Consider the following 455,304-nt stretch of genomic DNA (forward strand, 5'->3'; position numbering starts at 1 on the left):
ATGCTGGCTTTCGGCGCCATGAGCGCGACGCTCGCTTTCGCAATGTACGGCGCGTGGCGCGGCCGCGCGCTGCGCGAGCCGCTGCCGTTCGGCCCCTGGCTGGGGATGGGCGCCGTGGCGAGTGCGCTGTGGGGCGAGTCGTTTCTAGAGCGTGTTATGAACCTGTGTGAATGAGATCGAAGATTTTCGGCAGCATCAAACAGACGAAGGCGAAGAAATGAAGTCCTGCGAGCGTTTGAGCCAGACGTTCATAGTCGCGAGCCAAGCGCCGAAAGCGTGCCGCCCGAGCGAAGCTGCGCTCGACCACCCAACGACGGGGCAGCAGCACAAATCCGCGTTTGGCCTCGGTGTGCTTGACCACCTCCAACTCGATACCGTGCGCCTGGGCAGCCTGTTGCGCCGCTTCGCCCGTGTAGTCTTGATCGACATACGCCAGCTTCACGCTCTGGCCGGTCAACTCCTGTACCGAGCGGGCCAACTGCTCAACCTGGGCTCGATCCTGCTCATTGGCGGGCGTGACATGCAATGCCAGCAACTGCCCCATCGTGTCGACTGCAAGGTGCGACTGTCCAGGATCATCGCTCTGGGCTTGGCGGCGCGGCCATCGCAAACACGCAGCAGCTCCCGCAGATCATGCACCATCGCCTCGAAGCAACCCGCCCGAATCCAGCGCTACGTCTGCTGATAAACGGCCTCCCACGGCGGCAAATCGTTCGGCAGCATGCGCCACGGTGCGCCGCTGTGGATCAGCCAGCGCAGCCCGTTAAACACTTCGCGCAAATCATGGCGGCGTTGTTCGCTGTCCTCTCGGACCAGGGCCAGATAAGGCACAACGAACGACCATTCTTCGTCGCTTACATTACTTGGATAGGGCTTGCGGGTAGTCATCCACGCATCTTGCCCTATCCTGGACAAAGTTCATAACACGCTCTAGTCTTTTTCCTGTGGTGTCAGTGTTTATACTCGCTGCGCACGTCCAAGAGACTGCTTTCGTACAACACTCGCTCGACATCGAGACACGACGGCATTTCCTCGTCATAACCAATGCCGCTGACCTGAACCGCCCCGGGAATCGTGGAGGCTGGTTGGTTTAAGTTAATGCGGGTTCAGCGGCAGCTGTTTCAAGTTGCCGATAGTAGTTTGCCTCAGCTTCGGCGGGCGGGATATAGCCGAGGGGTTCCATCAATCGATGGTGATTGAACCAGGCGACCCACTCCAGCGTTGCCAGTTCAACGGATTCCCGCGTTTTCCAGGTGCGGCGATGAATCAGTTCAGCCTTGTACAAGCCGTTAATCGTTTCAGCCAAGGCGTTGTCATAGCTGTCGCCCCGGCTGCCGACCGACGGTTCGTTGCCCGCTTCGGCCAGCCGTTCGCTGTAGCGAATGCTGACGTATTGGGGTCCTCTGTCCGAATGGTGTATCAACGTTCCCTCGTCGCCCGGGCGTCGCGCGTAAAGCGCCTGTTCAAGAGTTGGAGCCTCCACAAAATCCGGGGCGGTTCATCCTGCTTGCCAGTGCTATGACCGGTCGGCCTCGCCCAAGATCCGGTCCATGAGTGCCTCCTCGCCTCGCTTGCGCAAGAGTTCTCGAGTAAGTTCTCCATAGACCGCCAACTGCTGTGTCTTCATGAGGTTGACACCGACCTGCGCCTGCGTCTCGTGGTCTTCCGGCAGCCCGAGACTGGCTAGCCGCGCCGCCACCTCCCGGTCGTAACTGGGGAGCATGTCCTGCAATTTTTGATGCGCGCGCTCGACTCCCTCGGGATTCAGTCGGGCCAGCACCTGCTGCCAAGGCTCCCATTCGACCAGGAAGTACTGGGGAAACTCCTCCCGCTCTCGGGAGAGAACCTCCTGCTCGGCGCTCTCCAGATCCTGTGGTGTTACCCTGGAATAATTGAAATAATGCATGTTCGCGATATCGGTGGGTAAGTGCAGCTGATCGCGCAGTTTGACTTGGTAGGCCAAGTACACTTCGATTTCGTGGTTTCGCCGTACCGCCAGGGCTTTCTTGCGAGCAATCTTCTCCAGGGCGTCCAGACGGAATGCCCCTCGTCCGCGCTCGACGATCTCAACGATCCTGTTGTCGTAATCGCCACGGCTCACGGCATGCGCATGACTGAGTTTGGTGAGATCGTTATACGTCAGTGCAACGCGATCCTCGCAGGCCTCAGTGGCCCCTTGGACGGCCCGGAAGGTCAACCGGCGAAGTTCTCCATCCTGGGAGAGTTTGGTTAACCACTTGGCAACCCCCGCCTTGAACTCGGCATTATCGTTGACGTCCGCTTTCAAACGGATCAGAAAACGTGCGAACACAGCGGCATGTGCTTCCTCGCTGTGCGCCTGCCAACGGCGTATCTGGGTTTGTTCGTCATTGCTCAACCAGTCCCGAACTGCTCCGTCTACAAGGCGAAACGCCTTGGAGAAGCGAATCTGAGGCCCGTTATACCCTGGCGCCAACATCACCGTATGCGCCTGTTTCAGAAACTCGGGCAAAAATGAGTTGTCTTCGGCATTTACGTGACCCTCGTACGGCATACTGAATACACTTGGCGGCAGGTGGGCCAGTCGATTGGACGGAACATGAAGCGTTGTCAGACTTGCAGGCAACGTCGGCAACACGGTCAACTGACTACTATCCGCCCAGAGCTTCTTGAGGCCCGCGGGCAATTCGGGCAGTTGAGCCAACTGGTTGCCTGATACGTCGAGCTCCTCGAGGCCTGCAGGCAACGCCGGCAGGTGGGTCAGACGGGTGTAGCTTACGTCAAGCGTCGTAAGGCCGGCGGGCAACGCTGGCCAGTGGGTCAGACGATTGCAGCTTACGTCAAGCGTCTTGATACTCTCGGGCAACGCTGGCAACTCGGATAGTCGGTTGGCATATACATTAAGCACCGCGAGGCCTGTAGGTAACATCGGTAGCTCAAATAGACGATTCCAATCTGCGACTAGCGTCTTTAGGCCCGCAGGCAACGCCGGCAACTTGCATAGTCGTCGGTTGCAGCCTACGTCAAGCGTCGTAAGGTCCGCAGGCAATTCCGGAAGGTGAATCAACCCGTTGTCGCGTACGTCAAGCCTCGTGAGACCCGCGGGCAATTCCGGCAGGTGAATCAGCTCGTTGCGGCGTGCGTCAAGCCTCGCGAGACCCGCAGGCAATTCCGGCAGGCTGCCCAGTCGTAATCCGTCCAAGCCCAATTCGCCACCCACCATGTTGAGAATCCTGTCCTTCGCGATCGCACGGTGTTCCCTCTTAACCCCCCACGGCGCGAACGCCACCCATGCGGTCAGGGAGTACCGATAGAGCTCATCGATGCCACTGCCATCTCCTGCCTGCCCTGCGGGAAAGTCCGCGATCATTTCTCTCAAGAGTTGACCCGCGTTCACGCGAGTCTCCAGCGTGGCGAGCACATCACGGGCGAGTTTCACATGAGCTGGCGACGGTTCACGGGACCGGCCGCCGCGTGCATTTTCGAGGCCAAGGTTCGCGAGTGCATCGACCAAGGCCTCGACGTCTACGCCTTCGCGGCATGAGCGCTCCAGGTGCTGCGTCACAGCCTGGTACACCGACTCGATGTCGGCACCGCCCGTTTGGCTGGACTGGCGATGGGTCCAGGCGAGCGCGGCCAATAGCGCGGCGCAGCGCCGCTCGTAGTCCGGATCGTCCCGCTGGCCCGCATACTCGAGCATTAATCCTCTTTCTTCATCGACTTGCGGGGACGAGCAAGGGCACGCGCACAGCAGTTGAGTCAGCTCGGACAGTAAATGTGATTCAGTAGAAGTGATCGGCATGGATGAACAGTCGGTGGAGGATGGCATCGCACCCGGGGAGGCAACGGTTCCGCTTGAGTCAGGTCACCCTGGCATCGTTTCCACGTTGCCGGCGCTCGGCTTGGTTTGCGCGTTGAGTTGCCTGCGTACACCGCCGCCAGTTGGAGAGTGGATAGGCGCATGCTGGACGATGAACCGTATGAGCGGCTATAAGAAAACGAGCATCGGGACGGCATTACGCTGGAAGCAGGACCCGTCTGCGCGTATGCGAACTTTTAACGACACCTCACTGGCATGAGCTCGCGTCTCAGTTGTAGACGTGGCAGGAGCCACCGTTGGGCCGATCGCTGCATTGTTCCCATCAAGCGTCAATGTCGACGCGTGGCTCAATCCGTCACTGGAATGGCCAGAAAACGAGTCCGAGCCCACCAAGTACTGGCTATCGACCTTGCCCTCGGACACGCCGTTCGAGCGCCTCGAGCATGTTGCCAAAATGCGTTGGCGCATCGAGCGTGACTACCAGGATCTGAAGCAGGGATTTGGTCTTGGACACTTCGAGGGGCGTGGCTGGCGCGGCTTTCATCACCATGCGTCGCTATGCATTGCCGCTTACGGGTTTCTTGTCGCGCAGCGTCTGACTCACGAGGACAGTAAAAAAACGCGATCCGCGACGTGTTTACCTTATCCGCGGATTACGTGCCACGTGGCTCCCCAGCGCGCTCAGCGCCACGTGGCTGACTCAATTGCGACACTGCGGTGGCACATCGCTGCGTCTATCGCGCGCCGGATACATCGATGTCCGTTTTGCTTTGTTCCATCAAGCCATTTAGTGACGCAGTAATACTAGACCTGTGGCTGCGCGCGGGCGACTAACACCGGCGACGCGGCATGGGCGCCCTCGTGCGGCGCGACGTTGGCTGCGTTCGCGGTGGCCGGCGCGCGGCCCAGCATCAGATCGGCCGCCTTCTCTCCGATCATCATCGACGGCGCATTCGTGTTGCCGCCGATGAGCGTCGGCATGATCGACGCATCCACCACGCGCAAGCCTTCGACACCCCGCACCCGCAGCGACGGATCGACGACCGACGCCGCGTCGCTGCCCATGCGGCATGTGCCGACCGGATGATAGATCGTGTCGGCGCGCGCACGAATCAGCGCCGTGAGCGCCTCGTCCGAGTCCACGCCGCGCGTATGCAACTCTTCACCGCCGAACTTCGCGAGCGACGGCGCGGCGAGAATCCTGCGAATCACGCGCGCGCCGCGCAGCAACGTGTCGACGTCTTCTTGCGCGTTCAGGAACGCGGGGTCGATGAGCGGCGCGTCACGCATGTCGCTGGAGGCAAGCGTCACGCGTCCGCGGCTTTTCGGCCGCAACACGCATGCGTGCAGCGAGAGTCCACGCCGCAGATGCAGGCGGCGATTGTGGTTGTCGCAGATGCCGACGAGAAAGTGCATCTGCAGATCGGGCCGCGCGAGCGATGGATCGCTCTTCAGGAAGCCGCCCGCCTCGGCCACGTTGCTCGCAAGGAGGCCGCGCCGCTCGCGCAGATAGGTCAGGCTCTGTGCCAGCAAATGCCACAGCCCCGGCGGCGTGTAGCCGACCAGTTCGCGATGCGCGACGTACTTGTTGACGATGAAGTCGATGTGGTCCTGCAGATTTTCGCCGACGCCCGGCGCGTCGACGCGCACTTCCACGCCGTGAGCGCGCAGATGTTGCGCCGGTCCGATGCCCGAGCACATGAGCAGTTGCGGCGAGTTGAAGGCGCCCGCGCTCAACACGACTTCCGCGCGCGCCCGCAGGGTTTCGAGCGCGCCGCGCCGTTGCAGGCGCACACCCGTCGCGCGCTTGCCGTCGAAGACGATGCGCTGCACCAGTGCGTCCGTGACGACGTGCAGATTCGCGCGCGTCTTGCCGTGCAGGTAGGCGCGCGCGGCGTTCCAGCGCTGGCCGTCCTTCTGCGTCACCTGATAGATGCCCGCGCCTTCCTGCTGCGCGCCGTTGAAGTCGTCGCTCACGGGAAATCCGGCTTCGCGCGCGGCGTCGACGTAATGCCGCGAGAACGGATTGACGGTGCGCAGATCCGCGACGTTGAGCGGCCCGCCGGTGCCATGCCATGCGTCGGCGCCGCGCTCGTTGTGCTCGTTGCGACGGAAATAGGGCAGCACGTCGTCCCAGCTCCAGCCGGCGCAGCCCGCCTGCGCCCAGTCGTTGTAGTCGCCCGGATGGCCGCGCGTGTAGATCATCGCGTTGATCGAGCTCGAGCCGCCGAGCCCGCGTCCGCGTGGCTGATAACCCCGACGCCCGCCCAGACCCGGTTGCGGTGTCGTGCGATAGCCGTAGTTGCGGCGTGAGCGGAACGGCACGAGCGCGGCCAGCCCCAGCGGCAGTCTCACGAGGAAGCTGTCGTCCGGCGGACCCGCTTCGACGAGCGCCACCGTGCGATCCGGCGCACCGTCGGCCAGACGTGCGGCCAGCGCGCAACCGGCCGAGCCGCCGCCGACAATGACGTAGTCATAGTCCATGTGCTGTCATCCTCCCTTGGATGGCCCTGCATTCACTGCGCGGCTTCACGTGTTCCCGGCGGCTTTTGCTTATCGTTCTATGTGCATGCGCTTTCGTGGGCCATCGTGTGCGCCATCCCGATGATCGGGAGATCGAGCGGGCGACGCCACGCGGTGGCACTCATTGTAGGCAGAGAACCTGTGTGCCCGGCGACGAAGTGAAGCATTCCTCTAATTTTCGCGAGCGCGCGAGCCTAGCCGCTATGATGAAAGATCGCGGGTGTCCTGACAGGACGCACAGATACGGAGACAGGGATGACGCAAGCTTGGCAGACCCACGACGTCACCAATCAGGTGCCGCCGCTCACCGACTACAACCTTTATGCCACCGATACGGCGCTGCAAGCGGCCGTGGCGGCGTTCGACGCCGACTGGCACGCGAAGGAACTGCATCGCCAGGGCGCGCGCCTGGGCGAGGCCGAAGTGCAACAGTGGGCGGAGCTGGCCAATCGCCACGAACCCGAGTTGCAGACCTTCGACGCGCGCGGCAATCGCGTCGATCGCGTCGAGTTTCATCCGGCCTGGCATGCGCTCATGGGCTTGTTGCGCGGCGCGCAGCTGCAGTCGATGCCGTGGGCGCATCCGCGCGGCGGGGTGATGGCGGCGCGCACGGCGTCGTACTTCCTGCATGCACAGAACGAGGCGGGCGCGTTGTGTCCCACGACCATGACGTTCGCGAGCATTCCGGTGTTGGCGAAGGAGCCGTCGCTGTTTCCCTCGATCAAGGACAAGCTCTTCGCGCCGCAGCACGATCCGCGCGACGTGCCGCTCGCGCAAAAGCACGCGATGCTCGTGGGCATGGGCATGACGGAGAAGCAGGGCGGCTCCGACGTGCGCACCAACACCACCACGGCCACCGCGAACGGTGACGGCGGCGTGTCGATCGTCGGTCATAAGTGGTTCTTCTCCGCACCGCAGTGCGATGCGCATCTGGTGCTGGCGCGCGAGCGCGACACCGACGCGATCTCCTGCTTCTTCGTACCGCGCTTCACGCCGGACGGTCGCAAGAACGCGGTGCAGATCCAGCGTCTCAAGGACAAGCTCGGCAACCGTTCCAATGCGAGCAGCGAAGTCGAGTTCCTGGGCGCGTACGGCACGCGCGTCGGCGCGCCGGGGCGCGGCGTGCCGACCATCATCGAGATGGCGACGTACACGCGGCTCGATTGCGTGATCGGCAGCGCGGCCATGATGCGCACGGGCGTCGTGCAGGCCATTCATCATGCGCGGCATCGCACGGCGTTCGGCGCGAAGCTCGTCGATCAGGATCTGATGACGACGGTGCTCGCCGATCTCGCACTGGAGTCCGAGGCCGCGACGTGGCTGGCGATGCGTCTGGCGCAGGCGTTCGATGCGAGTGCGTCGGACGACGATTCGCCGGTGCAGCGCGCGTGGCGGCGCATCGTGCTGCCGGCGGCGAAATTCTGGGTGTGCAAGCGTGCGCTCGAACTCGCGGGCGAATGCATGGAAGTGTGGGGGGGCAACGGCTACGTCGAGACCGGGCCGCTCGCACGTCTGTACCGCGAGGCGCCCGTCAACTCGATCTGGGAAGGCTCGGGCAATGTGATGTGCCTCGACGTGCTGCGTGCCATGAGCCGCGAGCCGGAGGTCGCGCGGGCGTGGTTCGGCTGGCTCGTGGAGCGCACCGGAGCGCATGCGCCGCTGCGCGCCGCGCTCGCGCAGTTGCATGGCTGGCTCGCCGCGGACCCGGCCACGCACGCGGTACGCGCACGCGCCATCGCACAACAGATCGTGCTGCTGGCACAGGCGGCGCTGCTGCTCGAACATGCGCCTGCGCAACTGGCGCATGGCTTCATCGAAAGCCGCTTCTCGACGACGGGAGGACGCGTCTACGGCGTGATGCCCGACACGCTCGCCGTAGGCGTGCAACGCGCCTGGCTCGACCGGGCGTTTCTCGCATGATCGGCCGCGTAGCGGCATAGGCCGGACTGCTATCGGGCATCAGCAGCGCAACGTCGCAATACGAGAACGCACAACGACACGACGGCGACGCTCGCGAATTCCACGGGCGATCGCAGGGAGGAAGACGGCATGGGACACAACTACGAGCCCGGCGGTTTGCACGACGCCACGGCAAGCGATGCATCGTCGGCCGCTCCATCGGGAGACGACGTCGCGCGCGCACGGCTGCTGCCGTGCTTCGACGCCATGCGCCGCGCACACGATGCCTCGCCATTCGTCGATTGGCCAACGCGCAGGCGCCATCTGGAGGCGCTGCGGGCGATGCTGCACAAGTATCGCGGTGCATTTGCCAAGGCCATCGACGAAGACTTCGGCGGACGCTCGGCGCAGGAGACCGACCTCCTCGAACTGTTTCCGGCGGTCGGCAACCTCAAGCACGCGCTCGCGCATACGCGCCGCTGGATGCGCGGCACTCATGGCTGGGCCAACCTGTGGCTGTTGCCCGCGCGTCGCGCGGTCGTGCCGCAGCCGCTCGGCGTGGTGGGCGTGATCGCGCCGTGGAACTACCCGATTCTGCTCGCCGTCGGCCCGCTCACCGATGCGCTGGCCGCCGGCAACCGCGTGATGATCAAGATGTCGGAAGTCACACCGCGCGTCGCCGAAGTGTTCGCGGCCGCGGTGGCAGAGACGTTCGCGCCGGAATGGGTGAGCGTCGTCACTGGGGATGCGCAGATCGCAAGCGCGTTCTCGACGCTGCCGTTCGACCATCTGCTCTTCACCGGCTCGACGTCCGTCGGCTATCACGTGATGCGGGCCGCCAGCGGGAACCTCACGCCGGTGACGCTGGAACTGGGCGGCAAGTCGCCCGCGATCGTCGGTCCGGGCGCGCGTTGGGACCATGCGGTCGAGCGCATCATGTACGGCAAGCTGGTGAACGCCGGGCAGACCTGTGTGGCGCCCGACTACGTGCTCGTGCCGCGCGAGAAACTCGAAGCGTTCGTCGCGACCGCCAGACAGACGGCGCAGCGCCTGTATCCCGATGCGGTGGCCAATCCCCAATACACGAGCATCGTCTCGCCGCGCCATTTCGAGCGGCTGACGGGTCTCGCGGGCGAGGCGGTGGCGCAGGGAGCGAGCGCGCACGCGATGTTCGACACCCCGCCCCAGGCCGAGAGGCGGCGCCTGCCGCCCGTGCTGCTTACCGGCGTGCACGACGGGATGCGCGTGATGCGCGAGGAAATCTTCGGACCCCTGCTGCCCGTGGTGCCCTATGACGACCTCGACGCGGCCATCGCGTACGTGAACGAGCGCCCGCGCCCACTCGCGCTGTACGTGTTCGATGCGGACGACGCCCGCGTGAACCAGGTGCTCACGCAGACGATCTCCGGCGGCGTGACCGTCAACGACACGCTGCTGCATGTCGCGGAGCATATGCTGCCGTTCAGCGGCGTGGGGCCGTCGGGCATGGGCGGCTATCACGGCGAGGCGGGTTTCCGGACGTTCTCGAAGGAGAAGCCCATCTTCCGGCAGGCGCGCTGGAACGGTATGGGCCTGCTCACTCCGCCGTACGGCAAACTGTTCGCGGCGATGATCCGCCAACTACTGCGCTGAGGCGCCGAACGCGCGTCGGCTGCACGCCCGTCCCCAAAAGCAAACCCCCGCCGGGGCATCCCGGACGGGGGTTTTGTCTGGTGGCCACCATTCGGTGGCCACCGCAGGCGAGAGGCGAGGGCTCGATCAGGCCACGGCGCGCAGGCCGGCGTCGGCCAGCAGGGCGTCGGCGCGATCCGTGGCTTCCCACGAGAATTCCGGCTCTTCGCGGCCGAAGTGGCCGTAAGCGGCGGTCTTCTCATAGATCGGACGCAGCAGATCGAGCATCTGGATGATGCCCTTCGGACGCAGGTCGAAATGCTTCTCGACCAGTTCGGCGATGCGCTGATCGCTGATCTTGCCCGTGCCGAAGGTGTTGACCATGACCGACGTCGGACGCGCCACGCCGATGGCGTACGAGACCTGGATCACGCACTTCGAGGCCAGACCGGCGGCCACGATGTTCTTCGCGACGTAACGGCCGGCATAGGCCGCCGAGCGGTCGACCTTCGACGGATCCTTGCCCGAGAAGGCACCGCCGCCGTGCGGTGCGGCGCCGCCGTACGTGTCGACGATGATCTTGCGGCCCGTGAGGCCGGCGTCACCCTGCGGGCCACCGATCACGAAACGGCCGGTCGGGTTCACCAGGAACTTGATGTCGCCCTTGATCAGCTCGGTCGGCAGCACCGGCTTGATGACTTCCTCGATCACGGCTTCGCGCAGCACTTCCAGGCCGATGTCCGGATGGTGCTGCGTCGAGAGCACGACCGTGTCGATGCTGTGCGGACGCCCGTTTTCGTACTTGATGGTGACCTGCGACTTGGCGTCGGGGCGCAGCCAGGGCAGACGGCCGTCGCGGCGCACCTGCGACTGGCGCTCGACCAGGCGGTGCGACAGGTGGATCGGCAGCGGCATGAGTTCCGGCGTCTCGTCGCAGGCGTAGCCGAACATCAGGCCCTGGTCGCCCGCGCCCTGGTCGAGGTTGTCGTCGTGCGCACGGTCCACGCCCTGGGCGATGTCCGGCGACTGGCGATCGTAGGCGACCAGCACGGCGCAGCCCTTGTAGTCGATGCCGTAGTCGGTGTTATCGTAGCCGATGCGGCGAATGGTGTCGCGCGCAACCTGCTGATAGTCGACCGTGGCGGTCGTGGTGATTTCGCCTGCGAGCACAACCAGACCGGTGTTGCACAGCGTTTCCGCGGCAACGCGGGCATACTTGTCCTGCGTCAGGATGGCATCGAGAACGGCGTCGGAAATCTGGTCGGCGACCTTGTCCGGGTGACCTTCGGAGACCGATTCGGAGGTAAAGAGATAGTCGTTCGCCACTTCTGGCTCCTCTAAGCAAATTAGGCGACTCACGTTGCCGTCATCGGAGGGGAAGCGGCGACGCTTTAGCGGAAAATTGGTCGAACGCGCTGCCCGGAAAGGGTGGCTCATTCGAATCGCCCCGCAAGTTGTCAGTTAACTCGGCGATGTCGCTTATTATACGCCCCTGAAGAAATCTTGCTTGCGACATGGCTACCACCACCAAGAAATCCCTCGGGTACTACCTCAGCGTCGGCTTGCTGCGCGGGTTGAACCTGCTGCCCTACAGCTGGGTGGCCCGCTTCGGCGCGGGTCTCGGCCACGTGCTTTACGCCATCCCGAGCTCGCGCAAACGCGTGGTGCATACCAACCTGCGCCTGTGTTTCCCTCATTGGGACGAGGCGACGCGAGAGCGCGTGGCCAAGGCGTCGTTCGTGCATGCCATTCGCAGCTACGCCGAGCGCAGCGTGCAATGGTTCGCCGACGGCAAGAAGCTGGAGCGCCTCATCGAGCTCGATTCGGCCGTCGATCTGACCGACCCCGACATGCCGCCCACGATTCTGCTCGGCTTTCACTTCGTGGGCATCGAGGCGGCGTCGGTGTTTATCAATTACTCGCTGAAACGGCCGTGCGCGTCGCTCTACACGCCGATGTCGAATCCGGCCTTCGACGAGATGGCGCGCGAGCAGCGCGGCCGGTTCGACGCCGAAATGATGCCCCGCGGCGACAGCGCCCGCGACGTGCTGCGCATGTTCCGCAAGCGCAAGCCGGTGATGCTGGCCGCCGACATGGACTACGGCGCGCGCAATTCGACCTTCGTGCCGTTCTTCGGGGTCGAGGCCTGCACGCTGACCTCGGTCTCGCGACTGGCCGAAGTCGGCCGCGCCCAGATCCTGCCGTTCATCGGCGAAGTGCTGCCGAACTACAAGGGCTACCGTCTGAAAGTGTTCCCGATCTGGGAGAACTACCCCAGCGGCGATCCGGTTGCCGACGCGCGTCGCATGAACGCCTTCCTGGAAGAACAGATCCTCAAGATGCCGGAGCAGTACTACTGGGTGCACAAGCGCTTCAAGACGCGCCCCGAGGGCCAGCCGAGCGTGTATTGACGGCACCGGATGGGCGTCGACCTTCTCCACTACAATAGCGGCATGAAGCTCAAATTCACCAAGATGCAAGGCGCCGGGAACGACTTCGTCGTGATCGACGGCATCTCGCAGACCATCGATTTCACGCCGGGGCAGTGGCGTGCGCTCGCCGACCGCCATTTTGGCGTGGGCGCCGACCAGCTCCTGCTCGTCGAGCGCTCGGCCCTGCCGGGCGTGGACTTCCGCTACCGGATCTTCAACGCCGATGGCGGCGAGGTGGAGCATTGCGGCAACGGCGCGCGCTGCTTCGTGAAGTTCGTGCGCGACACCGGGCTTACCGACAAGCGCTCGGTGCGCGTGGAGGTGCAACAGGGCGTGATCACGCTCACCATGCGCGACGATGGTCAGGTCAGTGTGGATATGGGCGCCCCGATTCTCACGCCGTCGGACGTGCCGTTCGACGCGAGCGGCCTGCAAGGCCGTACGGAAGGCGGCGACACGCTCTGGCCGCTCGATGTGGCGGGCCGCACGACGTGGATTTCCGTGGTTTCGATGGGCAACCCGCATGCCGTGCAGGTGGTGGACGACGTCGATGCCGCGCCGGTCGAGACCGACGGCCCGCTGATCGAGCGCCATGCGCGCTTCCCGCGTCGCGTGAACGCCGGTTTCCTGCAGGTGGTGGACAAGCATCGGGGGCGGTTGCGCGTGTACGAGCGTGGCGCGGGCGAGACGCTCGCCTGCGGCACCGGCGCCTGCGCTGCAGCGGTGGCGGGCATCCGCCGCGGCTTGCTGACCTCGCCCGTGGCGCTCGAGACGCATGGCGGCACGCTGACCATCGAGTGGGACGGCGCCACCGGTCCGGTGATCATGACCGGGCCTGCCGCCACGGTCTTCGAGGGCACCATCGAGATCTGACGCGTATGCGCCGGTCCCGATAACCGCCCCCCGGCGGCAGCACGGCACCATCGATTTGGTTTCAGACGGATTCTGATTGAGCGACCCAGGCGGCCGCACGCGATCCTTGTACTTCGGGGAGGGCGGGCGGCAGTTGACGAACGGCAGACGGACACCCATGAACGACCGAGATATTGCGGAATACCTGATTGCGCATCCCGACTTCTTCGAGCGCCATGCCGAGTTGCTGGCCGGCGTGCGGCTCACCAGCCCCCACGGCCAGCGGGCGGTATCGCTGCAGGAGCGTCAGATCGAGATGCAGCGCGAGAAGACCAAGCAGATCGAGCGACGCCTTGCCGAGCTGCTGCGCTACGGCCACGAGAACGACGACATTTCGGGCAAGCTTCACCGCTGGACGCTGGGTCTGCTCGGCGAGCGCGACCCGCATGCGCTGCCCGACGCCATCGCCCGTGGCCTGCGCGACGTCTTCGATGTGCCGTTCGCGGCGGTGCGCTTGTGGAACGTCGCGGCCCCGTACCAACCGGCCGAGTTCGCGCGCAGCGTGAGCGAGGAGGTGAAGATCTTCGCCGCCAGTCTGGTGACACCGTATTGCGGCGCGAACACCGGCTTCGAGGCCGTGACATGGCTGGGCGCACCGAGCGATCCGGCGTCGGTGGCGCTGCTCGCGCTGCGCGATCCCGAAGTGCCGGAAGCGCCGGTGTTCGGCCTGCTGGTGATGGGCTCGGACGACGCGCGCCGCTTCCACGAAGGCATGGCGACCGACTTCCTGACGCAAATCGGCGAACTCGCCGGCGCGGCGCTCGGCAAGCTGCGCGCCGACGATTGATCCCGCCGACGGCGGCCTGACGACCCTGACGACGCCAACGACAGTCACTCCCCGCGATACCTCATGGTCACGCCGCCCCGCTCCCCGCGTGCTTCCCTGCGTTCCGAGCAGCCGTCGCGCAAGGCCGGGACCGGCCGCAAATCCGCTGCACGCGCGGCCGCGCCTGCGGCGGCCTCGGACGATGACACCCCGCTCGAACCGGGCATCCGCACCTACCTGACCTCGCTCGCGAGCGAGCGCAAACTCGCCGGCCTTACGCTGGAAAACTACACGCGCGACCTGCGCCAATTGCAGCGCATGGCGCAAGGCCGTCCGCTCGAATCGCTCCAGCACGGCGACATTCGCCGCTTCGTCATGCAAATGCACAGCGAGGGCCTGGTCGGACGTTCGATCGCTCGCAAGCTCTCGGCCTGGCGCGGCTATTTCGCCTGGCTCGCGCAGCGCACCGCGCTGGCGGCGAACCCCGTCGAAGGCGTGCGCGCGCCGAAACAACCCAAGCCGCTGCCCAAGGCGCTGTCGCCCGATCAGGCGTCGGCGCTGGTCGAATTCGAGTCGGGAACCTCCGCCGAGGCCGTCCGCAACCGGGCGATGTTCGAGCTGCTGTATTCGTCCGGCCTGCGCCTGTCGGAGCTCACGGGCCTCGATCATCGCTACGTCGAGGCCGACGGCTACCGCTCGGCGAGCTGGCTCGACCTGGCTGAGCGCGAGGTAGTGGTCACCGGCAAGGGAAACAAGCGTCGCCGCGTGCCGGTGGGGGCGAAGGCGGTGCGGGCGCTCGCGCAGTGGCTGGAGGTGCGCGCTCCGCTCGCCACGGCCGAGCCGCACGCGCTTTTTCTGTCGGCACGGGGCAAGCGCATCGGCGCGCGCGCGGTGCAGCAGGGGCTGGCCCGTCACGCGCTTTCGGCGGGCTTGCCGACGCACGTCCATCCGCACATGCTGCGTCACTCGTTCGCCACGCACGTATTGCAGTCGTCGGGCGATCTGCGCGCGGTGCAGGAAATGCTCGGCCACAGCAATATTTCGACGACGCAGATCTACACCAAGCTCGACTTCCAGCATCTCGCCAAGGTCTACGATCAGGCGCATCCGCGCTCGCGCAAGAAAACCTGAGCCGCCGAACGTCCGAATGTGCCTGTACGCGGGCGCGCCAGCCTGCCCGTTGGGCAACTCGGTGTAGAATCGCGTCCTTCCCAGCAGGTCCCGCCCGCCATCCGGCCATGCCGCGCCGCGAGGTCTGCCGCCCTTCCGAATGCAACCGTTGGTCCGCTCCGCATGAACACCTTGACCCTCAAGCCCGGCAAAGAAAAGTCGTTGCTGCGCCGCCACCCCTGGATTTACGCCACCGCCGTGGCGCGTGTGGACGGCAAACCGGCTTCCGGCGCCACGGTCGTGGTGCGCGCGGCGGACGGCCGCTTCCTCGCGCGCGCCGCATTCAGTCCGGTCTCGGCCATTCGCGCCCGCGTGTGGACGTTCGACGAAAACGAGCCGGTCGATCATGCGTTCTTCAAGCGTCGCGTCACGGCTGCACTGACCTATCGCGAGCAGATGGTGCACGACACGGGCGCCACGCGTCTGATTTTCGGCGAGGCCGACGGCCTGCCCGGACTGATCGTCGACCGCTACCAGTCCGCACCGGGCCAGCCGGCGGGCGACCAGCTCGTCTGTCAGTTCATGGCGGCAGGAGTGGAGGCGTGGAAGGACGCCATCGTCAAGGCGCTCGTCGGTGCGACCGGCTGCCCGAATGTCTACGAGCGTTCGGACGCCGCCGTGCGCGAGCGCGAAGGCCTGCCGAGCATCACCGGCGTGCTGACCGGGGCGGAACCGCCTGAGGCGCCCGAGTCGCTGACCACGCACGAGTGCGGTGTGAAGTACTACGTCGATGTGCGCAACGGCCACAAGACGGGCTTCTACGTCGATCAGCGCGACAACCGCCTGCTCGTCCAGCAGCAGGCCAGGGGCCGCGACGTGCTGAACTGCTTCTGCTACACCGGCGGCTTCTCGCTGGCAGCGCTCGCGGGCGGTGCACAAAGCGTGCTGTCGATCGACTCGTCGGGCGAGGCGCTGGCCATCGGCGCGCGCAATGTCGAACTGAACGGTTTCGACGCGGCGCGCGCCGAGTGGCGCGACGCCGACGTGTTCAAGACGTTGCGCGCTCTGCGCGAGGAAGGTCGCACGTTCGACATGATCGTGCTCGATCCGCCGAAGTTCGCGCCGTCGGCCCACCACGTGGACCGCGCCGCGCGAGCGTACAAGGACATCAACATGGCGGGCTTCAAGCTGCTGCGTCCGGGCGGTCAGTTGCTGACCTACTCGTGCTCGGGGGCCATCGATGCCGACCTGTTCCAGAAGATCGTGGCCGGCGCCGCGGTCGATGCGGGCGTGGACGCTCGCATTCTGCGCCGCCTCTCGGCGGGCATGGATCACCCGATGCTCACGCAATTTCCCGAGGGCGAGTACCTCAAGGGGCTCTGGCTGCAACGCATCTGAGCGACAAGGGCGTCTGGCGTCTGCCTGGCGCCCGGGGCGGGACGTCGGCGATCAACCCAGCGTCAGCGCCACCACGCCCAGCGCGATCAACACGGCGCCGCCCACACGGCGGTGCATCTCGCCCTCGCCCAGCAGCCGCACGCCGAGCAGCGCGGCGACCATCATCGACATCTCCCGCGCCGGTGCGACGTGCGAGACCGGCGCGTACTTGAGCGCGCTCAGAATCAGGAAGTAGGACATCGGCGAGATCAGCGAAATCAGCATGATCTTGCGCCAGTTCGCCTGCCAGAGCATGACCATGCGCGCCGGTCGGGCGCACGCCATCGGCGCCGAGAGCACCACCCGCAACACATTCTCCAGGTAGTAGTAGACGAGCGGGGCGAGCAGCAGCGTGCGAATGGCGTAAGCGTCGGCGAGCGTATAAGCGGCGATGAACCCGCCGGTGAGCACGCCCCAGCCCGCGCCCGCGTGCAGGCTGCCGCGCCGGAACAGGCGCTCGCCGCCGGCGATGATCAGCACCCCGGCGACCACCAGCCCGATCCCGACGAGGGCCAGCCACCCCGGACGCTCGCCGAGCAGGACGATGGCGCCCACCGAGGACAGCAGCGGCCCGGTGCCCCGTGCGAGCGGGTAGACGACCGACAGGTCGCCCACACGGTAGCCGCGCTGCAACACCAGCGTGTAGCCGTAATGCAGCAGGGCGCTTGCGGCGATCACGAGCCAGGCGCGGGCGTCCGGCCAGGCGGCATGCGAGCCGACAAGGAAGTACAGCGCCAGCGGCGTGTACAGCACGACCGTCAGCAGCGCATAAAGGAAGACGAGCTGCGGACCACCCCCTTCGCTGGTGTCGATGCGTTTGGCGAGGAAATTCCAGCTGGCATGCAGAAAAGCAGCCGTAATGACGAGAACGAGGGCGGTGAGCGACATGATTGGAGGGTTTTTGTGTCAATTGTATGACGTATTTCGCGTGCACTCCCCGGCACCCTTCAACGTGGGGCCTCGTGGTGTCCCCCGCCGTACGATCCGTCCCCGGTTTTGTCCCTCGTCAATCCCCTTCTTGCAACTCGGTTGCAGCGCCGTCGGGCCTGTGCTTAAATCGATTTCATGAGCCTTACTCAACTTCAACCGTATCTGGAAGCCGCCCGCGCGAGCTTGCAGGAGCAATCGGGCCGGGTGACTTCCGGACGCGTACGCGTGCTGGCGCTGCTGCTCAAGGCCGGCCGCCCCCTCACCCATCAGGAAGTGCTGGCCGATCTGGCCACCGACGCCGACCCGCTCGACCGCGTCACGGCCTACCGGGTGCTCGACTGGCTGGTCGCGCAGGGCTGGGCCATCAAGCAGGCCGGCGACGATCGCATCTTCCGCTTCGTCATGGCCGAGCACGTCGACCCGCAACGGGCCGCGTCGCCCCGTCCGCATACGCAGCACGGTCATTTCCGCTGTGTACGCTGTCATCGAACCTTCTGCCTTGACGACTGGCCCCAGCATCCCCAGCTAAGTGAGCGCGAACTCAGGCGTCTGCCCAAGGGATTCGTGGGTGAGCAGGTCGAACTGCTGATTCACGGCACCTGCGCGCAGTGCGCGGGCGCTCCCAACTGACGCGTCCCGAGCCGTCTTTCGCCACCTCGGGTACAGTGGACGACATTCCGGCGGCCGCTGGCCCGCCGCTTCACTACAGGACATTGCATTCATGACACCCGTCACCATCCTGACCGGTTTTCTCGGCAGCGGGAAAACCACGCTGCTCAAGCGCATCCTGACCGAAGCGCATGGCATGAAGATTGCCGTCATCGAGAACGAATTCGGCGAAGAGAACATCGACAACGACATCCTCGTGCAGGACAACGCCGAGCAGATCGTGCAGATGAGCAACGGTTGCATCTGCTGCACGATTCGCGGCGATCTGGTGCAGGCGCTCTCCGATCTGAACAGCCAGCGCGACGCGGGCAAGATCCAGTTCGACCGCGTGGTCATCGAGACGACCGGGCTGGCCAACCCCGGCCCTGTGGCGCAGACCTTCTTCATCGACGATGAAGTTGCCGACACCTATCGCCTGGACGCCATCATCACACTGGTCGACGCAAAGCACGGCCAGCAGCAGCTCGATCAGCACGAAGTGGTGCAGCGTCAGGTCGGTTTCGCGGACCGCCTGTTCATCACCAAGGCGGATCTGGTCACGCCCGAGGCGCTCGACGACCTCAAGCACCGTCTGGCGCACATGAACCCGCGCGCCCCGCAGCAGGTGGTGGACTTCGGCCGCGCGGACCTGGGCCAGATCTTCGACATCCACGGCTTCAATCTGAACGACAAGCTCGACATCGACCCGGACTTCCTCGCGGCGGACGATCACGACCACCACGACCACTCGCATTGCGATCACGATCACGGCAAGTGCGAGCACGAAGGACACGAGCATGGCCATGGACACGACCACGGACATCACCACCACGCCCATCACGACGACGCCATCAAGTCGTTCGTCTTCCGTAGCGAACGGCAATTCGACCCGGCCAAGCTGGAGGACTTCCTCGGGAGCATCCTACAGGTGTACGGCGAACGCTTATTGCGTTATAAAGGCGTATTAAACATGCGCGGCATCGACCGCCGGGTCGTGTTCCAGGGCGTCCATCAGATGATGGGCAGCGACGTGGGCGCGAAATGGCAGCCAGGGGAGACGCCGAACACCAAGATGGTGTTCATTGGCGCTGAGCTGCCGAAAGACATCATCCTGCAAGGGCTGGAACGCTGTCTGGTCTGAGCGGGACCGCCGAATCGGGCAACGGGAAAGCCCTTAACCAGGGCTTCCGGGCGATTCGGTTACAATACCTGCCCACCGGGGCTGCCGCCAGCGAGCTGACGCGGCATTCCGGAGGGTAGGCAGGGAGCACCGTCATGGCCACCGCCTCTCGCAAGACTGCCACCGCAAGCCCCACGCGCCGGTCGGAACCGGCGACGGACGTGGTCGCCAAACGTGCTCCAGCAGGCAAATCGAAGACGGGCGAGAAGGCCGCCGCCAAGAAGGGGCCACCCAAATCGTCCGGTAGGACCGTAACCCAAGAAGCCGCCCGCGGCATTGCCGGTAAGCAGGACACCCCGCCCGCAGGGGCATCGCCGGACCATCCGAAAGAGACGCCACAGAAACCCATGAGCAAGCAACGACTTTTGACCGAGGACGAAATTCTGAAGATGTCCGACAAGGACTATATGAACGAGGCGCAACTCGCCTTCTTCAAGAATCGTCTGGAAGCGCTGCAATCGGAAATTCTGAAAAACGCCGATCAAACGACCGAAAATCTGCGGGAAACCATTCTGGTCCCGGATCCGGCCGACCGTGCCACGATCGAGGAAGAGCATGCGCTCGAGCTGCGCACCCGCGACCGTGAGCGCAAGCTGCTCAAGAAGGTGCAGCAATCGCTGGCCCGCATCGAATCGGGCGAATACGGCTGGTGCGAAGAGACCGGCGAGCCGATCGGCGTCCCCCGTCTGCTCGCCCGCCCGACGGCCACCCTGTCGCTCGAAGCGCAGGAGCGCCGTGAACTGCGTCAGAAGCTGTTCGGCGACTGATCGCATTGCAGTCCCAGGCCCGGCGCCGCGCGGTGGCGGCACCCAGGGCCCCTCGGTTTGCGGAAGGCATGTCTTCATGACATGCCTTTTTTATTGGCGATGGATGTTCTCCGCTTCCCGACCCTTGGCGCCCGTCGGACCAGCGGCGGTCAGCGCCCGCCACTGTCGTTTGCGCGCAACGCCAGCAAAGCCTCGCGGGCATGGGAACTTTATGGCAAAATTGCAACTCAGTTGCAATTACGTCGACCCATGCGATCCACTGACTCCGTTTTCCGCCGATGGCGTGCGCAAACGCGCGCGCCGGCTGGCCGTGGGCGCAGCGTGTGGATGGCGTGGCTCATTGTGGCGCTGCTTTGCGTGCAGGTCTGGGGGCTGCAGCACGAGATCCTGCATGCTCGCTTGCTGTCGCACGTGGCGGCGGCCGCCGACGCCGCGGGCGGCGATGCCTCGTACGACGCCGACGACCCGGACGATGCTGCCCACGCGGTAACGACAGCCGTCGCCGTCGTTGCGCCGAAGGCGGGCGCGCATGCTGCGCCGCTCGACTTCGACGTACATCATCACCATTGCCATCTGTTCGAAGGGGCGACGCTTGCGGCCACCATGGCCACGGCGGCCTGGCACTGGGGCAGCGATGCTGTCGCCCATGACACACCGCCGCGCGCCACCGGCCGCGCGCATGCCAGTGCAACGCGTCTGCCTTTCGAGTCTCGCGCCCCGCCTGTCACGGTGTGACATCACGCGCTCCTCGCGCGAATCCCGTTGCTGAATCCATGTGCCTCGCCGCCTGCGGGCGGGCGACGGCCGTGTGTTGTCCGTGCGTCACGCGCGCGGACCGGGATTCGTTCACGCCGACTCACGGGGAAACCGGAGGACGTCCGAGGGACGACGTTTTCCGCCCAGACCAACAGAACTCGAACCGACATGGCAATCTCTTCAACCCACGCCGCCCAGGCACCTATCGGCGAACACGCGTCGTCTTCGGCGCTTTCCACCACCCGCACCACTCGCGTCGCTCGCACTCCCCGCCCAGCCTTCCTGCGCCCCGCACCGCTGCCGTTGGCCACGGCGATGACCTTCGCCGCGCTGGCGACGGCGAGCCTGTGCGCGCAGGCACAGGACGCCGCGACTCCGGCACCCGCCGCCGTGGCCGACACCGCCCCGCCCATCACACTGCCGGGCACGTTCGTCACCGGCAATCCGCTCGGACGCGCCGCCGCCGAGCTGACCGTGCCCGTCACCGAACTCGACGGTCGCGCGCTCGCGCTGCGCCGCGCGACCACGCTCGGCGAGACGCTCGACGGTCTGCCGGGCGTCTCGGCCACGTCGTACGGACCGAACGTGAGCCGTCCGATCATTCGCGGCCTGGACGGCGACCGCATCCGCGTGCTGCAGAACGGCACCGCCGCGCTCGACGCCTCGTCGCTTTCCTACGATCATGCGGTGGCGCAGGACCCGCTCACCATCGAGCGCGTGGAGATCGTGCGCGGTCCGGCGGCGCTGCTCTACGGCGGCAACGCCGTGGGCGGCGTCGTCAACACCATCGACAACCGCATTCCGAAAGCGCCCATCGAAGGGATTTCGGGGGCGACGGATTTCAGCTACGGTGGCGCGAATCGCGAGCGGGCCGGTGCGGCGCTGCTCGAATTCGGCGCCGGCCAGTTCGCCTTCCACGTGGATGGTTTCGCGCGCAAGAGTGCCGATCTGCGCATTCCGGGCTTCGCTCATTCGGCGCGCCAGCGTGCGCTCGACGGCGACGACGCACCGCAAGCCTCGGGCACGCTACCCAACAGCAATGGACAGGCGAGCGGCGCCGCGGTCGGTGCGTCGTGGACGTGGGCGAACGGCTACACCGGTCTGTCCTACTCCGGCTACGACACCGACTACGGCACGGTGGCCGAGGCCGACACGCGCATCCGTCTGCGCCAGCAGCGTCTCGCGCTCGCGAGCGAGGTGCGCGAGCTGAGCGGGCCGTTCACCGCGCTCAAGTTCAATTTTGGCTACACCGATTACGAACACAAGGAAATCGAGAACGGCCAGACGGGGACGACATTCAAGAACCACGGCTACGAGGGCCGCATCGAAGCGCGTCACGCGAAGATCGGCCCGCTCGAAGGGGCGGTCGGCGTGCAGTTCTCGCAGAACACGTTCTCCGCGCTGGGGGAGGAAGCGTTCGTGCCGAAGAGCGACACGACCAACGTCGCGCTGTTCGCGCTGGAAGAGTGGGCGGTGAATCAGGCGGTGAAGCTCTCGTTCGGCGCGCGCATCGAACATTCGCGCGTGAAGCCGTCGGCCGGCGGCAACGAACGTTTCGACAACCTGCCCACGCGCAACTTCACGCCGGGCAGCCTGTCGGCGGGCGCCGTCTTCGCGCTGGCGCCGAAGTGGTCGGTGGCGCTCAACACGTCGTACACCGAGCGCGCGCCCACGTTCTACGAGCTTTACGCGAACGGCCCGCACCTCGCGACCGGCGTATGGGAAATCGGCAGCCCGCAGGCCAGCCTCGAAAAGGCCTTCTCGACGGACGTCTCGCTGCGTTACGAGAATGGCCCGAACAAGGGCAGCGTCGGGCTGTTCTACAGCCGTTTCTCCAACTTCATCGCACTGGAGAACACCGGCCTCACGCGCGAGTTGGACGATCGCAACCTGCCGGTCTATCAATACGCGGGCGTGCCCGCCGAGCTGTACGGCGTGGAAGCCGAGGGTCGCGCGCGTGTCTGGCAGGGCTACGGCAATCTCGACGTGGAACTGCGCGGCGACTACACCATCGGCCGCAATCGCGACACGGGCGAGCCGCTGCCGCGCATCGCGCCGTTGCGCCTGACGGCGGCGCTCGTCTACGGTCTGGGCCATTGGGGCGCGCGCCTGGAAATGGTGCACGCGAGCAACCAGGCCCGCGTGCCCGTCAACGACCTGCCGACCGACGGCTACACCACGCTGGGCGCCGCGCTTACCTATCAGTTCAAGGCGGGCGGCGCGCAGTGGCTGGCCTATCTGAAGGGCGAGAACCTGACGAACCAGCAAGTGCGGCTGGCCAGCTCGGTGCTGCGCGACATCGCGCCGCAGGGCGGGCGCTCGGTTCGCGTCGGTTTGCGTACCACTTTCTAAGCACCAACCCACCGCAAAATCGAGGCAATTTCCGAGAAATTACCTCGTATCATCGGAGTCGCGCGGCGTCATGCCGCGCGAACGCCACGATCCATGCCGCATTGCACGGCATCGGCCGATGTCGCGGGGCGGCGCCTGTCCGCCCCCGTCGACGCCTCTTGATATTCTTTTGATTGCCCTAAACTACAGTGACGTCTCGCCCGGTCGGGCGCGTCGTCTCCGTCGTGGGACGCGCGAGACGTCCGGGCCAATCGTTACGGGGCGCACCGCCCCCGGAAAAGGAACAGGCATGGAGCAATATCACGGCACCACCATCGTCTCCGTTCGGCGTGGCGAGCAGGTCGCGCTCGGCGGCGACGGACAGGTTACGCTCGGCAACATCGTGATGAAGGGCACCGCGCGCAAGGTGCGCACGATTTACGACGGCAAGGTCATGGTCGGCTTCGCCGGCGCCACGGCCGACGCGTTCTCGCTGCTCGACCGCTTCGAGGCGAAACTGCAGAAGCATCAGGGCCATCTGACGCGCTCGGCCGTGGAACTCGCCAAGGACTGGCGTACCGACCGCATGCTGCGCCGGCTCGAGGCGATGATGATCGTCGCCGACGCCGAGACCACGCTGGTCATCACCGGCAACGGTGACGTGCTCGATCCGGAAGGCGGCGTCGCGGCCATCGGTTCGGGCGGTTCGTATGCGCAGGCGGCGGCGCGTGCCCTCGTCGAGAACACGGACCTCACGCCGGCCGAGATCGTGAAGAAGGCCCTCTCGATCGCGGGCGAAATGTGCATTTACACGAACGGCAACCACATCATCGAATCGCTGCCGCCGAAGGCGGCGAAGTGACGACGGACGACGCGCGCGCCGCGGCGGGTGGACTCCTGCGGCGCGACCTGCCGGCCGGTGCATGACCGGCCGGGCGTCCCCTTCCTTGCGAACCGAACCCCTAATCTGGCTAACGTCATGACCCATATGACCCCCTCCGAGATCGTTTCCGAGCTCGACAAGCACATCATCGGCCAGCACAAGGCCAAGAAGGCCGTTGCGGTGGCATTGCGCAATCGCTGGCGCCGTCAGCAGGTGGCCGAGCCCCTGCGTCAGGAAATTACGCCGAAGAACATTCTGATGATCGGTCCGACCGGCGTCGGCAAGACCGAGATCGCGCGCCGTCTGGCCAAGCTGGCCGACGCGCCGTTCATCAAGGTCGAGGCGACCAAGTTCACCGAAGTCGGCTACGTGGGCCGCGACGTGGACAGTATCGTGCGCGACCTCGCGGAGATCGCGATCAAGCAAACGCGTGAAGCCGAAATGAAGAAGGTGCGCACCAAGGCCGAGGACCGCGCCGAGGATCGCATTCTCGATCTGCTGCTGCCGACCGGACGCGAATCGCCGCGCGACATCCGTTTCGGCTCGGCCGCGCATGACAGCGACGCCGGCACGGAAGACAACGCCACGCGCCAGACCTTCCGCAAGCGTCTGCGCGAAGGTCAGCTCGACGACAAGGAAATCGAGCTCGAAGTGGAAATCCCGGTGCAGGGCATGGAAATCATGGGCCCGCCCGGAATGGAAGAAATGACCGAGCAGATCAAGGGCATGTTCGCGAATCTGGGCAACCAGAAGAAGAAGCGTCAGAAGCTCAAGATCAAGGAGGCGCTCAAGATCCTGACCGACGAAGAAGCGTCGAAAATGCTCAACGACGAAGAGGTCAAGCAACTGGCGTTGCGCAACGTCGAGCAGAACGGCATCGTGTTCCTCGACGAGATCGACAAGATCGCCACGCGCAGCGAAGTGGGCGGCAGCGACGTGTCGCGTCAGGGCGTGCAGCGCGACCTGCTGCCGCTCGTCGAAGGCACGACCGTGAGCACCAAGTTCGGCATGATCAAGACGGACCACATCCTGTTCATCGCGAGCGGGGCGTTCCATCTGGCCAAGCCGAGCGATCTGATTCCGGAACTGCAAGGCCGCTTCCCGATTCGTGTCGAACTCGAATCGCTGTCGGTCGAGGACTTCGAAGCCATCCTGACGCAAACGGACGCGAGCCTCGTGAAGCAATATCAGGCGCTGCTCGCCACCGAAGACGTGAAGCTCGAATTCGCGCAGGACGGTATCAAGCGCCTGGCGGAGATCGCGTTCTCGGTCAACGAGAAGACGGAGAACATCGGTGCACGCCGCCTGTACACCGTCATCGAGAAGCTGCTCGAGGACATCTCGTACAACGCGGGTAAGCAGTCGAACGAAGTGGTGACGATCGACGCCGACTATGTCAATCGCTTCCTCGGCGAAGTGGCGCAGAACGAGGATCTGTCGCGCTACGTGTTGTAAGCCATCGGTGGTGGACGTGAAAAAAGGCCCTTCGGGGCCTTTTTTCGTCTGGCGTTCACCGTTCGCTGTCGTTGCCGGCTCACTGCTTGACCGGCCGCTTGAGCAGCTTGCGCTGGAGCGTGCGGCGATGCATGTTCAGCGCGCGCGCCGTGGCGGAGATGTTGCCGTTGTGCTCCGCGAGCACGCGCTGGATATGCTCCCATTCGAGCCGCGCAACGGAGAGCGGCGACGGGTTTTCGATCGCTTCGTCGGCCTGCGTCTCGCTCGCGTCGCTGCGCAGCGATGCGAGGATGGTATCGGCGTTGGCCGGCTTGGCGAGGTAGTTGTCCGCGCCGTCCTTGACCGCTTGCACGGCGGTGGCGATGCTCGCATAGCCGGTCAGTACGAGCATGCGTGCTTTCGGCTGCAGGGCGCGCAGCGGCGCGATGAGCGGCAGCCCCGAGTCGTGGCCCAGGTGCAGGTCGACCGAGATCAGGTCGAACTGGCGCGTGCGTGCCGCCAGCAGTGCCGCTGCGCTGTCGCCGGCGATCTGCACGTCGTAGCCGCGCCGCGTCAATGCGCGGGCGAGCGTTTCGGCGAAGACGACATCGTCGTCGATGAGAAGGAAGTGGGAGGCGTTCATGTCTGGCTCCGCGAACCGAAGAAGAAGGTGGCCATCGGCAGGCGCAACTCGGCGCGCGTGCCCGTCGGCGTGTTGGGGGTGAGGTCGATGTCGCCGCCGAGCCGCTGTGCGCTGGCGAAAGCCAGATACAACCCCATGCCGTGCCCGCCGTGCGTGCTCATGACAGGCGAGGTACCCAGCCGCGTGCGCAGCTCGGCGCTCATGCCGGGACCTTCGTCGCACACCGTGAAACGCACGTCGTCCGGCGTGACGGCGACCTCCAGCGTGACCGACGACGGGCTGAAGTACGCCGCGTTGTCCAGCAGGATCGTGAGGACCTGGCCGACTTGCACGGTGTCCTCGATGCGCGCGGTCAAGTGCGGCGGCACGTGCAACTGGAACTGCACCTGCGGATGGCGCAGACGCCACTGCGTCGTGAAGGCCGGCAACCATTCGGCCAGCGGCTGACGCACCGGCGCGGCCGCGCGCGTCTGCACGTGACCGATGGCGCTCTTGCACAGTGCGATCTGCTGCTCGAGTGTCTGGAGATCCGGCTCGAAGGGTTTCAGCGCGGTGTTGCCCCGACTCTCGCTGCGCAACTCGCCGACGACCACCGCCATGGTCGAGAGCGGCGTGCCCAGTTCGTGCGCCACGCTCGCGGCCTGGGCGCCGAGCGCGGCCATGCGTTCGTCGCGCAGCAGCCGTTGTTCGGCGCGGGCGAGCTGGGCATCCCGGGCGCGCAGCGCACGCGACATCCGCGAGACGAACCATGCGATCACGAGCACGCTCACCACGAAGTTCACCCACATGCCCGCCAGATGCAGACGCAGCAGATTGCCCGGATCGGCCAGATCGAGCGGCACGTACTGGAAGTTCAGTGCGCCGTAGGCGACCAGCGAGAGCAGGGCGAGTTGCGACGCGTTGCGCCACGGCAGCACGGCGGCGGCGATCGCGAGCCCCGGCAGGAAGAGCGAGACGAAGGGATTGGTCGCGCCGCCGGAAAAGAAGAGCAGCGCCGTGAGCGCGGCCAGATCGACGAGCAGTTGTCCCATCAGATCGAGATCCGTGCGACGCTTGGCCCGCTCCACACCGCTGCGTGCACGCACCCACGTGAGCACGTTGAACAGCACTTCGAGCGCGACGATGGTGAGCATCGGCTCGAGCGGCAGACGTACGCCGAGCCAGAGCTGCGCCACGCCGATGGTCGCCAACTGGCCGACGATGGCCAGGCAACGCAGCCAGAAAAGCTGGACGACGTTGGTTCGCTCGATAGGGAAATGAGTCATCCGACAAGTGTACCAAGTCCGGGTCACGCGCCATCCGGCCGCGCCCGTCGCTGCGACACTCTGCCGCATGGCGCAATGCCGGGCATGATGGTGACGCGCGCACACGGCGCGCGGCGCAAGACTACAATGGTTGTCCACGTCGCGCGCGACCGGCGTCGCGCAGTGGCTCACGTGAGCGCGGCATCGTGTCGCGCGACGACTCATGCGATACATGGCGGACGTCCGTTCGCCGACAACGACAAGGAGTTTGCATGAAGCACAAGCTATGGATGGCCGCTGCGCTCAGTCTCGGCATGGCCTCGGCGTTCGCGCAGACCGGGCCGGTGGATGTCTCCGACGCCTGGGCGCGCGGCACGGTTCCGGGCCAGAGCGCGACGGGCGTCTTCATGACATTGCAGGCGCACCAGGCGACCACGCTCGTCGGTGTGAGCACGCCCGCGGCGGCCAACGCCGAAGTGCACGAGATGAAGCTCGAGGGCACATTGATGAAGATGCGCGCGCTGCCCAACGGGCTGCCGCTGCCGGCGAACCAGCCGGTGCAGCTCAAGCCGGGCGGTTATCACATCATGCTCACCGACCTGAAGGCGCCGCTCAAGAAGGGCGACAACGTGGCGCTCACGCTGCGTTTCGAAACCGCCGATCACAAGAAGACCGAGCAACAGGTGCAGGTGCCGGTGCGCGACCTGACGGCCGGTGCGCCCGCCGGCGGCGGCATGGCAGGCATGGCGCACGGTGCACACGGCGAGCACGGTAACAAGTAGGCGTCAGGCGCGAGGCCCCCATGGCCAACAAGTCCCTCGGTACACGGCAGAAGATGATGTTTCGCGGCGCGTCCGGCAATCGGGGCGCGGCAGGCGTTCCGGGCATGCCGGGCGGTCGCGCCGCGTCGCGCTACGCCGGGGGACGCACCCGAGCGCCGGCGCCCGTCGGCCGGCCACCCTCAGGCGGAGCGGTCGGCGGTACCGCCAGCGATAGCTCGGGCGGGGTCGGCGGCGGTGCCGTCGATGACCACACCGGCATCGAGCAACGCCGTACGAAGACAGGCCGGACATAGGCACGCGAGGGCGCCCGTGCGCACGGCCACCGGAAGATGCGGCCAGTCCAGGCACCAGCAGCGCACTTCGCCCACGTCCGCCCCCACGTCCGCCCCCACGTCCGCCCCCACGTCCGCCCCCACATCCGCATTCGGCGACGACACCGCACCGCACGTCACGACCGCGCCACAGCGCGGGCAGTGCGATGGCTCGCCGGCCGCATCGGCAATGCCGCCCATCTTCCGGAGTGCGCCCGTATCAGTCATCGCGGTGCTCCGGTCGCGACGATCGCATCGGCCTTCGCGCCGCCCCGCGCCCCAATTTCCATCCTGTGAGAGCGACGTTGCCGCGTTCGCCGGCCAGCGAGTTGCACAAGTGCAACAGCGCGCGACGGGGCATCGACCGGATATGTACGGGCGTTCACGGGGGCAAAAATGGCGACGCGGTAAAAATCGGCCACTGAGGGGCGTCTGTTAACAAGTGAAAGGGGTGATACGCACCTGCGATCATGTGCCGCTGACGGGGCGGGAATTGCCGCTTTCGCGGTGACTCCTCAGCGTGTGACGAAGGGTAGTGAAGGGCGGCGTCCGATGCAAGCCCCGGCGTACTCCGAAACCCGTCGAAGCCCCGCACGCACGGGCTTCTTGGCTGTACAATGCGCCGTGTTTCCGGTCCACCTGCAAAAAACCTTCCCGCCATGTCCGATCTGCCACTGAATTCCATCGACGACATCGCACCCGCTCTCAAGGCCGAGATCCTGGCCGAGGCGATGCCGTACATCCGCAAATATCACGGCAAGACCGTGGTGATCAAGTACGGCGGCAACGCAATGACCGAAGAGCGTCTGAAGCGGGGCTTCGCACGCGACGTCATTCTGCTCAAGCTGGTCGGCATCAACCCGGTGGTGGTGCACGGTGGCGGCCCGCAGATCGATCAGGCGCTCAAGAAGATCGGCAAGCAGGGCACGTTCGTGCAGGGCATGCGCGTGACCGATGAAGAGACGATGGAAGTGGTCGAGTGGGTGCTCGGCGGCGAAGTCCAGCAGGACATCGTGATGCTGATCAACCAGTACGGCGGTCAGGCCGTGGGGCTGACCGGCAAGGACGGCGGGCTCATCAATGCTCGCAAGATGATGATGCCGGATCGCGAAAACGCGGGCCAGTTCCTCGATATCGGCTACGTCGGCGAAGTCGACTCGATCAACCCGGCCGTGGTGCGCGCCCTGCAGGACGACGCCTTCATCCCGGTGATCTCGCCGATCGGCGTGGGCGAAGACGGCCAGGCGTACAACATCAACGCCGATCTCGTGGCCGGCAAGCTCGCCACGGTGCTCGGCGCCGAGAAGCTGGTGATGATGACCAACATCCCGGGCGTGATGGACAAGGACGGCAACCTGCTGACCGATCTGTCGGCACGCGAAATCGACGAACTGTTCGCAGACGGCACGATCTCGGGCGGCATGCTGCCGAAGATCTCCTCGGCGCTCGACGCGGCGAAGAGCGGCGTGAAGTCGGTGCACATCGTGGACGGCCGCATCGAGCACTCGGTGCTGCTCGAAATCCTGACCGAGCAACCGTTCGGCACGATGATCCGCTCGCACTGAGCGCGGCATCGCGCGGGGCCGGCGCATGACAACCCCTGCCTTCTTTTCGTGGAGCGGCGGCAAGGACTCCTGCCTTGCCCTGCATCATGCGTTGTCGTGCGACGCGAGTGGCGCGCCGCATTACGATGTACGTCGCCTGCTCGCGATGTTCGACGAGACCGGCGACAGCTCACGCTCGCACGGCCTGCCGCGTGAACTGATGCAGGCGCAGGCCGACGCGCTGGGCATTGCGCTCGATATCGGTCAAGCGGGCTGGCAGACGTATGAAGCCGCGTTCGTCGCGCGGTTGCAGACCCTGCGCGCGCAAGGCATCACGCACGGTTTGTTCGGCGACATCGATCTGCAACCGCATCGCGACTGGGAAGACAAGGTGTGCGCGGCGGCCGGCATGACGGCAGTGCTGCCGCTCTGGCAGCGCGAACGTCTGACGCTCGCGCACGAGTTCATCTCGCTCGGCTATCGCGCCGTGATCGTGTGCGTGGACGGGCGCCATCTCGGGCCCGAGTTCGTCGGTCGCGAATACGACGCTTCGCTGCTGGACGATCTCCCCGCCAGCGTCGACGCCTGCGGCGAAAACGGCGAGTTTCACACGTTCGCCTATGACGGGCCGCGCTTCACGCGAGCCGTGCCGTGGCGCATCGAACGTGTCGAGACGATTCACGGCCCGAAGGAATATGGCGGCACGCCTTACCATCGTGCGCACATCGTCTCGGTGACAGGCTGACGCCCCACGCGTTGCGCGCACGTACGTAACCTCGACCCGCACCCAATCCTTTACCCCAATCCCGCGCCTCAGCCCGGTGCCGTCAACTGACGCAACTCGTCGAGCAGCTTGGCGGCGGGGCTGGGCAGAATGCCCTGGCGGCGCCGAAACGCGGTAAGCGTGCGGGTTGCGCGCACCGTCGGAATCGGCAGTGTGTCCATCACGCGCGCGCGGGCTTCGACGTCGTACATCGGCTCGGCCATCCACGTCAGAAAGCCGCAGCGCGCGACCATGCTTTTGAGGACCGGCACGGAGCGCGTCTCGACCACGATGTTGGGCAAGCCGAGCCCGTGCGCGGCGAACACCCCCTGCATGTGCGCATAAGGCGCGGTGCCGCGTGGCGGGATCGCCCAGCGCTCGTGCATCGTGTCGGCAAGCACGAGCGATTTGCGGCGTCGCAGCGGGTGATCGCAGGCGGCGACCACGAAGCTGTCGTCTTCCCAATGGCAGTCGGTGATGGCGACGATGTCGTCCGTGTCCGGCGCGACGGTCGAGAGCGCCAGATCGATCTCGTGCCGCATGAGCCCTTGGGCGAGCCGGTCCCACACACCTTCGATGATCTCCACGCGCAGGTTCGGCCAGCGGTTGAGCACACGGTCGACGGCCAGCGGCAGCACGCGACTCGCGATGGCGCCGACCGCACCGACCTTGATCGTGCCCTTGGCCAGTCCGCGTAGCGCATCGATTTCCTCACGCGCGTGCTCGGCTTCGCGCTCGAGCAGCATGGCGTGCGGCAGCAGCGCCTGCCCGAACGCGGTCAATTCCATCCCCTTGCTGTGACGCTCGAACAGCGGCGCGCCCAGATCGGTCTCGAGCCGCTTGATCGTGCGGCTCAGCGCCGGCTGGGTGAGATGCAGCTCGGCGGCGGCGCGCCCGAGACTGCCGGTCGCGACGATGGTCGTGAAGGCGCGCAACTGCTGGAGATTGAGGCTCATGGCGGACGCGGGAACTCCCGGGAGGCGGACGAAATCGGTGCAGGGAATGGCCACGCGCAGCCGCATCGCCAAGCCATGCAAAAGCGTAATGACTTCGGCACGTAAAAGCAATTCCAGGGCATATATCGGCTGCCTATACTCACTCGGCTCAGTCGACATTTTTCGAATCGCATCCATGAAAGACAGCCGAGAACTTCGCGCCGCGCAACCCGTCGGCACCTTCCCCGCCCTGACGGTTCGCGAGGTGGTCATCGACCTGATGCGTCGTCACGGCATGACCAAGATCTTCGCCAACCCCGGCTCGACGGAACTGCCATTGTTCCGCGACTTTCCGCCCGACTTCGACTACGTGCTGGGTCTGCAGGAAGCGGTCGTCGTGGGCATGGCCGACGGCTACGCGCAGGCGAGTGGCAATGCGGCGTTCATCAACCTGCATTCGGCCGCCGGTGTGGGCAACGCCATGGGCAATATCTTCACCGCCTACAAGAACCAGACGCCGCTCATCGTGACGGCCGGTCAGCAGGCGCGTTCGATTCTGCCGTTCGACCCTTTCCTCGCGTCGGTGCGCGCCACCGAACTTCCGCAGCCGTACGTCAAGTTCAGCCTCGAGCCCGCACGCGCGCAAGACGTGCCGCTCGCGCTGGCGCGTGCTTACCACATCGCGATGCAGGAGCCGAAGGGCCCGGCGTTCGTCTCCATCCCGGTGGACGACTGGGATCGACCCGCCGAGGCGCTGCCGCCGCGCCAGGTGAGCACGCGCGTGCAGCCCGACCCGCTCGCGCTGGCGCAGCTCGCGGCGGCGCTCGACGCATGCGAGCGCCCGGCATTCGTCGTCGGCTCGTCCATCGATCGCGCGGGGGCTTTCGACGCCGTGGTGGCATTGGCCGAGCGTCACCACGCACGCGTTTTCACCGCACCGATGTGTGCGCGTTGCGCGTTCCCGGAGGATCACCGCCTGTTCGCCGGGTTCCTGCCGCCGATGCGCGAGAAGATCGTCGGCATGCTCGGTGGCCACGACCTCATCCTGGTGATCGGTGCACCGGCGTTCACCTATCACGTGGAAGGCGCCGGCCCGCACGTGCCGGAGGGCGCGGCCCTGTTCCAGTTGGTCGAAGATCCGGACGTGGCGGCATGGACGCCGGTCGGCGCTTCCGTCGTCGGCAACGTACGCCTTGGCGTGGAATCGCTGCTTGCGCGCGATGTGCCGGGCGAGCGCGCGCTGCCGCCCGCCCGTGCCGTGCCGCCGGTCGCGCAAGCCAACGCACCGGGTGAGTCGATGTCGACGGCCTTCGCCTTGCAGACGCTCGCGCAAGTGCGCGATGCGCATGACATCGTCGTCGAGGAAGCGCCGAGCGCGCGTCCGGTCATGCAGCAATACCTGCCGTTTACGCAGGCCGGCACGTTCTACACGATGAACAGCGGCGGGTTGGGTTACTCCATGCCCGCCGCCGTGGGCGTGGCGATGGCCAACGCGGGGCGTCGCGTCATCGGCCTGATCGGCGACGGCTCCGCCATGTACTCGATCCAGGCGCTGTGGAGCGCCGCGCAGGCGAAGCTGCCCATTACGTTCGTTATCCTGAATAACCGGCGCTACGCCGCGTTGCAGGACTTCGCGCCATCGTTCGGCTTCGGCCTGAAAGACCCCGTGCAGGGCACCGACCTTCCCGATCTCGATTTCGTGCAACTGGCGCGGGGCATGGGCGTGCGCGGGCAACGCGTCGAACAAGGCCGTGAACTGCGCGACGTCTTGTCGCAGGCATTTGCGAGCGGCGAGACGCGTCTCGTCGAAATCGTGGTGGCATGATGCACGGCGATTGCCGGCGGCACGCGAGACGAAAGGTGCGTAAGCCGGCCCCGTGACGAATAACCGAGCAAGGAGACGAAAGCCATGCAAACTCGACAAGACCCCCACGCGCTCACGATGCTGATCGGCGGCAAGCGCGTCGGCGCCCGGAACGGTGCGACGTTCGAACGGCGCAATCCGCTCGATGGCGAAGTGGCGTCGCGCGCCCCCGCTGCGACCGTCGACGACGCGCGCGCCGCCGTGCACGCCGCGTGGGCCGCATTTCCCGCATGGTCGAACACTGGCCCTGGCGAACGGCGCGCTTTGCTGACGAAGGCGGCCGACCGGCTCGAAGCGAAAGTCGAACAGTTTCAGGCGGCGATGGCCGTCGAGACGGGAGCGTCCGGACTGTGGGCTGGTTTCAACGTGCATCTCGCCGCGCAGGGACTGCGCGAAGCGGCCGCGATGACGACGCAGATCGCAGGCGAGATCATTCCATCGGATGTGCCGGGTAGCCTCGCCATGGGCGTGCGCCAGGCCGCCGGCGTGGTGCTCGGCATCGCGCCGTGGAACGCGCCCGTGATTCTCGGTGTGCGCTCGCTCGCGTTGCCGCTGGCCTGCGGCAATACGGTTGTCTTCAAGGGATCGGAGCTGTGCCCGGCCACGCACGGCCTGATCGCCGATGCGCTCGACGAGGCGGGCCTGCCGCCGGGCGTCGTGAACTTCGTGACCAACGCACCGCAGGATGCAGCGGCCATCGTCGATGCCCTGATCGCCGAGCCCGCCGTGCGACGCGTGAACTTCACCGGTTCGACGCGCGTGGGCCGCATCATCGGCGAGCGTTGTGCGCAACACCTCAAGCCGGCGGTGCTGGAACTCGGCGGCAAGGCGCCGTGCCTCGTGCTCGACGACGCCGATCTCGACGCCGCCGTGAACGGCGTGGCGTTCGGCGCATTCGCAAACTCCGGACAGATCTGCATGTCGACCGAGCGCATCGTCGTGGCCGAGGCGATTGCCGATGCGTTCGTCGAAAAGCTCGCCGCCAAGGCGCGCTCGTTGCCGTTGGGCGATCCGCGCGAAGGGCCGGTCGTGCTCGGCTCGGTCATCGACATGACGACGGTCACGCGCTGCAATGCGCTGATCGACGACGCGCTTGCCAAGGGCGCGACGCTGCTGTGCGGCGGCCGTGCCGAGACCACGCTCATGCCGGCCACGCTGCTCGATCGCGTCACGCCCGACATGCTGATTTACCGCGAGGAGTCGTTCGGCCCGGTCAAGGGCATCGTGCGCGTGAAGGATGACGAAGCGGCCATCGCCTGCGCGAACGACAACGCGTATGGCCTGTCGGCCGCGGTATTCAGTCGCGACATCGCGCGTGCGATGGGCGTGGCGCGGCGAATCGAGTCGGGCATCTGCCATATCAACGGTCCCACGGTGCACGACGAAGCGCAAATGCCGTTCGGCGGCGTGAAGGCCAGCGGCTGGGGACGCTTCGGCGGCAAGGCGGGCGTGCACGAATTCACCGACCTGCGCTGGATGACGGTGCAGACCACCCCGCGTCACTACCCGTTCTGAGCCGGCGCGCAGCACGGCGGACGCATCCCGACGCAACACCACCATACCGCCGCAGCCGGGGCACCGGAACAGACGGCCGGAGGAGACAACCGTGTCACAACAGTACGAAACCGCTCCTGCGGGGGCCGGTGCGGCGCCCAAGGCCGCCGAGAGTCATCGCAACGAGGCCGGCAACGGCGCTGCCGCGGGCTACGGCCGCGTGGTCGCGGCCAGTTGCTTCGGTACCGCCATCGAGTGGTACGACTTTTTCGTCTACGGCTTTCTTGCGCCCATCGTGTTCGACCGGCTGTTTTTCCCGCAGCTCGACCCGATGGCCGGCATGATCGCCGTGTTCGCGACGTTCGCCGTCGGCTTCCTCGCAAGGCCCATCGGCGGCATCGTCTTCGGTCACTATGGCGATCGCATCGGGCGCAAGTCGATCCTGCTCTTCACGCTGATCCTGATGGGCGTGGCCACGACCCTCATCGGTCTGTTGCCGACCTACGACACGATCGGTATGTGGGCGCCGATCCTGCTCGTGACGCTGCGCTTCGTGCAAGGCTTCGCGCTCGGCGGCGAATCGGTCGGTGGCTTGCTGATGACGGTCGAGGGCGCGCCGGCGCACCTGCGCGGCCTCTTCGGCGGCTTGATCCAGGCGGCCGGACCGACGTCGATCGTGGGGGCGTCGCTGGCCATCGTGCTGATCACGCGCCTGCCCGAAGACGACCTGCTCACATGGGGCTGGCGTCTGCCGTTCCTCGTGAGTCTGCTGCTCGTGGCGCTCGGCACGTATGTGCGGCTGAAGGTGGAGGAGTCGCCGACGTTCAAGGCGGCCGAGCAGCATCGCGAAATCGCGAAGGTGCCGGTGGCCGAGGTGATCACGAAGTACTGGCGGCCGACGCTCGTCACGTTCTTCATCTGCCTGGCCGAGACGAGCTTCTTCTATCTGGTGGCGATCTTCTCGCTGTCGTATGGCACCAAGACGCTCGGGCTGCCGCGCAGCATGATGGCCGATGGCGTGCTGTACGCGAACATCCTCGCCATGCTCACGATTCCCGCGTTCGGCATGCTCTCGGACAAGCTCGGCCGGCGGCCGATGTTCCTGATGGGACTGGCGGCCACGGCGATTTTCATCTACCCGTTCTTCCTGATGATGGGCAGCAAGGAGGCGGCGCTCGTGATGTCGGCCATCGTGATCGGCGCCGGCGTGATCCACCCGATGATGTTCGGCCCCGAGGGCAGTTTCTTCTCGGAGCTGTTCGACACGCGTGTGCGTTTCTCGGGTGTGTCGCTGGGCAAGCAGATCGGCACCGTGCTCGGTGGCGGCCTCGCGCCGATGATCGCGGCGAGCCTGCTCGCATGGAGCCAGGGGCATATCTGGCCGGTGATCGCCTACTTCCTCGTGCTCGCCGCCATGGCGCTCGTTTCCACCTTGCTCGTGCGCGAGACAAAGGACCGCGTGCTTTGAGTCTCGCTTGAGGCTGATTGGGGCTGCCGTGAACTGTCGAACAGCCCTGCTCGAGACGCGAAGCGGGGCTGTTCGTTGGTGGAGACGGGCAGACGTGGCGGGCTACAAGTCGAGCACCAGCATGGGCGATTTGCTGCGCGAGCAGCACGGCAGGATCTGGTCGTTGGCCGCGCGCTCTTCGTCGGTCAGGTACACGTCGCGATGATCGGGCGTGCCGTCGATCACGCGCGTGAGGCAGGTGCCGCACACGCCTTGCTCGCACGACGTCTGCAGTTCCACGCCCTGCGCGGCGAGTGCGGCGACGATGGTCTCGCCGGCCTTCACGTCGACCACGCGGCCGCTCGAATGAAGCTTCACCTGGAACGGCCGGTCGTCATCGGTATCCGTCTGTGCGGGTGCGGCGAAGTATTCGCGGTGCACGTTGCCTTCGGGCCACTGGGCCGCTTCGGCGCGCGCGAGCACCGCTTCGATGAAACCGGTGGGGCCACATACGTACAGATGCTTGCCACTGGAGGGCTGCGCGAGAATCGCATCGAGGTCGGCGCGCTCGCCTTCGCTGTCGAAATAGAGACGCGTCCTTGCCGCGAGATCGTCCTGCGCGAAGCGATCGCGAAACGCGGTGCGCGCCGGTTCGCGCGTGCAGTAGTGCACCTCGAACGATGCTTCGCTTGCGGCGAGCGCCTGTGCCATGCAGAGAATCGGGGTTATGCCGATGCCGCCCGCGAGGAGGATGCTGTGCGTCGCCTGCGCCGAGAGCGGGAAGTGATTGCGCGGCTCGCTGATCTCGACTTCGGCGCCGGCGGCGAGCGCATGCATCGCCACGGAGCCGCCGCGCGAGGCCGGGTCGCGCAGTACGCCAACGCAATAGCGGTGCGTCTCGCCCGGCGCATTGCACAGCGAGTACTGCCGCACGAGTCCGCCGCCGAGCTGCACGTCGATGTGGGCCCCGGCCGTGAATGCCGGCAGCGGGCCGCCGTCGGCGCTCACGAACTCGAATTCGCAGATGTCGGTCGCGATATCGCGTCTGTTCGCCAGCCTGACTTTCATGCCGCGCTCTCCACGGTCGGCTTCGACGCGGCGCGCTCGGCCTCGATCAGACGATCGAGCACCTTGCGCGACTGCACGCCGCCGGCATCGATGTTGAGCTTGAGTATCTTCTTCTCCGGATATGCCGAGAGGTTGCGCTGCTGCGCTTCGAGCACTTCCTGGTCTTCGGCGAAGATACCGCCCTGGCCGCGCTTGATCGCGGCGGTCAGTTCGGCGTCCTGCGGCTTGAAGTTGCGCGCCATGCCCCAGAAGTACCAGATCGATTCTTCAGTTTCGGGCGTGATGAAGTCGACGACGATGCTGCCTGCCTTCTTGTCGGCGGGGGCCTCGTAACCGCCATGGCCCGCGTGCGCGACGCCCACTTCGATCATCACGTGGCTCGGCGGCGTGAAGCGGCAGATCTGCCAGCGGTCGCACGGCACCTGATCGTCCAGACCGTTCGCGCGCAGCGCGCTTGCCCAGAACGGCGGCGCCTTGATGTTCTCCATGTGGCGCGCGGTGATCACCATGTCGCCCTCGACGGTCGTCTTCGGCGGCGCCTCCTCGATCTCTTCCTGGCCGATGCTCGTCGCGTGCACGTAAGTCTCGTGCGTGAGATCCATCAGGTTGTCGATCATCAGACGGTAATCGCACTTGATGTGGTACAGACCGCCGCCATAGGCCCACTGATCGCTCACCGCCCATTCCAGGTGCGGGATCTCGTCGGGGTTGGCGAGCGAGGCGTCGCCCGGCCAGACCCACACGAAACCGTAGCGCTCCACGCAGGGGTAGGCGCGCGTCTTCGGAAAGCCGCCCACGCGCTGGCCGACCATCCTGGTGCACTTGCCGCCGCCGTCCACCGTCAGGCCGTGATAACCGCACACGAGGTGGCCGTCCTTCACGAAGCCCAGCGACAGGGCCGCGCCGCGGTGCGGGCAGAAGTCTTCGAGCGCGGCGACGTTGCCGTTCGCCTCGCGGAAGAAGACCATCGCTTCATTGCAGATCTTGCGGCCGAGCGGCTTGTCGGCGAACTCGTCCGGCGTGCAGGCCACGTACCAGGTGTTCTTGAGAAACATGATCGGTTGTCTCCTTGGCGCGCCTTCACGCGGCGCGCTCTCGTGTCGATGAGGGTGGAAAGTGATGAAAAACGGCCAATCGGTGGGGCGCGCCGACGCCTAGAGCAACTGCGCGCCCATGCTGTGCTCCTGTGTGACGATGTGCTCGCGGCACATGAACTCGGCCCGGTCGGGCTGGCGCGCCGCGATGGCCTCGACAATGGCGTGATGCTGACGGTGCGCGTACGCGATGATGTCCACGTACTGGCGTCGGTCCTCATGCCCGAACGCCACCGTGCGAGGCGCCACGAACGGCACGAGGTTGCAGCGCGCGATGAAGCCTTCGAGCAACGGATTACGCGCGCCGGTCACGAGCAGATCGTGAAAGCGCGCATTGAGCGACGCGTAACCGATCTGCACTTCGGGCGTCATGGTGTGGCCGGCGAGCAGCGCGTCGCCCTCGGCCAGCAACTCGCGCAACTGCCGCAGCAACTCGGCGCCGGCGCCCTTCTCGGCGAGCAGTCGCGCGGCATAACCCTCGAGCGCGCCGCGCAGATGCAGCGCCTCGACGCTCTCTTCGCGCGTGTGCGCCCGGACCGCGTAGCCGCGCTGCCCGGCGCGCACGACCAGTCCTTCTTCCGCGAGCACCGGCAGCGCCTGGCGCACCGGCATGCGCGACACACCCAACTGCTCGGCGAGCTTGGCCTCGGCCAGCCGCTCGCCCGGCGCGAGCTCACCCTTGAGGATCATCTCGCGCAATTGAACCGTCGTCGGCGTGGGGTGCAGCATGCGTTTCCTTTCGTTCGATGGGGGCCTGCCGGTCACGTCCGTCCCGGCTCTTTTTCATTATGGGATCCCGTAATGGCAAAACGCATCAGTAAATACCCTGCTTTATGCACATATGGGATCCCGGATAGACTCGGCGCTGCATAAATGCGGGTGCTTTCATCCCTTGCACCCGGGCATCACAAGACAAGAGACGGAGACGAAAGCGTGGCAAAGATCATTGGGGGGATCGGGACATCGCACGTGCCGACCATCGGCGTGGCGTACGACAAGGGCAAACAGCAGGATCCCGCGTGGGCGCCGCTGTTCCAGGGCTATGAGCCGGTGGCGAAGTGGCTGGCCGAGAAGCAGGCCGATGTGCTGGTTTTTTTCTACAACGACCATGCCACCACGTTCTTTTTCGACATGTACCCGACCTTCGCGCTGGGCGTGGGCGAGTCGTTCCCGATCGCCGACGAGGGCGCGGGGCTGCGTCCGCTGCCACCGATCCGGGGCGACGTGGCGCTGCAGGCGCATATCGCCGAGTCGCTCGTGAACGACGAGTTCGACATCACCGTGTTTCAGGACAAGCCGATCGATCACGGCTGCGCTTCGCCGCTGCCGCTGCTCTGGCCGCACAAGCCGGACTGGCCGGGTACCGTGGTGCCGATCGCGATCAACGTGCTGCAGTATCCGCTGCCGACCGGCCGCCGTTGCTATCGACTGGGGCAGGCCGTGCGACGCGCCATCGAGTCGTATCCGGAGGATCTGCGAGTGGTCGTTGTCGGCACGGGCGGACTGTCGCATCAGATCCACGGCGAACGCGCGGGTTACAACGACGAGGCCTGGGATCGCGAATTCCTGGAACTGCTCGAACATCAACCCGAGACGCTCGCCGAACTCAGGCATGTGGACTACGTGGAGCGCGGCGGCGCCGAGAGCGTCGAGCAGATCATGTGGCTGTCGATGCGTGGTGCGCTCGGCGCGCGCATCCGTCGCATCCACCTGAACTATTACCTGGCGACGACCACGGCGATGACCGTCGCGCTGTACGAGGAGGAGGCCGCATGAATCCGCAACTCGAAGGCATCGAGGCGATCACCGGCACGTATGCGTTCGATTTGCGCATCAGCAATCGCACGCTCAAGCTCAATCGCTTCTTCTGGCACATGATTCGCGCCGAGCACCGCGCGACGTACCTCGCCGATCCCGTCGCGGCCATGACCCAAGCCGGCCTCACTTCCGAAGAGCAGGCGATGGTGCAGGCGCAGGACTGGCTCGGGCTCGTGCGTCACGGCGTGAACTTCTTCGTGCTGGAGAAGTTCGCCCGCGTGGTGCGCAAGACCAATCTCGAGGTGTACGCGCTCATGCGCGGAGAAACGCTCGACGCGTTCATGGCGACCCGGCGCGTGCCGACGATGCGTTAAGCGCTCCAGAGCCCCACTCGCATGTCGGTCGACACCAGCATCAGTCTCACCACCGCGTCAGCGCCATCGTCCGCTCCGTCCGCTTCGTCGGCGATGTCGGCATCGGCGAGCGCGCGGCTCGGTTGCCACGAGCGCGGCACGTGGAGCCGCGCGCCAGAGAACAACGACGCCACGCTGCTGTACCGCAAGCTGCGCGGCCTGCGCGCCATGGTCGCGGTGCTCGAATGCGATTCGGTCGCGCGCGCGGCGCGCATGCTGCATCTCTCGCAGTCGGCGGTTGCGCGCTCGATCACCGACATCGAGACGGAGCTCGGCTTCCCGCTCTTTCACCGCAGCGGTCGTGGCCTGATTCCGAATGCGGCCGGCCAACGCCTGGGCGTGCGTGCGACGCGTGCGCTCGCCGAGTTGGCCAACGGATACCGCGAAGCGTTTGCCGCCACGGCGTCGCACGCCGACGGCGGCGCCCGGGCGGCGAGCCGCTTTGCCGCCGTCGTCGCACCGCAGCAGCTCACCAGCTTCATCGCGGTGGCGGAGCTTGGCAGCGGCCCGCTCGCGGCAAGCCGTCTGCAATGCTCGCAGCCGACGATTCAGCGCAACCTCGATCAACTCGAAGACCTCATCGGCATCAAGCTGTTCCGGCGCACGCCGCGCGGCACGCGCCTGACCGACGAGGCGCTGGCGTTGCTCGGTCCCGTCAAGCGCGCACTCGCCGAACTGGCGATCGCCGAGGACGAGCTCGCCCCATTCGGCGGACGTCAGCAGGGCACGGTGATCGTGGCGGCGCTGCCGCTCTCGAGCGGCTTTCTCCTGCCCAAGGCGATCGACAGCCTGCTGCACAAGTCGCCGTATCTCACGGTCACGGTTGTCGACGGCACGTACGAGGCGCTCGTTCGCCAGTTGCGTCAGGCGGACGTGGACATGATCGTCGGTGCCCTGCGCGCCAACGACGTGCCGCCGGACATGCGGCAGGAGGCACTGTTCGAAGACCATCTGTCGGTCGTGGCGCGCGCGGATCACCCGTGTCTGTCGCTGGGCCGCTCGCCCACGCTCGCCGAGCTGGCGCAGTACGGCTGGGTGAGTCCGCTGCCGTGCACGCCTGCGCGCGGCGTGTTCGAGCGCGTCTTTCAGGCGGAAGGTCTGTCGTTGCCGCAAACCCAGGTGCAAGCGAGCAGTTCTCCGGTGGTGCGCGGTTTGCTGTCGTCGAGCGACCGGCTCGCGCTGCTCTCGCCGGTGCAGATCACTTCGGAGTTGCGCACGGGCGAACTGGCGGTGGTGCCGGTGACGCTGCAGCATGCGCGCCGCGCCATCGGCGTGGCCACGCGTCGCGATGGCCTGCTCTCGCCGGCCGCGGAGCAATTGCTCGACGAGTTGCGCGCGCTCGCACCGACGATGCAGCACCCGACGTAAATCCCGCGTCACGGGCGCGACGAGCGCGGCGAAAATCGCCGGATTCGCCATGAGTTGCATGACGCTCCGCATGGCGTCGCGCGAGTTTTTCCCGGCGCGCGACGCGTTCTGACGACCTCCCGCCCGGCCTTGTGCGACGGGCGTTTCGGCGCGGGAACGAAAGGCGTCCCGCTACGCGAAATTTCGCTCACAAGGCGCGTCACATTACGTAGGGGAAATCTCGGGGATATACGAAAAACGCAACGCTCGACGCGGGACTTTCATTCGACGTCGCCATTTCGGCTGCCTAAGCTGTTCCGGACATCATCGAGAAGGCTCGCCACCCCCCGGCGCGCCTCATCGGAAAAACGGAGCGGCGCGCGACGCCGACGAGGAGACGACACCATGATGAAGCGCCACCTGTGGCTCGCTGTGGCACTCGCGAGCGTTTGCCAATTCACCGCCGTTCCCATCATTTCGGCGGCCCGTGCCGAAGAGGTCAAGATCGGCGTGCTGGGACTGTTTTCCGGTTCGGCCTCATGGTGGGGCACCGAGTACCGCCGCGGCCTCAACCTGTGGATGGAGCAGAACAAGGGCAAGGTCGGTGACGACACGCTCGTGCTGCTCGAGCGCGACGAAGGCGGCGTGAACCCGCAACGCACGCGTCAGCTCGCCCAGGAACTCGTGGTGCGGGACCAGGTGCAGTACCTGTTCGGCGGCTCGTACACCCCGAACGTGCTGGCGATGGCCGACGTGGCCAACCAGACCAGGACGCCGCTCGTGATCGGCAACTCGGGCACGTCGAGCGTCACGCTCAAGTCGCCATACTTCGTGCGCACCGGCTTCACGCAGTGGACCGTGAGCGTGCCACTCGTCCAGTACGCCGCGAGCAAGGGCGTCAAGAACGCGGCCATCGTGGTCGCCGACTTCGCCACGGGCTACGACGCCATCGACGCCTACTCGGAGACCTTCAAGAAGGCCGGCGGCACGATCAGCGCCGAAGTGAAGGTGCCGCTGGGCACCACGGACTTCTCCAGCTACCTGCAGCGCGTGCGCGACGCCAAGCCGCAGGCCGTCTTCATGTTCATGCCCGTCGGTCCGATGTCGGCAGGCTTCGTCAAGGCGTTCAAGGAGCGCGAACTCGACAAGGCGGGCATTCAGCTCTTCGCCACGACGGAGACGATGGAGTCGGATCTGCCCGCCATCGGCGACAGCGCGCTGGGCACCATCACCGCGTTGCACTACTCGCCGTTCCTCGACACGCCGGAGAACAACACGTTCCTGAAGGCCTACAAGGCCAAGTACGGTGCGGGTGCGCTGCCGTCGATCGCTTCGGTGGCGGCCTACGATTCGATGACGCTCATCGCTCAGATGATCAAGGCGACCAAGGGCAAGAAGGACGCGGACAAGGCGATCGCCGCCGTGAAGAGCTACAGCTGGACGAGCCCCCGCGGTCCGGTGTCGATCGATCCGAAGACGCGCGAGATCGTCCAGAACGTGTACATCCGCCGCGTGGAGACCATTGACGGCAAGCTCGGCAACAAGCCCGTCGAGACCTACAAGTCGGTGGCGGAGCCGTGGCATCAGAGCCACCCGCAGGTGGCCGCCAAGTAAGGCGGGCGACGTCGTTCAGTTCGTTCGGTAATTCCTCATGACGCAATCGCTTGCCACTTTCCTGTCATTGTCGATCGACGGCGTGGCCTACGGGATGCTGCTGTTTCTCATCTCCGTGGGTCTCACGGTCACGCTGGGCGTGATGCGCGTGGTCAATCTCGCGCACTCCGCCTTCGCCATGATCGGCGGCTATTTCACGCTTTGGGCCATGCAGCGCGCCGGCCTCGATTTCTTCGTCGCGCTGCTCGTCGGCGTCGCGGGCACCATGGTGCTCGGGGCGATTCTGGAGCGCACGCTGTATCGCTGGGTCTACACGGCCAACGGTCTGGGGCAGTTGCTCATGACGATCGGCCTCGCGTTCATCATCTGCGCGATTGCCAAACATCTCGCCGGTACCGAATTGCAGACGATTCCGGTGCCGCAGGGGCTGCGCGGCACGTGGGATTTCGGCGCCTTCTCGGTGTCGGTGTATCGCATCTTCGCGCTGGTGTGCAGCGCGGTCGTGGCCCTCGGTATCTGGTGGGGGCTCGAGCGCACGCCGTTCGGCGCGAAGCTGCGCGCGGCCGTCGACAATCCGCGCATGGCGCGCTGCGTCGGCATCGACGTGCCGCTCGTGTTCTCGATCACGTTCGCCATCGGTTGCGGTCTGTCGGGTCTTGGCGGCGCGCTGTCGAGCCAGATCCTGCCGCTCGAACCGTACTACGGCCTGAAGTACCTGGTGCTCGTGCTGATCGTGGTCGCCGCGGGCGGTCTGGGCAGCCTGCGCGGCTCGCTCTATGCGGGGCTGCTGCTGGGGCTCATCGACACGCTCGGCCGCTACTACGTGCCGGCGCTCGGCGCCTTCATGATCTACCTGGCCGTGCTGGCCATTCTGCTGATCCGCCCGCAAGGGTTGGTCGGTCGCGCCTGAGCGGAGGGTGACGATGTCTCATACGAATCCTTCGCAAGCGGCCGCGGGTGTCGCGCAGGTCGCGCCCGCGCTGCGCCGCAAGCGCCTCGGCGTGCTCGACGCGCTGCTGCTTCTCGCCGCCGTCGCCACGTACTTCTTCGCCGATCTGTATCTCGCGCTCGCCACGAGCGTGGTGATCATGATCGTCTTCGCGCTCTCGCTCGACCTCGTGCAGGGCTACTGCGGCATCGAGACGCTCGGCCACGCGGCGTTCTTCGGCAGCGGCGCCTACGCGGCGGGTCTCTTTGCGCTGCACGTGTCGCCCAACCCGCTGCTCGGGCTCGCGGCCGGCGCGGTGGTCGCGGCGGTCGTCGGTCTGGTCACGGGCATCGTGGTGCTGCGCGTGAGCGGCCTTACGCAGATCATGCTCACGCTGGCGTGCGCCACGCTGCTCTACGAGGCGGGCAACGTCGCCAAGTCGATCACGATGGGCGACGACGGCCTGACCGGCTACGCCATCGCACCCGTGCTTGGCCTGTTCGAGTTCGACATCTATGGCCACACGGCGTACGTCTATGCGCTCGTGGTGCTGGTCGTCGTCTACCTGTTCACGCAGTTCCTCGTGAACTCGCCGTTCGGTCTGACCGTGCAGGGCATTCGCGAGAACGCCATGCGCATGTCGCTGCTCGGCGTGCGCGTCGGTCTGCGTCGTCTGATGCTGTACACCATCGCGGCGTCCGTGGCCGGGGTGGCGGGCGCGCTCTCGGCGCAGGTGAACAACATCGTGGCGCTCGACACGCTGTCGTTCACGCTCTCGGCCAACGTGCTCGTGATGCTCGCGCTCGGCGGCACGGGACGCCTCTATGGCGCCGTGCTCGGGGCCGTCGTCTTCATGGTGCTCTCCGATCGCATCGCCGCCATCGATCCGACCAACTGGCTCGCCGCGCTCGGCGTGCTGCTGATCGTGGTCGTGCGTTTCGCGCCGAATGGTCTGATCGGTCTCGTCGATCGCTTCACCGCACGCCTGCGTCGCACGCGTCAGGCCGCGCCCGAGGCGCCGGCGCAGGCGCCCGCGACGACCCCGGACAAGGAGGTGACGCCGTGAGCGCCGCACTCGAAATCCAAGGGTTGTCCAAGCGTTTCGGCCAGCTCGATGTCACGCGCAACGTCAGCCTTTCGCTGCCCGTGGGTGCGCGCCACGCGCTGATCGGGCCGAACGGCGCCGGCAAGAGCACGTTGATGAACCTGCTCACGGGCGTGCTCAAGCCGAACGCCGGCGTCGTGCGCGTGGACGGCACCGACGTGACGACGATGCCGTCGCACAAGCGCGTGAAGCTCGGCCTTGCCCGCACGTTCCAGCTCAACACGCTGTTCGACACACTGACCGTGGCCGAGAACGTGGCCATGGCGCTCACCTCGCGACGCGGGCTCGACGGGCACATCGGCAGACCGTTGGCGGCTCGTCCAGCCGTGATCGAAGAGGCCGCGGAGCGCCTGCGCGCGCTCGGCATGCTCGAACTCGCAGGCAAACGCATCAACGAACTGGCCTACGGTCAACGTCGCCAGGTGGAGATCGCGCTGGGCCTCGCGCTCGATCCGAAAGTGCTGCTGCTCGACGAGCCGGTTGCCGGCGTGCCGTCGGGGCAGGGCCGCAAGCTGTTCGACCTGCTCGAACGCCTGCCCGAGGACGTGGCGGTGATGGTCATCGAACATGACATGGATCTGGTCTTCCGCTTTGCGCGCCGGATCACGGTGCTCGTCGAAGGCGCCGTGCTGATGGAAGGCGAGAAGGACGAAGTGCGCGGCGATCCGCGCGTGCGCGATATCTATCTGGGGCGTCGCCATCATGACTGACATCCTGCTCGAAGCCGGCGGGTTGTGCGCCGGCTATGGCGAAACCATCGTGCTCGAAGATCTGAGCCTGCGCGTCGGCGCCGGCGAGGCGGTGGCCATTCTCGGCCGCAACGGCGTGGGCAAGAGCACGTTGCTGCTCAGTCTGCTCGGCCTCACGACGCGCCACGGCGGCGTGGTGCGCTATCGCGGCGACGACGTCTCCTCGTGGCCCGCCTACAGGCGGGCGCGCGCCGGGCTCGCGCTGGTGCCGCAGGAGCGCGAGATTTTCAAGTCGCTCTCGGTCGAAGAGAACCTGCAGGTCTCGGCGATGGGCGCGTCCGACGACGCCTGGACGCTCGATCGCGTCTATGACCTTTTCCCCCGGCTGCACGAGCGGCGTCGCAACCTCGGCAACCAGCTCTCCGGTGGCGAACAGCAGATGCTTGCCATCGGCCGCGCGCTGATCGGCAATCCACGCGTGGTGCTGTTCGACGAGCCGTTCGAAGGACTGGCGCCCGTGATCGTCGATCAACTGGTCGACGCGTTCTGGAAGCTGCGCGCGGACGGCGGCATGGGCGTGGTGCTCGTGGAGCAGCACGCGGAGCTGGGACTCGAGCTGACCGATCGCGCACTGGTGCTCGACCGGGGCCGCGAAGTCTGGGCCGGCCACAGCCGCGATCTGGCCGCATCGCCCGAACTGCTCGGCACGCTGGTCGGGCTCGAGAGCGCGTAAGCATTGGCAATACCGATGGATGAAAAACCCATGAGCACATCACAGAACACGCAAACTCCCGGCCGCGCAGGCCTCGTCGTCAGCGCGCACTCGGCGGATTTCGTCTGGCGCGCTGCCGGCACCATCGCCACGCACGTCGCGCAGGGCTATCGCATGAAGGTCGTGTGCCTGTCGTTCGGCGAGCGTGGCGAATCGGCCAAGCTCTGGCGCAAGGGCGCGGAGATGACCGAAGCGAAGGTCAAGGCGGCACGTCGCGAAGAAGCGCAGCGCGCGGCCGACATTCTCGGCGCGGAGATCGAATTCCTCGACATCGGCGACTACCCGATGCGTGTGTCGGACGACACGCTGTTCAAGCTCGTCGACATCTACCGCGAGCTGCAACCGTCGTTCGTGCTGAGCCATTCGGAGAAGGATCCGTACAACTTCGATCACCCGCTCGCGATGCACGTCACGCAGGAAGCGCGCGTGATCGCCCAGGCCGAAGGCCACAAACCGGGCGAGAAGATCATCGGCGCACCCACCGTGCTGGCGTTCGAGCCGCACCAGACCGAGCAGTGCGAGTGGATCCCCAACACGTTCGTCGACATCACGCCGGTGTGGGACAGGAAGCGTGCCGCCATCGAATGCATGGCCGGGCAGGAACACCTGTGGGACTACTACACGCGCGTGGCGTTGCAGCGCGGCGTGCAGGCCAAGCGCAACATCGGCATCACCGCCGCGCGCGACATCAAGTATGCGGAAGGGCTGATGCGCCTTACGCCCACCGTCACGGAGCAATTGTCATGATTCGCGGCGTCGTCGTTCGTCAGATTCCCCGCGTCGATGCCGCCACGCTCGACATCCTGCGCAACGCCGGCAGCGCGACCGTGCACGAGGCGCAAAGTCGTCTCGGGCTGATGGCCACGTACCTGCGTCCGATCTACGCGGGCGCGTGCGTGGCGGGCAGCGCCGTGACGGTGCTCGCGCCGCCGTCCGACAACTGGATGCTGCACGTCGCGGTGGAGCAGGCGCAGGCGGGCGACATCGTCGTCGTGGGCGTGACGTCGCCGTGCGACGACGGCTACTTCGGCGATCTGCTCGCCACGTCGATGAAGGCGCGCGGCGTGGCCGGGCTGATCATCGACGCCGGCTGCCGCGACGTCGGCACGCTTACCGGGATGCGGTTCCCGGTATGGTCCAAGGCGATCTCGTCGCAGGGCACGGTGAAGGAAACGCTCGGCTCGGTCAACGTGCCGGTGGTGTGCGCGAACCAGATCGTGCACCCGGGCGACGTGATCGTCGCCGACGACGACGGCGTGGTCGTGGTGCCGCACGCCACGGCGCAAACCGTGGCGAAAGCGGCGGCCGCGCGCGGTGCCGATGAGGCCTACAAGCGCAGTGTGCTGGCAGGCGGCACGCTGGGGCTCGATTACTACAAGATGCGCGAGCGTCTCGCCGAGAAAGGTCTGCGCTACGTCGACTCGCTCGACGAGCTGCGGGGCCGGTGACGACCGCATGGGCGCCATGAACGACATCAGACATTCACAGACGCGCATTCCGGCCGCCGTCCTGCGCGGCGGCACCTCGAAGGGGCTGTATTTTCTCGCCGAGGATCTGCCTGCGGATGCGGCGACGCGCGACGCCGTGCTGCTCGCCGCGATGGGCTCGCCCGACGCGCGCCAGATCGACGGCATGGGCGGCGCGAACCCGCTCACGAGCAAGGTGGCGATCGTCTCGCGTGCGACGCGGCCCGATGCTGACGTCGACTATCTCTTTGCCCAGGTCATGGTAGACGAGGCGCGCGTGGACTACGGACAGAACTGCGGCAACCTGCTCGCAGGCGTGGGGCCGTTTGCGATCGAGCGGGGGCTCGTCGCGATGGCGGGCGACGTGACCGACGTCGTCATTCACATGGTCAACACGGGGCAGGTGGCGGTCGCCACGGTGCAGACCCCCGGTGGCCAGGTGAGGTACGACGGCGACGTGGCCATCGACGGCGTGCCGGGCACGGCCGCACCGATCCCCTTGATGTTTCGCGACACCGCGGGTTCGACCTGCGGCGCGCTGTTTCCGACGGGACGGCGTCAGGACGTGGTCGAAGGCGTCGCCGTGACGTGCATCGACAACGGCATGCCGCTCGTGCTCATGCGCGCGGCGGATGTGGGATGCATCGGCACGGAGCCATGGCAGGAACTGGACGCGAGCGCCGATTTCCAGACGATGCGCGACCGGATCGAGGCGATCCGTCTGGCGCTCGGCGAACGTATGAATCTTGGCGACGTGCGATCGCGCACGGTGCCCAAGATGTGTCTCGTCGCCCCGCCGCAAGCGGGCGGGGCGCTCGCGACGCGGTGTTTCATTCCCCACCGCTGCCACTCGTCCATCGGCGTGCTGGCGGCCGTGAGCGTGGCGAGCGCCGCGGCGTTGCCGGGGACGGTCTGTCATGAGATGGCGGTGGTGCCGGAAGGAGACGCGCCGTTGCTCGCCATCGAGCATCCGACCGGCGAATTCACGGTCCGCCTGGCGCTCGGGACGAACGCCGCGGGCGAGCTCGAAGTCACTGGCGCGGGCCTGCTTCGCACGGCGCGCTGGCTCTTCGACGGTCAGGTGTGTGTACCGCGTAACGTCTGGACGGTCCGGACGCAGGGAGGGAAGTCATGAGCACCGAACGTCCCCCGTTGCTCATGCTTCCCGGCTTGCTCTGCGACCAGGTCGCCTGGGCCGCCACGGCGGCATGGCTGCCGCGGTTCGACTGCCGCGTGCCGTCGTGGGGCGCGCTCGATACCATCGGCGCGATGGCGGAACACGTGCTGGCCACGGTGGCCGAGCCGCGGTTCGCGCTCGCCGGCCACTCGATGGGCGGACGCGTCGCGCTCGAAGTCGTACGCCGAGCGCCGCAGCGCGTGACCCATCTCGCACTGCTCGACACCGGTTACCAGGCGCTGCCCGAGGGGGAGGCCGCCGAGAAGGAACGGGCCGGGCGCGCCGCGCTGCTCGCACGGGCGCGCGCCGAGGGCATGCGCGCGATGGGCCAGGCGTGGGCGACCGGCATGGTGCATCCCGACCAGATCGCGACGCCGCTTTTCGAATCGATTCTCGACATGATCGAGCGCAGCAACCCCGCGCAGTTCGCGGCGCAGATTCATGCTCTGCTGGGCCGGCCCGACGCGACCGGGCTGCTGGGCGAACTGCGTTGCCCCACGCTCGTGCTGTGCGGACGGCAGGACACCTGGAGCCCGCTCGCGCGGCACGAAATCATGGCCAGCCTGATTCCGGACGCGGTGCTGCGCGTCGTCGAACACAGCGGTCACATGTGTCCGATGGAGCGCCCGCGGGAAGTGGCCGACGCGATGCGCGAATGGCTGGCGCGGCCCGCGCCGAATGCCGGGACGATGCAAGGGGGCAAGGCATGACACAAGTCCTTCACCAAACGGCGTCCGGCGTCGACGGCCACACACTCGATGCGGTGCTCGCGAAGCAGGCTTGTTACGACCTCGTGATGCGCTTCGTCGCGTGCAATGACCGGCGCGACCCGCGGGGGCTCGCGGCGCTCTTCGCGGAAACGGGCGTGCTCGTGCGCCCGAACGGCGACACGCTCGTCGGCCCGGCCGCGATTGCGGCGGCCTATGCGGATCGCCCGGCGGACCGGCTCACGCGGCATCTCGTGGGCAACGTACTGATCGACGTGACGTCGGCGACGAGCGCGGTCGGCAGCAGCACCGTACTGCTATGGAGCGGCTCGGCGCGGGACACGCCGGGGCCGTTCGGACGCCCGGCGCAGGGGCGTCAGGTGATGGGCGAGTTCGAGGACACGTTCGTGCGCACCGCACAGGGCTGGCGTATTGCCCGTCGCGAGGCGCGCTTCACATTCGTGCGCGAGGCGTGAAGAAAAATCAGCGCTTCACGCCGCGCGAAGAGATATCGGTGTGTTCGGCCGACGGGCAGTCGTATCGCCCAGGAGGCGGCAGGACACACCGGTAATGCTGCGAAGTTGCCGAATGACAGGGCAGTAGGCAACAGAGGCAACAGGCAGCGCAAGCGCAGTAACCGAAGTTGCAGTGCCGCAGTAAAACCGGCTGGGCAGGCGACATTGCCCCCGGTCCGGCGTTTGACTCATGGGGGTGAGCAGACCCTCGAAGCTGTGTATTCAAAAACAAGGGGACAGAAGTGAAAATGAAACACGCATTGGCCGCAGGCCTGCTGCTGGGTGCGGGACTGGCTCACGCACAAAGCAACGTGACGCTGTACGGGATCATCGATACCGGCATCGCGTATTACAACAACGCCGCCAACGGCGGCAGCTTCATCGGCGAGCCGACCCTCACGGGCAAGGTGCCGTCGCGCTTCGGCCTCAAGGGCGTCGAGGATCTGGGGGGCGGTCTGAAGGCCGTCTTCACGTTGGAAAACGGCTTCCAGCCGGGCACCGGGGGCCTGAACTACGGCAATCGTCTGTTCGGTCGTCAGGCGAACGTCGGTCTGTCGGGCGCCTGGGGGACGTTCCTCATCGGCCGCCAGAACAACATGACGTTCTACGTGACCGGCAACGCGGACGTGATCGGACCGTCGATCTTCTCGCTCGCGAGTATCGACCCGTACATCGCCAACGCACGTAGCGACAGTGCCGTCGGCTACATGGGCAAGTTCTCCGGCGTGACCGTCGGCGCGACGTACAGCTTCGGGCGCGACGGCTCGTCCGCCGGCGGTCCGTCGGCCACGAACTGCGCGGGCAACGTGGCCGGCAACTACCAGGCGTGCAAGCAATTCACCGGCCTGATCGGCTACGACTACCAGAACTTCGGGATCGCGGCCTCGTACGACCAGATGCGCGGCAACACCGGCGCCGCCGCACCGCTGACGAACTCGAACTACACCGACTCGCACTCGGTCATCAATGCGTACTACAAGTGGTCCACCGGCCGCGTGGGCGGTGGCTGGATTCACCGCAACGTGAGCGCGGACGCCGCATCGCTGCGCTCGGACATCTACTTCATCGGCGTCACCTATCTGCCGACGATCACCTGGGCGTTCGACGCGCAGGCCATTCGTTACCAGTTGAAGAGCAAAGCCAACGCGACGATGCTCATCGGCCGTGCCACGTATTCGCTGTCTAAGCGCACGTCGCTGTACGGCATGGCGGGCTGGGTGGCCAACAGCAAGAACGGCAACGTGGCGATCGCCGCGGGCGGTTCGGTCGTCACCGGCGGCAATCAGTTCGGCACGATGCTGGGCATCCAGCACACGTTCTGATCGCCGGCAAGCAAAACGCGGCGCGGCGCGCTCCAGCGGCATGAGACGTCCGGGGGGACGACTCATGCCGGCGCCGTGCGGCGTCACTCCCGATGCGCGGTATACGACGTGGTGGCGGTGCCGCGCGCCACGAGAGAGTGATCCGGCAGACGTCGCGCGGCAGCACCGTGTGCCGCCGTACATTCCCCGAGCTGCACCATCGCGCGCGATTTTCCTGCCCGGCCCGGGACCAGAGGCTTGTCACATCTGCGGAACTTCCCCGGGCCGTATTTTTTCTTCGTTGGCGGCGCAAGTCCGCCGGGCGGATTTGTCAAAGCACGCCACGCACGCTAGCATCGTGCTTTCGTCGCGGCTGCCCCGCGTTCGATACCCCGACTCCGGCTGAAACCGCCCATCGGGGCGCCATGCGGAGCACGACTCCGGCCTGCGCGGCGGGAGACGCCTTCAGGGCGGACGGCAGCCGATCCCCCTACGCATCCACTTGCGCTTTTTCTGTGGCTTCTATTCACGTCCTGAGCCGGCGTCGCCGGGCGCATCGCGCCCGCAGCGAGCACGGCACGCGCGGCTCGGTCTGGTTGTTCGATCTGGACAACACGTTGCACCGTGCGTCGCATGCGATCTTCCCGCGCATCAATCGCGCGATGACGGCCTATATCGTCGAGAAGCTGGGGCTGCCGCAGGACGAGGCCAATCGCCTGCGCTCCGACTACACCGAGCGATATGGCGCGGTGCTGCTCGGCCTGATCCGGCATCACGCCATCGATCCCCACGAATTCCTTCAACGCGTCCATGAACTGCCGCCGCTGGCCGAAGTGCTGCGCGCGGAGCGGGGCATCGCCCGCCTGTTCGCCGGGCTGCCGGGACGCAAGATCCTGTTGACCAACGCGCCGGCGCACTACGCGCTGCCGATCGTCGAGGCGTTGGGCATTCGCCGTCATTTCGAGCGCTGCGTGAGTATCGAGGACATGGCCGACCGGCGCGGCTGGCGCGCCAAGCCCGATGCGACCATGCTGCGCCGGCTGCTCGCGCGCGAGCGGCTCGCGCCGCATCGCACGTGGCTGGTGGAGGACACGCGCTCGCATCTGAAACACCTGCGGCATTTCGGCATCAAGACCGTCTGGATCACGGGACACTTGCCTGTCAGAAACAGTCTTGGCGACGCAATGCCGCGCAGTGGGCGCCCACACTATGTGGATATCAAAGTACAATCTCTGCGCGAGTTACGGGCGCGCCTTGCGACCGGGGCCGGAGCCCAGGCCGCCCGACAATCAAATCCCTACCGATAACGACCAGACGATGCAGCAGGAAAACTCTTCGAGCGGCGCCGGCTACGGCGCTGCCGATGCGCTGGAGGCCGCACCCGCGCCGGTAAAGACAAGCCGCCCCAAGCCGGGCGAGCGCCGCGTGCAGGTGTTGCAGACCCTCGCAGCCATGCTCGAGACGCCCAAGGGCGAGAAGATCACCACGGCGGCGCTTGCCGCACGGCTCGATGTCTCGGAGGCGGCGCTCTATCGCCACTTCGCGAGCAAGGCCCAGATGTTCGAAGGACTCATCGAGTTCATCGAGCAGACCATTTTCGGCTTGATCAACCAGATCTCCGCGCAGGATCAGGACGGCGTGTCGCAGGCGCGCGCCATCGTGCTGATGCTGCTCGGTTTCGCCGAGAAGAACCCCGGCATGACGCGCGTGCTGACCGGCGAAGCGCTCGTCGGCGAGAACGAGCGCCTGCAGGAGCGCATGAATCAGTTGCTCGACCGCATCGAGGCGTCGCTGCGCCAGGTACTGCGCCTGGCGGCGGCCAACGGCACGCTGCCCGAGACCTTCGACGCCAACTCGCGCGCCAACCTGCTCGTGTCCTACGTGCTGGGCCGCTGGCACCGTTTCGCCAAGAGCGGCTTCAAGCGCTCGCCGGCCGAGGGGGCCGAACCGCAGGTCGCCGCGCTTCTGCGCTGAGGCGGGCCTCGTCTGCGCTGCCTGCGCGGATTACGTTATACTTTTGCAGCACGCGACAGGATTGCCGGCCATTCGAGCGGTCCTGTCGCCACGATTGGCGCGCCGATTTGGTGACTCGCTTGCGGGCGCGCGAATGACTCTGCCGGGGTTCCCGGGCGAGGCCATTCATTACAAATGCGGCTAAAGAGGTCGTTCGCGCACCCCGCCGTCTTTTCATCGACCCCTTTTCCCGCATAGAACGCCTGAGGACGCTGTCCGTCGACGCTCGTCGAGCGGGACGCCGCCCCAGCATGTTTCGGACAGGGGTTTATGGAAACTTCAATCGGAATCGTCACGCCGCAGCGGATGCATTTCGCTGAGCCGCTGGCATTGCAGAACGGCAGCACGCTCGCGGGCTACGACCTGATGGTCGAGACCTACGGCGAGCTCAACGCCGACCGGAGCAATGCCGTACTGGTCTGCCATGCGCTCAACGCCTCGCACCACGTGGCAGGCATCGCCGCCGACAATCCCAAGAACGTCGGCTGGTGGGACAACATGGTCGGGCCCGGCAAGCCGCTCGACACCAACCGCTTCTTCGTCATCGGGGTGAACAACCTCGGCTCGTGCTTCGGCTCGACCGGGCCGATGAGTATTGACGACGCCACGGGCAGCCCCTACGGCGCGCGCTTTCCCGTCATCACCGTCGAGGACTGGGTCAACGCACAGGCGCGCGTGGCCGACGCCTTGGGCATTCGCCGGTTCGCCGCCGTCATGGGCGGCAGTCTCGGCGGCATGCAGGCGCTCGCGTGGAGCATCATGTATCCCGAGCGGGTGGGGCACTGTCTCGTCATCGCGTCCACGCCGAAGCTGTCGGCCCAAAATATCGCGTTCAATGAAGTGGCCCGCTCGGCCATTCTTTCCGACCCGGACTTCCACGGCGGCGACTATTACGCGCATGGCGTGGTGCCGCGGCGCGGCTTGCGCGTGGCGCGCATGATCGGCCACATCACGTATCTGTCCGATGAAGACATGGCGACCAAGTTCGGCCGTGCGCTGCGTCGCGCCGAGGCGCTGGTCGATGGCGTGGCGAACGGCGACGCGACTGCCGGCGCGGGCGACGGCTATCGGTTCAGTTTCGACGTGGAATTCGAAGTGGAGTCGTATCTGCGTCACCAGGGCGACAAGTTCGCCGAGTACTTCGACGCCAACACGTATCTGCTCATCACGCGCGCGCTCGACTACTTCGATCCGGCGCGCACGGTCGGCGGCGATCTGGCGAAGGCGCTCGCACACACCACGGCGAAGTATCTGATCGTGTCGTTTACCACCGACTGGCGTTTCGCGCCGACGCGCTCGCGCGAGATCGTCAAGGCGCTGCTCGACACGCGTCGCACCGTGAGCTACGCCGAGATCGACGCACCGCACGGGCACGACGCCTTCCTGCTCACCGATGCGCGTTATCACAATCTGGTGCGCGCCTACTACGAACGTATCGCCGAGGAGGTCGGAGTATGAGTCAGTCAACAGTCCCGGCAAACGGCGCGCAGGCGACCACGCTGGCGGCATCGCGCAATCGCATTTCGGCGTCGCTGGCCGAGCGTCCGGACTTTCGCGTCATCGCGCGCTGGATCGAACCGTCGTCGCAGGTGCTCGACCTCGGCTGCAGCGACGGCTCGCTGCTGCGCCTGCTCATCGACGAGCTCGACGTGAGCGGCTACGGCGTGGAGATCGACGACGCGGGTGTGCTCGCCTCGGCGCAACGCGGCATCAACGTCCTTCAGCAGAACATGGAAGACGGGTTGAAGCTGTTCGAGGATCAGAGCTTCGATACGGTCATCCTCTCGCAGACGCTGCAGACCCTCCACCGTACGGCGGACATTCTGCGCGAGACGGTGCGCGTCGGGCGCGAGGCGATCGTGTCGTTCCCGAACTTCGGTTACTGGCCGCACCGGCTGTCGGTGTTGCGGGGCCGCATGCCGGTGTCGAAGACCCTGCCGTTCCAGTGGCACAACACGCCGAACGTGCGCGTGCTCACGATCCGGGACTTCGAGGCGCTGGCGCCGGAAGTCGGCGTGCAGATCCTGGATCGCGCCGTATTGCACAACGGGGGACTCGTGTCGGTGGGGGCCAACTGGCGTGGTAGTCTTGCAGTCTATCGCGTCAAGCGTTCCTGAACCGACGGCAATTCGCGGGGGCAGCGGGCGCCGCGCTCCCTGACGGGTGAAGGCAGAGGGGCCGGTGTCGTGCACCGCGGGCGGCTGGCCCCAACTGCCTTTTCCATGACCGATTCGCTGCCGCCCGACGACGGGCGAGTCTTCCACCCCACGCGGATGCTCATCTGCGTGATTCTCGGCTTCACGTCCGGTTTGCCGCTTTTCATCCTGCTCAATCTCGTGCAGGCGTGGCTGCGCAGCGAGCATGTGGACCTCAAGGCGATCGGCCTGTTCGCGCTGATCCAGTTTCCCTACACGTGGAAGTTCCTGTGGGCGCCGCTCATGGACCGCTTCGCGCCCAATTTGCTGGGCTGGAAACCCGGGCGGCGGCGCGGCTGGATGTTCGTCACCCAATTGCTCGTGGCCGGCGCCGTCGCCCTCATGGGCACCTATTCTCCACAGCGCGACCTGAGCACCATCGCCGCGCTCGCGGCCGCGTTGGCGTTCTTCAGCGCCAGCCTGGACATCTGTCTCGACGCCTATCGCCGGGAACTGCTCTCCGACCGCGAGCAGGGGCTGGGCACGGCCATGCATGTGAACGCCTACAAGGTGGCCGGCCTCGTGCCGGGTTCGCTTGCGCTGATCATGGCCGATCATCTGCCGTGGGCCGAGGTGTTCTTCGCGACGGCCGCGTTCATGCTGCCGGGCATCGTGATGACGCTCGTCGTCAAGGAGCCGGCGATTCGCGGCACGCCGCCGAAGACGCTGCGCGAAGCCGTGGTCGAGCCGTTCCATGAGTTCGTCACGCGCGGCGGCTGGTCGCAGGCGCTGCTGGTGCTGGCTTTCATCTTTCTCTACAAGCTGGGCGACTCGATGGCAACGTCGCTCGCGACATCGTTCTATCTCGATCTCGGTTTCACGAAGACGCAAATCGGCGTTGTGGCCAAGGCGACGAGCCTGTGGGCGAGCGTCGCGGGCGGCATCATCGGTGGGGTCTGGCTGATCAAGCTCGGCATCAATCGCGGCCTGTGGGTCTTCGGCGTGCTGCAGCTCGTGTCGGTGCTCGGCTTCGCGTGGCTCGCGCAGGCCGGCGCCGTCGTGGCGGGACTGGGCGTGGTGATCGCGTTCGAAGCGTTTACCGCGGGGCTCGGCACGGCGGCGTTTACCGCGTACATCGCCCGTACCACGGACCCGCGCTACACGGCCACGCAATTCGCACTGTTCACGAGCCTGGCGTCGGTGCCGCGCACGTTCGCCAATGCCGGGACGGGCTACATCGTGGATGGCGTCGGCTGGCTGACCTTCTTCTTCATCTGCACGGCGCTCGCCCTGCCGGGGATGCTGCTGTTGCCGAAGGTCGCCCCCTGGGGAGCGGACGATGATGGCGGCGACGGTGTTCCCGTGTCCAGCGCACGTTGAGGGAAACCGCGAGCGACGGCCGCGGCTCTCGCGGCTCGCGGTGGGTGCGATGGGATGCGGTAGGGTGCGGTAGGGTGCAACAGGGCGCAGGGAAGGACGGCACTGCCTGAGCGCCGTTCAGGCGCCGCGATAGGCCACCTTCTGCCGTTGGACGACTTGTGTCGCGAAGTCCGCGTCGTCGGGGATCGGTTCCCAGAAGAAGTCCCACTGGAAGATCGGGATCACGTTGAACCTGCGCGAGCGGAAGATGCCCCGATTGCGCTTGAACTCGCTGTACCGGTCGCCCTTGAACTCGCGGTTCACCGACGTAAACGGCAGCAGGCGCTCGGCGATGTCGGCGAAGTCCAGATCGGGGTGCTCGTCCCGGAAAGTCTCCAGGGCGTCGAACTGATCGCGACAGATGACCTGGATCGCGGTTTCCGGCATCGCGTAACGCTGCGCCCACATCACGTGCCATCCGGCGTCGGCGCCGTTGATGAAGTCGGCGAGCGATTTGCTCAATATATAGGCATCCGATTCGAGATGCACGATCTTGTCCGCATCGATGGCGCGAGCGATCGTGATCGAATGCAGGAAGCTGCGCCACCATCCCGGGTAGAGGCTCATGCTCTGGCGGCCCAGATTCGTGTCGAAGCGCACGATGGCGTGCGTGCTGTCGTGGGCCGCCAGGTCACTGTCCGCCGAAATCGTGGGGATGAGATCTTCGGACGGCAGCCAGGGCGAGCCGTCGTCGATCATGAGTAGCCTGTCGGCCTTGATCGGTCCGTTGCGATAGTAGTCAAGCCAGCGGTGGTACCGTTGTCGCCAGGCGTCGGCGTCACGGATATAGCTGGTGCAGAATACGAGGGTCTTCATGCGAAACGCTGTTACAGCGCGTGATCGTAATCCACGGTTAGGGGCGCGTGGTCGCTGAACTTGATGTCGCGAAACACCGACGTGGCCTTGGCCTTGCCCGCGATGCCCGGCGTGGCGATCTGGTAGTCGATGCGCCAACCGACGTTCTTCGCATAGGCCTGCCCGCGATTGCTCCACCACGTGTACTGTTCGGGGCGCGCATCGAGCGTGCGAAAGACATCGACGTAGCCATGATCGTCGAACAACTGGGTGAGCCACGCGCGCTCCTCCGGCAGAAAGCCGGAGTTCTTCAGATTGCCCTTCCAGTTCTTGATGTCGATTTCCTTGTGCGCGATGTTGACGTCGCCGCACAGCACGACCTCGCGACCGGCTGCCTTGAGCGAGAGCAGGTGCGGCATGAAGTCTGCCATGAAGCGGAACTTCGCCGCCTGGCGCTCTTCGCCGCTCGAGCCCGACGGGATGTAGACGGAGATCACCGACAGGTTGCCGTAGCGCACTTCGACGTAGCGACCTTCCGCATCGAATTCTTCGTTGCCCCAGCCGATGAGGATGTCGTCGGGCTCGCGTCGCACGTACACGCCGGCGCCGCTGTAGCCTTTTTTCTGCGCGTAGTGGAAATAGCCCTGGTAGTCGTGCGGCTTGAGGAAGTCCGGTGTCATGTCCGGCAACTGCGCCTTGATCTCCTGCACGCACAGGATGTCGGCTTCCTGATTGCCGAACCACTCGAAAAAGCCCTTCTTGGCGGCCGATCGCACGCCGTTCAGATTCGCGGTAATGATGCGCATGGATGTCGATGCGCCGCGCTCGCGCGGCAGGGGGAAAATGTCAGCGGCAAGGATACCGCAATCGCCGCCGACCGGCGGCGCGCGTGCCATGTCGTGTTGCGCTTCGCATTCACGGCGGCTTCAACTGCGGCGCGCGCCCCCGGCGATGGCCGCCTGGGCTTCGCCGTCGCCGCCAGGTCCGAGAATATCGCGTGCGAGCGCCAGCCAGCGCCGGGCGGCGTGAGAGAGGTAGGAGTCCCGCCGCCATGCCATCGCCAGATCCCACGGTATCTCGGGGTCGCGGACATCCGCGATCACGAAGCGCCTGGGATCGAGCCGCGCGCAGAACGGCTCGGGCAGCAGGGCGACGCCCACGCCGTTGTCGACCATCGACGCGATGAAGTCCCACTGGCTGGAGCGCCCGGCGATCTTCGGCGTGAAGCCCGCCCTGCGGCACGCGGCATTCACGAGCTCCGAGAGCGCGAAGCCTTCGCCGTAGAAGACGAACGGCTCGTCGCGCAGCTCGGCCAGTCCCACGGAGGCGCGGCCTTCCCAGCGCGACTCGCGCGGCGCGATCAGCCGCAACGGGTAGTGGCACACGGGCAGCACGTCGAGAATGGTGGGGTCGACGGGCAGCAGCACGGCGCCCAGTTCGATGTCTCCCGCGAGCAGCGCTTGTTCGATGGCGCGCGAGCCGGTCTCGAACAGCTTCATCTCGATGTCGGGATAGTGCTGATGAAACGCGCCGATCACCGGAATGAACAGATCGCCGCCGAGCGGCGGAATGCCGATCGACAACTCGCCGCGCGCCACCGTCTCCAGATCGGCAAGCTCGTGCTGCAGCCGGGCGTAGGCGGCGAGCACGTCCTGTCCGCGCTCGAAGACGACCCGCCCGGCATCGGTCAACTGCAGACGTCGCCCCATGCCGCGCTCTTCGCGCAGCATCAGCGGCGTGCCAAGCTCGTCCTCGAGCGCCTTGACCATCTTGCTCACCGTGGGCTGCGTCACAAACAGCGCTTCGGCTGCCGCCGTGAAGCTCTGCTGTCGCACAACTTCCACAAAACCTCGTAACGCGCGCAGTTCCATCTTGGTTCTCTCGTTGGCACCCGTGTGGTGCGATTTGCCGAAAAGCCCCGCCCCGTAAGGCATTGGCATGCACCATTAGGGTTAATACTTAAATTATTCCAATTTGGAATTGATTTGATAATACTAATTCATTTTATTTATGTTGCGGTGCTTCCTATACTCCGTTCCATATTGATGCGAAAGCCCGGGAGTCCGCCATGACCAAGATGATCGCCAGCCGTCTGTACAGCCGCAGCAAGCGCGTGGTGGATGTGGTGTGGCAGATTGCGCTGCTCACGGGCATCTATCTGGTGGCCGATGCTGCATCGCGTCATTTTCATTTGCCGCTGCCGGGCGGCGTGCTGGGTCTGCTGACCGTGGTCGCGCTGCTCATGAGCGGCGTGCTCAAGACCGAAAAGATCAAGCGCGGCGCCGACTGGTTCCTGGCCGAGATGATCCTGTTCTTCGTGCCGATGGTCGCCGCCGTCATGCAATACACGGATCTGTTGCGCCACGAAGGCCTGCAACTGCTGGCCGTCATCGGGGTGGGCACGGTGCTCGTGATGGTCTCGACCGCGCTGGCCGTCGACCTCGCGTGCCGCGCCGAGCGCCGCTTCAAGCGAGCCCTCGTCCGCGTCCCCGCGCGCCGGGCACATGAGGCCCGTTGACTTGATGTGCGCGCTCGCTGCCGCATCTTCCAACGCCACCTCGTTCGCCATTCCCCATAACGCCTGCCGGGTCTTGCCATGAATCATACGGCGCTCCTGCTGCTCGTTCTCACGGTCGTGTTCTATTACGTGTCGAAGCGTCTCTATGCGCGCTTCGGCAAGGTATGGCTCGGCCCGGCGATTCTGGCCCCGGTGCTGCTCATTGCGGTGATGGTCGGCGGCGGCATCTCCTATACGACATACATCTCCGATTCGCGCTGGCTCGTGTGGCTGCTCGGTCCCACGACCATCGCGTTCGCGGTGCCGATCTACGAGCACCGCGACATCATTCGACGTCATGCTTTCGCGTTGAGCGTCGGGGTGCTCGTGGCGATGGTCGTGGCCGTGGGCAGTTCGTACCTGCTCGCCAGGCTGTTCGAATTGCCGCCCGAGATGGCGCGCAGCCTGCTGGCGCGCTCGATCTCCACGCCGTTCGCGCTCGCCGTGTCGGACCAGGTCGGCGGCTCGCGCGATCTGGTCGGCCTGTTCGTCATCATCACCGGCTTCATCGGCATGCTGCTCGGCGAGGCGTTGCTGTCCTGGCTGCCGCTGCGCACCCGCATGGCGCGCGGCGCGCCGTTCGGCGCGGGGGCTCATGGCTTCGGCACCGCCAAGGCGCGCCAGATCGGCAGCGAGGAAGGCGTGGTCGCCAGCCTCGTCATGATGATCAACGGCATTCTCATGGTGTTCGCGGCACCGCTGCTCACGCACTTGCCGTTCTGACGGCGGCGCGCTCGCACAAAATAACCCTTCGCGCGTCGCCTCCTGCGCCGACGCAGCGCCCGAGTTTTGCTACAATGCCGGGGTCTTGAGGAGCGTTGCGACAGCCGAAGTGCTGCCAGGCTCAAGATCCTTCCCATTGGCCCCGCCGGCCGCCGGTTCACTCCCGGAGCGTCAGGCGCGTGGGCCGCAAGAACGGCGCTCACGTCCCAACTATCTAGACTTTAGAGAAAGGAGGCGTGATGAACGCCGTAGTCGATTCGAAATTCTCCGATTTTCACGTAGCCGATATCAACCTCGCCGGCTGGGGCCGTAAAGAGCTGACCATCGCCGAGAGCGAAATGCCGGGTCTGATGGCCACGCGCGAGGAATTCAAGGCAAGCCAGCCGCTCAAGGGCGCGCGCATCGCCGGCTCGCTGCACATGACCATCCAGACCGGCGTGCTCATCGAGACGCTCGTCGCGCTGGGCGCCGAAGTGCGCTGGGCCTCGTGCAACATCTTCTCCACGCAGGATCATGCCGCGGCCGCCATCGCCGCCGCCGGCATTCCGGTGTTCGCATTCAAGGGCGAATCGCTCGACGAATACTGGGAATACAGCCATCGCATCTTCGAATGGCCGAACGGCGAATTCGCCAACATGATCCTCGACGACGGCGGCGACGCCACGCTGCTGCTGATTCTCGGCAGCAAGGCAGAGAAGGACATCTCGGTCGTCGGCAACCCGACCAACGAGGAAGAAGTTGCGTTGTACGCGTCGATCAAGCGTCACCTCGAAGTCGATCCGCGGTGGTACAGCAAGCGTCTGTCGCAGATCAAGGGCGTGACCGAAGAGACCACCACGGGCGTGCACCGTCTGTACCAGATGGAAAAGGACGGCACGCTGCCGTTCCCGGCCATCAACGTGAACGACTCGGTCACCAAGTCGAAGTTCGACAACCTGTACGGCTGCCGCGAGTCGCTCGTCGACGGCATCAAGCGCGCCACTGACGTCATGATCGCGGGTAAGATCGCCCTGGTGGCCGGCTACGGCGACGTGGGCAAGGGCTGCGCACAGAGCCTGCGCGGCCTGGGCGCCACGGTGTGGGTCACGGAAATCGATCCGATCTGCGCCCTGCAGGCCGCCATGGAAGGCTACCGCGTGGTGACGATGGAATACGCCGCCGACAAGGCCGACATCTTCGTGACGGCTACGGGCAACTTCCACGTGATCGATCACGACCACATGGCCGCGATGAAGCATCAGGCGATCGTGTGCAACATCGGTCACTTCGACTCGGAAATCAACGTGGCGTCGACCCGCAAGTACCAGTGGGAGAACATCAAGCCGCAGGTCGATCACATCATCTTCCCGGACGGCAAGCGCATCATTCTGCTGGCCGAAGGCCGTCTCGTGAACCTGGGCTGCGCCACGGGCCACCCGTCGTTCGTGATGAGCAACTCGTTCACCAACCAGACGCTCGCGCAGATCGAATTGTTCGTGCACGGCGCCAAGTACAAGAACAGCGTGTATGTGCTGCCGAAGCATCTGGATGAAAAGGTCGCGCGTCTGCACCTGGGCCGCATCGGTGCCGAGCTGACCGTGCTCACCGACGATCAGGCGAAGTACATCAGCGTCGACAAGAATGGCCCGTTCAAGCCGGCGCACTACCGCTACTGATCCGCCCGCCGCTCCCGGCCGGGACTTCGCACGGAGGGGTGCGACGTGCCGGCAAGGGACGGCGTGACGGCATGGCCGCGCGGTGTCGTCAGTTGCCGCCGCGCGCGCCATGCGTGATTTCCCCACCACCGGTGCCGGGACATTCGTCCCGCACCGGCTTGTTTATCGGAGCTTGCCATGCGTCTGCTGCTGATTTGGCTCATCAATGCCATCGCGCTTCTCGTCCTGCCGTACATCGTGTCCGGCGTCCAGCTCAAGAGCATCGGGACGGCGCTGATCGTTGCGGTCGTGCTTGGTCTGATCAACGCCTTCCTGCGCCCGCTGCTTGTCGTGCTCACGCTGCCGGTCACGGTGCTCACGCTCGGGCTGTTCATCTTCGTGATCAACGCCTTGCTGTTCTGGCTGGCCGCGAACGTGGTGAAGGGCTTCGAAGTCTCGGGCTTCTGGGCGGCGCTGTTCGGCTCGCTCCTGTACAGCCTGATCTCGTGGATTCTGTCGGCGCTGGTGTTCGGCGAGCGTGCCACCAACAACGTGTAGTTTCGACGCGCATCCGCGCATGCCGTCGATCGCTCTTCGCAGGACCTTCGCAGGAATTCCGTAGTCATGTCGCAAGCGCTTCGCGCCGACCAGGCGCTCGTATCGAGAGGATTGGCCGCTTCGCGCACCGCCGCGCAGCGTCTGATCGACGCCGGGCGCGTGTATTACGCCGGCACCGAAACGGCGCTGAAGAAAGCCAGCCAGATGGTGGCGGACGACGAGCGCATCGAAGTGCGCGCGGCGGCCGACGGCCTGCCCGGCGAAGACCGCTATGTATCGCGCGGCGGCCTGAAGCTGGCCGGCGCGCTGGCCGGCACGGGACTCGACGCGTCCGGGCGCGTGGCGCTCGACGTCGGTCTGTCGACCGGCGGCTTTGCCGATTGTCTGCTGCAGGCGGGCGCGGCCCAGGTGCTCGGCGTCGACGTCGGCCATGGGCAACTGCATCGGCGTCTGGCCGGCGAGGCGCGGCTCGTGTCGCTCGAAGGCGTCAATGCGCGACATCTCTCGCGCGAGATGCTCGACGAGCGCTTGACCGGCCTGGCGGCGGCCGCGGGAGAAGGGGCGCAAGCGATGAAGGCCGTGCCGGAAGCCGGCTTCGACCTGATCGTGGGCGACGTGTCGTTCATCTCGCTCACACTCGTGCTCCCCGCGCTCGCACCGCTGCTGGCGGCGAGCGGCGACCTGCTGATGCTGGTCAAGCCGCAGTTCGAAGTGGGCCGCGAACACATCGGCCGAGGTGGCCTCGTGCGGGATGCCGCGCAATATGCGCTAGTAGAGACAAAGATCCGCACCGCCTGCGAAGGCCTGGGACTGACGGTGGCCGCATGGCTCGACAGCCCCATCGCCGGCGGCGACGGCAACCGGGAGTTCTTCGTGCACGCCAGGCGTGCGGCATGAGCGCTCCCCAGAAAGGCAAACGATCATGACGCAACCTTCCTTCAGTTTCGAATTCTTCCCGCCCAAGACCGCCGAGGGCGCGGAGAAGCTGCGCGCCACGCGTCAGCAACTGTTCCCGCTCGGCCCGAAGTTCGTCTCGGTGACGTTCGGCGCGGGCGGCTCGACCCAGCAGGGCACGCTCGACACCGTTGTCGAAATCCAGCGCGAAGGCGTGGAAGCGGCGCCGCACCTGTCGTGCGTGGGCTCGACCCGCGAGAACATCCGCCAGATTCTGGCGACATACAGGCAGCACGGCATTCGCCACATCGTGGCGCTGCGCGGCGACCTGCCCTCGGGCATGGGCGAGATCGGCGAATTCCGCTACGCGTCAGAGCTCGTCGAGTTCATCCGCGCGGAGACAGGCGATTGGTTTCACATCGAAGTGGCGGCCTACCCGGAATACCATCCGCAGGCGAAGTCGCCGCGTCTTGACCTGGAGCACTTCGCCAACAAGGTGAAGGCCGGCGCGAACGCCGCGATCACGCAGTATTTCTTCAACGCGGACGCCTATTTCCGTTTCGTCGACGACGCCAGCCGCCTTGGCGTGGACGTACCCATCGTGCCCGGCATCATGCCGATCACGAACTACTCGCAGATGATGCGGTTTTCGGAGATGTGCGGAGCCGAAGTGCCGCGCTGGATCGCCAAGCGTCTCGAAGGCTTCGGCGACGACCGCGAGTCGATTCGCGCCTTCGGCCTGGACGTGGTGACGGCGCTGTGCGAACGCCTGCTCGCCGACGGCGCGCCGGGGCTGCATTTCTATACGCTCAACGCGGCATCGGCGACCAAGGCCATGTGGCAGCGCCTCGGCCTGTAAGGGCGCCGCGCAATCGTTTGCCAACGATAGGGGGCTTCGGAAGTCAATCCTGATAAAAATTAAGTGGTTTCCTAACCAAAAACACTACAAATAGTCGGATTGCTAGGGATTTGGCGTGTTGTTGCGCCGGGGAAGCTTCAGTAATATCCCCCTGGGCTCGGCGACGGACCGTTGCCGGGCGTCACATAAGATCCCGAGGAGCCTATGAAACGAACCCACACCCTGCGTTTGCTTTTGGCTGCAACCCTGCTGACCGGCGCGGCAGCGATCCCGCCCGCCGTAGCGGCTGAGCTCCCCAACAAGACCCTCGTGTATTGTTCCGAGGGTAGCCCCGCCGGTTTCGATCCGGGGCAACTGACGACCGGTACGGACTTCGATCCGGCGGACGCGATCTATAACCGTCTCGTCGCCTTCATCCCCGGCGAGACTGGCGTGATACCGTCGCTCGCGGAGAAATGGGACATCTCGCCGGACAGCAAGGTCTACACGTTCCACCTGCGCCGCGGCGTGAAGTTCCACACGACCGAGTACTTCAAGCCGACGCGCGACTTCAACGCCGAGGACGTGAAGTTCACCTTCGATCGCATGGGCGATCGCGAAATGCCGTTCCGCAAGGCCTATCCGGCCGAATTTCCGTACTTCGTCGACATGGGCCTGCAGGCCGACATCGAGCGTATCGAGATCGTCGATCCGTACACCGTGCGCTTCGTGCTCAAGAAGGTCGACGCACCGTTGATCCAGAACCTGGCCATGTCGTTCGCGTCGATCCTGTCGAAGGAATACGCGGACAAGCTGCTCGCGGCGAACAACCCGCGCGACATCGCGCTCAAGCCGGTCGGCACGGGTCCGTTCATCTTCCGCAGCTACACGAAGGACGCCACGCTGCGCCTGGATGGCAACAAGGAGTACTGGAACACGCAGTTGCCGCCGAAGGTGGGCAAGCTGATCTTCGCGATCACGACCGACGCCAACGTCCGTATCCAGAAGCTCAAGCGCAACGAATGCCAGGTCGCGACCTACCCGCGCCCGGCGGACGTCGATACCCTCAAGGCCGAAATCAAGGCGCAGGGCAGCGCATCGAAGCTGAAGATGCCGGATCAGGTCGGCTTCAACCTCGGCTACGTGGCATACAACGTGCAGAAGAAGCCGCTCGATCGCGTGGAGGTTCGTCAGGCACTCGACATGGCGATCAACAAGAAGGCCATCCTCGAATCGGTCTACGGCTCGGCCGGACAACTGTCGAACGGCGCGCCGATGCCGCCCACGCAGTGGTCCTACGACAAGAACATCAAGCCGGCCGGCTACGATCCGGAAAAGGCCAAGGCGCTGCTCGAGAAGGCCGGTGCGAAGAACGTCGAACTGACGCTGTGGGCCATGCCGGTGCAACGCCCGTACAACCCCAACGGCAAGCTCATGGCCGAGATGATCCAGGCCGACTGGGCGAAGATCGGCGTGAAGGCCAACATCGTCACGTATGAATGGGGCGAGTACATCAAGCGCGCGAAGGCGGGCGAGCACGACGCCCTGCTCATCGGCTGGACGGGCGACAACGGTGACCCCGACAACTGGCTCGGCGTGCTGCTCGGTTGCGATTCGATCAACGGCAACAACTTCTCGAAGTGGTGCTACAAGCCGTTCGACGACCTGGTGAAGCAGGCGCGCCAGACCACCGACGTGGCGGCGCGCACCAAGCTCTACACGCAGGCGCAGGAAATCTTCGCGCAGCAACTGCCGTTCTCGCCCATCGCGCACTCCACTCAATACAAGCCGATGGCGAAGAACGTGCAGGGCTTCAAGCTCAGCCCGTTCAGCCGTAACAGCTTCGCCGGCGTGTCGCTGGACTGAGCGCCGCGGTCGAACGGTGCCGGCGGTCCAAACCGGCGCACCATGCCGCCGGACGTGGCCGCCGCGCTCGCGTCCGGCGACGACAACAAGACGGCATACCGCCTGCGACTGATTAACGCGGCACAGCGCCCCCCGTTCTCCCGCCGGGGACGGGGCGGCGCACGCAGCTCCCACGGAACCCTCCTATGCTGAGATTCGTCCTGAGACGGCTGGGCATGGTGATCCCGACCTTCATCGGCATCACCGTCCTGGCGTTCGCGCTCATTCACCTCATTCCCGGCGATCCGATCGAAGTGCTGGTGGGCGAGCGCAATCTCGATCCCGTCATGCACGCCGAAGCGATGAAGCGGCTGGGACTCGATCAACCGCTCACCACGCAGTATTTCGTCTACCTGAAGCGCGCTGCGCAGGGCGACCTCGGACGCTCCATCGTCACCAACGAAGGCGTGCTGCACGAGTTCTTCTCGCGCTTTCCCGCCACGCTGGAACTGGCCCTGTGCGCGATGATCTTCGCGCTCGCGGTCGGCCTGCCCGCGGGCGTGGCCGCATCGCTGCGACGCGGCAGGATGCTCGACCACACCACCATGGGCGCCGCCCTCACCGGCTACTCGATGCCCATCTTCTGGTGGGGGCTGCTGCTCATCATGCTGTTCTCGGTCGACCTGCAATGGACGCCCGTCTCCGGGCGCATCGGCGTGGAGTACGACGTGCCGGGCGTGACCGGCTTCATGCTCATCGACACGCTGCTCTCGGGCGACGAGGGCGCGTTCGCGTCCGCCGTGAGCCACCTGATCCTGCCGACCATCGTGCTTGGCACGGTGCCGCTCGCGGTGATCGCCCGCATGACGCGCTCGGCCATGCTCGAGGTGCTGCGCGAGGACTACATCCGCACCGCGCGAGCGAAAGGGCTCTCGCCCTGGCGCGTGATCGTCGTGCACGCGCTGCGCAACGCGCTCATTCCGGTCATTACCGTCATCGGCTTGCAGGTGGGCACGCTGCTCGCTGGTGCCGTGCTCACCGAGAACGTGTTCTCCTGGCCCGGCATCGGCAAGTGGCTGATCGACGCCATTCTGCGACGCGACTATCCGGTGGTGCAGGGCGGCATCCTGCTCATCGCGACGGGCGTGATTCTGGTCAACCTGCTGGTCGACGTGCTCTACGGCGTCGTCAACCCGCGCATACGGCACTGAAGGAGGTCACCCATGAGTGATACGCCTGCAACGCTGCCGCCTCCCGCCGCCGTCACGGCCACGCCGCGTGCGCGCCTGATGCGGGAGTTCCTGCGCAGCTTCACCGCCAACCGTGGTGCCACGGCGGCGGCCATCGTGCTGTTGCTGATGTTCGCGGCGGCGATCTTCGCGCCGCTCATCGCGCCGCACAACCCCATCGAGCAATACCGCGACTACGTGAAGGTGCCGCCCGCCTGGTTCGAAGGCGGCAACCGGCAATTCCTGCTCGGCACCGACGAGGCCGGCCGCGACATCCTTTCGCGGTTGATTCACGGCGCGCGCCTGTCGTTCTGGATCGGTCTGTCGTCGGTCGTGCTTTCGCTCATTCCGGGCATTCTGCTCGGCCTGCTCGCGGCGTTCTTCCCGCGCTGGCTCGACACCCCGATCATGCGCCTGATGGACATGATGATGGCGCTGCCGTCGCTGCTGCTCGCCGTGGCCGTGGTCGCGGTGATCGGCCCGGGTCTCGCCAATACGACCATCGCGATCGCCATCGTGACGCTGCCGGCGTATGTGCGCCTCACGCGTGCGGCCGCCATCGGCGAATTGCAACGCGAGTACGTGATCGCTTCGCGCATGGCCGGCGCGGGCACGTTGCGTCTGATGTTCTCGACGGTGCTGCCGAACTGCGCGGCGCCGCTCATCGTGCAGGCCACGCTGAGTTTTTCGGTGGCGATTCTCGACGCGGCGGCGCTCGGCTTCCTCGGTCTGGGCGTGCAGCCGCCGCTCGCCGAGTGGGGCTCGATGCTCGCGTCGGCGCGCGACTACATGGAAAGTGCCTGGTGGATCGTGACGCTGCCGGGACTTGCGATCGTCATCTCGGTGCTTGCGATCAATCTGGTTGGCGATGGCCTGCGCGACGCACTCGACCCCAAACTGAAACGAATCGCATGAGTCTGCTCTCCATTCGCAATCTATCGGTCGACTTCGACGGCGCGCGCGCGGTCGAAGCCATCGACCTCGACGTCGGCCAGGGCGAGATTCTCGGCGTGGTCGGCGAATCCGGTTCCGGCAAGAGCGTGACGATGCTCGCGCTCATGGGACTCATCGACGCGCCGGGGCGCGTGCGTGCGGACGAAGTCCGGTTCGACGGACGCGATTTGCTGCATGCGAGCGCTCGCGAGCGACGCGGCATCGTCGGACGCGACGTCTCGATGATCTTCCAGGACGCGCTCACGAGCCTGAACCCGAGCTACACCATCGGCTACCAGATCGGCGAGGTGTTGCGCCGCCACATGGGGCTGCGTGGACGGGCGCTGCGCGATCGCATCGTGGAACTGCTCGAACAGGTCGAGATCCCCGACGCAGCCAACCGGCTCGGCGCGTATCCGCACCAGCTCTCCGGCGGCATGAACCAGCGCGTGATGATCGCGATGGCGATTGCCTGCCGCCCGAAGCTGCTGATTGCCGACGAGCCGACCACCGCGCTCGACGTCACCATCCAGGCGCAGATCATGGCGCTGCTGCTGCAGTTGCAGAAGGAGCACGGCATGGCGCTGGTGCTGATTTCGCACGATCTCGCGGTCGTGGCCGAAGTCGCGCATCGGGTGGCGGTCATGTACGCCGGGCAGGTGATCGAGGTCCAGCAGGTGCCCGCGCTGTTCGATGCGCCGCATCATCCCTACACGGAAGCCCTGCTTTCGGCGATTCCGGAGCACAACCGCGGTGTGCGCCGACTGCGCACGCTGCCCGGCGTGGTGCCGGGGCGCGACGACCGTCCCGCCGGTTGCCTGCTCTCGCCCCGCTGCCCCTATGCAGACGACCATTGCCGCACGGTGCAGCCGTCGCTCGATCCCTATACGGGGCCGACGGCGACGGGCGCACCGCTGGTGCGGTGCTTCAAGCCGCTGCCGCATGTCGCAGCGGATCATCAGTCGATGGGAGGGGCGCAATGAGTGAAACCGTTTTCGCAACGCCCCCGGCCGCGCCGCAAGGCCCCGATGCCGGCGAGGCGGCGCGCGACGCCAGTCGCATCGTGCTGGCCGCACAGGATCTGAAGCGTTTTTACACGGTGAATCGCGGGTTGTGGCGCGGGCAGGCGAGCGTCAGGGCGTTGAACGGCGTGTCGTTCGAGCTGGCCGCGGGGCGCACGCTCGCGGTGGTCGGCGAGTCGGGGTGCGGCAAATCGACGCTGGCCCGGGTGCTGACGTTGATCGAGCCGCCGACGTCCGGCAAACTCGCCATCGACGCGACCGAGACGACGGCGGCTTCGGTGGGCGATCTGGCGCCGCTGCGCACGCGCATCCAGATGGTGTTCCAGAACCCGTACGCGTCGCTCAATCCGCGCAAGACCGTGGGGCAGGCGCTCGACGAGCCGCTGGCGATCAACACGTCGCTCGGCCGCGTCGAGCGGGGCGAGAAGATCGAGGCGATGATGCGCACCGTCGGTCTGCGCCCCGAGCACGTTGCACGCTATCCGCACATGTTCTCGGGCGGGCAGCGTCAACGTGTGGCGATTGCCCGGGCGATGATCCTGTCGCCGGCGATCGTGGTGGCCGACGAGCCGGTTTCTGCCCTGGATGTCTCAATTCAGGCACAGATCCTGAATCTTTTCATGGATTTGCAGGACCGGTACGCGACGAGTTACGTATTCGTGTCGCATAATCTCGCCGTGGTCGAGCATGTGGCGGACGACGTCATGGTGATGTACCTCGGCCGCGCGGTCGAACACGGTCCCAAGGCCGCCGTGTTCGGCAAGCCGCTGCATCCGTACACCAAGGCGCTGATGTCGGCCACGCCGGCCATCAAGGCGTCGGAGCGGCGCGTGAAGATCCCGCTGATCGGCGAGTTGCCCTCGCCGCTGCGGCCGCCGCCGGGGTGTGCGTTTGCGCCGCGCTGCCCATATGCCGTCGACCGGTGTCGTGAGGAAGTGCCGCAACTGCGCAAGCTCGAGGGACGTCTGGTGGCGTGCCATCGGGTGGAAGACATTGAGGGATGACAAGATTGGGTGGACCACCACGCGCGACGCATCTGCGCCGGGGCGTTGCATTGACCGGCTGGCTGCTCGGCTGCCTGTTGATGACGTTGGCCGTCACGCTGGACGCGGCATCGACCGTGACCCCGCGTGCCATCGCGCCGCGCGCGTTGCCGTTGGTGGTCCCCGAGCCCGGCGAATCGCCGCCGGGCGCCAATCTCCCGTTCTATGAAGCCCGCAAGGGCGACATGACCATCTACGTCATGGGCACGCTCCACGTGGGCAAGCCCGACGACTATCCGTTCCGCAAGGTCGTGGTCGATGCGCTGCGCGTGTCGAAGACGGTGGCGTTCGAGCTCTCGCCGGACGATCTGACGATGTCGCAGGACGACGTCCAGAAGTACGGCATGTGTACGCGGGCGTGCCTGCCGCGGCTGATCCCGGCGCCGCTATGGCGCAAGCTGCGTGATCGACTCAAGGGCAATCCGGCGATGCTGGCCGAGATTCGTCACATGCGGCCGTGGCTGGCGGCGCTGCTCGTCGAGACGCTCGATTCGATGGGCGCCGACCTGCAGACGGAATACGGCACCGAGAATCAGCTGGAGAACATCTACCGGGGCCGCATCGTCGGTCTGGAGTCGCTGGCCGAGCAGATGGACGCCTTCACCGGCCTGAGCGCGGCGCAGCAGAACGAGCTGCTGGCACAGGAGCTCGTGCTGAGCCCGAAGACGGCGACGGCGCAGGTCGAAGAATTGCACCGCCTGTGGCGCGCGGGCGATGCGGAGCTGGTGTTCGACTGGTCGCAGGGCAAGGCGGCACAGGTGCGGCGCAACGCGGCGCTGGCCGACGCGATCGACGAGCGCATCCTGTATTCGCGCAATCGACGCTTCCTCGCGCGGATGCTCTTCCTGGCCGATCCGGGCCAACCGGTCTTCGTCGCCGTCGGCACATTGCACCTCGGCGGCCCGCATGGGGTGCTGCAACTGCTGCGCGAGCATGGGTTTTCGGTGGCGCAGCGCTAACGGAGTAGGAGCGGCGGAAGAACCGATTAGGAATCGCCCGAGATTCGCGCCCACTACGTTGACTCCCCTGTCCCTGGCGATTAATTTGGCATCACTCGCGTGAGTGGCCCCCCGCCCAAATATCGCCAGGAATCACGATGCCAGTTGCCGCCCACAGTCCCGATCAATACGCGCGCCACCCGTCAGCACCTATCCACCCGCCGCCCCGTGCTCCGCGCGGTGTTCACGAGGAAGCACAACTGCTTTACGAAGCCACCGTTCGCGGCCTTGCCGACGTCGCATCGGGTCGTAAAAGGCCCAGCGAAGTCGTGAAGACGGGATGCTCGATCGACCTCGACGAAGCGTACTTCGAGTTCCCGCACGATCCCGACGAGATCCATGCCGAAGACTTTATTGGAATCGTCATGGGACTCCGGGATGTCGACGCAGGGCGTACCGTCCCGGACGAAGTCGTCAGCGCGCAGTTCGCCGAATATAGCCGGAGGTTGATGGAAAAGTCGTGACTGTGACAATTCGCTGGTCGGAATATGCGCTGCGTGAACGCGTCATCATCTGGAACCAATTGTCGAATGTCAGTCCCAGCGCAGCGTTAAGCCTGAACAGATCGGTGGAGCGTGCACTCAGAAATCTGCGCGCGTTTCCGGCGATGGGACGCCCGCACAGGATCGGTAACACCCGAGTGCTGGTGCCCCACAGGCATTACAGAATGATCTACCAATTCAAGGAGAGCGCAGTCACCATCCTGTCGTTACACAACGTCAATCGTCGCTGGCCTCCCGGCGGCTATCCGTTCAACGATTGACGCATTCCGGCTCGGCGGCTCAGCACCTCCTCAAGCCAACATCCCCCGCGCCTCGATAAAGCCGATGATCTCCTGAAGGCCCTTGCCTTCCTTCATGTTCCCCATGACGAACGGCCGCATTCCGCGCATCTTCTGCGTGTCGGATCGCATGATATCGAGCGATGCGCCAACGTAAGGCGCCAGATCGGTCTTGTTGATCACGAGCAGATCGGACTTGGTGATGCCCGGGCCGCCTTTGCGCGGGATCTTCTCGCCACCGGCGACATCGATCACGTAGATCGTCAGATCCGACAGCTCAGGGCTGAACGTGGCCGCGAGGTTGTCGCCGCCGGATTCGATGAAGACCACGTCGGCATCGGGAAAGCGATCCAGCATGCGCTCGACGGCCTCGAGGTTGATCGACGCATCTTCGCGAATCGCCGTGTGTGGGCATCCACCGGTTTCGACACCGAGAATGCGCTCCGGCTCCAGTGCGCCGGCCACGGTGAGCAATCGCTGGTCCTCCTTCGTGTAGATGTCGTTGGTGATGACGACGAGGTCGTACCGGTCCCGCATGGCCTTGCAGAGCATTTCGGTCAGGGTCGTCTTGCCGGAGCCGACCGGGCCGCCGATCCCGACACGCAGCGGCGGATTCTTCTTGGTACGACGGGCGTTGGTGGTTGTCGTCATGGCAAATGTCGTAGTGGCGATGAATTGACGAAGTCGAGGCGCGATGCAGCGGCGTCCTACGAGCGGAACAGACGTGAGTACTGCGTTTCGTGACGCGACGCGAGAATGGCGAGCGCCGGCGAAAACGTATTGAACTGGTCGTCGCGCAGTGAGGCCGCGCGATAGGCGGCGTCGACGACGCGTGTGCGCAACGCGACGATCACACGCTGCGCGGCCAACTGGCCCAGCGGCACGGCCTTGAGCGCGCCAGCCACTTGATTTTCGAGCCAACTGAACGCGTAGGCGACAAGCGTATCGGCCAGCGCGGCGCCATGCGCGAGTGCAGCGAAGGCGAAGGCCGTCGGCAATGCGATGGGACGCAGCGAGGACAGCAGCACACGTTGCCGCGAGTCTCCCCATTCGAGCGAGAGGGCAAGCTGTGTGAGCGACCAACCCATCTGTTCGGTTTCGGCGCGAAGCTCGGCGGCTTCCCGCGTGGCGAGCAGCCAGTCGTTCACCTGCGAGAGTGCCGTCGCATCGCTGGCTTGCCAGTGGCGCCATTGTCTGGCGAGCAGCGCCAGCTCACCGGTGGTGAAGACGCCGTCCAGTTGGCTGGCAATCCAGCGTTCGGCGCTTGGGGCGTTGTGAATGATGCCGTGCTCGACGGCCGCTTCGAGCCCTTGCGAGTAGCTGAAGGCGCCGATGGGCAGTGCGGGCGACGCAAGGTGCAGCAGCGCAGCAAGCGACTGCAGCGACGCCGTTGCGACCGGCTCAGCGAGAGGACTGGCCAGGCTTGCTGTCATCGGGCGAATTTGCCGGAGGGTGCGCATTCGCGCCTGCGGCGTCGACTTGCGACGGCGAATGATCGTGTGTGCAGTCAGCACCGTGGACGTGTGCGTGACCCGTGCCCGCGTCATGTAAATGATCATGGGCGCAGTGCTGGCCGTGGGCGTGCATGTGGCCATCGTTCCCGTCATGCACGTGCGAGCATTCGGCGCCGTGCACATGACCATGGGTATGATCGTGCCCACATCCGGGACCGTGCTCATGCACATGGTGATGTCCGTGCCCGGACGCATGGTCGTGCCCGTGATGTTCATGGAACACCCGCTGCGCGAGCGCGAAGTCTTCGGTAAAGGTGGCGTCGTGGCCGTGTTTGTGCCCGCCACCGTAGGCGCCGGCTTCGGGCTCGAAAGGCATGAGGGCTTCGGCAACGTCGACGTCGAGCCGCAGCAGCATATCGCGCAGCACCGGATCGTACTCGAGCTTGAGGTAGCCGTCGCCCACTTCCACCGGCGTGTGCCGGTTGCCGAGATGGTAGGCGGCACGCGTCAGCGCGAGCGGTGAGGCCGCGCTCACGAGCAGCACCGTCTCCGGTGCGGCTTCCACGCGGATGAGGCCGCCATCGTCGGCCACCAGCACGTCGCCGCCGCGCAGCACGGTGCCGCGCGGCAGAAACAGCGCCACCTCCTCGCCGGTGGCGAGCGTGGCACGCAGGCGGCTTTTGCTGCGAGCGTCGAAGGGCAGCACGAGTGCAGGGGAGCGACGCACCAGCGGCGCCGCGAGGGTGCCGGCATCGAGGCGTTTCTCGACGCGGCGCAGCGTCGCCGACGATGGCGGGGCCGTGGACGAACCGGAGGATTCGGAGACTTGCGACATGATTCAGAACAGGAAGTAGCGTTGGGCCATCGGCAACACGGTTGCGGGCTCGCACGTGAGCCATTGACCGTCCGCGATGACCTGATAGGTCTCGGGGTCGACGCTGATGTGCGGCAGCCAGTCGTTATGGATCATGTTGGCCTTGGTCACCTGCCGGATATCGCGCACCGGCACAATGCGCTTGGACAGCCCATAGCGGCCGGCCACGTCGCCATCGTACGCCGCTTGCGACACGAACGTCAGCGATGTACGCGCCAGGGCGCCGGCGCGTGCACCGAACATCTCGCGATAGTGCACCGGCTGGGGCGTCGGAATCGAGGCGTTCGGATCTCCCATGAGTGCTGTCGTGATCATGCCGCCCTTGAGAATCATCGACGGCTTCACGCCGAAGAACGCCGGCTCCCACAGCACCAGATCGGCCCACTTGCCCACTTCGACGGAGCCGATTTCGTGGGCCATGCCATGAGTGATCGCCGGGTTGATGGTGTACTTCGCCACGTAGCGCTTGACGCGGAAATTGTCGGCCTGCGCCGTGTCGGTGCCGAGCGCGCCGCGCTGCACCTTCATCTTGTGCGCGGTCTGCCAGGTGCGCATGACGACTTCGCCGACCCGGCCCATCGCCTGCGAATCCGACGAGATCATCGACAGCGCGCCGAGATCGTGCAGGATGTCCTCGGCCGCGATCGTCTCGCGCCGGATCCGTGACTCCGCGAAGGCGATGTCCTCCGCAATGGCCGGATCGAGGTGATGACAGACCATCAGCATGTCGAGGTGCTCGTCGAGCGTGTTGACGGTGTACGGTCGCGTCGGATTGGTGGACGACGGCAGCACGTTTGCCTCGCCGCACACCTTCAGGATGTCCGGTGCGTGGCCGCCGCCGGCGCCCTCGGTGTGATAGGTGTGGATCGTGCGGCCCTTGATGGCCGCCACCGTGGCTTCCACGAAGCCGCCTTCGTTGAGTGTGTCGGTGTGGATGGCGACCTGCGTATCGGTCGCGTCGGCCACTGTCAGACAGGCGTCGATGGCGGCGGGCGTCGAGCCCCAGTCTTCATGCAGCTTCAGGCCGATGGCGCCGGCTTCGATCTGTTCGGTGAGCGGCGCGAGCTGGCTGACGTTGCCCTTGCCGAGAAAGCCCAGATTGATCGGCCAGCCGTCGGCGGCCTGCAGCATGCGCTCCAGATGCCAGGGACCGGGCGTGCAAGTGGTGGCGTTCGTCCCCGTCGCGGGGCCGGTACCCCCGCCGAGCAGCGTGGTCACGCCGGACGACAACGCCTCCTCGATCTGCTGCGGACAGATGAAATGGATGTGCGAATCGATGCCGCCGGCGGTGACGATCATGCCTTCGCCGGCGATGACTTCCGTCGCGCCGCCGAGCGGAATGGTGACGCCGGGTTGAATGTCCGGGTTGCCGGCTTTGCCGATGCCCCAGATGCGTCCGTCCTTGAGGCCGATGTCCGCCTTGACGATGCCCCAGTGGTCGACGATCACGGCGTTGGTGATGACGGTGTCGACCACGTCGGCGCGCGTGCGCTGCGACTGCCCCATGCCGTCGCGGATCACCTTGCCGCCGCCGAACTTCACTTCCTCGCCGTAGATCGTGTAATCGCGTTCGATCTCGATGATCAGTTCTGTATCGGCGAGTCGCAGCCGGTCGCCCGCGGTCGGGCCGAACATTTCCGCGTAAGCGCGGCGTGAGATCTTCATAGTGCCCCCATCACACGGCCGGCGAAACCGTAGACACGGCGGTCTCCCGCCAACGCGACCAGTTCGACGGTGCGCTGCTGCCCCGGCTCGAAGCGCACGGCGGTGCCGGCGGCGATGTTCAGCCGAAAGCCGCGCGCGGCCTCGCGGTCGAATTGCAGGGCGTCGTTGACCTCATGGAAATGAAAGTGCGAGCCGACCTGAATCGGCCGATCACCCGTGTTGGCGACCGTCACGCTGATCGTCGGGCGCCCCGCGTTGAGCGTGATCTCACCTGGGGCCGGCAACAGTTCTCCGGGAATCATGAATGTCTCCTGTGCGCGACGGTTCGCAACGACGGATTGTTTGTCATGGCGCCCGCCGCTCACGTCGCCACGGCCAATAACGACACGCCGTAAGCCAGCACGCCGGCGCCCAGCGCACGCGGCACCCAGGCCGTGCGGTGCCGCAGCGCGATGCCGGCGGCGATGCCCAGCCCGTGCAGCATGCCCGTCGCGAGCAGAAAGCCGGCCATGTAATGCATGGCGCTCGCCTCGTCCGGCAGTTCGGCGCCGTGCGCAAAGCCATGGAAGACCGCAAACGCGCCCACGACGGCGGCGCCCGCCCAGCCGGGCAGCGTCGCGCGCGTGGCCAGCATCAGGCCGAGCACGAGCAACGAGACGGCGATCATCGGTTCCACGCCGGGCAGTGCGAAACCGTGCGACATGCCGAGCAGGCCACCGGCGGCGAGCATGGCGACGAAGGCGATCGGCGCGAGCCAGACCCGGCGCGACGTCAGTGCGCTCCACAAGCCGACGACGATCATCGCGCACAGATGATCCACGCCGGTGAGCGGGTGGAAGAAGCCGGCCGCGAAGCTGCCGGCGGCGTCATGTCCCGGATGTCCGGGGTGCGCGAGCGCGACGCCGGAGGCCGCCAACAGCGCGATGCCCGCGGCCGCGCGCACCAGGCGACGCGAGGCGACGGACGCACCGGAAGCGGGGGACATGGCACAAGGTGCGGAGGATGCCGACGAAGACACGGCAATTTCACATGCGTTCGGGGGGCGGTTTGCTGACATGAGACGTCCTTGATTTGTTGTTGTCGACGACAAATGAAACGGCGCTGGGTACGGATAGATCACTTCGGCATTACGGCATTACGGCATTACGGCATTACGACGGACGACGCCGAAGCGACCACCGCCGTGCGCACGGCGCCTTCACGGTATCGGGTGATGCACGGTGACGAGCTTGGTGCCATCGGGAAACGTGGCCTCCACCTGGATGTCGGGAATCATTTCGGGCACGCCTTCCATGACGTCGTCGCGCGTGAGCAGGGTGGTGCCGTAGTGCATGAGGTCGGCGACCGTGCGGCCATCGCGAGCGGCTTCCATGAGCGCGGCGCTGATGAAGGCCACGGCCTCGGGGTAGTTCAGCTTCAGGCCGCGAGCGCGGCGCCGTTCGGCGAGCAGCGCGGCGGTGAAGATGAGCAGCTTGTCTTTTTCGCGTGGAGTGAGTTTCATCGTAGGGGGCGAATGTCAGGACAAATGGGGCTTCAGGTGTGCGCCACTACCGCTTGGCATCCGGCGTCATCGATGCCACGGAAACCGGCGTGTCGCGATGCACCGCGCTGGATCGTCATCATTGACAGATGAACCGCTGCAGTTCCGGCGTCGCCGGCTGCGTGAAGAGCTGTTCCGGCTCGCCGGATTCCCAGATCCTGCCCTGATGCATGAACACCACCCGGTCGGATACATGGCGTGCAAAGCGCATCTCGTGCGTGACGAGGATCAGCGTCATGCCTTCCGCCGCGAGGTCCTCCAGCACCTTGAGCACTTCCGCGACCAGTTCGGGGTCGAGCGCCGAGGTGATCTCGTCGCACAGCAGCACGGCCGGGTTCATCGCGAGCGAACGCGCAATCGCCACACGTTGCTGTTGACCGCCGGAGAGCTGCGACGGATAGCTGTCGAACTTGTCGCCGAGTCCCACCTTGGCGAGCATGGCGCGCGCCGTCTCGCGGGCCTCGGCGGCCGGGGTCTTCTTCACCACCTTCTGTGCGAGCATCACGTTCTCGCCGGCCGACAGATGCGGAAACAGGTTGTATTGCTGGAACACCATGCCGACCTTGAGGCGCAGCGCGCGCAGATCGGTGTCGCGCGCACCGACGTGGACGCCGTCGACCGCCACGCTGCCCGCGTCGAAGCGCTCCAGACCATTGAGCGTTCGCAGCAACGTGCTCTTGCCCGAGCCGCTCTTGCCGATGATCGACACGACCTGACCGCGCTCGACGTCCATGTCGATGCCCTTGAGCACCGGGTTCTCGCCGAAGCGCTTTTGCATGTCCCTGACTTCAATGAGCGACATGGAGTTTCCTTTCGAGATGACGCGCCCAGAGCGACAGCGGATAGCAGGCAGCGAAGTAGAACAGGGCGACGAGGCCATACACCGTGAATGGCTGGAACGTCGCGTTGGTGAGCATGGTGCCGGTCTTGGTGAGTTCGTCGAAGCCGATGATCGAGGCGAGTGCCGTGCTCTTGACCACCTGGACCGAGAAACCGACCGTGGGCGCGATGGCGATGCGCAGCGCCTGCGGCAGAATCACGTGGCGCAACTGTTCGCCGTAACGCATGGCCAGGCTCGACGACGCCTCCCACTGACCGTGTGGAATGGCGTCGACGCAGCCTCGCCAGATTTCCGTCAGATAGGCGCTCGTGTACAGCGTGAGGCATACGGCGGCGGCCACCCATGGCGAGACTTCGAATCCAAGCAACGGCAGGCCGAAGAAGACCAGGAACAGCTGCATGAGCAGCGGCGTTCCCTGGAATACCTCGATGTAGAGAGCGACGGCGCGCGCCGCCCATTGCACGCGCCCGACGCGCACAACGAGCAGCGCCAACGCCACCAGTCCGCCGCAGACGAAGGCGATGGCCGACAGAGCCAGCGTCCAGCGTCCGGCGAGCAGCAGCCCGCGCAGCATGTCCCAGATCGAGAACTCGATCATCGTGCGCCTCCCTTGACCATGCCGCGAAAGAGGCGTCGCGCGCCGCGCGTCAGCACGCGGCGCAGGGCAATCGCCAGCACCAGATAAAGCGCGGTCACGATCAGATAGCTTTCGAAAGCCCGGAACGTGCGCGACTGCACGAAGTTGGCGGCATACGACAGATCGGGTACGGAGATCTGCGAGACGACGGCCGAGCCGAGCATCACGATCACGATCTGGCTGGCGAGCGCCGGGAACACCTTGGCGAAAGCCTGCGGCAGGATGATGTGGCGCAGAATCTGCGCGCGCGTCATCGCTAGCGACTGCCCGGCTTCGGACAGGCCGCGCGGCACGGCGCGCATGCCCGCGCGGAGGATCTCCGTCGCGTAGGCGCCGAGGTTCACGCTCATGGCGACGACGGCGGCCGTCGTCTCGTCGATGTGGACGCCGAGGCTGGGAAGACCGAAGAAGATGAAGAACAGCTGAACGATGAAAGGCGTGTTGCGAATGAGCTCGACGTAAAGCCCCGCGATGGCCTTCAGCCACGCCGGGCCTTCCTCGCGCGCGATGGCGCACAGCGCCCCGACGAGCACGCCGACGACCGTGGACACGGCCGTGAGTGCGATCGTGAGCGCGGCGCCTCGCGCGAAGAGCGTCACGTATTGCCGCAGATCGGCGAAGTCGAGAACGTAGTGCATCGGAAGCAGGCCGTGGATCGAAAGGTGCCTGAGCGAATGGCGATGCTCAGAGATCGGCCGGCAGTGGCATGCCGAGCCACTTCTGCGACACCTTGCCGAGCGAGCCGTCCTTTTTCGATGCGGTGAGGATCTCGTTGACCTTGGCAAGCAGGCGCGGCTCGTTCTTGTTCAGTCCCACGAAGCACGGCGAGTTCTTGATGAGGAACTTCGGCTCGGGCAGCTTGGGCGGATGTTTCGCCACAATCGCGGCGGCGACCACGTTGCCGGTGGCGACGAGCTGCACCTGCCCCGACAGGAAGGCGGAAATCGTACCGTTGTTGTCCTCGAAGCGCTTGATGGTCACATCGGCCGGCGCGATTTTCGAGAGTTCCAGGTCCTCCACCGCGCCGCGCGTCACGCCGATGGTCTTGCCCGACAGGTCGGCCGGCTTGGTCACGGCCAGGTCTTTCGGCCCGAACACCCCGTTGTAGAACGGCGCATAGGCTTCCGAGAAGTCGATGACCTTCTCGCGCTCGGCGTTCTTGCCCAGGCTGGAGATCACGAGATCGGCCTTGTTGGTCGTGAGGTACGGGACGCGGTTGGCGCTGGTCACGGGCACGAGTTCGAGCTTCACGCCCATGCCCTTGGCGAGCAACGCGGCGGTATCGATGTCGTAGCCCGCCGGCTTCATGTCGGGGCCGATCGAGCCGAACGGCGGGAAGTCCTGCGGCACGGCGACACGAAGCGTGCCGCGCTTGACGATGTCGTCGAGGCTGTCGGCGTGAGCCGTGCGCGGCATTGCCATGGCGAAAGCGGCGACCGCGCTCGCGGCGAGCATCAGCGCGGTGAAGGCGCGACGGGCGCGAGCGCGCGCGCCCAGCACGGCGGCAACGGCTTCGCGCGGGACGGCGGTGCGGGGGAACGACAGCATGGCGGCAACCTCGATAGCGGATGGATGGACGAAGCAATTTCGACGACTGACATCTGGTCAGACCGGTCGATACAGTGAGGTAGCAGGAACCATGCCCGGCACCGCCGCTGTGCGTCGACGCTTGACGCGGCGCGCCAGCCGCCGGATGTCGGACGGCCGCCCATCTCCGCACGCGTCGGCGTATTGCCCCGAGTTGGTGCGAGATTCGCCGAAAGACGATGAACCACAGTGGCCTTTGTCACCAGAGTGGTGCAAAGAAAACGGCGCCCGAAGGAGCCCGAGAAAGACGACGCGCACGTTGCAGGCCCGTGGCCGAAGATGTCGTTGATGACAAAGAGGGCGATGGCGGCGACGCCGGGAATAGTCGGGCCCTAGGTCGCCCAGATCCGCAGCGGCTCGGCCGGCACGTCATGGACGATCGGGCGCAGCGTGAGCCAGTGAGCGACCAGCAGTTGGCGCACGGCTTCCATGTCGCGCCCCAGCACGCGAAGCACCAGCACGTTGCCGGGCAGGCACGTGATGCCCGCGCGCAAGTCGTCGTTGAACGGCAGGCCTTCGGCAAGCGATTCGGCGAGCTCGCGCGTGCAGGCGTCGCCCACCGCCCACAGCGTGGCAAAGACGGGGAATCCGGCGAGCCCGGTAGCGCCGGTGCGCTGCGCGTCGTCGGCGCCCAGCACCGCCTGTTCGGCCCACAGCAGACGATCGTTCGCGTCGCGCAACTCGAAGGTCGAGCGCCACCGGCCGTGCGTCCATTGCTCGCCGGCCGCTTGCCGTCCGAGCAGTGTGGCGTCCCATCCGATGATCGTCGACCCCGCCCCGAGCCGCACGGCGATGCGCTGCTGCGCGTCGGCATCTTCGAACACGATGTTCTCCAGCGGCAGCCAGTCGAGCTTTGCCCCGTCGCGGACGGTGAGCGAGACGGTTTGCGTGCCGCTGCGGCCCTGCGACTTGTACCACTTGGTTGCGCCGGGCGTCGTGAGGACGGCATGGGCGGTGTCGCCGACGTCGACGTCGATGGCGAGGCTGTCGCCGCCCGCGATGCCGCCCGGCGGATGCACGACTACCGCGTGGCAGATGCCTGGACCTTCGGGATGCAGCGACTTCTGCACGACGAGCGGTCCCTGGTGGCGACGCGTGGCGAGCACGGTGCGGGCGTCGCGCCGTGCGAAGCCCAGCGTCAGTTCGGCGTGCCAGCCCGCAACGGCGGCGTGAGGAGGGTTCATGACGATCGGTACGCGTTGGATGTCTGTGAATCTAACACGCACCACCCACCCCATCCCGCTTCGGCATCGTTACACGGCCACCATGTGGCGCACGCCGTCGTCTTCCATGTCCTTGCCGAGACCGCTTGCCACGATGGCGCCACGGCTCATCACGCGATAGTGATCCGCGAGCGCGAGGGCGAAGTCGTAATACTGCTCGACGAGCAGCACCGTCATGCCGCGCTCGTCGACCAGACGTCGCAGCGTCGCGCCGATGTCCTTGATGATCGACGGCTGAATGCCCTCGGTCGGCTCGTCGAGAATCAGCAGCTGCGGGTCGCTCATCAGCGCGCGGCCGATGGCGAGTTGCTGCTGTTGTCCGCCGGACAGATCGCCGCCGCGCCGCTGTTTCATGTCGCGCAGCACCGGAAACAGTTCGTAGATGTGCGCCGGCACGCCACGTTTGGCCTCACGTGACGGACGGCTCGCCGCACCGATCAGCAGGTTTTCCTCGACGGTGAGACGCGGGAAGATCTCGCGCCCTTGCGGCACATAAGCCAGACCGCTGGCGACGCGCGCGTATGGCGGCGCGGCGGTGATCGTCGTGCCGCGCCACGCGATGCTGCCCGACTTCACGGGCACCACGCCCATCAGGCATTTGAGCAGCGTGGTCTTGCCCACGCCGTTGCGCCCGAGCAGCACGGTGAGTTGCGCGTCGGGCACGGTGAACTCCACGTTGCGCAGGATATGGCTGCCGCTGTAGTACTGATTGAGTGCGCGAATTTCGAGCATGGTCAGCGTCCCAGATACGATTCGATCACGCGCTCGTCGCGCTGCACGGCGTCGAGTGTCCCTTCGGCGAGCACCCGCCCTTCGGCCATCACCGTGACGGTGCCGGCCTCGCCCGCGAGGGCGGCGACGAACGCCATGTCGTGCTCCACGACCATCATCGAGCATTGCCCGCGCAGCCGGTTGAGCAACTCGGCGAGCTGCGCCGTTTCCTCGTCGGTCATGCCGGCGGCCGGTTCGTCGAGCAGCAGCAGTTGCGGTCGCTGCATGAGCAGCATGCCGATCTCGAGGCGCTGCTTCTGGCCGTGCGACAACTGACCGGCGCGCACGTGCGCCTGGGGGCCGAGGTGCGTGAGCGCCAGCACTTCCTCGATGCGCTCGCGCATGGCCGACGTGAGCACCGCCCACAGCGCATGAAACCAGCGTTTGTCGCCGGCGCACGCGAGTTCGAGGTTCTCCCAGACGCTGTGATGCTCGAATACCGTCGGCTTCTGGAATTTACGTCCCACGCCGGCCTGTGCGATGGCGGGTTCGTCCAGACGCGCGAGGTCGAGTGTCTGACCGAGAAAGGCGCGTCCCGCGTCGGGACGCGTCTTGCCCGTGACCACGTCCATCATGGTGGTCTTGCCTGCGCCGTTGGGGCCGATGATGCAGCGCAGTTCGTTGGTGCGGATCGACAGCGACAGATCGTTGAGCGCACGAAAGCCGTCGAACGAGACGGAGATGTTCTCCAGGTACAGGATCAGACCGTGCGACGTATCGATCTCGCCCGGCACGACCAGATGCGACATGCCCGTGGCGTCGCCGCTGACGGTCATCGAAGTGTCGGGGGCGTCGGCTTTCTGCCAACCGATGTCGGTCATGTATTGATTCATGCGCGATCTCCGGTGGCGGGGTGAGGCGCGTCGCCTTCGGCGGCGGCAGGCGCGTGTCGGGAGCGCCTGCGCGAGTACTGCGTCACGAGTCCGATCACCCCCTGCGGCAACAGCAGCGGCACGAGCACGAACATCGCGCCGAGGAAGAACAGCCAGTACTCGGCGAAGTACGCGGTGAAGAAGCTCTTCGCGCCATTGACGAGGAAGGCCCCGGCGATGGCGCCGACGAGCGAGCCGCGTCCGCCGATGGCCACCCAGATCGCCATCTCGATGGAGTTCACCGGCGCCATCTCGCTCGGGTTGATGATGCCGACCTGCGGCACGTACAGCGCGCCGGCGATGCCGCACAGCATGGCGGACAGCGTCCACACGAAGAGCTTGTAGCCGAGCGGCCGGTAGCCGAGGAACATGGCGCGCGATTCGCCGTCGCGAATGGCGGTGACCACGCGGCCGAACTTCGAGACGACCAGCGCGCGGCACAGCATGAAGGCGCCCACGAGCACGGCAAACGTCACGAGGAAGAGCACGGTGCGGGTATTCGCGGAAGTGACCGAATAGCCGAGAATGCGCTTGAAGTCGGTGAAGCCGTTGTTGCCGCCGAAGCCGGTTTCGTTGCGGTAGAACAGCAGCATGGCCGCGAACGTGAGCGCCTGCGTGATGATCGACAGATACACGCCCTTCACGCGCGAGCGGAAGGCCAGATACCCGAAGAGCCACGCCACGGCGCCGGGTAGCGCAACGACGAGGAACATCGCCCAGGCGAAGTGCTCGGTGCCGGTCCAGTACCAGGGCAGCGACTTCCAGTCGAGAAACACCATGAAGTCGGGCAGGTCGCTGTGATACACGCCGTCGCGGCCGATGGCGCGCATCAGGTACATCCCCATCGCGTAGCCGCCGAGCGCGAAGAAGAGCCCGTGGCCGAGGCTGAGAATGCCGCAATAGCCCCACACCAGATCGAGCGCGAGCGCCGCGATGGCGTAGCACATGATCTTGCCGACGAGCGTCATCGCGTAGGCCGACAGATGCAGCGGGTGCGACGGCGGCAGCACCAGCGCGCACACCGGCACGAGAATCAGCACGGCCAGCACGAAGACGAGCAGCGCAGGCGCCACGTGCTTCGGCAGCAGACGCGCGCGTGCGGGGACGTCGTGCGTCGTTGCGGCCGAACCCGCGGGCAAAAAGTCTGGCATTTTCATTCAGGCCTCCGCGCTGCGCCCTTTGAGCGCGAACATGCCCTGCGGGCGTTTCTGGATGAACAGCACGATCAGGATCAGCACGGCGATCTTCGCGAGCACGGCGCCCCACACTGGTTCGAGCAGCTTGTTGGCGATGCCCAGGCCAAACGCGCCGACGATCGTCCCCGCCAGTTGTCCCACGCCGCCGAGCACCACGGCCATGAACGAATCGATGATGTAGCTCTGGCCCAGATCGGGGCCGACGTTGCCGATCTGCGAGAGCGCGCAGCCCCCCAGCCCGGCGATGCCGGCGCCGAAGGCGAACGCGTAGCTGTCGACGCGGCCCGTCTTCACGCCGACGCAGGCGGCCATCGACCGGTTCTGCGTGACGGCGCGAATGAACAGGCCGAGACGCGTGAGGTTGAGCACCGACCACGTGAGCGCCACGACGACCAGTGCGAACACGAGAATCACGATGCGGTTGTAAGGCAGCATCAGGTTCGGCAACACGGCAATGCCGCCGCTCATCCACGACGGGTTGACGACCTCGACGTTCTGCGCGCCGAACAGCGTGCGCACCGCCTGAATCAGCAGAAGGCTGATGCCGAAGGTCGTCAACAGCGTCTCGAGTGGACGGCCGTAGAGGTGTTTGATGACGGTGCGCTCGAGCACGATGCCGAGCGCGGCGGCCACGAGGAACGCGGCGGGCACGGCCGCCACGAGATACCAGTCGAAGGCGCCGGGCAGGAAGCGCTGGAACAACGTCTGCACGACGTAGGTGGCATACGCGCCCACCATCAGGAATTCGCCGTGCGCCATGTTGATCACGCCGATCAGACCGTACGTGATGGCCAGCCCCAACGCCGCGAGCAACAGCACGCTGCCGAGCGACAGGCCGGCGAACACCGTGCCGAAGAACTCGCTGCGACGCTGCGCCGAAGCCAGTTTCGTCAAGGCGATGTCGGCGGCGCTGCGCACGCTGGCGTCGGGTTCGGCGTACGTGCCGTCGGCCTGCTTCGCAACGATCGGCAGCAGCAGGTCGCGCATTTGCGGATCGCCGGCCGCCGCGATGAGCTCGACGGCCTCACGGCGTTTCGCTGGATCGGTGTCGTGCAGTGCGGTTTGCGCCCAGAGTTGATCGAGACGCGACTTGAGCGCCGGGTCGGTTTCCTTCGCACGCGCCTTCTCGACGAGCGCCTTGAACGCGGGCGAGGGATTTTGCAGCATCGTGTCGATGGCTTGCGCGCGAGCGTCGCGATCCGGCGAGAGCAGTGCGCCCGCGGCGGCGGCCGTGGCGACCTTGGCGCGCAGCACGTTGTTGAGCGTGAGCGAGCCGGCGTCGTCGGCCTTGAGCGTCGCACCGGTGATCGGGTCGACGTACCGGTCGCCATTCGGAATCGCGATGCGTTCGCCCACGGTCACGGCCGAATCGTCGGCCAGTGCCTTGAGCAGCGCGGCGGCCTGCGGCGAGGCGTCGGCCGCGAGATGGTCGATGGCCTGCGCCTTGGCGTCGAAGTCGTCGCCCGCGAGGGCGGTGAGATCGGCGTCGGTAAAACCGGCAATGGAGCCGGTCGTGGAAGCCGTGGCCGCCATGGCCGTGGTAGGCGAAATGAGCGCAGCGCCCAGCGAAAGCAGGACAAGGGCGGCAGCGGTCCAGCGTCTTATCGTTATCATCGAAACCTCTGCGGGCGCCGGAGATCGTCTCGGCGACTCCGGCGCCATGGGGGGAAAGGGCGGTCAGACCTTGTCGGGCTTGCCTTCATTGCCCGCAATGAACGGGCTCCACGGTTGTGCGCGCACGGTCGCCTTGGTCTTCCACACCACGTTGAACTGACCGTCGGGGCGGATTTCGCCGATCATCACCGGCTTGTGCAGGTGGTGGTTGCCGTCCATGACCATGTCGAAGCCGTCCGGCGATTTGAAGCTCTGACCGATCATGGCGGTGCGCACCTTGTCGACGTCCACGCTGCCGGCCTTTTCCACGGCCTGCTTCCACATGTGCATGCCGACGTAGGTGGCTTCCATCGGATCGTTCGTCACGCGCTTGTCGCCGCCCGGCAGGCTCTTGGCCTTGACGTAGGTGAACCACTGCTTCTTGAACGAGTCGTTGGTCGGGTTCTTGACCGACATGAAGTAGTTCCATGCGGCGAGGTGGCCCACGAGCGGTTTCGTGTCGATGCCGCGCAACTCCTCTTCGCCCACGGAGAACGCCACGACGGGCACGTCGGTGGCTTTCAGGCCCTGGTTGCCCAGTTCCTTGTAGAACGGCACGTTCGAGTCGCCGTTGATGGTCGAGACCACGGCCGTCTTGCCGCCTTGCGCGAACTGTTTGATGTTGGCGACGATGGTCTGATAGTCGCTGTGGCCGAACGGCGTGTAGACCTCCTGGATGTCCTTGTCGTCCACGCCCTTCGAATGCAGGAACGCGCGCAGGATCTTGTTGGTCGTGCGCGGATAGACGTAATCGGTGCCGAGCAGGAAGAAACGCTTGGCGCCGCCGCCTTCCTTGCCCATCAGGTATTCCACGGCGGGGATGGCTTGCTGGTTCGGCGCGGCGCCGGTGTAGAAGACGTTCTTCGACATCTCCTCGCCTTCGTACTGCACCGGGTAATAGAGCAGGCCGTTGAGTTCTTCGAAGACGGGCAGGACCGACTTGCGCGAGACGGAGGTCCAGCAGCCGAATACGGCGGCGACCTTGTCCTTGGTGAGCAACTGGCGCGCCTTCTCGGCAAAGAGCGGCCAGTTCGACGCGGGGTCGACCACCACGGCTTCGAGCGGGCGCCCCATCACGCCGCCGCGGGCGTTGATGTCGGCGATGGTCATGAGCGCCACGTCCTTGAGCGACGTCTCCGAGATGGCCATCGTGCCCGAGAGCGAATGCAGGATACCGACCTTGATGGGCTGCTTGCTCTGCGCGAACAAGTTGGGCGCCATGCCCGTTAGCGATGCGGCGCCCGAAAGGGCTGCCATCTGGAGTAGCGTGCGTCGTTTCATGGTGCGTCTTCCCCTTTTCTGGTTAGACCGGTCAATCCGGTACCGGGTAGTTGACGCAAAGGGCGTGCCAGCCCCGCAGAGGGCGCGACGCGACAGGTCTCCCCGTTCTGCGCAGAAGTCGAGGGCGGGGGCGCCGGCAGCTCAGTGGGCGAGACGCCATCGAGTGTCCAAGGCGCTTTCCTCGCTCCGGACAGCGACCGTTCCCGTGGACAGTGGCATCCGCCGTTCGGACGAGCGGCGATCGACCCGCGAAGCACGTTGGTGCGAACGCGCGCGGAGTTGGTGCGCACCGAGTTGGCGCGTTGGCGGTGGTGCACGGCGTGGCACTTTTTGATGCATGATTGGCATTCGTGCCAACGTGGCCGACGGCAAGATGAGGCCTTCCGACGAATCCCTCACTTGTTCCCAGACACTTCCATGACCGATGCCATCGCCGGGCGCGCCGCGCCCCCTTCCGAACCGGGACACGTGCGCAAGCTGGGCCGCCGTTACGCGGCAGTGCTCGCGGCCTGTCAGGCGCTCTACACCGCCGCGCTGTCCGTCGATCTCACGCTGACCGGGCTGGTCGGCTACATGCTGGCGTCCGACAAGGGGTACGCCACGCTGCCGTTCTCGCTGATCACGGTGGCGTCGGCGATCACGACGATCTTCGCGTCGATGCTGATCCAGCGCATGGGGCAGCGCTTCGGCTTCGCGCTGGGGGCGGGGTTCGGCACGCTCGGCGGTCTGGTGTCCGTGATGGCGATCTACCAGGGGCACTTCGCGATGTTCTGCGCCGGTACGGCGTGCGTCGGCGTGTTTCAGGCGTTTGCGCGTTACTACCGTCTGGCCGCGGCGGATGTCGTACCGCTCGAAGACAAGCCGCGCGCGATCTCGGTGGTGCTCACGGGCGGCGTGCTGGCCGCGGTGATCGGCCCGGCGTTGGCGGCGGGCAGCAAGGACTGGCTGGCGCCGGTGACGTTCGCGGGATCGTATCTCGTCGTTACGCTGCTCTCGGGCGTCTCGCTCGTGTTGCTCGTGGGCTTTCTGCGCGATCTGCCGGTGCATGCGGCCGGTGGTCCGGCGGGAGACGCCGGGGCGCTGCCGGCGAGGCCCCTCGGCGAGATCATGCGTCAACCGATCTACATGGCGGCGCTCGCCAACAACCTGATCGGCTTCATGGTGATGATGTTCGTGATGACGGCAACGCCAATCGCCGCCGTCGCATGCGGGCACAGCATCGACGACGGTGCGCACATCATCGAATGGCATCTGGTCGGGATGTATGCGCCGTCGTTCTTCTCGGGGCATCTGGTCAAGCGCTGGGGTGTGGTGCCGGTGTTGCTCGCAGGCATTGCGATGAGCGCGCTGTGCGGCGTGCTGGCGCTCGCGTCGACGAGCCTGCCGTATTTCTACGCGGCGCTCGCGTTCCTCGGCGTCGGCTGGAACTTCATGTTCGTGGGCGGCACGACGCTGCTCACGATGTCGTATCGTCCGGCCGAGCGTGCGCGCGCGCAGGCGGCCAACGAGTTCATCACCTTTGCCGGGACGGCGCTCGCGAGTCTCTTTGCCGGGCAACTGCTGGCGCGCTTCGGCTGGGCGACCATCAACCAGGCGACCTTCCCGCTGCTCGCGCTCGCGGCGCTCGCGACGGTGTGGTACGCCGTCGATGCGAAGCGTCGCGAAACGCCGGTGACGGCATGATCCACGCGTACACAATGCCATGACACAACCTCGTCTCGTCGCTTTCCTCATCGTGCCGCCGTTCGTGCTGCTGGATCTGGCCGGGCCGCTCGACGCGTTCCATGCCGTCAACCGCAATTTCACGGAGCAGGGGCTCGGCACGCCATATCGCACCGTGGTGGTGTCGGAGCATGGCGGGCCGGTGGAGACGGGGTCGGGCATCACGCTGCACACCGAGCCGATGCGCGCGCTCGAGGCGATGCACGTCGACACGTTGATCGCGGTGGGCGGCGCGGTGGCGCATCGCCCGGCGGTGCCGGGGCCGGTCGGCGAGTGGCTGCGCGGCTATGCACCGCGCGTGCGACGCGTGTGTTCGGTGTGCGTGGGCGCGTTCATCCTGGGCTCGGCGGGGTTGCTCGACGGCCGTCGAGCCACGACGCATTGGCTCGATACGGCGATGTTGCAGACGTGCTTTCCGAATGCACGGGTCGAGTCCGATCCGATTTATGTACGCGAGGGCCCGGTGTGGACCTCGGCGGGGATCACGGCGGGCATCGATCTCGGGCTGGCGTTGGTGGAGGACGACTGTGGCGTCGATGTGGCGTTGCAGGCGGCGCGCCGGCTCGTGGTGTTTCTGAAGCGCGCGGGCGGGCAGTCGCAGTTCAGCCCGCCGTTGCAGGAGCAGGTGGCGGCAGGCGCGCCGTTCAGCGAACTGCATGCATGGATGGCGGAGCGGCTCGATGGGGATCTGTCGGTGGCGCGCCTTGCCGAGCAGGCGAACATGAGTCCGCGCACGTTTGCGCGCAGCTACCTTGCCCGGACGGGTTCGACGCCGGCGAAGGCGGTCGAACGCATGCGTCTGGAGGCGGCGCGCTTCGCGTTGCTGGACTCCGATGCGTCGCTCAAGCGCATTGCCGCGCGCGTGGGCTTCGGCGATGAACAGAACCTGCGCCGCGCGTTCCAGCGTCAGTACGGCGTGACGCCGGCAGCGTACCGGGAGCGGTTCGGGATGACGCAGGGTTCGTCGCCGGGGGCGTCGTCGGGTTCGTCGCTGGATGCGACGGACGGCGCAACCATGCGGCACTCGGCCTTCGCTTAGATCAGGATCTCCAGATAGGCATCTTCGTCGAATGCCGCGCGTCGTGCCCGAGTGACGAACGGGAGCAGTGTCTCGGGATCGTACGACAGCGCGGAAGCCACGCGCGTTTCGGCAAGCGGCAGTTGCAGCAGCTTGTCCTCCAGATAGACCTTGAACCCCCGCTCCGTGGCCGGATCGGCGATTTCGCCGACGTGCAGATCGCTGGTCACCAGATCGATCAGCAAGCCCACATTACGTCGTTCGACCGTGAGCAGGCGCGGCCCTGACGCCGTCAGACAATATACCGGCGTGACATCGAGGTGAATCGTGGCCCGCTCGCGATCGATGCGCCAGGGGCTCCCGGCCCATCCCCTGCGCGTGCCGGCCGATGCGCTTTGGGGGGTGATTTGTATTCGCCATGGCAGCCTGGCTTCCGACCGGGACCAAAGGCTTGTCAGCGCGCGGAAAATGGCGAAATCGGCACCGAGGCGTTCGAACATGCTTCGCAGATCGTCCGTGACGCCAAGCCGACTGTCCGACGGCGAGCTTACGAAATTGGCGTGCAACCGATCCGGAAAATCGAACATACCGAGTGCGTCGACGAATCGCGTGAGATCCTGGACGGTGTGCCGGTTGGCGACGGGTTCGCCGTCCACGTGAGTCTGCGCCGTGATGCCGAACTCCTTGCGCATATATCGATCGATCAGCATGTCTTCATCGTGCATCCAGCGCGTTGCCTCGAGACGGTGTTGCAGGAGAATCTCGGGTCGGAGGGCGCCGTTGGAATCGAATGCGCGATACGCGACACGCTCTTCCCAGGTTCTACCGGCTTGATGGCCGATTCGATCGGTAAGGTAGACGATCGGACCGCGTTGCCCGGCGGCGGTGGCGTCGCCGAGCGACGTCAAGCCGTGCAGAAGTTCGTGCAGTGCCGCCTGCTCGGTCGTGAAGCGTCGCTTTCCCGTCGGCGACTCGTATTGGTAGCGCGATGTCAGTTGCGACTCCGGCGGCAATATCAGGGCGTCCATGCCCGGCGCAAAGCGGGGCGACTCGCCGTCGACGATGTGCACATCCCAAGGCCCCAGGCCGGCATCCAGCGCGCGCTCGACGAGCGCTTGCAGAATTCGGGAACGACTGCAGAGGTCATCGAGCGAGTCGATGATGGCGGCGCCCTCGGCGGACTTCGGGTTCAGCAGCGATCGCACGGAGATGACCTCGCCTTCATTCATGGGCATTGCACAGTACAACGCACGCCCCACACCGTGAATGACGTTCGTCAACGAGCCACGGCGCCTGTCGGGCAGAAATCGCATCATTCCGATGACGGTTTCGCGTTGTCGCAACAATTCGTCGCGCGCTGCCGTCATGCCGGACGACGGCAGGAAATCGTCGTCGGCGCCCAACCGAGGCAAGCTTGCAACGCTGCGGCGCCGCGCCAACTCGAATTGATCGGCAGTCAATGGCTCCATGGAGGGCGAGCTGGCAACGCGACGAGGCAGTGGCATCTCCCGATATGACCTCGGCACCACGGTGACGTCGGAAATGGCATCGTAGGGATCGAGTTGAATGTGCTCGTGTCGCAGAGAATCGAGCGCTTGCATTTCGAAAGCCTCGAATTCCGGCCCGATTCGCGAAAGCGTGGCCGAGGCTGCCCGCTCGAAAGGCGGCATGCGCATTTGCTCGACCGCGACCCGTAACGAATTCTGGAGCGAGCGCTCGGCCACGCCACCCAACCAAACGAACAGGGCGTCCACGCCGAAACGGATGGCGCCATTGAGCGCTCTCGTACTGTTGCCCGTGCGCAAACCTTCCTCGATCTCGTAGGCGGGCATGATGAAGGGCGCCATATCGAGCACCGCCCGAACGTCGCCTCGGGATGCGGCGTCGACGACATGGGAAATCGGCCGGCTGATGATCAGCTCTTCAAGAAGATCGTGTGTGATGGCCAGCTTTTCATCGGTGTTCAGTGACTGAGGGTGGCTTGCCGCGGATAATCGCGCCCATTCGTCACGCAGTGCACCGGCCAACTCGCGAAGCTTGTCGTCATCGGGCGACGAGTGAGACAGGCGCATCAATTCTTCGGCTTTGACGAGAGCCATGGCGGCAGGGTCGCCGGTGGCGACGCGGGGTGACGCCTGCGAGGGCCGGCGGCGTTTGGTAACCATACCGATGAACCGTGTTCGTACGGTCCGGCTACCGAGCGACAGGAATGCAGACTGCCGGGTGCTCGCCGGCAAGTTGTCGGCATCCTGCGCTGTGCCGGTTGCCTCGTGCGACGGCGGCGGGGGCCATGGCGCGTAGGCCATGAGACGTCGGGCGAACGCGACAACGTCAGGCGCGCCATGCGATCGCACCGCGCGGCCTGGCGACAGCGGCGCGTTTGCGGCTCGACTGCTTTGCTCGAGATGAGCGGCCGCAACGTGCATCGGATCGATCGGATAGCGCGGCTTGGCCAGCCAGGCTCGGCGAAGCGCCACAAACGCCTGCAACACCTGCGCCGGTGTCTCCATTGGAACGGGCGGCAGGTCATGATAGGCCCCGAGCCTGAGTACGGTGGTCGCCGCCGACTGCAGGGGTGTGCCGAATCGAAACTCGCTGCTCTCCGCCAACTCGCGAAGATAGGTACGCAACGCGACGTTGATGTCGAGCGCGGAGGTGGTGACGTTCGGCGCTATCTTGCCGCTGGCCGGTGCGACGAGCGGTCTGCCGCGACATGCCGTGCCGCTGTCGCCAATGAGCATCGCAGGCGTGGGGAAATTGTCGGTACGCGCCCGCAACGCGGTGGCGAGGGTGTCGATGGACATACCGGCCGTGCCGCGCAAGGCCATACCGTCGAACCAGATGCCATGGGAGCCGTTCACTGGCGGCCGGGTCGGTATCAGGTGGGCGGCGAGTTGCAAATGGGCAAGTTCATCGCCCAGCAGGCGTTCGTAGCAGGCCGAGATGTGGCGGAAATTCGCATTGCCGTCGACGTCGTGCCAATGTGGCGTGCTGAGCCGATGGATGGCGGCGGCCTCGTCGAACGAGTCGTCGGAAAGCTGGCCGCGCCAAGTGTAATCGGGGCGGACGGCAGCATCGAGGGAGCGGCCATGCCGATATTGCACGATGCGCAGGATATCGAGCGGGGACGCCTTTTGCGCCGCGAGGCGGGTCACGTTGACGGGCAGGTTGGCGCCCTCGAGACCGAACTTCGAAAGCACGTCGTGCAGCGAGGGTGGTTGCAGCAAAGCGAGGCGCGCCAACGTCTCGGCGATGGCGCAGGTGTCGGCCGGGGATGTGAACCAGTCGGCGTCGTTCAGCGTCATGCGTTGCACGAACCGGCATATGGCGGTGCCGCGCTCGAGCACGTGGGACGCGACGAGCCTGCGCATCAGGCGAAGTTGTGCCAATTCACTGGCGACACTGGCGTTCGACATTGCGGCGAAGGTCGCGGCCATTTCGCCGATCGAGGGGGCTCGCGAGGCGGGATCGAGCGGGGCGGACGGCCACATGAGGTGCAACGAGCGAAGCATGGTGGCTCGCGTGGCGACGTCATGTTCGCTCCAAGGTGGGGCCGGTTGACTGCACGCCGCGGGCCGGGCGCAGGCAAGGGCCGGGACGGCCGGGGTGTCCGCCGCGCTACGCGTCAGGGTGACCTGAATGCCCAGGAAGGCCAATAGAAACAGCGCGCGCTTGTCGACTTCGGACGATGCCTTGCCGGCACGGCGCGTCGACGTGCCGGTCGGGTGGGGCGAGTGGAGCGAGTGGGGTGGGTGCACGCAAGTTGCTGGCACAGACGTGTCGCGCAGACCGTTGCGTAGGCGGGCGACGTCGCGGGCTATCGTGGCTCGCCGGCGTTGCGTGTCGCGTGCCGGCTCGGCAGACGGCCTGAACGTGGCAGTCGGCCGCCAAGTCACGCGAGGGTGGTGATAAGGCACGCGGGTCCTCCCGGTTGGCGTACCGATACACACGCACCTGCGAATGACGGTGCCGGTACGCGTGACGAAGGAGGAGAAGCGTACTGCTGCGATGCCGGCGCTGCGAACCCGTTCGACGTGAATTAGGACAATTCACTGGGATCGAGAGGAACAACCGGCCGTTGTCATCGGCTTTTCGGTCGCTGCGCGATCCAGAAAACGGAACAGACGCGCGTCGTCCGAATACGCGACGTTGAAGCGGAACCAGTGGCAAGGATCGTTGTGCGGCAGGAAGAACTCGCCCGGCGCGAGCATGATGCTCTCGAGCAGCGCGGCTTCGGCCAGTTCGCGCGCCGGGAGCGCCGTCTCCGGCAAGCTGCCGCACACGAACATGCCGCCCTCGGGCTGCGCCAGCAACGTTACCCCATGCGACTGCAATTGCGTGATGAGGCGTGCGCGCGAGCGCGTCAGCCGGTCCGACAGGCGCTCGATGTGCTTGCGGTGGCGCCCCTCGGTCAGGATCGCATGCACGATGCGCTCGTTGATTTCGGACGACGTCAGCCCCGCCACCATCTTGCTGCGCGCAATCTCGTGCGCCAGCTCGCGCGAACACGCCAGGTAGCCCACGCGCACCGACGGCGAAATCGTCTTCGAGAAACTCGATACGTAGATCACGCGTGACAGCCCGTCCATCGCGGCGAGCGACGGCGTACCCGCCGGCGCCAGCTCGCGGTAGATGTCGTCCTCGACGATCCAGAAGCCATGCTGCTCGGCACATTGCAGGACACGATGCGCGAGCGCCGGCGTGAGCGACGTCCCCAACGGATTCTGCAACGCCGGATTGACGAAGAGCGCTCGCGGACGGTGCGTCTGCGCCGCCTGTTCCAGCGCGGCGAGATCCAGACCCGCCTCGGTGCGGGCGATGCCCACGACGTTCAGTCCCGCCAGCCGCAACACCGCCAGCAGATTGCAGTACGCCGGCGCCTCGACCAGCACGGTGTCGCCCGGCTTGAGCAGCGTACGCACGACGAGATCGAGCGCCTGCGTCGCGCCGTGCGTGAGCACGATCTGTTCGGGCGGTGCGTCGATGGACAGCTCGCCGAGCCGGCGCGTGAGCCACTGCCGCAGCAGGCCATAGCCGTGCGGATGACCGTAATGCGCGAAGTGGGCGCCCGGCCCCTTCGACAGCGAACGCAGCGCACCGTGCAACCCGTCTTCGTCGAGCCAGCTGTCCGGCAGCCAGCCGCAACCGCTCTTCACCGCGATGGAGTCGTCCGCGAAGATTTCCGAGAGCAGCCATGCATTCGTCACTTCGCTCGCCGACGCACCCGTCGCCAGCGAGCCGCCCCGGCCCGGTGCCCCCGTCTCGTGCGCGTCGGCCGCGCCGGCGACGAAGAAGCCAGCCCCGCGGCGCGCCACCAGCGTGCCGCGCGCGACGAGCCGGTCGTACGCTTCCACCACGGTGAATGTGCTGATGCCGTGCGCCTTCGCCAGGGAGCGGATCGACGGCATGCGCATGCCCGCGTGCAACGTCTGGCGCTGCAGTGCACGTTCGACCTCGCGCACGATCTGGTCGACCAGCGCTTCCGGCTGGGCGCGGTTCAGGGAAAAGGCGAGCGGCTGGACCATGACAGTGAGACCCGAAGCGGACAGCGAAAGAAACCCAAAAGGAGGGATCGCCCGGCACGCGGCAGGAAGGCGGACAGCCCCGCCTGCCAGTCGGGCACGCCACGGGCAATGGTGCACCGCGGCGTACACGTCCAATGCGCTGTTGCCAATACAGTCGAGGCGATTGACCGATACAGAATATACATTTTCCGAATGACTGTACATGTCTGTACCGGTTCGGCTCTCGTAGGATCGCTCCATCCACCCATGGGCGCGAGCCGTGGGAATCCTGATCGAGCCAAGACCTGGGGAGACCCCGCGATGAACATGAAAGACCTGAATCTCGACATGACGGCGTTCTGGATGCCGTTCACCAACAACCGCCAGTTCAAAAGCTCGCCGCGCCTGCTGGTCAAGGCCGAGGGCATGTACTACACGTCGTCGGACAATCGCCGCATCCTCGACGGCACGGCCGGCCTCTGGTGCGTGAACGCCGGTCACTGCCGCACCGAGATCGTGGAAGCGATCCGCCAGCAGGCCGGTGAGATGGACTTCGCACCGACGTTCCAGATGGGGCACCCGAAGGCGTTCGAAGCCGCGAGCAAGATCGCCGCGATCACGCCGCAGGGCCTCGATCGCGTCTTCTTCACGAACTCGGGTTCGGAGTCGGTCGACACGGCGCTCAAGATCGCGTTGGCTTACCATCGCGCCCGCGGCGAAGGGCAGCGCACGCGCCTCATCGGCCGCGAGCGCGGCTATCACGGTGTGGGCTTCGGCGGCATCTCGGTCGGCGGCATCTCGCCGAACCGCAAGGCGTATTCGGGTCAGTTGCTGCCGGCCGTCGATCACCTGCCGCACACCCTCAACATCAAGGAAGCCGCCTTCACGAAGGGCCAGCCGACGTGGGGCGCTCATCTGGCTGACGAGCTCGAGCGCATCGTCGCGCTGCATGACGCATCGACCATCGCGGCCGTGATCGTCGAGCCGCTCGCCGGCTCCACGGGCGTGCTGGTGCCGCCCCAAGGCTATCTGCAGAAGCTGCGCGAAATCTGCGACAGGCATGGCATCCTGCTGATCTTCGACGAAGTGATTACCGGCCTGGGCCGTCTGGGCAAGCCGTTCGCCGCGCAGTATTTCGGCGTGACGCCGGACATCATGACGATGGCCAAGGGCGTGAACAACGCGGCCGTGCCGATGGGCGCCGTCACCGTGAAGACAAGCGTGCACGACACCATCGTCGACGCGGGCAACGCGGGCGCCATCGAGTTCTTCCACGGCTACACGTACTCCGGTCATCCGCTGGCGGCGGCTGCTGCCTGCGCGGCCCTCGATCTGTACAGGAACGAAGGCCTGTTCGAGCGTGCCGCGACCCTTGCGCCGCACTTCGAGAAGGCCATTCACGGTCTGCGCGATCTGCCGAACGTCATCGACATTCGCAACCTCGGCATGGTCGGCGGTATCGAACTGGCCACGCGCGACGGCAAGCCGGGCGCGCGTGCGCACGAGATCTTCGTCAAATGCTTCGAGAAGGGTGCGTTGATCCGTTACACGGGCGACATCCTCGCGTTTTCGCCGCCGCTCATCGTGAGCGAAGCCCAGATCGACGAATTGTTCGGCATCGTCGGCGAAGCCATCCGCGAGACGGCTTAAGGGGCGGCATGCGCGACGGCACAGGGCCGTCGACTTTCTCAATCATCACCATCACATGACGGCGAGGTCGGGGCCTGTCCCCGTATCGCCGTCGGACAGCAGCGTCTGTCCTCGACATCGTCTTTACGGAAATCGACATGAATCAACGAGTGAGCACCGAGCGTATCGAGCACTGGATTGGCGGCGCGAGCGTCGCCTCGGGCGAAGCGGAACTGCGTTTCGGCGAAGTGACGAACCCCGCCACCGGCGAAGTGATCCGCCAGGTCGCGCTGGGCGGCGCGGCCGACGTTGCAAAGGCCGTGGCCGCCGCGCGCGCGGCGCTGCCGGCATGGCGCGCCACGCCGCCGATGAAGCGTGCCCGCGTCATGATGAAGTACCGCGAACTGCTCGAAGCGAATCGCGAAGCCCTCGTGCAACTGATCACGCAGGAGCACGGCAAGACGATGGACGACGCACGCGGCGAAGTCACGCGCGGCATCGAGGTGGTCGAGTTCGCCATCGGCATTCCGCATCTGCTCAAGGGCGAGATCGCGCCGCAGGTCGGCACGGGCGTCGATACGTACTCGCTTCATCAACCGGTCGGCGTGTGCGCCGGCATCACGCCGTTCAACTTCCCGTCCATGGTGCCGCTGTGGATGTTCCCGATGGCGGTCGCCTGCGGCAACACGTTCGTCCTCAAGCCGTCGGAGAAGGTGCCGTCGGCGGCGCTGCTGCTCGCACGTCTGGCCAAGGACGCCGGCCTGCCCGATGGCGTGCTCAACGTCGTGAACGGCGACAAGGCCGCCGTGGACGCGCTGCTCACCCATCCCGACGTGAACGCGGTCTCCTTCGTGGGCTCGACGCCCATCGCGCAGTACATCTACAGCACGGCGTCGGCGCACGGCAAGCGCGTGCAGGCGCTTGGCGGCGCGAAGAACCACGGCGTGGTCATGCCCGACGCCGACCTCGACTTCACCGTGGACGCGCTGATCGGTGCGGCCTACGGCTCCGCCGGCGAGCGTTGCATGGCGATCTCGGTGGCCGTGGCGGTGGGCGATGTGGCCGATCGACTGGTGGGCCGACTGGCCGAGGCTGCGAAGGCGCTGCCGGTCGGCGACGGCACCGATCCCGTCGCGCAGATGGGGCCGCTGATCACGCGCGCGCATTGCGACAAGGTGCGCGGTTTCGTCGACGCCGGTGTCGACGAAGGCGCCAGGCTCGTGGTCGACGGCCGCGACCTGAAGGTGGCGCAGCGCGAGGAGGGATTCTTCATCGGCCCGTGCCTGTTCGATAACGTGACGCCGGAGATGTCCATCTATCGCAATGAAATCTTCGGGCCGGTGCTTTCGGTCGTGCGCGTGAACACGCTCGAGGAGGCGATTGCGCTGATCAATCGCAATCCGTACGCCAACGGTACGGCGGTCTTCACGACGTCGGGCGGCGCGGCACGTCGTTTCGAAGACGAAATCGAAGTGGGCATGGTCGGTGTGAACGTACCGATCCCAGTGCCGGTGTCGTACTTCTCGTTCGGCGGCTGGCGCAATTCGCTGTTCGGCGATCAGCACATCTACGGGCCGGAGTCGGTGCGTTTCTACACCCGTTCGAAGGTGGTCACGCGTCGTTGGTCGGAGGGGCGTCCGGCGAACGCAACGTCGTCGCTCGTCATGCCGACGCTCGGCCAGTAAGTGCCGCGCAGGCGGCCGTATCGGCTGCCGTCCCAAAGCAAACGCCGTCCGGAGTGATCCCTCGGACGGCGTTTTTCAACGTCTGCTGCGTGTGCAGCGCCGCAACGATCAACGCACCGGCGCGATCTCGATGCCCTCGCCGATCAGGAAGCCGCGAATGCGCCGCGCGAATTCCAGCGCGTGCTCGCCGTCCCCATGCAGGCAGACCGTCTGCGCCTGAATCGGCACCAGCGAACCGTCGATGGCGCGCACGCGCTGCTCGCGCACCATCATGAGCGTTTGCGCCAGTGCGTCTTCTTCCCGCTCGATCAGGGCGCCGGGAGTGCCGCGTTTGACGAGCGAGCCATCCGGGTTGTAGCCGCGATCGGCGAAGACCTCCTCGACGGCATGCATGCCTGCCGCGCGGGCGGCCTTGACGAGTTCGCCGCCCGCCAGTCCGAAGATCGCGAGATCGGTGTCGAAGGCGCGTATCGCTTCGACCAGCGTCTCGGCGAGCGCCGGGTCGCGCGCGGCCTGGTTGTAGAGCGCGCCGTGCGGCTTGACGTGCGAGAGCCAGCCGCCTTGCGCGCGCACCATCGCGGCGAGCGCGCCGATCTGGTACAGCATGCCCGCGCGAATCTCGTCGAGCGGGAGCGTCATCTCCGTTCGACCGAAATTCTCGCGGTCGGGGAAGCTCGGGTGCGCGCCGACGGCCACGTCGTTCTCCAGCGCCCAGCGCACGACTTGTTGCATCGTGCCGGCGTCGCCGGCGTGCCAGCCACATGCAACGTTGGCGGAGCTGACCAGGGCGAGCAAGGCCTCGTCGAAGTTGCAGCCTTCGCCGAGGTCGACGTTCAGATCGATCTTCATGTTCCGTATTTCTCCTGCGGGGGGCTCACGTCAGCGTTTGCGCGAGAGGGCGGGCATGCGCGGCGCCTTCAGAATGCCGCGATCGTGCCATGCGAGCGCGCGCTCGATCTGCGCAAGATAACGCAACTGCTCGCGCCACGCTTCGCGGGCTTCGGTCACCGTGCATTCCGAGAAGTACAGCGTGCTGCCCAGACGCGCCTGGCCGAGACGCCACAGATCCGCGCTGATCACCGTGCCGATCTTCGGATAGCCGCCGGTGGTCTGGGCGTCGGCCAGCAGAATGATCGGCTGACCCGACGGCGGTACCTGAATCACGCCCGGCAGCACGCCGTGCGAGAGCAGATCGTTCATGCGGTTCTTCTTGCGGGCGAGCGGCTCCGGGCCCGCCAACCGGTAGCCCATGCGATTGCTGTTGGGCGTCACCTGCCACGGATTTTCCCAAAACTGCTTGTGGGTGGCGGCGGTGAAGTCGTCGTATTCGGGGCCGGGCAGCACGCGCACGCGATGCGCCAGCGGGTCCGACAACCACAGCGGTGGACGCACGCCCAGGGCCGCGGCTTTGCGCGCTTCGGCACTGGCATGACCGATGGCGATGCGGTCACCGTCGCGCAATGCGCGCCCTCCGAAGCCACCGAACCCCGCCGCGAGGTCGGTGCTGCGCGAGCCGAGCGTCTCGGGCACGTCGATGCCGCCGGCGACCGCCAGGTAGGTGCGCATGCCGAAGCGCGAGGGACGCAGCGTCAACGTCTGGCCGCGCGCGACGGGGAAGCGCCACCACGACCACACGGGCGTGCCGTCGAGCTCGGCATGGCAGTCGGCGCCCGTCAGCGCCACCAGCGTGGACGACGTGAAGCGCAGCGTGCACGCCCCCATCGTGATTTCCAGGGTGGCGGCGTTCAGTTCGTTGCCGGCCAGGCGGTTCGCCACGGCGCAGGCGAGCGGATCGACCGCGCCGCCGCTTGCGACGCCGAATTCACGCTGTCCGGTTCGGCCCAGATCCTGCACCGTTGTGAGGAGGCCAGCACGCAGGATGTCGATCACAGGTCGAGGCTCGCGATGGTGAAGCGCACACGATCGCCCGGCGCCAGCAGGGCGGGCGGGCTCGCGGCGGGGTCGAACAGAGGACGCGTGGTATGGCCGATGATTTGCCAGCCACCCGGCGACGAGAGCGGATAGACGCCGGTCTGGTTGCCGCCGATGCCCACCGAGCCGGCCGGCACCGAAAGGCGCGGTTCCGCGCGGCGCGGCGTGGCGATCGAATCGTCGAGGCCGCCCAGGTAGGCGAAGCCCGGCTGAAAGCCCACGAAATAGACGATGTACTCCGGCGACGTGTGGCGCTGCACGACCGTCTTCGGTTGCAGGCGTGCGTGTCGTGCGACGTCGGCAAGATCGGGGCCGTGTTTGCCGCCGTAATGCACGGGGATTTCGATGTCGCGTCCGATCTCGCCGCCCACGGGCGGCGTCTGCCAGGCTTCGCGCAGCCGCTCGTCGAGCGCTTCGATATCGGTGGCGAGCGGATCGAACAGCAGCGTGAGGTTGTTCATGCCGGGCACCACTTCGCGCACGTCGGGCCAGTCGCGAGCGAGCGCGGCCACGTGCCACACGCGCCGCTGCGTGGCGAGCGTAGGCGTGGCGCCCGCTTCGCACACGAGCGCGCTGTCGCCCAGCGGCAGGATTTTGAGCGTTGTCATGGATTAGCGATCGTTGCCGCGCGCTCGCGCGAAGGTGGCCGATTCGGTCACGATGGCGTCGAGCGCCAGATCGTGGGCTTCGGCCTCGAGATGGTCGATTTCGAGCGCATCGTAGGCGATGCCGAGTGTTTGCGGCGCGGGGGTCATCGAATGGAGGGTGCGGTCGTAGAAGCCGCCACCGTAGCCGAGCCGCAGGCCGTTGCGCGTGAAGCCCACGCATGGTACGAGCAGCAGGTCGGGCACGAGCACCTCGGTGTCGTGCGGCACGGGAATGCGGTAGCGTCCTTCCGTCATGGGGGTGTCGGGCGTCCAGCGATGGAAGACGAGCGGGGTCGCGGGCGCGGTGACGACGGGCAGGGCGGCGAGATGCAGCCCCCCGGCCGGCGCGCTCGCCAGCCAGGCCGAGACGGCCTCGCGCGCGTCGAATTCGCCCTGGATCGGCCAGTAAAAACCCACGCATCGCGGCGCGCGGCGGGCCAGTTCGTCAGTGAGCCTGGCGGCGAGCGCGGCGTCGCGCGCCTCGCGTCCGTCAAGGTGGTTGCGCGCCGCCAGCAAAGCCCGGCGCAATTGGGCTTTGCCGGACGTCTGGGCCGCCGTTTGGGCGGGGTCCCGTGCTATGCTTGAACTCACTTTTTACCCGACGCTCCTCGAAGATGTCCGAACGTTTGACCCGAGTATATCGCGCCGCCGCGCTTGCCCTGAGCGCTGCGGCGCTCGTCGCATGCAGTACGACCCAGGCGACCGGTCGTCCCAAGGCGCCGGCGGCGGCCACCCGACCCGCACCCTCGGCCGACGTGCTCTCGCAACGCTCGCCCGACGACATCTTCGTGCAGTTGCGTGAAGCGGCGCGCACCAACGACGCCGCGCGCGCCACGGCGCTCGCCGCCATGCTCACCGACTACGACGTGCCGTCGTACGTCCAGTACTTCCAGATCAAGCCGCGCATGTTCGACCGCTCGGGCAAGGCGCTGCTCGACACGCCGGACGACGAAATCCGCGCCTTCCTGCGCACCTACGAAGGTCAGGCGATTGCCGACCGCATGCGCAACGACTGGCTGCTGGTGCTCGGCAAGCGCCATGACTGGCAGACATTCGACGCCGAATATCCGAAGTTCGTGCTCGACGACGACACGCAGGTCAAGTGCTACGCGCTCATGTCGCGGGCCGCGCGCGGCGAGAACGTCACGCAGGCGGCCACCGATCTGCTGACCACGCCGAAGCATTACGGCGAGGGTTGCGTCGACATGATCAATACGCTGGCCGCCAACGGCCAGTTGCCGCGCAAGGAGGTCTGGCATCAGATCCGCCTGGCCTACGAGGAAAACTACACCTCGCTCGGCAAGCAGATCGCCGATGCGCTCGGCAGCGTGCGCCCCGACGACAGCCTGCTCGATATGGCGGCCTCGCGCCCGGCGCAGCTTCTCTCGCGTGGCGTGGACGGCTCGGAGGTGTCGCGCCAACTCGCGCTGCTCGCGACCGTGCGCATGGCGCGCAGCGACGCAATGCTCGCGGCGAGCAACTTCTCGAGCATTGCGGGCAACCTGTCGCAGGACGAGCGCGCCATCGGCTGGGGCGCCATCGGCATGCGGGGCGCGCTCGCGCAGACCCCGATGGCCATCAACTGGTACCGCCAGGCGGGCAACGCCAAGCTCTCGAACACCGCGCAGGAATGGAAGATCCGCGCCGCGCTGCGTGCCGGCGACTGGAATCTCGTGCGCACGGGCATCGAGGCGATGCCGCAGTCGCTGCGCGACGACGGCGTGTGGACCTATTGGTACGGCCGCGCGCTGCGCGAAGCCGGACAGGGCGACGCCGCCCGCGCGCAATTCCAGAAGATCGCCTCGCAGCCGAATTTCTACGGTCAGCTGGCCAACGAAGAGCTGGGCAACAAGACGGCGCTGCCGCCGCGCACGACCGTCACCAGGGCAGAGATCGATGCCAACAGCGTGAATCCCGGTTTCCGTCGCGCCGCGAAGTTCTACGACCTGGGGCTGCGCTTCGAAGGCAACCGCGAGTGGAACTGGGAACTGCGCAACATGACGGATCGTCAGTTGCTCGCCGCCGCCCAATACGCCAACAGGATCGAACTGTTCGATCGCGCCGTGAACACGGCGGATCGCACCAAGGTCGAGCACGACTTCACGCTGCGCTACCTGATGCCGTTCCGCGACAAGGTCGAGCCGCGCGCGGCGGCTGTCGATCTGGATGAAGCCTGGGCGTATGGCTTGATCCGTCAGGAGTCGCGCTTCATCATCAACGCGCGCTCGTCGGCGGGCGCCGGCGGCCTGATGCAGATCATGCCGGCGACCGCGAAGATGGTCGCCAAGCAGATCGGCATGGATTACCAGCCGGCCATGATGCACGACATCGACACCAATATCCGTCTGGGCACACGCTATCTGGCGGACATCTACAACAAGTTCGACGGCTCGGCCGTGCTGGCGTCGGCGGGTTACAACGCCGGGCCGGGACGTCCGCGCACGTGGCGCTCCACGCTGGACCGTCCGGTCGAAGGCGCCATCTTCGCGGAGACGATCCCGTTCAACGAGACGCGCCAATATGTCGAGAACGTGCTGTCGAACACCGCGTACTACGCGACCCTGATCACGGGCCGCCCGCAATCGCTCAAGGAGCGGCTCGGCATCATTCTGCCCCAGTGACGGGCAGGGCTTGCGAGCCGCGAACCCACAGTCCTGATGCGGAGGTGACGCATGCGCTATAACGTCTGTGTCGTGGGTGGCACCGGTTTCATCGGCAGCCATCTGACAGCCCGGCTGGTGACGATGGGACACGTCGTTCGCGTGCCGACGCGGCGTGCCGAGGCGGCCAAGGCACTCGCCGTGCTGCCGGGCGTGGAACTCGTCGAATGCGATGTCCACGACCCGCGTGCACTCGAGCGTGCGATCGCCGGTTGCGACGCCGTCATCAATCTCGTCGGCGTGCTGCACAGCGACCGGGGCGCGCCTTACGGCCATGCGTTCGCGAACGCGCATGTGGAACTGCCGCGCAAGATTGCGCAGGCATGCAGCAACCGCGGCATCGACCGGATCCTGCACATGAGCGCGCTCGGCGCCGATTCGAACGGCCCGAGCATGTACCAGCGCTCGAAGGGCGACGGCGAGGTGGCGATTCGCGAGACGGGCATTCCCGCAACGATCTTCCGTCCCTCGGTGGTGTTCGGCCCGGGCGACAAATTCCTGAATACGTTTGCGAAGCTCCAGCGGCGTCTGCCCATCGTCCCGCTCGCCTGCGCCAAGGCGCGCTTCCAGCCGGTTTACGTCATCGACGTGGCGCAGGCGTTCGCGGGGGCGCTCGACAACGACGCCACGTTCGGCAAGACGTACGAACTGGGCGGGCCGGCGGTGTACACGCTCGAGGCGCTGGTGCGCTTTGCCGGCGCCGTGTGCGGATGCGAACGGCCGATCGTGCCGCTGCCCGACGGCGCGGCGCGCCTGCAGGCCATGATCTTCGAGAAGTTGCCGGGCGAGCCGATCGTCACGCGCGACAACCTCGACTCCATGCGCGTGGACAACGTGATGACCGGCCCGCTCGCCCCCGAGCTCGGCTTGACGCCGAATGGACTGGAGATCGCCGTCGACTATCTCGATGGCGATAGCTGGGAGCGCCGGCTGGCGGCTTACCGCCGTGTCGCGGGGCGCTGAGCACGCCAGTGTATTTCAATCGAGCGCGCCCGCCCGCACACACGAAGCGCGCGCAAGGAAGATCCTCATGCAACTGATCGTCGCCAACAAGAAATACTCGTCCTGGTCGATGCGCCCGTGGGTGCTGCTCAGGCACTTCGGCATCGCGTTCGAAGAGCGCAACGTGTGGCTCGCGCAGCCCGATACGCGCGAGCAGATTCTGCGCTATTCGCCCAACGGCAAGGTGCCGTGCCTGATCGACAACGGCATCACGGTGTGGGACTCGCTCGCGATCTGCGAGTATCTCGCCGAGAGCTATCCGCATCTGCCGCTGTGGCCGCAATCGCGCGAGGCGCGCGCGCATGCGCGCAGTATCTGTGCGGAGATGCACAGCGGCTTCACGGCGCTACGCACGAACATGTGGATGAATGTCGGCGCCCATTGGCCGGGCGCGGGCGCCAGCCCCGAAGTGCTCGCCGACATTCGCCGCATCGAGGCGATCTGGGAAGCGTGTCTCGCGCGCTACCAAGGGCCTTTTCTGTTCGGTGATTTCACGATTGCCGACGCTTTTTACGCGCCCGTGGTGATGCGCTTCGCAACCTTCGAGCCGGCCCTTTCCGAGCGCGCGCAGGCTTACGCCGACCGCATTCGCGAGGTGCCTGCCGTGCAGGCCTGGGTGGCGGCGGGGCGGGGCGAGACCCAGAGCATCGCTTACTACGAAGTGCGCCCATGAAGATTTACGCGGTCGGCGGCGCGATTCGCGACGCCATGCTGGGTCTGCCGGTCAAGGATCGCGACTACGTCGTCGTAGGCGCGACGCCCGAAGAGATGGTGCGACGCGGTTACAAACCGGTCGGGCGGGACTTCCCGGTGTTTCTCCATCCCACGACGCGCGCCGAGTACGCGCTCGCCCGTACCGAGCGCAAGACCGCGCGCGGCTATCACGGCTTCTCGTTCTACTTCGCGCCCGAAGTCACGCTGGAAGAGGATCTCGTGCGGCGCGACTTCACGATCAACGCGATGGCGCGTGAAGTGCTCCCCGACGACAGCCTCTCCGACGAACTGATCGACCCCTACGGCGGCAAGCGCGATCTGGAGGCGAGGCTGTTCCGGCACGTCGGCCCGGCGTTCGCGGAGGATCCTGTGCGGATCCTGCGTTGCGCACGCTTTGCCGCGCGTTTCACCGAGTTCTCCGTCGCGCCGGAAACGCTTTCGCTCATGCGGGAGATGACGGCCAACGGCGAGGTCGATGCGCTGGTGGCCGAGCGCGTCTGGCAGGAGATCTCGCGGGGGCTGATGGCGCATCGTCCGTCGCGCATGTTCGACGTCTTGCGCGAGGCCGGCGCGCTCGTGCGCGTGCTGCCGGAGATCGATCGCCTGTGGGGCGTGCCGCAGCGTGCCGACTACCATCCCGAAGTGGATACCGGTGTGCACGTGATGATGGTGCTCGACTACGCCGCGGCACAGGGTTTTTCGTTGCCGGTGCGCTTCGCCGCGCTTACGCATGACCTCGGCAAGGGGACGACGCCGGAGGACGTCTTGCCGCGTCACATCGGCCATGAAGGTCGCAGCGTCGGGCTGCTCGGGCCGCTGTGTGCGCGTTTGCGCGTGCCGGTCGAATGCCGCGAGTTGGCGCAGGTCGTCGCGCGCGAGCATGGCAACATCCATGCGAGTGGGAAGTTCGGGGCGCAGGCGCTGGTGCGTCTGCTGGAGCGGTGCGATGCGCTGCGCAAGCCCGAGCGGTTCGTGGAAGTCCTGCAGGCTTGCGAGGCGGATGCCCGTGGGCGTGGCGGCGACTTCGCCGTGGCGCCTTATGCGCAGCGGGACCGGCTGATGGCGGCGCTCGACGCGGCGCGCAGCATCGATGCGGGCGCGGTGGCGCGTCTGTACGCCGACAATCCCACGAAGATTCGCGAGGCCGTCCAGGCCGCAAGAATCGAAGCCGTCGAAGCGGCCGGTCTCGGCGGGACGCAGAGCGGAGCGCCGACATGACGCTTGCCGACAATGGGCTGTTCCGACGGATTACTCGGATTCCGCCGACGACAGGAAATCATGCTCGAAGGACGGCACTTGCAAGGTCCTGTCGCCGCCGCCGGCGGCAAGTGCTCGCCCCGCGGTCTTGACTCTGGCCATCTCGATCGACACGCTGTATGTCCGTTCGTTACGGGAAAAGGTGAGGCCGCGTTGACGACGCGTCAGCCGCGAAATCGTTGCCGACCGTTCGGGGTGCCCTTCGAGATGGCGACGCTCGTAGTCGGCAAGTCGGCGTGACGACTGGGTATGTTTCATCAGCGAGGGTGGCACAATGGCGTCGCATTCTTCGCTCGACGCATAGCCTTTGCTCAGCATGTCGGCAAATTCACCCGATCGAAGTCGGTCATGCAATGCTTCGAACGCTTCGGCGTCGCGGAACATGGCTTTGCAGTTTTGCAGACTGAACATCGCGCAATCCACAGGGCTTTGCTGTGCGTGTGTTTCGAGAAACAGCAAATGCCTTTCCAGTCCATTCGGAACGATGCGCGCTTCGTGCCTCTCAAGCGCAAATCTTAATCGCATCAGTAGCCCGGCTGGGCCTTGAGCGTTGAGCGTGCCGCTTTCGACCGCAATCAGAGAGGGCTGGGCGTCGCGAACCAACAAGTCGATGGCGACGCAGTGCCCTTCGTCAGCGCTCCACTCGACGAGACACTGCTCCCGATGATGGGTTTTTGCCCGGCACAGCTCGCCGACATGCGCCATGAACGCGTGTGGACTATCGTGATGACTGATCTTAAGGCCGGGACAATGCGACATTTCCGCTTGGATGAGCGACGGAATCGCATTGACGTCGGACCAGTAAATATCGTTACTTTGACGATTCGCCTTCAAAAACGAGACGGCGAAGTTGTAGTAGCTGATCGGGCCTGACGGCGGATCCAGCGTATCGGGGTCACGCGGTGGCACGTTCCCTGCAAATTGCAGCGATGCGGCAAATACTTCGCCGGACAGGCTGGGACGAGAGGGGACGCTGGAGACCACGCGACGTCTCGCATGTTCGGTGTCTGCGGGGGGACTTACGCGGATTATGGGGAACATGAGGGGATCAAAAAGCCGTCATGATGACGGCCTTTGCTCCCCGCTGATGTTGCCTGTTGCCAGCCTTTACCGCTTTTGCGCAGGAATGTGCGGCGTCACTTTCCGATCACTCGAAGGCCTTGTCGTTAGGATTCGCGTAAAGCTGCTTGAGCTGGTCGCTCATCGGGAAGTTGAAGCTGGTGTGCTTCGGCGGCACGGGCGATTCGAACCACTTCCTGTACATCGTGTTGATTTCGCCGCTTTTCATCACACCGGCAAGCGTGTCGTCGACGAGCTTTTTGAACTCCGTGTCGCCGTGCTTCATCATGAAGCCATACGCCTCGAACGATTGCGGCGTGCCAGTAACGATCCAGTCGTCGGGATTGCGGCCCATCGTGCGTGCGCCGGCGAGCAGCACATCGTCCATCATGAATGCCTGAACGCGACCGCCCTGGAGCATGGTGAACGACTCACCATAGTCCTTGCCCGAGATGACATTCATGTTCATCTTCTTGTCGTTGTTCATCTTGTTCAGGATGCGCTCCGATGTCGTGCCGGCATTGGTCACGACCGTCTTTCCCGCCAGATCGGGGAAATCCTTGATGCCCGAGGTCCTGTTCACGAGCAGGCGCGTGCCGGCGATGAAGAACGTGTTCGAGAAGTCGACCTGCGCCTGACGCGCCTTCAGGTTGGTTGTCACACCGCATTCGATGTCGACCGTGCCGTTCTGCACCAGCGCGATGCGGTTCTGCGAGGTCACGGGGATGAAGCGCACCTGCAGGTCCGGCTTCTTCAGACGCGTCTTCACGCTGTCGACGATCTTGTTGCACAGATCCTGCGAGTACCCGATGACGTTGTGATTGTTGTCGTAGTACGAAAACGGAATCGACGACTCGCGATGGCCGATCGAGATGGCGCCGCTGCTCTCGATCTTCTGCAGCGTTTCCGATGCGGGTTGAGCCATCGCGGTCCCCGCCGCGATACACATCGCTACGCCCAGCACTACCCCGGTCAATCGCATCCTGGTCATGTCCTGCTCCTGAAATGGTTTCACGCCGATTCGAATTGAATCATTTGTTGCATACTAATTTTTTTGCAACAAATGATCAAATAGACGTTAACCCTAGCGACGACAGGGCTTTGCGCGGGCGAGGAGGGTGGACGTGTCGCGGCGCGCCGGAATGCGGTACCGCGACACATCGGGAGGGATGAGGTGGGGAGATTGCGCTCCGCGAGGCGGGACGAACGTGCTGCAACAGGTGTTGCGAGCGTGTCCGATGCGTTACAGGATGCGGATCAGCAGGTTGAAGGCGAGCGAGAGCAGGACGGTCGACGCGAATGGAAAGACCACCTCGCGCCCGCGCCAGCGTATGCGTAGATCGCCGGGCAAGCGGCCGATGCCGATCTTCGCCAGCCACGGCGAGGCTGCCGACAGGATGCATATCGCGAAGAAGATCGTGAACATCCAGCGAAACATCGGCGAGGCCTCTCGAGGAAAGGGGATTGGGCGGGTGACGTCAGAGTGCGTGGCTGCGGTCGCCTGTGGCGAAGCCGATCAGCCCGGCCCATTCGTCCATGCCGCGACCGAACGCGATGACCTTGAAGAGTTCGCCCATCTCCGCTTCCGAGAGCAGTTTCTGCGCGGCGGCAGCGGCCGGCAGGAACGTCTTCGGATCGCTCGGGTCGAGCGCGCTCATCAACTCGACGATGCCGGCATTCATCAGGAATCGCGCCTGCGACGTGAAGCCGAGCAGATCGAGTCCGGCTTCCACGCCGGCGTCGGCAATGCCGGAAAACTCCACATGCGCCGTAATGTCCTGCAAGCCCGGGTAATAGAACGGATCGTCGTGCGCGTGATGGCGATAGTGGCACATCAGCGTGCCGTGCGCGCGCTGAGGGTGATAGTACTCGCGCGCGGGGAAGCCATAGTCGATGAGCAGCAATACGCCGCGGGCCAGCAGCGGAGCGATGCTGCGCACGAACGCCGACGCGGCTTCATGCGTCTCGGTCAGATATTCCTGTGTCGGCGGCAAGTCCGCGAGCGGCGCGAGTGCCTCGGGCAACGTACCCTCGTAGCGGCGTTCCTCCCAGGCGAAGCCGTCCGGCGCACCCGGCATGCGGACGACGCCGCGCTCGAACCAGACCGGTTGGGGCTGGTCGTTCTGTCCGTTCGCATGCGGGCGGCGCGCCCACAGACGCACGGGCATGGCGTCGAGCACTTCGTTGCCGAGCATGACGCCGTGAAAGGCGTCGGGCAGACGATCGAGCCACGTCACGCGATCGAGCAGGTGGGGCGCCGCGCGGGCGATGGTGTCGCGCTGGCGGGCGCGCAGCTCGCCGGAGAGCTCCATGATCGAGTACCGGTCGCACGGCGAGCCTTCGGCTTCGAGCGCGAGCAGCAGGTCGGCGGCGAGCCGCCCGGATCCCGCACCGAATTCGAGCACCTGCGCGTCGCCCGTCTGTTCGAAGATTTCGCCGAACTGACGCGCGAGCGTGCGCGCGAAGAGCGGCGTGAGTTCCGGTGCGGTGACGAAGTCGCTGCCATCGGCGGCGAGACGCCCGAACTTGGCGGCGCCCGCGGCGTAGTAGCCGAGACCGGGAGCGTACAGGGCCAGCTCCATGAAGCGGTCGAACGGGAGCCAGCCGCCGGCGGTGTCGATGGCGTCGAGGAGATAAGCCGAGAGCCGGCGCGAGTGTTCGAGCGCGTCCGGCTCCGGAACGGGTAAACTATGGGGTTTCGGTGCGACCTGATTCATGCGGGCATTGTAACGGAGTCGGTGCCGACTGGCTGCCGGCGTCGACGATGTTCCGAACGCGGCTGCTTTCGGTGGAATTTCTTGTGATTTCCGTCGTTTTCGGAGCGTTTTTGCCGGTTTTGTGACGATTTGCGCGATGCGGGCCATTCCCGGTCGCCGCGTGCCGGAGGCCCGTCGGCTCTGGTGCGTGGCGTGCAGGGAGGGTCGCCGTCAGGACCATCGTCGCGCCGTGACCGTTTGAAGTTTCATCCGCTTACCCACCCACTGACAGGAATTCGCCGCATGACCGTTGCATCGACGCCACGCTCCACGCCTGCCGCAAGCGATCCCGCGCGCACGTCCGACGTGCCGCGCGTGGCGCTCGTGACGGGCGGTGCGCGCCGCATCGGCCGCGCCATTGCGTTGCGGCTGGCGGCGCTGGGCTGGGACGTCGCCGTTCATTACGAGCGCTCGCACGACGAGGCGCTCGAGACGGTGACCGCCATCGAAGCGCTGGGCCGCCGCGCGGTGGCGTTGCAGGCGTCGCTCGCCGACGAGAGCGCCACCGCCGGGCTGATCGCGCGCTGCGCGCAATCGCTCGGCGTGCCGGCATGCCTGGTGAACAACGCCTCGCGCTTCGAGTACGACTGCGCGGACGACTTCGGCTACCAGGCGCTCGAGCGCCATATGCGCGTGAATGCCGGGGCGCCGCTGGTGCTGGCGCGCGAAATGCACAAGGCGCTCGGCGATGCCGGGCGCGGCGTCGTCGTCAATCTGCTCGATCAGAAGCTGGCGAATCCGAACCCGGACTATCTGTCGTACACGCTGTCGAAGGCGGCGTTGGACGTGGCGACGACATTGCTGGCACAGGCGTTTGCGCCCCGGCTGCGTGTCGTCGGCGTCGCGCCGGGCGTGACGCTGCTGTCCGTGGACCAGACGCCGGCCGGTTTCGCGGCGGCGCATGCTTCCACGCCGCTGGGCGCGTCGTCCACGCCCGAGGACATCGCGCAGGCCGTGGCCTATCTGGCCGATGCACCGGCCGTGACCGGCACGGTGCTGTATGTCGACGGCGGGCAACACCTCGCGAGTTCGTCGCGCGACGTGAAATTTCTGACCGAGCCGGCCGACGCCGACCGGTCTCGTTGATAGTCACTACGAGTTTTCAAAATGCATAGCGCTCTTTCCCACCCTCGCCTGATGGACTGCCGTCGCATGTTCCTGCGCGACTATGAAGTGTTCATCAACATCGGCGTGCACGATCACGAGAAGCGTGGCGAGCAGCGCGTGCTGATCAACGTCCAGTTGTTCGTGCCGCTGGCCGAGAGCACGCCCGTGGCGGACAAGCTCGAGGAAGTCGTCGACTACGACTTCATGCGCCTGACGATCGCCAAGCGCGTGAGCCAGGGACATATTCATTTGCAGGAGACCCTTTGCGACGACGTCGCGCGTGCGCTGCTGGCGCATCCGCGCGTGCGCGCGGTGGGCGTGTCGACCGAGAAACCCGACGTCTATCCCGATTGCCACTCGGTGGGCATCGAAGTGTTCATGATGAAGGATGCCTGACATGAGTGCCGTCATGCCCGAGACCGGCGCGCCCCTTGCCGCGACCGGAAACGCTGCCGCCGACAGCGTGAAGAAGGCGCAGAAGCTCGCTTTCGAGAACAACAAGCTGGAAAAGCGCCTGTGCCGTCTGACGGGGCAGGCCATCGGCGACTACAACATGATCGAGCAGGGCGATCGCGTCATGGTGTGCATGTCCGGTGGCAAGGACAGCTACGCCATGCTCGACATTCTGCTCAAGCTGCGCGAGCGCGCGCCGATCGACTTCTCCATCGTCGCCGTCAATCTCGATCAGAAGCAGCCTGGCTTCCCGGAGCATGTGCTGCCCGACTACTTCCGGTCCATCGGCGTGGATTTCCACATCGAAAATCAGGATACGTATTCGATCGTCAAGCGCGTGGTCCCCGAAGGCAAGACGACGTGCTCGCTGTGCTCGCGTCTGCGTCGCGGCATTCTCTACCGCGTGGCGGGCGAGCTCGGCGCGACCAAGATCGCGCTGGGTCATCACCGCGACGACATCATCGAGACGGTATTCCTGAATCTGTTCTACGGCGGCAAGCTCAAGGGCATGCCGCCCAAGCTCCAGTCGGACGACGGCAGGAACGTGGTGATCCGTCCGCTCGCCTACGTGCGCGAATCGGACCTGGAGCGCTACGCAGAATACAAGCAGTTCCCGATCATCCCGTGCACGCTGTGCGGCAGTCAGCCGAATCTCAAGCGCACCGAGATGAAGGCGCTTATCCGCCAGTGGGAAAAGCAGCACCCGGGGCGTATCAAGTCGATTTTCAGTGCGCTTTCGAACGTGATTCCCTCGCATCTGATGGACACCAATCTCCACGACTTCAAGAATCTTCGTGCGACGGGACAGCCCGATCCGCTCGGCGATATCGCGTTCGACGAAGCGCCGTGCGGCGACGAGAACGACGCGGGCATCATCCGCATCACCCAATTCGACGACTGATCGCCGACCGATCTGATTCCCGACAACCGCATTCCCGATTTCGAATCGTCACGACGCCATGAATATTGTGATTCTCGCCGCCGGTATGGGTAAGCGCATGAGCTCCAAGCTGCCCAAGGTGCTGCAGCCGCTCGCCGGCCGACCGCTTCTGTCGCATGTGATCGCCACGGCCCGCAAGCTCGCGCCGCAGCAGCTTATCGTGGTGATCGGGCACGGTGGCGACGCCGTGCGCGAGGCGGTCGCCGGCGACGGCGTTCAATTCGCCGAGCAGGCGCAACAACTTGGTACCGGCCACGCCGTGCAGCAGGCCGTGCCGTTGCTCGACGAGTCGGTGCCCACGCTGGTGCTGTATGGCGACGTGCCGCTCACGCGCTCCGAGACGCTGCAGGCGCTGCTCGAGGCCGCTGGTCGCGACAAGCTCGGTGTGCTGACCGTGGACCTGGAGAATCCGTCGGGCTATGGCCGTATCGTGCGCGACGCGGCGGGCAACGTGCAGCGCATCGTCGAACAGAAGGATGCCAACGAGGCGGAGCGCGCCATTCGCGAGATCAATACCGGCATTCTCGTGGCGCCGACGCGCGCGCTCAAGCGCTGGTTGGGCGGCTTGAAGAACCAGAACGCGCAGGGCGAGTACTACCTCACCGACGTGATCGCCTGCGCGGTCGCCGACGGTGTGCCGGTCGTCACCACGCAACCGGCTTTCGCCTGGGAGCCGAACGGCGTGAACGACAAGGCGCAGCTCGCCGAGCTCGAGCGCGACTACCAGCGCAACGCGGCCGGCGCGCTGCTGGCGGCGGGCGTGACCCTCGTCGATCCGGCGCGTTTCGACCTGCGCGGTGAGCTCGCCTGCGGCACGGACGTCACCATCGATGTCAATTGCGTGTTCGAAGGGAACGTGACGATCGGCGATGGCGCGTTCATCGGCGCGAACTGCGTGATCCGCAGCAGCGCCATTGGGGCGGGCACGCGGATCGAGGCGTTCAGCCATCTGGACGGTGCGGTGGTCGGATGCGACGTGCACGTGGGGCCGTATGCGCGTTTGCGCCCCGGCGCCGAACTGGGCGATGAGGTGCACATCGGCAACTTTGTCGAAGTGAAGAATGCCTCGCTCGCAAAGGGTTCGAAGGCCAATCATCTGGCCTATGTCGGCGATTCGACCGTGGGCGAGCGCGTGAATATCGGCGCCGGCACCATCACCTGCAATTACGATGGCGCGAACAAGCACCGCACGATCATCGAGGACGATGTCTTCATCGGCTCGGACACTCAGCTCGTGGCGCCGGTGACGGTGCGTCGCGGCACGACCATCGCGGCGGGGACGACGGTATGGAAGGACACGCCGGAAAATGCCCTGGTGCTCAACGGCAAGACCCAGGTGGCGAAGGAGGGCTACGTCCGTCCCGCCAAGCAGAAGCGGTAAAATCGGCAGTCATGTGCCGGGGCGAGAGCAAGTATGCGCACCGGTGAATCCAATACGAAACCAATCGAACGAGCCAGGGCCTCTGGCGTAAAGGGAAGCGAATATGTGCGGCATTGTCGGCGCGGTGGCGCGACGTAATGTGGTACCGGTGTTGGTCGAAGGGCTGCGTCGCCTGGAGTATCGCGGCTATGACTCGTGCGGCGTGGCCGTGTTGAAGGATGGGGTGCCGCAGCGCGCACGCAGCGTGTCGCGCGTGGCGGACCTCGACGAGCAACTCGCGCAAACCCATCTGGCCGGCGAGACCGGCATCGCCCACACGCGCTGGGCCACGCATGGCGCGCCGATCACGGACAACGCGCATCCGATCTTCTCGCGCGACGAAGTGGCGCTGGTGCACAACGGCATCATCGAGAACCACGAGAGCCTGCGCGAAGAGCTGCGCGGCCTCGGTTACGCGTTCGTGTCGCAGACCGACACCGAGGTGATTGCTCACCTGGTTCATCACCTCCTCACGAACGGCGCCGCCGGGGATCTGTACCACGCGGTGCGCCTGGCCACGCGTCGCCTGCACGGTGCCTACGCCATCGCCGTATTCCGCAAGCAGGAGCCGCACCGTGTGGTCGGCGCGCGTGCGGGTTCGCCGCTCGTCGTGGGCGTGGGCGAAGGCGAGAACTTCCTCGCTTCCGACGCGCTGGCGCTCGCCGGCACCACGGACCAGTTCATCTACCTGGAAGAGGGCGACGTCGTCGAGCTCACGCTCGATGGCGTGAAGATCGTCGATCGCAACGATGCCGCCGTGCAGCGCGAGGTTCGCACGGTGCAGGCGTATTCGGGGGCGGTGGAGCTGGGTCCGTATCGCCACTACATGCAGAAGGAAATCTTCGAGCAGCCGCGTGCCATCGGCGACACGATGGAAGGCGTGGAGGGCATTTCGCCGACGCTCTTCGGCGATAACGCCGAGGCCACGTTGAGCGGCGTCGACTCGATCCTGATTCTTGCGTGCGGCACCAGCTACTACTCGGGCATGACGGCGAAGTACTGGCTGGAGTCGCTTGCGCAGATTCCGACGCAGGTCGAAGTGGCGAGCGAATACCGCTATCGCGACAGCGTGCCGAATCCGAAGACGCTGGTGGTGACGATTTCGCAGTCGGGCGAGACGGCCGACACGATGGCGGCGCTGCAGCACGCGCAGTCGCTCGGCATGACGAACACGCTCGCGATCTGCAACGTGGGTACGAGCGCGATGGTGCGTCAGACGGCGCTGCACTACCTCACACGCGCGGGCACGGAAATCGGCGTGGCGTCGACGAAGGCGTTCACGACGCAGCTCACCGCGCTGTTCCTTCTGACGCTGACGCTGGCGAAGCTGCGCGGGCGTCTGTCCGCGACGCAGGAAGCTGACTACCTCACGCAACTGCGTCACCTGCCGGCGGCGCTCAACAGCGTGCTGGCGCTCGAGCCGCAGATCATTGCGTGGGCGGAAGAGTTTGCCCGTCGCGAGAACGCGCTGTTCCTGGGACGTGGTCTGCACTACCCGATCGCGCTCGAAGGGGCGCTCAAACTCAAGGAAATCTCGTACATCCATGCCGAGGCATATCCGGCCGGTGAGTTGAAGCACGGCCCGCTGGCGCTGGTGACCGATCAGATGCCGGTGGTCACGGTGGCGCCGCGCGACGCGCTGGTCGAGAAGCTGAAGTCGAACATGCAGGAAGTGCGCGCGCGGGGTGGCCAGTTGTACGTCTTTGCCGACTCGGACACGGAAATTGCGAACGCCGAGGGCGTCCACGTCATTCGCATGCCGGAGCACTACGGCCAGCTCTCGCCGATTCTGCACGTCGTACCGCTGCAACTGCTCGCGTACCACACCGCGTGCGCACGCGGCACCGACGTCGACAAGCCGCGCAACCTCGCGAAATCGGTGACGGTGGAGTAACGCGGGATCGCGTGAAACCAGGCCGGAGATGCCATCAGCGTCCCGGCCTTTTTCTTGCGCGGCGAACGGCCGAAATACCCCCGTCAATCACGCCAATTTCTCCCGGTTTCCCGTCTCATCCCGAGATGCATCCCGCTGCTTCGAATTTCGGAAGCGCTTTTCGCGGGCAAAAAAAGCGCCTACGAAAAGCAGGCGCAAAACCGTCCCATCCGGGGGTATGGAACGGGGGATATCTGAAGGACGACGGGTCAGAACAGTCCGGGCAGGACTCGGTAGCGGACCTTTGCGCGGTACTCGCCATAGGCCGGATCGGAGGCCAGGAAACGTTCCTCCTGGAGAATGCGGATGACCTGCAGCGCGAGGAGTCCCCCGTACACCGTGACGTTCCACGCGCCGAAGTTGGTCAGCAGGAACCCCATGTCCGCAATCACGTACCCGAGATAGATCGGGTGGCGAACCCATCGATAGGCGCCACTGGAAACGATGCCGCGATTGGCCGGAACGATGCCGAATGAGCGTCTCAACGATGCCTTGGCGTACAACTGCCACAGGATTCCCACGCCGCACACGAACGCACCGACGTTCTCCGGAATCAACCGCATGCCGGGCTCGAGTCGGACGGCCAGGAAGTAGAATGTGCCGCACACCGACACGACGACCGGCACCAGTCGCCAATCGCGCTTGGCCGGTACGCGTGTGAAGAGCGCCAGTCCGACCGTGAGCGACGACGTGGCGACCAGCAGCAGCAAGGTGATGCGCTCCGGCGCCGCGCTCCACTGCAGCCACGCGACGAAGGCAAACGCCCCCAGCGCGAGCCCGCCCGCCAGGCGCACGGAGACTTCCACGGCCATCTCTCGCAGACTGCGGCGATCCGGCAACGAAGGGACCGCCAGGGGCGGAACTATCGGCGCGGCGACGTAAGCGTCGGGGAGCCAGCCTTCGATCGACGATGCGTCGAACTTTTTTTCGCTATGCATGATCAAGGTCCTTCCGAGGTTAGAGCGAACCCGACAGCGTCGGCAGCAGTACGCGGTAAATCTGGATCAAAGCCGGCCCGAGCAGCACCAGCAACAGCGTCGGGAAAATGAAGAACACCAGCGGAAACAGCAGCTTCAGTGCGATCCTGGCCGCGCGCTCCTCGGCCCGCAGGCGCCGCTTGGTCCGCAGCATCTCGGACAGCACTCGCAGCGACGCGCCAACGCTGGTGCCAAAACGCTCCGCCTGGATCAACATTGAGACAAAGGTGTCGATGTCCTCGACGCCCGTGCGCAGGCTCAGGTTGCGCAGCGCCTGCTCCTTGGAGAAGCCTGAACGCAACTCCAGCAGAAGCAGTTCGAACTCGTCGGACAGCAGCGGACTGCGGACGTGAATCTCGCCGGCCACGCGCATGAGCGCGGCATCGAGGCTCAGACCTGCTTCGACGCACACGGTCATGAGGTCGAGCGCGTCGGGAAAGTCCTCGAAGATCACACCCTGGCGCCATGCGATGCGGCGCGAAAGGACCATGTTCGGCAGGTAGTAGCCGATGGCGCCGAGCAGTACCAGCAGCCCCATCAGCAAATCGCGATGCGTGGCCGCGTAATGCGGACTCGCGACCTCGAAGCCGATGAACGGCAGGGCCAGTGCCAATAATGTCTTGGCCGCGAAATACAACGCCGGGGCCGAGGCGTCGCGCCAGCCGGCGTTGATGAACCGGGTGCGCAGCGTCGACGACTCCCAGCCCTCTTTGGGCAGGGACAGTTTCGAAATGGGCTTCGACCATTTCGCGAGACGCTCGACCCAGGGGTTGTCACCCGAATCGCCAGTCGCACTCGGCGAACCGCGGCCCCCGATTCCCCCAAAGCCCTCGATGCTCTCAACGCGTCCACGCGCGCGCTGCGGCGCGAGCAGCAGCACGAGTCCGAGCACGACGCTGAACGTCACCAGGAATACTCCCGCCAGCATCGCGATATGTCCTTCGTTCCAAGGCAACATGGCGCCCTCCCCGAATGGTTTGTCTGGTCCAGCCGCCCGCGTGCGGGCTCACACGTGGATGCGCACGATCCGGCGCATCCAGAGCATGCCCACCGCCATCAATGCCAGCGCCGTCGCGCTGATCTTGATGCCCGCCGGGTCCTTCCACAGCACCTCGAGGAAGGTCGGGTTGACGATCAACAGCAGCCCGGCCACACCAAACGGCAGGACCTCGAGAATGATCGCCGAGAGCCGGCCCTCGGCCGAAAGCACTCTCACCTTCTGGAGCAGTTTGAGTCGCTCGCGCGTGAGCTCGGCAATGTTCGTCATGATTTCGGCGAGATTGCCGCCGCTCTCGCGCTGGATCATCACGGCGATGATGAAGTAACGCAGGTCGTCGATCGGCACGCGCGTGGCGAGGTTGCGCAGGGCGTCGTTGATGCCCACGCCGTAGTTGATCTCGTCGAACATGATGCGGAACTCCCCGCCGATAGGATCCGCCATTTCGTTGCCGATCATTTCGATGGCGCCGGAGAACGCATGGCCGGCACGCAGGGCGCGCGCGATGGTGTCGGCTGCCTCCGGCAACTGTCGTTCGAGCAGTTCGAGCCGCTTGCCGCGCCGGTGACTGACGTATAGCGCCGGCAGGCTCGCGCCGATGAGTCCCACCGGCACGGCCAGGCGCCAGGTCAGTGGCAGCAGCAGGACGACCATGGCGAACCCCAGGCCGTGCAGCAGCATCCACGCGAGCAGGCGAGCGACGGACCACGACAGGCCCGATTGCTCGATGAACAGGTCGAGCGCGTGCACGCGCGGTATGCGCAGGAGCAGGCGCTCGACACCCGGCGAGCCGCCGAGCAAGCGCGACTTGAGGATCGAGATGTGCTCGCGGTCGACGTTTCCGCCCGCCGACAGGGCGCGAATGCGCGCCTCGATGCGCTTGGCCGCGGCGCTGTGCTGGTTGCTCCACCAGTAGTAGATGCCCTCGACGGCAAGCACCACCGCCAGGAACAGCATGACGGCAAAGATGTAGAAAGGTGTATTACCCATGACGATTTCCCCCGATTGCTCCCCGTGACTGCCGGAATCCGCTGCGCTCGCCGTCACACCTCATAGCGGTGCGACGGATCGTAGATGGCGTCGGGCAAGGCCATACCGTAGGTCTGCAGCCGTTCGGCGAACCTCGGCCGCACGCCGCTCGCGCAGAAGTAGCCGCGCACCGCGCCGTCGCGCTCCACGCCGGTACGCTTGAAGGTGAAGAGCTCCTGCATGGTGATGATCTCGCCCTCCATGCCGGTGATCTCCTGCAGGCTCGTCAGTCGCCGCCGTCCGTCGGTCAGGCGCGCGGTCTGCACGATCACGGTGATCGCCGAGGCAATCTGCTGGCGTATCGCGCGCGACGGCAGCGGCATGCCCGCCATGCTCACCATGTTCTCGAGCCGCGTGAGCGCATCGCGCGGGGCGTTGGCGTGGATCGTGGCGAGCGACCCCTCGTGGCCGGTGTTCATGGCGTTAAGCATGTCGAGCGCTTCGGCGCCGCGCACTTCGCCAAGGATGATGCGGTCCGGGCGCATGCGCAGGGCGTTGCGCACGAGGGTGCGCTGGGTGATCTCACCCTTGCCTTCGATGTTGGGCGGGCGCGTCTCGAGCCGCAGCACGTGGTGCTGGTTGAGTTGCAGTTCGGCGGCGTCCTCGATGGTGACGACGCGCTCGGCATCCGGAATCGAGGCCGACAGGATATTGAGCAGCGTGGTCTTGCCGCTGCCGGTGCCGCCCGAAATCAGAATGTTGACCTTGGCCGCGACAAGCGCGGTCAGTACCTGCGCCATCGGCTCGATCAGGGTGCCCAGGCGCAGGATGTCGGCCATCTGCAGCGGCGTGGCGCCGAAGCGGCGGATCGACAGGAGCGGGCCGTCGATCGCCGAGGGCGGGATGATGGCGTTCACGCGCGAGCCGTCGGGCAGGCGCGCGTCGACCATGGGACTCGATTCGTCGATGCGGCGGCCCACGCGCGAGACGATCTTCTCGATGATCTTCATCAGATGCGCGTCGTCGTAGAACGTGACATCGGTCGATTCGAGGCGGCCGAAGCGCTCGACGAAGGTGCGCCGATGGGTGTTGACGAGGATGTCGGAGATGGTCGCATCGCGCAGCAGCGGTTCGAGCGGCCCCAGGCCGAACATCTCGTCGTAGATGTCGCTGCCGAGCTGACGCCGTTCGGCGTCGTTGACGAGCACGTTCTGCTCGCCCACGACGCGGTCGATGAGCTGCGCGAGTTCGGTCTTGACCTGGAATTCGGTCAGACGCGCCAGTTTCTCGAGTTCGACGCGCTCGAGCACCATCTCGTGCATGCGGCGCTTGAGTTCGGCGTAGTGCGGGCCGACGCTCGGGCTCAGGCTGCCCGCGCGTGCCGTCGTCCGCTCGGCGGGCGTCAACGGCAGGGTTTGTGTGATGGCTGGCATGAGAGGCTCCCGGGTAGGCTGGATTCGATGGGGTAATCCGGTGGTTCGATCTGTCGGTTCGTCGATGCGGTTCAAACCAGCGTCGGTGGCGCGGCGCGTTCGGTTCTGTCGGCCTTGCGCCATAACCGCCCGAACGGCGATTCGCCGCCGGGCGGGACAAGGCGCGGCGTGCCGGCGCGCGCGGCCTGGCGCACGACGAGCGCTGCAAGCGCCCGGGCGATCGCGCTGCGCTTGGCCACCCGCGCGACAGGCACGCCCTGGCTCATGGCGGCGGCCGCGGCGGCGCTGTCCTCGGGCAGAACAGCCAGCGCCGGCATGCCGAGCGCACGCTCGAGCTCCTTGTGCGCCACGCCGTCGTGCCGGTTCGACCGGTTGATGAGGTAGCCGACCCTGTCCATCGGTACGCCGAGCCGGCGCAGCAGATCGAACAGGCGGCAGGCGGCGCGCAGGAACGGCATGCTCGCGCGCAGCACCACATACACGCGCTCGCTGCGTTGCAAAGCCCAGGTCACGCGTACGTCGACGGTGCGGCCCGCGTCGAACACGACGAGGTCGTAGTGCTGCGTGGCGGCGGCAAGAATGCGTTTGAGACTCGCCTCGGTCACGTCGAGGCTGCCCATGGGATCGCCCGCGCCGGCCAGGGCGTCGAAGCCGTCTTCGACACGGGTGACGCAGCTCTCGAGGAACGAGGCGTCGATGCGCTCGGCTTGCGCGCAGACCTGGGGCAGCGTGGCTGGCGGCGTCTTGTCGGTGACGAGGAACGCGGCGTCGCCGAAATCGGGATCGAGGTCGACAAGCAGTACGCGCTCACCGGTGTGCGCGGCGTGCTCGCGCGCGAAGTTGGCGGCGAGAAAACTCGTGCCGGCCCCGCCCTTGCATGACATGAACGCGATCGACGGCAGCGGGCGGGGCGCGTCCTGCCCGTGCTGCGACTGCACGCGGTCGAGCGCATCGTCCAGGGCGTGCTGCTCGAGTGGCCAGGGCAGCACGTCGCGCGCGCCGGCGCGCATCGCGGCAATGAGCAGCGCTGGCGTGGCCTCGTGCGTCACCAGGATGCATACGAGCTTCGGCCATTGCTGGCACATGACCTGCACGTCGTACAGTTCGCCGTGCTGGGTGCCGGGCAGATCGACCACGGCGGCGTCGAATTCGTCCAGCCGTGCGCCGGCGTTGAGCAGTTGCGCGGGGGCCGCGGCCAGCGTCGTGACATCGTATTCGGGATGATCGCGCACGAGCCTGGCCAGCAATGCGAGGCGCTCGGGTGCGTGGGAGGCAAGCAGGACTTTCAACATGATGGCCTCTGGGTTCGTTGTCGATTGGGTTGTGGATATGGCCGTTCAGTTGCAAACGTTGTCGCCCGTCGCACTGGAGAGGCTCTCGCGCGGCAGCGTCGTGGCGAACGCCGGCAGCGTCAGGCTCAGGGGCACGAAGGGAACGAAGGTCTTGAAGGTCAGTCCCGTGTAGCTCACGGTCACCAGCGTGCAGGACGTGACGTCGCAGCCGGCCGGTGCGTAGCTGACCTGGATATTCGCGTTCGCGAGCTGCGGCATGAGGCTCGTCATGTGGTCCTTGACCGCCGCGGCGTTCACGTCGCACACGATCGCCACGCGTGCCCCGAGGCGTGCCGCCTCGACGGCCGTGTTCCAGTAGAACAGGATGCGCGCGAACTCCATGATGCCGATCAGCAGCGTGATGAACAGCGCCGCCACCAGCGCGAACTCGACCGCGGCCGCACCGCGCTGGCGATGGAGATGACGTCCGGCACCTGTGCGATGGAAATCGGCGGGTTTCATAGCACTTGCCTCATGACGGTCGCGATGTCGCCGAACACCAGTCCGGCGAAGTTCAGGATCCCCTGGATCGGCGTGTACTGGTAGTTGACGATCTTTACCGCGACGAGGTTGATGGTGCCGACCGAGCTGCCGGCACCCGCGTTGTTGTCGGTGGTGTCGTATACCGTGTAGTTGCCATACGCGAGGTCCTGGCAGTTGGCGTCCGTCGGGTTGCTGCGGTCGCAGATCACGACGTTGGCGGTACTCAGGTCCGGCGCCAGGGCCGCGCCCGAACAGTCCGTGGTGCCGGACACCGCCAGGCACTTGGCGGCGGCGATCGGATATGTCGGGTCCGAGGGCGAATACTCCGAGAGGTAGCGCGTGGCATTGCGCGACGCCTTGGTCAGCGTGTCGTATTCGTAGAGCGCATGCCCCATCTCGACCATGCCGCCGAACAGGATCAGGAGCACCGGCAGCAGCAGCCCGAACTCGACCGCCACGGCGCCGGTCTGTGGGCGAAGGGAGCGACGGGGGCGGCGAGAGGTGTGGCGCGCTTGCGCGGGGCGGATCATGATGGCCTCCGGTCCTATTGCACGAGCACCGGCACGAGCGGCCCGACTGACGTCGTCGGCCCCGGCGTGCCCTGCGTCGCGCACGGGCTGCCCGGGTCGTTGGCCAGGCCGCGGTACTCGAGATGGATCGCGTCGATGTCGCCGCCTTGCTGCATCGGGTCGAGCATCAGCACGCAGGCCCACTTGGTGACAGGCGCCCCGGTGGACGATGCGACCTTGCCGCAGTCGACCATCGGCGCGATCGGCAGGCGGCGGTCGGCGCCGCTCCTGTAGACCGAGCCGGCCGCCGCGGTGCCGCTGAGCTTCATGCCGGGGATGTTCTGGTACGGCGTGTAGCTCTTGCGCTGGTTGACGAAATCGCTGTAGGCGTTGGCGCCCGTCGTCCAGGTCGAACTCGTGTATGCGTAGCCCGTGAAATCGGTCACCGAGGTGCCGTCGTTGGGTGGCGTGCCTTTCTTGTAGATCCCGAAGCGCGTGTTGTAGGCATCGTCGAGCGACGACTTGTTGCCGGGCGTGCCGATGTTGGTGCCGATCGCGGGTAGATTGCACTGGCCGCTGCCGGTCAATTGCCCGGCCAGATTCGGCGTGCCGTTGCCGGTGCCGTTCAGGTTGGCCCAGCCGAAGTCGCCCTGGTTGTAGGTGCCGGTGCGGCTGTCGCCCTTGCCCAGCAGCCACTGGCCCTGCGTGTAGCTGGCCGCCGGCGAGAACTTCGATGGGTCGCAGATGAACACGGGAATGGCGCAGGAGGTCTGCGCGGAGGTAGTGCTCGCCACGGCCCGCGCCGAGACCGAGCTCGGGCCGATGTCGATGCCCGGCAAGACGTTGAGCACGCTGATGAGCCACGGCACGATGCCGCTCATCGAGGTGGTGCACTGTACGTACTTGATCGTACTGATGTTGCCGGTCACGTTGTCCTTGGTCTGGAACGGGCCGCTCGACGAGGTGCTGTAGGTGACACTGCTGTTGACGGTCATGCTGACGTTGGTCGACTGGAACAGGCTGCGGTTGACGTGGCCCGCGCCGATGCCGGCGGCCTCGGAGACCGACAGCGGCGTGGCGCCCGTGAGGTCACGCGCGGCGGACAGTGCACAGGCGTCGGCACTGTTCTGCAGTTCGCTGCGCGTGACGTAGAGCTTGCCCAGGTCGAGCGCCAGACCGGCGAAGCCGATCAGCACCGCCAGGACGAACGCGACCACGATGGCGATCGCGCCGTCTTCGCGCCGTGGCATGGCGGCGCGCGAGCGATAGGGGTTCTTAGCGTTACGCATCGCGGTTTGCCTCCTTGAGTCGGAGCCTGTCAACGCACTATTGATTCGTGCCCGGGCCGTTGCTCGGTGCAAGCGATGCACCACCCTGGCTGACGCCGATCACATACGGGTTGGAACTCGGGGCGGGCGAGCGCAGTGCCTTGTCGTAGCTGTTCAGCGCCGAGACGGCCGCCTTGCCGTCGGTGCTCATGGGCCCGGCGTCGGCCGGCGGGCCGGGATGAATGATCTGTGCCTGCATGACCTTGTGCACGGCCTCGCCCATGTGGGCGTCCCAGATCGGCGACGAACTCATGCAGGCCGTCAGCGGCAGGCAAGCTGCGCACAGCGACACCAGGGCGCCGGCGCGGGACAGGGTAGCGGTAAGCGTTTTCATGGCAGTTCCCTCGAAGCACGAGAATCAATGGAGATAGGGCGAGCTCGCATCGGCGAACACGGGCGAGGACGGCGCCTGGGTGTGCGCTTCACTACGCGCCGGGCGGAGCGCTGCCGGTGCCGTTGCAGAGGGTGTACCTGCCGCAGCACCGGTCGATGACGTGGGTGCGTTGGCCGGGTTGGGCGTGCTCGACGGCGCTGACGGTGCTGACGACGAGGGGCGCATCGGTTGCGGGCCGGGCGTCGCGGCGGGTTGCGGCGCGGGCGCGTTGGGGTCTGACGGCGAGGACTTCTGGCCGCGGCCTTCCATGTTGCCCGTGGCGTAGATGTCGATGACGTTGGGCCTGGTGAAGCTGTCGGTTGGCATCGGCACTTCCGAGGCGGCCGTCTGCAGTGGCTTGACCAGGTGCGGGGTGATGATGAACACAAGCTCCGTCAGATCGTTCTGGAACGACGTGCTGCGCATGAGCGTGCCGAGCACCGGCACTTCGCCCAGGCCTGGGAATGCCTTGAGCGCGCCGGCGACGTTGTTCTTGACCAGTCCACCGATGGCGAAAGTCTCGCCGTCGCGCATCTGCACCGTGGTCGAGGCGCGCCGCGTGGTGATCAGCGGCAGGATGTTCACGCCGCTGATGTTGGTCGCCGTGAGCGTGACACCGGTGGGCGAGAGTTCCGAGACCTCGGGCGCGACGCGCAGATTGATGCGTCCGCCGTCGAGCACGGTCGGCAGGAACTTGAGCGCGACGCCGAACTCCTCCTGCTGCAGCGTGATGACCGTGGTCGAACCATTGGATTGCGGCACCGGGATGAAGATCTTGCCGCCCGAGAGGAAGCTCGCCTCCTGCCCCGAGAGCGTGACGAGGTTCGGCTCGGCGAGAATTTTCACGAGGTTGTCGGACTTCTGCGCGTCGAGCGAGAACTGCAGCGGCAGCCGGTTCGCCTTGGACGCCGTCAGCGCCGTGGCCGCGCCCGAGAGCAGGTTGCTGACCAGCGCGCCGGTCCACGTGCCGAAGCCGCCCTGCAGGTTCAGCGCCGAGCCGAGTTGGTTGATCAGTGTCTTGGACACTTCGGCGACCTTGACCTCGAGCATGACCTGCTGCGGGGTGTCGACCGACATCATGTTGAGCACCGTGCCGTCGGCATTGCCGCGCTTGGCATACGCCTTGGCGATCTCCACGGCCTGCTGTGCGGCCACCGCGTTCGACACGCGCCCGGCCAGAACGAGGTTGGCGCCCGCACTCGTCACGCGAATATCGCGTTCCTCGGGCATGAGTTGCGCAAGGGAGGCCTGCACGCCGCCGGCGTCGCCGTTGACCACCACGTTCACGACCTCGCAAGCACCGCTGCGGCCCTGCACGATCATATTGGTGGTGCCCACCGACAGGCCGAGCAGGTACATGGCGCGCGGCGAGACCATGGCGGCCTGCGCCACCGACGGATCGCCCAGGGTACGGTTGCGCACGGGCTCGTCGAGCTGCAGCACGGTGGACTTGCCGATCGGCACGACGACCGTGCGCTCGTTGCGCAACTCACCCGTGCAGTTCGGTCCGCGCACATTGGCCTGCGCGGACGCCGCGGCGGCGCTGGCCGGCGGCGCGGAGGGCGTCATGCTGATGGTCATCTGCATCGGCGCGCCGCCGCTTGCGGCCGCGGCGCCCGGCTTGCCCGACGCCCCCTTGGCAACGGCGCCGTATCCGACGGCGGTTTGCGCTCCGGCCGGCGCGGTCGCGGCCAGCATGCCGCACGCGGCCACGGCCAGCGCGGCCAGCGTGAAGGCGGGAGTTTTACTCGATTGACGTGTCCTGTTCATGGCGTTTCCCCGGCTGATCCTGTTCGTTCCGGCCGCGAGGCCCGGTTGCTGCGCAACCACCTTGCGGCGTCTCATCGACGACTTGCTGTCGTGCCCTGGCTGTTGTTCGTTTCGCGCGATGTGTTCAGAAGCACTCGACGCCACCGTGCGCACCGGTCAACACGCCAACACAATCCCCCTGGCGTGTCGCCACGTGCGGCGCGGGCTTGCGTACCACGACGCTCTTGACGACCGGCGCGACCGGTGCCGGTGCCGGGCTTGCCGGCACGTTGAGCAGCGTGTTCTTGGTGGCGCCGAGCGTGGCGAACTGTGCGCCGTCGATCTGGTTGCGCAGTACGAGCGAGAGCGTGCCCACACTGCGTGCGAGGTCGAGTTTCTCGGCCTGCTCGGGCGTGACTTCGAGCGTCACCGCGTTGACGACCTTCGGCTGGGTGTCGTCCCGACTGACCTGTTGGGCCACGGCGAGCACGAGAATCTTCTCGAGCACGATCTTCGAGATGCTCTGCTCCGCGCCCTTCTTCTCGGCATCGGTGGTGTTGACGATCACGTCGACGTAGTTGCCCGGCAAGGCAAAGCCGGCCACGCCGACGACGTCGTTCACGCGTACCGTGATCGCGCGCTTTCCTTCGCCGATGACGGCCGACAGCCCGCCCTTGGTGCCTTGCGGCGCGAGCTTCGACTCGAGGATCGGCTCGCCGCGCAGCAGCCCCACGCGCGCCACGCGGCCCTGGAGAAGCTGCGGGTCGGCAAACGCGCCGGGAGGAATGCTCTCGGCCGGCCAGTTGACCATCTTCACGAATTCGGAGGTCAGCGGCTGGCCCAGATTGACGTCGCTGGCGGCCACGGCCACGGTAGTCACCGAGGCCGAGGACTGGCGCGAGAGCCATTGCGCGGCAAAGACCACCGACGCCAGTCCGGCCACCAGGGCCAACAGCAGCATCGAGATTGCCTTCGGGTTTTTCATGATGTGCTCCTCAGTGACGATCGAACGGTGTGGCGTGGGCTGTGCCTTCGGCGCCTGTGCGCGGGCCCGGATCCGGCGGGATGCGTCGTGGGCGGTGAGTCATGTCGAAATAGCGCCGCCATGCCTCGTCGAGCAGGTCGGCCGTGACGACTTTTGGATAATCCTGGTAGCGGCACTCGGCATCGACCAGCACCAGCAGGTCGCGCGGGTAGCAGGCCAGAAGCGGCGTGGCCGATAGGCTGTGCAGCGTGGACGCCAGGTAGTCGAAGGCGTCCGCTTCGGTCGACATCCCGAAGCGATGGCATTCGGCATCGAAGATGCGGCGATACGCGGCAACGTCCACCGGGCCGACGAAGAGCTTGCAGCCCAGGCGGCGCAGGAACGCTTCGTCGCAGGCTTGCCAGGGATTGAAATTCGACGAGAACACGGTCCAGACGTCGAACGGCACGGTAAAGCGTCGCCCGGTATGCAGCGTGTAGACGTCGACGTTGCGATCGAGCGGCATGATCCAGCGGTTGGCCAGCGCCTGCGGCGGTGCCAACTGGCGGCCGAAGTCGTCGATGACGTAGATGCCGCCGTTGGCCTTCAGGTGCGGTGGCGCCTGGTAAAAACCGGCGGCCGCGTCGAAGGACACTTCGAGCATGTCGAGCGTGAGTTCGCCGCCGGTAACCACGACCGGGCGCTTGCACCACTGCCAGCGGCGGTCGCGCACGCTGGGGGCCTGCGCGACATCGAGCCCGGCGCGCGGGTGCGTGGTTTCAAGACCGTTTGGATGAGCGTTCTGACGAGCGACCGGGTGTCCGTTCATGCCGGTGCACACGGTGGCCAGTGGCTCGCCCTCGAGCGTCTCGTGGATCAGCGGGTCGAACACCTGGATGATCTCGCTGTCGACACAGATCGCGAACGGCACGGGCACGGGCCCTTGGAGCAGCAGTCCGAGGCGCTCGGCCAGGTAGGTCTTGCCACCGCCGGACGGGCCGAACAGCATGAGAGGACGCCCGGCGTTGAGCGACGAGGCGACCTCGTCGAGCAGGCGGGTGTCGAGTGTGGTGCCGTGAAAAATGTCCTTCACGAAAGCGTGATTGACATGCTGATGCCGCACGGACGCCGCGTGCACGGCCTGTACGTAATCCTCGAGCGTGACCGGGGCGGGCCCCACGTAGCTGCAGCGCGCCATCGACTCGCGTGCACGGGCGGTGCCGGCGTCGGTCAGGCGCAGAGACACGTCGGCGTCGAGCGCGCCGCGATGCGTGATTTCCATCAGGCGCTCGCGCACCGCGAACGCCACGACCTCGTCGAGCACGCCGAGCGGCAGCTTGAGCACCGCCATCAGGCCGAGCATGCAGGTCGAGCCGCGCTGCAGGCTCACCTTGCCGACCAGATCGACGAGCAGCGCCAGCGGAATCCCGGTGTCGGCCACCGAGCGAATCGACTGCACGCCGGCGCCATCGCCCGCGTGGCTCGCGCCGTGGTTCCACGGCGTGGTGGCCGCCGCGCTTGCCGAGTTCGTTTGCATACCTGTCATGGTCAGTCCCCGTGTGAGCGCAATGGTGTGAATGGATATGAGAACGAGCGTCCGAAATCAGGCCTGCGCGAACAACACACCGATCGTGCCGAGCGCGATGGCCACGCCATACGGCAGAGTGCCGATCGGGCTGCGGACGGTCGCGGCGTCGGCCGCTGCGATGAACGTTGTGGCATTCGATTCGGTAGCCGATGCACCGGCCTGCCCGGCGCCGCCGGCATGCGGCGTCCGCCGTGCCTGGCCGCACACGACGGTGCAGGCGCTCGCCAGCAGGTCGCGCGTCCGGCCCCGGTACATGGCAAGCGCTACGCTGCCGACGCCGCCAAGCACGAACGTCGCAAGCCCTGCGTCGAACGCCAGCGATGTGCCGAGCCAGGCGCCCGCGGCGGCCATCAGCTTGACGTCGCCGGCGGCCATGCCGCGCAGCAGATAGAACGGCAGCAGCATCGCGAATCCGGTCAGCCACCCGGCCAGCCAGGTCAGTGCACCGGCCGCCGCGCCATGCGCGGCACACTGCGCGGGCAATGCCGCGAGCCAGCCGGCCAGCACCAGGCGGTTCGGGATGCGGCGCGCGCGCACGTCGCATACGGCCGCGGCCACGACCAGCGTTACGGCGCCGATGGCGATGTAGTTCGGCGCGACGACTGCGCTTGCATTCATCTCTGTGTCTCCCCGTGACCGTTCATCCCGCGTGGCCGCTGCCTGAAAAGCAGTGACCCCTCGAATCGTCGCCGGAGGGCAACGCGACTGCCGCTGCCCCCGGGTCTTGCCTGTCGACAGCGAACCGACCAGGCCGGCCCGCCATCGCCAGGTGAAACCGACCGCACGCTCAGGCGTTGGCCGAAGTCAAAGCCGACCCGATCTTGCTGAACGTGGTGTTCAACTGCGTGCCGACCGTGGTCACGGCGGTGATGATCACCACAGCGATCAATGCCGCGATCAGGCCGTACTCGACCGCGGTGACACCGCTTTCGTCCCGAAAAAAACGCTTACCGAAAGTGAGAATGGCTTGCATGACACACTCCTTCATGAGATTGCAGGGGCTATCTGCCGCGGGAGGCGGCAGATTCGGGATGCGACGAGGCGGCGCCACTGGCGCGCCGCGACGCAAAGATGGGCTGGCCGCGGTGCGCGCACCACAACGCATGGCGGGCCGGTGCTGCGCGAGACGGCGTGAAGCGGAAGGGGATGGCGGCGGCTCGCGCGGCGCGATGGCGCGCGGCACCGGCAATGCCATGGAGAGGTTGCGTCGGGAACGCATGTCCGGCTGCACTGCGTCGTGCGTTCCCGGCGTACCTGGTCTGCGAATGTCTTGGTGTCGACATTTCAATTCCCCGGTTGGCCCGCCGTGCTCCTGTCGGATGCCGTGGCTGAGCCGTGTGGCCGTTCGATCGCGCGAAACCCTCGTTTCGCCCGGACGGATCGAATGCGCGTGGCGCAGTGTTGTTCTCGACCCGTCCGCCCCGTGACTTGGCGGCACGCTCAGGGTCGTGCAAGAGGCGGGCCAGCCTCATGTGAAAAGCCGTAGTCATGCGGGTTTTGACGCACCAGCCTTCCCCGTCGGCAACGGCCGACCCGCTCGGACGCGGCAAAGTGTTTCAAAAATGAAACGTCAGGCCGCGCGACAGGCAATTTCAATCGATCCATGTATTGCCGCGGATATGCGGGGGAATGGATTCAAATTAAAAGTTGATTTCCAATTTCCGTTTTTATTAGGGAAAAGCCGCACTTTTGATTTAAAGTATTACCCTTGAGCGGCACACGCGCCGCCACGGGTTTTCGCTGACAGGGAATGCGCCGATATCGCCTTCGTCTCCTTCGCTCATCGCGCCGGACAGGGTGGTCTGAAGCCCCGTCCGACAATGACTTTCGGTGTGCAAAGAAGATTGATGGAGGGCCCTTGTCGCCTAACTTGGATATTCAGGAAGTATTGCGTGCGAGCGTAAAAAATCGCCGCGTCAAAAAACAATTGAATCCGTAACATTTCTGAAACGCCAAAAATCATGGCGAAGAAAAAGTCGATTAATTACAGATAAACACCTAGTTGTATTTTTAAAAAGGTGTACCAACAATGCTCTGCATGAGGTGCCGCCATGCAACGCGTCTGTACGCGTCGGTGCACCGAGACCGCCCCAGGGGATCGCGCCCGATCGCGATGGAACATCGAGGCGGAAGCCACGACAACGATTCGGGGACCGGGACATGAAGACGAGCGACACGGGCGGCGTCGTGCACGCGCGCCAACCGTCGGGGAACGAACCGCGTCCACAGACAGCGCACTGGCTCACGCTCGAGCGTGTACGCCTGTATGCCGCCGTCGCGCTCGTGTGCCAGGTTATCGTCGGCATCTGCTGGATCGCGCACATTCACTTCGACACGACGGGCAAGCTCGATCCGCTCGCACTGGATTTCCTGCCGTTCTGGAGCGCGGCATGGATGGCCCTGCAGGGCCACGCCACCGACGCCTACAACGTGGTCGCGCTGACTCGGGTCGAGATCATGGCCGAGCCCGCCATGGCACAGGTCGACGGCATCATGCCCTGGCTTTATCCGCCCACGGTGCTGCTGTTCATACTGCCGCTCGCCTGGGTGCCGCTACGCGTGGCCTATCTATGCTTCGCGCTCGCCGGCCTGAGCCTGTTCGCATACGCTGCGCGCCGCATCGCACCGTGGCCGCAGGCCGTGCTGCCGATCGTTGCGTTCCCGGCCGTGGGACTCGTGATCGCCGCGGGTCAGGCCGCCCTGTCGACGGCCGGTCTCGCCGGCCTCGTGCTCGTGTTGTTGCGTCGGCGTCCCGCGCTGGCCGGTATCTGCGCCGGGCTGCTTTTCATGAAGCCACATCTGGCGCTGCTCTTTCCCCTGGCTTTCCTGTGCAGCCGCGCCTGGACGGCGCTGGCCGCGTGCCTGGCGACGGTCGTGCTCAGCGTGACCGCCAGCGTGGTGGTGTTCGGCCCCGAGACGGTGACGGCGTTCCTGCACGGCGTGCAAGGTGCGCAGGCTGCCGTGATCGCGGGGCGGGCGCAACTCTTTCGCATGCCGTCGGTTTTCATCATGGCGCATATGATGCACGCGCCGCTGTGGCTCGCGTGGACCCTGCACGGCGCCGTCGCCCTGTGGGCCGCCGCGCTGGTGGCCGACGCATGGCTGCGATGCGGCGCCTACGCGCTGCGCGCGGCGATCCTGCTCTCGGCCTCGCTGCTGATGAGTCCCTATGTCTACGACTACGATCTGGCATGGTTTGGAATCCTGATCGCCTGGCTGTGCGTGCATGGTCAGGCGCATGGCTGGCGCACCGGCGAGCGCGAATGGCTGGTGCTGCTTTGGCTCACGCCGCTGGCGGGACTGTTGATCGTTTCGTTCGTCGGCTTCCAGTTCATGCCGTTCATCACGATCGCCACCCTGGCCGGGGTGCGGCGCAGGCTACGTCTCGACAGCCCCCCCGGCGCTGCCTGCGTCATGGCCTCTGCGGCCACCCCGGAGGGTGACGGCATGCATGCGGTGTCGCCATGAACTGGCTGCGGATCAATCTGGCCACGGTGGCGCTCGCCGCCCTGGCGCTCGGCTGGCTCCGCATGAGCGTCGCGCCGGCGAGCCTCGCCATGCCGGGACTCGCCTGCCTGGCGCTGGCGTGCCTGTGGGCCGTCTACACGTGGCGCCGGCCCGATGCACGCATCGGCGCCGCAGCAGGCCACGTCATCGGCCTCGTCATCTTCACGCACGCCGCCGCCGCGCTCGACTACGCCGTGGTCGCCATCGGCGCGCCGCTTGTCGATCCTGTGCTGGCCGCCCTGGACGGGCATCTCGGATTCGACTGGACGGCATGGCACGCCATCGTGCGCGGCTCGCACACGTTCTCGCTCGTGCTGCAACTCGCCTATGACAGCGGCATGCCGCAGATCGCGCTGGTAGTTCTGCTGCTGTCGTTCACCGGACGCTTCGCCGACCTGCGCCGGTTCGCCAATGCAATGGCCGGCGCGTGTCTGGCGACCATCGCCATCTCGGGGCTCATCCCCGCGGCCGGCGCCTTCGTCCATTTCGGGGGCTCGCCGGGCGAACTGGCCGCGCTGTCGCATTTTGCGCCGCTGCGTGCCCACACCCTGACCGTGGTCGACCTGTCGGCCTTGCAGGGCCTGATCTCGATGCCGTCGTTCCATGCCGTCATGGCCGTGCTGCTCGCCTATGCGGTGCGCCGCTGCCGGGCGGCATTCGCCGTGCTCGCACCGCTCAATGCGCTGGTATTGCTCTCGACGCTCAGCGAAGGCGGCCACTATCTCGTCGACGTGCTCGCCGGGGTCGCCCTGGCTGCCGTCGCCATCCGACTGGCGTACCCGGCCGAGCCCGTGCATGAGCGCGGACGGGCTGCCACACGCCAGATTTCCGGGGAAACATCATGAACAGATCCATCTCCATCAAGCGCTTGTCCCTCGTGGTGCCGTGCTTCAACGAAAGCGAGTCGCTCGACGTCTTCTTCGCCACTGTCGTGCCGATTCTCGAGGCGCTGCCCGACACGCGCTTCGAGATCGTGTGCGTGAACGACGGCAGCACCGACGACACGCTCGCGCGCCTCATTGCGCACCGCCGCCGCGACGCGCGCATCCGCGTGCTCGACCTCACGCGCAATTTCGGCAAGGAAGCCGCGCTCACGGCCGGCATCGACGAGGCGCGCGGCGACGCAGTGATCCCCGTGGACGCCGACCTGCAGGATCCGCCGCAGTTGATCCCGCGCATGGTCGAGCTCTGGCGTGACGGCGCCGAAGTCGTCCTCGCGCAGCGCAGTAGCCGCGCCTGCGACTCGTGGGCCAAGCGCGTCGCGGCGGGCCTTTACTATCGCGTGCACAATCGACTCTCCGACGTGAAGCTGCCGGAGAACGTGGGCGACTACCGCCTCATGGACCGGCGCGTGGTCGAGGCGCTCAAGCGCCTGCCCGAGCGGCACCGCTTCATGAAGGGGTTGTTCGCCTGGGTCGGCTACCGCACCGCCGTGCTGCGCTACGAGCGACAGCCGCGTTGCGCGGGGAAGTCCAAGTTCTCCGGCTGGCGCCTGTGGAACTTCGCGCTCGAAGGCATCACGAGCTTCAGCTCGCTGCCGTTGCGCTGCTGGACCTACATCGGCCTGTCGATCGCGTTCGTGGCTTTCCTCTATGGCTCGTTCATCATCGGGCGCACGCTCGTGCTCGGCATCGACGTGCCCGGCTACGCCTCGCTGCTGAGCGTGCTGCTCTTTTTCGGCGGCCTCCAGCTCATCGGCATCGGTGTGGTCGGCGAATATGTCGGACGCATCTACGACGAGTCGAAGGGGCGGCCCGTCTACCTCTTGCGGCGCCGGTACGAGGACAGCGACAAGGTCAGCCAGTTGCCGCTCCAGTCGCTGCAACCCGGCACACGGCGTGCCGAGAAGCTTCACAGGGTGCTGAGCAGATAGGAACCGTTCGTGCCCACGCGGAAGGTGATCGCATTGGCCAGCGCCGGATTGACAATGCTCGCGGCGAGCATGGCGGCCACGCTTACTTGCACGCCGGTGGGCACGAACTCCACCACGCCAAAGCGCCGCACCTTCGTGCGCGGCTGGCCCACGAGGGTGGCGACCGATGTCTCCATCGTCCCCATCGTCCCCATCGCAACGACTGTCCGCTAATCGTGCGCGCGCATCGCGGCGAGCAGTGACACGCCGAAAGGTAGATCGGTGTGCGGCACGATCCAGCGCTCCGCGGCGAAGATATGGAACAGCGCCGCATTGAGCCAGTCGGCCGGCACGGCCGTGCCCGAGGCCGTGGACGCGTGCAGCCAACGATCCTTCATGCGTGCCAGCACGGCCAGCGGGAACAGCGCCGCGTTGAAGTACGTCAGGCGTTCCACGCACAGGCCGGCCGCGTTGGCCGCCTCGCGCAGCGTACGCGGACTGTAGCGACGGCGGTGATGCAGCATCACGTCGTGGGCGCTCCACAGCCACATGTGCGCAGGCACCGTGATCAGCGCCGTGCCCCCCGGCGCCAGGCTCTCGCGCACATATTGCAGCGAGGCCACGTCCGGGCCGATGTGCTCCAGGCAGTCGAACATGCAAACCAGATCGAAATGCTGGCCCGCGAACGGCATGTCGTCCGGGCAGCGCCCCAGGCGCACGTCGAAGCGCGCACCGGTCTTGCGGCGCGCCATGCTGCAGGCCACGACATCCATCTCCACCGCGTGCACGCGGCCGTGCGCGGCCAGCATGTCGAGATTGCCGCCGGTGCCGGCGCCGATCTCCAGGATGTTCGCGTCTTTGGGCAGCGAGAGGCTGGCGATGAATGCGTCGAGAATATTGCGCCGGCCCCTGAACCACCAATGGCGGTCCTCGGTGCGGGCCATGTCGAGATAGGCTTCCGGTGACATATGGCCCCCGTTGTATCGGACTTCGAATCTGCCTCGTGAGCGACATCGCAAACTGTCGCGATGCGCTGTCTTTGCTAACGAGTATAGGCAGGCCACCGTGCCGCCGACAGGCAAGCTCGGGTATCTCCTATCCTCGTGAAAACACCGAGGCGTCGGAACTCCACGTGGCGTTGCCCTGTAATGCGGAATGCCCGATGCAGTGCATCGGGCATTCCCGGGCAGCTTCCGCTGCCGACCCGTTTCTGGACTTGACGCGAAGACCTGCCTCAGCTGGCGCGCAGTTCTACGCGCTTGATGTCCTTGACGATGACCAGGTAGCAGAACACCGTCAGCAGTGCGTTGAAGCCGACGAAAGCCAGGGCGCCATTGAAGGAGCCGCCGGATTGCGCCACGAGGTAGCCGATTACGATCGGCGTCACGATGCCGGCCGCGTTGCCGCACATGTTGAACATGGCGCCGGACAGGCCAATCGCTTCCTTGGGCGACGTGTCGGCAACCACTGCCCAACCCAGCGCGCCGATGCCTTTGCCGAAGAAGGCGAGCGACATCAGCGCGACGACGATCCAATCGGTGTTGACGTAGTTGCATCCGACGATGCAGCACGACAGCAGCATGCCGCTCACGATGGGGATTTTCCGTGCCATGGTCAGTGAGTGACCCCGACGGATGAGTGCGTCCGACAGCACACCGCCGAGCACACCGCCCGCGAAGCCGCAAATGGCCGGCAGCGACGCGACAAGTCCAGCCTGAAGAATCGTCATGTGCCGGGCCTGGACCAGATAGACGGGAAACCAGGTGAGGAAGAAGTACGTGAGCACGTTGATGCAGAACTGCGCGACATACACGCCCACGAGCATCCGGGTGCCGAGCAGTTGGCGAACCACGCGCCAGGCCGCGTCGTTGCGCGCCGCGCCGGCCTTCGCGGATTTCTGGCCGCGAATGAAGCCGCCACCCTGCTCGATGTATTCGAGTTCCTGTTGGTTGACGCCCGGATGATCGATCGGGTTCTTCATCGACTTGAGCCATACCAGGGCGGTGACAAGGCCGACAACGCCCATCACGACATACACTTCGTGCCAGCCGAACGCGTGCGTAATCCAGGCCATCAATGGTGTGAAGACGACCGCGGCGAAGTACTGCGCCGAATTGAAGATGGCGGATGCGGTGCCGCGCTCCTTGGTCGGAAACCAGCTCGCGACCACCTTCGCGTTGGCGGGAAACGCAGGCGCTTCCGCGGCGCCCATGGCAAAGCGCAGGATGAACAGCGCGGTGACGGCGGCCGTTGCGCTGCCGGCCCAGCCGACAGTGCTCTGAAGCAGGGTGAAGAGCGACCAGAGCAGGATACTCGCCGCATAGACGCGACGAGCGCCAAAACGATCGAGCAGCCATCCGGCTGGAACCTGACACAGGACATACGACCAACTGAATGCGGAGAAGATGTACCCCATCTCGATCGCGCTGAAGCCGAATTCGCCCCGCATCGTGGCGCCGGTGACGGAGAGTGTTGCGCGGTCAGCGTAGTTCAGTGTCGTGATGAAGAAGACGAGCGCCAGAATGGCGTAGCGGACTTTGGTGCGCGGGAGCGCGTCCGCGGGGCTCGCGGTACGGCTGATTGCCATGTCGATCTTCCTCTGTTTCATGCTAGCGCGGCGGCCTCTCCCGCTTCCACCCGGTGGCAGCGGTCGTGCGCCTCGCTTGTCTCCTCAAGGGCGTCCATGGTGCGCCGAGCTTCGGGCCGATGCATTGGATCGGCTCAGCCCATCTTCATTGCGACTTCATCCACAGTACGCGCGCCGAGTCAGCCATACGCCAACTCTTGTCATGCGTCATCGTATGACAATGATCGTTGTGGCGCAAGATTGGCTGAATAATTGCTGATTTATTTGAGGGTAAACACGTAAATCGATATGGTTGTCTGTTGTAGGATGATTTGGTGGATCCGCTCGTTCGCTCCAAGCCGATTTCGGTCGGCGCGGGGGAAACCGGTGGGCCGATTCGGGCCACCTAGGGCAGTCGTCAGGAGGGTCATTCGCCGGCGGGCCGGCGCGCACACGGTCAGCAGGATGTGGAAGACGTGCGCGCGCAATCGAGTATCAATGCAGCGGCGGCACCGTTCCCGCCTTTTCGGCCAGCATCCGCTCATACACGCCGAAGTGGAGATCGACTTCGCTCTGTGTGACGACGGTGACATTCATTTGGACGGCATCGGGCGGCAACGCAAAAATGGAGGCGAGCGCAACGCAAATCTGCGGCACCACATTGACGTCGGCATCGACTGTGGTCCCCGCTTCCACGCGGAGCGTTCCGTCGCGCGCGAACACGATTTCAACGATGCGGGCGCGCGCACTCATATTGTTCTCGATGGCCAGCACGATGACGTTGGCCATCTTTCTCATTCCCTCCGTCGGAAAGCCACGCTCGGCACGCAAGCGCAGACGGTGGACGCCGATCGTCAGCCAATCCCATTCGAAATCCATTTTGCACCTCTGGATGTGGTCAACCGTGCCGTCAAATTGAGGGACACATTTTCGATTTCAAGACCCCTTGAAATCCGGCGGAAGCGATCTATCTTAGTTTTCCGTCAGTGTCCGCTGGCGCAAGGTTTGATGACCGCGTGTCATCGTATTTTCGTTATCGACTCCGCTGCGGCGATTGCGCGGAATTATTAGGAGAATGCGATCATGAGCGAGTTTGACCTGAACACAGGGATATTTGGAGAACTGGACCGCCTCCACCGGGAGATGACGAGTCTCTTTTCAGGCTTCCCGACCAGCATTCGGTCCTCACGCCCGGGAGCTTTTCCTCCCATCAATATCGGCACCACCGACGACTCGGTTGAGATCGTCGCCTTCGCACCTGGCATGGACGCCAAAGCGTTCGACGTCACCATCGACAAGGGGCTGCTGACCATCTCGGGCGAGCGCCGGCGCGCCAACCAGGAGGAGCGCGACGCGCGCTCGTACGTGCAAGAGCGATTCACCGGCACGTTCCGCCGGGCGATCGAATTGCCGACCCACGTCGACCCGAACGACGTCAAGGCGCGCTACGCCAACGGATGCCTGAGCATCAGCATCGGCAAGCGCGAATCGTCCAAGCCGCGTGCAATTTCCGTGCAATGAGGAGGGCATCATGAACGCGAATTCGCAACTCACGACGACTTCCCAGGGACAAGTGGGATCGCGTCCGACGGCGCAGGAGCCGCGACACCTTACGATCTCTCCGGCGGTCGACATTTTCGAGGACGAGCATGGCGTGACGCTGTGGGCAGACCTTCCCGGCGTGTCGAAGGACAAGCTCAATATCCGCGTGCAGGACGGAACGCTGTCCATCGAGGGCGAAGCGCTGGTTCCCGCGCCGCAGAATCTTCGCCTGCAGCACGCCGAATTGAAGGAACCGCGTTTTTCCCGTTCCTTCATGCTGAGCGCCGATTTCGACACGTCCAGGATCGAGGCGCAGCTCAGGGATGGCGTGTTGAGACTGACGGTGCCGCGTCGGGAAGAAGCGCGCCCGCGGAAGATCGAAGTGCAGGTGGCGTGACCCCACGGCCTGCAACTTTCGATGCGGGTTGATTCTTACGGTTCGCGCCTGCGGGCGTAGGCTCGCGGGCGCATCTTCACACAGGCGAGAACGACATGAGACTGCGCTGGCCGAAGAGCGACGAGCCGCACGTAAAGACAAGAGTATTCGCGGTGCAGGCCAATCTCGACGAGACGGTGGCGCTGATTCGAAGGTTTGCGCATGACGAGTTCGCGCGAGCCATCGGTACGGAAACACCCTCGGACCAGGACATCCGGGGATTCATCCTCGATCGACTGCGATGCATGAAGCTCGACGCGGCCGAGGCCTGGACGGAACCGACCGTGCAGCGCGTGTTCGGCAGCGTATACGTCATGCCGATGTTCACGAAGATCGAGGGCATGCGAGCCATCGAGGCGCGCCTCGTCGTGATGCCGGACGCGAGATACACACCCAGAACCTATATCCCGATATCAAGCTAGTCGCGCCGCGTTGCGGTGCGTCGGCCGATAAAAAAGGGGAGTCCCTTGCAGGACTCCCCTTAAAACTGGAGAACTCAAACCAACGGTTGAAACGTCTCGCGAAGACGTTGGTTTAGAACTTGTGGCGCAGGCCCGAGATCACGGCGGCTTGGGTCTTGGTACTCGATGCACCGCCAGCGCCGTTGATCGAAGCCGCTGCGGCGTCGCCCGCCGCCTTTTGATAGATGCCGACCAGGTACACGTCCGTGCGCTTCGAGAGCAGATAGTCGACGGCGGCGTTGATCTGGTGGTACTTCGGGCTCAGGTTGGCGAGCGTGGCGCTGCGGGTGCTGGCGTCCGTGTACGTGTACGACAGGCCGAGCAGCAGCGACGGCGACAGGTTGTAGGTGCCGTTCAGTTCATAGTTCGACACACGTGCACCCGTACCGCTCACGTACTTGAGCTGCGTGTTGCTATACACGAAGCCGACGGCCGCCGGGCCGAAGCTGTAGCTGCCGCCCGTGGCGAACACGCGCTGCTTGTCCACGCCGACGGTCGTCGTGCCGATGCGGGCCGAGTAGAAATCGCCGCTATAGTCGCCGGCAACGGCGCCGCTCGTGTTCGCGCTGTTCGGCGAGCTCACTTCGAGGTAACCGATGCCGAACTTGACCGGACCGTTGGCATAGCTCGCCCCCACGCTGTAGGCGCGGTTGTTGGCGAAGCCCGAGCCGCCGGTGCCGCTGCTGGCCTGGTTCGAGAAGCCGTACAGGCCGCCGAACGTGAAGCCGGCGTAGTTCGCGCTCGTGTACTTGATCGAGTTGTTGATGCGGAACGAGTTGTACAGGTTGTCCACGTCGCCCACGTGCGCACCGAGCTTGGTGGCGAACTGCTTCGCGGAAGTCAGGCCGCTCACGAAGTCGACCACGGAGTCGTACTGACGGCCGATGGTCAGGCTGCCAAACGACTTGCTCGACAGACCGACGAACGCCTGGCGGCCGAATTCACGGCTGCCTTGACCCAGGCCGCCGTTCGTGAGGTTAAAGCCGTTCTCCAGGGTGAAGATGGCCGACAGACCGCCGCCGAGATCTTCCGAACCCTTCAGGCCCCAGCGGTTGCCAGACTGCAGACCATCGGCGGTGGTGAAGTTCTTGCTGCCGCCGACATTGCTCACGTACGACAGGCCCCCGTCCAGAACACCGTACAGGGTGACGTTGCTTTGCGCTTGCGCTGCGCCCGCGGCGCACACTGCGAGAACACCACACAGCGCGGCAGCCAATTGCGTCTTTTTCATCGGTCTATTCCTTTTCGATAACTTTGAATTGATGCGAACCCGTCGCTCGTGGAGGAGCGCCCCGTGGGTTCGGGCCGAACTATATCGAACGAACAGGGTATTCCATAGGTGTATTAACGAAATTCCAGGCGAGGTGTCTTGCCGTTGCAACGCAGGGCAATTTGTCGACGCGAAGTTTCGAAATTTCATTTTGATGACACATGCGGTTCGTATAAAACGCTGTGGGCAAGCTCTGCAGACACGACGCGCGCAGACCATCGCCGCAATCCGTTCCCCGCGCACTTTCCGAACATCCTTCCGCACCGACCTCGACCGTACCGCTCACTCAGCGGGTGGGCAGACAAACTCACAGACGATACAATTCGTCGATAAATTAGTCATTTCGTTATATAAAAGATATTTATCGACGATTTGACGCTACATTTCATCCGACCCTCTCCATAGAATTGAGGCAGGGCACATGCACGATCGAATGTGCCCGAAAGGCGGCGTGCCGCATCGACCGTTGCTTCTGTTGAGGGAAAGAACATGAAAAAGATCGCCTTGCTTGGCGCAGGACATATCGGCCAGACCATCGCGCGCTTGCTGTACGACAGCGGCGATTACCGGGTGACGGTGTTCGACAGGAATCCGCAGTCGCTCGTGTTCGTGCGAGACCATGCCCACACCCTCGTCGAAATCACCAGTGAGGACACGGGCGCGCTGCAGCGTGCAATCTCTGGACACGACGCCGTGATCAACGCGCTGCCGTACACGATGGCGACGAGCGCCGCGACGGCTGCCGTCGCGGCCGGATGTCACTACTTCGATCTCACCGAGGACGTTGCCGCGACCCACGCGATCGCACAGCTTGCCGAAGGCGCGCCGACAGCGCTCATGCCGCAATGCGGGCTTGCGCCGGGCTTCATCTCCATTGCGGCGCATCATCTCGCGGCAGCGTTCGATCGGATCGATTCGGTAAAGATGCGCGTCGGCGCGCTGCCCGCGTTTCCGACGAACTCGCTCAAATACAACCTGACGTGGAGCGTCGACGGGCTGATCAACGAGTATTGCCAGCCGTGCGAGGCGATCCGCGACGGTGCGTCGCTGACCGTGCAGCCGCTCGAAGATCTGGAGCATTTCTCGCTCGACGGTGTGGAGTATGAAGCGTTCAACACATCCGGTGGATTGGGAACGCTATGCGAGACGCTGGGCGGGCGCGTTCGCAACCTCGACTACAAATCGGTGCGCTACCCGGGACACGGCGCATTGATGAAAGTGCTGCTCAACGAACTCCGGCTCAAGGACGATCAGGAGACGATCAAGGCGATCCTGAAGCGTTCGATTCCGAGCACGCTGCAGGACGTGGTGCTCATCTTCGTGGTGGTAAGCGGTTTGCGCGCCGACGTGCTCACGCAGGAAGTGTTCGCGAGAAAGATCTTCGCCGAGCGGAATAACGGGCATAGCGCCAGCGCCATTCAGATCACCACGGCCTCGGCCGTCTGCGCGGCCGTCGACATGTTCTTCGCCCGACAACTGCCGCAACGCGGTTTTGTGCGTCAGGAGCAAATCGCGCTACCGGACTTTCTGGCCAATCGCTTCGGCCACGTCTACGCTCGCTCGACGCATATCGAGTCCCTCTCGTAGCGCCCAAAGCATTCTGTCGCGATAGGGTGTGTTTGGTCCGCGTTCGAGAAAGTGCTACGTCGCCGAGGACCGTCCCGCGTGGACAAGCGCGGGCGAACCGCGCCGCACATCGCTTGCAACGCATTCCGACGAAGTGTCCGAATGCGCTCAATCCACTACTGGAAAATCGAAATAGGTGTCGGGGTAAGGTTCCTTGGCAAGGGTGAAATGCCACCATTCGGTATCCAGTGGCCTGAAACCCGCCTGTACCATCAGACTTTGCAATAGCAGGCGGTTGGCCCTCTGCTGCGGAGAAACTCCCTGCGAATCGGGGTGCGAAAGTGGGCTGAAACAATCGAAGCCGGTCCCGAAGTCCATGCTGTTGTCCGGCGCGCGTTGCGACGCGGGCGAGGTGCAACTGACCTGTTCGCGCTTCGCGTCATACGCGGGAATCTGGCTATCCGCCGGAACAATGGTCAGGTCCACGGTACTGCCACGGCTGTGCCCCGACCGGTAAGCGATGTAACCATCACTGAAGAGTCGGCTTTTTTCGACTTCGGGATAGAACTCGGTGCGCATTTCCGTGCTACTGAGATTCTTCGCCCACCTGGCAAAGTCGTCGACGGCACTCTGCGGGCGGTAACAGTCGTAGACTTTCAGCGTAAGCCCCATTGGGAGCAATCGCTCTTGAACGGATTTGAGCGCCTGTGCGGCCTGATGCGTCAGCAGACAAACCGGGGCGTCATAATTCTCGATCCTTCGGCCTACGAAGTTGTGTTCGGTAAAGTACCGCAAATCGTACTGAATCTCCGGTGCGATCGTCCTCAGGTTCACAAAGTCCTTGGGTCGCTGGTGAAGATCGTCGGCTGTGCAAACTGCTGGAATGCAAGCAAGCAGGGCCCATAACAGTTTCATGTCTTCTCCCATTTCGAGGCCGATACCGGCGCTCGGCAATTATCAGCGAGTTTGAGATGTCCAGACAGGAGGCCGGGCCGTGGTTCACATTGGCAGCATGTCGGCCTTGCGGAGTCGGTCCTGGCCTTGCTGGGTCAGCGTGCCGTCCGCATGAAGGTAATTTCTCAATGCCGCAGAGGAGACGTCGTTTTGTCTGGCCAGACCCTTGAGCCCACCCGCGGCCTCGATCCCCACTTGGCCGAGGGCCGCCCACCGTCGCAACATGTCGTCGGTGATCTTCGCTTTCTTTTTCGGGTTCAGCCGCTCTTCGCCGAGTTGGGTCAGGCTGCCGTCTACACGAAGGTAATTTCTCAATGCCGCAAATGAGACGTTGTACCGCCTGGCCAGACCTTCGAGTCCGCCCATGTCCTGGATCCACGCCGGGCCGAGGGCCGCCCACTGTCGCAACAAGTCGCCGGTGATCTCCCCTTTCCCGTCCGGGTTGAGCCGGTCTCTCCCGTACGGGCTCAGCGCGCCGTTCACACGAAGGTATTTTCTCACTGCCCCGGCTGAGACGTTGTTCTGCTTGGCCAGACCGTCGAGTCCACCCGCTGCCTCAATCCCCGCCCGGCCGAGGGCAGCCCACTGCCGCAACATGTCGTCGGAGATCTCCCCTTTCCTGCCCGGGTTGAGTCGGTCCTGGCCTTGCCAGGTCGGCGTACCGTCTACACGAAGGTCATTTCTCAGTGCGGCAAATGAGACGTTGTTCTGCTTGGCCAGACCTTCGAGCCCGCCCGCGGCCTCAATCCCCGCCCGGCCAAGGTCCTTCCACGCCTGCAACATGGCGTCGGTGGTCTCCACTTTCCCGCTCGGGTTGAGCCGGTCCCGGCCTTGCCGGGTCAGCGTACCGTCCGCACGAAGGTAATTTTTCAGTGCAGCAAATGAGACGTTTTCCCGCTTGGCCAGACCGTCGAGTCCGCCCGCGGCCTCAATCCCTGCCCGGCCGAGGTCCTTCCACGCCTGCAACATGGCGTCGGTGATCTTCATTCTCCCGTCCGGGTGGAGTCGGCTTTCGCCGAGCGGGGTCAGGTTGCCGTTCGCACGAAGGTAATGTCTCAGGGTATCGGGTGAGACGTTGTCTCGGCTGGCCAGACCGTCGAGCCCGCCCGCGTTCTGGATCCCCGTCGGGCCGAGGGCCGCCCACCGTTGCAACGTGGCGACGGTGATCTTCGCGTACCCCTTCGACGTGCCAATCTTCTGTCGAGGAATTTTGGCCGGAGGCGGCATTAAAACAGCATCGTCCCTACTGTTTGCGTCCTGCGGTGCCGAACGCTTTTCCGCCCCGCTGTTCGAGGTGATTTCCAGTGTTGCAAGGGGGGGCGGTTGCTGGGTCGAGCCCGACGGCATGCCGGGATCCCACGTGCCTTTCAGCGCCTGTCGAATGACGGGCGGTGTTTCTGGAGGTGGCGGTCGCTGGGTCGAATTCGACGGCATACCGGGCTCCCATGCACCTTGCAGCGCCTGTCGAATGACGGGGGGTGTTTCTGGTGGGAGCGGTCGGTGGGCCGAATTCGGTGGCATGCCGGGCTCCCATGCGCCTTGCAGCACTTGTCGAATGACGGGGGGTGTTTCTGGAGGCGGCGGTCGGTGGGCCGGATTCGACGGCATGCCGCATTGATAGTCCAGAATCCCATCGAGTATCTGCGGTGTTTCGGAAGGCGACGGTCGTTGGGTCGGGCTCAATGGCATGCCGGCCAACGCTTCGGTATTGATATCAGGTGCAAGTGCGCCGCATTGATAGTCCAGAATCCCATCGAGTATCTGCGGTGTTTCGGAAGGCGACGGTCGTTGGGCCGGGCTCGATGGCATGCCGGCCAACGCTTCGGCATTGGTATCAGGTGCAAGTGCGCCGCATTGATAGTCCAGAATGCCATCGAGTATTTGCGGTGTTTCGGGAGGCGACGATCGTTGGGCCTGGCTCGATGGCATGCTGGTCAACGCTTCGGCGTTGGTATCAGGTGCAAGTGCGCTGCATTGATAGTCCAGAATCCCATCGAGTATTTGCGGTGTTTCGGGAGGCGACGGTCGTTGGGCCTGGCTCGATGGCATACGGGACCATCCTTCAGCTTGGCGCACCTCGTGCACGTTGGCCTCAAAGGCAGACGACTGCGTTGAGGTTGATGGAGTAGGTTGCGCCGACGCGGAGGTCGTCACGGGAGGCTGGGAGCACGTAGCCTCAGCGCCGGAAACGGGATACATGGATTTTTCTCGCGGAAGCTCTTTTTGTTCGCGGCGTGCTCATCATTGTCAACTGCACACCGCGTGCCTTTTTATTGTCATGGAGGCGGCACCATTTGCACTTGCACAAATCGCTCTTTTGGTGGGGCGGAAAATTGCTCAGCGGAGGACGCCTGTTGTCCTTTGGGGCAGCGCAACTGCCCCTTGCGAATCATGTGCATGGTCTCGACGCCGGCGAGGATCTTGGCTGCCGAACGAAGGTCTTGAGTGTGACGCGCGAGTTGCACCTGCTCAATTGGCCCTCCACCAACGTGTTCGCACCCTCGCCATCGTGCGCGAAATCGCGCGTATGCACTGCGCCAAGGTGTCGTTGGACGATGCGCCCACCGATAGACTCGACGTCATGGTCCGATTCCCGGTCAGCGATAGTGCACGAGGGAGTGGTGGATTAATTTTTCTTAAAAAACCTATATTCAGGAAATTATTTCCTGTAAAACCCCATTCGGCAGGTGATTCCGCAAGCCTTTTCTCGAATGCCCCGCGTACGATCGATGTACTTTTTTTGCTCGAGGCCGATCATGCGCGATAAGGAAACGCTCCACTACTTCGACTACGCCGCAACCACGCCGGTGGACGCCGTCGTCATTGCGGCCATGTCCGATTGTCTCGGCGTCGACGGAGTGTTCGGCAATCCGGCGTCGAACTCGCATGCGGCAGGGGTGAGTGCACGACGTCTCGTGGAACGCTCGCGCGCCCAGGTCGCGGCACTCATCGGAGCGCAGCCGGCCGAGATTGTCTGGACCTCGGGCGCTACCGAGTCGAACAACCTCGCTTTGAAGGGATACTCGGAGCTGGGGCTGGCGCGTCCTCATCTGATCACGAGCGTGCTCGAGCACAAGGCGATCCTCGACACGATGGCCAGCCTGGAGGTGCGTGGCGTTCCGGTGACTTACGTCGCGCCGTCGGTAACGGGCGAGATCACGGTGGACGCCGTAGCCGCTGCCCTGCGCCCCGACACCGGATTGGTATCGCTCATGCTCGTCAACAACGAACTTGGCACGTTGACCGACGTGGCCGCGATCTCGAAGATCGTGCACGCCGCCGGTGCGTTGCTGCATGTGGACGCGGCGCAGGCGCTCGGCAAGACGCCCATCGACGTCAATGCGATGGGGATCGACATGCTTTCGATGTCGGCGCACAAGGTGTACGGCCCGAAGGGCATCGGTGCGCTCTACGTGAACAAGGACGTCATATCGCGAATCGCGCCGCAAATGCATGGCGGCGGACATGAACGCGGTCTGCGCTCGGGCACGCTCGCAACGCACCAGATCGTCGGCATGGGTACGGCGTGTGAACTGGCGATGCAGAGCATGAGCCTGGACAACGAACGCATCGCGCAGTTGAGCCGTCGCCTGCTCGATGGTGTGCTCGCGCTCGAAGGCGTCACGCACAACGCAGCGAGCGCACCGCGCATTCCCCATACGCTCAGCCTGTCCGTCGGCCACCCGGGTTTCGCGACCTTCATGCTCAATGCCAATCTGGCGGTGTCGTCGACGTCGGCCTGCAATTCGGCCTCCGGCCAGCCGTCGCATGTGCTGACCAGTATTGGCGTGGACCGCGAAGCCGCCAGCCGCACCGTGCGCGTGAGCCTCGGGCGGTTCACGACGCCGGCGTCGGTCGATTTCGCCATCGCTTGCTTCGAACGCGCGGTCCGTCAGTGTCGCGTGCTCGCAGCCTGATCGGCGGAGGTTTCTTCCGGCGATTGGCCTGTCGCCGGACAAGGCGCCGTTGGGCTGTGCGTTCGCGTATAACGACGCGCTGCATCATCGCATCGTCTCCAACTTGCCTCAGTTGCCGGTGAAGCGCCAGGAGGGACGGGGCACATCACCACGGCGTCAGTTGTGGGAGCGGGTGCGGCAGGCGACTGCCCTCTGCGCGGAGCGGTTCGAACGCCTTGGCATCCAGCCGCGCGATACCATCGAGAATGGCCCGCGCGGTAGGTGTCGCGCGCATCAGTTCTCGTGCGGCATCGTCGAGAGACGTAATGATGTCGTCTATGGAGAGTCCTGTCTCGCGCAGCGCCCGGGCGGGGTCATAACTCCCCATGAGCTTCAGCAACTCGGTCGCGTGCTCGCGGAAGATTGCGTCGAATAGCGCCTGCGTTTCGAAGAGCATCGCTTCCAGCGCAGGCGCGACGATCTCGACATCGAACGCCTGCGGAGCGCAGGACATCAACAATATGTCCTCAATCAACGAGTATTGATCGCCGATGAGGTCTTCGTCAGTGGTCTGGGCATTGCGGATCAATAAGGCTGGTATCGCGTGACGCATTATCACGTCCTGTGTGCAGTCGATGTCGTTGATTTGTCCCCGGCTCACGAAGAAGCGGGAGGACGTCGAAATTTCGGTGGGCAACCACGCGCACAGTAGCTTGAAACTCTCGCGCGACGTGCAGACGATGCAGCGTTTCTTCATGCTCGTGTCTCCTCGGAACTCTCCTCGCCGAATTGGTTGCCAAACTCAAGGCAGGCTTCGTACTTCTGCAATAGTCGACCGCAAAAATCCTGTCGTCGAATACAAACGTCAATGTCCGCCCCATTCCAGCAGAGAATGGTCGCCGGCTTGACGAAGCGCACCAGCGCTCTCGCCGCCGTGGTGTAATCGCCGCTGGTGAACATGCAGCCGATCAGCGTGGGCGGGCGGCGCATCAGTTGCGCGTGCAGTTTTGCGATAGGGGTGAAGTTGAGATTTTTCTTCACTCGTTCGCGGCGATCCGAGTAGTCTTTGCACTCGATCATCGCCGCGAGATTCCCGACATAAACCATGCCATCGATTTGCTCCGCGTTCGATGTGCCCAGCAACGCCACGGTATACGGCCACCGCACCCTCGCGCCGCTCAACTCGAATCCCTTGAGCACGAGATACTCGAGCGCTTTTCCCGCATCCCATTCCGGTGTCGAGCAGTGGGCGATGGCTTCCCACAGCCGGGCGACGTCGCGCCAGCCGTAGTGTCTTACCCGTTCGATGTAGTCCCTGTCGGCCGTCATGGGGAATGCGTTGTGTGAACCGGATTCCGATTCTAGGCGGGGTGGCGGGGCGCGAACGCAGAAGGGCCGATTTATCGGAATGCGCCGATCGGGTTCGGCATTTCGGCACAAGAAACGTCACGCATTGCGAGGGGCCGCGCTTCCTGATTCAGCACACCGCTCGCCGGCGCCATCTTCGGCAAAGCCCTATTCACGATCGTCACACTCGGCTCCGGCTTCAAGGGCGGGGAGGTCACACCGCTGTTCTACATTGGTGCAACACCCGGCAATGCGCTCTCGCACATCCTGACGCTGCCCGCCGGTATCGGCTTCGTTGCGGTGTTCGCAGGCGCGGCAGATCGTCGTGTCACCCCATTGTGCGTGCGAGGCCAGCGATCGCTCGCTGGAAGGCGGCGGCATTCTTCATGCCCTGATCTTCGTGGTTCGTGTTGAAGAGCACGTGGGTGTCGTCGGCGAGTGCGGCGATACGCTGCACTCGCGCCGAAATGTCGATCAGCTCGCTCGCACTGTATTCGTAGACGAACCGCCCCGACGAGGCTGTGATATCGCGCCGGTGCCATGCCGCCGCATTGCGGCCGTGCAGACGTACGACGCATAGGTCGTCGCGCGTCGCGGCCCACACCGCCGGCACCGTATTGTCGAACCCGGTCGGGCTGTCGACGATGGTATGCGCCGCCCCGGTCTCTCGCAGCATTGCCAGCGTGGCGGCCTCGCGCGACGGCGTATCGAACCAGCTCCGGTGACGAAATTCGATAGCGTGTCGCTCGCCCTCCAGGCGTCGTGCCGTCTCGAAGACCAGTGCCCGCCCGGCGTGGTCGTTGCGCACACGCGGCGAAAACTGGAAGTGAATCGCCGTCAGTTGCCCGCTCTGACGCAACGGCTCGATGGCTTCGAAATAGCGGCGCCAGAGTTCATCGGTCAACTCGGCGGGAATGTCGGCGGGCGCGATCTCTACATTCCCGCGCGCCGACCTTGCCGTGGGCACTCCGAGCGCGCCCGCGATATCCGACGGAAGCGCGGCCAACGGCGTCATATGCCCGGTGAATGCGCGAAACGCCTTGATGTGGAAGCGAAACGACGGCGGTGTGCGTTGCGTCCAGCGCCACGCGATGGCGGCATCCGGCAGGCGGTAATAGCTGCTGTCCACTTCGACCAGATCGAATCGCGACGCGTAGTGACGCAGTCGAGCTTCCGGCGTGTCGACGCCCGCCGGATAGAACCGCCCGCACGCGATGAGCGTTGGGTCGGTCCAGGACGAGGTGCCGGTGCGAATGGTCATGATGTCGAGGTGGACCGCGCGGCGTGCCGGTGCGGCGGCGAGCGGAAAGCGGCGGAAGAAATGGTGGAAGAAGCGATAGAAGAAGCGGTGAAACCCGGATGAGACTCGATGCGCGTCGAACCCATCGTTATAATGTATGAATATACAGTATTCGAAGTGCGGATCCGCGTCCGCGTGCCTCGTGGGTCGAGGTTCGCACTCCGCCGTCCGTACCCGTTCGTACCCGTTTCTCATCGGTGTCCCCGCCGTTTTTCCCGATGCTTCGCATGTCAGAACAGCCGACAGCAACCGCCCGCGACCCGTGGGCCGAACTCAACGATCGCCAGCGCGAGGCGGTCGACCATGGCGTGGGCGACGATGGCTCGGCCGGCGGGCCGTTGCTCGTCATCGCGGGGGCGGGATCGGGCAAGACGAGCACGCTGGCGCACCGCGTGGCGAACCTCATCGTGCGCGGTGCGGATCCCAATCGCATCCTGCTGCTGACGTTCTCCCGCCGCGCGGCCGCCGAAATGGAACGACGCGTGGGGGCGGTGCTGCAGAAGGTGCTGGGATTGGCCTCTTCGCAGCCCCCGGGGCTACCGTGGGCGGGCACGTTTCACGCCATCGGCGCGCGCCTGCTGCGGGACTTCGCCGCGCGCATCGGCCTCTCGGAAGCCTTCACGATCCACGACCGCAGCGATGCGGAAGATCTGCTCGGCCTGGCGCGCCACGAGTTCGGCTTTTCGAACACGCAGTCGCGGTTTCCGCTCAAGGGCACCTGTCTGTCGATCTATTCGCGCGTGGTGAACAGTCAGGCGCCGCTGGCCGAAGTACTCGCCAAGCACTTCCCGTGGTGCGCCCAATGGGAGGCGCAGCTCAAGACGCTGTTCGGCGCGTACGTCGATGCGAAGCAGGCGCAGCAAGTGCTCGACTACGACGACCTGCTGCTGTACTGGGCGGAAATGATGCGTGCACCGGAACTCGCGCGCGAGCTCGGTGCGCGTTTCGATCATGTGCTCGTCGACGAATATCAGGACACCAATCGCCTGCAGGCGCAGATCCTGCTCGCGATGAAGCCGGATGGCCGCGGCCTGACCGTGGTCGGCGACGATGCGCAGTCGATCTACGCCTTCCGGGCCGCCACGATCCGCAATATCCTCGACTTCCCAGGCCAGTTCGCCGAACCGGCGCACGTGGTCACGCTGGAGCGCAACTACCGCTCGACGCAGCCGATTCTCGATGCGTCGAACGCCGTCATCGCCGAATCGAGCGAGCGCTACGCAAAGGCGCTGTGGACCGATCGCCAGTCGACGCGTCTGCCGCAGCTCGTCAATGTGAGCGACGAATCGGGGCAGGCGCGCTGGGTGGCCGATCAGGTGCTGGCGCAACGGGAGACAGGCATCCGGCTGATACAGCAGGCCGTACTGTTTCGCACCGGCAGCCACAGCGCGGCGCTCGAGCTCGAACTCACGCGACGCAACATCCCGTTCGTGAAGTTCGGTGGATTGAAGTTTCTCGAAGCCGCGCACGTGAAGGACATGTTGTCGATACTGCGCTGGGCACACAATCCGGCGAGCCGGCTGTCGGGGTTTCGCGTGGCCCAACTCGTTCCCGGCATCGGGCCGGTGAGCGCCACGCGATTGCTCGACGCCATGGCGCAGTCCGCCACGCCCGCGCAGGTGCTGGCCGAATTCAAGCCGCCGTCGGCCGCCGCGAGCGATTGGCGCGGTTTCGTGGATGTCTTCATGGCGTTGCACGACACGCGTCTCGCCTGGCCCGCCGACGTCGATCTGGCGCTGCGCTGGTATGCGCCGCTGCTCACGCAGCGCTTCGACGACGCGGTGGTGCGTCAGGCCGACCTGGAGCAGCTCGCGCGCATCGCGGGCACCTACGGTTCGCGCGAGCAGTTCCTGACCGAGCTGACACTCGACCCGCCCGATGCGACCAGCGCGCAATCCGGCGCGCCCCTGCTCGACGAGGACTACCTGATCCTGTCGACGATCCACAGCGCCAAGGGGCAGGAATGGCGCGCCGTGTATGTGCTGAACGTCGTCGACGGCTGCATTCCGTCGGACATGAGTACGGGCGACGATGAAGACACCGAGGAAGAGCGGCGGTTGCTGTACGTGGCGATGACGCGGGCCAAGGAGTCGCTGCAACTCGTCGTGCCGCAACGCTTCTACGTTCACCAGCAGACCGGGTTGGGCGATCGTCACGTGTACGGCACGCGCAGCCGCTTCGTCTCGGACGCCATGTTGCCGTTGTACGAGACGCTGCCGAAGCCGCGCGAGGGAGACGCGCTGCGCGGGCCGGTCGGCGACGTGACGGTACACATCGACGTGGCGCGCAGGCTTCGCAATGCGTGGTCCTGAGATCGTGTTGCGGCCGGCGCTTGCGACGGACATCGATGCGCTGACGTCGCTGCTCATGCAGACCTATCGCACGACGTGGGCGCCCATGCTGCGTCCCGAGGTTGCGGCGACGTTCGCGTCCGGCGAGCGCACGCGCGCTTACGTGCAAGCGCAATGGTCCGCGTTCACGGTGGCCGTGCCCAGGGACGACACAGCGCAAGTCGTCGGCATGGTGCACGTGATGGGCGATTTCATCGACGCACTGCATGTCGCGCCGGACTGTCAACGGCAAGGGATCGGCGCATTGCTGCTCGCGCACGCGGAAGCGGGGATGCAGGCGAACGGCCACGCGCTGGCGAGGCTGGAGACCGATACGTTCAACACGCAAAGCCGCGCGTTCTATGCCCGGCACGGCTATGCGGAAGTCGCCACCTATCCCGACGAGGCGTGGGACAGCGGCTTCACGACGGTGCTGCTGACGAAGTCTCTCGCGCCCGGCGAGGCCCGCTGATTCTTTCGCTGCGTTTCCGTTGTCAGGCGCCGAAATTTCCCGGAAGTTGCCGTCTTCCGTGCATCAGGTATAGTCGCCGCATCGGCGGCGGCGCTCGTCTGGCGCCGCCCACGAACGCGTGATAACGACAGAACAGGGAAAACCGGAATGCGCTGGCTGGTCGATGAAATGACATTGATGCCGACGGGCGTGTTGCTCGTCAGCGTGGCGCTTGCCACGGCGTTGCTTGCCATCGGTGTGGCGTGGCTCGCACGCGTCTTCCTCTTCGATCGTCTCGCGCACCCGTCCGAAGTCCGCGGTACGGTGGCCGACGTCGTGCACGGCAGCCTGCTCGCTTTCATCGTCTTCGTGCTCGCGCATGTCCTGGGCGACGTACGTGCCAATCTCGGCCATGCCGACGATCAGGCGCTGCGCGAGGCGTCGGTGGTGCGGCGTCTGGATCGCGAGCTCAAGGCCGTGGGCGATGCCGATGCGCAAGCGGCGCGCGCCATGCTGCGCGACTACGTGAGGTCGGCCGTCACCGACGAGTGGCAGACGCTGAGCACGGCCGACCCGGACCTGTCGCCGCGTACCGAGGAAGCGCTGACCGCCTTTGTCGGGGTAACGCGCCGCGTCATCGCCAGGCACGAAGACAGCGCCAGTTCCATCCGCACCTTGCTCGACCGTCTGGAAGAGGCGCGCCAAGGCCGTTTCGAGAACTCGACCAAGACCGTGCCCGGCGTGTTCTGGTGGGTCATCTCGCTCTTCATGCTGGCCGCGATGGCGATGAACGGGCGGTATCCGGCGACGTGGAAGAGCAACTTCATCGTCGCCATGCACATGGGCGCGATCGGCATGGTGATCGCGTTGATCGTCAACCTCGACGAGCCGTTTCGTGGCGTGTCGGGCATCTCGCCGGCGCCGCTGGCGAAGTCGGTGGGTATCGTCGTGCCGCGCTGAACGCGCGGCGTTGTACAGATTTGTGCTGCGGATCCGCAGGGGTCGGCATGCCTGCGGGAGAAGAGAAGGATGACTACGAACGTGACTGCGCCGTCGGCGGAATCGACGCCGGAAATCGAGGCGTTTCGCCCCGGCGTCTACCGGCACTACAAGGGCAATTGCTACCTCGCATTGGGCGTTGCTCGCGCCGACGAAACCAATGAACCGGTGGTTGTCTACACGCGGCTTTATCCGCGTGAAGGGCTGCCGATGAGCACACGTCTGCTGCGCATCTGGAACGAACCCGTGACGACGGACGACGGCCCGGTCGCGCGCTTCACCTACATCGGTCACACGACTCCGGCCGTCTGATGCCGGCCCCCCCTTTCCAGGACATTTTCATGACTTCGCCATCCAGGATGCGCCGCAAGGCCGCCGCCGTTTCAAGCGCCGATACTTTGCCGACAGGCTCGCGTGGCGGCCACCCGCGGGGTATTGCCGACGCCGATGACGCGAGACGGGCGGTCTCGAAGCCTGCCCCGCGCAATCTGCGCCGTTGGTGGGCGCTGTTTGCGATTCTGCCGTTCGTGATGTCGGCCTCGGGGTGCGGGCTGATGGCCGCGCCTTGCCGTGTGGCGTCGGCGGGACTGAAGATTGTTCCGGGTGTCGGCGACGTGCTGGCGGCGCCGACGGATACCTGTGCGGCGGTGATCGATTGACGGACGCGGTGGACGCCGGGGAGGAGGACTGAACGGTACCCCTGTGGCAGGAAATCAAATGCAGAAAAAAAGAAAGCCCGCGCGTTGCGGGCTTTAATCCATATCAGGAGGAGACATGGAGGAGACGAGTTCAGTATAGGGCAGCGTGCTGCGATGCACCATATGTATTTTTGCGTAATTGCCCACATGTTGCAGATTCGCAACACCGGATAAGCTTCATGAAATCATGGGCTTACCCGTCCTCCAAAAAACATCTCTCCCGCATCCTCTCCTCAAAATTCCGAAGACTTCCTCTAGTTATTGTGCGCGTGCACGTTTCTCCGTCGCCATCAGCTTGAGCACGAACGGCACCGAGTCGCGCAGGGACGGGTTGAGCGTCGCGTCGTGATCGAGCCCGGCGTACACGCGGACCAGCGTGGCGGTGCCCGCTTCGGTGACATCGCGCGCAAAAGCCTGCTGCATCATGAGCGGCACGTCGATGTCCTCCGAGCCCATGCCGATGAATACCGGATGCCGGATGCGAAGCGTGGGAAAGCGCAGCGACGGCATCTGGTCGTGCAACAGTTTCTGGATGTTCGGCTGCAGGCTGTTGCCCGCGTTCAGTCCGGCCGCCGTCGAGCGATCCGTGAGTTCGCCGATGCATAGCTTGTGCGCCGCTTCCAGCACGGGCAGCGCATCCGCCGAGAAGTACCGCGCCGCCTGCAGCGACGGGTTGCGGTCGGCGGCGGACAGGAACAGGTACATCGCGTAGGGAATCTTGGGATCGGGGGCGCCCGGGTCGGGCTGACCGGCGAACAGCATGGCGGCCGACGTCTTCGCATTGAAGTAGGGTGTGCCGGTCAGCACGGTGGCGATCACCTTGACGTCCGGCGCATAGGTCGGCTGATAGCCCGCCGCCGCGAACGCCGCATGCGCCCCTTGCGACTGACCGACGAGAACCACGCGGTTGCGCAGCGGGAATGCGCTGCGCGCCGCGAGCAGGCTGTCGAGCACGCTGTAGGCTTGCGCGCGAGCGTCCAGATAATGGTGAAGTCCTTGCGAGCCGAGACCGGCGTAGTCGGGCGCCACGACGGCGAAGCCGAGCGAGAGCCAGGTGCCGAGATACTGGATGTCGCGCTGGCTGCGCACGTTGAGCGACGGCGCGCAGCCGCTTGCGACGCCGACCGTTCCGTGCGCCCACAGGACCACCGGCCAGCCGCCGGGCGGCGTCGGTCCTTTGGGCAGGAAAACCGCGCCGGTATCCTCACGCGCCTCGATGCCACCGACACCGTCGATGGAACTGTAGCGGATGCGGAACTGCTCGCCGGCCTCTGGCAAACCGTGGTCGGCGTCGAGCGGCAGGCGCTCCACGATCGCGCCGTGCGGGATGGTGGCGGGCGCGGCCTCGGGCGTGATCGCGTGGGCGGCACGTCCAATGACCAGGCTGGCGAACATGGCGGCGCTCGCATAGCGCCACAGGCGGTTGAACATGCTGGACTGTCCTCGTCGTGGGTTGCGCTGAAGCTGGCGTGCGGCGTGGAATGCACCGTCCGAATGCCTGCTGTGCCGTCTCGTCAGTATAAAAGACGTTGTCGCGTCACCTCACATGAGGACTCGCCCGTATGCCTTGCGTGATGCCGGTCAGCCGTGCGAGGCCTGGCCGCCCTGTGACTGTGCGGCGGCCTGCTGCGCGGCTTCACGCCACGCGCGCCGGGAGCGGCGCATGCGGCGCAGCGCGAGCGACGACATCGTGATCCAGCCGAACGGCCGCGGATCGACCAGCATGCTCACCGCGCGTGCGTAATCGAGCACCAGGCCGGGCGTCCACGCCATCGTCTTGGCGCGTTTGCGCAGTTGTGCCGCGACCCACAGTTCGGGCGTGAGCCACAGTCGCACGAACGTCCACCAGCCGGCATCGGCGCCGTTTGCCAGTTGACCGACGCGCCCCTCGATCGCCGCTTCCAGCGCTTTGGCCACGCTGCTCGAACAGTTGCGGTGCGTGAGGTTGTAGGTGGTGTTCCGCCGGTACGTTTCCCAGAACGCGCCCAACTGTTGCGGACTGTAGTTGCGGATGCGCACCTTGACCGTCGACGGGCACCACGTCTTCGATTCGGTCGCATAGTCCGGCTGGAATGTGCCGGGTACATCGTTCTCGCGCGTCGCTCGCAGCAGTTGTCCGAACTGATCGGGCGAGCGGTCGATTTCCTGCGCCGGGTAGAGGCTCACATACACGCCTTCGTGACTCTCCAGCGCCGCGTGGCCGGTCGAGATCACCCCGTTGCGATCGACGGCGGCGATGTAGCGATCGATCACGGGGTGACGCCGTGCCGGCGCCTTCGACGATCCGGACGGCGTCCAGACGTGAACCGTCAATGCCGGCTCGGTTTCCGACGGTGGGCCTTCCCAGCGAGGGGCGCGGGGACGTTGCGTCCACAGGTCGCGCTTCTCCTGCGGGCTGCCGAGAATCTGCTCCACCCGGAAGTCGCGACGCATGCGCCGGGCGCGCATGGCGAGCACCAGCATGTTCCAGCCGGTGAAGGCGAGGCCCAGGCCGATGGCATAAGGTAGCGTGCCCTTGTAATGCGTCGGATACGGCTGATAGAAGAAGATCGCCACCGCGATTTCCAGCAAACCGCCCGCCATGGCCCACGCCCAGCGCGGATAGCGCACGACGTAGGCGGCTGCGCATTGCAGCATGCCGTCCGCGAGAAACAGGGTGCCGAAGAGCATCGACAGCCAGAAGTTGCCGTGGCGTTCGGGGAACATCAGCACCAGCAACGCGGCAATGGTGAACGTGCCGCCCTTGATGCCGCGCACGATGCGCTGGCCGCCCACGCCGATGCCGACGATGGCCAGCGTGGCAAGCCCCTCGAGCAGCAGCATCCAGGCGAAGATCTTGATCGGGAAGTGCACCACCCCGTCGAGCGCGTCGACGATCAGCGCCAGCCCGAAGGCGAAAAACAGCGCCCCGATCCATATCAGGGCGCGGGCCCGCCGGCGCAGATAATCGACGCCGAGCAACAGCAGTATCAGACGTACCAACGTTAGGTCTCCATCGCATGCTGCCTCGTCCCGAGGGCCGGGCATCCGCGAGCACTTCCGTGCCGTGGGGATTTTTGGGAAACAGCCTATTTGCTGCTATGTTAGCGCGTGATCGATGACAGACCAAAAACAAAGGCGGCGCGCTCCTTTCGGGGCGCGCCGCCTGTTGCGGCAGACGATACGGTACCGCCCGCGGGCGATACCGTCAGCCGGGTTCAGTCCTTCTTGCTTTCGAGCTGCGGCAGGGCGTCGTCGCTCGATGCGGTGAGCAGACCGGCCTTGGCGTAGGTCATCAGCTTCTCGCGCGTGTCGACGATGTCGAGCGTGCGCATGGTCAGTTGACCGATACGGTCGAGCGGGGTGAAGACCGACTCGCCCTTTTCCATCGTCAGGCGCTCGGGTTTGTATGTCAGGTTCGACGAGGTGGTGTTGAGCAGCGAGTAATCGTTGCCGCGGCGCAGTTCGATGGTCACCTCGCCGGTCACGGCGCGCGCCACCCAGCGTTGCGCCGTTTCGCGCAGCATGATCGCCTGCGGGTCGAACCAACGGCCCTGGTACAGCAGACGGCCCAGGCGGCGGCCGTTCTCGCGGTATTGCTCGATGGTGTCTTCGTTGTGGATGCCGGTCACCAGGCGTTCGTAAGCGATGAACAGCAGCGCGAGGCCCGGGGCTTCGTAGATGCCGCGGCTCTTGGCTTCGATGATGCGGTTCTCGATCTGGTCGCTCATACCCAGACCATGACGACCGCCGATGCGGTTGGCTTCCTCGAAGAGTTCGACGGCGTTGGCGAACGTCTTGCCGTTGAGCGCCACCGGCTGGCCTTCCTCGAAGCGCACGGTGACCTCTTCGGCCTTGATCGCGCAATCGTCGCGCCAGAACGGCACGCCCATGATCGGCTGCACGATCTTGATGCCCGAATCCAGGTGCTCCAGATCCTTGGCCTCGTGGGTGGCGCCGAGCATGTTCGAGTCCGTCGAATAGGCTTTCTCGACCGACATCTTGTAGTCGAAGCCGTTCGCGATCAGGAATTCCGACATTTCCTTGCGGCCGCCCAGCTCGTCGATGAACGTCTGGTCGAGCCACGGCTTGTAGATCTGCAGGCCAGGGTTGGTCAAGAGACCGTAGCGGTAGAAGCGCTCGATGTCATTGCCTTTGAACGTGCTGCCATCACCCCAGATATTGACGCCATCTTCCTTCATGGCGGCAACCAGCATCGTGCCCGTGACGGCGCGGCCGATCGGCGTGGTGTTGAAGTACGTGACACCGGCGGTCGAGATGTGGAACGCGCCCGATTGCAGGGCGGCGATACCTTCGGCCACGAGTTGTGCGCGGCAGTCGATCAGGCGGGCATTCTCGGCGCCATAAGCCATGGCGCGGCGCGGGATGTCTTCGTAGTCAGGTTCGTCCGGCTGACCCAGATTGGCCGTATAGGCGTAGGGAATGGCGCCTTTCTTGCGCATCCAAAGCAGCGCAGCGCTGGTGTCGAGACCGCCCGAAAAGGCGATGCCGACCCGTTGTCCCGTGGGGATGTGTTGCAGAATCGTGGTCATCGGCGTGGAAAAGCTGGGTTTTTAACCTGTCAAGTATCCCCGTCCGGGCTATGGATGGTCAAGTCTGACGGCCAATTCCCGCGCGATGGCGCGCGTGCCGTCCCACGAACTTCCGCCTATATTTTCAGCAGATCGATTACCACTGAGCCCCTGCCACGCCGCACGCCGCCGCCAGAAAGTCGGTGAACGCCCGAATGACGAGCGATGCCTGACGATGCTGCGGGTAGACGACATGAATAGCCGTGGCTGGCGCGGAGAATGCGTCGAGCACCGTGACGAGACGCCCGTTGAGCAACGCGGGGGCGACGATGAACACCGGCAGCAGGGTGATGCCGAGGCCCGCCACGGCGGCGTCGCGCGCGAGCTCGCCGTTGTTCACGCGCAGACGGCCCGACACCGGGATTTCGAGCGGATGGCCGTCGCGGTGGTACGTCCAGTTCACGCGCTGGCTATGGCCGTAGGGCAGCAGGGCGTGCTCGCGCAGCGCCTCCGGGGTCTCGGGCGTGCCATGCGTCTCCAGATAGCGCGGGCTGGCGCACGTCACCATGCGCATGGGCGCGATGTTGCGGGCGATCAGCGACGAGTCGGCCAGCGCCCCGATGCGCACCGCCACGTCGTACCCCTCGCCGATGATGTCCACCGTGCGGTCGTTGAGCTCCAGTTCGATGGTGACGTCCGGGTAGGTCGAGAGAAACGACGGAATCACCGATCCCAGGAACATCGTGCCGAACGACATCGGCGCCGAGACCCGCAGATTGCCGCGCGGCCGCTCGCCCTGACTGCTCACGGCGAGGTTGGCGGCTTCCACGTCTTCGAGAATCCGTCGGGCGCGCTCGTAATAGATGCGTCCGAGGTCGGTCACGGCGAGCCGCCGCGTCGTGCGCAGCAGCAAACGCGCACCGAGCGACTGCTCCAGCGACGAGATGCGGCGGCTCACGAATTGCTTCGAGAGCCCGAGTTTCGTGGCGGCGCCGGTGAAGCTCATCGCATCCACGGCGTTGACGAAGATGCGCATGTCGTCGAGCAGATCCATCGTCCAACGTCCTGTCGTAAGAGGTTTTGGTGACAACGGGAGGTTATGCCTCACCATTGTCACCTGACAAACGACAATCTTAGCTGGAATGCACCGACGCCAGGCCGCCGCGTGCGCGATCAGCGCAGCGCCAGCCGCAGCCCGAGCAGGATGGCTGCCGTTCCCGCCACCGCGAGCGCCGTTGGCCGATGGCCAAAGATGCCCCAGTCGAGCAGGGCGGTGACAACCGGCACCAGATAGAACAGGCTGGTGACGGTGACGAGGTTGCCCGTCGCGATCATCCGGTAGAGCAGCAACGTCGCGCCGACCGAAATCACGAGGCCCATGTACAGCAATGGCAGCCAGAAACCGATGGACGCGTCGAAGTGCCACGGCTGCGTCGGCATGACGACGAGCGCCAGCGCGAGCCCGACCGCGTATTGCAGCGGCAGCACGTCGAGCGGCGCCTGGCGCGAGCCTTTCTGCGCGAGCGTGCCGAGCGTCATGCAGGCGAGTGCGGTGAGCGCCCAGGCCGAGCCTGTGATGGAGAACTGCGCCGACAGCAGGCTTTGCGCCACGACGAGCGCCAGTCCACCGAGGGCAAGCGCGAGCCCCGCCAGACGCCGGCCGCTATGCGCGCGTTCGAGCGCGACGAGCGTCAGAATCGGCTGAACGCCCATCACGGTCGCGAGCGCGCCCGGCGTGATGCCGTAGGCGAGCGACAGCAGATACGCCGTCTGATAGCCGCCGACGAGCAGCACACCGGTGCCCGCCACCTGCCAGCGCGTGCCCGATGCCGGCCACCATTGCCGCCGGGTGAGCGCGATGAGCGTGAGCGCCGCAAACGCCACGCCGAGCCGGATCACCAGAAACGCAAAGGCCGAGGCGTGCGTCAGCCCCCACTTGGCGGCCAGCGCGCCGCCGCTCCACATCAGAACGAACAACAGCGTTACGCCGTGACGGCGCCACGCAAGTGCGTCAACTTGCATCGATCTTCCCCTGAAGAGGATGGTCGGTCCTGCGGTGCGTCGATGGCCGTCGAGGCGGCCATCGGCTGCGTGCGTCATCGCCGCTGCCGTGTCCGCCGCGTCGCCCATCGGGCAACGGCGACTCGCAACGAGCGCGGCAAACCGCAACCGATACCGGCGCACAGGACGGCGGACTGCACAGGTTGCCCATGTCGCATGCGTGAGTCATGCGAGAACAACGCGTGCACCCTCTGCAACGCAGGCCGAACAACAATTCGAATGAAAACGTGTCGAGACGGGTGACGTGCACCCGGCGACGTCGGAGGTGGCGTCAGGCCACTGCGACGATTGCGACGTCGGCCACCACGGCGGGTGGCGCCACGCCAGCGGGCGGGGGATGAGCGACGGTGACGAGGCGGGCGCGCAACCGCGGGCCGGCACCGCGTTCCAGCGGCGATGCGGCAAATCGGACGGATGCGCGTGCAGTCATGAATCGATCAGGTCGATAAGGAGGATAACGCGCCTGTCACTCGACAGGCGTGTACACACTGTACACGGAGCCCATTCGCGCGGCAAGCGGTCCGCGCGATGACATCAGGCCACCGGCCACATGCCTGTGCGCTCGAGCGTGGGCGACGCCTCGCCATCGCGCCACGCTGCCGGCAGGGCACCTCGTACGCGCCGCACTTCACGCACCTGCAGGCGCACGAGTCGCTGCGCGCCTTCGAAGCCGCTTTCCGATTCGTCCTGCCACAGGATTTCAGCCTCGCCCGCCACGTGCAGAAAGTCGCCCGTCGCAAAGTCGACGAAGACGAGGCCTGCGCGCGGGTTCGCATGCAGATTGCCGAGCGTGTTGAAGTAGGCGTTGCCGCGAAAGTCCGGCCATGTCAGCGTGTTCGCGTCGTCCACGCGTACGAAGCCGGGCTTGCCGCCGCGATGCGATACGTCCGCGCCGCCACTGCGCTCGCTCGCGCCTTCGCCCGCGTAGTGCGTCGCGATGAAGAACGTATCGCTGCTCGCGATCTGCCATTGGGCGTCGTCGTCGAGCGAGGTCTGCGGCGACTCGGCCTGGGGCGGCATGTCGTGCCGCTCCGGTGTGATTTCGCGTTTGCGGATGTATTGCGGACAGTTGCCGAAGCTTTGTGCAACGCGAATCGCGAAGCCCTCGGCATCCGCCTCGACGATTCGCCCGTTGACGCGGTTGCGTCGCCGCGTCGAAGGCTCCAGCCCGAGCATGCCGACGGGCGCACCGGTTATCAGTGCCCCATGCAACGGATCGGTGACAGGCGGCAGGGCGTTCACGCGCAACAGCGTCGGATCGGGCGAGCGGGCGAACCCCGGCGAGCCGCTCACGAGCGTGGCCCACGGCTGACCTTGCGCGTCGAGCGCGCCGACGATCAGAAACGGCAGTTGCGCGAAGAACGTCCGGTGCTGATCCGGCATCGCGGTGCGAATCACGCGCGCGCCGACCTCCGCCATGGCGTCGAGCGAACCCGCGCGTTGCTGCACGGCGAGCTCGCCGACGTGGAACGGCGAGGGCGATGGCGCAGCGGGAGCGCCGGCCGAGGCATCGATACGGGGGACGGGCGCGGGCGTGTTCATGATGGCCTCACGCAGCCTTGTCGGCGTTAAGACCGCACGCAGTCGACGCCATCGGCAGAAAGCGCGGCAAGCTCGCCACGCGATCGAGCCACGCACGCACGGCGGGATACGGTTCGAGCGAAACGTTGCCTTCCGGTGCATGCGCAAGATACGCATAGCATGCGACGTCGGCGATCGTCGGCGCGTCGCCCGCGAGGAACGGCGACGCGCCCGGCGACGACAGATGCGCCTGCATGCGCGTGAGCAGCAGGTGGGCGCGCTCGATCATTGCCGACGTCTCCATGTCGCGCTTGAACAGCACCACGACGCGTGCCGCGGCGGGGCCGAACGCCAGGTCGCCCGCCGCCACCGACAACCAGCGCTGCACCTTCGCGGCGTTCACGGGATCGCGCGGCAACCATGTACCGCTCGCGTCGTAGCGACTCGCAAGGTAGACGAGGATGGCGTTCGAATCGGCGAGCACCACGCCGTCGTCGTCGATCGCGGGCACCTGGCCGAACGGGTTGATGGCGAGAAACGCCGGTTGCTTGTGTTCGCCCGTCGCGAAATCGATGTCCACCGTCTCGTAGGGCAGATCGAGCAGATGCAGCATCCACTCCACGCGATGGCAGTGCCCCGAAAGCGCATGGCGGTACAGCCGGATCGGGCGGGCGGGGCGAGGCGATGAGGTTTGCGTAGAGCGATTCATGAGACGTCTCCGGTAGTGGGATAGCCGCAGGCCCGGTGTCGAACCTGTCGGACGATGGACGTATTCTCTATCCCGCCGATTTTCGGATAAATGCTGAGAAGTTGATTTGACTACTCCGATATTCGGAGTAATGATGCGCGACATGGACAAACTTCGCGCAATGCAGACGTTCGTCGCCATCGTCGATCAGGGCAGCCTGAGCGCGGCGGCGCGCGTGCTCGAGTCTTCTCTTCCGGCGGTGGTGCGCACGTTGGCGGCGCTCGAGACGTCGCTCGACGTCCGGCTGCTCAATCGGACCACGCGTCGCATCGCGCTCACGGAGGAGGGCCGAGCCTATCTCGAGACGTGCCGGCAAATCCTCAGCGAACTGCAGGAGGCCGAGGCCAGGCTCGCAGCGCGGCACGAAGCGCCGAGCGGCACGCTCGTGGTCACGGCGCCCGTGCTGTTCGGCCAGTTGCATGTGGCGCCTGCGCTGCATCGTTTCCTGCGCGCGCATCCGGCGGTCAAGTGCCGGCTGCTGCTCAACGATCGCGTGGTGAATCTGTGGGAGGAGGGCATCGACGTCGGCATTCGCATCTCGCCGCTGGACGATTCCACGCTCGTCGCGCAGGGCATCGGCGCCATTCGACGTGTCGTGGTCGCGAGTCCCGCGTGTCTGGCGGAGCAAGGCGAAGTCGCACATCCGCGCGACCTGATCGGCAAGAACTGCATCCGCTCGCACGGTGGCGGCTATGGACAGTGGCGATTCTGGGAGGCGGGGCGCGAGTTCGTCGTGCCGGTGGACGGCAATCTCGAAATCAACCATGGCCTGACGGCCGTCGAGGCATGTGTGGCTGGCATGGGCTACGGCTGCTTCCTGTCGTATCAGGTCGCCGCCTCGGTGGCGGACGGGCGGCTCGTGCGTGTGCTCAAGGATTTCGAAGGCCCGGCCCGGCCGGTGAACATCGTTTATCCGCACGCGCGGCTGCTGCCATCGCGTACGCGTGCGTTCGTGGAGTGGATGAAGCGGGAACTGCGCGATGTGCCGGTGGTGTGAGCGCGGGGGCGGCGTCAGATAAAAGAACGCGGAAAGCGACAGGGCCGCTTCCCGCTTAAAAAGCCCGCCGACGCCAACCGGCGGGCCGCTTCGTTCTTCATGCGATCAGTCGTCGCGATCCCGGCGCCAGCCGCGATGCCAGCCACGGTCGTGGCGGTCTTCCCAGCGGCGTTCGCGCCAGTCGCCCCAGCGATCGCGCCCGTAATACACGACCGGGCGCGGTGCCTCGTAGATGGGTTGCGGTTGCACGTACACCGGCTGCGGCGCGACGTACACGGGCGGCGCCGAGACGACCGGTGCCGGCACGCCGAGATAGAGGCCGACGTCCACGTGGGCCGAAGCGGCGCCCGAGGCGAGTGCGGCGGCGGCGCCGAGTGCAGCGATGACGAGAATGCGTTTCATGATGTCCTCCGTTGCGCTCGCCGGTCGATGCATTCGTTGGCGATGACACCGCGTGCGCATGGAATAGTGATGCGGGTGATTCGGGGCGATGGGCGCGGACGAGAACGCTTGGGAGAGCGAAGGCGTCTGTCGTCGAATCGTTGCTGTCAGTGTAGGGGCTGCGGCGCGCGTCAGGTGCTACGAGTTTGTCGGGTGTGTGTCGTTTTGTAACGCGAGTGGAAAAAACAAAAGGCGTTACGCGAAAACGCGCAACGCCTTGTGCTTTGATTCGTTGGTAGGCTCGATTGGACTCGAACCAACGACCCCCACCATGTCAAGGTGGTGCTCTAACCAGCTGAGCTACGAGCCTAGAAAGACCGCGAGTATAGGGTCAATTTTCGAAGCTGGCAAGTCTTTCGCGAGAAAACCCGGAAAAATTTCTCGACGGCGTCACTCGTCTCGCTTGGCCGTGCCGCGACGCGGCTTGAGTCGCACCCAGATGCCCTTGTTGCCGCCGCTGCCCGCGCGTTGCTCGACGTCGAACAGACCGATGGTGGCGACCAGATCGCTCAGCTTGCCGAAACCGTAGTTGCGCGAATCGAAGTCGGGGGCCTGCTTGGCGATGTGACTGCCGATGGCGCCCAGGCTCGCCCAGCCGTCCTCGTCGGACACGCCGGTCACGGCATTGCGCAGCAGGCGCACCAGCCGCGCATCGCGTTTGAGCTCCGATGCGCTGCGGCGCTTGCGTGGCACCGGCGCCTCGTCGTCGTCGGGTTCGTCCTCCTGGCGCAGCAGTTCGGTGTAGATGAACTTGTCGCAGGCGGTGACGAACGGCTGCGGCGTCTTGCGCTCGCCGAAGCCGTACACGATGAGTCCTTGTTCGCGAATGCGCGAGGCGAGGCGCGTGAAGTCGCTGTCGCTCGATACGAGGCAGAAGCCGTCGAAGCGTCCCGTGTAGAGCAGATCCATCGCGTCGATGATCATGGCGCTGTCGGTGGCGTTCTTGCCGACGGTGTAGCGGAACTGCTGGATCGGCTGGATCGAGTATTCGAGCAGGCACTTCTTCCAGCCATCGAGATTGGGCTTGGTCCAGTCGCCGTAGATACGCTTCACGCTCGCCACGCCGTACTTGGCCACCTCGGTGAGGAGCCCCTCCACGATGGCGGGCGCGGCGTTATCGGCGTCGATGAGTACGACGAGCGTGGGGCCCTGGGCGGCCACCGGCGTTGTGACGGGCATGACGAGGCTCCTTGAGCTTGAGCGTGAATGCGCGAGTTCGGGCGAATCGGCGAATGCGAAATGGCGATATGGAACGATATCGAACGGTATCGCATTATGGCCCGGAACCTCACGTATGCCATGATCGCGATCAGCTCGCGCGATGTCGCCCCAGCGATGCGAACCACAATATGGCGATGCCCGCGAGCGGACTCGTGGCGACGAACATCGGCCAGGCAGTAAGCGAGTGCCGACCACGACCGATCAGGTCGACTGCCGGCGCGCGGCCTGTCCGATGAGATCGATCACGCGTTGCGGATCGTCGATCTCCCGGGCCAGCAACAGTGCAATCTTTGCGAGCAGCAACTCGCGTTTGTCTTCCGGCGCGTTGTCGATGGCCAGCGCGAGGGTGTCGTAGATATCCTCGAGTCCGGCAATGGCGGTTTGTGCGTTTGTCATGACGGGGTCTCCTGCAGGGCGAGCGAGCGGTTCATGTGTGGGCCGTCGCCTGCGCCAGCGCGTTGGCCAGACGCACGGCATCGAGCCGTTGCCAGCGTGCGCAAATATGATGGTCCGGGCGCAGCAAGTAAGCCGTGCCGTTCGTCGCGCCGTACTTGCCGGCGGCGTGGCCGGTCGGATCGGGCAGCGTGAGGTCGGAGCCCGCGATCGAACCGCGCGCCTGCGGGAATGCGATCACCTTCACTGGAATGTCGTGTTCGCGCCAGGCCACGACCTCGCGCTGCAGCGCTTCGTCGAGCGACGTGTCGCCGAACGTCAGCAGATGGAACGCAGCGCCGAGATGGTCGTACAGGTAGTCGTTATCGCCGAGCTTCACGTTGGGCGCCGGGGCGCCCACGCAGGGGCCGGCGCTCATGCGCGCGTTGTCGTCGGTCGGGCTGTTGAGCGGCGAGTCGCGATAGTCGTGCGCGCGAGACGTGCGCCAGTGGAACAGCGGCCGCACGAATTCGTGATCGAGCGAGAGATCGAGCACCGCGTCGCGCAACACGCGAAAGCCGTGCGTGGGCGGCGTCATGAAGCGGGTGCTCTTGCCGGCTTCGGCGATGATCTCGCGGGCGGCGCCCACTCGGTCATGCGTGTACGACGCGAGCAGTTGCGCGGGCGCCGCGCCCTTGGCGACGGTTGCGAGTTTCCACGACAGATCGATGGCGTCCTGGAAGCCGGTGTTCGCGCCGCGCACGCCGAAGATCGGCAGCAGATGCGCTGCGTCGCCGGCGAACAGCACGCGGCCGTGCACGTAGTCGGGCAGCGTGAGCGCGCGTGCCGAGTACACCGAGCACCAGTCGAGTTCCCACGGCTTGCCGCCGAAGCCCATCATGTCGAGCTGCGCATCGATACGCTCGCGAATCGTCTCGGGCCGCAACGCGTGTTCGGACGTCTCGGTCGCCGGCAGTTGATAGTCGACGCGCCAGATGCCGTCCGGTTCGCGATGCATCAGCACCGTGTTGCCGGGATTCCAGTCGGGAGCAAAGTAGGCCAGCCGTTCGGTCGGCAAGTCGAGATCGATGCGGATGTCGGCAATGACGAATCGGCCTTCGTAGCTCGCGCCTTCGAAGCGAAGGCCGAGCACGGAGCGCACTGTCGAGCGCGCGCCGTCGGCGGCGACGAGCCACTGCGTGCGTTGCGCATATTCGCCCTCGGGGGTGTCGATCCGCAGCGCGACGTGATCGTCATGCTGCGCCAGCCCAACGAGCTTGTTGCCCCAGCGCATCTCGACGAGCGGCTCGCGCTCGATGGCATCGACCAGATAGCTCTCGAGCACGTTCTGCTGCAGGTTGATGAGCGGCGCGAAGCGATCGTCTTCATCGACCGGCGATTCCATGCGGAACACGCGCTGGCCGCGGTAATACGAGTTGCCGCTGGTCCACGGCAAGCCTTTCGCGACGACGGCGTCGGCGACACCGACCGCCTGCAGAATCTCCTGCGAGCGTCGCGTGAAGACGATGGCGCGGCTGCCCTCCGACACCTGCTGCTCGGCTTGCAGCACGATGCAGCGCACACCGTGACGCGCGAGCGCAAGTGCCGTGACCATGCCGATGGGGCCGCCGCCGACGATGGCGACGGCCACCTGCGCGGGATCGTTGGGCGCGCCAGGCGGGTAAGAATGAGGATGAACGCGGTATGCGTGGTAAAGCGATGCGCGCGGAGTGGTCTCCGGTCGATGCATGATGCGACACCCATAAGGATGCTCGGCGCTATGTGCATCGGTCTCGTGTCAGCGGGGAGACGCCGAATGCACATCGCGCGAATGACGAGAAAACGTCATCGAGCATTTGGTTGCTAACGCAACAATTCTAGTGTGCTAATGTTGCGCTCGCAACAAAATTACGACCCATTTCGTCTAGGGGAAAACACGGAAATGCGGCCAGCCCACAAGACCCTCGATCAGTTCCTGACTTACAAGATGCACCGTCTGATGAAGCAGCACGACAAGCGCATTGCGCAGTCGTATGCGGAGGGCGCGCAACTGAGTCTGGCGGAGTCGCGTGTGCTCGCGGCCGTGGGCACGGTGGGGGCGTTGTCGAATTCGGAGTTGGCGCGTCGCGCGAATCTCGACAAGAGCCAGGCGAGCCGTGGCGCCGACGGGCTGGTGTCGCGCGGGCTGGTGCGACGCGCACCCGACGAGCACGATGGTCGCGCCGTCAAGGTCACGCTCACGCCCGAGGGCGAGCGCGTGTGGCGCGTGGTGATCGGTGCGGCGCGCACGCACTACGACCGTTTGTTCGAGGCGCTGACGGACGACGAAATGCGCGTGTACGAGCGCTTGCTCGACAAGCTGCTGCTGCGCTCGGACGAACTCGACGGACAGGCCGACTGAACGCGAAGCGAAACCGGGCGTCGCAGGCGCCCGATGTTTCCGAACGATAAAAGCAAAAGGCGCCTGCAAGGCGCTTTCAGATCGCGTGTTGCCCCTATGTTGAAGATGTCATTCAGACATGGCGGGTTGTCGATGCCGATCGCAAGTTTCCCCTTCAGCTTTCCAATCAAGCACGCCCCCCGTTGTCGATAGAAGCGACGACGTTTCAGGGCGTCGTTCGCTTCACACCGATCACAACATCGATTTCGCCGGGAATCACCACAGGAATGACCTGCATGGCGACGTCCTGATTCCCCACTCTCCTTCATTTGCTCGAGACCCTGTTTCAGGGCTGCTGTCGCTTGTTGACATCGACAGCGTTGAGGGGGGCGAGTGTTTGCACACACGCAGGATGGAATCCCACGAGCAACGCCGACATCAGGCGCCGATGATCAAGTTATGAATTTTTTAAGAATCTCGAATTCGATGATGAATTTATGAAAAGTGGTGGCTATGGGGAAAATCGTTAATGAATGTACCTATTATTTGGCGTACGAAGTTTGTAACGATGAAACATAAATCAAAACATATCCCCATGTAGTCGTAAAACGAATCCATGAAAACAAAAGAGACAAACGAGAAGCGGCGTGCGCGGTGCGCGCTCAAGGGAGGAGGCCGCGCGGATGCCGGATTCCTGCGTGCCATGGTGCGAGCGCTCGTTCTGGCTCAGGTCATCGCGCCGCTGTCCTTGCGCGCGCAGGTCGTCGCGGCCCCAGGCAGCCATGCTCCCACCGTGGTGCAAACGGCCAACGGCATTGCCCAGGTCAACATCACCGCCCCGACGGCGGCTGGCGTATCGAAGAACGTCTATTCGCAGTTCGACGTGCCGCGCCAGGGCGTCATCCTCAACAACTCACCGACGGTCGTGAACACGCAGCAAGCGGGGTACGTCACCGGCAACCCCAACCTTGCGCGCGACCAGGCCGCTCGCGTCATTCTCAACCAGGTCAACAGCAACTCCCCGAGCCAGCTGCGCGGCTATCTCGAAGTGGCGGGCAAGGCGGCGCAGGTCGTGGTCGCCAACAGCGCGGGCATCATGGTCGATGGCGGAGGCTTCATCAACACCACCCGGGCCGTGCTGACCACGGGGACTCCCATCCTCGGGGCGGATGGCAGCCTCGCTGGCTACCAGGTCAACGGCGGGCGCCTGTCGATCCAGGGCGAGGGGCTGAACGCCGCCAACGTCGACCAAGTCGATCTCATTGCCCGCGCCGTGCAGGTCAATGCGGCGTTGCACGCCAAAAAGCTCAACGTGGTGACGGGCACGAACCGAGTCGATCACGAGAGCCTGGCGCTCGAGAAGCTGGCGAGTGATGGGACGACATCGGGGGCGACACCCGATGTCGCCATCGACGTGGGTCAACTGGGCGGCATGTATGCACAGCGCATTTTCCTGATCGGCACGGAAAACGGCGTGGGCGTATCCAACAAGGGCGTCATCGCCGCACAGGCCGGCGATCTGACGCTCACGACCGAAGGCAAGCTCGTCTCGAGCGGCACGACCGAGACGAGCGGCCATCTCGCGGTCACGGCGCGCGGCGGGATCGAAAACCGGGGCAGCGTGTATGCAGAGGGCGGCGCCGATTTGCGCACCGACGCGGCGCTGGAGAACCACGGCGTGTTGGGTGCGGCCGGCGATCTTGCCGCGAGGGCGGCGAGCGTCGCGTCCGACGGTACGTTGGGCGCGGGTATCGATGCGAATGGCCAGGCAACACTGGCGGGCAATCTGTCGGTCACGGCCACCGGCAAGGTCTCGGCAACGGGCAGCAATGTCGCCCGAGGCGATCTGAACATTGCGGGTGGCGCGGTGGACCTGAGCGGCAGCCGCACCGATGCGAGCGGCAGCCTCTCGCTCACTTCCACGGCGGCCGACGTCGACCTCCAAAAGGCCATTGCCACGGCGTCGAACGCGCTGAAGATCCAATCGGCGCAACATGTGCTCAACGCCGGGGGCTCACTCGGCGCCGACACGATTACGCTCGCCGCGAGGGGGAACATCGACAACCGCGACGCCCAGTCGGTGGCGACGACGCGACTCGATGTGAGCGGCACCGGCATCGACAACCAGGGCGGTCTGCTCCAATCGGGCGCGGCGCTCACGGTCAAGGGCGCGACGCTGGACAACACGGCAGGCCGTGTCGTCTCACTCGCCGGCGACGATGCGTCGGTCGATATGGCGGGGGAGCTGCGCAATGCGGGCGGCACCACGGCCCACGGCAAGACGGGCGGGGTGATTGGCGCGAACGGCGATCTTCGGGTGCATGCCGATTCGCTGGTCAATGCGTCGCAGATCGTGGCCGGCAAGGCGCTTGACGTTGCCGCGACCCAGTTGAACAACGCCGGCGGGGAAGTCATCGGGGGCGGCGACGTCACGCTCGGTGTGGACGGCACCCTCGACAATACCGGCGGACGCTTGTTCGGTGGGGCGTCGCTGGCCACGACGAAGGGGAGCACCCGGGTCGTCAACGCGAACGGCACGATCGAGAGCGCGGGCGACGTGGCGCTGCAGGTGGCGTCGCTCGATAACGCCGCGGGCGCGATCCGCTCGAATCAGGATGTGGGCGTGGGCGGCGCGATGAGCGGCGCGGGCGAGATGACGGCGGGACGCAACCTGACGGTGGCCGCGGTGGGCGACTACCAGAACTCGGCGACTAACCGTTTGCGTGCGGACGGTGTGCTCAAACTGAGCTCGACGGGACGCCTGACCAACGACGGTGCGCTCGATGCGCCCGGCACGCTCGACGTCCAGGCGGCAGAAATCGTCAACACGGCCAGTGGCGGTTTCAATGCCGCAACCACGCATTTGAGCGCGGGGGGACTGTTTTCCAACGCGGGCAGTATCGGTGGCGATACCGTGCGCCTCCAGGCGGGCCACTTCGTCAATACGAACGCCGTGTTGGGCAAGGACGTACAGGTCAACGCGAACGACATCGAAAACAATGGGGCGGCCGCCGTCATGGGCGGCGCGAAGCGGCTCGCGTTGTACGCGCCGAATTCGGTGTCGAACGTCGACGGTGCGTTGCTCTACAGCACCGGCGACATCGAGATTGCGCGCGACGGCACGCGCGATGGTTCGGGACTGCTCGCCAACCAGATGGCGACGCTGAACAACCGTTCGGCCAATATCATCGCGGACGGCAATCTGGACATCGCCGCGCACGTGGTGAACAACACGCGCACGAGCATCGTGACGCAACCCGGCACGCCGGAGAGCAGTACGAAGACCTACCGCCTGTACACCGCGGGGCTGACCATCGGGGACGAGACCCTGGGGCACACCAGCCTGACGTTCCCGGAGTGGAGGTGGGGGGCGGGCAGAGCGCCGGTGTCGTCGATGCTGCTCGAGCGTCTGGCCAAGCCGATCACCGTCGAGGTGCCGAAGTCCCAGGTGACGAACCTGGACGCGACATCCAAAACGTTCAGTTTGACCAAGCCGCTCGAAGAGTCGTACCAGGATGCCACGACGGCTGGCAGGGGCCCGTGCGACGACCACGGACAGTGCGCGTCGACCACGAAGACGCGCGAAGTGGGCAAGAACCCCACGCAGTACTACAACAACATCGTCGACAACGGCGCGACGTATCGCATCACGTTCTGGCCGGACTGGGATCCGAACACGATGATCCGCCCGGACCAGGCCATCTCTCGCGGCGATCTGGGCATCGATCAGCGCGACTACAACGAGATCGCGCGGCATATCACGACCACCCGCACACGCGACGAACTCGTCAGTGCGTCCCCGGAAGCCAAGTTGCAGGCGCAGGGGTCGATCCGGATCAATGCCGATGGGGGCGCCATCAACAACCAGTCGTCGACGATGACGGCCGGCCGCGATCTCATCCGGCGCGCGCAGGGCGGCACGATCAACGACACGGGCATCGTCTTGCAGGAGAAGGTCGCACAGACGCAGACGTCGACCTTCTACTGGCACCAGAAGTCGGGCGGCGACAGCGAGCAACTGGACGTGGCGTACCCGGTCACGCCGCTGCCGCCGGTGACGGTGGCCTCGCTGCCGGCCATTGCGCTGGGCGGGCAGTCGGTGCAGTCGTTCGGGCACGACATTACCGTGGCGAGCGTTGACCGATTCGGCAATACCGTGAACGGCGCGGGGCTCACCCAGACGCTCGGCTCGTCGGCGCAAGCCATTCCCGGCTTCACGCTGCCGCGCAACGGCCTGTTCCAGATCCACGCGGCGCCGGGCCAAACTTACCTGGTCGCGACGGACCCTCGTTTTACCGACTATGGGAAGTTCATTTCCAGCGATCACATGCTCGGCGAACTGGGGCTCGATCCGCAGAAGACGCAAAAGCGCCTGGGCGACGGCTTCTACGAGACGCAACTGGTGCGAGACCAGATCACGGGCCTGACCGGCAAGACGCTGCTGGCGGGCTATACCGATTACCTCGACGAGTATACGGCGCTGCTCAATAACGGGGTGGCGTACGGCAAGCAGTTCGGGCTGACGGTGGGCGTGGGCCTGTCGGATGCGCAGATGAAGCAGTTGACCACCGACATGGTGTGGCTGGTCTCGCAGGACGTGACGCTGCCGGACGGCTCGGTGCAGTCCGTGCTGGTGCCCAAGGTGTATCTGGCGCAAGCCAATCGGGTCGACCTGACGAATACCGGCGCGTTGGTGGGCGGCGGTAGCGTGAAGCTTGCCGCCACGGGGGAGGTCAAGAACAGCGGCCGGATCGTGAGCGACACGGCGACGACCATTCTTGGCGACGCGATCGTGAACCTCGGTGGTGTCGACAGCGGCGGTACGACGGCGCTCGCCGCCTCGGGCGACATTCGCAACACGGGCGGGCGCGTCGGTGGCAAGGACGTCGTGGTGCAGGCCGGCCGCGACCTGATCAACGAGTCGAGCACGCTGACGCAGACGGCGGGGACTGACAATGGAGGCAGTTTCAAGTCGTCGGCGTCGGCCACCGGTATCGGGTCGGTGGGCGTCATATCGGGCACGAACAGCGTGGCGGCCGTGGCCGGGCGCGACGTGACGCTCAACGCGGGCGCCATCGCCAGCGACGGGGCCGTGGTGGTGGCGGCCGGTCGTGACCTCAAGGCCAATACGGTGACGGTGGGGCAGTCGCAGACGGTCGGCACGACCGACGGCCAGAATGGCGGCAGCGATGTCGTCACGCAGCACGTGGGCAGCGCGATCTCCGCGGGTGGCAACCTGACGACCGTCTCCGGGCGCGATACCACGCTGACCGGTGCGACGCTGGCGGCCGGCGGCAATGCGACGGTGCTGGCGGGCAACGACGTGAGCGTCACCGCCGCCAAGGACTCGCATACGCACGACGAGCGCTCGTTTGGCGGCTCGCTGCAATATACGAAGTCGTCGCTCGACGAGGCGGTGCGCGGTTCGTCCGTCAGTGCGGGCGGCAATGTCCTGGTCGGCGCGGGGCAGACGGGTGCGGTCAATGGCGTGTTGGGCACCTATCAGGTCAGTCCGGTAACGGAGCCCACCGGCACGGGCAATCTGTCGGTGCTGGGCTCGTCGGTGTCGTCGCAAGGCACCGGCACGGTGGCGTTGGCCGCGACCGGCGATGTCAAGACCGGTGCGGTCAGCGAGATCCACGACAGCCGGAAGTGGCAGCACGACAGCAGTTCCGGTTTCCTGTCGAAGACGGAGGAGACGTCGGCCTCGAGCGCGCACCAGACGATTGCGGTGGGTTCCACGGTTTCCGGCAATGCGGTGGGGGTGGCGGCGGGACGCGATCTCGTCGTGAGCGGCTCGACCATCGCCGGTACGCAGGATGTGGCGTTGCAGGCCGGGCGAGATCTGCGCATCGACTCGGCACAGAACGAAAACGAAAGCAGTTCCTTTTACGAGAAGAAGCGCTCGGGCCTGGGGTCATCGGGGGGCGTGGGCATCTCGTATGGCAAGAACGAGCAGCGCGACTGGACGAACGACAGTGGCGTGACGCAGACGGGCAGCCTGGTGGGCAGCCTGAACGGTAACGTCAGCATGGTGGCGGGCAACGACCTGTCGGTGCGAGGCAGTGACATCGTGGCCAAAGGAGATGTGACCGGTATCGGGCAGAACGTCTCGATCGAATCGGCGCAGGAGCGGAACCACCACGATGAGACGCACGAGTTCAAGAGCTCGGGCTTTACGCTGGCGGTGAAGTCCCCGGTGATCGACGCGGTGCAGAACGTGACGAACCAGGCCAAGGCGGCGGCCGACTCGGGCGGCGATGCGCGGGTGTCGGCACTGCGCGGTTACGCGGCGGCCAGCGGGGCGTATGGGGCATACAACGAAGCCAATAAGGCGCTCGATGCGCTCAAGAGCACTGACCCGAAGGTGAAACCAGAGGCGAAGGTCGAGTTGAGCTGGGGCTCGTCGAGCAGCAAGTCGACGTCGTCGTTTGACGGCACGAACAACGTGGCGAGCAACATCAAGGCGGGCGGCACGGCGGCGTTCGTTGCAACGGGCGATGCGGCCTCCGGCCAGGGCAACGTGAACGTTGTCGGATCGAATGTCGACGCGAAGGACGTGCTGCTGCAAGCGACGAATCAGGTGAACCTGCGCAATAGCACGGACACGGAGTCGAGCCGTAGCGAGAACGAGTCGAAGAGCGGGAGTTTCGGGGTGTCGTTCGGCACGGGCGGGTTGGGCGTGTCGGCGTCGATGTCGCGGGCGAATGGCGATGCAAACTCGGATTCGGCCTTCCAGAACAATACGCACATCAACGCGGGCAATACGGCGGTGATCGTGAGCGGGGGTGACACGAACATCGTTGGGGCGAATGTGAACGCGGACAAGGTCATCGCCCGTGTGGGCGGGGATCTGAAGGTGGCGAGCGTACAGGACACGAGCGAGAGCGCCGCGCATCAGCAGAGTGTGGGCGGTGGCTTGAACTTGAGCATGGGCGGTGCGTCGGGGAGCTTCAGCACCTCGCATGGCAATGCGAGCGGCAGCTACGCGGGGGTGGCGGAGCAGTCGGGGATTCAGGCGGGATCGGGCGGGTTCGATGTGAACGTGGCGGGCAATACGGATCTGAAGGGGGCGTATATCGCGAGCACGGCCGATCCGTCGAAGAATCAACTGACGACGGGCACACTGACGTTCTCGGATATTCAAAATCACTCGGACTACAAGGCCAACAGCTTTGGTGTGGGCGGTGGCTTCTCGGTGGGCAGCGGCGGCGCGAATGAGCGCACGACGGGACCGTCGTCGGGGAAGAACGCCGGTGGCCTGTCACCGATGCTGCCGCAGTCGGAGAGCGGCAGTGAACGGGGGACAACGCGCAGCGGCGTGAGTGACGGGACGATTACGCTGACGAACGGTGCGAGCCAGACGCAGGACGTGGCGAGCCTGAACCGAGAGACGTCTAACCTGAACCAGACGGTGAACCAGACGCCCGATCTGCAGAAGACGCTCGATGGACAGTCGCGGTTGATGGGCGCGGCCACGGCAGCGGGTGAAGCGGTAGCGCGGGATATTGGGACGTATGCCGATAAGAAGGCGGCGGAAGCGAAGGATCTGGCAAAGAATACCAACGACCCGGCGCTGAAGGCGAAGTACCTGCAAGAGGCGAAGGACTGGTCCGAGGGAGGCGATTCGCGCGCGCTGATGCATACGGCGGGTGGCGCTATCGTGGCTGGGCTGGGCGGAGGCAATGCGCTGGGCGGCGCGTTAGGCGCTGGAGCGACATCGAAGCTGGGCGGGGTGCTCGATAACCTGAGCGACCAGATCAGGGATTCGCACCCGACGGGCAATGCCGACATGGATCAGGCGTTAGCCCAGATCGTGACGACGAGCGTTGGGACGGCGGTGGGTGCTGCTGCCGGCGGCTTGTCTGGAGCTTTCACCGGATTCAACACGGATCGGTTTAATCGACAGCTGCATCCGGATGAGCGGAAGTGGGCGAAGGACAATGCGAAGGACTTCGCGAAGTTCTACGAAGAAAAGACCGGCAAGGCACTCACTGCGGAGCAGGCGCAGAGTATGCTGCTGGCGAATGGTTATCGTTTGGTGGATGCGGCGGCAAGCAAGGGACCGGGAGGGGACGCAACAGCTGTGGCGTATATCAGTCAGAACGGTGGCAGGCTGTTCCATGCGACGGCGGAGGAGTACAACAATCCGTTCCTGTATGGAAATGCAGATCATTCGTTGACACCCGAACAGCGGGCATTGCCTGGAGCGATCGCCAATCCGAAGGCAGGACTGGTGATAGCAGGTGGTCTAGTGACGGTGGGTCTTGCGCCTGAACTGGTAGCAGGCGCGTCGGCGGGTACAGCGTATGGACAAGACTTGCTGGCTGCATACAAGGCTGCGCAGGCAGGGTACTCGCTGACAACGGCGGCCGCAACAGGCGCCGTAACGACCGGAGTAACGTACATCGGTGTGGCCGGAACTGGCGCGGCAGCGGATTCACTCTTTCATGGGGCTAATTTCAGTGATAGCTTCAACGACCGTTTCTCCGTTGCAGGACTCGCCGGCGCGTCCGTCTTTGGTGCGTATAGCAACATGTTCGCAACGTCGATGTTCGGATGGGCGGGAGTCCCAAATTCGATTGCAAACATAACAACTATTCCTGGCGTAGTGATTCGCGGGACGAATTTTGCTTTAGGTCAGACAGTAGGTAAAGCGATCCAGGCGGTCGTCAAATCAGGCGAGTCAAAGGACTGAGGAAATTCGAAGATGTCTGAAATTTTTAGCGGACTTATAGGCGGGCTGTTTGGTACGGTAATCGGCAAAGTTCTCGGGCGATTCCGTCCTTGGAAGGTATTTGTTGCAACACTTTCTTCGATTTACCTCTGTCTGTTGATAGTGGGGGCGGTGGGTGTTGGATACAAAAAAACCATCGCAACGTTGCCGCAATTTCTTACTCCATTTGCGATAGGTCTATTCGTTATGATATCGATGGGAGTTACTTTAATTGCCGTGCTCGGTCGGACTGCAATTAAGAATTCCAAAGATGAAAAGCCTAAAACCACTGAAACCGGTCCCTGACAGAACAATCACCGCGGCGGCGGAAGCCGCAAGCTATGGTGCGCTGAGGGACGGGGTCTGGTCGCAGATGATGTGACCGTAAATAGCTATGGGACGATTGGCCCCACGGCATACGCCTCGTGGATGATTAAGGCGAAAGGCAAATCCAGGCGCGCAGCACGCCAATGCTCACAGCGGGTGACACGGCGGCGTTCATTGCGACGGGCGATGCGGCCTCCGACAAGGGCAACGTGAACATCGTCGGGTCGAATGTCGACGCGAAGGACGTCCTTCTGCAGGCGACGAATCAGGTGAACCTGCGCCACAGCACGGACACGGAATCGAGCCGTAGCGAAAACGAGTCGAAGAGCGGGAGTTTCGGGGTGTCGTTCGGCACGGGCGGGTTGGGCGTGTCGGCGTCGATGTCGCGGGCGAATGGCGATGCAAACTCGGATTCGGCCTTCCAGAACAATACGCACATCAACGCGGGCAATACGGCGGTGATCGTGAGCGGGGGTGACACGAATATCGTGGGCGCGAACGTGAATGCCGATAAGGTCATCGCCCGCGTGGGCGGGGATCTGAAGGTGGCGAGCGTGCAGGACACGAGCGAGAGTGCGGCGCATCAGCAGAGTGTCGGCGGTGGCTTGAACTTGAGCATGGGCGGTGCGTCGGGGAGTTTCAGCACCTCGCATGGCAATGCGAGCGGCAGCTACGCGGGGGTGGCGGAGCAGTCGGGGATTCAGGCGGGATCGGGCGGGTTCGATGTGAACGTGGCGGGCAATACGGATCTGAAGGGGGCGTACATCGCGAGTACGGCCGATCCGTCGAAGAATCAGCTGACGACGGGCACGCTGACGTACTCGGATATTCAAAACCACTCGGACTACAAGGCCAATAGCTTTGGGGTGGGCGGTGGCTTCTCGGTGGGCAACGGCGGTGCGAATGAGCGCACGACGGGACCGTCGTCGGGGAAGAACACCGGAGGCCCGTCACCGATGCTGCCGCAGTCGGAGAGCGGCAGTGAACGGGGGACGACGCGCAGCGGGGTGAGTGACGGGGCGATTACGCTGACGAACGGTGCGAGTCAGACGCAGGATCTCGCGAGCTTGAATCGGGATACTCAGGATATGTCGAGCCTGAACCAGACGGTAAGTCGTACGCCGGACCTGCAGAAGACGCTCGATGGGCAGTCGCGGTTGATGGGCGCGGCGACGGCAGCGGGTGAAGCGGTAGCGCGGGATATTGGGACGTATGCCGATAAGAAGGCGGCGGAAGCGAAGGATCTGGCGAAGAATACCAACGATCCGGCGCTGAAGGCGAAATACGAACAGGAGGCGAAAGACTGGTCCGAAGGAGGCGATTCGCGTGCGCTGATGCACGCGGCGGGTGGTGCGATTGTGGCAGGGCTGGGAGGAGGCAATGCGCTGGGTGGGGCGTTGGGCGCCGGAGCGACATCGAAGCTGGGTGGCGTACTGAACCAGCTCAGCGAAGACATTCGAGATTCGCATCCGACGGGCAATGCCGACATGGATCAGGCGTTAGCCCAGATCGTGACAACGAGCGTTGGGACGGCGGTGGGCGCTGCTGCAGGGGGAACCTCCGGGGCCTTTACGGGCTACAACGTGGATCGCTTTAACCGGCAGTTGCATCCGGATGAGCGGAAGTGGGCGAAGGACCATGCGAAGGACTTCGCGAAGTTCTACGCAAAGAAGAACGAGTTGGAGATCACGAGCGAACAGGCCGAAAAAATGCTGCTGGCGAACGGATACATCAGGGTCGATGCCAAGGCCGCAAGTGGAGGGGCGGGGTACGACGCGACGGCAGCGCAGTACCTTACGGAAAACGCTGGCGGATTGTTCGTTAAAGATCAGTATTACAACAGTCCGTTCATGTTCGGGAACAAAGACGGGACGCCTACGCCGGAGCAACTGGCCTTGCCTGGGGCGGTTGCAAATCCGAAGGTGGGACTGGGTATCGCTGGTGGTCTTGTTACTGCGGGCCTTGCACCAGGAATAATTGCTGGCGGGACGGCAGGGGTATCGTATGCTCAAGATCTGTTTGCTGCCTATAAGGCTGCACAGGCAGGGTATTCGCTGACAACGGCGGCCGCAACGGGAGCAGCGGTTACAGGTTCAATCTATACGGGGGCGGCTGGGGCCGGCGCGCTTGTTGATCGGTATTTGAATGGTACTCCTTTAGGCGACGGATTTGACCAGCGCTTTTCCTTGGCTGGACTGGCTGCTTCATCGACCTTCGGTGCATATAATGGCATGTTCACTACCTCAATGTTCGGTTGGGCTGGCATTCCGAACTCGATCACAAACGTTGCAACAATTCCGGGCGCAGTAATTCGTGGCATTGGCCTTGCGCTGGGTCAAACGATCGGGCGTGCTGGGCAAGCGATTGCTACCTCCGGCGACTCCAAGAAACAGTAAAGGAGCAGCTATGTCAGGCGAGATCATAAGTGGGTTAGTTGGCGGATTGTTCGGGACACTCGTTGGCAAGGTGCTTGGAAGGTTTCGTCTCTGGAAAGTTTTCGTAGTTACGCTCGTGATTTTGTACGCCGGAGCATTTCTGATGGGAATTGTATTGGTCGGCTTTAAGAAGGCGTTGCCAATATTTTCCGAAATGCTTGCTCCGACTCCATTGTTTGTTTTTATCGGGTTATCTGTTAGTGCGACGTTTGTAGCCCACCTGGGGCGCAACGCAACCAAGAAGATGGGGGATAGCGAAGGTAATTAGGGGCGTTAGTGGGCGTCGATGTAGCCGCTGCATTTCGTGCACTCATACCTTCCTCCGAGTTGTAATACGGAAAGCTGAACAGCGTCGATGGATACTGGGTTATGGCCTTGGAAAGGCAGGTGAAGCAGGCGTGAATTCTTTAACGAAACCTAGTATCAACTCGTCAAACTGAGCTTCGACTGGAGTATGGGCCGATAGCGGATGGAATCTCTTCGCCCCAAACAATGCTGCTACGGCAGTTGGTACGGTCGGTGGCGGAACAGGCCAAGAGCTTGTCAATGGCATTTCTCAGAAAATGCAATCCTTGAATAGCGGGAAAAAATGATCTATCGCACCCTGCGCGTGCTTGGCTTCCTGCTTTTAATTTGGTAATTCCCACCCAAACCGGACCAGAGTTACCCTGATTCGACGATGAAACGATGTCCTGAGTGTTCTGCAAGCAGGCCCTACAAACTGTCCGATGGACGGCTCAAGTGCCGTGCCTGCGGCAAGCGATTCAGTTGGACCTCGGTGTGGGATTCGGTGCGTTTGAGCAGTCGCGAGAAGACCTGCTTGCTGGAGTTGTTTGTACTGGGCGTGCCGGTGTATCGGCAGCGTTTTGATCGGTCGGTCAGCGCCAAATCGCGCGAGCGTTTCTACCGGCTAGCCCCTGACTGACGGGTGGCCTTCAGGTTTATGAAGATGCCGGCGGTCATTTGATCGCCCGGCACGTGGGCATGTCTGAAGAGGATCTCGCGAATCGCTTGGCAACGTCGAACGTGTCCTCGGCTTCCACGTTTGCTGATCGCGCAACTGCGGAGACTGCTGTCTCCGCAGCAGTGAATTCGAACAAACCGGCGATTCAGAGCTATCTGTCGGGAAAGTCAAGCGGCTACTTGGCGATTGAGTACACGTCGCCAACACCGGTTGGTACCAGCCTCAATCGCGGTGCAACAAGCGCTACTTCGGTCAATAACGTCAGAGTCGTGATTACGAAGGATCCTACAATGTCAACAAGCTACAGAATTGTGACAGGGTACCCATACCAATGACGGCAAAATTCCCGACAGTTAAGAACATGTTTTCGGCGTACCTCAACCAAGACTTGATCTGGTGTTCGGTACGGCGGATGACGCGATTCGTGCATTCTTGGGACATAGCGGACAGGATGAAGTGTTGACAGCGAGGGATGAAGTGAAGGCGATTCTGGCGATGAGTCTGCCAGAGGGGGGAGTTGCAGAAACTCATTCTTGAAGATTTGGGTTCCTGCTATTACTACCCTGCGGAATGGTCGTCGGCCGAGCTCTGGTTGAAGCACGTGTTGCAGATGTTAGACGGATATGGCCGGCTCAGGCCGTGTTGATGATCCGGCGTAAGTCGCGATAGCAAAGGTACTGTTCCTAACCTTTCCGAGATTCTCGATGCGTAAACAACTGCTGATTCTGCTGTGTTGCCTCACCGGACCCGCTATGGCTGCGGTCAAGTGCGAAACGCAAAACCTGAACGGTCATAGCACCGACATCTGTGTGAATTCGGGCAAGTTCTCCCATGACTACTACACCCTTGTCGTCGACAAGAACGTCATGTTCACTCTTCCCGATGACTATGTCGAAGACATCGTTCTCACCCATCGAGTCCCCGAGGACGCCGCCATTGAATTCCCTGCGCCGAGCGGTACCGCGCCCGGGACGATCGTTAAAATCACTGGCGGTTGCGTGCCTGTCAGCGAGAAAAGATCCTTCGGCGGCAAGATGGTTGGCATAGAGGTTGCACGGGTCTGCTCGTTCAAATGGGGCGATGTCGACGTGCTGAAGGATGCCCGGCTGAAGTTCGAATAACGTGCCACGGTGCTCGCCCCCTTCGTCAAATTCAACGGGTACGACGCAGGGGGACCACGCTTTCCAACAGATCGCCGGCCGAGACGGTGGAATAGCTACTAGCCACGCAGCGGTTGATGTTGCATTTGCAAATACAACCGCTACCCAGTAGGTTCCCTGCAAATCCGACCGGCTTTCAAATACGTTGGACAGAACGCAACGGTGGTGGTCAATCCACAGAGCAACGTGGCGACCTCACGCGAACGCCAGCGCCTTCGTCAGATCGCCCGGCGGCATGGCGTCGCGCGCCGCGAAGGCGGCGTTGCGATGGGCGATGCCTTCGAGCGTCGGCAAGTCGTGCAGTCGCGTGATGAAGCGCAGGATCGACGTGGTGTCGTAGAACGTGTGATCGACGTTGCCGCGCTTGGCGAACGGCGAGACGACCAGTGCCGGAATGCGCGAGCCCGGACCCCAGCGATCGCCTTTCGGCGGCGCCACGTGATCCCACCAGCCGCCGTTCTCGTCATACGTGATCACGACCACCATGTTCTGCCACTGCGGCGACTTCATCAGGTACGTGAGCACGTTCACGGCGTGCTGGTCACCCGACTCCACATCCGAATAACCGGCGTGTTGATTCAGGTTGCCCTGCGGCTTGTAGAACGTGACGGCCGGGAGCTTGCCGGCAATCGCATCGGCAATGAATTTGTTCGAGATCGGGCTGTCGCCCTCGCCGCCGTCGCGCAGGTGCGCTTCGCGCGCCGCTGTGCCCGGAGCGAACTGGGCGAAGTAGTTGAACGGCTGATGGTGATACTGGAAGTTCGGCTTGTCCGCGCCACCCTTGTGATCGAGCGCCGATTGCCATGCCCCCGCGTACCACGCCCACGACACACCCTTGTTCGAGAGCAGATCGCCGATGGTGGCGTAGTTCTGCGGCGGCAGCGTCATCGGGCTCGAGGGATCGGCCAGACGCTTGTCGCCCGATGCGGCCGGCTTGATCGGCGAGGGTTGGTAGGCCGGCATCATCGTATTGACCGCGAAGCCGTCCGGCGTGATGGCGCCGTCGCGCACGAACTTCGGCTTGCCGTCGGCGGCCGAGGCGGGCGAGTCGGGAGCTACCGCCAGACGCACGCCCTGCGGGCCGTCGGCCAGCACCGCGATCTTGTCCTTGGCCGGACTTTGCTCGGCGTTCGGATAGGCCGGCGGGCGCGCCGTGACCAGGAACTGGTGGTTCAGGAACGAGCCGCCGAAAGCCGCCATGAAGAAGTTGTCGCACATGGTGTACTGCTGCGCGATCTGGTACATGCCGAGCGTCCTGGCGGTTTCGCCGTAGTAGCCCATCACGAGGCCGCCCGAGTCCGCCCACGCGGCGAACTGGTTGTTCGCGCCACCGTTGATCTGCATCTGGTTCTGCCAGAACAGGTGCCACAGATCGCGCGTGATGACCGACTCCGGCAGCAGCTTGCCTTCGGCGTCCTTGAGCATGAACGGCGCGTTCGGCTGACGCGCGATGTCCTTCTCCGTGATGTGGTACTTCTTGCCGCCGATCATCTGTGAGCGCGGCACCAGCCCGTCGAAGATGGGAGGCAGCAGCGACATCGGCGTCTTGCCGTCGCGGTCGAGCTGCGTGTAGACCGACGCGGGCACCTTCGAGAGCGGCTTCTCGACGCCGGGGAAATCGGCGAACAGATTGTTGAAGCTGCGGTTCTCGAGATAGATCACGACCACCGTCTTGATGTTGGCCTTGAGCTGGGCGTCGAACGTGCCGCCGGGGGCTACCGCCGTCGGTGCACCGGGCCCCTCCGCCGCGCAGCCGGACAGCGCGCTCGTGGCGCCGGCCGCGCCGGCCGCACCAATGGCGGCCAGGCCCTGCAACACGCGTCGACGCGACGGATCGGTCGGGTTGTCGTCCTGGGGGCCGGCATCGGCGTTGTGCGCGGGATCGTGAGGTTGGGATTTGGCGTCGTGCGTCATGATGTCCTTGTTGGGCGAGTCGGTGGGGCGAATCGAATGGTTCGGGCACTGAGGCGCAAGCATGCCCGCGGCCGGACGGCAAGGGGTGACGTACGAGCGGCGGCGTCACCGTGTTCGGGCGGGCGAGGCAGACGACGTTTTTACGCGGGGATTATGACAATTCGGTGACGCCGCCGCAACGTCATGCTGACGGTGGCGTTTGCGCGCCCGCGTAGCCCGAGTCTTCGAACAGTTCCGTGCGGAACTGCTCGACCAGATCGTCCAGGAGCGCGCGCAGGGCGCTGGGCATCTGCTTGCGCGAGATGTAGACGCCATAGGCCGTCATGTCGCGTGGCACGTAATCCGGCAACAGCGCGCGCAGGGTGCCCGCGCGCAGATGCGGCAGCGCCGAGTACACCGGCTGCATGGCGATGCCCGCGCCGGCGAGCGTCGCCGCCAGCACCACATTGGCCTCGTTGGCGGACAGATTGCCATCCACCGGCACGCCGAGCGGGACGCCGTCGTGCGTGAATTGCCAGAGGCTCTTGCTGAAGTAGGCGTACGTCAGACAGTTGTGCAGCGCGAGGTCTTCCGCGCGCCGCGGCGTGCCATGCCGCTGCAGGTACGAGGGCGCGGCACACACCACCGAGCGGCAAGTGGCCAGCCGGCGGGCAATGAGACCAGGCGAGGGTTCGGTCGTTACCCGGATGGCCAGGTCGATGCGCTCGTCGACAAGATCGACGGTGCGATCGGCCACCACGAGATCGATCGCCACGCCCGGATGCCGCTCGATGAAACGCGTGACGGCCGCGGCCAGGAACGCCTGCGCGAGCGATGTGCTGCATGCCACGCGCAGCAGGCCGCGCGGCGCGCTGTCGGCATGCGAGGCGCAGGCAAGGTCGTCGGCGATGCCGAGCATCTCTCGACAACGCGGCAGGGCGTCGGTGCCGGCGTCGGTCAGGCTCACCGCCCGTGTCGTGCGATGCAGCAGCCGCGTGCCGAGCCACGCTTCGAGCTCCGCCAGGTAGCGCGAGACCATCGCGCGCGACATGTCGAGTCGCTGCGCCGCAGCCGTGAGCGAGCCGCGATCGGCCACTTCGGTAAAGACTCGCATGGCTGTCAGACGGTCCATGATTTGCTCGAACGATGCAACAAAGTGATCGTCATTATGGGCTTTTTTTGAGCGATTGGCGCGACTAGGATGGCAGGTATGGAACGCGTCGCTGTTCGACGAGGCATCGCATGGGACCTACCGAAATGAATCACGCACGACTGCATTACATCGCCGATCCGCTGTGCGGCTGGTGCTACGCCGCAGCGCCGCTGGTAAAGGCGGCGCGCGACGTGGCGGGCCTCGACGTCGTCTTTCACGGCGGCGGCATGATGGCCGGCCCGAACGTGCAGCGCGTGACGCCGCAACTGCGCAATTACGTCATGCCGCACGATCATCGCATCGCCGCGCTCACCGGGCAGCCGTTCGGCGACGCCTACTTCGAAGGGCTGCTGCGCGACACCACGGCGGTCTTCGACTCGGCCCCGCCCACGGCGGCGGTGCTGGCCGCCGAAGCGCTGGCCGGACGCGGCCTCGACATGCTCGCCGCCGAACAGCACGCGCACTACGTGGCGGGTAAGCGCATCGCCGATCGCGACGTGCTCATCGCACTCGCGGCCGACCTAGGCTTTGATCGCGACGCGTTCACCAAGGCCTTCGACGCGCAGGACGTCACCGCCCTCATGCAGCATTTCCGCGATAGCCGCGCCTGGCTCGCCCGCGTGGGCGGCAGCGGCTTCCCGACGTTCGCACTGGAAATCGACGGCCAGGTGGAGCGGCTGGAGCCGGGACGTTATCTCGGCCAGCCCGACGCCTGGCGCGACGCATTGCGCGAGCGTTTGCTCGTCGCACAGGCCACGGCGTCCGCCGACGACAACGCCTCGACACTGCCGCAGTGCGGCCCCGACGGCTGCGCCATCTGAGCCGGCGTGGACGTCGCTCGCTGCAAGCATTCGAATCGAAACCCCCTCACTTCCAGGAGAATCCTGATGAAAGTCGCCTTGATTGGTATTACCGGCCGCGTCGGTACGCGTGTCGCAGAAGAATTGCTCTCGCGCGGCCATACGGTCACGGGCATTGCGCGCAATCCCGAGCGCGTCGAAGCCGAAAAGGGCCTGACCGTGGTCAAGGGCGACGCCGCCGATCCGGCTTCGCTCGCACCGCTGCTGGCAGGTCATGATGCCGTGATCAGCGCGGGCCGCTTCGTGTCGGTCGACGCCGCCAAGCTCATCGATGCGGTCAAGCGCGCTGGCGTGCCGCGCCTGCTCGTCGTGGGCGGCGCGGGCAGTCTGGAAATCGCGCCGGGCAAGGCGCTCATCGACACGCCGGAATTCCCCGAAGCGTACAAGGCCGAAGCCGGCGCCGGACGAGTGTTCCTGCAGGTGCTGCGTGCGGAGCCGAAGGACTCGCCGCTGAACTGGACGTTCCTCTCGCCTTCGGCCCTGTTCGAGCCGGGCGAGCGCACCGGCAAGTTCCGCATCGGTGGCGACGGCCTGCTCGTCGACCCCAACGGCAAGAGCTGGATCTCGATGGAGGACTACGCCATCGCACTCGTCGACGAACTGGAAAAGAACCAGCACCCGCGCGCGCGTTTCACGGTCGGGTATTGAGCGTCGGTTCGCAGCAGGACGGCATGCCGGTGCGAAAGCGCAGGGCATGCGCACACATGACAACGGCGGTTGCAGCACGCGACCGCCGTTGTTCTTCGTTCGTTGTCGTATGGTGCGTTGGGGAGGTGGTGAGACGCTGACGTACGGCTAGCGCGCTTTGCGGAACGTGAGATTGAATCGCACCGCGTCGGCGTCGAAGCTGCCTTCGACGCTCGCAATGCCGTGATGGACGAGCCGCGACTCGCCGCCCCACACCACGACGTCGCCCGGCTCCAGCCGGACTTTGCGTGTACGGTCGCCGCGCTGCAATCCGCCCCAGAGGAAGATCGCCGGCAATCCGAGCGAGACCGATACGATGGGCGCACCGAGCTCGCGTTCGTCGCGATCCTGATGCAGCGTGAGTCGCGCGTCGACCGTGTAGCGATTGATTAGGCAGGCGTCCGGCGCGAAGTCGGCGTAGCCGGCCGTTTGCGCCGCGTCGCGCGCGAGCCGCACGAACGACGCCGGCATGCGCGGCCATGGCTGCTTCGAGAGCGGGTCGTGCGTACCGTATCGATAGCCCATCCGGTCGCTGATCCAGCCCACGTCGCCGCAGTTCGTCATCGCCACGGACATGCGCTTGCCGCCGGGCGTCAGCCAGTGACGCAGCGGTGCTTGCGCGATCACCGCGTCGATGTCGGTCTGCAGCGCCGGCAGCCGCTCGCGTGCGAAGCCGCGCAGCACGAACGCGCCCGGGCCGAGCGTGTCGTGCGCCGCATCGCCGGGCGCGTGGCCGAAGAGATCCTGTGTCATGTCGCGTCGTGCAGGATCACGCCAAGCGTATGCCGATGGCCGCTGCGCACGCGACTCACCCCGTGCCGCATATTGACGCGATACACCCCGCGCGTGCCGTTGACCGGGCGATGATGCACGGCGAACACCACGGCATCCCCGCGCATGAGCGGCACCACCTCGGCGCGCGACTGCATGCGCGGGCGTTGCTCGGTGAGGACGAATTCGCCGCCGGTGAAATCCTCACCGGGCTGCGACAGCAGAATGGCCACCTGCAACGGGAAGACGTGATCCCCGTAAAGGTCCTGATGCAGACAATTGTAGCCGCCGGCCTCGTAGCGCAGCAGCAGTGGTGTGGGGCGGCGTTGCCCCGCCGCGTGGCACTGCGCGAGGTAGGCGCGATGCGTGGGCGGGTAACGCGCGTCGATGCCCATCGCCTCATGCCAGCGGTGCGCGATCTGGCGCAACGGTGCATAGAACGCCTCGCGCAACCCGGCGACAAGCGGCGGCAACGGATAGGCGAAGTACTGGTACTCGCCTTGGCCAAATCCGTGACGCGCCATTACGATGCGGCTGCGGAACAGCGCAGAGGTCGGCGTGGTGTCTGAATTGCCGGTAGACCCGTTCGCCCCGCCGTACATCTCGCGCAGCGCCGCGCATTCCTTCGCGTCGAGCAACGCGGGGATGCGGGCCGCACCGAAGCCGTTCAACTCGTCTTCGAGCGCAGCCCAGTCGAGCTTCCGTACACGTTCGCTCACGACTTCCCCTTGCCTTGCTCGCGTTGTTCGGCACGTTGTCGAGCGCTTGCGTCGATGCGCTCCTGCGAGAGCAACGCGCGCTTGCGCTCGACCCCCCACCGATAGCCCGAGAGCGCACCATCGTGGCGGACGATCCGGTGGCACGGGATCACGACCGCCAACTGGTTCGATGCGCACGCCTGCGCAACGGCTCGCACCGCCCGCGGCGCCCCGATCCGTTCGGCGATTTGCGCGTAGCTCGCCGTCTGGCCGGCCGGCACCTCGCGCAGCGCTTCCCACACGCGTTGCTGGAACGCCGTGCCGCGCACGTCGAGCGGCAACGACAGGCCGATGCGAGGCGATTCCACGAAGCCGACGACCTGCGCGACCCAGCGCTCGAACTCGGCGTCGGCGCCGACCAGCTCCGCCTGCGGAAAGCGATCCTGCAGATCGCGCACGAGCGCGTCCGGATCGTCGCCCAGCGCGATGGCGCACAACCCGCGCGGAGTCGCCGCGACCAGCAGCGCGCCGAGCGAGCACTGGGCGACGGCAAAGCGGATCGATTCGGCTTTGCCGCCCGCGCGAAAGGCGGTCGGCTTCATGCCGAGTACGGCGTCGGCGCTGGCGTAGAAGCGGCCGTTGGAATTGAAGCCGGCGTCATAGAGCGCGGACGTCACGCTCTGCGCGGCAGGCAGCGTTTCGCGCATGCGCTGCGCACGGCGCCCGTTGGCATACGCTCGCGGCGTCACCCCGGTCACGGCGCGAAAGAGCCGGTGGAAGTAGTGCGGGCTCAAGCCGGCTTCCGCGGCGAGGGTTTCCAGACGCGGCGGTTCGTCCGCCGTTTCGATGCGCCGGCATGCCGCCGTTACCAGCGCCGCGTGGCGCGCGTCGAGCGTTCCCTGATCGGGCTTGCAGCGCTTGCATGGGCGAAAGCCGGCGCGTTCGGCCGTCGCCGCGTCGGCATGGAACGCGACGTTTTCGCGTCGCGCCAGACGCGCGCCGCAGGACGGGCGACAGTACACGCCGGTCGTGCGCACGGAGTAGAAGAATTCGCCGTCCGCCTGCTTGTCTCGCGCGACAACGGCCGCCCAGCGGGCGTCATCGCTCGCGTAGCGCGCGTGCGCCGCGCGGTCGTTCGCCGGGGTGCGGCGTGCAGGGGATGCACCGGCGCTGCTGCCGGTGCGGGACGGGTGTTTGGCGGTCATTGGATTGGCATTCATCGCGACGTTCTCCCGAGGACTGATCACTTGCCTTCAGTGTAGGGAGCCGCTCGCGCGGGTACGCTCCGTTTCTTGCTATCGAATTCGATCAGACGCCTGGCGGCATGGTCGTGCCGAGTTTGGCGGCCAGGCTCATCACCATCACGAGCACCAGGGCCTCGACGCCGACCACGCGTGCGAAGGCCGACGAAGTGTCGACATCGAGCGCGAGGCGAGGCAGGAGACGCCAGCGATTCCACGCGCCGAGCATGGCCGCACATGCCACGAGGACCAGTTTCGTCGCCAGCCATGCCGTATAGGGCGCGCTCTGCGCGGCAAACCACAGCGACGGCGTTTCGCCGAGCGTGCGCCAGGCGTTGAAGCCGCCGGTCACGAGGGCGACGAGCATGGCCAGCGTCGCAATCGACGACAGGCGCTCGCCGTAGGCGGCGCGCGCGCCGACCGGCCAGTGACGCCAGCCCGGTATCACGCATCCGGCGACCAGCAGTGCGCCGGTCCATGATGCCGCCGCGGCGACGTGCAGCGAATGAATGCCGATGGCCAGCCACGGCATGGCGGCGTCCGCTGCATGCCCCGTGCCGGCGCGCGCGATGGCGAGCACCACGGCGCCCGCCGCATACACCATGCGCCCGCGGCGTTCCTGTCGGTGTTCGCGTCGATGATGCCGGTCGCGCGGATCGTCGGCGATGGGAGGCGCCGCGAGCAGTTGCCGTCTGGCGTCGTACCAGGCCCAGGCGCCGGCGCACAGCAGCAGCGCGCCCAGTCCGGCGACCCACTGCATCCGGCCGAAGTGCGATTGCGTGAGCACTTGCGACACGTCGGCGAACATGGCCGACGCGCTTTCCCAGTCGCCGCCGGTCATCGCCTCGGTGCTGGCGAGCACGTACGCGATCCAGGCGAGCACCGCCAGACCGGCCGCGAAACCGGGGAGCACGCGCCGGGTCAGGCCGCTGCGCACGGCGTGCGGGCTGCGCAGCAGCAGCACACCGAACGCGAGCGCCAAGGCGAGGTTGAGCAGGCCCGCGGTGGCGGGTTGCCACGTGCCGGCGGCCAGATCTGCCGACATCACTTCACGGTGAATTTGAAGTTGCCTTGCGTGCGATGGCCGTCGCTCGCCACGGCCACCCAGTTCACCTGGTAGTCGCCGGCGGCGAGCGCGGGCAGCGCCAGCGTGAGCGTCTTGCGTGCGGGGTCCAGTCCAGCCTTGGCTTGGGTGACGGCCTTGCCCTTCGCGTCGACCACGGTGAGTTTCGAGAAGGCGCCTTCGAGCGCCGAGTCAAACGTGACGCGCACCGATTTCGGCGCGTCGACGGTGGCCTGCGCGGCCGGCTCGCTCGACACCGCATGCGCATGCGCCCATGCGCCTTGCGACACGGCGACGAGGCTGACGGCGGCTGCGAGCGTGAGCCCCCGCACTGCACGACGCAATGTGCCGGAGGCGCAGGGGGCGGAGGAGAGGATCTTGATGGTACGCATGTCGTGTCCGGCTAGGGAGTCAGAAAGGCGGCGACGGAAGCGGGCCAGGCGCGTGCCACAGATGTCGTCATGGTGGCTCGTTTGTCCGCGCCGATGAGGTACGCGATCTGCGCCGCTCGCGCAGTATCGCAGACCTTGCCGACCGATGCAGCCGCTCGCCCATTCCGCTTTCCGTCTTCAAATACGCCGCGCGGGAATGCGTCGCGTGAGTGCCCGCGATGGCGTGATGACGCGATGGCGGCACGTCATCATTGCCCGCTTGAATTGCAACTGAGTTGCAAAAATGACCTGATCACCGTATCATCGCGCCATATTGCAACTGTGTTGCATTAAATGGGGCTTGTAGCCATGACACTTTCTCCTGCGGCGGCCGGCGGTGCGGACCGTCGGCTGCCCGTGACCGTATTGTCCGGTTTCCTCGGCGCGGGCAAGACCACGCTGCTCAATCATGTGCTGCGCAATCGCGACGGCCTGCGCGTGGCCGTGCTCGTCAACGACATGAGCGAAGTCAACATCGACGCCTCGTTCGTCGAGCGCGGCGCTGCCGCCGCGGGCGCAGCGCTCTCACGCACGGAAGAGCGTCTCGTCGAGATGAGCAACGGCTGCATCTGCTGCACGTTGCGCGAGGATCTGCTCATCGCCGTGCGCGAACTCGCGCAGGACGGTCGTTTCGACTATCTGCTCATCGAGTCGACGGGGATCGCCGAGCCGATGCCCGTGGCCGCGACGTTCGAGTTTCGCGACGAAGCCGGGCGGTCGCTGTCGGACGTCGCCCGGCTCGACACGATGGTGACGGTCGTCGATGCGCTGCATGTACTCGAGGACTTCAACGGTCTCGACACGCTCGCACAGCGCGGCGAAGTCGCGGGCGAGGAAGACGAGCGCCGTCTCGCCGAACTGCTCACCGAGCAGATCGAGTTTGCCGACGTGGTCGTCGTGAGCAAGGTGGATTGCGTCGATCTGGCGCGGCTGGAGGCCGTCAAGGCACTCATCACCGGTCTCAATCCGTCGGCGCGCATCGTGCTGGGCGAGCGTGGCGAGGTGCCGCTCACCGAAGTGCTTGGCACCGGACGCTTCGACCCGGAGCGCGCCGAGCGGATGGCGGGATGGGCGCAGGCGCTGGCAGGCGAACACGATTCCGAGGCCGATACCTACGGTGTGGCGAGCTTCGTGCTGCGTCGGCGCGAGCCGCTGCATCCGGCGCGCTTCGCGGCGTTCATGTCGAAGCCGTTCGACGGACTGATTCGCGCGAAGGGGTACGTCTGGTCGGCGAGTCGTCCGGCATGGGCGCTCGCGTACTCGCGCGCCGGCAACACGGCCACGCTCGAACCTGTCGGCCAATGGTGGGCCGCTGCCGACCCGGAGCTGTGGCCGCCCGAGGGCGACCCGCAACGCGCCGCGATCGAAGCGAACTGGGAAGCGCCGTGGGGCGATCGCATCAACGAGCTCGTATTCATTGGCCGTGACATGGATCGCGCCGCTATCGAGAAGGCGTTCGATGCGTGTCGGTTGAGTGCCGTCGAGCTCTCCCAGGGCGACGCCGCCTGGCGCGACGGCGAGCATGCCTTGCCACTGCAGATGGCGGACGACACGGCATGAGCCGTGGGCGGACGGGGGTGGCGTCCGGTACACGGACGAAGGCGGTCGAACGCATGGACGCGACCGGTCCGGCGCCGCAGCGGCGAGCACAATTCACACTCTCGCGCAGCTTCGTGTTCGAAGCGGCGCACACGCTGGCGCGCCGCGGCATCGATCCGCCAAGTATCGATGCGAGCCGCCGCATTCACGGTCACAGCTATCGGGCGACGATCGAAGTGACCGGCAGCCCGCAGGGCGCGACCGGCATGGTGCTCGACCTGGCGCGGCTCGATGCCGAACTCGCGCACGTGAGCGAGCGGCTCGATCACCGACTGCTCGACGACGTGGCGGGGCTCGGCCCGGCGACGTTGGAAAACCTCTGCGCGTTCATCTGGCGCTCGCTCGCGCCGCGCCTGTCGGGCCTGACGCGCGTGACGGTCAGCCGCGACGCACGCGGCGACGCCTGCTCGCTGACGATGCAAGCTACCTGATGGCGCAAAAAAAGCGGCCGGCACGAAATCGTACCGGCCGCGACGGCCTGCCTGGCGGCGCCGTCCAGCGTTGCGCCCGCCGCGCGCCCCCTCAGAAGTCAGGCGTCTCGACCGGGCGCAGATCGAACACGAGCACTTCGGCGTCGTTGCCCTTGGAGAGCGTGAGCGCGGTTTCTTCGCGCACCCGCACGCCGTCCCCCTCGCCGAGCGCCACTCCGTTCACGCTGACGCTGCCGCGTGCCACGTGCACATAGGCGTAGCGGTTCGGCGCGAGCGTGAGCGTGGCCGATTCATCGGCATCGAACAGGCCGGCGTACACCCGTGCATCCTGGTGGATGTGCAGCGAATTCTCGGCGCCATCCGGCGAGATGATCATGCGCAGACGTCCGCGCTTTTCTTCCGGCATGAAGCGCTGCTGTTGATACTCGGGCGAGATGCCGGCCTGGTTCGGCACGATCCAGATCTGCAGAAAGTGCACCGGCGACGTGCGCGAGTGGTTGAACTCGCTGTGCGCCACGCCCCGCCCTGCGCTCATCAACTGCACGTCGCCCGGCTCGATCACCGATCCTGTACCCATGGTGTCCTTGTGTTCGAGCGCACCTTCGAGCACGTACGAGAAGATCTCCATGTCGCGGTGCGGGTGCTTGCCGAAGCCCTGCCCGGGGGCGACGCGGTCGTCGTTGATCACGAGCAGATCGGAGAAGCCGACTTGCTTCGGATCGTAGTAGTTCGCGAACGAGAACGTGTGGCGCGAGCTGAGCCAGCCATGGTCGGCAACGCCTCGGTCCGCAGCTTTTCTGATGTCCAGCATGATGGGCTCCTGTGTCTTCATCGAATCGTTGGGAGGCGGTGACTGCCTCGATGAATGTCATTTTAGAGTCCTGAGAAATAACCACAATCCACCTGAAATGTGAATTATTGTCATCTGGGTCGTGACAATTGAGGCTTTGGACATGCGCATGTCCGCCGAGGTTGGGGGCGGAAGATTCCTAGTGCGTGGGGCCGGACTTCCGAAAGCGCACGAAGCGGTGCGCGTGGCGGCGTGCGATGTGCGAGACTACGAACCTTCTTTCGCCGGGCTGAACCGGTCCGGTCGCGCCCGCCGATGAGGCCGCCGGCATCGAGCTCGCGCCGCGAAGCCGTCCGAACGTCCCCCACAGGAGAGTCGTCATGAGCCGCACCTATGCATTCCGTATCGTCAACGTGTTCGCCGAGAGCACCTTCGGCGGCAATCCGCTGTGCGTCTTCGAAGACGGAGAGGGATTGAGCGACGAGGAGATGCGACTGCTGGCACGGCAGTTCAACCTCTCCGAGACGACCTTCATCTTTGCCTCGGAGACGGCCGATGCGCATGTGCGGATCTTCACTCCGGGTTACGAAATGCGCTTCGCCGGTCATCCGACGTTGGGCACGGCCCATGTGCTGCGCGCGATGCGCAACCTTGGCAATCAGGTAACGCTGCAATTCGCCGCAGGCTTGGTACCGGTCGAGGCGAACGGGGATCACTGGACGCTCACGGCACCATCGTCGGGCGAGCCGAAGATCGAGAAGGCGTCGGAGGCGGACGCCGACATCGCGGCACTGGTGCGGCTCGGCCGCGACGATCTGGCGCAATCGCCGCAATGGGTCGATACCGGCGCGGACCAGCTGCTCATTCCGCTGCGCAATGCCGATGCCGTCGCACGCGCCCAACCGGACAGCGCGCGCATGGACCGTTGGCCGCTGTCGAGCCTCGATCGCAAGACCGGCTACGTGTTCTCGCTCGATGGTGAGAAAGATGGCGAGTTGCAGGTTACCGCGCGTTACTTCTTCACCACCCAAGGCGGCGGGGTCAGCGAGGATCCGGGCACGGGCTCGGCCTGCGCCAACCTCGGCGGCTGGCTGATCGGTCAGGGCTATCCGTTGCCGGTGCGCGCGCGCGTGTCGCAGGGCGATGCGATCGAGCGCCCGTGCCGTCTCTCGCTCGAAGTCACGGCAGCCCGGGAGATTCGCGTGGGTGGCCGCGTGATCGAGCTCGCGCGCGGTGAAGTGAGCTTGTGAGCGCCGGGAGACGACAGTCGTATGTTTGCTTTGGCCGCACCCGTCGAAACCGAACTGGAAATCAGGAAAAGCCGGTTCATCGGCATTGTCATGCCCGCGGCGTCGCGTGAGGTTGCCATGCGCGAACTCGACGCGCTGCGCGTGCGCTATCCGAACGCCACGCACTATTGCTGGGTGCTGTTGTGCGAGGGCGCGTCGGGTTTCGACGACGATGGCGAGCCGGGCGGGACCGCCGCCAAGCCGATGTACAACGTGCTTATGCACAAGGGACTGGCCAACGTGTTCGCCGTGGTCGTGCGGTATTACGGCGGCATCAAGCTGGGGGCGGGCGGGTTGACGCGCGCCTACGGACAAGCCGTGAGCGAAGCGCTCAAGCTCGCCACGCTCACGGCCGTCGAACCGATGGTCGAGCCGAGCTACCGGGTGTCGTTCGCGCACGAAGCGATGCTGCGTCGGTTGGCCGAGCGCTTCGGCGCCGAAGTGCTTGACGCCGCTTACGACGACGCCGTCACCTTGCGGCTGCGGCTCAAGGTGCGCGACGTGGATGCGTTCGAGACCGACGCCACGCAGGCGCTCAGCGGCGGCCTCGAACGGCGCGACTGACGACGCGCATCAGTCGTCAGCCGCGCGTTACGCGTCACGCGATAGATCCCATCGTTGGTCCGTCGCTTCCTTGCGCCATGGCGCGATGGCGCTTAAGCATCAGCGCACGTTGATGACGCCGCGCATGCCGGCTTCGAAGTGACCGGGCTCGAGGCATGCGAAGTCCACCGTGCCGGGCTGCGTGAAGTGCCACACGAGCGTCTTGCGCTCGCCAGGCTCGAGCGTCACCGCATTCGGCTCCGCATGCGACATGCCGGGCATCGTCCGCATCATCTTCGCGTGCTCCGCGAGTGAGGCCGAGGTGCCGAGCATCATCTCGTGTCGGATTTTGCCGCTGTTGGTAACGACGAAGCGCACCGTATCGCCACGTCGCACCGTGAGCGTGGCCGGCGAGAAGCGCATGGTGTCCCGCATGTCGACGTCCACGGTGCGTGTTGCCTGCGCCTCGTCACTGGCTTCACCGATGGTGGCCGCGGCGCCGCCGCCGTGACCGTGCTGCATGTGCATGGCGTGCGGATCGTCCGCGAAAGCCGGTGCGGCGAGCATCAGGCTGGCCGCGCAGACAACGAATTGCGCCGGGATGGCGCGGGCGAGATGAGAACGAATCATGACTTGCCTCCAGTTTTGCCTGCATTGACAGGCGGACGATGGGAAGAGGGTAACGCGGAAGTGCTGCCTTGCCACGGACGGGCCACCGAGCCGCCTGGCGCGCGATACCAGCCGGGATCGCGGTAGCTGTCGCGCGGCAGATCCCGCCGGACCTTGAGCGTGGTGAACATGCCGCCCATTTCGATGGGGCCGTAGGGGCCGGTGCCGGTCATCATCGGCAGGGTGTTCTCGGGCAACGGCATTTCCATGCCGTGCATCGAGCCGCCGGTTTCGCCCATCGCCATGTAGTCGGGAATGATGCGCGCGATCTTCGTCGCGATCTCGCGCTGGTTCACGCCGAGCATGGTCGGTACCTCGTGGCCCATCGGGTTCATCGTGTGATGCGACTTGTGGCAGTGGAACGCCCAGTCGCCGGGTTCGGTGGCGTCGAACTCGATCGCACGCATCTGGCCGACGGCCACATCCGTGGTGACTTCCGGCCACTGCGCGGAGGGCGGCACCCAGCCGCCGTCGGTGCCGGTCACGCTGAACTCGTGACCGTGCAGGTGGATCGGGTGATTGGTCATCGTGAGATTGCCGATGCGAATGCGGACCCGGTCGCCCTGACGCGTCACCAGAGGATCGATGCCGGGGAACGCGCGACTGTTCCACGTCCACAGGTTGAAGTCGGTCATCTCGTTCACGCGCGGCGTGCGACTGCCGGGATCGATGGCGTAGGCGTTGATCAGGAAGACATAGTCGCGATCGACCGGCTGGAACGACGGGTCTTTCGGATGCGTCACCCAGAAGCCCATGAGCCCCATCGCCATCTGCATCATCTCGTCGGCATGCGGGTGGTACATGAAGGTGCCTGGACGCTTTGCCTCGAATTCGTAGACGTACGTCTGACCCGGCGCGATGGCGCGCTGGTTCAGACCCGCCACGCCGTCCATGCCATTGGGCAGGCGTTGACCGTGCCAGTGCACGCTGGTCGCTTCGGGCAGGCGATTGGTCACATAGAGCCGCACGCGATCGCCTTCGACGACTTCGATGGTCGGCCCGGGGCTCTGGCCGTTGTAGCCCCACAGGTTGGCCTGCATGCCCGGTGCGATCTCTCGCACCACCGGCTCGGCGATCAGGTGGAATTCCTTGACGCCACCGCGCATGCGCCACGGCAGCGTCCAGCCGTTGAGCGTGACGACAGGGCGATACGGTCGGCCGTTCGGCGGCGAATGGGGTTTGGCCGTGCTGGCGTCGGCGCGCGAGGGCGCGTCGGGCAGTGCCGCGAGGCTGGTGCGCTCGACGGCTGCCGCGCCCATGACGGCGAGGCCCGCGTCGCGCAGGAATCGTCGGCGCGAAGTCATGCGCCACCTCCATGCTGATGAGTGAGGGAAGGTTGGGGGGCCGTCGGCGTGGCGTTGCCCGGCGTCGGTGTGAGGGTGGACGACGAGCGTGCGGCGCCTGTGGCGTTCGAGCTTGTGGCGGCGGTGCTCGCCGGATCCGGGCCGCCACCGCCTACGCTCTCGCGCAGTGCCGCGTCGGCCAGCCAGTAGTCGGCCGTCGCGTCGATGTAAGCGAGCACGGTGTCGCGTTGCTCGCGAGCATCGCTCAGCAGCTCGAAGACGCTGGCGAGCATGCCGTTGTAGCGCAGCAGCATTTCGTCCGAGACCCGTTGGCGCAGCGGCAGCACCGTGGTGCGATAGTGCTCGGCGATGTCCCATGCCGCCAGCGTCTGTGCGCGACGCGTGCGCACGTCGGCGCGCGCGGCCACCGCGTTATCGGCCAACCGGTCCAGGCTTTGCCGGTAACGGGCTTCGGCCCCCGCCACGCGCGCGCTGCCCCAGTCGAAGAGCGGCACCTCCAGCGAAATCTCGTAGCCGCGCTCGTTGGGCGAGCCGGTGGCGCTGTTGTTGCGATATGCCGCGTCGAGCACGTTGACGAAGCGCGTGGTGCGCGTGAGGCCGAGGTCGCTTGCCGTCGCGTCGAGTGCGGCACGCGCGGCGTGAATGTCGGCGCGCTCGCGCATCGCTTGCGCTTCGGCATCGGGCCATGCGGGTCGGGCGGTTGGAACGACGGGCAGCCGGGCCGGTAGCGTGAAGGTCAGTTGCTGCCCCCACAGGCCCATCTGACGGGCGAGATGTTCGTGCGCGCTGTTGGCCTGCTCGCGTGCCCGGGCGAGGCGCGCCGCCGTATCGGCGTAGACGAGGTTTTCCTGCGTGCGTCGCATCGCGCTGAAGTTGCCCGCGCGCGCCATGCCGTCGGCCAGTTCGCTGGCGGCCTGCGTGGCGAGGCTCGTCTGCTCGAGGATACGGACGCGCTCCTGCGCCGCGACCGCTTCGATCCATGCGCGGCGCGTGAGCGTGGCCTGCTCGACGATCGCTTGCGTCACTTGCGCCTGCACCTGCGCGAAGCGGCGCGCCTCGACGCGTGAGGCGAGTGGCATGGTGAGTACGCGCACGATATCGAGCCCCCAGGCGCGTTCGATGCCGACGTCGCCACCGCCCTGCACACGCTGGAACGAGAAGCGGGGATTGGGCAGGCGTCCCGCCTGCACCAGCGAAGCTTCCGCGATGCCGAGCTCCGCGTACGTCGCCTGCAAGCCGCGATGATTGAGCAGCGTGAGCTGCACAGCGGCGTCGACGTCCAGCGGCTTGGCAAGCAGCGCGTCGCGCTCTTGTGCGAGCGCTTGTGCGCTGGTGTCGTCGCGGGCCCACACGGCGGATTTGCCGAGGCGTTGTTGCGTCGCGTCGGCGACGGCGCCGAAGCCACCGTCGTCGCTGAACGTCGCGCAACCGGACAGGACAAGCGTGGCGAGCACGGCCGCAGTCAATGGCGCACGGCGGTGTGATCGTCGCGCGTCGTGCGCACGAGGCGACGAGGCGGCATCGCGATTCGGGGCGAGACGCAGCGGCGGGACGATGGGGTAAGACAGCGCGGCGTTCATTGCGAGTCTCCCGAACTGCCATGACCGGCAGGTCCGTCGCTGGGCCGGCCGCCGCCGTGCCCTGCGTGAGCGTCTGCCGGTGCCTCGGCGGGTGGCGGCATCGGCATGGCGTGGCTCATTGCGCCGTGGTCGGCGAGAGTGCCGGGCGTCGCCACTGCATGGCCTGAATGCCCCTGCATATCGTGGCCGCCAAGCATCCCGTGCGAGGTGGGCGGTGCGTTGGAGGCCCCATGCGAGCCGTGCGATCCCGATGCCTCCGGCGGTCCCGATGGTCCGGATGCCGCAGGCAGCCGATGGGCCTCATGCGCGCCAGACGCCGCGGGCATCCCGGCCTTCCCGGGCATGGCCGCCGCAGGGGCTCCGGAGGTGGACCCGTGGGCGCCATGTGACCCATGCATCCCATGCGCCTCGGACATCCCCGGTGCTGCGGAAGTGCTGGCGTTCACCATTCGCCAGTCGCCCACGGGAACGGACAGCGACGGCCTTGCAAAATCCTGCAGCACGGCGGCGGGTGGCGGCCCGACGGCGGCGTCCGGCGAGGCGGGGTCATCGTGGGGCGGTGGGCCGGCACGACGCGCGTCCGTCGGTTCGAGGGTTGCCGCGCCGCCAGCTTTGGTGGCGTCATTGGCTTCATCGGCGCTGTAAGCGGGCGCGGACCCCACGCCCCACAGCGATAGTGCGACGGGCACGATCCACGCGTGCCGTCGTAGAAAATTCAATGTCATCGAAAACTCGTCTCGCTGGCGAGACCGGTGACCACGCGTCATCGACGCGGGTCGTCCGGCTTCGCACGTTCATCAGGCGGACGGACTTCGCGCAGGCAACGCAGGCGAGCGAGGCCCGTCGTACGCAAACGGAGGAAGTCGGTCCGGCGAGGGGACGCAGACAGTGCACGCGCTCAGGCGGCAAGCCGTTGCAACACGGGTTGACGAACGGATTGGCGCGACGCGGAACCGTCAGGCGACGAGGGTTTTCGGAGGACGTTCAGGGACGGCGACGATGGCGCTGGCAGCCGTCGTGCGCAAGAAGGGAATCGCAGCGGACGGCTCGGCGTCGGGAAGGCGAATGGCGACGCTGGGCGGCAGTGCGGTGCAGACCACACACGCCGCGCAGGCCGAACAACTCGTATGGCTTGCTGAATCGTGAGAGGCGAGACTTCCCGAAGACGCATCGTGGTTGCCCGTCGATGCCGACGTTGCCATCGAGGAAGCATCGTCGTGATGGTGCGCGATCGGCATGAGAGCGTCGTCGCCACTTCCCATCGCGCGATGCATGGCCTGCATCGCGGCAGGGCCGGTCAGGCTATCTGCCGACGCGGTTCCCGGCGCGCAATGCGTGCGCAGCGCGGCCATGGCCTGTAACGGCATGGTCACGCACAACAGCCACAGCACGAGAAGTTTGCGCCAACGATTCATGCGCGAAGTCTAGCATCGCCCGCGCGTCGCTCGCAAATCGGCATGTGCCGATCGACGTGCACGCGCCGGCGTGTTTCGCGTCAATGCTCGAAGAGATGAAACGTCTCGAAGTGAGTGCGCCGCCGCGACAGCGCGACGAGATTGACGATGCACACGGCGGCTACCAGCACGAACAACGACGCGGAGACCTCGATGGTATCGCGCGCGAGCAACGAGATGAACGTCAGCCCGATCATGAGCGTGAGCAGAATCCGGTGCAGCCACGCGGCCAGGCGCAGGTGGCGCTCCGATTGCGCGATGAGCACGACGAGCGAGACATAGAACGGTGCGGCGATCAGTGCGAGCACGCACAGCGCGAGCAGGATGCCGAGCGCGCTGGCGAGTCTCTCGGGGCCGCCGGCCGTACTCGATTGCACACCGACGACCGTGGCCGCCGCGAGGTAGAGCAGCATCAAACCATTCAGAGCGATTGCGATTCGGTTCATGACATCTCTCCGGCAATAGAGGGCGGAGGTGATATCGCCCCGCAGGGATTCGCGGGGGCGGGTGACGCTCAGGCAGTCGGGGCTTCCTCAGAGGCTTGCGGGTCCCGACAGCGTCGCCGGCGGCAAGCCAGACTAGCCGCGCCAGACGATATTTCCGTGACAGCGGGGCGGCGTGCGATGGCGCCCGTCAGCGAGGCGGTTCCGGAACGCTCGTGCCTCTCGGCCGTGCGTTGCGTGCCGACGCCGCCGGTGGCGAGAGACCCAGCCAGACGGCGGCGGCCTCGATGACCGCGGGGTCCGGCGTGGCCTGCACGCGATAGATCGACACGTTGCCGCTGTCGTCCACGCAGAACAGGTCGCGTTCGAGATCGGCCACGACATCCAATCGTTGCTGGACGAGGTAGAAACCCATCGGCGTGAGGTCCTGCACGAGCGCCGCGAGCGTTTCGGGATAAAGGAACAGATGGCGCGGCCAATGTCCGTGGCGGGATCGGAATGTGCCGAGCGCGCCGAGGACATGGGCGAGCGTGCCGCCGTGTCCGCGCACGTTGTCGATCAGGCAGGGGGCGTTGCGCGTGCCGGCGTTGGCCGCGTCATCGGGACCGCCGGCAATGTCCGGACGATCGATGGCGGGCCTGTCCGATCCGTCCGGGGTGCCCGTCATGCCGGACCGAAGGCTGCAGGGAAACGTAGGGTGTCCCATGCTTCACCCCGCACGTCCGGCAGGGACGTTGATGCACCGCGGATGGCGCACCGACGACGAGGTACAGGTATCCACGAAACCTCCGCAAACTTCCCGAAGGTGAGTGCCCGATGAAATATTGATCTTGTGGTTCGATGGTTGCAGACGGACAGCGCGGACGAAATCCGCACTTTCGCTTAGTCCGTCGGCATGAGGCGCGAGGAGAGCACAAATGGAAACCGGCGGACCAGGCCGCCGGTTGAGGCCCCATCGGGGCATCGCCAGCCGCGTGTACCGGCGCGGCATGGTAAGGGCCAAGGAGACTTGGCGCCAGAAGGCATTACCGTCATGCGTTGAACCGCCATTGGTTCACGGTCGCGCCCATGCAGTTTGACTGCAGTACGAGTATAGGTCGCGTACCGCGCACGCGAATCGGCTTTTTGGATGAGCGTCCGCCGCTCCTGAGCCTGAGAACCACCGCATGCGAACCAACGGACGGCCGCACACTCGAATTGGCGCACGATTTCCCTCGTGACCGTGGTTTCGTCCGCGCCGACTTTGGGTTTTAATGGCACCATTCGTGGCGGCATCGCGCGCGTCGCGGCATCCTCGCAGCGCATCGCATCACACACCGCCGTACCCCTGTAGAACATTCCAATGATGGCAACAAATTCTTTACAACGTTGGGCCCTGCTGGCTTGCCTGTGCGCGGCGCAGAGTGCCTTCGCCGCCGATCAGTGCGAAGGCATTCTGCTGCTGGCCAAGAGCGCGCAGGGTGGTTTCGAGGACATTACCGGCCCGCTCGCGGCAAAGAACGAGCGCGGCGAGAGCTATCAGGCAACCTATTCGATGCCGGGCGGCGACTGCAAGGTGTTCCGTGCGACGGGCCTCGCGCCGACTTACGAATGCATCTGGGATTACCAGAAGATCACGCCGATGGACCTGCGCAACCAGGCGCAGTCGTTTGCCACGCAGGTCTCACGTTGCACGCGCGGGGTGACGACGGTGCGCACCACCACCACGAACCAGGCCGGCCTGCCCGCCGAATGGCAAAGCGCGACTCGCAAGTACGCACGGCCGGTCAACTTCACGGTCACGGCGCAGGACATGGTGACGCCGCGCGGCGAGCGGATTCGCGAGATTTCGCTGTCGGTCGAGAAGCAAGTCGAGAAGTAACGACGGCGCTGCCGCGAGGGCAGGCTGCAGCAGTTACAAACGGTTGCAGACCGCGCGACGCGTTAACACTTTTTCGGTCGACGCTCATTCGACTGACCCGGTACAGTCATTCTTGAGGCGTATGGCATGCCTGCGAACCGCAGCGACATGCCTCGCCCCGTGCCAACCGGTCCCACCCCAGGACCGGACGCTGTCGGCCCGACGCGCCGATCCACGGCTGAACCCAAATGAGTGCCCGAATTCGCTGTTCCCTCCTGTTGCTGCTGGTGTGCGCCTATCCCGGCTATCCCGCCTGGGCCGACGGCGGGCGTGGGCGCGACATGCTCGACGTGAACAAGGCTTCGCTGCGCGAAGACATCAGCCGCTTCAATGCCGACCGTGGACGCGCCCAGGCGGCCTACCCGAACTGGGCCGCACCGGCAGAACCGCGCGAGCGCCAGTACACGCCGCAAGGCATGCCGCGCGGCCCGCGCGCTGAAGGCGGCGGCCGCCGCGGCCGCTGACGCGCCGACGATGCACCGAATGTTGCACGCGTGCAACATCGAGTGCCATTGTCCGAGCCGGGTGACATCCGGTTATCTGTCCCTCCTGCTGCCTATTATTTCCGCGCAATCCACACCCATCATGGCGAATGTGAGTATTCGCTAACTCGGCGATATAACGCATATATCGATTCCGTTATACCGAGATTAATTGTGGCGTGGGTGGTCGGCCGATTTTTGTCTCTCCACCATTTCCCGGCCATCTCGTGTGGTGCATTTTTCCGTCGTGCCGCGGCCTTTCTGAGCACGGTGGGGCTGTGCGAGAATCACGGCCGTTCAACAGGGAGGCGCTTCTCAAGCAGGGCGCCGGCAGGTCCCGCGCAAAGCGGGAGCAGGCACACAAAAGACATAAACCAAGGAGAAGTCAATGAAGCGGAGTATGGCCAAGGGCATTGGCGGGGCATTCGTTCTGGGCGCGTGCATGAGCGCACCGGCATTCGCGCAGTCGAACGTCACGCTGTACGGCCAGGTCGACGCCTGGGTCGGCGCGGTCAAGAATCCGGGCAGCGATCGCGCCTGGACGCAGGGCGGCGGCGGCATGTCGACCTCGTACTGGGGCATGAAGGGCAACGAAGATCTCGGCGGCGGCCTGAAGGCCGTATTCGTGCTCGAAGATTTCTTCCGTCCGCAGAACGGCCAGTACGGCCGCTTCCAGGGCGATTCGATGTTCTCGCGCAACGCCTACGTCGGTCTGCAGTCGGACACCGCCGGTACCGTCACGATGGGCCGTCTGACCACCTCGTACTTCGTTTCGACGATTCTGTTCAATCCGTTCGTGGATTCGTACACCTTCAGCCCGATGGTGTTCCACACGTTCATCGGCCAGGCCGGCCAGGGCATCGTGGGCGACTCCGGCTGGAGCAACGCCGTGATGTACACCACGCCGAACTTCAAGGGCCTGTCGGGCAGCGTGTCGTACGCGTTCGGCAACAAGGCCGGCGAGACCGGCCAGAACAAGTGGAGCGCATCGGCGCTGTACTTCAACGGTCCGTTCGCCGCGACCGTCGCGTACCAGCAGGTCAAGTTCGACTCGCAGCCGGACGACATGGCCGGCATGGCGGGCTTCCGCAGCCAGCAAGCCTTGCAGCTCGGCGCCACGTACGATCTGCAGGTCGTGAAGTTCTTCGGTCAGTACCAGTACATCCGCAACAACATCACGGGCGGCGGCGTGTCGGAAAACGGCGGCCAGCTCGGCGTGTCCGTGCCGGTGGGCAACGGCAAGGTGCTTGCTTCGTATGCCTACACGAAGAGCTCGGGTGCGAGCAACGTGAACCGCAAGACGTGGGCGCTCGGCTACGATTACAACCTGTCGAAGCGCACCGACATCTACGCCGCCTACATGAACGACAAGGTGAGCACGCTCTCGGGCGGCGACACGTTCGGCGGCGGCATTCGCATGAAGTTCTGACGCGGCATGGCGCGCGCCGTCGCAGCGCGCCGGTCGCAACCGGAAGGGGGCAAACGCCAAGCAGGGCGTTTGCCCCCTTATCGCATTCGGCCACTCGCTTCGCTCCGAGATGTTTCGCACAGCGGTTTCGCGTGTCACTGTTCAGACGTGTCCGCGCTATGATTTGTGCACCGCGCAAGATGGCGCGTGCGAGGGCATTTTCGCCACCTACAGGACAAACGGAGTAGAGACGACATGACGATTCAACACGTGGGCATCATTGGCGCAGGCACCATGGGCAACGGCATTGCACAGGCCTGTGCGGTGGCCGGGCTGCCGGTGACGATGGTGGATATCAGCGACGCCGCCGTGCAGAAGGGGGGGGCGACGATCGCGGGCAGTCTCGACCGCCTCATCAAGAAGGACAAGCTCACGGCGGCCGACAAGGAAGCGGCGCTCGCCCGCATTGCCACGTCGACCGACTACGCGGCGCTCGGCAAGGCCGACATCGTGATCGAAGCCGCCACCGAGAATCCCGACCTGAAGGTCAAGATACTCAAGCAGCTCGAAGGCGTGGCCAAGGAAGGCGCCATCGTGGCGTCCAATACGTCCTCCATCTCGATCACCAAGCTCGCGGCCGTGCTCGCCAAGCCCGAGCAGTTCATCGGCATGCACTTCTTCAATCCGGTGCCGCTCATGGCGCTCGTGGAGATCATTCGCGGTCTGCAGACGAGCGACGAGACGCACGCCCGCGTCGAGGCGTTGGCGCGCCAGCTCGGCAAGTCGCCGATCACGGTGAAGAATGCGCCGGGTTTCGTCGTCAACCGCATTCTGGTGCCGATGATCAACGAGGCGTTCTTCGTGCTGGCCGAGAATCTGGCCACGCCCGAAGAGATCGACGAGGGCATGAAGCTTGGCTGCAACCATCCGATCGGGCCGCTCGCCCTCGCCGACATGATCGGGCTGGACGTCTGCCTGTCGGTGATGAACGTCTACTACGAAGAGTTCGAGGACTCGAAATACCGCGCGTGTCCGCTGCTCAAGGAAATGGTCGCGGCCGGCTACCTCGGTCGCAAGACCGGACGTGGCGTCTATACGTACTGAAAGCGCTGAAGGCGCTGAGGGTACTCAGGTACTGATGTACTGACGCACGGGGCCAGTCCCTGCCCCCGCCCACCGGCGTGCGAGAGGCGCGCCGGGGGCGTGGGTCGCGGAGTCATACCAGCACGTCCGCAGCGCGCAGATCGCCCGGCACAGGCATGCCGGGGACAGGCCCGGCGGGGCCGGCGCCCGGAGGCTGCTGCGAGGCGCCGGAGCCGGACTCGTATCCGCTGCTTCCCTCGCTGGCCGAACTGCCGATACGGCTGCGTTGCCGTCCGCGGGGACGCGTGAGCGCCACGGTGAACAGCTCTCCTGGTTGATGACCGATGTCCGCGAGCGCGGCATCGAGCACGTCGCTCATTTCCCCCTCATCCCTGACCAGCGCGAATCCGACGGCTTTGACGCGGCTCCACGGATCGAGCAGTACCGTGCGGTCGCGGGCCTGCATGATGAGTCGCGCGAAACAGCTGCCGGTAATGCCATCGACGCGCCGACCGGTGTCGGGAAGAGGAGTGCTGGCCTCCAGCACGTCGATGAGCTCGGCGGATTCGGTATAGAGCACGAGAACGTGCGCTTCTCCGAACTGCGGCCAGATAGTGAGCATTCGGATGCAATCGCCGTGCACGCCGTTCTCGATGAGGAAATGGAACAGGATCTCCGCATTCTCGTGGCAGAACGCTTCCGTTCGCGGGTTCAGCCGGTAATGCGTCGCCGTGATCAGTGCCGCCAGACGCTGCTGCTCGAACAGGGGGGCGTCCGGAGGGATCCTGGAGGCCTCTGCGCGAATGGCCTGCCGGTTCGGCACGATCGAGTCGTCTCGCCCGTCGTTCAAGTCCGCGCGATTGCTGCGGCGAAGCTGCATCCGCGCGACGTCGGAGTAGGCGGACAGAATGGCGTCCTGCGCGGCGGCGTCGTGAAGGTGACTCAGCACGGCGTCGACCTCGTGGTGACTGAGCGCGATGCTGTCCGGCGTGGCGCCGCGGTCGGGGCCGCACCCGCCGCCGCACAGCCGCAGCGGCGGATGGGCGGTCCATTGCCCGGTTTCGAGGTCGTAGGCGACGGGAACCTGCGCCTTGTCGCGGCGAGGTGCGTCGACGAGCCAATGGTCGGCGTTGTGTGCGCGCGTGATGCGATAGAAACCGGCATCGCCACGCAGGTACTGATGCCCGTCGACGATGACGATGCGATCGTGGCCGGACGGCAGGCGCTCCGGTGCAATGTGCTGTGCGTAGTCGCGCAGGTGGCTGTGCTCGCCGACGATGTGCGTCCGGCGCAGTCCGGTGTTCATGTGGCGCACGTTGCTGAAGCCGCGGTCCCGGCCGTGGTTGCCGGCGAGTTCGATGTCGGCCGTCGCTTGCTCGCCGCCATGTTTCACGTCGTCCATCGCACGGCTCTCCATCGGCACATGCGGGTTCGTCGGCCTGCCTTTGGACTCCGGCGCCGCCGCGAAATCGCCTGGCTTGCGCGCGACGCCATCGTGGACGCCGAGCGCGATCTCCGATGGCAGTGGCGCACCGTCCTGCGATGCCCGTACTGCCGTGATGGCCGGATGACCGAGGACCGCCGAGTTGAAGTTCTGCAGGAGCGAAGCGATCCGGTCGGAGCCGGGAGGTTTGCCGTCCATCCCGTCGGCAAGAATGTCGGCAAGTTCCGATGGCAGTCTCGTCGCGAAGACTCGCGGGACGAGTCCCGTTGCGACGTCGGCCGCGCCACCGGCGTCATGCATCTTCTCCCGGAACGCCGGTTCGACTATCTCGCCGGTAAGTATTTCGTAGAGGTTGGATGCCGACTCGCTGAGGTGGCGGAACGGGGCGTTTCCGGCGCCGAACGAGCGCAGCACGTCCTGCGACGTGTATTCCGACTTCAGTGACGCATGCGCCACTGGGGCGATGGCGACATCGTCGGGTGGGCTATCGGCCATCGGGTCGTACATGCCAGTGGGGGAATCGTCGGGTTTCCCGCGAGGGATGCTCATTCTTGGAAGACCGCCTGCAACCGGCGCGGCGAGGTTCGCCACCAGCATCAACGCGAATGCGGCCGGCCAGACGGTGTTCGCCCGCGGTGGCGAGTAGGCATGACGGCTCGCTACCTCGACGCGGCGAACGCGCGATGCCGACGCGGGTGCGGCGCTTCGGAAGGTTCGCTCGAAAGTGTCGCGATCCGCACATGCGTGGCGGTTCGCGCGAAGTGCCGATGCGGCTCGATGCTGTGCCGCATCGGGGAGCCGGTAAGCCGGGCGGTAGGGAGTGCGACGGTATGAGGCATACGGCATGGCAGAGACTCCAAGCGAAGGGTAAGCAATCCCGGCGCGCGTTCACGATGACAGGAGGAATGCGCCCGGAGCGTACCTGTTGAATGGCGAGGCGCGTCAAAATCGTTGGGCCGCACGTTGACCCTCCAACGGGTCGGGATCTGCTGACTCGTCGGCGTCCGGTGCGCTCGGCAAGCTCGGCAAGCCCGAGCGCGACGAAGGCATCGACGCCCCCGATCCGCCGCCTGAGCTTTCACCGCCCGAACTGCTGCCGCTGGAGCTTCTGGCGCGCAATCTTCTGAAGCTCAGGCTATCGCTACCCGAGCTCGCGCCGCTCAGGCTCAGGCCGCTGGCGCTTCCCGCGCCCAGGCTTGTGCCACCGGAACTGCCGGCGCTGGTGAGGCTGCCATGGCTGCCCTGACGGCTCATCGGGCCGCGCCGTTCGGACAGCGGCCGGGTCACGGTCACGACGTACCGCCGCCCCGGCCGATGGCCGATGTCGGCGAGCGCCGCATCGAGAATCGCCACGACATCCTCCTGTGTCCCGGCTCCGGCGAACGAAATCGCTTTGCTCCGGCTCCACGGATCGAGCAGCACCGTTTTGTCGCGCGTCAGGAAGACAGCCCAGGCGAAATGCGTGTCGCCAATGCCATCCGGCCGGAAATCGACCGGCGGGTGCGGCGTTACCTTGTCGAGAATGTCGATGAGGCGTCGTGATTCCGAGTAGAGCACCATGACGTGAGGGGCGCGATGGCGCGGCTGAACGGTGATCATGCGCAGTTGCTCGGCGGGGACGCCGTCTTCGAGCAGGAACTGAAAGAGAATCTCGGCGTTTTCCTGGCAGAACGCTTCCGAGCCCTGATGCGAAAAGTAGTAGCGGGTGGTGATCTCCGAGGCGAGGCGCTGCTGCCGCGCGAGTGGGGCGTGCCGGTCGATGTGCTTCATCGCTTCGCGAAGCGCCATGCGGTGATCGACGATCGAGTTGTCGCGTATGCTCCGCAAGTCCGCACGGTTCGATCGCACCAGATTCATCAGGCCGAGATCGGCGAACGAACTCAGGATCGCACCGCGCACCTTTGGGGCAGGGAGATGGCGGGTCGCCAGGAAGATGTCTTCGAAACTGCCGTTAATGCTGTCGGGCTTGGCGGGCTTGCTTGCTCCGCACCCGCCGCCACACACGCGCAGCGGCGCGTGCGCTTCCCATTGTTGTGTTGCGGGGTCGAATGTCACGGGTACTTGCGCGCGGTTGCGGCGCGGCGCGTCGATCAGCCAGTGGTCACCGCTCAGGCCGCGCTCGATCCGATAGACGCCGGCAGCGCCACGCAGATAGTGATGTCCATTCGCGAAGAAGCGTCGCGCGCTCGCGTCTGCCGGCGCGTGCTCGGGAGCCAACGTTTGCTCGTAACCGGCCAAATGATCGAACTCACCCCGAATCGCAAAGGTGCCCTCGGCCCCGGCGTGCGCCTGCACCGGCGTCGCATCGACATCGCCCGACAAGCGCATCTCGTTCGCATGGTCGAGCGTGGGTGAGAGATCGCGCTCGTGCGCTCGCCCGTTGGCGTCGTCATCGGCATCTTCGACGTCTTCGGCATCTTTGGCACCGGCGAGGGGAACCTGTGCGGCGTCATGAAACGTCTCGCTGGCGTAATCGTTCGGCGGCACCTCACCGTTCACGGGAAAATCGGCCTCGGGCTTCCCCACGGTGTCCTTCTGAGCGTTCGCGTGCATGCTCGGCGAAGTGAACTGAATCAGCCCCGTCAGCCTGTCGGCGCTCACCGGCCTGCCTTCGATGTCATCCACCGCGATGCCGGCCACTTCGGCGGGAATTCGCATGAGTTGCACTCTCGGCAGCAATCCGGTGACTTCGTCCACGAGACCGGCCCACTCGTCCATCGATCGCCGGAGTTCGGGATCGACGTCGCCGCCGCTCACGGCAGCGAAGGCATCGGCGAGTTGCCGCGCCGCGCTCCGGAACGGGTTGCGCGCCACGGCCATGGCCTTGAGCAGGTCGAGCGATGTGTACTCCGACTTGATGGTCGACAGCACCAATGGCGCAACGGCCACATCGGGCGGCGCCACGTTCTCCGGACGACCCAGCGGATCCTCCGTACGCAAAGCGCCATCGTCGGCGGACGGCGGCCGGCTTCGCGCCGGCACGCGGGCGCTCGTCGGTGCGGCGAGATTGGCGACCAGCAGGAGCGCGAAAGCGGCGGGCCAGACCGCCGAGGGGTTGCGGTTGACGTCAGGCGCGTCGTTGGCAGTGGTGGGCGCGCGCGGCTGTCGCGCGCGCGCCGGTCGTGCGCGTTGGAACGTCCCGGGGAAACCGGCAGGGGCATGCGCGGCGCGCCGTCGGCGCTCGGCCGCGCAGGAAACGTCATACCTTGCGGAGACATCGATAGCACGTCGGTGCGACGCGAACGTCATGATGGGACCTCCAGATGGATATGGCGGGGGAGCGTGCTGGCGAGGCCGTAGACGTGCTTGGGCGTCATGGGCTGTGGTGGCACGGCTAGCGGACGTCGATGGCGGCGCGGAGCTGGACGGTGCTGCCGCTGCCGGTGCTGCTGGGGCGGCGACCACTGGACAGGCTTCCGCTGCTGGCCGAATTGCCGCTGCTGGAGACGCTGGTCCGGGACATTCTGTACAGCCGCGTAAGCGCAACGGAGTACGGTGCCCCCGGCGCGAGCCCGGTATCGGCGAGCGCGGCTTCGACCAGCTTGCCCACGGCCTCGGCGCTGTCGGCGTGCACGAAGGCCGTGGCCCGCGTGCGACTCCACGGATCGAGCAGGATTGTGTTGCGCCGTGCGTGGAATCCGTCGAGGACGAATTCCCGGCCGCTGATGCCGTCGCGATCAAAGCCGGTCGGTGGGTGCGGTGTCGCGGCGCTGAGTTTGGCGATGAGCTCGGGCGATTCGGTATAGAGCACGAGCGCGTGCGGCGCCCGGTTCCACGGCTGCACGGTGATCATTCGCAATCGCTGCGACGGGATACCGTGGGAGATCAGGAAATGCAGGAGAATCTCGGCGTTCTCCTGACAGAACGCCTCGGTGCCCGGGTTGAAGTGGTAGTACATCGTCGTGATGAAGGCCGCCTCGCGCTGCTGCAGGTGCAACGGTGCGTTCGGGTCGACGTTCTGCATCAACGCGCGCAAGTCGGTACGGCGGTCGATGATCGAATGGTCGCGCGTCGCGCGCAGGTCGGGACGATTGCTGCGCTTTAACTGCAACCGCGCCAGATCGTTGAACGCTCGCCGGATGGCGTTGCGCACCTTGCTTTCTTCGAGATGTTCGATCGCGCGCTGGATTGTCTCATCGTCGGCAATGATGCTGTCGGCAGTTGGCAGCCGGCTCTGGACGCACCCTCCGCCGCACAGCCGTAGCGGGGCCTGGGCTCGCCAGGTGTCGAGCTCGGCGTCGTATTCGATGGGGACTTGAGCTCGCCGGTTGCTGCCGCGCGGCGCGTTGATCAGCCAATGCGCGGAGTCGGTGCCGCGCGTGGCGTGGTAATAGCCAAAATCGCCGCGGATGTAGAAGCGCCCGTCCACGAAAAGCAGGCGTCTCGGTACAGAAGACGGCAGATTTTCCTGTGACAGCGAATGCGCGTAGCCCTGTAGATGCTCGCGCTCGCCTTCGATCTTCGGGTGCGTGGCAACGAGGGTCTCACCGGCCGCGAGGCCGACGTCACTCATGATGATCTCGCCGGCGATCTTCGAGGGAAGCTTCGGCCTCGCCCCATCGGATTGCGAAGCGGCGGCGCTCTCCAATTCACCATCTCTTGCTATCGCCATTTTCCCTTGCCGCTCGCCGGGGCGCGGGGCGACCTCGGCAGCAGGCCCTTCGTGTTGCGTGGCCGATGCCCGATTGCGGGTGGGCTCACGCTGACTTGGCGCGACGCTGTCCTGTTGCGGCACTTGTCGCTCGGCAGCGCTTCTCCACGGATGAGGATCTGCGAACTGGAGCCAGTCGACGATCTGATCGGACTCCACTTCCTTGTTCTGAAGCCGCTCCGATGCGAACGTGGCCGCCTTGCCCGGCATCCGGGAGAGCTGAACTTTCGGTATCAGATTCGTGATTTCGTCGAACAATCTCGTCCATTGCCTGATCGTTTTCTTCATGCCGGAAGCCAATGCCTTGCCGGTCAGCATCGTGTAGGCGTCGAGTACCGTGTCTACCGAGTTGGTGAACGGGGTTTCGGACGAGCCGAGCACCTCGAGAAACTCGATGAGCGTGTAGGACGTCTTGATCTCGATGGGAACGGCCGCAACGTGGACCACCTCGGGCGGGGCGGTGCTCGCCGCTTCGACCGGAACCGGCATATCGGGGCGCACGGCAACCAAGGGAGCCAGCACGTCGATGTCGCCGGCGGGCCCGTCGGGTCGCGGCACGTCCCAAGGGCTGCCGGCCCGTGCCGTCGTCAGTACGTTGCTGACGAGCAAGAGGGGAAGGATCACCGGCCAGACCGCGTGCGACGCCGAAGCCGGCTTTCTGTCGCGTATCGTGGGCGTGCACGCCGCGCGTCTGGCGGGCGCCAAGCGAGCGGCGCGAAAAGTCCTGGCCAGCCCGCCCTCGACACTGTGCCGGTGCGGCACGCTGGACGACAGGCAGTAGCGGGGCGGTGCATGGAACGCACCGCGATGTGGCGCATAGGGCATGACAACGTTTCCTTTTGAGCGGGCTTGCAGGAGGAGAGGCGTGCGCGGGCCTTCAGGCGCTGCGCACGTCATGGTGTCGTTGCGCGGGCGGAAGCCTCTAACGGAGGGGGATGCGCGGGGGGCTGTGATGCGAAGTGTGAAGCATGGCGATGTCTCCCGTAGTGGTGGGCGAGCCGGGAACCGCCTGTCGACGACATGGCTGTTTCCCAACGCCCTGGGGAGGAAGACTGCCGCCGCCCGCGCGGGCGGGCTTAGGCATCAGTCATGCGCGTTTTCGTTTTTACTTTCGTTTCGGCTTTGCGCCGACGATGGCCTCGGAACGGCAAGGCCGTGGGCCGACGCGCCTCAGCCCGCCAGCCGCTTGCGCGTGTCGTCGTACTCCTGCTTGAGCCGGGCGATGATTTCGGCGGCCGGGCGCACGTCGTCCATCAGCCCCACGCCTTGCCCGGCGCCCCAGATGTCCTTCCACGCCTTCGCCTTGGAGAAGTTCATGGCGGTCTTGTCGGCCGTGGGCAGATTGTCGGGGTCGAGCCCGGCGTTCACGATGCTCTGACGAATATAGTTGCCCGACACGCCGGTAAAGAGATTGGTGTAGACGATGTCGTTCGCGCTCGCATCGACGATGGCTTGCTTGTAGTGCTCGCTCGCGTTGGCTTCGCTCGATGCGATGAAGCGCGTGCCGATGTAGGCGAGGTCGGCGCCCATGGCCTGCGCCGCGAGGATCGATCCGCCATTGGCGATCGAGCCGGAGAGCACGATGGGGCCGTCGAAGATCTTGCGCACTTCGCCCACCAGCGCGAACGGCGAGAGCGTGCCTGCATGGCCGCCCGCGCCGGCCGCCACGAGAATCAGGCCGTCGACGCCGGCTTCGAGCGCCTTGTTGGCATGGCGCAGGTTGATCACATCGTGCAGCACGATGCCGCCGTAGCTGTGCACGGCGTCGAGCACTTCCCTGGGCGGTGCGCGCAGGCTGGTGATGAAGATCGGCACGCGATGCTCCACGCACACGCGCACGTCGTGCTCGAGCCGCTGATTCGATTGATGGACGATCTGATTGACGGCCAGCGGGCCGACCACCGCGTCGGGATTGGCCGCCTTGTACGAGGCGAGTTCTTCCGTGATGCGCGCAAGCCAGTCTTCGAGGATTTGCGGCTCGCGCGCGTTTAGCGCGGGGAATGAGCCCACGATACCGGCCTTGCACTGCGCGAGCACCAGCTCGGGGTAGCTCACGATGAACATCGGCGACGCCACGACGGGCAGCGCCAGGTTTTGCAGAATCTTCGGAAGGGCCATGGAGTCTCCTTGGTCTGGACGTTCACGGGGCGACTCGCGCACGGCGTGCCCCTCGGGTTGCGATGCGCCACGGCAGGCCGTGCAGTTTCGCGAACGATCGTTCGATTATAGGGGGATTCATTCGTCGCCCGGGGTGCGGACACTCGAAGAAAGCTTCGGTTCGGCGTGGGCGCGCGCACCGTATCAGGGAAAGTCCCCTTGGGGATGCGCGGGGCGCGCGACTAGGATGAAAGCGCGTGCCAGGCGTTGCCCGGACACCGGAAACGCAAGGACGGGCGTCGCGTTAGCGACCGTGGCGCTCGTCCGGCACGTCATGTCCTCAAACGCCGCTTGCCCTGACCGGCAAGCGGCGTTGTTTTTTGGGGCGCGCTTAGGTGGCGTGCAAGGCGTCGGTGTCGGCATCGACGCGCAGCGCGCCCGCCTTCGCCAGCTCTTCGACGAGTGCGTCGAGCAGTTCGGGCCATGCCGAGGGCGGCGCGAGCATCGCCGCCGCGCCGCGCCACGCGCGCGCCGTCTCCAGCGTGGCCTTGAGCGCCGCGCGCGGCATCTGGCCTTGCGCCATCAGACGAAAGACGATCAGCACCTTGAGCGCGTTGCGTGCGTTGCGTGCCGGATCGCTGCGCAGATAGTCGAGACGGCTGCGCGCGGCGGCGAGCGCACCGTCGATATCGTCGAACGGTTGGCCGTGGCCCGGAATGACCTGCGCGACGTCGAGTTGTTCGATGAGATCGAGCACCGCGGCCTGTTCGGCGAAGCCCGACTCGCCGTCGAGTTCCGGAAAGATCACGCCGAAGCCGCGTTCCCACAGGGCGTCGCCTGAAATCAGAATACCGTCGGCGGCGTTGTAGAGCATCAGCGCGTGCGGGTCGTGTCCCGGCGCGCCGAGCACCAGCCATTCGTGTTCGCCGAGCATCATGGTGTCGCCGGGCGAGAGGGTCTCGTCGAATGTGAAGCGGGCGCATTCCTGTCCGGTGGCGTCGAACGACAGGCGCTGGGCGTCCCAGTGGCGCACCGGTTCGGCTTCGGCGGCGGGCACCCACGTGCGGCATCCGTAGCGAGCCTGCAGGGCGGCGTTGCCGCCGCAGTGGTCCGAATGCAGATGGGTATTGATCAGGCGCGCGAGCGGCTGGCCTTCGGGCAGGGCGTGCGCGACGAGCGCCAGCGTCTGTTCCGAATGCGAGACGTAGCCGCTGTCGACCAGCGCGGGGTCGTCGCCGAGGAACAGCACGTTGTTCGATGAGAGCCAGCCGCGCTCGAACACGCGCAGGCCGTCGGGCAAGGCAAGCGAGGTCATGGGCGTTTCTCGTGAAGTTGGGGGGCGTGCGGCCGATCAGGCCGGCTTGGGGCACACGAGGATCTTGGCCGTCGCCGTGATCACGATCTCGCCGCGCTGATTGAGCGCATCGCCTTCGAGAGAAACGATGTCGCCCGCGAGCTTCTCCTTCCACACGCTCTCGGTAACGGTCCAGCGCACGGTGATGTCGTCGCCGGCATGCACGGCGCGTCGCAGCTTCATGTCGAATTCGAGGCCGAGCGGTTGCGCCGTCTTCGAGTAATGCGTGGCGAGCAGCGCCGCGAGATACGACATCTGCTGCGTGCCCGACGAGATCAGACCGCCGAAGCGCGGGTCGGCCGCCGCGTACTCGGCGTCGAGATGCAGCGGGTTGAAGTCATGCGCGAGCGTGGAGAATTCGCGGATCGACGCCGGCGAGAAGTGATGTGTGGCGGAGAAGGTTTCGCCGACGGCAACGATTTTTCCCATGGAGCTTTGCAAATACTGGTTGAGGTTTGCGAGGGTGCGCGAGCTAGGTGTCTTCCCTGCCGGCGTCGTCGACCTGCACGCGGCGATGCATCACCGGCGGCTCGGCATTGGCTTCGCGACGCTCGGGCAGCAGCGACCAGATCCGGCGCTTGTCGTCGTCCGCCATCGTCGACCAGGCGGCGATTTCGGCGAGCGTGCGCCAGCAGCCAGAGCACCAGCCTGTGCCCGGGTTCATCCGGCAGACATTGGTGCACGGTGACGGCACGGGCGGCGCCGAGAGTACGGACGACGAAGTCGGTGAAGTCATGAGGTGGCCTTATACCGGCAAGCCGAGCTTGTCGGCCTTCGCACGGAGCTTGGTGTGGAAGCGTTCCCGATCGACGATCACGCGCTCGTGCGTGCCGGTGCTGACCTGGTCCAGGCCGTCCCACGCCTCGACTTCGAAGCGCAGCGTGCGGCCGGCGACGTCGACCAGCTTGCCGCGAATGCGCAGCGTATCGCCGGCCGGTGTGGCCGCCAGATGCGAGAACGACACGAGCGTGCCGAGCGATTGCTCGCGCGGCCAGTCGAGATAGGGGCGAATCGCCTGCAGGCACGCGCATTCGAGTATGCCCGCGAGGTAACCCGTTGCCAGCACGGCAGGCATGTCGCGGCACAGCTCGACGTCGTCGTACAGCTCGACGTCGTCGTACAGCTCGGGCACCACGGCCTTCTTTGGCACGCGGTAAGTCCACTCGAAGGTCAGGCCCGGTAGCAGTTCGGGACTCGGCATGGCTCGTCTCCTTGTGTTGTGCTTCTCGCGGGGCGGCGAGGCGCCGCGAGGACCGGCAAGCTACGTCGCGCCGGGGCCGCGCCGCACCCCACTTCGGTGCGCCGCAATGTGGCCCGATCGCGCACGCTGGTTCATCTCAGTCGCGCAAGGCGACGTCGACCACCGGCGCGCCCGTCATCGCCACGAGTTGCTGCGGCGTCAGGTTGAAGACGGCGTGCGGGTGTCCCGCTGCCGCCCACAGGCTCGCCAGCTTGAGCAGGTCCTCGTCGATCAGCGTGACCGGCGAGACGACGTGCCCGATCGGGCTCACGCCCCCAATCGAGTAACCCGTCTTTTCCTTGACGAAGCGGGCATCGGCGCGGGCGAGTTCACCGACCTGCGCGGCCACCTTCTTCTCGTCGACACGGTTGACGCCGCTGGCAATGACGAGCACCGGCGTGTCGTCGGCCGCGCGCCGGAAGATGATGGACTTGGCGATCTGCGCCACTTCGCAGCCGAGGCCGGCCGCGGCTTCGGCCGAAGTCTTGCCGGTGGCGGGCAGCAGCACGATGGGCTGATCGTGACCCATGCCCGCAAGGAGACGGGCGACGTGGCGGGCCCCTTCGGGGAGATCCTGTTCGCTGGCTGTGGCCGGAATGTGCGGTGTCTGGCTCATGGTGAGGTCGGGTGTGTCGGTTGGTTGTTCCGCGGCGTCGTGGGCGAGGCGACGTTACGCGCCGGCGGTGGCGGCATCCTGCATCTTCGCGAGCATGGCGCGGCCCACGCGCGAGGCGTTCTGGCGGCCGATGGCCTGCGAGATGAAGTCGCCGGCGCGCACTACGGCGTCGAGGTCGATGCCGGTCTCGAGGCCCAGGCCGTGCAGCAGGTACAGCACGTCCTCGGTGGCGACGTTGCCCGTCGCGCCCTTCGCATACGGGCACCCGCCGAGGCCCGCGACCGACGAGTGGAAGATCGAGATGCCGGAGAGCAGCGCGGCATAGATATTGGCGGTCGCCTGACCGTAGGTGTCGTGGAAGTGACCGGACAGGCGCTCGATCGGGAACACCTTCGCGCAGGCTTCCATCACTTCGCGCGTACGCGAGGGCGTGCCCACACCGATGGTGTCCGCGATGTCGATCTCGTCGCAGCCGAGCGCGGCGAGCCGCTGCACCACGTCGACCACGCTCGCCACGGGCACTTCGCCCTGATACGGGCAACCGAGCGCGCACGAGATGCTGCCGCGCAGGCGCAGACCGGCGTCCTTCGCCGCGCGGGCGACCGGCTCGAAGCGCGCGATGCTCTCTTCGATCGAGCAATTGATATTGCGTTGCGAGAAGGCTTCGCTCGCCGCGCCGAAGATCACGACCTCGTCGGCCTTGGCCGCGATGGCGCCTTCGAAGCCGCGCATGTTCGGGGTGAGTACCGAGTAGATCGTGCCGGGACGGCGCTGGATGCCCGCCATCACCTCGGCGCCGTCGGCCATCTGCGGCACCCATTTCGGCGACACGAACGACGTCGTCTCGATATTGGCGAAGCCTGCCGCCGTGAGGCGATCGACCAGTGCGATCTTGACGTCGGCGGGCACCAGTTGCTTCTCGTTCTGCAGGCCGTCGCGGGGGCCGACTTCGACGACTTTCACGTGCTTGGGTAGCGACGTCGGGGTGATGGTCATGGGGTGTCTCCTCGGAGTGATTCGGGCGGCCTGTGCGGCGTCTGGTGCGTGGCGGCTCAGTAGCCGCGCGCCAGATCGACGATGCCGGTAATGGTCTCGCCGCGCTCGAGTGCGGCGATCTTGCCTGCGATCTGCGCGACGGTTTCGTCGCGCAGCGTCAGGGCCGAAATATGCGGCGTGATCGTGATGCGAGGCGTGCGCCAGAACGGATGCTCGGCGGGCAGCGGCTCGGTCCGGAACACGTCGAGCGTGGCGCCGGCGATCTGGCCGCTTTGCAAGGCCGCAAGCAGATCGTCCTCCACGAGATGCGCACCGCGCGCGACGTTGATCAGGAACGCTCCCGGGGCCAGCTTTGCGAACAGGCGGGCGTCGAGCACATCGACTGTCTGTGGCGTTAGCGGCAACAGGTTGACGAGAATGCGCGCGCCGGACACGCAAGACTCGAAGCCCGCTTCGCCGTGATGCAGATCGATGCCGCTGTCGTCGTGGCGTTCGCCGCGGCTCCACGCGCGCACCGGGAATCCGAACGATTTCAACGCGCGCGCGACATGCGCGCCGAGCGTGCCGTAGCCGAGCACGGCGATCGGGAAATCCGACAGGCGGTTCGGCTTCAGGAACTTCCATTGAGCTTGCGGCTGTTGCGTGTCGAATTCGTCGAGACGGCGGAAATACCGCAGCGCGGCGGCGCTGACGTACTGGGCCATCTGATCGGCCATCCCGGCGTCTTCCAGACGCACGAGCGGCACACCCGCCGGCAGACGCTCGGCACCTTCTCCGCGCGTGCCGAGCACGCCGTCCACACCGGCGCCGAGGTTGAAGATCGCCTTCAGACGCTCGCGCGGCTGCAGCACCTCGGCGTTCGGCTTCCACAGCACGAGGTAATCGGCCGCGCCGTTGTCGCCGGCTTGCCATCCACGAATATGGGCGTGTGGCAGATGCTCGGCGAGGCCGGCTTCGTAGGGGGCGGTCTTGCCGTCCGGAGAAAAGATCAGGATGTCCATGAAATGCGGGGCTGGCGCACTGGGCGCGAATACGTATGAGTTGGTGCAAACCCAAGCCCACCGGTCGAGCCAACCGATGCGGCCGGGACGGGGTGGGCAACGGGTAAGCGGGCCAAGCGGACCAAACGAACTAAACGGATCAAACGCGAACGGCGTGCCGCCGGCCGCAGCCGGGCGTACGCCGCTCGATATTCGATGCCGAACTGCAAAGCCGACGAGGGGAGGGCCGGGCGGTGATCGACTGTCCCGGTGCGTCCGACGCCTTGGCCCGGTAGGCCTCGGCGAGATCGCGTCGACTCGATTTACGTTAACGTCAAGTGTAACGCAGCTTGTGTCATGCCGCGTATTGGGGCGAGGCCGGAGACGTCAGGGCGAAGCGGGGAGGCGCAGCAGCCGTCGGAGCGGACGATGCGAGAGATTTGAGGGCGGCGAGGCGCGGCTTGAACTGCCGCGCCTTGCCGCCCGGTGGCGGGCGACGGTCAGTCGTCCGCCGCGGCGCGCAATGTGGTGAGGTTGACGGCGAAATTATGGCTGTCGTCGGCTACCCAGACTTCTCCGTCCTGAATCGTGCATTGCAGGCGCATCGTGCGGGAAGCGAGCGCGGTGAGCGCTTCGGCGGATGCGTCGTCGAGCATACGCACGGTCAGATTCTTCAGCCGCGTGATCTGCGTTTCGGTCGCCTGCCACCAGATTGCGGCGGGCTTGCCGCCGTACGCCAGCACATCGACATGCTCGGCCCGGCCGGCCGCCTTGACGAGACGGCGCGCGTCGGGCTGCCCGACGTCGATCCAGCGCACGATGTCGTTGCCGAAATCGTGCTCCCACAGATCGGGCTCGTCGGCGGTCGATATGCCCTTGCCGAACGAGAGTCTCTCGCCGGCATACAGCATGAACGCGAGCAGGCGCACCATCATGCGTTCGTCGGTTTCCGACGGATGACGCGCGATGGTCAGACTATGGGAGGCGTAGTAGTGGCGGTCGAGGTCGGTGATCTGCACCTCGGCCTTGTAGATGGTGGCTTTTAGTGCCATACCGGGAAGCCGCGGGAATGAGGAAAGCCGCAAGCATACACCAGCGTCTGGCAGCGGGCCGTTCGCGGGGCGGAACGTGCCGGAAAGCGGGGCCAGACGCGCCCATGGCGCGCCGCGGCAAGGGGAGCGCAAGCTCGGTATACTGGCGACCCCGTCTCACCTGATGTGTCCCTCATGCCGGTTCCCGCACCGCAAACGATCGACGTCAACGGCTACCCGATGGCCTACGTCGACACACCCGCACCTGCCGACGCCGTTGGCGCGCCGCTCGTGCTGGTGCACGGCTCGCTGTGCGATTTTCGATATTTCAAGCCGAACATGGCGCCGCTGGGGCAGCGTCGGCGTGTCATTGCCGTGAGTCTTCGCCATTACTGGCCCGAAGCGTGGGACGGCCGCGACGGCACGTTCTCCGGCGAGCAGCATGCGGAGGATCTGGCGGCCTTCATCACGGCGCTCGGCGTGGGACCGGTCCATGTGCTGGGGCATTCGCGCGGCGGCTATGTCGCGCTGCGCACCGCGCTGCTCGCGCCGGACACGGTGCGCTCCCTGATCCTCGCCGACCCCGGCGTGGAGATCAGCGGCGGCCCGGTGCAGGTGCCGCTCGACAGCGAACGCGGCAATTTCCGTGAACGGGCGCTCGCCCTGATCGAGGCGGGCGATATCGACGGTGGCCTTGCCGTCTTCATCGATACGGTCAGCGGACCGGACACATGGCGCCGGATGGTGCCGTGGTTCAAGCAGATGGTGCGCGACAACGCGCGCACGCTCATCGGCCAGGTTGCCGAGCCGCGTGCGCCGTTGCCGATCGATGCCCTCGGCGCGTTGCACGCGCCTGTCCTCCTGATGGGCGGCGCCGAGAGTCCCGCGCCTTATCCCGACGTGCTCGACGCGCTGGCGCATGCCATGCCCGAAGCCCGCCGTATGGTGATTCAGGACGCCTCGCATGGCATGAACCTCGCCAATCCGATTGCCTTCCACCGAGCGGTGGACGCTTTCCTCGGCAACGACTGAGTTCGACCGCGCGGGGAGCGTCCGATCGCGTCGATGGCGTGCACCGCACTCACCGCGCGTTGTGGGCTCATTCGTCTTTCAACACGCCGTGCCCCAATCGCAGGCTCAGCGTGCGCACCAGATCGGCCATCCACGCCTGATCCCGGTCGGACAGTTTCTGCATCGCCCGGTTGAGCGACGGATATGGATCGCAAGGCGTCGATGCGCTCGCATCGGCGGCCACGCCGTTCGACGAATCGAAGGCGAGCAACTCATGCGGCGGCAGCCCCAACGTGTCGGCCAGAATGCAGATGTTGCGCAGCGAGATATTGCGTTTGCCCCGCTCGACACCGCTCAGATACGAGCGCGCCAGACCGCTCTCGAGCGCAAGCTTGTCCTGCGCCCAGTTGTACTTCTTGCGCAAACCGGCGAGATGCCTGCCGAATCGAAATAAATTGGTGTCCATAAAAAAGTTTTCCTTGTTAGGGACGTGAAGATTGAAACAAAAATCCGGCATTGGGGACGGTGCCTCGGGTATCGCCCGTTCGTGAAGCACGAACTACCGAGTATGCAACGCGGATTTCTTGCGGGCTTTCGGAGAAGGCACAACGGATGCGGGCTCTCAGCAGAGATGGCAGCACCGATTTGCGTACCGCCACAACGGTGGCGCGATATGTCTTGTCGCACTCCCGTCAACCGGAGCCGCGCAGTGTGACACTGGACTTGCCCAAGGAAGTCGAGCCGCGATTCTGGTGAGTTCCGCGCTGGGATGTCACTCGATGTTGACGTCGCGAGCCGAGCGTTGTGTCGGCCGACGCGAACTTGCACCAGGCGCCGATGCGTTGTCATTCCCCGTCGTGACTGGTTGGCGTGTGTCTCGAACGATGCGGCGACGCACGATCGCGCAAATTTTTGGCGTTCTCGCGGTCGCTGACTTTTGATGGTGTGCCGTTAACTCTTACTAGACGAAGGATCGCGCTCCGCCCCCGCGAAGTTGCGGGGACTTTGCGCGATGTCCTAAGCGCAGATTGCCTTGCTATCGCTCAGTCTTCGTTGTTTGTGGGCGGACGTAGCGAATTGTCGTGACCTGTTGTCTCCGATCGGGCGGGTAATTCCGGCATCGGAGAAACATACGGTGCGTCCGATGCATCCCGCTGCGGATCACTCACGCGGACGATGTCTTCGTCGAGGCTCCGATACCCTTCGTTTCCCGCGCTTGCATAGGTGCGGCGCACCGGGAATCCGGCTTCGAATCCCGTATCGACCGAGGCATGGACACGCGGTTCACCGACAGGGGACGACGATGGCGACGATGTCGGCGCGGTTGTGCTGGCTGTGTCGTCGATGCGGCCGCGGAAGTCGATGTCTTCGTCGTCGCTGCAGTCGCTGTCGTCGTTGCCGTCGTCAGCGTCTTCGCCGTCGTCGTCGGCGGCAGCGAGTGGATCCGGTGCCGATGTCGGAGGCGTGGAGGAGTCGTCTTCAGGCGGCGTGCAGTTGCTCAGGCGCGAGCTCAGACTTCGAATGACTTCCGCGAGCCAGACCTGATCGCGGTTTTCCAGCCGGCAGAGCGACTGGCTGATTTGAGGCAGCGGCGTGCGATCGGCGGAAGGCGTAGCGTCCTCCGTCCCCGGTAGTGTCGGGGTGAACCGCAGCATCTCGGAGGTCGGTACGCCCAGCGTGTCGGCCAGGACACAGATGTTGACCAGGGCGACGTTGCGTCTGCCACGTTCGATGCCGCTGACATACGAGCGTGCCAGGCCGCTCTCGAGCGCAAGCTTCTCCTGCGACCAGCCGCGCGACTTACGCAAGCGGGCCAGATGGTCTCCGAACAGCGCGAGTGGATTGGTTTGCATGGCGGACTCCGTTGACGAGTCACACAGAGTAATCAATCCCTCCGCGCCCTGCGACGTTATATCGCTCTCCTTCCCATGCGTGACGGGTGGGCCTCTATAAAGAGTCGGTAACTTTAAAAGCGCGAAATTTATCAGACATTTCCCAATTCATCTCGTACTGACGGTGTCCGTTCGCGCGCTTTCCGGATCGGTAGATGCCAGTTTTCGCCGAGCGCGACGCCGGCAAGAATGAGCGCTCCGCCCACGAGGTGGTACCCCGCGAGATGTTCACCGAGCCCGAAGGCTGCGATCAGCGCCGTGAAGATTGGCACGAGGTTGATGACGACCGTGGCGCGGCGCGGTCCGATGCGGGCGACGCCGATCATCCAGATGAACGGCGCGGCGATCGAGACGGGGATCGTGGCGAAGGCCAACGGCGGCAGGTTGTCCATCGACACGCCGGCTTTTTCCGAGACGAGGTAGAAGGGCAGCAGCGCGATCACGGCGAACAGGATTTGCGCGTAGAGCGACGGCAATGGCGCGAGTGGCAGACGCCACTTGCGCAGCAACACGCAATACACGGCATACGCGAGCATCGCGAGCAACATCATGGCGTCGCCCGCGCCGACACCCTGGTCGGCCAGATGCAGCAGCGAGCCACGACCCACGACGAGTAGCACGCCGAAGATCGACAGCAGGCCTCCGGCGAGTGCGCCGGCGCTCAACGCGTCGCCGAGCACGACGACCGCAAGTGCGAGCGTGGTGAGGGGCAGCAGCGCCATGATGATGCCCATGTTGGTCGCGCTGGTGTAGTGCGCCGCGCTATAGGCGAGCCCCTGGTAGATCGCCATGCCGAGCACGCCGAGTGTGGCGTACTGCCCCAGATGCGGCAGCGCGCTCCGACGTGCGCGCCACAGGGCGGGCAGGGCGAACGGCGTGAGAATCAGTGCGGCGGCGAACCAGCGCAGAAATGCAATTTCGGCGGGAAAGATATGGCCCACGGAGAGCTTGTTGACGATGACGTTGGCCGACCAGATCAGGACGGCCGTCAGCGGCAGGACGAAATTGAACATGGAATGTCGCAGGGGGAGGCCGAATCGACGATCGGCGAAACTTCGGATCAGGGGGGCGTACACGGTGATGTACGGAGGCCGCGGTAATCGTCGCCAGACACATGACGTACGTTCCCGGCATGTGGCGAATTGTCCGCTCGAACGCTGGGATTGCATAGCGAATTTCGGACAAAAGATAGTGGATTTAAGACGCGTTGTCTGTCGCCTTCCGCTGCCTGCTCCCGCTTCCTGCCTCCTGCTGTCGGTGCGCGGCAACGCCACCCGCGCCGCCGGTATGAAGACTGGACTACGAGTTCAGCGTGCGCACAGGCGGTTGAAAGCGCTGCGCAACGCGGCAGGCAGTGCGGCGGCGAACCCGAACGGACGCGCCAGTGCGGCCAATCCCTCGCCATTGAGCACGCGAGCGCCTTCCAGATGCGTGGCGAGCACGCAGAAATCCTCTCGTTTCATACCAACGCGGTGGCACGCTTTGTCGAGCTGTTTCAGGTCGTTCGGATGCAGCGTAATGGTCAGGGTGATGCGCTCTGGGTCGGTGTTCATTTCGGTTTTCTCGTCTTCAAATCAAAAGGGCATGCTGCGCGAACATTGCGCGCGCGTGCCGAGCGCCCACGCGGTGACAGGGGCGGTGCAAGTGATGCGGCTGCAAAGGACCGGCCGATACGGCGCATATGACGCACGAGTCGAACCGACGTCGGGATGTCGTTCGATCACGGGTGCGATGCGTGATCGGCGTGTCGGGTTGTCTGGTGCTGCGCGTGGGGCAATACGAGGCTGTGGGCGCGCGATCCGCCGCCTGAACGACCGGCGGCGGTACGGCTCTGACGCGTGAGAGCGATGCCTCGTAACAGCGGGGAGGGATGACTCTCCATCCGACGAAGATTCGACGTCGGAAAACAGCTATGAGTACTGCGAACTGCAACTACGGGTAATGCTTGAATTCACTACGACAACAACGGTCGTCCGACTGCGACGACGGGTACTGCGGTGATGCGAGACCTTCTGAACTGCAGGACTGCGGATGATGCGTGAACAGCGATGTATGCGCCAGACGTCGGCGAGCACATTTCACTGAACGGCTACTGCGGATAGTGCGGAACTACGAACCTTCAAACTGCTACTGCTACTGCTACTGCTACTGCGGGCGTCGCGCGGTGACGCTTACGCGGCGTCCTTGAAACGGGTTCGCGTGCAGGGCGTGCGGCGATGACTGCACTTCTCCCTGTTTGGCAACAACCCGATAAAACCGGCGTGTCGCATTCGGAGGGAATTGCCAAAAGCGTAGCTATCGTCGGTTTGCGTTTGTATCGAACTTCGATGGAGCGGAATTCTAAATAGATTCCCGAATAGGGTAAACCCTTAAAATAATAAATAGTGTATTTTTTTAGACGAATAGAAGCAATTTCTCCAAACAGCCGTTTGAGATTAAAGCACCCTATTTCATTCATGAAAACGGCCCAAACCCGCATGTTCAAACGGGTTCGGGCCGATGTCGGTGTGAGTCGCACGCGATCCGGGGGCGATCGAGGTGCTCGACGTCAGAAGCTGTGCTTCAATCCCATACCGACCAGCAGTTGTGTATTCGCGCCTGCGTCGATGCCGTAGGAGCCCACGGACGCGGTAGCGTTCGCCACACTGCCATCGGTGCGCAGCGTCTTGCCGGCGGCCTGCTGATAGCCTCCCACGACATAAGTCGACGTGCGCTTGGACAGCGCATAGGTGATGCCGGCATTGAACTGGTTGTAGTGCGCGCCGACGTCGCCCGCCGCGCGCATGCGCGTATAGCTATAGCCGATGCCCGTGTTGATGGCGGGCGTGAGCGCATACGTGGCGAAGGCGTTGACGGTGTCGAACTTCGCGGTGCCGGTAAACAGCGAGAGGGCATCGCTCGCATACTGTGCGTTCGAAAACGATACGCCCAGGATGGCCGGCCCGATCGCGTACTTCGCCCCGGCGCGGGCAATGCGAACGTGGCTCGCGGTGCGGAAGCCGTTGTTGATCGGCGAGTTGAAGAGCGAACCCGCGCTGCCCGACCATTCCCGCGAGTCGAAATCCGGAGCGGACGTCGTCACCCGCGTGTTACCCCCATCCGCGAAGAAGTAGCCGGCGGCGAGAGCAACCGGGCCGTTGCTGTATGCAGCGGCCAGCCCATACGATCTGCCGGCGCCCATCTTTCCCGCGACGTTTCCGCTCGCGTACATCCCCTCGAACTGCAGGCCGCCGAAGTTCGGCGTGGCGTAGCGGATCGCATTGTTGATGCGCGCGCCGTTGTCGTAGTTGTCGACGTCGCCCGGCGTGGCGAAGAAGCCGCCGAAGTAGCCGTCGGCGGTCAGCCCCTGCACGAGATTGACGACGGGATCGTACTGGCGGCCGATCGTGACCTCGCCCCATTCGTTGCCGCGCAGGCCGATGATCGCCTTGCGCCCGAACGCGAGGCCGCCGTTGCCGAGATGGCCGTTGACGGCGTTGAAACCGCTTTCGATCTGGAACAGCGCCGACAGGCCGTTGCCGAGCGACTCGGTGCCGCGCAGTCCCCAGCGACTGCCGGAGATGATATTGCTGGTGATCGCGGACAGCGAGTCGGGACCGCTGTTGGTCGCTACGTGGTTGGCGTGGACGAAGCCCGAATCGATCGTGCCGTAGAGCGTGACGTTGCTCTGCGCCTGCACGCTTGCGGGCACTGCGAGCAATGTGAGCGTTGCGGCGAGCGCCAGAGCGCGCAGGCCGTTGTTGAGGTGTGAGCGTTGAGTCATGGTGTCGAGCGCTTTGCCGCGCATGGTTGAAATCGACACCGAGAATATTGGCGAACACCTGTTCGGATTCCTTATGAAGATTCCGAAACGATTCCAGCCCCATCAAACCGTGCATGGCGCAGGGCCACGCACGGCATTTCTAAGAACTGTCCTCACGATTCGCCGTGAAGCAACGCAAAAAACGGAAAGCGGGCGATGGCGAGGAACTCACGCGTCATGCATCGCCCCCGGTTTGCCTTGCGCGTCGTGCGGCCACGCGCGATAACGCCGCCCAGTCGAGATGGCCTTCGTCGTGCGCGAGGCTGTCGAGATGGTTGTCGCGCAGCACGCTGGCGAAGGGCATCGGCACGTTTGCCGCTTCGCCGGCGAGCAGGGCGAGCCGAACGTCCTTTGCGCCCAGGGCGAGCTTGAAGCCGGCGGGCTCGAACACCTGCTTCGCAATGGCGGCCCCATAGCCCGTGTATGCGGGTGTGGCGAACACCGTGCTCGTGATCATGTCGATGAAGTCGGCGCCTGCGACGCCGTGACCTTGCGCGAGCGCGGCGGCTTCGCTCATCGATTCGATGGCGCTGGCGATCATGAAGTTGGCGCCGAGCTTGACGACGTTCGCCTGCTCGGGCGTCTCGCCAAAGCGCCACGTACGCTGGCCGAGTACGTCGAACAGTGGTTGCACGGCATCGATGGCGCCGGTTTCGCCCGCCACGAGAATATTGAGTTTGCCGGCTTCGGCCACGTTGACGCGTCCGAGTACGGGAGCTGCGATGTAGCGCAGCGCGAGGGCCTCGCATCGCGTGCGCATCTCGCGGGCGAAGTCGAGCGAGATGGTGGCCATGTTCACCACGATCGCGTTGCGTGTGAGGGCTTCCAGTGCGCCGCCGTCGCACAACACGGCGCGAGTGGTGTCGTCGTCCGCGAGCATCGCGATGAGCACATCCGCGCTGCGCGCCGCGTCGGGGGCGCTGTCGCAGGGGGTGGCGCCCTGTGCCGCCAGTTCGTCGACGGGACCGCGGGAGCGGTTCCATGCACGGACGGCGAAGCCCGCCTTGAGTAGATTGCGCGCCATCGGGGCGCCCATGGTGCCGAGTCCGAGAAATCCGATGTTCATACGTTCTCCTTGTTGCAATGAGGTCGTGGCGGCGTGTCTTGCCACAAGCGCTGCCACAAGCGCCGCCACGCGCGGGACCGTCCGCGTCACGTAGGAGCATGACACCGAACGCGGCTTGCCGCAGAGGAGCCGGGGAATGCCGCGGAACGCCGGCTGCCGCCGGTGCGGCGGTAAGATGCACGTCATGCGCTGCGTGCCGCCCGGAACGGCGTCCCGTCGCACTCGACCGCTTCAATCCCTCACCGCTGCCATGACCGTTCGCAACAATTGGCCGACTTTCAGGACGCTGCCGTACCCGGTGTACTTCCGCTATGACGAGTTCGCCGCCGAGACCGCGTGGGTGCCGCATCGTCACGACTGGGGACAACTGAACTATGTGGCCAACGGGGTGATGCAGCTGGAGATCGAGGGCGCGCGCTTCGTGTCACCGCCGCAGTACGCCGTGTGGATTCCGCCGAAGGCCGCGCACGCGAGCTTCAATGCGCGCGCCGTCGTCTATCGGTCGGTGTACATCGACGCGTCGTTGGCGGCGGCGCTCCCGTCCCGCGCGGCCACGCTGCGCATCAGTGGCTTGCTGCGGGTGATCCTGTCCGATTTCGCCGAGCGCGGCGTGGCCTGTCCGAAGACCGATGCGGACCGGCGTCTCGCGCACGTGCTCGTCGACCAGTTGGCGTTCGCACCGGCCGAGCCGCGCTTCCTGCCGCAGGCGAGATCGCCCGCCTTGATACGCGTGCTCGAGGGGTTGCAGAACGAGCCGAGCGACAATCGCACGCTCGAAGCGTGGGCGCGCACCGTCTCGATGACCGAGCGCACGCTGGCGCGTCACTGTCGCGCCGAGTTGGGGATGACCTTGGGGCAATGGCGTGAGCGCAGGCGCTTCTTCCGCGCGATAGAGGCGCTGGAGGCCGGGCGCACCGTGAAGTCGATTGCGCTCGACCTGGGTTATGCGACACCGTCCGTCTTCATCGAAATGTTCACGCGCCAGTCCGGCTTGACGCCAGACCTGTTCCGGCGCCAGGCCATCCTCGGGGAAGTCGACAGGACGGTGGGCAATCCGGCTTAGTCGGTGCAGGGCATGCCGTCACCGGGTGTGCCTACACGTTCCGTTGCCATGAAGGCGGCCCGACGGCGTGCCTTGCGACACGCCGTCGGCGGCTGCGCTGCGTCGGAACCGCGTCCGACGCGCTGTCATTACCGCTTGAATGCCAGCAGTTGCGCGCCTTCCGGGACCTGATCGCCGACGGCGTACAGCACTTCCTCGATTTCGCCGTCCGCCGGGGCGCTGATGGTGTGCTCCATCTTCATCGCTTCCATGACAAGCAGCGGCGCGCCTTTCTCGACCTTGGCGCCCGGTTGCGCGAGCACCGCGATGACCTTGCCGGGCATCGGCGCCGTCAGACGTCCTTCGCCGCCTTCCTGCGTGCCTGCCTGTGCGAGCGGGTCGTGCCAGCGCAAGGCCCACGACTGGCCGTCGGCGAAGACGTGTGCCGTCTCGTGCTCGAAGTCCACATGCCCTTGCACGCGATGCTCGCCGAGCGTCGCGCGGTACACGCCACCGTCGTGCGTGTATTGATACGGCAAGGTTTTCCCGTCGACCGTCAGCGAGCTCGCGTGCGGCCCGCTCGTGAGCACGACGTCGATGCGCGTCTCGCCGTGATCGAACGACATCGTGCGCTGATAGTCGCCGTTCAGACGCCAGCCGGAGGCGAGCTGCCACGGCGAGTGATGGTCGATGCTGTCCAGATACTTGCGCCGGCCCACGACCGTCTCGCGGCCGAGCTGTGCGGCGACGGCCAGCGCGAGCGCCGTGGCGGGCACCGGCGCGGCGGCGGGGAACAGCGTGTCGCGATGGCGTTCGATCAGGCCCGTGTCGAGATCGGCGCCGGCGAACGGTTCGCTCGCGACGAGGCGTCCCAGGAACGCGATGTTCGTCTGCACGCCCACCACGCGGTACTGACCCAGCGCGCGGCGCATGCGGGCGAGCGCTTCGTCGCGATCCTGCCCCCAGACGATCAGCTTGGCGATCATCGGATCGTAGAACGGGGAGATGGTGTCGCCTTCGCGAACACCCGAGTCAATACGCACGCCATGCGCGCTCGCGCCGCCGATTTCGAATTGCACGGCAGCGGGCGGGCGCAGCGTCGTGAGCGTGCCCGTCGACGGCAGGAAGTTGTTGTCCGGATTCTCGGCGTAGATGCGTGCTTCGAGCGCATGGCCGCGAATCCGCAGTTCTTCCTGCCTGCGCGGCAGGACTTCGCCGGCCGCCACGCGCAACTGCCACTCGACCAGATCGAGCCCAGTGATCATTTCGGTGACCGGATGTTCCACCTGCAGACGGGTGTTCATCTCCATGAAGTAGAACGAGCCGTCCTGGTTGGCGATGAATTCGACCGTGCCCGCGCCTACGTAGCCCACGGCGCGCGCGGCGTTGCAGGCCGCTTCGCCCATGGCGCGACGGCGCGCTTCGGTCATGCCCGGCGCGGGCGCTTCTTCCAGCACCTTCTGGTGACGGCGCTGCACCGAGCAGTCGCGCTCGAACAGGTAGACGCAGTTGCCGTGCGTGTCGGCAAAGACCTGGATCTCGATGTGACGCGGGCGCGTCAGATATTTCTCGACGAGCACGCGTTCGTCGCCGAAGCTGCTGGCCGCTTCGCGCTGGCACGAGGCGAGCGCGGCGCGGAAGTCTTCGCTGCGCTCGACCACGCGCATGCCCTTGCCGCCGCCGCCGGCGCTGGCCTTGAGCAGCACCGGGTAGCCGATCTCGTCGGCGCGTGCGTGCAGGAACGCGGGATCCTGGTTCTCGCCGTGATAGCCGGGCACCAGCGGCACGGCGGCGCCTTCCATGAGCGTCTTGGCGGCGCTTTTGCTGCCCATGGCGTGAATGGCGCCGACCGGCGGGCCGATGAAGACGATGCCGGCCTCGTGGCATGCCGCCGCGAACGCCTCGTTCTCGGACAGGAAGCCGTAGCCCGGATGGATGGCCTGGGCGCCGGTGGCCTTGGCGGCATCGATGATGGCGTCGATGCGCAGGTAGCTGTCGCGCGCGGCCGCACCGCCCACGTGCACCGCTTCGTCGCACACGGCGACGTGCTTGGCGTGCGCATCGGCATCGGAATAGACCGCGACCGTGCGAATGCCCAGCCGGGCGGCCGTCGCGGCCACGCGGCAAGCGATTTCGCCGCGATTGGCGATGAGGATCTTGTCGAACATATTGCCTCCGGAAAATGATCGATTGGGGCGGCACTCGCGCTTCGCGCCGCCCGCTCGTGACGGACGGTCGACGCACTCGCGCCATTCTCGTTGCTATCCAGCTTCGCCGTGGCGGCGGATCGTCTCAAGCGATCTCGCCGCCGCACCGGCACTCATCCTTCAATCCTTCGACGCCACACCCGCGCGCACGCGCCTCCGTCAATGCGTGGCGCAGGCCGACAGGCCGTCGCACTCACCGCCGCCCTGCGCGGCGAGCTTCTCTTCGGTCGACGTGCGCATGCCCAGACGCGCGAGCAGCGCGCGATCGTGCTCGGCCTGCGGGTTCTGCGTGACGAGCAGCTTCTCGCCATAGAACATCGAGTTGGCACCGGCGAGGAAGCACAGCGATTGCAGAGCGTCGTCCATCAGCTCGCGGCCGGCCGACAGGCGCACCATGGCGCGCGGCATCGTGATGCGCGCCACGGCGATCATGCGCACGAAGTCGAACGGATCGACGTTGTCGTTGTTTTCGAGCGGCGTGCCTTCGACCTTCATCAGGTTGTTGATGGGCACCGACTCGGGGTACGGCGACATGTTGGCGAGCTGCGCGATCAGGCCGGCGCGCTCGCGGCGCGTCTCGCCCAGACCGACGATGCCGCCGCAGCAGACCTTCAGGCCGGCGTCGCGCACGCGGGCGAGCGTGTCGAGGCGGTCCTGGTACGTGCGCGTGGTGATGATCTGTCCGTAGAACTCGGGCGACGTATCGAGGTTGTGGTTGTAGTAGTCGAGTCCGGCTTCGCGCAACTGCTCGGCCTGACCTTCGCGCAGCATGCCGAGCGTCACGCACGTCTCGAGGCCCAGCGCCTTCACGCTGCGCACCATCTCGCCGACGGCCTCGACCTGGTGCGGCTTCGGGCTGCGCCAGGCGGCGCCCATGCAGAAGCGCGTGGCGCCCGCGTCCTTGGCGCGCTGCGCGGCGGCCACGACTTCTTCGACCGGCATGAGCTTCTCGGCTTCGACACCGGTGTCGTAGCGGGCCGACTGCGGGCAGTAGGCGCAATCCTCGGGGCAGCCGCCGGTCTTGATCGAGAGCAGCGTGGAGAGCTGCACGGCGTTGGCGTCGAAGTGTTCGCGGTGCACCTGTTGCGCGCGGAAGATCAGGTCGTTGAACGGCAAGGCGAACAGCGCCTCGATGTCGGCGACCGTCCAGGGCTTGTCGTTGCGGCGCAGGGCTTCGTCGTGACCGTGAGCGGCAGTGTGAGCGTGAACTTGCATGGTGAGATTCCTTGAATTCCGTGTATTCGTTGATGTCGCGCGTCGGGCGGCGTCAGAGTGCCGTATGGGAGCGCGCCGAGTGCGCCGTCTGCGCCTGATGCGGCTGTGCCGTGTCGACGAGCGGTGCGATGTCGAGATAGCCGGAGGCCGTCGCGGCGTCGGGGTGCGGCAGATGCGGCACGCGGCCCAGCAGGGGCGCGGCGAGGCGCGAGGCGATGGCGTCCACGTTGGCGTCCGCATGACGCATGTCCGGATCGACGTGGTTGGCGACCCAGCCGGCGAGTGTCAGGCCGCGCGAGGCGATGGCCTCGGCGGTGAGCAACGCGTGGCTGATGCAGCCGAGCCGCAGGCCGACCACGAGAATCACCGGCAGGCCGAGCTGGCGGGCAAGGTCGGCCGTGTCCGGCGCCCCGGCGTCGGGACCGAGCGGCACGCGAAAGCCGCCCACACCCTCGACGATCACGAGATCGGCGTGCGCCGCCACGCGCGCGTAGCCGGCACGGATCACGCTGCAATCGAGCGCGACGCCTTCGGCGGCGGCGGCGATGTGCGGTGCGGTGGCGTCCTTGAGCACGTACGGGCAATACCAGTCGTCGGGCAACTTCAGATTGCTCGCGGCATGCAGTTGCTCGACATCCTCGTTGACGAAGCGTCCGTTGTGCTCCGACGCGCCCGCCGCCACTGATTTCACACCCGCGCAGACCAGACCGCGGCGTGCGGCGGCGTGCAGCAATGCCGAGGAGACCAGCGTCTTGCCGATCTCGGTGTCCGTGCCGGTGACGAAGAACGCGTGGCGTGCCGGCGTGGCGCGCGCGACCGGGGTGGCCGAGGTAACCGAGGTAACCGAGGTAACGAGAGAGGTTGGATCAGTCATGGGCATGCTCCGTCCAGTCGCGATCGAGTTGGTTGATGGCCGTCGCAAGGCGCGCGACATCGTCGGCCGTGTGCGCCGCGCTCAGTGTCACGCGCAGGCGCGATGTGCCCGGCGCGACCGTCGGCGGGCGGATGGCCGGCACCCACAGCCCCGCTTCGGCGAGCCCGGCCTGGGCATGCAGCGCGGCGGCGTTCTCGCCGAGGACGATCGGCTGCACGGCGGTCGGCGACGTCATGTGCCGCCAGTGCGAGAGCGAGAGCGAGTCGCGAAGTTGCGCGATGCGCGCTTGCAGCGCCGTGCGGCGTTCGCGGCCCTCGTCGCCGGCGATCAGCGCGAGACTCGTGAGCAGCGCATGAGCCTGCGCCGGTGCGGCGGCCGTGGTGAAGATGTACGGTCGCGCACGGTTGATGAGCCATTGCACGACGCGGTGATTCGCCGCGACAAACGCGCCCCCGACACCGGCCGCCTTGCCCAGCGTGCCGACGATCACGAGATTCGGCGAGCGCAGGTCGAAGTGTTCGAACACGCCCCGGCCGTTCTCGCCGACGACGCCGAAGCCGTGCGCATCGTCCACGATCAGCCACGCGTCGTGACGTTCGGCCAGCGCAAGCAACCGCGGCAGCGGTGCGATGTCGCCATCCATCGAAAACACGCCGTCGGTGACGATCAGCTTGGTTTCGGCGGTGCTGGCGTCGAGCAGCGCCGCGAGCGCGTCGACGTCGCCGTGCGGGTAGACGTGGGTGCGTGCCCGCGACAATCGCGCACCATCGATCAGCGACGCGTGGTTGAGCGCTTCGGAGAAGATGTCGGTTTGCTTGTTCGCGAGTGCCGAGATCGTGGCCAGATTGGCCATGTAGCCCGTGCAGAAGTACAGCGCCTCGCCGTCGACCAGATGCGGCGACATGAACGCGGCGAGCGCGGTCTCGAGCTCGGCATGCGCCTGCGAATGGCCGCTGATCAGGTGCGATGCGCCGCTGCCCGCGCCGTAGCGCCGAGCGCCTTCGACGAGCGCTTCGACCACCGCGGGATGCGCGGCCAGGCCGAGATAGTCGTTGCTGGCGAACGCCAGTACGTCGCGCCCGTCGGCGTGCAGATGCGGCCGGCACGGCGTGGACACCACGCGGCGACGGCGATGCAGATGCGCGCGGTCGATCTGGGCAAGGCCCGCGTCGAGACGATCGAGCAGAGGATGTGCGCTCATGCGGCCACCCCCTTGCGTTGTGGCAACGTCGCGTCGAACGCGGCGAGCGTTTGCGTCGCGAGCCAGTCGATGGTGGCGTCGTCGAGCACGTACGGTGGCATCAGGTAGACCGTCGCACCGATCGGGCGCAGCAGTACGCCGCGCGCCCGTGCCTCGGTGGCGAAGCGCTTGCCGAAGTCTCGCCCGGCGCCTGCTTCGTCCGGCAGGACCGCGTCGAACGCCCAGATCATGCCGCGTTGACGGAAATGGCGCACTCGCGCGTCGTCCCCGAACGGGGACAGCGCCTGCGTGAGACGCGCGGCGCGCTGAATGTTGCCGGCAAGCACGTCGTCGTCGGCGAAGATGTCGAGCGTGGCGAGCGCGGCACGGCACGCGAGCGGATTGCCCGTGTACGAGTGCGAGTGCAGAAAGCCGCGCGCGGTGTCGTCGTCGTAGAAGGCGTCGTAGATCGCATCGCGCGAGAGCACGAGCGAGAGCGGCAGATAGCCGCCGCTGATGCCCTTGGAGAGCGTGAGCAGATCCGGCCAGACGCCCGCCTGCTCGCTGGCGAAGAATGTGCCGGTGCGGCCGCAGCCGACCGCGATTTCGTCGGCGATCATGTGCGCGCCGTACCGGTCGCACAGTTCGCGCACACGGCGCAGATACGCCGGGTCGTGCATGGCCATGCCGGCCGCGCACTGCACGAGCGGCTCCACGATCACGGCGGCGACGCGCCCTTCACGCCGTGCGAGCAACGTCTCGAGCTCGGCGGCGGCGCGCAGCGCGACGTCGGCGGCGCTCTCGCCGTCGCGCGCCGCACGCGCATCGGGCGACGCCACCACGTGCGCGTGGCGCAGCAGCGGATCGTAGGCGTCGCGGAACAGGGCGACGTCGGTCACGGCAAGTGCGCCGAGCGTCTCGCCGTGATAGCCGTGGCGCACGCACACGAATTCGCGCTTGTCGCCGTGGCCCTGATTGCGCCACGCGTGGAAACTCATCTTGAGGGCGATCTCGACGGCCGACGCGCCGTCCGACGCGAAGAACGCATGGCCGAGCACGCCGCCCGTGAGCGCCGACAGACGCTCCGAGAGCGAGACGACCGGCTCGTGCGTGAAGCCCGCGAGCATGGCGTGTTCGAGGCGGCCGAGCTGGTCGACGAGCGCCGCGTTGATGCGCGGATTCGCATGGCCGAACAGGTTGACCCACCACGAACTGATGGCGTCGAGATAACGCTCGCCGTCGGTATCGACGAGCCAGGGGCCTTCGCCGTGAGACAGTGCGACGAGGGGCAGCTTTGCCTGTTGCTTCATCTGCGTGCAGGGGTGCCAGACCTGTCGCAGACTGCGCGCGGCGAGATCACCGGGACCGACGGCGTGGGGGCGCGGGAACGCGTCCATCATTGACTCCTTTGTTGGCCGGGGCGCACGGCGCTCGCCGCAGGGCGGGCTCCGTGTGTCCGGCTGGCCTGCCGCGGGCAGTGCGCGAGGCGCTGTCGCAGAGGGCCGGAGGTGGGGGATGGGCGCATGGTAGGCAAAGCGTTTTGGTAGGGCAATAGGCGGAATTGGCGTAAAAAATTGCTTATTTACGTGCTGTAGCGAGACGTTATCGATAAATCCTCAAAACCCGTCGACAACGTTGCGGCATCTCCGCCGTCACCCCTCCTCAAAAAAATTTGTAACTGTCGTCGAGCCCGTTCGTTCGGCGCGCATGCGGCGCTCAGGAGGCGTCGCGCCACGACGGCGTGCGCTTTTCGAGGAACGAGCGCACGCCTTCGCGGCCTTCGTTCGACGCGCGGATCTTCGCGATGCGCTCGGCCGTGTCGGCGATGGCTGCATCGTCGATGGCGCGGCTCGCGAAGTCCTGCACGAGACGCTTGCATTCCTTCACAGCGTTCGGGCTGTTCTCCCCGAGCGCCTTGGCGAGTGCCTGCACGGTCGCGTCGAGCGCATCGGCGGGCACGACTTCGTGCACCAGGCCGTGGCGCTGCGCTGTCGCCGCCGTGAAGCGTTCGGCCGTGAGGAAGTAGCGACGCGAGGCGGCTTCGCCCAGCGCGCGGATGACGTACGGGCCGATCGTCGCGGGAATCAGGCCTAGGCGCGCTTCGGACAGGCAGAAATGCGCGGTGTCGACGGCCACCACGATGTCGGCCACGGCCGCCAGCCCCACGCCGCCGGCATAGGTGTCGCCCTGCACGCGGGCGATCACCGGCTTCGGGCAGCGGTAGATGGTGTTGAGCATGACCGCGAGCGTCATCGCGTCGGCGCGGTTCTCGGCGTCCGAGTACCCGGCCATCTTTTTCATCCAGTTCAGATCGGCGCCGGCGCAGAAGGCCACGCCTTCGGCCGCGAGCACGATGGCGCGCACGTCGTCGTTCGCGCCGAGCGCGCGAAACGCGCCGGTCAGCTCTTCGATGACCGTCTCGTTGAACGCGTTGCGCACGTCCGGACGATTGAGCTTGACGGTGGCGATATGGCGGTCGACGTCGAGTTTGAGCGTATCGAGTTGCATGGCTGGTAGTCCTCGTCGATTACATGCGGAACAGGCCGAAGCGCGTGTCCGGAATCGGTGCGTTGAGCGCAGCCGAGAGGCCGAGGCCGAGCACCGTGCGCGTATCGGCCGGATCGATTACGCCGTCGTCCCACAGGCGGGCGCTCGCGTAATACGGATGCCCCTGACGCTCGTACTGATCGCGGATCGGCTGCTTGAAGGCGTCTTCCTCGTCGGCGCTCCACGAGCCGCCCTTCGCTTCGATGCCGTCGCGCTTGACGGTCGCGAGCACCGACGCGGCCTGTTCGCCGCCCATCACCGAGATGCGCGCGTTCGGCCACATCCACAGGAAGCGCGGCGAATACGCGCGCCCGCACATGCCGTAGTTGCCCGCGCCGAACGAGCCGCCGATGATCACCGTGAACTTCGGCACGTTGGCGGTGGCCACGGCCGTGACCATCTTCGCGCCATGCTTGGCAATGCCTTCGTTCTCGTACTTGCGCCCGACCATGAAGCCGGTGATGTTCTGCAGGAAGATCAGCGGAATCTTGCGTTGGCAGCACAGTTCGATGAAGTGCGCGCCCTTCTGCGCGGACTCGGAGAACAGGATGCCGTTGTTTGCCACGATGCCGACCGGATAGCCCCACAGGTGCGCGAAGCCGCACACGAGCGTGGTGCCGTAGCGCGCCTTGAACTCGTCGAACTCGGAGCCGTCGACCAGACGCGCGATCACTTCGCGCACGTCGAACGGTTTCTTCGTGTCGGCCGGAATCACGCCGTAGAGTTCGCGCGCATCGTACTTCGGCTCGACCGGCGGCCGGACCGACACCGTGGCCGGCTTGCGGCGGTTGAGATTGGCCGCGATGCCGCGCGCGATGGACAGCGCGTGCGCGTCGTTCATCGCGAAGTGATCGGCCACGCCGGAGAGTCGCGTGTGGACGTCGGCGCCGCCCAGGTCCTCGGCGCTGACTTCCTCGCCGGTCGCGGCTTTCACCAGCGGCGGGCCACCGAGGAAAATCGTGCCCTGTTCCTTCACGATGATCGACTCGTCGCTCATGGCCGGCACATAGGCGCCGCCGGCCGTGCACGAACCCATCACCACGGCGATCTGCGGAATGCCCTGGGCGGACATCTGCGCCTGGTTGTAGAAGATGCGGCCGAAGTGATCGCGGTCGGGGAACACGTCGTCCTGGTTCGGCAGGTTCGCGCCGCCCGAATCCACCAGATAGATGCACGGCAGATGGTTCTGTTCGGCGATCTCCTGCGCGCGCAGGTGCTTCTTGACCGTCATCGGGTAATAGGTGCCGCCCTTGACCGTGGCGTCGTTGCACACGATCACGCACTCCTGGCCGGACACGCGTCCGATGCCCGTGATGATGCCAGCGCCCGGGGCATCGTCGTGATACATGCCGATCGCGGCGAGCTGCGAGAGTTCGAGGAACGGCGAGCCCGGGTCGAGCAGTTGCTGCACGCGCTCGCGCGGCAGCAGCTTGCCGCGCGCGATGTGCTTCTTGCGGGCGGCCTCACCGCCGCCACCGGCGAGTTGCGCAACGCGCGCGCGCAGGTCGTCGACCAGGGTCTGCATCGTGGCCGCGTTGCGCGCAAAGTCTTCGCCGCGCGGGTTGAGTTTGCTGTCGAGAATCGGCATGTGACGAAATCCGGTGGAGAGTGAGTTGTCGTTGAGTGCGGGATATCGCGGGTGAGGCGATGGGCGTTCACCCGCGCAATGTCAGTCGATGTGTCGGTCGCTCATTCGAACAGGTCGCCGTCGATGTAGCGCCAGCGTCCATCGTTCGAGCGCTCGAAGCGGCTGCGTTCGTGCAGCCGGTGCGCTCGGCCGCCGACCTTGTAGCGCGCGACGAATTCCACTTCGGCGTGCGTGTCGTCGTGCTGCACGTGCGCCTTGACTTGCAGGCCGAGCCACTGCGGGGCGTCGGCGAAGTCGAGCGCGGCGGGGCGCGTGCGAGCGGCCCACGTATCGAGCAGGTACGGTGCGTCGTGACGCACGAACGCCGTGTAGCGCGAGCGCATCAACGCTTCGGCCGTGGGCGGGATGTCGCCGTGTTCCAGGTAGCGACCGCAGCAGTCCGCGAACGCGAGGCCGCCGCAGGGGCACGCTTCGCGTTCGTTTTCCGGTGCGCGGGGGCGCGACGAGTCGGGTCTTGCCATGTGAGTCTTGCCTTGTTCTCAGATCCTGCCGTTCTTCAGGCACGCTTCGACTTGCGCGAAGCGATCGAAGCCCCAGAACGGCTCGCCGTCCACGATCACGAACGGCGAGCCGAACACGCCGCGCGCCATCGCCAGATCGATTTCGGCCTTGAGGTGGTCCTTCGCGGCGGGCGAGTGCATGCCGGTCTCGAGCGCCGCGCCGTCGATGCCGAGGGTCTCGCCGAGCCTGACCAGTTCCGCCGGCTCGCCGATGTTCACGTCGTCGACGTAGAGCGCGTGGAAGATCGACTTCGCGAATTCGGCCGACAGGTCGCCGCCGCGATGGTCCTGCACCCACAGCACGGCGCGCTCGGCGCATTGCGTCGGGATCGGGAAATGCGACGGACGCTTGTAGGCGATGCCGTGAAAGCGCGCGGTGCGCTCCACGTCGTGCCGCAGGTAGTCGGTCTTGATCGGATGCTGCATCGGGACACCCGTGCCGTTCACCTTGCAGACGATGTCGAGCAGGATCGGGTGCCATGCGACGCCGCGCCCATGCTTCGAGGCGATGTCGTCGATGCAGGTGCTCGCGAAATACCCATACGGGGATGCGAAGTCGAAATAAAAATCGATGGCGGACGTCATGTTGGCTCCGTTTCCGAGTGACGTGTCTGGCCCGCGAATCAAAAGATACGGCGGTGTGGCGACAGCTTGTTATTCCGTCGGCGACCGGGCTTCATCGGCCTGGGCGCGGCTGACTGCGTTCGTGTCCGTGCTCCTATCGTTGCTGCCGTGCGTACGGCTGCTACCGTTCCTGCTGCTCGCGTTCGAGGCTCGCACCGCTTACCAGGCGAGTGCACTGCCGTCGTAGTTGAAGAACCCGCCGTTGTGCGTGGCGCGCTCACCCGGCGCGCGGGCGAGCACGCGCCGCATGCCGGCCACGCTCGTCTGCACGTCGATATCGGCGTTCCCGCCGCCCATGTCGGTGCGCACCCAGCCCGGATGCATGGCCACGCACGTGGCGCGCTGTGCCTCGAGCGAGGCGGCCTTGACCACCGAATTGATGGCGGCCTTGCTCGCGCGATACAGCCAACTAGCGTTCGATTCCATCAGCGCGATGCTGCCCATGCGGCTCGACAGGAAGCCGAACGTGCCGCCCGCGGTTTCCACGAACGGCAGCACGAGCGGCGCGGCTTGCATGGCGCCGAGCACGTTCGTGTGGAACACGCGATCGAATTCCGCCTGCGTGACGGGCGCGAGGCCCGTCGTGCGCTCGGAATTCACGCCTGCGTTGTAGACCGCCACGTCGAGCGCCTCGCCGTCGAGCTGCCACGGCAGGCCCGAGACGGATTCGATGCGTGTGACGTCGAGCTTGAGCGGTTCCGCGCCCAGCTCGCGCAGCGCGGCCAGACCATTCTCGTCGCGCGCGGTGGCGATGACGCGCCAGCCGTCGTCGCGGTACTGGCGTACGAACTCCATGCCGATACCGCGCGATGCGCCGAGGATGAGGGCTGTTTTCATGACGGGGCGTCCAGTTCCGTGCGAGGGTGAGGTGGTGCCGATCAGACGAGTTCGATGGCCATCGCGGTGGCCTCGCCGCCGCCGATGCAGAGACTCGCCACGCCGCGCTTGCCGCCGGTCTTGCGCAGCGCACCGATGAGCGTGACCAGGATGCGCGCGCCCGAGGCGCCGATCGGGTGACCGAGCGCGCAGGCGCCGCCGTGGATGTTCACCTTCTCGTGCGGCAGATTGAATTCGTGCATCGCTGCCATCGTGACGACGGCGAAGGCTTCGTTGATTTCATAGAGGTCGACGTCGTTCGACGACCAGCCGGTTTTCTCGAACAGCTTGCGCATGGCGCCGACCGGGGCGGTCGTGAACAGCCCCGGCTGCTGCGCGAACGTGCTGTGGCCGGCGATGCGTGCGAGTGGCGCGAGGCCCAGGCGTTTGGCGGTCGATTCGCGCATGAGCACGAGCGCGGCGGCGCCGTCGGAAATCGACGACGAATTGGCGGCGGTGACCGTGCCGTCCTTGCGGAAGGCGGCCTTGAGCGTTGGAATCTTCTCGGGGTTGGCCTTGAACGGTTGTTCGTCCTGCCCGACCACGGTATCGCCCTTGCGGCCCGGCACCGTCACGGCGGTGATTTCCCAGTCGAACGAACCGTCTTTCGCGGCGTTTTGCGCACGCTCGAGCGAGGCGATGGCGAAGGCGTCCTGTGCTTCGCGCGTGAAGGCGTAGCGGTCGGCGCACTCTTCGGCGAAGGTGCCCATCAGGCGGCCCTTGTCGTAGGCGTCTTCCAGCCCGTCGAGGAACATATGGTCGATGACCTGGCCGTGGCCCATGCGCATGCCGGCGCGGGCCTTGGGCAGCAGGTAGGGCGCGTTGCTCATGCTTTCCATGCCGCCGGCGACGATCACGTCGGCGCTGCCGGCGGCGAGCATGTCGTGCGCGAACATGGCGGCGCGCATGCCCGAGCCGCACATCTTGTTCACGGTGGTGGCGCCAGCGCCGAGCGGCAGCCCCGCGCCGAGCGCGGCCTGACGCGCGGGGGCCTGTCCCTGGCCGGCGGGCAGCACGCAGCCCATCACGACTTCATCGACCTGTTCCGGCTTGAGGCCGGCACGCTCGACGGCGGCGCGAATGGCGGCCGCGCCCAGTTGCGGCGCGGCGACCTCGCCGAACACTCCCTGCAGGCCGCCCATCGGCGTGCGCGCGGCGGAAACGATAACGATCGGGTCTTGTTGCATGGCAGTCTCCTGTGATCGGTTGACGATGCCGGCGGCGCGTCGTCGGGACGAGCTCGCCAGCCTCGGAATTTCCAAAGTTTCAATCCTTCATCGTCCACACGTGCCGCAGGAGTGTCCGGCCCCGTCGGAGAGAGGGCCGGACGATGCCCGCGGGTCAGGCGCGTGGGTGACGCAATTCGGCTATCTCCGCGACACAGCGCGCATAGACGCGCGGCAGGGCGTCGAGGCTGTTGACCGACATGCGCAGATCGCGCACCAGTCCGTCGCGCAGGCCGTACACCCAGCCGTGCACCGTGACGGGCTGGTTGCGGGCCCACGCGTCGCGCAAAACCGTCGTATGGCAGATATTGACGACCTGCTCGATGGCGTTGAGCTCGCACAGGCGATCATGGCAAGCTTCGCGCGAGGGCAGGGCGTCGATCTGCTCGATGTGGCGCTCGTAGACGTCACGCACGTGGCGCAGCCAGTTGTCGACGAGGCCCATCTTCGCGCCGTCGAGGGCGGCGCCCACGCCGCCACAGCCGTAGTGGCCGACCACCATGATGTGGCGGACCTTCAGGACTTCGACGGCGAATTGCAAAACCGACAGGCAGTTCAGATCGCTGTGCACCACCACGTTGGCGATATTGCGGTGGACGAACACCTCGCCCGGGGCCAGGCCGGTGATCTGGTTGGCGGGCACGCGCGAATCCGAGCAGCCGATCCAGAGATATTCCGGCGCCTGTTGCTTGGCCAGCCGTTCGAAAAACTCGGGATCCTCCGCGTTCACGCTGGCGACCCAGGCGCGGTTGTTGTCGAGCAGATGGATGAGAGGTTGGTCTTTGTCTTCGGTCATGATCGTGTCATCCGGCGTGGGTGTCGTGCGCTGGGATGCGTCGAGCGCTCAGGCCGCCGCCGCGCGCGGTGGCGTGGCGTCCATGGCGGCCGTGGCGCCGTGCCCGGCGCCGTAGCGGTTGACGAATCGAAGCGAGACATCGTACGGATAGAAGTCGTGCATCTGTCCGGCTCGCACCCGGTCCTGGTAGTTCTGCCACAGGCCCGGATCGAAGAAATCCGGATGATGCTGGCTCAGATAGCGCCGCACGCGCGCGTCTCCCGTCAGGAACGTCTCGAACGTCTGTGGAAACACGTCGCGCGGGCCTACACGGTACCAGACTTCCCCCGACATCGCCTCTTCTTCGTTACGGGGTTCCGGCACCTTCCGGATGTGGCAATCCGTCAGATATTCCAGTTCGTCGTAATCGTAGAAGACCACGCGGCCATGGCGCGTCACACCGAAATTCTTATAGAGCATGTCGCCCGGGAAGATGTTCGCCGCCAACAACTCCTTCACCGCGTTGCCGTATTCGCGCATGGCGTGCTCGACCTGCGCATCCGTGGCCGTCTGCAGCCACAGGTTGAGCGGCGTCATGCGGCGTTCGATATAGCAGTGGCGGATCACGAGGGCGTCGCCATCGACTTCCAGCAGCGAGGGCACTTCGGCGCGCAACTGGGCGAGCAGGGCGTCGTCGAAGCGCGAGAGCGGGAAGGCCACGCTGGAGAATTCCAGCGTATCGGCCATCCGGCCCACACGATCATGCTGCTTGACCATCAGGTACTTGGCCTTCACCTGTTCGCGCGTCGTCTCCTTGGGCGGTGCGAAGCGCTCGCGAATCAGCTTGAAGACGTACGGATACGAGGGCAGGGTGAACACCAGCATCACCAGCCCGGGAATGCCCGGGGCCAGCACGAACTTGTCGCTCGAGTGCTTCAGGTGATGCAGAAAATCGCGATAGAACAGATTCTTGCCGTGCTTTTGCAGGCCGACGGACGTGTAGATCTCCGCCTTCGGCTTGCCCGGCATGATCGTGCGCAGGAAGTGCACGTAAGCCGACGGCACCTCCATGTCGACCATGAAATACGCATGCGTGAAACTGAAGATCACGCGCAACTGATCGCGGCGAAGCAGTGCGGCGTCGAGTGCGAGCTGGCCGTTCGCGTCGTGCATGATCGAGATGGCGAGCGGCGTGGTCGTGTCGCCGTTCACGATGCGCCCGACGATGTACGCCGCCTTGTTGCGGAAGAACAGCGACGAGAGCACGTGAATCTGGAAATTCGGCGCGGGTTCGAAGTCGGCGCCGAAGGCATCCTCGAAGGCGCGCATCACATAGCCGACGTCGCGCGACAGATCCGCGAACGCTCGCCTGAGCTGAAAATTCGTGACGATGCGAGCGAGCGTGGCCGCCATGCCGTCCTGCGTCGGGTAATAGACGCGGTACGTCGGTCTGGCGGCGGGGGCGTCGTTCTCGATGTACTCCGTGGCCACGGCCGGGCGCACGAAGATAAAGCGATTGTTGAAATACGAGCGGTGCAGGATCTTGCAGCACACGGAGTTGAAGAACGTTTCCGCGAGCTCCGGTTGGCGATGCTCCGTGAGCAGGCCGATGTAGTGCAGCTTGACCTGACGCCAGACCTCGTCGTCGAGCGATTGTGCGTCGAACTCGTCTTCCAGCGTTACGATGCACTCGCGCACGCGCTCGTCGTAATAGGCGATGCGATCGCGCTGGAGCTTCTGAATGCCCATGAAGTCACCCGCCTCGAAACAGGCCTGCGCCGCGACACACACCTCGCGGAAGATGCGGTAATGCTTGTCGAAGCCGTCCAGCATCGTGCGGGCGACGTCGAAAGCAAACTGCGACGACAGGAGTTTCGGGAAGTGATTCATACCGGTCGGAGCGGCCTGGGGCGGGGCGCGGTGGCGGTCATCGGTCGATTGTAGCGCCGCGACCCGCGCCCGTTGGCTCGTCTCGTATCTCGTATGGCGTCGATTACATCGTTTCCGCGAACAGTTCGCGGCCGATCAGCATGCGGCGGATTTCCGAGGTGCCGGCGCCGATCTCGTAGAGCTTCGCGTCGCGCCACAGGCGACCGACCGGATACTCGTTGATATAGCCATTGCCGCCCAGGATCTGGATCGCTTCGCCGGCCATCCACGTGGCCTTTTCCGCCGTGTAGAGAATCACGCCGGCGCAGTCCTTGCGCACCTGACGCACGTGATCGCTGCCGAGCGAATCGAGCTGACGGCCCACCGCGTACAGATAGGCGCGGCTTGCCTGCAGGATCGTGTACATGTCCGCCACCTTGCCCTGGATGAGCTGGAACTCGCCGATCGACTGGCCGAACTGCTTACGGTCGTGGATATACGGCACCACCACGTCCATGGCGGCCTGCATGATGCCGAGCGGGCCGCCGGCGAGCACGGCGCGCTCGTAGTCCAGACCGCTCATGAGCACCTTCACGCCGCCGCCGACCTGGCCGAGCACATTATCTTCCGGCACTTCCACGTTCTCGAACACCAGTTCACCCGTGTGCGAGCCGCGCATGCCGAGCTTGTCGAGCTTCTGCGCGACCGAGAAGCCCTTCATGCCCTTTTCCACGATGAACGCCGTCATGCCGCGCGCGCCCGCTTCCAGATCCGTCTTGCCGTAGACTACCAGCGTGTCGCAGTCCGGGCCGTTCGTGATCCACATCTTCGTGCCGTTGAGCACATAGCGGTCGCCGCGCTTCTCCGCGCGCAGCTTCATGCTGACCACGTCCGAGCCCGCGTTCGGCTCGCTCATCGCGAGTGCGCCGACGTGTTCGCCCGAAACCAGCTTCGGCAGATACTTCACCTTTTGCGCGGCCGTGCCGTTGCGGTGAATCTGGTTCACGCACAGGTTCGAGTGAGCGCCGTAGGACAGGCCGACCGACGCCGAGGCGCGCGAGATTTCCTCCATCGCGATCATGTGCGCGAGGTAGCCCATATTCGCGCCGCCGTACTCTTCCGAGACCGTCATGCCGAGCACGCCGAGCTCGCCCATCTTGCGCCAGAGGTCCATCGGGAACTGGTCGGTGCGATCCACTTCGGCGGCGCGCGGGGCGATTTCCTTGGCGGCGAAGTTCGCCACCGATTCACGCAGCATGTCGAGGTCTTCGCCGAGCATGAAGTTGAGGCCGGGCAGCATAGTCATGACACAGTCTCCAGAGGGCGGCGCGTGGCGTGGCGCCCGCGCGTATGTTCGATGGTGAAGCGAAAAAAGCGTTGATTCGATGAATTCGGTGAAGTGAGGCTGGCGATGCCTAGCGCGAGGGTGTCGACGGCAGCACGAACAGCGTTTGTTGCATGAGAGCGCACAGCGTCCACTTGCCGTTTTCGATGGCGAACAGTTCGGCGGTGGTGACGATGAGCGTGCGTCCGGCCTTGACGACCTGGCCGCGTCCGACCAGTGTATCGCCCTTGCCGGGTGCGAGAATGTTCAGCTTGTACTCGGCGGTGACCAGTTCCTGTTCGGGGGAAATGCGTGTGTATCCGGCGTAGCCGCCTGCCGAATCCGCGATGGCGCCAATGACGCCGCCGTGGAAAAAGCCGTGTTGTTGATTGACCTTGTCGGAGAAGGGCAGCGAGATCTCGCAGTGGCCGTCGGCCAGATGCGTGAGTTGCGCGCCCCAATGTGTCATGACGCCCTGGCTGTCGAAGCTGGCGCGAATTTTCGCGGCGATGGCGTCATCGAGCGGTGCGGCATGAGAGACGGGGACGGTGACCATGGCGACAAGGTTCACAAAAACACGAGTGTCGAGATATTACTTTACGTTTACGTAAACGTAAAGTAAGGACTTTCCAGGGGAGAGAAAGGAAGCGCTTTGCGCGGGAGACGGGATGCAAGCGGGGGTCTTACGACGATTGGGAAAGAGGGCGACGTGTTGGGCGGTGATCCGTTTGCGACAGCGGCGGGACAAAAGACAGGTTGGGTGGGCGACGGGTGGGAGAAGTGGCGAGGGAGCGGAGTATGCGGGTGGTGTAAATGGGCGATGGATGGGCGGGGATTACCGCTGCCCTGTCGTAGCGACTTTCAGGTGGAGCCTAGACAGGGTAGTGGTGATCCCCGCGGCCCTGGGGGTATGAGAGGGTGGGGGGGTGCCCCTATGTAATTAGTCAAGCACTAGGGGCGGTTTTCGGTTGATAAAAAGTGCCGTCGCGCAGCATGGCAAAGAGCACGTCGCAGCGCCGGCGAGCCAGCGCGATAAGTGCCTGGTTGTGGCGCTTGCCCTGCTGGATCTTTCGGCTGTAGTAGGCGCGTGAGATCGGGTCTCGCAGGGCGGCAAAGGCTGAGAGAAACAAGGCGCGTTTGAGTACCTTGTTGCCACGCCGGGAGGGGTGTTCGCCTCGAATCGAGGAACCAGAGCGCCGGGTGACCGGCGCGAGACCCGCATACGCGGCCAGATGGGCGGCCGAGGCAAAGGCCTTGTGCGCCACCTCGGTCAGGAGTCGTGCTGCGGTCCTGAGCCCGACTCCGGGCATGCTACTCAGGACCGGCCAAAGAGGGTTGCTTTGCACCAGGCGCTCGACTTCGGCGGCAATCTCGTCGCGTTGCTTGCGTAGGGCTGCTAGTTGCTGGGCCAGACGCGGCATGACCAGCGTGGCGGCATGAGTACCAGGCACGACTACGGTTTGTTCGGTAAGCGCCTGCGCGATGTCAGCGGCCAGGCTCTTGCCAATGCGTGGTGCGAGCTTGATCAGGCGATTCGCCAGCGTTTTTTGGCCCGCGGCCGTCAGTGCTGCAGGCGAGGGGTAGCGCTCAAGCAGATCAAGCACGGCGGGGTGATCCAGGCGAGGCCCGAGCACGCGCTCGAGCGCGGGATGAATCTGCGTGAGTAAGCCGCGAATGCGGTTGCTGGTTTGATTGACTTGGGCGGCCAGATCATCGTCGAAGCCGCACAGCATGGTCAGCTCGGCGAGCGGCTCATCGGCCAGCCGCAGCGAGCGCAGCGTATGCGGCATGGAGCGCGCGGCTTCGGCGATGACGGCGGCGTCACGTGCATCGGTCTTGGCTTCGCCGGCGTGCAGGTCAGCGATGCGGCGCATGGCCAGGCCGGGTAAGTAGGCGACGAGTGCACCGGCGTCTTGGGCGACGGCGAGCGGCAGCGCGCCAATGGTGGCGGGCTGATCGACGACGAACAGAAGTCGGCCGTGCACCTTGAGCTCATTGATGAGGGCTCGCAGCTGTGTCTCATCGTTAGGCAGGGCCTTGTTGTAGAGGCGACGGCCGTTGCGATCGAGGGCCACGGCATGGTGGTGGCCTTTGCCGACGTCGACGCCGATGAAGACATCGACGGCGTCATGAAGAGGAAAGTTTTGCATTGCAGTTTGCTCAAATGACGAATTGGCCTGCAAAAACCATGGTGGCAAGTCTCGGCATCCACGTTACGGACGGCATCGGAAAATCCCGAGCCAAACCCCTATTAGCGATCACCAGCCACCCACCAGCCCCGGTGACAACACCCCCCGGATCATGACTGCGACTGGGGGACTTAATCATGCCGGGCCTGGCTGGCCAAAACCTCAATTATCGAGGTGCGAACATAGTAACGGGGGGTGAAGCGGGAGGTGGTGTGTCGTCACGCCGAAGCCGCGTGAGTGTCAACGCATCAATGCATCAATGCATCAATGCATCAACGCATCAACGCATCAATGCATCAGTGCGAAGGCGCAGTCGCCTTGCCGAGTCGCGAGACGACCGGCGGGGCTGCTTCGCCGGCGGCTTCGAGTAATGCGAGGCATTGTGCTTCGTGCTGCGAGACCTCGTCGAGTGTGGCATGGAGGTCTTCGAGTTGTTGCTCGAGCACCTGGCGGTGTTGCGACAGCGTCTCGAGGAATACCTTGAGTTGCGGCACCGTATCCTTGGGCGATTCGTACAGGTCGAGGATCGTCTTGATCTCGGAGAGTGTGAGCCCGAGGCGTTTGCCGCGCAGCGTCAGCTTGAGGCGCGTACGGTCCTGCCCTGTGTAGACGCGATGGCGTCCGCCCGGACCCTCGCGGGCCGGCGTGAGCAGGCCCTGATCCTCGTAGAAGCGGATCGCGCGGGGCGTGATGTCGAACTCGCGCGCGAGATCGGTGATCGTGTATGTGAGCATCGGGTTAGGCAGGTGCTTGCCATTACAGATAGAATTGCCGTTTACGTTAGCGTCAACTTGCATCCTGTGCAATCGGTGTCGCCGTCAGCCTACAGTCCGACAGCAGACCCGGCAGACAACAAGAGAAAAAGCCCCTCTGGAGCGTGGTCCCCCGTGAATGCCCTCGAACAACAACTGAACTACCCGCTTGGTGATTTTCTGCCCGATGGTGGCACCGTGCACGAAGTCGCCCCGGGCGTCTTCTGGGTGCGCATGCCGCTGCCGTTCGTGCTCGATCACATCAACCTGTGGCTGCTGCGCGACGAAGTCGATGGCGTCAAAGGGTGGAGCGTGGTCGATTGCGGCATCACGCATCCGCAGATCAAAGCGTACTGGGAGCAAGTGTTCGAGACCGCGCTGGGCGGCGAGCCGGTGCTGCGCGTGATCGTCACGCACTGCCATCCCGATCACCTCGGCCTCGCGCACTGGATCTGCAAGGGCGGCGACAAGCCGCGCTGGCAAGCGCGCCTCGCGATGTCGCTGGGCGACTACGCCTGGGGCCGTCTGATGTCCGAGGGCGACAACAACAATGCCGCCAACGCCGGCGGCGACTTTGCGGTCGCGCACTTCATCGCGCATGGCCTCACCGACGAAGCCATGATCGACCAGCTTCGCAATCGCAAGACCTATTTCAGCGATCTCGTGCCCGAAGTGCCGTCGCGCTACTTCCGGCTGCGCGACGGCAACACCTTACGCATCGGCGGCAGCGACTGGCGCCTGATCGCCGGCTACGGCCACTCGCCCGAGCACATGGCGCTGTACTCCGAGCAACACAATCTGCTCATCTCGGGCGACATGGTGCTGCCGCGCATTTCCACCAACGTCAGCGTGTTCGACATCGAACCCGAGGCCAACTCGCTGCAACTGTTCCTCGACTCGCTCGGCGTCTACCTGGCGCTGCCCGAGGATTGCCTCGTGCTGCCGTCGCACGGTCGGCCGTTCACCGGCTTGCATACGCGCATCCGCCAACTGCGCGATCATCACGCGGCGCGATTGCAGGAAGTGCGCGAGGCTTGCGCGCGCACGCCGCAAAGCGCCGGCGACATCGTGCCGATCATGTTCCACCGCAAGCTCGACGCCCACCAGACCACCTTCGCCATGGGCGAAGCACTCGCCCATCTGCACTTGCTCTGGCATGCCGGCGAGCTCAAGCGACAGCGCGACGAGAAAGGCGTCTGGCGATTCTCGCCCGCGTAATCGCGCGAGTCCGTCAGTACGAAAGCACGCCCCGGAGACAAGACGTCGCCGGGGCGTTTTTCTTCGTGGCGTTGTGAGGCGGTGTCAGCATCGCCTCACAGGGCTCATCGTATTGTGGTGCTGCGGTATTGCGTTACGCGTGCTGGGTCGAGACGGCCACCTGGCGGCCGTCGCGACCGAGCAGGCCGTAAGTCAGCAGACTGATGCCGACGGTGAGCAGAATGTAGTACGCCGGCGCCAGCGGGTTCTGCGTGGCCTTGATCAGATACGTGATCCAGAACGGTGCGAGACCTCCGAACAGCATCACCGAAACGTTGTAGAGAATCGACACGCCCGTCGAACGCACGCCGACCGGGAACACCTCCGTGACGGCCGTTGGGAACGCGCCCCAGACGAAGCCCATGCAGATCGCCGGGAGAATCTGTGCGAGCAGCAGGTTGGCCATCGACGGCGCATCGTGCAGACGCGTGAACATCCAGAACGACGTCAGACCATAGAGCAGCACGAACAGCAGAATCAGCGGCTTGCGGCCGACGCGGTCCGAGATCCAGCCCGTGAGCGGGCACAGCACGGCGATGAGCATGGCGGCAACGAACGTCGACAGGCTCGCCGCCCCTTGCGTGAGACCGAGCTGCTTGACCGCGTAGATCGGCGTGTAGATCAACGTGACGTAGAACGACGTCGTGGCCGCGACCGTCAGGCCGAAGCCGGCGACCAACGAGCGATAGTGTTTCGAGAAGACGTCGGCGAGCGGTGTGCGGCGTGCCGGTTCGCGCGCGGCGGCATAGGCCAGGAATTCCGGCGACTCCGTCATGCGACGACGAATGTAGAAACCGACCGGCCCGATCAGAATCCCGAACAGAAACGGCAGACGCCAGCCCCACGATTCGAGCGCTTCCTTCGTCAGCCCCGTGTTGAGCAGGTAGGCGCACAGCCCGGCCAACGCCACCGCAAGCGCCTGCGAGCACATCTGGAAGCTGCCATAGAAGCCGCGCAGATGCGGCGGCGAGAACTCGATGAGCATGGCCGTCGATCCGCCGAACTCGCCGCCCGCCGAAAAGCCCTGGATCACCCGTGCCAGCAGGATCAGCAGCGGCGCCGCGAAGCCGATCGTGGCATACGTGGGCGCGATACCGATCAGGCCCGTGCCGAGCGCCATGAGCAGCACCATCACCGAAAGCGCCGACTTGCGGCCCGCATGATCGGCGTACAGCCCGAACGCCAGCCCGCCGATAGGACGGAAGAAAAAGGCCACGCCAAGCGACGCTACACTCGCGAGCAGCGAGTTCGTATCGTTTTCCGCGGGGAAGAAGAGTTTTGCGATGACGACTGCGAAAAGACCGTAGACCGTGAAGTCGAACCACTCGAATGCATTGCCCAGCGTAGAACCGATCACCGCCTTACGTCGCAGCGCCGGATCGATGACCGGTGTGCTGGTGGGGGTTGCCTGCATGTGCCTCTCCTGCTTGGTTGGGGCGCCGCTGTCGGATAGGGATGCGAAGGGGCGACCATCGCATGCGTCCGCTCTGTGGCGGCAAGTCCGGTTTAACGTCGTGTGTACCCTCTTTGGGTTACGGACTCACTCTAGCGCAGGTTCGCAATGCACCACAACGGGTCAATATTCCGCCCGCGAATGCCGACAGATGTCAGCGCTTGCGCCGGTAGCGGTACTCCCATTTCTCGACCCAATCCCACGTGCCCGTGTAGGGATTGAAACGGTACTCAGGAACGTAGCCGGACTCGGTTGTGTAGCAGCCGCCACGGCGCAGATAGCACTCCTGAGTCAGGAAGTGGTCTGGCCCGCGCGTATCGCGTCGCCGGTGCAGCGGCGGCGCGACGACCAGCGGCGGTGCCGGCGTGACGATGACCGGCGCCGGCCGGACCGGTGCTACGGGCGCCACGGGGGCGACGGGAACGGCCGGACCGAGAACAGCGGGCGCGACAGGCACGGGAGGAAGCGGGGTCGCGGGGCCGACGATCGCCGGCGCCGGAGCGACCGGGGCGACGGGGACGGCCGGTCCGACGACGACCGGCGCCGGCCGGGTGTACGGCGCCGGCGAGAAGACCTGCCAGTCGCCAAGTGCGGCGCAGCCGACCGTGACCAGCGGCAGGGCGAGGGCGGCGGCAAGGCAGATCGGGCGTCGAGACCGAAAGAGACGGTTGAATAGCGATGCGCTCCGGTGTGCGGCAATGGCGCGCACCGGAGCCGTGGATGGCGTGGTGTTCATGGGTAGTGACGGTGAGAGAGATTCGCGCAGGGTATCTGCCGAAACGCTGGATCGACCGTCTCGAGGCGCAATTTGGGCGACCTCCCTGCGCAATGCGGCACTACGGCGCCACTACACAACTTTTCCTACGGTTTTCCGACTATTCCCTTACCGTTCCGGCGTCTTTGCGTCGTCCTTGCGCTCCGACAAACGCGGCTTGCGCGGCGCCCGGGCGAACAGCATGTCGTAGAGCCAGCGAGGCAAGCGTCGCATGGCACACGCGACGATACCCATTTGCCATGGCAATACCACGAAGCGCCTGCGTCGTGCGATCACCGCCGCGGCCTTGCGCGCGAACTTGTCGGCGTCCATCAGGAATGGCATGGGGAAGGGGTTGCCGTCCGTCATCGGTGTCCGGATGTAGCCCGGCGCAATCGTCACGACGGCGACCTTGTCGGCGCGCAACTCCACGCGCAGGCTTTCGAGGTAAGTCATTGCCGCCGCCTTGGACGCGCTGTACGCGCCATGCCCCGGCAGCCCGCGCACGCCTGCTACGCTACCGATGCCCACGAGCGTGCCGCGCTTGCGCGCGCGCATGCCGGCGACGAAAGGGCTGAACGTGGCGACCATCGCCATCCAGTTGGTCTCCATGACGGACGCGAAATGCGGCAAATCGGCCGCATCTTCCGTATGTACGCCGTGACTGATGCCCGCATTGGCGATCACGATGTCCGGCACGCCATGACGCGAGACGAAGTCCTCGGCGGCCGCGCGCAGGGCAAGTGCGTCGCGCACGTCGAGCGCGTAGCAGTGCACGGCGTGCGGGTGCGGCAGCGTGCCGGCAAGGTCGCTGAGCTTGTCGCCACGGCGGCCGACCAGCCCGAGAATGGCGCCCTGCGCGGCGTAGTGACGCGCGAGCGCCTCGCCCAGTCCGCTCGAGGCGCCGGTGATGAAAACCTTCGGAGATGTCGTGTGTGTGGACATGTAACGCAAAAGCCCGGCCGGGGCCGGGCTTTGTGAGCGGCGAAGCTTACATCTTCTTCGCGCGGATCTGATTGATGATCGAGTCTGCCGTCTTGAGCGTGGCATCGAACGTCTGCTGCTCGGTCGTGGCCGGCTTGCCGGCCTTTTGCAGCGCTTCGCCCGAAGTGGCCGGCGAGACCAGATACTTGCCCTGGATCGCGATCGCCGGCACGCCGTCGATCTTGTAGTCCTGCCACGTCTTGTTGGCGATCTCCACGGCCGACTCCTTGCGCATCATGGCCGGCTTGCCGGCGGCGTCGTAGGCGTTGCCGTAGGCGGTCTTGTCGATGCCGAACTGCGAGAGGAATTCCGCTTGCGAATCCTTCGTCAGCAGGTAGTTGTGCTTCACGTGGATTTCGTTGAAGACCTTGGGGGTGAGTTCGGCTTCCTTGCCGAGCGTGCTGAGCGCGATGAACATGCGCGTGTGCGGCTCGAAGCGGCTCTGGAAGGCGACCGGCACGCGCTTGAACACCACGTCCTTGCCTTGCTTCTTGACCCACGCTTCGAGCGACGGCTCGAGCGCATTGCAATGCGGGCAGCCGTACCAGAAGAATTCGGTGACTTCGATCTTGCCCGCGCCGGCCGAGAGCGGCTGCTGCGGAATCGTCAGGTAGTCGGTCCCCGCGACCGGTGCTTCGGGCGACGCCGAGGCCGCGCCGGAGAGGAAACCGAAAGAAATCAGAACGGCACCAAGAAGTTTTTTCATGATCGTTATCGATGAGTGAGGCAGACGCGCAGGCCCCCGGCCGTGCTGCGTCTGCGCGAAACCAGATCCTGGATTCAGGCACATTCGCCAGTGCGTATGACCGGCGATGCCTTGCCAGGTTCAACGCCCGGGCGAAGCCGGAAACCCACCGCATGATGCAGCGTTTTACGAATTCCTGCTGCTGCGGCGATCCGCCAACGGCGGCGGGCGCCCCTCGCCGTGGAAACAAAAGGCGTTGCCCGTATGGTGCAACGCCTTCTGCGGTTATTGCTTGGTGAAACGGATAACTGCCGTGTCGTATCCGCCATCCTGCAGGCGTTGACGCACGTGATTCATCTCGTCGAGCTTGCCGTACGGGCCAAGACGTACGCGATACAGCGTCAGACCGTTGGCGTCGCGCTGCGTGACCTTGGCTTCGAAGCCCGAGAGGGCCAGCCTGGCGCGCAGTTGCTCCGCGTCGTTTTGCGACTTGAAGGCGCCGACCTGCAGGTAGTAGCCCGTGTTGGCGTTGTCCGTGGCGCTCGCCGGCGGCGTGGTCGGCGGGGCGACGGGCACCGCCGACTTGCCATTCAGGATGTCGGCCGGCGACGGCTTCGTCGGCGCGGGCTGCGAGGGCGGAGCGGCAGGGCTCGAGGCCACCGGCGGCGTCACCGGCGCGCCCGGCACGAGCGGCGACGTTGCGGCTTGCGACGCCGTCTCTGGTGCGGCCGGGCTCGACGCGGCGCCCGGCAGCGGCGTACGCGGCTGCAGCGACTTGTTCGGATCCGGCGCCTGCGCGGCCGGCGAATTCTCGGCCGGGCGCGGTGGCGTCTTTTCGACGAACGGGGTTGGCGTCTTCGTGATGTAGAGCGCGACGACGACGGCAACGGCCAGCCCAACGATCAGGCCGAGCACGATGCCCAGGAAAGTACCGCCCCGCTGGCGGGGTGGTCGACGTGTGTTTGCCATCGAGTCGATTCCGTCCTTACAGAGTTCCGATGCGTTTGCCGTTCGGAGTGGGTGGAAAACTGGCTTACATCTTGGCCGGGGCGGAGACGCCCAGCACGGCAAGGCCGTTGCGCAGCACCTGACGCGTGGCGGCGAGCAGCGCCAGACGCGCATGCTTGACGGTCTCGTCGTCGACCAGCACGCGATCGGCGTTGTAGAACGAGTGGAACGCGCCCGCCAGATCGCGCAGGTAGAATGCCGCGGCGTGCGGGGCGAGCTCTTCCGCCGCGCGCGTGAGCATGTCCGGATATTCGGCGAGCAGTTGCAGCAGTGCGAGGGCCCGTTCGCTGTCGAGCGGTGCGAGATCGGCGTTTGCCAACTGCGCTTCGTCGCCGCCCCACTGCGTGAGGATCGAGCAGATCCGCGCATGGGCGTACTGCACGTAGTACACCGGGTTCTCGTCGTTCTGCTTGAGCGCGAGGTCCACGTCGAACACGAACTCGGTGTCGGCCTTGCGTGAAATCAGGAAGAAACGCACGGCGTCGCGGCCGCGGCGCAGCGCAGCCTCGCGCTCGACCGGATCCGTCACCGGCGTTTCGGCCGTGATGCCGCCCGACCACTCGATCAGATCGCGCACGGTCACGTAGCTGCCAGCGCGTTTGGAGATCTTCACCTCTTCGCCGTTGCGCATGACGGTGACCATCTTGTGCAGCACATAGTCCGGGTAGCCCTTCGGAATGCCGATGCCGAGCGCCTGCAGGCCGGCGCGCACGCGCGCGACGGTGCCGTGGTGGTCCGAGCCCTGTACGTTGATGACCTGATGGAAGCCGCGATCCCACTTGCGCGTGTGATAGGCGACGTCGGGCACGAAGTACGTGTACGTGCCGTCGGACTTGCGCATCACGCGGTCCTTGTCGTCGCCGTAGTCGGTCGTGCGCAGCCACAGCGCGCCTTCCTGTTCGTACGTGACGCCGGCATCGACGAGCGCCTGCACCGTGCGCTCGACGCTGCCGTCGGCGTAGAGCGACGACTCGAGGTAGTACTGATCGAAGATCACGCCGAACGTCTGCAGGTCGATGTCCTGCTCGCGACGCAGATACGCCACGGCGAACGTGCGGATCGACTCGAAGTCCTCGATGTTGCCGCTGCCGGTGACGGGCTCGCCGTCGGACGCCTGTACGGTCTTGCGGTCGAGGAAGTCCTGTGCGATGTCGCCGATGTAGTCGCCGTTGTAAGCCGATTCCGGCCATGCGGCGTCGCCCGGCTTGAGGCCGCGCGCCCGCGCCTGCACGGACGTGGCGAGCGTCTGGATCTGCACGCCGGCGTCGTTGTAGTAGAACTCGCGATGCACCGGGCGGCCCTGCGTGCCGAGCAGCGCGGCGATCGTGTCGCCGAGGGCGGCCTGGCGGCCGTGACCGACGTGCAGCGGGCCGGTCGGGTTGGCCGAGACGAACTCGACGAGCACCGGGGCGGCGTCATCGCTCGCGGCGCGCTGGCCGAAGGCCGTGCCCTCGGTCAGGATCGCGCGTGCCACCGATTGCTTGGCGGCGTTGGCCAGACGCAGGTTGATGAAGCCCGGGCCGGCGATTTCGACGGCGTCGACGAGACCCTTGGCGCGGTTGTCCGCGAGGATGGCGTCGGCGATCTTCTGCGCCAGCTCGCGCGGGTTGGCGCGCATCGGCTTGGCGAGTTGCATCGCCACGTTACAGGCCAGGTCGCCGTGGGAGGCAACTTTCGGGCGTTCGAGCAGGATGGCCGGCGCGGCGGGCGCGGTGCCGTCCGTCGGCATCAGACCGGCGACGGCGTCGCCGATCAGCGCGACGAGAGCATTCTTTTGTGCGGGTAGCATTGGCGGGTGTTTCGGGTGCGTCCGGACGCGTCCGGACAGGCAATTGAATCGTCAGCACCGGATTTTAACAGGTGTATGATGAAGTCACGGTGCCCGTCTTACCCCTCGTTGCGTGACATGTGGGGCGGGCGGCGGTGATAACGCGAACAGGGAGACCACTATGTTGGTAACGTTCAAGTCCAAAGCCTCGCCCAATATCACCATGCTGGAAAACCTCGCGCAATATCTGCTGGGCGTGGTCGGCAAGAAGCTCGGCGAACGCGGCGCCATCGGCGAGGACGAAATGGGCGAAGCGATCGCGAAGCTCGAAGCTGCCATTGCGGAGGACAATGCTGCGGCGAAGAAGGAGAGCGAGGGCAAGAAGGCCGAGGAGCGCGACGAAGACGAGCGTTTGCGGCTGGCCCAGCGGGCCTATCCGCTGCTCGACATGCTGCGCGAAGCGCATAAGCAGAAAGTCGCCATCATGTGGGAAACCTGAGCCGACGCCGGGTCCCCTTCCAGGACGATTCCAGACACGTAGTTTTCCGACATCTGCCGATGCTGACCGCGCGTCATGAGCGATGCGCCGGCGTCTGCGCGGGACGTCAAAAAGCAGGCCGCGGGCCTGCTTTTTTTGTGCCGTAACCCGGATGGCGGGGCGATCCGGGGCGAGGGGAATGGCGTCGTCCGGGAACCGGGCCGAAGCGGCTGCATGCCGCCGGCAAGGCCCGCGCGGCGACGCCGCGGATCGCGTCGCCCGCGCCTCGCGCAACTCGCGCCGCACGAGGCGCCGATTCGTGGGCTTACTGGGCTCGGCCCGGTGCGTTGTCCGGGGCGTTGGTGCCGCCGTTGCCCGTGTTGCCGTTGTTCGGGGTCTTCCTGGTGCTGTGACGCGGCTTCTGCGTCTTCGAGTTCGGATGCGGGTCCGAGGGCGTCATGGTCTGGGCGCTCGGGGTCGGCGTCTGCGGCGACGTCGGCGAAGCCTGACTGGGCATCGGGACCGAAGGATCCGTCGTCGTGCCCCCGCCAGGGCCCGCCGCACCACCGCCCGCGGCGCCTTGGGCGAAACTCAGCGCGGAAGCACTGGCAAGGGTCAGGGCGGCAACCGAGATAATCAGCTTCTTCATCAGATGGACTCCTTTGCTTTGCGCTGCACACCGAAGGAAAAACTATCGTGCAGGCATCACTTGCGTTAGTGAGATTCCAGTCTAAGAAGCCGCTCCCGGCGGTGCTGTAAGGCTTTGTAATGGTTTGTAATTCGACTTCTTTTTAGTCGTCCGAGCGGCTTGACCAGAAAACCTGGTTCACGCCTGGCAGCGTTTCGAGGTGATCCGTGAGCGCATCGAGCTCACCCGCTTTCACCGCGGTAGGCAGCAGCAAGGCTTCGATTTCGACTTCCGTTTCGCCGAACGGATGGATGTCCAGCGCACGCACGGGGTAGTTCGATGCCTCGAGCCAGGCCTCGACCTTGTCGAGCACCTCGCGCTGCGTGGCCCGTGCGCAGATGACGGACAGCGCATAGGTTGCCTCGGACGTCGCTTCGTTGATCGGCGCGCGGTTGATGCGATTCACGATGGGGCGCAGCAGCGTGTTCGCCGCCAGCACGAAAGCCGCCACGACACACGCCTCGACGATCAGGCTCGCCCCGGCGGCCGCGCCCACGGCCGCGGAGCCCCACAGCGTGGCGGCGGTGTTCAGTCCGCGCACGGACGCGCCGTCCTTCATGATCGCGCCCGCGCCGAGAAAGCCCACGCCCGAGACGACGTACGCGATCACGCGCGTGTCGCCCGGCATCAGACGCATCGACAGGTCGACGAACGCTGCGGCACCCACTGCCACCAGCACGTTGGTGCGCAGGCCCGCAGTGCGCTGGCGAACCTGTCGTTCCACGCCGATGATGGTACCGAGCACGAACGCGACGAACAGCGACACCGCCGTGTTGAGCAATGGGAGGAGCTGGAAATTCTGAATGCTGTGCAGTGCGTGCATGGAATGTCTCGAAGTGAGCCAGCCGGCGGGCGGCCGAAGACTTGCATGGGCGCGAGGGATCCGATGGGCCCGGCAGGTCGGCGCTGGCCGGTCGGGACACTACGCTTCGGTTGCGACAGCGGCGTGACAGGGGCGATGTCGCGAGGCGGGCCAAGGCGGCACAAGGCGAGCGCGGATGCGCCACCTGACGCCGCCGCGATTATGGCATCCGGACCGGCGAGGCGGATGCCGCTTCCCGGCCGGATGCCATGCCGTGACGATGACCCGTGGCGTTACGGCAGTTGCGGTGCGAGCAGGCGTCGCGCCGTCGCTTCGTCCACGCCGGTGCGCTCCATGAAGTCCTCGACCTGGTCGGGGCCGATCTTGCCGACGCTGAAGTACGTGCTGTCCGGATGCGAGAGATAGAAGCCCGAGACGCTCGCGGCCGGCAGCATGGCGAGCGATTCCGTCACGCTCATGCCGATTTCGTGGGCCTGCAGGTAATGGAACATCGGTCCCTTGACCGAGTGCTCCGGGCAGGCCGGATAGCCCGGTGCGGGGCGGATGCCGACGTACTGCTCCTTGATGAGCGCGTCGTTATCGAGCTGTTCGTCGCCGGCGTAGCCCCAGAAGTCGCGCCGCACGCGGGCATGCATGCATTCGGCGAAAGCTTCGGCCAGACGATCGGCCAGGGCCTTGAGCATGATGGCGCTGTAGTCGTCGTGATCGGCGAGGAAGCCGGCTTCCTTGGCGTCCACGCCAAGCCCGGCGGTCACGGCGAAGACGCCGATGTAATCGGCCACGCCGCTGTCCTTCGGCGCGACGAAGTCGGCCAGCGAGCGGTTCGGGCGGCGCACACCGTCGACCACCGGGCGCTCGCTCTGCTGGCGCAGGTTATGCCACGTGAACGCGACTTCGGAACGCGACTCGTCGGTGTAGATTTCGATGTCGTCGTCGTTCACCACGTTCGCGGGCAGCAGGGCGATCACCCCGTTGGCGGTGAGCCAGCGGCCCTTGATCAGACGATTGAGCATGGTGCGTCCGTCCGAGAAGACGCGACGCGCCGACTCGCCGACGATTTCGTCGTTGAGAATCGCGGGATAGGGGCCGGCGAGATCCCAGGTCTGGAAGAACGGACCCCAGTCGATGAATTCAGCCAGCTCGGCCAGATCGTAATTCTTGAATACGCGACGGCCGATGAACTTCGGCTTGGGCGGCACGTAGCTCGACCAGTCGACCTTGAACTTGTTCTCGCGCGCCGTGGCAAGCGACACCATCGGCGTGGTCTTGCGGTTCGCGTGCTGGGTACGCACGCGCTCGTAGTCGGCCTTCACTTCCTCGAGATAGCGCGTCGCGGCGTCGTCCGAGAGCAGATTCGACGCGACGGACACCGAGCGCGAGGCGTCCGGCACATAGATCACCGGACCTTCGTAGTTGGGCGCGATCTTCACGGCGGTGTGCACGCGCGAGGTCGTGGCGCCACCGATGAGCAGCGGAATGTTGCGCAGACGGAAGTACTCGTCGCGCTGCATTTCCGAGGCGACGTAGGCCATCTCCTCGAGGCTCGGCGTGATGAGCCCCGACAGGCCGATGATGTCCGCGCCTTCTTCCTTCGCCTTGGCGAGGATTTCGGCGCACGGCACCATCACCCCCATGTTGACGACCTCGAAGTTGTTGCACTGAAGCACCACGGTCACGATGTTCTTGCCGATGTCGTGCACGTCGCCCTTGACCGTGGCGATGACGATCTTGCCCTTCGAGCGCACGTCTTCGCCCGCCGCGGCCATGCGGGCCTTCTCTTCCTCGATGAACGGCACGAGGTGCGCCACGGCCTGCTTCATCACGCGCGCGCTCTTCACCACTTGCGGCAGGAACATCTTGCCCGCGCCGAACAGATCGCCCACGACGTTCATGCCGTCCATGAGCGGGCCTTCGATCACCTGGATCGGGCGTCCGCCGGCGGCGTCGATCTTCTGGCGCACCTCTTCCGTGTCCTCGACGATGAAGGTCGTGATGCCGTGCACCAGCGCGTGCGCGAGACGCGCTTCGACCGGCTGGTTGCGCCATTCCAGATTCTCTTCGCGCTTTTGCGCGCCGCCCTTGTAGCGGTCGGCGATCTCGAGCAGTCGCTCGGTGCTGTCCTCGCGGCGGTTGAGCACCACGTCCTCCACGCGCTCGCGCAGTTCGGGATCGAGGTTCTCGTACACGCCGAGCTGACCGGCGTTGACGATGCCCATGTCCATGCCGGCCTGGATCGCGTGATAGAGGAATACGGTGTGGATCGCTTCGCGCACGATGTCGTTGCCGCGGAACGAGAACGACACGTTCGACACCCCGCCGCTGATCTTCGCGCCGGGCAGGTTCGCCTTGATCCAGCGCGTGGCGTTGATGAAGTCGACGGCGTAGTTGTTGTGCTCCTCGATGCCCGTGGCCACCGCGAAGATGTTCGGGTCGAAGATGATGTCCTCGGGCGGGAAGCCGACTTCGTCGACCAGCACGCGATAGCTGCGCTCGCAGATCTCGGTCTTGCGCCGATAGGTGTCGGCCTGTCCCTGCTCGTCGAAGGCCATCACCACGGCCGCGGCGCCGTAGCGGCGGATGCGTTTCGCGTGATGCACGAACGCTTCCTTGCCTTCCTTGAGCGAGATCGAGTTGACGATGGCCTTGCCTTGCACGCACTTCAGACCCGCCTCGATCACTTCCCACTTGGACGAGTCGATCATGATCGGCACGCGCGCGATGTCGGGCTCCGAGGCGATCAGGTTCAGAAAGCGCACCATGGCGGCTTTCGAATCGAGCATGGCCTCGTCCATGTTGATGTCGATGACCTGGGCGCCGTTCTCGACCTGCTGGCGGGCGACCGCGAGCGCTTCGTCGAACTGGCCGTTCAGGATCATGCGTGCGAACGCTTTCGAACCCGTGACGTTGGTGCGTTCGCCGACGTTCACGAACAACGTGCCCGCGCCGATGTTGAAGGGCTCGAGGCCGGACAGGCGCATCGGCTGCACCGGCGTTGCGAAGGGCGTTTGGCTCATGGGGCAAATCCGTTCAGTGATGGGCGCGGTGCGCTCGGCAACGCGCCGGGACTTCTGGCAATCGATCTCGTGATGGGCGGGGCGCGGCGGCCGCGACGTCGGGCGGTCCGGCCGCCTTACGACGCGTCGTCGGTCTCGTCCGTCGCGTTGCGGTACTGTGCCGGCCAGCGGCGCGGCTTCACGTCCGAGAGCGCTTTCGCGATTTCCGCGATGTGCTCGGGCGTGGTGCCGCAGCAGCCGCCCGCGAGGTTCACCAGTCCGGCCTGCGCGAACTCGCGCAGCAGGCCCGAGGTGACGTCCGGCGTTTCGTCGAAACCGGTGTCGCTCATCGGATTGGGCAGGCCGGCGTTCGGATAGACCGACACGTAGGTGTTGCACAGCTTGGCCAGTTCGGCGATGTACGGACGCATGAGCGTCGCCCCCAGCGCGCAGTTCAGGCCGAACGTGAGCGGGCGCGCATGACGCAGCGAATTCCAGAACGCTTCGACGGTCTGGCCGGACAGGATGCGCCCCGAGGCGTCGGTCACCGTGCCGGAGATCATGATCGGCAGCACTTCGCCGGTGTCCTCGAACAGTTCGTCGATGGCGAAGAGCGCGGCCTTGGCGTTGAGCGTGTCGAAGATCGTCTCGACGAGGAACAGGTCGACACCGCCTTCGAGCAGCGACTTCGCTTGCGCGTAGTAGGCATCGCGCAACTGATCGAAGTCGACGTTGCGCGCACCCGGGTCGTTCACGTCGGGACTGATGCTCGCGGTCTTGGGCGTCGGGCCGACGGCGCCGGCGGCAAAGCGCGGCTTGTCGGGCGTGCTGTACGCGTCGCAGGCTTCGCGCGCGAGACGGGCCGACTCGCGGTTCATCTCGTCGGCCAGATGTTCCATGTGGTAGTCGGCCTGCGCGATCGTCGTCGCCCCGAAAGTGTTTGTCTCGATGATGTCGGCGCCGGCGGCGAGATACTTGCGATGAATTTCGCCGATCACGTCCGGACGCGTGAGCGAGAGCAGTTCGTTGTTGCCCTTCACGTCGTGCGCGAAGTCGGCGAAGCGCTCGCCCCGGTACTGGGCTTCGTTCAGCTTGTACTGCTGAATCATCGTCCCCATGGCGCCGTCCAGGATCAGGATGCGCGATTCGAGCAGCGCAGGCAGCGCCTGGCCGCGCGTGTATTGCGGCTGGCGCGGCGGTGCGGCGTTCGGGGCGGTCCCCGTTTGGACGCTGGCGGAGGGGGTTGTCATGACGGACGTCGCCTTGGAGTGGCCGGGAAACCTATAATTGTAATGGTTTTCGGCCGGCCTGCCCGTGCGCCGCCGCCCGTACGGCGGGCCGCGGCGCCGTTTTTCGGGAGGGCAGCCCCGGACATCGCCGCACCTTCAACCCTTTTTCGCCAACGACATGGAATTCCTGCTCCCGGGCGCCGCCCACAAGTTTCTGCAATCCAACGCGAACGCCCTGTTCGTCGACTGCCGCAGCGAGATGGAGTACCTGTTCGTCGGGCACCCGGCCGGCGCCATTCACGTGGCCTGGAACGACGGTCCAGATTGGGAAATTAACCCGCACTTCGTGCAGAGCGTTCGCAAGCTCGCCGGCGCTGGCGGCGAGCGGCCGGTGCTGCTCATCTGCCGAAGCGGCAACCGCAGCGCGGCCGCCGGCGAAGCGCTCGAAGCGGCTGGGTTCGTGAACGTCTACGCCGTGCAGCACGGCTTCGAGGGGGATCTCGACGCCACCCATCACCGCAACGCCGTGAATGGCTGGCGCTTCGACGGGCTGCCGTGGGAGCAGTGCTGATCGCTCGCAGCGCCTGACATGAGGTCAAGCTGCGGACATGAAAAAACCCTCGCTGCTGCGAGGGTTTTTTGTGATGCACCGCGTGCGGTGTCGGAGTCAGTGGAGCACGACCGGATTCGTCATGAAGTTATCGAACTGGCCGAGGAATTCATCGACTTCGTCCTCGGAGGGTTCGCTGGCAATGAGTTTCTGCACTTCTTCACGGAATTGCCGGGCGAGCGAGCCGTCGAGGAAAATCTCGCGGCCAGCGGTTTTGTCCACGATTTCATAGCCACCCGCAGACAGCGCGTGATTGCCGTTATCCGCGGCAAACTCGACGACACAATAATTCGGGCTGTTGTAAATCATGAGCATGGCAACTCTCCTGGTGTTCCTGCATGGTCCTTGTAAACCCACATAGGGGCGACGCGGCGCGATTTCAAGAGGCGATACCCCATGATTCGCTTATCGGCACACCGGCTGACGAATTCAATGGTTTTGGCCCTCCTTGTGAACTTTCCACGCTAAAGGTTCGGATTCGGATGGGTTTAAGCGTTAGAGACGGTCCCTTGCAGAAATGTTGCAAGGAGTTTGGTTACGAACTGTTTCTGTTCGACGATCGACAGATGCGCGGCGTCCGGCACGATCTCGAGCCGCGCGCCGGCGATGCCTTCGGCGATACGCCGGGCCACGGCGGGTGGCGTCGATGGGTCGTTTTCGCCCACGAGCACCAGCGTCGGCGCCTCGATTTCGTGCAGCCGCGTTCGTACATCGAACGCCGCCAGTGCCTCGCAGGCCGCGGCAAAGCCCTCGGGATGCGCGTGTGCGACGAGTGCGCGGATGCGTTCGGCCTGCGCGGGGTGTCGCTGGCGAAAGCCTGCGCTCAGCCAGCGCTCCAGCGTGCCGTTGGCGAGTTCCTTCATGCCTTGCGCGCGGGCCTTGGCGGCGCGCTCGCGGAACAGTTGCGCGTCGGGGGCATCGTAACCGGCGGTCGTGTCGATCAGCGTCAGGCTGGCGACGCGCTCGGGGGCGTCCAGCGCGAGTTGCTGCGCGACGGCGCCGCCCATCGAGATGCCGGCGAAGTGGGTACTCGGGATTTCCAGCGAACTGAGCAAGGCCGTCGCATCGGCGGCCAACTGGCCGATCGTGTAAGGACCGTGCGGTACGTCGCTCGCGCCGTGTCCACGACTGTCGTACCGCAGAACCCGGAAGTGTGCCGCAAGCTCGGGCACGAGATCGTCCCACACCGTGAGATCCGCACCCAGCGGGTGCGCCAGCGTCAGCCACGGACCGTGGCCATCCACCGCGTAGTGAATCGATACACCGTTGGCACTGACTTTCATGGTGCGCGGCCTCCCATCAATCGTGAACGTGTGTCGATGCAGTGGGATGTTTCCGATTATGTCAGGAACCTCGCACTTGTGCAGCGCGTTTCGTCGTAGTGGGGCAACACTTCTCCTCAACCCGCACGACAGCTGAATCCCTCGAATTTCGAGGGGATTTACGGGGGGGTGCCCCTATGTAATTAGTCAAGCACTAGGGGCGGTTTTCGGTTGATAAAAAGTGCCGTCGCGCAGCATGGCAAAGAGCACGTCGCAGCGCCGGCGAGCCAGCGCGATAAGTGCCTGGTTGTGGCGCTTGCCCTGCTGGATCTTTCGGCTGTAGTAGGCGCGTGAGATCGGGTCTCGCAGGGCGGCAAAGGCTGAGAGAAACAAGGCGCGTTTGAGTACCTTGTTGCCACGCCGGGAGGGGTGTTCGCCTCGAATCGAGGAACCAGAGCGCCGGGTGACCGGCGCGAGACCCGCATACGCGGCCAGATGGGCGGCCGAGGCAAAGGCCTTGTGCGCCACCTCGGTCAGGAGTCGTGCTGCGGTCCTGAGCCCGACTCCGGGCATGCTACTCAGGACCGGCCAAAGAGGGTTGCTTTGCACCAGGCGCTCGACTTCGGCGGCAATCTCGTCGCGTTGCTTGCGTAGGGCTGCTAGTTGCTGGGCCAGACGCGGCATGACCAGCGTGGCGGCATGAGTACCAGGCACGACTACGGTTTGTTCGGTAAGCGCCTGCGCGATGTCAGCGGCCAGGCTCTTGCCAATGCGTGGTGCGAGCTTGATCAGGCGATTCGCCAGCGTTTTTTGGCCCGCGGCCGTCAGTGCTGCAGGCGAGGGGTAGCGCTCAAGCAGATCAAGCACGGCGGGGTGATCCAGGCGAGGCCCGAGCACGCGCTCGAGCGCGGGATGAATCTGCGTGAGTAAGCCGCGAATGCGGTTGCTGGTTTGATTGACTTGGGCGGCCAGATCATCGTCGAAGCCGCACAGCATGGTCAGCTCGGCGAGCGGCTCATCGGCCAGCCGCAGCGAGCGCAGCGTATGCGGCATGGAGCGCGCGGCTTCGGCGATGACGGCGGCGTCACGTGCATCGGTCTTGGCTTCGCCGGCGTGCAGGTCAGCGATGCGGCGCATGGCCAGGCCGGGTAAGTAGGCGACGAGTGCACCGGCGTCTTGGGCGACGGCGAGCGGCAGCGCGCCAATGGTGGCGGGCTGATCGACGACGAACAGAAGTCGGCCGTGCACCTTGAGCTCATTGATGAGGGCTCGCAGCTGTGTCTCATCGTTAGGCAGGGCCTTGTTGTAGAGGCGACGGCCGTTGCGATCGAGGGCCACGGCATGGTGGTGGCCTTTGCCGACGTCGACGCCGATGAAGACATCGACGGCGTCATGAAGAGGAAAGTTTTGCATTGCAGTTTGCTCAAATGACGAATTGGCCTGCAAAAACCATGGTGGCAAGTCTCGGCATCCACGTTACGGACGGCATCGGAAAATCCCGAGCCAAACCCCTATTAGCGATCACCAGCCACCCACCAGCCCCGGTGACAACACCCCCCGGATCATGACTGCGACTGGGGGACTTAATCATGCCGGGCCTGGCTGGCCAAAACCTCAATTATCGAGGTGCGAACATAGTAACGGGGGCGAGCGCGTGTGCGGCATCCTGTGATGGCGGCAGGGTTATCACCGCGCCCACCGCGGACTCAGTTCGCCTTCTGCGTGAAGATCAGTTCGAACTCGTTGCCCGAGGGCTCGATCTGCTTGACGCGGACCGGCATCCAGTCGAGCGCGGGGGCGAGCCAGATGTCGACGCGGCGCTCGTCGCCCGTCTTGCGCGGCAGTCGCATGAAGTGACGCGTTTCGACGTAGCCCTGCGGCGTGCGCAGCGTCTCGGCGCCGACATATTGCACCGGCCACACCTCGCTGCTGTCCGTGTCGACCACGGTGAACTCGTGCGTCACCCCGACCTGGGCGTAGCGCTCCGGATTGCCCCGGGCGTAGCTCGCCAACTGCATCATCATGCTGAAGCGGTCCTGCGCCCCGGGCGCGAGCGGCATCGACTGGCCCGAGCGCGTGAAGCTGAGCGTGGGGGGGCTGTCGCGGTGGAATGTCGTGACGTATTCCGCCCGGCGCCCGCGCTTTTCCACGTAACGTGACGGCGCGATGCCGTTCACGTCGAAGCCGCCTTCGCTGATGAACTCGAACGTGCCGAAGAAGATGATCGGCACCGCCACCCGCAATTGGTAGTGCCCGTTCTCGTTGACCCAGTGAAGCTCGCCGGTCTGGTTGCGTACGCCGTTCATGAGGGCGTCGTAAGTCAGCGTGGCGGAGGGCGGCGGGGCGAACTTGTCGCCGTTCGCCGCGGCCGCGGTGAGGGGCGGTCCGGGCGGCGCGGCGGGGGCGCTGGCGTTGCTGGCGGCGTCGGGCGTGTTGCCGTCGCCGGCAACCGTTTGCGAGGCCGACTGCGGACCGGGCGTGTCGGTGTCGACCGGCGCGGTGATCGTGTCGGGTGGCGCAGGTGGTGGTGGCTCGGGGTGAGGCGGCTTGGCCACGGGCTTGCGCACGGGCGCCGGCGGTGCCGGGGGCGGCGGCGCGGGCGGCGCGACCGGCTTGAGCGGAATCAGCGTGATAGGGATTTCCGGGATCGGCGTGTCGTCGAGCGTCGTGCGGTGACGGTCGACCCACAGCGCGAGCAACACGTGCGCCGCGAACACGGCCACGAGCACGCCCGCCCACAGGCGCCAACCACGGCGCGCGCCGCGCCGACGCACGGACGGCGTCGGGCCGGCGGGCGGCGAGACGGTGGCGTTGGCGGCGTTGGCGGCGTCGACGGAATCGTTGGGGGCCGGAGGCACGTTGGGCGCTGCTTGGCGTGAGGGTCGATGGGCAGACGGTGACACGAAATTCGGGAAACGGGAATGTCAGACCGTCAGGATCGCACATTGCGGCAACCCCGGTTCGACAGGCGTCGAACCGTGCCGTTCATGCGCGGGCCGGACGGCTGCCCCGCGCTCGATTCAGGGCGCGGCGCCAGGCGCGTGAGCGTGGCCGAGGTCGGCCGAGAGGCGCTGGGCGAGCGTGCGCAGTGCGGTGTCGATGGGCCCGCCCCAGCGCGCGTCGAAGCGGCTCTCCGGACCGAGTGCCATGAGCCCCATGACGAGTTGTCCGGTCGCATCGAACACCGGCATGCAGAACGCATTGACCGACGGCAGCACCGTGCCTTCCACACGTGCCGCCCGATGCGCACGCACGTCGTCGAGCACCGCATCGTATTCCGCTCGTGTGGCGGGCAGATGATGGCGCGACGCGTGTTGCAGCCCGGCGAGCGCCGCATCGATGAGCGGCGCCGTCTGACGCGCGGGCAGATAGGCGGCAAAGAGCCGTCCGGCGGCCGATTCGAGTATCGGCATCACGTCGCCCAGGCGCAGCGGTACGCGCAAGGGGAAGGTCGAATCGAGCCAGTGGACCACCGTCGGCCCCTGGTTGCCCCACACGCACAGCCCCACGGTCTGGTCGATGGCGTCGCGCAACTGGTTCATGGCGAAGCGCGCGGCCTTGAAGGCGTCGATGCGCGCGAGATGGGCGAGGCCCATGCGCAGCGTGAACGGACCGAGATCGTAGCGGCCGCTGACCGGGTCCTGCACGATGAGGCCGAGGCGCTGGAAGCTCACCAGATAGCGATGTGCCTTGGCGGGGTTCATGCCGGCGGCATGCGCGAGATCGCGCAGCATCATCGCGTTCGACGCGCCGGTGAGCACTTCGATGAGCCGGAAACCGACCTCGATCGATTGAATGCCCGAGCGGGTCTTCTCCTCGTCGGGCGCCTTTTCATCGGTGCTGTCGCTGCTGTCGTGGTGGTAATCGTTGCCGGCGTCGCCGTGGTCGATGTTCTCGGGCATTGTCATGTGTCTCTGTCTTTTCCTCGTCGCGGCGGCGCTCATGCATGTCGTGCATGCGCGGCTGCGCCACCGGTGCCGCCCGCGCCCCCGTGGGGACCTGCAGGCGAAGCGCTCAGGTAGAATCGTCGGCTTCACGCGCCATTCTATCGGGCTTGAGACGGCCCGCAGACTTCATCACATGAAACTCGCTACCCGCAAGGACGGTACCCGCGACGGCCAACTGATCGTCGTGTCGCGCGACCTGTCGAGCGCCTGCATCGCCGACGCCGTCGCTCCCACGCTGCAACGCGTGCTCGACGACTGGACGTTCTACGCGCCGCAACTCCAGACGCTCTACAACGAACTCAATCACAACCGCGCGCGCAACACCTTCGCGTTCGATCCCGCCGAGTGCATGGCGCCGCTGCCGCGCGCCTACCAGTGGGCCGACGGCTCGGCTTACGTGAACCACGTGGAACTCGTGCGCCGCGCGCGCGGGGCGGAAATGCCGCCCGAATTCTGGACCGATCCGCTCATGTATCAGGGCGGCAGCGACGACTTCATCGGTCCGACCGACGACATCGTGTGCGCATCGGAAGACTTCGGCATCGACTTCGAGGCCGAAATCGCCGTGGTGACCTCGGACGTGCCCATGGGCGCGAGCCCGGCGCGTGCGCTCGAAGGCGTGCGTCTGCTGATGCTGGTCAACGACGTGAGCCTGCGCAACCTGATTCCGGCCGAACTGGCCAAGGGCTTCGGCTTCTTCCAGAGCAAGCCCGCGAGCAGCTTCTCGCCGGTGGCGGTCACGCCCGACGAACTCGGCGACGCCTGGCGCGACGGCCGCGTGCATCGCCCGCTCACGGTGAAATGGAACGACAGGAAGTTCGGCGCGCCCGAATGCGGGGAAGACATGGTCTTCGATTTCGGCCGGCTCGTCGCGCATGTATGCAAGACGCGCAATGCGCGCGCGGGCACCATCGTGGGCTCGGGCACGATCTCGAACAAGGATCGCAGCCGCGGCAGCGCCTGCATTGCCGAGAAGCGCATGCTCGAGACGATCGACAAGGGCGCGCCCGAGACGGCCTTCATGCGCTACGGCGACCGCGTGCGCATCGAGATGTTCGACGCGCAGGGCAAGTCGATCTTCGGTGCCATCGATCAGGCCGTCGCCCCGCTGGACGAGTGAGCGGCGTGGCGCCGACGTGGCAATGTGTGCCGCTCGCGCTGCGCATGTCGCTCATATCGCCGATGTCGCCGGTGTCGCCGGTGTCGGGCCGGGCCTCCGAAACTCGCATCGCGCGGGCCTTTGCGGGGCGTGGGTCGACACCGCCATAGGGTGAACCCGGATATGGCGGGCAATTCCGGCTCCGCTATTCTTTGTCTCCTTGAGTCGATTCGCACCCCTGACGGGCGTGAGGGCCGGCCCTAACTTTCGCCGGCGCGGCGCGAGGTGTCCGTCCTGGCGCCTGGCGCAAGAAAAAAATAGCGCGGGCCAGACCAGGAGATTTTTCATGCGAAACCCCGTGCGCACAGCACTGCTGGGTGCGATGTTGCTGGCGTTGGCCGGCGGCGCTGTCGCTCAGGTCAAGATCGGCGTGAGCATTTCGCTCACCGGCCCTGCCGCTTCGCTCGGCATTCCCGCACGCAATACGGTCACCATGCTGCCGACGGAAGTCGGCGGCCAGAAGGTCGACTACATCGTGCTCGACGATGCGTCCGACACCACGACCGCCGTTCAGAACACCAAGAAGCTCGTCTCCGAGAACCACGTCGACGCCATCATCGGCTCGTCGATCACGCCGAACACGCTGGCGATGCTCGACGTGATCGCGAGCGGCACCACGCCGACGATTTCGCTCGCGTCCTCGGCCCGCATCATCGAGCCGGTCGACGCCAAGCGCTACTGGATGTTCAAGACGCCGCAGACCGACGCGCAGATGGCCTCGGCCATTGCCGAGCACGCAAGCCGTCACGGCGTGAAGACGATGGCGTTCATCGGTCAGGGCGATGCGCTGGGCGAGGCGTTCTATGAAGAAGTCGCCAAGTTCGCGGGCCTGCACAAGATCAAGATGGTGGCCAACGAACGTTTCGCGCGCACCGACCCGAGTGTGACCGGCCAGATCCTGAAGATCATGGCGACCAATCCGGACGCCGTCGTCGTGGGCGCGGCGGGCACGCCGGCCGCCCTGCCGCCGAAGGCGCTCGCCGAGCGCGGCTACAAGGGCCTCGTGTACCACAACCACGGCGTGGGTAATAACGACTTCCTGCGCGTGTGCGGCAAGGACTGCAACAACACGTATCTGCCGGCCAGCCCGGTGCTCGTGGCGTCGCAACTGCCGAACGATCATCCGGCCAAGGCCGTCGCGCTCGACTACATCAAGAAGTACGAAGCCAAGTACGGTGCGGGCACCGTGGCCGCGTTCGGTTCGTACGCCTGGGATGCCGGCATCCTGCTGCAGCGTGCGATCCCCATCGCACTGAAGACCGCCAAGCCAGGCACGCCGGAATTCCGCAAGGCACTGCGCGATGCGCTCGAGTCGAGCAAGAACGTGCACGTGTCCAACGGCGTGATCAACATGAGCCCGACCGATCACCTCGGTCTCGACCAGCGCGCTCGCGTGATGGTCAAGATCGACAACGGCAAGTGGCTGCTCGCACCGTGAGCCTGCGCGCCGCCGTGATCCCATGGATGTGAGACGGCCCGCGCCGCACGCATCCGCACCCTCGACCGTTTGACCGTGGGCGGCGCCGGCCTCGTCCGGCGCCGCTGTTTCCCATCCCCGCCCGCGCGGGGATATTTTTTTGGAGCGGTAAGCCATGTCGCAAGATCCCTATCAACACTATCAGTCGCTGCAATTCAAGCGGCATCCCAATGGCGTGCTCGAACTGATCATGGGCGCCGGCGCGAACAAGAGCGGCCTGTCGACGGCGGACCATCGCATGCATCAGGAACTGGCCGATGTGTGGCGCGACATCGATCGCGACACCGAAACGCGCGCCGTCGTGATTCGCGGCGAAGGCAAGGGCTTCTCCGGCGGCGGCGACCTGTCGCTCGTGGAGGACATGGCCGACGACTTCGCGGTGCGCGCCCGCGTGTGGCGCGAGGCGCGCGACCTCGTCTACAACGTCATCAACTGCAGCAAGCCCATCGTCTCCGCCATGCATGGGCCGGCCGTCGGCGCCGGGCTCGTCGCGGGCCTGCTCGCGGACATCTCCATCGCGGCGAAGACGGCGCGCATCATCGACGGCCACACGCGTCTGGGCGTGGCGGCGGGCGACCACGCGGCGATCGTCTGGCCGCTGCTGTGCGGCATGGCCAAGGCGAAGTACTACCTGCTGCTGTGCGAACCGGTGACGGGTGAGGAAGCCGAGCGCATCGGGCTCGTCTCGCTCACGGTCGACGAGGCCGATTTGCTGCCCAAGGCGTTTGAAGTGGCTGAGAAGCTCGCGCGCGGTTCGACCACGGCCATTCGCTGGACGAAGTACACGCTCAACAACTGGCTGCGCAGCGCGGGGCCGGCATTCGATGCGTCGCTGGCGCTCGAATTCATGGGTTTTTCGGGGCCCGACGTGCGCGAGGGCATTGCGTCGTTGCGCGAACGCCGTGCGCCGGACTACAGCGGCGACGCACCCTTCTGACACACCACGTGCGCACGCTCGGCGTATGATCGGTGTTCAAGCGCCACAACGTGCGCGTGCAGGCGGGAAATGCCCGCTGGCCGCCCGTTCCCGACCGTGACTGGAGACTGTAATGAGCGATTCGACGAGTGCCATGCCCAATGGCTTCGACATTCTCAAGAAAATGTGGGAGGCCTTCAGCCCGCCGGCGACGTTTACTTCGCCGCTCACGCAACTGATGCAAAGCACGGCGCCGTTGCTCGATCCGAACGAGATCGAGAACCGCATCGCCGAAATGCGGGCGGTCGAGCAGTGGCTCACGCTGAACCTGAACGTGTTGCGCTCGACCATTCAGGCCTTCGAAGTGCAACGCGCGACTTACGCGACGCTGCGCGCCTTCGGCAGCGGCAGCTTCGGGGCCGGCGACGACGCCGCGGCAAGCAAGCCGAGTGCCGCGGGGCCACAGGAGAGTGCGGCAACGGGCGCGAATTTCTGGCGTTCTCCGTTCGCCACACCGGAACCGGCCGAGCATGTGGCGCCGCGCGCGAGTACGCCAGAACCCGAGCCGGAAGCGGAGCCCGAGGCGGCCACCGCGCAGGACGCGCCGCCGAAGAGCGACGAAGCACAGTCGCCGTTCGCCCAGGCGGGCAATGCGTACACCGCACTCGACCCGTCGCTGTGGTTCAACGCGATGCGTGCGCAGTTCGATCAGATCGCGGCGGCGGCGCAGGCGGCCGGCATGTCGGCCGCACAGATGACCGAAGCGGCGGCGACCCAGATGTCCCAAGCGTCGACCAAGGCGGAGCAGGCCGCCGCGAAAACGTCCGACAAGCGCGCCGGCAAGGCACCGACGAAGGGAGCCGCCACGGGCTCGGCGTCGGGCGCGAAGGCCGCCAAGCGCGCGCCTGCGAGCAGGAAGACGCCGGCGAAACCGGCGGCGGCAAAGACGTCCGCCAAGACAGTCGCGAAGGCATCGACGAAGACGTCGGCGGCGGCCGGCGAGGCGGGCAAACCCGCCGGCAAGCAGGCGGCGTGGAAGTGGTAACGACGCGATAGCGCGGGCGACCGGGTGACATCGGCACCGGGAACAACGACCGCAACGACAGGAGGGGCCCCATGATTTCAGGCGAACGCACCGGCCTCGTCCTGATGGGCGGCGGCGCACGCGCCGCGTATCAGGTGGGCGTGCTCGCGGCGATTGCCGCAATTCAGCGCGAAGTGCTGCCGTCGCGGCGCGCGATCCCGTTTCCCATCGTCTGCGGTACGTCGGCCGGCGCGATCAACGCGGCGGCGCTGGCGTCTCACGCCGACGACTTCCGGCATGGCGTGATGAAGCTCGACGCCGTTTGGCGTCAGTTCCATGCGGGACAGGTGTTCCGCGCCGACTCGCTGGGCATGGCGGGCACCGGGGCGCGCTGGCTCGCGGCGCTTTCGCTCGGCTGGGCACTGCGCCGTTCGCCGAAATCGCTGTTCGACTGGTCGCCGCTCGCCGACATGCTGCGCAACGTCATTCGCCTCGACCGGTTGCCGGACGTGTTTGCCTCCGGCGCGCTTTGCGCATTGTCGGTGACGGCGCTCTCGTATTCGTCGGGCAAGCACGTCACCTTCTACCAGAGCGCCGACCCCATCCAGGCGTGGAAGCGCTCGCTGCGGCTCGCGCGTGCGGTGCCGCTCACCGTCGAGCACCTGCTGGCGTCGAGTGCGATCCCGTTTCTCTTTCCCGCCGTCGAACTCGATCTCGACGGACAGGCCGAGTATTTCGGCGACGGTTCGATGCGCCAGATCGCGCCGCTCAGTCCGCCGATCCACCTGGGCGCCACGCGTATCCTGATCGTCGGCGCGGCCCACGCGCAGTACGGCCTGGACAGCAGCGGCGAGCGTATCGGCGGCTATCCGAGCCTTGCGCAGATCGGCGGGCAGGCGCTCGCAAGCGTGTTCATCGACGGCCTGTCGGCGGACCTCGAGCGTCTGCAGCACATCAACAACGTGCTTCGGCACGTGTCCGAGGCCGATCGCGAGTCGAGCGGCTGGCGACCCATCGAGACGCTTGTCATTTCGCCGAGTCAGCGCCTCGAGCCGATTGCGGCGCGCCATCTGCAACAACTGCCCCGCGCGGTGCGCACCATGCTTGGCGCGATTGGCGCCGACGAGGCGCGCGGTGCGGCGTTCGCGAGCTACCTGCTGTTCGAGTCGTCCTATACTCAGGAACTCATCGCGTTGGGTGAGGCGGATGCCTACGCACAACGCGATGCCATCGCGGCCTGGCTTGTCGCCGAAGCCGACGGCACCAGCCCCCTCGATCACGTGGAAGCCGGCGCTGTGGGCGGAGGCGATCCGCCGGCCAACGCTCCGCTGGCGGCACAGGCGCCGAAAGCCGCGCAAGCGGTGGCCCGCGACGGCGGCGACGCCGCTTGATTCTCATGACCCGACCGACATCTCCCAAATCCTTGAAGCCCGCCAAGCCCTCGGCGGTCTGCGCGTATCCGTCGACCTTCTGGCGCGATCCGGCGCTGCCATTCCTCGAAGCGCGCGAAGTGGTCGACGGCCGTCGCGTGTGTTACGCGCTGCACAGCCACGAGACATTCTCCATCGGCGTCGTGACGGGCGGACGCAGTACCTATCTGAACGGCCGCGCGCGTGAGACGGTCGGCAAGGGCAGCGTCGTGGTGATGAACCCGGATGCCGTGCACGCATGCAATCCGATCGGCGACGAGCCGTGGGCGTATCGCATGTTGTTCGTCGACACGCGCTGGCTGCGCGATTTTCAGCGCGAGCTCGGTTTCGGCCACGGGCAGGATCTGCACATGTTCGACCCGCTGTCGTCGACCGATCCGGTGCTCTACGAGGGCATTAATCGCCTTTACGATATCTGCACGGATGCGTCGCGCGACCGGCTCGAACGTGAGAGCGCCGTACAGCAGTGTTTCATCGATGTGCACGAACGACTGAATCCGGCGCCGCAACCGGTGCGGGACGATCCGCAGAAGTCGAAGAAGCTTGGCGACGCGGCCGATTTCATTCGCGCACACTGCCGCGAGTCGCTTACGCTCGCACAGATCTGCGCAGCGGCGGGTCTGTCGGCGTCGTATCTCACGCGTGCATTTCGTGCGCAGTACGGCCTTACGCCTCACGCGTTCCTGATGAATCAGCGGATTCAGTACGCACGGGCCCGGTTGCGCCGGGGCCACGCGATCGCCGAGGTCGCGCTTGACGCCGGCTTTGCCGATCAGGCGCACTTCCAGCGTACGTTCAAGCAGCTACTCGCCGCCACGCCTGGGCAATATCGAGAGTCGCGCGCCGCGTGAGCGGCGCGGCGGCGCTCACATGGTTGCCACGAGGTACACGGCGCTGCCCGCGAGCAGCGTTGCCATCACCCGGTTCAGGCGTTGCACGCGCTTCGCGTTGCGCATCTGATGCCGCATCAACGCGCCGGCCGCAGCCCAGCAGCCGACCGACAGCCAGCAGACGACGAAATAGATTGCCGCGAACTGCCAGATGCGCGTCGGCTCGCCTGCGGTGTACGCGCCCATGCCGGCGAGCGCCGCAAGCCACGCCTTGGGATTGAGCCACTGCATGACGGCCCCTTGTATGAGAGAGGGGCCGCGTTGTGCGTTGGCGTCGCCGAGCTCGCCATCGTCGCGGGCGAGCTTGTAAGCCATGTACAGCAGGAACGCCACGCCGAACCATTGGATCGCGTGCATCAGTACGGGCATGCGCTGCAGCAGTTCGTAAAGGCCGAAGCCGACCGCGACGAGCAACAGATCGAACCCCACCGTGGCGCCGGTCACGTGGCGCAGACTGGGCACGAGCCCGTAGCGCGCGCCGGCGCCCAGGGCCACGACGTTGACCGGGCCGGGAGTGATCGAAGCGGCCAGCGCGAATGCGGCCATCGAATAGAACAAAGTCATCGGAAACCTCACTGCGGAGAAGACGGTGATGCGAGGTTCCGACTGTAGAGGGTGAAGGGCGTCGTGTATTGAAGAAAACTGCCCTCGTGGGCAACGATGGGCCTGCGATGGGCAGGGCGGGTGACGGACGCGGCGGAGGCAGGCGGCGCTTGACGCGGGTGCGATGAGGCAATGGAGGGAGGGCGATGTGAGCCGGTATGTTGAGCGTGCCGGCGACGCCGGAAATTCAGAGCAGGAAGCGCTGACGCAGCCAATGCAGCAGGCGGCCGACGACGGGCAGCTTCAGGTAGAGGTCTTCGGTGGCGTCCCAGTAGTCGCGCTGATACGCGACGCGCCCGTCAACGGCCAATCTCAAGTGCGACGCGCCATGGATGACCTGTTCGTCGTCGAGCCGGCGTTTCAGGCGGAAATGGAGATTCCAGACGAGCAGCGCCTGGTTGTGCTGCAACAGCGTTGCTGTGATCTCGAAACGCGGTACGTCGACGCGCTCGTACAGGTGCGTCAGCAGCCCCGCGACTCCGGCCGCGCCGCGCACCTCGTGCAGCGGCGTCTTGAGATAGACGTTCGGCGTATAGAATTCGCCCAGATTCGCGACGCTTTGCCGGGTGAGCGTCTCGAAGTAGCGTGTCAGGCGTGCGAGCGCGGCCGCATGTTCGATTTCCATAGGCACATTTGCTTGGGCGCTGGAGCCGCGCGTTGTCGGTGGGTTGACCGGTGCCGTCGTCGATGCCGCCCCGCCCGCGCGCCTCAGTGCGAGTTGCTGACCAGTTCGGCGCGCAAGTCCGGCGCGCTGGTGCGCGGATCGAGCCAGATGGCGAAGAACGCCCGCCCGAACGCGTCGCCGGCGATCTGGCCGATGAGCTTGCCGTCCGAGAAAAACCGCGTGCCGTCGCCAGGCAGGAAGACACCCGTCAGATGCTGACCCGCCGACACGTCCGGCAGGATGTGCGAGAGCTGCTCCGCCCAGCGCTGACGTTCGGCATCGGTCGCGACCTGCAGCCGGGTCATCTCGATCAGGCTTCGCTGCACGAGCGTACGCGACTTGAAACTGCGTGCGTATCGGAGGTCGAGGACCAGTGGCTGCGCGCTCCAGTTCGCGCCGACGCGCTCGCTGCCGGAGAAAAGGACGGCGTCGTACAGGTGGAAACCCAGGCGCGTGAAGGAGCCTTGTCCGACGAGATGCGCGGTGGGCACCTCCTGCGAGGCGAGCTGGCCGGCGTCGAAGGCCAGCGCCGCGGGCGCGATAGCCACGGCCGCCAGAAAGCAGCAAGCACGCAGGCGCGCAACGAGCGCGGCGGACGCGGTAGCTGGGGTGGATGGACCAGCGGGGGCAATTGCGGGACGAGTAGCCATGCTCGGCTCCTTATCGGTCAAGGATCCAGTCGAGTTGGTAGGCCCGTTGGCGGCGCGCGGGTCGTTCGTCCGTGACGCCAGCCGAAACAACTTGTTGCGTAATTGCGATTGAGAACTATCCTCAAAACGAGGCGAGCATCGCCGCGTCGCCGGCACCCGCATAGCGGGGGCGGTCGCAAGAACGGAACGACTGGTTTCAGCGTAGACCATCGAACGCAGTCCGCGCAGGCCCGTCGTACAAGGAAATACCCTGACGCACCGCGGTGAGGCCCCCGGACAGGGGCGGGTACGAGCACGATCGAAGCAGCGTCGGGAGGCCATGTCGACGGGGGGCCGAAAGGGCTGTCGCCCCTTGAGCTTAGGGGCTTTGTGTGACAAATTGACCGTCGTCAAAATTACGACGCATTACCGTCACGTGGCTGTCGGCGGACACGGTAATTAAAGGCTTTTATGTTATGATTCAAGAGTTTGCCCAGATTTTAGTAGGGTCGCTCTAAGCTGGATCGACAGGATGCGGCCAGATTACAGGCGTTAAATTCGTCGTCCTTCCGCGGCGACAGGGTTCAAGACGTGAAGCCGGACGGCGGGGGGCGTTCGCATCGCGCTCACTGTTTTGTCTGTCGAAATTCGGCGTAAACTTTCACAATACTATCTTGAGTCCTGGTGTAAGGTCTCGCGACCTTGGGGGTAATTGAAATGAACGAAATGTTGTATCCCGAGCTGTACAAGTCGCTGGAGGCAGTGCGTTGGAACATGGAGAAGGACATTCCGTGGGACAAGTTCGACGCCAGCCAACTGACCGACGATCAGGCGCGCACCATCAAGATGAATGCCATCACGGAATGGGCGGCGCTGCCGGCCACCGAGATGTTCCTGCGTGATAACCGTGACGACAGCGATTTCTCGGCGTTCATGAGTGTGTGGTTCTTCGAGGAGCAGAAGCATTCGCTGGTGCTCATGGAATACCTGCGGCGCTTTCGCCCGGAGCTCGTCCCGACCGAAGCCGAGCTGCACGCCGTGCGCTTCCCCTTCGATCCGGCACCGCCGCTCGAGACGCTGATGCTGCACTTCTGCGGCGAAATCCGTCTGAACCACTGGTATCGCCGTGCGGCCGAATGGCACACCGAGCCGGTGATCAAGGCCATCTACGAGATCATTTCGCGCGATGAAGCCCGCCATGGCGGCGCCTACCTGCGCTACATGAAGAAGGCGCTCACGAGCTTCGGCGACAACGCGCGCGCTGCGTTCGCCAAGATCGGCGTGCTGATGGCGTCGGCGCGTCGCACCGAAAAGCCGCTGCATCCGACCAACCTGCACGTGAACAAGGATCTGTTCCCGAACGACACGGTGCAGTCGCGTCTGCCGGAGCCGGAGTGGCTCGAGCACTGGCTCGACGAACAGATCAAGTTCGACGACAGCTGGGAGAAGAAGGTGGTCGAGCGCATTCTGCACAACATGTCGCTGCTGTTCGAGCGTACGTTTGCGACCGCGCAGGATCTGAACCGCTACCGCAAGGAAATCACTGGCCGCCTGGCGGCCGTGGCTTCGCCGGCGGTCGCGGCGTCGTAATACTCCGCGGTAGGCGCTGTCCTCCGTCCGACGCAAGGACCGGAACAGACGGCCGCGTATCGATGCGAAAAGGGGCTTCGGCCCCTTTTTTGTTGCCCTGCACAGACAACCGAGGCTCCACGGTGCGACGCGTGGGACAATAGCGCGTCCACTTCGAATGATTGTCATGTCCTCTTCCCAAGTCATTTCCCCGGTCGATTTCGAGACCAAGGTGCTCTCGCGCGACGACCTCGTGGCGTTGGCGCCCACGTTGCCGCGTCCGCTCGTGTTCACCAACGGTGTGTTCGACATCCTGCATCGCGGACACGTGACCTATCTCGCGCAGGCGCGCGCCCTGGGTGCGTGTCTGGTCGTCGCAGTCAACACCGACGCATCGGTGCGCACGCTCGGCAAAGGAGACGACCGTCCCGTCAATCACGAGGACGATCGCGCCGCACTGCTCGCTGCGCTCCAGAGCGTGGATTACGTCGTCAAGTTCGGCGAGTCGACCCCCGAGGCGCTGATCGCGGCGGTGCGTCCGGACATTCTCGTCAAGGGCGGCGACTACGACATGGACAAGCTGCCGGAGTCGGCGCTCGTGCGTAGCTGGGGCGGCAAGGCGCTGGCAATTCCGTTCGAGCATCAGCGCTCGACGACGTCGTTGCTCAAGAAAGTACGTGCGCAATCATGAATCTGGCGCCGCTCGTTGAAGTCACTCGTGGGGCGAAGGGCATCGATACCGTCGAATGCGTGCACTACGGCTCGGTGGCCGTGGTCGATGCGCAGGGGCGTCTGCGTTATGCCGCCGGCGATCCGTCGTTCCTCACTTTCTCGCGTTCCACGCTCAAGCCGTTCCAGGCACTGCCCTTCGTGGAGGGAGACGGCGTCGGGCATTTCAACCTGACGCAGAGCGAGCTCGCGTTGCTGTGCGCCAGCCACTCGGGCGAGCCGTTCCACGTCGAAGGGGTGAAAAGCCTGCTGAGCAAGGCGGGATGCGACGAGCATCATCTGCAATGCGGCTGCCACACGCCCACCTTCTATTCGGCGACAGGCAAGCGCGCTCCGGCGGACCTCAGGCCCACGGCGCTGCATCACAACTGTTCGGGCAAGCACGCGGGCTTCCTGGCGTATTGCGCGCAGCACGGCCTGCCGCTCGACACTTACCTCGATCCCGCGCATCCGTTGCAGCAGGCGATTCGTGCGCGTGTGGGCGGCGTTGTCGGTGTGCCTGGCGACACGCTTGCGCTGGGCATCGACGGTTGCTCGGCGCCGAACTACGCATTGCCGCTCGAGAAACTCGCCGGCGCCTATGCGCGGCTTGCCGCGAGCGACGACGCCGCGCTCTCGACCCTCTTCGCCGCCATGACGCAGCAACCCGAAATGGTGTCCGGCACGGCGCGCAACGATCTGGCATTCATGCGCATGGCCCCGGGCGACTGGGTGGCGAAGATCGGCGCGGACGGCGTACAGACCATGGGTGTGCGCTCGGCCGGACTCGGCATCGCGATCAAGGTCGTCGATGGCAACATGCGGGCGCTCTATACCGCTGCCGTTGCCGTACTGAAGGCACTCGGACTCGTCGAATCACCGGAGACGACGGGCTTGGCGCCGTGGGCGCTGCCGATCGTCAAGAACGCGCGCGGCATTCATACGGGTGTCCTGCGACCGGTGGTCGAACTCAAGCGCGTGGGCTGACCGACTTCAACACCGCTGTGCCCCGCCCGGCTCTGCTCAGCGGTCGCCGCCTGTGGGCGGGCTGCCCGCAGGTGTCGGGCATGCCTTGACGAGGTTCGCGGACCACTGCTGCGACACGACGCCGCGCACCTGTGTCGCCGCATTCGTGTTGATGCCGGCAATGCGGTAAATGATCCGGCTCTTGGCATTCGGCCTCTCGCTCAATTGCGGCGTGAGGCCTTTTTTCTGTGCGGTCGACATCAGTCGTGCAGCGCGTTCGCGATCGCTGAACAGGCCGAGCGAGACCACGAGATTCGGCCCGTCGCCATTGAGCAGGAAATACTCGGTGACGCCTGCCGCACGCAACTGCGCGACCTGCTTGTCGGCGGCGGCCTTGTTGGGTACCGGGTCAAGGTGCACCCAGTAGCGCTTGTCGAGTGCGATGGACTGAATGTCGCCCTGTCCGGCAGGCAGCGCGGCGAGCAACAGACCGCGCGCTTGCGGTGCGTCGTTCGATGCGAAGGGGCCGATGTCGAGGCATGTCGACGCGGCCGTAGCCGCCATCGTCGCCGCGGCTTGCGATGCCGATTGGGCTGCCGTCGCATCACTCGACACTGCGCTCGACACCGCGTTCGGCGTCGTTGCCGCCACCGCCTGACTCGCGGCTGCAACCGCCGCCGAGGCAGATGATCGCGACGCGTCTGCCTCCCGCGCGGGCCCGTCATTCGAAGCGGCCGCCGTCTGACTCGCGCCCCCTGAGTCGAGCACGGCGGAGGCACCGCTCGCCGGCAGCGGGGCGCTGATTTCCGCCCGCGTCAGACGAATCCGCCCGGGCTCGAGTTGTGTCGTCAGCCGCGCGGGCTCACGACCTGTGGCCGGCAGCACGTCGCGCCATTTCAGCCAGCCGAATTGCACGGCCGCAAGCGCCGCGTTCGCAACGATGAACATCAGCAGCAACAGTGCGCGCAACATCTCAGACGCCTCCTCGGGCATGGCCGCTGTCGCGGGATTCCGGCACCGGGGCCGATGCCGCACCCGAAGCGGGTGCTGTTCCCGCGAGCACGCCGCCAGCGCCAAGCGCCACTTCGTACAGCCCGGCGGGCACCAACTGATCGTGTTCGGTAAAGGGCAGGGCGAGCGTTTGCGCGAGTGCGTGACGCGCACCACCCGCGAGCACGCAGCGCACCGTCGCACCGAGCTGCGTCTGCAACTGCGCATGACTGCGCTCCACGAGTCCCGCCTGGGCTGCCGCACAGCCGCGCAGAATGGCGTCCGACGTGCTGCGTGCGAAGTCCTGTCCCCCCGAAGGCATCGCCGCGTCGAGCGTGGGCAGCTGCGCGGTGCCTTGCCCGAGGGACTGGAGCATCAGTGCCGGCCCCGGGGCAATCAGGCCGCCGAGATATTCCCCATCGCCACGCAGGGCTTCGACGGTCGTTGCGGTTCCCAGCGTGACGATGAGCAGGTGTTCGCCGGGCCATGCCGCGTGGGCGCCGATCAGGCTTGCCCAGCGGTCGCTGCCGAGTTGCGCCGGTTGCTGGTAGCCGTTGCGCACCCCCGAGCGCGCTTCGCTCGCACGCAGCACCTGCAACCAGTCGGCCGATGCCATGCCCCATAGCGTTTGCAGTGTCATGCGCACGGCCTGCTCCGCTGCTTCGCCGGCCACGTTCGTGAGCCAGACACCCGCCGGTGCGGGGCAGATGAAGCCGCCATCGTGGCCGCCCTGACCACCCTGACCGCCTTGACCCATGGCCAGTGGCGCGGTATTCGGCGCGAAGTGCGCGTTCTGGCCAGCGCCGGCGGTCATTGCCGCCCAGCCCCCGCGAATCTGGGGGGCCAGAGCGCGCCACTCGGCATGGTCGACGGCGCCACTGGCAAGAAACGCCGGCGCCGCCGCCCGCCAGTCGGCGGGACGCGTTGCCGGCGCCAACGCCCACTTGATTCGACTGTTCCCCGCGTCGACGAGCAACCATGGCGCGTCGTTCGCATCCCCGGCGCCGTTCGTGGCGGCGAGCGAGGGGGCCTTTGCGTCGTCAGTGCTGCCGCCTGGCAGCGTGGACGCCCGGGCGTTCGGCGTTCTCCGGCGCGCGGTCATCGATGTCGCCCCGATCCACCGTACGCGGTGGAATCCAGCAGGCGCACGGAAACTTCGCCGCTGGCAATGGTGCGTTCGCCTTCGGTCGTCGCCACGCGCAAGCCCCCCTTCTCGTCGACGCCGAGCGCAACGCCGTGCAGCAGATCGCGTCCGTGTTCGATCAATCGAATCGGCGTATCGCGGTAGGCGTGCATCGTTTCCCAATCCTCGCGAAACGCGCCGAAGCCGTGTTCGGCGAAGCGCGTGAGCATGTCGGACAGACGCTGCACCAGCGCGATCAGCACCGACGACATATCGGGTTCCGCCAACACGGTTTCGAGCGCGGCGGGTGGGGTGGCAGGCACGGCCGCCGTTGTCCGTGCGCCGTCTGTCGTCTCGACCGCCGGAGCCGCCGAGGCGGACGCACCGTCGATTCGCGTGGCGACGTCTCCGACCTGGCGCAGATTCACGCCGATGCCGATCACGACGCCGATCCGGCCCGGGCCGGCGGGCACCGTTTCGATGAGAATGCCAGCCAGCTTGCCGCCGCGCAGCAGTACGTCGTTGGGCCATTTGAGGCCCAGCGCCTGCGGCGCCGACAGCGGCAGATCGGAGAGTCCCTCCACGACCGCGACACCCGTGGCAAGCGAAAGCCCAGCCAGTTCGGCCGGGCCACCGGGCATCACATACGCCAGCGAGAACGTGAGGCTGTCGCCCGGCAAGCTCTGCCATGTGCGCCCGCGCTGCCCGCGCCCGGCCGTCTGTATCATGGCCGCGCGCACGATCGGCGCACATGCGGCGTCTTCGCGAAGCCGTGTGAGCAGATCGACGTTCGTGGAGCCGGTGGACGACACGACTTCGATCCGCCAGCCACGGCAGGCAGATGCCAGACGCGCACGAATTCGGTCACCGTCGAGGCGGCGCGCCGACGTGTCGTGCGTCGGCTCCGTGGACGACGCGATGGGCGAGGAAGGTGAGGCGATATTCATGGCTGCTATTGTAGCGGCGAGGCAGGGGCTGCGTCGGTCTGCCCTGCGTCAATGCTGGTTTTTCAGCATCATCCGAATGGGCGTTCGGCCGATTCCGGCACGTTTTCAGTTGCCGCCGGGTTGCCATCGTGTGGTCGCGCCTGTACCGTACAATGACCGCGTTTCGCAGTCTTCCGCCGCATTTTTTGGCGGATTTGTTGTCAGGAGACCGTCTGTTTTGGACCTCGATGCCGTGCCCACTCTGGAGCTGACCACCTCGCCGCAAGGCCCGGTGGTAATGCTGCGCGGCCTGTGGACGGCGCTGGCGCTCTCGCAGCGCAAGAAGACGCTGCTGCGCCTGGCGCACGCGCTGCCCCGCGGGGAACTGGCGTGGGACCTTACGTGCGTCGAGCGGCTCGATCACGTGGGGGCGCAAGCGCTCTGGCGCTTCTGGAATCGCAAGTTTCCGCCGCGTATCGCACTGACTCCGACACAGCGCGCGCTGTTCGATCACCTCGCGGAATTCGATCGCTCGCGGCAAAGCCCGGTGTCCAAGCGCCGCGTCGATCCGGTGAGCCAACTGGGCTATTCCCTGTTCTCGCTGTGCGATCACCTGCGCGACGGCATTACGATGTTCGGGCGTTTCGTCATCGATCTCGGCCGCGTCGTGCGGCACCCTGTGCGCGCACCGTGGCTGGAAATCTCCGCCAATATCTATAGCGCTGGCACCAGGGCGCTCGGCATCACGGCGCTCGTCGCGTTCCTGATCGGCATCGTGCTGTCGTATCTGTCGGCGCAGCAATTGAAGCTGTACGGCGCGAGCACGTTCATCGTCAACATTCTCGGCCTGTCCGTGATCCGTGAACTGGGCCCGGTGCTTTCCGCGATTCTGGTCGCCGGCCGCTCGGGTTCCGCCATCACGGCGCAGTTGGGCGTCATGCGAGTGACCGAAGAGCTCGATGCGATGCGCGTGATGGACATTCCGCATGGACTGAGGCTCGTACTGCCGAAAGTCATTGCGCTGGCGATCGCCATGCCGCTGCTGGTCATGTGGACGAACATCGTCGCGCTGCTCGGCGGTGCGCTCGCCGCGAAGTACGAGCTCGGCATCGGGCTGCATTACTTCTTCGCCACGCTGCCCAATGCGGTGCGCATCGCGAACCTGTGGATCGGGCTTGGCAAGGGTGTCGTCTTCGGCATGCTGATCGCGCTCGTGGCCTGCCACTTCGGCATGCGTGTCAAACCGAACACGCAGAGCCTGGGGGAAGGCACGACGCAATCGGTGGTCACGGCGATCACGGTGGTGATTCTGGCCGACGCCGTCTTCGCCATCCTGTTCCGCAACGTGGGGATCGGCTGATGAGCGAGTCCACGGTGCCTCAACTGTCGCAATCGGCAGCATCCATGGCCACGGCTTCTGTTTCCACCGCCCCTCTGTCCGACGACATGCGCGCCTCGGCCATCGGCTGCCCGCCGGTGTCGTCGACGTTGCCTGGCGAAGCGCAGCCGGTGATCGAAGTGCGCGACCTTACCAAGCGCTATGGCACGCACACGATCCACGATCACCTCGATCTCACCGTGGGGCAGAGCGAAATCATCGCGCTCGTGGGGGGATCGGGCTCGGGCAAGACCACGCTGATTCGCCAGATCATCGGACTGGAGGCGCCCACGAGCGGGCATATCAGCGTCTTCGGTCACGACATCACGATGATCGACCGGCGCACGGCACACCTGCTGCGTCGCCGCTCGGGCATGCTGTTCCAGCGCGGCGCGCTGTTTTCGGCCATGACGGTGTTCGACAACATTGCACAGCCGCTGCGAGAACTGCACACGCTGTCCGAGGATCTGATTCGCGATGTCGTGATGTACAAGCTCGAAATGGTCGGGCTGTCGGGGCGCATGGCCAATCGCATGCCGTCGGAATTGTCGGGCGGGATGATCAAGCGCGTCGGGATCGCACGCGCGATTGCGCTGGAGCCCGAACTGCTCTTTCTCGATGAGCCGACGGCGGGTCTCGATCCGCAGGCCTCCGACGAATTCGTGGACATGGTCCGTGGCCTGCACCATTCGCTCGGACTGACGGTCGTGATGGTCACGCACGACCTCGATACCGTGATGATGCTCGCTACACGCGTGGCGGTGCTCGCCGATCGCAAGGTGCTTGTCAATGCGCCCGTCGAAGACGTGGTGCGGGTCGATCACCCGTTTATCCACAGCTTCTTCCTCGGTGAGCGCGGCAGACGCGCGTTGCTGGCCCTGCCCGCGGCGCGGCGCGCCAGGATTTCGGAGTTACTCGACGATGGAAAATAAATCGCACGCTTTCATGGCGGGCCTCTTCACGCTGGTGTTGCTCGCGGCGGTTGCCGCCGCGGTGTACTGGTTCAACCGGGACAATCGCGTGCGCGTACCCTACGATCTCGTGGCGCACACCAATGTGAACGGTTTGAATCCCGAGTCCGTCGTTCGCTATCGCGGGCTGGCCGTGGGCAAGGTGGACTTCATCAAGTTCGATCCGCATGCGCCGGGTCAGATCCTGATTCGCATTCTGGTCAACGAAGGCACGCCGATGACCAAGTCGACTTTCGCCACGCTGAGCTATCAGGGCGTGACCGGCCTGGCCTTCGTGCAACTCGACGACGACGGGGATGACCGCACCATGCTGCCGTCGAGCGCGGCGCACGTTGCGCAACTGCGTCTGCGCCCGGGCTTCATCGACGAGTTGCAGCGACGCGGTAACAGTCTGGTGCGCCAGCTCGAGGAAGCGAGTTCCTCGGTCAATCAACTGCTCTCGCCCGAGAACCGGCAAGCGGTGATGGATTCGATCAACAGTGTGAAGACGGCGGCGCAGAGCGTGAATCGCGTGGCGCAGCAGCTCGAACCCGTTACCAGACAGTTGCCGGAGACCGTGCGTGAACTCAATGGCACGCTCACCGGCGCGAATCGTCTGACCCAGCAATTGTCCGATCCACAAGGGCCGCTGGTGCGCAATCTGGATAGCGTCGGGCGGGCGGCGGATCAAGCGGCGTCGAGTCTCGCGGCGTTCGAAGGCACGATGCATACCTTCGAGGGTTCCCTGCAGCAGGAAGCGCTGCCGCGCCTCAATACGCTCTCCGACGATCTTCGCTTTACGACGCAAGCCGTTGGTCAAGCGGCTGAGACCATCAATCGCAATCCGCGCGCGCTGCTGTTCGGAACCTCTCCGCCGCCACCCGGTCCGGGTGAGTCGGGCTTCTCGTGGCCCGGTGGAGCAGGCCGATGATGCGCGATACCGTCATGCAAGGGGAAATCGAGATGACCGAGCCGACCGGGATCCAGTCGATCCGGCAGGGTGCAAAAGTGAGAATGGCACGCGCGTTGGCCACATGGTGTCTCTATGCCGGGGTGGCCGCGCTTGTGGCCGGATGCGCGAGCTCCGCGCCGTCGGGGGGGCTCACGCGTTTCGATCTCGGGCCGCCGACGGTGCCCGCCGCATCGACCGGTAACGCGGCCGTCGTCGCCGCCGCGTCGGATGTGGCGGCATCGGGCGCCTCGGGGGCGGGGGCATCGCGCCTGTCGCCGCTCAAGGTGGTGGTCAACGCGCCGAACTGGCTCGACTCCGACGTGATCTATTACCGGTTGCCGTCGAGCGAAGGCGATCAGGCGCGCGCGTATGCGAACAGCCGATGGCTCGCGTCGCCCGCGCGGTTGTTTGGCGATCGCCTGCGCGGGGCCCTGTCCGTCGAACGCGCCGTGCTCGCGGCGGGTGACCCGACTGCGGCGCCGGCATTGCGGGTGGAGCTCGAGGAGTTCTCGCAGTACTTCGACAGTGCGTCGGCGAGCCACGGCGTGGTGCAGGTGCGGGCCACGTTGTTCGATGGACCAAAGCTGCTCGCACAAACGACGCTGCGCGCGCAAGCGCCTGCAGCGAGCGCCGATGCCGCCGGTGGGGCGCGTGCGCTGGCAACTGCGAGCGATGCCGTGCAGACGCAGTTGATTCAATGGCTCGCGGGCCGTGTGCCCGCACCCTCGGCGACGACTCGTGCGCCGGCGCAGTCGCGTGCTTTGCCGGCGCTCTCGCCGGCACAGGCGCGGTAAGTCCGGAGGGGCACACCCGCCAATGCCGGAGCTGGATGTCAAACCCTGGCAACGACGCGCGTCTCCGCTCACGCGCCAGGCGTTGCTTTGTCTGATTCTGCTGATCGCGTACGCGAGCCTGTATCCGTTCGAATTCCAGCACGCCGCCGTCGGACCGTTCGACTATCTGCTCGCACCGCTGCCACGATGGATGACGACGTTCGACGTCGTTACCAATGTGATCGGTTACCTGCCCCTCGGCATGTTGACGGTGTTGGCGCTGCATCCCGTGTGGCGCGGCGTCCGGGCTGTGCTCGCGGCGCTGCTGCTGGGCGCGGTGCTCTCGTGCGGCATGGAGGCGCTGCAGACCTACTTGCCCACGCGTGTGGCGTCGAACGTCGATCTCGCGACGAACGCCCTGGGCGCGCTCATCGGTGGCGCCGTCGCAGTCCCGCTCACGAGCCCGCTGCTCGATCGCGGCTGGTTGCGGCATCTGCGCTTCGCCTGGTTCGAGCGCCACGCCAGCGTGCTGCTCGTGTTGCTCGCCCTCTGGCCGTGGGCGCAGGCGTACCCGCAGCAATTCCTCTTCGGTGACGGCGACCTCGTGCGGCAGGTCTGGCTCTGGCAGGATCCTGACGTGACCGACCTCGTGCTCGACTGGGTGCCGCGGCTGGGACAACTGCAGGACTATCTCTCCGCGCTCGATGCCGTGGCCAGCCACGCGTTGTGGGAAACGGTCGTGACGGCTTGCGGTACGGTGCTGGCCGGTTTGCTCGCCACGCTGACGATGCGCCGCTCGGCGCCGCGAGTGCCGTTGCTTTGCGCGCTGTTCATCAGCGCGTTCGCGATCAAGGCGATCGCCGCGGCGTGGCAGTTCTCGCCGCTGCAGGCGTTCGATTGGGTCACGGCCGGCGCGATCTACGGGCTCGTCATCGGCGTGCTGGTGCTGCTGGTGGCCGGGCGAGGGCCGCGAGCATTGCGCGGTGTGGTCGCATTGGCCGCGCTCATCGTGCTGCTGGTGCTCGTAAACCTGCTGCCCGCAAACCCGTATTACGAGGCGGCGCTCCAATCGTGGCGGCAAGGCCGGTACGTGCACTTCAATGTGCTCGCGCGCTGGCTCGCATGGACCTGGCCATACCTCGTGCTGATTTACCTGCTCGCCATGTTCGATCCCAGCCACCGCGGCCCTGCCCGCGGTGTCGGCAAATCCGGCTGACGCCTGCTTCGGCAAGTCCAGTGGGATGTCCCCGAGCGGCAGGCTCCGGGACGATTGTTGCCGATTCGGAAATAGCGTATTGGCCGTAATCGCCGCCGCCATAGGCATCGAGATGCTGGAAAACGGCATGTTCGTGTTCGCGTCGTTGCATATCGCCGGCGGCGTAGGCGCCGCACCCGAGGGATACGGGTTCGGCTCCACACTCTATGCCGTGGCCGGATCTTTTTTTTCAAGCAGCGTTGGCTCGCCTCGCGTATCGGCTACCGCATGTTCCTCGCAGGCACGCTCACGCTCATGGCGTTCGGCGCCCGGCTTGGGGGCATGGCGCATAACTCTGTCCAACTGGTCGTCGCCCGCTTCATTCTCGGCTTGGGGGGCGGGGGCGCTAACCCATGCTTCGCCCCCGAGCTGCGCCTGCTACCGCAGGGACCAGCCCCAGCACTCTTAACTTGAGAGCGTCTGGGTGTCCTGAGTTGCAGAAGCGACTCCAGACTGTTGCACGCTGCTGGCTTCGACCAAATCCAGAAAAGTGTTTGCGTGGGATATGAACGTACTAGTGACGACGTCGGTGACTTGACCTTCCTGGACGTTTTTCCCTACGACAATAGTCTGTGCATACAACGTATCAACGAGACCTTTGTCTTTGCCGGCGGACATGAAGTCGACGAGTTCAGCTCCTCTCTTCTCCATTGCCGGGTCACTGGAGATATTGTCGCGGTGCGCATCATTTCTTGGGTGTTTTTCCAGAACAGTGCCACACCAATCATTCACGGTGCAGTTTGAACTAATATTGCCACGCAAACGAGCATCTGATACCGCGGTTAGTCCCATGCCGAGCGCCGAGAACCTTTTGTCTTGGTTATGGACGTGAGGCAATGACTCAATCATTGGTTGAAGAAATGGGTTGTCGCAGGAGCGTAAAAAGATTGCTGATTCTCGAGACCTTGTAGCCGAACTAATCGATTTGACGTCGCGCAAGAATCCCGCAGCCCGCCGTTCATTCTCGCGGGGCGGAGGAGTCGACTCACCCCGTGAGGTCACGCCATTGGTTGTCGCTTGCACGCTGAACATGATCTCTCTCCATCGCGATTGGAAGTTAAGGGTTTCCCGAAAGGAATGGCCGCAAACGTTGCAATAGTGGCATTTTGTTGAACATACGGTTTTCAAAAAATGACCATGTCACCGCAGCGAGCGGCGGCCAACGGACTTCCCGACGCCCGCGGCGGCGGCCCACACCGTCCGGGCAGGTCGGTTAGAATGGCCCGCAACACGTCCGCAATACGTCAATCAACGTCGCCACTCCTTCCAAAACACCGACATGGCCACCCAGTCGCAGTACTACAAACACCACGTGTTTTTCTGCCTGAACCAGCGCGAGCCCGGCGCCGACCGCCCTTCGTGTGCGAACTGCAACGCGCAGTCGATGCAGGAGTACGCCAAGAAGAAGGTCAAGGAGCTCGGCCTGGCCGGACCCGGCAAGGTTCGCGTGAACAAGGCGGGATGCCTCGATCGCTGCGAACTCGGGCCCGTCGTGGTCGTCTATCCCGAAGGCACCTGGTACACGTATTTCGACGAATCCGACATCGACGAGATCGTCGAGACGCATCTGGCGCGCGGCGAAATCGTCGAGCGGCTGCTGATCGACTGATCCGGTCCCGCAAGCACGCTGCGCAAACGTGCCGGCGTTTGGGCGCCGGCGCCTCCTGCCTTACCTCGCTCATGAACGCTCAGACTGAACGCTTCACCATCGACGGCCCGATCGGCGCCATCGAAATCGCCATCGACCGTCCGGCCGGCGAGCCGCGCGGCATCACGCTCGTCGCCCATCCGCATCCGCTCTTCGGCGGCACGCTCGACAACAAGGTCACGCAGACGCTCGCGCGCGCTTTCGTGCAACTCGGCCACGCCGTGGTGCGCCCGAATTTCCGCGGGGTCGGCAAGTCCGAGGGCGAGCATGACAAAGGCATCGGCGAGCGCGACGATCTTCTCGCCGTGATCGCCTGGATGCGCCGGCAGCCGGGCTGGGAGACGCTGCCGCTGGCCCTTGCGGGTTTCTCATTCGGCACCTTCGTGCTCTCGCACGTGGCGAAGTCGCTCGAAGCCGCGGGCACGCCCGCACAACGTCTGGTTTTCGTGGGAACGGCCGCGAGCAATTGGGAAGTGGCCACGGTACCGGCCGATACGCTGGTTGTTCACGGCGAACAGGACGAGACGGTGCCGCTGCAGTCGGTGCTGGACTGGGCGCGGCCGCAAAAGCTCCCGGTCGTGGTCATCCCGGGCGGCGAGCACTTTTTTCACGGCCTGTTGCCCCTGCTGAAACAGATCGTGGTCGACGCGTGGCGTCATTGACACACCCGGGGCGAATTTCCCGCAATTTGGGCGCGACGGGCCCGTCGGGCTGGGGGTGCGAAATGGCGGCGGGTATAATCCGCTCCTGAACCTTGTCAGGTCACGCCGGGTCTATGTACCCGACAGACATGGCACCGGCGCTCCGGTGCCGCTGTCCTTTTCACCGTGCCGCGCCCGCGAGGCGCCGGTCGTACGGTGTTCCATCAAGCGCAGATGCCCCTGAGTCTCACTTCGTTTTTCTCTTCGCCAATGACATTCAACGCTTCGCTGTCCCGTGCCGCCGTCGCCGCGGCGCTCGTCGCTTGCGGCTCGCTCGCTACGCTTCCCGCACGTGCTCAACAGATTCCGCCGCCGCCGATGACGGCCAAGGCGTGGACGATCGTCGACGTCACCAGCGGCCAGGTGCTCGCCGCAGGCGATCCGGATGCGCGCGTGGAACCCGCATCGCTCACGAAGATCATGACCTCGTACCTGATCTTCGAAGCGCTGCGCGACAAGCGCATTTCGATGGAACAGACGGTCATTCCGGGCGAGTCGGTTCGCAAGGTGGGCCGTGACGAATCGCGCACCTTCATCGAGGCGGGCAAGCCGGTCACCGTGCACGATCTGGTGTACGGCATGATCATCCAGTCGGGCAACGACGCTTCCATCGCCCTGGCCGAACTCGTCGGCGGCTCGCAACCCGGCTTCGTCGAGCTGATGAACCGCGCGGCGCAGCGCATGGGGCTGAAGAATACGCATTACACGAACGTCGACGGTCTGACCGACCCGCAGCACTACACCACGGTCGCCGACATCGCCAAGCTCTCGACGCTGATGATTCAGGACTTCCCCGAGTACTACAAGATCTACTCGGAGAAGAGTTTCACGTACAACAACATCCGTCAGCCGAACCGCAATCGTTTGCTGTATCTCGATCCGACGGTCGACGGCCTGAAGACCGGCCACACGAAGGAAGCGGGCTACTGCCTCGTGTCGACGGCTTCGCGTCCGCTGCCCGGCGTCGCCGGCGTGAACCGCCGCGTGCTGTCGGTGGTCGTGGGCGAGCCGACCGAACGCGCCCGCGTGCAGGACAGCCTCTCGGCGCTCAACTACGGTTACCAGAACTTCGACACGCTGCGCGTGTACGGTGCGAACCAGGTCGTGGCCACGCCCAAGGTGTGGAAGGGCAAGGAGAGCGAGCTGAAGATCGGTGTGAAGAAGGACACGTTCATCACCGTCCCCAAGGGCATGGCCGACAAGATCAAGCCGCAGCTCGAACTGCGCGAACCGCTGATCGCCCCGATCGCCAACGGCGCGCCCGTCGGCACGGTCAAGGTCATGGCCGACGGCAAGCAACTCGCCGAATTCCCGGTCGTGGCGCTGGCCGATGTGCCGCAGGCCAGCTTCATCGGCCGTGCATGGGACGCGCTGCGCCTGATGTTCGTGAAGAAGTAAATCCGGGCGCGGCAAGGGTCTCGCCCAGGCGGGATGCGCGCCCATAAAGCGCGTAGCATTGCCGAACCTGCCGGTCGGGCCCGCTTGCGAGCCCGGCCGGCGCAAGGCGCGCTCCCATGGGGCGCGTTTTTTCCTTTCGTCGTGCGCTCGACGCGCACCTTGCAAACATGGATAACCCCACCGTCTGGCTCAATGGCGAACTGATCGCGCTCAGCGACGCGAAGATCTCCGTTCTCGATCGCGGTTTTCTCTTTGGTGACGGCATCTACGAAGTCGTGCCCGTCTACCACGGCAAGCCCTTCCGTCTGGCGCAGCATCTCGATCGCCTCGAGCGCAGCCTCGCCGAGATCCGCATCGCCAATCCTTACACGCGCGCCGAATGGGAAGCGCTCTTCGCGCGTCTGTCGGCGACATGCGCCGCCGATCCGCACAGCGTCTACGTGCAGGTCACGCGTGGCGTGGCGCCGCGCCAGCACACGTTCCCGAAGGACATCGCGCCGACCGTGTTCGGTATCGCGACTCCGCTCTCGCTGCCGAGCCGCGAGAAGGTCGAGCAGGGCGTGGGCGCCGTCACGCACGAGGATCGCCGCTGGCTGAATTGCCACATCAAGTCGACCTCGCTGCTGGGCAACGTGCTGATGGCGCAGTACGCGGCCGATCACGACGTGCAGGAAACCATCCAGTTCCGCGACGGGTATCTGACCGAGGCGTCGTCGAGCAACGTATGGGTGATCCGGGGCGGTGAAATGTTCGCGCCGCAGCGTGATAATCGGATCCTGGAAGGCATTCGCTACGGTGCGCTGGCGGATCTCGCGCGCGAATGCGGTATTCGCTTCGAGGAGCGGCCGGTCACCGAAGCGGAAGTGCGCAGCGCCGACGAACTGCTCATCACGTCGGCCACGAAGGAAGTGCTCGCCGTCGTCTCGCTCGACGGCAAGCCCGTCGGCGACGGCAAGCCGGGGCCCGTCTTCCGTGCACTGTACGCGGCCTATCAACGCGCCAAGGAGGCCCTATGACGACGGAAAAGAAGGAAACCCTGCTCGAATTCCCGTGCGACTTTCCCATCAAGGTAATGGGGGCGACGCAGGACGGTTTTGCCGACGCCATCGTGGCGCTGCTGCGCGAGTTCGATGCCGAATTCGACGCGGCCACCGTGGAAATGCGTCCGTCGAGCACGGGCAAATATCTCGGGCTGACCGTGACGGTACGTGCGCATTCGAAAGCGCATCTCGACGATATCTATCGCGCCCTGACGGGCCATCCGATGGTCAAGGTCGTGCTGTAACGGCACGATTGCGCGATGGCGGCGGCATGGCTCTCGCTGCTGCCGTCATCGACATCGACCGGATATTGTCGTTGCCGTTGGGCTCACGCGGGCGTCGGCGAGCCGTCGTCGTCCATCGGCACGATCGGGTCCAGGCCCAACTGAGCGTCCGTGGTCATCTCGCCGGCTGTGGCGGCCATGCCCGCGGCCAGCGCGGCGGGGCTCGGACGCGTCGGGCGGCGCTGTATGTGCTTGACCGATTCGAACGCCGCCAGCTCTTCCAGAAACCATGTCCTGAACGCCTGCACGCGTTGCGTCTCCAGCACGCCCGGCGGGCACACGAAATAGTAATCCCATTCGCATGGCGTATCGACGTCGGACAGCCGCACGAGGCGTCCGGCCATGATGTCGCCGACCGCGAGCGAGCGCCGCACGAGCGCCACGCCCTGGCCGACGATGGCCGCCTGCGAGAGCATGCCGGAATCCTGATACATCATGCCCTGCGACGGTTCGGGCAAGTCGAACCCGGCAGCCGCAAACCAGGGCGCCCACGGCTCGCCTTCCGAGCGCAGCAACGTGCTGCGGCGAAATTCCTCGGCGGTTCTCGGTAGCTGACCCTTGTTGTACGTGGGACTGCACGCGGGGAAGAAGACGTCGTCGAGCACCTTCTCGATATGCAACCCCGGCCAGTTCCCTTTGCCCATGCGCAACGCGACGTCCACGTCGTCACGCTCGAAGTCGATGAGCTCGGCACTGCAACGTAACTCCACTTCGAGCTCCGGATGCCGGTCGATGAAGCGGCCGATGCGCGGCGTGAGCCAGCGGCTCGCGAACGACGGCATCGTGGTCAGCACGAGCCGCCGCTCGCCGCGCGTGCCGGCCTGCAGCTTGCGCGTAGCCTGCGCAATGTCGCCCAGCGCGGCGCGAATCGACAACGCGTATTGCCGCCCGGCCGGCGTGATGCTGATGCGCTTGCCGTTGCGCGCGAACAGGGTCGTACCCAGTTCCTGTTCGAGCGCGCGAATCTGATGGCTGATCGCGCCGTGCGTGACGAACAATTCCTCGGCCGCGCGCGAGAAGCTCTCCAGGCGGGCAGCCGCCTCGAAGGCGCGCAGGGCACTCAGGTTGGGAAGTCTCCGAAGATCCATGTGAGCTTTATTCGCAAGGCCGTGAAAATATGTCGTTTGGTGTGGCGCTTGCCAGTCCCTATGATTAAGTCATTGTCTCGCACTGAGTGGGGGTCGTAAAATGCAAAACAATTTGACAAAGGTTCAGTACTTCTACGGTATTCGTCCGGGCGAAGTCGTCACCCTCGACCTCCATCACGAGCATACGCTTGTCGCGCGCGGTGCGGCGGTCTGGGTGACGCGGGCCGGCGACCCGCACGACTACTGGTTGATGCCGGGCCAGCGCCTTGCCGTCGAGCCGGGACGCCGTTACTGGGTATCGTCGGACGAAGGCGCCGAAGCACAACTCGAGCGCGATGTGGCGCACCGCTTCGCCATTACCCGGGTGCTGCGCAAGTGGCTCGCCGGACGCCGGGCGGCTCGCGAAGCCAACTCGTGCACTGCGGCGGCCTAACGATACACCGGTCTGTCGTTCGGGACATCGCGCGCTCCGTGGCCGGTTTCGGCCAGCGAGCGCGCGATTCGTTTGAAGCGCTCGCGTCGGCATTCCCGATGTGTCAATGGAATTCACAACAAGACGCACAATAATCGCGTCGAAAAAACTCGATAACGCGTCGAAACAAGAGAAGTCCCCCCGATGACCCAAGCCAGTTCCCCGACTTCCCATCCCGATCCCGCCCAATTGCGCCACGCGCAGGCCGAAGAGCGGCTTGGCCGCGTGTTGATGATTGCCGCCATGGTGATCTCCGGCACGATCGGCTATTTCGTGCTGATGTCGGGACAGCCGGCGCTCAACGTGGTCTTTCTGCGTTGCCTGATCGGGGCGGCCAGTCTTTGTGCCTGGTGTGCCTATCGCGGCTATTGGCGAGGGCTGCGCCTGGCACGCTGGCAAGTGCTCAACGTCGCACTCGGCGCGATCACTCTCGTTTCCAACTGGTATTTCCTGTTCACCGCCTACCGGATGACTTCGGTCGGCATCACCACCGTCGTCTACAACGTGCAGCCGTTCCTGCTGGTGCTCGCAAGCGCGGTCATCACGCGCGAGCGTCCGTCGCTCGCCACGCTGGGTTGCCTGGGCGTCGCATTTGCCGGGTTGATCATCCTGGCCGAGCCGGGGGGCGCGCATGGCGAGGGTTATCTGCTCGGCGTCGCAAGCGCACTGGCCGCCGCGTCGTTGTACGCCGCGACCACGCTCTTCACCAAGAAGCTGGCGGGCACGCTTCGTCCGGAAATCATCGCCGCGCTGCACATGACCATCGGTGCCGTCGTATTCGTCTGGATGGCGGACTTCGGTCATCTGCCGTCGGCGCCGCGCGAAATCGGCGCCATCGTCACGCTGGGACTGTTCCACACGACATTCATGTATCTGCTGCTGTACGGCGCATTTCAGAAGGCGTCGACGTCGAGCCTTGCCGTGTTCGGCTTCGTCTACCCCGTGGTGGCGGTCGCCGTCGACTTTCTCGCTTTCGGCATCGTGCTGCATCCGACGCAGTGGCTCGGCGGCGTGATGATCCTCGTGGCCGCCGGCTGGTACGCCAAAAGGCTCGGTGCCGCACCCGTGAAGTCGGCCGAAGTGGCGAAGCCCGCGAACCGGGCCTGAAGACAGCCCTGAAACCAGACCCTCCCACGATGGGAGGTAATGCGGCTTGACGACGCGAGCCGCGCCCATTGCCCGTGCCGGTCATGGCGCCCCGTGTGGTGCGCAGTCTTGCTCGCACGGGCGCGAGCAAGACTGCGCCGGTTTCGTTAAAATCGCGCTCATGACCTCCCCGATCGAAGTGTGCTGGCGCGGCACCGAAGACTACGCCACATCGTTCGACGCCATGCGCGCGTACACCGATGCGCGTGGCCCGCACGCCCCGGATCAACTCTGGATTGTTCAGCATCCGCCCGTCTATACGCTGGGATTGGCCGGCGACCCCGCTCATCTGCTCGTTGCCGACACCGGCATTCCGCTCGTCAAAGTCGATCGTGGGGGCCAGATCACCTATCACGGCCCCGGCCAGGTGGTGATCTACCTGCTCGTGGACCTGCGCCGGCGCAAGCTCGGCGTGCGCGAGATGGTGCGTTTGATCGAGCAGGCGGTGATCGACACCCTTGGAGCGTATAATCTCGAGGTTGAGCGCCGGGCCGGCGCGCCGGGCATCTATGTGAGTCCGGGCGAGGGCGCCGCAGCGCATGCCGGCGCGAAAATCGCCGCGCTCGGGTTGAAGATCCGCAACGGATGCAGCTATCACGGCGTGTCGTTGAACGTCGCAATGGACCTGCGGCCGTTCGACTGGATCAATCCGTGCGGCTATGCCGGCCTGCAAACCGTAGACATGGCCACGCTTGGCGTGGCCGCCCGCTGGGACGAAGTGGCCGCGCGACTGGCGCAGCAACTCGGCCATCACCTCGAACAGCACACCGCGCCGGCAGACGCCGCGCCCCCGACCCATACGGCTGGTACGGCCAATGGGATCGATGTGGCCGCGAGCGCCAACGCCGCTGCCTGAATGGACGCCTGGAAAGCCCCATCATGACCACCACCGTGACTCAGAACGACACCGCGAACAAGGAAGTTCGCACGATCGACGGCGAATACGACGCCACTGCCAAGCAAAAGTCGCAGGCGAAGACTGCACGTATTCCGATCAAGATCGTACCTGTCGAGCGTCTGAAGAAGCCGGACTGGATTCGCGTGAAGGCGGCGACCCATACGTCGCGCTTCTACGAGATCAAGCAGATCCTGCGCGAGCACAACCTGCACACGGTGTGCGAAGAGGCGAGCTGCCCGAACATCGGCGAGTGCTTCGGCAAGGGCACGGCCACGTTCATGATCATGGGCGACAAGTGCACGCGTCGCTGCCCGTTCTGCGACGTGGGCCACGGCCGCCCGGATCCGCTCGATGTGGACGAGCCGCTCAATCTCGCGAAGACCATCGCCGCGATGCGTCTGAAGTACGTGGTGATCACGAGCGTGGACCGCGACGATCTGCGCGACGGCGGCGCCCAGCACTTCGTCGATTGCATTCGTCACGTGCGCGAGCTCTCGCCGCAAACCCGCATCGAAATCCTCACGCCGGATTTCCGCGCTCGTCTCGATCGCGCGCTCGGCATTCTCAACGCCGCGCCGCCCGACGTGATGAACCACAACCTCGAAACGGTGCCGCGTCTATATAAAGAAGCGCGTCCCGGTTCGGACTACCAGCATTCGCTTACGCTGCTCAAGGAATTCAAGGCGAAGCATCCGGACGTTGCCACCAAGTCGGGCCTGATGGTCGGCCTGGGCGAGACGGACGAGGAAATTCTCCAGGTCATGCGCGACCTGCGTGCACACAACGTCGACATGCTGACGATCGGCCAGTATCTGCAGCCGTCGGAGCACCATTTGCCGGTGCGCCGCTACGTGACGCCGGAAACGTTCAAGATGTTCGAAGAGGAAGCCTACAAGATGGGCTTCACGCACGCCGCCGTGGGCGCGATGGTGCGCTCGAGCTATCACGCCGACGTGCAGGCGCACGAAGCCGGCGTGGCCGACGCCATCTGAGCGCCCGGCTACCGCACCTGATACGCCTGCTTGACCGAACGCGGGCCGTCGAAAGACGGTCCGCGTTTTTGTTTGTGCAATGAAATTGCGGATGGGAGCGCTGGCGGACCGGCCCCTTTGCGAGCCCTTTACGACCACTTGACGGCCAGCAAACGTTTACGAGTCGTCACACACCCCGCGCCCGGTTCGCTACGCAATACGCCCCGAGCAGCCCCATGCATCCCCGAAATGGCAAGAAAATCGCCGCCAATTTCCCCGAACGTCGCCTAAATCTCCCACTCCCAGGCCGGCAATCCGGCCCTGCCCCGCGAAATATGTTGTAACACGGTTCGCCTTGTCGTCGACGAACCGTTGTTTCAGAATATTGAAACTCTGTTTTGTCCTTCAAAACAGAGGGCGTGCCACCGATGAGTGCGATTACCGGACGTATGCGAGGAGACTGCATGTCCCGCCAGGTCACCGAGGGCCGATTTTTTGTGGAAGCGCCACAAGCGGGCAGGGGTGGCTCGGGCAGACGCTTGCCGCTGGTGATCGACGCGCCGCACAGCGGTCACGTCCTGCCCCCCGATTTCGACACCATCGCGCCGACGGCGGCGATTCTCGCGTGCGGCGACGCCTACGTCGACGAACTCTGGCTTGCTGCCACGCACCACGGCGCGACGCTCGTCGCGGCGCTTTTCCCGCGCGCATACATCGATCCGAATCGCGCCGTGCACGACATCGATCCCCAGTTGCTCGCGAGTCTGTGGCCGCACGATGCGCGCCCGCAGGCGTACAGTGAGCGCGGCGTGGGACTGTTGCATCGTTTCGCGGCGCCCAATGTGCCGCTCTACGACCGGCGTCTGACGGTTGCCGAAGTCGAGCGTCGCATTCACGACTACTACCTGCCGTACCGCCACGCGTTGCGCGACGCGCTCGACGCCGCGTGGGAGCGGCACGGCGTGGTCTGGCATCTGAACTGCCATTCGATGAGTCCGCGCGGCGGCGCGCTCGATCCCGACGCCGGCATGATGCGCCCGGACGTGATCGTGAGCGACGCCGACGGCACGAGCGCGGACCCGGCGTTCTCGCGCTGGATCATCGCCGAATTCACGCGGCTGGGATTTCGCGTGGCCTACAACACGCTTTATCGCGGCGGCGACATCGTGCGCCACTTCGGACGGCCTGCCGAGCGGCGCCACAGCGTGCAGATCGAGCTGAATCAGGCGCTTTACCTCAATGAATCGCGCGGCGAAAAGCATGATGGCTTCTCGACGCTGCAGTCGCAACTCGGGCAATTCGCGGCGGCGCTCGCCGCTTATGCCGAACAACATAGCGAGGAAGTTTGATGGACTACACAGTCGCTTCGGTCGACACGGCGCTCACGCTGCTGTCGCTGGTCGGGGAATGTCCCGGCCTGGGTGTGACGGAACTGGCGCAGCGCGCAGGCCTGAACAAGTCGCGGGCCTTTCGTCTGCTGGCCACGCTCGAGCGGCACCGCTGGGTGGTGCGCGAGGGCAGTCCGGTCACCTACGTGCTCGGCGCCCAGGCGCTGGTGCTCGGCGTGGCCGGCCACGAGCAGGTCAATCTCGTGAAGGTGGCGCATCGCCATCTCCAGGCGCTCAACCGCGCGCTCAACGAGAACATTCAACTGCGCGTGCGCGACGGCCTCGAGTCGCTGTGCGTGGCACGCGTCGAATCGACGCACGAGCTGCGCGTGCACGGCGTGGTCGGCAACCGTCGGCCGCTGTACGTGGGCGCGTCGGGTCGCGTGCTGCTTGCCTTCGCCGCGGACGACGTGCGTGCGCAGGTGCTCGGTCGACCCCGCAAGCGCTTCACGGCGGGCACGCTCATCGAGCGCGACGAACTCGCCGCGGAACTGCTCAACGTGCGCCGTCAGGACGTTGCCGTGAGCTTCGGCGAACTGGCTCCCGAAGCCGTCTCGGTTGCCGTGCCGGTGCGCGACGCCTCGGGCGAGGTGATCGCATCGCTCTCCGCGTCCGGCCCGTCCTCGCGCATGACGCGCGCCTTGCTGCCCGACATCTCGTCGCGGCTGTCGACGTGCGCGGCCGAAATCTCGGCGGCGCTGGGCTACCAGACGCCGGTGCCGGAAGCCCTGTCTGCCTGACGTCGCCCCGGCCGGCGCCGCTCGACGTCGCTCCGCCGGCCATCCCGTTATCCCATCATTCCGACTTCAGGCCCCGCTGTTCGGCAATGCCTCGAGCTTGCTCGAGCGGGGGTCTCTCAATGGCCGTTGCGATCCCCGCTCCACGACAGGGGCGCCGGTCCCTTCGGTCTCGCCCTTCATTCTCCTGCCGTTCTCCGACACCGGAAATCACTCTCTATTTTCTGGAAAACCAGAAAGTAATCGGAGATATTTTCCGATTTTCCGTATAACCGACCATCGGGTTTTCCTTAGTTTCAATTAATGAAATCAATGGCTTATGTGTCTGGCATAAGTATTGCTTTCTAACGCGCGTGCTGTCGCGAAGTCTGAAAAACCGACGTTTCCGGCAAGCCATTCCGATAAGAGAGAGAAGGAGACCTTATGTTCAAGCAATGCCTTGCCGCCGCTGCGCTGTGCGCGGCTTCGCTACACGCGTTTGCCGACGACCTCGTGCGTCTGGGGAATCTGAAGTTCGCGCACTACGGTGCGGTGTCGTACATGAAGGTGATCGGGCCGAAGTATGGTCTGAAGATCGAAGAGCGCATGTTCGCCAAGGGCGTGGACATCATGCCGGCGATCGTGGCGGGCCAGATCGACGTGTCGGCCAGCGCGCTCGACGCCGCCATCGCGGGCCGTGCGCAGGGAGCGCCGATCTACGCCGTGGCCGGGTTCGCGAAGGGCGGGGTGCGTCTCGTCGCGAAGAAAGGGCTGCCGATCGTGAAGGTCGCCGACCTCAAGGGCAAGAAGGTGGGCGTGGCCCGTGGCGGTGCGCAGGAACTCATTCTCTACGCGGAACTGGCCAAGGCCGGTCTGACTTGGTCGGATCAGCCGGGCAAGGACGTGCAGATCATGTTCATGGCTTTCGCCGATCTGAACCAGGCCCTTGCCGCCGGCAGCATCGACGCGATGTGCCAGTCGGAGCCGCAGGCCTCGCAAGCCATCAACAAGGGCTTCGGTGTGGAAGTGCTCAAGCCGTACGACACGCCGATCGGCGAACCGGTGCGTGCGCTCGTGATCACCGAAAAGCTCTACAAGGAGAAGCCGGACGTGGCGCAACGCCTGATGTACGCGTTCGTCGAAGCGACCGACTACTTCATCAAGAACCCGCAAGCGGCCGAGAAGTACGTGCGCGAGGACATGTTCAAGAACCAGATCACCACGCAGGACTTCACCGACGCGATCGGCAACTCGCCGTATAGCTACGATCTGAGCATCTCGCACGTGCAACTCACGACCGACCTCATGAAGAAGTACGGCGTGGGCAAGCTGCAGGATCCGGTGCCGAAGGCCGACGACTGGGTCAAGCTCGACCTGCTCGCCAAGGCCAAGACCAAGCTGAACATCAAGTAAGCGAGGCATTCGGATGGCCGCAGTGCTTGTTTCTTCCGGTTCGCGCTCCTCGCGCGTGCTGCGTGGCGTGTTGATTCCGCTCGCGGTCGTGGTGATCTGGCAGATCGTCACGGGCCTCGGGTGGATCAACCCGATCATTCTTCCGTCGCCGCTCGCCGTCGTCGCGAAGTGGTGGCAATACCTCAAGCCGACGGCCGCCATGGCCGACGGCTTCGGCGCGTGGCTGCATTCGAGCGAACTGCTCACCGATGCGGCCAACAGCCTGTATCGCGTGATCATGGGGTTTCTCGTCGGCACCGTGATCGCCTTGCCGCTCGGTCTGCTCATGGGGACGAGCACGCGCGTCTACGGGCTCTTCAACCCTCTGGTGCAGGTCGTGCGTCCGATTCCGCCGATCGCCTACATTCCGCTCGCCATTCTCTGGTTCGGTCTGGGCAATCCGCCGGCGTTCTTCCTCATCGCGCTCGGGGCGTTCTTTCCCGTGTTGATGAACACGATCGCGGGCGTGCGCCACGTCGATGGCATCTATCTGCGTGCGGCGCGCAACCTCGGTGCGAGCCAGTTCACGATCTTCCGCCGCGTGATCATGCCGGCCGCCACGCCTTACATCCTGTCGGGTATCCGGATCGGCATCGGCACGGCGTTCATCGTGGTGATCGTGGCGGAGATGATCGCCGTGAACAACGGCCTGGGTTACCGCATTCTGGAAGCGCGCGAGTACATGTGGTCGGACAAGATCATCGCCGGCATGCTGACCATCGGTCTGCTCGGCCTGATCATCGACCTGGGCATGGATCGCCTCAACAACCACCTGCTCAAGTGGCACCGTGGTCTCGAAACGAAGTGAGGCGGACGACATGCTGATCGAAATTCAAAACGTCAACAAACAGTTCGCCATTCCGGGCGGCACGATCGATGCGCTCAAGGACATCGATCTGAACATCGGCACCGGCGAGTTCGTGTGCCTGCTCGGCCCGTCGGGCTGCGGCAAGTCCACGCTGCTCAACGCGCTGGCCGGCTTCGTGCAACCGACCTCCGGTGCGATCCGCATCGACGGCCGCGCCGACGCGGCTGCCGAGCCGGGCCCGGACCGCGGCATGGTGTTCCAGGAGTACGCGCTGTTCCCGTGGATGACGGTGGCGCAGAACATCGCCTTCGGGCTGGAAATCAAGGGCATGAAGCGCGCCGAGATCAACGAGCGCGTGGACCTGTTGCTCGGCAAGCTCAACCTGCGCGAGTTTCGCGAGCGCTTTCCGCGCGATCTGTCGGGCGGCATGCGTCAGCGCGTGGCGATCGCCCGCGTGCTCGCGCTCGACAGCCCCATCATGCTCATGGACGAGCCGTTCGGTGCGCTCGACGCGCTCACGCGGCGCACGCTGCAGGACGAGCTGCTGCGCATCTGGGAGGAATTCAAGAAGACGATCATTTTCGTCACTCACAGCATCGAGGAGTCGATCTATCTGGCCGACCGGGTCGTCGTCATGACGTACCGGCCGGGCACGGTCAAGCGGGACGTGGTCATTGACCTGCCCCGTCCGCGCGACACGGCGGGCAGCGAATTCAACGAATTGAAGAAGGAGCTGGCCCAGATGGTGATGGAGGAGCAAATGCGCTTTGCGCAAAGCGAGATTCGCGGCGTCACCGCGGATTGATAACAAGGGCGGTGGCTTGCCCCACCGCCAAGAGGAAACAACATGCAAACCCAGACCAAGAAACCCTTTTATCGCATCCTGTACGTGCAGGTGCTGATCGCCATCGTCATCGGTGTGCTGCTCGGGCACTTCAAGCCCGACCTCGCCGTGCAGATGAAGCCGCTCGGCGATGCGTTCATCAAGCTGATCAAGATGATCATCGGCCCGGTGATCTTCTGTACGGTGGTGACCGGTATCGCCGGCATGGAAGACATGAAGAAGGTCGGCCGCGTCGGCGGCAAGGCCCTCATCTACTTCGAAATCGTGTCGACGCTCGCGCTGATCATCGGTCTGTTCGCGACGCACATCCTGAAGCCGGGCGCGGGCTTCAACGTCGACATCAACTCGCTCGATCCGAAGGCGATCGCGGGCTACGCCGAGAAGGCGGCGCACGGCGATACGTTCGTCGACTTCCTGCTGCACCTGATCCCGAACACGATCACCGACGCGTTCGCCAAGGGTGAAATCCTGCAGATCCTCGTGATCGCCATCCTGTTCGGCGCCGCACTGAGCGCGATCGGCGAGCGCGGCCGCGTGGTGACGGGCTGGATCGACAGCGTCTCGGGCGTGCTTTTCCGCGTAGTGCACATCATCACCAAGGTGGCGCCGCTCGGCGCCTTCGGTGCGATGGCCTTCACGATCGGCAAGTACGGCATTGCCTCGCTGGTGCCGCTGGCCAAGCTCATGGGCACGTTCTACCTGACGTCGTTCCTGTTCGTGATCGTCGTGCTGGGCCTGATCGCCAAGGTCACCGGCTTCTCGATCTTCCGCTTCCTCGCGTACATCAAGGAAGAGCTCCTGATCGTGCTGGGTACGAGCTCGTCGGAAGCCGCGCTGCCGCACCTGATGGAAAAGATGGAAAAGGCCGGTTGCTCGAAGTCGGTGGTGGGGCTGGTGATCCCGACCGGCTACTCGTTCAACCTCGACGGCACCAACATCTACATGACGATGGCCGTGCTGTTCATCGCGCAGGCGACCAACATCGACCTGACGTGGGGCCAGCAGCTCACGCTGCTCGCCGTGGCGATGCTCACCTCGAAGGGCGCTTCGGGCGTGACCGGCGCGGGCTTCATCACGTTGGCCGCCACGCTGGCCGTGATCCCGACGATCCCGGTGGCAGGGATGGTGCTGATCCTCGGCATCGATCGCTTCATGAGCGAGTGCCGCGCGCTCACGAACATCTGCGGCAACGGCGTTGCCACGATCGTCGTGTCGGCCTGGGAAAAGGAACTGGACCGCAAGAAGCTGGCCGAGGCCATGTCGAGCAAGCGGGAACCGGAACTGGCCTGATGGCCCGCGGGGCATCGGTGCGGCGTCGTGGCGCGAAGCGCCTGGCGACGCCCATCCGGTGCCCTGCTTACCGAAGCGCGCGGCGCGGCACGAATGCATGTCGTGCCCGCCGGCGCCTCGCAGAAAGTCCCGTTCGCCACCGGGCGGCGCGGCACAGGCACAATAGCGCCTGAGCTTCGCCGCCCGGTGGCCTTTTGATGCTGTGATTGGCGCTGTGATTCCATGGCCACCCTGCAAGACAATTCGATCCGCACTCGCCAGAGCGACGCACCGGGAGGTGCTGCGCCCGCTTACGCGAGCGGTGTGGAGCGCAGGCGCGACGAAGTCCCCCTCGACCTCGAAAGGACTGTGCCGATGCGCCGTTGGTCATGGATCGTCGTCATGCTGTTGGCGAGCGTCCTGTTTTGCTGGTTGACATACGCCCTGAGCTGGCAGCGCGGCGTGGCCGATCTGCGTGTGAACGCCGGCGCGCGCGTCGAGCGCTACGCGGGCAGCCTGCGCAGCACCGTCGACCGCTACGAATTCCTGCCGTACCTGCTCTCGCTGCATCCCTATGTGCACGATCTACTGCGACATCCGTCGGATCGCGCCGTCGTGCAGCGGGCCAACGACTATCTCTTCGACGTGAACCAGCGCGCCAAGGCTTCGGCAGCGTACGTCATCGACGCGACCGGCCTGGCGCTCGCCGCCAGCAACTGGCGCGAGAAGGCCACGTTCGTGGGACAGGAGTACCGCTTCCGTCCGTATTTCATCGACGCGATAAAAGGCGCGCTCGGCCGTTTCTACGGTGTGGGGACCACCTCCGGCGAACCGGGGTATTTCGTCTCGCAGCCGATCGTGGTGGACGGTCAGATCCTCGGCGTGGTCGTCGTCAAGCTGAATCTCGAATGGTTCCAGCGCGCGGGCGCGGACGCCTCCGAGCCGGTCGTCGTCGCCGACGATCACGGCGTGGTGTTTCTGTCGTCCGAGCCGCGCTGGCAGTACCGCTCGCTCGCGCCGCTCGCGCCCGACGTGAAGGCTGCGCTCGAGAGCACGCGTCAGTATTACAACCAGCACATCACGCCGCTCGCCTGGACCGAAGACGAGCGTCTGGACGCGGATGGCGAAGTGGTCACGGTGCGCGACGGTCGCGGCGCGGGCAAGAACCGGCGTTTTCTTGCCGTGCAGCGCAAGCTCGGCGAGCCGGACTGGACGCTCATGTATTTCGCGCCGCTCGACCAGGTCATCGCGAACGCGCGTATCGCGGCCGTGGCGGCGGCGTGTCTGGCGGCTTTCACTTGCCTGCTGGGCATCGCATGGAACCAGCGCCGGCAGCGCGTGCGCGATATGCTCAAGAGCCGCGAACTGCTGCAGGCGGCGTATGCGGAGCTGGGCGAGCGGGTGGCCGAGCGTACCGCCGATCTGCAATCGGCCAACGAACGTCTGCAAACCGAAGTGCAGGAGCGGGCGCGCACCGAAAACGAACTTCGCGAGACGCAGAGCGAGCTTGTCCAGGCGTCGAAACTCGTGGCGCTGGGGCAGATGGCCGCCGGTATCACGCACGAGCTCAATCAACCGCTCTCGGCACTGCGCAGCTTCTCCGACAATACGCGTGTGCTGCTCGAGCGCGGCGAGTATGGCGCGGCGCGCGAGAACCTCGAAGCGATCGCGTCGCTCACCGATCGCATGGGCAAGATCACCGGGCAGTTGCGTCTGTTCGCGGGACGCTCGCGCCGCGGTGACATGGAGGCGTCCGTGCGCCGCGCGCTCGACAACACGACAATGTTGTTGCGCGGGCGTCTGGAAGGCATCCAGGTGACGATCACGTTCGCCGATGGCCTGCACGACGTGGAGGTGACCTGCGAAGGGCTGCGACTCGAACAGGTGTTGATCAATCTGGTCGGCAACGCCATCGACGCCGTTGCCAGTGGTGCCAGTGGTGCAAGCGGCGCCGGTGCACCGGCGTCGCCCTCGATCTGGATCGACGTGGACGCCAGTGAGGCGTGGGTGCGCATCTACGTGCGCGACAACGGTCCGGGCATCGCGCAGGCGCACATGTCGCGCCTGTTCGAGCCGTTTTTCAGTACCAAGGAAGGCGGTCAGGGCATGGGGCTCGGACTCGCCATCTCGTCGTCCATCGCGCAGGAGAACGGCGGGCAGCTGGTAGCCCGCAATGTTCCTGGCGGTGGCGCGGAATTTCTCGTGACGCTGCGCCGTGTGCAACGCACCGGCGCGACAATCGCATGATGTACAAGAACCTCCAGATCCTCTTCGTCGAAGACGACGAACTCGTGCGGCGCGCGACGCTGCAAAGCCTGCAACTCGCCGGGCTGGACGCCTTCGGGCTGGCCTCGGCCGAAGCCGCGCGGGAACGCATCACGCCCGACTTCGCGGGCATCGTCGTGTCCGACATTCGTCTCATCGGCATGAGCGGGCTGGAACTGCTCGCTCATCTGCGTCAGCACGCGCCCGAGGTGCCGGTCATTCTCGTGACCGGCCACGGCGATATCTCGATGGCCGTACAGGCGATCCGCGACGGTGCTTACGATTTCATCGAGAAGCCGTTCGCCCCCGACCGTCTGATCGAATCGGCCAAGCGTGCGCTCGAGACCCGCAAGCTCATGCTCGAGAACCAGGCGTTGCGACGCGAGCTGGCGGAGCAGGGCGGACGCGCGTCGCGCATCATCGGACGCAGCCCGTCGATGGAGACGCTGCGCACGCTCATCGCCAACGTTGCGATGACCGATGCGCCAGTGCTCATCAACGGCGACACCGGCACCGGCAAGGAGCTCGTGGCGCGCAGCCTGCACGAACTCTCGCGTCGCCGCGATGCGCCGTTCGTCGCGCTGAACTGCGGCGCGCTGCCCGAAGCGATCTTCGAGAGCGAGATGTTCGGTCATGAAGTGGGCGCGTTCACGGGCGCGGCGAAGCGTCGCATCGGCAAGCTGGAACACGCCTCGGGCGGAACGCTTTTCCTCGACGAAATCGAGAGCATGCCGGCGGCGCTGCAGGTGAAGCTGCTGCGTGTGCTGCAGGACGGCGTGCTCGAGCGCCTGGGCTCGAACCAGTCGATTCGCGTGGACTGTCGCGTGGTGGCGGCGGCCAAGGGGGACATGGAGGCGCTGGTGCGCGAGGGCACGTTCCGTCGCGACCTGTATTACCGCCTGAACGTGGTGACGCTGGCATTGCCGCCGTTGCGCGAGCGCCGTGAGGACATCCTGCCGTTGTTCGAGCATTTCATGCTCGATGCCGCGGTGCGCTATGGGCGCCCGGCGCCGGTGGTGTCCGATCGTTTGCGTCAGGAACTGATGCAATCCGATTGGCCCGGCAACGTGCGCGAGCTGCGCAACGCCGCGGATCGTCTGGTGCTCGGCGTGGCAAGTGCGCCCGAGGGCGATTCGCTCGCCCCGTTGCCGCTCAAGGAGCAGGTGGAGCGCTTCGAGCGCGCGGTGCTGCAAGAAGCGCTGGAGCACAGCAAGGGCAACGTGGCCGCCACGGCTGAAGCGCTGCATGTGCCCAAGGCCACGCTCTACGAAAAACTCAAGCGCTATGGTCTGCACACGCGCGGGCATGGCGACGGCGGCGAAGGCGGTCGATGAGCGGCGCCTACGAGTCGCGCCAGAAAAACAAAAGCGCCTCGAAGGGCGCTTTGGGTTCGGTGCTGACGCGGGCGCGTCTCATGTCTGTTTTCAGGCCTGTTTGGCCAGTGCCTTCTCGATGAGCTTGTCGAGTTCGGCGTATTCCGGCTCGCCGACGTATTGCTTGAGCACCTTGCCGTCGCGATCCACGACGAACGTCGTCGGCGTGAGTTGCACGTTGCCATACTGCTTGGCAACGCTGCCGTCCGAGTCCATCGCGACCTTGAACGGCAACTGGCGCGATTGCGCGTAGTTCATTACGTACATGGGGGGGTCGTAGCTCATGGCCACCGCCACGAATTCCAGCCCTTGACCCTTGTACTTCTCGTACGTCTTCACCATCGTCGGCATTTCCTTCATGCACGTGGTGCAGCTCGTTGCCCAGAAGTTGACCAGGTACACCTTGCCCTTGAGATCGGCGGGAGCGAGCTTCTGACCGGAGAGCAGCGTGAACGTCGCCTCGGGGGCGCGCTTCTGGCCGGCGAACGTGAAGTAGGCGGCGATCGCCACGACCGCAATGATCACGACGGCGAGGATCTTGCTCAGGGACGATTTGCGGGAGGTCGAAGCGCTCATGACACAGCCGTGTGGGCGTTGGTTGTTCGGTGGGTGACGACGATTCTACTCTGAATCTCAGCGCGTCGTGGCGCCGCTCCCGGCATGCAGACGCGCGCGCCCACGGGCGATGGCGTCGTCCAGATAGGCGCCGTAGAAATCCGGCAGGCCTGCGCCGATCAACGGGTCTGCGACGGGGCGTCCGTGCGTATCGAGGAACAAAACCGTCGGCGACACCTTGACGCCGTGGGCGCGCGCCCACGCGATACCGGTCGTTGTGCTGCCGTCGAAGTCGCGCACGCCGGCCGTGCTGTCCATGCCGATTTCGCGCACTTCATACTTGCCGCTGCGCACGAGCGGCGCGAGTTCGCGCTGGCGGATCGGGCCGCAGTAGACGCAGTCGCGCAGCGAGACGAGCACGATCAGCGGGGCGTCGAGAGCAGCCGCGCGGCGGGCGTGGGCGGCGAAGTCCGTGGCCAGGGGCACGGCGGCTTGCTGCTGTGCGGCGGTCTTGCCGTTGACGGGGGCAGCCGAAGTCCCTTCGCGCGGAAACGTGACGCCCGTGGCCTGGGCCAGCCTCGGCGTCGACGACTGCGCACCGACGCTGTTGCTGTACGAGGGCGAGGCGGACGGCGCCGATGCCGTCGCTGCCGGCGAAGGGGCGACCGAGGGGGAGACGACCGATGTGCGCGCGCTTGCTGTCGACGCGGCTGGCGAGGACGACGGCAAGGTCGGAGCACCCGCGGCCGAGGCAGTCGCCACCGATGAAGGCGAGCCCGGCGCGGCCGCCACGGGCGCCGCCCAGACGAAGGCCGTGAAGCCGAGCATCAGCGAGGCGGCCAGCGTCGCCGTTGCCGCTCTCCCGCACCTGGGCAGCCGCCGGCGCGCGCCTCGCCCTCGTTGTTCACGGGAGACGGCGGCGAGGCCGCAGGACAGGTGGGCGGGAGTACGTTTCGTCATATGGCGTCGATGATACCGGGAACCACGGCAGTGCGTTTTCCGTGGCGCAACACATGACGGATAATGAACGCTTCCCTTCCTTTACTTCGTGCCTGTCTATGACTCGCGCTGTCCGTGCCTGCCTTCTGTTTGCCGCGACGCTGGTGCTCGTGGCCTGCTCTCCTCGTTACGACTGGCGCGAGGTGCACGACAAGGATGGCGCTTACGCCGTGACCTATCCCGCGAAGCCGACGCAGGAGGCGCGCGACGTGAAGTTTGCCTCGGGACCGCTGCCCATGCAGATGCAGGCGGCGCGCGTCGATGCCGCGCTCTTCGCCGTCGGCGTCGTCACGCTGCCCGGCGACGACGCGACGCTGCGTCAGACCGTCCTCGACGAACTGCAGCACGGCTTGCTCGCCAACGTGAACGACGCCGCCGCCGTGCCTGCCCAGGTCATGGTGCGCCAGACCGGCGACGCCCCCTCGATCCCCGGTCTGGCCGTCTCCGCGCAGGGCAAGGCGAGCGACAAGACCGAGCGATACGTGGCCGCCCGTTTCGTCGGCCGGGGCAATCATGTCTATCAGGTCGTCGTGCTTGCGACGCAAGCGCCTCCCAAGGATCAGGTCGATCAGTTCCTCGACTCCTTTACGTTGGAGTGACGTTCATCACGTTCACGCCGGCGGCGCCTCACGGTACTGCACGGCTTCGGCGACGTGGTTGGCTCCGATCATGTCGCTGCCGGCGAGATCCGCCACGGTGCGCGCCACGCGCAGCACACGGTGATACGTCCGCGCGGACCAATGGTGCCGATTGACCGCGAGATGCAGCACGTCACGCGCCTCGACATCCAGCGCGCACGTCGATTCCAAGGCACGGCTGGCCAGGCCACAGTTCAATTGCCCCTGACGCGACAACTGGCGCTCGCGCGCTCGCCGCACCCGTTGCGCGATGACCTCGCTGCATTCACCGCTGACGGGGGCGGCGAACGTTTCGGCGTGCTGCGCCGGCACTTCCACATGCAAGTCGATGCGATCGAGCAGCGGTCCCGAGAGCCGGTTGCGATAGCGCGCCACCGCCTCGCTCGTGCACCGGCAACTTCGCGACGGTTGACCGAGATCGCCGCACGGGCACGGATTCATGGCGGCGACCAACTGGAACGCCGCGGGGAACGTCGCCTGTCCACCTGCGCGCGAGATCGTCACGTGGCCCAGCTCTAGCGGTTCGCGCAGCACTTCGAGCACGCGACGCTGGAACTCCGGAAGTTCGTCGAGAAACAGCACGCCGCGATGCGCCAGACTGATTTCGCCCGGGCGCGGCGTGCTCCCGCCGCCTACCAGCGCGGCAGCCGATGCGGTGTGGTGAGGTGCGCGAAAGGGGCGATGTCCCCACTGGCGCATATCGAAGCCGTGCGGACTCAGGCTCGCGAGCGTGGCCACCTCCACCGCGTGAGCCGGATTCAGGTCGGGCAACAGGCCGGCGAGTCGCGTGGCGAGCATCGACTTGCCCGTGCCCGGCGGGCCATAGAACAGGATGTGATGCCCGCCGGCCGCAGCAACCTCCAGCGCTCGTTTGGCCGGCTCCTGCCCCCTGATGTCGAGCATGTCGGGGGTCTGGTGATTGCGCCTTTCGTCTGATCCGTCCGAGGCGTTCGATGCATCGTTCCCGGGCGAGGACGACAGGCGAACGTCGGCCACCTTCCGCGCGATTGCGCGTGACAAGGGGACGGCAACGTCGGGCTCGGCGAGATGCGCGCACACGTCGAGCAGGGTGCGCGCGCCATACACCGTCGCGTTCTCCACGAGCGCTGCTTCGCTTGCGCACGCCAGGGGCAGCACCAACGCTCGCCCGGCCGGTTCGGCCGCAATGGCGCCCGCCATCGCAAGTCCGCCGCGTATGGGCCTTAGTTCACCCGTGAGCGACAACTCGCCCGCGAACTCATGTTTGCGCAGACCTGCCTCGGGCAATTGACCGCTTGCCGCCAGAATGCCGAGTGCAATCGGCAGATCGAAGCAGCCCGACGCCTTGGGCAGATCGGCGGGGGCGAGATTGATCGTGATGCGTCGCGCAGGAAATTCGAATCGACTGTTCTGCAACGCCGAGCGTACGCGCTCGCGGCTTTCCTTCACTTCGGTATCCGGCAGCCCGACGAGCGACAGACCGGGGAGTCCGTTCGCGAGATGTACCTCGACGGTAACGGCGCGTGCTGTCACTCCCGTGAGCGCACGGCTGCTGACAGTGGCCAATGACATGAGATTTCTCCTTCTTGCGCGGCGGTGGTTCGCGTGGCGTCGCGATCCATATTCGTCGCTGCAAGCGCCGAAGCGCAACGTCTCATCGGTGCTAACGGCGGTATTTCGGATTCGCGGCGCGGGTTTCTCGGTATCGTCCTTGGGCGTCTAAGCGGATTCCGAGCGGCGAGTCGGACCCAAGGCGCTTGGGAAGGGGACGCGAGCCCTTATGGCGATGACGCCGCCGGGAAATCGCAAGCCGCGAAATGGGCGAACGGGAGAACGGGAAGGGAGCCGCCACGAAGCAAGGTGGCAGTGTGCGGTGGGGGGGAGAGGGGATGCGGGGAAAACAGCGGAAGTCAGCGGGGCCGCGATGCTCCGAAGCGGGGCGCCAATGGGCGACGGCAACGCGAACACCGTGCCCATCAACATCGAGGGGCGCCGCAGCGCCCCCTCCTTGTCTTCGTCAGTCCTGCGCTTCGCTGCGCAGGCCTTCGAGTTCGGCCACGCGCTTTTCCAGTGCTTCGAGCTTCTCGCGAGTGCGTGCCAGCACCTGGGCCTGAACGTCGAATTCTTCGCGCGTCACCAGATCGAGTCGGTTGAAGCCCGAGTTGAGCAGGCTTTTGACGTTGCGCTCGATATCCTTGGCGGGCGATTGCTTGAGCAGTTCGCTCACCTTGGCTTGCATGTCTTGCAGGATCTCGTTCGGTTTCATAAGCCTTCCTCTCTTGTTTCATTGCACCAATATGGTGCTTGCACCGTCAGCGTGCTTCCTCTTGCCAGTCCGACCGTTACAAGCTGGTGCATCGGGCGCGGACCTCAACGTTGGCGCAACTCTATCACCGTTTCCTGTGCCCAGCCAGCGCGCGCGCCGGTCGCACCGCCACCGTCGCCTTGTCCGGCAAGGCTTTGACATCGTCGCCCCGCATTTATTCCCTGTCCATCCTGTCCCGCCGTGTTGCTGCGCCGCATCGGAACTCACGCAATTTTGCCAATTTTTTATCCCGAAATTCGTATCGTGCGCGTCGCAGCGGATGCGGCACTCAGAACCTGGCACGGGAGTTGCATTACCCGTCCGGGAATCTGCCGCACGCTGTACCTACTCGAACACAACTCAGGGGAAAGTGATGAAAAAAGTGTCAACCGCGATGGCAGGCTGTGTGTTTTTCGGTGCGATGGCCGCCTCGGCCGGAGCGTTCGCGCAGGCCGCCGAGCCTGCCGCACCCGCTGCGGCAGCGGCCGCCGAGCCGTTTACCGTTACCGCCAATATCGGCCTCTTCTCGGATTACCGTTTCCGCGGCATCTCGCAGACGGCAAAGCGTCCGGCAGTGCAGGGAGGTTTCGACGTCGCGCACGAATCGGGCCTCTACGCCGGCGTGTGGGCATCGAATATCAGCTGGATCTCCGATGGAAATTCCGCGGTCAGCGCGCCCATCGAGATGGACATCTACGGCGGCTGGAAGAAGGAGATCATTCCCGATTGGACTATCGATGTCGGTGGCCTGCAGTACTACTACCCGGGCACTTATCCGTCCGGTACGTATTACCCGCGTCCGCACACGTTCGAGCTGTATGCCGCCGTGGGCTGGAAAACCGTATCGCTGAAGTACTCGCATTCGATGACCCGCCTCTTCGGTCTCGTGAGCCCGGACGGTCAGGACACGTCCAACAGCGGCTACCTCGATCTGAGCGCAACGTATGACACCGGCTTCTGGGGTATCTCGGCCGTGGGCCACGTGGGCCATCAGTGGGTGCACAACTTCGGCGCCGCAAGCTATACCGACTGGAAGATCGGCCTGTCCAAGGACCTCGGCAAGAATTTCACCGTGTCGGTCTCCTATATTGATACGAACGCCGACGAGAAGTACTACACCGCCGCCAACTCCGGCAAGGTGCTCTCGAAGGCGACGGTCGTCGTAGGGTTGTCGAAGACATTCTAAGGAGCGACTCACCATGAAGCTGATTACCGCAATTGTGAAACCCTTCAAGCTCGACGAGGTGCGCGAAGCACTCTCGAACATCGGCGTGGCGGGGATCACGGTGACCGAAGTCAAGGGCTTCGGCCGCCAGAAAGGCCACACCGAGCTGTATCGGGGGGCGGAGTATGTCGTCGATTTTCTGCCGAAGGTGAAGATCGAGGCGGTAATCGGCGACGCCCTGCTCGATCAGGCGATCGACGCCATCGAGCAGGCCGCCCGCACCGGCAAGATCGGGGACGGCAAGATTTTCGTGTCCAACGTTGAGCATGTGGTCCGCATCCGTACGGGAGAGACCGGCGAAGACGCGCTGTAAAGGTCATCTATAAGAGACAACAACCATGAAAACACTGCTTGCCAAGCTCCTGCTCGCCGCCACCCTGCTGGGCGTCGCCGGGACCGCCGGTCTCACCTCGAATGCAGCATTCGCGCAGGACGCCTCGGCGCCGGCCGCCGCTTCGGATGCCACGTCCTCCGCACCGGCGGCTTCGGCCGCAACAACCGCCGCGCCGGCGGCTGCCTCCGCTCCTGCGGCACAGGCCGCCGCCCCGGCACCGGCCGCCGCCGCTGCGACCCCCGTGCCGCCCAACAAGGGAGACACGGCCTGGTTGCTCACGTGCACCGCGTTCGTGATTCTCATGACGCTGCCCGGCCTGGGGCTGTTCTACGGCGGTCTGGTGCGCTCGAAGAACATGCTTTCCGTGCTGATGCAGTGCTTCATCATCTTTTCGTTGGTGGTGGTGCTCTGGTCGATCTATGGCTACAGCATTGCGTTCACCGAGGGCGGGGCGTTCTTCGGAGGCTTCGACCGGCTGTTCCTGAAGGGAATGACGCCTGACTCGGTGGCCGCCACCTTCAGCAAGGGCGTGAACGTACCGGAATACGCATATATGGCCTTCCAGGCCGCGTTCGCCGCGATCACCTGCGCGCTGATCGTGGGGGCCTTCGCCGAGCGCGCGAGGTTCTCGGCGGTACTGCTCTTCACCGTGATCTGGTTCACGTTCTCGTATCTGCCGATGGCGCACATGGTGTGGTTCTGGGCCGGCCCGGATGCCTACACCGATCAGGCCGCCGCGGACGCCGCCACGGCACATGCCGGCTGGCTGTTCCAGAAGGGAGCGCTCGACTACGCAGGTGGCACGGTGGTGCACATCAACGCTGCCATCGCGGGTCTGGTGGGTTCGTACCTGGTCGGCAAGCGCGTGGGCTTCGGCAAGGAGGCGTTCAAGCCGCACTCGCTCACCATGACCATGATCGGCGCGTCGCTGCTGTGGTTCGGCTGGTTCGGCTTCAACGCCGGTTCAGGCCTGGAAGCTAACGGCGGCGCTGCACTGGCCTTCGTGAATACGCTGCTCGCCACCGCCGCCGCCACGCTGTCGTGGACCGCGGGCGAGTGGATCGGCAAGGGTAAGCCGTCGATGCTCGGTGGCGCCTCGGGCGCGGTCGCAGGTCTGGTGGCGGTCACGCCGGCGGCCGGTTTCGTTGGCCCGATGGGCTCGATCGTGCTTGGCCTGCTCGCGGGGCTGATCTGTCTGTGGGGCGTGAACGGTCTGAAGCGTCTGCTCAAGGCCGACGACGCGCTCGACGTGTTCGGCGTGCACGGCGTGGGGGGCATGCTCGGCGCGATCCTGACGGGAGTGTTTGCCGCGCCGTCGCTCGGCGGCACGGGCATCTACGATTACGTCGCGAACAAGGTCTCGCCGGACTACTCGATCGCCGGTCAGGTCTGGATTCAGTTCCAGGGAGTGATCACCACGCTGGTGTGGTCGGGCGTGGTGGCGTTCATCGCCTTCAAGATCGCCGACATCGTGTTGGGGCTGCGTGTGCCCGAAGACGAAGAGCGCGAGGGTCTGGACATCACGTCGCACGGCGAATCGGCTTATCACAACTGATTACGGGTATTCGTCTCATCGCGTCATTTAGCCGGGCTTCGACGCACTCGGAACACGCTGGAATTGCGGGCGAGCCCGGCACCATGAATCGGCGGCCAACCCGCGGGGGTGGCAGTTCCAGCAAGAGGAGTTGCCGGTCACCGGTCGGACAGCCGGCCCGGCGTTGTGCGGGCACCCATCGGGTGCCCGTTTTTTTGCCGTTTCGCTTGCGATCGGCGTTCCTGTCCCCATCTCTTCTCATCGCGGCATCGCTGCGCATCTCCCACTGACCCGACTACCGGCGCTGCACGGCCCTCCGGACGGCTGCGCGAGGTCGCGGCGGGTGCCCCTTCGCAGGGCATGGCGAACGGCGGGAGCGCCGGGCGTATGCTCTACAATCGATATTCCATCTGGATATGAGAGAAGCATGGTTCCGCATCTCGTCACGGCCCTGAAAGGCCCGCTGCTCGACCTGGAAAAGAAGATTCTCGATGCGACGCCCGCCATCGAGCGCTGGTTCCGGCTCGAATGGCAGGAACACACACCGCCGTTTTACTGTTCGGTCGACTTGCGCAATGCCGGCTTCAAGCTCGCTCCCGTCGACACCAATCTTTTCCCGGGCGGCTTCAACAATCTGGCGCCCGAAGTGCTGCCGCTCGCCGTGCAGGCCGCCATGGCCGCCATCGAGAAGATCTGTCCGGACGCCAAGAATCTGCTGCTGATTCCCGAACGTCATACGCGCAATTCGTTCTATCTCCAGAACATTGCGCGGCTCTCGACGATCATGCGCCATGCGGGGCTCAACGTCCGCCTCGGCAGTCTGTCGGACGACATCACCGAGCCGACGACCATCGAACTGCCCGACGGCCAGCACGTCGTGATCGAGCCGCTGGAGCGCTCGCCGCGCCGGCTGGGGCTCAAGAATTTCGATCCGTGCTCCATCCTGCTCAACAACGATCTGTCCGCCGGCATTCCGCCGATTCTGGAAGACCTGCACGAGCAGTATCTGCTGCCGCCGCTGCATGCGGGCTGGGCCGTGCGTCGCAAGAGCCAGCACTTCTCGGCGTACGACGACATCGTCAAGAAGTTCGCCAAGATGATCGACGTCGATCAATGGATGCTCAATCCGTATTTCGCGAAGTGCGAGGGGATCGACTTCGACGAGCGCGTCGGCGAGGAGAAGCTCGCCGATACGGTCGACGCCGTGCTCAAGAAGATCAACAGGAAGTATCGCGAGTACGGCATCACCGAGAAGCCGTTCGTCGTCATCAAGGCCGATGCCGGCACCTACGGCATGGGCGTGATGATGGTGCACGACGCCGCCGAGATCAAAAACCTGAACCGGCGCGAACGCACAAAGATGAGCGTGGTGAAGGAAGGGCTCGAAGTGCACGACGTGATCGTGCAGGAAGGCGTTTATACGTTCGAGCGCATCAACGAGGCCGTGGCCGAGCCGGTGGTCTACATGATCGATCGCTATGTGGTCGGTGGCTTCTATCGCGTGCATACCGGACGCGGCACCGACGAGAACCTGAACGCGCCCGGCATGCATTTCGTGCCGCTCGCCTTCGAGCACACCGCGCTGCCGGACGTCCACGCCAAACCCGGCGCCGCCCCACCCAATCGGTTCTATATGTATGGCGTGGTGGCGCGTCTCGCGCTGCTGGCGGCGTCCGTCGAACTCGAGCGCACCGATCCGGACCCGGAAACGTACTGACGGTGGCTCACCGGCACGGTGGCGAAGAAAGGTTTGCCGCGCTAACGGTTTCAGCGTTGGTTTGAGGAGTTTCTGAATTTGAAGTGAGGCGGTGCTCGTCCGATCGTTGCCTCTGATGCATCTTGCGAGAAAAGAAAAAGACGCCCGGCCGGCCCCCCGACTAGCCGGGCGTCACATTTGCCGGTCGCCTCATGCAACGACCGGAAATCGGGGCTTCCCTGGGCGGGGCCCCCCGCAAACTGGTTCACTGAGCATCCCCTGCACCGTTTGGATCGTGTACCGTGCCGGTCCGTCGTGCGGTTCGCGTCAGCCATGGAGCGATGATGCGGGCGTTCGGCGCGCCGAGCATCCCCCGAATGGGGGATGTCCGTTTATGTTTGCGCGGAATAGGAAATTTCCTTGCGAACGTGCTGACAGGGAGACTCATGGGGATGCCGGGGGAATGGCGCACCTGCCTTCGCCAACTACATCAACTGCCGGTGCCGATGCTGGGCTATCTGCCGCTCTGGCTGGAGACGCTGCGGGCCGGACTCGGCGCCGACGGCGTGGCGGCGCTCTGGAGCCATGCGTCGGCAGACGTAGACGTGCACGCCGGGCCGGGCGAGACGTGCTGGTACGCACCGCAAGCCCCCATGTCGGCGTGCGAGCAACTGGTGGCGAGTGGCTGGGCCATGCCACCTGTGGAGGATCTGCAACGCACGCTGGCACGGGGCGACATTGCATGCGCTCACGCCCGGCGTTCTCGTTGTAGCGGGCGCGCGGCTTCGGTGTCGTTGCGACGACCGCCGGAGCTCGAGCGCTGCTTTCCCGACGGCGACTTGCTCGATGTCTGCCTGTTGCCCGCCGGTCGCGGCGTTGCATCGGCGCACGATGCCGACGGGCCGGGGACGGAATCCGCCAAGGCGCCGGTCGCGGCCTTGCGGTTGCTGGTGTCGCGCCACCGCGCGCGTCCGCGCTTCAGCGCCCGCGAAGTCTCGGCGTTCGAGGACGCCGCAGCGGAATTCACGACGGCGCCGGGGCGTCCGTGCTTCCCGGCGCCCGCGGCGGCAGGCACGCCCATCCCTGCACTTTGTCCGGACGATCCGCCAGCCAACGGCAACGACGTGGCCGGCATGCTCGTATGGCGTGGACGGCAACCGGAGTGGGCCGATCCGGTGGCGTTGACGCTCATGCGCCGCGTCTGGCGCTTGGCGCCGGGCGTGGCGTGGCCGGACGCCTGTGTGGTCGTGCAAGCGTGTCAGGCGCTCGTCGACGAACTCGCCTTTCGCGTGGCCGGCGGCGCTTCGTCCGATGCGCAGGCGCACGCGGCCGTGCAGGTGCCGGGCGGTACGCTGCATCTGCATGCGACGCGCCTGTGTGGCATGGGCGGCAATGCCACTGATCGCGTGCGCATTGCCCTGCATCTGGCCGTGCCGCCCGCGATTCGCTTGCTGCAGCGTCTCTGGACGACGGCGCTCACGCCAGTGCAGCGCGAGATTGCGATGCGTCTGCTGGCCGGGCAGTCGCGCGTCGAGACCCGCGAGGCGTGTGCCATCGGCGTGCAGACACTCAAGACGCACCTGGCGCTCATGCGGGCGCGTCTGGACCCCGTGCGCGACGCGGCGCTGTTGGCGGGCCTGCGAGGGGCGGGGGCGGCAGCGATGTGATCCGGATGGCCGGCGGCCCGGGCATGGCCGCGCCAAGCGAGCCGTCCAGAGCGGCAACGCGGCGCCTCGGCTAGAATAGACACCTGTCGCCGCAGCATGCGGTGTGTGCATCCGAACTCCTCAAAGACTCCCGCCGATCGATGCAGATTCTCTTTATCGCCGACCCGCTCGACCACTTCAAGATCTACAAGGACACCACGTTCTCGATGATGCGTGAAGCTGCGCGTCGCGGGCACGATCTCTTCGCGTGCGAACCGCATGAGATGGCCTGGCAGGGCGCAACGGTCGATGCGCGCGTGCGGAAAATCCATCTGACCGGCGATGCGAACGACTGGTACGAAGTCGTCGAGACGCGGGTTGCCGCGCTGACCGACTTCGACGCGGTGCTCATGCGCAAAGACCCGCCGTTCGACATGGAGTACATCAACTCGACGTGGCTGCTTGAAATCGCCGAGCGTGCCGGCGCGCGAGTGTTCAACAAACCGAGTGCGATTCGCGACCACTCCGAGAAACTCGCGATTGCGGAGTTCGGCCAATTCGTCGCGCCGACGCTCGTCACGCGTGACGCCGCGCGTCTGCGGGCCTTCCACGCCGAGCATGGCGACGTGATCTACAAGCCGCTCGACGGCATGGGCGGCACCGGCGTGTTCCGCATCGGGCTGGACGGCCGCAATCTCGGTTCGGTCATCGAGATGCTCGGTGAGAACGGCGCACGCTCGGTGATGGCGCAACGTTTCATCCCGGACATCAAGCTGGGCGACAAGCGCGTGCTCGTGATCGGCGGCAAGGTGGTGCCGTATTCGCTCGCGCGCATTCCGCAAGGTAACGAGGTACGCGGCAACCTGGCGGCGGGTGGGCTGGGCGAGGCGCGCGAGTTGTCCGCACGCGACCGTCATATCGCCGAGACGCTCGCCCCGGAACTGTGGAAGCGGGGCCTGCTGCTCGTCGGGCTGGACGTCATCGGCGATTACCTCACGGAAGTGAACGTCACGAGCCCGACGTGCTTCCAGGAAATCACCGAGCAAACCGGCTTCGACGTGCCGAAGATGTTCATCGACGCGCTGGAACTGGCGGTATGAGGCAGGCTGGGGGCCGGTCCATTGGGCAAAGCGCCTGAAGTTTGTCCGAGGACTGCCTCTAACATGATGAAAATTCGGGGTTTTTGCGCGCCTGCTAAAATAAGAATCCCAAAATCGACAGGCCCGCGTTCGTCGTTGTGTTCGTATCCCGGAGCGCGCCTAGCATCATGGCTGGAATTCTGATCATTGCCCACGCACCGCTCGCATCGGCCCTTCGCGAGTGTGTTTCGCACATTTATGGCGGTTGTCCGTCGCGCATCGGAGCGATCGACGTCGTTCCCGACCAGGACACGGCGGCACTCGTCGACAGTGCGCGCGAGCGTGTCGCCCAGTTGCACGAGGAAAACGGTGTGCTGGTGCTCACCGACCTGTTTGGCGCCACGCCATCGAACATTGCGGCGCAACTCGTCGGGCCGAAGGTGAGGGTGGTGGCAGGGGTGAACCTGTCGATGCTCATCAAGGCGGTGTGCTATCGCTCCGTGCCGCTGGAAACGCTTACGGAGAAAGTGCTTTCGGGCGGATCTAAAGGTATTCTCGAAGTCGGCGCGGGTGCGCCGGCCACCAAACACACTACGTCACACTGAAACATGCTTCAACAAGAAACGACGATCGTAAACAAGTTGGGCTTGCACGCCCGGGCATCGGCAAAGCTGACACAACTGGCGGCAAAATTTCAGAGTGAGGTCTGGCTGACCCGAAACGGTCGGCGCATCAATGCGAAGAGCATCATGGGTGTCATGATGCTGGCTGCCGGGATCGGTTCCAAGGTGGAAGTGGAAACCGAAGGCCCGGACGAAGAACAAGCCATGAACGAGATTCTGGCCCTCATCGCCAACAAGTTCGGCGAAGGGGAATAAAAGACGGCGTCGCGGTGGCACGCAGCGCTTTGCAGGCGCGCTGCAACGGGCGGATCGCACAGATGATGTCGACGACGATCCGCCGCTCACCGCCCCGAACGTAGATTCAGGCCGCAATATCCGCTTCTGAACTGGGAGACTTCCTTGTCTTTCACCCTGCACGGCATCCCCGTATCTCGCGGCATCGCGATCGGACGCGCCTATTTGCTCGCGCCCGCCACGCTCGATGTGCCGCACTATCTGCTCGATCCTTCCCAGATCGACGACGAAATCGCGCGCTTTCACGGCGCTCAGGCAACCGTCCAGCACGAACTCGATACCCTCAAGGCCGAACTGCCGGACGACGCGCCGGGCGAGATGGGCGCGTTTCTCGACGTTCACTCGCTGATACTGAACGACACGCTGCTCGCGGACGCCGTCATCAAGCTGATTCGCGAACGCCGCTACAACGCGGAATGGGCGTTGACCACGCAGCTCGAAGTTCTCGTCGCTCGCTTCGAGGATATCGACGATGAGTATCTGCGCGAGCGCCGGGCGGACATCGAACAGGTCACCGAGCGCGTACTCAAGGCGCTCGCCGGCACGCCAGGTATCCGTCACGTGGTGGCGGAGACGCCGCGCGACGACATGATCGTCGTGGCACGTGACATCGCGCCGGCCGACATGCTGCAGTTCAAGTCGCAGACCTTCAAGGGGTTCGTGACGGATCTCGGCGGCAAGACGTCGCACACGGCGATCGTGGCGCGCAGCCTCGGCATTCCCGCGGCGGTCGGTGTGGCGCAGGCCAGCCTGCTCGTCAAGCAGGACGACGTGATCATCATCGATGGCGATCACGGTATCGTCATCGTCGATCCGGCGCCGATCGTGCTCGAGGAATACAGCTATCGCCAGAGCGAGCGGGCGCTGGAAGAGCGGCGCCTGCAGCGGTTGAAGCACTCGCCGGCGCAGACCATCGACGGCACGCCCATCGAACTGCTCGCGAACATCGAACTGCCGGAAGATGCCAAGACCGCCGTGGACGCGGGCGCCGTCGGCGTGGGCCTGTTCCGCACCGAATTCCTCTTCATGAACGAGGAGGAGGCGCCGGAGGAGGAGGCCCAGTTCGAAGCGTACAAGCGCGCTGTGGAGGCGATGCACGGGCTGCCGCTCACCATCCGGACCATCGATGTCGGGGCCGACAAGCCGCTCGACAGCCACGAGACTTACGAGACCGCGCCGAACCCCGCGCTGGGGCTGCGGGCGATCCGGTGGAGTCTGTCGGAGCCGCGCATGTTCCTCACGCAGTTGCGGGCGATTCTGCGTGCGTCGGCGTTCGGGCAGGTGCGGATTCTGTTCCCGATGCTCGCGCATGCGCAGGAAATCGACCAGACGCTCGAGCTCGTGCGCGAAGCGAAGTCGCAACTCGACGCGGCGGGCCTGCTCTACGATCCGGGCGTGAAGCTTGGCGCGATGATCGAGGTGCCGGCCGCGGCGCTCACCGTGCCGATGTTCCTCAAGCGGCTCGACTTCCTGTCGATCGGCACGAACGATTTGATCCAGTACACACTGGCGATCGACCGTGCGGACAACGCGGTGGCGCATCTGTACGATCCGCTCCATCCGGCCGTGCTGCGTCTGATCGCCATGACGATCCGCGAGGCGCACGCATTCGGCGTGCCGGTGGCCGTGTGTGGGGAGATGGCGGGGGATCCGACGGCGACGCGTCTGCTGCTGGGCATGGGACTGCGCGAGTTTTCGATGCACCCGAGCCAACTGTTGCAGGTCAAGCAGGAGATTCTGCGGGCGCATCTGCCGGATCTGGAGCGTCCTGTGCAGGAACTGCTCGCGGCGACCGAGCCGGAAGAGATGCAGGCCGCGCTGGCGCGGCTGGCGGTGGCTTGAGGTCGATGCCAGGTTGAAGCCACGCGCGGCGTGGCTTCACCGAGCCACAGCATTCCGCGCATTCCGCTCATCCCACCTACGGGGCTGTCGCCCCGCCGCGCCCTATCGGGGATCGGGGCATCAACCGCTTCAATGCCGCTGTCCGCAGACCTTGCACTCCGGATTGCGGGCGCAATGCATGGTGTGCCAGCTCATCTTGCGTCCGTCGAGCATCAGCAGGCGGCCGATGAGCGGCGTGCCGACGCCGGTGATCAGCTTGATCGCCTCCGCAGCCTGCATGCTGCCGATGATGCCGACGAGCGGCGCGAGCACGCCCATCGTGGCACATGCCTGTTCCGGGAACGGCTCGTCGGCCGGGAAAATACACTCGTAGCAGGGCGACGCCTCGTCACGCACGTCGAACACACTGATTTGCCCATCGAAGCGCAGCGCGGCGCCGGATACCAGCGGCACGCCGGCGGCGACGCAGGCGCGGTTGACGGCATGGCGAGTCGCGAAGTTGTCGGAGCCGTCGAGCACCACGGTGGCGGTGCGCGCGAGCGTCGTGAGACGCGCCTCGTCCACGCGCTCGTTGACGGTGTCGACGACCACGCCGGGGTTGATCTGCGCGATGCGTTGCCGCCCCGAAAGCACCTTCGGCCGTCCGACGCTCTGCGTGTCGTGAAGGATCTGGCGTTGCAGATTCGTGAGATCGACGTCGTCATCGTCGATCAACGTGATGCGTCCCACGCCCGAGGCCGCCAGATAAAGCGCGGCGGGCGAACCCAGACCGCCGGCGCCCACGATCACGGCATGCGCCGCGAGCAGACGCTCCTGACCCTCGATACCGAGTTCGTCGAGCAGGATATGGCGGGAGTAACGCAGCAACTGATCGTCGTTCATCGCAACACGTAAGGAATAAAAAACCGTGCCGGCTTTCGCGGGCACGGTTCGTAGTGTAAAGCCGTTGCTTATTTCTTGTCCGACGGCTTGGTCGGCACCACCGTATCGGTCTTCGGATCGGTCTTGGCGCCCGCGGCCGGAGCCGGCGCAGGAGCCGCAGCCTTCGACGCGTCCTTCGGCAGCGGGCCGGCGTTGGCTTCCAGACGCGACTTGGTGCGCTGGACCGGCTCGCCCTTGAGCTGGCGGATTGCCTGCTGAAGCATGAAGTCGTCGGTGCTGCCCAGATCCGGCAGGCGTTCTTCACGTTCCTTCTTGCGCTCTTCCGGCGTCTTCTTCGCGTTCTCTTCCTCGAGGCGGCGCAGTTCTTCCAGACGACGCGCTTCGCGGGCGTCGATTTCCTTCTGTTCGTCAGGCGTTTGCGTGTTGTGCAGATGGTTCTGGTAATCGATCTCGCGCGTGACGAGCACGTCGTCCGGATCGCCCTTCGGGTTCTGATCGACCGGCACGTCCGGCTTGATGCCGATGGACTGGATCGAGCGGCCGCTCGGCGTGTAGTAGTACGCCGTGGTCAGACGCAGCGCGGTATCCGGCGAGAGTTGACGCACGGTCTGCACCGAACCCTTGCCGAACGTGGTCTTGCCCATGATCAGCGCGCGCTTCGAGTCCTGCAGCGCACCGGCCACGATTTCCGAGGCCGACGCCGAGTAGGCGTTCACGAGCACCACCATCGGCACCGTCTTCCAGAACGCGGCCTCGCCCTTGAGCGGATCTTCCGGGCTTGCCGACAGACGATAGTTGTCGAAGGTCGCCGTGTACTTCTGCTTGGCGTCCTCGATCTGGCCGTTCGTGGTCACTACCGTGGCGCCTTCCTTCAGGAACGCCGCGGACACGCCCACGGCCGACTGCAGAATGCCGCCGCCGTTGTTGCGCAGATCGAGCACCAGACCCTTGAGCGGGGCGTCCTTCGACAGTTCCTGCAACTTCCTGGCGAGGTCCGGCACGGTGCGTTCCTGGAAGCTGGTGATGCGCACGTAGGCAATGCCCGGTTCGAGCATCTTGCCCTTGACGCTCTGGACGCGGATTTCCGCGCGCACGATCGACACCGGGAAGGTGCGCTCATCGGACTTGCGGAAGATCGTCAGCGTGACCTTGCTGCCCGGTGCGCCGCGCATGCGCTTGACGGCCTGATCGAGCGTCATGCCGCGTACCGGCTTGTCGTCGATGCGGGTGATGAGGTCGCCAGGCTTGAGGCCGGCCTTGAACGCTGGGCTGTCCTCGATCGGCGAGATCACCTTCACGAGACCGTCTTCCTGCGAAATTTCGATGCCCAGGCCCGCGAAACGGCCACGCGTCTGCTCCTGCAGTTCCTTGTACTCGTCCTTGTCGAGATACGACGAGTGAGGATCGAGACTGGACACCATGCCCTTGATGGCTGCGGTGAGCAGCTTCTTGTCGTCGACCGGCTGCACGTACTCGCGCTTGATCTGGCCGAACACTTCGGCCAGCAGCCGGAGCTGTTCGAGCGGGAGCGGCGTGGTGGCGCTTTGCGCGGAAGCCTGTGAGAACGCGAGGGTGGCAGCCGCACCGGTCGCGAGGCCCAGCACGATCAGGCCGATATGTTTGAGGGTTTGGCGCATATAGGCGTGGAAATTCCGGATTTTTCGGGGCGCCCGCCAACGGGCGCGCGCACTTTGGCGAAGTATAACCGTTTGCCCGCAGGGCGGGCATTGCCCATTCGACAGGGGCTTTTCCCGAGTGGTTCGCCGAAAAGTTCCAGCCGATGCGCCTTTTGCGAGTCCCTTCGTCGGGGCGTCGCCCGATGACGCGTGGATTTTTCCCGGCCAATGCGCTTGGACAAGGCGGTCCGCGGCGTTTATGGGCCGCTCTCAGGCGAGCGCGATGCGGGAGCGGACGCGTATTACCACGTATTACGAACGGGGGGAGGTAACGGTGTCACGCGGCGACGCGACGTATTGCGCGGCGGCGCCAGCCGGCGCCGCCTTCGAGATTACTTCGACTTGCCTTGTGCGGCCACGGCGGCCAGCGCGCCGGCGATTTTCTCCTGATCGCCAAGATAGTAGTGGCGGATCGGCTTGAGGTCGGCGTCCAGTTCATACACGAGCGGCGTGCCGTTCGGGATGTTCAGGCCGGCGATGTCGTCGTCCGAAATGTTGTCGAGATGCTTGATGAGTGCACGCAGCGAGTTGCCATGCGCGGCCACGAGCACCTGCTTGCCGGCACGCACGGCCGGCGCGATCGACTCGTTCCACAGCGGCAGCACGCGCGCGACGGTGTCCTTGAGGCACTCGGTGAGCGGAATCTCTTCACGCTTGAGCTTGGCGTAGCGCGGGTCGTTGAACGAACTGCGCTCGTCGTCGGTGGCGAGCGGCGGCGGCGGCGTATCGTAGCTGCGGCGCCAGACGTGCACCTGCTCGTCGCCATACTTCGCGGCGGTCTCGGCCTTGTTCAGGCCGGCGAGTGCGCCGTAGTGGCGCTCGTTCAGACGCCAGCTGTGCACCACGGGGATCCACATCTGGTCCATGGCGTCCTGGACGTGCCACAGCGTACGGATCGCGCGCTTGAGAACCGACGTGTAGGCCAGATCGAACTGATAGCCGGCATCGGCGAGCAGCTTGCCGGCCTGACTGGCTTCGGAGACCCCCTTTTCGGTCAGGTCGACATCGACCCAGCCGGTAAAACGGTTTTCCTTGTTCCACGTCGATTCGCCGTGGCGGATGAGAACGAGCTTGTACATGAGCAAACTTCAAACAGAGTTGGGAAAGCGGGGGCTGCCGACGGGTCGGACGTCACTCGCCGCACACCGCCGAGCCGCGCCCGGCAAGGACTTGGCGGCAGCGATCCATGGACGTCAGGGGGAGCGGCGGGACAGCCGCCGGCGTCCGGCACAGCGATTGCCAACGCGACCCGTCGGCGCAATCACGGAATATTTTATAATGATCGGATTCTTTTGATATTTTTCAGGTGGTTTGTGAAGTTCTTTGCCGATTACACCAACCTCGCGCTCATCGCCATCGCCCTCGTCTCGGGCGGCATGCTGGCCTGGCCGGTATTCAAACGTGGCGGTCGCGGTCTGTCGACCATCGAAGCGACCCAACTCATCAACCGTAAGGGCGCGGTGGTTCTCGACGTGCGCTCGGCAGAGGAATTCGCCGGCGGGCACCTGCCGTCCGCGCGCAATGTGCCGCTCGAAGAGGTCGAACAAAAAGTCGGACAGGTCATCAAGAACAAGGCAGCGCCCGTGCTGATCGTGTGCAAGAGCGGCCAGCGCTCGGCGCGCGCGCAGACGCTGCTGCGCAATCTGGGTTACGCTGACTCGTTCAGCCTGCAAGGCGGCGTCGCCGCATGGCAGGAAGCCGGTCTGCCGGTCGTCAAGTAATCCAGGAGTTGCCAGCCATGCCCAAGATCGTGATGTACAGCACGCAAGTGTGCCCGTACTGCCAGATGGCCGAACGTCTGCTGCGTCGGCGCGGCGTTCAGGACATCGAGAAGATCCTCATCGACAGGGAGCCGGGCCGCCGCGAAGAAATGATGAAGCGCACGGGGCGCCGCACGGTGCCGCAGATCTACATCGACGAGCGCCATATCGGTGGCTACGACGACCTGTCGGCCCTCGATCGGGCGGGCGGTCTCGTGCCGCTCTTGCAAGCTGCCTGATACCGCCGTCACAATAGTGCGCCCAGCCGCGTACCACGCGGCTGTCTTACACCCAAGGAAACGAAATGTCCGACCAGAATCAGCCGTTTTTCAGCATCCAGCGCGCTTACCTGAAAGATCTGTCTCTCGAGCAGCCCAACTCGCCGGCGATCTTCCTCGAACAGGAAATGCCGACCGTTGAAGTGCAACTCGACGTCGCCGCCGAGCGTCTGGCCGAAGAGATCTTCGAAGTCGCCGTGATCGCTACCGTGACGGCCAAGATCAAGGACAAGGTCGCGTTCCTGGTCGAGGGCAAGCAAGCCGGGATCTTCGAAATCCGCAACGTGCCGGTCGAGCAGCTCGACCCGCTCATCGGCATCGCATGCCCGACCATCGTCTATCCGTACTTGCGTGCGAACGTGGCCGACGCGATCAGCCGTGCCGGCTTCCAGCCGATCCATCTGGCCGAAGTGAACTTCCAGGCGCTGTACGAGCAGCGTCTGGCGCAACTGGCCGAGCAACAAGCGGCCAACGGCGAGGCGCCGGCATCGGGCATCGTGATGCCTGACGGCTCGTCCGCCCAGACTCACTAAGCGCTTGCGCTCGACCGACGCGCAGGCCGGCACGTCGCCGGCCCGCGCGTCGAGGCCCCCTTCATGAAGATTGCCGTATTCGGTGCAGGTGCCTGGGGCACCGCGATGGCGAGTCACATGGCCGCACGCCATGACGTCGTCCTTTGGGCGCGCGACGCCGCGCTCGTGAAGGCGCTGGCCGACTCCCACGAGAATTCCACCTATCTCCCCGGTTCTCCGCTGTCCTCCCGTCTGCGATTCGAAGCCGATTTCGCGACGGCGTTGGCTCATGGTGCGGGCGAGCATGCCCTGTGCGTTGCCGCCGTCCCGGTCGCGGGATTGCGGGCGCTGGCGGGCCACCTGGCGCAAGCTGCCGAGCCGCCGCGAAATCTCATCTGGCTGTGCAAGGGCTTCGAGGCCGACACCGGCTTGCTGCCGCATCAGATCGTCGCCGACGTGTTTCCACAGGCGGCGGGGGGGGCGCTGTCAGGGCCGAGCTTTGCGCGTGAAATGGCGCAGGGACTGCCCGCCGCGCTGACCATCGCGAGCCCCGTACGCTCGCTGTGCGATCTGACCATTGCCGCCTGCCACTTCGGCGCACTGCGCATTTATTCGAGCGACGACGTCGTCGGCGTGGAAGTCGGTGGCGCCGTGAAGAACGTGCTCGCGATCGCAACGGGCGTCAGCGACGGCCTGGGGTTGGGCTTGAATGCCCGTGCGGCGCTCGTCACACGCGGGCTGGCCGAGATGACGCGCCTCGGTGTCGCGCTCGGCGGCAAGCCCGAGACGTTCATGGGCCTGACGGGCATGGGCGACCTGATCCTGACGGCGACCGGCGACCTGTCGCGTAACCGCACCGTCGGGCTGCAACTCGCGTCCGGCAAGACGCTCGACGAAGTCCTCGCGTCGCTCGGGCACGTGGCGGAAGGCGTACGATGTGCGCGTGCGGTACGCGATCTGGCGCGGGCTCATGGGATCGAAATGCCGATCACCGACGCCGTCTGCGGCACCCTGTTTGACGGCCTGCCCGCCCGTGCGGCGGTGGAAGCCCTGCTGCGGCGCGATGCCCGCGCGGAACGTGAGGACGACGCCCCGGCGGGGTGACGCGCGGAGAGGTCAGGAGCCGACGTGCCGCGTAGCGGGCTGCGCGTCCTGTATCGCTTGACGTGCTGACGTGCCGACATGCGGATTCAATTCCGGGTTCGCGGGCACGTCGATCTCCGATGGGGGGCCGCGTCCACCATCGACACTCGCCACAAGGGAGCCGAACCCATGTCGCAAGCTGTCCATCTCCACGCCTTTCAGGGCGACATCACACAATCTGCGGTCGACGCCATCGTGAACGCTGCAAACGAGTCGCTGCTGGGCGGTGGCGGCGTTGACGGCGCCATACATCGCGCGGCAGGGCCCGAACTGCTCGAGGCGTGTCGAAAACTGCACGGATGCCCGACGGGGTACGCGAAGATCACGCCGGGGTTTCGCCTGAAGGCGAAGTACGTGATTCACACGGTCGGTCCGGTCTGGCGCGGCGGCAGCGGTGACGAACCGGCGCTGCTTGCGAGCTGCTATCGCGAGAGTTTGCGTCTGGCCTCGGAATACGGTTGCCGGAGCGTGGCTTTTCCGGCGATCAGTTGCGGCGTGTACGGCTATCCGTCGGAGTTGGCGGTGCCGCTGGCCGTCTTCACGGTGCGCGATGCGCTGCCGCATTTCCCCGGCATCGAGCGAGTGGAATTCGTTTGCTTCGACGCGGCGATGCTGCGCCGCTATCAGGACGAACTTGCCAATCAGGATCCGCCGGCATAGCCCTGCTGGCGCCACGCCTCGAAAACCACGACCGCGACCGTGTTCGACAGATTCAGGCTGCGATTGTCGGGACGCATCGGCAGGCGCACGCGCTGCGTTGTCGCGAACGTATCGAGCAATTCCGGCGCGAGGCCGCGCGTTTCCGAGCCGAAGACGAACCAGTCGCCCGGTGCGAACGAGAGCTCGCCGAAGGGGCGCGAGCCGCGTGTCGTCAACGCGAACATACGCGAGGGATCAGGCGATTCCGCCGCCAGGAACGCCGTCCAGTCACGATGAACCTTCATTTTCGCGTACTCGTGATAGTCGAGCCCGGCGCGGCGCATGCGGGCGTCGTCGAGCGGGAAGCCGAGCGGCTCGATCAGATGCAGACGCGCTCCTGTATTGGCGCACAGGCGGATAACGTTACCGGTGTTGGGCGGGATTTCAGGCGAGACGAGAACGACGTTGAACATGAGTGTCGGGGGCGGAGTTATCGAGAGGGTGGCGTTCGCAGGGCCACGGCGGCGAGTACATGCGACGCCCCGGCATCCTTGAGCGCGCGGGCGGCGGCGTCGCAGGTCGCGCGGGTCGTCATCACGTCGTCGACGAGAATGATGCGGCGTCCACGCACGCGGTCGCTTGCAACGAAGGCATCGCGCAGATTGCGCATACGGGCGTCGCGCGAGAGACGCCGCTGCGGAGTTGTCGTACGCTCTCGGCGTAGTCCTTGCGCGGTCGCCGGCAGGTTGGCACGGCGAGCGGCGACACGCGCGAGCTCCCACGCCTGGTTGAAGCCGCGTGCGGCCAGCCGCGAGGGCGCCAACGGTACGGGCACCAGCAGCGGCGTCTCGTCGCCCTGCTGCGGCAATAGCGCATCGCCGAGGCGTTCGCCGAATTCGCGCGCGAGGGGCAGGGCGCCGTGGTATTTCAGACGGATCATCAAGGTATCGAGCGGTGCGACGTAGTCTGCGAGGGCCAGCGTGGCGTCGAACGATGGCGGTTGTCGCAGGCATTCCCCGCAGATCGCTGTAGCCGTGGACATCGAAATGCGACAAATTGTCGCACTTTCCGGGGCGGCAACCTCGTGCTCGGGCGGGCTCCCCGCGCCGTGTGGCAGGGCGATGGCGCAACGTCCACAGCGCAGCGGCGCATCGATCCGGTTCGCGTCGAATATCCGCGCGCAATCGGCACAGAGCTGCCGTGCCCCTCGTCGATGGCAGACGGCACAGTGATCCGGCAACGCCACGCTCAGCAGGGGGCCGGCGAGCCGGGCGAGCGTCGGAAGCGTATTGCGCAGGATGGACAAGGTGGTAACCGGAATGTGAGGAGGGCGACGAACGGGCGCGAATGCCGTACAGCGGCCGCGCAATGGCGGTGCCCGATGCGTTCGGACAGCTGCGAGTATACTGCCGACTCGCCTTTTCGCCCGCCCCATGAAGCCTTCCGCCGCTCCCTCCGCCCCGTCGTCCGCGTTCTCGTCTCGCTTTCTGCGTACGGCATTCGACCGTCGCGCGTCCCAATGGGCGGAAGCCGATTTTCTGATGCGCGAAGTGGCGTCCAGGCTCGCGAGCCGGCTCGACTACATCAAGCTTCAGCCCAGGCGCGTGCTCGATGTCGGATGTGGCACGGGCAGCGACTTGCAGAACTTCGGCGCGCGCTATCCAGACGCTTATCGCGTGGGTGTCGACGCGTCGTTCGCGATGGCTCGGGCCGCGGCCGCCGCCGGGGCGACGACCGGATGGCGTCGCCTGCTTCGCAGTGCGCCGTCATATGGTGTGGCACAGGCCGACTTCTCGGCGTTGCCGTTCGCTCCACGCGCCTTCGATCTCGTGTGGTCGAATCTTGCGCTTCATTGGTATCGTGAACCGCATCGCGTCATTCCCGAGTGGCACCGCGTGCTGAGTACCGATGGCCTGCTGATGTTCTCGGCATATGGGCCGGATACGCTGCGCGAACTGCGTGCCGCATGGGCGGAAGTCGATGAGCTCCCTCATGCACTCGAGCCGACCGACATGCACGATCTCGGTGACATGATGGTCGCGAGCGGCTTCGATACACCGGTCACCGATATGGAGCGGCTCACGTTGACCTTCGAGTCGCCGGACACGCTGCTGCGCGACGTGCGTCTGCTCGGCGTGAATCCGTTGCCGGAGCGTCGGATGGGGCTCACCGGACGGGCGCGGATTGCGGCCTTGCGCGAGGCGCTCGAGCGTCAGCGCGGCGAGGACGGCACGATCGCACTGACCTTCGAGCTCGTCTACGGCCACGCCTGGAAGATTCCCGAAAAAACCGATGCGGCGGGCAATGCCGTGGTCCGAATTCAAGACATCGGGCGCGGCGGCCGCCCGCGCTGATCGCACGCGACGCTGGCCCGGCGGCGGTCCAGCGTCTTCCCTTCGCATCATCGGCATCGCGCCGACGTTTTTCTTTTCGCATCGCACCGGCCATCGTGCCGGACGATGCGTTGTCTGTGCCGCAGCCTGCGTCCTACACGACTTTGCAGGTGTTCCGCTCGCTTCCCATTCGCTTAAATGACGCTTCACGGCGTGCATGAACGAAGGGCATCGCGAAAGGCACCTCCCTCGTTCAGCCACGCCATTCCATTGCCTTAGGGTGTGCTTAAGCGCGCTTACAGCGTGCTTAAGGCGTGATTTCGGGAGGTTGACCGTGGGGCATCAACACCAGACGTTGGCAGCGCTGTCGCGGACTTCTCCCGCGACACGAGACGGATCGGAAGATGGTCCGGCGCTGCGCGTGGACGGCGATTTCCTGCGGCCGGCCACGCCGGTCTTCGCGACGATCGACGGGCTGTGTGCCGCACCGGTCCGTCTGAAGCTCGAAGGACTGAATCCGGCGGGGTCGATCAAGCTCAAGACGGCGCTGCAGTTGATCGAGGACCTGGAGGCGGCCGGTCGCATTCAGCGCGATACGCATATCGTTGAATCGTCGTCGGGCAACCTGGGCGTTGCGCTTGCGTTGGTGTGCGCCAATCGTGGCTATCGCTTCACCTGCGTCACCGATCCGAATACCCCGCGGCATGCCGTGCGGATCATGCAGTCGTCGGGCGCCCATGTCGTCCGCGTGGAACGACGTGATGCACAAGGCGGTTTCCTCGGCACACGCATTGCGTGGGTGCGAGCGCAGGTGCAGAAGGACGCGCGCTGGCTCTGGCTCAACCAGTATGCCAATCCGGCCAATTGGCGAGCGCACTATCGATGGACCGCGCCGGAAATCTTCGCGGCCTTTCCCCGCGTCGACCATCTGTTCGTTGGCGCGGGTACGACCGGAACGTTGCTCGGATGCTTGCGATATGTGCGTGCATATCGATTGTCCACGCGCGTCGTCGCGGTGGATGCCGTGGGGTCCGTGACGTTCGGCGGCCCACCCGGGACGCGTCGAATTCCCGGACTCGGCACCAGTTGCCGGCCGCCGCTGTGCGAGCCGCCACACGCCGAACCGCCCGACGCCATCATCCACGTCCCCGAGCCGGAGACATTGCGAATGTGCTGCGCCTTGGCGCAGCGAGGGCTGTTGGCGGGCGGTTCCTCCGGCAGCGTGTTGCGTGCCGTGCAGATGTCGGGTGCGGACATCGCGTCGGGCGAGACAGTCGTCGCCATCGCGCCGGACATGGGCGACAAGTATCTGGATACCGTCTACGACCCCGATTGGGCCGCGACGTACTTCGCGGATATGCCGACTCACTGCGCCACGTCGCCGGTCGTCCAAACCGGGAGTCCCGCATGGACATGAATTTTCCACAACCTCAATTTCGCGTTTTCACCGCCGAGCAGGTCGACACTGCGATCCGCGACGAGCGGCACGCCGTGCTCGATATCGTCGAAGCGGCGTATCGGGCCCATCACGCGGGGCGAACGGTCAATCCGGAGAGTCAGTTTCTGCGTTTTCCCGAGGGTGAACGCAATCGCATCATCGCGTTGCCGGCGCATATCCGTGACCGCGGCGGCGACGGTGTGACAGGCATCAAGTGGATATCGAGTTTTCCGGAGAACATCGAACGCGGCATGCCTCGCGCGTCGGCCGTCCTCATCCTGAATGATCTGGCGACGGGCTACCCGATGGCATGCATGGAAGCGAGCCACATCAGCGCGGCGCGAACCGCTGCGAGCGCGATCAGCGCGTTGCGCTGTCTGGCGAGGGGAAGCTCGGCGGGGACCGTGCGCGTCGCATTCATCGGGGCGGGGGTCATTGCCCGGCATGTGGCGGAGTGGCTGCCATTGGCGGCGCTGCCGATCGATCGGGTGACGGTGCACGACATCAATCCGGAATATGCCGATGGGCTCGCGCGTAGGATAGGTGCTGCACTGTGCTCCGCATGTTCGACCGAAGCCTCACTCGAGACCGCTATTCGAAGCGCGGACGTTGTCGTGTTCACCACGACGGCATCGACGCCCTACGTTGTGAACCCGGGATGGTTTTCGCATTGTCCACTCGTCTTGCATCTTTCGCTGCGCGATCTGGCGCCGGCGATCATTCTGACCTCTCACAACGTGGTCGATGACGTCGATCACTGTCTGCGTGCGCAGACCTCGCTCCATCTCGCCGAAGCGCAAGCCGGTCATCGCCGCTTCGTGATCACCTCGCTACCCGATCTGTTGTGCGGCGGCGAATCGCCACCACGCGACAGGCCCGTGGTGTTCTCGCCTTTCGGCATGGGGATTCTCGACATTGCCGTCGGGCGCTGGATCTACGAACGGCTTGCCGCGCAACAGCCGCCCATCCCCCGTTTTTTCAACGATATGCAACGCGCATGACCTTAGCTTCCACCAGCCCCTCGTCTCACCATATCGCTTCGCCTGGCGCCGAAGGTTTCGCCGACGTGCTCGTCGGTCTCCAGTACGGCGACGAAGGCAAGGCAAAAATCATCGACGCGCTCGCCCCCGGATACGATGTGATCGCCCGGTTCAACGGCGGCGCCAACGCCGGGCATACCATCGACACGCCACTGGGACGCATCTCCCTGAAGCAGTTGCCCTCAGGCGTGTTCCACCCGCACGCAGCGCTCTACATCGGTTCCGGTTGTGCGATCAATCTCTGGAAGCTTGCCGAGGAGATCGAGCAACTGCGCGACATGGGTGTGTGTCTCGAAGGGCGTCTTCGCATCAGCGCGCGTGCGGCGTTGGTGCAGCCGCATCACATCGCGCTTGATCGCCGCGGCAGCAGTGCTATCGGTACCACTGGCAATGGCATCGGTCCGTGCTACGCCGATCGCGCTCTGCGCGTGCGCAACGACGCACGTGTCAATCTGATGATCGGCGATTTGCTGGAGAACGAGGCGAACGCCGTATCGTCAATGCGCGTTGCATTCACGCGGATGGTCAATGCGGACGGCGGCACGTCGCCGTGGATTGCCGAAATGTCGGACCTTTTAATGTCGCTGCCCGCCGTCGCGAAAACACTGCACGCGTACATCGAACCGGATCGAAGCTGGCTTACGAGTCGTGTGCAGGAAGGCGCGCGCGTATTGTTCGAAGGCGCGCAATCGGTGTTGCTCGATGTGGTGGATGGTAGTCAGCCGTATGTCACATCGAGCCACACGGTCCCCGCCTACGCCTATGTGGGCGGCGATCTCGCGCCGAAGTACCACCGCCGCACGATTGGGGTGGCCAAAGCCATCATGTCGCGGGTCGGGCGCGGGCCGTTTCCTTCGGAGTTGGGGGGCGAGCGTTCTGCAACGTACTGCCATGACGCCGCGCAGAAGCAAGTCAGCGCAGCGCACGAACGGGAGCAGCACGCCCCTGACGAGCTGCTGCGCTCACGAGATCCATTCGACATTGGCACCGCGCTGCGCATGCTGACCGGCGAATACGGCACCGGAACCGGACGGCCCAGGCGCATTGGCATGCTGGATCTGGCGCAATTGCGGGAAGTCGTCCGCGCTCACGCCGTGGACTGCGTCTATCTCAACAAGGTCGATTGCCTGTCGCACTACCAGCAGACCGCCTACCAGGGCGTGCCGATGCGGGTGCCGTGCGATGTGCTGCCGAGCGAAGCCATGCCGGATGTGCTGATCTACCCCGGCCTCACGGAGCGGTCGATCTCGCTCGGACGGGGAGGCACGCTGGATTCCGCCATGAACGGCTTCGTCGATTTCGTCGAACGGCATATCGGCGCACCACTCGCCGGTATCGGTCTGGGGCCCGAACGCGCCAGTCTGGTGACGCTGTCGGCACATGAGACGGCGTCGGTCGCCAGTGCGCCGAAGGGGATGTCGACGCATGCCTGACGCGCGGCAACCGGTTGCCGACCTAGGGGGGGCCTCCGAGGGGCGGGGCGTCCCCGCCGCATCGGCTCGACCATGGCCCGAGGGCGCTGCCGTGGTTCGATGCCGCACGGAGGCGCCGTTCCCGCCGCTGCAGTCGAGCCATCTGTTCTTCAATGCATCGCTGATGCCATACGTCGCGCATCGGCTGGTTCGCGAACGCGGAAAGACGGCGAGGCAGCAACTGAGCGCCCGGCGTCTCGCGGACTATCTGAACAAGACGGAGCGGGTGGAGCTGCATATCGTGAATCGCGCAGTGGAGCAGATGCTCGACCTCGAACCGGGCGTGTCGGTGGGGCGTGACGATTTGCTCGCCGTCTATACCGATGAGGGATTCCACACGTGGATGATGGCGCGCTTTCGCGAGCGTCTGCACGCGACCACCGGCGTTACGTTGCCGCAAGCGCCTTCGCCGAGCGTCGCGCGCGTGCTGGCGCTGTGCGAGGCGGTGCCACCGGCACGTCGCGGACTCGCGATGATCGCGGCGGCGACCGTGACCGAGACGCTGATCACCGGAACGCTGCGACGAGCCGGTGCCAGCGATGAAATCTATCCACCGGTGGGCGTACTGTTGGCCGAGCACGCCGCGGACGAGATGCGTCACCAGGCGGCCTTCGTCCGTTTCGCCAGCGCATGGGTGCCGTCGTTGTCTTCGGAGGAGCGGGAATGCCTGGACGACCTTCTGCCCGAACTGATGAGCGCGTTTCTCGCACCGGAGCTGGCTTTGTGGCGCGACCATCTTTGTGCGATCGGTCTTGATGGAGACGAGGTGGATCGTGTGCTTCGCGAGAGCGTCGATCCGCTCGAGGTCGCGGCGCAGATGATGGCGGCGGCGCTTGTGCCGCGTCGCCTCTTCGAACGGCTGGGGCTGTCGTGCGCCGATCGCTTCGCACGGCTCGCCAATCGGTGGCGGCCGCCATGACACCTGCGGACACAGAGGCGCGACGCAGCAACACGGCGACGCCACGACACAGTGAAACGACGGGGCGACCCGGTGTCGACAGCGGACGCATTGATCAACCCAGAGAGATCGACCAGGAGGCAACGTGAAGCATCACTGGTTAGCCCCGGACATGACCATGAGCGCGCCGGACTATCGTGCGCTGCTGAGATCCGCGCTCGCTTTCAAACGACGCTATCCCTCGCATACGGAGACGGCGTTGCATGGCAAGACGATCTACTTCCTTTTCTACAACGCGTCGCTACGCACTCGCAGCAGTTTCCAGACCGGGCTGGCACGTATGGGCGGCAATGCCATCGTGCTCGACCCGCACCACGCGATCTATACGCCAGCCTTGCCGGAGGCGGAAATCCCATACACGACGGAGCGTATCGCCGACGTGGCGCGAGTCCTGTCGTCGTATGGAGATGCGATAGCGATCCGGATGTACGGCGAACCCGCAGGATGGGTCTATGGCGCGGCCCACCGGCATCTCGAGGCGTTCGCGCAATGGAGTCAGGTGCCGGTGATCAACATGGAGTGCGATCGATTCCATCCCTGCCAGGCGCTCGCGGACATGATGACGCTGCACGAAAAATTGCACGACCTCGCCGGGCGACGGCTGTGCATCAGTTGGGCATATTCCGGAAGCTGGCACAAGCCGGTGGCGGTGCCGCAAAGCCTGCTGCTCGCAGCGGTCAAGGCCGGTATGGACGTCACGTTAGCCCACCCCGAGCCGCTGGGCCTCGACCCCGAAGTCATGCAAAGCGCAATGCAGTTCGCGGGGCAGACCGGCGCGCGCGTGCGCGTCACGCACGATCTGCGCGACGGGGTGGAGGGGGCACACGCCGTGTACGCGAAATCGTGGTGCAGTCTCGCGCATCTGCCTTTGCGCCATGGAGACCCGCTCGACGAGCGGGCAATGCGGGAGACGTTCGACCGTCATCGCGACTGGTGCGTCGATGGCGATGTCATGCGCCTCGCCGCCCCCAATGCCGGATACCTCCATTGTCTACCGGCGGACCGGGGGCAGGAGGTCGCCGATGAAGTGATCGACGGTGTGTCGTCCTGGGTTTTTCGACAGGCCGCGAATCGCCTGCATGCGCAAAACACGGTCATGGCACAGCTTCTGAATCCGGAGTGCCTCGCATGAGCCCCGCTTTCTCTCATCGATATTCGTGCGTGTGCTGCGCGGCGCCGCAGCCATGGGGCGGCATCCGCTATCGATGCAACATCTGCGGACAGAATCTTCGCATCGAGCGGCTGCTCGACGCCCAATCGCCGCGCGGCGAGGACATCGTCCGCACGTTCCACGGTAGGGGGATGTGGCGCTACGCGTCGCTGCTGCCCGTGGAGCCGAGTTGGGGGAGCCGTCTGGCCGTCGGCGACACACCGCTGATCGACTGCGGCGACGATGAAGGCGTCCATCTCCAGGTGAAGGACGAGGCACGCAATCCGAGCGGATCGCTCAAGGACCGTGCGACGGAAATGGTGCTCGCGGCCGCCAGATTCGCCGGCTGCACGCAGACGATTGCGGCTTCCACGGGCAATGCGGGTGCGTCGCTCGCGTGCATCGCGGCGTCGCAGCGAATGCCGGCGACGGTTATCGTGCCCGCCGGCACCCCGCCCGCCAAGCTGGCACAGATCCACGCGTACGGCGCGAAGGTCGTCGAAATCGACGGCAGCTACGACGATGCCTTCGAGATCGCCGAACGGATATCCGCAGATGTCGATGTGTGTTGTCGCAATACCGGGATCAATCCCTTCACGCGTGAGGGCAAGAAGACGTGCGCGTTCGAGATCGCGGAGGCATTCGAATGGTGCGTCCCGGACTGGGTCGTCGTGCCTACAGGGGACGGGAATATTCTCTCCGGCATCGCCGCCGGTTTTTTCGACCTGTTCTCGCTTGGCATCACGTGCGCCATGCCGCGTCTGCTCGCCGCGCAAGCCGTGACGTCCGACAGCATTACGCGCGACTGGGAGAGCGGCGCCGATCGCACGGGGACGCTCGCGTTTCCGGCGTCGCCGGCGGTTGTCCGTCCGGAGACGGTGGCTGACAGCCTGTCGGTGAGCCGTCCTCGCGACCATCTCGCTGCGTTGCAGGCGTTGCGCGCCACGCAAGGCGCGTGTGTGGCAGTCGACGATGGCGCGATCATGGAGGCCTCCTGCGTGCTCGCTCGGCGCTTCGGTCTGTGGTTCGAGCCGTCGACGGCAACCGGATACGCCGCGCTGCGTGAAAGTCTGGTGAGCGGACGCATTCGCGCGGGTGAGACGGTTGTCCTGCTCGGCACTGGCAGCGGCCTCAAGTCGCCGAACGCGTTTGATGGGGCGATGTCTTGCGCGCCACAACGTTTCACGGAGCGCTCGCCGCAGCCTGCGCCAGGGGTGTATCACCAGGGCCTGGAGGAGCGACGTCGATGACGCGCCCCAGGATCATCGTCCTCGGCGCGGGCGTGAGCGGACTCACCACGGCGGTGACGATGTCGCTCGCCGGGAGCGATGTGACGCTCCACTCGGCAGAAGGGCCTGCGCAAACCACGTCGGCGTTGGCGGCGGCTATCTGGCATCCGTTCTATCAGGCGCCGGACCTCGTCTACCTCGCACGCGCACGTCTGACCTACGACACGATGTGCCGACTTTCCGCCGACGTGTCGTCCGGCGTGAGCATGCGGCCGTTGACCGAGTACTTTCAGCACGATGCCGGCGCACCATGGTGGGCCGACTGCGTCGAGGGACTTGCGCGGGAATCGAAGGCGGCGGTGCCATCGCGCTTCGCGTGTGCCTACCGGATGAACGTCCCCGTAGCCGAACCGGCGCGCTATCTCCGGTATCTCATGGGCATGTTCCTCGACCTTGGGGGCAAGTGCGTATTGCGACACGTCGTTGATCCCGTGCCATTGCTCGACGAAGCGGACTTCGTTGTGAACTGCTGTGGCTATGGCAGCCGGCGGTTCGGCGATCCCGCTGTGTCGCTCTCCCGCGCCGTCGTGCTGCGCGCCGCGCCCGACAACGCCGTACGCGGCTGTTTCATCGACGACTCGGATCCGCAAGCGCCTACGTACATCGTCGAGCGCGACGAGGATATCGTGCTCGGCGGCACAGCGGACCCGGAGCTCACGTCCACCGTCGTTGGCGAGCACCAGATCGAGAGCATCGTGCGGCGTTGCACGGACCTGTGCGAGGGCGTCGGCGCGCTGCGCGTCATCGAGGCGAGGGTGGGCTTCCGGCCGATGCGGTCTTCGGCGCGTGTTGCTCGCGACGATATCCACTCGCGTCTGCTGCACAACTACGGCCACGGCGGCGGCGGTTTCACGCTGTCATGGGGCTGCGCAACGCATGTGCTGCGCCTGGCGGGCATGGAGGCGGCAACGGCATCGCCGATCGTGCCCTCAACCGTCGGTGGCTCACGAGCGGAAGTGGAAAGCGGTGCGTGACGACTTCGGGAGACACCATGGAACTGGATCCGGCAACCCTCGACGAAACGAGCATTTACAACTTCATGATGAGTACGATCCTGCCGCGCCCGATCGCGTGGATCAGTACCATCGATGCGCAGGGACGCACGAACCTTGCCCCGTACGCCTACTTCATGGGCGTGTGCTGCGTGCCGATGACAGTGCTGTTCTGTCCCGTCGTGCCGCCGCCGCCGTTGCGCAAGAAGGACACGCTGCGCAACATCGAAGCGGTGCCGGAATTCGTCGTGAACGTGGCGAGTGCCTCGTGCATCGACGCCGTGAATCTCTCGGCTGCACCGTTGCCGCCCGGGGAGTCCGAGTTCGATCTGACGGGCGCGACACCGGTGCCGTCGTCGCGTGTGAGGCCGCCGCGCGTGCAGGAGGCGGCCGTGGCGTTCGAGTGTCGCGTGCGCGACATCATCGAGGTGAGCGCGGCGCCAGGCGGCGGATGGGTCGTGCTCGGTACGGTCCTCGCCGCCCACGTGGACGACGCCTTGCTCGATCCCGCCACGTACCAGGTCGATCTACAGGCGTTAAACCCCGTCGGGCGCCTGGGCGGCGGCACTTTCGTGAACGCGGCGAGCGATACCTTCACGTTGACGCGTTACAAGACGCTCGCCGATCTGGTGCGGCGCACTTGACGGCAGGGGCTGCCGCGCACGCCTCGTCGTCGAGCAACCCATAGTCGCTCGCAAGCTTGGCGGCGCGGTGGCGGCTGGAGACGTCGAATTTGCGCATGACGCTGCGCAGATGAAAGACGACGCCGTGCTCCGAAATAGTGAGAATCCGGCCGATCTCCCACGACGTCTTGCCGCGCGCGACCCACCGCAGGCATTCCCGTTCTCGCGGCGTAAGGACAGGGGCGGCGCGCTGCGCGCCGTCGCGTTGCACGATGCGCCAAACGGCCTCGTGCACATGCGTCGCCAGCACAGCGCCCGCGTGCTGCGTCCACGTGCGGACGCCCGGCGGCCGATGGCGATGGGGCGACGCCAGACTCAACAGTCCCCACGCGCCGGAGGGCGCGAACACCGGATAGGTCACGCCCGAGCGCAACCCGGCAGCCCGTTGCTCATGGAGCAGTTGTCGGGCGTCGGGCGACGCATATATCGAGGGGGCCCATTCGACTGGGGTGATCTGCTGGCATGCCCGCAAGGTGACGGGATCGATGGCGGCGTAGCGCTGCGCCTCGTAGCGCGCTCGCCATGCGGACGGCAGATTGTCGAGCTGGGGTGTCGCCAGTTGTCCGCCGGGCAGCGGAAACTGGCCGCGATAGCTGAAGTACCGCTGCCTGAGCGCGCCGCACAACGATTGCAGGCGGGCCCGCAAGGTATCGAAGTCGGCGGCGGACTGCAGGGAGAGGAGGCCGTCGGCAAACGCGCGGGGTGTGGCGCAACGCATGGCATGCATGGCAGGACGATGTAGGGAACATGTCCCGCTTTTAGCATGGGCAATCCGCGAATGCGCGCGCATGAACGCTGTGACGCACGTGCCGAACGCCGCGACAGACGAGGCCGCAGGGCCGCGACATAACGTCGCACGCGAAATCCCGTACAACGTCTACTGTGAATGCATATCGGACGAATCCCGCAACGCAACGAAAAAATGACGAAGCACGCATGCGGGACACAAAGGAGGCGCGTGTCGATGTCATCCATCGGTCCCACACCCGAACGCAGACGGTATTCAGGACACCACAACGAGTCGTGCTGTATTGCAACGTACCCGTCCCGTCACGCATAGGGAGTATCCCGTAGTTGCGCCACCGATGAAATTTCCAGCTAGGGGAATTACCGGATTTCCCTTTTGCATCAATGAGTTCAGGAGAATGCTATCGCGCATCAAATACTCGGTATCAATGTTGTCGCTTCGAGAATGCGCGTTCTATAATGCGGCAGTTTGTCGCGGCCCGGACGTAACAAGTTCCCGGCCGTCGGACATGAACGACCCAAAATGCCCCATGGGTGACGGCGATGCTCGCAGCCTCTTCTTCCGACGCCGAAACGGCGACGAAGGAATGGACGCACAAGCGCAACTGCGCGATATCGCCGCGCCAGTTTGTCCTGTTCTACCTGTCGTTGGCCGCCGTGTCGCTGGGTGTTGCCTTGATTGCGGCGTGGCGCGGTGGGTGGTTGGTCTTGCCGTTCACAGGCCTGGACTTGCTCGTGGTGGGCATCGCGTTCGTCATTCATGCCCGGCATGCCACAGATTACGAGGTCATTCGGTTGTCGCCCGTGAGCCTTGTGGTCGAGCAACGTTCAGCACAGAGGTTGACGCAGTACGAGTTCAATCCCCGCTGGGTACGCATCGACATCGAGAAGCCGCCGCGAACGCGCATCGTCCTGCGCTCGGGCAGTCGCTCGGTCACCGTCGGAGCCTATCTTGCGCCGCATCGCCGCGAAACGTTTGCGCGCGAGCTGCGCCGTTGTCTTGCCCAACAGGCCTGAGAGAGATGGAGACGATCTCGGGCGACCGCCAGGGAGGATTTGGATGGTAATTTTGGGTAAGGAAGCTATGAAAAAAACGAAACACGCCTTGGCGGCTTTCCTTGCGGGCGCCTCACTGCTCGCCGGCGCTCCGGCACTGGCGGCGGTCACCGATATGCCGGGGGGGCCGGCCGTCAACGAACTCAACTTCCAGCCGCCGGTCACGAAACTCGCGGAAGAGCTCCACAGCCTCCACACCATGATGCTGATCATCTGCCTGGTGATCTTCATCGGCGTGTTCGGCGTGATGTTCTACTCGATCTTCAAGCACCGCAAATCCAAGGGCCATCAACCCGCGAATTTCCATGAAAGCACCACGGTCGAGGTGATCTGGACGGTCGTGCCGTTCATCATCGTGATCCTGATGGCGCTGCCCGCGACCAAGACCGTCGTGGCCATGAAGGACACGACCAACGCCGACATCACCATCAAGGTGACCGGCTATCAATGGAAGTGGGGCTACGACTACCTGAAGGGCGACGGCGAGGGCATCAAGTTCCTCTCCACGCTCACCACGCCGCGCAGCCAGATCGACGGACAGGAGCCGAAGAGCAACACGTACCTCCAGGAAGTCGATAACCCGATGGTCGTGCCGGTCAACAAGAAGGTGCGTCTGATCACCACGGCCAACGACGTCATCCACTCGTTCTATGTGCCGGCGTTCGGCATCAAGCAGGATGCCATTCCCGGCTTCGTGCGCGACACCTGGTTCAAGGCCGAGAAGGTCGGCGAGTACCGCGGCTTCTGCACCGAACTGTGCGGCAAGGAGCACGCGTTCATGCCGGTGGTGGTCAAGGTCGTCTCGCAAGAGGACTACGACAAGTGGGTCGCATCGCAGAAGAAGCTGATGGCGGCGTCCGCCGACGATCCGAACAAGACCTATACCGTGCAGGAACTGATGGAGCGCGGCCAGAAGGTTTACAGCGCGAACTGCGCGGTCTGTCACCAGCCCAACGGCAAGGGCGGCGGCGCGTTCCCGGCGCTCGACGGCGGCAAGATCGTGACGGGCCCGGTGGCCGACCACATCAGCATCGTGCTCCACGGCAAGAACGCCATGCCCAACTGGTCGCATCTGAACGATGTGGAGTTGGCCGCGGTGATTACGTTCGAGCGTAATTCGTGGAGCAACAAGACCGGTGACGTGGTTCAGCCGGCGCAGGTGCGCGAGGCGCGCGGCAACAAGTCGGCAAACGCCGGCGGGGCCGTCGACGCGGACGCGGCGAAGAACAGTTAAGTCGTTCGACCAGTTCGAAGCAAGGAGATTGGGTATGAGTTCCATCGCTCACGATCACGTGGCGGGTCACGACGATCACGCGCACGACCATCCGCACGGGTGGCGTCGCTGGCTGTTCGCGACGAATCACAAGGACATCGGCACGATGTACATGATCTTCTCGTTCGTCATGCTGCTCTCGGGCGGTGTGATGGCGCTGATGATCCGTGCGGAGTTGTTCGAGCCGGGCTTGCAGTTCATTCGTCCGGAGTTCTTCAATCAGCTCACCACCATGCACGGCCTGGTGATGATTTTCGGCGCGATCATGCCGGCGTTCGTGGGCTTCGCGAACTGGATGATCCCGCTGCAGATCGGCGCCTCGGACATGGCGTTCGCGCGCATGAACAACTTCAGCTTCTGGCTGCTGCCGGTCGGCGGCCTGCTGCTGATCTCGTCGTTCCTCGTGCCGGGCGGCGCCACCGCCGCGGGCTGGACGATGTACGCGCCGCTGTCGGTGCAGATGGGCCCGGGCCAGGATCTGGCGATCTTCGGCGCGCACATTCTGGGGGCGTCGTCGATCATGGGCGCCATCAACATCATCGTGACGATCCTGAACATGCGCGCACCGGGCATGACGCTCATGAAGATGCCGATGTTCGTGTGGACGTGGCTCATCACCGCCTATCTGCTGATCGCCGTGATGCCGGTGCTCGCCGGTGCGATCACGATGCTGCTCACGGATCGTCACTTCGGCACGTCGTTCTTCAACGCGGCCGGCGGCGGCGACCCGGTCATGTACCAGCACATCTTCTGGTTCTTCGGACACCCGGAGGTGTACATCATGATTCTGCCGGCGTTCGGCATCGTCTCGCAGGTGATTCCGGCGTTCTCGCGCAAGCCGCTGTTCGGCTATAGCTCGATGGTGTACGCCACGGCGTCGATCGCGATCCTGTCGTTCATGGTGTGGGCGCACCACATGTTCGTGACGGGCATGCCGGTCACGGGCCAGTTGTTCTTCATGTACGCCACGATGCTGATTTCCGTGCCCACGGGCGTGAAGGTCTTCAACTGGGTGGCCACGATGTGGAAGGGCTCGCTCACGTTCGAGACGCCGATGCTCTTCGCCGTCGGCTTCCTCTTCGTGTTCACGATGGGCGGCTTCACGGGGCTGATGCTCTCGCTCGCACCGCTCGACATTCAGATGCACGGCACTTACTACGTGGTGGCGCACTTCCACTACGTGCTGGTGGCCGGGTCGCTCTTCGCGTTGTTCTCAGGGTTCTATTACTGGGTACCGAAGTGGACCGGCCACATGTACAACGAGTGGCGCGGCAAGTTCCACTTCTGGGGCTCGCTCATCACGTTCAACGTGACGTTCTTCCCGATGCACTTCCTGGGCCTGGCCGGCATGCCGCGTCGCTATGCCGACTATCCGGCGCAGTTCACGGACTTCAACCAACTGGCCACGATCGGCGCCTTCGGCTTCGGCCTGATGCAGGTGTACTTCCTGTTCTTCGTGGCGCTGCCCGCATGGCGCGGCGGCCCGGCTGCGGAAGCCAAGCCGTGGGATGGCGCGGAAGGTCTGGAGTGGACCGTGCCGAGCCCGGCGCCGTTCCACACGTTCGAGACGCCGCCGAAGGTGCATTGAACATGGCATTGAGTCGGGAGCAGCGCGCGAGGAATTTGCGCACGGGGCTGATTCTGGCCTCGGTGGTGGCGGTCTTCTTCATCGGTGTGATGATCAAGACCAAGCTGTTGGGCGGTATCTGAGCCGCGTGCTCCGCGTTGGGCGTGGAGCGTGCTGACAAGGCGAATATGGGCATGGGCGGGTTGCGACGGATCAATGCGAGCACCTTCGGCAAGCTGTTGCTGCTGGTCGCGGTGATGTTCGGTTTCGGGTACGCGATGGTGCCGTTCTACCGCGCGTTCTGCGATCTCGTGGGCATCAACCAGTTGGGGCATCGCACGAGCGAGGTCGCCGCCCGCAATTCGCAGGTCGACGAGAGCCGCACCATTACCGTGGAGTTCGACGCGAACGCGCAGGGCCCGCTGCGGTTCAAGCCGGCGAAGAGCAGTCTGACGGTGCACCCCGGGCAGATCGCCACCATCGAATACGAGGTGGCGAATCAACAGCCGCACGAGGTGCGCGCGCAGGCGATTCCGAGCTACGCCCCGGCGCAGGCCGCGAGCTACTTCAAGAAGATCGAGTGTTTCTGTTTCACGCAGCAGACGCTGCAGGCCGGCGAGGCCAAGGAGTTTCCGGTGGTGTTCGTGGTCGACACGAAACTGCCCAAGGATGTGAATACGATTACGCTGTCCTATACTTTTTTCGATCTCGGCAAGAACGACGCGAACCAACGCGCCGACGTGTCCACGCCGGCACAACCAGGCGAGGTGACGGGAAATGCAACAGGAGGGGGCAAGGGCAGCAATGGATGACCTGAAGGAGGCGACCCGGCGCAAGCTGTCATTCGTCCAGACCGTCAAAGCGGTGTTCTGGTCGTTTTTCGGTGTGCGCAAGGGGCGCGATCATGACCGCGACATGGCACAGCTCAACCCTGTGCATCTGATCCTGGCGGGACTGATCGGGGGCATCCTGTTTGTCGTGGCGCTGGTGTTTCTGGCGAGACTCGCCATCCGGCTCGCGACGTAAGCGGCATTGTCCGGCGGCCGCGCAGCACAACGAGGTGCGGGGCGCCGGCAGTCGGCAAAGACAAAGAGAACCAAGCCTGGAGAGATAAGAATGAGTGGTCAACACCAAACGGCGCCTTACTACTTCGTGCCGGCCCCATCGCGCCATCCGGTGAGCTGCAGCGTCGGCCTGCTGGTGGTGCTCGGCTCGGCCGCCGCCTGGGTCAACGGACAGTCGTGGGCACCCTGGACGGCACTCGCCGGCCTGCTGTGGGTGCTCTGGGTGCTGCGCAGCTGGTTCGGCGACTCGATCGCCGAATCGGAAGGCGGCCTGTATGGCAAGCGCATCGACGTGTCCTACCGCTGGGGCATGAGCTGGTTCATCTTCTCCGAAGTGATGTTCTTCGCGGCCTTCTTCGGCGCGCTGTTCTACGCACGCACGCTGGCCATGCCGTGGCTCGGCGACCTCGACAACAAGCTGCTGTGGCCCGACTTCACGGCCGTGTGGCCGAACACCGGCCCGGCGGGGGTCGTCGACGCATTCGAGACGATGGGCCCGTGGCCGATCCCGACGCTCAACACGGCGCTGCTGCTGACCTCCGGCGTCACGCTCACGATCTCGCACCATGCGCTGCGCGCCAACCATCGCGGCAGCGCGATCTTCTGGCTGTTCGCGACCGTCGTGCTGGGCTTCGTGTTCCTCGGCTTCCAGGCCTACGAATATCACCACGCCTACACTGAGCTGAACCTGAAGCTGACCTCGGGCGTGTACGGCTCGACGTTCTTCCTGCTCACCGGCTTTCACGGCTTCCACGTGATGATGGGCGCGATCATGCTCACCGTCATGATGATCCGTCTGATGAAGGGGCACTTCACGCCGGAGCACCACTTCGGCTTCGAAGGCGCCGCCTGGTACTGGCACTTCGTGGATGTGGTGTGGCTGGGTCTGTACGTGGTGGTCTACTGGCTCTGACGCCGTAGCCCACACACATTCAGGGGCGCCGCCGGAATCCGGCGGCGTTTCCATTTGAGGCGCCGTGAGAGGTGGGATCGGGCGGGAACCGGGAAGTGCCGACGGGCGGTGGCGAATGGTGACGAGTGGTGGTGCGGACGATTGGCCGATCGGCCCATTGGTCATTCGCTATCGGTCGTCAGGCCATCGGGCCACCGAGCCATCAGGTCTTGATGGCAGTGGAATGCGGCCTTATGTCGCAGCGGGCCGCGTCATGGGGAAGTCGCGGCGCGATGCGTCGGTCATCGACGCCACGTCGGCCTGGGGAAGGCGGTTGCGATGCGGTGCGGCGATTTGCCGCAGGTGCGCGGCGCGGGACTCAGTATCTTATGCCCGTGCTGTGGATCCAGCCCATCCAGTTCGCGAACAGGATGAGCAGGAACAGCGTCACCGACAGGCCGACGCGCACCATGAGCGAATGCACGGTGCGATTCGATCGACCTTTGTCCCGCATCATGAAGAACAATGCGGACGCCAGACTGCCGAGAATCAGGACGAAGGCGATGGCAACGATGATGCGCATGATGTGTCCGATGACGGGAATTCCTCATTATCGGGCAACGGGCACTCGCTGGCACGCTGCAATGCGGTGTGAAGCGTTGCGGTCCGACGCGCCGTCAGACAAGGAACGTACGTGTTGAAAACCCTTTTGCGCGGCATGCGTCCCGTGCCGGCGCTGCTGATCGTGCTGGGTGTGCTGCTCACCGCGGCGCTGGGCGTGTGGCAGTACCAGCGCGCGCAGATGCGACTCGCGCGTCAGGCGCAGATCGAACACGCCGAACGGGCGCCGGTGATCACGCTCGACGCGCGCGCGCGTGCCTTGGGCGACGTGGAGAATCGGCGCGTGCGCGTCACCGGTCGCTTTCTGCGCAACCGCGTGGTGTATCTGGATAATCGTCCGCGCAACGAGCTGCCGGGCTTCTACGTGGTGATGGCGCTGCAGGTGGCGTCCGAGCGCGTGGTGTTGATCAATCGCGGTTGGCTGCCGCGCGATCTGCGCGATCGCACGGCCATCATGCCGTACTCGACCCCCGAGGGCGACGTGACCATCGAAGGCATCGCGCAGCCCGATCCGTCGCGCGCGTTCGAGCTCGGCCGCGGGGGGTCGGCCGCAGGCATGCCGATCCGGCAGAATCTGGATGTGGCGGAATATGCGCGCGAGACGTCGCTGCCGCTACAACCGTTCGTGATCATGCAGACGAACGACACGGGCGATCACCTGCTGCGCGACTGGCCGGCGCCGGCGAGCGGCGCGGATCGCAACTATGGTTATATGGCGCAATGGTTCGGCATGTCGCTGATCCTGGCGCTGTTGGGGCTGCGTCTGGCCTACCGGCGCGGCCGGCAGTTGGCGCTGGCCGGTGACAACTTGACGCGGACATGAGGCGAGCATGAGGGCAGAGGTGAGTACCGGACGCACGGCGGAGGCCGCTGATCCGACAGACCCGGCGCAGCGGCGTCGCGCGCGGCGCATGCTGGTGTTGCTGTTCGCGGTGTGCGCCGCACCGGCCGTCGCGGCTTACTTGATGTATTACGTGTTCAAGCCGCAGGGTGGCACGTCGGCCTACGGCAGGCTGATCGAGCCGCAGCGGCCGCTGCCCGCGCTGGTGGTGCGCGACGACGAAACCGGCGAGACGCTGCCGCTCTCGTCGCTCAAGGGCAAATGGCTGATGATCAGCGCGGACACCGCCGCTTGCGACGAGAACTGCGTGAGCAAGCTTTTCTATATGCGGCAAATCCGCGTATTGCAGGGCAACGAGCGCACGCGCGTGGAAACGCTCTGGCTCGTGACCGACGATGCCGCCGTGTCCGACAGGATCGATAACGCGTACGAAGACACGCGCCGCCTGCGGGCCGATCCGGTGGCGCTGGCGAGTTGGCTGCCGACGCAGGAGGGCACCGGCCTGCGCGACCATATCTATCTGGTCGACCCGTTGGGCAACCTGATGATGGCGTTCCCGAAGAACGCCGATCCGGGCAGGATCAAGAGCGACCTGTCGCGACTGCTCAAGTGGTCCGGGACGGGTTGAGTCCCGACGGCCGTAGGCGACATGAGGGGGTGCGAGATGGCGCCCGGACGGGCAACCGATGAGCAACGCCGCGCGCCACCGGCCGCGCGAAATGACGAAGAACTGACGCAAAACGCATGCTTTACCTTCTGGAACTGGGCTTCATCGGCCTGTGCATTGCGGTGCTGCCGCTCGCCTGGGTGCTGCTGCGCCGGGACGCGAACAAGTACCGCAAGCTGGCCTGGGTGACGACCTTTCTCACGCTCGACCTGATCATGTTCGGCGGCTTCACGCGTCTCACGGACTCGGGGTTGGGCTGTCCCGACTGGCCGGGGTGCTACGGCACATCGTCGCCGTTCGCCGCGCACGCGGACATCCATGCCGCACAGTCGCTGCTGCCCACGGGGCCGGTCACGTTCGTCAAGGCGTGGATCGAGATGATCCACCGCTACTTCGCCATGGCCGTGGGCGTGCTCATCATCGCCCTGATGGTGACGGCCTGGGTCAAGCGCCGCGAGCTGAAGCAGTCGCCGTGGCTCGCGACGTGGCTGTTCGTTCTCGTGTGTGTGCAGGGCGCGTTCGGCGCGTGGACCGTCACCATGAAACTGCAGCCGGTCATCGTCACGACGCACTTGATGTTGGCGCTCACTCTGTTGGGTTCGCTCGTCTGGCTGGCATCCCGCCAGATGCCGCTCGCGAGTGTGGCGGCCGATCCGGGCGCCCTGCGCTGGCGTTGGGCGGCGCTGATCGGGCTGGCGCTGCTGGTCTTCCAGATCGCCCTCGGTGGCTGGGTGAGCACCAACTACGCCGTGCTGGCGTGCACGGATTTCCCGACGTGCCAGGGCCAATGGGTGCCTTCGATGGATTTCCACAACGGCTTCAAGCTGTGGCGCGAGCTCGGCAGGACAGCCGGCGGCGAGGTGATTCCGATGGAGGCGCTGGTCGCGATTCACTGGGTGCACCGGACCTTTGCCGTCCTGGTGGTGATGTACCTGGCGTGGCTGGCGAGTCGGCTGCGACGTCATGCCGCGCTGCGCCGCCCGTCGATTCTGGTATTGATACTGGTGTTCGTGCAGTTCGCGACCGGACTGTCGAACATCGTTTTTCAATGGCCGCTGCTCAATGCCATCGCCCACAACGGCGGGGCGGCGATCCTGCTGCTGTTACTCGTTATGTTAAACTACCGCATTCGCGCCGCCAGGACAGCGTCTGTTGCGGCGCCCCTTGCGGCCGGCCCGAACGATCGGGCAGATCTTCCCGCCCGCCAGAAGCCCCTCCCCGCCGCGGAGCCGGCTGCCGCATCACTCGCTGGCGCCCCGACTGGCTCGGCGTAGCGCATTGCCTCTGAGTGTATGAAAAGCACGACCCTTCCCCATCCGCCCGCCAACCGCATCGCACAGTACTGGGCTCTGACCAAGCCCCGTGTGACGCAGCTTGCCGTGTTCTGTGCCGTCATCGGCATGTTCCTGTCCACGCGCGGCATGGTGCCGTGGCAGGTGCTGATCGGCGGCACCATCGGCATCTGGCTGCTGGCCGGTTCGGCGTTCGCGGTCAATTGCCTGATCGAGCAGCGTGTCGACGCCCTGATGCGCCGCACCGCATGGCGTCCGTCCGCACGCGGCGAGATCGCGCCGTGGCAGATCATCGTCTTCTCGACGATCCTGGGCGCCGCCGGCATGGCGGTGCTCTACACGTTCACCAACGCGCTCACGATGTGGCTCACGCTCGCCACCTTCGTCGGCTACGCGCTCATCTACACCATCATCCTCAAGCCTTCCACGCCGCAGAACATCGTGATCGGCGGCGCCTCGGGCGCCATGCCGCCGGCGCTCGGCTGGGCGGCCGCGACCGGCGCCGTGCCGGCCGACGCTTGGATCCTGGTGCTGATCATTTTCGTCTGGACGCCGCCGCACTTCTGGGCGCTCGCGCTCTATCGGCGTCAGGACTACGTGAATTCGGGCCTGCCGATGCTGCCGATCACCCACGGCGAGAAGTACACGCGTCTGCAGATCCTGCTCTACAGCGTGGTGCTGTTTGCCGTGTCGCTGCTGCCGTTCGCGCATCGCATGAGCGGCTACCTGTATCTCGTCTCGGCCGTGGTGCTCTCGGGCATCTTCCTGGGCTATGCAGTGAAGCTCTGGCGCAACTATTCGGATGCGCTCTCGCGTTCCATGTTCCGCTATTCGATCGTCTACCTGTCGCTGCTGTTCGCGGCGCTGCTGATCGATCACTACGTTCAGATTTTCCTGCTCGGCTAAGGCCGAACTTGTCGTGGTCGCGTGCGCCTACCGCACAGCGCTCACGTGAAGCATGACGACAGGCGCGTTACGGTATTTCTGGCCGGCGCGCCTGTTGTCTTTTCGTCAACGTGTTTTCTCTCACCGTTCGGGGTCATTCGTCCATGAAGCTGGCTGTCATCTGGTTGCGTCGCGTAATGTTGCTGATGGGGCTTTCTCTTGTGCTGGCTGCGTGCAGCAAGGAGGGCCCGTCGTTCCAGAGTCTCGATATCACAGGCAACAAGGAGTTCGCCCAGGACTTCTCGCTGCAGGACCCGCAGGGCAAGACGCGCACGCTTGCCGACTACAAGGGCAAGGCCGTGGTGATGTTCTTCGGCTACACGCATTGCCCGGACGTTTGCCCGACCACCATGGCGGAACTCAACCAGGTCATGCAGAAGCTCGGTGACGACGCGCAGCGCGTGCAGGTCGTTTTCGTGACGGTCGATCCGCAGCGTGACACCGCCGAGCTCATGGGGCAGTACGTGCCGGCGTTCAACCCGGCGTTCGTGGGGCTGCGTCCGGCCGACGACGCGGCGCTCAAGGAAGTGACGAAGTCGTTCCGCGTGGTCGTGAACAAGGTCGAAGGCTCCACGCCGAACAACTACACCATCGACCATACGGCTGGCATCTATGTCTTCGATCCGAAGGGGCAACTGCGCCTTTTCATGCGTCCGGACGAACCGGTCGATGCCATGGCCAAGGATCTGAAGACGCTGCTGAGCTGACGCCGGCATTCCCGTCGCGCACCGCGCCGAAATGAAAAAACGCGCCCCGAGAGGCGCGTTTTTTCATGGGCCACCGCCAGGGTGGCCCGTCGAGCGAAGCCGCCGCTCAGTTGTCTTCCTGGCTGCGACGTTCGAGGTCGTCATGCGCTTCGAACCACATCACGTTGATGATGCCGAACGCGAGCGCGAGGCCGAGGCCGAGAATCCAAGAGAAGTACCACATGTCGCGACTCCTTGATCAGTACATCGTGTGCGGGTTGTCGTTGACCGTCTCGATCGTCACGCGGCCGCGAATCACGCGATACACCCAGCCGGTGTAAAGCAGGATTATGGGCAGGAAGACGACCACGGCGATCAGCATGATTTGCAGTGTGAGCTGGCTCGAGCTCGCGTCCCATAGCGTAAGGCTGCTGCCCGGCGCGGTGGCCGACGGCATCACGAACGGGAACATCGAGAAGCCGGCCGTCAGGATGATGCCGGCCATCATCAGCCCCGTGACGACGAACGTCCACGCGTAGGCGCGGCTCGTGGCGAGCAGGGCGGCGAGCAACGCACACAGGCAGGCGACGACGGGCGCGGCGATCATCCACGGATGCGTCTGATAGTTCGTGAGCCACAGGCCCGGACCGGTGACGACCTGCTTGAGCAGCGGGTTGGCCGGCGCGTCGGTGGCGGGCGCCTGCGTGATGGCGAAGCCGTCCACGTGCGTGGCGACGAGCACCCCGGCAACGAGGAACAGCAGCAGCGTGCCGAGCGCCGTGAGGCGCATGATGCGTCCCGCGCGCTCCGCGACCACCGGGTCGGCCTTCATGCGCAGGTGTGCGGCGCCGTGCGTGAGCAGCATGAGCAGGCTCACCAGTCCGCACAGCAGCGCGAACGGGTTGAGCAGCGCCCAGAACGAGCCCGTGTAAGTCGAGCGCATGGTGTTGTCGAACGAGAACGGCAGGCCGAGCAGAAGGTTGCCGAACGCCACGCCGAACACCAGCGACGGCACCACGCTGCCGACGAACAGCGCCCAGTCCCACGAATTGCGCCAGCGCGCGCTGGGCAGCTTGTTGCGGTAGTCGAAGCCGACCGGCCGCAGGAACAGTGCGAAGAGCACGAGCAGCAGCGCCCAGTACAGACCCGAGAAGGCGGCGGCGTAGACTAGCGGCCACGCGGCGAACATGGCGCCGCCGGCGGTCACGAACCAGACCTGGTTGCCTTCCCACGTGGGAGCGACGGTGTTGATGATGACGCGGCGCTCCGCGTCGGTCTTGCCGAGGAAGGGCAGCAGCGTGCCGGTGCCCATGTCGAAGCCGTCGAAGAAGGCGAACCCGATCAGCAGCACGCCGATGAGTACCCACCAGATCAGTTTGAGGACGGTGTAATCGATCATCATGATGTGTGTCTCCCTGACGATCAGACCGAGGTCGCCGTACGGTCGGCCGCGAGCGCGGCGCCGTTGGTGACTTCTGTCTCGAAGTGATAGCGGCCGGTGTGCAGCGACGACGGGCCGAGCTTGACGTACTTCACCATCAGGAACATTTCAATGATGAGCAGCGCGGTGTAGAAGACGATGAAACCCGCGAGGCTCAGGTACAGGTCGCCGGCGGAAAGCGACGACGTCGAGAGGTGCGTCGGCAGAATGCCTGCGATGGTCCACGGCTGACGGCCCACTTCGGCGACGATCCAGCCGAACTCCGCCGCGAGCCACGGCAGCGGGATCGCCCATACCGTCCAGCGCAGGAACCAGGCCGAGCGCGGCTTGAGCAGGCGACGGCGCGCGCACAGCCAGAAGGCCCACAGGAACGTGAACAGGAACAGGAAGCCCAGGCCGACCATGATCCGGAACGACCAGAACACGGGGGCGACCGGCGGGATGGTGTCGTTCGCGGCCATGTGGATCTGTTCCGGCGTGGCGTCGACGACGTTCGCCGTGTACTTCTTGAGCAGCAGGCCGTAGCCGAGATCGTCCTTGTACTTGTCGAACTCGGCGCGCACGGCCGGCGACTTGTCGCCGCTGCGCAGCTTCTCGAGCGCGGCGAAGGCGAGCATGCCGCGCTTGATGTTCTCCTTGTGCTCGTCACGCAACTGCGTGAGACCGATCACGGGCGTGTCGACCGAGCGCGTGGCGATCAGCCCCATCGCCCAGGGAATCTTCACCGCGAAGTCGGTGCGCTCTTCCTTCTGGTTCGGGAAGCCGAACAGCGTGAACGATGCGGGCGGCTTGGCCGTCTCCCACTCGGCTTCGATGGCCGCGAGCTTGACCTTCTGCGCTTCGCCCGTGGTGTAGCCCGATTCGTCGCCCAGCACGATGACCGAGAGCGTCGAGGCGAGGCCGAAGCCGGCCGCGACCGCGAACGAGCGCAGCGCGAACGGCACGTCGCGACGCTTGAGCAGATACCAGGCGGAAATGCCGAGCACGAACATGGCGGCGGTCACGTAGCCGGCGGAGAGCGTATGCACGAACTTCACCTGCGACACGGGGTTGAAGACCACGTCCCAGATGCTGTCGAGTTCCATGCGCATGGTCTCGTAGTTGAAGTGCGCGCCGACCGGATTGTTCATCCAGCCGTTGGCCACGAGAATCCACAACGCCGAGAGGTTCGAGCCGAGCGCCACGGCGAAGGTGGTCGCCAGGTGGCCGATGCGCGAGAGCTTGTTCCAGCCGAAGAAGAACAAACCCACGAAGGTGGCTTCCAGGAAGAACGCCATCAGGCCCTCGATCGCAAGCGGCACACCGAAGATGTCGCCGACGTAGTGCGAGTAGTAGGCCCAGTTGGTGCCGAACTGGAATTCGAGCGTGAGACCAGTGGTCACGCCCATCGCGAAGTTGATCAGGAAGAGCTTGCCCCAGAACTGGGTCATGTCCTTGTAGACCTGCTTGCCGGTCATCACATAGACCGACTCCATGATGACAAGCAGCCACGACAGGCCCAGCGTGAGCGGGACGAACAGGAAGTGATACAGCGCCGTTATGGCGAATTGCAGGCGCGAGAGGTCGACGACTTCGCTACTGATCATGGCGGACACCTTGACTTGGGGTGGGGGATGGCGTTTCGACGGCTTGCGGCCCGATCAGGGCGCGGGCCACGACGTCCGGCGGCAATTGCATGTGCTTGGCCATCGGTGCATCGAAGAACGCATGTTTCAGAATGAACAGGAGTACTACCTTGATCGCGAGAACGATCAGGATTTCTGCCATGAAACGGGAAGGGCGCGTGCGCCAGCGGTTGATCAGCCAGGCGAGAGGGCCGGAGGCGGCGGAGCGTGGCGCCCCGGCGGATGCCGCCGTGGCGGGAGGCTTCAGACTGCTAGGAGAGTGGGTGTCCATCCGTGACGGCTCCTGGCGTCGAAAGTCGTTTTGTTGGGAACAGCGTCGACTCCCGGCGCATTTTGCCCTATCGCTTGAAATTGTCAAACCGCGGCACGCGGGGGCGGATGACACGCACACAACGCCAGTTCGATGCAGAGCCGGCGCCATTGACGGCGATCGGCGAGGAGCGGATTCGAGACACGGATTCGGCGCGGCGAACGGCCCCCGGGCCGTCCTTCGCACGCGGCATGGCCACGTACGAACTGATTCTATCGACGAGCGAGTCGGCTCACCTTGCGATGCATCAAGTCAGGCACAGATGGTCCGTGAACTTTGGATGTCCGCAATGCGAGGGGGCGATGGGTGAAGTGGTGGAGTGCCGGGCGGGAACCGGCGCCCGGCATGCGAGGGCGGCCGCCAAACAAAGGCCCCGCGAATCTCGCGGGGCCTCGGGGGATGTGTTGCATCGCCGCGCCGCGGCGTTACCGAACTGCGTCGGCGGCGTGCGGCATTTTGTCGCGTGACTTGCGCGTGACGTCAGGCATACGCTTGCAGCGCGCCCTTCATCTTCTTCATCGCGGCCACTTCGATCTGACGGATACGTTCGGCGGACACGCCGAATTCTTCCGCCAGCTCGTGCAGCGTGGCGCCGCCACTGCCGTCATCGTCGACCGCCAGCCAGCGCGCTTCGATGATGCGGCGGCTGCGCGAGTCAAGGCGGGCGAGCGCCGTTTGCAGACCGTCGCTTTGCAGATGGTCGCGCTCGCGCGCGGCGATCACGGCGGTCGGTTCCTGATGCGTATCGGCCAGGTAGGCGATCGGGGCGAAGCTCGCGCTGTCGCTGTCGTCGCCATGACCTTCGAGCGCGATGTCGCCGCCGGACATGCGCGTTTCCATCTCGATGACGTCTTCGCGCTTGACGTTCAGATCGCGCGCGACCTGATCGATCTCTTCCGGCGTGAAAGCCTGCAAGCCCTGCTTCTGGCTGCGCAGGTTGAAGAAGAGCTTGCGCTGGGCCTTGGTCGTGGCAACCTTGACCGTACGCCAGTTGCGCAGCACGTACTCGTGAATCTCGGCCTTGATCCAGTGCATGGCATACGACACGAGTCGCACGCCCTGCGAGGGATCGAAGCGCTTGACGGCCTTCATCAGACCGATGTTGCCTTCCTGGATCAGGTCGGCATGCGGCAGGCCGTAGCCGAGGTAGTTACGCGCGATCGACACCACCAGGCGCAGGTGCGAGAGCACCAGCTTGCGGGCGGCTTCGAGATCGTCGTGTTCCCGCAGGCGCTTGGCGAGCGTCTGCTCTTCCTCGGCGGAAAGCATGGGGATGCGGTGAACAGCCTGAATATAGCTGTCGATATTGCCCAGACTGCCCGGCAGCATCAATGCCGACGGGGCAAGAGCAAGGGCACGCGAAGTCGGCGCCGTGCCGGTGGCCGGCGTCGTCGGATGCAATGTGGCGGCAGTACTCAAGTGGTGGACTCCTGATTAGCCTTTGGGAAAGCATTTTAGCACTCTATCCAGATGAGTGCTAAAGACGTTAGAACCCTTACAGGACGGGAAGTTTCCGACCTCTCGGGGTTTTCCAGCACCCCCCGTCAAACGAGGAAACTCACTGGCGCAAACGTCACGCGGATGGTGTAAATTGCAACCCAAGCCGGGGGCGTTCGGTGCCGGCGAAGATGGGAGATCAGCATGGCTGGTAAGCATATCGACGCGGTGCGTGCGCTCGAGACTGCGCGGTTTGGCGCGATGGTCGAGGGCGACGTCGAACAACTGGACTCACTCCTGGCAGACGGCATGCACTACGTGCATTCCAACGGCAAACGCGAAACCAAACGCGAATTCCTCGACGCGCTTACGTCGGGCCGCCGCCGATACCTCGATATCGACATCCGGGCGCAGGAACTGCGCCAGTTCGGCGACACCGTGGTCGTGACGGGCAAGGTCTGGGTCGAGCTGGAAACGGCCACGGGCTCGCTCGAGTCGCAGATGGCCTATACGGCGGTGCACGTGCGCGAAGCCGAGGAATGGCGGCTCATCTCCTGGCAGGCGACCCGTTTGGCGTCGGCGGACTGAGGCCTGGCTTTCGGCGGCTTGCCCGTCCGTTCGCCTCTGCCTTCGTCACCCATCGAGCGTGATCTCTAAAATCTGAAGATTGGATTTATTTCGGGACAAAATGTTCCGAATAATTGATATTTTTCTGATTTGACGGCCACTCGGACGGCTTTCGAGCGAATGCCGTGGTTTTGGCTCGATATAGGCAGAATCGGCGACTGGGGGCGCTTCGTGCATTCTTGACGAAGCGGACACGGCATGAAACCCATCTCTGGCCTCTGGCCTCTGGCGTCAGCCCCGCCTACACGTCTCCACCCCGTCAAGCGCCTTCGTCAGTCGAGCCCCAGCGCTCCACGAATGACGCCGAGCTGGCGCGCGATCGGCCCGGGAATCCTGGCGTCTCCCGCCAGTACCGCCTCGATCCAGCGGGCGGTGGCCGCAGCGTCGGCCGCGGGCAGCACGGGCGGTGCGCCTGTCGCACCGTCTTCCGCCTCCTGCCAGAGCCGGAGCGTGCCGTCGCTAAAGCCCTCGATGGCGGCCTGACGGCGGGCGTCCGCGACGGGTTCGCCTTCCGTGCCTCGTGAGAGAAGGACGCCGGGGGCGGGACTGTTGCCCGCATCGCGGAACATCTCGCCGAGCGTGTCCCGATATTCCGGATGGGTGTAGTTGATCAGCCGCAGCGCCGGCCCCGCAAACGGTTGCAGCAGCTTGACCACCGTGTGCCCTGAATTGCGCACGCCCAGCGCGGCGCGCATTTCGAGCAGGCGCTCCAGCGCGGGGGAGAGCGCCGCGATCGGCAAGTAGGCGACGCGCCGAGCCTGCAAGGCCGCTTCGGCCTGCGCGCCCGACTGGCAAGCCTCGTAGCCCAGTTCCGCGAAGATCGCCTGCGTGCCGACCCGATTCGCGCCGCTGTGATGCTGGCCGTGAACGAGCACCGGGATGCCTTCGCGCGCGAGCAGAAGGGCGAGCAGCGGCGTCAGATTGGGTTGTTTGCGCGCCCCGTTGTAGCTGGGCAGCAGCACGGGTGGCGGGGCGTCGGCGGGCGCCGTGAGCGGCGTGAAGGTGGCGTGCGCGGCGTCGAGCATGGCGCGCAGTTCGACCGGTGTCTCGCCTTTGATCCGGTACGCGATCAGCACGCCGCCGAGCTCGGCCGGGGCCACCTGGTCGGCCAGAATCGCGTCGAACAGCGTACGTGTTTCGTCGGCGCTGAGCGCGCGTGCGCCCTTGGCCCCCCGGGCGATGATCTTGAGCAACGGCGCACAGGCAAAGGGAGCGGCAGGGGTCATGACACGTCGGGATCGGTTCGGAGGACGGCGCGGGTCGCGAGTGCGCCGGTGAGCACCCATCATACGCAATCAAGTGTCCTCGGGGCCAGCGCTTGAAGTACCATCTCGGGTTCCGACGCGTTGCCCACCGCCCTCCGTCGCGCTCCCGGGTACCCGCCCGCGTCTCCCCATTTGCATTGAACGAGGTTTGCCATGCCCACGCTGTACAGCTATTTCCGCAGTTCCGCCGCGTATCGCGTGCGAATCGCCCTCAACCTCAAGGGAATCGACTACGAGACGATGCCGGTGCATCTGGTTCGCGACGGCGGCGAGCAGCTCAAGCCGGCGTACCGGGCGCTGAACGTCAACGGCCTGGTGCCGACGTACGTCGACGGCGACGTGAACATTCATCAATCGCTGGCGATCATCGAATATCTGGAAGAGACGCACCCCACGCCCGCGTTGCTGCCCGCCGATCCGGCGGCGCGCGCGCAGGTACGGGCGCTGGCGCTCGACATCGCGGCCGACATCCATCCGATCGACAACCTGCGCGTACTGCGGTACCTCAAGCACGACTTGAGCGTCACCGAGGAGCAGAAGAATGCGTGGTACGTGCATTGGATCGTCGAGGGCTTCAAGGCGCTGGAGGCGCGGCTTGCCGCTCAGTCGCCGCAAGGCAGGTTCGTGTTCGGCGACACGCCGACGCTGGCCGATTGCTGCCTCGTGCCGCAGGTCTACAACGCCAACCGGTTCAAGGTGGACATGGCGCCGTTCCCGCGCATTGCCGCCATCAACGCACATTGCGCGACGCTCGACGCGTTCCGGCGCGCCGCGCCTGAAGCGCAACCCGACGCCGAGTAGGCCGGGCGATGTTCGATCCGGCTTTCTGGCGAGGCATGGCGCTTGGCGCGAGCCTCATCGTGGCGATCGGTGCGCAGAACGCGTTCGTGCTGCGGCAGGGGATTCTGCGACGCCACGTCGGCGTGGTCGTCGCCGTCTGCACGTTGTGCGACATGACGCTCATCGCGGCGGGCGTGGCCGGCATGGGGGGACTGATCCAAGCCTATCCGAGCTTTCTGACGGCCGTGACGTGGGGCGGCGCCGCGTTCCTGTTCTGGTATGGGCTGCGCGCCTGGCGCGCGGCGTTTCGCGGCACGGGTGCGCTGCAGGCCGACGGCAGCCGCGCCGCCACGCAGGACATGACCTGGCAGCGCGCCTTCCTGCTCGTGTCGATGCTTTCGCTGCTCAATCCGCACGTCTACCTCGATACGGTGATTCTGCTGGGCGGCATCGGCGCGCGCGAGGCGTATCCGGGCAACGTCTGGTTCGCCGCGGGCGCGATGCTGGCATCGGTGCTGTGGTTCACCACGCTCGGATACGGGGCGCGCCTGCTCGCGCCGCTGTTCTCGCGAGCGCGCGCGTGGCAGATCCTCGATGGCGTCGTCGGCACGATGATGTGGGGACTCTGCGCAGGGCTTGTCGCGCAGCAGTTGTGACGTTCCGGTAAACGGCAGAGGGTCCGCGGCGGAGGCGCCACGCTCGCTGAGCCGCCGAAACGCCGAGTCCCCGAGTTCCCGAAATGCAAACGGCCCGCACACGGAAGTGGCGGGCCGTCTCGTTTCATCGGGTCCGACGCGAGGCGCTTATCCCAGCAAGGCGTCTGCGAACTCGCGTGCGGAGAACGGTTGCAGATCCTCGACCTTCTCGCCCACGCCGATGAAGTACACCGGCACCGGACGCTGGCGTGCGATCGCGGCAAGAATGCCGCCCTTGGCCGTGCCGTCGAGCTTGGTCACGATGAGGCCGGTGAGTTGCAGCGCGTCGTCGAACGCCTTGACCTGCGCGAGCGCGTTCTGGCCGGTGTTGGCGTCGATCACGAGCAGCACCTCGTGCGGCGCGCCCTCGGCGGCCTTGCCAAGCACGCGCCTGATCTTCTTGAGCTCCTCCATCAGATGCAACTGCGTCGGCAGGCGGCCTGCCGTGTCGGCCATCACGATATCGATCCTGCGCGCCCGTGCCGCGTTGACGGCGTCGAAGACGACCGCCGCCGGATCGCCGCTTTCCTGCGAGACGACCGCCACGTTGTTACGCTCGCCCCAGATCGTCAACTGCTCGCGAGCCGCCGCGCGGAACGTGTCGCCGGCGGCGAGCAGCACCGACTGCCCGTAATGCTGAAAGTGCTTGGCCAGCTTGCCGATGCTCGTCGTCTTGCCGGCGCCGTTCACGCCCGCGATCATCACGACCAGCGGCGCTTCGCGGCCGAGCACGAGGCTCTGCTCGAGCGGTTGCAGCAGTTCGACCAGCAGATCGTGCAACGCGCGCTTGACCTGTTCGCCTTCGGTCAGGCGTTCGGCCTTGACCTTCTTGCGCAGCGCGTCGAGGAGGAAGGTGGTGGCTTCGACGCCCGCGTCGCTCATCAGCAGGGCGCCTTCGAGTTCCTCGAAGAGATTCTCGTCGACCTTCACGCCGACGAAGATGCCCGTGAGGCCGGCGCTGGTCTTCGACAGACCGGTCTTCAGGCGCGTGAGCCACGAGCGCTTGGCGGCCGGCGCGGGGGCCGGGGCGGCGACGATTTCGCCGATGGTTTCACCTTGCGCGTCCTTCACGACGACGGGCGCGGGCGGTGGTGCGACGTCCACCGGTTCTGACGTGGTCGATGCGTCCGGCGTTGGGATTTGGGCCGAAATGGAGTCGGACGCTTCCGTGTTTTCGGCGGCGCTTTGCACCGGCTCGCTCACCGTCGGCGTCGCAGGTGTGGCGGGGGCGGTGGGCGCGGTGGATTGATGGGACGCGGGCGATGCGACGTTCGCCTTTGCGTCGCCCGCGGTGGCAGCAGGCGCCGTCGGTTCGGTGGCCTGGGCCGGCTGAGCCGAGTCGGTCGACTCGACGGATTCTGGCGATGCGGGACTCGTCTCGGCGGCCTTGTTGCCGCCCGACTTGAAGCGCTTGAAGAAACTGAACATGGGGTGAGGAACTCGACGTGGGGGCGCGCGGTCGGCGTGCGTCTCTGATTTGCCTTGCCATTCGCGTCGTACAAAACCCCCTACAATGGGCGAGTCGTTGTTTCCGACGCGGGAAATGCGACGTATTTTATCAGACGCGTATCGACGTCCATGACGGGCGAAAGGGGATCCATGACGGCAACCATGCGCTGGCGACACGCCTTGGTCGGACTGACCTTGGCCGGGCTGATGGGCCTGAGCCATGCGGCCGACACCGGCGGCAGCAAAACCACGGACAACACTTCGGAATTCACGCTATCGAACGGCCTGCGGCTGATCGTGCGCGAAGATCACCGCGCGCCCACGGTCGCTCACGTGGTCTGGTATCGCGCCGGCTCGCTCGACGAGTTCAACGGCACCACGGGCGTCGCCCACGCGCTCGAACACATGATGTTCAAGGGCACGAAGTCCGTCGGCGCCGGGCAGTTTTCGCGCCAGGTCGCCGCGCTGGGCGGCCGTGAGAACGCCTTCACCAGCAAGGACTACACCGGCTACTTCGAGCAGACGGAGAAGTCGCGCCTGCCGGAGATGATGCGTCTCGAGGCCGACCGCATGGCCAATCTGACGCTCTCCGCCGACGAATTCGCGAAGGAGATCCAGGTGGTCATGGAGGAGCGCCGTCTGCGCACCGACGATCAGCCGCGCGCACTGCTCTACGAACAATTGATGGCCACGGCGCTCGTGGCCAATCCGTACCGCCGCCCGATCGTCGGCTGGATGGACGACCTGCAGCACATGACCGTGCAGGACACACGCGACTGGTACGAGCGCTGGTATGCGCCGAACAACGCCGTCGTGGTCGTGAGCGGCGACGTCGATCCGGCGCAGGTCAGGCAGTTCGCCGAAAAGTACTATGGGGCGCTCAAGCCGCGCGCGTTGCCCGAGCGCCGTCCGCAGAACGAGCCGGCACAACTGGGCGTGAGGCGCGTCTTCGTGAAGGCGCCGGCCGAGAATCCGAACGTGATGCTGGCGTGGCGTGCGCCGCGCCTGACCGACGTCGAGAAGGACGACGACGTCTATGCGCTGCAGGTGCTTGCCGCCGTGCTCGACGGCTACGGCAACGCTCGGCTGACGAGTCGTCTGGTGCGCGAGCAACGCATCGCCAACGATGTCGGAGCGAGCTATGACGGCGTGGGCCGGGGCCCGCAGTTCTTCCTCCTCGACGGCACGCCGGCGCAAGGCAAGACGCCCGAGCAGATCGAGAAGGCCTTGCGCGCGCAGATCGCCGACGTCGCAGCACACGGCGTGACCGAGGCGGAACTCAAGCGCGTGAAGGCGCAGGTGGTCGCGTCGCAGATCTACAAGCGCGACTCGGTGTTCGGGCAGGCCATGGAGATCGGCCTGAACGAAATGTCGGGCATTTCGTGGCGGCAGATCGATCGCATGCTCGAAAAGGTGAAGGCGGTAACGCCCGCGCAAGTGCAGGCGGTGGCCGGCAAGTACTTCGGCGACGATTCGCTGACGGTGGCCACGCTGGTGCCGCAGCCGATCGACGAAGCGACACGCAAGCGCCGCGCCCAAGGGGCGGAAGACCTGAAGAACATGCGCTGAGAGGGCCACACGATGATGAAGATTTCCGCACTGATGCGTGCGCTTTCCCCTGTGCGCACGAGTCTGCTGGTGTGCGCGGCTGCGCTCGCCTCCACCGCCGCGCAGGCGGCATTGCCGATTCAGACCTGGACCGCGCCGTCCGGCGCCAAGGTGCTACTCGTCGAGAGCCGGTCGATTCCGATGATCGACCTGAACATCGATTTCGATGCGGGCAGCCGCTACGATCCGCCGGGCAAGGCCGGCCTGGCGCTGCTCACGGCGGGCCTGCTCGACGCCGGCGCAATGGCGGCCGGTGGGCGTCCCGCGTTGACCGAAGCGCAGATCGCCGACCGCTTCGCCGATGTCGGCGCGATGGCGGGCACGCAGGCCGGCCGCGACGCCGCGACCGTCACCATGCGCACGCTGTCCTCGGCTGCCGAGCGCGACGCGGCGGTGAGCACCATGGCGCAGTTCCTCCAGCATCCGACGTTCCCCGAGGCCGTACTCAAGCGCGAATCGGCGCGGCTGTCGGCTGCGATCGCCGAAGCCGACACGAAACCCGAGGCCATCGCCGAGAAGGCGTTTCTCCATGCGATCTATGGCAGCCATCCGTACGGTGTGACGGCAACGGTGGCGAGCGTCAACGCCGTCAAGCGCGACGATCTCGTGCGCTTCTATCGCGACATGTACAGCCCGAAGCGGGCGGTCGTCACGATCGTCGGCGACATCGACCGCGCGCAGGCGGAGAAGGTCGTCGCCACGCTGACGGATGCGATGCCGGCCGGCGTCACGCCGCCCGCCATGCCTGCCGTGGCCCCGCTGCGCAGTGCCGTGCAGATCGATCTGCCGCACCCGGCGGAGCAGGCGCACATCGTGACGGGGCAGGCCTCGATGGCACGTAGCGATCCCGACTACTTCCCGTTGCTCGTGGGCAATTACGTGCTGGGCAGCGGCGGGTTCGTGTCGCGGCTCACGGCCGAAGTGCGCGAGAAGCGCGGTCTCACGTACGGCGTGTCGAGCGCCTTCGTGCCGCAGTTGCAGGAAGGGCCGTTCGAGATCAGCCTGCAGACGCGTCGCGAGCAGGCGCGCGACGCGCTCAAGGTCGTGCGCGAGACGCTCGGCAAGTTCGTGCAGGACGGACCGACCGATGCGGAAATGCAAGCCGCGAAGGACAACCTCGTCAACGGTTTCCCGCTGCGTCTGGACAGCAACCGCAAGCTGCTGGCGAACGTGGCGGCCATCGGCTTCTACAATCTGCCGCTCGACTATCTCGACACGTGGACCGAGAAGGTCAAGGCCGTCACGGCGGCGCAGGTCAAGGAAGCCTTCGCGCGCCACGTGCAGCCGGATCGTCTGGCCACGATCGTCGTCGGACCGGGTGACGTGTTCGGCGCCGCAAGCAAGGGTGCCACCGCCCCCGCCGCCGGCAAGTCCGGTACCGGCACGAAGGCGAAGTAATCGTCCGTAGCGATGCCGTATCGCTGTGTCGCTGCTGCGTCACCGGAGAATCCGGCGGCGCAGCAGTACCAGTGCGACGGCGAAACCCACGATGGCGTAGACGGCGAGCGCACCGGCATGCAGCCACGGCTGGTCGAGGGAGCGTCCGAGCATGGCGGGGCGGATCAGGGCCACGGCATGCGCGAGCGGCAGCCACTCGGTGATGTGGCGAGCGGCGGACGGCAATTGCGACAACGGGAAGAACACGCCGGAGAGCAGCAGCATTGGCGTCATGACGAGCGTCTGGTAGAACATGAAGAAGTCGTAGCTCGGCGCGAGCGACGTCATGACCATCGCCAGACTCGCGAACGCTAGGCCGGCAAGCAGGACCACCGGGAAGACGATCGCGAGGCTGTCGAGGCGCGCATAGCCCAGCACGCTGGCCACGATGAGGATGGCCAGCCCCGAGAGCACCGCCTTGCTCGCCGCCCACACCACCTCCCCCAGAACCACGTCGCCCAGCGTGAGCGGCGTGTGCATGAGGGCCTCCCAAGTGCGCTGCACGTGCATGCGGGAGAAGCCCGAGTACATCGACTCGAAGCTCGCGGAGAACATCACGCTCGAGCCGACGGTACCCGCGGCGAGGAATGCGATGTAGGACGTGCCGTCCACGTTGCCGACCATCATCCCCAGTCCGAAACCCAGCCCGAACAGGTAGATCATCGGATCGGCCAGATTGCCGAACATCGACGCGATGGCGAGCTTGCGCCAGACGAGGAAGTTGCGCCGCCAGACGCCGATCCACGCCGCGGCCCCCGGAAGATAACGCGGTGCATGGGGCTTATTCATCGCGCATCTCCCGTCCCGTGAGTTTGAGGAAAACGTCCTCGAGGTTCGCGCGGCGATGGAGGTAGCGGACGCCGGGCTGGTGCTGCAGCGCGGCCACGAGAGGCGCCGCATCGCGCACGTAGCAGAAATGCGTCTCGCCGCTCGTCTCGATGCGCTCGGCCAACGGTGAGATCTGTGCGAGCAACGCCCGCGGCACGTCGCCGAAGAGCTCCACCACGTCGCAACCGATTTCGCGTGCGACGAGTTCTGGCGGTGTGCCCTCGGCAATCTTGCGCCCAGCATCTATCACGCACAGGCGATGGCACAGCCGCTCGGCCTCCTCCATGAAATGCGTCGTCAGCAGAATCGTCTTGCCTTCGTTCATCAACGATTTGAGACGTTCCCAGATCAGATGCCGCGCTTGCGGATCGAGGCCGGTGGTCGGCTCGTCGAGTACGAGCAGGTCGGGATTGTTGATGAGCGCGCGGGCGAGTGTGAGGCGGCGCTTCATGCCGCCGGAGAGCTGGCCGACGCGGGCGTCGGCCTTGGCTTCGAGCCGCGCGAAGGCCAGCAGGGCCGGCACGCGCTCACGAATCTCGGCGCGCGAGAGGCCGAAATACCGGCCGAAGACGGCAAGGTTCTCGCGCACGGTGAAGTCGGGATCGAGATTGTCGAACTGCGGCACCACGCCGATGCGTCGCCGAGCCTCGGGCGCCGACTGCGGCACGGGCATGCCGCCGAGCCGGATGTCGCCGGCGTCGGGCGTCACCAGGCCCAGCAGCATGCGCAACGTGGTCGTCTTGCCCGCGCCGTTGGGCCCCAGCAGGCCGAAACACTCGCCGGGGGCGACGCGAAGGGAGAGATGATCGACGACGGGACGGTCGTCATAGGTCTTGCAGAGCTCTGTTACCTCGATGGCGGCAGCGGTCATGACGAATCGGGCGGACTCCTGTTGAGCGACAGTCGGGGACGGCTGGGGCTTGGCCGCGCCTGGCGCTTCGCCGCACCGGGGACGCGTGTGCCGGTCCGGCATTGCGTATCCCGATGGGGCTGGGGGGACGGGCGATGTGGTATGTTTCGCCTCAACAATGTAGCGTGGTTTGCCATGAATTTGGATTTCCTGCGTGCGAATCGCCGCGCGCGACCTCTTTTTTGCATCGAAGCGGACCCTCGCGTCACGCACACCGGTGCATTCGGCCCGGCTGTTTTGACTGCCGCGGCGATCTCCCGGAGCGCATCATGAAGTCTGGTACCGGCAACGTGGCGCGCAACGCGCCGCAGCAGGTGCGCATCATCGGCGGCCAATGGAAGCGTACGCCGCTGCCCGTGCCACCCGGTGACGGCCTGCGGCCCACGCCCGACCGCGTGCGCGAGACGCTCTTCAACTGGCTCGGACAGGACCTCAGCGGTATGCAGTGCCTCGACGCGTTCGCCGGCAGCGGCGCGCTCGGATTCGAGGCGGCGTCTCGCGGTGCGGCCCGGGTCGTGATGATCGAGCAGGCCGCGCCCGCGGTGCGGCAACTGCGGGCGAATCAGGCCAAGCTGGGCGCTGGCCAGATCGAGATCGTCCAGGCCGATGCGCGGCGTCTGATAACCACACTCGCGCCCGGGGCTTTCGACGTGGTATTTCTCGACCCCCCGTTTGCCAGCGGCTGGCTGGGCGAGCTGCTGGCGCCGGCTGCCCGTCTGCTGGCGCCGGACGGCGTGATCTATGCCGAATCCGACTCGCCGCTCGAGGACGAGGCGCTTGCCGCGGTCGGCCTTGCCTGCCTGCGCCGGGCGAAAGCCGGGGCGGTGCATTATCATTTGCTTGAATCGATTCCGAAAACCTAGAGACCACAATGAACAAGTACGCAGCATCGGTCCCCAGCCGCGAGGAGACGTTGGCATGGTAGTGGCGATCTATCCAGGGACGTTCGACCCGCTCACCCGAGGGCACGAGGACCTGGTCCGCCGTGCTGCGGGCATCTTCGACAAGCTTGTCGTCGGGGTGGCCGATAGCAAGAACAAGAAACCGTTCTTCACGCTCGAGGAGCGTATCGACATCGCGCGCGAAGTGCTGGGCCACTATCCGAACGTGTCCGTCGAAGGGTTTTCCGGGTTGCTCAAGGACTTCGTGCGCAAGCATCAGGCCCGCGTGATCGTGCGCGGTCTGCGCGCCGTGTCCGATTTCGAATACGAGTTCCAGATGGCGGGCATGAACCGTTATCTGCTGCCCGATGTGGAAACGATGTTCATGACGCCGTCGGACCAGTACCAGTTCATCTCGGGCACGATCGTGCGCGAGATCGCGCAACTGGGCGGCGACGTCAGCAAGTTCGTGTTCCCTTCCGTCGAAAAATGGCTGGTGACGAAAGTCGGCGACCAGTCGGCGAAGGGGTGAGTATCGTGTGTGCCGGCCGGGCTCTCCGGCCCGCCGGTATCGCGATACGGCTGGAGGTGCCGTATGGCCTTGATGATTACCGATGAATGCATCAATTGCGACGTGTGCGAGCCGGAGTGCCCGAACGACGCAATTTCGATGGGGGTCGAGATCTACGAGATCGATCCGAACAAGTGCACCGAATGCGTCGGTCACTTCGATGAACCGCAGTGCGTGCAGGTGTGTCCGGTGGAGTGCATTCCCATCAACCCCGAACACGTCGAGACGCGCGAGCAACTACTGGACAAGTACACCCACCTGCAAGCGGCCAAGTCGGCCTGATTTCACGTCAGGCCGCGTTCCGCTTCACATCCCCGGAAACCACGCGAGAGATCTGCGGGCGGCCGAAGGCACCCTGCGGCGCCTTGGCCATGCATCGAGCCGCACATCCGCGCGACTTGCTTACTTCCCGGGCGCGGCGTGCAGACGCATCATCGCCTTTTCCATCTCGCCCTTGACGATCAGGTCGACGACGTCGAGCGAGCGCGACATCGCGTCGTCGATTAGCACCTGCTCTTCCTTGCGCGGCGGCTTGAGCACGAAATCGACCACCTGCTGCTGGCTGCCGGCTGGCTGGAGCGTGCGCGGATGCCCGATGCCCAGGCGCAGACGCCAGAATTCCTGCGTGGTCAGGTGCGCGGCAATGTCCTTCAGGCCGTTGTGTCCACCGCTGCCGCCGCCTCGCTTGAGTTTCACGGCGCCGGGCAGGAGGTCGAGTTCGTCGTGCACGACAAGGATCTCGTCGGGCAGGATCTTATAGAAGCGGGCCAGTGCGACGACGGACTGGCCGGAGCGGTTCATGAACGTCTGCGGCTCGAGTAGCCAGACTTCCTGACCGGCCACGCGCGCACGCGCAGCGAAGCCGTGGAAGTTTTTCTGGTTGGAGAGCGATGCGCCGCATTGCTGTGCCAGTGCGTCGACAAACCAGAAGCCCGCGTTGTGACGCGTCGCTGTGTATTCGGCACCCGGATTGCCGAGCCCTACGATCAGCTTGATCATTTCGGTGTCGGAGGTGTTGGTGCAGGTGTTGGTACGCCATGCACCGCAATAAAAAAACCCGCCGGACATGATGTCGCGGCGGGTCTTGCGTCCAGCGTCGCCGCTGAAGGCTGGCGCGCGTGGCTTAGGCAGCCGGCGTTTCGCCTTCGGCAGCCGAGGCAGCGGCTTCATCGGCAGCAGCGCCAGCCGGTTGGACGGCTTGCGCCACCACCGGGTTTTCCTGCTCGACGTGCAGCGTCAACGTCACGCCGGCGGGCAGCTTGACGTCCTTGGCGTGCACGGTCTGGCCGGCTTCCAGCTTCGACAGGTCGACTTCCAGGAATTCCGGCAGCTTGCCCGGCAGGCAGCTGATGTCCAGTTCGTTCAGCGTGTGGCTGATCACGTTCGAAGCCAGCTTCACGGCCGGGGCGTTCTCGGCGTTCAGGAAGTGCAGGGGCACCTTCACGTGAATCGACTTGTTCGGATCGACACGTTGGAAATCCACGTGCAGAACGAGTTGCTTGAACGGGTGGTACTGCACATCGCGCAGCAGCACTTGTTCGGTCTTGCCGGCAACTTCCAGGTCGAGAATCGACGAGTGGAAAGCTTCCTTGCGGAGGGCGTGCCACAGTGCGTTGTGATCGAGTTCGATCATTTTGGCTTCAACGTTACCACCGTACACGATGCCCGTAGTCTTACCGGCATTGCGCAGGCGGCGGCTCGCACCCGTACCTTGCTGATTGCGCTCAAAAGCGACGACTTTCATAACAACTCCTTGTACTGCCCGCGACCAGGCAGTGATTTCTTCCCGAAATACCCGCTGAAAAACGCGGGTTTCAGGAACGACAAAGGCGAGGAAACGCTCCTCGCCGACATAACAACGGCGCCACACCGGCGCCGCTGCAAAAACTTTACCGAACGCTTATTCCGCGAACAGCGACATCACCGAGTCGCCGCGTCGGATGCGCGAGAACGTCTCGGCGAGCAGGTTCGCGCAGCTCAACTGGCGAATCTTGCCGCCCTTCGAGTCGTCGCGCAGCGGAATCGTGTCCGTCACGACCACTTCGTCGAGCTCCGAGGCGTTGATTCGCGCCGCGGCGCCGCCCGAGAGCACCGGATGCGTACAGTAGGCGTAGACCTTCTGTGCACCGCGTTCCTTCAACACCTGTGCTGCCTTGCAGAGCGTGCCAGCGGTGTCGACCATGTCGTCCATGATGACGCAGGTACGACCTTCGACTTCACCGATGATGTTCATCACTTCGGCCACGTTGGCCTTCGGACGGCGCTTGTCGATGATGGCCAGATCGCAATGCAGCTGCTTGGCCAGCGCACGGGCGCGCACCACACCGCCGACGTCCGGCGACACCACCAGCAGGTTTTCGTGGTTCTGCTCGCGCACATCCGCCAGCAGCAGCGGCGACGCATAGATGTTGTCGACCGGGATATCGAAGAAGCCCTGAATCTGGTCGGCGTGCAGGTCCATCGTGATGATGCGCTCGACGCCTGCGATTTGCAGCATGTTGGCCACGACCTTCGCCGAGATCGCCACGCGCGCCGAACGGGGGCGGCGATCCTGACGGGCATAGCCGAAATACGGGATGGCAGCGGTGATCCGGCCGGCGGAAGCGCGCTTGAGCGCGTCGACCATGATCATCAGTTCCATCAGGTTGTCGTTGGTCGGAGCACACGTCGACTGGAGGACGAAGACGTCCTTGCCGCGCACGTTTTCCTGAATTTCGACCTGAATCTCGCCATCCGAGAAGCGGCTGGCCATGGCCTTGCCGAGAGGGATACCGAGCGTGTCGACGACCGCTTGGGCCAGGGCGGGATTGGCGTTCCCGGTGAATACCATTAGGTTATCACTACTCATCTGGCTACCTGCGGAACGTTGGATGCTGAGACTCGACAACAGAGAAATTGGCAGGGGAGGAAGGACTCGAACCCTCGTATGCCGGAATCAAAATCCGGTGCCTTAACCAACTTGGCGACTCCCCTACACTAACCGGTACCTTCGCTGCGCCGTAGGAAACGCAACAAAGCAAAACTTTTCACGCGAAGGCGAACAGCGGGTGTTCGGCCAGGCTAGTGGTCACTTGACCGAGCCAGCGCTCCGGCAATCGCTTGCATGCGGCTTCCGCTTCCGCCTTCGTGTCGAATACCGCAAACACGCTGGCGCCGGATCCTGTCATGCGTGCCGTGGTGAAGGTTCTGAACCAGTCAATCACAGCAGCGACTTCCGCGTATTCCCGAGTGACTACCGCCTGCATGTCGTTACGGAAGATTTCATCCGTTTCGAACACGTTTTTGTTGGCGTGCTCAAGAAAGAACGCCATTGTGACGATCTTCGAATCCCTTGTCAACAGGGGGTCGCGAAATATTTTGTCCGTCGCGACGTGCACGCGCGGGTTGACGACGAGAAAGTGCCATTGCGGCAGATTCACCGCGTGCAATGATTCGCCCAGCCCCTCGGCGAAGGCATTGCGGCCGAACACGAAAAACGGCACGTCCGCGCCGAGCTTGAGGGCCAGCGTCTGCAGTTCCGCGCGCGGCAGATCGAGCTGCCACATCCGGTTCAGGGCGAGCAGCGTGGTGGCGGCGTCCGAGCTGCCGCCGCCGATGCCGCCGCCGGCCGGCAAACGCTTCTCGATGGCGATGTCCACGCCGAAACGCACGCCGCAGTGTTCCTGCAGAAGTCGGGCCGCCCGCACGGTGAGGTCCGTCTCCGGCGGCACGCCCGGCAGCGGATTCGTGTGGACGATGCGCGCGTCGTCGCGGCGTTCGAAATGCAGCGTGTCGGCCCAGTCGATCAGTTGGAAGACGGTTTGCAGTTCGTGATAGCCGTTGGGCCGGCGTCCCACGATATGCAGGAACAGGTTCAGCTTGGCCGGAGCCGGGCAGTCACGCAGGATTTCGTACATGGCGATGCGAAACGAGAGCTATCGGAGTGCGCGGCGGTGGCGCCGGCATCCGGAGGCGGGGAGTCGTCCCCGGGAAATTCGCTGACGGCGGGCATTGCAGGGCGCAGGCGTTGATCCGCGCCAGCAGTTGCATCGGCATCGTCGGCATCGGTGACGACGTGCACCCGAGTCAGGCGGCGCCAAGGATAGCACCGCCGGCGCAAGCGTGCCGAAGTGGCCCGCTGAGTCTCGTCTTACTCGTCGATGACCAGTCGCACCGCGAGAGGCGAGCCGTCGAGATCGCGCGACAGATCGATGCGTTTGACGCGCAGCGGCGTGCCATCGAAAAACGCCTGATAGTCGATGGTCCAGCCGTCCTGCTTCAGATGCGTGGGCCGTTGCGTCCGCGGGTCATGCTCGATGCTCCCCCGCGATCCGGGAGCGCTCTGCATGCGCAACCAGTAACGAAGGCCGCCGACCGGCAGCGCGAAGCCAAGCGCATCGTGCATCACATCTTCCAGGCGCGGCCCCGTGAGCGGTGCCTTGCCCGGCAACTCGAGCGACGCGCCGCGCGGATTCTCGCGCACGATCGCCTGCGTTTGGCCGAGCGGATCCAGCAACTGGACGACGGCGTTCTCGCCGCTTTGCTGCCAGTCGAAATTGCCGTACGTGTTGCGTGGCTCGCCATTCTGTTCGTAGCGCACGGAGAAGCGGCCGCGATAGTGTTCTGTGCTTGCATCGGCCGACTGAGCGATGGGCGTCGGCGGCGCGAGGCTTGCGCAGCCGCTCGCGAGCAGCGCGAACGATCCGGCCAGCGCGAGCGCTGCGCCGCGACGGGAAACGCGGCGAGTGGCACGCGAAACGGAGTGGCCGGCGTGGTCGGCACGGTTGACGAAGCGGGCCGCCAAGCGAGCGGCGGCGTGCGCCAACCGCGAGCGCCCCGTTGACATCGGAAACCTCTGCAACATCGGCAATCCCTGTATTACGGCGCCACGTTGTAGCGCTTCATCGTCGAGCGCAGCGTATCGTCGTCGCCGTCGAGCTTGAGCGCTTCACGCCAGGTCTTGCGCGCCTCATCCTGCTGGCCCGACTCCCACAGCACCTCGCCCAGGTGTGCGCCGATTTCCGCCTGTGCCTGAATGCCGTACGCGCGACGCAGCAGTTCGAGCGCCTGCTGTTTGTCGCCGAGGCGATATTTCACCCAGCCCAGGCTGTCCATGATGTACGGATCTTCGGGCGAGAGCGCCGACGCCTTTTGCAGCAGCTTGAGCGCCTCGGGCAGGCGCGTGTTGCGTTCGGTCAGCGAGTAGCCGAGTGCGTTGTAGGCCTGCGCGTTCTCGGGCTGCGCCGTCATCACGCGCCGCATCGCCTTTTCCATGACGTCGTAGTGCTTGTTCAACTCGGCGACCATGCCGTACTGATAGAGCAGGTCCGCGTCGTCCGGATGGTCCTTGACCTCGGCCGCGAGCAGCTTTTCCGCGTCGTCATAACGCTTGGCCTTCACGAGCAGGTCGGACTCGGCGCGCTTGAGCGCCAGTTGTTCGCGCGGATCGCTCGATTTGATACCGTGCAGCAGCGCGCGGCCCTCATCGACCTTGCCCTGATCGGCGAGCAATTGTGCGCGACCGATTTGCGCGGGCAGATAGGCATTGCTGTCCTCGCGAATCTTCGAGAGCCACTTGTCCGCTGCCGGGTAGTCCTTACGATCCTGCGCGATCTGCGCGAGATAGACGTAGGCCTGGGCGCCGTCGGTATTCTGCTCCTCGGCCTCCGCCGCATACTTCTGCAGATACTGCTCGGCCTTGTCCGGATGCTTCGCGTGCAGGCTGAGCAACGCAAGCGCCATCAGCGTCGAGAGCTCGTGCGGATAGCGCTTCTCGAGCGTTTCGAACTGCTTCTGCGCGCCGTCGAGCTGGTTGTCGGCGAGCAGCAGCTTGGCGTAGGCGAAGCGGGCTTCCTTGGCGTTCGGGTTGCGATCGAGGAAGGTTTTCAGTCCGGCGATGGCGCTGGTGCGCTCCGACGGGCCCATCTGGCCGTAGAGCAGCGCCGCAGCCTCGTAATCCGGCTTGATCCTGAGGGCGTTTTCGAGCGACGCGCGTGCGCCGGCGGTATCCCCGGCGTCGAGCTGCGAGCGCGCGATGGCCAACTGCGCTTCGGGGCGCTGCATGTCGTTCGCCAGCATGCGCTTGAGCGAGTCGATGCCCGTGGCCCGCTCGGGGCTGCGCGCAATCATCTGCTGCAATTCGAGAATGGCCTGACCGCGACGCGCTTCCGGCACCTTGTTCAGCTCTTCGACGAGCAGCGGCTCGGCTTCGGCCAGGTGGCCGGTGCCGACCTGCAGGCTTGCGAGCAACTGCGACGCCGGGCGCCACGTCGGATCGAGTTGATGCCACAGGCGGGCGGCGATCAGCGCGTCGCCGAGCTGGCGCGCGCCCAACGCGATTTCGACCGCACGGCGCGCCATGCGCGGATCCTTGGTGCGATTCGCCAGCGCGATGTAGGTGTTGTAGGCGGGAGCGAGATTGCCGCGCTGCAGACTCAGTTCCGCGGCCATTACTTCGAAGACGATCTCGCTCGACAGCGCGACGTTCGGCAGCTTTTCCTTCGGGGTGGCGGCCGCGGCATCCTCGGCATCGACACCGCCATTTGCCCCCGGCGCGGACGCCTTGGCGGGCGCGGCTGCCGGACCGCTTGCCGATGAAGCCGGTGAAGCGGGCGTGGCAGGGGCCTTCGGTGTGTTCTGGGCCAATGGGTGACGCGTGCCGCCCTGGACCGTTTGCGCGAAGGCGCTCGAAGCTGGCAAAAATGCCATGATTGCGCTGGCGCAGGTCACGCCAAGCGCCGTGGCGCCGGCCCACGCCCCGCGTGCCAGTGCGCCGCGCAGGCGCAAGGCCACGGGTGCCACGGTTACCGCAGTCTCGGAAGCGGTGGGGATGGACTGGATTCGGGTGTTCGGCATAGGGTTCCACGGCAGGTTTCGAGCGATTGTAGCGCGCCCGATACAATAGAGTCTAAATCCTCAGCAAACGTTCGCCGGCATGCCTGAACTCCCGGAAGTCGAAGTCACCCGCCGCGGTATTGCGCCGCACGTGGCGGGCACGCGCGTCGCACGTATCGACGTGCGCAACGCCGCATTGCGCTGGCCTGTGCCCGATGGTCTCGACACGCTGCTGCGGGGCGAGACGCTCGTCGGCGTCGAGCGTCGCGGCAAATACCTGCTGCTCGAATATGCGCCTGGCTGGCTGCTGGTGCACCTCGGCATGACCGGTACGCTGCGCGTGATGCCCGAGCCGCTGGCGCTGCCGGCGGCCGGCGTGCACGATCACATCGATCTCGTATTCGAGCGCTGCGCGCTTCGCTATCGCGACCCGCGCCGCTTCGGCGCGATGCTGTTCCATCCCCGCTCGGCGGGCGACGTCCTCTCGCACCCGCTGCTCGCGAGTCTCGGCGTCGAGCCGTTGTCGGATGCTTTCGACGGCAACCACCTCCATGCCGGCACGCGTGGGCGCACCGTGGCGATCAAGCAGGCATTGCTCGCCGGCACCATCGTGGTCGGCGTGGGTAACATCTACGCCTCCGAGAGTCTGTTTCGCGCCGGTATCCACCCGCGGCTGGCCGCGGGCAAGCTGTCCCGCCCACGCGCAGAAAGGCTCGCGCAGGCCATCAAGGTCGTGCTTGCCGCCGCGATCGAGAAGGGGGGCAGCACGTTGCGCGACTTTGTCGGCAGCGACGGTAAAAGCGGCTATTTCCAGCAGGAGTATTTCGTCTACGATCGCACCGGGCAGCCGTGTCGCGTGTGCGGCACGCCGATTCGCCAGATCGTGCAGCAGCAGCGCTCGACGTTCTTCTGTCCGCACTGCCAGAAATGACGCACGCGCGGCGGTTCACCGGGATACCTGAAGGCACCCCCGACCGCGCGGCACAGTCCACGACGCTCCCCCCGACATTTCCATGAACGCATCGTCCTCCGATTTCTCCGCCGGCTCGTTGGCCGACACTTTCGCCGAGCGGCTGATCGCCTGGCAGGCCGAGCACGGCCGTCACGATCTGCCGTGGCAGAACACGCGCGACGCATACCGCATCTGGCTGTCCGAAATCATGCTGCAGCAGACGCAGGTCGCCACGGTGATTCCGTATTACGGCCGCTTTCTCGAGCGCTTTCCCGACGTCGCCGCGCTCGCCAACGCCCCGCAGGACGACGTGATGGCGCTATGGAGCGGCCTTGGCTACTACTCCCGTGCACGCAATCTGCATCGCTGTGCACAGGTCGTGGTGGCCGAGCACGGTGGACGTTTTCCGTCGGATCCCGAGACGCTTGCCACGCTGCCCGGTATCGGCCGCTCGACGGCCGCCGCGATTGCGGCGTTCGCCTACGACGCGCACGCCGCGATTCTCGACGGCAACGTCAAGCGGGTGCTGGCGCGCGTATTCGGCATCGAAGGATTTCCGGGCACACCCAGGATCGAGCGCGAGATGTGGGCGCTGGCCGAGTCGCTGCTGCCCGAACGCGATCTGCCCGCCTACACGCAGGGCATGATGGACCTCGGCGCCACACTGTGCGGGCGCGGCAAGCCGCGTTGCGGCGAATGTCCGTTCGACAGCGATTGCGTGGCCCATGCGACGGGGCGCGAGCGTACGTTGCCCACCGCCAAGCCAAAGAAGGCGCAGCCGGAGCGCTATGTCGATGTGCTGGTGATTCGTGCGGGCGAACGCGTGCTGTTCGAGCGGCGTCCGGACAGCGGAATATGGGGCGGCCTGTGGAGCCTGCCGGAACTCACTCCCCCCACGGACGTGCCCGATGCGGACGGCGCCTCGCTGCGAGAGCGTCTGTGTGCACACGCGGCGGCGCTCGGTGCGGAGCAGGGAGCGGTACAGTCGCTCACGCCGCTGCATGGTCTCACGCACGTCTTCACGCATTTCAGATTGCATTTGCGACCATGGCTGGTGACGCTGTCGCCAACTTCGCAGGCTTCGCGCGATCGCCAATCGCCGCAGGGCGACGCGCGTCGCGCCTGGCTCGACGCCGCAGGCACGTCTGCCGCCGGGCTGCCGTCGCCCATCCGGAAAATCGCCGACGCATTGTCGCCGGGCGACGGTCAGTTGTCGCTGCCGACCTGAACCCGATGCCGACGCCCGCCGCTCAGGTTGTCTCGAGCGGTGCGAGCTCGCGATGGCGCACGAGTACGCTCGCTTCCTGGCGGAAGCGCTCTCCCAACGTCTCGGCGATGAAGACTGAACGGTGCTGCCCTCCCGTGCAACCGATGGCGACCGTCAGGTAGCTGCGGTTATCGCGCATGAAGCTCGGCAGCCACTTCTGCAGATATGCACCGATGTCGTCGATCATTTCGTAGACCTCGGGAATGGCCGACAGGAAGTCGATGACCGGCTGATCGCGGCCGGTGAGCGGCCGGAGTTGCGTGTCGTAGTACGGGTTGGGCAGCGAGCGCACGTCGAAGACGAGATCGGCGTCGAGCGGCACGCCGTGCTTGAAGCCGAACGATTCGAACATCAGCGTGAGTCCCGTGTGATCGTGCTGCACGAACTCACGGATCCAGCGGCGCAGCGCACTCGCGCGCAGATTACTGGTGTCGATCTGATGACCGAGTTCGGTCACGCTGTTGAGCATTTCGCGCTCTTTCTCGATGGCTTCCACCAGTGAGCCATTGGCCGACAGCGTGTTGTCGCCGACCGAGAGCGGATGGCGGCGGCGCGTCTCGGAGAAGCGCTGCACCAGGGTTTGCGTGTTCGCGTTCAGGAACAGCACGCGAACATCGTGGCCGAAGCGGCGCAGACCGCCGATGATCGGCGGCAGATCGGCGAGCGAGCCGCCGCTGCGAGCATCGATGGCGACGGCCAGTCGCGTGTAGTTCTGCGTTTCGAGGTACTCGGCAAGCTCAGGCAGAAAGCGCGACGGCAGGTTGTCGACGCAGTAATACCCGGCATCTTCCAGAACATTCAAGGCGAGCGATTTGCCGGAGCCCGATACGCCGGTAATGAGTACGATCTTCATGGCATTTCCCGAATACAACCCTCATGGTAAGCGATTGCGTCTTGCGGGTGTGGTGTTCGGCGCGTTCTTGGCATTCCGGCGCAAATCGAGCGTCACAAACGAAAACGGCGCCCGGAGAGGGCGCCGTTCGGCTGATATCGGCGTGGATGGCCTCAGGCTGCGGGCTTGTTCGACAGGCAGGACTTCATGAACGCCTTGCGGTCGTCGCCCTTCTTGTCGCCAGCTTGCGCGTTGCAGGTCTTCATCTTTTCCTGCTGGGTCTGCTTGGCCGATGCTGCGGGCTTGTTCGACAGGCAGGACTTCATGAACGCCTTGCGATCGTCGCCTTTCTTGTCGCCGGCCTGTGCGTTACAGGCGCTCATCTTGTTTTGCTGCGAGTTGGCCTTGTGAGCCGCTTCGGGGGCCGCGGCGGTCTGGGCGAACACGGGCGATGCGAGCAGCGGGGATACCAGGAGCAGTGCAGCGAATGCTTTCTTCATGATTGTCTCTCCATTAGGTCGACACGCACGGGGAAGAACCGCGTGGCGATTACAACATGAAAGAAAACGCGCCGCAATCGCGCTGCGTTGACAGAATGTCGCGTGGAATGCGGTAAACCCCGAGCCGCGAGGCTCAGAGCAGCTTGCCCTGCATGCCGTCGGGATCCTGCATGGCCTGGCGCTGGCGCTCCATGAAGTCCTTGAGCGTGTCGATGCCGCGCAACTGAAGGATCGTGTTGCGCACGGCGGCTTCCACGAGCACGGCGAGGTTTCGCCCTGCCGCCACCTGCAGAATCACCTTGTTGATGGGCAGGCCAAGCACGTCCACCGTCTGGGCTTCGAGCGGCAGGCGCTGGAATTCGCCGTCCGGGCGGCGCACCAACTGGACGATCAGCTTGAGCTTCATCTTCCGGCGCACGGCAGTCTCACCGAAGATCGTCTTGATGTCGAGCAGGCCCAGCCCGCGCACCTCCAGCAGATTTTGCAGCAGCGGCGGGCAGCGGCCTTCCACGAAATCCGGCCCGAGTCGCACGAAATCTACCGCGTCGTCCGCCACCAGGCCGTGCCCGCGGCTGATCAATTCCAGGCCGAGTTCGCTCTTGCCGAGGCCGGAATCGCCGGTGAGCAGCACACCCATGCCCAAAATGTCGATAAAAACGCCGTGCATCGTGCATCGTGGGGCGAACACACGCGAAATGTACAGGCGCAGGCTATCGATGACCGAAGCGGTCGAGAGCGGGGTGGTGAACAGCGGCGTGGACGAGCGGGTGCACCGCAGCACCAGATCGGGCGGAGCTTCGAGCCCGTCGGCGACCACCAGGAACGGCGGTTCCAGGGCGATGACTTCGCCCATGTGGCGTTTGCGGTTCTCGTCGCTCAGGCGCTGGTAATAGCGCAGTTCGGCCTCGCCGAGCACCTGGATGCGGTTCGGGTGGATGAGGTTCAGGTGACCCACGAGGTCGGCGCTCGAGGTGGCGGTCGCCACGCTCTCGGGCGTGAAACCACGCTCCCAGCCCTCGTGGCCGGTCAACCACGACAGACGCAGCGTCGCGGCGTTGTCGTCGAAAATGCTCTGCGCGTTGATGCCGGTCAGTTCCACCGCGTCGCCTCGTTCGGTTGGGTATGGGGAGCTACGGGACTCGAATTTGGCGGTGGCTCAGGGCTGCCAGTTCGCCAGTGCCGCGTGGATGTCCTCGGCGCTGGGCGCGTTGCTCAATGTCTCGCGCATCGAGCGATCGGAGAGCAACTGCGCGATTTCGGACAGAATTTCGAGGTGCTGCTGCGTGGCCTGTTCCGGCACGAGCAGGAAGAAGAGCAGGGAAACGGGCTGGCCGTCGGGGGCCTCGAACGGAATCGGGTCGTCCAGACGCACAAAGGCCGCCATCGGGTGCTTGAGCCCCTTGATGCGGCCGTGCGGAATGGCGACGCCCTCTCCCAGACCGGTCGAACCCAGCCGCTCGCGTGCGAACAGATTGTCGGTGACGAGCGCGCGCGACAGGCCGGCGTTGTTCTCGAACAGGAGCCCTGCCTGCTCGAAGACGCGCTTCTTGCTTGTGACGGACAGTCCAAGCAGGATATTGGACGCAGGTAAGAGTTTGACTAAACGGTTCATCTTGTAATGCGGGCGCACGCGTAGTCGCCCTCCAACCCCCGATTTGACCTCGCATTATAGACCACCCGTAGCCGCGTCAAGCCAGATGCGTCGCCCCATACAAAAGGGGCCGTTCAACGGCCCCGCGGTGGGTGATGCCAGATTTATGACAGACGTAGATTCGCTCGTGTGGTTCCGTGCGGGTTTGCGTCAGTGCCAGTCGATGCGACTACCACGCCGGAAAGGAGTTACTGGAGCGGTTCCGCCTCCGGCGGCTGTTGATGCTTGAGGGCTTCGCGGCCATGATCCTGCACCTTGTCCTTGTATTGCATAACCTTGCGGTCGAGCATGTCGATCAGCTTGTCGATGGCGGCATACATGTTCTCGTCACACTTCTCGACGAAAATCTCCTTACCCTTGAGATACACGGTGACGCTGGCAATCTGGCGTCCGGTCTTCTCCTTGGTCTTGTCGACAGAGAGGATCACCTCGGCGCCGATAAGCTGGTCGAAATGCCGCAACACGCGTTCAAGCTTGTTGACGACGAATTCGCGCAGGGACGGCGTGAGCTCGAGATGGTGTCCACTGATCTTCAGATTCATAGCTGCTCTCCTTGCTGAAATGCCGAAGTGCAAGCCGCGTCACGAGCGACGCTGGCTGGCGGGAGTGCGAGCCATTGACGTGACGCAATGTCGCACTGCGGCGTGATGCCCCAGCGAGCCAACATGGCGCACCAGGACTGTCCTACAAAGATTTGCGCAAGTTCACTGCGGGGATTCGCATGGCCTCGCGGTACTTCGCGACGGTGCGCCGCGCAACCACGAATCCTTGCTCTGCCAGCAGTTCCGCGATACGGCTGTCGGAAAGGGGGCTCTGGGGGTCTTCTGCTCCTATCAGTTGCTTGATGAGGGCGCGGATGGCTGTGGACGACGCAGCCCCTCCGGCTTCCGTGGCCACGTGCGACCCGAAGAAGTACTTGAGCTCGAAGGTTCCAAATGGAGTGAGCATGTACTTACTCGTTGTCACCCGTGAAATCGTGGATTCATGTAAACCCAGCGTATCAGCAATCTCTCGCAAAACCAAGGGCCGCATGCCGATTTCGCCATGCGTGAAGAAGTTCTTTTGACGCTCGACAATAGCCTGCGCGACGCGCAGGATCGTGTCGAACCGCTGCTGGATGTTCTTGATGAGCCAGCGCGCTTCCTGGAGCTGCTGCTGGAGGTTGCCGGTGCCCGGGTCGTTGCGGTTGTTGCGCAGGATGCGCGCATACATTTCGTTGATGCGCAGACGCGGCATGACTTCGGGATTGAGCTCGGCGGTCCAGCCGCTGCCCTGCCTGCGCACCAGCACGTCCGGCACCACGTAGTCGGCGGGTGGCGAGCCGTAGGCGGCTCCCGGGAACGGATCGAGCGAGCGGATCAGTTGATGCGCGGCGCGCAGCGCGTCCTCGCTCACGCCCAGCAGGCGGCGCAGACGCGTGTAATCGCGCGCGGCAAGCAGTTCCAGATGGTCGCAGACGATGCGCAGCGAAAGCGTGCGCACGCCGCTGGCCGGCAAGCGCTGCAGTTGCAGGCGCAGACACTCGGCGGGGCTGCGGGCGCCCACGCCGGCCGGATCGAAGCTCTGCAGCAGTGCGAGCGCGGCGTTGATCTCCTCGGTCTCCAGCGCCAGTTCTTCGGGCATTTCCGCCTGAATTTCGTCCAGCGTGGTCCCGAGATAGCCGTCTTCGTCGAGCGATTCGATGAGGAATTCCACCAGCGCGCGATCACGCGGGCTGGCCTTGGTCAGGCGCAACTGGGCCAGCAGGTGCTCGCGCAGGTTGGGATGGTCGACGTGCAGTTGCGGACGCGCGTTGTCATCGTCATCCGAAGCGCTGCCCGTGCGGGCGAAGTCGTTCAGGCTCCAGTCGCTGCCATTGTCGCCCGCGTTGTCGTCGAAGCGCGTTTCGCCGTCGAGTTCGCGGGCGTCGTCGTGACCATTGGCGGCTTCGGAACGATCGTTGCTGCTGACCGAGGTGCTCCGTTCGTTGCGCAGCGACCCGTCCGTGCCCACGCGCACCGAGCCCGCGAGCCAGTCGTCTTCTCGCTCGAGCATCGGGTTCTGGGTGAGGGCGTGCTCGACTTCCTGCTGGAGTTCGAGCGTCGACAGTTGCAACAACCGGATCGATTGCTGCAACTGCGGTGTGAGGGTCAGGTGCTGCGAGGTGCGAAGTTGGAGGGTCGGTTTCATAGCGTGTCTCGCCTTCATTGTAGAGGCTTTGTCACGTCAACGGAACCGGCCCGGCGCCCTATCGAGGGCAGGGTTTACATGCGAAAAATTTCCTTTACATCCGGAAATTTTCACCGAGATAGACACGGCGAACGCTTTCGTCGGCCACGATCTGGTCGGGCGTGCCTGCGGCGAGCACGGAGCCTTCGCTGATGATGTAGGCGTGATCGCAGATGCCGAGCGTCTCGCGCACGTTGTGGTCGGTAATCAGGACACCGATGCCACGGTCTTTCAGAAAGCGCACAATGCGCTGAATTTCCAGCACGGCGATCGGGTCCACGCCGGCGAACGGTTCATCGAGCAGGATGAAGCGCGGTTGCGTGGCCAGCGCGCGGGCGATTTCCACGCGACGGCGTTCGCCGCCCGAGAGCGACATGGCCGGATTCTCGCGCAGATGGCTCACCTGCAGTTCGTCGAGCAGCGCCTCGATGCGTCGCTCGATCTCCTCGCGCTTGAGCGGCTTGCCGTTGGCGTCGAGTTGCAGTTCGAGCACGGCGCGGATGTTGTCCTCGACCGTGAGTTTGCGGAAAACCGACGCTTCCTGCGGCAGATACGAGACCCCCATGCGGGCGCGCTCGTGAATCGGGAGTTCGCTGATGAGGCTGCCGTCGAGCTGGATTTCACCGTCGTCGGCGGGCACGAGACCCACGATCATGTAGAACGACGTCGTTTTGCCCGCGCCGTTCGGCCCGAGCAGACCGACGACTTCACCGCTCTTCACGTCGAGCGAGACGTCCTTGACGACGGTACGCGCGCCATATTGCTTCTTGAGCGAGCGCACGACGAGCGCGCTCGGCTTGCCCGACGGACCGGCGCCCGGATTGATGCCGCTGGAGGCGTTGTTGGCAGGATTACTCACGCGGATTCCCGATGCTTTTGGAGGGAGACAGCGGCGGCAGATCGCCTTTCGGCGCCGCGGCGGGCTTGCTTGCACCGCCCGGCTGCGCCTGGTTGGCTCCGGTGGCATTGCGCGGCGCGAGCGTGGCGCGCACCCGGCCGTTCGGATTGTTGGCGTTGACCTGATCGGTGCCGCTGTTGGCAGTGTAGACCTCGTTGTACGTGTCGTACGTGATCACGCTGCCGTGGATCTCGTCGAGCACGCGCGTGCCGCCGGCCAGACGCTTGAGCGTGGCCTGCGTGGTGAGCGTGGCGACTTCGGTCTTGCCGTTGTAATAGATCGTCTGGCCCCAGCCGTCGATGTACTCGTCCACGCCGTCGCGCTTCTGACGCATGTAGGCGAGCGGGCCGCCCGGCTTGTAGTACGCGGTGGCGTACTGATAGCCCTCCGGATCCTGACTCACTTCGACGCGATCGGCCTTGAGGAGGATCGTCCCCTTGGTCATCGTCACGTTGCCGGTGAAGATGTTGACCTGCTTGAGGTCGTCATAGCTCATGTGTTCCGACTCGACGTTGATCGGCTTGTCGCGGTCGGCGCGCTCGGCGTGTGCGAGCGGCGCGGTCAGCGCACCGAACACGGCGAGCGCGGCGAAAGCGGCGGCCGCCGCGCGCAGGGCACGCAGCGATAGGGATGCAGGTCGCAGGTTGCGGCGATCGATCATGGGGTCTTGGGGCCCTGTTTGGTCTGGGGAGCCGCGCCTGGCGCGGCGGCGGGCGGTGCCGGGCGTTTGTTGCTCAATTCCGCCGGCTGGATGGTGCCGTGGACATTGCCGAGCAATTGTACGGCCCGCGTGATGTTATTGAAAATCATGCCGTCGCCATACATGACGGAGGCGCCACGATAGAGCTGGACGGGCTTCTCCGTGCGCACGATGTCCTCGTTCACGAGCACCTGGAAGTGCTCGGACAGCGCGCGCATTTCCGGATCGCGGGGGCCCGGCTGACGCACCACGACAGCGTCGTCGTACAGGTCGACGACGGACATGTCGGCATTGAGCGTGCCGCGCTTGCCCGTGGCCGTCACCTCCGGCTGCTCGGGCGTGAACGCGCGCACGGCGGGCAGCGTCATGGCAGTGGTCTGATCGTCCTCGAAGTGCGTCATGTGCACGGCGTTGACGCGGTACTGCGTCTGTCCGCTCGCCGAGAGCATGGAGATCACCATGTCGTCGGCGTAGTAGTCGGGGATGTGCTGCTTCACGTACGGCGTACGGTCGGCGCCCGACGGCAGCGTGCGTTGCACGAGCCAGTACGTGCCGGCCGCGAGGCAGGCGAGCAGGGCGATCGCGATCAGGGAGGCGGGGGAGACGCGTTGAATGGCCATGAGCGGGTCGGCTACCTCGTGGCGTCAGGCAAGGGCTTCGGCGAGCAGGGCGTCGTAACGTCCCTGCGCACGCAGGACGAAGTCGCACAGTTCGCGCACGGCGCCTTCGCCGCCGCGTGCCGCGGCGATCCAGTGGGCGCGGGCCTTCACTTCGACGTGGGCGTTGGCCGGGCAGGCCGCGAAGCCGACGCGCGTGAGCACGGGCAGATCGGGCCAGTCGTCGCCGATGTGGCCGCACTCCTCGGCCGACGCCGAGACCTTGGCGCGGAGATCCTCGAACGCTTCGCGCTTGTCATGCACGCCCTGATACACGTGGGCGACGCGCAGATCGGCCGCGCGCTTGGCGACGATATCGGACTGACGCCCGGTAATGATCGCCGTGACGATGCCCACCTCGGCGAGCAGCTTCAGGCCGTGGCCGTCGAGCGAATCGAACGTCTTGATGAGTTCGCCGGCGGGGCCGTAACGCAGGCCGCCGTCGGTGAGCACGCCGTCGACGTCGAAAATCATCACGCGCAGACGTGCGGCGCGCGCCATCGCGTCGGCGACATCGAAGTGAGCGAATGGGGTGTTGCTGGGCTGACTCATCGGCAAGAAGCAGGGGGCAAGGGGCGGGGACTCACACGACCTTCGCGGCGAACAGGTCGTGGACGTTCAGCGCACCGACGAGACGGCCGTTCTCGGTGACGAGCAGTTGTGTGATGCCGAAGCGCTCCATCAACTCGGCGGCCTCTGCCGCGAGGTGGTCGGGGCCGATGGTGCGAGGGCCGACCTTCATCACCTCGGCCAGCGTGAGCGTGCTGAAATCGAGCGTGCGCTTGAACAGGCGGCGCAGGTCGCCGTCGGTGAAGATGCCCACGACCTGATCGTCGGCATCGACGATCGCCGTCATGCCGAGTCCCTTGGCGGTCATCTCGAGCAGGGCCTCGGAGAGGGTCGCATTCGAGCGCACGCGCGGAATCCGCTCGCCGGTGCGCATCACGTCGCGCACGAAAGTCAGCAGGCGGCGTCCGAGCGCACCGCCCGGGTGCGAGCGGGCGAAGTCCTCGGCGCCGAAGCCGCGGGCGTCGAGCAGGGCGACGGCCAGCGCATCGCCAAGCGCGAGGGCGGCCGTGGTGCTGGCCGTCGGCGCGAGGCCGAGCGGGCAGGCTTCCCTGTCGACGCGCGCGTCCAGGTGCACGTCGGACAGACGTCCGAGGCTCGACGCGGCGTTGCCGGTCATGGCGATGAGCTTCGCGCCGAGGCGCTTGATCATCGGCAGAATGCTGACGATTTCACCGGTTTCGCCGGAGTTGGACAGGGCGACGACGATGTCGTCGGCCGTGATCATGCCCAGATCGCCGTGGCTGGCTTCGGCGGGGTGAACGAAGAACGACGGCGTGCCGGTGCTGGCGAACGTGGCAGCCAGTTTGCGGCCGATGTGGCCCGATTTGCCCATCCCGGTGACGACGACGCGTCCGCGGCAGCCGAGCAGCAGCGAGACGGCTTCGAAGAAGCTATCGTCGAGGTGCGCGGAGACGCGTTCGATGGCGTCGGCTTCCGTGCGCAACACCTCCCGGGCGACCTCGAGTGCCCGGCCTGGATTGATTTTCGCTATCATGCGCGGAGTATATCAAAACAGCTGCGGCGCCGAGGTGCAGCCGCGCCAGGCCTGGCCCCGCGCGCATCGGACGCGGTCCCCGCAGGTTCGGATAGCGCCCGGTTTCCCAACGGAGGCCGTCGCTCGGACGCAAACTGGCACGGCACTTGCGTGACATCCGGTCATGACAGGTTTCGCGCTTCTCTTTCTGGAAAACCACCTTAGCTGATGGCATCGCCGCTCGAACTCACTCTCGTCCTGCTGTTTGCCGCCTGCCTCGGGGTGGTGCTGTTCCGCATGCTGCACCTGCCGCCGATGCTCGGCTACCTGAGCGTCGGCATCGTGATCGGCCCGCACGCGCTGGGTCTGGCCGCCGACTCGCAACGCGTGCAGTACCTGGCGGAATTCGGCGTCGTGTTCCTGATGTTCTCGATCGGCATCGAGTTCTCGCTACCCAAATTGAAGAGCATGCGACGCATCGTGCTCGGGCTGGGCGTGTCCCAGGTGCTGGGAACCCTGCTCGTCGCGGTCGGGCTGGGGGCGTTCGCCAACCTGTTCTGGGCGTTCTCGTGGCAGGCGTCGGTGGCGCTCGGCGGCGCGCTCGCGATGTCCTCCACCGCGATCGTCACCAAGATGCTCGCCGAGCGGCTCGAACTGGAGACCGAGCACGGCCGCAACATCATGGGCGTGCTGTTGTTCCAGGATCTCGCGGTGGTGCCGCTGCTCATCGTGATCTCCGCGTTGGGTGGCAACTCGAAGGCGCTCGTGCTGGCGCTGTCGCTGGCGGCGCTCAAGATCACCGGCGCGCTCGCGCTCCTGCTCTGGCTCGGGCAGAAGCTCGTCGGACGATGGTTCCACGTGGTCGCGGCACGGCGCTCGCAAGAGCTCTTCATGCTCAACCTGCTGCTGCTCACGCTGGGGCTCGCCTACATCACCGAACACCTCGGCCTGTCGATGGCGCTCGGCGCGTTCATCGCCGGCATGCTGATCGCCGAGACCCCGTACCGGCACCAGGTGGAAGACGACATCAAGCCGTTTCGCGACGTGCTGCTCGGCCTCTTCTTCATCACCACGGGCATGCTGCTCGACCCGGCCATCGTGATGAAGCAGCCGCTGCTCGTGCTGCTCTTCTTCGTCGGCCCGCTGCTGGTCAAGTTCACGCTCATCGCCGGTCTGGCGCGCGTGTTCGGCAGTCCGCCGGGCACGGCCATCCGTACCGGGTTGGGCCTCGCGCAGGCCGGCGAATTCGGTTTCGTGCTGCTCAATCTGGTCATCGACCGGCATCTGCTGGACCCGTCGCTGTCGCAGGCGGTGCTCGCGGGCATGCTGCTGTCGATGCTGTGCGCGCCGTTCCTGATCATCAATGCCGATCGCATCGCGCTGCGCTTCGTCGCGAACGAATGGATGATGCAGTCGTTGCAGATGACCAGGATCGCCACGCAGAGCATCAAGACTTCCGGCCACGTCATCATCTGCGGCTACGGCCGATGCGGTCAGAACCTCGCGCGCATGCTCGAGCAGGAGGGCATCGGTTACGTGGCGCTCGACCTCGACCCCGACCGTGTGATGGAGGCGGCCCGCTCCGGCGAGACTGTCGTGTTCGGCGACGCGGCCCGGCGCGAGGCGTTGGTCGCGGCGGGCATCCATCGTGCGGCGGGCATCGTGGTGACGTACGACAGCACGCCGGCGGCGCTCAAGGTACTGGCGCAGGTGCAGGCGCTGGAGCCGACGCTGCCGGTGGTCGTGCGTACCGTCGACGACGCGCATATCGACGACCTGATTGCCGCCGGCGCGACCGAAGTGGTGCCCGAGATCGTCGAGGGCAGCCTGATGCTCGCTTCGCACGCGCTGGTGCTCATGGGCGTGCCGATGCGCCGGGTGCTGCGCCGCGTGGCACAGGCGCGCAACGAGCGCTACAGCCTGTTGCGTGGCTATTTCCATGGCGCCGACGACGAAGACGAGGACGGCGAGCGCGAGCAGGTGCGTCTGCAGTCGGTGCCGCTCACACTGAATTCGGATGCCGTCGGCCGTACGCTGGGCGAACTGCGGCTCGACAAGCTCGGCGTGACGGTCACGGCGATCCGGCGCCACGGCATTCGCGGCGTGGAGCCCGTGGCCGAGACGCGGCTCATGGCGGAGGACATCGTCGTGCTGCGCGGCCTGCCCGACAAGCTCGTGCTCGCGGAGCAGCGCTTGCTGGGCAGCGAGTAGGGGCATAATGTGGCGTGTTCCCCATCCGTACCGAAACAAGGATCCCCGTGCAGATCGACGAGTCCCCTGCCGCCTACATCAAGAGCCAGATTCGCACCGTGCCGGACTGGCCCGCACCGGGCGTGCAGTTCCGCGACATCACGCCGTTGCTCAAGAACCCGCGCACCCTGCGCGTGCTGATCGACGTGTTCGTGCATCGCTACATGGATCAGCGCCCGGACTACATCGCCGGTCTCGACGCGCGCGGCTTCATTCTCGGCTCGATCCTGGCCTACGAGCTGAACATCGGCTTCATCCCCATCCGCAAGAAGGGCAAGCTGCCCTATCAGACCGTTGCCGAGGAGTACGAACTCGAGTACGGCAGCGCGACGGTCGAAATCCACGCCGACGCCTGCGGCCCGGGCGATCGCGTATTGCTCATCGACGATCTGGTCGCCACCGGCGGCACGATGCTCGCGGGCAAGAAACTGCTCGAACGCCTTGGGGCGACGGTCATCGAAGGCGCGGCCATCGTCGATCTGCCGGAACTGGGCGGCTCGCGTCTGATCCGCGAGGCGGGCTTGCCGCTGTTCCTGCTGTGCTCGTTCGAGGGCCACTGACCCGACCGCACAACACCTCGCTTGCTGCCCAACTCTCCTACACCCGAACCGGACTCCCCGATGCCCAACCTTTGGCTGTTCCTGCTGACCTCAGTGGCGATCACGCTGGCGCCGGGGCCCGACAACATGCAGGTCATCGCGCGGGGCATGGCGCAGGGCCGTCGCGCAGGCCTTGCGGCGGCGGCCGGTTTCACCTTCGGCTGCCTTTTTCACACGACGATCGCGGCGATCGGCCTCGCGGCGGTGCTGCGCTCGTCGCCGTGGGCGTTCGAGGCGATCAAGCTGGCGGGCGCGGCCTATCTGATCTGGATCGGCATCAAGGCGTTGCGCGCACGCGGCGCCATGGCGTTGGCGAACGACGCCGCGCCGCAGTCGCTCGGCGCGGTGTTCCGTCAGAGCGTGTTCGCGAACATGCTCAACCCGAAGGTCACGCTGTTCTTTCTCGTCTTCCTGCCGCAGTTCGTGAGTGCCGACGCGGCGCATCCGGGCTGGCAGATGCTGCTGCTCGGCCTTGTGTTCATGGCGCAGACCATCGTCGTGTTCAGCGCGTACGGGTGGTTTGCCGGCGTGCTGGGAACATGGCTCAAGCGTCGTCCCGGGGCAGGGCGCTGGCTCGACCGGGTGGCCGGGGCGATCTTCATCGGCCTGGGGCTGCGCGTCGCGTTGCAAGGATGACGCACGCATTGCCGACCCGCGAGTCGTGAGTCGCAGGGTGGACGGCGGGAACAGCCCGCCGTCGATAAAATGATTTCGTAGTCCAACCGACACTGTCCGAACATGCTTGCCGAACAACGCCAACAATACGTGCTCGAACAACTCGCCAAGACCGGGGCGCTCGCCATCAGCGATCTGGTGCGCGAGCTCGGCGTCTCGCGAGAGACCGTGCGTCGAGATCTGAATACGCTAGCCGCGCGCGGGCTGCTGCTCATGACACACGGCGGGGCGCTCGCGGCCGATCGCAGCGAACCCGACTGGACGCTGCGCGAGAACGTCAACGCCGTGGGCAAGCGCGCCATCGGCGTGCGCGCGGCGGAGCTCGTGCCGGACGGCGCGTCGGTCATCATCGACTACGGCACCACGACCCGGGCCGTCGCTCAGGCGTTGCTCTCGAAACATCGGTTGCGCGTCTACACCAACGACTGGCAGATCGCACGTCTGCTGGGGCGCCACCACGACAACCGCGTGACGCTGCTCGGCGGCGAGTTGCAGGACAACGAGGACGCGGTGCAGGGCTGGGACGCCATCAACCAGATCTCCCAATACCATGCCGACTTCGCGTTCATCGGCGTGGGCGGCGTGACGGAAGACGGTGGCATTACCGATTTCAATCGCGCCGCGGCCGAACTGCGCGCGCGCATGCTGCTGTGTGCGAACGTGTCGGCCGTGGTGGCTGATCACACCAAGTTCGGCCGCGTGACGCCCGTGCGCATCCGTCACTTCGAAGCGGCGCGCTACCTGATCAGCGACGCGGCGCCGCACAAGACCATGCTTGCGCAGTTGCGCGCGCGAGGGCCGGAACTCCTCATCGCGTGATCGCGGGGCGCTACGCCCCGACATCCAGACAGCGGGAAGGCCCACCGTCCGGACGGGCCAGTACGCCCTCGCCTCGGCCCCCATCGCGCCACAGGACGCCACACGTCGCCACGCGGCGGCGCTTCATCCTCTTGCGTCTCGACATCTAGATGTCCTTCCGTCGCCGGTGTCCCGGGCGGCGCTGCGCCGTGCGCCTGTGCGTAGGCGTCCTGCCGGGGTTTCCAAAAGATGTAGACAAAATTGACGCGTCGCCCGAAACGGACTGCGTCCTCGTCCCGCTCGATGCGCGCGAACAACTGGCGGCGCTGCCCTCGTCGCATCACAAAAAAGTCAGCCAAATCATTGAGCTGATAAGGGTTTTCGTCCACCGGCAAAAAGCTCGTCAATTGTCACTGTCTTGTCATCGAGGCTTTTTAGACTGCGTTCACTTTTGGCACAAATTGCCACAAAACAGCTAGTCGAGCGATGCGTGCGCGACTGCCTCTGCCGGGGCGGACACTGCGAGAGATGCATCGATTGCGGCCGGCGATTCGACTGACAGGTGAACCGTGGACGAAGCGATTCGAATCGAGCGACTGACCAAGACTTTCGGCAGCGGGCGTCGCGCGCTGGACGAAGTGGCGCTCAAGGTCATGCCGGGCGAGATGGTGGCGCTCATCGGGGCGTCGGGCTCGGGCAAGTCGACGCTGATGCGTCACATCGCCGGCTTCGTGGCCGCCGATCAACAGCCGGGAAGTATCGAGATCCTGGGTCGTCCGATTCAGCGTGACGGCCGCATCGTGCGCGAAGTGCGCCAGATTCGCCGCGACATCGGCTTCGTCTTCCAGCAGTTCAACCTCGTGGGTCGTCTGCCGGTGATCACCAACGTGCTCACGGGCCTGCTCGCTCGCGTGCCGCTGTGGCGCAGCCTGATGTTCCGTTTCACGCCGGCCGAGCGCCAGGCTGCGATTGCCGCGCTTGGCGAAGTGGGCATTGCCGATCTGGCGTTCCAGCGCGCGAGCACGCTCTCGGGCGGCCAGCAGCAGCGCGCGGCGCTGGCGCGCACGCTGGTGCAGGGCGCGAAGATCATTCTTGCCGACGAGCCCATCGCCTCGCTCGACCCCGAGTCGGCGCGCAAGGTGATGGACATGCTCGCGCGCATGAACCGCGACCACAAGCTGACGGTCGTCGTCTCGCTGCACCAGGTCGACGTGGCCATGCGCTACTGCGTGCGCACGGTTGCGCTCCACCAGGGGCGCGTGGTGTACGACGGTCCTTCTTCTGCGCTCACGCCCGACTTGCTGCGGCGTTTATACGGCGTGCAGGCGAGCGAGTTGCTCAATGAAGCCTCCGATGCCTCGGCGAGCGTGGCGGGCGCGAAGCCGGCCGACGCCGAAGCCCCTTTCCTTACCTCGATGTCCCTAAGCCTGACCTGACCAGGAGCTTGCTCTCATGAAACTGTGGAAAACCCTGCTGGCCGGCGCGGCCATGTTCGCCTCGGCGGCGGTGGCGCACGCGCAGGAAATCAACTTCGGCATCATCTCGACCGACTCGAGCGCCGCGCTGCGCCAGCGCTGGCAGCCGCTGATCGACGACATGGAGAAGCAAACGGGTCTGAAGGTGACGCCGTTCTTCGCCACCGACTACGCCGGCGTGATCGAAGGCATGCGCTTCAACAAGGTGCAGCTCGCGTGGATGGGTAACAAGGGCGCGATGGAAGCCGTGGACCGCTCGCAAGGCGAAGTCTTCGCGAAGATCGTCTATGCCGACGGCACCGAAGGCTACTACTCGCTGCTGATCTCGAACAAGTCGAGCCCGTACAAAACGCTCGACGACGTGATCAAGAACGGCAAGAAGATCAACTTCGGTCTGGGCGATCCGACCTCGACGTCGGGCACCCTGGTGCCGGGCTACTACGTGTTCGCGAAGCACAACATCGACCCGCGCACGTACTTCAAGACTGCGCGCAGCTCGAACCACGGCGCGAACCTGATGGCCGTGCTCAACAACCAGGTCGACGTTGCCACGAACAACACCGAGGAGCTCAACAAGCTCGAAGCCACGCAGCCGGAGAAGGCCAAGCAGGTGCAGGTGATCTGGAAGTCGCCGCTGATCCCGTCGGATCCGTTGCTGTGGCGCAAGGATCTGCCGGAAGCCACGAAGAAGAAGATCCGCGATTTCTTCCTGTCGTATGGCAAGGACGCGCACGAGAAGGAAGTGCTGAAGAACATCTACAACTACGGTGGCTTCCGTGCGTCGACCGACGCCCAGCTGTTGCCGATCCGTCAGCTCGAACTGTTCAAGCAGAAGGTGCAGCTCGAGTCGGATACCACCATCGACGCCGACAAGAAGAAGTCGCAACTGGCCGACATCGACAGCAAGCTCGCCGCGCTCGATCAAGCGCTCGGCAAGACGAAGTAACCGTTTCACGACGCAAGACCGTGTCGGTGCCGAACGTGAAGACGTTCTGCATCGACCGGGCGCGGCGGGCGGGCAGCACGGCCCGCCGTCGCCATTGCGGTCCGATCTATCGCCGGCCGACGTGAGGCCGGTCCGACTTGTGGCAAACGACATGAACACCAGCGTACCTTCCACTGCAAGCGCCTCGCTCGGCGTGACTGGCCGCCTGCCGGGCGAGCCGCCCAAGCGTTCGTGGTTGTCTTTGATTGGCTGGGGGCTTTTCTTCCTGGTTCTGGTGTGGTCGTGGGGTGGCGCGGACATGCGTCCGCTCGATCTGATTCGCGATTCGGGCAACATGAGCCAGTTCGCGCACGATTTCTTCCCGCCGGACTTCCGTGACTGGCGCGTGTACGTGCACGAGATGATGGTGACGATCCACATCGCGGTGTGGGGCACGGTGCTCGCGGTGGCGTGTTCGATCCCGATGGGTTTGCTTTCGGCGTCGAACATGGTGCCGGCGTGGGTGTACCAACCGGTGCGCCGTGTGATGGACGCCTGCCGCGCGATCAACGAAATGGTGTTCGCGATGCTGTTCATCGTGGCCGTGGGTCTGGGCCCGTTCGCCGGCGTGCTCGCACTGTGGGTGCATACGACGGGCACGCTCTCGAAGCTCTTCGCTGAAGCGGTGGAGGCGATCGATCCGCGTCCGGTGGAGGGTGTGCGTGCCACGGGGGCGCGCGCCATCGACGAAATCCTGTACGGCGTGCTGCCGCAGGTCATGCCACTGTGGATCTCGTACACGCTTTACCGTTTCGAGTCGAACGTGCGTTCGGCGTCGGTCGTCGGCATGGTCGGCGCCGGCGGCATCGGCGTGGTGCTGTATGAAGTGATCCGCAGCTTCCAGTACGCCCAGACGGGCGCCGTGATGCTCATCATGATCGTCGTCGTCACCTGCATCGACGTATTCTCGGCGCGCGTGCGCAAGATGGTGATCTGACCGCGCGCATTTTGTGAACAGGAATCGTGCCGTCGACGCCAATGCGGCCAAACGCAAGTGAATTCCGATTCTTGGGTTTCCTTTTCCGCACATGAGACCTTCGGCAGAGAGGCCATTCGGAGTTCACCGAAGCGGCCTCTGCTCTAATTTCGTTCGTCCCCCTTGTCATTGAAGTCCTTTTCGTTGACAGTCACCGCAACTTGACATTTCCGCCCGATACAAAAAGAATGTGTCCATTGTCCATGGACAGTGGACGCCCGAAAACGGCGGCAGCATGAAAAGTCAAGACATATTCCTGCTTCTGAAGCTGGTCTCCCTATCGAAGTTTTCCGATGAGACGGGGCGGGGCTTACAGGTCGACGCTCCCATATCGGGAAACTGGCGCGACTGGGTTGATGGGGATGAATTCGACGCCGTCCCGGCGATTGAGCCCAGAGAACTCTACAGCGTGAGATATCTCGCACTGGTCACGGGGATCAGCAAGTCGGAGGTGAGCAATATTCTGGCCAGGTGCTACGTGTCGGGCCTCGCGAAGCAGTCCATGAGTGCGGGACATCCTATCGTCAATACGAGGGCCCTTTGCGAGTTCATCGTCTTTGGGATCCGATACGTCTTTCCGGTCACGATGGGCGAGATGACACGTGGAATCGCGACGGGATTGACGGCGCCCATCTTTGGCGGCGAACTCCGGCCCGCCGGGGACCATGTTCCTGTCTGGCCCGATCCAAAAGGCGGGACTTCCGGACTGTCGGTGACTCCGCTTTTCAAGACCGTGACGCAAGCAGTGCGAGCGGATCCGGATCTCTACGCGATGCTTGCGCTCGTCGACTCCATACGAACCGGACATCCGCGCGAGCGAAATCTCGCCGTATCGAAGATCGAGACGCGATTACGAGGATAACGATGGCCACCTACGAAGACCACTTGGGCATGATCAGCGCGGTGGCGCGTGCCATGGGGCACAAGCTGTGCGAGGAGGTTGCCTTTGTCGGTGGTTGCACTACGGCTTTGCTGCTGACGGATCATTTCACGCGGCAGCACGTTCGCCATACCGACGATGTCGATCTGATCGTGCACGTGATCAACCGGTCGGGCTGGCATGACATGGTTCGGCAATTGCGTGACGCCGGATTCCGTGAACGCATGGACGAGGACGGTCCGATCTGTGCGATGTACCTCGGCGATATGCGCGTCGACTTCATGCCCGATGATCAGGAGATTCTCGGTTTCTCGAACCGGTGGTACGGGGACGCATTGGCGGGTGCCTCGTGGCTTGATTTGCCGAACGGGCATCGCATCAAGCTCGTGGCTCCAGCGCACTTTGTTGCGACGAAGCTCGAGGCCTATCTCTCCCGCGGCAATAACGACCCGCTGATGAGCCGAGACATCGAGGACATCCTGACGTTGTTCGATGGCAGAGCGGAATTGAGTGGCGAGTTGCTCGCGGCGGAGCCGGAGTTAAGGCGCTATGTATCGATGCATCTCGCCAAGCTCAAAGAACACCGGGATTTCGAGTATGCGGTCGAAGCGGCTGCCAACGAGGACCGGTCCCGGGAGCGCGAAATCCACGAGCGGATAATGCTCGCAATTTCTTTCGGCGAACTCTCATGATGACCGCGCTTCGGCCAGGATGGTTCTGGTACAGCCGCCGCGGAACAATGACAAGCCAGAACCGCGACGCATGCGGAGTATTCAGCGCGCAAGACTATACGCTGGCAGTCGTCATGGATGCGACGCGTCACGGAAGCCGCGCCATGGAATTCAACCACGCATGGCTTGCCGGTATCGGCGATTCGCTGTCCGGCGCCGCACCGACTGCAGAAGAGATTGTTTCCGCGATGAAACGTGCGCACCGACAACTGGACATCAGACGATTCCTGCACGAGCGCGCCTGCTATGCGGCGCTGTCGATGAATCATGCAACCCGCCGCATCGACATGCTGACGTGGGGAGACTGCCGCATCGGACGGCGATGTCTCGCCAACGAGATTGAATGGTTAACGCGACCCCACACGCTCGCGCATAGCGGTCTGTTCGACGGCAGCGAGAACGTAGTTATCGCGCGCCACGTCGCCACAAGATTTCTGCGAGCGAAGAGAAGGTTCGAAGCTCCAAATGCTATTTCGATCAGCGATTCGACCGATGCCGAGTGGATCCTTGCGACAGACGGACATTGGACCGCCGATGGCACGTGCGCTGCCGGTAGCGAAGACGATTGCAGCTATCTTTCACTCACCACTGGCAGCGACGTCCGAGTCGACACAGATTGCGAAAACTATATCTGCAGAGACTACTGAGTAGTCAAACGCCGCCGGGAACGCATCAAGCGATCCGCTGCCCTTCTACATACGTCGCACGCGGCACCGGCGGCATGCCGGGACGCACCGCCACGCGCACCATGTCGGCGCGCAGGCCCGGCACGATGCCGCCGCGATCCGCGAGGCCGGCCGACTTCGCCGGATTCCACGAGACCGTACGCATTGCCTTCGACAGCGGCCACCCGATGTCGGTGTGCAACTGGAATGCAGCCTGCATCAGACTCGACGGCACATAGTCCGACGATAGGATGTCGAGCACGTCCTCGCGCGCGAGATCGGCGGCCGCCACGTTGCCCGAGTGCGAGCCGCCACGCACGATGTTCGGCGCCCCCATGATCACGCCGATCGACCTCTCGTGCGCGCCGCGCGCGGCGGTCAGCGTCGTCGGGAATTCGGACAGCGCCACGCCGTCGCGCACGGCTTCTTCCACGTGTTCGAGCGACGTGTCGTCGTGGCTCGCCAGCGGCAGTCCGCGCGCACGGCTCATCTCCACGATCTTGCGGCGATGCGGTCGGGCAAACGCTTCCTGCTGCGCCTTCAGCTCGGCCAGCATCTCCGCCCACGTCTCGTCCGATACCTTGCCGTTGCGCTCGTGATACTGGCGGTACAGCGCCGGGTCGTGCCACTGGCGCTGTCCCGGCGTGTGGTCCATCAGCGACACGAGCCGCAGCAGCGGATGCTCGCACATCTCCACGAAGGCGTCGGCCGCGTCGCGCGTGGCGACTTCGCAGCGCAGGTGCAGAAAGTGGTCGACGCGAAAGAGGCCGGCGGCCGCGGTCTCGAGCAACGCCTGACCGCATTCGTCCTGCACCTTGCGGCTGCGCAGACCGCCGGCGTCGCGCTCGCCGATGACGAGCGAGTCGAATACCGTGGTGATGCCGGCGGCGGCGACCTGCGCGTCGTGAATGGCGAACGCCGCATGCGTGTTCCATAGCACGCCGGGGCGCGGCGCGAGGTGCTTTTCCAGATTGTCGGTGTGCAACTCGACCAGGCCGGGCAGCAGATGATCGCCCTCCCAGTCGACGGCTTCGGGCGCCTGCGTCGTGCCTTCTTCCACGGAATGAATGCGGCCCTCGCGCACTTCCACGACACCGGTGAAGGTAGTGTCCGGGGTGACGATACGGGCGTTCTTGATGAGCATGAACAGACTCCGGAGGTCAATGATCGTTGCGAAGCACGGGGCGCATGGCGAGCGTGCGCGTGGCCACTTCGTCGCGGGTCGCCTCGTCGTGGAAGATACCCACGATGGCGCTGCCCGCCGCGCGCGCTTCTGAAATCAATTCGGCCACGACGGCGCGGTTGCGTGCGTCTAGCGAGGCGGTCGGCTCGTCGAGCAGCAGCACCGGCGCCGCGGCGATCAACCCGCGCGCGATGTTGATGCGCTGCTGTTCGCCGCCGGAGAACGTGGCCGGCGCGAGCTGCCACAGCCGCTCGGGGATGTTCAGGCGGGCGAGCAGGTCGCGCGCCCGCCCGGTGGCGTCGCCTTCGGCGTGGCCGAGGCGACGCAGCGGTTCGGCCACGATGTCGAGGGTGCTGACGCGCGGAATCACCCGCAGAAACTGGCTGACGTAGCCGAGCGTGGTGCGGCGCACGGCGAGCACGTCGCGCGCGCTGGCCGTGGTCAGGTCGACCCAGCGCTCGCCGTCGCCAGGCAGCGCGTCCCGATGCCGGATCTCGATGCGCCCGGCGCCGACGAGATAGTTGCCGTAAAGGCAGCGCAGCAGCGTGCTCTTGCCGGCGCCCGACGGGCCGACGAGCGCCACGCATTCACCGCGCCGCACCGTCAGATCGACGCCATCGAGCGCGGGAATCGTCGCGCCGCCCTGGGCGTGCAGACAGAAGGTCTTGTGCAGCCCCTGGGCGCGCAGCATCACGTCGTGTTCGCGCGTGGCGAGAGAGATCGACGCGTGCCCCGGTGCGGACGTGTCGGGAGAGATAAAGGAAGTCGTCGCGCTCATACGGGCAGCACCGAGGAAACCAGCAGTTGCGTGTAGGGATGTTGCGGGTCGTCGAGCACCTGGTCGGTGAGCCCGGCTTCCACGACGCGTCCGGCCTGCATCACGATCAGGCGATGCGCGATGAGTCGCGCCACACCGATATCGTGCGTGACGATGATGGCGGCCAAATGAAGACGCTCGACGAGCGAACGCAGCAGATCGAGCAGCCGCGCCTGCACCGAGACGTCGAGGCCGGCGGTCGGCTCGTCCATGAACACGAGACGCGGCTCGGTCACGAGATTGCGCGCGATCTGCAAGCGCTGCTGCATGCCGCCGGAGAACGTACCCGGCATGTCGTCCACGCGGGCGGGATCGAGCTCCACCTGTCCCATCCAGTGCTGCGCCTTCGCGCGTATGTCGCCGAAGTGGCGCGCGCCCACGGCCATCAGCCGGTCGCCGATGTTGCCGCCGGCCGAGACGTTCATGCGCAGTCCGTCGCGCGGGTTCTGCTCCACGAAACCCCATTCGGTGCGCAGCAGGCGGCGCTTGCTCGCTTCGTCGAGCGCGCGCAGGTCGTGCTGGACGCCGTCGGTGCCGCGGTAGTGCAGCGTGCCCGCATCGATTTCATGACGCAGGGCGAGCGCGTTGAGCAGCGTCGACTTGCCCGAACCCGATTCGCCGACGACGCAGATCACTTCGCCGGGCCACAGATCGAACGTCACGTCCATGCAGCCGATGCGCTCGCCGTAGCGCTTGCCGAGGCCGCCCACGCGAAGCAGCGGGGCGTCGGCGGGCGGCGCGGCGCGCAACGCGGTATCCGGGTGCGCACTCATGCGGCCTCCTTCGACGCCGGCGCGCCGGTGTGGCTGCCGCAATAGTCGCTGTCCGAGCACACGTACATGCGCGTGCCCGCGTCGTCGGTGATCACTTCATCGAGGAAGCTGTCGGTCGCGCCGCACAGCGCGCAGTGCGCCTCCCACTTCTGGATGGCGAACGGATGATCGTCGAAGTCGAGACTCTCGACCGGCGTGTACGGCGGAATCGCGTACAGACGCCGCTCGCGTCCCGCGCCGAAGAGTTGCAGCGCCGGGTTCATATGCAGCTTTGGGTTGTCGAATTTCGGAATCGGCGAGGGCGACGTGAGATAGCGACCGTTGACGATCACCGGATAGTCGTACGTCGTGGCGATGGCGCCGTGCCGCACGATGTCCTCGTAAAGACGCACGCGCATGAGGCCGTATTCGCCGAGCGCGTGCAGCTTGCGCGATTCCACGATGCGCGGCTCCAGGCGAAAGAGCGGTTCGGGCATCGGCACCTGATAGACCATGATCTGGCCTTCGCGCAGCGGCGTTTCGGGAACGCGGTGGCGGGTCTGGATCACGGTGGCCTCGGACGTCCTTGTCGTCGTGGCGACGCCGGCCGTGCGCGCGAAGAAGCGGCGAATGTTCACGGCGTTGGTGGTGTCGTCCGCACCCTGATCGATGACCTTGAGCGTGTCGTCCGTGCCGATCACGGCGGCGCTCACCTGAATGCCGCCGGTGCCCCAGCCGTAAGGCAGCGGCATCTCGCGGCTGCCGAACGGCACCTGGTAGCCGGGAATCGCCACGGCCTTGAGCAGTCCGCGGCGGATCATGCGCTTGGTCTGTTCGTCGAGAAACGCGAAGTTGTAGCCTTCCACCGTGGTGGCGGCCGCCTCCGGTCGCGGCGCAATGCTCTCGCGCGAAAGGGTGGCGTCGCTCATGCGGCCTCCTTGGTGCTTTGATCGGCGGCCGGTGCAGCGTCGCCGTCCGCAGTGGGTTCGCCGTGTTTGGCGGCGTGCTCGGCGCGCAGGCGGCGAACCAGTTCCAGTTCCGCCTGGAAGTCGACGTAGTGCGGCAGCTTCAGGTGCTGCACGAAGCCCGAGGCTTCCACGTTGTCGCTGTGATAGAGCACGAACTCCTGCTGCTGCGCGGGTGCGGTGGCGGCGTCGCCCAGCTCCTGCGTGCGCAGCGCGCGATCGACGAGCGACATGGCCATCGCCTTGCGTTCGTTGTGGCCGAACGCGAGGCCGTAGCCCTGGGTGAATTGCGGCGGGATGTCCTGGTTGCCGCCGAACTGCGTGACCATCTGGCATTCGGTCACGGCGATCTCGCCGATATCGACGGCGAAGCCGAGCTCCTCCGGCACGATCTCGACGGCCACATGACCGATGCGAATCTCGCCGGCGAAGGGGTGATCGTTGCCGTAGCCACGTTGCGTCGAATAGCCGAGCGCGAGCAGGAAGCCCTCGTCGCCGCGCGCCAGATTCTGCAGACGCGCTGTGCGCGAGGCCGGCGTGAAGAGGGGCGAGTGCACGAGGTCGTGCGGTTCGGGGTCCGTGTCGTCGGCGCGCAGGGCTTCGAGCAGGCCGTCGCGCGCCAGGATGTCGGTGACGCGAGGCGTGGCGCCGATGGGCGGCACGGCAGGCGCAACCGAAGCCGGCACGTCGGCGTCGGTGGGCGCCATCGCGTCCGATGTGGCTTGCACGTCTTCGCCGGTGGTGTCCTCCGCGAGCAGCGCGAAGTCGAGCAGCCGTTGCGTGTAGTCGTACGTGGCGCCGAGCACCTGGCCGCCGGGCACATCCTTGAACGTCGCCGAAATGCGGCGCGACAGACGCATGGCGGCCGTGTCGATGGGCGGGGTCGTGCCCAGACGCGGCAGCGTCGTGCGATACGCGCGCAGCAGGAAGATCGCTTCCACGAGATCGCCCGCCGCCTGCTTGATGGCGAGCGCCGCAAGCGTTTCGTCATACAGCGCGCCTTCGCTCATCACGCGCGATACGGCAAGGCGCATCTGTTCGCGGATCTGTCGGACGGTGAGCTCGGGCACACGTGTGTCGCCGCGTCGTGCGCGAGCGAGCAGGTCCCAGGATTGTTCGATGGCGCGCTCGCCACCTTTGACTGCGACGTACATCAGCAGACCTCCACATGCGTCGTGCGCGGCAGGCCGAGCACGGTTTCGCCGGCGGTGACCAGCAGGTCGAGCCCGGCGGGAAAGCGCGGCGCGAGGGCGGCGCGCGCCTGCCAGAACGCCGCGTCGAGACCGCCGACGGTGACATCTGAATGCGTGGCGATACCTGGGCCGCGCAGGCGCAGACGAAGCCCGTGCGCGCTGGCGTGCCCGTCGTGTCCGGCGCGCAGCGTGGGAACGTCGACGATGAGTGTGGCGGCATGCTCGGGCGACTCGGCGGTCCCGAACGCGAAGCGCTCGAGCGCAGGGCAGCGCGCGGGATCGGTGAGCAGCGCGAACTGCGCGTTGGCCAACTCGGCTTCGCCGCTCAGGAGCGGCGCGCCTGTGTGAAAACGCAAGGCGCTGGCCACTTCCGGCAGCGCCGACTGCAGCCAGACGGACGTGGTGGCGTCGGCCAGCGCGAGCAGCGTGGCGCGCGCGGCGACGCTCGCCTCGGCGCTCGGCGCGAGCCGGCTGCCGACGCTGCGCAGTCGGCCCGGCCGAGCCAGTGCGTCGAGCACCGCGCGGAAGACGCCTTGCGCATCGTGAACCGGATCGGCAAAACCGGGTTGGAGTTGCGACCAGTCGGGTGTCGATGCCATCAACATTCAAGCCTCCCGAACCATCGTGAAGAATTCGACCCGGCTCGCGGCGGTGTCCGCTTCCTGTTGCGCCACGGTTGCGGCCAGGCGCCGCGCAATCGCGGCGAGCGGGCCCGCGGCGAGCGTGTCGTGATAGCCCGGCACCTGCATGAGGGCGTCGAGCCGCGCCACGCGCGCGGCACGCTCGGCGTCGCGTCCGAGCACATAACCCGTGCCGACGACGCCATCGTCCTGACGCAAGGTGCAGCGCGTCACGGTCGCTTCGCCAAGGTTGAAGCGATCGCCGCTGCCGCCGACCCGGCCCTGCACGAGCACGAGGCCCGTTTGCGGGGCGCGCAACCAGACGAATGCGGGCGCCCCGACGCAATTCGCGATGGCGCCGTCCAGTTCATCGCGGGTGGCGCGGGCGAGCAGCGCGAGCCATCGCGCACGGGCTGGCGGGGCGGCGACACCTTCGTCGCGCGCGGTGCCGGAATTTGTGTTTGGCATGATTGTCTAGTCGTATAGACGTGTGTATGATCACCGGGACATCGGATGAGGTAATGCACGCGAACTCATTACAACTTTCCCGGGTGTCAATTTGATGACAGCACAACTCGAACGCGGCGGCGGTGTCGCCGTCTGGCGGCAGATTGCGCAGATTCTCGCCACGGAAATCGGTCAGCGTCGGTACGGCGAAGGACTGCCGGACGATCGTTTGCCGAGCGAGACCGAACTGGCGCAACGCTTTGGCGTGAACCGTCACACCGTGCGGCGCGCGATTCTCGGACTCACGGAGCAGGGCCTCGTGAGCGTGGAGCACGGACGCGGCACGTTCGTCCAGGCGGGCGCCATCGGCTACGTGATCGGCCGCCGCACGCGCTTTACCGAAAACCTCTCGCAGCACAATCTCAAGACCGCGCAGCAGATCGTATCGGCGCAGAAGCTCAGGGCCGAAGCGAACGTGGCGCAGGCGCTCGGGCTGCGAGCGGGATCGCCCGTCTATCGCCTCGAACTTGCCCGGCGCAGTCTCGACGCGCAGGGGATCGAGTTGCCGCTTGCCTATAGCGAGAACTGGTTTCCGGCGGCGCGCTTTCCCGACTTTCCGGACGTCTTCGCGCAGTACGCGTCGATCAGCGAAACGCTCGCGAGCTTCGGCGTGACCGACTACACGCGTCGCGAGAGCCGCATCGGCGCGCGCCTGCCGGACGCCGACATTGCGCGCCATCTCGGCATCAATCGTCAGCAGCCGGTGTTGAGCGTGGAGAGCACGGACGTGGACGAAACGGGCAAGCCGATCAAGTACGGCGTCACCTATTTCCCGGCCGATCGCATGCAGCTCGTCGTGCAGGGGGAGACGGCATGAAGGTCGAGACTCGACGCGAGCCGCTGCCCGATCTCGATCTCGCCGTGGCGCGCTTCGCCATCTACTACGCCCCGCCGGCCGGTTCGTGCTGGTGGAACGAAGGCAGCCGCTGGCTGGGTCGCGACGCCATCACCGGGCGCCATCTCAATCCTCCGCATGTGCCTCGCCTGTCGCGCGCGTTGCATGAACTCACCGTCGAGCCGCGCCGCTATGGCTTGCACGGCACCCTCAAGGCGCCGATGCGCCTCGCGCCGGAGGCAAGCGTCGACGATCTTCTCGCGATAGCGGCTACCGTGGCGGCGCGCCACGCGCCCTTCGATCTGACGGTGCAGGCGGATGTCATCGACACCGACAACGACAAGCGCCCCGGCTTCGTCGCATTGCGTCCGAAGGCGGTCGATTCGGCAAACGCGGCGATGCAGTCGCTTGCCGCCGACTGCGTGCAGGCCTTCGATGCCCTGCGGGCACCGCCGAGCGACGCGGAACTCGCACGTCGGCAAGCGCAGACGCTCTCGTCGCGCCAGCGGGAATTGCTTGCGCAATGGGGGTATCCGTTCGTGCTCGATGAATTCCGCTTCCACGTCACGCTATCCGATCGCGTCGATGCGCCGGACGCGTCGGCGATGATCGAATGGTGGCAGCCGCGCGCGCAGGCGCTTGGCGCGATGCGGATCGACGCGCTGGCGCTTTTCGTGCAGCCGGCGCCTGGCGAGCCGTTCGTGCTTGTCGAGCGCTTCGGCTTCGGGGAGGGCGCATGACGAACGCGCGTCTCTTCTACGTGATGGGGCCTTCCGGCGCGGGCAAGGACTCGCTGCTCGCCTATGCGCGCGAGCGGCTCGATACGGCGGCATCCGGCGCGCCGCCAGTGCCGCCGGTGTTTTTTGCGCACCGCTATATCACGCGTCCTCCGTCCGATGGCGAAAACCACATCGCGCTCACGCACGGGGAGTTCGCGCGGCGGCGCGAGTTGGGCTGCTTCGCACTCGACTGGGAGAGTCACGATTGCCGGTACGGCGTCGGCGTGGAGATCGATGCGTGGATGGCGGCGGGGGCGAACGTCGTCGTCAACGGCTCGCGCGCGTTTCTCGCACGGGCTGTGCGACGTTACGGCGAGCGCCTGCATCTCGTGGAAATTCGCGTCGATCCTCAGGTGCGGGCGTTGCGTCTGGCGAGCCGGGGGCGCGAAACGGGCGAAGCGCTCCACAAGCGCGTGGCGCATCGCGTCGCCTGGACGCCGCCGGATGGCGTGCCGCTCGCGGTCGTTTCCAACGACGGCGCGTTAGCGGAAGCAGGCGACCGGCTGATCGCCTTGCTGACGTCGCAGAGCTAGCGTCGAGCGGCGAGGGCGAAGCGGCGCCGCTTCGCCGACATGGTCGCTATCGAACGAGGGCGATCATGCAGCTCGCGCGGCGCCGCGACCGGTCGGTGGCGACTGATTGGCCAAACTGTTCAGCAGACAGTCGAGGGCTCGCCGATAGGGAGTCGCCTGCGGCGGCGTCGATTCGGCGTCATCGCTCGTCTGAGAGAAGGGCAACCCGCTGCCGTGCGCGTGGTCGATCAGGATGTCGCGCCACAGAACGGGCTCCGACGTCATCGCGCCGAGCAACCCGGTCAGGCGATCGGTAATCTCGCGAGTCACGCCGGCAAATGCCTCGGGCGTCGCGAAGATGGCGAGCGTGAGTTGCGGGTGGCGGCGCACGGCGTCGTGATAGCGAATCAATATCTCGCGGATTTCGGCACGACATTCCAGGCCCGCGTCGATACCTTCCAGTACCTCGGCGTAGACTTGATCCGACAGCGCGCGCAACAAGCCCGCGTGATCCTCGACGTGGTGATACAGGCTCATCGGCGTGACGCCGAGCCGCCCGGCCAGCGCGCGCATGCTCAGTCCCTGCCCGCCGCGTTCAGCGAGCAGCGCGAGTGCCGTCGTCAGGATGACTTCGCGCGTGACGCCGGTACCCTGCGCGGGCCGTCCACGCGGCCGGCTCATGCGACGACCCGGTAAGTCGATTGCACCAACCCCGAAGGAAAGCACCGGCTGCCGATCAACTGCATGTCGATGTCTTTCCTCAATGCGCCGAACAGTGGTCTTCCCGAGCCGATGAGCAGCGGCACCGTGGTGATGACCATGTCGGCGATCAGACCTTCGCGCAGGAACGACTGCACCACTTGCCCGCCGTCGACATAGATCCGGCCCACGTTGTCCTGCGCCAGCGCCTCCATCAAGGCCTTGGGCGACAGGTCCGAGAAGCGCACCTTGCCCTCGAGTGCATCGGGCACAGGCGTGTTCGCCAATTGTCTCGACAACACCGTCACGGGGCGGTCGTAGAACCACGGCCCCATGGCAAGCACTTTCTCGTAGGTGCCGCGCCCCATCACGATCGCATCCTTGTCGGCAATGAAGGCGGTGTAGCCGTGATCCTCCGCGGGATCGTCGCGTTGCAGGAGCCAATCGATATCGCCGTCGGCCCGGGCGATGAAGCCATCCAGGCTGGTGGCGATGAAAACGTGTGCCGTGGTCATGATGTCGAATGCGATTTATTTATACGTCGTATATTTTACGTAAACCACTCCCGAAAACAAGCCGTGGCCGCGTTGCGACGAGCAAACTCCCCGATCGATGTCGTCAGTATGTCGATTCACTTGAATGGCAATATGTGTTGTTTTGTTGCAAAATATTGCAATGATGATGCGTTTTGCGTAATCTCACGCCATCGATCACGACATTGCCCGGCGTCGGCCGGCGCGAGCCTTTCCGGAGCCAGCCCATGCCTGCAGCCTTGCCCACTCACGCCCGCGTCGTCATCGTCGGCGGGGGGATCGTCGGATGTTCGGTCGCGTATCACCTTGCCAAACTTGGCTGGACGGACGTCGTCCTGCTGGAGCAGGGGCAACTGTCCTGCGGCACCACGTGGCATGCCGCGGGACTGGTGGGGCAATTGCGTTCGCAGGAGAGCATGACGAAGCTCATCCGCTATTCGACCCGGCTCTACAGCGAACTCGAAGCGGAGACGGGGCTCGGCACGGGCTGGAAGGCATGCGGCTCGCTGTCGGTGGCGCGCACGGCCGAGCGGATGACGCAACTCAAGCGCACGGCCGCCGTCGCGCGCGCCTACGGCGTGCAGTGCGACGTGATATCGCCGCGCGAAGCGGGAGAGCTGTGGCCCGTGATGCGCACCGACGATCTCGTGGGCGCGGTGTGGCTGGCGGGGGACGGCAAGGCGAACCCGACCGATCTTACGCAGGCGCTCGCGCGCGGCGCGCGCAGCCGTGGCGTGCGCATCGCGGAGAACATGCGCGTCACGCGGATCCACACGGCGTCGCCGAACGGCGTCCGCACCGCGACGGGCGTGTCGTGGCGCAACAAGGAGGGTGAGAGCGGGCGCATCGACGCCGAGATCGTCGTCAACTGCGCGGGGCAGTGGGCAAAGGCCGTCGGTCGCATGTGCGGCGTGAGCGTGCCGCTGCATTCGGCCGAGCACTACTACGTCGTGACCGAGCGCATCGCCGGGGTGCATCCCGACTTGCCGGTGATGCGCGATCCCGATGGCTACATCTACTTCAAGGAAGAAGTCGGCGGCCTCGTGATGGGCGGCTTCGAGCCCGACGCCAAGCCGTGGGGCATGAACGGCATTCCGGACAATTTCGAGTTTCAGTTGCTACCCGACGATTGGGACCAGTTCGAGATTCTCATGGAGAACGCGCTCGTGCGCGTGCCCGCGCTGGAAACCGCACAGATCCGGCAGTTCTACAACGGTCCCGAGTCGTTCACGCCCGACAACAACTTCATCCTCGGCGAGGCGCCCGAACTGCGTAACTTCTACGTCGGCGCGGGCTTCAACTCGATGGGCATCGCCTCGGCCGGTGGGGCGGGCATGGCGCTCGCCGAGTGGATCGTCGCCGGCGAGCCGACGATGGATCTCTGGCCGGTGGACATTCGACGCTTTGCGGGCTTCAACGGCAACGACACGTGGCTGCACGACCGCGTGAAGGAAACGCTCGGCTTGCATTACGCGATGCCCTGGCCGAATCGCGAACTCGATACCGCGCGGCCGTTCCGTCGCTCGCCGCTGTACGCGACGCTGCTCGCCAAGGGAGCCTGCTTCGGCAGCAAGATGGGGTGGGAGCGACCGAACTTCTTCGCGCCGTCGCCGGCCGAGGCGAAGATCGAGTACAGCTTCGGGCAGCAGAACTGGCAGGCGTGGAGTGGCGCGGAGCACCGCGCCTGTCGCGAGGCCGTGGCGCTGTTCGACATGAGCTCGTTCTCGAAGCTGCTCATCAAGGGCCGCGACGCCGAAGCCGTCCTGCAGACGCTATGCGCCAATGACGTCGGCGTCGCGCCGGGCCGCACCGTCTACACCGCCATGCTCAACGAGCGCGGCGGCTACGAGTCGGACTTCACGCTTACGCGCCTCGCGCCGGACCAGTACCTGATGGTTACCGGCTCGGCGCAGACCACGCGCGACATGGACTATCTCGAGCGGCGCATCGCCGGCCTGCCGGGGGATCCGCGCTGCGTCGTCGTCGACGTCACGGGCCAATACGCGGTGCTCGCGGTGATGGGCCCGAACTCGCGGGCGTTGCTCCAGCAAGTCTCCAAGGCGGATTTCTCCAACGACGCCTTCCCGTTCGGCGCGAGCCGGGAAATCGACCTCGGCTACGCGACGGTGCGCGCCACGCGCCTGACTTACGTGGGCGAGCTCGGCTGGGAGCTCTACGTGCCGGTGGAATTCGCCGTGGGCGTCTACGAGACGCTTCACGCCGCCGGCGAGCCGTTCGGCCTGAAGGACGCGGGCTATTACGCCATCGATTCGCTGCGCATCGAGAAGGGCTATCGCGCCTGGGGCCGGGAGCTGACGCCGGACACGAACCCCGTGGAAGCGGGGCTGACGTTCGCCTGCAAGCTCGGCGGCGACACCCCGTTCGCGGGACGCACGGCGGTCGAGCAGGCCAAGGCGAAGGGTGCGCGACGTCGGCTCGTGAGCGTGGCGCTCGACGGCGCGCACGACAGGATGCTCTGGGGCGGTGAAGCGGTGCTGCGCGACGGCAGGCCGGCGGGCTTCATTTCCTCCGCGGCGTACGGCCACACCATCGATGCGCCCGTCGCGCTGGCGTTTCTGACGAATCCCGAGGGCGTGGTCACGGCCGATTACGTCGAATCGGGGCATTACCAGGTCGACCTCGCGGGCGAACGCATCGACGCACGTGTCCAGTTGCGCGCGCTGTACGATCCGAAGGGCGAGCGGGTGAAGGGCTGACGGGGGCGAGCGCTTCCCTTGACCCGTCTCCGGGCCGCGGCGGCTGCGGGCGGCGGTACGCCGCGCGGCATGCCGACGCTCGACACGGGCGGAGTCGCCGCCGCTTCTGTAAAATGCCGCTTTTGCTTCGATTTCGCGTGTCTCCGGAGGGGGGCGCGTCCGGTCTCTGACGTATGTCTTTTGCTTGTATTGCGGCGGCGCGCCGCTTCGACGCCACGGCGCATCTGCCGCTCGTGATCGGTTCGCAGCGTTATGGATGGATTCGCCGAAGCGACATCGAGTTGCTGCGCGCCTGGCCCGACGTGTTCGAGATCAGCTCGCTCGCCGTGCGCATTCATCCGCGTCATGACACCTGCGAAGCCCGGACGGTGGCGCTCGCGCCGGTCATCGAAGCGCTGGCGGCGCAGGGACGCATCACCGGCTGGCGCAACGAGCGGTACGCCATTCGCCAGCGGCTCTATGACGCACCGCTGGCCTGGATCGAGCGTGCCGCCTCGCGGTTTTTCGGCACGCGCACGTTCGCCGTGCACGTGAACGGTTATGTCCCGGCCCGCTTCATCGGCGAAGCCCCGAAGATGTGGATCGCGCGTCGCAGCGTGCTCAAGGCGACCGACCCAGGCTGTCTCGACAACGCGGCGGCAGGCGGCATCGGCAACGGTATCGGCGTGGGCGACACGCTTGTCAAGGAGTGCTGGGAGGAAGCGGGGATTCCGGCGTTTCTGGCCAACGAGGCGCGTCCGGGACGCACGCTGCACATCCTCGCGGAAATTCCGGAGGGCGTGCAGTCGGAGCAGATTTTCGTCTACGATCTCGCGCTGCCGCGCGGCTTCGTGCCCGAAAATCAGGACGGCGAGGCGAGCGCGCACTGGCTGTGCCCGGCCGGCCACGTGCGCGACGTGATCGCGCGCGGCAAGATGACCGTCGATGCGAGCCTCGCGAGTCTCGACTTCCTGCTGCGCGAAGGCGCGATCCGCGCAAAGGAATGCGCCGGCATCGAAGCGCTGTTCAAGCCGGCGGACGAATAATCGACACCCGTGCGCCGTGTGCGATCGGACGCAGCATGGCCACAGACATGAATTTCAACACTGCAACGACATTGCAAGCCTTTGCCCAGGAGCAATCATGGCACCGATCGAAAATAGCTACATTCTGAAGTTGTCCTGCCCGGACCGTCCCGGCATCGTCCACGCGGTGGCCGGTTTCCTGGTCGAGCGCGGCGGCAACATTCTCGACTCGGCCCAGTTCAACGATCGCTTCACGGGCGGCTTCTTCATGCGCGTGCACTTTCAGCAACTGCCGGGCGAGTCCGATCTGGCCACGCTGCAACGCGACTTCGCGCCGCTCGCCGGGCAGTACGAGATGCAATGGGAACTGGTCGACGCCGCCATCAAGCCGCGCGTCATGCTCATGGTCTCGAAGATCGGCCATTGCCTGAACGATCTGCTGTTCCGCTACAAGACCGGCCAGCTCAATATCGAAATCCCGGCGATCGTCTCGAACCACAAGGACTTCTACCAGCTCGCCGCGAGCTACGACATCCCGTTCCATCATCTGCCGCTGATGAACGCCACGCCGGAATCGAAGGCCGCGCAGGAAGCGAAGGTGTACGAGCTCGTTCAGGACAACCACATCGATCTGGTCGTGCTCGCCCGCTACATGCAGGTGCTCTCGGCCGATCTGTGCAAGAAGCTCGCCGGCCGCGCGATCAACATCCACCATTCGTTCCTGCCGAGCTTCAAGGGTGCGAAGCCCTACTACCAGGCGTTCGACCGGGGCGTGAAGCTGATCGGGGCGACGGCGCATTACGTGACGTCGGATCTCGACGAAGGCCCGATCATCGAACAGGAAGTCGAGCGCGTGGATCACACGATGGACCCGGAGCAACTGACCGCCATCGGTCGCGACGTGGAATGCGTGGCGCTCGCGCGCGCCGTGCGCTACCACGCCGAACATCGCATCCTGCTCAATGGCCACAAGACGGTGATCTTCCGCTAAGCCTCACGGCCAATCAGCTCCGCTGCGCGAGTTCGCTGCCGGCGTCGCGCGCGAGCCGCGCGATCGAGATCGTCGAGCTCACGGCGATCAGACCGACGGTGAGGAAGGCCCAGGGAAAGTCGACATTGGCGACGTGGTCGCGGCCGTGCAGATACGACGACGTCTGCAGCACCGCCGCCCCGATCGTGATCCCCAGCGTGAGCGACACCTGCTGCGCGACGCTCGCGAGGCTCGTCGCCTGGCTCATGCGATGCGCAGGCACGTCGGCATAGGAAATGGCGTTGAGGCTCGTGAACTGCAACGAACGGAAGCAACCGCCGAAGAGCAGCGTGCCGAGAATCACCAGATGCGAGGTCTGGTCGGTGAACAGCCCGTAGCCGCCGATCGTCGCCGAGGCGATCACGGCATTGATCATCAGCACGCGCCGGAAGCCCCAACGCTGCAGAATGCGCAACGACAGCGTTTTCATGAACATGGCGCCCGCGGCCGAAATGAACGTCAGCGCCCCCGATTCCATCGGCGTCATGCCGAAGCCGAGTTGCAGCATCAGCGGCAGCAGGAACGGCGTGGCGCCCACGCCGATGCGAAACAGCGTGCCGCCCGCCACGCCCGCGCGAAACGTCGGAATGCGCAACAGGTCGAGCCGCAGCAACGGATGGGCGAGGCCGTTGGCGTGACGCAGATACGTCCAGATCAGGCCCACGCCGATCGCCACGAGGCCGAGCGCCAGCGGCGTGGGAATCAGGTGACGACCGATGGTCGACAGACCGAGCAGCAGGATCGATAGTCCGAGGCCCGACAGGAGGAAGCCCTTCACGTCGAGGGGAGGCACGTCGTCCTCATACAGATCGGGGATGTACCGAGTGGCGAGCACGAAGCCGAGCACGCCGATCGGAATGTTGACGAAGAAGATCCAGCGCCAGTGCCAGTACGTGGTGATGAAGCCGCCGAGCGGCGGGCCGAGCACGGGGCCGACGAGCGCGGGAATCGTCAGGTAGTTCAGCGCGCGCACCATGTCGCGCTTCTCGATGGACTTGAGCAGGGCGAGCCGCCCGACCGGCACCATCATCGCGCCGCCCATGCCCTGTACGAAGCGCGCGACCACGAGCTCCGGCAGATGGGTCGAGATGCCGCAGCAGATCGAGCCGAGCACGAACACACCGATGGCGGTGCGAAACACGTTGCGCGTGCCGAAGCGATCGGCGATCCAGCCGCTGACCGGAATGAAGACCGCGAGGCTGATGAGATAGGTCGTCAGCGCGAGTTTGAGCGTGATCGGACTCTCGCCGAGATCCTGGGCGATCAACGGCAACGAAGTGGACAACACGGTCGAGTCCATGTTTTCCATGAACAGCGCGCAGGCAACGATCAGTGGAACGAGCATGAGGCGTGGCGTTGCCGTGGCGGCAACCGGATAGGCGTTCGAAGTACGACACGGCGTACTGCATCGGAAACCACCGGTGAAACGCGGACCGCGGTGGTGGCGCCCTTCGCGTGCGAGACGGCGGCGCTGTGTTGCGTTATAGCAAATTCATCGCCGCGCGTCCCGCGCACGCGGGAAAGCCAGACACCATGCGGGTTCACCCGCTGCTGCGGGGACCGTCACGGTGTTTCAAGTGGCGGAATGCCGTGTTGCGGTGCGACACGGCGTCGCGTCGTCCATGGCGAAACGACGGCGCCCGCGCTAGTGCGCTTCGAGGAAGTCGCGCAGCACCTCCAGGTGCGTGTGCGTGGCGCCGTCCTCGAGGCGGTGCGCCGCCGTGAGCAGCGTGACGCGGCCTTCGGTCAGGCGCGCGCGAAGCTCGGCGAGCATGGCGTTGTGATCGGCATCGAGCGCGGCGAGTTCGTCGAGGTATTGCTCGCGGAACGCACCGAACTCGTCGGGATGTTGATGAAACCACTGGCGCAGGGGCGTGCTCGGCGTGACGTCCTTGGCCCAGAAATCGATGTGCGCCTTCGCTTTGGCGAGACCTCGCGGCCAGAGACGGTCGGCGAGCACGCGTTGGCCGTCGTCGGGAGCGGGCGTATCGTAGACGCGCTTGAACCGGATATCGAGTGACTTGCCGCTACCCTTGCGGGTCGGGGCGCGTTTGGCCGGCGAAGCGGCACCGGCGGCTTTCGATGATGGCATGGAGGGGCGATCTCCGCAGGGAGCGCGCGCAGGCGCGCGATACCGAGAGCTTACCGGAGGCGGTCGACGTGCGCATGCCCCCACGGCTGCGGCACGCGCCGCCCGCCGGCGGGCGCCCGGCGTATTGCCGAAGCCCCCGCCATGTCCTCGCTCAGATCACGCCGCGCGTGTCAGCGGCGCAACCTGCCGGATGCCGAGCGAGGCCAGCGCCTGCCCGATCGCCGTCACGACGTTGCGCATCTCGTTCTCGTCGATGGCGCCGATGCAACCCACGCGGAACGTCTCGATCTGCGTGAGCTTGCCCGGATACAGGATGTAGCCGCGCTCGCGTACGGCCGCGTAGAACGCCTTGAAGTCGTATTTGCTGTCGGCAGGCGCGTGGAACGTGACGATGACGGGCGCCTGCGCTTCCGGTGCGAGGAACGGCCGGAAGCCCAGCGACGCCATGCCGTCGATCAGCGTCTTGCAGTTGCGGCGATAGCGCTCGCCGCGCACAGGCTGGCCGCCTTCCGCGAGGAACTGGTCGACGGCCGCACGCAAGGCCGCCACCACGTGCGTGGGCGGTGTGAAGCGCCATTGCGTGGTCTTCTGCATGTACGCGTACTGGTCGTGCAGATCCATCGCCAACGAGTGGCTGTTGCCGGCGCTGGCGTCGAGCACGGATTTTTTCGCGATCACGAAGCCCATGCCCGGCACGCCTTCCAGGCACTTGCCGCTGGCGGCGATGAGCGCGTCGAACGGCATTGTGCGCACGTCGATCTCCACCGCACCGAACGAGCTCATCGCGTCGACGATCAGCCCCTTGCCGTGCATCTGGCACACACGTGCGATTTCCGCGAGCGGGTTGAGCACACCGGCGCCCGTCTCCAGATGCACTTGCGCGACGTGCGTGATCGAGGGATCGCGCGTGAGGGCGTCCTCGATGGCGGCGGCCGTTGCGGTCTGGTCTTCGGGGATCGGCAGTGCGACGGCGTCGCGGCCGAGGTAACGGCAGATCTTCAGAATGCGCTGGCAATACGCGCCGTTGTCCGGCACGAGAATGCGCGCGCCGCGCGGCGTGAGCGTGCCGATGGCCGCTTCGACCGAGAAGGTGCCCGAGCCTTGCAGCGGCACGCACACGTAGTCCTCGCCACCGTGCACGACGTCCACCAGATCGCGGCACAGCGACGCCGTGATGCGATTGAACTGGGCGTCCCACGAACCCCAGTCGCGCAGCATGGCCTGTCGGGTGGCCGGCGACGTGGTGAGCGGGCCGGGGGTGAGCAGAATCGGTTCCTGACCGAGAATCATGACCGCCTCCTATCAAGCGGGGAAACAAGCGAGAGAAGTAACAGCACTGTCGACGTTCGCGAGCGTTGCGGGCGCGGGGCTGCGGCCACAGCCCCGTGCCGGGTTCATGCGTGAGATCCGGATGGGGTCGACGTGGTCGATGTGCCCGACACGTTCGATGTCCCGGCCGCCTGGGCCGCCGGCCGTCGCCACGCCTGCGTATAGCGCTCCACCACGAGCTGGATGCCGTGATAGAGCAGGCAGACCAGCATCGAGGTGAGTACCACCAGCGTGGCTATCGCTGCCGCGGGACCGATGGAGCCGGTCTCGTCCATGTTGACGATGGCCACCGAGGCGAGCGACGTGTCCGCCGAATAGAGGAACACCACGGCGGAGACCGTCGTCATGGCGTTCACGAAGAGATAGCGGCTGATGTCGATGATCGACGGCAGACAGATCGGTGCCGACACGTGCCAGAACGTGCGATAGAAGGGCACCTTGAGCGAGGCCGAGACGTACTCGAACTCCGGATCGATCTGCTTGAGCGCAGTGATCGCCGTGAGGTGACTCGACGAGTAGTAATGGACGACGTTGACGATCACCAGGATCGCCAGCGTGCCGTACAGGCCATGCAACGGGTTCGTCTCGGGCACGAAAAAGAAGATGTAGCCGAGGCCGAGTACGAGACCCGGCACGCCCATCGGCAGCACGGCCATCATGCGGATGACGCCGCGCAGCCACGTCATGCCGCGCGTCTTCTCGAGCAGGTAGGCGATGACGAAGATCGCCGCCGTGCCCCACACGGCGCACCAGAACGCCATCTGCACGCTGTTGAGGTACGAGTCCACCGCGCCGCTCTCCACGAGCCCGAAGCGGTAGTGGCCGAGCGAAAGGCTGAAGTTGTACGGCCAGAACTTCACGAACGACGCATAGACCGCCATGCCGAGAATAGCGAGCATGATCGCGGCCATGCCCCAGCACAGCGTAGCCATCAGCCAGTCGAAACCGCGCGAGGGCTTCGGCACGTACGGCACGGCGCGCGCCGAGAGCAGCGCCTGCTGCTTGCGTTGCACGACCGAGTCCACGAGATAGGTGATGCCCACGGGCACCAGCAGCACGAGGCCGACGACGGCGCCCTTGGAAAAGTCCTGCTGCCCGATGACGAGCTTGTAGATGTCGGTGGCGAGCACATTGAAGTCGCCGCCGATGACCTTCGGAATCCCGAAATCCGAGATCGCGTAGGTGAACACGATCATCGCCGCGCTGATCACGCCGTACTTCGCGCCGGGCAGTGTAATGGTGAAGAAGCGTCGCAGCATCGGCGTGCCGAGCGCGTCCGCCGCCTCATAGAGACGGGCATCGGTGAGCGAGAGCGCGGTGATGAGGATCATCAGCGCGTGCGGGAATGTCGCGTTCACCAGCGACATCACAATGCCGAGCGGGCCGTAGATATCGATGTCGCCCATGAACGGGCGCAGCAGGCCCTGATTGCCGAACCAGAAGATGAAGGAGATCGCCGGCAGCAGCGTCGGGCCAAGAATCGGAATGAGCGCGATGTTGCGCAGCAGTGTCTTGCCGCGAATGCGGCTGCGCGTGAGTGCGTACGCGAATAGGAACGCGAGCGGCACGGTGATGCCGGTGGTCACCGCCGAGATCCACACGCTGTTCCAGATCGAGCCGAACAGTGCGGGAGAGTGGAAGTACTCGCGAAAGTGCTGCAGGCCGACGAAGCGGCCATCGCTGTCCTGCACGCTCTTGACAAGAATCGCCGCCATCGGCGCGAGCAGGAAAAGCACGCCGGCGGTAGCCGCGACAAGCAGCAATGCCTGGGCGAACCGGTCGGTCCAGTGCGAAGCGAGCCGTACGGGCCGCAGCGTCGCGGGCGACGGCTCTACCGCCGTGCCGATGGCCGGGGCCGCGTGCACGGGCGACGGGCTGTGCAGTGTCGAAGGTACGGAACTCATCTCGGCTTCACCCCTGACGGAAGACGCGCACGGCGGCGCTCGGCACGGCAAAGCGCAAGGCGCCGCCGGCTGCCGGTTGCAGGGCCTGCATGTCCGCAGGCGAGAGGTCGGCGTAGAGCGCGTGCTCGCAGGCATGCATGCGCAACGTTACGCGCGAGAACGCCCCGAGGAATTCGATCTTCTCGACGGCGCCATCGAAGACGTTGGTGTCCTCCTCGAGCGCGTCGAGATCGCGCACGCGCACGTCTTCCGGCCGGAAAAAGACGCGGATGTCCTCGCCGGTGCGACAGCCATTGAGCGTGCCGCACGTGAGCTCGTACTGCCCGACGTGTACCCGCCCGGCATCGCCCAGCCGCGCCGGCAGGATGTTGGTCTTGCCCACGAAGTCCGCGACAAAGGGAGTGGCGGGCCGTTGATAGATCTCGCCCGGCGTGCCGACCTGTTCGATCACGCCCTGGTTCATCACCACGATGCGGTCGGCCATCGACAGCGCTTCTTCCTGATCGTGCGTGACGAGAATCGTCGTGATGCCGAGACGCTGCTGGAGCGCGCGGATTTCGCTGCGCAGGCGTACGCGCACTCGCGCGTCGAGTGCGGAGAGCGGTTCGTCGAGCAGCAGCAGGCCGGGCGAGGTGGCGAGCGCGCGCGCAATCGCGATGCGCTGCTGCTGGCCGCCGGAGAGCTGGCCGGGGAATTTGCCGCCCGCATCGGGCAGGCCGACCATCGCGAGCAGTTCCGCCACGCGAGCGTTGCGCTCGGCGCGCGGCACACGACGATTCGTCAACCCGTAGGCGACGTTTTGCGCCACGCTCAGATTCGGAAACAGCGCATACGACTGGAAGACGATGCCGTAATCGCGCCGCATGGGCGGCAGCGTCGAGATGTCGCGTCCGTTTTGCGACAGCGTGCCGTGCGTCTGCGCTTCGAGGCCCGCGATGATGCGCAGCAGCGTGGTCTTGCCGCAGCCCGACGGGCCGAGAAAGCACAGCATTTCGCCGCGTCGCACGTTCAGGTGTATGTCCTGCAGCACCACCGTGCTGTCGAAGCGCTTGTGAATGCCGCTCAGGCTCAGGTAAGTGTCGTCGCTCATTCGGGGGACCTCCTGCGGTGTTCGCCCTGTGGTCTGTCGATGTCGGACGGGGCGTGTGTCGCGCCCGTCCGTCGCGGATGCCGGCAGACGTTACTTCTTCTCGGATTTCGCGCCGTAGCGCTTCTGCCACTCGGCGAGCACGGACTCACGGCGCTTCGCGATCTCGGTGAAGTCGTTCTTCACGAGCAGATCGGGGTAGTTCGCGGGGATCGTGTCGAACTGCTTCGCCACGCCCGGATAGGCGACGATGGCCCAGTCCTTCGCGTACATCTGGTTCGCTTCCTTGCTGGCGAGCCAGTCCATGTAGCGCTTGGCGGCGTCCATCTTTCTGGTGGTCTTCACGATGCCGGCGGCTTCGATGTCGTAGCCCAGTCCTTCCTTCGGGAAGACGAGATCGATCGGCGCGCCCGCCGCCTTGGTGCGATGCGCGTTGAACTCGAACGAGATGCCGATCGGGTATTCGCCGGCGCCCGCGTCGCGACATGGCTTCGAGCCGGAATGGGTGTACTTGACGATGTTCCTGTCGAGCGCGTCCATGTACTTCCAGCCACCGTCCTTGCCGAACATCTGCAGCCAGGCGGTCACGTCGAGAAAGCCCGTGCCGGACGTGGCCGGGTTCGGCATCACGATCATGCCCTTGTAGATCGGCTTCGTGAGGTCCTCCCACGACGTGGGCTTCGGCAGATTGCGCTTGGCCGCTTCCACCGTGTTGAAGCACACCGTGGCGCCCCACACGTCGAGTCCCACCCACGACGGCGGGTTCGCGCTGTCGCTGTAGGCCCGCGTGAGCTGATCGAAACCCTTCGGCGCGTACGGCGCGAGTAGCCCTTCCTGCTTGATCAGCTCCAGGCTCGAAGCCGCCAGCCCGGCAATCACGTCGGCCTGCGGATTGGCCTTCTCCGCGAGGATCTTGGCCGTCACGACACCGGTGGAGTCGCGCACGTATTTGATCTCGATGTCCGGATTCGCCTTCTGGAACGCCTCGGCGTATGGGCGCATGACTTCGACTTCCCATGCCGTGTAGACGGTGAGCGTGGTCTTGGCGAGCGCATGGCCTGCCTGGGCAGCGCAGACGATTCCGGCGGCGAGGACGGCGGCAGCGCGCACGGCGCGGCGCAACGATGGGTTCATGGATGGCTCCTGTGGGTCGCGAACATATGTCGCGCTGTCAGTCGGGAAGTCGCCTTCTCTGAGGCGATGTGTTGCATATTATTGGCAATTTATGTCTTTTTCTTGAAACCCTTTGCATTTGTCATCTGTTCGTCAAATACCTCCAATAGTATGGAAATCGTTGATTCAGATAGGGTTTTGTCGTTGCCTACACCGACTCAATCCGACGATGTCGCCAACCTTGGCTGCGATGTCGGATGTGTTTTGTTGACAATCTACAAATTGCTGTGCTTGAATGTCAAGCAACAAAATTAATCACGTAATGCCACAAATTGCCTCAGACGATCCGCTGAGACAGCTTGCCCCCGGGTGTGACGGCTTTGCGTGACGGCATCAGCGCCCAGAGATAAGGAAGACCGGTATGACCTCCAAGCCCACGTCGCCTACCGCCATCGAGTTGCTGCAGAGCCAGTCGCTCACCACGCTCGTTCAGCACGAGATCGAGCGCCAGATCATGGCGGGCACGCTCACGCCCGGCACCAAGCTCAATGAAATCGAAGTCGCGGGCCGTCTCGGTGTCTCGCGCGGCCCGGTGCGCGAAGCGTTTCGCGCGCTGGAGGAGGCGGGGCTGCTGCGCACTGAAAAGAACCGCGGCGTGTTCGTGCGGGTGATTTCGATCGAGGAGGCCGAAGAGATCTACACGCTGCGCGGCGTGCTCGACGAGTACGTGGCGCGCACGCTGGCCGAAGTCATCGATTCGGAGCAGCTCACGCGGCTGCGCGAGTCGGTCGAGGCGATGCATCAGGCGGTGGAGGCGGGCGACAGCGAGGCGTACTACGGCCTGAACCTGGCGTTTCACGACGCGCTCGTCGAGATGGTGGGCAATCGCAAGCTGCTCGAGACGTATCGACGCCTGGTCAAGGAACTGAGCCTGTTCCGGCACGAGGCGCTCACCGGCGACACGTCGGCGCCGCCGAAGTCGGAGCGCGAGCACCGGGACATCGTGAGTGCCATCGCCTCGCGCGATCCCGAGCGCGCCGCGCAGGTCACGCGCGAGCACCTGTCGCGCGGTCGCGCACGCATTCGCGAGGCGCTTGCGCGCGCGCCCGGCGTGTCGGCGCAGGCGAAGGCCGGATAAGCGAGGGGCAAGCGAAAGTTAAGCGAAGCCCTTGCCAACGTTACCGATGTCGTCCTTGACGACGCACTACTGAATACCGGCCGCCGGATGGGCGGCGCGCCAGGCGCTACGCCAGAGGCGATGGACCGAGTTACCGAGTTGCTCTTGAGGAGACCCGACGTGAACCAGCCCGTGCAGATCCAAGTCAACGGCCGCCAATACCGGTTGCCGCAACAGCCGACCGTCATCGTTTGCGTCGACGGCTGTCAGTTCGAATATCTCGAAGCGGCCGCCGCTGCCGGCGTGGCCCCCTACCTGAAGCATCTGCTCGCCGACGGCGCGGTGTTTCAGGGCGACTGCGTCGTGCCGTCGTTTACCAACCCGAACAATCTGTCGATCGTGACCGGTGCGCCCCCCGCCGTGCACGGCATCTGCGGCAACTACTTTTTCGATCCGGCGGCCGACGGCGGCCGGGGGGCGGAAGTCATGATGAACGATCCGGCCTACCTGCGCGCCGGCACGGTGCTCGCGGCCGCCGCCGATGCGGGCGCCAGCGTCGCGGTCGTGACCGCCAAGGACAAGCTGCGCAAGCTGCTCGGCCATCGCATGAAGGGCATCTGCTTCTCGTCCGAGAAGTCCGATCAGGTCACGCTGGCGGAGAACGGCATCGAGGATGTGCTCGGGCTCGTGGGCATGCCCGTGCCGGACGTCTACAGCGCCGCGCTCTCGGAATTCGTGTTCGCGGCGGGCGTGCGCCTGCTGGAGACGCGCCACATCGACCTGATGTACCTCTCGACGACCGACTACGTGCAGCACAAGTGGGCGCCGGGCACCGAGGGGGCGAACGCCTTCTACGCCATGATGGACAAGTATCTGCGCCGCATGGACGAACTCGGCGCGGTCATCGGCCTGACCGCCGACCACGGCATGAATGCCAAGCACGATCCGAGGACCGGCCAACCGAACGTCATCTATCTGCAGGACTTGCTCGACGACTGGCTCGGCCGGGGCGTCGAGGCGGGAGGCGCGCGCGTGATCCTGCCGATTACCGATCCGTACGTCGTGCACCATGGCGCGCTCGGTTCGTACGCCACGATCTATTTGCCGCGCGACGTCGATGGCGATTCGATCCGTCAGCGCATCGCCGCGATGCCGGGCATCGAGGTGGTGCTGACCAATGCGCAGGCCTGCGCCCGCTTCGAGCTGCCGCCCGATCGCGTTGGCGATCTGGTGGTGGTGAGCGATCGGTCGGTGGTGCTCGGCACGAGCGCGAGCCGTCACGATCTGACGGGCCTCACGGTGCCCCTGCGCTCGCACGGCGGCATATCCGAGCAGACCGTGCCGTTGCTGTTCAATCGCAAGACGCAGGGCATTCCCGGCAAGGCGCGGCTGCGCAACTTCGACATTCTCGACGTGGCGCTCAACCACGTCTGAGCCGAAACGAGCGTGTTGACGAGATAGCGAGAGATCGCAAGATAGCGAGAACCAACGGTGACGCGATCCGCACGCGGGTCGCGCCACCGGGCCCCTGTCCGGTTGGATATGCTGTGGAGAACCCCATGAACGCGCCGCACAAGCTGCACCCCGAGTTCCGCGCCGAAGCCCTTCGCATCGGCGGTGAGAAAGTGACCCGCGAACGGATCATCGAAGTCTTCAATCCGTATTCGGGCGATCTGGTCGGCACCGTGCCGAAGGCTTCGCTCGACGACGTGCGCCGCGCGTTTGCGATCGCCAAGCAGTATCGCTCGACGCTTACACGGTTCGAGCGCGCCAACATCCTCGAAAAGGCTGCAGCGCTGCTGCGCGAGCGCACCGCCGAGGCGGCCGCCATCATCACGATGGAGTCGGGGTTGTGCAAGAAGGACGTGGTCTACGAAATCGGGCGCGTTGCCGACGTGCTGGGCTTCGCCGCGGGGGAAGCCCTGAAGGACGATGGCCAGGCGTTCTCATGCGATCTGACGCCGCACGGCAAGAAGCGTCGCGTGGTCACGCAGCGCGAGCCGCTGCTCGGTGCGATCTCGGCCATCACGCCGTTCAATCATCCGATGAACCAGGTCGCGCACAAGGTGGCGCCGTCGATCGCGACCAACAACCGGATGGTGCTCAAGCCGTCGGAGAAGGTGCCGTTGTCGGCCTACTATCTGGCCGACACGCTGTACGAGGCCGGTCTGCCGCCCGAGATGCTGCAGGTCGTGACCGGCGATCCGATGGAAATTGCCGACGAGCTCATCACGAACGAGAACATCGACATGATCACGTTCACGGGCGGCGTGTCGATCGGCAAGTACATCGCGTCGAAGGCCGGTTATCGACGCATCGTGCTGGAGCTCGGCGGCAACGATCCGCTCATCGTGATGGAGGACGCCGACCTGGACCGCGCCTCCGATCTCGCGGTGCAGGGCTCCTACAAGAATTCCGGCCAACGCTGCACGGCGGTCAAGCGCATGCTGGTGCACCGCGATGTTGCGGCGGCATTCACCGAACTCGTGGTGGAGAAGACGCGCGCATGGAAGTACGGGGACCCGGCCGACGGCGCGAACGACATGGGCACCGTCATCGACGAAGCGGCCGCGCGTCTGTTCGAGTCGCGCGTCAACGAAGCCGTCTCGCAGGGCGCTCGTCTGCTGGTGGGCAACAGGCGCGAGGGCGCGCTCTACTCGCCGACCGTGATCGACCGCGTCGATCCGAAGATGACCGTCGTGCGCGAGGAGACCTTCGGACCGGTCTCGCCGATCCTGACGTTCGGCAGCATCGACGAGGCGATCGCCATCTCGAACGGCACGGCCTTCGGTCTGTCGTCGGGCGTGTGCACGAATCGCCTGGACTACGTGACGCGTTTTACCAACGAGCTGCAGGTCGGTACCGTGAACGTGTGGGAGGTGCCGGGCTACCGGATCGAACTCACGCCGTTCGGCGGCATCAAGGACTCGGGGCTGGGTTACAAGGAAGGGGTGCAGGAGGCGATGAAGAGCTTCACCAACACCAAGACCTTCACCTTGCCGTGGGGAATCTGAGGTCGGTCGAAGCGCCGGAGCGGGGGGCTTGCCGTGCCCCTGTTCCCCTTACGCAACAAGGCTTGCCGGAATCGCAGCAAAAATTGTGACAAATTGATGACACGATTGTTGCTGGGGTCGTTTTGGTGTACGGTGTACCGATTGGGGATGCGCATGACGCGTGAACTTCATACGGATCCCGACGCCAGTGCAGGACTGACGCGGGATGCCAATATGGCAAACCAGTGGGCGCGTCATGCTGGCGCCGCGCCGCGCCGCCTGTCCCGTCGACAACAAGATCACGGAACACTGGCATGCTGACACTGCTCAACCTTCTCTCCGGGGTGGCGATGCTGATCTGGGGTACGCACATCGTGCGTACCGGGGTTCTGCGCGTCTACGGCGCCGATCTACGGCGCATTCTCTCGCACAGCATTTCGAACCGCTTTCTCGCGTTCGCTGGCGGTGTGCTCGTCACGGGCCTGGTTCAAAGCAGCAATGCGACGGCGCTCATCGTCTCGTCGTTCGGTGCGCAGGGGCTGATCGCGCTGACGCCCGCGCTCTCGATCATGCTCGGCGCGGACGTCGGTACGGCCCTCATGGCGCGGATCCTGACGTTCGACCTGCATTGGCTCTCGCCGCTGCTGATCTTCTTCGGCGTCATCTTCTTCCTGTCGCGCAAGCAGACCCGCGCCGGGCAACTGGGCCGTGTGTCCATCGGGCTGGGCCTGATCATTCTCGCGTTGCAACTGATCGTGGCGGCGACCACGCCAATGACCGAGGCCGCGGGCGTCAAGGTGTTGTTCGGCTCGCTCACCGGCGACGTCATGCTCGACACGCTGATCGGTGCGCTGTTCGCGATGATCTCGTATTCGAGCCTGGCGGCGGTGCTCCTCACGGCCACGCTGGCGTCGTCCGGCGTGATTTCGCTCAAGGTTGCCCTGTGCCTCGTGATCGGCGCGAACCTCGGCAGCGGCATGCTGGCGATGCTCACCTCGGCCGGACAGAATGCCGCCGGCCGTCGCGTGGTGTTCGGCAGTCTTCTCTTCAAGCTGATCGGTTGCCTGCTCGTGCTGCCGTTCGTCGACTACGCGCCGTTGCTCGTGAATTGGCTGTCGGACGCCCCCGCGCAGGCCGTCGTCAACTTCCACGTGCTGTACAACCTCGTGCGCTGCGTGGTGTTCCTCGCATTCACCGAGCCGATGGCGCGTCTGTGCGTGAAGCTGCTCGCGGAGAAGCCCGAGGCGGACGGCGTACTGCGCCCGCGTCACCTGGACGAGAGTGCATTGGAGATGCCGTCGCTGGCGTTGGCGAACGCGACGCGCGAGACATTGCGCATGGGCGACATCGTCGAGCAGATGCTCAACGGCCTGCTCAACGTGATCCGCAGCAACGACGTGGTGCAGGCGCGCGAGACGCGCCGTCTCGACGACGACGTCGATCATCTCTATACGGCGGTGAAGATGTACCTCACGCGCGTGTCGCGCGAGAACCTGAGCGAGCAGGACAGCCGTCGATGGACGGACATCATTTCGCTCACGATCAACCTCGAGCATGCGGGCGACATCATCGAGCGCATGGTGACGGAGGTCGAAGAAAAGAAGATCTCGCACAAGCTCTCATTCTCCGAGGCCGGCCTGCAGGAAATCTGCGACATGCATGCGCGGCTCGTGACGAACCTGCAGCTTGGACTGTCGGTGTTTCTGAATACCGATCTGAAGAGCGCACAACGGCTGATGGCCGAGAAGGAGAGCTTCCGCGATCTGGAGCGTGCGTATTCGTACACGCACCTGAATCGTCTTGCGGGGCAGTCGGTGCAGAGTATCGAGACGAGTTCGTTGCACCTGGACATCATCAGCGACATGAAGCGGCTCAATTCGCTGTTCTGCTCGACCGCCTATCCGGTGCTCGACGATGCGGGCGCGCTGCGCAAGAGCCGCATGCGCGACAAGCCGAAGGAAACGAAAGAGATGAAGGACGCCAAGGCGCTCAAGGAAACGAAGGCGTCGAAGCTGGCGGCGATTGCCGATGTCGCGACGGCCGCCGCTCCGGGTTCGCGCGACGACAACGAGAGTTCTCAAGATGGCCCTGAGCCTGCCGGACATCCGCACGCTGTTCGATAAATTCGGTTCGCTTGCCTACAGCGGCGAGCCTGTCACCCAACTGGAGCACGCGCTGCAATGCGGCGCGCTTGCCGAGAGCGAGGGCGCCGACGAGGCGCTCGTCGCGGCCAGTTTTCTCCACGATCTCGGCCATCTGCTCAATCTTCAGGGCGAAACGCCCACCGAGCGCGGCATCGACGATCTGCATCAATACTTCGCATTGCCCTTTCTGCGCCCGTTGTTCGGCGACGCGGTGCTCGAGCCGATTCGTCTGCATGTGGATGCGAAGCGCTGCCTGTGCGCGGTCGATCCCGAGTACTACGGTCAGTTGTCGGCCGATTCCGTTCGCAGTCTCGCGTTGCAGGGCGGTGTGTTCAGCGACGAGCAGGCGCGGACGTTCATGGCGCGCGAGCATGCCGAGTCCGCGCTTCGACTGCGTCGATGGGACGATCGCGCGAAGGTGGCAGGCATGGCGACACCGTCGCTCGATCACTACATGTTGGTGCTGGAGCGCGTGACGATCCAGTGACCACGGTGAAATGAAGAAAAAACAAGGCCGCGCGGGGATGCCCCGGCGCGGCTTAGTTGCTTTGTTGCGTCGTTGTTTACGGATGTCTGCGTGAGCGAAGTGCGATCAGCGTGGCAGACGGGCTCGCCAACCCGTGGGCAACAAGCGCAGCACCGCGTTGCGCGACGGCTGCCAGAACACCGAGAGCACCAGTAGCACGCCGCCCACGACAATAGCCGCCACCGACATGGAGTTATCGGACGGCAAATCGGCATCGCCGCCGCTCGGGGCGGAAGTCATCAGCATTTGCAGAATCGCGCTCAGCAGATAGAGCAGGGACGAGAGCATGAGCGCCCTGCGGTCGATCACCAGCGAGACAACGGTGAGCAGCGCGAACACGGCAATAACTGCGCCGGGGTGGTGGGGCGTGAGCATCCAGAAGATCGGATGGGTGATCATGCACGCCGCGAGCAGGTGAAGCCAGAAGGCGACATCCGAACGAATGGTGGTGCGTTGAGGGTCTTGCGCGTCCCAATGCAAGGCCCAAAGGAAGATTGCGAGACCGGCGACGACGGTCACGGTCAACAGCCAGCCGCCTGCGTTCGCGTCGAGCGCGATCACGTGCGCCCACACGGTGATCACGATGCCGGCCAGACCCAGCGCAATGACCGCTGGTACGCGAAAACGCCACCAGAAAAGGGCGGCGCCGAGCGCGGTGCATACGCACGTGGCGACAAGCGTCCACCAGCTCATCGACGCACGCATGCTTTCCCCGCTGTGACTCAGGAGCGACGCGTTGCCGAAGCCCAACAGCGCCATGGTACTGACAAAGCTGAACGAGAACCACAGCGCGGGCAGCGTCATGCGGCGTTGGCGCACGAAAATTTCCGAGAGTCCCCATGCGATGGCGGCCGCGATGAGCATCTGCAACCATGACGGCAGGCCGCTGGTGAGCCAGACGGTGCCGAACGAGAGCAGCCAGGAGGCGATGACGACGAAGATGTCGTTGAAGCTGGTGACGAGGCGCAGCGGCTCGTCGTCGACGCGCTGTTGCGTCGGCGGCGCGGCGGTCGAGGCGCCGGCGGACGCGGTGTCTTGCGACGGCGGCGGAGAGAGAGGCGTAGTCATTGACGTGGCAATTATTGGCGTTCGTGGCTCGAAGTGTATCCCTCTGACGGATACCTACCGCAAAAAATCCCATCACTCCATGGGCATCCGCCCAATGTCACATCGCTCTGGGATTGGGCGCTTTCCCTACGCGACACGCCAACGCCTGCACGGGCCCCAACAGCGCGTGGTACAGCTCGACCCGCCGCCTCGGCCACACGCCTGCTAGCTCGCCAGCGCCGTCGCCTCGATCTCCACTGCCACGCCGTGGCTCAATGCCGGGACGGGGACGACGCAGCGCGCCGGCTTTGCATTACCGGCCCACGCGGCATAGACCTCGTTGAACGGTCCCCAGTCGTCCACGTTCGTGATGTACACGCGTACCTGCACGAGTCGATCGATGCGTGTGCCGCACGCCGTGAGAATTTGCGCCACGTTATCGAGCGCCTGCTTCGCCTGCACCGCGAACGGCGCACCCACGAGACGTTCGCCCTCCGGCGTGATCGGCAGTTGTCCCGACACGAAGACGAAGCCGTTCGCGCATACGCCGTGCGAATAATGTCCCCGCGGCGGCTGCAGCGTGGGGACGTTCATCGCCTCGATGCCACGTTCCTGAGCGCTCATGCTTCCTCCCCGAGCGTAAGTTTGGCGAAGCGCGCCATATCGACATTGCCCCCCGAAAGCAGGATGCCCACGCGCTTGTCGCGAACCTCGAGCCTGCCTTGCAGTACGGCCGCCGCCGCGAGGCAACCGGTTGGCTCCACCACGATCTTCATGCGACTCGCGAGGAACTGCATCGTCTGCACCAACTCGTCGTCGGTCACCGTCAGAATGTCGTCGACCAGCGAGCGGATCACCGGGAACGTGTATTCGCCCAGATGCTGCGTCTGCGCGCCGTCCGCAATGGTCCGGGGCGTTTCGATGTGCACGATCTTGCCCGTGCGGAAACTCTGCTGAGCGTCGTTGCCCGCCTCCGGCTCCACGCCGTAGATCTCGATGTTCGGATTGAGCGCACGCGCCGCTACCGCGCTGCCCGACAGCAATCCGCCGCCACCGAGGCAGACCACGAGGACGTCGAGTTCGCCCGCATCCTCGATCAGCTCCTTCGTCGCGGTGCCCTGACCGGCCATCACGTGCGGATGGTCGTACGGCGGGATCAGTGTCATGCCGCGCTCGGTGGCCAGCCGTTGTGCGAGCGCCTCGCGATCTTCCTTGTAACGATCGAACAGGATCACCTCGGCGCCGTAGCCGCGCGTGGCGTCGATCTTCATTTGCGGCGCATCCTGCGGCATCAGGATGACGGCCGGCACGCCCAGCTCCCGCGCGGACAGCGCAATCGCCTGCGCGTGGTTGCCGGACGAGAACGCCAGCACGCCACCGCGCTTCTGTTCCGCGGTGAATTGCGAGATCGCGTTGTACGCCCCGCGGAACTTGAACGCGCCCATGCGCTGGAAGTTCTCCGCCTTGAAGAACAGATGCGCGCCGGTCATCGCGTCGGCGGTGCGCGACGTGAGCACGGGGGTACGGTGTGCCGCCTCGCGAATCCGATCGTGAGCGGCGACGACGTCGCCGTAGGTAATCGCCAGTGTGGGAGCAGTCATGATGAACCCTTTGGGTCGGAGAGGTAGGTGTAGACCGTCGAGCGCGCCACACCCAGCGTGCGCGCCACTTCGGCGTGGGCCTGACGCAGGTCGAGCAGCCCGCGGGTTTCCAGCAGACGGATGGCTTCGCGGCGTTGCGCAAGCGTGAGGCCCTGCGGTGTGGTGTTGCGTTGTGCGGCGAAGTCGACGATGAGCGGGGCGATGTCGTCCAGACGCCGCGGCGCGAGCGTCTCGCGCACCGGCGCCGGCGCGGTATTCGCCACGTTGACCAGTTGCTGCACGCTCGCCGCGGCCGCCGCGAGCATCGAGATGTCCATGTTCAGGCAGATGGCCGCCACGTATTCGCCGGCGCTGTTCTTCAGGCCGATGGACGTGCTCTTGGCCGGACGTCCATCCGGAAACCGGTTCGCGTAGTTCGCGATGACTTCCGGAAACGTCGGATCGGCAATACGGGCCAGTCCCATTTCGGTGACCGCATCGCCCGGCGCGCGGCCCGACAGATTGTTGGCGATGGCCACGACGGCATGGTCCGGGTCGGTCAGATCGTGCAGCACCACTTCGACCAGTGGCGCGAACGTGGTCCCAAGCGCTTCAACGATCTTGCGTCCCTCGCGCAGCAGTAGCGCGTTCTCGTCGAGTTGGCCGATGGCAGATGTGGCACGCGGGCCGGGAGATTTGGCGGATGTCATGGTTTGACATTGTGTCATTTTATGACGAAATGTCAAACTTCAATGATGTCGGCAGCACCTGGCTGACATCGGGGTTTTCGGGGAACGGGAACGAGGATGGGCGCGGGCGCCGTAGCAAATAGGCAACGCGGCAGCGCTGGCGACGCCGCGCCGTTGCCGTCAGACGAGTTGTTTTTCGGCCAGTTCGCTCTTGATGTAACCGTAATAGATGGGGGCGGCGACGAGTCCGGGCAAGCCGAACGCGGCTTCCATCAGGATCATGGCGAGCAGCAATTCCCAGGCGCGCGACTGAATCTGCGTGCCGACGATGCGCGCGTTCAGGAAATACTCGAGCTTGTGGATGACGATCAGGAATGTGAGCGCGGTGATGGCCACGTATAGCGATACCGACAGTCCGAGCACCACGATGAACGTATTCGAGATCAGGTTGCCGATGACCGGCAGCAGGCCGACGACGAACGTCACCACGATCATCGTCTTGCGAAGCGGCAGATGAACGCCGAACATCGGCAGCACCGCGAGCAGGAAGATCCCGGTGAAGAGCGTGTTGATCGCCGAGATCTTCACTTGCGCAAAGACGATGCGACGGAACGCGTCGCCGAACAGCGTCACGCGGCGCCTGAGCGCGGCGGCGAGCGGACGCATGTGTTGGACCGGCCGCACCGACGAGAGCGCGACCAGCGCACCGAGCACCAGTCCCACGATGATGTGGACCATGGCGTTCAGCGCTTCCTTGCCCACGAGCGACATCTCCTGGGTGTGATCCTTCAGGTATTCCGTGACGCCCTGATGGATATCGTCGCTGTCCGCCGGCAGTCGTGCCGTGAGCCACGCCGGCAGTTGCGTGCGGGCCTGCTCGATCACGTCCATCATGCGGCCGTTGATATGTTCGAGATGCCCCGCGTCGCTGCGAAAGAAGGTGAGAATGCCGAAGATGAGCGCGGTCATCAGCGCAACGATCACCGCCGAGAGCAGCGCCACGGCGACCAGCCGCGCCCGCTCGCTCGAGATGCGCAGTTGCAGACGCGGCCCGAGGACGTGGACGAGCTGATAGACGACCATGCCCGAGAGCACGGCGGAGAGCAGATGCACGCTGAGAATCAGCCAGAGAGCCACGGCCGCGAAGACGTAGCTCGCCAGTTCGATCCAGAACTCCCGATTCGGATTCCAGCCAGAGCGCGGTTCCATGCAATGACGTCCTTGAAAGAAGACTCCGCCCGGCGTGCGGCATGTGCGTTGCACACCGCCTGCGCCGGACGTACGGCGTTACGTTGCCTGTTTGGTGTCCGTTCCGCGCTTGTTCGGTGCGCGTTCCGGGTTGTGCTGCGGCCCTGTCTCGAGCTTACTTGCCACGCGCGAGCAGTGGCGCGAGGTACTTGCCGGTAAAGCTCGCCTTGTTGGCGGCGACCTGTTCCGGCGAGCCCTGCGCGATGATCTGCCCGCCACCGGCGCCGCCTTCCGGCCCGAGATCGATCACCCAATCCGCCGTTTTGATCACGTCCAGGTTGTGCTCGATGATGACCACGGTATTGCCCTGATCGCGCAGCCGGTGAATCACCGTGAGCAGCAGCTCGATATCGTGAAAATGCAGCCCCGTGGTCGGTTCGTCAAGGATATACAGCGTGCGGCCCGTGTCGCGCTTGGAGAGCTCCAGCGAGAGCTTCACGCGCTGCGCTTCGCCGCCCGAGAGCGTTGTCGCGGACTGGCCGAGTCGGATGTAGCCCAGCCCCACGTCGAGCAGCGTCCTGAGCTTGCGCGCGACCACCGGCACCGGCTTGAAGAACTCGTGCGCCTGCTCGACCGTCATGTCGAGCACTTCGGAGATGTTGCGCCCCTTGTACTGCACTTCGAGCGTTTCGCGGTTGTAGCGCTTGCCGTGGCAGACGTCGCAAGGCACGTAGACGTCGGGCAGGAAGTGCATCTCGACCTTGATCACGCCGTCGCCCTGGCATGCTTCGCAGCGTCCGCCCTTCACGTTGAATGAGAAGCGGCCCGGATCGTAGCCGCGCTCCTTGGCCGCCGGCACACCGGCGAAGAGCTCGCGGATCGGTGTGAAAACGCCTGTATAGGTGGCCGGATTCGAGCGCGGCGTGCGGCCGATGGGCGACTGGTCGACGTTGATGACCTTGTCGAAATGTTCCAGCCCGTCGATCTGTTCGTACGGCGCGGGCTCCGCCGACGAGCCGTACAGGTGGCGCGCCACCGCGTGATACAGCGTGTCGTTGATCAGCGTGGACTTGCCCGAGCCGGATACACCGGTCACGCAGGTGAGCAGACCGACCGGCAGATCGAGATTGACGTGCTTGAGGTTGTTGCCCGTCGCGTCGACGATGCGTAGGTAATCCTCGCCCGGCGCATGGCGCTCGGCCGGGACTTCGATGCGGCGTGCCCCCGACAGGTACTGCCCGGTCAGCGACTCCGGCGCGTGTTCGATCTGCTCGGGGCTGCCTTGCGCGATCACCGTGCCGCCGTGCACGCCCGCGCCGAGACCCATGTCGACGACGTAGTCGCTCGCGAGAATCATGTCCTCGTCGTGCTCGACCACGATCACCGAGTTGCCGAGATCGCGCAGATGCTTGAGCGTGCCGATCAGCCGATCGTTGTCGCGCTGGTGCAGACCGATGGACGGCTCGTCGAGCACGTACATTACGCCCGTCAGCCCGGAGCCGATCTGCGAGGCCAGGCGAATGCGCTGCGCTTCGCCGCCCGAGAGCGTATCGGCGCTGCGCTCCAGCGAAAGATAGTCGAGACCGACGTTGTTCAGGAACGAGAGCCGCGCGACGATCTCCTTGACGATCTTGTCCGCGATCTCGCGCTTGGCGCCGTGCAACATCAGCTCGTGGAAGTAGCCGAGCGCTTCGCGCAGCGGCAGGTTGCCGATCTCGTAGATCGCCCGCGCCTGCGCGCCTTCGCCCACCTTGACGAAGCGCGCTTCGCGACGCAGGCGACTGCCCTCGCAGTCGGGGCAGGCGCGATTGTTCTGGTACTTGGCGAGCTCTTCGCGCACAGCCACCGAATCGGTTTCGCGATAGCGGCGTTCCAGGTTGGGGATGATGCCTTCGAAGGCGTGCGAGCGCACCGACGTGCGCCCCTTCTCGTTGACGTACGTGAACGGGATTTCCTGCTCGCCCGAGCCGTACAGCACGATCTTCTGCGTGGCTTCGGGCAACTCCTCGAAGGGCGTGTCTACATCGAAGTCGTAGAACGCCGCGAGGCTTTGCAGCATCTGGAAGTAAAACTGATTGCGGCGGTCCCAGCCCTTGATCGCGCCGGACGCGAGCGACAGTGCCGGGAAGGCGACCACGCGCTTCGGATCGAAGAACGTCATCTGGCCGAGGCCGTCGCAAGTCGGGCAGGCACCCATCGGGTTGTTGAACGAGAACAGGCGCGGCTCGAGTTCCTGCAGCGAGTACGAGCACACCGGGCACGCGAACTTCGAACTGAAGACGTGCTCCTTGTCGGTGTCCATTTCGAGCGCCATGGCGCGGCCGTCGGCCAGACGCAGGGCCGTCTCGAACGATTCCGCGAGACGCTGCTTCAGATCCGGGCGCACCTTCACGCGGTCGATCACCACGTCGATGGAGTGTTTCTCGGTCTTCTTGAGCTTGGGCAGCGCGTCGATGTCATACACGCGCGCAGTGCCCTCGTTGGCCGCGCCGCCGCCCGAGCGGATGCGAAAGCGCACGAAGCCCTGCGCCTGCATCGATTCGAAGAGATCGGCGTGCTCGCCCTTGCGGTCCACGACCACCGGCGCGAGGATCATCAGTTTGGTGTCTTCGGGCAGCGCGAGCACGGCGTCGACCATTTGCGAGACGCTTTGCGACTCGAGCGGCAAGCCGTGGTCCGGGCAGTACGGGGTGCCCACGCGCGCGTAGAGCAGACGCAGATAGTCGTGGATTTCCGTGACGGTGCCGACCGTGGAGCGGGGATTGTGCGACGTGGCCTTCTGCTCGATGGAGATGGCGGGCGAGAGACCTTCGATGAGGTCGACGTCGGGTTTCTCCATCAACTGCAGGAACTGACGCGCATACGCCGACAGGCTCTCGACGTAGCGTCGCTGGCCTTCCGCGTAAAGCGTGTCGAACGCCAGCGACGACTTGCCGGAGCCGGACAGGCCGGTGATCACCACGAGCTGGTGGCGCGGCAGGTCCAGATTGACGTTCTTGAGGTTGTGGGTACGGGCCCCACGTATACGAATGGTTTCCATTGACGGTTCCGGGTCGTCGCCGAGGAATCCGCGCGGCGAATCGTCGCGGGGCGGGTTCCGGCCCCCAAGAGCTCGAGTTTCCCGGAACGTCGAACCGCGTCGGCACGGCGTTGGCCGGGCGTCGACGCGGCAGGCGGCGGGAGCGGTCGGGCAGGCCGCTGGGGGAGAAATCCGGGCGGCTAAACCTGCTAATATACCTAAGTTTGATTGCCGGGGCTGAACCGTCTGACGGGCCCTCCCGAGCGGTACGCCGGCACGCGGCACAGATGGGGGCGAATCGCCCGATTTCCAGAGGCTGATGCCTGTCCTTCGCGCCTTCGGCGGCGGGAGCGCCGGGCCTCGGGGCCGCAATTCAGACGATTCCGAGACAGCAAGCGGTTTTTCCTGCTATTTCCATCCCTCAGGACGTAATGTCTATCGATTCCGTGACTTCCGCTTCCCCTGCCACGACGCGCGGCCGAGGTGGCCGCATGACCCCGCTAGAAGTGCGCGCCAGCGCGTCGCTCGCGGGGATTTTTGCGCTTCGCATGCTCGGACTGTTCCTGATCATGCCGGTGTTCTCGGTGTTCGCGCAGACGATTCCGGGCGGCAACGACACGTTTCTCGTTGGGCTGGCCATCGGCATTTACGGTTTGACGCAGTCGCTGCTCTACATTCCTTACGGCTGGGCGTCCGACCGGCTGGGGCGCAAGCCGGTGATCGTCTTCGGGCTGGTCGTGTTCGCGCTCGGTTCGCTCATTGCCGCCATGGCGCACGATCTGACGTGGATCATCGTCGGCCGGGCGATTCAGGGCGCCGGCGCGATCTCGTCGGCGGTGATGGCCTGCGTGGCCGATCTGACGAGCGACGCCAACCGTACCAAGGCGATGGCGATGATCGGCGGCAGCATCGGCGTGTCGTTTGCCGTGGCGATCGTGTGCGCGCCGTTCCTGTATCACTGGCTGGGCATGAGCGGTTTGTTTTCCGCGATCGGCGTCCTGGCGGTGCTGGCGATTTTCGTGGTGTTGTGGGTCGTGCCTGCGCCGCCCGCGCATCCGCCGGCCGGTCCGGCGCCGTTCTCCGAGGTGCTGCACAACCCGGAGTTGCTGCGTTTGAATTTCGGCGTATTCGTGCTGCACGCGACGCAGACGGCATTGTTCGTGGCAATGCCGCGCATGCTGGTCGCGGCGGGCTTGCCGGTCGCGCAGCACTGGGAAGTCTATCTGCCGGTGATGGGGCTGTCGTTCGTGGCGATGGTGCCGGCCATCATCGCTGCCGAAAAGCGTGGAAAAATGAAGGCGGTGCTGCTCTCGGCAATTGCGCTGGTGGCCGTGGCGCAGGTGGCGTTAGGCGGGTTGCCGCCGACGGTCGGCGTGATCGCCGTGGTGCTTTTCGTGTACTTCCTGGGCTTCAACGTGCTGGAGGCGTCGCAACCGTCGCTGGTGTCGAAACTGGCGCCGGGGCAGCGCAAGGGCGCGGCCGTGGGTGTCTACAATACGACGCAGGCATTGGGGCTTTTCTGCGGCGGCGCACTAGGGGGTTATCTGATGACCCACTACGGTCAAAACGCAATCTTCATGGCCTGTGCAGCGGGCGCTTTCGTGTGGCTTATAATCGCCGCACCGATGAGGACGCCTGCGCCTCGTCAATCCTGATCGGATTTCAGCAATACCGGAGAAAGATTCATGGCATCAGTCAACAAAGTCATTTTGGTCGGCAATCTCGGCGCCGATCCCGAAGTCCGCTACATGCCGAGCGGCGATGCGGTCGCGAACATTCGTCTGGCGACGACCGACCGTTACAAGGACAAGCAGAGCGGCGAGTTCAAGGAGATGACGGAGTGGCACCGCGTGTCGTTCTTCGGTCGTCTTGCCGAGATCGTCAACGAGTACCTGAAGAAGGGTTCGTCGGTGTATATCGAAGGCCGCATCCGCACGCGCAAGTACCAGGCGCAGGATGGCACGGACCGTTACAGCACAGAAATCGTGGCTGACCAGATGCAGATGCTTGGCGGCCGCAGCGGTGGCGGTGAAGGCGGCGGTGGCGGCGGTTATTCGCGCGGCGGCGGTGACGAAGGCGGCGGTGGCGGCTATTCGCGCGGTGGTGGTGGCGGCGGCGGTGGTGGTGGTCGCCAGCAGGCCCCGGCCAAGCAGTCCGGCGGCTTCGACGACATGGACGACGATATCCCGTTCTGACGCGACTTTGCCGCGCAGCAAACAAGAGCCCGCAACCTTAACCGGTCGCGGGTTTTTTTGTATTCGTCAAAAAAGTATACGAATCCAGGGAACTGTATAATCCCCGCGTCATCCACTTCGCCCCGCCCCACAGACTCCCGTGACCATGAGCGACGTTTCTTCCCTCTCCACCGTCGAGCGCGCCTACGAAGAAATTCGTCGGCAGATTCTGGCCGGCGAATTGCTGGAAGGCGCGCCCATTCGACAGGACGATATCGCGGCAAAGATCGGCGTCAGCAAGATTCCGGTGCGCGAAGCGCTCATGCGTCTGCAATCGGAGGGATGGGTCACGCTCAAGCGGAACGCTGGCGCGTTCGTCACGCCGCTTACGGCAAGCGACTGCGTTGAGATGCTCGACCTGCGCATCGCGCTCGAATGCCGGGCGTTGGAACTTGCCGTGCCGAACATGGCGCCCAGCGACCTCGCGCTCGCCGAACATCTGCTCAAGCGTTACGAAAAGGCCGACACGCCGCAATCCTGGAGCGAACTGAACCTCGCCTTCCATCAGACGCTCTACGCGCCCGCCGACCGTCCGCGTCTCGTCGCGACCGCACAGGCCGCGCAAGAGCGCATGGGGCGCTTCCTTCGCACGCATCTGCTGGCAGTCAACGACCATCAACGCTCCTACGACGAGCACGTCGCCATCCATCAAGCCTGCGCGGCGGGCGACACCAAAAACGCCGTGCGGTTGTTGCGCAAGCACCTCGAGCAAACCCAGCGCGAAGTGATGGCGTATTTCCGTCTGAACGGCAGAACCTCCGCCTGAGCACCGCAAGCGCGGAGGCCGTTCGCACCGTCATGCGCACCTGAGCGGTCGCATGTTTCGCTCCCGGCATCACCTCGTACACGCAACGCCACCTACACGACGCCGACGTAGAGCGTCACAGTCGGTGCGACCACAGGGTCATGAGAATCAACGCGTTGCTGCCGTCGCCGCCAGCTCGTTCATTGACCTCATGCCCTCTACAACCCCCAGTGCGTCAGATCGGGAGTGACCGGCCCTGGGGCCCGCAGCGCCGGGGCCAGCGCGGCTGCGATGGCCAACAACTGACGGTCAGCCAGTGGCGGCGCCATCAACTGCACGCCGACGGGCATGCCGCTGTCGTCGAAGCCGGCCGGCAGCGCGATGGCGGGCGTGCCCAGAAAGTTGCCCGCGCGGCAGAAGCTACCGATGCTGGCGTGGGCGCTGTCGGCCGGGTCCAGCGGCAGGGCGCCGTGACCGGTCGCCGGTATCAGCAGCGCACCTCCGGGGCCGATGGCTTCGGCGAAGGCGCGGGCTGCCAACGCGCGGCGTGTAACGGCCTGTTCGTACTTGGTGAGGGGGATCCTGCCGCCGGCCAGGATACGCTGGCGTACCACCTCCCACAGCGGCTGCGTGGCGTCTTCGGCCAGATGACCATACAGTTGAAAACCCTCGTAGCCGAGGATTACCGAGTTCGCTTCGGAGAGCTCGCCGATGTCCAGTTCCGCAGGCGGCATCCAGGGCCGCAGCGCCCACCCCGCCACGGTCAGGCGGGCGAGCCCCTCGTCCCAGACGCGCTGCGCGCCGTCCGACAGCTTGGCGGGAAAGGCGCGCGGGTCCAGCACATGCAACTCAGGAAGCGCATGCGGTGTGATGGTGGGCAGCGCGTCGCGCAGGTCCTCGCTGATGGCGGCGGGTACCTGCTGCGTCAGCGCGTCGGCGGCGTCGGGGCCGGCCAGGATGGCGGTGAGCGCATGCGCGTCGGCGACGCTGTGCGCGATGGGGCCGAGCACGTCCAGTGTTGGTGCGAGCGGCACGACGCCCGCACCGCTGATCACTCCGCTGGAGGGCTTGAAACCAACCAGGTGATTGAGTGCGGCTGGTGCGCGCACTGAGCCGCCAGTGTCGCCGCCGACGGCAATGGGTGCCAGACCGGCTGCGACGGTGGTGCCGCAGCCGGACGACGAGCCACCCGGCGCGCGATGCCGTGCGGCGTCCCACGGGTTCCACGGTGTGCCGCGCGTGGGATTCTGTCCGGCCAGGCCAAAGGCGAACTCGGTCATGTGGGTCTTGCCCAGGACGACCATGCCGGCGGCGCACATGCGCTGCACGACGGTGGCCGTGATGTCGCTCGTGATGGCCAATCGACTGAGCGAGCCGGCCGAGGCGGTGCTGCCGGCGACTTCGATGCTGTCTTTGAGCGCCACCGGCACGCCGTGCAGCGAGCTGGCCGGGCCGGCGCCGCCAGGGCGCAGGGCGGCGTCGGCGGCGTCGGCCTGCGCCAGTGCCTGTTCGGTGAAGACCTCCGTGAAGGCATTGAGTGCGTGGGCGCGAGCGATGCGATCCAGGAAATGCTGGGTGACTTCACGCGAACTGGTCTGTCCGCTGGCGATCTGGCGGGCGATGGACAGCGCGCTTTGGAAATGAAGGGGAGCGGGGAATTCGCGCATGGAAATTGGCATGAAATCGGATCCCGTCGCCCCGGCGAAGCGGGGCGCGGGCGGAAGGCTGGCGCTGAGTTATTTCAGCGGCCGACCATTGGTCTCCGGCATGCGGATGAAAGTGAGCAGCGTGATGACCGCGCCTGCCAGCACGTAGTAGAAGAACCAGCGTTCCTGGCCGATGCTCTGCAGCCAGGTCAGCAAATAGGGCGTCGTGCCGCCCAGCAGAGCCACCATGAAGTTGTACGGGGCGCCAATACCGACCGCGCGCACGCGGGTCGGGAACTGTTCAGACATGATGGCGGGCGCTATCGACGTATAGAGTGCGTACAACACCAGGCCGAACAACTCCACCGCCAGGATGGAGGCGAAGGTCGGCTGCATGGTGGTGATGACCGGGTAGAAGAACAGCAGATAGCCACCGGCGAATACGATCAGTTGCGGCTTGCGGCCAATGCGGTCGGAGAGCGCGCCGAGCAGCGGATGCAGCAGCATGAACACGATCATCGCGATGGTGTTGGCGCCGAAGGCGATTCTGGAGTCGGCGTGCAACGCGCGGATCGCATAGGTCGGCACATAGGCGACAAACAGGTAGAAGGCGAAAGTTGTCAGCACGGAGAAGCCGATGATGCGTAGCGTCTCGCGCGGGTACTCGCGCAGCAGCGTGCGCAGCGGCTGCTTGACGGGCTGCTGCTTGAGCTGTTCGGCCGAGGCCTCGGTTTCGGGGATGGAGGTGCGCAGCCACATGCCGGCCACGCCGCCCAGCGCGCCCAGCAGGAAGGGAATGCGCCAGCCGAACTCCTTCATCTGCTCGGGCGAGAGATGGGTGGTGAGCGCCCAGCCGATCGCCGAGGCGATGAGGATGCCGCCCGCCGAACTGAAGAAGGCGAAACTGGAAAAGAAACCGCGGCGGTGGTTGGGCGCCATCTCGGCAAGGAAGGTCGAGGCCGACGCGTACTCGCCGCCCAGCGACAGGCCTTGGATCAGTCGCGCGATCACCAGTAGCACTGGCGCGGCCAGGCCGATGTGTTCATAGGTGGGGGTGACGCCGATGATCAGCGAGCCGCCGGCCATCATTAGAATAGTGGCGGCCAGAGCGGCCTTGCGACCGTAGCGGTCCGAGAAGATGCCCAGTGCCCAGCCGCCGACGGGGCGCATGAAGAAGCCAACGGCGAAAATGGCGAAGGTTGCCAGCAGCGAGGCCGTCTCGTCGGTCTTGGGGAAGAACTGCCCGGAGAAGAACACCGCGAAAGACGCGTAGATGGTCCAGTCGAACCATTCCACGGCGTTGCCTATGCTGCCCGCGGCGATCTTGCGTGCATTGGATACCTCGGCTCGCACCGGGCGGGCCGTGGAGGTTGCTTGGGTCATGGGAAGGGCCCTTGTCTCTGTTTGGTTGTTGAATTTTGCCTTCGAAATGCCAAAATATGTTGAATATAGACATTTGTATTGAATATTACATTGAATATGGACAATAGTGTGCGGTCTTTGGCGGAAGAAGGACATATCGAGATCGACGCCACCGATCTGGCCTGCCTGGCTGCGCTGCAGGTCAACCCACGCGGGACCTGGCGCGATCTGAGTTCCGCCTGCGACGTGCCGGAGCGCACGCTGTCGCGCCGGTTGCAGCGGCTGATGGAGGGCGGTTACGCCAAGGTGATCGGCGAACTGGACCCGGTGGCGGGCGGCAGCGGCCCGGTGCTGCACGCTTGGCTGCAGGTGGAAAACGGCAAGGAGCAGCAGGTCGCCAGCCATCTGGCGGGGCTGCCGCAGACCCAGGTGGTACTGGCGACGACCGGGGCGTCGGATCTGTTCGCCGAGATCAATGCGCAGCATCAGGACCAGTTGTCGGACTTGGTGGTGCGGTTGCTGCCGCAGGTGCCGGGGCTGCGGCAGGTGGAGTCACGCATCGTGCTGCGTTCGTTCCGGCGCGCGAGCCGCTGGCGAATTGACGGCTCGGTGCCGGCGGAACCGGTGTCGCCGGGCGACGGTCGCTACGTGCTCAATGCCGACGAGGCGCGGTTGCTGGCGGTGCTGGCCTCCGATGGGCGAGCCAGCCTGGGCGTGCTGGCGGAGGCCTGCGGCGTGAGCGAGCCCAAGGTGCAGAGACTGATCGGCGGCCTGGTCGAGCGCCATGTGCTGACCTTCCGCGTCGAGCTCGAGCCCTCGCTCGTCGGCTACGGTGTCGAGGCCATCCTGTCGGTGCAGACCCGCCCCGGTCTGGCCGAGTGCATCGCAATGGAACTGGCGCAGGACAAGCACACGCGCTGCCTGTTCGGCACCAGTGGTCACACCCAGTTGTTCTGGCATGTGCTGTGCCGGGACATCCATGATCTGTGGACGGTATCGACCGAGCGCATCGGGGCGCTGGAGGGCGTGCTGTCCTGCGATGTCAGCACTGTGGTCAAGGCCTACAAACGCGCAGGGCGCTTGCGGCACGGGTTGAGGGTGGAATAGATAGGATAGGGCGGGAGTCGACCTGCGGCGCCCACCGATCGAGAATTCGTTCCTTCAAAATCGTATACGAAAATAACAAATGATATACGTGGACAATTTTGTTCGCGTATAGTCGAGTCGACCGGGAGTCCACGTCCCCGGGGGGTAGGGTCGTCCCGCGCGGGATTTCAGACCCGCGATTCGCCTCGTCTGCCCCGCTGGGCAAGGCGTTGCGAGCCGTCATGCCGTTGCGCAAACATGCTTCGCGAGCCTGTTGTTTCCGAGGCACGGACTTTCCCTGATTGGACGCCGCTCCCGATTGTCGGACTTCAAAGGATGGGTGTGACGTCTTTACACGTAGACACAACGTAAGGCGTACGACTCATCACATCTATCAGGAGGAATTTCATGGCCGAGTCGCAGAGTCTGCAAGGCGCGTGTGTTTGGCGAGGGACCGAAATGGTCGATCACGATCGTTGGGTCAAAACGTTCCCGGCCATCGTGCTCGAACAGATCGACGCCGCCCTGGAGGCAACGAAGGATATCGATTGGCGCAACGTCAACCGTCATAACTTCCCGCTGCCCGACGCTGCCGCCTTCTTCGACGACGTGCGCGAAGAACTGGAAAACGGTTCCGGCATGGTCAAGATCCGCGGCCTCGATGTGACGCGCTACAGCGTGGAGCAACTGCGTCGCATGTGGTACGCGCTGGGCGCGCATCTGGGCACGCCGATGTTCCAGAATTGCCGCGGCGAAGTCATGCGCGAGATCAAGGACGAAGGCATGGGCGTCGGCGCCAGGCTCTATGGCGCGACGGTCGACAGCTCGGGCAAGCCGTTCCTCTCTTCGGGCGCCCGCACGCTCTCGCCGGGACAACTGCGCTTTCACACCGATCGTTGCGACGTGGTTGGCCTGCTGTGTGTTCGACAGGCTTCCGAAGGCGGCGTGAGCAAGCTCGCGAGCAGCGCCACGGTGTACAACGAAATCCTCGCGCGCCGTCCGGACCTGCATGCGTTATTGTGCAAACCGATTCCGCGCAGCCGGTTCGGCGAAGAGGCGGGCGGCGAGCACATCGCGTACGATTTGCCGATCTTCGGCGTTCGCGACGGCAAGCTCACCAGTCACTTCTCGCTCACCTACATCGAGAACGCGCAAATGCTGCCGGGCGTGCGCAAGCTCTCCGAGGCCGAACACGAAGCGATCCGCATGCTGATGGACGTGGCCGAAGCGCAGTGCTTCGAGATGCGCTTCGCACCGGGTGACATCCAGTTGTTGAACAATCACGTTGTGTATCACGGCCGCACGGCATTCAAGGACGACGTGACGACGGGCCAGGACCGCATGCTCATGCGCCTGTGGCTGTCGATGCCGAATTCGCGGGCGCTGCCCGAGGACCATGCGGTGCTCTGGGGCGACGTCGCTTCTGGCAAGCCACACGGCGGCATCGCCCAACCGGCGGTGGCGTTGCCGGCCTGAGAGTTTGAATTTACGCCGGGGCCGCGACATGGGAACGTCGCGCGTGCGCTCCGGCAATTCACAGTAAGGTACCGGTGCGGCGAAGTGGCGTGCCCATGATCGTGCCGCACCGGATACCATCCCAACCGCTTTACGTATTTACGTAGTTGGACGAAACCTGAAGACGCAAGGAGACTTCCTCGTGAAATTGATCGACCGGCAAGACAAGACACGCGCAACCCGCAAAACGGCGCACGCGCGCATGCTGTTCATTTCGGCCGTGCTGGGCGGCCTCTGCGCGAGCGCCGTGGCGGCACCTGACTACGGCAAGTGCGAAGTGACCGGCACGCGCGGCTCGGTGAAGCTCGAGACCGTCACGCCGGGCGCGCTGTCGGTGCGCCCCGTGCTGCCCGCGCCGGGCTGGTGGAACGGCGATTCGCCCGACACCATCAAGGACGGCTTCGAATACTGCATGGCCGCCAACATGGCATACCGCGCCGGGCTCGATCGCGTGATCGTGGTGAACCGCTCGTTCGCGCAGGTCGTCGCCGGCCAGGCGAAGGGCTTCGATATCGCCCTGAGCGAGATCACCATCACCGACGAGCGCAAGAAGGTCGTGAACTTCACCGATCCGTACTTCAGTTCCGATCAGGGCGTCCTGGTCAGGACGGGGACGAAGGTCGACAAGGACAACATCAAGAAGATGCGTCTCGGCGTGAAGCAGGGCACGACGATCCTGCCGTATCTCACCGACAAGGTGAAGGTCGTCGAGCATCCGAAGGTCTACGTCGACACGGCCGCCATGTACGCCGCCCTCGCCGCCGGTCAGGTGGACGCCGTGCTGTACGACACGCCCAACGTGCTGTCGATCGCGAAGAAATCCGAAGGCCGCTTCGAAGTCGCGGGCCGCTACGACACGAGCGAGCAGTGGGGTGGTCTCGTGAACAAGGATTCGCCGAACCTGGCCGCGTTCAACAAGCTGATCGCCGAGATGAAGAAGGACGGTACGTTCGATCGCCTCGCCACGCAGTACCTGGTGCCGAGCCTCGGTGCAGACCCCGCCAAAGTGCCGGTACTGACGCCGTGAGGTCGCCGTGTCAATGAGCGAATCCTCTCAAAAGGCGGCCGGTGCGGCGATCGGCGCGACGGGACGCGAGCGGCGGCTGAACATCGGCGGCATGCCGTCGTCGCCCTTCACGCTGTTCCTCGTCGCGCTGATCGGCGCGCTCGTCGTCATCGCGGGCAGCGCGTACACGATCGTCGCCTTGCATGAAGGCTTCGTGGCGAATCGGCTCGGCGGCTGGTGGGTGCCCTTGGGCGCCGCGCTGCTCGGGCTGATCTCGCTGGTCGTGCTCGTGCCGCTCGCCAGGGCATTCGCTCGCTGGCGCGCCTTCAGCCGTGCCGCCGCGCGTCGCGACATCGTCGCCGCGCGCGTGGCGCGCTCCGAGGCGGACGTGCAGAGCTGGATCACGCTCGGCTACACGCTCGCACAGCTCATCGTCGTGCTCGCGCTGCAGTTCGTGCTGGCGAACAATCTCGCGGTGGCCAAGACGTTCTTCTTCCTGCCGCTGATCGTCAAGACATTCCCGCTCGTGCTCGAAGCGTTCTGGGTCAACGTGAAGATCTTCGTGATTGCGGAAATCTTCGTGCTGATCTGGGGGCTGATCGTGGCGCTGGCGATGTTCGCGCCGGGCCCGGCGGGCAAGCCGCTGCGTTTCATCGCGACGGCCTACGTCGATATCTTTCGCGCCATGCCGGCGGTGCTGGTCATCTACCTCGTCGGCTTCGGTCTGCCGCTCACGGGCGTGCCGATTCTGAAGGACCTGTCGCTCACCACGTACGTCGTGATCGCGCTCACGCTGACCGTGGGCGCCTACGTGGCGGAAATCTATCGCGCGGGCATCCAGGGCGTGCACTGGAGCCAGGTCGCCGCGGCGCGCTCGCTGGGCTTGTCGTACGCGCAGACGCTGCGCTTCGTGGTGCTGCCGCAAGGCATCCGGCAGATCATCCCGCCGCTGCTCAACGCCTTCATCGCGTTGCAGAAGGACACGGCGCTCGTGAACGTGGTCGGCGTGATCGACGCCTTCAACCAGTCGATGGTCATCGCCTCGAATCACTACAACCTGTCGGCCGCCACCACCGTGGCCGTGCTGTTCATCATCATCTCGATTCCGCAGGTGCGTTTCGTGGAGCGGATGGCGCAACGCGATCGGGCCCGCATGCGTGCGGGCGGGGCCTGAAGGAGCGAACGACCATGTCATTCATCGAGATTCGCGACATCGTGAAGTCGTACGGCGACGTGCCGGTCATCAACGGGCTCGCGCTGACGGTGGAAGAGCATCAGGTGGTCTGCCTCATCGGTCCGTCGGGGTCGGGCAAGTCCACGCTGCTGCGCTGTATCAACGGGTTGGAGTCCATCGACGCCGGCGAGATCCTCGTGCACGGCGACCGGATCTCGGGCCCGGGCGTCGACGTCAATTCGCTGCGCCGTGACATCGGCATCGTCTTCCAGGGCTACAACCTGTTTCCGCACATGACCGTGCTCGAGAACGTGACGCTCGCGCCGATTCGCGTACTCAAGCAGCCCCGCCGCGAAGCCGAGGACCGCGCGATGGCGCTGCTCGAACGCTTCGGCCTGGCGCACAAGGCCGCCGAGTACCCCGATCGCCTGTCGGGCGGACAGCAGCAGCGCGTGGCGATCGTGCGTGCGCTGGCGATGGATCCGATGGTGCTGCTGCTCGACGAGATCACGTCCGCGCTCGATCCGGAGCTCGTGTCCGAAGTGCTGAACATCGTGCGCGATCTGGCGCACGACGGCATGACCATGCTGCTCGCCACGCACGAGATGGGTTTCGCGCGCGAGGTCGCGTCCAAGGTCTGCTTCCTGTGCGACGGCGTGGTTTGCGAAGAAGGGCCGCCCGAGCAGATCTTCGGTGACCCGCGGCAGGAGCGCACGCGCGCCTTCCTGCGCAGCATCCGGCAGGCCAAACGTCTTTGAGAGAGGGGAGACATTCGATTTGACTGTTCACCCAGTTTGGGGGACCTTCGGGTCCCCTCTTTTTTTGACGATGTGAGCGGGTGCGCCTCGGGGTCACCGACGTCCGCAGGTAAAATTGCGAACGCCTCCTGACACGACATCATTGCCATGCTCGCTCACGCCTTCGCGCCCTACGACACCACGATTGCCGCAGTGCTCCACGCCGCGGGCGTCACGAACGGGCTGGACAGCGACGACGGTTCGCACGACGGGTCGCATCTGATTCGCGTGTGGAACCTCGTGAGGGAGATCGCCGCGGACGAGCCCGGCGTCGATCTGGAAATGCTTGCCGTCGCCACCTTGCTGCACGACTGCGTGCCAGTGGAGAAAACCGATCCGCGCCGCGCGCAGGCGTCGCGGCTTTCCGCGCAAAAGGCCTGCGGTATTCTGCGGACGATCGGCTGGCAGACGGAGCGCGTTGCCGCCACGGCGCACGTCATCGAAGCGCACAGCTTCTCGGCGGGCATCGCACCCGAGACGCCGGAAGCGAACATCCTGCGCGACGCCGACCGGCTCGACGCCATCGGCGCGATCGGTATCGCGCGCACGTTCTACGTGGCCGGCCGCGTCGGTTCCCGTCTCTACGATCCCGCCGACCCGTTCGCCACGCAGCGATCGCTCGACGATCGACGTTTCGCGCTCGATCACTTCGAAACCAAGCTCCTGCATCTGGCCGACGGCCTGACGACGCGCGCCGCACAGCGCATCGGCGAGAGGCGCGTGACCACGATGCGCGCGTTCCTCGACGTGCTGCGTGAGGAGATCTCGCCGTCGCGGTGACCCGACGACGCGAGACCGCCCGGCGACTACGTTCCGGCGGCGTCCAGCGGCACCTCCAGCCCGATCTTGACGTTGCTCATCGCCACAAGGGTCTTGAAGCGCTTGACGTTGTTGCTCTCGAAGAAGAGCGCGCGGGTGAGCTCGGTGTACTGCGCCATGTCGCGCACCACCATGATCACCACGAAGTCGCATTCCCCGGCCACGTAGTAGCACTGCTGCACCTGCGGGCAGGCGAGGAAGCTGCGCTTCATGGCGTCGAGCAGATCGAGGCGTTCGTTCTCGACTTCCACCTCGGTGATGATCGTCAGCGGATAGCCGACGCGCGCCGGGTCGACCAGTGCGACCGTCTTGCGCGTCACCCCTTCTTCCGCCAGCTTCCTGAGCCGGCGGTTCACCGCGGCCGACGACAGGTTCACCTGTGCGCCGAGCGCATGCTGAGGCGTCGTCGCATCTTGCTGAATCGCCGCGAGCAGGGCGATGTCGTAACTGTCCAGGCTCATGGTGCGCAATAAAAACTCGGTTTGGACGCCAAAAACGCGCGAATCGTACGCACGCGTCGGAATATTATTCAGGCTGTCCGATGATACTCCGCTAGCGGTGACGCGCACATGCTCGTGGCGCCTGCCAGCGAAGACAACGCAGCTTTCCGAAGCGCGCGACCCCTTGCCGCCCTTGCCGATACCACACCACTGACCCATGCAAGCCTCGAAAGCCTCCACCTCCGCCACTGCCTCCGCCGCCCTCCGCCTGAACGGCCCCGCTCTGCTGCAGCAACTTCGCGACCTGGGCGAAATCGGCGCCGATCCCGTGGCAGGTGGTCGCACGCGCGTCGCCCTCACGGACGCCGAGAAAGCCGGTCGCGACCAGGTCGTTGCCTGGATGCGCGAACTCGATCTCGACGTGCGGATCGACCGCATCGGCAACATCTTCGGCACGCTCGCCGCGCACGAAGCCTCGTCCGGTGACGCGCCGCCGCGACCGCTCATGATGGGCTCGCACATCGACACCGTGATCAACGCGGGCGCGCTCGACGGCTGCTACGGCGTGCTCGGCGGTCTGGCCGTGGTGCGCGCGTTCCGCGATGCCGGCATCGCGCCGTCGCGACCGATCACCGTGGCTGCGTTCACCAACGAAGAGGGGGCGCGTTTCCATCCGGACATGATGGGATCGCTCGTGCATGCGGGCGGCTTGTCGCTTGAGGAGGCGCTCGACGCCATCGGTACCGACGGCGCCCGCTTGGGCGACGAACTGGTGCGCATCGGCTACGCGGGCGACATGACGCCCGGCATGCTTGTGCCGCACGAATATCTCGAACTGCACATCGAGCAGGGACCGATTCTCGAGGCGGAAGGGCTGGAGATCGGCGTTGTCGAGAATCTGCAAGGGATCTCGTGGCAGCAGATCACCGTGCAGGGCAACGCCAATCACGCCGGGACGACGCCGACGCGCTTGCGCCACGACGCCGGCTACGTCGCTGCCGCGGCCGTCGCCGAACTTCGCCGGATCGCGGTCGAGTCGGGCACCACGCTCGCGACGGTCGGTACGTTCCGCGTCGAGCCGGGCGTCATCAACGTGATCGCGCGCAAGGCGGTGTTCACCGTCGACATGCGAGATCCGGACGAGCAGCGCCTCGCCGCCGGTGAAGCGCGCTTCGCCGAATTCCTGGAGAAACTCGCGCAGGAGGAAGGCGTGCGTGTGACGACAGAGCGTCTGGCGCGCTTCACGCCGGTGGTGTTCGACGCGGCGCTCGCCGATGCCATCGAAGCGAGCGCGAAACGGCTGGGCCTGTCGCACAAGCGCATGACGTCGGGCGCGGGCCACGACGCGCAGATGATCGCGCGCATCGCACCGGCCGCCATGATCTTCGTGCCGAGCCGCGGCGGGATCAGCCACAACCCGCGCGAACATACCGACGACGACCAGCTCGTACGCGGCGCCGAGGTGCTGCTCGACGTCGTCGCACAACGCCTCGGCGTGTCGCGCTGAGTCTCTGCGCGACATCGACGCAGGACAATTTGCTTTATCGGAGCCCCCCAATGCTGTACGTCAATCCCCACGTCACGCGCGCGCCGTATCCCGCGTCGCTTCAGGACGTCATGAGCATCGCCCGTGCGCAGGAGAGCCGCACGTGGCTCTCGCACTGGAACGGACTGCGCCCGGGCAGCACGCCGTTGCGTTCGTTGCCCGATCTGGCCGCGGGGCTTGGCGTGCGCGGCGTACTGGTGAAGGACGAAGCGCTGCGCTCCCCGCTCGGCAGCTTCAAGGCGCTGGGCGCGCCGATCGCGCTGGTGCGCCTGCTGTTGCGCGAATACGAAGGACGTGGCTTCACGGCCGCGACGCTGTTCGGCGGCGAGCACCGCGGCGAACTCCCGGACTTCACGGCGATCAGCGCGACCGACGGCAACCATGGCCGCGCGCTCGCGGCGGCGGCGCGGAGCATCGGCTGCCGTTGCGTGATCGTGCTGCACGCACAGGTGAGCGAAGAACGCGAGCAGGCGATCGCGGCGTACGGGGCGCAGATCGTTCGTATCGCGGGCAACTACGACGACTCGGTCGCCGAGGCGGCGGCGCTCGCCGAGCGGCATGGCTGGCATGTGGTTTCCGACACCTCCTACGAAGGTTACGAAGCGATTCCGCGCGACGTCATGCAAGGGTATGGCGCGATCGCGGCGGAGGTCGCCGAGGCGCTGCCCGGCGACGGCTCGGCCTGCCCGGTGACGCATGTTTTCCTGCAAGGCGGCGTGGGCGGATTGGCAGCCGGCATCGTGAGCTATCTCTGGGAGCGCTGGGGCGCCTGGCGTCCGGCGTTCGTGGTGGTCGAGCCGGCGCAGGCCGACTGCCTGTATCAAAGCGCGATGGCAGGCAAGCCGGCGTCCGCCTCGGGATCGGTCGACTCGGTGATGGCCGGCCTGGCGTGCGGAGAGACGTCGCCGCTGGCATGGCGTTTCCTGCAACCGTCGGTCGACGCGTTCATGACGGTCACCGACGCGCAGGCCGTCGCCGCGATGCGGCGTCTCGCGCGCGGCAGCGAGCGCGACGTGCCTTTCGTGGCCGGCGAATCGGGCGGCGCGGGACTGGCCGGTCTGATGCAGGCGGCGGCGTCGCCGGAGATGGCGCAAGCCATCGGTCTGAACGCGCAGTCGCACGTGCTGCTGATCAACACGGAAGGCGCCACGGCGCCGTCCGTGTATGCCGAACTCGTCGGCGAGCCGGCGGCCTCGGTGCTGGTGCGCGAGCAGGCGTGGCAAGCACGCTTACCTATTCACGGGAGCCTCGTATGACGCAGGACATCTATTTCGCCCAGGCGCTGACCGGATGGCGGCACGCGTTCCATCGTCAACCCGAGACCGGCTTCGAGGAAGTCGGCACATCGCGGACGGTCGCGACGATTCTGGAGAGTCTCGGGCTGGAGGTGCATCGCGGTATCGGCGGCACGGGCGTGGTCGCGAGCCTGCGTGTGGGGGACGGCGAGGGCGCCATCGGCATTCGCGCCGACATGGACGCGCTGCTCATCGCCGAGAACGCGCCGGGGCGGGAGCACGCGTCGCAGGTGGCCGGCAAGATGCACGCATGCGGGCACGACGGCCATATGTCGATGGTGCTGGGCGCGGCGAAACTGCTCGCCGAGTCGCGCGACTTCAACGGCACGGTCCGCTTCATCTTCCAGCCGGCCGAAGAGCATGGTCGTGGCGCCCGCGCAATGATCGCCGACGGTCTGCTGGAGCGCTTTCCGATCGACGCGATCTATGGCGTTCACAACATGCCGGGCATTCCGACGGGGCATATCGTCACGCGCGCGGGCGGCATCATGGCGAGCGAGGACAACTTCGTCATTCGCATCCGTGGCAAGGGCACGCATGCGGCGCGTCCGCACATGGGCATCGATCCGCTCGTGATCGGCGCCCAGATCGTGGTGGCGTTGCAGACGATCGTGTCGCGCAGCGTCGATCCCGGCATGTCGGCGGTGGTGTCGTGCACGGAGTTCATCACTGACGGCATCCGCAATGCGATTCCGACGAACGTGGTGATCAAGGGCGACACACGCAGCTACACGCCGCAAGTGCAGCAACAGCTCGAGACGCGCATGCGCGACATCTGCATGGGCCTGTGCACGATGCACGGCGCGCACTGTGAGTTCGAGTACACGCACGAGTTCGCGCCGACGGTGAACCATGCCGCGAATACGGCATTGGCCGTGCGCGCGGCGCAAGCCGTGGTGGGGGCGTCGAGGGTCGATGCGGAGGTGGCGCCGGTGATGGCGTCGGAGGACTTCGGCGTTTTTCTGCAGCACGTGCCGGGCAACTTCGCCTTCATTGGCAACGGCAGTGGCGACGAGCCCGGTGCGACACCGCTGCACAACGCTGGCTACGATTTCAACGATGCGATTCTGCCGCTCGGCGCGCGTTACTTTGCGCAGGTCGTACGCGAGAGCCTGCCGCGCTGATCGCGACGACCGTCTTGGCGTTTACGGCACAGTCCCGGCGTTGACGATGGCGTCGGGCAACTCGCGCACGGCTTCCAGCGTCTTGCGGATGTGAGCCGCGAGCAGTGCGGCGGCCTCATCGGCATCGCGCGCAAGGCAGGCGTCGAAGATGGCCTGATGTTCCTGGTGGACGTCGCGCGGCACCGGTCGATGCGTGATCGACAGGCGACGGTATCGCTCGGACTGGCGATACAGGATCGCCAGAAAGTGATGCAGCCAGCGCGACGGGCACGCCCGGATCAACACTTCATGGAACGCGCGATTGCGCGCCTCCCATTGGGCGAACTGGCTGCCGTCGCTTCCCTGTCCCCCCGCATTTCCTTCACTCGCATTCCCCAACCGCTCCTCCGCGAGCGTGAGCAGGTGGAAGGCGCTCGTCAGATCGGCTTCCCAGGCGTCGTCCCCAAGCGCGATGGACTGGCGCAGGGCTTCCGTCTCCAGTTGAACACGCGTCTGCGTGATGTCGATGAAGTCGGCCAGCGAGATCGGTGTGACGCGAAACCCGCGATGCCCATGCTGGACGACGAGCGCGTCGGCGACGAGCAGTGCAAGCGCCTCGCGCAGTGTGCCCGCCCCGACTTCGTAGCGATCCTTCAGATGCTCCACGCGCAGTTTCTCCCCCGGCGCGAGCCGTCCCTCCACGATGTCGGCGCGCAGGCGCATGTAGGCGCTCTGCGCCAGTGTGGCGTCGGCGGTCTGGGGGGAAGACGGACTGGAACTGTGCATGCGGTGGTTCGGTAGGGATGACGGGAAGCCGCGTTCCATGGGTGTGGCGCGGCGTGCCGAGATTATAAGCAGCCTCGTTCCGATTTTCGCAAGATCACCAAATAATCGAGATAAATAAAAATTCTCGAGAAAATATTGACGAGGACCGGTGTGCGGATTTATCGTGTGCGACATGCCGTCAAGCACAACCCAGACAGAACGAGAGAGTGAGACATGAAGCATTTCCAGAACTTCATCAACGGCGAGTGGGTGTCGACCGCCCGCACGTTCGAGAATCGCAACCCGGTGGACAACAGTCTCATCGGACACGTGCATGAGGCCGGACGCGCGGAAGTGGACGCCGCCGTGCGCGCCGCCCGCGCCGCCCTGCAAGGCCCGTGGGGCAAGATGACGGTCGCGCAGCGCGTGGAACTGCTGCACGCGGTGGCGGACGGCATCAATCGTCGTTTCGACGATTTCCTCGCCGCGGAGATCGCCGACACGGGCAAGCCGCACGGGCTGGCGAGCCATCTCGACATCCCGCGCGGCGCGGCCAACTTCAAGGTCTTCGCGGACATGATCAAGAACGTGCCGACGGAGTCGTTCGCGATGGTGGCGCCGGATGGCGGCAACGCGCTGAACTACGGTGTGCGTACGCCGCGCGGCGTGATCGCGGTGGTCTGCCCGTGGAATCTGCCGCTGCTGCTCATGACGTGGAAGGTCGGCCCGGCGCTGGCGTTCGGCAACACGGTGGTGGTGAAGCCCTCCGAAGAGACGCCCGCGACCGCCACGCTGCTCGGCGAGGTGATGAACGAAGTTGGCGTGCCGGCTGGCGTGTACAACGTGGTCCACGGCTTCGGGCCGGACTCGGCCGGCGCGTTCCTGACGGAGCACCCGGGCGTGGACGGCATCACGTTCACAGGCGAGACGCGCACCGGCGAAGCCATCATGAAGGCGGCTGCCAACGGCGTGCGCCCGGTGTCGTTCGAGCTGGGCGGCAAGAACCCGGGCATCGTGTTCGCGGATGCGGACTTCGACAAGGCTGTCGCCGGTATCGCGCGTTCGAGCTTCGACAACAGTGGGCAGGTCTGTCTCGGCACGGAGCGCGTCTACGTGCAGCGTCCGATCTTCGAGCGCTTCGTGGCGGCGCTCAAGGAGCGCGCGGAATCGTTGCAACTGGGGGATCCGTATGCGCCGGGGACGAACTTCGGTCCGCTCGTCTCGCAGATGCACCGCGAGAAGGTGCTGTCCTACTACGAGAAGGCGCGCGAGGAAGGCGCGACGGTGGTGACCGGCGGCGGCGTGCCCGACATGCCGGCGTCCATGACGGACGGTGCGTGGGTGCAGCCCACGATCTGGACCGGACTGCCGGAGACCGCTTCGGTCATTCGCGAAGAGATCTTCGGGCCGTGCTGCCACATCGCACCGTTCGATACGGAGGAAGAGGTCATCGAGATGGCGAACGCGACGCCGTACGGTCTCGCGGCCACCGTCTGGACGACCGACGTCAGTCGGGCGCATCGCATGGGCGCCGCGCTCGAAGTCGGCGTGTGCTGGATCAACGCCTGGTTCCTGCGTGATCTTCGTACGGCTTTCGGTGGCGCCAAGCAGTCGGGCATCGGACGCGAAGGCGGTGTGCACTCGCTCGAGTTCTACACCGAGTTGCGCAATGTCTGCATAAAGCTCTGAGGCTCTGAGGTTCCGCGCCTGACCGCGCGGTGCCGGTGAGGGGCCGGAGGCTCCGCGGCGCCGTGCGTCGCACACCTTTCCCCGC

Annotated in this window: 415 protein-coding genes, 2 tRNA genes, 13 pseudogenes and 1 riboswitch (1 of these 431 only partly in view); of the genes and pseudogenes, 216 read left to right on the forward strand and 214 right to left on the reverse strand. The window is 65.4% G+C overall.

Annotation, left to right across the window (positions count from 1 at the left end; all coding sequences use genetic code 11):
• On the forward strand, nt 1-174 hold the final stretch of the coding sequence (locus tag RO07_RS00910; protein ID WP_052266916.1) for a prepilin peptidase. Its footprint begins 717 nt before the window's first position; the window shows 174 of its 891 coding nt (coding positions 718-891); its start codon lies beyond the left edge, outside the window; its stop codon occupies nt 172-174.
• On the opposite strand, the pseudogene RO07_RS00915 reads toward RO07_RS00910, so the two are convergent.
• The 3 genes and pseudogenes from RO07_RS00915 to RO07_RS00930 all read right to left on the reverse strand — a co-directional run bounded on the left by RO07_RS00915 (nt 155) and on the right by RO07_RS00930 (nt 3,781).
• A pseudogene (locus RO07_RS00915) lies at nt 155-888 on the reverse strand (transposase). The gene RO07_RS00910 and the pseudogene RO07_RS00915 sit on opposite strands and share 20 nt — an antisense overlap.
• A 202-nt stretch (nt 889-1,090) precedes the next feature.
• Nucleotides 1,091-1,489: pseudogene (locus RO07_RS00925) on the reverse strand (integrase core domain-containing protein); the annotation flags it as partial.
• 27 nt (nt 1,490-1,516) lie between these two features.
• Nucleotides 1,517-3,781 carry an NEL-type E3 ubiquitin ligase domain-containing protein gene (locus RO07_RS00930; protein ID WP_160118083.1) on the reverse strand — a complete coding sequence of 755 codons (2,265 nt, stop codon included), beginning with the start codon at nt 3,779-3,781 and terminating at the stop codon, nt 1,517-1,519.
• Nucleotides 3,782-4,154: 373 nt separating this feature from the next.
• On the opposite strand from RO07_RS00930, the pseudogene RO07_RS00935 reads away from it, so the two are divergent.
• Nucleotides 4,155-4,633: pseudogene (locus RO07_RS00935) on the forward strand (transposase); the annotation flags it as partial.
• Here the strand turns inward: RO07_RS00935 and RO07_RS00940 are convergent.
• The gene (locus tag RO07_RS00940; RefSeq protein WP_039407254.1) at nt 4,604-6,283 is read right to left on the reverse strand and encodes a GMC family oxidoreductase; all 1,680 of its coding nucleotides are present in this window, start codon (nt 6,281-6,283) and stop codon (nt 4,604-4,606) included. The pseudogene RO07_RS00935 and the gene RO07_RS00940 overlap by 30 nt on opposite strands.
• 294 nt (nt 6,284-6,577) lie before the next feature.
• Between RO07_RS00940 and RO07_RS00945 the strand changes: the two genes are divergently transcribed.
• Both RO07_RS00945 and RO07_RS00950 read left to right on the forward strand, forming a co-directional pair.
• On the forward strand, nt 6,578-8,242 hold the full coding sequence (locus tag RO07_RS00945) for an isovaleryl-CoA dehydrogenase (protein WP_039407256.1): 1,665 nt from the start codon (nt 6,578-6,580) through the stop codon (nt 8,240-8,242).
• 246 nt (nt 8,243-8,488) lie between these two features.
• Entirely contained in the window at nt 8,489-9,853 is a 1,365-nt protein-coding gene (locus RO07_RS00950; protein WP_052267493.1) for a coniferyl aldehyde dehydrogenase, read from the forward strand.
• Between the two features lie 126 nt (nt 9,854-9,979).
• Here the strand turns inward: RO07_RS00950 and metK are convergent, their stop codons facing one another.
• Nucleotides 9,980-11,158, reverse strand: a complete 1,179-nt coding sequence (gene metK, locus RO07_RS00955; protein ID WP_039407257.1) for a methionine adenosyltransferase — start codon at nt 11,156-11,158, stop codon at nt 9,980-9,982.
• A 188-nt stretch (nt 11,159-11,346) separates the two neighbouring features.
• On the opposite strand from metK, the gene RO07_RS00960 reads away from it, so the two are divergent.
• The 5 genes from RO07_RS00960 (at nt 11,347) to RO07_RS00980 (ending at nt 16,450) form a co-directional block, all read left to right on the forward strand.
• Nucleotides 11,347-12,243, forward strand: coding sequence for a lipid A biosynthesis lauroyl acyltransferase (locus tag RO07_RS00960; protein WP_039407259.1), 897 nt, complete (start codon nt 11,347-11,349; stop codon nt 12,241-12,243).
• Between the two features lie 42 nt (nt 12,244-12,285).
• Nucleotides 12,286-13,137 carry a diaminopimelate epimerase gene (dapF, locus tag RO07_RS00965; protein ID WP_039413815.1) on the forward strand — a complete coding sequence of 284 codons (852 nt, stop codon included), beginning with the start codon at nt 12,286-12,288 and terminating at the stop codon, nt 13,135-13,137.
• 157 nt (nt 13,138-13,294) lie between these two features.
• Complete coding sequence (locus RO07_RS00970) at nt 13,295-13,963, forward strand: DUF484 family protein (protein ID WP_039407263.1); 669 nt, start codon at nt 13,295-13,297, stop codon at nt 13,961-13,963.
• A gap of 63 nt (nt 13,964-14,026) precedes the next feature.
• Nucleotides 14,027-15,073, forward strand: coding sequence for a tyrosine recombinase XerC (xerC, locus tag RO07_RS00975; protein ID WP_084072388.1), 1,047 nt, complete (start codon nt 14,027-14,029; stop codon nt 15,071-15,073).
• A gap of 162 nt (nt 15,074-15,235) precedes the next feature.
• Nucleotides 15,236-16,450, forward strand: coding sequence for a class I SAM-dependent rRNA methyltransferase (locus tag RO07_RS00980; protein WP_039407266.1), 1,215 nt, complete (start codon nt 15,236-15,238; stop codon nt 16,448-16,450).
• Nucleotides 16,451-16,501: 51 nt separating this feature from the next.
• Here the strand turns inward: RO07_RS00980 and RO07_RS00985 are convergent, their stop codons facing one another.
• Nucleotides 16,502-17,377, reverse strand: a complete 876-nt coding sequence (locus RO07_RS00985; RefSeq protein ID WP_039407269.1) for a DMT family transporter — start codon at nt 17,375-17,377, stop codon at nt 16,502-16,504.
• A gap of 177 nt (nt 17,378-17,554) precedes the next feature.
• Between RO07_RS00985 and RO07_RS00990 the strand changes: the two genes are divergently transcribed.
• The 7 genes from RO07_RS00990 to hslU all read left to right on the forward strand — a co-directional run bounded on the left by RO07_RS00990 (nt 17,555) and on the right by hslU (nt 25,439).
• Nucleotides 17,555-18,049 carry a Fur family transcriptional regulator gene (locus RO07_RS00990; protein WP_052266918.1) on the forward strand — a complete coding sequence of 165 codons (495 nt, stop codon included), beginning with the start codon at nt 17,555-17,557 and terminating at the stop codon, nt 18,047-18,049.
• Nucleotides 18,050-18,140: 91 nt separating this feature from the next.
• On the forward strand, nt 18,141-19,208 hold the full coding sequence (locus tag RO07_RS00995; RefSeq protein WP_039407275.1) for a CobW family GTP-binding protein: 1,068 nt from the start codon (nt 18,141-18,143) through the stop codon (nt 19,206-19,208).
• Between the two features lie 386 nt (nt 19,209-19,594).
• Nucleotides 19,595-20,014: an RNA polymerase-binding protein DksA gene (gene dksA / locus RO07_RS01000; protein WP_039407278.1), complete on the forward strand. Its 420-nt coding sequence runs from the start codon at nt 19,595-19,597 to the stop codon at nt 20,012-20,014.
• 327 nt (nt 20,015-20,341) lie between these two features.
• Nucleotides 20,342-20,749: a hypothetical protein gene (locus tag RO07_RS01005; RefSeq protein WP_039407281.1), complete on the forward strand. Its 408-nt coding sequence runs from the start codon at nt 20,342-20,344 to the stop codon at nt 20,747-20,749.
• Nucleotides 20,750-21,085: 336 nt separating this feature from the next.
• Nucleotides 21,086-23,122 carry a TonB-dependent receptor gene (locus RO07_RS01010; protein ID WP_052267494.1) on the forward strand — a complete coding sequence of 679 codons (2,037 nt, stop codon included), beginning with the start codon at nt 21,086-21,088 and terminating at the stop codon, nt 23,120-23,122.
• A gap of 289 nt (nt 23,123-23,411) precedes the next feature.
• On the forward strand, nt 23,412-23,963 hold the full coding sequence (hslV, locus tag RO07_RS01015) for an ATP-dependent protease subunit HslV (RefSeq protein ID WP_039407283.1): 552 nt from the start codon (nt 23,412-23,414) through the stop codon (nt 23,961-23,963).
• 117 nt (nt 23,964-24,080) lie between these two features.
• Nucleotides 24,081-25,439 (forward strand): ATP-dependent protease ATPase subunit HslU, encoded by a 1,359-nt coding sequence (gene hslU / locus RO07_RS01020; RefSeq protein ID WP_039407287.1) that lies wholly within the window; start codon nt 24,081-24,083, stop codon nt 25,437-25,439.
• 79 nt (nt 25,440-25,518) lie between these two features.
• On the opposite strand, the gene RO07_RS01025 is transcribed toward hslU, so the two are convergent.
• The gene (locus RO07_RS01025; protein WP_039407290.1) at nt 25,519-26,061 is read right to left on the reverse strand and encodes a response regulator transcription factor; all 543 of its coding nucleotides are present in this window, start codon (nt 26,059-26,061) and stop codon (nt 25,519-25,521) included.
• Nucleotides 26,058-27,326: an ATP-binding protein gene (locus RO07_RS01030; RefSeq protein ID WP_039407292.1), complete on the reverse strand. Its 1,269-nt coding sequence runs from the start codon at nt 27,324-27,326 to the stop codon at nt 26,058-26,060. Before RO07_RS01030 ends, RO07_RS01025 begins: the two co-directional genes overlap by 4 nt.
• 251 nt (nt 27,327-27,577) lie before the next feature.
• Between RO07_RS01030 and RO07_RS01040 the strand changes: the two genes are divergently transcribed.
• Entirely contained in the window at nt 27,578-28,087 is a 510-nt protein-coding gene (locus RO07_RS01040; protein ID WP_039407297.1) for a copper chaperone PCu(A)C, read from the forward strand.
• 179 nt (nt 28,088-28,266) lie between these two features.
• Here the strand turns inward: RO07_RS01040 and RO07_RS01045 are convergent, their stop codons facing one another.
• On the reverse strand, nt 28,267-28,626 hold the full coding sequence (locus tag RO07_RS01045; RefSeq protein WP_115088994.1) for a hypothetical protein: 360 nt from the start codon (nt 28,624-28,626) through the stop codon (nt 28,267-28,269).
• A 431-nt stretch (nt 28,627-29,057) separates the two neighbouring features.
• On the opposite strand from RO07_RS01045, the gene argB reads away from it, so the two are divergent.
• Both argB and RO07_RS01055 read left to right on the forward strand, forming a co-directional pair.
• Nucleotides 29,058-29,963, forward strand: a complete 906-nt coding sequence (gene argB, locus RO07_RS01050) for an acetylglutamate kinase (RefSeq protein WP_039407302.1) — start codon at nt 29,058-29,060, stop codon at nt 29,961-29,963.
• Between the two features lie 25 nt (nt 29,964-29,988).
• Nucleotides 29,989-30,687: a Dph6-related ATP pyrophosphatase gene (locus RO07_RS01055; protein ID WP_039407305.1), complete on the forward strand. Its 699-nt coding sequence runs from the start codon at nt 29,989-29,991 to the stop codon at nt 30,685-30,687.
• 68 nt (nt 30,688-30,755) lie between these two features.
• Here RO07_RS01055 and RO07_RS01060 read toward each other — a convergent pair whose 3' ends face one another.
• Entirely contained in the window at nt 30,756-31,661 is a 906-nt protein-coding gene (locus RO07_RS01060) for a LysR family transcriptional regulator (RefSeq protein ID WP_039413823.1), read from the reverse strand.
• Nucleotides 31,662-31,836: 175 nt separating this feature from the next.
• Here RO07_RS01060 and mdlC point away from each other — a divergent pair, with 175 nt between their 5' ends.
• The 3 genes from mdlC (at nt 31,837) to RO07_RS01075 (ending at nt 36,466) form a co-directional block, all read left to right on the forward strand.
• The gene (gene mdlC / locus RO07_RS01065) at nt 31,837-33,465 is read left to right on the forward strand and encodes a benzoylformate decarboxylase (protein ID WP_052266919.1); all 1,629 of its coding nucleotides are present in this window, start codon (nt 31,837-31,839) and stop codon (nt 33,463-33,465) included.
• Between the two features lie 84 nt (nt 33,466-33,549).
• The gene (locus RO07_RS01070) at nt 33,550-35,019 is read left to right on the forward strand and encodes an aldehyde dehydrogenase (RefSeq protein WP_039407308.1); all 1,470 of its coding nucleotides are present in this window, start codon (nt 33,550-33,552) and stop codon (nt 35,017-35,019) included.
• A 91-nt stretch (nt 35,020-35,110) separates the two neighbouring features.
• The gene (locus tag RO07_RS01075; RefSeq protein WP_039407311.1) at nt 35,111-36,466 is read left to right on the forward strand and encodes an MFS transporter; all 1,356 of its coding nucleotides are present in this window, start codon (nt 35,111-35,113) and stop codon (nt 36,464-36,466) included.
• Nucleotides 36,467-36,568: 102 nt separating this feature from the next.
• Here the strand turns inward: RO07_RS01075 and RO07_RS01080 are convergent, their stop codons facing one another.
• The 3 genes from RO07_RS01080 to RO07_RS01090 form a co-directional block, all read right to left on the reverse strand.
• Complete coding sequence (locus RO07_RS01080) at nt 36,569-37,513, reverse strand: PDR/VanB family oxidoreductase (protein WP_039407313.1); 945 nt, start codon at nt 37,511-37,513, stop codon at nt 36,569-36,571.
• Entirely contained in the window at nt 37,510-38,568 is a 1,059-nt protein-coding gene (locus RO07_RS01085) for an aromatic ring-hydroxylating dioxygenase subunit alpha (RefSeq protein WP_039407316.1), read from the reverse strand. The genes RO07_RS01080 and RO07_RS01085 overlap by 4 nt, the downstream gene beginning before the upstream one ends.
• Before the next feature lie 99 nt (nt 38,569-38,667).
• Entirely contained in the window at nt 38,668-39,336 is a 669-nt protein-coding gene (locus RO07_RS01090) for a GntR family transcriptional regulator (RefSeq protein ID WP_039407318.1), read from the reverse strand.
• A gap of 204 nt (nt 39,337-39,540) precedes the next feature.
• Between RO07_RS01090 and RO07_RS01095 the strand changes: the two genes are divergently transcribed.
• The 19 genes from RO07_RS01095 to RO07_RS01185 all read left to right on the forward strand — a co-directional run bounded on the left by RO07_RS01095 (nt 39,541) and on the right by RO07_RS01185 (nt 57,927).
• Complete coding sequence (locus RO07_RS01095; RefSeq protein ID WP_039407322.1) at nt 39,541-40,383, forward strand: gallate dioxygenase; 843 nt, start codon at nt 39,541-39,543, stop codon at nt 40,381-40,383.
• Nucleotides 40,380-40,739 (forward strand): protocatechuate 3,4-dioxygenase, encoded by a 360-nt coding sequence (locus RO07_RS01100; protein ID WP_039407325.1) that lies wholly within the window; start codon nt 40,380-40,382, stop codon nt 40,737-40,739. Before RO07_RS01095 ends, RO07_RS01100 begins: the two co-directional genes overlap by 4 nt.
• 21 nt (nt 40,740-40,760) lie before the next feature.
• On the forward strand, nt 40,761-42,146 hold the full coding sequence (locus RO07_RS01105; RefSeq protein ID WP_039407326.1) for a LysR family transcriptional regulator: 1,386 nt from the start codon (nt 40,761-40,763) through the stop codon (nt 42,144-42,146).
• A gap of 384 nt (nt 42,147-42,530) precedes the next feature.
• Nucleotides 42,531-43,739 (forward strand): ABC transporter substrate-binding protein, encoded by a 1,209-nt coding sequence (locus tag RO07_RS01110; protein WP_039407327.1) that lies wholly within the window; start codon nt 42,531-42,533, stop codon nt 43,737-43,739.
• Between the two features lie 37 nt (nt 43,740-43,776).
• Nucleotides 43,777-44,649, forward strand: coding sequence for a branched-chain amino acid ABC transporter permease (locus RO07_RS01115; protein WP_039407328.1), 873 nt, complete (start codon nt 43,777-43,779; stop codon nt 44,647-44,649).
• Nucleotides 44,650-44,662: 13 nt separating this feature from the next.
• The gene (locus RO07_RS01120; protein WP_039407330.1) at nt 44,663-45,733 is read left to right on the forward strand and encodes a branched-chain amino acid ABC transporter permease; all 1,071 of its coding nucleotides are present in this window, start codon (nt 44,663-44,665) and stop codon (nt 45,731-45,733) included.
• Complete coding sequence (locus tag RO07_RS01125) at nt 45,730-46,482, forward strand: ABC transporter ATP-binding protein (RefSeq protein ID WP_039407332.1); 753 nt, start codon at nt 45,730-45,732, stop codon at nt 46,480-46,482. Before RO07_RS01120 ends, RO07_RS01125 begins: the two co-directional genes overlap by 4 nt.
• A complete protein-coding gene (locus RO07_RS01130) occupies nt 46,475-47,194 on the forward strand; it encodes an ABC transporter ATP-binding protein (protein ID WP_039407335.1) in 720 nt (239 codons plus the stop codon). The genes RO07_RS01125 and RO07_RS01130 overlap by 8 nt, the downstream gene beginning before the upstream one ends.
• Nucleotides 47,195-47,224: 30 nt before the next feature.
• On the forward strand, nt 47,225-47,980 hold the full coding sequence (locus RO07_RS01135; protein ID WP_039413826.1) for a PIG-L deacetylase family protein: 756 nt from the start codon (nt 47,225-47,227) through the stop codon (nt 47,978-47,980).
• On the forward strand, nt 47,977-48,681 hold the full coding sequence (locus RO07_RS01140) for a 4-carboxy-4-hydroxy-2-oxoadipate aldolase/oxaloacetate decarboxylase (protein ID WP_174234871.1): 705 nt from the start codon (nt 47,977-47,979) through the stop codon (nt 48,679-48,681). Before RO07_RS01135 ends, RO07_RS01140 begins: the two co-directional genes overlap by 4 nt.
• Nucleotides 48,682-48,697: 16 nt before the next feature.
• Complete coding sequence (locus tag RO07_RS01145; protein WP_039413832.1) at nt 48,698-49,834, forward strand: 4-oxalomesaconate tautomerase; 1,137 nt, start codon at nt 48,698-48,700, stop codon at nt 49,832-49,834.
• The gene (locus RO07_RS01150) at nt 49,831-50,586 is read left to right on the forward strand and encodes an alpha/beta fold hydrolase (RefSeq protein WP_039407337.1); all 756 of its coding nucleotides are present in this window, start codon (nt 49,831-49,833) and stop codon (nt 50,584-50,586) included. Before RO07_RS01145 ends, RO07_RS01150 begins: the two co-directional genes overlap by 4 nt.
• The gene (locus tag RO07_RS01155; protein WP_052266920.1) at nt 50,583-51,059 is read left to right on the forward strand and encodes a nuclear transport factor 2 family protein; all 477 of its coding nucleotides are present in this window, start codon (nt 50,583-50,585) and stop codon (nt 51,057-51,059) included. Before RO07_RS01150 ends, RO07_RS01155 begins: the two co-directional genes overlap by 4 nt.
• Nucleotides 51,060-51,346: 287 nt before the next feature.
• Complete coding sequence (locus tag RO07_RS01160; RefSeq protein WP_039407339.1) at nt 51,347-52,420, forward strand: porin; 1,074 nt, start codon at nt 51,347-51,349, stop codon at nt 52,418-52,420.
• Nucleotides 52,421-52,914: 494 nt separating this feature from the next.
• Entirely contained in the window at nt 52,915-53,706 is a 792-nt protein-coding gene (locus RO07_RS01165) for a pyrimidine 5'-nucleotidase (RefSeq protein WP_039407342.1), read from the forward strand.
• 10 nt (nt 53,707-53,716) lie between these two features.
• Nucleotides 53,717-54,373 carry a nucleoid occlusion factor SlmA gene (gene slmA / locus RO07_RS01170; RefSeq protein ID WP_039407345.1) on the forward strand — a complete coding sequence of 219 codons (657 nt, stop codon included), beginning with the start codon at nt 53,717-53,719 and terminating at the stop codon, nt 54,371-54,373.
• A gap of 309 nt (nt 54,374-54,682) precedes the next feature.
• The gene (gene metX / locus RO07_RS01175) at nt 54,683-55,870 is read left to right on the forward strand and encodes a homoserine O-succinyltransferase MetX (protein ID WP_039407347.1); all 1,188 of its coding nucleotides are present in this window, start codon (nt 54,683-54,685) and stop codon (nt 55,868-55,870) included.
• Nucleotides 55,867-56,529 (forward strand): methionine biosynthesis protein MetW, encoded by a 663-nt coding sequence (gene metW / locus RO07_RS01180; protein ID WP_237171355.1) that lies wholly within the window; start codon nt 55,867-55,869, stop codon nt 56,527-56,529. Before metX ends, metW begins: the two co-directional genes overlap by 4 nt.
• A gap of 105 nt (nt 56,530-56,634) precedes the next feature.
• The gene (locus RO07_RS01185; RefSeq protein WP_039407349.1) at nt 56,635-57,927 is read left to right on the forward strand and encodes an AmpG family muropeptide MFS transporter; all 1,293 of its coding nucleotides are present in this window, start codon (nt 56,635-56,637) and stop codon (nt 57,925-57,927) included.
• A 117-nt stretch (nt 57,928-58,044) separates the two neighbouring features.
• Here RO07_RS01185 and RO07_RS01190 read toward each other — a convergent pair whose 3' ends face one another.
• From RO07_RS01190 to RO07_RS01200, 3 genes are all read right to left on the reverse strand, one after another.
• On the reverse strand, nt 58,045-58,782 hold the full coding sequence (locus RO07_RS01190) for a hypothetical protein (protein ID WP_039407351.1): 738 nt from the start codon (nt 58,780-58,782) through the stop codon (nt 58,045-58,047).
• 11 nt (nt 58,783-58,793) lie between these two features.
• A complete protein-coding gene (locus RO07_RS01195; RefSeq protein WP_039413844.1) occupies nt 58,794-59,567 on the reverse strand; it encodes an exodeoxyribonuclease III in 774 nt (257 codons plus the stop codon).
• Nucleotides 59,568-59,687: 120 nt separating this feature from the next.
• Nucleotides 59,688-60,632 (reverse strand): LysR family transcriptional regulator, encoded by a 945-nt coding sequence (locus tag RO07_RS01200; protein ID WP_039413847.1) that lies wholly within the window; start codon nt 60,630-60,632, stop codon nt 59,688-59,690.
• A gap of 197 nt (nt 60,633-60,829) precedes the next feature.
• Here RO07_RS01200 and RO07_RS01205 point away from each other — a divergent pair, with 197 nt between their 5' ends.
• From RO07_RS01205 to RO07_RS01270, 14 genes are all read left to right on the forward strand, one after another.
• Nucleotides 60,830-61,279, forward strand: coding sequence for a CidA/LrgA family protein (locus tag RO07_RS01205; RefSeq protein ID WP_039407353.1), 450 nt, complete (start codon nt 60,830-60,832; stop codon nt 61,277-61,279).
• Between the two features lie 78 nt (nt 61,280-61,357).
• Entirely contained in the window at nt 61,358-62,041 is a 684-nt protein-coding gene (locus tag RO07_RS01210; RefSeq protein ID WP_039407355.1) for an LrgB family protein, read from the forward strand.
• Between the two features lie 81 nt (nt 62,042-62,122).
• Nucleotides 62,123-62,249, forward strand: a riboswitch (S-adenosyl-L-homocysteine riboswitch).
• Nucleotides 62,250-62,280: 31 nt separating this feature from the next.
• Nucleotides 62,281-63,696 (forward strand): adenosylhomocysteinase, encoded by a 1,416-nt coding sequence (gene ahcY, locus RO07_RS01215; protein ID WP_039407358.1) that lies wholly within the window; start codon nt 62,281-62,283, stop codon nt 63,694-63,696.
• A gap of 177 nt (nt 63,697-63,873) precedes the next feature.
• Nucleotides 63,874-64,233 (forward strand): phage holin family protein, encoded by a 360-nt coding sequence (locus tag RO07_RS01220; RefSeq protein ID WP_039407360.1) that lies wholly within the window; start codon nt 63,874-63,876, stop codon nt 64,231-64,233.
• Nucleotides 64,234-64,299: 66 nt separating this feature from the next.
• Nucleotides 64,300-65,130, forward strand: coding sequence for a TlyA family RNA methyltransferase (locus tag RO07_RS01225; RefSeq protein ID WP_039407363.1), 831 nt, complete (start codon nt 64,300-64,302; stop codon nt 65,128-65,130).
• Between the two features lie 25 nt (nt 65,131-65,155).
• Complete coding sequence (gene metF / locus RO07_RS01230) at nt 65,156-65,986, forward strand: methylenetetrahydrofolate reductase [NAD(P)H] (RefSeq protein ID WP_039407366.1); 831 nt, start codon at nt 65,156-65,158, stop codon at nt 65,984-65,986.
• Between the two features lie 204 nt (nt 65,987-66,190).
• A complete protein-coding gene (locus tag RO07_RS01235; protein WP_039407368.1) occupies nt 66,191-67,831 on the forward strand; it encodes an ABC transporter substrate-binding protein in 1,641 nt (546 codons plus the stop codon).
• 185 nt (nt 67,832-68,016) lie between these two features.
• Nucleotides 68,017-69,021: an ABC transporter permease subunit gene (locus RO07_RS01240; protein WP_039407369.1), complete on the forward strand. Its 1,005-nt coding sequence runs from the start codon at nt 68,017-68,019 to the stop codon at nt 69,019-69,021.
• A gap of 12 nt (nt 69,022-69,033) precedes the next feature.
• Nucleotides 69,034-69,954 (forward strand): ABC transporter permease subunit, encoded by a 921-nt coding sequence (locus tag RO07_RS01245; protein ID WP_039407371.1) that lies wholly within the window; start codon nt 69,034-69,036, stop codon nt 69,952-69,954.
• Nucleotides 69,951-70,955 (forward strand): ABC transporter ATP-binding protein, encoded by a 1,005-nt coding sequence (locus RO07_RS01250; RefSeq protein WP_039407373.1) that lies wholly within the window; start codon nt 69,951-69,953, stop codon nt 70,953-70,955. Before RO07_RS01245 ends, RO07_RS01250 begins: the two co-directional genes overlap by 4 nt.
• Nucleotides 70,952-71,998, forward strand: a complete 1,047-nt coding sequence (locus RO07_RS01255; protein ID WP_174234870.1) for a peptide ABC transporter ATP-binding protein — start codon at nt 70,952-70,954, stop codon at nt 71,996-71,998. Before RO07_RS01250 ends, RO07_RS01255 begins: the two co-directional genes overlap by 4 nt.
• Complete coding sequence (locus RO07_RS01260) at nt 71,995-72,996, forward strand: TraB/GumN family protein (RefSeq protein WP_237171356.1); 1,002 nt, start codon at nt 71,995-71,997, stop codon at nt 72,994-72,996. Before RO07_RS01255 ends, RO07_RS01260 begins: the two co-directional genes overlap by 4 nt.
• Nucleotides 72,997-73,133: 137 nt before the next feature.
• Nucleotides 73,134-73,499, forward strand: coding sequence for a hypothetical protein (locus RO07_RS25650; protein ID WP_115088992.1), 366 nt, complete (start codon nt 73,134-73,136; stop codon nt 73,497-73,499).
• Nucleotides 73,496-73,798, forward strand: coding sequence for a type II toxin-antitoxin system RelE/ParE family toxin (locus tag RO07_RS01270; RefSeq protein WP_084072389.1), 303 nt, complete (start codon nt 73,496-73,498; stop codon nt 73,796-73,798). The genes RO07_RS25650 and RO07_RS01270 overlap by 4 nt, the downstream gene beginning before the upstream one ends.
• A 30-nt stretch (nt 73,799-73,828) precedes the next feature.
• Here the strand turns inward: RO07_RS01270 and ureG are convergent, their stop codons facing one another.
• The 17 genes and pseudogenes from ureG to urtA form a co-directional block, all read right to left on the reverse strand.
• A complete protein-coding gene (gene ureG / locus RO07_RS01275; protein WP_039407377.1) occupies nt 73,829-74,467 on the reverse strand; it encodes an urease accessory protein UreG in 639 nt (212 codons plus the stop codon).
• 56 nt (nt 74,468-74,523) lie between these two features.
• On the reverse strand, nt 74,524-75,249 hold the full coding sequence (locus RO07_RS01280) for an urease accessory protein UreF (protein WP_052266921.1): 726 nt from the start codon (nt 75,247-75,249) through the stop codon (nt 74,524-74,526).
• Nucleotides 75,250-75,445: 196 nt separating this feature from the next.
• A pseudogene (gene ureE / locus RO07_RS01285) lies at nt 75,446-76,048 on the reverse strand (urease accessory protein UreE); the annotation flags it as partial.
• A 60-nt stretch (nt 76,049-76,108) separates the two neighbouring features.
• Entirely contained in the window at nt 76,109-77,809 is a 1,701-nt protein-coding gene (ureC, locus tag RO07_RS01290; protein WP_039407379.1) for an urease subunit alpha, read from the reverse strand.
• On the reverse strand, nt 77,806-78,111 hold the full coding sequence (locus RO07_RS01295) for an urease subunit beta (protein WP_039407381.1): 306 nt from the start codon (nt 78,109-78,111) through the stop codon (nt 77,806-77,808). Before RO07_RS01295 ends, ureC begins: the two co-directional genes overlap by 4 nt.
• A 59-nt stretch (nt 78,112-78,170) precedes the next feature.
• On the reverse strand, nt 78,171-78,794 hold the full coding sequence (locus RO07_RS01300; RefSeq protein WP_039407384.1) for a HupE/UreJ family protein: 624 nt from the start codon (nt 78,792-78,794) through the stop codon (nt 78,171-78,173).
• A gap of 213 nt (nt 78,795-79,007) precedes the next feature.
• Entirely contained in the window at nt 79,008-79,310 is a 303-nt protein-coding gene (locus RO07_RS01305) for an urease subunit gamma (protein WP_039407388.1), read from the reverse strand.
• A gap of 118 nt (nt 79,311-79,428) precedes the next feature.
• Entirely contained in the window at nt 79,429-80,151 is a 723-nt protein-coding gene (locus RO07_RS01310) for an amino acid ABC transporter ATP-binding protein (protein ID WP_039407391.1), read from the reverse strand.
• A complete protein-coding gene (locus RO07_RS01315; RefSeq protein ID WP_039407394.1) occupies nt 80,138-80,788 on the reverse strand; it encodes an amino acid ABC transporter permease in 651 nt (216 codons plus the stop codon). The genes RO07_RS01310 and RO07_RS01315 overlap by 14 nt, the downstream gene beginning before the upstream one ends.
• Entirely contained in the window at nt 80,785-81,465 is a 681-nt protein-coding gene (locus RO07_RS01320; protein WP_039407397.1) for an amino acid ABC transporter permease, read from the reverse strand. Before RO07_RS01320 ends, RO07_RS01315 begins: the two co-directional genes overlap by 4 nt.
• A 46-nt stretch (nt 81,466-81,511) precedes the next feature.
• On the reverse strand, nt 81,512-82,282 hold the full coding sequence (locus RO07_RS01325; RefSeq protein ID WP_039413860.1) for a transporter substrate-binding domain-containing protein: 771 nt from the start codon (nt 82,280-82,282) through the stop codon (nt 81,512-81,514).
• Nucleotides 82,283-82,746: 464 nt separating this feature from the next.
• Nucleotides 82,747-83,604, reverse strand: coding sequence for an urease accessory protein UreD (locus tag RO07_RS01330; RefSeq protein ID WP_418303711.1), 858 nt, complete (start codon nt 83,602-83,604; stop codon nt 82,747-82,749).
• A 63-nt stretch (nt 83,605-83,667) separates the two neighbouring features.
• Nucleotides 83,668-84,369: an urea ABC transporter ATP-binding subunit UrtE gene (gene urtE / locus RO07_RS01335; RefSeq protein WP_039407403.1), complete on the reverse strand. Its 702-nt coding sequence runs from the start codon at nt 84,367-84,369 to the stop codon at nt 83,668-83,670.
• 2 nt (nt 84,370-84,371) lie between these two features.
• Nucleotides 84,372-85,229, reverse strand: coding sequence for an urea ABC transporter ATP-binding protein UrtD (gene urtD, locus RO07_RS01340; protein ID WP_052267497.1), 858 nt, complete (start codon nt 85,227-85,229; stop codon nt 84,372-84,374).
• Between the two features lie 8 nt (nt 85,230-85,237).
• Entirely contained in the window at nt 85,238-86,437 is a 1,200-nt protein-coding gene (urtC, locus tag RO07_RS01345) for an urea ABC transporter permease subunit UrtC (protein ID WP_052266923.1), read from the reverse strand.
• Complete coding sequence (gene urtB, locus RO07_RS01350; protein ID WP_039407405.1) at nt 86,438-88,090, reverse strand: urea ABC transporter permease subunit UrtB; 1,653 nt, start codon at nt 88,088-88,090, stop codon at nt 86,438-86,440.
• Between the two features lie 63 nt (nt 88,091-88,153).
• Complete coding sequence (urtA, locus tag RO07_RS01355) at nt 88,154-89,350, reverse strand: urea ABC transporter substrate-binding protein (protein WP_418303712.1); 1,197 nt, start codon at nt 89,348-89,350, stop codon at nt 88,154-88,156.
• 477 nt (nt 89,351-89,827) lie between these two features.
• Between urtA and RO07_RS01360 the strand changes: the two genes are divergently transcribed.
• Nucleotides 89,828-91,093 (forward strand): MFS transporter, encoded by a 1,266-nt coding sequence (locus tag RO07_RS01360; protein WP_052266924.1) that lies wholly within the window; start codon nt 89,828-89,830, stop codon nt 91,091-91,093.
• A 19-nt stretch (nt 91,094-91,112) separates the two neighbouring features.
• Nucleotides 91,113-92,171: a GlxA family transcriptional regulator gene (locus RO07_RS01365; RefSeq protein WP_052266925.1), complete on the forward strand. Its 1,059-nt coding sequence runs from the start codon at nt 91,113-91,115 to the stop codon at nt 92,169-92,171.
• Here the strand turns inward: RO07_RS01365 and RO07_RS01370 are convergent.
• Both RO07_RS01370 and RO07_RS01375 read right to left on the reverse strand, forming a co-directional pair.
• Nucleotides 92,168-95,662: a PipA/GogA/GtgA family type III secretion system effector gene (locus RO07_RS01370; protein ID WP_039407409.1), complete on the reverse strand. Its 3,495-nt coding sequence runs from the start codon at nt 95,660-95,662 to the stop codon at nt 92,168-92,170. The genes RO07_RS01365 and RO07_RS01370 overlap by 4 nt on opposite strands.
• A 537-nt stretch (nt 95,663-96,199) precedes the next feature.
• Nucleotides 96,200-97,675, reverse strand: coding sequence for an aminotransferase-like domain-containing protein (locus tag RO07_RS01375; RefSeq protein WP_052266926.1), 1,476 nt, complete (start codon nt 97,673-97,675; stop codon nt 96,200-96,202).
• Between the two features lie 300 nt (nt 97,676-97,975).
• On the opposite strand from RO07_RS01375, the gene aptA reads away from it, so the two are divergent.
• Together aptA and RO07_RS01385 are read left to right on the forward strand one after the other, a co-directional pair.
• On the forward strand, nt 97,976-99,304 hold the full coding sequence (gene aptA / locus RO07_RS01380; RefSeq protein ID WP_039407411.1) for an omega-aminotransferase AptA: 1,329 nt from the start codon (nt 97,976-97,978) through the stop codon (nt 99,302-99,304).
• Nucleotides 99,305-99,441: 137 nt separating this feature from the next.
• Nucleotides 99,442-100,968, forward strand: a complete 1,527-nt coding sequence (locus tag RO07_RS01385) for a CoA-acylating methylmalonate-semialdehyde dehydrogenase (protein WP_174234868.1) — start codon at nt 99,442-99,444, stop codon at nt 100,966-100,968.
• A gap of 108 nt (nt 100,969-101,076) precedes the next feature.
• Here RO07_RS01385 and pxpA read toward each other — a convergent pair whose 3' ends face one another.
• Genes pxpA through RO07_RS01405 form a run of 4 tightly spaced genes read right to left on the reverse strand, consistent with a single transcriptional unit; the run spans nt 101,077 to nt 104,138 of the window.
• A complete protein-coding gene (pxpA, locus tag RO07_RS01390) occupies nt 101,077-101,817 on the reverse strand; it encodes a 5-oxoprolinase subunit PxpA (RefSeq protein WP_039407414.1) in 741 nt (246 codons plus the stop codon).
• 30 nt (nt 101,818-101,847) lie between these two features.
• Nucleotides 101,848-102,858: a 5-oxoprolinase subunit C family protein gene (locus RO07_RS01395; protein WP_039407415.1), complete on the reverse strand. Its 1,011-nt coding sequence runs from the start codon at nt 102,856-102,858 to the stop codon at nt 101,848-101,850.
• Entirely contained in the window at nt 102,855-103,508 is a 654-nt protein-coding gene (gene pxpB / locus RO07_RS01400; protein ID WP_039407417.1) for a 5-oxoprolinase subunit PxpB, read from the reverse strand. Before pxpB ends, RO07_RS01395 begins: the two co-directional genes overlap by 4 nt.
• A gap of 3 nt (nt 103,509-103,511) precedes the next feature.
• On the reverse strand, nt 103,512-104,138 hold the full coding sequence (locus tag RO07_RS01405) for a 5-formyltetrahydrofolate cyclo-ligase (RefSeq protein WP_039407419.1): 627 nt from the start codon (nt 104,136-104,138) through the stop codon (nt 103,512-103,514).
• 23 nt (nt 104,139-104,161) lie between these two features.
• On the opposite strand from RO07_RS01405, the gene RO07_RS01410 reads away from it, so the two are divergent.
• The 4 genes from RO07_RS01410 (at nt 104,162) to RO07_RS01425 (ending at nt 109,141) form a co-directional block, all read left to right on the forward strand.
• Nucleotides 104,162-106,168 (forward strand): lytic transglycosylase domain-containing protein, encoded by a 2,007-nt coding sequence (locus RO07_RS01410; RefSeq protein ID WP_039407421.1) that lies wholly within the window; start codon nt 104,162-104,164, stop codon nt 106,166-106,168.
• A 51-nt stretch (nt 106,169-106,219) separates the two neighbouring features.
• On the forward strand, nt 106,220-107,170 hold the full coding sequence (locus RO07_RS01415) for a complex I NDUFA9 subunit family protein (RefSeq protein ID WP_039407423.1): 951 nt from the start codon (nt 106,220-106,222) through the stop codon (nt 107,168-107,170).
• A 67-nt stretch (nt 107,171-107,237) separates the two neighbouring features.
• Complete coding sequence (locus RO07_RS01420) at nt 107,238-107,882, forward strand: glutathione S-transferase family protein (RefSeq protein ID WP_039407425.1); 645 nt, start codon at nt 107,238-107,240, stop codon at nt 107,880-107,882.
• Nucleotides 107,879-109,141 carry a multifunctional CCA addition/repair protein gene (locus RO07_RS01425; RefSeq protein ID WP_039407426.1) on the forward strand — a complete coding sequence of 421 codons (1,263 nt, stop codon included), beginning with the start codon at nt 107,879-107,881 and terminating at the stop codon, nt 109,139-109,141. The genes RO07_RS01420 and RO07_RS01425 overlap by 4 nt, the downstream gene beginning before the upstream one ends.
• 30 nt (nt 109,142-109,171) lie before the next feature.
• Here RO07_RS01425 and RO07_RS01430 read toward each other — a convergent pair whose 3' ends face one another.
• The 4 genes from RO07_RS01430 to RO07_RS01445 all read right to left on the reverse strand — a co-directional run bounded on the left by RO07_RS01430 (nt 109,172) and on the right by RO07_RS01445 (nt 112,956).
• Nucleotides 109,172-110,164, reverse strand: coding sequence for a YopJ family acetyltransferase (locus RO07_RS01430; protein ID WP_160118082.1), 993 nt, complete (start codon nt 110,162-110,164; stop codon nt 109,172-109,174).
• 163 nt (nt 110,165-110,327) lie between these two features.
• Nucleotides 110,328-111,230, reverse strand: a complete 903-nt coding sequence (locus RO07_RS01435; protein ID WP_039407429.1) for a glutamate/aspartate ABC transporter substrate-binding protein — start codon at nt 111,228-111,230, stop codon at nt 110,328-110,330.
• A 252-nt stretch (nt 111,231-111,482) separates the two neighbouring features.
• Complete coding sequence (locus RO07_RS01440; RefSeq protein ID WP_039407432.1) at nt 111,483-111,677, reverse strand: DUF2905 domain-containing protein; 195 nt, start codon at nt 111,675-111,677, stop codon at nt 111,483-111,485.
• Between the two features lie 40 nt (nt 111,678-111,717).
• Nucleotides 111,718-112,956: a class I SAM-dependent methyltransferase gene (locus RO07_RS01445; protein ID WP_039407435.1), complete on the reverse strand. Its 1,239-nt coding sequence runs from the start codon at nt 112,954-112,956 to the stop codon at nt 111,718-111,720.
• Nucleotides 112,957-113,238: 282 nt separating this feature from the next.
• Between RO07_RS01445 and RO07_RS01450 the strand changes: the two genes are divergently transcribed.
• The 5 genes from RO07_RS01450 to glmS all read left to right on the forward strand — a co-directional run bounded on the left by RO07_RS01450 (nt 113,239) and on the right by glmS (nt 118,809).
• A complete protein-coding gene (locus tag RO07_RS01450; RefSeq protein ID WP_072636928.1) occupies nt 113,239-114,081 on the forward strand; it encodes an SDR family oxidoreductase in 843 nt (280 codons plus the stop codon).
• A 21-nt stretch (nt 114,082-114,102) separates the two neighbouring features.
• Entirely contained in the window at nt 114,103-114,498 is a 396-nt protein-coding gene (locus tag RO07_RS01455; protein ID WP_039407437.1) for a dihydroneopterin aldolase, read from the forward strand.
• A gap of 13 nt (nt 114,499-114,511) precedes the next feature.
• Nucleotides 114,512-115,456, forward strand: coding sequence for a tRNA 2-thiocytidine(32) synthetase TtcA (ttcA, locus tag RO07_RS01460; protein WP_039413879.1), 945 nt, complete (start codon nt 114,512-114,514; stop codon nt 115,454-115,456).
• A gap of 58 nt (nt 115,457-115,514) precedes the next feature.
• Nucleotides 115,515-116,876, forward strand: a complete 1,362-nt coding sequence (gene glmU / locus RO07_RS01465; RefSeq protein WP_039407439.1) for a bifunctional UDP-N-acetylglucosamine diphosphorylase/glucosamine-1-phosphate N-acetyltransferase GlmU — start codon at nt 115,515-115,517, stop codon at nt 116,874-116,876.
• A gap of 103 nt (nt 116,877-116,979) precedes the next feature.
• Nucleotides 116,980-118,809 carry a glutamine--fructose-6-phosphate transaminase (isomerizing) gene (gene glmS / locus RO07_RS01470; protein WP_039407441.1) on the forward strand — a complete coding sequence of 610 codons (1,830 nt, stop codon included), beginning with the start codon at nt 116,980-116,982 and terminating at the stop codon, nt 118,807-118,809.
• Between the two features lie 248 nt (nt 118,810-119,057).
• Here glmS and RO07_RS01475 read toward each other — a convergent pair whose 3' ends face one another.
• The 14 genes from RO07_RS01475 to RO07_RS01540 all read right to left on the reverse strand — a co-directional run bounded on the left by RO07_RS01475 (nt 119,058) and on the right by RO07_RS01540 (nt 132,522).
• Nucleotides 119,058-119,786: a methyltransferase family protein gene (locus tag RO07_RS01475; protein WP_335645803.1), complete on the reverse strand. Its 729-nt coding sequence runs from the start codon at nt 119,784-119,786 to the stop codon at nt 119,058-119,060.
• A 19-nt stretch (nt 119,787-119,805) separates the two neighbouring features.
• Nucleotides 119,806-120,783 (reverse strand): type II secretion system F family protein, encoded by a 978-nt coding sequence (locus RO07_RS01480; RefSeq protein WP_039407443.1) that lies wholly within the window; start codon nt 120,781-120,783, stop codon nt 119,806-119,808.
• A 48-nt stretch (nt 120,784-120,831) separates the two neighbouring features.
• Nucleotides 120,832-121,812, reverse strand: a complete 981-nt coding sequence (locus RO07_RS01485; RefSeq protein ID WP_039407446.1) for a type II secretion system F family protein — start codon at nt 121,810-121,812, stop codon at nt 120,832-120,834.
• A 53-nt stretch (nt 121,813-121,865) separates the two neighbouring features.
• Entirely contained in the window at nt 121,866-123,224 is a 1,359-nt protein-coding gene (locus tag RO07_RS01490; RefSeq protein ID WP_039407450.1) for a CpaF family protein, read from the reverse strand.
• A gap of 71 nt (nt 123,225-123,295) precedes the next feature.
• Nucleotides 123,296-124,516 (reverse strand): CpaE/TadZ family protein, encoded by a 1,221-nt coding sequence (locus RO07_RS01495; RefSeq protein WP_039407453.1) that lies wholly within the window; start codon nt 124,514-124,516, stop codon nt 123,296-123,298.
• 45 nt (nt 124,517-124,561) lie between these two features.
• Nucleotides 124,562-125,017, reverse strand: coding sequence for a TadE/TadG family type IV pilus assembly protein (locus RO07_RS01500; protein ID WP_039407456.1), 456 nt, complete (start codon nt 125,015-125,017; stop codon nt 124,562-124,564).
• Nucleotides 125,014-125,568, reverse strand: a complete 555-nt coding sequence (locus tag RO07_RS01505; RefSeq protein ID WP_052266927.1) for a TadE/TadG family type IV pilus assembly protein — start codon at nt 125,566-125,568, stop codon at nt 125,014-125,016. Before RO07_RS01505 ends, RO07_RS01500 begins: the two co-directional genes overlap by 4 nt.
• A gap of 14 nt (nt 125,569-125,582) precedes the next feature.
• Nucleotides 125,583-126,836 carry a pilus assembly protein TadG-related protein gene (locus tag RO07_RS01510; RefSeq protein ID WP_052266928.1) on the reverse strand — a complete coding sequence of 418 codons (1,254 nt, stop codon included), beginning with the start codon at nt 126,834-126,836 and terminating at the stop codon, nt 125,583-125,585.
• A 37-nt stretch (nt 126,837-126,873) separates the two neighbouring features.
• Nucleotides 126,874-127,209: a hypothetical protein gene (locus tag RO07_RS01515; protein ID WP_052266929.1), complete on the reverse strand. Its 336-nt coding sequence runs from the start codon at nt 127,207-127,209 to the stop codon at nt 126,874-126,876.
• A gap of 24 nt (nt 127,210-127,233) precedes the next feature.
• Nucleotides 127,234-129,018 (reverse strand): type II and III secretion system protein family protein, encoded by a 1,785-nt coding sequence (locus RO07_RS01520; protein ID WP_052266930.1) that lies wholly within the window; start codon nt 129,016-129,018, stop codon nt 127,234-127,236.
• A gap of 124 nt (nt 129,019-129,142) precedes the next feature.
• Nucleotides 129,143-129,982 carry a Flp pilus assembly protein CpaB gene (gene cpaB / locus RO07_RS01525; RefSeq protein ID WP_039407462.1) on the reverse strand — a complete coding sequence of 280 codons (840 nt, stop codon included), beginning with the start codon at nt 129,980-129,982 and terminating at the stop codon, nt 129,143-129,145.
• Nucleotides 129,983-129,992: 10 nt separating this feature from the next.
• Nucleotides 129,993-131,507 carry an ATP-binding protein gene (locus RO07_RS01530; RefSeq protein WP_147284574.1) on the reverse strand — a complete coding sequence of 505 codons (1,515 nt, stop codon included), beginning with the start codon at nt 131,505-131,507 and terminating at the stop codon, nt 129,993-129,995.
• A 57-nt stretch (nt 131,508-131,564) separates the two neighbouring features.
• Nucleotides 131,565-132,167: an A24 family peptidase gene (locus RO07_RS01535; RefSeq protein WP_039407464.1), complete on the reverse strand. Its 603-nt coding sequence runs from the start codon at nt 132,165-132,167 to the stop codon at nt 131,565-131,567.
• Nucleotides 132,168-132,336: 169 nt separating this feature from the next.
• Complete coding sequence (locus tag RO07_RS01540) at nt 132,337-132,522, reverse strand: Flp family type IVb pilin (RefSeq protein WP_039407467.1); 186 nt, start codon at nt 132,520-132,522, stop codon at nt 132,337-132,339.
• A 1,187-nt stretch (nt 132,523-133,709) separates the two neighbouring features.
• Between RO07_RS01540 and RO07_RS01545 the strand changes: the two genes are divergently transcribed.
• From RO07_RS01545 to RO07_RS01555, 3 genes are read left to right on the forward strand one after another with little or no spacing between them, the layout of a single operon-like run.
• Nucleotides 133,710-135,017 carry a glycosyltransferase family 87 protein gene (locus RO07_RS01545; protein WP_052266932.1) on the forward strand — a complete coding sequence of 436 codons (1,308 nt, stop codon included), beginning with the start codon at nt 133,710-133,712 and terminating at the stop codon, nt 135,015-135,017.
• Nucleotides 135,014-135,901: a phosphatase PAP2 family protein gene (locus tag RO07_RS01550; protein ID WP_052266933.1), complete on the forward strand. Its 888-nt coding sequence runs from the start codon at nt 135,014-135,016 to the stop codon at nt 135,899-135,901. Before RO07_RS01545 ends, RO07_RS01550 begins: the two co-directional genes overlap by 4 nt.
• Nucleotides 135,898-136,929 (forward strand): glycosyltransferase family 2 protein, encoded by a 1,032-nt coding sequence (locus RO07_RS01555; RefSeq protein ID WP_039407469.1) that lies wholly within the window; start codon nt 135,898-135,900, stop codon nt 136,927-136,929. Before RO07_RS01550 ends, RO07_RS01555 begins: the two co-directional genes overlap by 4 nt.
• Here the strand turns inward: RO07_RS01555 and RO07_RS01560 are convergent.
• From RO07_RS01560 to RO07_RS01575, 4 genes are all read right to left on the reverse strand, one after another.
• Entirely contained in the window at nt 136,908-137,105 is a 198-nt protein-coding gene (locus RO07_RS01560) for a hypothetical protein (RefSeq protein ID WP_039407472.1), read from the reverse strand. The genes RO07_RS01555 and RO07_RS01560 overlap by 22 nt on opposite strands.
• Nucleotides 137,106-137,138: 33 nt before the next feature.
• A complete protein-coding gene (locus tag RO07_RS01565; protein ID WP_039407475.1) occupies nt 137,139-137,876 on the reverse strand; it encodes a class I SAM-dependent methyltransferase in 738 nt (245 codons plus the stop codon).
• Nucleotides 137,877-138,142: 266 nt separating this feature from the next.
• Complete coding sequence (locus RO07_RS01570) at nt 138,143-139,495, reverse strand: MFS transporter (RefSeq protein ID WP_039413894.1); 1,353 nt, start codon at nt 139,493-139,495, stop codon at nt 138,143-138,145.
• 474 nt (nt 139,496-139,969) lie between these two features.
• Complete coding sequence (locus RO07_RS01575) at nt 139,970-140,353, reverse strand: hypothetical protein (RefSeq protein WP_039407478.1); 384 nt, start codon at nt 140,351-140,353, stop codon at nt 139,970-139,972.
• Nucleotides 140,354-140,557: 204 nt separating this feature from the next.
• On the opposite strand from RO07_RS01575, the gene RO07_RS01580 reads away from it, so the two are divergent.
• From RO07_RS01580 to RO07_RS01590, 3 genes are all read left to right on the forward strand, one after another.
• Entirely contained in the window at nt 140,558-140,995 is a 438-nt protein-coding gene (locus tag RO07_RS01580) for an Hsp20/alpha crystallin family protein (protein ID WP_039407481.1), read from the forward strand.
• A 10-nt stretch (nt 140,996-141,005) separates the two neighbouring features.
• Nucleotides 141,006-141,413, forward strand: a complete 408-nt coding sequence (locus tag RO07_RS01585) for an Hsp20/alpha crystallin family protein (protein ID WP_039407484.1) — start codon at nt 141,006-141,008, stop codon at nt 141,411-141,413.
• A gap of 95 nt (nt 141,414-141,508) precedes the next feature.
• Nucleotides 141,509-141,874, forward strand: coding sequence for a hypothetical protein (locus tag RO07_RS01590; RefSeq protein ID WP_039407486.1), 366 nt, complete (start codon nt 141,509-141,511; stop codon nt 141,872-141,874).
• 112 nt (nt 141,875-141,986) lie between these two features.
• Here the strand turns inward: RO07_RS01590 and RO07_RS01595 are convergent, their stop codons facing one another.
• Entirely contained in the window at nt 141,987-143,144 is a 1,158-nt protein-coding gene (locus RO07_RS01595; RefSeq protein WP_039407488.1) for a porin, read from the reverse strand.
• Between the two features lie 528 nt (nt 143,145-143,672).
• Here RO07_RS01595 and RO07_RS01600 point away from each other — a divergent pair.
• On the forward strand, nt 143,673-144,770 hold the full coding sequence (locus RO07_RS01600; RefSeq protein ID WP_039407490.1) for a saccharopine dehydrogenase family protein: 1,098 nt from the start codon (nt 143,673-143,675) through the stop codon (nt 144,768-144,770).
• A gap of 147 nt (nt 144,771-144,917) precedes the next feature.
• Here the strand turns inward: RO07_RS01600 and RO07_RS01605 are convergent, their stop codons facing one another.
• Both RO07_RS01605 and RO07_RS25655 read right to left on the reverse strand, forming a co-directional pair.
• Nucleotides 144,918-145,664, reverse strand: a complete 747-nt coding sequence (locus RO07_RS01605; RefSeq protein WP_218026550.1) for a M15 family metallopeptidase — start codon at nt 145,662-145,664, stop codon at nt 144,918-144,920.
• Between the two features lie 84 nt (nt 145,665-145,748).
• Entirely contained in the window at nt 145,749-147,752 is a 2,004-nt protein-coding gene (locus tag RO07_RS25655; protein WP_147284573.1) for a hypothetical protein, read from the reverse strand.
• 707 nt (nt 147,753-148,459) lie between these two features.
• Between RO07_RS25655 and RO07_RS01615 the strand changes: the two are divergent.
• A pseudogene (locus tag RO07_RS01615) lies at nt 148,460-149,617 on the forward strand (cysteine desulfurase family protein); the annotation flags it as partial.
• 148 nt (nt 149,618-149,765) lie between these two features.
• On the opposite strand, the gene RO07_RS01620 reads toward RO07_RS01615, so the two are convergent.
• Together RO07_RS01620 and RO07_RS01625 are read right to left on the reverse strand one after the other, a co-directional pair.
• Nucleotides 149,766-150,356 (reverse strand): hypothetical protein, encoded by a 591-nt coding sequence (locus RO07_RS01620; protein ID WP_039407498.1) that lies wholly within the window; start codon nt 150,354-150,356, stop codon nt 149,766-149,768.
• A complete protein-coding gene (locus RO07_RS01625) occupies nt 150,353-150,928 on the reverse strand; it encodes a PDDEXK family nuclease (RefSeq protein WP_039407500.1) in 576 nt (191 codons plus the stop codon). The genes RO07_RS01620 and RO07_RS01625 overlap by 4 nt, the downstream gene beginning before the upstream one ends.
• A 147-nt stretch (nt 150,929-151,075) precedes the next feature.
• Between RO07_RS01625 and RO07_RS26480 the strand changes: the two are divergent.
• Nucleotides 151,076-151,267: pseudogene (locus RO07_RS26480) on the forward strand (chloride channel protein); the annotation flags it as partial.
• Between the two features lie 7 nt (nt 151,268-151,274).
• Here RO07_RS26480 and RO07_RS01635 read toward each other — a convergent pair.
• Nucleotides 151,275-152,207 carry a DUF72 domain-containing protein gene (locus tag RO07_RS01635; RefSeq protein ID WP_039407502.1) on the reverse strand — a complete coding sequence of 311 codons (933 nt, stop codon included), beginning with the start codon at nt 152,205-152,207 and terminating at the stop codon, nt 151,275-151,277.
• Between the two features lie 257 nt (nt 152,208-152,464).
• Here RO07_RS01635 and RO07_RS01640 point away from each other — a divergent pair, with 257 nt between their 5' ends.
• The 5 genes from RO07_RS01640 to RO07_RS26795 all read left to right on the forward strand — a co-directional run bounded on the left by RO07_RS01640 (nt 152,465) and on the right by RO07_RS26795 (nt 156,685).
• Entirely contained in the window at nt 152,465-154,558 is a 2,094-nt protein-coding gene (locus RO07_RS01640; RefSeq protein WP_039407504.1) for an ATP-dependent helicase, read from the forward strand.
• Nucleotides 154,545-155,048 (forward strand): GNAT family N-acetyltransferase, encoded by a 504-nt coding sequence (locus RO07_RS01645; protein ID WP_039407506.1) that lies wholly within the window; start codon nt 154,545-154,547, stop codon nt 155,046-155,048. Before RO07_RS01640 ends, RO07_RS01645 begins: the two co-directional genes overlap by 14 nt.
• A gap of 147 nt (nt 155,049-155,195) precedes the next feature.
• Complete coding sequence (locus RO07_RS01650; RefSeq protein WP_039407508.1) at nt 155,196-155,987, forward strand: bestrophin-like domain; 792 nt, start codon at nt 155,196-155,198, stop codon at nt 155,985-155,987.
• 69 nt (nt 155,988-156,056) lie between these two features.
• Nucleotides 156,057-156,338 (forward strand): DUF1653 domain-containing protein, encoded by a 282-nt coding sequence (locus RO07_RS01655; RefSeq protein ID WP_052266934.1) that lies wholly within the window; start codon nt 156,057-156,059, stop codon nt 156,336-156,338.
• 218 nt (nt 156,339-156,556) lie between these two features.
• Complete coding sequence (locus tag RO07_RS26795) at nt 156,557-156,685, forward strand: DUF6726 family protein (protein WP_335645815.1); 129 nt, start codon at nt 156,557-156,559, stop codon at nt 156,683-156,685.
• 297 nt (nt 156,686-156,982) lie between these two features.
• Here RO07_RS26795 and RO07_RS01665 read toward each other — a convergent pair whose 3' ends face one another.
• From RO07_RS01665 to RO07_RS01695, 7 genes are all read right to left on the reverse strand, one after another.
• Nucleotides 156,983-158,155: an alpha/beta fold hydrolase gene (locus RO07_RS01665; protein ID WP_039407515.1), complete on the reverse strand. Its 1,173-nt coding sequence runs from the start codon at nt 158,153-158,155 to the stop codon at nt 156,983-156,985.
• A gap of 150 nt (nt 158,156-158,305) precedes the next feature.
• Entirely contained in the window at nt 158,306-159,706 is a 1,401-nt protein-coding gene (locus RO07_RS01670; protein ID WP_039407517.1) for an HdeD family acid-resistance protein, read from the reverse strand.
• Between the two features lie 215 nt (nt 159,707-159,921).
• Complete coding sequence (argG, locus tag RO07_RS01675) at nt 159,922-161,256, reverse strand: argininosuccinate synthase (protein ID WP_039407520.1); 1,335 nt, start codon at nt 161,254-161,256, stop codon at nt 159,922-159,924.
• 136 nt (nt 161,257-161,392) lie between these two features.
• Nucleotides 161,393-162,289 (reverse strand): LysR family transcriptional regulator, encoded by an 897-nt coding sequence (locus RO07_RS01680; RefSeq protein WP_039407522.1) that lies wholly within the window; start codon nt 162,287-162,289, stop codon nt 161,393-161,395.
• A gap of 119 nt (nt 162,290-162,408) precedes the next feature.
• Entirely contained in the window at nt 162,409-163,257 is an 849-nt protein-coding gene (locus RO07_RS01685) for a DMT family transporter (protein WP_039413897.1), read from the reverse strand.
• Between the two features lie 573 nt (nt 163,258-163,830).
• The gene (locus tag RO07_RS01690; protein ID WP_418303713.1) at nt 163,831-164,715 is read right to left on the reverse strand and encodes a pyridoxamine 5'-phosphate oxidase family protein; all 885 of its coding nucleotides are present in this window, start codon (nt 164,713-164,715) and stop codon (nt 163,831-163,833) included.
• Between the two features lie 130 nt (nt 164,716-164,845).
• Entirely contained in the window at nt 164,846-165,526 is a 681-nt protein-coding gene (locus tag RO07_RS01695) for a glutathione S-transferase family protein (protein WP_052266935.1), read from the reverse strand.
• A gap of 142 nt (nt 165,527-165,668) precedes the next feature.
• Here RO07_RS01695 and RO07_RS01700 point away from each other — a divergent pair, with 142 nt between their 5' ends.
• Complete coding sequence (locus RO07_RS01700) at nt 165,669-166,562, forward strand: LysR family transcriptional regulator (RefSeq protein ID WP_039413905.1); 894 nt, start codon at nt 165,669-165,671, stop codon at nt 166,560-166,562.
• A gap of 105 nt (nt 166,563-166,667) precedes the next feature.
• Here the strand turns inward: RO07_RS01700 and RO07_RS01705 are convergent, their stop codons facing one another.
• From RO07_RS01705 to RO07_RS01725, 5 genes and pseudogenes are all read right to left on the reverse strand, one after another.
• Complete coding sequence (locus tag RO07_RS01705; protein WP_039407526.1) at nt 166,668-166,964, reverse strand: hypothetical protein; 297 nt, start codon at nt 166,962-166,964, stop codon at nt 166,668-166,670.
• A 272-nt stretch (nt 166,965-167,236) separates the two neighbouring features.
• Nucleotides 167,237-167,313 (reverse strand) — tRNA-Val (locus RO07_RS01710).
• Nucleotides 167,314-167,420: 107 nt separating this feature from the next.
• Nucleotides 167,421-168,182, reverse strand: a pseudogene (locus RO07_RS01715) (NYN domain-containing protein); the annotation flags it as partial.
• 243 nt (nt 168,183-168,425) lie between these two features.
• The gene (locus tag RO07_RS01720; RefSeq protein WP_039407532.1) at nt 168,426-168,620 is read right to left on the reverse strand and encodes a hypothetical protein; all 195 of its coding nucleotides are present in this window, start codon (nt 168,618-168,620) and stop codon (nt 168,426-168,428) included.
• A 31-nt stretch (nt 168,621-168,651) separates the two neighbouring features.
• Nucleotides 168,652-170,346 carry an FAD-dependent monooxygenase gene (locus RO07_RS01725; RefSeq protein WP_039407534.1) on the reverse strand — a complete coding sequence of 565 codons (1,695 nt, stop codon included), beginning with the start codon at nt 170,344-170,346 and terminating at the stop codon, nt 168,652-168,654.
• A 192-nt stretch (nt 170,347-170,538) separates the two neighbouring features.
• On the opposite strand from RO07_RS01725, the gene RO07_RS01730 reads away from it, so the two are divergent.
• From RO07_RS01730 to RO07_RS01755, 7 genes and pseudogenes are all read left to right on the forward strand, one after another.
• Nucleotides 170,539-170,997: a MarR family winged helix-turn-helix transcriptional regulator gene (locus RO07_RS01730; RefSeq protein ID WP_039407537.1), complete on the forward strand. Its 459-nt coding sequence runs from the start codon at nt 170,539-170,541 to the stop codon at nt 170,995-170,997.
• A gap of 595 nt (nt 170,998-171,592) precedes the next feature.
• On the forward strand, nt 171,593-179,674 hold the full coding sequence (locus tag RO07_RS01735) for a two-partner secretion domain-containing protein (protein ID WP_084072393.1): 8,082 nt from the start codon (nt 171,593-171,595) through the stop codon (nt 179,672-179,674).
• Nucleotides 179,675-179,686: 12 nt separating this feature from the next.
• Nucleotides 179,687-179,998: a hypothetical protein gene (locus RO07_RS25665; protein WP_147284572.1), complete on the forward strand. Its 312-nt coding sequence runs from the start codon at nt 179,687-179,689 to the stop codon at nt 179,996-179,998.
• A gap of 167 nt (nt 179,999-180,165) precedes the next feature.
• Nucleotides 180,166-182,415: pseudogene (locus RO07_RS01740) on the forward strand (hemagglutinin repeat-containing protein); the annotation flags it as partial.
• 10 nt (nt 182,416-182,425) lie between these two features.
• On the forward strand, nt 182,426-182,722 hold the full coding sequence (locus tag RO07_RS01745; protein WP_039407543.1) for a hypothetical protein: 297 nt from the start codon (nt 182,426-182,428) through the stop codon (nt 182,720-182,722).
• Between the two features lie 716 nt (nt 182,723-183,438).
• A complete protein-coding gene (locus RO07_RS26840) occupies nt 183,439-183,753 on the forward strand; it encodes an RNase A-like domain-containing protein (protein ID WP_160118081.1) in 315 nt (104 codons plus the stop codon).
• Between the two features lie 369 nt (nt 183,754-184,122).
• Complete coding sequence (locus RO07_RS01755) at nt 184,123-184,539, forward strand: hypothetical protein (RefSeq protein ID WP_039407546.1); 417 nt, start codon at nt 184,123-184,125, stop codon at nt 184,537-184,539.
• Between the two features lie 234 nt (nt 184,540-184,773).
• On the opposite strand, the gene RO07_RS01760 is transcribed toward RO07_RS01755, so the two are convergent.
• Nucleotides 184,774-186,492 (reverse strand): acid phosphatase, encoded by a 1,719-nt coding sequence (locus tag RO07_RS01760; protein ID WP_039413909.1) that lies wholly within the window; start codon nt 186,490-186,492, stop codon nt 184,774-184,776.
• 181 nt (nt 186,493-186,673) lie between these two features.
• Nucleotides 186,674-187,603 carry a LysR family transcriptional regulator gene (locus RO07_RS01765; protein WP_039407549.1) on the reverse strand — a complete coding sequence of 310 codons (930 nt, stop codon included), beginning with the start codon at nt 187,601-187,603 and terminating at the stop codon, nt 186,674-186,676.
• A gap of 110 nt (nt 187,604-187,713) precedes the next feature.
• On the opposite strand from RO07_RS01765, the gene RO07_RS01770 reads away from it, so the two are divergent.
• Together RO07_RS01770 and RO07_RS01775 are read left to right on the forward strand one after the other, a co-directional pair.
• Nucleotides 187,714-188,445: a DsbA family protein gene (locus tag RO07_RS01770; RefSeq protein WP_269466451.1), complete on the forward strand. Its 732-nt coding sequence runs from the start codon at nt 187,714-187,716 to the stop codon at nt 188,443-188,445.
• Nucleotides 188,446-188,511: 66 nt separating this feature from the next.
• Nucleotides 188,512-189,132, forward strand: coding sequence for an NAD(P)-dependent oxidoreductase (locus tag RO07_RS01775; RefSeq protein ID WP_039407553.1), 621 nt, complete (start codon nt 188,512-188,514; stop codon nt 189,130-189,132).
• A gap of 147 nt (nt 189,133-189,279) precedes the next feature.
• On the opposite strand, the gene alkB is transcribed toward RO07_RS01775, so the two are convergent.
• The 5 genes from alkB to copC form a co-directional block, all read right to left on the reverse strand.
• On the reverse strand, nt 189,280-189,924 hold the full coding sequence (gene alkB, locus RO07_RS01780; protein WP_039407556.1) for a DNA oxidative demethylase AlkB: 645 nt from the start codon (nt 189,922-189,924) through the stop codon (nt 189,280-189,282).
• Entirely contained in the window at nt 189,921-190,760 is an 840-nt protein-coding gene (locus tag RO07_RS01785) for a 2OG-Fe(II) oxygenase (protein ID WP_084072394.1), read from the reverse strand. Before RO07_RS01785 ends, alkB begins: the two co-directional genes overlap by 4 nt.
• Nucleotides 190,658-191,845: a bifunctional DNA-binding transcriptional regulator/O6-methylguanine-DNA methyltransferase Ada gene (gene ada / locus RO07_RS01790; RefSeq protein WP_052267500.1), complete on the reverse strand. Its 1,188-nt coding sequence runs from the start codon at nt 191,843-191,845 to the stop codon at nt 190,658-190,660. Before ada ends, RO07_RS01785 begins: the two co-directional genes overlap by 103 nt.
• Nucleotides 191,846-191,948: 103 nt before the next feature.
• Entirely contained in the window at nt 191,949-192,926 is a 978-nt protein-coding gene (locus RO07_RS01795) for a copper resistance D family protein (RefSeq protein ID WP_039407559.1), read from the reverse strand.
• The gene (gene copC / locus RO07_RS01800; protein WP_084072395.1) at nt 192,926-193,336 is read right to left on the reverse strand and encodes a copper homeostasis periplasmic binding protein CopC; all 411 of its coding nucleotides are present in this window, start codon (nt 193,334-193,336) and stop codon (nt 192,926-192,928) included. The genes RO07_RS01795 and copC overlap by 1 nt, the downstream gene beginning before the upstream one ends.
• Before the next feature lie 348 nt (nt 193,337-193,684).
• Here copC and RO07_RS01805 point away from each other — a divergent pair, with 348 nt between their 5' ends.
• Entirely contained in the window at nt 193,685-194,935 is a 1,251-nt protein-coding gene (locus RO07_RS01805) for a GTP-binding protein (RefSeq protein WP_039407560.1), read from the forward strand.
• A complete protein-coding gene (locus tag RO07_RS01810) occupies nt 194,932-195,405 on the forward strand; it encodes a 6-carboxytetrahydropterin synthase (RefSeq protein ID WP_335645804.1) in 474 nt (157 codons plus the stop codon). The genes RO07_RS01805 and RO07_RS01810 overlap by 4 nt, the downstream gene beginning before the upstream one ends.
• A 91-nt stretch (nt 195,406-195,496) precedes the next feature.
• Here the strand turns inward: RO07_RS01810 and RO07_RS01815 are convergent, their stop codons facing one another.
• Nucleotides 195,497-196,216 carry a pirin family protein gene (locus RO07_RS01815; protein ID WP_039407562.1) on the reverse strand — a complete coding sequence of 240 codons (720 nt, stop codon included), beginning with the start codon at nt 196,214-196,216 and terminating at the stop codon, nt 195,497-195,499.
• 359 nt (nt 196,217-196,575) lie between these two features.
• Between RO07_RS01815 and RO07_RS01820 the strand changes: the two genes are divergently transcribed.
• Together RO07_RS01820 and RO07_RS01825 are read left to right on the forward strand one after the other, a co-directional pair.
• A complete protein-coding gene (locus RO07_RS01820; RefSeq protein WP_039407564.1) occupies nt 196,576-197,445 on the forward strand; it encodes a PhzF family phenazine biosynthesis protein in 870 nt (289 codons plus the stop codon).
• Nucleotides 197,446-197,466: 21 nt separating this feature from the next.
• Nucleotides 197,467-198,048, forward strand: a complete 582-nt coding sequence (locus tag RO07_RS01825) for an IMPACT family protein (protein ID WP_039407565.1) — start codon at nt 197,467-197,469, stop codon at nt 198,046-198,048.
• A gap of 99 nt (nt 198,049-198,147) precedes the next feature.
• Here RO07_RS01825 and RO07_RS01830 read toward each other — a convergent pair whose 3' ends face one another.
• From RO07_RS01830 to RO07_RS01855, 6 genes are all read right to left on the reverse strand, one after another.
• Nucleotides 198,148-198,657, reverse strand: coding sequence for a cupredoxin domain-containing protein (locus tag RO07_RS01830; RefSeq protein WP_039407567.1), 510 nt, complete (start codon nt 198,655-198,657; stop codon nt 198,148-198,150).
• Nucleotides 198,654-200,000, reverse strand: coding sequence for a multicopper oxidase family protein (locus RO07_RS01835; RefSeq protein ID WP_039407569.1), 1,347 nt, complete (start codon nt 199,998-200,000; stop codon nt 198,654-198,656). The genes RO07_RS01830 and RO07_RS01835 overlap by 4 nt, the downstream gene beginning before the upstream one ends.
• Nucleotides 199,997-201,580 (reverse strand): TolC family protein, encoded by a 1,584-nt coding sequence (locus RO07_RS01840; RefSeq protein ID WP_084072396.1) that lies wholly within the window; start codon nt 201,578-201,580, stop codon nt 199,997-199,999. The genes RO07_RS01835 and RO07_RS01840 overlap by 4 nt, the downstream gene beginning before the upstream one ends.
• 956 nt (nt 201,581-202,536) lie before the next feature.
• Nucleotides 202,537-202,995, reverse strand: a complete 459-nt coding sequence (locus tag RO07_RS01845; protein ID WP_039407571.1) for a hypothetical protein — start codon at nt 202,993-202,995, stop codon at nt 202,537-202,539.
• An 80-nt stretch (nt 202,996-203,075) separates the two neighbouring features.
• Nucleotides 203,076-203,480, reverse strand: coding sequence for a hypothetical protein (locus RO07_RS01850; RefSeq protein ID WP_039407573.1), 405 nt, complete (start codon nt 203,478-203,480; stop codon nt 203,076-203,078).
• 187 nt (nt 203,481-203,667) lie between these two features.
• Nucleotides 203,668-204,144, reverse strand: coding sequence for a hypothetical protein (locus tag RO07_RS01855; protein WP_039407575.1), 477 nt, complete (start codon nt 204,142-204,144; stop codon nt 203,668-203,670).
• Nucleotides 204,145-204,819: 675 nt separating this feature from the next.
• Here RO07_RS01855 and RO07_RS01860 point away from each other — a divergent pair.
• The 4 genes from RO07_RS01860 to RO07_RS01875 all read left to right on the forward strand — a co-directional run bounded on the left by RO07_RS01860 (nt 204,820) and on the right by RO07_RS01875 (nt 208,371).
• Nucleotides 204,820-205,338, forward strand: a complete 519-nt coding sequence (locus tag RO07_RS01860) for a hypothetical protein (protein WP_039407576.1) — start codon at nt 204,820-204,822, stop codon at nt 205,336-205,338.
• A gap of 227 nt (nt 205,339-205,565) precedes the next feature.
• Nucleotides 205,566-205,841: a hypothetical protein gene (locus RO07_RS01865; RefSeq protein ID WP_147284571.1), complete on the forward strand. Its 276-nt coding sequence runs from the start codon at nt 205,566-205,568 to the stop codon at nt 205,839-205,841.
• A gap of 406 nt (nt 205,842-206,247) precedes the next feature.
• On the forward strand, nt 206,248-207,288 hold the full coding sequence (locus tag RO07_RS01870) for a porin (protein ID WP_039407582.1): 1,041 nt from the start codon (nt 206,248-206,250) through the stop codon (nt 207,286-207,288).
• A gap of 234 nt (nt 207,289-207,522) precedes the next feature.
• Nucleotides 207,523-208,371, forward strand: a complete 849-nt coding sequence (locus RO07_RS01875) for a 3-hydroxybutyryl-CoA dehydrogenase (RefSeq protein ID WP_039407585.1) — start codon at nt 207,523-207,525, stop codon at nt 208,369-208,371.
• 112 nt (nt 208,372-208,483) lie between these two features.
• Here the strand turns inward: RO07_RS01875 and RO07_RS01880 are convergent, their stop codons facing one another.
• The 12 genes from RO07_RS01880 to RO07_RS01940 form a co-directional block, all read right to left on the reverse strand.
• Entirely contained in the window at nt 208,484-210,301 is a 1,818-nt protein-coding gene (locus RO07_RS01880; RefSeq protein WP_039407588.1) for a hypothetical protein, read from the reverse strand.
• A 435-nt stretch (nt 210,302-210,736) separates the two neighbouring features.
• Nucleotides 210,737-213,043, reverse strand: coding sequence for a hypothetical protein (locus RO07_RS01885; protein ID WP_052266938.1), 2,307 nt, complete (start codon nt 213,041-213,043; stop codon nt 210,737-210,739).
• Nucleotides 213,044-213,128: 85 nt separating this feature from the next.
• The gene (locus tag RO07_RS01890) at nt 213,129-215,054 is read right to left on the reverse strand and encodes a hypothetical protein (RefSeq protein WP_147284570.1); all 1,926 of its coding nucleotides are present in this window, start codon (nt 215,052-215,054) and stop codon (nt 213,129-213,131) included.
• A gap of 561 nt (nt 215,055-215,615) precedes the next feature.
• A complete protein-coding gene (locus RO07_RS01900) occupies nt 215,616-216,563 on the reverse strand; it encodes an NAD(P)H-dependent flavin oxidoreductase (protein WP_039407596.1) in 948 nt (315 codons plus the stop codon).
• 370 nt (nt 216,564-216,933) lie between these two features.
• Nucleotides 216,934-217,857 (reverse strand): MBL fold metallo-hydrolase, encoded by a 924-nt coding sequence (locus RO07_RS01905; RefSeq protein ID WP_039407599.1) that lies wholly within the window; start codon nt 217,855-217,857, stop codon nt 216,934-216,936.
• A gap of 36 nt (nt 217,858-217,893) precedes the next feature.
• Nucleotides 217,894-218,325 carry a MaoC family dehydratase gene (locus tag RO07_RS01910; protein ID WP_039407602.1) on the reverse strand — a complete coding sequence of 144 codons (432 nt, stop codon included), beginning with the start codon at nt 218,323-218,325 and terminating at the stop codon, nt 217,894-217,896.
• A gap of 43 nt (nt 218,326-218,368) precedes the next feature.
• Nucleotides 218,369-218,632, reverse strand: coding sequence for a DUF1289 domain-containing protein (locus tag RO07_RS01915; protein WP_052266939.1), 264 nt, complete (start codon nt 218,630-218,632; stop codon nt 218,369-218,371).
• A 9-nt stretch (nt 218,633-218,641) separates the two neighbouring features.
• Entirely contained in the window at nt 218,642-219,097 is a 456-nt protein-coding gene (locus RO07_RS01920; RefSeq protein WP_039407609.1) for a thioesterase family protein, read from the reverse strand.
• A gap of 136 nt (nt 219,098-219,233) precedes the next feature.
• A complete protein-coding gene (locus tag RO07_RS01925) occupies nt 219,234-219,752 on the reverse strand; it encodes a YbaK/EbsC family protein (RefSeq protein WP_039407611.1) in 519 nt (172 codons plus the stop codon).
• 54 nt (nt 219,753-219,806) lie between these two features.
• A complete protein-coding gene (locus tag RO07_RS01930) occupies nt 219,807-220,748 on the reverse strand; it encodes a hydroxymethylglutaryl-CoA lyase (protein WP_039407614.1) in 942 nt (313 codons plus the stop codon).
• Nucleotides 220,749-220,804: 56 nt separating this feature from the next.
• Nucleotides 220,805-221,749 (reverse strand): 2-hydroxyacid dehydrogenase, encoded by a 945-nt coding sequence (locus tag RO07_RS01935; RefSeq protein WP_039407616.1) that lies wholly within the window; start codon nt 221,747-221,749, stop codon nt 220,805-220,807.
• Between the two features lie 479 nt (nt 221,750-222,228).
• The gene (locus RO07_RS01940; RefSeq protein ID WP_039407618.1) at nt 222,229-222,780 is read right to left on the reverse strand and encodes a YaeQ family protein; all 552 of its coding nucleotides are present in this window, start codon (nt 222,778-222,780) and stop codon (nt 222,229-222,231) included.
• A gap of 174 nt (nt 222,781-222,954) precedes the next feature.
• Between RO07_RS01940 and RO07_RS01945 the strand changes: the two genes are divergently transcribed.
• Nucleotides 222,955-223,791, forward strand: coding sequence for an alpha/beta fold hydrolase (locus RO07_RS01945; RefSeq protein WP_039407620.1), 837 nt, complete (start codon nt 222,955-222,957; stop codon nt 223,789-223,791).
• 67 nt (nt 223,792-223,858) lie between these two features.
• Here RO07_RS01945 and RO07_RS01950 read toward each other — a convergent pair whose 3' ends face one another.
• The 6 genes from RO07_RS01950 to RO07_RS01975 form a co-directional block, all read right to left on the reverse strand.
• A complete protein-coding gene (locus tag RO07_RS01950; RefSeq protein WP_039407621.1) occupies nt 223,859-224,236 on the reverse strand; it encodes a helix-turn-helix domain-containing protein in 378 nt (125 codons plus the stop codon).
• A gap of 577 nt (nt 224,237-224,813) precedes the next feature.
• Nucleotides 224,814-225,623 (reverse strand): helix-turn-helix domain-containing protein, encoded by an 810-nt coding sequence (locus RO07_RS26845; protein ID WP_084072397.1) that lies wholly within the window; start codon nt 225,621-225,623, stop codon nt 224,814-224,816.
• A 131-nt stretch (nt 225,624-225,754) separates the two neighbouring features.
• The gene (locus RO07_RS01960; protein WP_039407622.1) at nt 225,755-226,675 is read right to left on the reverse strand and encodes a DMT family transporter; all 921 of its coding nucleotides are present in this window, start codon (nt 226,673-226,675) and stop codon (nt 225,755-225,757) included.
• 294 nt (nt 226,676-226,969) lie between these two features.
• The gene (locus tag RO07_RS01965) at nt 226,970-227,215 is read right to left on the reverse strand and encodes a hypothetical protein (protein WP_039407625.1); all 246 of its coding nucleotides are present in this window, start codon (nt 227,213-227,215) and stop codon (nt 226,970-226,972) included.
• 995 nt (nt 227,216-228,210) lie between these two features.
• Entirely contained in the window at nt 228,211-229,425 is a 1,215-nt protein-coding gene (locus tag RO07_RS01970) for a porin (protein ID WP_039413929.1), read from the reverse strand.
• Between the two features lie 214 nt (nt 229,426-229,639).
• Nucleotides 229,640-230,530, reverse strand: a complete 891-nt coding sequence (locus RO07_RS01975) for an NAD(P)-dependent oxidoreductase (RefSeq protein ID WP_039407628.1) — start codon at nt 230,528-230,530, stop codon at nt 229,640-229,642.
• 250 nt (nt 230,531-230,780) lie between these two features.
• Between RO07_RS01975 and RO07_RS01980 the strand changes: the two genes are divergently transcribed.
• Complete coding sequence (locus tag RO07_RS01980; protein ID WP_039407631.1) at nt 230,781-231,593, forward strand: AraC family transcriptional regulator; 813 nt, start codon at nt 230,781-230,783, stop codon at nt 231,591-231,593.
• Nucleotides 231,594-231,721: 128 nt separating this feature from the next.
• On the opposite strand, the gene RO07_RS01985 is transcribed toward RO07_RS01980, so the two are convergent.
• The 17 genes and pseudogenes from RO07_RS01985 to RO07_RS02065 form a co-directional block, all read right to left on the reverse strand.
• The gene (locus RO07_RS01985; RefSeq protein WP_039407634.1) at nt 231,722-233,740 is read right to left on the reverse strand and encodes an acetyl/propionyl/methylcrotonyl-CoA carboxylase subunit alpha; all 2,019 of its coding nucleotides are present in this window, start codon (nt 233,738-233,740) and stop codon (nt 231,722-231,724) included.
• Between the two features lie 198 nt (nt 233,741-233,938).
• Nucleotides 233,939-234,919 (reverse strand): annotated as a pseudogene (bioB, locus tag RO07_RS01990) (biotin synthase BioB); the annotation flags it as partial.
• A 127-nt stretch (nt 234,920-235,046) separates the two neighbouring features.
• Nucleotides 235,047-235,874: a dethiobiotin synthase gene (bioD, locus tag RO07_RS01995; protein WP_418303698.1), complete on the reverse strand. Its 828-nt coding sequence runs from the start codon at nt 235,872-235,874 to the stop codon at nt 235,047-235,049.
• Entirely contained in the window at nt 235,861-237,069 is a 1,209-nt protein-coding gene (gene bioF, locus RO07_RS02000) for an 8-amino-7-oxononanoate synthase (RefSeq protein ID WP_039407637.1), read from the reverse strand. The genes bioD and bioF overlap by 14 nt, the downstream gene beginning before the upstream one ends.
• Entirely contained in the window at nt 237,066-238,445 is a 1,380-nt protein-coding gene (gene bioA, locus RO07_RS02005; RefSeq protein ID WP_039407640.1) for an adenosylmethionine--8-amino-7-oxononanoate transaminase, read from the reverse strand. The genes bioF and bioA overlap by 4 nt, the downstream gene beginning before the upstream one ends.
• 319 nt (nt 238,446-238,764) lie before the next feature.
• Entirely contained in the window at nt 238,765-239,556 is a 792-nt protein-coding gene (locus RO07_RS02010) for an enoyl-CoA hydratase/isomerase family protein (protein WP_039407643.1), read from the reverse strand.
• 19 nt (nt 239,557-239,575) lie between these two features.
• Nucleotides 239,576-241,183 (reverse strand): carboxyl transferase domain-containing protein, encoded by a 1,608-nt coding sequence (locus RO07_RS02015; protein ID WP_039407646.1) that lies wholly within the window; start codon nt 241,181-241,183, stop codon nt 239,576-239,578.
• Between the two features lie 101 nt (nt 241,184-241,284).
• Entirely contained in the window at nt 241,285-241,704 is a 420-nt protein-coding gene (locus tag RO07_RS02020; protein ID WP_039407649.1) for a YchJ family protein, read from the reverse strand.
• A gap of 18 nt (nt 241,705-241,722) precedes the next feature.
• Nucleotides 241,723-242,328, reverse strand: coding sequence for a 2-hydroxychromene-2-carboxylate isomerase (locus RO07_RS02025; RefSeq protein WP_039407652.1), 606 nt, complete (start codon nt 242,326-242,328; stop codon nt 241,723-241,725).
• A 198-nt stretch (nt 242,329-242,526) separates the two neighbouring features.
• Nucleotides 242,527-243,204, reverse strand: coding sequence for an SDR family oxidoreductase (locus RO07_RS02030; RefSeq protein WP_039407654.1), 678 nt, complete (start codon nt 243,202-243,204; stop codon nt 242,527-242,529).
• Nucleotides 243,205-243,245: 41 nt separating this feature from the next.
• On the reverse strand, nt 243,246-244,430 hold the full coding sequence (locus tag RO07_RS02035; protein ID WP_039407656.1) for an acetyl-CoA C-acetyltransferase: 1,185 nt from the start codon (nt 244,428-244,430) through the stop codon (nt 243,246-243,248).
• A 154-nt stretch (nt 244,431-244,584) separates the two neighbouring features.
• A complete protein-coding gene (gene can / locus RO07_RS02040; RefSeq protein ID WP_052266940.1) occupies nt 244,585-245,265 on the reverse strand; it encodes a carbonate dehydratase in 681 nt (226 codons plus the stop codon).
• Between the two features lie 48 nt (nt 245,266-245,313).
• Nucleotides 245,314-247,134 (reverse strand): bifunctional isocitrate dehydrogenase kinase/phosphatase, encoded by a 1,821-nt coding sequence (gene aceK / locus RO07_RS02045; RefSeq protein ID WP_039407658.1) that lies wholly within the window; start codon nt 247,132-247,134, stop codon nt 245,314-245,316.
• 103 nt (nt 247,135-247,237) lie between these two features.
• Nucleotides 247,238-248,419 (reverse strand): isovaleryl-CoA dehydrogenase, encoded by a 1,182-nt coding sequence (locus tag RO07_RS02050; RefSeq protein ID WP_039407661.1) that lies wholly within the window; start codon nt 248,417-248,419, stop codon nt 247,238-247,240.
• A 109-nt stretch (nt 248,420-248,528) separates the two neighbouring features.
• On the reverse strand, nt 248,529-248,993 hold the full coding sequence (locus RO07_RS02055; protein ID WP_052266941.1) for a PaaI family thioesterase: 465 nt from the start codon (nt 248,991-248,993) through the stop codon (nt 248,529-248,531).
• A gap of 388 nt (nt 248,994-249,381) precedes the next feature.
• A pseudogene (locus RO07_RS02060) lies at nt 249,382-250,645 on the reverse strand (IS110 family RNA-guided transposase).
• A gap of 277 nt (nt 250,646-250,922) precedes the next feature.
• Entirely contained in the window at nt 250,923-251,360 is a 438-nt protein-coding gene (locus RO07_RS02065; protein ID WP_039407663.1) for a MerR family transcriptional regulator, read from the reverse strand.
• A 153-nt stretch (nt 251,361-251,513) separates the two neighbouring features.
• Between RO07_RS02065 and RO07_RS02070 the strand changes: the two genes are divergently transcribed.
• Complete coding sequence (locus RO07_RS02070; RefSeq protein ID WP_039407666.1) at nt 251,514-252,596, forward strand: MBL fold metallo-hydrolase; 1,083 nt, start codon at nt 251,514-251,516, stop codon at nt 252,594-252,596.
• Nucleotides 252,597-252,729: 133 nt separating this feature from the next.
• Here the strand turns inward: RO07_RS02070 and RO07_RS02075 are convergent, their stop codons facing one another.
• The 6 genes from RO07_RS02075 to argS all read right to left on the reverse strand — a co-directional run bounded on the left by RO07_RS02075 (nt 252,730) and on the right by argS (nt 259,308).
• Nucleotides 252,730-254,049, reverse strand: a complete 1,320-nt coding sequence (locus tag RO07_RS02075) for an MFS transporter (protein WP_039407668.1) — start codon at nt 254,047-254,049, stop codon at nt 252,730-252,732.
• 193 nt (nt 254,050-254,242) lie between these two features.
• The gene (locus RO07_RS25675; protein WP_052266942.1) at nt 254,243-254,824 is read right to left on the reverse strand and encodes a hypothetical protein; all 582 of its coding nucleotides are present in this window, start codon (nt 254,822-254,824) and stop codon (nt 254,243-254,245) included.
• A gap of 147 nt (nt 254,825-254,971) precedes the next feature.
• Nucleotides 254,972-255,787 (reverse strand): SDR family oxidoreductase, encoded by an 816-nt coding sequence (locus RO07_RS02085; protein WP_039407670.1) that lies wholly within the window; start codon nt 255,785-255,787, stop codon nt 254,972-254,974.
• A gap of 46 nt (nt 255,788-255,833) precedes the next feature.
• Entirely contained in the window at nt 255,834-256,532 is a 699-nt protein-coding gene (locus tag RO07_RS02090; RefSeq protein ID WP_039407671.1) for a thiol:disulfide interchange protein DsbA/DsbL, read from the reverse strand.
• Nucleotides 256,533-256,796: 264 nt separating this feature from the next.
• The gene (locus RO07_RS02095) at nt 256,797-257,480 is read right to left on the reverse strand and encodes an SPOR domain-containing protein (protein ID WP_039407673.1); all 684 of its coding nucleotides are present in this window, start codon (nt 257,478-257,480) and stop codon (nt 256,797-256,799) included.
• A gap of 64 nt (nt 257,481-257,544) precedes the next feature.
• Nucleotides 257,545-259,308 (reverse strand): arginine--tRNA ligase, encoded by a 1,764-nt coding sequence (gene argS, locus RO07_RS02100; protein WP_039407677.1) that lies wholly within the window; start codon nt 259,306-259,308, stop codon nt 257,545-257,547.
• A gap of 160 nt (nt 259,309-259,468) precedes the next feature.
• Between argS and RO07_RS02105 the strand changes: the two genes are divergently transcribed.
• Nucleotides 259,469-259,786: a DUF1840 domain-containing protein gene (locus RO07_RS02105; RefSeq protein ID WP_039407680.1), complete on the forward strand. Its 318-nt coding sequence runs from the start codon at nt 259,469-259,471 to the stop codon at nt 259,784-259,786.
• 304 nt (nt 259,787-260,090) lie between these two features.
• Here the strand turns inward: RO07_RS02105 and RO07_RS02110 are convergent, their stop codons facing one another.
• From RO07_RS02110 to RO07_RS02125, 4 genes are all read right to left on the reverse strand, one after another.
• The gene (locus RO07_RS02110; protein WP_039407683.1) at nt 260,091-260,414 is read right to left on the reverse strand and encodes a hypothetical protein; all 324 of its coding nucleotides are present in this window, start codon (nt 260,412-260,414) and stop codon (nt 260,091-260,093) included.
• A 142-nt stretch (nt 260,415-260,556) separates the two neighbouring features.
• Entirely contained in the window at nt 260,557-261,267 is a 711-nt protein-coding gene (locus tag RO07_RS02115; protein ID WP_039413943.1) for an MgtC/SapB family protein, read from the reverse strand.
• A 281-nt stretch (nt 261,268-261,548) separates the two neighbouring features.
• Nucleotides 261,549-264,254, reverse strand: a complete 2,706-nt coding sequence (metH, locus tag RO07_RS02120) for a methionine synthase (protein WP_039413945.1) — start codon at nt 264,252-264,254, stop codon at nt 261,549-261,551.
• Between the two features lie 152 nt (nt 264,255-264,406).
• Nucleotides 264,407-265,519, reverse strand: coding sequence for a homocysteine S-methyltransferase family protein (locus RO07_RS02125; protein ID WP_039407686.1), 1,113 nt, complete (start codon nt 265,517-265,519; stop codon nt 264,407-264,409).
• Between the two features lie 157 nt (nt 265,520-265,676).
• Here RO07_RS02125 and RO07_RS02130 point away from each other — a divergent pair, with 157 nt between their 5' ends.
• Complete coding sequence (locus RO07_RS02130; protein ID WP_039407689.1) at nt 265,677-266,069, forward strand: rhodanese-like domain-containing protein; 393 nt, start codon at nt 265,677-265,679, stop codon at nt 266,067-266,069.
• A 96-nt stretch (nt 266,070-266,165) separates the two neighbouring features.
• Here the strand turns inward: RO07_RS02130 and RO07_RS02135 are convergent, their stop codons facing one another.
• The 5 genes and pseudogenes from RO07_RS02135 to RO07_RS02155 form a co-directional block, all read right to left on the reverse strand.
• Nucleotides 266,166-266,423: a BTH_I0359 family protein gene (locus tag RO07_RS02135; protein WP_039407692.1), complete on the reverse strand. Its 258-nt coding sequence runs from the start codon at nt 266,421-266,423 to the stop codon at nt 266,166-266,168.
• Between the two features lie 173 nt (nt 266,424-266,596).
• Nucleotides 266,597-267,391: a 3-oxoadipate enol-lactonase gene (gene pcaD, locus RO07_RS02140; protein ID WP_039407695.1), complete on the reverse strand. Its 795-nt coding sequence runs from the start codon at nt 267,389-267,391 to the stop codon at nt 266,597-266,599.
• Nucleotides 267,392-267,577: 186 nt separating this feature from the next.
• Nucleotides 267,578-268,841: pseudogene (locus RO07_RS02145) on the reverse strand (IS110 family RNA-guided transposase).
• Nucleotides 268,842-269,076: 235 nt separating this feature from the next.
• The gene (locus RO07_RS02150; protein WP_039413946.1) at nt 269,077-270,228 is read right to left on the reverse strand and encodes a DUF3108 domain-containing protein; all 1,152 of its coding nucleotides are present in this window, start codon (nt 270,226-270,228) and stop codon (nt 269,077-269,079) included.
• A gap of 162 nt (nt 270,229-270,390) precedes the next feature.
• Complete coding sequence (locus tag RO07_RS02155; protein WP_052266943.1) at nt 270,391-271,272, reverse strand: IclR family transcriptional regulator; 882 nt, start codon at nt 271,270-271,272, stop codon at nt 270,391-270,393.
• A 178-nt stretch (nt 271,273-271,450) separates the two neighbouring features.
• Here RO07_RS02155 and RO07_RS02160 point away from each other — a divergent pair, with 178 nt between their 5' ends.
• The 6 genes from RO07_RS02160 (at nt 271,451) to RO07_RS02185 (ending at nt 278,174) form a co-directional block, all read left to right on the forward strand.
• Complete coding sequence (locus tag RO07_RS02160) at nt 271,451-272,437, forward strand: fumarylacetoacetate hydrolase family protein (protein ID WP_039407697.1); 987 nt, start codon at nt 271,451-271,453, stop codon at nt 272,435-272,437.
• A 325-nt stretch (nt 272,438-272,762) separates the two neighbouring features.
• Nucleotides 272,763-273,914, forward strand: coding sequence for an ABC transporter substrate-binding protein (locus RO07_RS02165; RefSeq protein ID WP_039407699.1), 1,152 nt, complete (start codon nt 272,763-272,765; stop codon nt 273,912-273,914).
• 154 nt (nt 273,915-274,068) lie between these two features.
• Nucleotides 274,069-274,890, forward strand: a complete 822-nt coding sequence (locus tag RO07_RS02170) for an enoyl-CoA hydratase/isomerase family protein (RefSeq protein WP_039407700.1) — start codon at nt 274,069-274,071, stop codon at nt 274,888-274,890.
• 112 nt (nt 274,891-275,002) lie between these two features.
• Nucleotides 275,003-275,914: a PhaM family polyhydroxyalkanoate granule multifunctional regulatory protein gene (locus RO07_RS02175; protein ID WP_052266944.1), complete on the forward strand. Its 912-nt coding sequence runs from the start codon at nt 275,003-275,005 to the stop codon at nt 275,912-275,914.
• A gap of 71 nt (nt 275,915-275,985) precedes the next feature.
• Nucleotides 275,986-277,284 (forward strand): patatin-like phospholipase family protein, encoded by a 1,299-nt coding sequence (locus tag RO07_RS02180; protein WP_039407702.1) that lies wholly within the window; start codon nt 275,986-275,988, stop codon nt 277,282-277,284.
• A 5-nt stretch (nt 277,285-277,289) separates the two neighbouring features.
• Nucleotides 277,290-278,174, forward strand: a complete 885-nt coding sequence (locus RO07_RS02185; RefSeq protein ID WP_084072813.1) for an AraC family transcriptional regulator — start codon at nt 277,290-277,292, stop codon at nt 278,172-278,174.
• Between the two features lie 15 nt (nt 278,175-278,189).
• On the opposite strand, the gene RO07_RS02190 is transcribed toward RO07_RS02185, so the two are convergent.
• The 3 genes from RO07_RS02190 to RO07_RS25420 all read right to left on the reverse strand — a co-directional run bounded on the left by RO07_RS02190 (nt 278,190) and on the right by RO07_RS25420 (nt 280,130).
• Complete coding sequence (locus RO07_RS02190) at nt 278,190-278,777, reverse strand: LysE family translocator (RefSeq protein ID WP_039407706.1); 588 nt, start codon at nt 278,775-278,777, stop codon at nt 278,190-278,192.
• Nucleotides 278,778-279,003: 226 nt separating this feature from the next.
• Nucleotides 279,004-279,441, reverse strand: a complete 438-nt coding sequence (locus RO07_RS02195; protein ID WP_039407707.1) for a nuclear transport factor 2 family protein — start codon at nt 279,439-279,441, stop codon at nt 279,004-279,006.
• Between the two features lie 83 nt (nt 279,442-279,524).
• The gene (locus RO07_RS25420; RefSeq protein ID WP_160118080.1) at nt 279,525-280,130 is read right to left on the reverse strand and encodes a chalcone isomerase family protein; all 606 of its coding nucleotides are present in this window, start codon (nt 280,128-280,130) and stop codon (nt 279,525-279,527) included.
• A gap of 705 nt (nt 280,131-280,835) precedes the next feature.
• Between RO07_RS25420 and RO07_RS02205 the strand changes: the two genes are divergently transcribed.
• The 3 genes from RO07_RS02205 (at nt 280,836) to RO07_RS02215 (ending at nt 283,373) form a co-directional block, all read left to right on the forward strand.
• Complete coding sequence (locus tag RO07_RS02205; protein WP_174234889.1) at nt 280,836-281,699, forward strand: ferritin family protein; 864 nt, start codon at nt 280,836-280,838, stop codon at nt 281,697-281,699.
• 166 nt (nt 281,700-281,865) lie between these two features.
• Entirely contained in the window at nt 281,866-282,369 is a 504-nt protein-coding gene (gene rfaE2 / locus RO07_RS02210) for a D-glycero-beta-D-manno-heptose 1-phosphate adenylyltransferase (RefSeq protein ID WP_039413956.1), read from the forward strand.
• Nucleotides 282,366-283,373: an asparaginase gene (locus RO07_RS02215; RefSeq protein WP_039407710.1), complete on the forward strand. Its 1,008-nt coding sequence runs from the start codon at nt 282,366-282,368 to the stop codon at nt 283,371-283,373. Before rfaE2 ends, RO07_RS02215 begins: the two co-directional genes overlap by 4 nt.
• 36 nt (nt 283,374-283,409) lie before the next feature.
• Here the strand turns inward: RO07_RS02215 and RO07_RS02220 are convergent, their stop codons facing one another.
• From RO07_RS02220 to RO07_RS02230, 3 genes are read right to left on the reverse strand one after another with little or no spacing between them, the layout of a single operon-like run.
• Complete coding sequence (locus tag RO07_RS02220) at nt 283,410-284,324, reverse strand: SPOR domain-containing protein (RefSeq protein WP_039407712.1); 915 nt, start codon at nt 284,322-284,324, stop codon at nt 283,410-283,412.
• A 1-nt stretch (nt 284,325) separates the two neighbouring features.
• Nucleotides 284,326-285,444 carry a type III pantothenate kinase gene (locus RO07_RS02225; protein WP_052266945.1) on the reverse strand — a complete coding sequence of 373 codons (1,119 nt, stop codon included), beginning with the start codon at nt 285,442-285,444 and terminating at the stop codon, nt 284,326-284,328.
• Entirely contained in the window at nt 285,441-286,412 is a 972-nt protein-coding gene (locus RO07_RS02230; RefSeq protein ID WP_052266946.1) for a biotin--[acetyl-CoA-carboxylase] ligase, read from the reverse strand. Before RO07_RS02230 ends, RO07_RS02225 begins: the two co-directional genes overlap by 4 nt.
• Before the next feature lie 217 nt (nt 286,413-286,629).
• Between RO07_RS02230 and RO07_RS02235 the strand changes: the two genes are divergently transcribed.
• From RO07_RS02235 to RO07_RS02255, 5 genes are read left to right on the forward strand one after another with little or no spacing between them, the layout of a single operon-like run.
• Nucleotides 286,630-287,751: an MlaE family ABC transporter permease gene (locus RO07_RS02235; RefSeq protein WP_039407714.1), complete on the forward strand. Its 1,122-nt coding sequence runs from the start codon at nt 286,630-286,632 to the stop codon at nt 287,749-287,751.
• Between the two features lie 44 nt (nt 287,752-287,795).
• Nucleotides 287,796-288,701 (forward strand): ABC transporter ATP-binding protein, encoded by a 906-nt coding sequence (locus RO07_RS02240; protein ID WP_418303714.1) that lies wholly within the window; start codon nt 287,796-287,798, stop codon nt 288,699-288,701.
• Nucleotides 288,691-289,650 (forward strand): MlaD family protein, encoded by a 960-nt coding sequence (locus RO07_RS02245; protein ID WP_039407716.1) that lies wholly within the window; start codon nt 288,691-288,693, stop codon nt 289,648-289,650. The genes RO07_RS02240 and RO07_RS02245 overlap by 11 nt, the downstream gene beginning before the upstream one ends.
• Complete coding sequence (locus RO07_RS02250) at nt 289,647-290,465, forward strand: ABC-type transport auxiliary lipoprotein family protein (protein ID WP_052266947.1); 819 nt, start codon at nt 289,647-289,649, stop codon at nt 290,463-290,465. Before RO07_RS02245 ends, RO07_RS02250 begins: the two co-directional genes overlap by 4 nt.
• A gap of 22 nt (nt 290,466-290,487) precedes the next feature.
• Nucleotides 290,488-291,660, forward strand: coding sequence for a VanZ family protein (locus tag RO07_RS02255; protein WP_052266948.1), 1,173 nt, complete (start codon nt 290,488-290,490; stop codon nt 291,658-291,660).
• A gap of 444 nt (nt 291,661-292,104) precedes the next feature.
• Here the strand turns inward: RO07_RS02255 and RO07_RS25680 are convergent, their stop codons facing one another.
• Nucleotides 292,105-292,731: a hypothetical protein gene (locus RO07_RS25680; RefSeq protein ID WP_147284569.1), complete on the reverse strand. Its 627-nt coding sequence runs from the start codon at nt 292,729-292,731 to the stop codon at nt 292,105-292,107.
• 247 nt (nt 292,732-292,978) lie between these two features.
• On the opposite strand from RO07_RS25680, the gene RO07_RS02270 reads away from it, so the two are divergent.
• The 5 genes from RO07_RS02270 (at nt 292,979) to RO07_RS02290 (ending at nt 296,731) form a co-directional block, all read left to right on the forward strand.
• Nucleotides 292,979-293,308 carry a (2Fe-2S) ferredoxin domain-containing protein gene (locus RO07_RS02270; RefSeq protein WP_039407723.1) on the forward strand — a complete coding sequence of 110 codons (330 nt, stop codon included), beginning with the start codon at nt 292,979-292,981 and terminating at the stop codon, nt 293,306-293,308.
• A 71-nt stretch (nt 293,309-293,379) separates the two neighbouring features.
• Complete coding sequence (locus tag RO07_RS02275; protein WP_039407725.1) at nt 293,380-294,009, forward strand: alpha/beta hydrolase; 630 nt, start codon at nt 293,380-293,382, stop codon at nt 294,007-294,009.
• Nucleotides 294,010-294,222: 213 nt separating this feature from the next.
• Nucleotides 294,223-295,446, forward strand: a complete 1,224-nt coding sequence (locus RO07_RS02280) for a D-alanyl-D-alanine carboxypeptidase family protein (RefSeq protein ID WP_039413976.1) — start codon at nt 294,223-294,225, stop codon at nt 295,444-295,446.
• A gap of 167 nt (nt 295,447-295,613) precedes the next feature.
• Nucleotides 295,614-296,462, forward strand: coding sequence for a D-amino acid aminotransferase (locus tag RO07_RS02285; protein ID WP_039413978.1), 849 nt, complete (start codon nt 295,614-295,616; stop codon nt 296,460-296,462).
• Nucleotides 296,459-296,731, forward strand: a complete 273-nt coding sequence (locus RO07_RS02290) for a DUF493 family protein (protein WP_039407727.1) — start codon at nt 296,459-296,461, stop codon at nt 296,729-296,731. Before RO07_RS02285 ends, RO07_RS02290 begins: the two co-directional genes overlap by 4 nt.
• 83 nt (nt 296,732-296,814) lie before the next feature.
• On the opposite strand, the gene RO07_RS02295 is transcribed toward RO07_RS02290, so the two are convergent.
• Nucleotides 296,815-297,858 carry a transcriptional regulator GcvA gene (locus tag RO07_RS02295; RefSeq protein WP_039407729.1) on the reverse strand — a complete coding sequence of 348 codons (1,044 nt, stop codon included), beginning with the start codon at nt 297,856-297,858 and terminating at the stop codon, nt 296,815-296,817.
• A gap of 112 nt (nt 297,859-297,970) precedes the next feature.
• Between RO07_RS02295 and RO07_RS02300 the strand changes: the two genes are divergently transcribed.
• The 12 genes from RO07_RS02300 to RO07_RS02355 all read left to right on the forward strand — a co-directional run bounded on the left by RO07_RS02300 (nt 297,971) and on the right by RO07_RS02355 (nt 311,421).
• Entirely contained in the window at nt 297,971-298,291 is a 321-nt protein-coding gene (locus RO07_RS02300) for a DUF2917 domain-containing protein (protein WP_160118079.1), read from the forward strand.
• A gap of 183 nt (nt 298,292-298,474) precedes the next feature.
• Nucleotides 298,475-299,437 (forward strand): DMT family transporter, encoded by a 963-nt coding sequence (locus tag RO07_RS02305; RefSeq protein ID WP_084072404.1) that lies wholly within the window; start codon nt 298,475-298,477, stop codon nt 299,435-299,437.
• Between the two features lie 160 nt (nt 299,438-299,597).
• Nucleotides 299,598-300,332: a lipoyl(octanoyl) transferase LipB gene (gene lipB, locus RO07_RS02310; protein WP_052266952.1), complete on the forward strand. Its 735-nt coding sequence runs from the start codon at nt 299,598-299,600 to the stop codon at nt 300,330-300,332.
• 23 nt (nt 300,333-300,355) lie between these two features.
• The gene (lipA, locus tag RO07_RS02315; protein ID WP_039407730.1) at nt 300,356-301,366 is read left to right on the forward strand and encodes a lipoyl synthase; all 1,011 of its coding nucleotides are present in this window, start codon (nt 300,356-300,358) and stop codon (nt 301,364-301,366) included.
• 443 nt (nt 301,367-301,809) lie between these two features.
• The gene (locus tag RO07_RS02320; protein ID WP_039407731.1) at nt 301,810-302,694 is read left to right on the forward strand and encodes an N-formylglutamate amidohydrolase; all 885 of its coding nucleotides are present in this window, start codon (nt 301,810-301,812) and stop codon (nt 302,692-302,694) included.
• On the forward strand, nt 302,694-303,473 hold the full coding sequence (locus RO07_RS02325) for an IclR family transcriptional regulator (RefSeq protein ID WP_039407733.1): 780 nt from the start codon (nt 302,694-302,696) through the stop codon (nt 303,471-303,473). The genes RO07_RS02320 and RO07_RS02325 overlap by 1 nt, the downstream gene beginning before the upstream one ends.
• Before the next feature lie 420 nt (nt 303,474-303,893).
• Nucleotides 303,894-304,862, forward strand: coding sequence for an ABC transporter substrate-binding protein (locus RO07_RS02330; RefSeq protein WP_039407736.1), 969 nt, complete (start codon nt 303,894-303,896; stop codon nt 304,860-304,862).
• 13 nt (nt 304,863-304,875) lie between these two features.
• On the forward strand, nt 304,876-305,709 hold the full coding sequence (locus RO07_RS02335; protein WP_052266953.1) for an ABC transporter permease: 834 nt from the start codon (nt 304,876-304,878) through the stop codon (nt 305,707-305,709).
• A 10-nt stretch (nt 305,710-305,719) separates the two neighbouring features.
• Entirely contained in the window at nt 305,720-306,514 is a 795-nt protein-coding gene (locus tag RO07_RS02340) for an ABC transporter ATP-binding protein (RefSeq protein WP_039407738.1), read from the forward strand.
• Between the two features lie 42 nt (nt 306,515-306,556).
• Nucleotides 306,557-307,843 carry a dicarboxylate/amino acid:cation symporter gene (locus RO07_RS02345; RefSeq protein ID WP_039407740.1) on the forward strand — a complete coding sequence of 429 codons (1,287 nt, stop codon included), beginning with the start codon at nt 306,557-306,559 and terminating at the stop codon, nt 307,841-307,843.
• A 222-nt stretch (nt 307,844-308,065) separates the two neighbouring features.
• Nucleotides 308,066-310,069, forward strand: coding sequence for a sensor histidine kinase (locus RO07_RS02350; protein WP_084072405.1), 2,004 nt, complete (start codon nt 308,066-308,068; stop codon nt 310,067-310,069).
• Nucleotides 310,066-311,421, forward strand: a complete 1,356-nt coding sequence (locus tag RO07_RS02355) for a sigma-54-dependent transcriptional regulator (protein WP_418303699.1) — start codon at nt 310,066-310,068, stop codon at nt 311,419-311,421. The genes RO07_RS02350 and RO07_RS02355 overlap by 4 nt, the downstream gene beginning before the upstream one ends.
• 90 nt (nt 311,422-311,511) lie before the next feature.
• Here the strand turns inward: RO07_RS02355 and RO07_RS02360 are convergent, their stop codons facing one another.
• Nucleotides 311,512-312,036 carry a TlpA family protein disulfide reductase gene (locus tag RO07_RS02360; RefSeq protein WP_039407745.1) on the reverse strand — a complete coding sequence of 175 codons (525 nt, stop codon included), beginning with the start codon at nt 312,034-312,036 and terminating at the stop codon, nt 311,512-311,514.
• Nucleotides 312,037-312,093: 57 nt separating this feature from the next.
• Nucleotides 312,094-312,975 carry a thioredoxin domain-containing protein gene (locus RO07_RS26490; RefSeq protein WP_237171359.1) on the reverse strand — a complete coding sequence of 294 codons (882 nt, stop codon included), beginning with the start codon at nt 312,973-312,975 and terminating at the stop codon, nt 312,094-312,096.
• 98 nt (nt 312,976-313,073) lie between these two features.
• On the opposite strand from RO07_RS26490, the gene RO07_RS02370 reads away from it, so the two are divergent.
• Complete coding sequence (locus tag RO07_RS02370) at nt 313,074-313,613, forward strand: hypothetical protein (RefSeq protein ID WP_039407747.1); 540 nt, start codon at nt 313,074-313,076, stop codon at nt 313,611-313,613.
• 12 nt (nt 313,614-313,625) lie between these two features.
• Here RO07_RS02370 and RO07_RS02375 read toward each other — a convergent pair whose 3' ends face one another.
• Nucleotides 313,626-315,203 carry a YifB family Mg chelatase-like AAA ATPase gene (locus tag RO07_RS02375; protein WP_039407749.1) on the reverse strand — a complete coding sequence of 526 codons (1,578 nt, stop codon included), beginning with the start codon at nt 315,201-315,203 and terminating at the stop codon, nt 313,626-313,628.
• 445 nt (nt 315,204-315,648) lie between these two features.
• Nucleotides 315,649-315,897, reverse strand: coding sequence for an accessory factor UbiK family protein (locus tag RO07_RS02380; protein WP_039407751.1), 249 nt, complete (start codon nt 315,895-315,897; stop codon nt 315,649-315,651).
• 412 nt (nt 315,898-316,309) lie between these two features.
• Here RO07_RS02380 and RO07_RS02385 point away from each other — a divergent pair, with 412 nt between their 5' ends.
• The 9 genes from RO07_RS02385 to ptsP all read left to right on the forward strand — a co-directional run bounded on the left by RO07_RS02385 (nt 316,310) and on the right by ptsP (nt 326,209).
• Nucleotides 316,310-317,122, forward strand: a complete 813-nt coding sequence (locus tag RO07_RS02385; protein ID WP_039407753.1) for a TorF family putative porin — start codon at nt 316,310-316,312, stop codon at nt 317,120-317,122.
• A 13-nt stretch (nt 317,123-317,135) separates the two neighbouring features.
• Nucleotides 317,136-317,474, forward strand: a complete 339-nt coding sequence (locus tag RO07_RS02390) for a P-II family nitrogen regulator (protein WP_010804740.1) — start codon at nt 317,136-317,138, stop codon at nt 317,472-317,474.
• Between the two features lie 25 nt (nt 317,475-317,499).
• Nucleotides 317,500-319,050: an ammonium transporter gene (gene amt, locus RO07_RS02395; protein ID WP_039407755.1), complete on the forward strand. Its 1,551-nt coding sequence runs from the start codon at nt 317,500-317,502 to the stop codon at nt 319,048-319,050.
• A 406-nt stretch (nt 319,051-319,456) separates the two neighbouring features.
• On the forward strand, nt 319,457-320,746 hold the full coding sequence (gshA, locus tag RO07_RS02400; RefSeq protein ID WP_039407757.1) for a glutamate--cysteine ligase: 1,290 nt from the start codon (nt 319,457-319,459) through the stop codon (nt 320,744-320,746).
• 431 nt (nt 320,747-321,177) lie between these two features.
• Nucleotides 321,178-322,392 (forward strand): helix-turn-helix transcriptional regulator, encoded by a 1,215-nt coding sequence (locus RO07_RS02405; protein ID WP_039407760.1) that lies wholly within the window; start codon nt 321,178-321,180, stop codon nt 322,390-322,392.
• Nucleotides 322,393-322,532: 140 nt separating this feature from the next.
• Entirely contained in the window at nt 322,533-323,471 is a 939-nt protein-coding gene (gene gshB, locus RO07_RS02410; protein ID WP_039407764.1) for a glutathione synthase, read from the forward strand.
• A gap of 167 nt (nt 323,472-323,638) precedes the next feature.
• Complete coding sequence (locus tag RO07_RS02415; RefSeq protein WP_039407766.1) at nt 323,639-324,055, forward strand: PTS sugar transporter subunit IIA; 417 nt, start codon at nt 323,639-323,641, stop codon at nt 324,053-324,055.
• A 3-nt stretch (nt 324,056-324,058) separates the two neighbouring features.
• Nucleotides 324,059-324,328: an HPr family phosphocarrier protein gene (locus tag RO07_RS02420; RefSeq protein WP_039407769.1), complete on the forward strand. Its 270-nt coding sequence runs from the start codon at nt 324,059-324,061 to the stop codon at nt 324,326-324,328.
• 144 nt (nt 324,329-324,472) lie between these two features.
• Nucleotides 324,473-326,209, forward strand: a complete 1,737-nt coding sequence (ptsP, locus tag RO07_RS02425; protein ID WP_039407771.1) for a phosphoenolpyruvate--protein phosphotransferase — start codon at nt 324,473-324,475, stop codon at nt 326,207-326,209.
• A gap of 129 nt (nt 326,210-326,338) precedes the next feature.
• Here ptsP and RO07_RS02430 read toward each other — a convergent pair whose 3' ends face one another.
• The 3 genes from RO07_RS02430 to gpmA all read right to left on the reverse strand — a co-directional run bounded on the left by RO07_RS02430 (nt 326,339) and on the right by gpmA (nt 329,846).
• Nucleotides 326,339-327,091: a HesA/MoeB/ThiF family protein gene (locus RO07_RS02430; protein WP_039407773.1), complete on the reverse strand. Its 753-nt coding sequence runs from the start codon at nt 327,089-327,091 to the stop codon at nt 326,339-326,341.
• A 68-nt stretch (nt 327,092-327,159) separates the two neighbouring features.
• Nucleotides 327,160-328,728, reverse strand: coding sequence for a S41 family peptidase (locus tag RO07_RS02435; RefSeq protein ID WP_039407775.1), 1,569 nt, complete (start codon nt 328,726-328,728; stop codon nt 327,160-327,162).
• Nucleotides 328,729-329,099: 371 nt separating this feature from the next.
• Nucleotides 329,100-329,846, reverse strand: a complete 747-nt coding sequence (gpmA, locus tag RO07_RS02440) for a 2,3-diphosphoglycerate-dependent phosphoglycerate mutase (RefSeq protein WP_039407777.1) — start codon at nt 329,844-329,846, stop codon at nt 329,100-329,102.
• A gap of 234 nt (nt 329,847-330,080) precedes the next feature.
• Between gpmA and RO07_RS02445 the strand changes: the two genes are divergently transcribed.
• From RO07_RS02445 to RO07_RS02465, 5 genes are all read left to right on the forward strand, one after another.
• Nucleotides 330,081-330,488 (forward strand): rhodanese-like domain-containing protein, encoded by a 408-nt coding sequence (locus RO07_RS02445; protein ID WP_039407779.1) that lies wholly within the window; start codon nt 330,081-330,083, stop codon nt 330,486-330,488.
• A 17-nt stretch (nt 330,489-330,505) separates the two neighbouring features.
• Nucleotides 330,506-330,766 (forward strand): glutaredoxin 3, encoded by a 261-nt coding sequence (gene grxC, locus RO07_RS02450; RefSeq protein ID WP_039407781.1) that lies wholly within the window; start codon nt 330,506-330,508, stop codon nt 330,764-330,766.
• 65 nt (nt 330,767-330,831) lie between these two features.
• A complete protein-coding gene (gene secB / locus RO07_RS02455; protein ID WP_039407783.1) occupies nt 330,832-331,338 on the forward strand; it encodes a protein-export chaperone SecB in 507 nt (168 codons plus the stop codon).
• Between the two features lie 63 nt (nt 331,339-331,401).
• Nucleotides 331,402-332,421: an NAD(P)H-dependent glycerol-3-phosphate dehydrogenase gene (locus RO07_RS02460; RefSeq protein ID WP_039407786.1), complete on the forward strand. Its 1,020-nt coding sequence runs from the start codon at nt 331,402-331,404 to the stop codon at nt 332,419-332,421.
• Between the two features lie 168 nt (nt 332,422-332,589).
• Entirely contained in the window at nt 332,590-333,120 is a 531-nt protein-coding gene (locus tag RO07_RS02465; RefSeq protein WP_039407788.1) for an O-acetyl-ADP-ribose deacetylase, read from the forward strand.
• Here the strand turns inward: RO07_RS02465 and trmL are convergent.
• Both trmL and RO07_RS02475 read right to left on the reverse strand, forming a co-directional pair.
• Complete coding sequence (trmL, locus tag RO07_RS02470; protein ID WP_039407789.1) at nt 333,102-333,572, reverse strand: tRNA (uridine(34)/cytosine(34)/5-carboxymethylaminomethyluridine(34)-2'-O)-methyltransferase TrmL; 471 nt, start codon at nt 333,570-333,572, stop codon at nt 333,102-333,104. The genes RO07_RS02465 and trmL overlap by 19 nt on opposite strands.
• Nucleotides 333,573-333,589: 17 nt before the next feature.
• On the reverse strand, nt 333,590-334,141 hold the full coding sequence (locus RO07_RS02475; protein WP_052266954.1) for a ComF family protein: 552 nt from the start codon (nt 334,139-334,141) through the stop codon (nt 333,590-333,592).
• Between the two features lie 391 nt (nt 334,142-334,532).
• Here RO07_RS02475 and RO07_RS02480 point away from each other — a divergent pair, with 391 nt between their 5' ends.
• From RO07_RS02480 to RO07_RS02520, 9 genes are all read left to right on the forward strand, one after another.
• On the forward strand, nt 334,533-335,453 hold the full coding sequence (locus RO07_RS02480; RefSeq protein WP_039407790.1) for a methyltransferase domain-containing protein: 921 nt from the start codon (nt 334,533-334,535) through the stop codon (nt 335,451-335,453).
• Between the two features lie 313 nt (nt 335,454-335,766).
• A complete protein-coding gene (gene sbnA, locus RO07_RS02485) occupies nt 335,767-336,849 on the forward strand; it encodes a 2,3-diaminopropionate biosynthesis protein SbnA (RefSeq protein WP_237171360.1) in 1,083 nt (360 codons plus the stop codon).
• Nucleotides 336,840-337,871: a 2,3-diaminopropionate biosynthesis protein SbnB gene (gene sbnB / locus RO07_RS02490; protein ID WP_039407792.1), complete on the forward strand. Its 1,032-nt coding sequence runs from the start codon at nt 336,840-336,842 to the stop codon at nt 337,869-337,871. The genes sbnA and sbnB overlap by 10 nt, the downstream gene beginning before the upstream one ends.
• Complete coding sequence (locus RO07_RS02495; protein WP_052266955.1) at nt 337,868-339,343, forward strand: adenylosuccinate synthetase; 1,476 nt, start codon at nt 337,868-337,870, stop codon at nt 339,341-339,343. The genes sbnB and RO07_RS02495 overlap by 4 nt, the downstream gene beginning before the upstream one ends.
• Nucleotides 339,344-339,434: 91 nt before the next feature.
• Complete coding sequence (locus RO07_RS02500) at nt 339,435-340,301, forward strand: diiron oxygenase (RefSeq protein WP_039407793.1); 867 nt, start codon at nt 339,435-339,437, stop codon at nt 340,299-340,301.
• Nucleotides 340,302-340,425: 124 nt separating this feature from the next.
• Complete coding sequence (locus tag RO07_RS02505; protein WP_147284567.1) at nt 340,426-341,472, forward strand: ornithine carbamoyltransferase; 1,047 nt, start codon at nt 340,426-340,428, stop codon at nt 341,470-341,472.
• Entirely contained in the window at nt 341,469-342,740 is a 1,272-nt protein-coding gene (locus RO07_RS02510) for a threonine synthase (protein WP_052266957.1), read from the forward strand. The genes RO07_RS02505 and RO07_RS02510 overlap by 4 nt, the downstream gene beginning before the upstream one ends.
• On the forward strand, nt 342,737-343,753 hold the full coding sequence (locus RO07_RS02515) for an FAD-dependent oxidoreductase (protein WP_039407794.1): 1,017 nt from the start codon (nt 342,737-342,739) through the stop codon (nt 343,751-343,753). The genes RO07_RS02510 and RO07_RS02515 overlap by 4 nt, the downstream gene beginning before the upstream one ends.
• Nucleotides 343,754-343,770: 17 nt before the next feature.
• Nucleotides 343,771-344,415 carry a flavin reductase family protein gene (locus tag RO07_RS02520; protein WP_039407795.1) on the forward strand — a complete coding sequence of 215 codons (645 nt, stop codon included), beginning with the start codon at nt 343,771-343,773 and terminating at the stop codon, nt 344,413-344,415.
• On the opposite strand, the gene RO07_RS02525 is transcribed toward RO07_RS02520, so the two are convergent.
• A complete protein-coding gene (locus RO07_RS02525) occupies nt 344,366-345,181 on the reverse strand; it encodes a helix-turn-helix transcriptional regulator (protein WP_052266958.1) in 816 nt (271 codons plus the stop codon). The two genes, RO07_RS02520 and RO07_RS02525, sit on opposite strands and share 50 nt — an antisense overlap.
• 563 nt (nt 345,182-345,744) lie before the next feature.
• On the opposite strand from RO07_RS02525, the gene RO07_RS02530 reads away from it, so the two are divergent.
• The 7 genes and pseudogenes from RO07_RS02530 to RO07_RS02555 all read left to right on the forward strand — a co-directional run bounded on the left by RO07_RS02530 (nt 345,745) and on the right by RO07_RS02555 (nt 351,074).
• The gene (locus RO07_RS02530; RefSeq protein WP_039407797.1) at nt 345,745-346,218 is read left to right on the forward strand and encodes a DUF2244 domain-containing protein; all 474 of its coding nucleotides are present in this window, start codon (nt 345,745-345,747) and stop codon (nt 346,216-346,218) included.
• 43 nt (nt 346,219-346,261) lie between these two features.
• A pseudogene (coxB, locus tag RO07_RS02535) lies at nt 346,262-347,488 on the forward strand (cytochrome c oxidase subunit II); the annotation flags it as partial.
• A 37-nt stretch (nt 347,489-347,525) separates the two neighbouring features.
• Entirely contained in the window at nt 347,526-349,118 is a 1,593-nt protein-coding gene (gene ctaD / locus RO07_RS02540) for a cytochrome c oxidase subunit I (protein ID WP_039407800.1), read from the forward strand.
• A 2-nt stretch (nt 349,119-349,120) separates the two neighbouring features.
• The gene (locus RO07_RS26440; protein ID WP_218026549.1) at nt 349,121-349,240 is read left to right on the forward strand and encodes a cytochrome oxidase small assembly protein; all 120 of its coding nucleotides are present in this window, start codon (nt 349,121-349,123) and stop codon (nt 349,238-349,240) included.
• Between the two features lie 51 nt (nt 349,241-349,291).
• Entirely contained in the window at nt 349,292-349,909 is a 618-nt protein-coding gene (locus RO07_RS02545) for a cytochrome c oxidase assembly protein (RefSeq protein WP_052266959.1), read from the forward strand.
• Entirely contained in the window at nt 349,902-350,123 is a 222-nt protein-coding gene (locus tag RO07_RS02550) for a DUF2970 domain-containing protein (protein WP_039407803.1), read from the forward strand. Before RO07_RS02545 ends, RO07_RS02550 begins: the two co-directional genes overlap by 8 nt.
• A gap of 90 nt (nt 350,124-350,213) precedes the next feature.
• Complete coding sequence (locus tag RO07_RS02555; RefSeq protein WP_039407805.1) at nt 350,214-351,074, forward strand: cytochrome c oxidase subunit 3; 861 nt, start codon at nt 350,214-350,216, stop codon at nt 351,072-351,074.
• A gap of 358 nt (nt 351,075-351,432) precedes the next feature.
• Here the strand turns inward: RO07_RS02555 and RO07_RS02560 are convergent, their stop codons facing one another.
• Complete coding sequence (locus tag RO07_RS02560) at nt 351,433-351,636, reverse strand: twin transmembrane helix small protein (protein WP_023597799.1); 204 nt, start codon at nt 351,634-351,636, stop codon at nt 351,433-351,435.
• Between the two features lie 135 nt (nt 351,637-351,771).
• Here RO07_RS02560 and RO07_RS02565 point away from each other — a divergent pair, with 135 nt between their 5' ends.
• The 5 genes from RO07_RS02565 (at nt 351,772) to RO07_RS02585 (ending at nt 356,126) form a co-directional block, all read left to right on the forward strand.
• The gene (locus tag RO07_RS02565; RefSeq protein ID WP_039414012.1) at nt 351,772-352,497 is read left to right on the forward strand and encodes an SURF1 family protein; all 726 of its coding nucleotides are present in this window, start codon (nt 351,772-351,774) and stop codon (nt 352,495-352,497) included.
• A gap of 7 nt (nt 352,498-352,504) precedes the next feature.
• On the forward strand, nt 352,505-353,143 hold the full coding sequence (locus RO07_RS02570; protein WP_052266960.1) for an SCO family protein: 639 nt from the start codon (nt 352,505-352,507) through the stop codon (nt 353,141-353,143).
• A 116-nt stretch (nt 353,144-353,259) separates the two neighbouring features.
• Nucleotides 353,260-354,456 carry a COX15/CtaA family protein gene (locus tag RO07_RS02575; RefSeq protein WP_039407811.1) on the forward strand — a complete coding sequence of 399 codons (1,197 nt, stop codon included), beginning with the start codon at nt 353,260-353,262 and terminating at the stop codon, nt 354,454-354,456.
• Nucleotides 354,457-354,474: 18 nt separating this feature from the next.
• Complete coding sequence (cyoE, locus tag RO07_RS02580; protein WP_039407812.1) at nt 354,475-355,380, forward strand: heme o synthase; 906 nt, start codon at nt 354,475-354,477, stop codon at nt 355,378-355,380.
• 143 nt (nt 355,381-355,523) lie between these two features.
• Nucleotides 355,524-356,126 carry an SCO family protein gene (locus RO07_RS02585; protein ID WP_039407813.1) on the forward strand — a complete coding sequence of 201 codons (603 nt, stop codon included), beginning with the start codon at nt 355,524-355,526 and terminating at the stop codon, nt 356,124-356,126.
• Between the two features lie 106 nt (nt 356,127-356,232).
• On the opposite strand, the gene cydX is transcribed toward RO07_RS02585, so the two are convergent.
• The 5 genes from cydX to rpoH form a co-directional block, all read right to left on the reverse strand.
• Complete coding sequence (gene cydX, locus RO07_RS02590; protein ID WP_039407815.1) at nt 356,233-356,349, reverse strand: cytochrome bd-I oxidase subunit CydX; 117 nt, start codon at nt 356,347-356,349, stop codon at nt 356,233-356,235.
• Between the two features lie 15 nt (nt 356,350-356,364).
• Nucleotides 356,365-357,501 (reverse strand): cytochrome d ubiquinol oxidase subunit II, encoded by a 1,137-nt coding sequence (cydB, locus tag RO07_RS02595; protein WP_039414013.1) that lies wholly within the window; start codon nt 357,499-357,501, stop codon nt 356,365-356,367.
• Nucleotides 357,502-357,527: 26 nt separating this feature from the next.
• Nucleotides 357,528-359,132, reverse strand: a complete 1,605-nt coding sequence (locus RO07_RS02600) for a cytochrome ubiquinol oxidase subunit I (protein ID WP_039407817.1) — start codon at nt 359,130-359,132, stop codon at nt 357,528-357,530.
• The gene (gene cydP, locus RO07_RS25685; protein ID WP_072636936.1) at nt 359,122-359,442 is read right to left on the reverse strand and encodes a cytochrome oxidase putative small subunit CydP; all 321 of its coding nucleotides are present in this window, start codon (nt 359,440-359,442) and stop codon (nt 359,122-359,124) included. Before cydP ends, RO07_RS02600 begins: the two co-directional genes overlap by 11 nt.
• A 519-nt stretch (nt 359,443-359,961) precedes the next feature.
• A complete protein-coding gene (rpoH, locus tag RO07_RS02615) occupies nt 359,962-360,900 on the reverse strand; it encodes an RNA polymerase sigma factor RpoH (protein WP_039407819.1) in 939 nt (312 codons plus the stop codon).
• Nucleotides 360,901-361,122: 222 nt separating this feature from the next.
• On the opposite strand from rpoH, the gene RO07_RS02620 reads away from it, so the two are divergent.
• A complete protein-coding gene (locus RO07_RS02620; RefSeq protein WP_039407821.1) occupies nt 361,123-361,506 on the forward strand; it encodes a nuclear transport factor 2 family protein in 384 nt (127 codons plus the stop codon).
• 311 nt (nt 361,507-361,817) lie between these two features.
• Here the strand turns inward: RO07_RS02620 and ybiB are convergent, their stop codons facing one another.
• Nucleotides 361,818-362,771 (reverse strand): DNA-binding protein YbiB, encoded by a 954-nt coding sequence (gene ybiB, locus RO07_RS02625; protein ID WP_039407823.1) that lies wholly within the window; start codon nt 362,769-362,771, stop codon nt 361,818-361,820.
• 192 nt (nt 362,772-362,963) lie between these two features.
• Here ybiB and maiA point away from each other — a divergent pair, with 192 nt between their 5' ends.
• Together maiA and RO07_RS02635 are read left to right on the forward strand one after the other, a co-directional pair.
• Nucleotides 362,964-363,611, forward strand: coding sequence for a maleylacetoacetate isomerase (gene maiA / locus RO07_RS02630; RefSeq protein ID WP_039407825.1), 648 nt, complete (start codon nt 362,964-362,966; stop codon nt 363,609-363,611).
• An 8-nt stretch (nt 363,612-363,619) separates the two neighbouring features.
• On the forward strand, nt 363,620-364,246 hold the full coding sequence (locus RO07_RS02635; RefSeq protein ID WP_039407827.1) for a LysE/ArgO family amino acid transporter: 627 nt from the start codon (nt 363,620-363,622) through the stop codon (nt 364,244-364,246).
• A 147-nt stretch (nt 364,247-364,393) separates the two neighbouring features.
• On the opposite strand, the gene ftsY is transcribed toward RO07_RS02635, so the two are convergent.
• Nucleotides 364,394-365,713 carry a signal recognition particle-docking protein FtsY gene (gene ftsY / locus RO07_RS02640; RefSeq protein ID WP_039407829.1) on the reverse strand — a complete coding sequence of 440 codons (1,320 nt, stop codon included), beginning with the start codon at nt 365,711-365,713 and terminating at the stop codon, nt 364,394-364,396.
• 171 nt (nt 365,714-365,884) lie between these two features.
• On the opposite strand from ftsY, the gene RO07_RS02645 reads away from it, so the two are divergent.
• Both RO07_RS02645 and RO07_RS02650 read left to right on the forward strand, forming a co-directional pair.
• Nucleotides 365,885-367,303: a M16 family metallopeptidase gene (locus tag RO07_RS02645; protein WP_039407831.1), complete on the forward strand. Its 1,419-nt coding sequence runs from the start codon at nt 365,885-365,887 to the stop codon at nt 367,301-367,303.
• Between the two features lie 33 nt (nt 367,304-367,336).
• Nucleotides 367,337-368,740, forward strand: coding sequence for a M16 family metallopeptidase (locus RO07_RS02650; RefSeq protein ID WP_052267508.1), 1,404 nt, complete (start codon nt 367,337-367,339; stop codon nt 368,738-368,740).
• Between the two features lie 39 nt (nt 368,741-368,779).
• Here the strand turns inward: RO07_RS02650 and RO07_RS02655 are convergent, their stop codons facing one another.
• A complete protein-coding gene (locus RO07_RS02655; protein ID WP_052266962.1) occupies nt 368,780-369,568 on the reverse strand; it encodes an ABC transporter permease in 789 nt (262 codons plus the stop codon).
• Nucleotides 369,561-370,478, reverse strand: a complete 918-nt coding sequence (gene nodI / locus RO07_RS02660) for a nodulation factor ABC transporter ATP-binding protein NodI (RefSeq protein WP_039407833.1) — start codon at nt 370,476-370,478, stop codon at nt 369,561-369,563. Before nodI ends, RO07_RS02655 begins: the two co-directional genes overlap by 8 nt.
• 308 nt (nt 370,479-370,786) lie before the next feature.
• Here nodI and rsmD point away from each other — a divergent pair, with 308 nt between their 5' ends.
• From rsmD to RO07_RS02675, 3 genes are all read left to right on the forward strand, one after another.
• Nucleotides 370,787-371,380, forward strand: a complete 594-nt coding sequence (rsmD, locus tag RO07_RS02665; RefSeq protein WP_039407835.1) for a 16S rRNA (guanine(966)-N(2))-methyltransferase RsmD — start codon at nt 370,787-370,789, stop codon at nt 371,378-371,380.
• Between the two features lie 55 nt (nt 371,381-371,435).
• Nucleotides 371,436-371,930 carry a pantetheine-phosphate adenylyltransferase gene (gene coaD, locus RO07_RS02670; protein ID WP_039407837.1) on the forward strand — a complete coding sequence of 165 codons (495 nt, stop codon included), beginning with the start codon at nt 371,436-371,438 and terminating at the stop codon, nt 371,928-371,930.
• A 63-nt stretch (nt 371,931-371,993) separates the two neighbouring features.
• Nucleotides 371,994-372,251 carry a YfhL family 4Fe-4S dicluster ferredoxin gene (locus RO07_RS02675; protein ID WP_039407838.1) on the forward strand — a complete coding sequence of 86 codons (258 nt, stop codon included), beginning with the start codon at nt 371,994-371,996 and terminating at the stop codon, nt 372,249-372,251.
• A 120-nt stretch (nt 372,252-372,371) separates the two neighbouring features.
• On the opposite strand, the gene pth is transcribed toward RO07_RS02675, so the two are convergent.
• From pth to RO07_RS02710, 7 genes are all read right to left on the reverse strand, one after another.
• Nucleotides 372,372-372,968, reverse strand: a complete 597-nt coding sequence (pth, locus tag RO07_RS02680; RefSeq protein WP_039414024.1) for an aminoacyl-tRNA hydrolase — start codon at nt 372,966-372,968, stop codon at nt 372,372-372,374.
• Between the two features lie 124 nt (nt 372,969-373,092).
• A complete protein-coding gene (locus RO07_RS02685) occupies nt 373,093-373,713 on the reverse strand; it encodes a 50S ribosomal protein L25/general stress protein Ctc (protein WP_039407840.1) in 621 nt (206 codons plus the stop codon).
• A 156-nt stretch (nt 373,714-373,869) separates the two neighbouring features.
• Nucleotides 373,870-374,817: a ribose-phosphate pyrophosphokinase gene (locus RO07_RS02690; protein ID WP_039407842.1), complete on the reverse strand. Its 948-nt coding sequence runs from the start codon at nt 374,815-374,817 to the stop codon at nt 373,870-373,872.
• 48 nt (nt 374,818-374,865) lie between these two features.
• Nucleotides 374,866-374,942 (reverse strand) — tRNA-Gln (locus RO07_RS02695).
• Nucleotides 374,943-374,995: 53 nt separating this feature from the next.
• Nucleotides 374,996-375,865: a 4-(cytidine 5'-diphospho)-2-C-methyl-D-erythritol kinase gene (gene ispE, locus RO07_RS02700; protein WP_039407844.1), complete on the reverse strand. Its 870-nt coding sequence runs from the start codon at nt 375,863-375,865 to the stop codon at nt 374,996-374,998.
• Between the two features lie 233 nt (nt 375,866-376,098).
• Entirely contained in the window at nt 376,099-376,794 is a 696-nt protein-coding gene (locus RO07_RS02705; RefSeq protein WP_039414027.1) for an outer membrane lipoprotein LolB, read from the reverse strand.
• 32 nt (nt 376,795-376,826) lie between these two features.
• On the reverse strand, nt 376,827-378,749 hold the full coding sequence (locus RO07_RS02710) for a tetratricopeptide repeat protein (RefSeq protein WP_237171362.1): 1,923 nt from the start codon (nt 378,747-378,749) through the stop codon (nt 376,827-376,829).
• Between the two features lie 133 nt (nt 378,750-378,882).
• Between RO07_RS02710 and mutM the strand changes: the two genes are divergently transcribed.
• Nucleotides 378,883-379,713, forward strand: a complete 831-nt coding sequence (gene mutM, locus RO07_RS02715) for a bifunctional DNA-formamidopyrimidine glycosylase/DNA-(apurinic or apyrimidinic site) lyase (protein ID WP_039407847.1) — start codon at nt 378,883-378,885, stop codon at nt 379,711-379,713.
• Between the two features lie 82 nt (nt 379,714-379,795).
• On the forward strand, nt 379,796-380,962 hold the full coding sequence (gene mutY / locus RO07_RS02720; RefSeq protein WP_039407849.1) for an A/G-specific adenine glycosylase: 1,167 nt from the start codon (nt 379,796-379,798) through the stop codon (nt 380,960-380,962).
• Nucleotides 380,963-380,984: 22 nt separating this feature from the next.
• Here the strand turns inward: mutY and rapZ are convergent, their stop codons facing one another.
• The 11 genes from rapZ to RO07_RS02775 all read right to left on the reverse strand — a co-directional run bounded on the left by rapZ (nt 380,985) and on the right by RO07_RS02775 (nt 390,010).
• Entirely contained in the window at nt 380,985-381,854 is an 870-nt protein-coding gene (gene rapZ / locus RO07_RS02725) for an RNase adapter RapZ (protein ID WP_039407851.1), read from the reverse strand.
• 152 nt (nt 381,855-382,006) lie between these two features.
• Nucleotides 382,007-382,333, reverse strand: coding sequence for a PsiF family protein (locus tag RO07_RS02730; RefSeq protein ID WP_039407853.1), 327 nt, complete (start codon nt 382,331-382,333; stop codon nt 382,007-382,009).
• 133 nt (nt 382,334-382,466) lie between these two features.
• On the reverse strand, nt 382,467-383,432 hold the full coding sequence (hprK, locus tag RO07_RS02735; protein WP_039407855.1) for an HPr(Ser) kinase/phosphatase: 966 nt from the start codon (nt 383,430-383,432) through the stop codon (nt 382,467-382,469).
• A gap of 57 nt (nt 383,433-383,489) precedes the next feature.
• A complete protein-coding gene (gene ptsN / locus RO07_RS02740; RefSeq protein ID WP_039414029.1) occupies nt 383,490-383,945 on the reverse strand; it encodes a PTS IIA-like nitrogen regulatory protein PtsN in 456 nt (151 codons plus the stop codon).
• Nucleotides 383,946-384,172: 227 nt separating this feature from the next.
• Entirely contained in the window at nt 384,173-384,526 is a 354-nt protein-coding gene (gene hpf, locus RO07_RS02745) for a ribosome hibernation-promoting factor, HPF/YfiA family (RefSeq protein ID WP_039407857.1), read from the reverse strand.
• A 142-nt stretch (nt 384,527-384,668) separates the two neighbouring features.
• Nucleotides 384,669-386,171: an RNA polymerase factor sigma-54 gene (locus RO07_RS02750; protein ID WP_472462556.1), complete on the reverse strand. Its 1,503-nt coding sequence runs from the start codon at nt 386,169-386,171 to the stop codon at nt 384,669-384,671.
• A gap of 76 nt (nt 386,172-386,247) precedes the next feature.
• On the reverse strand, nt 386,248-387,018 hold the full coding sequence (gene lptB / locus RO07_RS02755) for an LPS export ABC transporter ATP-binding protein (protein ID WP_039414031.1): 771 nt from the start codon (nt 387,016-387,018) through the stop codon (nt 386,248-386,250).
• Between the two features lie 25 nt (nt 387,019-387,043).
• Nucleotides 387,044-387,751, reverse strand: coding sequence for a lipopolysaccharide transport periplasmic protein LptA (gene lptA, locus RO07_RS02760; RefSeq protein ID WP_052266964.1), 708 nt, complete (start codon nt 387,749-387,751; stop codon nt 387,044-387,046).
• Complete coding sequence (lptC, locus tag RO07_RS02765; protein ID WP_039407861.1) at nt 387,748-388,410, reverse strand: LPS export ABC transporter periplasmic protein LptC; 663 nt, start codon at nt 388,408-388,410, stop codon at nt 387,748-387,750. The genes lptA and lptC overlap by 4 nt, the downstream gene beginning before the upstream one ends.
• Nucleotides 388,411-388,434: 24 nt before the next feature.
• On the reverse strand, nt 388,435-388,998 hold the full coding sequence (locus tag RO07_RS02770; protein WP_052266965.1) for a KdsC family phosphatase: 564 nt from the start codon (nt 388,996-388,998) through the stop codon (nt 388,435-388,437).
• Between the two features lie 31 nt (nt 388,999-389,029).
• Nucleotides 389,030-390,010, reverse strand: coding sequence for a KpsF/GutQ family sugar-phosphate isomerase (locus tag RO07_RS02775; protein ID WP_039407863.1), 981 nt, complete (start codon nt 390,008-390,010; stop codon nt 389,030-389,032).
• Between the two features lie 207 nt (nt 390,011-390,217).
• On the opposite strand from RO07_RS02775, the gene RO07_RS02780 reads away from it, so the two are divergent.
• The 10 genes from RO07_RS02780 (at nt 390,218) to RO07_RS02825 (ending at nt 400,005) form a co-directional block, all read left to right on the forward strand.
• Complete coding sequence (locus RO07_RS02780) at nt 390,218-392,200, forward strand: monovalent cation:proton antiporter family protein (protein WP_039407865.1); 1,983 nt, start codon at nt 390,218-390,220, stop codon at nt 392,198-392,200.
• Between the two features lie 47 nt (nt 392,201-392,247).
• Nucleotides 392,248-392,799, forward strand: a complete 552-nt coding sequence (locus RO07_RS02785) for an adenine phosphoribosyltransferase (RefSeq protein WP_115088966.1) — start codon at nt 392,248-392,250, stop codon at nt 392,797-392,799.
• A 60-nt stretch (nt 392,800-392,859) separates the two neighbouring features.
• Entirely contained in the window at nt 392,860-393,474 is a 615-nt protein-coding gene (locus RO07_RS02790) for a LysE family translocator (protein WP_039407867.1), read from the forward strand.
• A 102-nt stretch (nt 393,475-393,576) separates the two neighbouring features.
• Nucleotides 393,577-394,332, forward strand: coding sequence for a DeoR/GlpR family DNA-binding transcription regulator (locus RO07_RS02795; RefSeq protein WP_039407868.1), 756 nt, complete (start codon nt 393,577-393,579; stop codon nt 394,330-394,332).
• A gap of 548 nt (nt 394,333-394,880) precedes the next feature.
• Nucleotides 394,881-395,747 (forward strand): phosphonate ABC transporter ATP-binding protein, encoded by an 867-nt coding sequence (gene phnC, locus RO07_RS02800; RefSeq protein WP_039407870.1) that lies wholly within the window; start codon nt 394,881-394,883, stop codon nt 395,745-395,747.
• Nucleotides 395,748-395,763: 16 nt separating this feature from the next.
• Nucleotides 395,764-396,732: a phosphonate ABC transporter substrate-binding protein gene (gene phnD / locus RO07_RS02805; protein WP_039407872.1), complete on the forward strand. Its 969-nt coding sequence runs from the start codon at nt 395,764-395,766 to the stop codon at nt 396,730-396,732.
• A 151-nt stretch (nt 396,733-396,883) separates the two neighbouring features.
• Complete coding sequence (gene phnE / locus RO07_RS02810; protein ID WP_039407874.1) at nt 396,884-397,708, forward strand: phosphonate ABC transporter, permease protein PhnE; 825 nt, start codon at nt 396,884-396,886, stop codon at nt 397,706-397,708.
• Between the two features lie 274 nt (nt 397,709-397,982).
• A complete protein-coding gene (locus tag RO07_RS02815; RefSeq protein WP_039407876.1) occupies nt 397,983-398,609 on the forward strand; it encodes a MarR family transcriptional regulator in 627 nt (208 codons plus the stop codon).
• Between the two features lie 2 nt (nt 398,610-398,611).
• Nucleotides 398,612-399,319 carry a hypothetical protein gene (locus RO07_RS02820; protein WP_039407878.1) on the forward strand — a complete coding sequence of 236 codons (708 nt, stop codon included), beginning with the start codon at nt 398,612-398,614 and terminating at the stop codon, nt 399,317-399,319.
• The gene (locus tag RO07_RS02825) at nt 399,316-400,005 is read left to right on the forward strand and encodes a hypothetical protein (protein ID WP_039407880.1); all 690 of its coding nucleotides are present in this window, start codon (nt 399,316-399,318) and stop codon (nt 400,003-400,005) included. The genes RO07_RS02820 and RO07_RS02825 overlap by 4 nt, the downstream gene beginning before the upstream one ends.
• Nucleotides 400,006-400,030: 25 nt before the next feature.
• On the opposite strand, the gene RO07_RS02830 is transcribed toward RO07_RS02825, so the two are convergent.
• From RO07_RS02830 to phnG, 7 genes and pseudogenes are all read right to left on the reverse strand, one after another.
• Nucleotides 400,031-401,167, reverse strand: a complete 1,137-nt coding sequence (locus RO07_RS02830; protein WP_039407882.1) for an alpha-D-ribose 1-methylphosphonate 5-triphosphate diphosphatase — start codon at nt 401,165-401,167, stop codon at nt 400,031-400,033.
• A gap of 16 nt (nt 401,168-401,183) precedes the next feature.
• Complete coding sequence (gene phnL, locus RO07_RS02835; protein WP_237171433.1) at nt 401,184-401,897, reverse strand: phosphonate C-P lyase system protein PhnL; 714 nt, start codon at nt 401,895-401,897, stop codon at nt 401,184-401,186.
• An 83-nt stretch (nt 401,898-401,980) separates the two neighbouring features.
• Nucleotides 401,981-402,796 (reverse strand): phosphonate C-P lyase system protein PhnK, encoded by an 816-nt coding sequence (phnK, locus tag RO07_RS02840; RefSeq protein ID WP_052266967.1) that lies wholly within the window; start codon nt 402,794-402,796, stop codon nt 401,981-401,983.
• Nucleotides 402,793-403,726 (reverse strand): annotated as a pseudogene (locus RO07_RS02845) (alpha-D-ribose 1-methylphosphonate 5-phosphate C-P-lyase PhnJ). The gene phnK and the pseudogene RO07_RS02845 overlap by 4 nt, the downstream one beginning before the upstream one ends.
• The gene (locus RO07_RS02850) at nt 403,701-404,894 is read right to left on the reverse strand and encodes a carbon-phosphorus lyase complex subunit (protein ID WP_039407884.1); all 1,194 of its coding nucleotides are present in this window, start codon (nt 404,892-404,894) and stop codon (nt 403,701-403,703) included. Before RO07_RS02850 ends, RO07_RS02845 begins: the two are co-directional and overlap by 26 nt.
• Complete coding sequence (gene phnH, locus RO07_RS02855) at nt 404,894-405,538, reverse strand: phosphonate C-P lyase system protein PhnH (RefSeq protein WP_052266968.1); 645 nt, start codon at nt 405,536-405,538, stop codon at nt 404,894-404,896. The genes RO07_RS02850 and phnH overlap by 1 nt, the downstream gene beginning before the upstream one ends.
• A complete protein-coding gene (gene phnG / locus RO07_RS02860; protein WP_039407886.1) occupies nt 405,539-406,021 on the reverse strand; it encodes a phosphonate C-P lyase system protein PhnG in 483 nt (160 codons plus the stop codon).
• Nucleotides 406,022-406,115: 94 nt separating this feature from the next.
• On the opposite strand from phnG, the gene phnF reads away from it, so the two are divergent.
• From phnF to phnN, 3 genes are read left to right on the forward strand one after another with little or no spacing between them, the layout of a single operon-like run.
• A complete protein-coding gene (phnF, locus tag RO07_RS02865) occupies nt 406,116-406,877 on the forward strand; it encodes a phosphonate metabolism transcriptional regulator PhnF (protein ID WP_039407888.1) in 762 nt (253 codons plus the stop codon).
• Nucleotides 406,874-407,635: a DUF1045 domain-containing protein gene (locus RO07_RS02870; protein WP_052266969.1), complete on the forward strand. Its 762-nt coding sequence runs from the start codon at nt 406,874-406,876 to the stop codon at nt 407,633-407,635. Before phnF ends, RO07_RS02870 begins: the two co-directional genes overlap by 4 nt.
• On the forward strand, nt 407,632-408,207 hold the full coding sequence (phnN, locus tag RO07_RS02875) for a phosphonate metabolism protein/1,5-bisphosphokinase (PRPP-forming) PhnN (RefSeq protein WP_039407890.1): 576 nt from the start codon (nt 407,632-407,634) through the stop codon (nt 408,205-408,207). The genes RO07_RS02870 and phnN overlap by 4 nt, the downstream gene beginning before the upstream one ends.
• Before the next feature lie 63 nt (nt 408,208-408,270).
• On the opposite strand, the gene RO07_RS02880 is transcribed toward phnN, so the two are convergent.
• Together RO07_RS02880 and RO07_RS02885 are read right to left on the reverse strand one after the other, a co-directional pair.
• Complete coding sequence (locus RO07_RS02880; protein ID WP_052266970.1) at nt 408,271-408,867, reverse strand: TetR/AcrR family transcriptional regulator; 597 nt, start codon at nt 408,865-408,867, stop codon at nt 408,271-408,273.
• Nucleotides 408,864-409,400 (reverse strand): dihydrofolate reductase family protein, encoded by a 537-nt coding sequence (locus RO07_RS02885; RefSeq protein WP_039407893.1) that lies wholly within the window; start codon nt 409,398-409,400, stop codon nt 408,864-408,866. Before RO07_RS02885 ends, RO07_RS02880 begins: the two co-directional genes overlap by 4 nt.
• 245 nt (nt 409,401-409,645) lie before the next feature.
• On the opposite strand from RO07_RS02885, the gene RO07_RS02890 reads away from it, so the two are divergent.
• From RO07_RS02890 to purU, 3 genes are all read left to right on the forward strand, one after another.
• Nucleotides 409,646-412,135 carry a GcvT family protein gene (locus RO07_RS02890; RefSeq protein WP_039407896.1) on the forward strand — a complete coding sequence of 830 codons (2,490 nt, stop codon included), beginning with the start codon at nt 409,646-409,648 and terminating at the stop codon, nt 412,133-412,135.
• Nucleotides 412,136-412,308: 173 nt separating this feature from the next.
• Entirely contained in the window at nt 412,309-413,160 is an 852-nt protein-coding gene (locus RO07_RS02895; protein ID WP_039407897.1) for an NUDIX hydrolase, read from the forward strand.
• Between the two features lie 97 nt (nt 413,161-413,257).
• Nucleotides 413,258-414,130, forward strand: coding sequence for a formyltetrahydrofolate deformylase (gene purU, locus RO07_RS02900; RefSeq protein ID WP_039407899.1), 873 nt, complete (start codon nt 413,258-413,260; stop codon nt 414,128-414,130).
• A 13-nt stretch (nt 414,131-414,143) separates the two neighbouring features.
• Here purU and RO07_RS02905 read toward each other — a convergent pair whose 3' ends face one another.
• The 6 genes from RO07_RS02905 to RO07_RS02930 all read right to left on the reverse strand — a co-directional run bounded on the left by RO07_RS02905 (nt 414,144) and on the right by RO07_RS02930 (nt 421,715).
• Nucleotides 414,144-415,514, reverse strand: a complete 1,371-nt coding sequence (locus tag RO07_RS02905; RefSeq protein WP_039407901.1) for an MFS transporter — start codon at nt 415,512-415,514, stop codon at nt 414,144-414,146.
• 300 nt (nt 415,515-415,814) lie between these two features.
• Entirely contained in the window at nt 415,815-416,261 is a 447-nt protein-coding gene (locus RO07_RS02910; protein ID WP_084072412.1) for a DUF488 domain-containing protein, read from the reverse strand.
• 156 nt (nt 416,262-416,417) lie between these two features.
• Nucleotides 416,418-417,551 carry a 2-aminoethylphosphonate--pyruvate transaminase gene (locus RO07_RS02915; RefSeq protein ID WP_039407902.1) on the reverse strand — a complete coding sequence of 378 codons (1,134 nt, stop codon included), beginning with the start codon at nt 417,549-417,551 and terminating at the stop codon, nt 416,418-416,420.
• A gap of 104 nt (nt 417,552-417,655) precedes the next feature.
• Entirely contained in the window at nt 417,656-419,494 is a 1,839-nt protein-coding gene (locus RO07_RS02920; RefSeq protein WP_084072413.1) for a putative 2-aminoethylphosphonate ABC transporter permease subunit, read from the reverse strand.
• Nucleotides 419,495-419,501: 7 nt separating this feature from the next.
• Nucleotides 419,502-420,584, reverse strand: coding sequence for a putative 2-aminoethylphosphonate ABC transporter ATP-binding protein (locus RO07_RS02925; RefSeq protein ID WP_039407904.1), 1,083 nt, complete (start codon nt 420,582-420,584; stop codon nt 419,502-419,504).
• A gap of 90 nt (nt 420,585-420,674) precedes the next feature.
• Nucleotides 420,675-421,715, reverse strand: a complete 1,041-nt coding sequence (locus RO07_RS02930; protein ID WP_039407907.1) for a putative 2-aminoethylphosphonate ABC transporter substrate-binding protein — start codon at nt 421,713-421,715, stop codon at nt 420,675-420,677.
• A gap of 400 nt (nt 421,716-422,115) precedes the next feature.
• Here RO07_RS02930 and RO07_RS02935 point away from each other — a divergent pair, with 400 nt between their 5' ends.
• From RO07_RS02935 to RO07_RS02955, 5 genes are all read left to right on the forward strand, one after another.
• Complete coding sequence (locus RO07_RS02935) at nt 422,116-422,832, forward strand: phosphonate utilization associated transcriptional regulator (protein WP_039407910.1); 717 nt, start codon at nt 422,116-422,118, stop codon at nt 422,830-422,832.
• A 120-nt stretch (nt 422,833-422,952) separates the two neighbouring features.
• On the forward strand, nt 422,953-424,245 hold the full coding sequence (phnA, locus tag RO07_RS02940; RefSeq protein WP_052266971.1) for a phosphonoacetate hydrolase: 1,293 nt from the start codon (nt 422,953-422,955) through the stop codon (nt 424,243-424,245).
• Nucleotides 424,246-424,370: 125 nt separating this feature from the next.
• Entirely contained in the window at nt 424,371-425,825 is a 1,455-nt protein-coding gene (phnY, locus tag RO07_RS02945; RefSeq protein ID WP_039407916.1) for a phosphonoacetaldehyde dehydrogenase, read from the forward strand.
• 293 nt (nt 425,826-426,118) lie between these two features.
• Nucleotides 426,119-427,927: a Na/Pi cotransporter family protein gene (locus tag RO07_RS02950; RefSeq protein WP_072636938.1), complete on the forward strand. Its 1,809-nt coding sequence runs from the start codon at nt 426,119-426,121 to the stop codon at nt 427,925-427,927.
• On the forward strand, nt 427,887-428,435 hold the full coding sequence (locus RO07_RS02955) for a phosphonate degradation HD-domain oxygenase (protein ID WP_039414070.1): 549 nt from the start codon (nt 427,887-427,889) through the stop codon (nt 428,433-428,435). The genes RO07_RS02950 and RO07_RS02955 overlap by 41 nt, the downstream gene beginning before the upstream one ends.
• Nucleotides 428,436-428,540: 105 nt before the next feature.
• Here RO07_RS02955 and RO07_RS02960 read toward each other — a convergent pair whose 3' ends face one another.
• The 6 genes from RO07_RS02960 to uvrA all read right to left on the reverse strand — a co-directional run bounded on the left by RO07_RS02960 (nt 428,541) and on the right by uvrA (nt 436,018).
• A complete protein-coding gene (locus RO07_RS02960) occupies nt 428,541-429,542 on the reverse strand; it encodes a hypothetical protein (RefSeq protein WP_052266972.1) in 1,002 nt (333 codons plus the stop codon).
• A gap of 204 nt (nt 429,543-429,746) precedes the next feature.
• Nucleotides 429,747-430,145: a RidA family protein gene (locus RO07_RS02965; RefSeq protein WP_052266973.1), complete on the reverse strand. Its 399-nt coding sequence runs from the start codon at nt 430,143-430,145 to the stop codon at nt 429,747-429,749.
• Nucleotides 430,142-431,122, reverse strand: a complete 981-nt coding sequence (locus RO07_RS02970; protein WP_039407919.1) for a threo-3-hydroxy-L-aspartate ammonia-lyase — start codon at nt 431,120-431,122, stop codon at nt 430,142-430,144. Before RO07_RS02970 ends, RO07_RS02965 begins: the two co-directional genes overlap by 4 nt.
• Nucleotides 431,119-431,811 carry a helix-turn-helix transcriptional regulator gene (locus tag RO07_RS02975; protein WP_052266974.1) on the reverse strand — a complete coding sequence of 231 codons (693 nt, stop codon included), beginning with the start codon at nt 431,809-431,811 and terminating at the stop codon, nt 431,119-431,121. The genes RO07_RS02970 and RO07_RS02975 overlap by 4 nt, the downstream gene beginning before the upstream one ends.
• A 159-nt stretch (nt 431,812-431,970) precedes the next feature.
• Nucleotides 431,971-432,999: an AI-2E family transporter gene (locus RO07_RS02980; RefSeq protein ID WP_039407922.1), complete on the reverse strand. Its 1,029-nt coding sequence runs from the start codon at nt 432,997-432,999 to the stop codon at nt 431,971-431,973.
• Between the two features lie 154 nt (nt 433,000-433,153).
• Nucleotides 433,154-436,018 (reverse strand): excinuclease ABC subunit UvrA, encoded by a 2,865-nt coding sequence (gene uvrA / locus RO07_RS02985; RefSeq protein WP_039407925.1) that lies wholly within the window; start codon nt 436,016-436,018, stop codon nt 433,154-433,156.
• Between the two features lie 470 nt (nt 436,019-436,488).
• Here uvrA and RO07_RS02990 point away from each other — a divergent pair, with 470 nt between their 5' ends.
• The 3 genes from RO07_RS02990 (at nt 436,489) to RO07_RS03000 (ending at nt 438,997) form a co-directional block, all read left to right on the forward strand.
• Nucleotides 436,489-437,652: an MFS transporter gene (locus RO07_RS02990; RefSeq protein WP_052266975.1), complete on the forward strand. Its 1,164-nt coding sequence runs from the start codon at nt 436,489-436,491 to the stop codon at nt 437,650-437,652.
• 30 nt (nt 437,653-437,682) lie between these two features.
• Nucleotides 437,683-438,192 carry a single-stranded DNA-binding protein gene (locus tag RO07_RS02995; protein WP_039407932.1) on the forward strand — a complete coding sequence of 170 codons (510 nt, stop codon included), beginning with the start codon at nt 437,683-437,685 and terminating at the stop codon, nt 438,190-438,192.
• 145 nt (nt 438,193-438,337) lie between these two features.
• Nucleotides 438,338-438,997 carry a GntR family transcriptional regulator gene (locus RO07_RS03000; protein ID WP_039414080.1) on the forward strand — a complete coding sequence of 220 codons (660 nt, stop codon included), beginning with the start codon at nt 438,338-438,340 and terminating at the stop codon, nt 438,995-438,997.
• Nucleotides 438,998-439,194: 197 nt separating this feature from the next.
• Here RO07_RS03000 and RO07_RS03005 read toward each other — a convergent pair whose 3' ends face one another.
• Both RO07_RS03005 and RO07_RS03010 read right to left on the reverse strand, forming a co-directional pair.
• On the reverse strand, nt 439,195-440,655 hold the full coding sequence (locus RO07_RS03005; RefSeq protein ID WP_237171363.1) for an amidase: 1,461 nt from the start codon (nt 440,653-440,655) through the stop codon (nt 439,195-439,197).
• A 57-nt stretch (nt 440,656-440,712) separates the two neighbouring features.
• On the reverse strand, nt 440,713-442,005 hold the full coding sequence (locus RO07_RS03010; RefSeq protein ID WP_052266976.1) for an MFS transporter: 1,293 nt from the start codon (nt 442,003-442,005) through the stop codon (nt 440,713-440,715).
• 96 nt (nt 442,006-442,101) lie between these two features.
• Here RO07_RS03010 and RO07_RS03015 point away from each other — a divergent pair, with 96 nt between their 5' ends.
• From RO07_RS03015 to RO07_RS03040, 6 genes are all read left to right on the forward strand, one after another.
• Nucleotides 442,102-443,091, forward strand: coding sequence for an Lrp/AsnC family transcriptional regulator (locus RO07_RS03015; protein WP_052266977.1), 990 nt, complete (start codon nt 442,102-442,104; stop codon nt 443,089-443,091).
• Between the two features lie 387 nt (nt 443,092-443,478).
• Nucleotides 443,479-444,546, forward strand: a complete 1,068-nt coding sequence (locus RO07_RS03020) for a TauD/TfdA family dioxygenase (protein ID WP_039407939.1) — start codon at nt 443,479-443,481, stop codon at nt 444,544-444,546.
• Between the two features lie 181 nt (nt 444,547-444,727).
• A complete protein-coding gene (locus RO07_RS03025; protein WP_237171364.1) occupies nt 444,728-445,612 on the forward strand; it encodes an ABC transporter substrate-binding protein in 885 nt (294 codons plus the stop codon).
• Nucleotides 445,613-445,625: 13 nt separating this feature from the next.
• Entirely contained in the window at nt 445,626-446,765 is a 1,140-nt protein-coding gene (locus RO07_RS03030) for an amino acid ABC transporter permease (RefSeq protein ID WP_039407942.1), read from the forward strand.
• Between the two features lie 14 nt (nt 446,766-446,779).
• Nucleotides 446,780-447,523: an amino acid ABC transporter ATP-binding protein gene (locus RO07_RS03035; RefSeq protein ID WP_039407946.1), complete on the forward strand. Its 744-nt coding sequence runs from the start codon at nt 446,780-446,782 to the stop codon at nt 447,521-447,523.
• A gap of 147 nt (nt 447,524-447,670) precedes the next feature.
• On the forward strand, nt 447,671-448,342 hold the full coding sequence (locus RO07_RS03040) for an HD domain-containing protein (protein ID WP_039407950.1): 672 nt from the start codon (nt 447,671-447,673) through the stop codon (nt 448,340-448,342).
• Nucleotides 448,343-448,368: 26 nt separating this feature from the next.
• Here RO07_RS03040 and RO07_RS03045 read toward each other — a convergent pair whose 3' ends face one another.
• Nucleotides 448,369-448,842, reverse strand: a complete 474-nt coding sequence (locus RO07_RS03045) for an Lrp/AsnC family transcriptional regulator (RefSeq protein WP_039407953.1) — start codon at nt 448,840-448,842, stop codon at nt 448,369-448,371.
• Nucleotides 448,843-449,038: 196 nt separating this feature from the next.
• Here RO07_RS03045 and RO07_RS03050 point away from each other — a divergent pair, with 196 nt between their 5' ends.
• The 3 genes from RO07_RS03050 to RO07_RS03060 are packed head-to-tail and all read left to right on the forward strand — an operon-like array spanning nt 449,039 to nt 452,786.
• Nucleotides 449,039-450,328, forward strand: a complete 1,290-nt coding sequence (locus RO07_RS03050; RefSeq protein ID WP_039407956.1) for a Zn-dependent hydrolase — start codon at nt 449,039-449,041, stop codon at nt 450,326-450,328.
• A 50-nt stretch (nt 450,329-450,378) separates the two neighbouring features.
• The gene (locus tag RO07_RS03055) at nt 450,379-451,623 is read left to right on the forward strand and encodes a diaminopropionate ammonia-lyase (RefSeq protein WP_039407959.1); all 1,245 of its coding nucleotides are present in this window, start codon (nt 450,379-450,381) and stop codon (nt 451,621-451,623) included.
• Entirely contained in the window at nt 451,620-452,786 is a 1,167-nt protein-coding gene (locus RO07_RS03060) for a M20 aminoacylase family protein (protein WP_052266978.1), read from the forward strand. The genes RO07_RS03055 and RO07_RS03060 overlap by 4 nt, the downstream gene beginning before the upstream one ends.
• A gap of 21 nt (nt 452,787-452,807) precedes the next feature.
• Here RO07_RS03060 and RO07_RS03065 read toward each other — a convergent pair whose 3' ends face one another.
• Nucleotides 452,808-453,551, reverse strand: coding sequence for a GntR family transcriptional regulator (locus RO07_RS03065; protein WP_039407961.1), 744 nt, complete (start codon nt 453,549-453,551; stop codon nt 452,808-452,810).
• 213 nt (nt 453,552-453,764) lie between these two features.
• On the opposite strand from RO07_RS03065, the gene RO07_RS03070 reads away from it, so the two are divergent.
• On the forward strand, nt 453,765-455,219 hold the full coding sequence (locus RO07_RS03070) for a 2-hydroxymuconic semialdehyde dehydrogenase (RefSeq protein ID WP_039407963.1): 1,455 nt from the start codon (nt 453,765-453,767) through the stop codon (nt 455,217-455,219).
• Nucleotides 455,220-455,304: the final 85 nt, after the last annotated feature.

Origin of the sequence: Pandoraea pulmonicola (assembly GCF_000815105.2) — a bacterium.
GTDB classification, from domain to species: Bacteria; Pseudomonadota; Gammaproteobacteria; order Burkholderiales; family Burkholderiaceae; genus Pandoraea; species Pandoraea pulmonicola.

Coding starts and splice junctions, on each gene's coding strand:
- RO07_RS01090 (WP_039407318.1), bottom strand. CDS start 39,336: ATGCTGCACCCCACGCCGACGACGGTTCAATTGCGCGAGATGATCCTC.
- RO07_RS01540 (WP_039407467.1), bottom strand. CDS start 132,522: ATGCAAGCCATTCTCACTTTCGGTAAGCGTTTTTTTCGGGACGAAAGC.
- RO07_RS02970 (WP_039407919.1), bottom strand. CDS start 431,122: ATGACTGCTCCCACACTGGCGATTACCTACGGCGACGTCGTCGCCGCT.
- RO07_RS03060 (WP_052266978.1), top strand. CDS start 451,620: ATGACGCAGGACATCTATTTCGCCCAGGCGCTGACCGGATGGCGGCAC.
- cpaB (WP_039407462.1), bottom strand. CDS start 129,982: ATGAAAAACCCGAAGGCAATCTCGATGCTGCTGTTGGCCCTGGTGGCC.
- RO07_RS02205 (WP_174234889.1), top strand. CDS start 280,836: ATGTTGTATCCCGAGCTGTACAAGTCGCTGGAGGCAGTGCGTTGGAAC.
- RO07_RS01730 (WP_039407537.1), top strand. CDS start 170,539: ATGCGGCCAGCCCACAAGACCCTCGATCAGTTCCTGACTTACAAGATG.
- RO07_RS02635 (WP_039407827.1), top strand. CDS start 363,620: ATGTTCGATCCGGCTTTCTGGCGAGGCATGGCGCTTGGCGCGAGCCTC.
- RO07_RS02250 (WP_052266947.1), top strand. CDS start 289,647: ATGATGCGCGATACCGTCATGCAAGGGGAAATCGAGATGACCGAGCCG.
- RO07_RS01815 (WP_039407562.1), bottom strand. CDS start 196,216: ATGCTGGACATCAGAAAAGCTGCGGACCGAGGCGTTGCCGACCATGGC.
- RO07_RS01645 (WP_039407506.1), top strand. CDS start 154,545: ATGCGTGGTCCTGAGATCGTGTTGCGGCCGGCGCTTGCGACGGACATC.
- mutY (WP_039407849.1), top strand. CDS start 379,796: ATGAACGCATCGTCCTCCGATTTCTCCGCCGGCTCGTTGGCCGACACT.
- RO07_RS02345 (WP_039407740.1), top strand. CDS start 306,557: ATGCAAACCCAGACCAAGAAACCCTTTTATCGCATCCTGTACGTGCAG.
- RO07_RS01550 (WP_052266933.1), top strand. CDS start 135,014: ATGAACTGGCTGCGGATCAATCTGGCCACGGTGGCGCTCGCCGCCCTG.
- RO07_RS02135 (WP_039407692.1), bottom strand. CDS start 266,423: ATGCTCATGATTTACAACAGCCCGAATTATTGTGTCGTCGAGTTTGCC.
- RO07_RS01040 (WP_039407297.1), top strand. CDS start 27,578: ATGAAGCACAAGCTATGGATGGCCGCTGCGCTCAGTCTCGGCATGGCC.
- metH (WP_039413945.1), bottom strand. CDS start 264,254: ATGCGCCTGTCCGGCCTCGAGCCCTTCAACATCGGCGCGGGCACGTTG.
- RO07_RS01665 (WP_039407515.1), bottom strand. CDS start 158,155: ATGTTCAACCGCCTGTGGCGCTATGCGAGCGCCGCCATGTTCGCCAGC.
- RO07_RS01440 (WP_039407432.1), bottom strand. CDS start 111,677: ATGTTTCGCTGGATGTTCACGATCTTCTTCGCGATATGCATCCTGTCG.
- RO07_RS02105 (WP_039407680.1), top strand. CDS start 259,469: ATGTTGGTAACGTTCAAGTCCAAAGCCTCGCCCAATATCACCATGCTG.
- ispE (WP_039407844.1), bottom strand. CDS start 375,865: ATGTACGAAATCCTGCGTGACTGCCCGGCTCCGGCCAAGCTGAACCTG.
- RO07_RS02035 (WP_039407656.1), bottom strand. CDS start 244,430: ATGCAACAAGACCCGATCGTTATCGTTTCCGCCGCGCGCACGCCGATG.
- RO07_RS02560 (WP_023597799.1), bottom strand. CDS start 351,636: ATGCGCATCATCGTTGCCATCGCCTTCGTCCTGATTCTCGGCAGTCTG.
- ahcY (WP_039407358.1), top strand. CDS start 62,281: ATGAACGCCGTAGTCGATTCGAAATTCTCCGATTTTCACGTAGCCGAT.
- phnN (WP_039407890.1), top strand. CDS start 407,632: ATGACGAACGCGCGTCTCTTCTACGTGATGGGGCCTTCCGGCGCGGGC.
- RO07_RS02565 (WP_039414012.1), top strand. CDS start 351,772: ATGCGTCCCGTGCCGGCGCTGCTGATCGTGCTGGGTGTGCTGCTCACC.
- phnY (WP_039407916.1), top strand. CDS start 424,371: ATGAACGCGCCGCACAAGCTGCACCCCGAGTTCCGCGCCGAAGCCCTT.
- RO07_RS03000 (WP_039414080.1), top strand. CDS start 438,338: ATGAGCGACGTTTCTTCCCTCTCCACCGTCGAGCGCGCCTACGAAGAA.
- RO07_RS01135 (WP_039413826.1), top strand. CDS start 47,225: ATGAGCACATCACAGAACACGCAAACTCCCGGCCGCGCAGGCCTCGTC.
- RO07_RS02600 (WP_039407817.1), bottom strand. CDS start 359,132: ATGATCAGTAGCGAAGTCGTCGACCTCTCGCGCCTGCAATTCGCCATA.
- RO07_RS03020 (WP_039407939.1), top strand. CDS start 443,479: ATGGCCGAGTCGCAGAGTCTGCAAGGCGCGTGTGTTTGGCGAGGGACC.
- RO07_RS02195 (WP_039407707.1), bottom strand. CDS start 279,441: ATGGAAATCGAACATGCGGCCGCGCTCGCACGCCTGACACGCTACTTC.
- RO07_RS02240 (WP_418303714.1), top strand. CDS start 287,796: ATGGCCACGGCTTCTGTTTCCACCGCCCCTCTGTCCGACGACATGCGC.
- RO07_RS02125 (WP_039407686.1), bottom strand. CDS start 265,519: ATGACAACCCCCTCCGCCAGCGTCCAAACGGGGACCGCCCCGAACGCC.
- RO07_RS01635 (WP_039407502.1), bottom strand. CDS start 152,207: ATGACCATTCGCACCGGCACCTCGTCCTGGACCGACCCAACGCTCATC.
- RO07_RS02915 (WP_039407902.1), bottom strand. CDS start 417,551: ATGATTCTCGGTCAGGAACCGATTCTGCTCACCCCCGGCCCGCTCACC.
- RO07_RS01220 (WP_039407360.1), top strand. CDS start 63,874: ATGCGTCTGCTGCTGATTTGGCTCATCAATGCCATCGCGCTTCTCGTC.
- pxpA (WP_039407414.1), bottom strand. CDS start 101,817: ATGAAGATCGATCTGAACGTCGACCTCGGCGAAGGCTGCAACTTCGAC.
- urtE (WP_039407403.1), bottom strand. CDS start 84,369: ATGCTCGAAATTCGCGCACTCAATCAGTACTACAGCGGCAGCCATATC.
- RO07_RS02330 (WP_039407736.1), top strand. CDS start 303,894: ATGTTCAAGCAATGCCTTGCCGCCGCTGCGCTGTGCGCGGCTTCGCTA.
- phnH (WP_052266968.1), bottom strand. CDS start 405,538: ATGTTGATGGCATCGACACCCGACTGGTCGCAACTCCAACCCGGTTTT.
- trmL (WP_039407789.1), bottom strand. CDS start 333,572: ATGTTCAACGTCGTTCTCGTCTCGCCTGAAATCCCGCCCAACACCGGT.
- cydX (WP_039407815.1), bottom strand. CDS start 356,349: ATGTGGTACTTCTCTTGGATTCTCGGCCTCGGCCTCGCGCTCGCGTTC.
- RO07_RS02065 (WP_039407663.1), bottom strand. CDS start 251,360: ATGCTCACATACACGATCACCGATCTCGCGCGCGAGTTCGACATCACG.
- RO07_RS01960 (WP_039407622.1), bottom strand. CDS start 226,675: ATGTTCAATTTCGTCCTGCCGCTGACGGCCGTCCTGATCTGGTCGGCC.
- bioF (WP_039407637.1), bottom strand. CDS start 237,069: ATGAGCGCACATCCTCTGCTCGATCGTCTCGACGCGGGCCTTGCCCAG.
- RO07_RS03005 (WP_237171363.1), bottom strand. CDS start 440,655: ATGCCAATTTCCATGCGCGAATTCCCCGCTCCCCTTCATTTCCAAAGC.
- RO07_RS01475 (WP_335645803.1), bottom strand. CDS start 119,786: ATGCATAGCGAAAAAAAGTTCGACGCATCGTCGATCGAAGGCTGGCTC.
- hslV (WP_039407283.1), top strand. CDS start 23,412: ATGGAGCAATATCACGGCACCACCATCGTCTCCGTTCGGCGTGGCGAG.
- RO07_RS00930 (WP_160118083.1), bottom strand. CDS start 3,781: ATGCCGATCACTTCTACTGAATCACATTTACTGTCCGAGCTGACTCAA.
- RO07_RS02270 (WP_039407723.1), top strand. CDS start 292,979: ATGGCCACCCAGTCGCAGTACTACAAACACCACGTGTTTTTCTGCCTG.
- RO07_RS02020 (WP_039407649.1), bottom strand. CDS start 241,704: ATGGCAAGACCCGACTCGTCGCGCCCCCGCGCACCGGAAAACGAACGC.
- RO07_RS01985 (WP_039407634.1), bottom strand. CDS start 233,740: ATGTTCGACAAGATCCTCATCGCCAATCGCGGCGAAATCGCTTGCCGC.
- RO07_RS02015 (WP_039407646.1), bottom strand. CDS start 241,183: ATGCCGATTCTCGACAGCAAACTCAACCCGCGCGGCGAAGACTTTGCG.
- RO07_RS01970 (WP_039413929.1), bottom strand. CDS start 229,425: ATGACTCAACGCTCACACCTCAACAACGGCCTGCGCGCTCTGGCGCTC.
- RO07_RS01810 (WP_335645804.1), top strand. CDS start 194,932: ATGAGCCGTGGGCGGACGGGGGTGGCGTCCGGTACACGGACGAAGGCG.
- RO07_RS01010 (WP_052267494.1), top strand. CDS start 21,086: ATGACCTTCGCCGCGCTGGCGACGGCGAGCCTGTGCGCGCAGGCACAG.
- RO07_RS01910 (WP_039407602.1), bottom strand. CDS start 218,325: ATGGGAAAAATCGTTGCCGTCGGCGAAACCTTCTCCGCCACACATCAC.
- RO07_RS02050 (WP_039407661.1), bottom strand. CDS start 248,419: ATGACTATGCTGCCCGGCCTCAACTTCATGCTCGGCGAAGACCTCGAC.
- urtD (WP_052267497.1), bottom strand. CDS start 85,229: ATGACCGACATCGGTTGGCAGAAAGCCGACGCCCCCGACACTTCGATG.
- argS (WP_039407677.1), bottom strand. CDS start 259,308: ATGCTACCCGCACAAAAGAATGCTCTCGTCGCGCTGATCGGCGACGCC.
- ptsN (WP_039414029.1), bottom strand. CDS start 383,945: ATGAACCGTTTAGTCAAACTCTTACCTGCGTCCAATATCCTGCTTGGA.
- RO07_RS01070 (WP_039407308.1), top strand. CDS start 33,550: ATGCAAACTCGACAAGACCCCCACGCGCTCACGATGCTGATCGGCGGC.
- RO07_RS01690 (WP_418303713.1), bottom strand. CDS start 164,715: ATGGCGGAGGTCGGCGCGCGCGTGATTCGCACCGCGATGCCGGATCAG.
- RO07_RS02730 (WP_039407853.1), bottom strand. CDS start 382,333: ATGAAGAAAGCATTCGCTGCACTGCTCCTGGTATCCCCGCTGCTCGCA.
- RO07_RS02885 (WP_039407893.1), bottom strand. CDS start 409,400: ATGACCACGGCACACGTTTTCATCGCCACCAGCCTGGATGGCTTCATC.
- phnG (WP_039407886.1), bottom strand. CDS start 406,021: ATGCCAAACACAAATTCCGGCACCGCGCGCGACGAAGGTGTCGCCGCC.
- RO07_RS01520 (WP_052266930.1), bottom strand. CDS start 129,018: ATGAACAGGACACGTCAATCGAGTAAAACTCCCGCCTTCACGCTGGCC.
- RO07_RS01655 (WP_052266934.1), top strand. CDS start 156,057: ATGACTACGAACGTGACTGCGCCGTCGGCGGAATCGACGCCGGAAATC.
- RO07_RS01045 (WP_115088994.1), bottom strand. CDS start 28,626: ATGACTGATACGGGCGCACTCCGGAAGATGGGCGGCATTGCCGATGCG.
- RO07_RS02175 (WP_052266944.1), top strand. CDS start 275,003: ATGAGCGATTCGACGAGTGCCATGCCCAATGGCTTCGACATTCTCAAG.
- RO07_RS02030 (WP_039407654.1), bottom strand. CDS start 243,204: ATGAAAACAGCCCTCATCCTCGGCGCATCGCGCGGTATCGGCATGGAG.
- RO07_RS01945 (WP_039407620.1), top strand. CDS start 222,955: ATGCCGGTTCCCGCACCGCAAACGATCGACGTCAACGGCTACCCGATG.
- RO07_RS02230 (WP_052266946.1), bottom strand. CDS start 286,412: ATGAATATCGCCTCACCTTCCTCGCCCATCGCGTCGTCCACGGAGCCG.
- glmS (WP_039407441.1), top strand. CDS start 116,980: ATGTGCGGCATTGTCGGCGCGGTGGCGCGACGTAATGTGGTACCGGTG.
- gshB (WP_039407764.1), top strand. CDS start 322,533: ATGCAGATTCTCTTTATCGCCGACCCGCTCGACCACTTCAAGATCTAC.
- RO07_RS01365 (WP_052266925.1), top strand. CDS start 91,113: ATGACACAACCTCGTCTCGTCGCTTTCCTCATCGTGCCGCCGTTCGTG.
- RO07_RS02460 (WP_039407786.1), top strand. CDS start 331,402: ATGAAGATTGCCGTATTCGGTGCAGGTGCCTGGGGCACCGCGATGGCG.
- RO07_RS01280 (WP_052266921.1), bottom strand. CDS start 75,249: ATGACAGCAAGCCTGGCCAGTCCTCTCGCTGAGCCGGTCGCAACGGCG.
- ttcA (WP_039413879.1), top strand. CDS start 114,512: ATGCCCGAGACCGGCGCGCCCCTTGCCGCGACCGGAAACGCTGCCGCC.
- RO07_RS02370 (WP_039407747.1), top strand. CDS start 313,074: ATGACTCGCGCTGTCCGTGCCTGCCTTCTGTTTGCCGCGACGCTGGTG.
- can (WP_052266940.1), bottom strand. CDS start 245,265: ATGACCGAAGACAAAGACCAACCTCTCATCCATCTGCTCGACAACAAC.
- RO07_RS02180 (WP_039407702.1), top strand. CDS start 275,986: ATGATTTCAGGCGAACGCACCGGCCTCGTCCTGATGGGCGGCGGCGCA.
- RO07_RS01605 (WP_218026550.1), bottom strand. CDS start 145,664: ATGAAACTGTTATGGGCCCTGCTTGCTTGCATTCCAGCAGTTTGCACA.
- RO07_RS01915 (WP_052266939.1), bottom strand. CDS start 218,632: ATGACTTCACCGACTTCGTCGTCCGTACTCTCGGCGCCGCCCGTGCCG.
- dapF (WP_039413815.1), top strand. CDS start 12,286: ATGAAGCTCAAATTCACCAAGATGCAAGGCGCCGGGAACGACTTCGTC.
- grxC (WP_039407781.1), top strand. CDS start 330,506: ATGCCCAAGATCGTGATGTACAGCACGCAAGTGTGCCCGTACTGCCAG.
- urtB (WP_039407405.1), bottom strand. CDS start 88,090: ATGATAACGATAAGACGCTGGACCGCTGCCGCCCTTGTCCTGCTTTCG.
- gpmA (WP_039407777.1), bottom strand. CDS start 329,846: ATGTACAAGCTCGTTCTCATCCGCCACGGCGAATCGACGTGGAACAAG.
- RO07_RS01190 (WP_039407351.1), bottom strand. CDS start 58,782: ATGAAGACCCTCGTATTCTGCACCAGCTATATCCGTGACGCCGACGCC.
- RO07_RS02675 (WP_039407838.1), top strand. CDS start 371,994: ATGGCCTTGATGATTACCGATGAATGCATCAATTGCGACGTGTGCGAG.
- RO07_RS01450 (WP_072636928.1), top strand. CDS start 113,239: ATGACCGTTGCATCGACGCCACGCTCCACGCCTGCCGCAAGCGATCCC.
- RO07_RS01385 (WP_174234868.1), top strand. CDS start 99,442: ATGAATCAACGAGTGAGCACCGAGCGTATCGAGCACTGGATTGGCGGC.
- ureG (WP_039407377.1), bottom strand. CDS start 74,467: ATGACGACAACCACCAACGCCCGTCGTACCAAGAAGAATCCGCCGCTG.
- RO07_RS01835 (WP_039407569.1), bottom strand. CDS start 200,000: ATGACTTCGCGCCGACGATTCCTGCGCGACGCGGGCCTCGCCGTCATG.
- dksA (WP_039407278.1), top strand. CDS start 19,595: ATGAGCAAGCAACGACTTTTGACCGAGGACGAAATTCTGAAGATGTCC.
- RO07_RS02275 (WP_039407725.1), top strand. CDS start 293,380: ATGAACGCTCAGACTGAACGCTTCACCATCGACGGCCCGATCGGCGCC.
- urtC (WP_052266923.1), bottom strand. CDS start 86,437: ATGAAAATGCCAGACTTTTTGCCCGCGGGTTCGGCCGCAACGACGCAC.
- RO07_RS02495 (WP_052266955.1), top strand. CDS start 337,868: ATGACCTTAGCTTCCACCAGCCCCTCGTCTCACCATATCGCTTCGCCT.
- RO07_RS03015 (WP_052266977.1), top strand. CDS start 442,102: ATGGACAATAGTGTGCGGTCTTTGGCGGAAGAAGGACATATCGAGATC.
- RO07_RS02870 (WP_052266969.1), top strand. CDS start 406,874: ATGAAGGTCGAGACTCGACGCGAGCCGCTGCCCGATCTCGATCTCGCC.
- RO07_RS01535 (WP_039407464.1), bottom strand. CDS start 132,167: ATGAATGCAAGCGCAGTCGTCGCGCCGAACTACATCGCCATCGGCGCC.
- RO07_RS02555 (WP_039407805.1), top strand. CDS start 350,214: ATGAGTGGTCAACACCAAACGGCGCCTTACTACTTCGTGCCGGCCCCA.
- RO07_RS01965 (WP_039407625.1), bottom strand. CDS start 227,215: ATGAACACCGACCCAGAGCGCATCACCCTGACCATTACGCTGCATCCG.
- RO07_RS01755 (WP_039407546.1), top strand. CDS start 184,123: ATGCGTAAACAACTGCTGATTCTGCTGTGTTGCCTCACCGGACCCGCT.
- sbnB (WP_039407792.1), top strand. CDS start 336,840: ATGGACATGAATTTTCCACAACCTCAATTTCGCGTTTTCACCGCCGAG.
- RO07_RS02095 (WP_039407673.1), bottom strand. CDS start 257,480: ATGGCAAACACACGTCGACCACCCCGCCAGCGGGGCGGTACTTTCCTG.
- ada (WP_052267500.1), bottom strand. CDS start 191,845: ATGACCGCCAAACACCCGTCCCGCACCGGCAGCAGCGCCGGTGCATCC.
- RO07_RS01195 (WP_039413844.1), bottom strand. CDS start 59,567: ATGCGCATCATTACCGCGAATCTGAACGGCGTGCGATCGGCCGCCAAG.
- RO07_RS02130 (WP_039407689.1), top strand. CDS start 265,677: ATGGAATTCCTGCTCCCGGGCGCCGCCCACAAGTTTCTGCAATCCAAC.
- RO07_RS01925 (WP_039407611.1), bottom strand. CDS start 219,752: ATGAGCCAGACACCGCACATTCCGGCCACAGCCAGCGAACAGGATCTC.
- RO07_RS02245 (WP_039407716.1), top strand. CDS start 288,691: ATGGAAAATAAATCGCACGCTTTCATGGCGGGCCTCTTCACGCTGGTG.
- RO07_RS02820 (WP_039407878.1), top strand. CDS start 398,612: ATGGCCACCTACGAAGACCACTTGGGCATGATCAGCGCGGTGGCGCGT.
- RO07_RS03035 (WP_039407946.1), top strand. CDS start 446,780: ATGTCATTCATCGAGATTCGCGACATCGTGAAGTCGTACGGCGACGTG.
- RO07_RS02350 (WP_084072405.1), top strand. CDS start 308,066: ATGGCCACCCTGCAAGACAATTCGATCCGCACTCGCCAGAGCGACGCA.
- RO07_RS01210 (WP_039407355.1), top strand. CDS start 61,358: ATGAATCATACGGCGCTCCTGCTGCTCGTTCTCACGGTCGTGTTCTAT.
- RO07_RS25680 (WP_147284569.1), bottom strand. CDS start 292,731: ATGTTCAGCGTGCAAGCGACAACCAATGGCGTGACCTCACGGGGTGAG.
- RO07_RS02380 (WP_039407751.1), bottom strand. CDS start 315,897: ATGAAACCGAACGAGATCCTGCAAGACATGCAAGCCAAGGTGAGCGAA.
- RO07_RS26440 (WP_218026549.1), top strand. CDS start 349,121: ATGGCATTGAGTCGGGAGCAGCGCGCGAGGAATTTGCGCACGGGGCTG.
- RO07_RS01100 (WP_039407325.1), top strand. CDS start 40,380: ATGAATCCGCAACTCGAAGGCATCGAGGCGATCACCGGCACGTATGCG.
- RO07_RS01435 (WP_039407429.1), bottom strand. CDS start 111,230: ATGACCAGGATGCGATTGACCGGGGTAGTGCTGGGCGTAGCGATGTGT.
- RO07_RS02895 (WP_039407897.1), top strand. CDS start 412,309: ATGTCTTTTGCTTGTATTGCGGCGGCGCGCCGCTTCGACGCCACGGCG.
- RO07_RS02780 (WP_039407865.1), top strand. CDS start 390,218: ATGGCATCGCCGCTCGAACTCACTCTCGTCCTGCTGTTTGCCGCCTGC.
- RO07_RS01005 (WP_039407281.1), top strand. CDS start 20,342: ATGGCGTGGCTCATTGTGGCGCTGCTTTGCGTGCAGGTCTGGGGGCTG.
- RO07_RS01145 (WP_039413832.1), top strand. CDS start 48,698: ATGAACGACATCAGACATTCACAGACGCGCATTCCGGCCGCCGTCCTG.
- uvrA (WP_039407925.1), bottom strand. CDS start 436,018: ATGGAAACCATTCGTATACGTGGGGCCCGTACCCACAACCTCAAGAAC.
- RO07_RS01950 (WP_039407621.1), bottom strand. CDS start 224,236: ATGGACACCAATTTATTTCGATTCGGCAGGCATCTCGCCGGTTTGCGC.
- RO07_RS01410 (WP_039407421.1), top strand. CDS start 104,162: ATGTCCGAACGTTTGACCCGAGTATATCGCGCCGCCGCGCTTGCCCTG.
- cydP (WP_072636936.1), bottom strand. CDS start 359,442: ATGGACACCCACTCTCCTAGCAGTCTGAAGCCTCCCGCCACGGCGGCA.
- RO07_RS01160 (WP_039407339.1), top strand. CDS start 51,347: ATGAAACACGCATTGGCCGCAGGCCTGCTGCTGGGTGCGGGACTGGCT.
- RO07_RS01820 (WP_039407564.1), top strand. CDS start 196,576: ATGAGCCGCACCTATGCATTCCGTATCGTCAACGTGTTCGCCGAGAGC.
- RO07_RS02795 (WP_039407868.1), top strand. CDS start 393,577: ATGCTTGCCGAACAACGCCAACAATACGTGCTCGAACAACTCGCCAAG.
- RO07_RS01570 (WP_039413894.1), bottom strand. CDS start 139,495: ATGGCAATCAGCCGTACCGCGAGCCCCGCGGACGCGCTCCCGCGCACC.
- RO07_RS01875 (WP_039407585.1), top strand. CDS start 207,523: ATGACGATTCAACACGTGGGCATCATTGGCGCAGGCACCATGGGCAAC.
- RO07_RS01735 (WP_084072393.1), top strand. CDS start 171,593: ATGAAAACAAAAGAGACAAACGAGAAGCGGCGTGCGCGGTGCGCGCTC.
- RO07_RS02085 (WP_039407670.1), bottom strand. CDS start 255,787: ATGTCCACACACACGACATCTCCGAAGGTTTTCATCACCGGCGCCTCG.
- RO07_RS02620 (WP_039407821.1), top strand. CDS start 361,123: ATGGCTGGTAAGCATATCGACGCGGTGCGTGCGCTCGAGACTGCGCGG.
- RO07_RS02185 (WP_084072813.1), top strand. CDS start 277,290: ATGACCCGACCGACATCTCCCAAATCCTTGAAGCCCGCCAAGCCCTCG.
- RO07_RS01025 (WP_039407290.1), bottom strand. CDS start 26,061: ATGAACGCCTCCCACTTCCTTCTCATCGACGACGATGTCGTCTTCGCC.
- RO07_RS00985 (WP_039407269.1), bottom strand. CDS start 17,377: ATGTCGCTCACCGCCCTCGTTCTCGTCATTACGGCTGCTTTTCTGCAT.
- RO07_RS01765 (WP_039407549.1), bottom strand. CDS start 187,603: ATGGACCGTCTGACAGCCATGCGAGTCTTTACCGAAGTGGCCGATCGC.
- RO07_RS01360 (WP_052266924.1), top strand. CDS start 89,828: ATGACCGATGCCATCGCCGGGCGCGCCGCGCCCCCTTCCGAACCGGGA.
- RO07_RS02415 (WP_039407766.1), top strand. CDS start 323,639: ATGGCTGGAATTCTGATCATTGCCCACGCACCGCTCGCATCGGCCCTT.
- RO07_RS01415 (WP_039407423.1), top strand. CDS start 106,220: ATGCGCTATAACGTCTGTGTCGTGGGTGGCACCGGTTTCATCGGCAGC.
- RO07_RS02690 (WP_039407842.1), bottom strand. CDS start 374,817: ATGAGTAGTGATAACCTAATGGTATTCACCGGGAACGCCAATCCCGCC.
- RO07_RS01140 (WP_174234871.1), top strand. CDS start 47,977: ATGATTCGCGGCGTCGTCGTTCGTCAGATTCCCCGCGTCGATGCCGCC.
- RO07_RS02390 (WP_010804740.1), top strand. CDS start 317,136: ATGAAGCTGATTACCGCAATTGTGAAACCCTTCAAGCTCGACGAGGTG.
- RO07_RS01860 (WP_039407576.1), top strand. CDS start 204,820: ATGATGGCAACAAATTCTTTACAACGTTGGGCCCTGCTGGCTTGCCTG.
- RO07_RS01625 (WP_039407500.1), bottom strand. CDS start 150,928: ATGACGGCCGACAGGGACTACATCGAACGGGTAAGACACTACGGCTGG.
- RO07_RS01420 (WP_039407425.1), top strand. CDS start 107,238: ATGCAACTGATCGTCGCCAACAAGAAATACTCGTCCTGGTCGATGCGC.
- hslU (WP_039407287.1), top strand. CDS start 24,081: ATGACCCATATGACCCCCTCCGAGATCGTTTCCGAGCTCGACAAGCAC.
- RO07_RS01905 (WP_039407599.1), bottom strand. CDS start 217,857: ATGACCTCGCTTGCCTTGCCCGACGGCCTGCGCGTGTTCGAGCGCGGC.
- RO07_RS01845 (WP_039407571.1), bottom strand. CDS start 202,995: ATGAATCGTTGGCGCAAACTTCTCGTGCTGTGGCTGTTGTGCGTGACC.
- RO07_RS25655 (WP_147284573.1), bottom strand. CDS start 147,752: ATGCCATCGAGCCAGGCCCAACGACCGTCGCCTCCCGAAACACCGCAA.
- RO07_RS02320 (WP_039407731.1), top strand. CDS start 301,810: ATGTCCCGCCAGGTCACCGAGGGCCGATTTTTTGTGGAAGCGCCACAA.
- phnK (WP_052266967.1), bottom strand. CDS start 402,796: ATGAGTGCGCACCCGGATACCGCGTTGCGCGCCGCGCCGCCCGCCGAC.
- RO07_RS01425 (WP_039407426.1), top strand. CDS start 107,879: ATGAAGATTTACGCGGTCGGCGGCGCGATTCGCGACGCCATGCTGGGT.
- RO07_RS01080 (WP_039407313.1), bottom strand. CDS start 37,513: ATGAAAGTCAGGCTGGCGAACAGACGCGATATCGCGACCGACATCTGC.
- RO07_RS01650 (WP_039407508.1), top strand. CDS start 155,196: ATGCGCTGGCTGGTCGATGAAATGACATTGATGCCGACGGGCGTGTTG.
- RO07_RS02405 (WP_039407760.1), top strand. CDS start 321,178: ATGCCGGGGGAATGGCGCACCTGCCTTCGCCAACTACATCAACTGCCG.
- RO07_RS01370 (WP_039407409.1), bottom strand. CDS start 95,662: ATGCTTCGCTCGTTGCACCTCATGTGGCCGTCCGCCCCGCTCGATCCC.
- RO07_RS02215 (WP_039407710.1), top strand. CDS start 282,366: ATGAATCTGGCGCCGCTCGTTGAAGTCACTCGTGGGGCGAAGGGCATC.
- RO07_RS01825 (WP_039407565.1), top strand. CDS start 197,467: ATGTTTGCTTTGGCCGCACCCGTCGAAACCGAACTGGAAATCAGGAAA.
- RO07_RS01155 (WP_052266920.1), top strand. CDS start 50,583: ATGACACAAGTCCTTCACCAAACGGCGTCCGGCGTCGACGGCCACACA.
- copC (WP_084072395.1), bottom strand. CDS start 193,336: ATGCGTACCATCAAGATCCTCTCCTCCGCCCCCTGCGCCTCCGGCACA.
- RO07_RS25675 (WP_052266942.1), bottom strand. CDS start 254,824: ATGAACACCACGCCATCCACGGCTCCGGTGCGCGCCATTGCCGCACAC.
- RO07_RS01745 (WP_039407543.1), top strand. CDS start 182,426: ATGTCAGGCGAGATCATAAGTGGGTTAGTTGGCGGATTGTTCGGGACA.
- RO07_RS02225 (WP_052266945.1), bottom strand. CDS start 285,444: ATGACCGCGCGCCGGAGAACGCCGAACGCCCGGGCGTCCACGCTGCCA.
- phnE (WP_039407874.1), top strand. CDS start 396,884: ATGAACACCAGCGTACCTTCCACTGCAAGCGCCTCGCTCGGCGTGACT.
- RO07_RS01880 (WP_039407588.1), bottom strand. CDS start 210,301: ATGTACGACCCGATGGCCGATAGCCCACCCGACGATGTCGCCATCGCC.
- RO07_RS01150 (WP_039407337.1), top strand. CDS start 49,831: ATGAGCACCGAACGTCCCCCGTTGCTCATGCTTCCCGGCTTGCTCTGC.
- RO07_RS01505 (WP_052266927.1), bottom strand. CDS start 125,568: ATGATCCGCCCCGCGCAAGCGCGCCACACCTCTCGCCGCCCCCGTCGC.
- amt (WP_039407755.1), top strand. CDS start 317,500: ATGAAAACACTGCTTGCCAAGCTCCTGCTCGCCGCCACCCTGCTGGGC.
- glmU (WP_039407439.1), top strand. CDS start 115,515: ATGAATATTGTGATTCTCGCCGCCGGTATGGGTAAGCGCATGAGCTCC.
- RO07_RS02825 (WP_039407880.1), top strand. CDS start 399,316: ATGATGACCGCGCTTCGGCCAGGATGGTTCTGGTACAGCCGCCGCGGA.
- RO07_RS02280 (WP_039413976.1), top strand. CDS start 294,223: ATGCCCCTGAGTCTCACTTCGTTTTTCTCTTCGCCAATGACATTCAAC.
- RO07_RS02165 (WP_039407699.1), top strand. CDS start 272,763: ATGCGAAACCCCGTGCGCACAGCACTGCTGGGTGCGATGTTGCTGGCG.
- pcaD (WP_039407695.1), bottom strand. CDS start 267,391: ATGAAAGTCAGTGCCAACGGTGTATCGATTCACTACGCGGTGGATGGC.
- RO07_RS01320 (WP_039407397.1), bottom strand. CDS start 81,465: ATGCACTACGTTCTCGACTTCGCCGATCTGCGGCAATACGTGACGCTC.
- RO07_RS01695 (WP_052266935.1), bottom strand. CDS start 165,526: ATGAATCGCTCTACGCAAACCTCATCGCCTCGCCCCGCCCGCCCGATC.
- RO07_RS01585 (WP_039407484.1), top strand. CDS start 141,006: ATGAACGCGAATTCGCAACTCACGACGACTTCCCAGGGACAAGTGGGA.
- RO07_RS01455 (WP_039407437.1), top strand. CDS start 114,103: ATGCATAGCGCTCTTTCCCACCCTCGCCTGATGGACTGCCGTCGCATG.
- alkB (WP_039407556.1), bottom strand. CDS start 189,924: ATGACACAGGATCTCTTCGGCCACGCGCCCGGCGATGCGGCGCACGAC.
- aceK (WP_039407658.1), bottom strand. CDS start 247,134: ATGAATCACTTCCCGAAACTCCTGTCGTCGCAGTTTGCTTTCGACGTC.
- RO07_RS01580 (WP_039407481.1), top strand. CDS start 140,558: ATGAGCGAGTTTGACCTGAACACAGGGATATTTGGAGAACTGGACCGC.
- RO07_RS02355 (WP_418303699.1), top strand. CDS start 310,066: ATGATGTACAAGAACCTCCAGATCCTCTTCGTCGAAGACGACGAACTC.
- RO07_RS02585 (WP_039407813.1), top strand. CDS start 355,524: ATGAAGCTGGCTGTCATCTGGTTGCGTCGCGTAATGTTGCTGATGGGG.
- RO07_RS01510 (WP_052266928.1), bottom strand. CDS start 126,836: ATGCGTAACGCTAAGAACCCCTATCGCTCGCGCGCCGCCATGCCACGG.
- RO07_RS01975 (WP_039407628.1), bottom strand. CDS start 230,530: ATGAACATCGGATTTCTCGGACTCGGCACCATGGGCGCCCCGATGGCG.
- RO07_RS01575 (WP_039407478.1), bottom strand. CDS start 140,353: ATGGATTTCGAATGGGATTGGCTGACGATCGGCGTCCACCGTCTGCGC.
- RO07_RS01700 (WP_039413905.1), top strand. CDS start 165,669: ATGGACAAACTTCGCGCAATGCAGACGTTCGTCGCCATCGTCGATCAG.
- RO07_RS25650 (WP_115088992.1), top strand. CDS start 73,134: ATGCCAGTTGCCGCCCACAGTCCCGATCAATACGCGCGCCACCCGTCA.
- RO07_RS03030 (WP_039407942.1), top strand. CDS start 445,626: ATGAGCGAATCCTCTCAAAAGGCGGCCGGTGCGGCGATCGGCGCGACG.
- RO07_RS02285 (WP_039413978.1), top strand. CDS start 295,614: ATGGATAACCCCACCGTCTGGCTCAATGGCGAACTGATCGCGCTCAGC.
- RO07_RS02190 (WP_039407706.1), bottom strand. CDS start 278,777: ATGACTTTGTTCTATTCGATGGCCGCATTCGCGCTGGCCGCTTCGATC.
- RO07_RS01600 (WP_039407490.1), top strand. CDS start 143,673: ATGAAAAAGATCGCCTTGCTTGGCGCAGGACATATCGGCCAGACCATC.
- RO07_RS01500 (WP_039407456.1), bottom strand. CDS start 125,017: ATGAAACCCGCCGATTTCCATCGCACAGGTGCCGGACGTCATCTCCAT.
- slmA (WP_039407345.1), top strand. CDS start 53,717: ATGCAGCAGGAAAACTCTTCGAGCGGCGCCGGCTACGGCGCTGCCGAT.
- RO07_RS02335 (WP_052266953.1), top strand. CDS start 304,876: ATGGCCGCAGTGCTTGTTTCTTCCGGTTCGCGCTCCTCGCGCGTGCTG.
- hpf (WP_039407857.1), bottom strand. CDS start 384,526: ATGAATCTGAAGATCAGTGGACACCATCTCGAGCTCACGCCGTCCCTG.
- RO07_RS01485 (WP_039407446.1), bottom strand. CDS start 121,812: ATGGGTAATACACCTTTCTACATCTTTGCCGTCATGCTGTTCCTGGCG.
- RO07_RS02545 (WP_052266959.1), top strand. CDS start 349,292: ATGGGCGGGTTGCGACGGATCAATGCGAGCACCTTCGGCAAGCTGTTG.
- RO07_RS02995 (WP_039407932.1), top strand. CDS start 437,683: ATGGCATCAGTCAACAAAGTCATTTTGGTCGGCAATCTCGGCGCCGAT.
- RO07_RS03010 (WP_052266976.1), bottom strand. CDS start 442,005: ATGACCCAAGCAACCTCCACGGCCCGCCCGGTGCGAGCCGAGGTATCC.
- RO07_RS02075 (WP_039407668.1), bottom strand. CDS start 254,049: ATGCAGGCAACCCCCACCAGCACACCGGTCATCGATCCGGCGCTGCGA.
- RO07_RS01680 (WP_039407522.1), bottom strand. CDS start 162,289: ATGGATCTGCTCGACGACATGCGCATCTTCGTCAACGCCGTGGATGCG.
- RO07_RS02575 (WP_039407811.1), top strand. CDS start 353,260: ATGCTTTACCTTCTGGAACTGGGCTTCATCGGCCTGTGCATTGCGGTG.
- RO07_RS01840 (WP_084072396.1), bottom strand. CDS start 201,580: ATGAACGCCGCGCTGTCTTACCCCATCGTCCCGCCGCTGCGTCTCGCC.
- phnL (WP_237171433.1), bottom strand. CDS start 401,897: ATGCTGCGCGCCCAGGGGCTGCACAAGACCTTCTGTCTGCACGCCCAG.
- RO07_RS02960 (WP_052266972.1), bottom strand. CDS start 429,542: ATGACTACGCCTCTCTCTCCGCCGCCGTCGCAAGACACCGCGTCCGCC.
- RO07_RS01850 (WP_039407573.1), bottom strand. CDS start 203,480: ATGAACCGAATCGCAATCGCTCTGAATGGTTTGATGCTGCTCTACCTC.
- RO07_RS01205 (WP_039407353.1), top strand. CDS start 60,830: ATGACCAAGATGATCGCCAGCCGTCTGTACAGCCGCAGCAAGCGCGTG.
- RO07_RS26845 (WP_084072397.1), bottom strand. CDS start 225,623: ATGCAAACCAATCCACTCGCGCTGTTCGGAGACCATCTGGCCCGCTTG.
- RO07_RS02930 (WP_039407907.1), bottom strand. CDS start 421,715: ATGAACCCATCGTTGCGCCGCGCCGTGCGCGCTGCCGCCGTCCTCGCC.
- RO07_RS01920 (WP_039407609.1), bottom strand. CDS start 219,097: ATGCCGAGTCCCGAACTGCTACCGGGCCTGACCTTCGAGTGGACTTAC.
- RO07_RS02965 (WP_052266973.1), bottom strand. CDS start 430,145: ATGAGCGCTCAGGAACGTGGCATCGAGGCGATGAACGTCCCCACGCTG.
- mdlC (WP_052266919.1), top strand. CDS start 31,837: ATGAAAGACAGCCGAGAACTTCGCGCCGCGCAACCCGTCGGCACCTTC.
- RO07_RS02655 (WP_052266962.1), bottom strand. CDS start 369,568: ATGAATAAGCCCCATGCACCGCGTTATCTTCCGGGGGCCGCGGCGTGG.
- RO07_RS02325 (WP_039407733.1), top strand. CDS start 302,694: ATGGACTACACAGTCGCTTCGGTCGACACGGCGCTCACGCTGCTGTCG.
- RO07_RS02645 (WP_039407831.1), top strand. CDS start 365,885: ATGACGGCAACCATGCGCTGGCGACACGCCTTGGTCGGACTGACCTTG.
- RO07_RS01935 (WP_039407616.1), bottom strand. CDS start 221,749: ATGGACATCCTGATCTTTTCTCCGGACGGCAAGACCGCCCCCTACGAA.
- RO07_RS02255 (WP_052266948.1), top strand. CDS start 290,488: ATGCCGGAGCTGGATGTCAAACCCTGGCAACGACGCGCGTCTCCGCTC.
- RO07_RS02090 (WP_039407671.1), bottom strand. CDS start 256,532: ATGAAAAAACTTCTTGGTGCCGTTCTGATTTCTTTCGGTTTCCTCTCC.
- RO07_RS01865 (WP_147284571.1), top strand. CDS start 205,566: ATGAGTGCCCGAATTCGCTGTTCCCTCCTGTTGCTGCTGGTGTGCGCC.
- RO07_RS01250 (WP_039407373.1), top strand. CDS start 69,951: ATGAGTCTGCTCTCCATTCGCAATCTATCGGTCGACTTCGACGGCGCG.
- RO07_RS00970 (WP_039407263.1), top strand. CDS start 13,295: ATGAACGACCGAGATATTGCGGAATACCTGATTGCGCATCCCGACTTC.
- RO07_RS01115 (WP_039407328.1), top strand. CDS start 43,777: ATGACGCAATCGCTTGCCACTTTCCTGTCATTGTCGATCGACGGCGTG.
- RO07_RS01620 (WP_039407498.1), bottom strand. CDS start 150,356: ATGAAGAAACGCTGCATCGTCTGCACGTCGCGCGAGAGTTTCAAGCTA.
- argG (WP_039407520.1), bottom strand. CDS start 161,256: ATGACCACGATTCTGCAACACATCCCCACGGGACAACGGGTCGGCATC.
- RO07_RS02550 (WP_039407803.1), top strand. CDS start 349,902: ATGGATGACCTGAAGGAGGCGACCCGGCGCAAGCTGTCATTCGTCCAG.
- RO07_RS02880 (WP_052266970.1), bottom strand. CDS start 408,867: ATGAGCCGGCCGCGTGGACGGCCCGCGCAGGGTACCGGCGTCACGCGC.
- coaD (WP_039407837.1), top strand. CDS start 371,436: ATGGTAGTGGCGATCTATCCAGGGACGTTCGACCCGCTCACCCGAGGG.
- RO07_RS01640 (WP_039407504.1), top strand. CDS start 152,465: ATGCTTCGCATGTCAGAACAGCCGACAGCAACCGCCCGCGACCCGTGG.
- RO07_RS02935 (WP_039407910.1), top strand. CDS start 422,116: ATGACCTCCAAGCCCACGTCGCCTACCGCCATCGAGTTGCTGCAGAGC.
- maiA (WP_039407825.1), top strand. CDS start 362,964: ATGCCCACGCTGTACAGCTATTTCCGCAGTTCCGCCGCGTATCGCGTG.
- phnF (WP_039407888.1), top strand. CDS start 406,116: ATGACAGCACAACTCGAACGCGGCGGCGGTGTCGCCGTCTGGCGGCAG.
- ybiB (WP_039407823.1), bottom strand. CDS start 362,771: ATGACCCCTGCCGCTCCCTTTGCCTGTGCGCCGTTGCTCAAGATCATC.
- RO07_RS01545 (WP_052266932.1), top strand. CDS start 133,710: ATGAAGACGAGCGACACGGGCGGCGTCGTGCACGCGCGCCAACCGTCG.
- RO07_RS01490 (WP_039407450.1), bottom strand. CDS start 123,224: ATGCCAGCCATCACACAAACCCTGCCGTTGACGCCCGCCGAGCGGACG.
- RO07_RS02385 (WP_039407753.1), top strand. CDS start 316,310: ATGAAAAAAGTGTCAACCGCGATGGCAGGCTGTGTGTTTTTCGGTGCG.
- RO07_RS02570 (WP_052266960.1), top strand. CDS start 352,505: ATGAGGGCAGAGGTGAGTACCGGACGCACGGCGGAGGCCGCTGATCCG.
- RO07_RS02905 (WP_039407901.1), bottom strand. CDS start 415,514: ATGCTCGTTCCACTGATCGTTGCCTGCGCGCTGTTCATGGAAAACATG.
- lptA (WP_052266964.1), bottom strand. CDS start 387,751: ATGATCGATCGCCGCAACCTGCGACCTGCATCCCTATCGCTGCGTGCC.
- RO07_RS01720 (WP_039407532.1), bottom strand. CDS start 168,620: ATGACAAACGCACAAACCGCCATTGCCGGACTCGAGGATATCTACGAC.
- RO07_RS01300 (WP_039407384.1), bottom strand. CDS start 78,794: ATGTCCCCCGCTTCCGGTGCGTCCGTCGCCTCGCGTCGCCTGGTGCGC.
- nodI (WP_039407833.1), bottom strand. CDS start 370,478: ATGACCGCTGCCGCCATCGAGGTAACAGAGCTCTGCAAGACCTATGAC.
- mutM (WP_039407847.1), top strand. CDS start 378,883: ATGCCTGAACTCCCGGAAGTCGAAGTCACCCGCCGCGGTATTGCGCCG.
- RO07_RS02360 (WP_039407745.1), bottom strand. CDS start 312,036: ATGAGCGCTTCGACCTCCCGCAAATCGTCCCTGAGCAAGATCCTCGCC.
- RO07_RS02340 (WP_039407738.1), top strand. CDS start 305,720: ATGCTGATCGAAATTCAAAACGTCAACAAACAGTTCGCCATTCCGGGC.
- RO07_RS01885 (WP_052266938.1), bottom strand. CDS start 213,043: ATGACGTTCGCGTCGCACCGACGTGCTATCGATGTCTCCGCAAGGTAT.
- RO07_RS02790 (WP_039407867.1), top strand. CDS start 392,860: ATGCCCAACCTTTGGCTGTTCCTGCTGACCTCAGTGGCGATCACGCTG.
- RO07_RS02170 (WP_039407700.1), top strand. CDS start 274,069: ATGTCGCAAGATCCCTATCAACACTATCAGTCGCTGCAATTCAAGCGG.
- RO07_RS02770 (WP_052266965.1), bottom strand. CDS start 388,998: ATGAGTCAGCCCAGCAACACCCCATTCGCTCACTTCGATGTCGCCGAC.
- RO07_RS01775 (WP_039407553.1), top strand. CDS start 188,512: ATGAAAGTCGCCTTGATTGGTATTACCGGCCGCGTCGGTACGCGTGTC.
- RO07_RS01030 (WP_039407292.1), bottom strand. CDS start 27,326: ATGACTCATTTCCCTATCGAGCGAACCAACGTCGTCCAGCTTTTCTGG.
- RO07_RS01560 (WP_039407472.1), bottom strand. CDS start 137,105: ATGGAGACATCGGTCGCCACCCTCGTGGGCCAGCCGCGCACGAAGGTG.
- RO07_RS01260 (WP_237171356.1), top strand. CDS start 71,995: ATGACAAGATTGGGTGGACCACCACGCGCGACGCATCTGCGCCGGGGC.
- RO07_RS02925 (WP_039407904.1), bottom strand. CDS start 420,584: ATGAGCGACGACACTTACCTGAGCCTGAGCGGCATTCACAAGCGCTTC.
- RO07_RS26795 (WP_335645815.1), top strand. CDS start 156,557: ATGTCGGCCTCGGGGTGCGGGCTGATGGCCGCGCCTTGCCGTGTGGCG.
- RO07_RS01375 (WP_052266926.1), bottom strand. CDS start 97,675: ATGGTCCAGCCGCTCGCCTTTTCCCTGAACCGCGCCCAGCCGGAAGCG.
- RO07_RS02815 (WP_039407876.1), top strand. CDS start 397,983: ATGAAAAGTCAAGACATATTCCTGCTTCTGAAGCTGGTCTCCCTATCG.
- RO07_RS02375 (WP_039407749.1), bottom strand. CDS start 315,203: ATGTCATTGGCCACTGTCAGCAGCCGTGCGCTCACGGGAGTGACAGCA.
- RO07_RS01565 (WP_039407475.1), bottom strand. CDS start 137,876: ATGTCACCGGAAGCCTATCTCGACATGGCCCGCACCGAGGACCGCCAT.
- RO07_RS01685 (WP_039413897.1), bottom strand. CDS start 163,257: ATGCAAGTTGACGCACTTGCGTGGCGCCGTCACGGCGTAACGCTGTTG.
- RO07_RS01770 (WP_269466451.1), top strand. CDS start 187,714: ATGGGACCTACCGAAATGAATCACGCACGACTGCATTACATCGCCGAT.
- RO07_RS01225 (WP_039407363.1), top strand. CDS start 64,300: ATGTCGCAAGCGCTTCGCGCCGACCAGGCGCTCGTATCGAGAGGATTG.
- RO07_RS00950 (WP_052267493.1), top strand. CDS start 8,489: ATGCGCCGCGCACACGATGCCTCGCCATTCGTCGATTGGCCAACGCGC.
- RO07_RS01760 (WP_039413909.1), bottom strand. CDS start 186,492: ATGACGCACGACGCCAAATCCCAACCTCACGATCCCGCGCACAACGCC.
- RO07_RS01305 (WP_039407388.1), bottom strand. CDS start 79,310: ATGAAACTCACTCCACGCGAAAAAGACAAGCTGCTCATCTTCACCGCC.
- RO07_RS01805 (WP_039407560.1), top strand. CDS start 193,685: ATGACACTTTCTCCTGCGGCGGCCGGCGGTGCGGACCGTCGGCTGCCC.
- RO07_RS01200 (WP_039413847.1), bottom strand. CDS start 60,632: ATGGAACTGCGCGCGTTACGAGGTTTTGTGGAAGTTGTGCGACAGCAG.
- bioA (WP_039407640.1), bottom strand. CDS start 238,445: ATGGACGCGTTCCCGCGCCCCCACGCCGTCGGTCCCGGTGATCTCGCC.
- RO07_RS02290 (WP_039407727.1), top strand. CDS start 296,459: ATGACGACGGAAAAGAAGGAAACCCTGCTCGAATTCCCGTGCGACTTT.
- RO07_RS01725 (WP_039407534.1), bottom strand. CDS start 170,346: ATGCATCGACCGGAGACCACTCCGCGCGCATCGCTTTACCACGCATAC.
- RO07_RS02110 (WP_039407683.1), bottom strand. CDS start 260,414: ATGAAGAAGCTGATTATCTCGGTTGCCGCCCTGACCCTTGCCAGTGCT.
- gshA (WP_039407757.1), top strand. CDS start 319,457: ATGGTTCCGCATCTCGTCACGGCCCTGAAAGGCCCGCTGCTCGACCTG.
- RO07_RS02010 (WP_039407643.1), bottom strand. CDS start 239,556: ATGCAACTCGATACGCTCAAACTCGACGTCGACCGCCATATCGCCACC.
- RO07_RS03050 (WP_039407956.1), top strand. CDS start 449,039: ATGCAAGCCTCGAAAGCCTCCACCTCCGCCACTGCCTCCGCCGCCCTC.
- RO07_RS01590 (WP_039407486.1), top strand. CDS start 141,509: ATGAGACTGCGCTGGCCGAAGAGCGACGAGCCGCACGTAAAGACAAGA.
- RO07_RS01060 (WP_039413823.1), bottom strand. CDS start 31,661: ATGAGCCTCAATCTCCAGCAGTTGCGCGCCTTCACGACCATCGTCGCG.
- RO07_RS02955 (WP_039414070.1), top strand. CDS start 427,887: ATGGCCCTGAGCCTGCCGGACATCCGCACGCTGTTCGATAAATTCGGT.
- xerC (WP_084072388.1), top strand. CDS start 14,027: ATGGTCACGCCGCCCCGCTCCCCGCGTGCTTCCCTGCGTTCCGAGCAG.
- RO07_RS02510 (WP_052266957.1), top strand. CDS start 341,469: ATGAGCCCCGCTTTCTCTCATCGATATTCGTGCGTGTGCTGCGCGGCG.
- RO07_RS02420 (WP_039407769.1), top strand. CDS start 324,059: ATGCTTCAACAAGAAACGACGATCGTAAACAAGTTGGGCTTGCACGCC.
- rfaE2 (WP_039413956.1), top strand. CDS start 281,866: ATGTCCTCTTCCCAAGTCATTTCCCCGGTCGATTTCGAGACCAAGGTG.
- ftsY (WP_039407829.1), bottom strand. CDS start 365,713: ATGTTCAGTTTCTTCAAGCGCTTCAAGTCGGGCGGCAACAAGGCCGCC.
- secB (WP_039407783.1), top strand. CDS start 330,832: ATGTCCGACCAGAATCAGCCGTTTTTCAGCATCCAGCGCGCTTACCTG.
- RO07_RS25665 (WP_147284572.1), top strand. CDS start 179,687: ATGTCTGAAATTTTTAGCGGACTTATAGGCGGGCTGTTTGGTACGGTA.
- RO07_RS01105 (WP_039407326.1), top strand. CDS start 40,761: ATGTCGGTCGACACCAGCATCAGTCTCACCACCGCGTCAGCGCCATCG.
- metF (WP_039407366.1), top strand. CDS start 65,156: ATGACGCAACCTTCCTTCAGTTTCGAATTCTTCCCGCCCAAGACCGCC.
- RO07_RS01795 (WP_039407559.1), bottom strand. CDS start 192,926: ATGTCGGCAGATCTGGCCGCCGGCACGTGGCAACCCGCCACCGCGGGC.
- purU (WP_039407899.1), top strand. CDS start 413,258: ATGGCACCGATCGAAAATAGCTACATTCTGAAGTTGTCCTGCCCGGAC.
- RO07_RS01315 (WP_039407394.1), bottom strand. CDS start 80,788: ATGATCGAGTTCTCGATCTGGGACATGCTGCGCGGGCTGCTGCTCGCC.
- pxpB (WP_039407417.1), bottom strand. CDS start 103,508: ATGACAACGCTCAAAATCCTGCCGCTGGGCGACAGCGCGCTCGTGTGC.
- ctaD (WP_039407800.1), top strand. CDS start 347,526: ATGAGTTCCATCGCTCACGATCACGTGGCGGGTCACGACGATCACGCG.
- RO07_RS00960 (WP_039407259.1), top strand. CDS start 11,347: ATGGCTACCACCACCAAGAAATCCCTCGGGTACTACCTCAGCGTCGGC.
- RO07_RS01295 (WP_039407381.1), bottom strand. CDS start 78,111: ATGATTCCCGGAGAACTGTTGCCGGCCCCAGGTGAGATCACGCTCAAC.
- ureC (WP_039407379.1), bottom strand. CDS start 77,809: ATGAAGATCTCACGCCGCGCTTACGCGGAAATGTTCGGCCCGACCGCG.
- RO07_RS02480 (WP_039407790.1), top strand. CDS start 334,533: ATGAAGCCTTCCGCCGCTCCCTCCGCCCCGTCGTCCGCGTTCTCGTCT.
- RO07_RS01480 (WP_039407443.1), bottom strand. CDS start 120,783: ATGTTGCCTTGGAACGAAGGACATATCGCGATGCTGGCGGGAGTATTC.
- RO07_RS02465 (WP_039407788.1), top strand. CDS start 332,590: ATGTCGCAAGCTGTCCATCTCCACGCCTTTCAGGGCGACATCACACAA.
- bioD (WP_418303698.1), bottom strand. CDS start 235,874: ATGCCCATGACTGATCCAACCTCTCTCGTTACCTCGGTTACCTCGGTT.
- RO07_RS02950 (WP_072636938.1), top strand. CDS start 426,119: ATGCTGACACTGCTCAACCTTCTCTCCGGGGTGGCGATGCTGATCTGG.
- lipB (WP_052266952.1), top strand. CDS start 299,598: ATGACCTCCCCGATCGAAGTGTGCTGGCGCGGCACCGAAGACTACGCC.
- RO07_RS02685 (WP_039407840.1), bottom strand. CDS start 373,713: ATGAAAGTCGTCGCTTTTGAGCGCAATCAGCAAGGTACGGGTGCGAGC.
- RO07_RS01940 (WP_039407618.1), bottom strand. CDS start 222,780: ATGGCACTAAAAGCCACCATCTACAAGGCCGAGGTGCAGATCACCGAC.
- RO07_RS02650 (WP_052267508.1), top strand. CDS start 367,337: ATGCGTGCGCTTTCCCCTGTGCGCACGAGTCTGCTGGTGTGCGCGGCT.
- RO07_RS02890 (WP_039407896.1), top strand. CDS start 409,646: ATGCCTGCAGCCTTGCCCACTCACGCCCGCGTCGTCATCGTCGGCGGG.
- RO07_RS02435 (WP_039407775.1), bottom strand. CDS start 328,728: ATGCGCCAAACCCTCAAACATATCGGCCTGATCGTGCTGGGCCTCGCG.
- RO07_RS01705 (WP_039407526.1), bottom strand. CDS start 166,964: ATGAAACGCATTCTCGTCATCGCTGCACTCGGCGCCGCCGCCGCACTC.
- RO07_RS02775 (WP_039407863.1), bottom strand. CDS start 390,010: ATGATAGCGAAAATCAATCCAGGCCGGGCACTCGAGGTCGCCCGGGAG.
- RO07_RS02430 (WP_039407773.1), bottom strand. CDS start 327,091: ATGAACGACGATCAGTTGCTGCGTTACTCCCGCCATATCCTGCTCGAC.
- RO07_RS01310 (WP_039407391.1), bottom strand. CDS start 80,151: ATGTCGCTCATTGAAGTCAGGGACATGCAAAAGCGCTTCGGCGAGAAC.
- RO07_RS02525 (WP_052266958.1), bottom strand. CDS start 345,181: ATGCATGCCATGCGTTGCGCCACACCCCGCGCGTTTGCCGACGGCCTC.
- RO07_RS02750 (WP_472462556.1), bottom strand. CDS start 386,171: ATGAAGGCGAGACACGCTATGAAACCGACCCTCCAACTTCGCACCTCG.
- RO07_RS02155 (WP_052266943.1), bottom strand. CDS start 271,272: ATGCCCGAGAACATCGACCACGGCGACGCCGGCAACGATTACCACCAC.
- aptA (WP_039407411.1), top strand. CDS start 97,976: ATGAACATGAAAGACCTGAATCTCGACATGACGGCGTTCTGGATGCCG.
- RO07_RS01245 (WP_039407371.1), top strand. CDS start 69,034: ATGAGTGATACGCCTGCAACGCTGCCGCCTCCCGCCGCCGTCACGGCC.
- lipA (WP_039407730.1), top strand. CDS start 300,356: ATGACCACCACCGTGACTCAGAACGACACCGCGAACAAGGAAGTTCGC.
- RO07_RS02910 (WP_084072412.1), bottom strand. CDS start 416,261: ATGCCATCATCGAAAGCCGCCGGTGCCGCTTCGCCGGCCAAACGCGCC.
- RO07_RS01900 (WP_039407596.1), bottom strand. CDS start 216,563: ATGGCCCTTCCGAAGATTCTGCAAAACCTGGCGCTGCCCGTCGTGGCG.
- metX (WP_039407347.1), top strand. CDS start 54,683: ATGGAAACTTCAATCGGAATCGTCACGCCGCAGCGGATGCATTTCGCT.
- RO07_RS01110 (WP_039407327.1), top strand. CDS start 42,531: ATGATGAAGCGCCACCTGTGGCTCGCTGTGGCACTCGCGAGCGTTTGC.
- RO07_RS02850 (WP_039407884.1), bottom strand. CDS start 404,894: ATGTACGTCGCAGTCAAAGGTGGCGAGCGCGCCATCGAACAATCCTGG.
- RO07_RS00990 (WP_052266918.1), top strand. CDS start 17,555: ATGAGCCTTACTCAACTTCAACCGTATCTGGAAGCCGCCCGCGCGAGC.
- rsmD (WP_039407835.1), top strand. CDS start 370,787: ATGAAGTCTGGTACCGGCAACGTGGCGCGCAACGCGCCGCAGCAGGTG.
- RO07_RS02520 (WP_039407795.1), top strand. CDS start 343,771: ATGGAACTGGATCCGGCAACCCTCGACGAAACGAGCATTTACAACTTC.
- lptC (WP_039407861.1), bottom strand. CDS start 388,410: ATGGCCATTCAACGCGTCTCCCCCGCCTCCCTGATCGCGATCGCCCTG.
- RO07_RS02515 (WP_039407794.1), top strand. CDS start 342,737: ATGACGCGCCCCAGGATCATCGTCCTCGGCGCGGGCGTGAGCGGACTC.
- RO07_RS01495 (WP_039407453.1), bottom strand. CDS start 124,516: ATGTTGAAAGTCCTGCTTGCCTCCCACGCACCCGAGCGCCTCGCATTG.
- phnA (WP_052266971.1), top strand. CDS start 422,953: ATGGACCGAGTTACCGAGTTGCTCTTGAGGAGACCCGACGTGAACCAG.
- RO07_RS01130 (WP_039407335.1), top strand. CDS start 46,475: ATGACTGACATCCTGCTCGAAGCCGGCGGGTTGTGCGCCGGCTATGGC.
- urtA (WP_418303712.1), bottom strand. CDS start 89,350: ATGGCGCCCAACTTGTTCGCGCAGAGCAAGCAGCCCATCAAGGTCGGT.
- RO07_RS01830 (WP_039407567.1), bottom strand. CDS start 198,657: ATGATTCGTTCTCATCTCGCCCGCGCCATCCCGGCGCAATTCGTTGTC.
- RO07_RS00940 (WP_039407254.1), bottom strand. CDS start 6,283: ATGGACTATGACTACGTCATTGTCGGCGGCGGCTCGGCCGGTTGCGCG.
- RO07_RS01120 (WP_039407330.1), top strand. CDS start 44,663: ATGTCTCATACGAATCCTTCGCAAGCGGCCGCGGGTGTCGCGCAGGTC.
- RO07_RS01185 (WP_039407349.1), top strand. CDS start 56,635: ATGACCGATTCGCTGCCGCCCGACGACGGGCGAGTCTTCCACCCCACG.
- RO07_RS02975 (WP_052266974.1), bottom strand. CDS start 431,811: ATGACATCCGCCAAATCTCCCGGCCCGCGTGCCACATCTGCCATCGGC.
- RO07_RS03045 (WP_039407953.1), bottom strand. CDS start 448,842: ATGAGCCTGGACAGTTACGACATCGCCCTGCTCGCGGCGATTCAGCAA.
- RO07_RS01930 (WP_039407614.1), bottom strand. CDS start 220,748: ATGACCATCACCCCGACGTCGCTACCCAAGCACGTGAAAGTCGTCGAA.
- RO07_RS02990 (WP_052266975.1), top strand. CDS start 436,489: ATGACCCCGCTAGAAGTGCGCGCCAGCGCGTCGCTCGCGGGGATTTTT.
- RO07_RS02705 (WP_039414027.1), bottom strand. CDS start 376,794: ATGTCAACGGGGCGCTCGCGGTTGGCGCACGCCGCCGCTCGCTTGGCG.
- RO07_RS01085 (WP_039407316.1), bottom strand. CDS start 38,568: ATGTTTCTCAAGAACACCTGGTACGTGGCCTGCACGCCGGACGAGTTC.
- RO07_RS01325 (WP_039413860.1), bottom strand. CDS start 82,282: ATGCTCGCCGCGAGCGCGGTCGCCGCTTTCGCCATGGCAATGCCGCGC.
- metW (WP_237171355.1), top strand. CDS start 55,867: ATGAGTCAGTCAACAGTCCCGGCAAACGGCGCGCAGGCGACCACGCTG.
- rapZ (WP_039407851.1), bottom strand. CDS start 381,854: ATGAAGATCGTACTCATTACCGGCGTATCGGGCTCCGGCAAATCGCTC.
- RO07_RS02220 (WP_039407712.1), bottom strand. CDS start 284,324: ATGTTGCGCGCACTGTTGCTGCTGATGTTCATCGTTGCGAACGCGGCG.
- RO07_RS00995 (WP_039407275.1), top strand. CDS start 18,141: ATGACACCCGTCACCATCCTGACCGGTTTTCTCGGCAGCGGGAAAACC.
- RO07_RS02830 (WP_039407882.1), bottom strand. CDS start 401,167: ATGCTCATCAAGAACGCCCGTATCGTCACCCCGGACACTACCTTCACC.
- RO07_RS03055 (WP_039407959.1), top strand. CDS start 450,379: ATGCTGTACGTCAATCCCCACGTCACGCGCGCGCCGTATCCCGCGTCG.
- RO07_RS02980 (WP_039407922.1), bottom strand. CDS start 432,999: ATGGAACCGCGCTCTGGCTGGAATCCGAATCGGGAGTTCTGGATCGAA.
- RO07_RS01595 (WP_039407488.1), bottom strand. CDS start 143,144: ATGAAAAAGACGCAATTGGCTGCCGCGCTGTGTGGTGTTCTCGCAGTG.
- RO07_RS01530 (WP_147284574.1), bottom strand. CDS start 131,507: ATGACAGGTATGCAAACGAACTCGGCAAGCGCGGCGGCCACCACGCCG.
- RO07_RS00980 (WP_039407266.1), top strand. CDS start 15,236: ATGAACACCTTGACCCTCAAGCCCGGCAAAGAAAAGTCGTTGCTGCGC.
- cyoE (WP_039407812.1), top strand. CDS start 354,475: ATGAAAAGCACGACCCTTCCCCATCCGCCCGCCAACCGCATCGCACAG.
- RO07_RS02305 (WP_084072404.1), top strand. CDS start 298,475: ATGACCCAAGCCAGTTCCCCGACTTCCCATCCCGATCCCGCCCAATTG.
- RO07_RS01055 (WP_039407305.1), top strand. CDS start 29,989: ATGACAACCCCTGCCTTCTTTTCGTGGAGCGGCGGCAAGGACTCCTGC.
- RO07_RS03065 (WP_039407961.1), bottom strand. CDS start 453,551: ATGCACAGTTCCAGTCCGTCTTCCCCCCAGACCGCCGACGCCACACTG.
- RO07_RS01445 (WP_039407435.1), bottom strand. CDS start 112,956: ATGAATCAGGTCGCACCGAAACCCCATAGTTTACCCGTTCCGGAGCCG.
- RO07_RS25420 (WP_160118080.1), bottom strand. CDS start 280,130: ATGGCTACTCGTCCCGCAATTGCCCCCGCTGGTCCATCCACCCCAGCT.
- RO07_RS26840 (WP_160118081.1), top strand. CDS start 183,439: ATGTCTGAAGAGGATCTCGCGAATCGCTTGGCAACGTCGAACGTGTCC.
- RO07_RS02055 (WP_052266941.1), bottom strand. CDS start 248,993: ATGGTCACCGTCCCCGTCTCTCATGCCGCACCGCTCGATGACGCCATC.
- RO07_RS02920 (WP_084072413.1), bottom strand. CDS start 419,494: ATGAGTTCCGTACCTTCGACACTGCACAGCCCGTCGCCCGTGCACGCG.
- phnD (WP_039407872.1), top strand. CDS start 395,764: ATGAAACTGTGGAAAACCCTGCTGGCCGGCGCGGCCATGTTCGCCTCG.
- RO07_RS00945 (WP_039407256.1), top strand. CDS start 6,578: ATGACGCAAGCTTGGCAGACCCACGACGTCACCAATCAGGTGCCGCCG.
- RO07_RS02475 (WP_052266954.1), bottom strand. CDS start 334,141: ATGTCCACGGCTACAGCGATCTGCGGGGAATGCCTGCGACAACCGCCA.
- RO07_RS01255 (WP_174234870.1), top strand. CDS start 70,952: ATGAGTGAAACCGTTTTCGCAACGCCCCCGGCCGCGCCGCAAGGCCCC.
- RO07_RS02160 (WP_039407697.1), top strand. CDS start 271,451: ATGAAACTCGCTACCCGCAAGGACGGTACCCGCGACGGCCAACTGATC.
- RO07_RS03040 (WP_039407950.1), top strand. CDS start 447,671: ATGCTCGCTCACGCCTTCGCGCCCTACGACACCACGATTGCCGCAGTG.
- RO07_RS01240 (WP_039407369.1), top strand. CDS start 68,017: ATGCTGAGATTCGTCCTGAGACGGCTGGGCATGGTGATCCCGACCTTC.
- RO07_RS01515 (WP_052266929.1), bottom strand. CDS start 127,209: ATGAAAACGCTTACCGCTACCCTGTCCCGCGCCGGCGCCCTGGTGTCG.
- RO07_RS01980 (WP_039407631.1), top strand. CDS start 230,781: ATGACCGTTCGCAACAATTGGCCGACTTTCAGGACGCTGCCGTACCCG.
- RO07_RS02025 (WP_039407652.1), bottom strand. CDS start 242,328: ATGACGTCCGCCATCGATTTTTATTTCGACTTCGCATCCCCGTATGGG.
- RO07_RS01555 (WP_039407469.1), top strand. CDS start 135,898: ATGAACAGATCCATCTCCATCAAGCGCTTGTCCCTCGTGGTGCCGTGC.
- RO07_RS02530 (WP_039407797.1), top strand. CDS start 345,745: ATGCTCGCAGCCTCTTCTTCCGACGCCGAAACGGCGACGAAGGAATGG.
- RO07_RS03070 (WP_039407963.1), top strand. CDS start 453,765: ATGAAGCATTTCCAGAACTTCATCAACGGCGAGTGGGTGTCGACCGCC.
- pth (WP_039414024.1), bottom strand. CDS start 372,968: ATGATCAAGCTGATCGTAGGGCTCGGCAATCCGGGTGCCGAATACACA.
- RO07_RS01855 (WP_039407575.1), bottom strand. CDS start 204,144: ATGACGGGCACCCCGGACGGATCGGACAGGCCCGCCATCGATCGTCCG.
- RO07_RS26490 (WP_237171359.1), bottom strand. CDS start 312,975: ATGACGAAACGTACTCCCGCCCACCTGTCCTGCGGCCTCGCCGCCGTC.
- RO07_RS01235 (WP_039407368.1), top strand. CDS start 66,191: ATGAAACGAACCCACACCCTGCGTTTGCTTTTGGCTGCAACCCTGCTG.
- RO07_RS01870 (WP_039407582.1), top strand. CDS start 206,248: ATGAAGCGGAGTATGGCCAAGGGCATTGGCGGGGCATTCGTTCTGGGC.
- argB (WP_039407302.1), top strand. CDS start 29,058: ATGTCCGATCTGCCACTGAATTCCATCGACGACATCGCACCCGCTCTC.
- RO07_RS02295 (WP_039407729.1), bottom strand. CDS start 297,858: ATGGATCTTCGGAGACTTCCCAACCTGAGTGCCCTGCGCGCCTTCGAG.